Here is a 461,373-nt window from a genome sequence, read left to right on the forward strand (position 1 = left end):
GCAGGAGGCCAAGCTCAGGATGCCGGCGGCTAAGGCCAGGCTCAGAATGTTGCGATGCAAATGCATGAAGCGGGAAAGGGGGTGAAAAGAAATTTCAGGCAAGTTACGCCGTAGGCGGCGCAACTGCCAGAGGGGCCGTCACCAGTTGGCTCTGGTACTGAGGCAATAAATCAAGGAAACGTTGCACGGTATTGTCGAGCGAGTCGTAACTAATACCGCCCGCCGCGTTGTGGTGGCCGCCACCCTGGAAATGGTCACGAGAGAAACCACTTACCGAGAAGTCGCCCACCGAGCGGAAAGAAATCTTAATGGCTTGACCCCGGTCGATGAGTACGGCCGCGAAAACAATGCCTTCGATGCTGAGTGCGAAATTTACGAGCCCTTCGGTGTCACCGGTTTTCGACTCGTACTGCTTTAGCTCTTCCTGCGTGATGGCAATGTAGGCCGTGTTGTACTCGCGCAGCACGCGCAGCTTGTCTTTAAGCACAAAGCCCAGAAAACGCAGCCGCATTTCGGAGTGCGAGTCGTAGATGCGGCGGTGCACATCGGAGAGGTTGATGTTGGCGTTGAGGAGCTCGGCAATAATCAGGTGGACATTGCGGGAGGTACTCGGGTGCCGGAACGAGCCCGTATCGGTCATAATACCGGCGTACAGGCACTCGCCAATACCGGCATCAATCAGGTCCTGGTCGCCTAGGTCGCGGATCACTTCAAACACCAACTCGGCCGTGGCAGCCGCTTTCGAATTCGAAAAGTCGAGGTCAGCAAACTGCTCGGGCTCCTGATGATGGTCGATGAGGACCTTGGTACCCGGGGCCTGCCGAATGTACTCGCCCATCTCGTTGATGCGGCCCAAACACGAGAAATCTAGGCAGAACAGCACCTCGGCCGTTCCAATGATTTCGCGTACCTGTGCGTCGTTGCGGCGCGGCTCATACACCACTACCTCGTCGTTGCCAGGCATCCAAGCCAAGAAATTTGGGTAGTCGGAAGGGGTAACGACGGTTACGGTGTGGCCCTTCTTGCGAAGGTAGCCCGCCAGGCCCAACGACGAGCCTAGGGCATCGGCGTCGGGCTTGTGGTGGGTGGTGATAAATATCTGCCGGGGTTGCGAGAGCAGCTCCTGCAGCTCAGAGATTGTGGACATTGCCTACTGATAGGTGGCTGAAATTCGGGGATTTATGCCGGGAGCAAGGCGGCAAAAGTCGGAAATATTCCGGGTTCCAACAAAACAGCTTTGGGTTTGGTGCGATAGCAGAGCTAATTGCCTGAAAAGGACGATCATACTTCCGCCGTCGTTTTAAGAAAGTACTTTCCTGGGATTTTGTTTGATCCAGGTTCGGCCAGCAAATAAAGGCAGATTTGGTGGGGAAAGTGCCCGCCTGCCTTGAAGCCCCTGTGGTGAATCGGGAAGTGGTTCAAGGCAGGCGGCCGTTCAGGGGAAGGCAGCCCAAACAAGTGCGCCTACATAAAGACAGCGTAAAGCCGCCAAAATTTTATGGTGGCGTTGGAGGCATGTTTTGCTGGCAACTTCTGGCGGAGCTACCAACTTCCCACGCAAACCGTCTACTTTTGCGCCCGCAAACTCCTTGCACTTCCTCACCGGAATTCTTTACACCCAACCCATAGATACAATGGCCACGAACCGCACGTTCACCATGATTAAGCCCGACGCCACGCAGGAAAACCACATCGGTGGAATTCTGAGCATGATCGAAGCGGGTGGTTTCCGTATTGTTGCCTTGAAAAAAGTGCTGCTGACTGCTGAGCGCGCTGGCCAGTTCTACGAAGTGCACAAAGAGCGGCCCTTCTACGGCGACCTGGTGAAATACATGTCGTCGGGCCCTATCGTAGCAGCTATCCTGGAAAAGGACAACGCCGTTGCTGATTTCCGCACGCTCATTGGGGCTACCAACCCTGAGCAGGCCGCTGAAGGCACCATCCGGAAGAAATACGCCAAGAGCATCGAAGCCAACGCTGTACACGGCTCCGACTCCGACGAAAACGCTCAAATCGAAGGCAGCTTCTTCTTTGGCCCCGACGAGCAATTCTAAGTGTAAAAACGCAGTTGAGCTTTTGGGCTTACTGAAAATATAGGCTATGTTGCGAAGGCTAGCGTGCTATATGTGCGCTAGCCTTTTTTCTGCTGAAATAACAAAAACCCCGCTTTGCAACGTGCAAGCGGGGTTTTGCATGTACTGGAAACGGACTTTTTATAGACTATTTATATACTGAGGAGCTTGAGGAAACTCAGCGGGGCTGCCCAAACCCAATGCGCCCAGTTCCTTTGGGTTCGCTGCTAAAGGTTGGTTCTTCGCGGTTGTAAATATCAGCTAGGCTGGTTGGCTCATTCACCGGAGCTGCCTGGCCCAGCGCGGTGGCCAAGGCTTGCGCCTTAGGCTGCGCTAACGGCTCGAAGTTATAGGATGCAATCAGGCGGCCTTTCCGCAGCAGCGCCTTATCGATGCGGGCCAAATCGGCGTTGAAGGTGCAGATAATCTGGATGTGGAACCCATCCGAGAGCAAGCCGTCGGAGAGGTTAAGCAGGTTGCTGACAGCATTGCCGCCGTGTCCATCACGCTTGGAAAGCAACTCTTCCGCATCCTCGATGATGAGAATGGAATTGGTGTTGTCGTGGAGCAGATTGATGAACTCCGGGTCGGCGATACGAACGGCCAGGTTGGGCGGAATGAACAGTTTGGGCTTGTCGGTGAGGCCGCACAGGTGGCGGATATAGCTGGTTTTGCCGGTGCCAGGCGGGCCGTGCAGAATAACCAGGCCCTTGTCGTCGGGCTTTTGCAGGCGGCTTACAATAGCCTCGTGCACGGGCAGTAAGTCGTCGTTATAGTGCGTGGCCAGGTCAAGCGCCGGAATCTTGAGCGGCAGCGGCGAAAACTCTAAATCGTTGTTAACCAGCCGCAGCACCTGAATGCGCTGGCGCTCTAATTGGCCGGTATCAAGTTGGGCGGTAAGAGCGGCCCGGACCTGCGTTAATAAGGCTGCATCGGTGTGAGGCGAGTAGAATAGCTGTGCGCCTTGGTCGCCGTATACACCCCGGTCGTAGAACCAGAGCAGTAGGTGCGGCCCTGGTGACAAGGCATGATAGTGCCATTCAGGCGCTTTTCCTGCTTGCTCCAAGTACACAGAATGAACGACAGTAGCCGCCTCTACGTCGTGGCTTGCGGCTAGTGTATCTACCACCGTTTGGCGCGCTTCAGCAGAAGCTAGCTGATAGATTTCGCGGCGGGGTAATTCTCCAAACGACGCGTAAAACCAATTCACTGGCTGAAATCCGTGCTGGGTGAAAGCAGTGGAAAGGTTGAGAGTGCCTACTGGGGGCGGAGTTGGTTCCATATGGCCGTAATTTCCATTAAAACCTGGAACCATCCCAACCCTCCTACACGAATACTGCGAATTGTAAGCAGCATCAGAGATGCTCCTTACAATTCGCAGTATCATGCAGTCGGCTGCACCAAGGCGGTGTTTAGAGGCTATTCGGCCGCTAGTTGGGGGTGCTGCTCCGCATGGGCGCTGGTTACTTCCTGCGGATTGTGTTCGTGTTTGAAGAGGATAATAAACAGAACCGCAATTACCAGCGCATACAAGGCAAAGGTTATCCAGATGCTGTGCCAGTCCTTGGTGTTGTCGGCGTTGGTAAAATACTCCTGAATGATGATGCCGCTCAACGAACTGCCGAGCACGGCCCCAAAGCCATTGGTCATCATCATAAACAAGCCTTGGGCACTGGCCCGGATGGAAGGGGCCGTCTGGCTTTCGACGAACAACGAGCCGGAGATGTTAAAGAAATCGAAGGCCATGCCGTACACGATGCAGGAGAGGATAATCATCCACAGGCCGTCGCCGGGGTTACCGTAGGCGAACAACCCGAAGCGCAGCACCCAGGCAATCATGCTGAAGAACATCACCTGCTTGATACCGAAGCGGCGCAGAAAGAACGGAATGGCCAGGATAAAGAGCGTCTCGGAAATCTGCGAGATGGACATAATGATGGCAGGGTACTTCACGGCCACAGTATCCTGGTAGGCGGGTATCTTGTCGAAGTCGTGCAGGAAGGTGTCGCCGTAGGCGTTGGTGAGCTGTAAGGCCGCGCCCAGCAGCATGGCAAACAGAAAGAAGGTAAGCATCTTGGTGTCGCGCAGCAATGCAAATGACTTCAGCCCCAGCACATCAATAAGCGAGCGGCTTGGCGTGTCTTTGGCAGTGGGTGGGCACTTGGGCAGCGTGAACGAGTAGAAGCCCAGCAGGATAGCCGCCGCGGAAGCTACGTAGAACTGATTGGCTGATTTCTCGAAGCCCAGCAAACTAACCGTCCACATAGCCACAATGAAGCCCACTGTGCCCCACACCCGAATGGGCGGATAGTCCCGCACGACGTCGCCGCCACGGCTTTTGAGCACATAGTAGGATACGGCAATGGAAAGGGCCAGCGTGGGCATGTAGAAAATCATGTTTAGCAGCATCACCCAGAACATGGTGCCCGGATCCGTAACCAGCGGTACGGTGAACAGCACGATGCCTCCCAGAATGTGGAGGATGCCGTACAGCTTCTCGGCGTTCATGTACTTGTCGGCTACAATGCCCATCAGGGAAGGCATAAAGATGGAGGCAATGCCCATGGTCGAGAAAATGGCCCCGAACTGGGCCCCCGACCATTCTTTGGTTTGAAACCAATACGCCCCGATGGTTATCAGCCACGAGCCCCAGATAAAGAACTGTAAAAAGCTCAAGACAATAAGTCGCAGCTTGATATTCATGCAGGTGAGGTTTTGGAAGTAAAAAATGCTTGCCGCGAGGGCAGGGGTGGGAATGGGTGAAGGGCAATCAGTACGGCGAGCAATTGCTTGCTAGGTGGGCTGTTCTGCTTCCTGTTTATCTCCGGTTGGCAGCGCATCATACTGCTACGTGGTGGGGCGTAGCGCGAAACGCAAGTCACGAGAAGCCATCAGACTTTGCGCTGTAGTAGGCACCTAGTAGGAAGTAAGCAGGCTTGCTAGAGAAGGCCAAAACGGGGGAAAAAGAACAACCCGGCCACTTGCGCAGACCGGGCATTCAAAGATAGGCAAAATCGGAAAGGAGAAAGAGCCGAAAACCACACCGTATCACTTGCAAACTAGTTTGATAAATGATTTGGTTTATAATGTAAACTAGTTTATGTTTGTATCATCCTAACGATTCTAACCCCTACCGCCATGAAAAGCTTCGCCCTCAACTCTGCTGCCGCTCCCCTCCACACTGCCAGCCAGCTGGTGAGTGCCGTTAGCCTGCGGGCTTACGCTTTCACGTACTCGCTCCGCGGTGCCGCCGTACTAACGGCTGCTACCAGCGACTATGTGTTGCAGCAAATGGGGTTTGCTGCTCCTTGGGTGCTATGGATGGTGATTATGCCGGTAGTGGCTATCGTGCAGAATGTTCGGGCCCGGCGGCAGCGCAAACAAGGCACCATGGGAACAACGGCCACCGACAAAGCCATGCGCCTGCTGCAAAAGGCCTTCGTTTTTGTGTTGATGGCCATGTTGATTGGTGGAGGCTTTATCAACTGGGAGGTAGCACACCCGCTGATTTTGGGCCTCTACGGCGCAGGTACCATCCTCGCAGGACGCCTATTGAACTTCCGGCCGCTGGTGCTCGGTGGGGTGGCCTGCGCGGTGCTGGGTGCAGTAGCCTTGGCGTTGCCCGCCGATACTCAATTGCTGGTTATTGCGGTGGCCATGTTGGTGAGCCATGTTATTCCCGGCTACTTATTGAACCGTCAGAGCCGCATTGCCGCTTAATTTCTCTCTTGTCCTGCTTCCTCCTCACGTTTACCATCCATACTCATGGAAACCCCCGAAAAGCCGTTTTCAGCCCCTGATAGCCTGCGCCTGATTCAGGATATGATTCAGGCTGCCAAGCAAGACCTGAGCGACCATTCGTTTGACTTGTTGTTGTGGGGCTGGCTGGTGCTGGTTGCTGCGGTAGGGCATTATGTGCTGCTGCAAACCAGCTATTCCAAGCCCTGGCTGGTGTGGCCGGTGCTCATGACGGTGGGCTCGGTGGCCGCCTTCGTGAACGGGATCCGGCGGGGCCGCCGCGAACGGACGCGCACCGTGCAGACCGATTTTATGAAGTATCTGTGGTCTGGCTTTGGAGTGATGCTGCTGATGCTGATTGGCTTGGGCACCGTAGCTGGGTTTCGCAGTACGTATCCGTTGATTATTGCTCTCTACGGTCTCGGAACGTTTGCTACGGGTGGTACGCTGCGGTTTCGGCCGCTGGTATGGGGCGGGGCTACCTGCTGGCTACTGGCTACCGTGGCCTTCCGGGTGGATTTCGATACGCAGTTGTTGCTGGTAGCTGCGGCCGTGCTGGTCGCGTATGTAATACCAGGACATATGCTCAAAAATCAATACCGCCGTGGCCGTACCCTTTGAAGACCTCGATCCGCTGCTGCATTCACAGCTACGATTGGCGGTAATGTCACTCTTGCTGAGCGTGCGGGAAGCTGAATTCAACTTCCTGAAAGAGAAAACCGGAGCCACCGCCGGCAACCTCAGCACCCAAATCAGCAAGTTGAAAGACGCTGGCTACCTCACCATGACCAAGGAGTTCAGTGGCTCGTACCCGCTCACGCGCTGCGCCATTACGCCAGAAGGCGTCAAGGCTTTCGAGAACTACGTGAGTAGCCTGCAACGCTACCTCAAGCCAGAGTAGCGGCTCGCCTCTTCTTTCGCATTCTGCATTTCAGTGCCGCTGAACCACTTTTCTGGAGTCGGCTGGGCCACGCCTTGCCCTTTTGTTTTCCCATCTCTTACAGCCTTTGTCATGAAAAAGTACTTGCTTCTGCTTGCTTTACCTGTGGTGTTGATGCCGAGCCGAGGAATGGCGCAAGCCCGGGGCCAGAATGTGCTAACTGGCATTCAACGCCAAATCACGTGGCAAACGCCCGCCGACTCGTTGCAGCTTCTTGCCAAAAACTTAAACCAGCTGCGCAGTGAAAAGCCGAATGCCTTCCTCAACTATTGGGAGGCTTTTACGCAATACCACCTGTATTTCCGGGCGGGTAAAGACGAAGCGCAGGCCCAAGAAGCCCTGAATAAGGGTATCGAGCTGTTGGAGGCTATTCCCAGCAAAACCACCGAGCACTACGCACTACTCTCGTTGCTACAGGGCCTGAACCTGAAATTCGCCAGCTTCCTGACAGTTGCCTTCAAAGCCGGGACCGTAAAGGAAAACGCTGAAAAGGCCGTGGCCATGGCGCCCGACAACCTGCGCGCCCACTACGCCAGCGGCATCAACGACTTCTACACGCCCAAGCAGTACGGCGGGGGCAAAATGGCGGCTACGCACTTCCTGAAGGCCATCAGCTTGCCCGACAAGCTTGACCCCAACCCTTATGCTCCCAATTGGGGCAAAGCCGATGCCTACTGCTACTTGGTGCAAGCGTACCAAGCTGCTGGAAAAACAGACTTGGCCCGCAAATACGCCGCCGAAGGCCTAAGCAAATACCCTGACCATGCGCGGCTCCAGGGATTAGTGGCTAAGTTATAGCACAGGCTACGCCGTGCGGCCGCCCAAAAAATGGCACGGCCACTTGAGGTTGGCAGACCCCATGTAGCAAGCGGTTGCCTGCAACGTTACAGTTGATGAAGGTGCCGCAACGCCGGCATGGCTACCCGCGTCTGCCTGACGCCCCCTCGATTCTCTAGCTTTTCAAGCTACACCAACCCATGGCCTTACATACTTCGTTGCGCGTGCGGCTTTTGCTACATAGCCTAGCCGTGCTGTGCCTGACGACCACCGCCGCTCTGGCCCAAATGCCAGCTACTATTCGTGGCACAGTAGCTGACCAAACGACCGGCGACCTGCTGCTAGGCGCCACGGTGCGCGTGGCCGGCCAACCTGCTAGTGCCACCGCCACCGACTTGGACGGAGCTTTTGCGGTGCCCTACACGCCGACCGCCCAGCCCGACACGCTGGTGGTAAGCTACGTCGGCTACCGGCCCTTTCGGGTGGTGTTGCGTGGGGTGCCGGCGGCGCCCATAGCGGTGCGGCTGGTACCAGCCAGTGGCCTTACGCTGGCGCAAGTAGAAGTTACGGCCAAGCGACCCATAGCCGAAGACTTCATCGTGCGGGAGCTGGACTACCTAACTATCGTGACCAATCCGGCTGCCGCGGCCGATCCGCTGCTGGCGGTGCGGACGCTGCCCGCCGCTACCACCCTCGACGAGTCGGCGAGTATCAGCCTGCGCGGCTCCGACCCGACCCAGACTGGCATCTACCTCAACAACGTGCCCGTGTATGATGCCGTGAAGTTTGCGCAACTAACAGGCATCGGGACGTTTGGCATTTTTAGCGTCGATTTGGTGAAATCGGTGCTGGTGTTTCCAAGCAATCCGCCGCTGGAGTTTGGCAACGCCGGAGCGGGGCTCATTAGCTTAACTACCGATGAGCAGCGGCGCGACAAATTCGTGCAGGCCTCGCTAGGCTTGGCTAACTCCGGGGTGTTGGTAGGGCGGCCAGTAGGGGAGCGGGGCATGTTCAAGGCCTACGTGAATGCGCAAAACGGCCAACTGCTGCGAGCCGTAAATCCCGCTTCGTTCCGCCAGCTAACCCGGTTCGGGCTAGTAGATGGTGGTGCTCACTTTGCCACCAAAATAGGGGAGTACGGCACGTTCAAAGCGTTTGGCTATGGCTTGAGCGAACGGTATGCCTACCGGCCGTCCGCTGGCAGCCCCGAGGCGTACCGCTACCGCAACTTGCGCGGATTCTATACCCTCAGCTACGAGCAGGCCTGGCCCCACGCCGACCTTGCCCTAAGCCACGGCCTCGGCAACCGCCGTGCGGAAGATGCCCTCGGCAACTACCGCACCACCCGCCGCTTCGCCGACTACTACGCCGCTGCCCATTACCGCCGCTATTGGTTTGATGCCCTGAGTACCCGCGTCGGTGTGAGCTACGATGAGCGCCGCCTGCATCTGGCCGGTCAGTTTCCGGTGCGCCGCGACGACATGAGCGCCACTGCGCCCACGTATGCTGCCGCTTTCGGACAGGGCCGTACGCTGTGGGAGGCGTATCAGTACACTAAATTCACCCGAGGGCCTTGGGTGGTAGGGGCCGGGTTGCGCCTGAATGCGTTGCCACGCCCGGCACAACCGGGTTATGGCAGTGCCCAACTCAATATGCGCCGCAACCTGAACATTCGTAGTTTTCTGAACCTATCGGGTGGTCAGTACACGTCGTTCACTTCCCCTGACCCAGTATACTACGGCTTCCTGCGGACGCGCATCCGCCAAGTGGCTCTCGACTATTCCGCTGGTAGTGCCAGTCCTGATGGTGCCATCCTCACGGCGGCCATCTACGCCAAACAGGAACGCTCCGTGCTACGCACCAACTTGCTAGGGGCAGAGGTATTTGGGCAACGCACATTTTTCAAGCGCCTGCGCGCCGACTTGGCTGCTGCTACGATGCATGCCGCACCCACGCATTATGATGCCGCCGACCCCGATGCGCGTGTCTTGGCGCTAGCGCAACGCCGCTACGACGTGCGCTTTCAACTGAAAAGCACACTCAAGCTGGTAGGTAAGTGGGGCGAACTAGGCGCTTTTGCCCAGTACCGTGCGGGCGCGCCCTTTACGCCGGTGCTCGGCACAACGCCTGACCCTGCTACCGGGAGTCTGCTGCCGCAATATGCGGGGGAAGTCAACGCCGACTACCTACCTAACTATTTCCGGGCCGACCTAACGGCCAGCAAGTTCATTCGGCGCCAAACCAACGGCAACACCTTGGTACTCTATGCCGTGTGCAGCAATATTCTCAACATCCGCAACGTAAGCGGCTATTCTTACACCCCAGACTATACGCAGGCTCTGCCCAATTATTTTCAACGCCGCTTGCTGTACTTCGGGGTTGTGAAAACCTGGCAATAGCGTACTGAATTGTACTTCTGCGTCTAGCGCAGACCGTCTAGAAAAGTAGCCAACTCTCCCACGGCGGCCCGGTTCAAAGTAACGCTCACGCACCGACCACATTTATGGGTTTGTACCAGTCCGCAATCGGCCAGTATTTTCAAGTGATGCGAAACGCAAGGCTGCGAAAGGCCCGTCAGCTGCTGCACGTCCGCAAACGGCATAGACTCCTGCCGGCTCAACGCCAGCACGATGCTCAGCCGATATTTATCGGACAAGGCTCCAGCAGATTTGGCGACGAGTAGCGTATTCATGGCTCTGAATATAAAAGTAAGATACCAAAATCGGTCGGCTCAATGCCTGTAAGGCATCAAACCGACCGATAGAAAAGTACCGTCCGCCGCAGGGCAGAAGGGCTAGGAAACTAGGCTGCCGCAGCGAAACGCTTGTTTACTTCATCCCAGTTAATAGCGTTGTAGAAAGCCGCAATGTAATCGGGACGACGGTTCTGGTACTTCAGGTAGTAGGCGTGCTCCCACACGTCGAGGCCCAATACGGGCGTACCCTGGCAGCCGGAGTCAGGCATCAGCGGGTTGTCTTGGTTGGGAGTCGAGCAGATTTTCACGGAGCCGTCGTTCTGCTTGCACAGCCACGCCCAGCCCGAGCCGAAACGCGTAGTAGCGGCTTTGGTGAATTCTTCCTTGAACTTCTCGTAGCTACCAAAAGCCGCTGTGATGGCCTCACCGACAGCACCGGTTGGCTCACCGCCACCGTTTGGGCCCAGAATGGTCCAGAACAGCGAGTGGTTCCAGTGGCCACCACCGTTGTTGCGCACCGCCGCCGGGGCCGATGCAATATTCTGCATCAAGTCTTCGAGGCTCTTGCCTTCCAGCTCCGTGCCTGCAATGGCATTGTTCAGGTTCGTTACGTAGGCCTGATGGTGCTTGGTGTGGTGGATTTCCATGGTTTGCGCATCAATGTGCGGCTCCAGGGCATCGTAAGCGTAAGGCAGTTGGGGCAGTTCGAAAGCCATGATCTTTTGGGTTTAATTGATGATGGAAAGTTGCCTCCTCTTACGGTCTTCCCGCAGGAGAAGGTGTCCGGGAGTGAGACCTTTATAACCGCCGCACCCCGGCTAGGGTTACGGACGCGGCCAAAAGTAGCTTATTTCCGTTTGCGCGCGAAAAACTCCTGCATCAGCGCGCCGCACTCCTCGGCTAGCACACCTCGTAGCAATTTTGCCTTGGGGTGCAGCAAGTTGCCATACCGCCGAAACCCCACTTTTAGCTCGTCGGCCCCGTACACTACGTGGCGCAGTTGGGCCCAGGCGGCGGCCCCGGCGCACATCACGCAAGGCTCCACGGTTACGTAGAGCGTGCAGTCGGCCAGGTACTTGTTGCCGACGTGGTTGGCCGCGGCCGTTATAGCTAGCATTTCGGCGTGCGCTGTTACGTCGTGCAGGCGCTCGGTTTGGTTGTACGCCCGTGCAATAATCTGTTTGTCGAGTACCACCACTGCCCCAATTGGTATTTCGTCTTCTTGCAAGGCATACCGCGCCTGCTTGAGGGCTTCGCGCATGTAGTGCTCATGAGAATGTACCGTGAGGGCCATGTGGTAGTGGAAGAAAGGCAAACACAAAACTACGGCCCTCTATGCAAAGCAAGGACCTTCTTGTTCCAGCACGGAGAGTTGGTGCACCCATCGCGCTAGCCTAAGAAGGTCCTTGCTTTATTGGAATGGCAGACAATGCCCTCAGCCGCCGGCCTGTTATTTCATGGATATACTTTGCATGACGGCCTGCGCGGTAGGTTGCCATTGCGCCCGCTCGTCGGCGGGGGCCACGAAGGTGAAGACCGTCAGCTGGTCGCCGGTGATGGTGTACTGTACCATCTGATAGCGACGGATAGGTGCTAGGTTGCTGCCTCGGCGCGTATCGGCCACCGTTGATACAAACTCCAGCACCACAAAGTCGCGCTTGTTGATGGTGCGAATGTCCTCGGCCAGGAATTCCACTTTCGAGTACATGTTCTGGATGCTGGCCTTGTAAATCTTGAGCAGCAAGCCGTAGTCCCGGTCGCTGAAGGTGCTGGGCTTTTGCGCCACGCTGAAATCAACGCGGCCGTTGGGGTTGCTGAACACGGCCAGCGGCTTGCGCGGCGCCGGGTATTTCACCGCAATGCCATCGTCGGGGAGGGCCGCAAAGCCTTTCGGCACGCCCACCGTGATGTTCTTGCTGACCGTTGTCTTTTTAAGCTTGGGTGCGGCAAATGCGGCCAGTAGCAACACTGCCAGCAGTAAAGGAGCAAGTAGGAGGAAACGAGAAGTGGTTTTCATAGAGAGCGGAAAGATACTAGTGAACATCAAGCTCCTGCTTGGCGCGACGTGTCAATACAGTGCGCTTGATGGGACTCTTACCAAACGCAAAGCTCCGAAGTGGAGTGCTTCGGAGCTGCAAAAACAAGTTTTAAGAGCGGTTAGCGGCGCTTTTTCTTGGCTACTGCGGGGGCCGGATACGTCACCTTCACTTTCTTCCAGTACACGTAGTTGCCGGTTTTAGCCTCGATGAGGTAGTTGCCGGCCGGAATACGACCCAGATCTACGGGGGCACCCGTGTTGTTGGTGGGGTCGAGTTCGGTGGTGTACACCGGTTGGTTTTTGTAGTTGGTCATCACCAGCGTGCCGGGCTTGGTGAACTGCTGCGTGAAGCTGAGCATGATGCTCTGCCCGCCCGAAGCCGGAAATATATCAATGCCCGACAGCGTTTCCACGCGCTTGATAGGGCCGTTCAGCGTTACGGGCTCCGCCTCTGACTTGGTTTTCACGGAAGTACCGTCGGCCGCCTTGGCTTTGGTTTTGATTTTGGTTTGGGCCTGCGTGGAGAAAGAGAACAGGGTGGCAGCCAGGAAAAGAAGAGCGGAGCGTTTCATGTGAAGAGCAGTGAGAAGAAGTCGAGTAGGTTGAGGACGTGGTTGGATGCGTGGTTTGCATACTCCGTGCCGAACTTACTACATGACCAGGAAAAAGGCCTCATTCCTTTCTAAAACAAACATTTATCACAAACCATTGTGGTTTTCTTCACAACAAACGAGTTGATTTTTAGCTACCCTACTAATTTTTCCTGTCTACCTTTGGCGGGTTTCAGTTGCGCGTTGTAGCTCCGCCGGCTTCAGCACCCAAAAACTAGAAACCAGTAACCAGAAAACAGAAACCAGAATGCTCCGGACTCACACCTGCGGCGAATTGCGCCCCGAACACGTTGGTTTAACCGTAACGCTCTGCGGATGGGTGCAGCGCACCCGCGACAAAGGCGGCATTAGCTGGATAGACCTCCGCGACCGGTACGGTCTCACTCAGCTCACCTTGGAAGAAGGCGTTGAATCCGAGGAAATGCGCACGCTAGCTCGCCAGCTCGGTCGCGAGTTTGTGCTGACCGTAACTGGCAAAGTAGCCGAGCGCTATTCCAAAAACGACAAAATACCCACGGGTAGCATCGAAATTCGGGTCGAGAAGCTGGAAGTACTCAACCCCGCCAAGTTGCCGCCGTTCCTCATCGAAGACGAAACCGACGGTGGCGACGACCTGCGCCTGAAGTACCGCTACCTGGATTTGCGCCGCAACACGGTGCGTCAGAACCTGATGCTGCGCCACCGCGTGGCCCAGGCCACCCGTCGCTACCTCGACGGCCAGGAGTTTATTGAAGTGGAAACGCCCGTGCTCATCAAAAGCACGCCCGAAGGCGCCCGCGACTTTGTGGTGCCTTCCCGCATGAACCCCGGCGAGTTCTACGCGCTGCCCCAGAGCCCCCAGACCTTCAAGCAGCTGCTCATGGTCTCGGGCTTCGACCGATATTTCCAGATTGTAAAGTGCTTCCGCGACGAAGACCTGCGCGCCGACCGTCAGCCCGAATTCACCCAAATCGACTGCGAAATGTCGTTTGTGGAGCAGGAAGACATCCTGAACACGTTCGAGGGCTTGGTGCAGTACCTGTTCCGCGAGGTGAAAGGCGTAGAAATAGGTACGCTGTCCCGCATGACCTATGCCGACGCCATGCGCCTGTACGGCAACGACAAGCCGGACACGCGCTTTGCTATGCAGTTTGTGGAGCTGAACGACGTAGTGAAGGGCCACAACTTCCCGGTGTTCGAGGCGGCGGGCCTCGTAGTTGGTATTTGCGCTACGGGTGCGGCCAGCTACACCCGCAAGCAGCTCGATGAACTGACCGAGTATGTGAAGCGTCCGCAGATTGGTGCTACTGGCCTCGTGTATGCTCGCGTAGAAGCCGATGGCAGCGTGAAATCGTCGGTAGATAAGTTCTACGGCCAGGAGCAGCTCCAGCAGTGGAAAGCCGCTTTCAACGCCCAGCCCGGCGACTTGCTGCTGGTGATGGCCGGCGACCCGAACAAAACCCGCAAAGCGCTGTCGGAGCTGCGCCTGGAGATGGGCCAACGTCTCGGCCTGCGCGACAAGGATACCTTTTCGGCCCTGTGGGTGGTGGATTTCCCGCTGCTCGAGTTCATCGAGGAGGAAGGTCGCTACTTCGCTATGCACCACCCTTTCACTTCGCCCAAGCCCGAAGACATAGCCCTGCTCGACAACCCCGATACCATCGGCGAAGTACGCGCCAATGCCTACGACATGGTAATTAACGGCGTAGAAGTGGGCGGCGGCTCCATCCGTATCCACGACCGAACCGTGCAAGCCCGCATGTTCAGTTTGTTGGGGTTCTCTGATGAAGAAGCCAAAGCGCAGTTCGGCTTCCTACTCGACGCCTTCGAGTACGGCGCGCCACCGCACGGCGGCATCGCCTTCGGCTTCGACCGTCTGTGCAGCCTCTTCGGCGGCGCCGATTCTATCCGCGACTTCATTGCTTTCCCGAAGAACAACTCTGGCCGCGACGTCATGATTGATTCGCCTTCTCAGATTTCGGAAGCGCAGCTCAAAGAACTCAGCATCAAAACGGCGGTAGTAAGGAAGTAGAACCTCATTGCTAACATTGAAAAAAGCGGTGTCTGCTATAGCAGACACCGCTTTTTTAGTTTTAGAGTGTCAATTCGCTACATCATTATTCAGTGCTTAAAGCCCGCCAGTAGCCATCATCTTTATCGTTGGAAGAGCAACCGCATACCACCTATTCAGAAAATCAGATACTAAGAGCCCACGAATAAGTGCTTGATAGCCGCCGGCTATCTGAACTTCAGTAAATTAGAGGGGTCGAATATTATCTGGATGAAGGTGGCTGTTGCTAGATATTCCGCCTATACCCCCGAAGCGGCCATGTGCAGATGCTGCGCCGCTTTGTGTGTTCTGTTGCTCTTGCTGCGGTTGCAGGACAGCTATGCCCAAGCGCCAGCGTACTTCGCGAGTCCAACGCCTGCCCTGGCTTTCCGGACGCTTACCACCACCAACGGCCTGGCCGAAAACAGCGTGTACGCCATCGTGCAAGACCGCCGAGGCTTTCTGTGGGTAGGCACTCAGGATGGGTTGAGCCGCTACGACGGGGTAGGCTTCCGAACTTTCCGCAACGATGCCCGCCGTCCCTCCAGCCTGGGCAGCAACTATGTGCTGGCACTCTGCCAAGACAGCGCCGGCAACTTATGGGCTGGCACGGGTGGCGGCCTTTCCTGCTATAATCCTCGCACCAACCGCTTCTATACGTACCGCGGAGGCTCCACCGACTCCAGCGGCCTCACCGACAACTACGTGCGCACCCTGCTATGCGACCGGCAAGGACAAGTGTGGGCGGGCACCGAAACTGCTTTGCACCGGTTCAACCCAACTACCAAGCGTTTCACTGCATTCCGGCATCCAGCGTCCCAAGCCAGCAGCATCCGCTACAATGCGGTGCGCGCCCTCGCTCAAGACCAGGCTGGCACCGTGTGGGTGGGTACCGGCGAAGGCCGAGTCAGCCGCCTCGATCTTGTCCGTGGCCAACTAGTAGTGGACCCTCGGCTGCAACCCGCCGGCGACATCACTACCCTGTACGCTGACCGGCTTGGCGGCTTGTGGGTAGGGAGCAGCAAAGGGGAGCTTCGCTATTTGCCTGCCGCCAACGGCCCCATTCGAAGTTTTAAACCTAACCGCAAGCAGTTGGGTAGCCTGCCAGGGGGCAGCATCAAGACGCTTTTCGCAGATCATAACGGCACCCTGTGGGTGGGCACCACCGAGGGCCTGTGCCGCTACCAACCCGCTACCGGCACCTTCAGCTGTGTGCAACACCAGCCTCGTAATCCGAATAGCCTACCCGAGAACACCGTGCAGGCGCTTGGCCAGGACCGCTCCGGCTTGCTGTGGGTGGGCACCGAAGCGGGGCTGAGCTGTGCCAATCTGCTCCCCAGTGCTTTCGGTACCCTTGATATGGGAGCTGCTGGGGCAGTATGGGCTGTGACTTCAGACAAGAGGGGCATGGTGTGGGTCGGTACGGAGGAGAACGGACTGCTTTGCTACGACCCCGCTACCGGCCAGCGTCGGCAGTTCCGCCACGACCCCGCCGACCCCGGCAGTGTGGCGCAGAATCACATCCGAGCCCTCCGCTTCGACTCACGTGGCCGCTTGTGGGTGGGCACCCAGGAGCAAGGCCTCGACTGTCTGGAGCCCGGTAGCTCCCGCTTTGTGCATTACCGGCACAATCCCGCCGACCCAAGCACCATTGCCGACGACATGATTCTGTCGGTGTACGAAGATCCGCAGGGCAAGCTGTGGGTAGGAACCAACGGTGGCGGCCTGAGCCTACTCAACCCTACCACCAAGCGCTTTACCACGTTTCGGCACGACCCTAAAGACCCCAACAGCCTGCCCAACAACTACGTGCGCACCACCTTTCAAGACCGCCAGGGCCGCATCTGGATGGCCAGCGGGGGCGGACTTGCCCGTTTTGAGGCTCGTTCCGGTCGTTTCACTACATTTCGAGCCGATGGGCGCGACCCGCGCAGCTTGAATAGCAATTCTGTGCGCTGCATACTGCAAGACAAGCAAGGTACCTTATGGGTAGGAACCGAAGGGGGCGGGTTTTCCCGAGTGGATGACCCCGAGGCTGGCCGCTTTACGACATTTCGAGAGGCGCAAGGATTACCCAACGACGTGGTGTATGGCATTCAGGAAGATGTGCAAGGTCACTTATGGTTGGCTACCAACAAAGGACTAGCCCGGTTTGCACCCGCTACCCAGCAGTTCCTTACGTTCGATGAGCGCGACGGCCTGCTGCAAAACGAGTTCAACGCGGCAGCCTGCCACCGCACGGCGGCTGGGCGTTTCTATTTCGGGGGGATAAACGGGGTGGTGACTTTTCAGCCCGGAGCCATACGCACCAATCCCACACCGCCTCCCGTCGTCCTGACTGGGTTTCGCAAGTTCAACCGGTTAGTAGAGCTGCCTGATACCGTCATTACCGAGCGGCGGGTGTTGCGTCTTTCGCCACAAGACAATGTGTTCTCGCTGGAATTTGCGGCGCTCAATTTTCAACTCCCTGAAAAAAACCGCTATGCCTACCAACTGCAGAACTTCGATGCGCAATGGGTGCCCGCTGGTAGTCGGCGCGAAGCCACGTATACCAACCTCGACCCCGGCACCTACACGTTCCGGGTAATAGCCACCAACAACGACGGTATCTGGAACCCGCGTGGGGTCGCGCTCAACATTGTGGTGGACCCGCCCTGGCACCGCACGTGGTGGTTTCAGGTGGGAATCAGCTGGCTTATATTCGGGCTGCTGTTCCTAGCGTACCGCGTTCGGGTGGGGCAGTTGCTAGCACTGGAACGAGTCCGCCACGGCATTGCCCGCGACCTGCACGACGACATGGGTTCCACGCTCAGCAGTATTTCCATTCTGAGCCAGATTGCCCGCAACCACCAGCGCCAGCAGCGCCCTGAACTGGCAGCTGCCGTGCTAGAGCAAATCGGGGATTCTTCGCGCCGCATGCTCGATGCCATGGACGATATCGTGTGGGCCATCAATCCCGCTCATGATTCCTTGGACGACGTAACCGCCCGCATGCGCCGGTTTGCCTCGGAGGTGCTGGAAGCGCGGGGTATCGAATTCACATTCCGCGCCGACCCCTCGGTGCAAGGGCTTCGGCTGGGCATGCACGCCCGCCGTGAGTTTTTTCTGCTCTTCAAAGAAGCCGTAAACAACTTGGCTAAGTATGCCGAGTGCCAGCACGCCGATATTTTGCTCGTTTACCAGCATGGGCAGCTGCAACTCACCGTGCAGGACGACGGGGTAGGCTTCGACCCGCATAGGCCTGCCCAAGGTGGTGGCAACGGCTTAACCAACATGTACACCCGTGCAGCGGCTCTCTCCGGAAAGCTCACCATCGACACGGCTCCTGGCCAGGGCACCATTCTGCACCTTACCATGCCGTTGGAAGCCTAAGAAGCACGGACTGCTTGGCGAGAGGGGAGGGTAGAGGTAAGCGTTTAACTGACTACACTTCGTGCGGGCCGTGTAGCTGCTCTCACATGATTGTGTGGTCACCTTAGGTGAAGGTAGGTTGTATATTAGAGGTGTCATATACCCCATTCCTGCATCCCATGGAACCTGCAACTCGCGTGCTGATTTACGAGGACAACGTTGATTTACGAACCAGTCTGAGTCAATTGCTGTCGGGGTCGGTGGGGATGGAACTAGCGGGTGCGCTCGGCAACTGCACCCAAGCCGAAGCCGACATGGCCCGCCTCCGGCCCGATGTCGTGCTCATGGATATCGATATGCCGGGCTGCACTGGCATCGAAGGGCTGCGCCGCATCAAGGCCATAGCGCCAGACATAAATGTGGTAATGCTGACGGTGTTTGAAGAGAATGATCGGGTGTTCGATGCTATTTGTGCGGGCGCTGATGGGTATCTGCTGAAAAAAACCTCACCGGCCCGGCTCCTTGATGCCATTGGGGAAGTGCGAGCCGGCGGTGCCCCAATGACGCCCGCCATCGCGCGGCAGGTGCTCCGCCTGTTTCCGAAAGCGCCACCTCGTCGCCCCTCCGAAGAATCGCACGCCAACCTGAGCGCCCGGGAACAAGAAATTCTCGGACTGCTGGTGGAAGGCTACAGCTACAAGATGATAGCCGCCGACCGTGGTATCAGCATTGATACCGTCCGCTCGCACATCAAGAAAATCTACGAGAAGCTGCACGTCCGCTCGATGACGGAGGCCGTGAGCAAAGCCTTGCGGGAGGGCTTAACCAAGGGGTAACCGAAACGAAAAAGGACCGCTGCTAGGCGGTCCTTTTTCGTTTGTTGCAAGCAGCAAGTGCTTCTACAAGATACCACTCAGAATACCTGGCAGCACACCAAGCACCACCGTCAGTAGAGCTAGCAGCAGCAGTGCCCCTGACTGGAAGGTGCTTACGGCTATCGGCTCGGCAGTTTCGGCGTCAACGTCGCGCATGTACATGGCTATGATGGGGCGCAGGTAATAGTAGATGCTGATCATCGACATCACTACCGCGAATACCACGAGGCCGATGTGGCCGTTTTCTACGGCGGCCGAGAAGATAAAGAACTTGCCAAAGAAACCACCCGTGAGCGGGATGCCTGCCAAGGAAAGCATGGCCACCGTTAGCACGAAGGCCAAAAGTGGATTGGTTTTCGCTAGGCCATTGAAGCCGTTATAGTCTTCGCGCCCGCGCTGGTCGGCTACTAGTTTCACCACCCCAAAAGCAGCCACGGTAGCCACTGAGTAGGCCAGTGAGTAGAAGAAAATACCATTGGCAGAAGCGCCTTCCAACTGCCCATTGAACGCCACCAAACCAATAAGCAAGTAGCCTGCGTGCGACACGCTGGAATACGCCAGCATCCGCTTCACGCTAGTTTGTGCTACGGCGCCTACGTTGCCAATGGCAAGAGTAAGCACACACATAGCAGTAAGCGTAGGCAGCCACAAGCCTTGCGCCGAAGCAGCTGGGAAAGCCTGCACCAACAGTTTCAGGAAGGCGGCAAAACCGGCCGTCTTCACCACCGTGCTCATAAAGGCGGCGAAGAAAGTAGGCGTACCCTCATACACGTCGGGAGTCCAGAAGTGGAATGGCGCTGCCGAAACCTTGAAACCAATACCAATCAGCATTAGCAGCATGCCGATGTATAGCATTGGCGTGAGCGACGCATTAACGGGATTCTGTACGGCGAAGCTGATATTCTTTAATTCAAACGTGCCGGTAGCACCGTACACCAGTGCCATGCCAAAGAGCAGAATGCCAGTGGCAAATGCGCCCATCAGGAAATACTTCAGGGCTGCCTCGTTGGAACGCAGGTTGCTCTTTTCGGCTCCTGCTACCACGTACATGGCCACACTCAGAATCTCAATGCCCAAGAACAGCATCAGCAGGTGATTGTACGCCACCATCATGATGGCGCCTACCAACGAGAAGATCAGCAGCGAGTAGTATTCAGCCAAATTGGCTTGGCCGTCGCGCACGTACTTCTCGGAGAAAGGGATGAGCAGCAACGCCGTCAACACCACGATGCCCGTGAAGGCCACCGAGAAGTTGTCGATGACGAGCATGTCGTGGAAAAATGACTGCGGACCGCCGTTCCAATCGATAAAGTTCACGGTCAGTACTGTGCCCAACATGAGCATGGCGGCCGGTAACAAAATCCGGTTGGAGCGCAGAAACCCTAGGAAGAGGTTGCCGAGGCCAAAAACAGAGAGAAGAACAATTGAAATCATGTGTCTTAGATGTAGCGCGAAGCGGGGCTTCAAGTATCGTTGAACGATGTCGTTGAAACGGCGCAAAGCCAGTCGTTCAACGAGGCGCGAAGCTTCCGCTTCGCGCTACGGCGCGGTGCTTACCGCTTCACCACCTCACTTAGAATATTCATCACGCTGCCTTCCGACAGGTGCAGGAACGTGTTCGGGAACAAGCCAATCCAGAAGACCAGCACGATGAGCGGAACTAGCACGACTAGTTCGGCGCCGGTTAGGTCGGTGATAGTATCAGAAAACGACGAGTCAGGTCCGAGCATCACGCGCTGGAACATGCGCAGCAAGTACACAGCCGCCAGGATGATGGTGATACCGGCTACGGCGCCCATCCAAGCATTGTACTGGTACACGCCACCGAGCAGCAGGAATTCTCCCACGAACCCATTGGTGAGTGGCAATGCTACCGTGCCGAGTAATAGCACCAGGAAGCACACCGTCAGCACGGGCGTTTGGCGAGTGAGGCCGCCAAGGTCCGGAATCAAGCGGGTATTAGTGCGGCGCTCAATGCAGTCAGCAATGAAGAACATGCCTACCACGTTCACGCCGTGCGCCAGCATTTGGATGCTAGCTCCTTGCAACCCAATCTGAGTGAGCGAGAACACACCGGCAATCATCAACCCTACGTGGGAAAGAGAAGAATAAGCAATAAGCCGCTTCACATCCTGCTGGCGAATGGCAATGATAGCTCCGTAGATGATGCCGATAATCGACAGGATCAGTACTAAGTCTTGCCACTGGCTTACGCCAAGCGGCACTACGGGCAACAGCCACCGCATGCAGCCATAAATACCCATTTTCAGCATGATGCCCGAGAGCAACATCGTAGCCGGCGCCGGCGACTCAGTATAGGTATCTGGCTGCCAGGTGTGGAAGGGGAAGATAGGCATCTTCACGGCGAAGGCCGCAAAAATCAGCCAGAACAACCACGACTGCTCCTGCGCGCTTAAGCTTAGGTTGTAGAACGAAGTAAGTTCAGCGTTGTGCGCCGCAAGCCCGTTGGCCGCTGGGCCCGTCTGGAAGTAGAGGTACACAAAGCCAGCCAGCATAAACAACGAGCCGACAATAGTGTAGAGGAAGAACTTGAACGTAACCTTAGCTCGGTTTACGCCGCCCCACACACCAGCCAAGAAGTAGATCGGAATGAGGGCCACTTCCCAGAAGAAGTAGAACAGAAACGCATCCTGCGCCGTGAACACGCCCACCAAGCCCGTTTCCATAAACAACACCAGCGCGTAGAACGCTGAGGCATTATCGAAGGTGCGACGGTACGAGGCCAGCAGAATTAAAGGCACCAAGAACGTGGTGAGCAATACGAGCAGCAAGCTGAGCCCATCCATCCCCACATGGAAGTTGATGCCAGCCGAGGCTATCCACGGCAGGTTCAACGAGAATTGTCCGGAGTTACCACCGTTGAAAGTAACGGCTGCGAAAACCGCCAGTACGAATTCAATCAGCGCCGCGCCAAACGCTGCCACCCGGGCAGCACTGCCTTTGAAGAAGTGCAGTAGCAGGGCGGCCGCCACGGGCCAGAGTAGGAGGAGAACTGTGAGCATTAGGTAAGCAGGTTGTTCTTAGATGGCTCAAAAAGATGAGCTACAGAAGCAGAAATAACAGAGGACTTTCTCAAGGATAAATACAGTGCATAAAGCCACCCAATAATTGTCCAGGTAAACAATAGATTTAAGATAAAAATGACAAAGACATCATTCTTCTTTCTTCCAAGGATGGTAGGCAGAAAGTTTAGAAGAGTCATAATGGAATAGAGTGTAATGATGAGTATCGTTTCTCCGGCGGTAGCTTTTTCTACCCCGGCATAAGGAGCTGTGAATAGAAGAATCGCCTGACTCATACTATTATATTCTATTCAAGTCTTCAGATTTAAAACTTCACGAAGTTCAGCGCCAGCACTACCACAATTCCAATGACCATCAGAATAAGGTAGGTTTCTACTGAGCCGGTTTGCACGAAGCGCAGCAATTGTCCGCCGCCCATCGTGATGCGGCCAAAACCATTCACTACCGGGTCGATGATGCCTTGCTCCACGTAGCGGTAAAAGGCTTTTGAGAGCCACATGGTCGGACGCACGAACAGCGCGTTGTACAGTTCGTCGATGTAGTACTTGTGGTAAACCACGTTTTCCGGTGCCGAACGCTGCGCATCGTCCTCGGCCGGCCGGACGCCGCGGCTCACGTACTGCACGTAGGCTAGGATAATGCCCAGCACGCCAGCGCCTACCGAGAGGCCAATCAGCATATACTCGGTAGCGTGATCAACTTCGGCATTGAAAGCGGCCGGGTTGAGGCGCTGCGAGTACGTGAAGAGTGGTGCGAGATAGTCGGCGAGGTAACCGCGGCCCAGTACCAGTGGCGCATTCATAAAACCACCTACTGCCGCCAGAATAGCGAGGATGATAAGTGGCAACGTCATAGACGCTGGCGACTCGTGTAGGTGATGCTTCTGCTCCTCGGTTCCGCGGAACTCACCGAAGAACGTAAGGAACAGCAAACGGAACATGTAGAACGCCGTCAAGAAGGCCGTAAACAAACCCACGGCGTACAGCACCTTGCTGTGCTCGTAAGCGTGCAGCAGAATTTCATCTTTCGAGAAGAAGCCCGAGAAGGGGGGGATGCCGGCAATGGCGAGGCAACCAACCAGGAATGTAATGAACGTGATGGGCAGCGCTTTGCGCAGGCCACCCATGCGGCGCATGTCCTGCTCGTTGCTCATGGCGTGAATCACAGAGCCCGCACCTAAGAACATTAGAGCCTTGAAGAAGGCGTGCGTCAGGACGTGGAACAGGCTGGTGCTATAGCCCATCACGCCCAAGGCCAAGAACATGTAGCCCAGCTGCGAAACGGTGGAATAGGCCAGTACCTTTTTGATATCGTTTTGTGCCAAGCCGATTGTAGCTGCAAACAGCGCCGTAGCGGCTCCAATGATGGCAATAACTTCCAGCGTTTGAGGAGCCAGTGTGAACAGGACGTTGGCGCGCAGAATCATGTAGATACCTGCCGTTACCATGGTCGCCGCGTGAATTAGGGCCGATACTGGAGTAGGGCCGGCCATGGCGTCAGGAAGCCAAGTGTAAAGCGGCAGCTGCGCCGACTTACCCATTGCACCCACGAAAAGCAACAACGTAATAGCCGTCACTACACCCGCCCCAATCTGCATGGTGCTGGCTTTCTGGAACACTTCGGCGTACTGTACCGAATCGAACGTCAGGTAAATCAGGAAGATGCCGAGCAGGAAGCCTAGGTCACCGACACGGTTGATGATAAAGGCTTTCTTGGCGGCGTTGTTGTAGCTGGTGTTCTTATTCCAGAAACCGATGAGCAAGTAGGAGCAGAGCCCCACGCCTTCCCAGCCAATGAACAGGATTACGAAGTTGGCACCGAGTACCAATACCAACATGCTGAATACGAACAGATTCAGGAAGCTGAAAAACTTGCCCACGTTCTCGTCGTGGTGCATATAGCCAATACTGTACACGTGAATCAGGAACCCAACGCCCGTCACGAGCAGCAACATGATGAGGCTAAGCTGGTCGATCTGGTAGGAGAAGGGAATCTGCATCGAGCCGACCGAAATCCAGTCGAACAGCGTGACGGTGTACTGATACTGAAAATTCAGAAACAGAAACACCGAAATCAGGAACGAGCCGAGCACTGTGGCGCTGCCAAGTACGCCGGCTACCGTGCCCGAGAGGCGCTTGTTCAGCAGCCCATTGATGAGAAAGCCCAAGAAAGGCAGCAGCGGAATCAGCACGTACAGAAAAGTGGAGTACGGGGCGCTTGCGGCAGGTAGAACGGTTTCTTGCATCTATAGTAATGGCTAAATGGCTGCCTAGCTGTCCTGTTAAAGGCTTGGCCACGAATGACCTGCCACTTAACAAAAAAGCTATTCAGCCATCAACTTAGAACTTCAGTCGATTTAACAGATTGACGTCGGTGTTTTGCAGGTTTCGGTAAATCATGACGATAATGGCCAAGCCCACAGCTACTTCGGCGGCGGCTACTGCCATAATGAAAAACACGAACACCTGCCCGTTCGCATCGGAGCGGTAGGCTGCAAAGGCGGTAAGCAGCACGTTTACGGCGTTGAGCATCAGCTCTACACACATAAAGATGATGATGGCATTACGCCGGGTGAGCACCCCAAGCACGCCGATGGCAAAAAGCGCCGTAGCGAAGAAGACGTAGTATTGAAGAGGAACCGTTTGAATAACCTGCGGTATGTTCTGATCCATGCGGGGCAGTTGACGGCGAAATGAAGCGGCAGGCAGAAGCGCAGCCGTAGTGAATTGGCTGGCAAAGGTATCCTGAAAATTGGAAAACGCCACCCTTAAATCGGGACCTCGGCTCAGACAGTTGTGGGATTAGTACGCTTTTAATCTGTATTTAAAGGGTAGAGCAGTCGGATTGTTGAGGTGAGAGCCGACGGAGCCACTCAGTACGGAAGCGAGGGCAGCGCAAGGCACCGACTGCTTATTTCAAAAAGTGCAGGGATAATGAAGTATTTTCCAGCCTCGTTCGTCTGTGTTAGCAGAATGGAAACGCTACCCCTCACCATGACGCTACCGATGACGGCCGGCCACCAGGACCAGCAGATACAGGAGGCTGTGCGCGCGCAGCGCGGCCGGCTGCTGCAGTTCATCCGTCGCCGCATCCCCGATCCCGCCGAGGCGGAAGACGTATTGCAAGACGTCTTTGCCGAACTCGTAGAAAGCTACCGCGTGCTCAAGCCGGTAGAGCAGGCTGCGGCCTGGTTGTTCCGCGTGGCCCGCAACAAAATCACGGACCTCTACCGCCGCAAAAAAACCACTTCTCTCGAAGACGAGTTGACCCGCAACTTCTCTGCCGACGAAGAAAACTCTCTGCTGCTCGCCGATATTCTGCCCGCTCCCGACGATGCCCCGGAAAACCGGCTGCTTCGCGAGACGTTGATGGAAGCGCTTTCGGACGCACTGGCCGAACTACCCGCCGCTCAACGAGAGGTCTTTATTTGGCACGAGCTGGAAGAAAAAACTTTCCGCGAGATGGAAGAGGAAACGGGGGTGCCGCTTAAAACCTTAATTTCCCGCAAGCACTACGCCGTGCAACACCTGCGCAAGCGCCTGCAAAAGCTTTACACCGAACTGTTCACTGACTAAAGCCTTCTTTGAAACACGTCCCGCAGCGCTTGTAGAAGCCTCTCGCATGCGGACGCCTAGAACGGTTCACAATTTGCACACCTGCGAGAAGCTTCCTTCGTCAGTACGACGTTTTTAGAAACCCCACATTATGAATCGCTCCTTCTGGCTGCTTCGCGGCCTTAAATTCGCTCTCTTAGGAATCTTGTTTGTGGCCGTTATTGGCTTCATTACAATGAGTCTCTGGAACTGGCTCGTTCCCGACCTCTTCAATGGTCCCTTTATTACATTTCCTCAAACTCTAGGCTTGCTATTGCTGTCCCGCATTCTGTTCGGTGGCTTCAACAAAAGCGGGCGCGCCGGGGCTTGGAGCCGCCGCCGCAGAATGATGCGTGAGAAGATGGAGTCCCGCATGGCTAGTCTGTCTCCTGAAGAACAAGAGAAGTTCCGCCAGAAAATGCACGCCACTTGCAGCGCCCCCGCTTGGATGCGCCGCTCGGCACCTGAGGAACCACATAAGGTCTCTGTATAACACAAAACGAAAGCGGCCCCTAGTTCACTAGGGGCCGCTTTCGTTTACAGTAAGCTCCTTCTAACGGGGTTTAGATAATCAAGGGCTTTATCCTCGAATAGTTGCTCTAGCGCTTCACCGCCGTGACTGATTTTGTATTCTCTTTCGGCCTTAGTTATAGGTATAAGCCAGTAGCAATGCGTAGTATGTCCTGAAAAATTTAACAGTTCCAGATTTTCTCCGTGCAGGTATGGAAGTGATATAAATGCATGATCACAAATGGAGCCTGGTAACCATGGCTGTCCAATATTAACAGTATGGTCCAGATCCAGGGTGGCTGAGTTTCGGTGGAAAGACGCACATAGTATTAGCAACTCAGCTACCGAGTTCGTCTGATAAGGAGATAATAGAAAGAGTTCAATTGCAGATTCCTCGGGGTTATCAAGCGACATACCTACTGTGCAATAGGTCCAGCAGTTTTGTCTAGCTGAAGGACCAAACTCCAGTACATAGAAATATGGATGAAGTTTTTCTATAGGTCCTTCCCTCCAAACAATCTTTCTACCGTAGGCAGCAAAATACCTTTCGTAATGTGCTTGGCAAGCAGATGTATAATTTTTTAAGGTAGAAAACTTCATAGAGGTAACAAAAAAGCGGCAACTGATTAATCAGTTGCCGCTTTTCGTTTATCGAATTCAATGTCTCTAAAAATTCCGCTCTCCAGTTTCGCGCTTGCCTAGCATTACCGCTCCTACCATAGCTACTAAGAGCAGAATAGAAGCCAACTCGAACGGTAGTTTGTAGGTGGTGAACAACACCATGCCTAGCTTGTCCACCATTCCAATCTGCGAGTCGAACGTAGTGCCGTTTACGGCGGGTAGTTGGATGTCTCGCAGCGCCACAATCATAATGACGAACAACGAGCCACCGGCAATGGCCGCCGCAATTTTAGCTAATGCTGGCTTGTGGGGCTCAGTGTCCACGTTCAGATTCAGGAACATAATCACGAACAGGAATAGCACCATAATGGCGCCGGCGTACACGATAATGTTAACGGCCGCCAAGAACTGCGCGTTCAGCAACAAGTAATGTCCTGAGAGCGAGAAGAACGTCAGAATCAGAAACAGCACGCTGTGTATCGGATTCTTGGCAAACACCACGCCTAGCGCGCTCAACAGTGCTACGAAGGACAGAAAGAGGAAGAGTGGAGACATTTCAGATGTTTTTTGTTGTCTTAAGCCCGCAAAGTCTTTCGCGCTGCTTAAGACAACAAATGTAGTAGTTACGCCGGTTGCTGAACCATCTTGTTGCGGAGAGCTTCGGCTTGCTCTGGCGTGAGCTGAATGCCGCGCTCTGAACGTTTCGACGGATCAACTGGCTCTACGAGACGGTCTTTGCCGTAGATGAACTCGTCACGCTCGAAGCGTGGCGGGGCCATTTTATCGGCTTGGAGATACACGGCAGCTTTCGGGCAGGCTTCTTCGCAGAGGCCGCAGAAAATGCAACGTAGCATGTTCACTTCGTAGCTAATGGCATACTTTTCTTCGCGGTAAAGGCCTTCCTCGCCTTTTTTCCGCTCGCCAGCTACCATCGTAATGGCTTCGGCGGGGCAGGCTACGGCACAAAGGCCACAGGCCGTGCACCGCTCCCGGCCCTGCTCATCGCGCTTAAGCACGTGCAAGCCACGGAAGATAGGGGAGAAAGGACGCACCTCTTCGGGGTAGCGCACAGTGGCCTTCTTCATGAAGAAGTGGCGCATCGTGATGCTCAGACCTTGGAAGATAGCTGGCAAATACGCCCGCTCAGCCAAGGTCATCGGCTTCTTTTCTAATTTCTTGCTTCTATTGGTGAGAGGCTGCATGAGTCAGTTCAGTTACTTAATCACGCCGAACGTGATGAGTCCGCCGGTGATAAGGATGTTGATAACGGCCAGCGGAATCAAGATGGTCCAGCCGAGGCGCATCAGTTGGTCGTAGCGGAAGCGCGGGAGAGTCCAGCGAATCCACATGAAGAAGAAGATGAAGGCGAAGATTTTGCCGAACAGCAGCAAGGTGCCAAGCGCCGTAATTAGGTTTTGCGCCGAAGCCAATTCCCAACCTTGGCTGCTCGCCAACCAGTCACGCAGTTCATATTGAAAGGGGAAGTTGAAGCCACCGAAGTAGAGTACGCTCATCACGGCCGAAACCACGAAGATGTTCACATACTCCGAAAACAAGTACAAGCCCAATTTCATCGACGAGTACTCGGTGTGGTAGCCACCTACTAGTTCAGTTTCGCACTCGGGCAAGTCAAACGGTGTCCGGTTGGTTTCAGCAAAGGCACAAACCAAGAATATAATGAAGCCCAAAGGCTGCTTCATTATATTCCAGTTGAAGATGTCCTGCCATACGAAAGCGCCCTCCGAAGACTGTTGCAGCGTGATTTCGCGCAACGAAAGCGTACCCGAAATCATCAGCACCGCAATCAGCGACAAGCCCATGGCGAGTTCGTAGCTAATGTTTTGCGAAGCGGCTCGAATAGCGCCGAGCAGTGAGAATTTGTTGTTGGAAGCCCAACCACCAATCATCACGCCATACACGCCCAACGATACAACCCCGAACACCCACAGCATTCCGATATTCACCTCGATTCCTTGCAGGAAGAAGGCGTTGTTGCCGAAGCTAAGGTTGTTACCGAACGGAATTACCGCCGACGACATCAGGGCCGTAATCATGGCTAGGCAAGGGCCGAACACGAACAGTGCCTTGTTGGCACCGCCGGGGAAGAACTCTTCTTTTGTGAACATCTTCACGGCGTCGGCCAGGGGTTGCGCCAAGCCGTAAGGGCCCGCACGGTCCGGACCAACCCGGTCTTGCAAAAAGGCGGCAATAACACGCTCCGCGTATGTGCAGTACGTTGCAATTAGCAGCGAAACCGCAAATACAACGAAGATGACAATGGATTGCCAACCAAGGGTGGGTAGTTCAATCATAGAGTTGCTTGTTGAATTGGTGCTTGCTGAATGGTTGGCCGTTCAATGAATACTAAAAAACGCCAATCAGTCAGCAAGCAGCAATTCAATCAGTTAGCCTAGTTTCAGTGGAGGATTCTTTTCCAAATCGCGCTGCGTACTTTCAGGCAAGTCGGCTATTACCGACTGATTGAGCACGGGCAGTTCGTAGTGATTGGCCGAAATTACCGAAGAACGTTCGATATGTGCCGGTCCTTCGATGGTCCAGTCAGCCGTTTCTTTTTTGTCGAAGCGGCATTCGTTGCAAATCCACTCTTTCACCTCGCCGTACTGGTCTTTACGAGCCGTTACGCGGAGCACATCTTTGCCTTTGTACCAAAGTGTCACATTACCGGCGCACTTCGGGCAGTCGCGGTGCGCATTCACGGGTTTCGTGAACCATACGCGCTGCTTGAAGCGGAACGTTTTGTCGGTGAGAGCACCTACCGGACACACGTCGATGACGTTGCCAGAGAAGTCGTTATCAATGATGTTCTCGATGTAAGTACCAATCTCAGCAGCGTCGCCACGGCCTAGCACACCGTGTACACGGCCACCTTCCGAAATCTGGTCGGCGGTGTATACGCACCGGTAGCACAGGATGCAACGCGTCATGTGCAGTTGAATGAGCGGACCGATGTCGATTTTCTCGAACGTACGGCGCTCTTCGCGGTAGCGGGTCGTAGACACGCCGTGCTCAAAAGCAAAATCTTGCAGGCTGCATTCCCCGGCTTGGTCGCACACGGGGCAGTCCAGCGGGTGGTTGATGAGCAGCATTTCCACAATGCCTTTGCGCACATCAAGTACCTGTTCGGATTTGGTGTTTTCGACCACCATACCGTCTTGTACAGGCGTTACGCACGAAGCCACCAACTTGGGCATCGGACGTGGGTCTTTGGTGGAGCCAGCAGCTACACGCACCAAGCAAGCGCGGCATTTGCCACCCGAGCCCTTCAGCGGCGTGTAGTAGCACATAGCCGGAGGCACAATGCTACCACCGATTTGGCGGGCTGCGTTGAGGATGGTTGTTCCGTCTGGAACTTCCACCTCGATGCCGTCGAAAGTTATTTTAGCCATTTAAGTTAAAGACGTTAAGATTTCGTCGGTCATGCAGCAAGCAAAACAAGCAGCGCATGACGGTCTGATTTAGGCCAGTACCGCTTTGCCTTGGTACACTGCGCCAGGTTGGGCAGCTTCCTTGGCGTGCGTTACGTGCCACTCGAATTCGTCGCGGAAGTGACGAACGGCAGCGGCCACCGGCCAAGCAGCGGCTTCGCCAAGTGGGCAAATGGTGTTGCCCTCGATTTGCTTGGCTACACTCACCAGCAAGTCGATGTCTTCCATGTGGCCGTGGCCGTGCTCCAAGCGGTGCAACACCTTTTCCAACCAGCCCGTACCCTCACGGCAAGGCGAGCATTGCCCGCACGACTCGTGGTGATAGAAACGGGAGAAGCTCCAGGTGTTGCGCACGATGCAGGTCGTCTCGTCCATGGCAATGAAACCACCCGAACCGAGCATAGTACCCGTCACGAAGCCACCATCCGAAAGCGACTCGTAACTCATGAGGCGAGGCTCACCAGCAGCCGTTTTCAGGATCAGCTCTTTGGGTAGAATTGGAACAGACGAACCACCGGCTACTACAGCCTTCAACTCGCGACCTTTCCAAATGCCGCCGCAGTACTCATCGGAGTAAATGAACTCCTCAACTGGCAAGCCCAACTCGATTTCGTAAATGCCAGGCTTGTTGAGGTGGCCGCAAGCTGAGAACAGCTTGGTGCCGGTGCTCCGGCCAACGCCAATCTTGGCGTATTCCTCGCCGCCATCGTTCACGATAACCGGCACGGCCGCAATAGATTCCACGTTGTTTACCACCGTCGGGCGGGCATAGAGGCCCTGCACAGCCGGGAATGGCGGCTTATTGCGTGGGTTGCCTCGCTTGCCTTCCAACGATTCCAACAAAGCAGTTTCTTCACCGCAGATATACGCGCCACCACCGGGGTGCACGTGCAAATCCAGGTCGTAACCCGAGCCCAAGATGTTCTTTCCAAGGAAACCAGCGGCGTATGCTTCTGCAATGGCTTTTTCCAGAATGCGCAGCACGTACAACAACTCGCCGCGGATGTAGATATACGAGGTGTTCGCGCCAAGTGCATACGAACTCGTAATCATGCCTTCCACCAGCAAGTGCGGCAGTTTCGACATCAGCTGACGGTCCTTGAAAGTGCCCGGCTCCGATTCATCGGCGTTGCAGACGAGGTAGCGTGGCACGCCTTCTGGCTTGGCCAGGAAGCTCCACTTCATACCGGTAGGGAAGCCAGCGCCGCCGCGCCCACGTAGGCCCGACTTCTTCACTTCTTCCACCACCTCATCGGGGGTCATCGTCTTCAGCGCCTTCTCCACCGAGCGGTACCCGCCGTGTTTGCGGTACACCTCCAAGGTGTCGATGCCTTCAACGTTAATATGTTCGGTCAGCAGTTTGCGTCCCATAGGTTGTAGCGGTTGGCTGAAAGACGTTAATTGTTAGCCAGGACGTTCGGCAAGCCGGTTTCTTCCCACGGCAAAGCCGGACGGTGCACTTGGTTGCGCAGTTCGGTGAGCATGGCATCTACCGCAGCCGGAGTATCCAACTGCTCGTAGTATTTCTCCCGAACCTGCACGATGGGGGCGAAGCCACAAGCCGCCAAGCACTCCACTTCCTTCAGCGTGAAGAGGCCGTCGGGAGAGGTAGCGCCGTTCACTTTGGCGCCAGTGATGCGCTCTAAGTGAGCCGTTAGCTCGTCGGAGCCGCGCAGCATGCAAGGGCCTGTACGGCAGATTTCCAGCACATGCTTGCCTACTGGCTTGAGGTTGAACATGGTGTAGAAAGACGACACCTCGTATACCTCGATGGGTCTGATGCCAATAACCTCGGCTACCAAATCTTGCACCTCCGGGCTCACCCACCCGCCAAATTCGGCCTGCGCAATGTGCAGCACTGGCAACAAGGCCGACTTGCGGCGCTCTGGTGGGTACTGCTTGCAAATGCGCTCAATTTCCGCTTTAGCGGCTTCGGAAAATTGCGGCTTAACGCTCGTCGTCTCCATGTACTTACTTGAAATCAACAAAAACTATGCGTCCAGCTCGCCAGCAATTACGTTCATCGACGACAGCGTCACGATGGCGTCGGAGAGGGTCTGGCCCACTACCATTTCCGTGTAGGCTTGGTAGTAGATAAAGCACGGACGGCGGAAGTGCAGGCGGTACGGCGTGCGGCCTCCATCAGAAACCAAGTAGAAACCTAACTCACCGTTGCCACCTTCCACGCTGTGGTACACTTCACCAACCGGAGCGTCAATTTCGCCCATGATGATTTTGAAGTGGTAGATGAGCGCCTCCATGTTTTGGTACACGGCCTGCTTGGGAGGCAGGTAGAAGTGCGGCGCATCGGCGTGGTAAGGGCCTTCAGGTAGGTTCTCTAGGGCTTGCTCGATAATGCGTAAGCTCTGCCAGATTTCCTCGTTGCGCACCATAAACCGGTCGTAGGTGTCGCCCTTGGTGCCCACCGGAATTTCGAAGTCGAAGTCCTGGTAGCTGGAGTAAGGGTTCATCACCCGCACGTCGTAATCGACACCGGCAGCGCGTAGGTTAGGGCCCGTAAAACCGTAGTTGAGGGCGCGCTCGGCAGAAATACCGCCTACGTCCACCACCCGATCCATGAAGATGCGGTTGCGGTTAAACATTTTCTCGAACTCGCGCATTACGGCCGGAAAAGACTTCAACCAAGCCCGTAGCTTTTGAATAGCTACTGGCGTGAAGTCGCGCTCCATACCGCCTACCCGGCCCATGTTGGTGGTCAGGCGGGCACCGCTTACTTCCTCGTAAATCTCGTACACTTTCTCCCGCTCGTCCATCAGGTAGAGGAAGCCAGTGAAAGCACCCGTGTCCACGCCCAAAATGCCATTGCAAATGAGGTGATCAGTGATGCGGGCCAGTTCCATCAGAATCACGCGCATGTATTGCGCGCGCTTCGGAACGGTCACGCCGAGCAGTTTCTCTACCGTCATGTGCCAGCCCATGTTGTTGATGGGCGACGAACAGTAGTTCATCCGGTCGGTGAGGGGCGTAATCTGGTAGAACGGCCGGCGCTCCGCAATTTTCTCGAAAGCGCGGTGGATATAGCCAATAGTAGGCACCCCCGACACAATCCGCTCCCCGTCCATCTGCAGAATGTTCTGGAAGATGCCGTGAGTAGCAGGGTGGGTAGGCCCTAAATTGAGCGTGGTTAGCTCCTGGTTGAAGTCGTTGACGGTTGGGGCCAGCGGATGAAGATTGGGCCGTTGCTCTTCGGCCTCTTCAACAATCTTGCGGGTGCCTTCCAGCGTGTCGTTTACTGCCATGATATAGGTATCAGGGGCCTAACGGCCGAAGAATAAGTCGGTTTTGTCTTCACGGGTACCATCCTCCAGCGCGTATTGCTTGCGCATGGGGTGGTAGTCCATGTCTTCCACATTGAGGATGCGGATAAGATTGGGGTGCCCAACGAAAATGATACCGTAGTAGTCGAACGATTCGCGCTCCATCCAATTGGCGGCGGAGTAGAGGTCGGTCAACGTTGATACATGCGGGTCGCCAATCGGAAAGAAAATTTTCAGCCGCAGGCGGACATTATGCACCAAGCTATGCAGCATGTATACCATGCCCAGCTCCTGGTCTTTGCGCTCCGGCCAATGCATGCCGCACATAGTAGTCAGGAAGTTGAGTTGCAACTCCTGATCTTGCTGAAGGCCGGCAATGATATCGTGGATTCGCTCCCGTGTGGTCGTGACGGTCAGGAAGCCGTAAGGCTCTTCCACATCGGTGAAAGCGTCTTGTCCAAACAAACGATACAGAAGGTCGAGCAACTGCTTGTTCTTCTGCGCGGCCGGATCAAGTTCGGCAGCGGTTTCCTGAGCGTCAGGTGATTCTACGGTTTGGTCAGCCATTTAGCGGTAGAAGTGAGCACGGAGAGGGTAAGCAAAGGATTGCAGGCGCCTCGCCCCTCCGTGCGCAATGTCTGTGGTCTATTTGATGTTGTAAGAAGCCAACAGGGCTTGGTATTCAGGCGAGTTGCGGCGGCGGATAGACTCGTTTTTGGCGAGGTCCTGTACCCGCATCAGGCCGTCGAGCACTTGCTCAGGACGGGGTGGGCAGCCCGGCACGTACACATCAACCGGAATAATCCGGTCGATGCCTTGCAGCACCGAGTAGGTATCAAAGATGCCGCCCGAAGAAGCGCAAGCACCCATAGCCAATACCCACCGAGGCTCCGCCATCTGCTCGTACACTTGCTTCACGATAGGGGCCATTTTCTTGGCAATGGTACCCATCACCATCAGCAAGTCAGCCTGCCGGGGCGAGAAGCTAGGGCGTTCGGAACCGAAGCGCGAGATGTCGTAGCGGGCACCCATGGTAGCCATGAACTCGATGCCGCAGCACGAAGTGGCGAAAGGCAGGGGCCAGAGCGAATTGGCGCGGGCAATACCTACTACTTTCTCGAGCGACGTAGCGAAGAAGCCGGCTCCTTCGAGGCCGTCCGGCGCCTCCGTCATTTTGATTTCGGGAACTCTATTATCCATGAGTGAAAGTCAGATTAAAGGAGCATAAACCTCTCTTTGCCAACACCAGCCAGCCAATAAAGGTTTGCTTGTTTACGCCTCGTTCCAGCGTAAAATGCCTTTTTTGATGACGTAGCCGAAGCCAGCCAATAGCAGTGCCAAGAACACCACCATTTCAATGAAGCCGTCGGTACCTAAGGCCCGGAAGTTCACCGCCCAAGGGTACATAAAGATGACCTCCACGTCGAAAAGTACGAATAGGATGGCCGTAAGAAAGTACTTCACCGAAATCGGGGTGCGGGCATTGCCCACCGACTCGATACCGCACTCAAATGCTTCATCCTTCACCACGCTCTTGCGGCGCGGACCTAGTAGGTGAGAGGTTATCATGGCAAAGGCCACGAAAGCAACCGCTAGCCCAAACTGCACGATGATGGGCAGAAAGTCCTGCGGCTGATAATTGGTAGTTACAGCGAGAAGCATAGACATCAACGGGAAAAGGCCGTTCGAGAACGGCGTTGAAGGGCAAAGGTAGGGCCTAGGTAGTTGGGAACAAAGGTCGGGGTATGATGGCAGTGGAATGATCGATATTCCACTGTTTGGTCTTCCTTGCTATTAGCAAAATGGACCTACACGCTGGTACTGCCATCAAGGCAAAATAGCTAGCACTGCCTACCTTGTGCAACCCAATTCCTTCATCCTTATCACTTACTTACAATGAAATTACCTCTGTTAAGTATTGCCCTAGGCACCGTATTCCTTTCCTCAACTGCTCAAGCGCAATCAACAGATTGCGATTTTCTTAAGTCAGAAGTAGCTCGATTGAAGGCGGAAAATACTTACCTGCGCAACAATGCTGGTAAGAAACTCACGGCTTCTACCTCGGCTCAACCTGTAGCCACCACAGCTACATCTACAGCCACAGCCAACGTTCAGAAAGAAATAGTAGAGAAAGTGGAGGTTACTATCGCTCGATGCATAGGCAACCGCAAGACGCAAACTGTAAGTGTGGAGCTGCTACTAAAAAATACAGGACCTACTCGCGACTTACAATTCCAGCAAATAACTGGAGTTGATGCAGCAGGTGAAGAGTACCGCACTTTCGATATTCAAATTGGTTCGGGCGGTATTCGCAACAAGGTGCCTACGGACGTAGCCATTAAAACCAGAGCGGTTATTCCTAAGATATTGCCTGCAACCAAAAGCTTTCAAGTGTTGACCTGCATGGTGTTTTCTGATGTCAATATAGGGCGTACCATAAACCTTGAATTCCGCAATGTCCCCATTGTGTGGCAATAGTGGTACTCACGGATTTAAGCACCAAAAGGCCGCTTCAGAGCTACTGAAGCGGCCTTTTGGTGCTTGCTAACTTCTGATTTAGAAACCGCCCTGGCCGGTAACGTTCAGGTTTTCGCCGGTTTCTACGCCCATGAAGGGGTAGCGGTAATCAACTGGCGGCACGAAGGTTTCCTTGATGGCACGCGGCGACACCCAGCGGAGCAGGTTGAGGATGGAGCCGGCTTTGTCGTTGGTACCGGAGGCACGGGCGCCGCCGAATGGTTGCTGGCCCACTACTGCGCCGGTTGGCTTGTCGTTGATGTAGAAGTTGCCAGCCGCATGCACTAGGCGCTTCGACGCTAAGTCGATGGCATAACGGTCTTGCGAGAAGATAGCGCCAGTAAGAGCATACGGCGAAGTGCCGTCTACGAGGTCCAGCGTCTTCTCGAATTCCTGCGAATCGTAGACGTAGAGCGTGATGACGGGGCCGAACAGCTCGTCGCACATCGTGACATACTGCGGGTTCTTGGTAACGATAATCGTGGGCTCAATGAAGTAGCCTTTTGACTTGTCGTAGTTGCCGCCGGCAATGATGTCAACCGTTTCGTCCTGCTTGGCTGCATCAATGTAACGGGCCAGCTTGTCGAAGGAAGTTTCACTGATAACGGCGTTGATGAAGTTCGAGAAATCTTCTACGTCGCCCATTTTGAACGACTTCAAGTCTTCTTGCAAGTAGCCTTTCACCTCGTCCCAGATGTTGCTGGGGATGTAAGCACGGCTTGCGGCCGAGCACTTCTGACCTTGGTATTCAAACGCCCCACGGGTGATGGCCGTGGCTACCTGGCGTGGGTGGGCTGAGTGGTGAGCCAGAATAAAGTCCTTGCCACCAGTTTCGCCTACAATGCGCGGGTAGCTCTTGTAGGTGGTGATGTTCTGGCCGATAGTCTTCCAGATTTGCTGGAAGACGCCCGTAGAACCGGTGAAGTGAATGCCGGCGAAGTCGGGGTGCGAGAAAATAACGTCGCCAGCTACGGGGCCGTCCACATAAATTAGGTTGATAACACCATCCGGCACGCCTGCTTCCTTGAACAGTTCCATCAGCACCTGAGCTGAATAAATCTGGGTATAAGCTGGTTTCCACACCACCACGTTACCCATCATGGCTACTGAAGCAGGTAGGTTGGCGGCAATAGAGGTGAAGTTGAAGGGCGTGAGGGCAAACACGAAGCCTTCCAGCGGGCGGTGCTCCAAGCGGTTCCACATGCCCGGCGACGATACCGGCTGCTGCGTGTAGATTTCCTGCATGAAGTGCACGTTGAAACGGAAAAAATCGATCAGCTCACAGGCTGCATCAATTTCCGCTTGGTAGGCATTTTTGCTTTGGCCCAGCATGGTGGCCGCGTTGATGCGGGCACGGTAAGGGCCTGCCAGCAGTTCGGCCGCCTTCAAGAAGATAGAGGCGCGGTGCTCCCACGGCATGTCGGCCCAGTTAGCGCGGGCCGCGAGAGCAGCATCAATGGCTTGCGTTACGTGCGAGGCGTCGCCTTCATGAAACTGACCGAGCAGGTGCTGGTGGTCGTGAGGCGGGGTGATGTTCTGGGTGTTGCCGGTGCGGACTTCTTTGCCCCCAATGTACATGGGGATGTCACGCTGCATCTGCTTGAGCTCCTTGATGGCTTTAAGCAGCTCTAGGCGCTCCGGGGAGTTGGGGGCGTATGCCTTGACGGGTTCGTTGACAGGAGCGGGAACATTGAAAAAGCCGTTGGCCATAATGAGGGGTAGTTACTGATGTAGGTAATGGGGAAGGGTGGAGCAAAGGTAGCCACCTGGTAGAAATGATACGAGCAGTAAGGCACGATGTGTATTTCGACCCGTACATAGTATGTACTTCAACCCTGAACAAGGAACTATCCGTACCCTCCATTATACTTGATACTATACCTGCCAGTATGCCTACCTCCTTTTATACGAATCCCATTTGGGACGACGACTTTCCCGACCCCACGATCATTCGTGCCTCCGATGGCTGGTACTACGCCTACGGCACCCAAACCAAGCGCCACGGTGCCATTCTCAATATACAAGTAGCCCGCTCCTCAGACCTGGTGCAGTGGGACTATCTGGGGGAAGCGCTTCCAATGAAACCTGTGTGGGCTAGCAACACCCAAAAGCTATGGGCGCCGCATGTGAGTGAGCACGAAGGCCGTTACTACCTATACTACTCCGCCTTGCCTGATGACGATGAAGGACTGTGCCTAGCGGTGGCTATTGCCAACACGCCAGCTGGCCCCTTTACCGATATAGGAACGCCACTGTTGTGCGGCACCGGCTTCCTCAACATCGACCCTATGACCTTCGACGACCCAGCCACTGGGAAGCGGCTCCTGTACTGGGGCTCTGGCTTCGGCCCCCTAATGGTGCGTGAGCTAGCGGAAGATCGGGTTTCCTTCGTGCCCGGCAGTGAAACCACAGTGCTAGTGCAGCCAGCTGGTGCGGGTGACCCAAAGCGCTACGACCAACTGATAGAGGGCAGCTGGGTGGTACTACGCGACGGATGGTATTACCTGTTCTATTCCGGCAACAACTGCTGTGGTGATGAGGCGCACTACGGTGTGCTGGTAGCCCGCTCCCGTACCGCTACCGGCCCTTTCGAAACCCTGGCCGAAGCCACCAACGACCCCTACGCCATGTTGCTTGAAGGCAACAAGCAGTGGCTCGCGCCGGGCCACAACTGCGTAGTAACCGATGCGGCCGACCAAGATTGGCTGGCCTATCATGCCATCGACCCACGCCAACCGAAGTTCGATGCCATCGACGCCGACCAAGGCTACTCCCGCCGCGTCATGCTTCTCGACCGGCTGGAATACGTGGATGGTTGGCCACGGCTGGTAACGGGTGGTACTCCTTCGTATGACGCCCAACCTGCACCAGTTACTGATGCTGGTACACGAAATCCAGGCAGAAACTAAGTAAACACTACGCCGACGTATAATGCCCACCCTCTGCGCGCAAAAGCACTTAGCACAACAAGCACCACTTACACGCTCAACGCAAATGCAAGCTATAGCTCAACGCAACAGGGGCGCTATACGGGTGCCTATTAGGTCGGTGGCTTGCAGAATTTTATCGTGGGGCAGTACGGCTACGTCCATCTGAAACGTTACGCGGGAAATGCCACCCAGCGCTTCGCTGTGCCGCAGTATTTTCTCTGCCACTTCTTCAGGGTTGCCCACCAGCAAGGCTCCCTGGGGCCCTACTTGCGCATCAAACTGGGCCCTGGTAACGGGTCTGCCACCCCGCTCCAAGGCGCGTTTGCTGAAGGTACTGGCGTAACCCGGATAAAACCCTTCTAGCGCCTCATGCGTGGTGGGTGCAACATATCCGAGCGAGTGTAAGCCCACTTTAAGTTGTTCTGGTGCATGTCCGGCCCGTCGGCCCGCTTCGCGGTAGAGGTCTATGAGTGGGCGGAACTGGTGCGTGTTGCCACCAATAACGGCCACCATAAGGGGCAGACCCAACACCCCAGCCCGCACGAACGACTCGGGAGTGCCGCCTACGCCCAGCCAAATGGGTAGCGGAGCTTGCACTGGCCGCGGATAAATGCCCTGGCCCGTAAGCGCGGGCCGAAACTTGCCTGTCCAGCGGACGTGCTCTTGGTCACGGATGGTGAGGAGCAGGCCGAGCTTTTCAGTGAATAACTGGTCGTAGTCGTTCAGGCTAAACCCGAAGAGGGGAAAGGCTTCGGTGGAAGAGCCGCGGCCCACTACCATCTCGGCCCGGCCCTGTGAAATAAGGTCGAGCGTGGCAAATTCCTGAAACACGCGCACTGGATCGGCAGCGCTAAGCACCGTCACGGCGCTAGTTAAGCGAATGCGCTTGGTGCGGGCCGCTGCCGCCGCCAGAATGACGGCGGTGGCTGAATCGAGGTATTCGGCGCGGTGGTGCTCCCCGATACCAAACACATCCAAGCCAACTTGGTCTGCTTGCTCGATACGCTCGAGTAGTAGGCGCATGGCCTCCGCACCACTAAGAGATTCGCCACCATTTTGCAGCAGGTGGGAAGCAAAACTATCAATGCCAACTTCCATAGTCTTTGTTAAGCAAGTTTAGAGGGGAGTACTACGTGGCGCAATGCGCAAAATCTTGACGGTTGGTTTAGAGTTGTAGCGCACAACGCCAGCAAGTAGCAAAGGAAAACGATGCCCTCGATAAAGAGCTGGCATCACTGTTTAGTTGCGCTACTACGGATAGCCTAGCTCAATCAGGACGCTACGCGTCCTATAACACGCCAAGCAGATTTCGGACTTGCTGCTCTAAATCGGTGTAAGAGCCTGTGTTGTAGATAGTAGCGGCAAAGTGTGGATAGTCATCCAAGGCAGTTTCACTCGGGTGATTATCATCACGAGTGCCGTCGCCTCGCTGGTGGAGCGGGTCGCCTTCTACACGGAGCATAAGGCCGCCGCGGCTCCGAATAAGGTTAGCTTCGTTGGGAAAGCGGACGTCGGGAATCAGTGTGAACTGGTTGGGCGGCAGTTGAGAGAAGAAAGCCTGCACCCAGATATCGGGTTCCCATTGGCGGAGCGCCAACCCTACTTGCTGTAGCATCTCGCCGCGGGTGCGGCCAAAAGGCGGCAATAGTTCAGTTTTGCCTTCCTGAGAGTAGTATGGCAGCGTGTCTTCGCCAGCCAAGGCGGCGCACACCGCCTTGATAGGTTCACCGACTGACCGAATCTGCCACTGCCGCTCGGGTTGCAGCTCTTGTATGAGGCGGGCTACGGTATCCTTGCCGCTGCCGCGGCGCCCCGAAAAACCAAGAAGATGCATTGTTTCAACAGCCAAGGAGTTGCAAAAAGATGTGTGTTTGTAGGGGCGTTACCAGTTGTTGGAATTTCGCACGTACTTCTCCAGATTGATACCAACCACCAAAGCTCCTAAGGTACACAGCACAATTCCTACTGTGTTGTAGGGCGACGAGGTAGGTCTTTCCTGGTCCGCCAGCGTAGCCTCTTCAGGCGCCGCAGTAGGATACGCTACCAGTACTTCAAGTGGCTGGGTTTGGGGGCGTGACAGTTTTGCTCGTAGGAGTGCATGCTGCTCAGCGGTAAGCGGCACGCGCACCTGCACGGTACTAGAGTCAAAGTCAACCAAGGGAAAGCGCACCAATGCCGTACACAAGCTGGTAGCAGGAAGGTATTGCACGCGGAGCACGGTGGCGTGAGCATACTCACGGGGTGTAGCCGCATCCGATAATTCGTTTGAGGCACGGCGGCAGCTGACAATGCCCGAACCAAACGCTACAACCCCGGCCGCAGTCCATGCCAACGTTCTAACGGCGGAGTACGCAGGAGCGGGCGGCTGCCTCTGCCCCCGTGCTTTAGCGTTTCTACGCTTGTATTTCCGACGTAGGGAAATACCACTGCTGACGAGAATAAGCACCAGGAGCCCGTAGCCTCCCACAGCCAGCGCATTGAAAAAGGGCTCGCCAAGGAAAGCAAATTCCTCGGGGGCTTCTCGGGCATACTTAACCGGGAGCTTATCGTTTACCTGGAAGGCAGGGTAGTTGTGCTTATCAACCTGCAACTCACCGCTGATGGATTGGTTGTCGAGGGTGATGAAGCGCAAGTCGAGGTAGTGGTGGTAGGTGTTCTTGTGGTATTGGGTGTGCTTATCAACCACGGTAGCCAGCACAGTTGGCCCACGCAGGGTTTGATAATGCCACCAAACCCCCCAGTTCAGTATAAAAAAGATAATCAGATAAAGCGGGAACAGAGCGGAAATGTCTTGGTTGTTTCTACCGCTCATAAGGTGTGGGCATGCAAAGTGCTTGCAATATGGCCGGAAACTACAAAAACGTCTTCAGCTCGCTCAAACAGCTTATTTCGTACGTGGTTTCAGCGAAGTGCCGCCGCTTTTCAGGGTTGAAGTACACTTGGTCGATGCCGGCGTTGTGGGCGCCGAGCACGTCGCACTCCAAGTTGTCGCCGACCATCAGGCTTTCACTGGCTTTCGCTCCGGTTCGTTCCAAGGCATGCTCGAAAATCCGGCAGTCGGGCTTGAGGTGGCCGCAACATTCAGACGTAACAATTTCCTGGAAGTAGTGGGTGAGGCCCGCCGAGTTCAGCTTGGTGTACTGCATGTCGCGGAAGCCGTTGGTAATCAGATGCAGCTCGTACTTAGGCTTCAGATAATCCAGCACTTCAAATGTGAAGGGAAATACGGCTGATTTCTGCGGCAAGATATCCGTGAATTCCTCGGACATGCCCGCTGGGGCATCGGCTTCCTGTAAACCTAGTTTCACGAACGTGCGCGGGAAACGGGTGGCGCGAAGTTGCTGCTGCGTGATTTTGTTGCCTTGGTAAAGCCGCCACAACCCGTGGTTGATGTCGCTGTACACCCGGATGAAATCTTCTACCGAGAAGGCACCGAAGCGGTCCAGCTTGTGGTGCGCATATAGTTGCCGCAGCGTTTCGTTGGCGTTGGTCTCGAAATCATACAGCGTATGATCTAGGTCGAAGAAGAGGTGGCGGTACGTTTTCAAGTAGGGTAGGTAGCAGCTAGGGAAGCAAATAATTCGATGGGGCAGCAGGCGGTTTGCTACTCTTCCAGCAACAAGCGTTTGACGGGGTGGTTTTCGCCGAAGTGTTCCCGTACAATGTCGGCGGCATCTTTGGGCTTCACGTCGCCGTACCACACACCCTCCGGATACACAATTAGGGCCGCGCCAGCACCTTTCTTGCAGTGCTTGCATTGGTCGAGGCAGTTGCTGAGCTGAACGCGGGTTTTGTGTTTCTCTCCTTTGCGCACCACCGACTTCAGGTCCTGCTTTTTCAACTCTATTTTCAGGGCCCGGGCAACGTCTTTGCCGACTTCGGTTTTCTGAGCAGTACAAACAAACAGGTGAATCACTGATTTCGAGGATTAAGCGACAGGTAACGGAACGGAATACTCTACAAAGTAGTAGAGGACATACTACGACAAGCGCAGCCCACTTTGCCGCTTACTGTTCTGGTGCTACACCAGTCCAGCGGCGGTTTTGCAGCTTATACGCGGCGAGTTCTCGGTTCGACCAGAGTGTTTGGTAAATCTGCTGGTCGCGCACAAGCTGCGGGTCACGCTCCATGTAGCTTAACAGCTGTTGCACCAGTTCAGTGCCTTCGCCCTGAATCGAGTAAAATATCCAATTGTCGAGGCGCCGGAAATTCACTAATCCTGCATTTTTCAGATATAATAATTGGCGCGACGTTTTGGTTTGCGTGAAGTCGAGGACCTGTTCCAGGTCGGAGATGCACATTTCCTGATTGCGCCACAGCAGGTGCAGAATGCGCACCCGGCTCTCGTCGCCGAAAGCTTTAAATAGTTGCTGGCCAAATGCAACGCTGAAGTGTTTGAGGCGCATCTTTAAACGAATGGCAGGGGAAGCAGCCCGGCGTGGGCCGCAGCAAATTTACGCTAAACCCGGCAGCGACCCCCGAAGAAGCCGTATACTTGTACTCTGTAATTCCCCCTATGTCTGTGATAGTTCGATCTTGTTTTTCGCTGGCACTTTGCGTGTTGCTGCTGATAGGGCTAGCGCCTACGGCGGCACGAGCACAAGGACAAGCGCGCGTGGTGCAGTTCACGGGTATCGTGGCCACCGGCGACTCCCTGATTGGGGTGCCCGGCGCTACGGTGTTTATCCCACAGGCGGGCCGCGGTACTGCCACCAACGCCTACGGCTACTTCTCGCTGCCCGTACTCACCGGCGATAGTATTGTAATTCGCAGCTTAGGCTACCGCAATCAATACGTGGTTATTCCGCCCGACTACCAGCGCCAGAGCTATTCGGTGCTGTTGAATCTGCGCGAAGATGCTACCGTTCTGCCCGAAGTGCGCGTTTTCCCTTATGCCACCGAAAAAGCGTTCAAAGAAGCTTTCTTGGCCTTGCGCCTGCCTAAAGAGCGGGGTTCCAGCGCCGCCGAGAACCTCAACCAAGACATTTTGCGGCGCATTTTCAACAATGCGCCTGTGACTAGCATGGGCAACTACCGCCAGACCATGCAGATGCAGCAGCTCGACCAACAGCGCCGCATGGGCATGGGCCCTTCGCTCCAAAGCAACAACCCGCTTCTGAACCCATTCAGCTGGTTGCAGCTCATCAAGCAAGTGAAAGACGGAGAATTCAAGAAGAAAGAAGGCGAGGACTATTAAGCAAGGGCATGGCCAAGAAGTAGCTATTGGCGCGCACCTGTGTGCGCTTTGTGCTAGATACACAGGCCTTTCACGCGGCGGCCGTACGGCTCAGCTAGTGGTTTTTAGGCAACCCCAGCCCCCATTTTGTAGTTAAGGAACTGTTTGACCTTGCCTACTCGAAATGGATACCAATATACCTGTTACCTCGCAGCCGCGCATCGTTATTGTGGGTTGCGGCTTTGCCGGGCTGCGGCTCGCCAAAGACTTGGCCGGTGCCCCCGTGCAAGTAGTGGTCATTGACCGCAACAACTATCACAACTTCCAGCCCCTGCTCTACCAGGTAGCTACCGGTGCGCTAGAGGCCGATAGCATTGCCTACCCCATCCGGAAAATATTTGCGGGCCAGAAGAATTTCTTTTTCCGCATGACATCCGTGCAAAACGTGGACACGGCTCGCAATGTGGTGTCCACTAGCATCGGGGAAATTCGCTACGACCACCTTGTGCTGGCCACCGGCTCTCTAACCAATTTTTTTGGCATTGAGAGCATCGAGCGGAATGCCATGCAAATCAAAAGCATTCCGAATGCGTTGAATTTGCGCAGCTATCTGTTTCAGAACTTCGAGAAAGCGCTGCTGAAAGAAAACCCTGAGGAGCGGCAAGCCCTCCTCAACGTGGTGATTGTAGGCGGCGGCCCTACTGGCGTCGAAATTGCGGGTTCGCTAGCGGAAATGCGCAAAGACGTATTGCCGAAAGACTATCCAGAACTGGACCTACGCCAGATGGAAATCTACCTGATGGAAGCGGGTCCGTCGGTGCTCGGCCCGATGTCGAAATTCGCGCAAGACAAAGCCAAACGTTACCTCGACGACATGAACATTCATGTGCGCTTGAACACGCCCGTCAAACGGTTCGAGGATTGTAAGGCGTACATCTCCGACACCGAATTTATTCGGACTGAAAACCTGATTTGGGCTGCTGGTGTAAACGGCAACGAAGTAGCTGGTTTGCCCGCCGACGCCATTGCGCGCAACAAGTGCATTAAGGTGAACCGCTGGAACCGGGTGGAAGGCCAAACCAACGTCTACGCCATCGGCGACGTGGCAAGCATGGTTACCGACGAAATGCCCCGGGGCTTCCCGATGCTGGCGCCTGTAGCTATTCAGCAGGCCGAGCAACTAGCTGACAACTTCAAGCGGCTGCTGCGCGGCGAAGCCCCAGTGGAGTTCAAGTACTTCAACAAGGGCAGTATGGCCATTGTGGGCCGCAACCAAGCCGTGGTGGATTTGCCTGGCAATAAGCATTTCAGCGGCTTCCTGGGTTGGCTGACGTGGTTGTTCGTCCACTTGATGACATTGGTTGGCTTCCGCAACAAGGTGGTAACGTTCATCGACTGGGCCTTCAGCTATGCCAGTTCCGACCGAGCCTTGCGCCTTATCATCCGGCCCTACAAACGCTCCGATTTCAAGGACGACAAAGGCAAAGCCACTGCCGAGCAGAACGCGCAAACTCCGCAATACAACCCCTCCGTACCCGCCCCTGACGCGCAGGTAGTAGGATGATCATATCAAAATACTGAGAAACAGAAAGCCCCTTAGTTGATGTAACTAAGGGGCTTTCTGTTGCTTAGCAAGTATTACTTGGTAGTGCAGGCAGTGTCGCTGACGTTTTCGAGATAAGCAAACGGGCCAGTTTGCGAGCAGATAGCGGTTTTAGGTCCTATAGCCGTTAATTCTGCCTCCGTAGCCTGCCGCACCGTGCAGAAGAAGGTTGCCCCTGTTTGCTGATAGGTAGCAGGCACGTTAATAGCCTTGACTACGTACTCGGTGGCGCCGGTGACAGGATTGACTTGCGTTGTCGATTCCGCCACAGGGTGCTCCAAACGCAAATAGTAGCCTATGCGGCCGTTGGCGGCATGGCAGTCGGGCCCGATTACGTTGGCCTGTATGCAGTCGGGAGCGGGTTGCAACTCAGGGTCTTCGCACTGCCAGGCGCTTAAAAGCAGGGTGCAAACTAGGAAGCTACTGATGCGGCGAAACATCTTCTTGAACTTGAAAAGGTGGAGCAATCAAAAAGAAGATGCCGCCTAGCCCCGAGAAGTTGCAAGCTGCTGTTCGTGCTTCGCTATAGCGCGTACTCGGCCAGGGCCCGGTTCACGTCGCGGATGCTTTTATCGTCGCGAAAGGTTTTGCTGATAGGGTCAGTTTGGCCACGCACCCAAATCTTTAGCTCCGATTCCAAATCAAAGTGGCCGGTGGTTTCCATCGAGAACCGCTCCACACTGCGGTAAGGAATACTTAGGTATTCCACCTTTTTGCCCGTCACGCCCTGCTTGTCTACCAATACCAGGCGCTTGTTGGTGAACACTAGCAGGTCGCGCAGAACTGCGTAGGCCTTCTCCACTCGCTCGCCTGTGGCAAGTAGATGCGTTAGCTCTTGTTGAATTTCTTGGGCGTCGCTTTCAGAAGCATTGCCAAGGAGGCCGTCGAGAAGTCCCATGAGTGTTGCGTTTTTTTTGTAATGAGAGAAGCACAATAGGTTTTACTGTGCCAGTAAATATGCAAAAAGCCCGCTATAAGCGGGCTTTTTATAAGTGGGCCTAGACATTGTGTATGCGAGAGTCTGTTGTTATCAACTAGGCTTTAGGCTTGCGGCTAAGTAATGCCAGTTGGCTGTCGCGCAACTGATACGTCAAAGTTGAATCAACACACGCAACACTGTTTAAATCGTCTCCGCTGGTAGGAGCGCAATTCTGCTGGTTTATAGCAATGAGTAGGTCTTTGTTTGCGTCCCACTTTATATCTGAAGTCCGCACATAAGAATCTCCGGCGTCACCAAACGTCTCGGCAACCTCACACTTACCGGTAATTTCGCCTGACTTCGGATCGAGTACAAACAGCATGAGCTTGCTAGAAGTGTACATACCCGGTACCCGAGTAATCAAGCCAATTTTCTGGTCGGGTAAAGGCACTTTGGTTACTGCAAATACATCATTGCCTTCGCTTTGAATCACCTTCCCGAACACCGACAGAAGCTGCTCAGGAATCAGCTTGCCCTCCACAAAACTACTTTTACTCTTGGAACTGACATTCAATTCTTTAGTGGAAAGGTGAAGAGGTAAATTCTGCTGTGGGTACAAGGAGAGTAGTTCTTGTATAGTGTTCTGGGTGGAAGTAGATGGCATTCCCGCTTCCGAAACCAGCTCGTTGCTTGTTTCCTTTACTGAATCTTTGGCTTGGCAGCTCGCCAGTAAACAGGTAGTCGCACAAACAAGCGAAAGAAATATAGTTCTCATATTATGTAAGAAAAAGATGGTGATTATGGACGTAATCTAGAGCAGGTAAATGTATATATAAAAAGAAAGCCCAATGCATTGCATTGAGCTTTTTAGTATAACGGTAAACCTAGTTGGTTCCGCCACCGCCACCACTGGTACTGCTGCCAGGCTTCTGCTCTTTCTGCTGCATGGAAGTCTGTTGTTGCATGGGGTTGGGTTGGCTGCGCTGTTGCTGCTCGAACAGCTCGAAGCGCGACGGCGCGGCTTTTTGGGGCCAAGCGTTGTTGCTCAAGTCGGTGTCGGCGGTTTCCAGGTAGGGGTCCAGCACGAAGCTTACCACCGGCTTTTCGGTGATGAAGACCTTGGTTACCTCGGCGTTGTTCTTGCGCCAGATTTCGGCCGGAATGTTTACCACTTCCTGCTTGCCATCCTCGTAGGTCATCTGCACGACAACCGGCATGGTAAGGCCGCCTACGTTTTTCAAACTCAACTCATAGAAGTTCAAGCCAGCGCTGAGACGCTTTTGCTGCTCGGGCGAGAGGGCTTTCACAACCTGCTGGTACCGCTGCTTGTCGGCATCGGTGGTGGCCAGGGGGTCGTAGTTGTTGTAGAAGTCTTTTAGCTCGGGCTTATCATCTACCAAGGTCTTTTTGATGTCTTGGAGGTTGCGCTGCTGCGAGAGTGTCTGCGGGGCGCTGTTGAGCTGCTGGCGCTTGACGGTGTTTTCTAGCTCGGGGTTCTTGGAGTCTATCTTGTACCACTTCACGGCTTCCAGTGCCAGATCGGAGTGGTCGGTGGTGTAGAACCAGCCGCGCCAGAACCAGTCGAGGTCGGTGCCGGAGGCGTCTTCCATGGTGCGGAAGAAGTCGGCGGGCTCGGGGTGCTTGTAGGCCCAGCGGCGGGCATACTCTTTGAACGCGTAGTCGAAGAGCTGCCGACCCATGATAGTTTCGCGCAGGATGTTGAGGCCAGTAGCAGGCTTGGCGTAGGCGTTCGGCCCAAACTGCAGCACCGACTCCGAGTTGGTCATAATCGGGGTTTGCAGGTTCTTGCCAGTGCGCATGTAGTCCACAATATTCTTGGGCTCACCGCGGCGCGACGGGTAGTTCCGCTCCCATTCTTGCTCGGTAAGGAACTGCACAAAGGTGTTGAGGCCCTCGTCCATCCAAGTCCACTGCCGCTCGTCGGAGTTCACAATCATCGGGAAGAAGTTGTGCCCTACTTCGTGAATAATCACCGAAATCATCCCGTATTTCCGGTCGGCGGTGTAAGTGCCGTCCTTCTCGGGGCGGCCACCGTTGAAGCAGATCATCGGGTACTCCATGCCACCTACGGGGCCGTGCACCGAAATAGCCACGGGGTAGGCGTACGGAATCGTGAATTTCGAGTAGGTCTTGATGGTATGTGCTACCACTTCGGTTGAGTACTTGCCCCACAGTGGGTTGCCCTCCTTGGGGTAATAGCTCATGCACATCACCGGCACGCCATCCTGCTTGATGCCCATGGCATCCCAGATGAACTTCCGGGACGAAGCCCAGGCAAAGTCGCGTACGTTTTTGGCGCTGTAGGTCCAGGTCTTGGTGCCGCCAGCGCGCTTCTGCTCAGCTTGCTCGGCCTCCATAGGCGTTACAATCAGCACTGGCTTTTTGGCATTTACAGCCTCCGCCAGCCGCTGCCGCTGCCGCGACGACAATACCTCCGAGGCGTTTTGGAGCGTACCCGTAGCACCCACCACGTGGTCGGCTGGGGCTGTGATGCTCACCTTGTAGTCGCCGAAAGGCAGCGCGAATTCGCCGTTGCCGAGGAACTGCTTGTGCTGCCAGCCTTGGTTGTCGGAGTAGACGGCCATGCGCGGGTAGAACTGCGCTATTTCGTAGAGGTAGTTTTTGTCCTCGGGAAAATACTCGTAGCCGCTGCGCTGGGTGATTTTGGTTTGGTCGTTGATGTTGTAGCTCCACGCTAGGCTGAACGTAACAGCTTGCCGCGGCCGGAGCGGCGTGGGCAGGTCCACGCGCATCATGGTGTGGTTGATGACGTAGGGCAAGGCTTTGCCACCTTTCATCTTCACTTCCGAAATCTTGAAGCCACCATCAAACTCACTGCGCTGCAAGTAGTCCAGAGCCTGGAACGACATGCGGTCCTGAATCTGACCAACCTGGGTGGAGGTGGTGATGGACGTTTTGTCCATGATGTTCTGATCGAGTTGCACCCACAGGTAAGTCAGCACATCAGGAGACAAGTTGGTGTAGGTGATATCCTCGGAGCCCGTGATAGACTGGGTGTTGTCGTCGAGCTTAACGCGGATGTTGTAGTCGGCGCGCTGCTGCCAGTAGTCGACGCCAGGCGCGCCAGAAGCCGTGCGGTACGCGTTGGGCGTCGGCAGATCCGTGCCGAGCTGGGCAAACTTATCGGTGCCGGAATTAGTGGTTTGAGCCAGTGCCGGCCCAGCCAGCAGCAACGCCAGACTGGCAACTGGCAGTAATAGTTTAGTCATGTTTCAAGGAAAAGCAGGAAGGCCGAAGAGGTAAAATTACGAGAAATCTGCCGCCGGATTTGCAAGGACTCAACGGAATGGCCGGCGTTGCATACGTAGCAGCGAAACACATCAGCCACTGGAAATAAATTCCAAGCGCCACTGCGAAATAGTTGATTATCATGTCAAAAGCTGTCTGATGCTATGTGACCCTACTGGCACAGCACGTTGTCTGCCGCTCGTGTCAAGACATCAACTGCTCTAGCAGCAGTACCGTGGCAATGCCAGCAGCGGCGCCAGTTACGAACAGCAGCCAGTCGCGGCGGGCCGCGCCGAAAATGCGCAGCAGAACAAAGCCGACCAGTAGAATGACGCCCACAATAAGCAATTGCCCTAGTTCAACCCCCACATTAAACGCCAAAAGTTCTAGCACTGGCCGACTCTGCCGGCCCAGCAACTCACGTAGATAGCTGGAAAAACCTAACCCATGGATCAGCCCAAACACGGCTGCTACTAAGTTGGGCCAAGCGAGGACTATAGGATCTGGCCGTCGGCGGGTAGGCAGCCTTTCGCCCGTACGGCCCATTTCTGTGGTGTTGAGCAAACAAGTCAGCAGAATGGTTACCGGAATCAATAGCTCAATCAGTTTGGGGCTGTACTGCACAACGCCCATAGTGGCCAGCGCCAGCGTGAGCGAGTGGCCAATGGTAAAACTCGTTACTAGGGCCACCACCCGCCGCCAGTCGCGCAGTACATAGGGTGCGCACAGCGCCAGCAGGAACACGATATGGTCGTGGGCCCGCAGGTTGAAGATGTGGTAGAAGCCGAGTTGGAGGTAGGTTTGAAATACCGACATAGCGCAAATCTACACAAGCCAGGTAAGGTTAACTTGTGTTGAGCTTTCGTGGAGGCCAGAGCCAAACATAGCAAATGGCTTACGATAGTGGGAGCAAGGCCTTTGTGTAACGGAGTGGTAAACAGCTGCTGCCTTATGGAGTAACGCACAGAAAAAGCCCCGTTGGTATCAACCAACGGGGCTTTTTCTGTGCAGTGTGGCTTCCATCGTCAGAGGCGTAGACAAAGCCACTTCAGAGCTTAAAAGCGCGCCTTTACAATCTCGAAGAACGAGGAAGTAGCCTGATAAGGATACAATACGTAGGCATCGGTTAGGCCGCGGCGCGTGATGGTAGTGGGGCTAACAGGGCCGGTGGCAAACGTGCCGGTGGTACTGGAAGTGGCCCAGTTGTCGGTGCTAGACAAGCGGAAGACGGTGGTTTGGCTGCCCGATACAATCAGCAAGGTTTGCGGGGTGGACAACAACAGCCCGTCGGCTCCTACCAAGTTCTGGTTGGTAGTCACGCGGGAGAAGCCACCCGGATTGTTGATAGGGACTTTAAACAAGGTGCCGTCGTTGGATTTCGCTACTAGCAGGTAGCCGCTTGGGTGAAAAACGATGCCGTTCAGTCCGAAGCCTGTACCTCCGCTTAACTGTGGGTCTTCCAAGAAAACCGACGCATTGCCCTGCAAATCCACTTTGTAGATGATGGGCGAAGAGCTGTCAGTTACGTAGGCATTGCCTTGCAAATCAACGGTTATGTCGTTGGCGAAGTGGTTTTGGCCAGGCCGTAGGGCGCCCAGATCCACGTACCGGGTGAGGCTGCCGTTGCGAGCATTGAAAATAGCCAGTGCGGCCAACCGGCGCAACGTAGCGGGCGTGGAGCGGGTGGTGTTGGCCCCGTTGTCTGACACGGCTGCTAACAACCGGTTGCGGCTGATGTCGAGGTTCAACCCGATGGTGGAAATTAGGCGCGCATCATCGGCAAACTGGGTGTACGTGCTGTCGTCCTTCACGGCGCCAATACGGCCACGGGTGCGGGAGCTTACCAGAAAGCGCCGGTTCAGCTCATCGTACTGTATGCCCTCAGGCGACACGCCCGCCTGTGCTACTCTGATGCGGGAAGGAGCAACTGGAAAGGAAATATTGCCATCATCGTCGACGCAGCCAGGCAGCAATCCTGCTATACCCAACGCTAGAGCTGCTAAACGAACGAAACGAGGCAAGGCAAACCGCTTGGTTTGGTTGAACGAGGAAGAGTGGGACATAGAAGCGAGAGTTAAAGAACGAGAATTCAGACGGCTACACTATACGTACAGCAACAGGAAGTAAGCACCCAAAATGGCACTATCTGCTGACGTAATAGTACTCCTAAACTCGTAATCAACCGGCAGGTTTACACTGCTGTTCAGGTCTCCACTACACTCATCTTACGGTAGTTAGCCCTTGTTAATGCGTTTAACAGCTGCTGAGCGCAACCTACGTGATTTTGCTTACGTGTTGTTCAGCTCGATTTTGACAAGATCTTGCACAGGACAAGTGCTATACTTAAATAAATAGGACAATTAAATCATAATAGTATAAACTCAACAGTATATAGTAGATTTGATCTGAATTCTGTCCTCTTTCTACTTATTCAATACACCGCGTAGTAGCCATCTTTGCTATGCGCTATCGTTATGAGAAAACAAGTACTCATCACCTGCCTCGCTTTGAGCATAGGCACTAGCACTTTTGCGCAACAACCTGTTGCTCCAACTTCTCCCGCCTCGGCAGCTGTTCCCGTTCCAACTGCACTCTCTCCTTTAACCCGAGCAGACACTGCCCGGGCTGTGCATGAGCTATTTCGGAGCCGCCGCGGAGGCGGCATTGGGTGGTTTGCGTTGGGTACAGCAGGCATGTTAGCCGCTATCTTGCCAGCTCAGCAGTCTACTAGTGCCGGAGTATGGACGCCCGGTGTAGTTGCTGGCTCCGCATTGGTAGGCGTTGGGCTAAACAAGGGCATTCAGTTCCGGCGAAGCCGTGAGCGGCGCGTACTGCGGGAGTTAGCTGCTACTGGCCACTTGCCAGTTAGTGTCAGCCGGCGTTTGAAGGGAAACTTCTTGCCTCTGCATGGTACCGCTTCAGAAGACAATCCATTACTGGCTAAAGGGGTTGCGCCGCGCAGTTCTACGCCCAGCATCATGGCTGCCACTCCAGCGCAGGTGCTAGCCGATGCCCAGCAAGATACCCTCGATGCCGTGCAAGGATTTTTCAATGCCAAGCGCCTTGGTGGGCAGTTGCCCATTCTGCTAGCGTTGCCAGCATTGCGCATCATGACTGGTTCCACTGCCACCAGCAACTCTGGTCCGTCTTACGTGCAATCCCAAAACGACGAGCCATCCGGAGGGCAAGTAGCCGCGGGCTTGCTATTGGCGGCGGGCGGGGTTACGTACATGTTCGTGCATAATGCTCCCTATTCAGACGCTAAGTTTGCTGAGCTGCGTGCCAGCTACCTGGCCGGTACTCCATTGCCCCCAGCTATCCGGACCCGACTAAAGGAAAAGCACATTGCAGCAGGGCGTACGTACCGCGCAAGAATGGAACGCAAAGCTGCCCGCCGCCGCAGGTAGGTCTGCGTTTGGCCCTGCTCAAGCAACAGATTGGGTGCAGTGCCACAAAAAAACAGCCCCGCTGGCACTATGCCGGCGGGGCTGTTTTGTGTGAGGGCAGTTGTTAGCGCAACCGCCTTCTACTCTTGCCCAAGTTGTTTGTCTTCCTGAGTGCTCTTCTTGTCTACCTGCTCGGTCTTGGGTTCGGTGTCAATGAACCGCTCGCGCTTCTGATGAATAGGAGCAGCTCCGGTGAGTCCAACTCCCGCCGCCGCCAGCAACAGCATAGCTACCAAGCCAACCATCCGAAGGAACTGTTTAACGTCTTTCATAAGCAGTTGTATGGGGTAGAAAAGAAAAACGCCCTGCTAGCGCAATACTAACAGGGCGTTTCAGGTATCAGAATTTCAGAACGGTTGAATTACACGCCTGGAATTTCCACGTCCACGTTCAGGAAGCGAATCTGCCCGTCTTCGAGCACGGCTTCCACCACGGCGTCCTTGCTCACGCGGCCCGACAAGATGTCCTTCGACAACTCATTCAGTACCAGGCGTTGCAATACACGCTTCAAGGGGCGAGCACCGAACTGCGGGTCGAAGCCTTGCTCGCCGAGGAAGTCGAGTACCTCATCGGTGGCTTCCAGACGGATTCCGGCTTCTTCCAGGCGCTGCTGAATCTGCCGGAACTGGATGTCCACAATCTTGCGAATCTCGCGACGCTTGAGCGGCTGGAACATCACGATTTCATCGATGCGGTTCAGGAACTCGGGGCGCATGTGGCCTTTCAGGCGCTCTATTACTTCCTCGCGGGTGCGGTCCACCACTTCGTCGTGGTTGTACTCGTTCAGCTCTTTGAAATTGCGCTGAATAATGTCGGCACCCGTGTTGGAGGTCATGATGATGATGGTGTTCTTGAAGTTCGCCACCCGGCCTTTGTTGTCGGTGAGGCGGCCATCATCTAGCACTTGCAGCAAGATGTTGAACACATCGGGGTGGGCCTTCTCGATTTCGTCGAGCAGAATCACCGAGTACGGCTTGCGGCGCACGGCTTCCGTCAGCTGACCACCTTCGTCGTAACCCACGTAGCCCGGAGGCGCTCCAATCAGGCGCGACACGGCGTGGCGCTCCTGGTACTCACTCATGTCGATGCGCACCATGCTGTTCTCATCGTTGAACAAGTACTCGGCCAAGGCCTTGGCCAGCTCGGTTTTACCTACACCAGTTGTACCTAGGAAGATAAATGAGCCAATCGGGCGCTTTGGGTCTTGCAAACCAGCCCGCGAACGGCGCACGGCATCGGAAATAGCGCCAATGGCTTCCGTCTGGCCGGCTACGCGCTTGCCTAACTCTTGCTCCAGATTCAGCAGCTTCTCGCGGTCCGACTGCAGCATCTTGCTTACCGGAATGCCGGTCCACTTGGCTACTACCTCGGCAATGTCCTCGTGGGTTACTACCTCTTGCAGCATGTGGCCTCCGTCTTTGTTGGCGTTAGCTTCGTCCTGCAAGGTTTTCAGCTTGGCTTCGGCTTCCTGGATTTTGCCGTAGCGCAGCTCCGCCACGCGGCCGTAGTCGCCTTGGCGTTCGGCTTGTTCGGCTTCCACCTTGAAGCGCTCAATGGCTTCCTTCTGCTCTTGGATGTTGGTCAGCACTGACTTCTCGTTTTCCCACTGCGCCTTTAAGGCGTCGCGCTGGCTGGAGAGGTCGGCAATGTCCTTGTTGAGCACGTTCTCCCGGTCCACGTTCTCCTCGCGGCGGATGGCTTCGCGCTCGATTTCCAGCTGCATGATGCGGCGCTGCACTTCGTCGAGCTCCACGGGCATGGAGTTCAACTCGATGCGCAGCTTGGCGGCGGCTTCGTCCATCAAGTCAATGGCCTTATCGGGCAGGAACCGGTCGGTGATGTAACGCGAACTAAGCTCTACGGCCGCAATTACAGCGTCATCAGTAATGCGCACGCCGTGGTGCAGCTCGTATTTCTCCTTGATGCCGCGCATGATGCTGATGGCGTCCTCTATGGTCGGCTCATCTACCATCACCGCCTGGAAACGACGCTCCAACGCCTTGTCCTTCTCGATGTACTTCTGATACTCCTTGAGGGTGGTAGCGCCGATGGAGTGCAACTCACCGCGAGCCAGAGCCGGCTTGAGCAGGTTGGCGGCGTCCATAGCGCCCTCGCCGCCCGCCCCAGCGCCGATCAGCGTGTGCATCTCGTCGATGAACAAAATGATCTGGCCTTCCGAATCGGTTACTTCTTTGATGACGGACTTGAGGCGCTCCTCGAATTCGCCCTTGTACTTGGCGCCGGCAATGAGCAAGCCCATGTCCAGCGACATAATGACTTTGTCCTTGAGGTTTTCGGGCACGTCGCCGGCCACAATGCGTTGGGCCAGACCCTCGACAATGGCGGTTTTACCAACGCCCGGCTCACCGAGCAGGACCGGGTTGTTCTTGGTACGGCGGCTCAGAATCTGGAGTACGCGGCGGATTTCTTCGTCGCGGCCGATTACCGGGTCCATCTTGCCGGTGCGCACTTGCTCGTTGAGGTTGCGGGCGTAGCGGTTGAGGCTCTGGTATTGGTCTTCGGCAGTCTGGCTGGTCACCTTGCGGCCCCCGCGCAGCTCCTTAATAGCCGCTTTTAAGTCTTTCTCGTTGAAGCCGGCATCCTTCATCAGGGTAGCTACGGCATCTTTGCCGCCCAGCAATCCCAGTAGCAGGTGTTCCACCGACACATACTCATCGTCAAACTCTTTCAGGAAGCCGGTAGCGCGCTGCAGAGCGGCGGCCGCTTCGTTGGAGAGGTACGGCGAACCGCCACTTACTTTGGGGTAGCCCGTTACGATGGCATCGAGGCGGGGCGTGAGAATGTTCAGGTTCACACCCAGCTTCTTAGCCAGAAACGACAGCACATTTTCGTCGCTCTGGAAGAGGCCCTTCAGCAGGTGGCCCGTTTCGATGGCCTGCTGCTGGTTGCCCCCGGCAATTTCAGTGGCCTTCTGCACGGCCTCCTGTGCCTTGATGGTATAGTTATTAAAGTTCATGGCTGCTAAGATCTAGGTAGGTCCTCCGGGTTAGGAAGTTCTACGAGTGCCTAGCAAATGGGGTGCAGAAGAGTTTTTACTGACTTTTTGGCGGAAATAGATTAAGCGTTATTGGATAATCAAGCCAAAATTTCAGTTTATAGCAATCTGCCGAATCTTGTCTGATAAGAAACTATCGATAAAATTGTCATTCCAATTATCATAATTGTTAAGCATAGTAATTATATCAGAATCTACCAAAGGCACGATAAGTCCTCTATTGTCTCTGTACGTGTCCCTTGCTCTATCAATAAATACTTCACTATTGGATACTGTCCTGCATATTAAGAAGCCAACTCTACCTCTTCCTGGAGAAAATCGTCCTGAAAGTTGGTCAAATTCAGGATTACTTAGGTCAGCAGTATAATTCTTGCACTCTATCATAATATATGGACAATGCAAGTGCATATTTTCACCTAATCGAAAAAATATTCCGCTTTCAGCAGCATTATCAAACGTTAAATCAATGCGTTTTCTTCCATCGTGTATTTCCCTTTCTAATGTTGGATACAACAATTTTGGATAAAAAAGAAACTCAAGCACAGCAGTAATTAGCCTGTGAAATTTCGTGGCACCATTATTTCCAGATTCAATGGAATTTAATTCATTTATAAGACGATTTTTAATTTCATTTACATCAGTTCCTATCGAGCTGGGTAATTCCTGATTTGTAAGAGACTCATCCTTTGTGCTAAGTTTAAAATTCCCTAAAACGGTACCGTGTCTTCGTGTAAAGTCCGCTAAGAAGTCTTTTGAAAAGGGATTTTGCTCTTTGATTGACTTCTTAGTGACGAATCTTACCCCATTCTTTCGCTCTTGTACCAGAGCTGAATTCATTGTTAAATGCTCATTCTGCATGAACTCGAGAATAAACTTATTGTAATACTGCTCAGCGGTGTATTTTTTACTGAAAGATACTATTCCCTTAGGCACCAGTAAAATAACCCTGCCCCTAACCACTAGCATTTCATCTAATTCTTGTTCCCACCTCATGTTTTGTCTACTCCAATAGAATCCAGTGGGTACATCTTGACGCATTATGATGCCATGCAAGCGGCATTGGGTTTGTGTATAAATTATAAGTTGTTTCTTAATAATGTTAGTTGTCATATCAGACAGCTTATCCTTGCCAAAATTCCGAACGAATAACACAGTGTCTTCTAAGTCTTGTAGAAGCCCAGTCTGAATAGCTTGGCTACCTATAATATTGTCAAAAACATCATCAGCGTTTGAAGGGCCTACTCCTCTGCCCTTTGGTTGTCCTTGTGACATACCAAGGCATGTAGTGTTAGGTTCTTCGAGGTGCTCAAAGAGTAATTTTGCCTCATCTATTTGATTGTCACGAATTCTATTAATTACCTCTTGAAAAAAGCTTCTTAAAATTAGTGTAGACTCAATAGACCATTTGTCTTTTCTTAAACCTAAAAAGAAAGGATCGAGAAATAATGGTAAGTCACCGGAAATATCTATGTCAACAAAATCTAATTCTGATTGTGTCCTATTTAAGTTGAATGCTTCGCTAATTTTCACTTTTTAGGTCTGTTTATATGAAAAAATAAAACTTCTATTCTAATGTGAGTATGTATCTAGTGTCCATCCATACGATATAAGTGTTTCCATAGCTGTGAAGCAACAAGCTATGCAAGAGCAAGCTCGGCAGCAACCAGAACGGCAAAGGAAAAACTAGTTAGAGTATGATACTCCAGGTTGCTGTTAGCTGCAGCGTTTTTTGGAAGCTACTGTAGCGGGTGGGAAGGTTTTCTTGTTAACTAGAAAAGTCAAGAATATCCCCCATACCAATGATGTTACATTGTAGCCGCGGTTTCGCTCACGCAACGCTTAAAACAGTCCGGGCACTTGGTAATGCTCTTCTATTGAATAGGCCTAAATGAAAGAGCCCTGGCAATTGCCAGGGCTCTTTCATTTAGGCGTAAAGCAACCGGTTAATGGTTGGACGGTTGTCCTTACAGCTTGACGCCTTGCGCCTGCAATTGTTTTTCTGACGCGGCTTGGTTGGCTGCGAATTGAACGTGCTGCGCGGGCGTGTACTCAGTACCAAGGCTAGCTAAATGCTGCTGTACTTCGGCAGCCGGTAAATCGGTGCAGTACAGCGGCGAGCCTGGTTGCTGGCGCCATGACTCGTGCAGGCTACCGCCGTCCAAGGCGTCAAAGCCTAGTTCCTCGACGAGGGCCATTGCTTGCTGCTTGGCAGCGGCATCGTCGCCAGCCACCAATAGTGCAATGCGGTCGGGCGTGCCGGCGGGTTGGCCGTTGTTTTCAAGGTTGGCGGCGAAGATGTTGTTGAACACTTTCAGCACCGGGCGGCCCAGGTGCTGCTGCACCCATTCGCTTTCGGTTAACTCGCCGCTTTCCAGCTCCGGAATTTGGCCGTCGCGCAACAGGGGGTAGTAGTTGCTCGTGTCAATGACTGGTACGCTGGCGGGCACGCCTTCGAACAAGTCTTTGGGCAGGTCAGGGATTTTATTCAGTGGAATGGTTACCACAATGATTTCGCCGTGGCGGGCCGCTTCCTTGGCCGTGACGGGGGTAGCGCCGGTTTTTTCGGCTAGGTCCGTTAGGGTTTCGGGGCCGCGGGAGTTGGCAATGTAAACCGAGTGGCCGAGGCTGGTGAGCCGGACGGCCAGGGCGCTGCCGATATGGCCGGCCCCAATGATTCCAATGTTCATAAGCAAATAAGATGGGCGAGTGGTAGGCGAGGCGCTTTTTGCAAAGAGCTTCATTCGTGCTAAGACCACTTGCTGGTGAGGATTGTTTCGTGGGTGAATCTTATCTACAGCAAGTAAACTACTTACGTTGCAGCCACCGGCAAAATATGGAAAGCCTCCGTTTCTTCAACAGCTTCGGCGCAGGCCGGTGCCCTAGTGAAGCGGGTAGTGGGTAAAGCACCAAGAGCTACAGTTCAGCGCCCGAAAGCACGTAATGCTGTTGGGCACCGAGCCGTAGCTCTTAGAATGATAGTTGATATAGGGCTAAGGAACTGACTGTCTCGAAACTTATGCCAGTTGCTGGTTCTGGCTGGAACCGGTAAGGCTGGCACGGCGGAACAACAGCGCCGATGCCACCCACAGCCCGGCGAAGATGGTGTTCAGCACAAGTACCAACACTACGCCTTTATTAAGCTCCGGTCGCCAAATGGCCATCGCCACGAAAGGAACTGCAAACTGGGTAAGAGCTGCCGCCGACATGGCGCGCGCCATTCCTAGCGGCCGGAGTTGCGCCACAATGGCCCCAATGAACCCGACAGCCAGCACCCCACCATATAGCAGGTTGGCCGGATTTTCCTCGTTGCCAATAAACCCCACGGCCAAGTTGCCCCATACGAGCATCAGGGACGCTGCCACCGCTACGCCGGCAGCCAATTTGTACGCGCCATTACGGGCCTTACTCGCTACCAGCAGATACGCTAACCCCGTGCCAAGCAGCAGGATACCAGCAATTACAAAATCCGATACGCTCCAGTTAACTCCGGTGTTGAACTGCATGGCTGCTAGAGGAATAAGGAGGAGAAGGGCTATGGCAAGTAGTAGACGAAGAATGCTTTTGTTGAGGGCCATGACGGTAAAGGTTTGAGGTCGAGAGTGAAGAAAAACGTATCAGAATCGATGGTGACAGAAGGCACGGGCCTAGTGGTAGCCATATACTAGTCTACTGTGAACAGGTAAGCTTCGGAACGGCTTTCTCCAGTGGTGGCCGCTTGGTTGGGAGAGCGAACGATACAAAGTATGTGAAAGAACTTTGTATTTCAAAGTTAATGTGTACTGTTTATTTTAGTGTCATTAACTTTCTTACAGATAGTTGTTTAGTGAGTAGAGTATTGGGGCTACGCCTGCCAGCTGATTTGCTTCTTGTGCAGTTGCTTGGGCAATTCACGCTAGTATTTTGCCCCACCTAGCCGTTAGGGCTGGCCGTGGAATACTGAGTCAGTATTGTCAGCAGTGCTGACTTCAAGACTACTGCTGTATTTCCAATAGTGCAGCTAGCGGACTTACCGGTTCCAAGCTCTTTGTAAGGCCGTTTCTCTTTTTGTATTACTAGTTCTATTTAATACCACTAATAAAGGATGCAGCCAAGTCTTCAAGTAAATACGTTGCTAGAACGTATTGCCGAGGTCTTATTATTTGAAACTAAAGAGCAAGGGAAAAATAAATATTACCAAGGTTGTCCATGAAGCGTAAATAGGCAAGAAGGAAACTATACTAATTTCAACGTTTTCAATTTCGTTTCTATTTCTTACCGTTTTATATAATTTGTAAGTTACAAGTAAGAGGTTTGTTAAAATAAGGATGTTACCGCCTAGAACTGCAAGCCTATTTGGTGTGATTCCCCATTCTGAAATCCTGAATAGAATAGCTGAAAGTGCAATACTGTTTATAACTATCGTAACGGTTGAAAGGCCAAGGAGCATCAGCACTTCAATCTTGTTACTAGAGTTTTTTGATGTTTCAACAATCGAGAATAATACGATGGCCATTACGCCAATTAGGAGTACATTAAAAATTAAGAGAAATTCTCTGTCGTTATAGGGGTCTTTGCCTGTGTAGACTACCGCCGCCAGATAAATCACCAGCATCGTCAATACCAAGGGGGTAAATACCTTGGCAATTACCGGCGAGACTTTGCTTACTAGCTGAGGGTTCGTCTGCACCAGATACGTGCCTACAATAGGGGCGGCTGCAAGGCCCCATACCACAATGTATTCGAAATAAAATTTTCCTATATTAAGACCAATAAGCTCAAATAAGCCCATTGTAATGGCGCTCATTAACCCACCAGCAATTAGTATGATGGTAGTCATTACTACCAAGTCGCCGTTGTACCTGAGGAAATCTAGGCGTTTTTGGGGGCTGGTTAGGTTGCCGCCTACGTAGGAGAAACCTAAAATAGCCCATAGCAATAAGGGTAGGTGAATACAAGCTAGGGTCAGGGTGTCACTTTTGTGGTTGTTTGGTAATAGATTGATGTAGATGATAGAAGCTAAAATGGCTAGTGCAGTAACTATAATTTTATTCGTTTGAATATTGCGCTTCCAATTGAAGTAGACTACGAGTAAAGGAAAAAATATAAATGCAATATTTCTTGGGTAGAAATATTCTTCATTGATATTCAAGAATTGTGGGAACTTCGCAACAAGCCCGGCAATACAGGACGCTATTACGACAAATAACAACTCGTTTTTACTGCCCCAGGAGATTCCTTCGTTTTCGAAATTTAGTCTTTCGTTCCAAAATTTAGCAACTGTGTTTTCCTTGATTTCAGGATAAACCAAGTTGAACTCTCTTTTGAAACCGACCTTGTTTTCCCGGTATAGCTTTTCGAGCTGACGGGGATTATCTAAGTTGTTTAAGACTTCGGCTTTCATTTTATATAGCTATTAATTGGTGCGTTATAGTCAGGGGAGTTGTTGCGTTCAGGTGGCTTCGCTACCAGCAGGCGGCTAGCGGGTTCACTGCTGTTCCTCGAGTGTTTTGCGATACTGCGCTTCCGCTTTCCTTATGTCCTCCAGATACCCTTTCCGATCAATAAATGGGGTTACCGGGTCCTGTGCCGTAGTGCGTTCCTCGAACTTGCGCTTCAAACTGAACGGGCGCGCATGGGAGGAAAGGTAGATGTCGGTCGGAAGACTCCGGAGCGTTGCAAAGCTTCGCTCTAGCTCGCGCCGCAGCGTTGCGTCGTATTTCCAATTGAATAGGGAAGTGGGCATGGGCAACGACAAACTTCCAACGCTAACCGCCAGCAACTTCCGGTTGCCATCCCGGACCGGAAATGCCCAGGTGGTGCAACCTGGTGTGTGGCCTGCCGTTACGTGCGCTGTGAGGCGGATAGGCCCTAGGCTAATTTGCGCACCGTCCTTGAACTGGTGGTCGATGCGGGGCGCAGGGTAGCGCAAAAGGCCGCTGTAGATCAGCCAGTTCACTGGGCCCATGTTCCGGTAGCTAACCCCTCCCGACGAAAGCAAGTCGGCATCTTCTTTACTCACCCACAACTGCGCCCCGGATGCTTGCTGCAATACTGCCAGGCCCCCAGCATGGTCGAAGTGCGCATGCGAGTTAAGGAGGATTTTCACGTCGGTGATGCGAAATCCGAGGGTCGCAATGTTCTTTAGGATCATTGGGGCGGTTCCGGGGTAGCCGCCATCCAGGAGCACGTGGCCTTCGGGGCCGGTGAGCAGAAAGGACGTGACGTCGCGGGAGCCCACGTAGTAAAGGTTGCCCGCAATGCGGAACGGTTGCCGAGGCAGCTGCCCACCGTTGTTGATGGCCGACTTCCACTTTGGAAAAACCAGCAGAGCCACCACCGCCAGAATAAGCACAATACCAGCTATAACCTGCCGCTTGCGAGTCTGGCTGTTACTTGCTTTTTCCGTGCTATTCATGGTAATAGCCTGCTGCTTCTTGAGTGGAGTTCAGTCTGCTTGTTTACGTACTCAAAAGTACTTTGTTTCTCAAAGTAAACAAGTAGTTTTCAATGAATTTTATTTCTCCTATCTATCAGCCTTACAGAAAGCTACCCCCGCCGCATGGTTTGTCTCTCGCCTGGCTGCTTCAGGAAAGGCACGTCGTTCGATACCGCAAGCAGCGTACTGTGGTGGTGGTTGGGGGCGACTGTAATACCCAGGACCCAGAGCACAAGGTTGCCGGCGGGCAACGGAACCGCTCCGCCGGCCTACGTGCTACCTTAAGGTGCGCAGCAGGAAGGCCCGCCTAAACAGGAGAACTGGCGGCGGTGCATTGCTGTGCTTGATAAGATCCGTGGGAGAGTGTTCTACGGATTGTCTATATTCAGCCAGATGCTTATCCGGTCACTCTCAACCCAGCCCAACTTATGGACACCGCTACCCTTTTAGGCCCTTTGAAAGATGCCACCCGCCGCGAAGTAGGTGGCGTGCAGGTTGACGTAGTACGCACCGGTAATTCGCGGGTGAAGCGGGTGGTATACCCAGTGGGCTTCCGGTGGTCGAAAGACTTGAAGCCGGTGATTGGAACGGAGCTATGCCAACATGCCCACGTTGGGTTTCTGGCCGCCGGCAAGCTAGGTATTCAGTATGCCGATGGTACGCAAGAAGAGTACGTAGCCCCGCAGGTGGTAGCCATTGCGCCCGGCCACGACGGCTGGGTGATAGGAGAGGAGCCGGCGATACTTATCGAGTTCGACTTCGAGGGCGAAACCGTAGAGCGCCTGGGGTTGAAACGGGCATAATCAAGGCCTTCGCACGCCGAAGCGTGTTAGCTTACCACCGTACCGCACAATGCCTCCCAGCTTTCAGTTGCTGGGAGGCGTTGGCCGCTGTAGCGAGGCTGCTTATTTGCCAACCGGATGCAGTTGGGTGTTCATGAGCGTGGCCAGCACTGAATCGGGGAGGAGCAGGCTGGAGAAGAAGTTGACTTTCGCGCCGAGGGTGGGTAGGGAACGAGCCGCACCGTCCATCAGGGCATCGTAGCCTTCTTCGGCTACGTCGCGGGCCGAAACGGTGTGACTGGCAGCCCGGGTGTTTTCGGCGTGGGCCACATGGAAGAAGTTGGTAGCAGTAGGCGGCGGGCAGAGGATGGTCATGGTGACGGCCGATTTTTGCTGCTTTAACTCGTGCTGCACGGCCTCGGCAAAACTGAGTACGAAGGCCTTGGTAGCGGCGTACACTGCCTGGCAGGGGCTAGGTGAGAAGGAAGCAATGGAACCGACTTGCAGAATACGGCCTGAGTTGCGCTCCACCATGTCGCGCAAATACAGCTTGGTTAGGTGCACGAGAGAAGTGGCATTGACTTGAATCATGTCGAGCTCGGTCTGCATTGCGGTGTCAGTGAAATAACCAGTTTCGCCGAAGCCCGCATCATTAACCAGCGCGTCAATGGTCAGGCCGCGCTGCGTGGTGGCAGCGTACAGTCGCTCGGCCGTATCGGGGCGGCTAAGGTCGAAGGGCAGCAATACCACGTCGACGCCTTGGAACTCCTGGTGAATCAGGCGGGCTGCCTCCTGCAATTCGTCGTGGTGGCGGGCTACCAGCACCACGCGGTAATCGTCGCGCGCAAAACAGCGGGCCAACTCGAAGCCGATGCCACTGGATGCGCCAGTAATCAGGGCGGTTTGGTCGTTCATAGCTAAAAAGGATTAGAGTGGATGGGATAAGAGTAATATACTGATAAACAGATGATTTATCGAGAAATAGCCAAGGAATAATGGCGGGTAGAAGCCTTGATGCTACGGTTGCTAGGTGGCATTTACTGAGTGTCTGATGTGTCTGCTATTTTGCCGCCGATGAGGCGTACAAGTGGCTGCTAGCACGCAAGCCTAAACCAAGTGCTAGAATAGATGAACAGTTGCCGAAAAAGAGTGCGCCTTAGATAAAAACCCAGCATAACGAGCTTTCTACACACAGTCTCCATGCTCTAGCAGGCTACTAGTAGCCCTATCATTCATTCCGACGCAGGAGGAATTCGAATCAAGCCATTCAACGAATGCACTCAAATTCCTCCTGTGTCGGAATGACAGCATTCTATTGGGTGGCTTCTTGGGCCCCGAGAAACCCAGTAGCTACTCTGAAAACGAGGCCTTATCGTCGGTTGACTGACGCTATAGCGGAATTTTCGTAAGAAGCAGCGAAACCAATCGGCTTCTTATGCCTACGTATTACATCGGCTGCTCTGGCTTTTCCTACCGCGACTGGAAGGGCATCTTGTACCCCGACGGCTTGCCACCGCGCAAGTGGTTTGCCTACTACTGCACCCAGTTCAACACGCTGGAAGTGAACGTGACCTTCTACCGCATGCCAGAGCTGAAGGTGTTTGAAACGTGGTACACGCAAAGTCCCGCCGACTTCCGGTTTGCGGTGAAAGCGCCGCGCATCGTGACGCACTACAAGAAGTTCAACGCCGAAGCAGGCCCCGTACTGGCCGATTTCTACGGCGTAGTGCAAGAGGGCTTGCGCGAGAAACTCGGGCCCATTTTGTTTCAGCTGCCACCCAAAGCGGCGTACACCAAAGAACTGCTCGGCCGCATTCTGGAGCACCTCGACCCGAGCTTCCACAACGTGCTGGAGTTTCGGCACCCTAGCTGGTGGGAAGGCGAGATTATGCGGGAACTAGGACAGCACGGCATCAGCTTCGTGGGGCAGAGCTACCCCGCGGCCCTGCCCGACGAGGTAGTTGTCAACACGCCCCAGGTGTACTACCGCTTTCACGGCGTGCCCGAACTCTACACCTCCCTGTACAGCGAAGACTTCCTGAAGCGCGTGGCCCACGACCTAGAGGTGGAGCCCCGCGTGCAGGAAGCCTTCGTGTATTTCAACAACGGTATTGGCGGGGCTGGGGTAGTGAATGCCCGGCAGCTACAGCAATTGCTAGGGGCGCAGCCACCCCTGGAGTAGTGCGAGGTGAGCGTCGCCAAGGCGTTACTCCCCGCCGTATTTGCTTTTGCCTCCGCCCCCGGCATCCATGCGCACTATGCGCGGTGTAAACGAACCTAGCACATCCACCAAGTCGCGCTGATGGGCCATTACCTGATGAATGTCCTTGTAGGCCATCGGCGCTTCATCGAGGCCACCCCCAATCAGCTCGATGCCTTTGTCGCGCAGGTGGCGGCGAAGGTCGCCCTCCGAAATGTTCTTCTTGGCCTCCGTTCGGGACATGCGGCGCCCAGCACCGTGCGACGCCGACTGAATGGAATCCTGCTCACCTCGGCCGCGCACAATGAAACCCGGTGCCGTCATGGAGCCTGGAATAACGCCGAGCACGCCTTTTCCGGCTGGGGTGGCGCCTTTGCGATGCACAACGGCTTCGCGGCCATCAGGCAAGGTTTCTTTCCAGGCGAAATTGTGGTGATTTTCCACCTTAGCCACCGGTTTCTCACCTAGCGCTAAGCTCAGGCGGCGATGAATGTCGTGGTGGCAGGCTGAGGCGTAGTCGCCGGCCAGGTTCATGGCCCGCCAGTACTCCTGGCCTTCTTGGGAGTCGAGGTCCAGCCAGGCCAGGTAGCGTGCTTCGGGGGGGAGGGGGCACTTGCTCATGGCTATTTTGGTGTAGTGCTGCGCAATGGCCGCCCCCAGTCCCCGCGACCCGCTGTGCGAAAGCAAGCCCAAGTACTTGCCAACCGGTACATTCAAGTCGTTTTCCTCGGTGGTGATGTCCACGATGCCCCACTCCACAAAGTGGTTGCCGGAACCCGACGAGCCCAGCTGGTTGATGGCCGCTTCGCGTTTGCCCCGCACCACGGCAATTTCTTTGAACTCGGGCCGGTCTAGTATAGGGTCCTGGGCAGGGTTCTTGAACACTTCCTTGGCTCCGAAGCGGGTGTGGTTGTGCAGCAGCTTTTTCAACTCCTGCGTACGTTGCTCTAGATAGTGCGCCGGCAAGTCGAACACCGACAAGGCCATGCGGCACCCGATATCCATGCCCACGCCGTAGGGAATTACGGCATTGTCAACGGCCAGTACGCCCCCAATGGGCAGGCCGTAGCCTTGGTGGGCATCGGGCATAAGGGCGCCATCCAGCGTGACGGGCAGCTTCATGGCCGTATCCATCTGCTTGCGGGCACCGTCTTCAATGTAGGCTTCGCCGTAGCGGCGGTAGTCTTTTATTTCCGGGTTAAGCTCGGTGCTGCGGCTGGGGTCGGGCACAAACTCTTTGGCCAGTTCCCGCCACAGTGAGTCGCGCAGGTAGGCGTAGGGGTCTTCCTTGATTTTTTGCAGGGTAGCAAGGGCACTGCCTTTGTCCAGCTTTTTGAGTTGCCGGTCTTCCAGAATGTCCAATGCCAGGTTGATGGCGCGGCCTTCGGGGTAGCCGATCTTGCGCAGGTCGTTGCCGCGCAGCTTGGTGGTTGCCATAAAGAGAGGAATAGGTGGGCTAGAGTGTAGCGCTACTTCTCGGCCTTAGGTTATGGTGGAGCTACCACAACTGGTTGCCTTTTTCCCAAGCAGTAAGTGCCGGGAGGGGCAAGACCACTGCCAGTTTAAGTACCAACGAGCCGCCAGATAAACGTTTCTACATCCCTTGCTACCCACTAGGCGGGCTGCATCAGGTGCACTTCACGGCAAGCCAGGCGGCTGCCGCCACCAAGGCCACCGACGCCAAGCGTAGTAGCAGGAAGACCCAAGCAGGCAGTTCTGGTTTTCTGGGGGCCTCAGACATAATGCAGCGCAGTTGGTTGGCTGGGTTGTACGCAGTTGCGTAGAAACCAGGCAGGAAATAGCCTCCAACAAACCGACCTAAGGCTAATGCGGATAGAACCCTCATTCCGCTGCCAGCGTTAGGAGTAAGCACCTTTCCAGTGCTCTGTTCCACCTTTCCTTACCTTGTAGTATGTGCGGCCGCTATACCACCCTTGCTCCCAAACCAGTACTTGAAAAGCGCTTTGACGCTTCGTTTAAGGCAGATGCCGACCCCAACTACAACGCGGCACCGTCGCAGCGCCTGCCCGTCATTCTCAACACCGAGCCCGGCCAGATTCAGCTACTGCAATGGGGCCTGATTCCAGGCTGGGTGAAGGACCTGAAAGCGGCGCCCAAACCTATCAACGCCCGCGCCGAAACCCTGCCCGAAAAGCCGTCGTTTCGGCAGCTGCTCCAGCGCCGCCGTTGCCTCGTGCCCGCCGACAGTTTTTATGAGTGGCAGGTGACGGCTCAAGGCAAAGTGCCGCACCGCATTCTGCTGCGCAACGAGGAGCCGTTTGCCTTTGCGGGCCTGTGGGACGAATGGCTGGACAAAGCTACCGGCGAGGTACGCCCCACGTTCACCATCATCACCACCGACCCCAACGAGCTGATGGCGCCCATTCATAACCGCATGCCCGTGATGCTGCAAGGCCGGGAAGCCGAGTTGGCTTGGCTGGACGACACCGTGAGCTTAGCGGACCATCAGGCGCTGCTACACCCGTACCCCGCCGACCTAATGCGGGCCTACGCCGTCACGACGCGCGTCAACTCGCCGGCGCACAACGACGCCAGCGTGTTGGAAGCCGCCTAGGCGTTCTGCGCGAAGGCAGGGTGCCGCAATTACTAGCTTCACTTCGCGGCACTCGTTGAACCGATTCTGCTCGTAAATGAGAAGCCCCGACTGGAAATATTTCCGGCCGGGGCTTCTCATTTATGAACACGTATGCTTTATTCCACTTTGCTCAGCTTTGGCTTCGGAGCCGCTGCGTTGGCATCGGGCGTCGATACGTCGGAGGCTTCGCCTTCGCTTTCGTTGTTGTCGTCGTCTTGGCTTTGGATGCGGGCAATAGCTACTACGGCTACGGCTGCAATACCAGCAATGCCTAGGATAAGCTGCGTGGAAGTGAAACGCTGAGCAGCTTTGCGTAGCAGGGTGCCGCCATGTTTCAAGAGGTCGTCGATGCGCTCATGGTCGCCTTGGAAAATAACGTGATACGCGCTTTCCAGGGTCCGAGAAATATCTTCGGGTGCAATTGGGTCGATCTTTTTTTGTAGCTGTTCCATTTGGGGCGTTGTGGTAGCGGTTGTACGAGTGTGCACTGCAAGTGGCTAGGCCACTGGAGGGCGTTTACGCAAAAACTTCGCTCCGGGCTGCCTTGGTATCGGGTTTTTTGAGATATAACGGAAAGAAAACCTCCAGTCAAGGGCGTTGGCCAAGAGCAAGTTCAACAGTACTGTACCCTCTGAAACCTCACGCAAAAGCGCGTAGTCGCCGTTCGTGCTGGGCCTCAAGCTCGGCCCTAACAGTTGGCTATTCTACTACCACCAGCCGCGAGCTAACGCGCTGTCCTTCCTGCACGTGGCAATGATAAGAACCTGGGGCCAAGCGGGCGGCATCGAGCGGTACCTGGCGTAGGCCGCGGGGCAGAGGCCGGTCTAGGAGGCGGGCCACTTCTCGGCCTAGCGCATCGTAGAGCAAGATCTGCACGTGCCCGCCCTCGCAGGCAAACTCCACTGTGGCCCGGTCCCGGACAGGGTTGGGGTACACACTGAAACTGGTTACGTTGGTTTCGGGGGCAGAGGCTGTGCCATTCACCACCGAAGGCCGAATGATGGGTACGTGCGGAAACGGGCTGTTGGTGGAAGGAAGCAGCTGGTTCAGGGTGGCTTGCGGCACCATAAACCAGTCTTTTAGAATGTTGGCATAGATGGCTCGGAAGTCGAACTGCATGGGAACCTGGTCGTTGATGCCCGCTGTAGCGGGTAGCACCGGATTTGTGCCGTGCAGAACCGGGTTGACGCTCGTGCCAAACACAATAAGGGGGGCTGCCGCACCATGGTCGGTGCCCTTAGAGGAGTTGGCTTTGATGCGGCGTCCAAACTCCGAGAACGTCATGCCTACCACCCGATCCTGCACGTTCAGGCGACGCAAATCATCCTGGAATGCCTCCAAGGCCTGCGAGATTCTGCCGAGCAGGGTGGCGTGCGTGCCCGTAGTGGTGCTACCAGTAGTAGGTACTTGGTTGGAGTGCGTATCGAAGCCGCCCAAGTTGCAGACGTAGATGCGGGTTTGTAGGCCACCTGCCACCAGCTGCGCCACAATCTTGAGCTGATCGGACAAAGAGTTTTGACCGGCCGCCGGATAGAGGGGCGAGAGGTTGGTGGCGCGCCGAGCCGCCGCCTGAATAGCGGTGGTATAAACCTGCGTCTGGGCAATAACTTGCCGGATAAAGGTTAGCTCGTGGCCGGCGGGCGTGTTGGGTGCGGCATCTACGCCCCCCGAAAGCAGCTGGTAGAACGAGGTGGTGCTGGCAATGGCCATGCCCATGTTCACGCTGGGTCCCTGCACACAATTGCTTACCACCGACCCAATGCTGATAGCCAGCGGGTCAGGAGTGGCAGAGCTGGGGTAGCCGGTAGGATAATTGGTGTACTCGGTGTTGAGGTAGCGCCCGGCCCAGCCCGAAGTGATGGTCACGTTGGAATCCGAAGCCGAAGTCCAGATGTCGGTGGCCCGGAAGTGCGAGTAGTTGGCATTCGGATACCCCACACTTTGCACTACCCCAATCTTGCCATCATCAAACAGGTTCTTAACGCCTGCCATAGCCGGATGAATGCCGGTGGTGGCGCTTAAGGGCAACACCTGGTTTTGTGGAATAGCAATGTCGGCCCGGGCGTTCATCAGGGCCGAATATTGATCGGTGGGAATAATCATGTTCAGCCCGTCGTTGCCGCCGTTCAGCTGAATCAGCACCAACACCCGGTCGGTTTGCGTGGCCCCACCCGTTATGTCAAAGAGCTCGGGCGAAAACCCATAGGCTCCGATGGGCAAACCGCCGAGCAGCGTCGGCAACACGGTAGCAGCGGCCGTCGTCTGGAGGAAATGTCTGCGTTTCATACTGCGTCTGGTAACTGGGTGAGGGAAAAACTGAGCGAAGAATTTGACCAAGAAGCTGGATCGGGGTTCAGCCGCTTGGTTGCTCTTCAGCTAAGATGATATTCAGCCAGCCCCATCATGGTGCGTAGCAACGAACGAAGCTTGCTTTCAACGGCCGCTCGGCGGGTGGCATTGGTGGGCGCCGCTAGGTATTGCTGCCACTCTATGGTCCACTCGAAATCGGGCAGGCCAGGCAGCAGGGTGTCATTGAGGTACGTGAGCTGGTTGGTGGTGAGGGTGATGGGCAGTAGCAGGTTGGCCAGCTCAGCAATCAGCAGGTTGGGGTCGGCGGCCGTAGCAGGCGGCAGCGTCAGTACCAAGTCAATCGGATTGATCTTGATGTTAGCGCCGTTGCGGGTGTAGCCGTTGGTGCTGATAAAGAGGTCGGTGAGCTGGTTGCGGCGGGGCAGCGTCACGGCGTTGATCCACATTTCATAGTACTGCGGCGTTTGCCAGTAGGCGGGCCATCCGGCCACATTCGGTGGGTCGCCGAGCAACTGCTGCTGCACGTTGGTAATAGTGTTGAGGTAGTCCCACATGCCGTACTGGGCAACAAGGTTGCTGGCTGGCGGAAACGTCATTTGGAGCTGGCGGCAGGTGCCCACCGTGAAATCAAGCGGACTTTTTATCACGCAGCCCATGTTCACGGCATCATAAAAATGCTCGCTGGAAAGCAAGGCCCGCAGCACTGGCTCCACGTTGTAGTTGCTGGCAATCAGCAGTTGCGCAAGCGGCTGAATCACCTCCGTTTCGGTGGTGGCGTCAATCACATAGTACACAAACCACCGGTAGAGCTTGCGACACAGAAACTCAGCCGTTTCCTGCTGCGCAAAAATCAGGTTGAGCAGAGCTTTGTATTCTTGGTCGCCAAGGTTGGCAATGGTGGCGTTCTGGAAAGCGGCGCTGAACTGCTTGGTGGTGGTATTGTGGCGCGAAGCCGTGTAGTAGCCCGCTATGGTCGTGGTATTGTCGCGCCAGCCGGTGAGCACCTTGGCCGCGGCTTGCACATCGGCCTCGGTGTAGGTGGTGTAGTTGCCAGGCCCAATGAGCGGGCCTTTCCCTACCGTAAACAGCTCTAACAGCTCGCGGCCGTAGTTTTCATTGGGGGCGTTGGCGGTGCTTTGGTTGCCGTTGAGGTAGCGTAGCATGGCCGGGGCCACTGTCACGTTTTCAGTGAGTTGCTTGATGTTGCCGAGCGCATGCTGCCGCAGCAGCGTACAGTAGTGGTAGCCGTAGCGGGCATCGTTGATGTCGCCAAGCTCTATCACAAAATGGTTGTGCCAGAAAAGCGTCATCTTCTCTACCAGTGAGGTGCTTTGCCCCAGCAGCAGCCCCATCCACCACGCCCGCAACGACGAGCGTCGGGCTCCTTCAAAGGCTTGTTCGAAAGCCTGCGTCACCCACGTCTGGCCCTGTGGTACGCTGGTATCCGTCGCCGACACATTGACTGGTGGTGCGGGGGCGACGGGGGCCGTAAGCAACCCGTTGATTACTTGTGCCAGGGTCTGGCTGGCCGCCGTGTTGATTTCCGCTCGCGTGGGGCCAAATAGGCAGCGTCGAAGCAAATGTGCCGCCTGCGTTTGCCCCCAAGGACCCGTGTAGGGCCCGATACCCGCGGTGGAGCGAGGCTCGGTGGGCAAGCGGGTGTTGGCGTAGCGGCTGATTGTTTCGCCATCGGTGGGTTCATTGCCGGAAGCAGGGGGCGCCATCACTGCTGTTGCTGGGGCTGCTATGGTGGCGGCAGGTTTGCGGAGGAAAGCTCTGCGGTTCATAGGCAGCAAGGTAAAAGAGGTGGCAAAGGCAATAAGTGACTATCAAGTAAAGTATTGCAACAGCTATTAGCAAACTGTCTACCAAGGACTTATTTGAATAGTGAAATTTTACTGCATGAATCTTTTTAAGATGCTACCACTTTCTTACGAATGTGCTCGGTGCACTCCAAGCAGTGGCAACAGGGCAGATAGAGCGCAACAAAAAAGCCCCACCGAAAACGGTGGGGCTTCTAGGTATAGAGGTATTCTATGGGTTACGGATGTGGGTGAAGTGCGGCACTTATGGCCTTACCGCTTCACTCATACACCTTCACCACAAACACGTAATCTTGCAGCTTGCGAATTTGGTTGGGGCGCGAATTACCGGCCAGTTGGTTGCCACGCGGCAGGGCGTACGGATGCCCAGTCCCCGCCGCCGACAACGAATCGACGAGCTTCATCAGGTACGACGATTTGGTAGCAAAGGCCGCGCTTTGCACGTCCATCTGCCGGCCGCTGATAACCCCAATCAAGTTGCCTCGCTCATCGAGAAGCGGACCGCCTGAGTTGCCGGGGTTCACGGGAATGCTGATCTGATAGAAGGCAGAGTCACCCTCGAAGCCCGAGCGGGCACTTAGCGAGCCATCATTGAAAACAAGGTCTTCGCGGGGATAGCCTATCGTGTATACTTTCTCGCCCAAGTCGGCGGTGCCACGCTTAAACGAGTACGGCAAGCGGCCAAAACCCTGGAAGTCGGTGTCCTTGATGCGCAGAATGGCAAGGTCGTGGGCTACGTCGGTGAATACGGGTTCGGCGCGGAAGCGCTGCCGGTCGCGGCCTTCGATTAGCAGAGAATCAGCCCCCTGAATCACATGGTAGCTGGTGACGAGGTAACCATCGGCCGTGAGAGCAAACCCGGTGCCGCTGAACTTGCCATCTTTGGCCGTTTCAGGCGCATCGCCCTGGCCTTGGATGGCCCGGTTCATGGCTCGTTGCGTGCGCTTGATGCGCTCCACTTCCCGGCGCAGCACAGTGTAGCCGTATAAGGACGGCTTCTGCGAAGCGCGCCACCACTCGATACCAAGCAGCGTGGTGAAGACGGCCATAACGGCTACCGAAGCGGCTACCATCATGGTAGCACGGTGGCTCTGCCAGAATTCCCGCAGCTTCAGTTCGGTGCGCGAAATGTGCAGCGTTGGCATGGTTGGGTGGCCGGTAGCCAGCACTTCCTCTTCGGTATGCAGCTGCACGGCCTGTTCGGCATCAATCTCGGCCTGAATGGCCCGCAGCTTGCGGCGCGTGCTCAGGCGCTGGCTGTAGCTGTGCAGCGTAGAGGTTACGTCCTCAAATTCAGAAAAACGCTGCGCCAGTGCCGGATCGGCAGCTAAGCGGCGCTCCAGATTCAGACGGGCTGGCGTTTCCAGCTCCCCCTGTCGGTAGGCATCAAATAAAGCGTAATAGTCTGCTTCAGTCATCATGGCATTTGTGTGGAACTAATAAGCAGGAGCGCGACACCAGAATGCGCTAGGCACCACTGTTTTGTGTGTTCTACTCTCGCTTCTAAGCCCTCAACTATAAGTTCCCCCTTCTAAGTTTCCGACTCTTGGTGATGGGTGAAAAATAGCTTTTTCAACCGCACCAAGCACTTGTACTTCTGGTTCTTGGCGTTGTCGGCGTTGGTGTAGCCGAACTCCGTCGTGAGCTGCTGCATCGACTTGTCGAGCAGGTAGAAGCCTTCCAAAAGAGAACGGCACGGCTCGCCAATCAGGTTTAAGGCTTCGCTCATAGTGGCAAAACGCCGGTCCCGCTCTTCAGCCTCCACCAAGTCCGCTTCAGCACCGGTTTCGAGGTAAGGTTCGTGGTCATCGAGGTGGCCGCCAAAGCGGGTTTTCTCGGTGAGCCGTTTCAGCCACAGCCGACGGCACACGGCGTAGAGGTAGGTCTTGATTTGGCAGCTAAGCTCTAGGGAGCCGTCGCGTACTTTTTCGTAGAACACCATTATCCCTTCCTGATACACATCCTTGGCTTCGTCTTCGGTGCCGCTATTTTGCAGCACGTAGTGCGAAATCATGGGGAGGTGCAGCCGGTAGAGTTGCGCCAGGGCCCGGTCGTCGCCGCAGCGGATAGCCGCCACAAACTCGTCATCGGTGTAAGAATAAGAAGCAGTGGCCTTCGCCATTCACTTTAGAGGTTAATACAATGAAAGAAGCGCGGTAACCCGCTCTGCAAAATAATTTTTACTGTCGGGTTACCTTTCCTATTGCCGAGTATAAAGGGCGCTTTTTTTAGACAAAATCTTTTCAAACCTACAACCAAATGAACAACCTGCTGAAAGTATCCGCTCTGTTTTTCGCCGTATCCTTGGCCTCGTGCGAATCAAAGCCTGCTACCGAAGCTGGTGCTGAAGCTACTAGCACCGAATCTACGACTACTACCGAGACTACGGCTCCTGCCATGGACTCGACTGCTATGTCGGCTGATACGTCTGCAACCGCTGCTCCAGCTACCACTGAGTCGACTACGACCACCACAACCACGACTGCCCCAGCTACTGAAGAGCAGAAGTAAGGAGCTGCCAAGCAATTGGCACCCCTACGTAGTGTTGAGCCCGGATTCCTTGGAGTCCGGGCTTTTTACTTTCCAACGGGTGTTTGTTCTAACGTCTTGGGTGTGGTAATACGTACAGAAATCCCGGTTATTGAAAAATAAATCATGTTATATTATAATATATAGAAACTTATATCTAACATTGGTATACGTTTCTGTCGGCTACTCCTAGCTGGTTGTTGTTTTATTCACCTACCAAAAGTGTCCATTCATCTCATTGCTAGCTTTCTAGAACTGGAAAGCCATTCTGAAGAGGCCAAGCCTACCCAAGTAAATTTACTGGCTGAAACAGCAGCTCACCCCCTACAGCTCGGCGGTGCACTGCCAGCCAGCGCCCTCATCATTGGGGATACCGTGTACGACCTGCTAGGCGGGCACCCCGATATTCGGTACTAGCACAGCACCTCGGGGCAGACCGTAGTTGGAGCGCCTACAGCTTTTCTTCGAGCCATAGAAAACCGGCAGCCAACAAGAATAGCGCAAAAAACCATTCGAGGGGCCAAGGCTCTGAACGTTGAAGGGCTGGTAGGGGAGTTGCGGCTGACGTAAGCCACGGAAAGGCGCTTTGTGCCCGGCGCTGCACCTCGGGGCCCTGCCAATCAGCAGGCGCAAACACATAAAACCACTGGGTTGGCTGGCCACTCAGTTGAATTTGTTGCCAACCCACGGTGCTAGGCCAGTACGTAGCGGTGCTCCATTCCGGCAATTCAGGATCTTGGCGCAAGGGCAGGCGGGCCAGCGGCGTGCTAGTACTACCAAGCACCACCGGTTGCTGGGTGGGAAAGGCTGCCGCCAGCCGAAGCGCAAGCGGCAACTGCGGGCGCGGCCACGGATCAACGAGCGTCCAGCGGGTAGCAGGGGAGACAGGACGGGCAGCGGCGCTTAGCAAGCGGCTCCAATAGCTTTCGTAGATGGTGGATGCGTTTTGCAGCAACCAGGGATATGTCTCGGGGAGGGTGGAAATGACCACGCTGCCCAAACCCATCCGTTGACTGGCCGCTACCACTGCTCCTGAACCTGCCAGCGTCACCAAAGAGCGGGCCGCGCCAGACAGCCGGAGCGTGCTCGGGACCAGAGCGGTGGCCAACGGCGCATCCGGCCACTCCACACGCTGGGGCCGACTGGGGTTGCCGTTTTGCACCACCAATTGTACTGCGGCGCGGCCGGGCACGGCGGCCGGCAGCGAGGTAGCTTCGGCTAGCACCACCACCCCTAGGCCGGCGCCACGCTGGGCGGCGCGGAGGGCCTGGGCTTCGGCAGCTGGTAGTGCTGCCAGCACGCTGGCTTCGGTTACCACTACATCGTAGCGGGCTAGCAGGGCGGGCGTCAGACGGCTTAGGTCAGCGGTAGGCTGGTTGCTGAAATCGGTTTGGGTGAGGCCCCGGCTGATACCGGCCCGCCACGCCACCATGTGCTGACGAGCTGCCAGATGATTTTTCAGAAATTTCAATTCGAACGAAGGCGTGACGGCCAGCAGCAACACCCGTAGCGGGCGAGGTGCTACCACCTCTAGCGGCACCGGCTCCTTGGCCAATAGCTTGCGGCCTGGTCCGGCCGAAAGCGTAGCTACCAGCCGCCCGGCCGTTTTGGGTACGTAACGCAGCCGGAACGCGCCGTTGCCCGCTGGTAGCCGCACCGAGTCGCGGGTAGTACCCGCCACCTGTAAGCGCACCCACACCGAGTTCGACGTGCGTGCTGCCGCAAAATAGCCTTCCAGTAGCAGCGGCTGTCCTAATTCCAGTGTGCGGTTCCAGTGAGCGGAGCGGAAGCCCGTAAGCGGAGCAGGCATGTGCTGCACCAAGCGCACAGAACCAAGCGCGGGCAGGGCCGCCGCTGGTAACCCACGGCCTACCAGGTGCAGGCGCTGCAACGCGGGCATGTGCTCACGTAAGGTTGTGAGGCTGTGTACGGCGGGGGTGTCACTCGGGGCCGGGGCACTGCCGACGCTGTAGCGCCACACGCGGGTACGCGCCCCAAAACGACCAAGCAACGCCCGCAAGGTGTCGGGTTGGTAGCCTTCCGTTAGCAAAATGGCTTCGGCCTGAGGCACTGCTATGGTGCGTTGGGGAGGGTAAGCCGTCAGCCACAATCCGGCTACTGCCAGCAGGCCCGCCAGCAGCCGGACGCCGCGCCGCCGAGTATCGGGCCGGCGCCACGCGGCCACCGACAGCGCCGCGGCCAGTAGCAGACACCCCACAAGCAGGACGTAATACATAAGCTGATCAGGCATACAGGTTGATTGACATCAGGAACACAGCCAAAACACCAGTGGTGAATGCTAGTGAATAAATGGAGTGAAAATTCGAAAAATGGGCTGCTAACGGGAAGTCAGATTTTGAAAGTAGCGCTGGCTAAGTTGGCTGCCGCTGCTGGTGCGGACCGGAGCAGCTGGCGGTGCGGGAAGCAACGCCGTAAGGGCCATTTCGGCCGGTGCGAAACAGGAAGTGCATGCCGTGTGGCCCGTGCGTGCATCGGTAGCCAACTGGCGCAAGGCCCGCACAGCCGCTAGATAGGCGCCGGGCTTTTGAAGTGCCGCTTGCGCTACAGCTTGGCCAGCCCGCTCCAAGGCCACCGCATCGGCGGGGCGCGCTGGTTGGCCCGCTCGCAGGGCGGCAAGCAGCCGCAGCGCTTCCCGGATTTCGGGTTGGGTGGCAGGCTTGGTGGTTTGCTGCTGCAAGCGCGGTGTGGCAGCACCAGCTAGGTCGCCGGAAAGGCGGGCCGTGGCTTCGGGCAATACGGGCGGCTCAAATCCCGATTTGCGGACATACGCCCGGGTCTGTTGCTGCACTTGCTTGAGCAGGCGTAGGGCGCGGTACTCGTAGGGGCGGGCTTCGGCGGGCTTTGCCAAGCGCAGGCGTAGTTCGGCTTCCCACATTTGGTTGAGGACTCCTCGAAGCTTGGCTTTCACGGCAGGTTCCAGAAAGTCGGCAGTTTCTTCGTCGTCGTGGCGGTGCATGTAGGGCTCCATCAGCTCGGCGTTGTTGCTGGCAGCTTCGCCGCCGGGTGGGGTTGCCGCCGCCGAATGGTCGTGGCCGTCGTCAGCGGAGTGCGCGGCTTCCCCGGCGTGTTCCTGGTGGCTTGAGTCGGCATCGGCCGGCGGGCGCGGGGCTGCGGCCCCGGATCCGCTTTCCGATTCTTCGCCCAAAAACTTGCCGTAGCGCAGCCGCAGCATCTTTTGGTCGAAGCCTAAGTTGTTGGCTCGCTCCGCGAAGGTGGCGGCCGGCAAGCTGGCGCGTTCGGCCATTAGCTTCTCGGTGTCGATAATAATCTGGCGTTGGCTGCGGAAATAAGCCGGCACCACGTTTACGCTCATCGACATATCCGTGAGGCCGTCTTGCACCGTGGTGTCTTCCCATTGCACCAGATACGTGTCGGACCGGGTGAGGTGGCGGGCGTTGTCGCGGGCCCGCACGTAGAAGTACACTTCGTCGCCGTAGGTGAGGCCCAGGGCTGGCAAGCGAAGGGTGGTGCTTAACGTGGCTTGGCGGGGCTGGCCGCGGAGCTGGCTGGTTAGGGTGGTAATTACTTCCTTGAACTTCACTGCCTCGCCCTGGCCTTGAGCTACCGTGGCAACCAATTGGGCTTCGCTGAGGCCGTAATCATCGCGCAAGGCTACCCGCACCGGCACCGATGACGACTGCCCGAACTCGATAAGGGTGTACGGCTTGGGCGTTTCGATTTTCAGGGTGGGAGCCTGGTCGGGCACCACATCCAGGGCATAGTCATCCGAGGTTTGCCCCGCGAAGCGCAGGCGGTAAAGCGTTGAAACGGTTACGGGTAGCTCCACCACAAATTCCGTAGGCTGCCCCGCCACTGCCCGAAAAGAGTAGCGCTTCGACCCCAATTCCAACATGGGCGCGGCACCCGCGGGCCGGTTGACGCGCGCCGTCCAGCGCACCCGCGACCCAGCCGGACAGCTAAAAGAAAGGCTACCCGGGGTGAAAGCCAGTCGGCGGGTGTAGGCAGGCGGTAAAACCCGCAAGCGGGTATCCAGCAACTTCGGGGCCACCGGCTGGCCGGGCCTAGTAGGGGCATCAGCAGCGGGAAAATGCACGGGTAAGGCCGCCGCTGCTACGGGTGCAGTGGGCCGATATAGCAAGGATGCCGCTGCCAGCAACAGCAAAGCGCCCGTTCCAAACAGCGCGGGCCGCCACGAAAAATGCAGCAATTGTGGGGTGTCGGCTTGTAAGGTTTCAAGACGAGTTTGAATGCGTTGCTGCTGCAACTGTTCCAGCAAATTCAGCGGCGCCTGGCTGCCTTCGTCCCGCAACAACAGGCCGGTGCTGTCTTCTAGCGCAGGATACAGTCGGTCGAGGCGCTGTGCTAGGGCCACTAGCCGGAGTTGGCGCAGCCGGTACACCCCGTAGACTCCACCCAGTAGTAGGGCGGCCAGCAGCCCTCCAAACAGAAGCGAGGCTGCGGGCCAATGCCGAGCCCAGGCTGCAATAGCCACGGCCGCAGCCACCAGAGGCAGCAGTAAGGCCAGCGTACGGCGGTTGGCATCGCGCTGGCCTAGGTTGTGTAGTAGCTGGCGGCCCGGAGCAGAAGATGTAGCAACAACACTCATAAAGACGAAGTAGAGGTAACCGAAGTACGCCGGCTGGCCAGCCACCGCTCCACCCCAAACAGGAGCAGCGCCGCTAGTACCGCCCAGGGCCGCAAATCGGTGGTTGAAGTCGCCTGACGAATGGCGCTGGACGGAGAAACAAGTGGTTTCGAGGCCTGAGCAGTAGAGGCAACAGGCAGGTCAACCGAAGTGGCAAGCTGACGAGCGTCTAGCTGGCGGAGGTCGTCGGTAGGGGCGGAAGCATCGGGCTGCGCTGAGGCCGGCCGCAGCAGCTGCAAGAACAGCTCCGGTAAGGCAGGGCTGTCGGGGAGGCCGCTCCAGGTGGGTTGTAGGCGGGTTGCGAGGTGGTAGAAGCTGCCGGTGCCGCTAGGCTGGCGCGTGAGTAGTGCGCGGCCGGTGCCATCTTGCCATACCACCAGCTTGGGGCCCTTGGTTGCTGTGGTGGCGGTGGTATCCATGCGGCTGATGGCGATGGGTGGAGCAGTAGCTAGGCCGGTAAGGTTCAGCTCGGTTTCCACTTTGCTGCCGGCGCCGGCGGCTTCCTGCCAAAGCTTGGCGCCCTGCTGCACCTGTGCTTGCCAGCCGGCCGGGGCAGGTGAGCTGCTGAGCCAGAAAAGCCAGTCGGGCGTGGTACCGGCAGCGGTGGCATTGGGTGAGCCAGCCGTTATTTCCAGGCGTTGCGCCAAGCCAATAGCTGCTGCTTGCAATGCCGCCCGCACATAACGCGCCGACTCGGTGTGTGACGCATCCGCATACAGCACCACACGCAACGGGTTGGCTAGCACCGGCACGCCCGTGCGCCCGGGCTGCTGAACAGTAGCGGGTTGGTTGGCTTGGGCGGGCTGGTAATGAAGTTCCGGTAAGCCGGCTACGTTCAGGGGTGCCGTGCTGCTGGGTAGTGCCTGCTGCACCGTCCGGAACGTGGTGGCGTCTTCTCCACTGCGCCCCACCAGCAAGCGTAGCGTACCGGGTTTGGATACTGCCGCAGCGGCCAGCCACACCACCGAATCGGGGAGGGGCACGGTTTGCCAGGTTAGTTGCGTTGGCAGAGTTGGGCGAGGGCCTGTGAAGTGTCGACGCGCTGCGCCGGAAACAACGCGGATTGGTTGGTCTGGGAAAGAGTCGGTAGCTTGTTGGGCCCGTGCCCAATAATCGTCGGGCAGCGGGGAGACTGGCGTTTGAGCAGCCTTGCCCGTTTGCGCTGGTTGGCTGGGCGCAATGGCTAATCTGGCCAACGAATCGGGGCTGGCCCAGGCTTGGGAAGACACCACTCGGAAGCCCGGCGCGAACAGGCGCAGCGCATACCCCCTACGGCGCAACGAGTCCAGGCTGGGGCGCAGGGCGGATAGTACATCGGGGCGTAGCACCTCCGGCGCCAGCAGCACCTGACCACGCACCGGCTCTTGCAACAGCGACTGTCGGCGGAGGGGTTGGGCTACGGCCAGCGCCAGCAGTGCCAGTACCGCGGCACGCAACAGCAGCAGCCATACTTGCTCGAGGCGCAGGTTGCGGAGCCGCCGATTGGCCGCGGCCGCCAGCCAGCGTACACTACCTACCTGCACAGTCCGTCCTGGCCGACGGTTCCATAAGTGAATGGCCAGCGGCACCAGTAGTCCCAACAAGGCCAGCAGTCCGGCCGCAACATCTTGGAGGCTATAGGAGATGAACGAAGACAAAGCAGGTAATGGATTAGGTGAGTTTGGGCACGCCCACGGATGTACTGTTGCTTGGGGCCGGTGCGAAGCTGACGGCTGTGCTGCATCCACGGCGTATGGCTCCAGGCCCGACGACGCAACGCTTGCCATGGAGACAGAACTCGGTAGTCCTGTTCATGACAGCAGGGCTCTTCTCCGCAAGAACTCGCGCATGGCGCGGTCCAGCGGGTCGGCAGAGCTAAGTTGGTGGTAGTCGAAGCCGTGGCGGCGGGCTTGCTGCGCCGTGGTTTCCAACCACGCCTGTAGCTGCTGCTGCCACGTTTTGCGCTGCTGGTCGGCATCGAGCTGAAGGCGTTGCCCGGTTTCAAGGTCCTCGAACGTAACGGCGCCCCGGAACGTGAATTCCAACTCATTGCGGGCCAGCAGGTGCAACAGCAGTACTTCGCCGGAAGTGGCCCGCAGGCGTGTCAGTAGCGCTTCAATTTCCGATTCTTGCTCATACAAATCACTAACGCACACGGTAAGGGCACGCTGACGACGGGCGGTGAGCGGAGCCAGCACACCAGTATCGGGGAAGGTGCCGGCCGCCTCGGTGCTTTCCAGGGCGTGGTAGAGGCGGGCCAGCTGGCGGGCATCGGCGCGCGGTGGCAGGTGCTGTAAGCCGGCCGGGTGCAGAATAGTAAGCCCCACGGCGTCGCCTTGCGCGGTGGCCAGATAAGCCAGCGCCGCCAGCAGCAGGCGAGCATAATCAAGCTTGCGCAGGCCGTTGTCGTCGCGGTGGTTCATGCTGGCTGTAGCATCCAGTAGCAAGTGGATGGTTAGGCTGGTGTCTACTTCCGACTCGCGCAGATAATACCGGTCGGAACGGGCGGCCAGGCGCCAGTCGAGGCGGCGCAGGTCGTCGCCAGGCTGGTAGGGGCGGTATTGGCTGAACTCCATGCCCACGCCGTGGCGGCGGCTTTGGTGCTGCCCATGCAGGAAGCCTTCTGCCGCTTGTTTGGCGGCTAGCGGCAAGTTGCGCAAGGCGTAGAGAAGTTCAGGAGAAAGCATTCTGTAAAAACTGAGAAATGAGAGCTTAGAACCTAGAAGGACGTGCAAATCACGCAGTACGCTTGCGTGTAAGTAGGATAGAATAGCTCGTAAACTCCTCGGTGCAGTGAGCTTGCCGGTGGTCCAGTACCCCGAAAATCCGCTCTGAACTCTTGCCCCTTGGTTCTATACGGACACAGCTTTCAGCAACTCCCGCACTGCGTCGTCGGCAGTCAGGTTTTCAGCTTCGGCGTTGAAGTTGAGCAGTACCCGATGGCGCAGCACGGCCGGTGCCAAGGCGCGGATGTCTTCCAAGGTGGCAGCAAACCGGCCTTGCAGCAAGGCCCGGGCTTTGGCGCACAAAATCAGGGCTTGGCCGGCGCGCGGGCCCGCTCCCCAGCGGCCATAGTCTCGAATGAATTTCACCTCAGACGTAGCGGGGCGTGTGGCGCGCACCAGGCGGTTGACAAAGCCCAACAGCTCGGCACTCAAGCTCACCTGCCGCACCAACAGTTGCAATTCGCGCACGTCGGCGCCGCTAAGCACGGAGCGCACCTGGGGGCGGGCCGTGCCGGTGGTGCCGCTCAATACGGCCAGCTCTTCTTGCTCGGTAGGGTAGCCGATGCGGATATACAGCAAAAACCGGTCGAGCTGTGCTTCCGGCAGCGGATACGTTCCCGACTGTTCAATGGGGTTTTGGGTAGCTAGCAAGAAGAAGGGCTTGGGCAACGCGTGCTCCTGGCCGGCGTACGTGACATGGCCTTCCTGCATGGCCTCCAGCAATGCTGCCTGGGTTTTGGGAGGAGTCCGGTTGATTTCGTCGGCTAGCACGAGGCTGGCGAAGATGGGCCCTTCGTTGAACTTAAACGAGCGGTGGCCGGTGCCGTGGTCTTCTTCCAGAATCTCGGTGCCGAGAATATCAGTCGGCATCAGGTCTGGGGTGAACTGAATGCGGCGGAAAGGCAGGTCGGTGGCGGAAGCCAGGGTGCGCACGAGCAGGGTTTTGGCCAGGCCCGGCACGCCTTCGAGCAGCGCGTGGCCCCCGGCCAGCAGCGCCACGAGCACCTCATCTAGCACCTCGTGCTGCCCCACAATTACTTTGGCAATTTCTTCGCGTAGCGGTGGCAGCTTGGCCAGGAGGCGGGTTACGTCTTGTTCGGTCACGCAGTGGAGTTGGAAAGCGAATACAGTACACTAAAGTCTGATTCGTGGGGACAAGGCTGCTTCTGGTTGGTGCTTTTAACAACAGAGGCCCTGAAAAATACCCCGAATAAGCGTTCCAAATAGCTGAAAAAGCTGTTTCCCCCTCGAATCGGAGGCCATGATACGCAACAACATTGGTATAACCTGCGCGGAAGTTTGCACTTGCCAGTGCCATCATAGCAACCAATTTCGTAATGTAGCCTTAATCAAGGAGTGACGTTGGAGTTCAATTTTTGTGTTGAACTATCCTACTGATCGAGCCATGAGAAAAACTCTTCTACTTCTTACTGCCGCGTGTATGCTCGGAACCAGTGCTTGCCAAGACGACGACGACAGCACCATGCACTACAACACGCTCGACGGCCGGCCGCCCCTGGTGGTGGCGCACCGCGGCGCCTCGGGCTTTTTGCCAGAACACACGCTGGAAGCCTACCAGCTAGCCATCGACCAAGGTGCCGATTTCATCGAGCAGGACTTGGTGCTAACCAAGGATTCGGTCCTGATCTGCCGGCATGAGCCTTTCCTATCTGGCACCACCAATGTGGCCGAGCTACCTCAGTTTGCGAGCCGCAAAACCACCAAGGTGCTGGATGGCGTGCCGGTGAATGATTGGTTTGCCAGCGACTTTACTTTAGCTGAAATCAAGACCATCAAAGCCAAGCAGCCCATGGCCGACCGGCCGCAGCAGTACAACGGCCTGTACAACATTCCTACCTTCCAGGAGGTAATCAACTTGGCGAAGGCACAGACGCTAGCCAAGCGCCGCATCATCGGTATCTACCCGGAAACCAAGCATCCTACTTTCCACGAAAACTTGCAGTTGCCCCTGACCGCCAAACTCATGGAGGCACTCACAGCGGCTGGCTGGAACAGCCGCGTTGCGCCAGTGTTTGTGCAGTCGTTTGAAGTCAGCAACCTCCGCGCCATCCGCAGCCAATACCATTCAACCGTACGCCTCGTGCAACTCTTGGACGCTGACGATGTAGATGCCAACGGTAACTTGGTTATGCGGGCACCCTACGCGCAGCCATATGATTTCGTAGTGGCCGGCGACCCTCGAACCTTCCTCGACTTGTCGACGAACGTGGGGTTGGATTTCATCAAGACCTACGCCGATGCCATTGGCCCCTGGAAGCCGTACATCCAGCCTTACCGGTCGGGGGCTATGACCTTGTTGCCCGCCACCAATCTGATTGCGCGGGCTCACTCACGAGGGTTGCTTGTGCACTCCTTCACGTTCCGCAACGAACCCCGCAACTTGCTGCCCGCTTACAACAACGACCCCCTCAACGAGTACAAGAACTTCTACAATCTGGGCATCGATGGTGTGTTCACCGACTTCACGCCCACTGCAAGAGATGCTAAAAACCTGATTTTAGCCAAGCCATCTGACCTTTCGTCTACGAGACAGGGCGACAAAAAATAACTGTTGTGAGTTACACTGCATACGCCCCGGCGCAATAGGTTATATCCTGTTGTGCCGGGGCGTATGCGTACGCAACGTCCTGCTGTTCGGTAGTCATGTTTCCTGCCGCAAGGGAGTAGGCTCCACGGCTAACTTAGGGCTTTCACTTCCGGCATCACTTCCAGCAGCCAATTGTAGAGCCGCTCGGCGTCCTCTTTCTTAAACAGCTCGGTACCTGGGTTCATGGTAGCGGCGGTGCCGCAAGCCACGCCCAGGCGCACGGCTTCCCGCACCGATTTGCCATTGGCCAGCGCATAAATAACACCCGCCACCATGCTGTCGCCAGCACCTACCGTGCTCCGTTTCTTCACGGTAGGCGCCGGAATGTGGTCCACGAGCTCATCGGTGACAAGGCAGGCACCCTGCGGCCCCAACGACACGACAATCAGTTGACTTTTACCTTCTCTGATCAGGGCTTTGGCGGCGGCGGCCACGGCGCGGCTGTCCACCTCGTCAACTCCAGCCATGCGGCTCAGCTCGCCCACGTTGGGCTTGATCATAAATACGCCCTCTTCCAGCACGCGTTCCAAGGCCGGCCCCGACGTATCGACGACGACTTTGGTGCCCACTTCGTGCGCTTGGCGTACGATAGTCGCCAGGAAATCGGGTTCGATGCCGGGCGGCAGGCTGCCGCTAACCACCAGGAAATCGGGCGCGGGCGTAAGGGCGCGCAGCGTTTCCAGAATTAGGTTTTGCTCGTCCGAGGAAACCTCGCGGCCCGGCATCCCGAACCGGTATTGCTGGTTGGTGGAAGAATCGACAACAATGAAGTTTTCGCGGGTCCAGTTGATGGTGGTAATGGGGTGTTGGTCGATGCCTTCCTGCGTAAGCAAATGCTGCAACAAGGTGCCGGCCGGTCCGCTAGCCGGAAATATGGCCAGCGAGTCTGCGCCGAGCCGCTTCAGGGCCCTCGACACGTTGATGCCACCTCCGCCTGGCTCGAACTTGGGGGGCGCACACCGCAACTTATGCTCGGCGACGATTTTTCCTACCGAAGTGCTTTTGTCTACCGTTGGGTTCAGGGTGAGCGTGACGATATGAGCCATAGAGAAGAGGAAGAAGCTGGAGTAAAGCGGCAACGGGCCAGGTGCTTTCTCTGTGTACTTGCCGTTCCGAGCTAAGTTGCAAAATCAGTTCATTTCACCTTAAAAGAGCCTCCGTTGCCCTGGCGCGCCCTTTTCAACAACCTCGACTATAACCTCGCTCCCCCGCCACTGCGTAGGGAACTAGCATATGGCAAGTGAAAAAACAAAGCTGCACTACCTCCGGATGGCTCTTCTCGGCTGGCTGTTGTGCTGGGTGGCCGCCCCTGCGTGGGCGTGCCGGGTGTGCCGCCCTCGGGTGCAAGCCACCATTCACGCTCCCGACTACAGTCAGAACGTGGTGCTGATTCTGCTGCCCGTGGCCGTGCTGATACTGCTGGGGGTAGGACTATTTTTTGCCGATTCACTGACTCGCCGTTTCACCTCCGCTCTGCATGAGTAACCGACCCCACCGCTCCCCGTTGATTTCTGCTGGTATCCTGATGGGCGCTGGCCTGGGAGGCTTCGTTGATGGCATTGTCTTGCACCAGATACTGCAATGGCACAATATGCTGTCCAACCGGCTGCCTCCCAATACGCTGGTAGCAGCCAAGGTGAATATGTACTGGGACGGCGTGTTTCATGCGGCCGTATGGGTCATGACCGCCATTGGATTGCGCATGCTGTGGTCGGTGGGCAAGCGGCACGATGTACCGTGGTCGGGGCGCACGTTTGGGGGGGCTTTGCTGTTTGGCTGGGGCCTATTCAACGTGGTAGAAGGCGTTATCGACCACCAAGTATTGGGGCTGCATCATGTGCAGGAGTACGCCACCAACAAGCTGCCCTGGGACTTAGCTTTCCTTGGGTTCGGGGTGCTGCTGCTGTTGCTGGGGTGGTCGTTGATGCGAGCCGGCCGCTACGATAGCGCCAGCCGCGGGAGTTACTAGCGGCGCTTTCTTACCGAGCCGTGCGTCGTTCTTGTCTCTAGGATTGAAGCTTGGCAGCCGACCACCGTTGGCTAGCCCGCACTGCTACTTCACTCTTTTTCCGTTGCGCTATGCCTGTCTGGCACATTGGCTGCTCTGGCTACCATTACCGTCATTGGAAGGGTGCTTTCTACCCAGAAAAGCTGCCGCAGCGCTTGTGGTTCGAATACTACAGTCAGCACTTCCAAACGCTAGAGCTGAACGTGACTTTCTACCGCTTTCCGCAACTTTCCTTTCTGCAGAACTGGCATCACATCAGTCCGGCTGCGTTCCGCTTTTCCGTGAAAGCGCCGCGCCTGATTACTCACTACAAGCAGTTCAACGACGTAGCTCAGCTACTGGCCGATTTCTATGGTACGGTGCAGGAAGGACTAGCCGAAAAGCTCGGTCCGGTGCTGTTTCAGCTCCCGCCCCGCATGGCGTATTCCGAAGATCGGCTGCAGCGTATTCTGGATAGCCTAGACCCCACCTTTACCAATGTGTTGGAGTTTCGACACCCCAGCTGGTGGGAAGGGCACGTGTACCAGCAGTTAACTCGGCGCAACGTAGCTTTCTGCGGCCAAAGCCACCCCCAATTGCCCGACGAGGTAGTGGCCAACACCGACGTGCTGTATTACCGCTTCCACGGCATTCCGGAGCTCTACAAGTCTCCTTACAGCGAAGAGTACCTGCGGCAAGTGGCAGACCAGATAGAAGCAACCAGTCAGCTCCGGGAAGTGTATCTCTACTTCAACAACGACATTGATGCCTCTGCCATCGGCAATGCCCGCCACATGCAGGCGCTAGCAAGCAGCAGCAAGTAGCCGCCCTGCTTACCAAGCCGCAGTGTGCAAGCCGGGCCTACAACCTACCGGAGTAGGCTGCGTTATCAGGTACATGAGCCGGGCATTTACCAAAGAAGACGATTCGCTAGAAGCACCTATTATTCCGCCCCGGCCGGCATTGCCGCCGGGCACGCCCAACTACGTGACGCCGCAGGGGTTAGAGCAGTTGCGCGCAGAATTGGCTGGCCTGGAAGCAGAGCGCACCCAAGCCAGCCACCGCGAAAACGAAGCCGACAGAACCCGGCAGCTCACCGTTCTTAATGCCCGCATCACGGCCCTGAACCACCGCATTGCCACCGCGAAAGTGGTGAACCCCGCCAACCAATCCCCCGACGAAATTCGGTTTGGAGCCACCGTGGTGTTGCGGACCCGTAGTGGCGGCACGCCGGGGTTCGAGCGGCGCTTCAGTGTGGTTGGCGTCGATGAGGCGTCAGTAATGGAGGGCAAAGTGGCCTTTGTAGCGCCTATGGCACGGGCTATAGCGGGGGCCCGCCTAGGCGAAACCGTCACGTTGCGCCTCGGTCCGAAAGAAGAAACGGTGGAGGTGGTTGCCATAGCGTACGAGGAGTAGCTACAGGTGCTGCGCTCACTTTCAACTTCGCTTGGGCACGCTTGCGTTCCTAGAACAGGCGTGGTGTTAGTAGCCCCGGCTTAGCTCCACTTCATTTTCCAACGGTTCGCCTTGGGCCAGATGCCTCAGGTTGCGCAGCAGGATATCCACTTTGCCTTCGTCTTCGCCGGGTTGGCCGCCGCCGCTGTGCTGCGTGAGTACCACGTTGGGTAGTTGCCAGAGCGGATTGTCGAGCGGCAGGGGTTCTTGGGCAGTTACGTCGAGGATGGCACCTGCTAGGCGCCCGGCCTGCAACGCGGCTATCAGGGCTGGCTCGTCGGTGGTGTTGCCGCGCCCTACGCTGGCGTACAGGCTACCAGATGACATGGCCTGCACCAACTCCGCCGAAAAAAAGTTTTCGGCGCTGCCTGGTAGGCAGTTCACTACAATGTCGGTTTCGGGCAAGACAGCCAGTAATTCCTCTTTGGTATGCAACTGTGCTTTCGGGTCGGTGCGGGCCAGAAACTGCACCGCACACGCGAAGCCGGTGAGCTGTTGCGCCACCGCTTGCCCAATAGCCCCACTGCCCAGAATAACCACGCGCTTCCCACGCAACAGGCCCAGTTGTTCGCGGATAGGAGCACCCACCCATTTCTTTTGCTCTTGCAACACCGCCAGTTCCGGAATATGCCGGTACCAACCCAAGATGCCAGCTACCATCGTCTCGGCGCAGGGCCAGGCAAAAAAGTCGCCTATGTTGGCCACCTGGGCTTGCGTACGCACCTGCTGGTACCGCTCGATGCCGGCTGAATCTATTTGCCAGAACTGAAGCGCCTGAGCCGGGGTGTCCGTGAACCACTGTACGGGTGGGTTGCCCAGCAGTACATCTGCCGCCTGGAAAGCAGCGGCTTGTTCGGCTTCGGGCAGGTCTTGGCGGAAGGTGGTGGTAGTGCCAGCAGGAAGCTCCCGGAGGAGGTAGTGGCGCGCGTTGTCGTTGAGCGAAGGGTAAACGAATAGGTGCATAGTGCACATACTACCCAAAGTAGCTGCAAGGTTGCGCGGCCGCGTGCAACAAGTGCCACGCCAGCAACCAACAAAAAGCCCCGCGCCAAGCGACACGGGGTTTTCAACAAACCAATACTATTGGTCTTTAGTCTTTTCTAGAGTACTGCTGATAGCGGACGGGGTCCTTTTTCTTGTCTTTCTTGCGGCCGATAAGGGCGCCACCTACTGCTCCGGCAGCCCCACCAACTACGGCCCCGGTTCCCCGGTCGCCTTTACCGGCAATAACGGCGCCAGCTACGGCACCAGTGCCACCGCCAATAGCGGCTCCTTTGGCTTTCTTGCTCCAGCCCTTTCTGGTAGCGGTTTGAGCTGCTGCCTCAGGAGCAGCTAAAGTGCCACCCAACATCAGTGCGGCGGACAACATAGTTACATATATCTTGAACGTTTTCATGGTGTGTAATTTTAGTGTGAGCGAGGTAAGCTGAACTGTATCCTGAAACGCAAGGTGCTGAAATGAGGTTGTACTCAAGTCATAATATTGTACAGAAAATAACTGGAATAGTGTTACAAGCAAGCTGGACGGGGTATGTGTCTCGTGGCGGGCAACCTGCCGTGCAGTACCGGCAAAAAAATACCCCCAAGCATTTTGCCCGGGGGTAGGTAAGAACAAGTGGCTACCAGCTACTTGGCCACTGACTGGTCAGTAGTAGACGACGAGGAGGCTTGCGAGGTAGTGGGCGTGCTGGTCAGGTGAGTTTCCAGCCAGGTGTTCATCTCCCGCAGTGCCTGCATGGTAGCTTCCCGGGTGGCATAGCCATTCGAGCCAGCTAGTGGCGCTACGTATTGCACCACGCTGCCTTGGCCTTTCAGCACGTTGTAGAACCGTTCGACTTCAGCGGTACCGGTCCCGGCTTGGCTGTCTACCTCACCGTTGACGAACAATAGCGGCGTTTTGATTTCGGCGGCGCTAGTGAAAGGCAGCAAGGCTTTGTAGGTGTCGGGTGCTGGCTGGCTGCTGATTTCTTCGCCTTGCGAATCGAACGGCGCTAGAGCCTGGTCGTAGCGGTCGGTGCGCATGATGCCTGCCCGGAACAGGTTGGAGTGCGCGAGTACGTTGGCCGCGATGCCTGCTCCGTAAGAATGACCCACAATAGCTACACGGGCAGTGTCCACGGCCCCGAGGCGCTGACCTTCCTTGATGGCTGCTTTGGCAGAGGCAACCAGTTGAGCGGTATACGCTTCGGTCGGCTCCTGCACGCCATCCGCCAACATGGGCATGCTAGCTCCCTGCAGGACGGCATAGCCCTGCGTCGTCCAGAACACAGGCGAGCCCCAACCCATCCGAACAAACTTATAAGGCGAGTTCTTCACTGGGCCAGCCTCTTTCTTGGCTTTGGCAACAACGGGGTTAACGTCTAGTAAGGTGGGGAGCGGGCCGTCTTCTTTCTTGTACGTGGCAGGCAAATACAACGTAGCCGTTAGCTCCACGCTGTCGGTGCGCTTGTAGGTAAGTACCTGCTTCTTGAGGTTGCTCAGGCTAGCGTAGGGGTTGGTGAAAGTGGTAAGCGGCGTAAGCCGGCCGGAGCGTGCTTCGCGCAAGAAATAGTTAGGAACTTCCGTCACCGATTCCCGACGCGTAATCAACTGGCGTCGGCTGGGGTCGAAGATGGCCACGGGCACCTCGTAGAACGGCGCCTCGGAGCGCCACCAGCGCACACTCTTTTTGGTCCGCACGTTGAGCTCGTCCACAAAAGGACGGTCGCCGTGTGGCGAAGCTCCTTTGCCAAACATATACACAATGTCGCCCTTGGCATCCGTTACCAGGACTGGGCGGCCTTGCTCGTTGTGCTTAACATAAGGCGTACCGGGGTCAGCGTACGTGTCCTCGGTTAGGCGGTCGAACAGCACGGCCAGGGAAGTCTTGGTGGCCAAATCCAGCGTCCACATCGTCTGCCGACGGTCAGACGAGCGGTGCCCCTGCACAATAGCCAGGTTGTCGGTGCCCCAGTAGATGTTGGCAAAGCGTAGCGGCAGGGAAGCCAATTCCAGGGGTTTGCCGTCGAAAGGAGACGCCAAGCCAAATATTTTGTCTCGGATGGGAGAGGCAGTTTTGGGGTTACCGCCATCCTGCGCCTCCACCCAGTACACGGTAGCGGGGGCATCTTCGCGCCAATTGTGGCTGCGCTGACCACTGGTCACCACATCAGGGGTGGCTGGCAGGCTCGTGATAAGCGGAATTTCCGCCAGCTCTTTCACCACCAAGCCTTCCATGTTCAGAATTTCCACCCGCACCGGAAAGCTGCTAACGGGCAGCGTAGTGGAGAAGGGGCGGTGCCGCGTCTTGATCAGGGCAAACTGCCCGTTTGGTGAAGGCGACGCCTGCTGGATAATACCAGGTGAACCCATCGGCTGCATGCGGCCGTCGATGCTTAGCTTCACCACCTGCGCCAAGGCGTAGTAGTTGAAAAGAAGCTCATCAGCGGGCGTTTTGAGCAGGCCTTGCGGCGTGCTAGCAGCTGGCGCGGCGCTGCCAGCTGGCGGGACAGGCGGTTCGCCCCGGCCCCCCACAATAGCGCGTACCAGTAGCGTTTTGCTGTCCGAAACCCACTCGTAGGAAGAGCCGAATATGCCGTTCAAAAACAAGTTGGGCGCTAGTCTGGCAGAAGCCGATTCCACATCGACAATCCACAACTCGATGTGGTTGTTTTTGGTGTGGGTGAAAGCAATTTTGGTGTTGTCTGGCGACCAGGTGACTTCGCTGATGCGCGGCTTAGCAGGCAAGCCTTGCACCAGCAATTCTTTGCCGTTGGGCAGGTGCTTCAGACGAAGAGCAGTGGCGTAGCTTACCCGGCTCGGGCCGTTGGTGCGCGGGTTGATGCGCAAGCCCGCCAAGCGTAATTCTGGCTGCTGCATATCGGCAGCGGTGGGCAATTCTTGCACATCCATCACCAGCCGCCAAGCCCCATCATGCGAAATGCTGACCTGTGGCACTGGCGAAATTTCGGCCAGCGTGGCAATGGCTTTGGGGAGGCTCTGGGTTGGCAAGTCCTGCGCCTGACTCGCAACACTTAACAAACTCAGCGCAAGCAAGAGAAAACGTTGGTTCATAAAAACAAGTAAGTCGGATAATTCCGTGGCAAAAGTCGGAATAAAATTCCGTGATTTCACTTTTTGCACTTTATTACTTGCTGGTTTATAGTGTGATACACTAGGTATCTGTACTATTCAACGATTAAATTGTTGTTGCCTCAGGTTGAACTTTTCTATCTTTTCATTGTGCGGCACGGGCAATGTTTTGGCAGATAGTTGTTTACCTGCCTGATAGCTACCGCAGTGGCCACCCAACTCCCTCTTTCAGCACAAGAAACACGCTGTCGGGAAGCTGCTTTTCGCGCAGCGCCTGCCGCAAATCTGCTACCGGTTCTGTCAAACCATCATCAGCCAACTGAAACGTGCCGAAGTGAGTGGCAATGCTACGCGGGGTACCTAGGTCGAGGTGGGCTTGCACTGCCTCGGCGGGCGCCGTATGGATAGGTTGCATAAACCAAACGGGCTGATACGCCCCAATTGGCAGAATAGCCAACCGGATGGGACCTTCACGGCGCCCGATTTCACTGAAATGCGGCCCGTAGCCGGTGTCGCCGGCGTAGTAAAGCGGGCCGGCGGTGGTGCGGAGCACAAAGCCGGTCCAGAGGGTTGCGTCCCGGTCGCGGAGGCCGCGGCCCGAGAAGTGCTGCGCTGGTACGCTTACTAGCTGCACCTTCGCGCTGAGCGGTTGCCGCTGCCACCAATCTAGGTCAGTGGCATTGGCAACGTGTTCTTCTTCCAAAAAGGCACGCACGCCTAAGCCAGCGAAGATGCGCGGCTGGTCGCGGGCAGCTAGGCGGCGCAACGTATTCAGGTCGAGGTGGTCGTAGTGATTGTGGCTGATGAGAATGGCGTCGATTTTAGGCAAGTCCTCGAACCGTATGCCCGGTGGCCGCAGCCGTTTCGGCCCAATCCACTGGAACGGGCTGGTCCGCTCGCTCCAAATCGGGTCGGTCAGCACATTCAGGCTATCGAACTGAAGCAAAAACGTGCCGTGATTGATAAACGTAACGCGTAACTCGCCTAGTCCCACCCGAGCTGGCGGTTTTGGGCCGTACGGCAAATTGGGTTGCTCGGGAAAGTCGCCTTTGTTGCGGTGCAGCTGCCACCTGAGCATGGGGCCGAGGCCTTCCTGGGCATGCACGCCACCGGCATTCTTGAACTGCTTGCCATCGAAATGCGCACTGACCGGGCCTTGGTAGCGCGGCGCCGAAATAGAACAGCCAATCAGGAAGGCCCCACCGGCCAGCAGCACCAGCAGCGCCAAAATTCCTAGTAACACGCGGCGCTTGGTCATGCTGGGGGCGAAAAGCAGAAGTGAGGATATAGCACAAAGCTCCGGCTTCGCGCATCGTCGGACGACAGCCGTGATACGGCGTGGCAGTCAGCAACGATGCGCGAAGCCGGAGCTTCGTGCCATCAGTAGGTATCGGGCTAGTGGTTTATGGGCGCTTCAATTACAATAAACTTGCTTTCGGCGGTGCATTCTATGCTTACCTCGGCGGTTTCCCACAGCCCAATACTTTCGCGGTAAACAAGAGGCTGCCCGTTCACGGTCAGCTCACCTTCCATCAGGAAGATGAACACGCCTTTGTTGAGCGGATTCAGGCTGTACGATACCGTTTGGCCGGCATCGAAGTAGCCAAGCGAGAGTTTGGCGTTCTGGTTGATCCAGCAATGGGCGGTGCCTTCCTCGTTGCTGACCACGGTGGTGAGTTGGTTGCGGCGCTTTTCGGCGGGGAAGTGGCGGCGCTGGTAGCGGGGCGTCACGTTTTGCAGCTTGGGCTCAATCCAGATTTGCAGGAAGTTCACCTCGTCGTCGCCGATGTTGTGTTCCTCGTGGCGCAGGCCGGTGCCGGCGCTCATAATCTGCACCCAGTCGGTGGATACTTCCTCTTTGAAACCCAACGAATCGATGTGGTTCATGCGACCTGCCAGCATCACCGAAATGATTTCCATGTTGGCGTGCGCATGCAGACCGAAGCCGTTGCCAGGCTGCACAAAGTCGTCGTTGAAAACGCGCAGCAGCCCAAATCCGCTTCGTGCCGGATTGGCATAGGGGCCGAAGCTGAGCGAGAAATTGCTTTGCAGCCAGCCAATGTCTTTCAGGCCCCGCTCGGCGGGACGAATAATGGTGTGTGGCATATAGGTGTGCGAGTGAAATGGAAAGGAAGACAGCAGGTGTAGTCGCGAAGCCAAGACTTCGCGCTACTGGCTACTTAAGTTCGCCGTGAAAGGCAATGGCATCAACGGATTTGCGCTGGCGCGGCGCTTTTTCGCGGCTCAGAAACGGCTCTTCTAACTGCTCGGCTTCGCCGAGGTAGCCCAGCGCAATGAAGGCAACCGGCTGAAGCGTATCGGGCAGTTGAAACAGTTCTTTGGTCCGAGCCTGATCAAAGCCGCCCATAAAGTGAGTGTATAGGCCCAGGGCAGTGGCTTCCAACGACAGGTTGCCATTAGCCATGCCCAAGTCGTGGAGGGCAGCGCCGTTGGGGTTGCCATTATCGTAATGGGTTTTGGCCAGCGCCAGAATCAGGACGGGGGCATTTTTGGCCCAGGGTTGGTTGCCGGGCATCAGGCAATCCACCATTTTCTGAAACGCTTCCTGGTCGGCGTGGTGGGCGTAGATATAGCGCCACGGCTGCTCGTTCATGGCACTGGCAGCCCAGGAGGCTGCTTCAAATACTTGGTTTAGTGTGTCGGGCCCAACGGCGTAGCTGGCAAAAGAACGGGGGCTCCACCGCTTGCGGATGGTTTCGAGAACAGGATAGGTTGTGGTGGCGAGTTTCATAAAGTAGGTAGCTGAGTGATGCTCGAATGAAAGAAGAATCTCCTGGATATTGTTGAGGCGCAATCCTGATTGTTGTTTCAGGAGCACCGTAGTCTGGCTATAAGCTTACTAGTACGAGGTGGTTATACACTCATGGGTACGTCCATCAGCAACAAGCGCGTGTTGCTGTCGGCTTTGATGGTGAACGAGTCGGTGGCCCATACGCCGAAACCGTCGCGGCGGTGCAGCGCCTGGCCTGCCACCGTAGCGTCGCCTTCCAGCACGAATACGTACACGCCGTTGCCGGGGCGCTTCACCTGATAGTCGGCCGAAAAATCAGCATCGAAATCGGCCAGGTGAAACCACGCATCCTGATGAATCCAAACGCCGGCATCGTCGGGGTTCGGCGACAGTACTTGCTGAAACTGGTTGTGGCGGTCTTCAGCCCGGAACGTTTGCTGATCGTAGCGCGAAGGCACGTTGCGCTTGTTGGGGAACAGCCAGATCTGCAAGAACTGCACTTCATCGGTTTTGCTATGGTTTTTCTCGCTGTGCGCGATGCCCGTTCCGGCGCTCATCACCTGCACGTCGCCGCTCTGGATGATGCCGTGGTTGCCGGCACTATCCTTGTGTTCTAAGGTGCCGGAAAGCGGAATACTGATGATTTCCATGTTGTCGTGCGGGTGGGTCCCGAAACCCATGCCCCCGGCCACGGTATCGTCGTTGAGGACGCGCAAAGCGCCGAAGTGTACCCGCTGCGCGTTGTTGTACCCGGCAAAGCTGAATGTATGATACGAGTTAAGCCACCCGTGGCTGGCATGGCCGCGTGAGTCGGCGGTGTGGAGGAGCGTTTGCATGAGCTGGAAGTGAAAGTCTAAATGATTTCCCGTCAAAGATACGGAATATATGTACATACATCAATTGCTAGAGAAAGTTCATTTCACTTCTATATATCGTCTTGCAAATTGTATGGCTGGTAGCGCTGCTGTGCAACGTATGGGCGGGAGAGGGGTCTTAGGGGGCAGAAAAGCACCAGGGAAGCGACAACTGCTTCTTGGGTGGTTGCTCTGCACCGTGCCGATCCGGCGAGACGAGTCCGCATTGTGTAATTTCACCCATTCACTTCTCAACAGCTTAACGATTCCTACATGCTTAGAATGTGCACGCGGCAACTGGCCGCAGTGATAATGCTTTTCCAAGTGTTGCTGGTGGCGCAAGCACATGCGCAGTTCGGCCCCGGCACCCAATGGACTAAAGACGGGTACAGCTACATGAATGCCGACGGAGGCGAGATTGTGCAGCTTGATGCCCGCGACAACAGCAAGCGTACCGTGCTCGTGAGCAAGGCCCTGCTCACCCCCCAAGGCCAGTCGGCGCCGATTGAGGTGCGCCGGTTCGCGTTTTCCGAGGACGGCAGCAAAGTGCTCATCCACACCAACACCCAAAAAGTATGGCGCTACGATACCCGCGGCGACTATTGGGTGGCCGACTTGAAAGCCAACACGATGGAGCAACTCGGCAAAGGCCGGCTCGCGTCGTCGTTGATGTTTGCTAAGTTCTCGCCCGATGGCACGCGCGTGGCGTACGTAAGCGAGCATAATATCTACGTGGAGGACCTGGCTTCATCCACCATCAAGCCCCTAACCACCGATGGTACGGTGTCGATGATCAACGGCACATTCGATTGGGTGTACGAAGAGGAACTGGACTGCCGCGACGGTTTCCGCTGGTCGCCGAACGGGCAAAGCATTGCCTATTGGCAGCTGGATGCGGGTAAGACCAAAAACTACCTGATGCTCAACACCACGGATCAGCTCTACCCCTTCACGGTTCCGGTGGAGTACCCGGTGGTGGGCGAAGACCCAAGCCGCTGCCGGGTGGGCGTGGTGCCTGCGCAGGGTGGCGCTACCACCTGGATGAAGGTGCCCGGTGATGCCGTGCAGCACTACATCCCCCGCATGGAGTGGGCCGCTAATTCCACTGAGCTTATCATTCAGCAGCTTAACCGCCGCCAAAACGAAAGCAAGCTGATGCTCTGCACTGCCAGCTCTGGTGATGTAAAACCCATCTACTCGGAAACCGATAAGGCCTGGATTGATGCCAAAGCCGAGGCCGTAGGCTGGGACTGGATTGATGGCGGCAAGAGCTTTATCTGGGTAAGCGAGAAAGACGGTTGGCGCCACATCTACTCGATGAACCGCAACGGCCAGCCGAAGCTGCTCACCAAAGGCAACTACGACGTCATCAGCATGCAGCTGGTGGACGAAAAGAACGGCGTTATCTACTTCACCGCCTCGCCCGACAATGCCACCCAAACCTACCTCTACAAAGTGGCCCTGAAAGGCGGCAAGGCTGAGCGCGTAACCGCCAAAGAGCTGGCGGGTAGCCACAGCTATGATATTTCGCCAAACGGCAAGCTGGCGCTGCACAACTTCTCTAGCAGCTCCACGTTCCCGGTCGCCGATGTCGTGTCGTTGCCGGACCACAAACGCCTGAGCGGCGGCGAAATTCCGGAGCGGGCCAAGTCGATTAAACTGCCTAAGGTCGAATTCTTCCAGGTGAAAACCGTGGACGGTGTGACCCTGGACGGCTGGATGGTGAAGCCTTCTAACTTCGACCCCGCCAAGAAATACCCCATCGTGTTCTACGTGTACGGCGAGCCTGCCAGCCAGACCGTAACAGACCGTTTCGGAACGGGCCTGAACCGCCTCTACGCCGGCAGCATGGCCGACGACGGCTACATTTACGCTTCCCTGGAAAACCGCGGTGCGCCGGCCCCACGCGGCCGGGAGTTCCGCAAGGCCATCTACCACAACATTGGGTTGCTCAACATCCGCGACCAGGCCATGGGCGCCAAAGAGGTATTGAAAAACGCCTTCGTGGATACGAGCCGCGTAGCGGTGTGGGGCTGGAGTGGCGGCGGTTCGTCGACCCTCAACCTGATGTTCCAGTACCCGCAGATTTACAAAACTGGTATTTCCATTGCCGCCGTTGATAATCAGCTCAACTACGACAACATCTACCAGGAGCGGTACATGGGTTTGCTTCCTGAAGACAGAAAGTACTTCGTGGAAGGCTCGCCGCTGAGCCACGCCCAAAACCTGCGCGGCAACCTGCTGCTCGTGCACGGCACCGGCGACGACAACGTGCACTACAACAACGCCGAGCAGATGATCAACGAATTGGTGAAGCACAACAAAACCTTCCAGCTGATGGCTTACCCCAACCGGAGCCACAGCATCTCGGAGGGCGAAGGCACCAGCCGACACCTAGCCAGCACCTACACCAAGTTCCTGAAAGAGCACTGCCCACCCGGCGCCCGCTAACTCAAGTTTAAAAAAGGCCTCCAGATGAATTCTGGAGGCCTTTTTTTGTTGATGCCAACTCATGGCAAGCGTTGTGGTGGGACTCGCTGTGGCTGGGTGCCGATGGTTGAAACGGCTACTCTTTGACTAAGCGGCGCGCACCCAACACATGGCCTTCCGGCGCTAGCCATTGCAGCAGATAAAGGCCCTGAGGAAGCCCCGCTAGAGAAATAGTGGTTTCACTAGAGGCTGCGAGCTGCTTCAAAACCACACGGCCGGTCGCATCGAGCAGATGCAGGCGAAGGGTGCCGGGCACAAAGGAAGCCGTGACGGTAGCAGTGGCCGGGTTGGGATACAGCTGTGCGGCAGGCTTGGAAATAGCGGCAGAAGCGGCCAGTGGCCGGCACTGCACAGCCGCCATCAGGTAGCGCCACAGCTCGGCGTCAAAGCTTGATAGCGCTAGGCGGCTGTCGCCGGCTTCTTTCCCCTGGCGGACCACTACCAGCCCCAAGCTAGAAACCACGTAGATTTTTTGGTCGTTTTTGCCGAGTGCGCCAATAAGGTCGGCGGGGGCAGTAGGGATGAGCGGGCCCGTGAAGGTGGTTTGCTGCGGGCCCGGCAACCGGTAGGTGCTTTGCCCGTTCAGCCACCACAAGTAGCCGTAGCTGCGGTTGAGCGGTTGGGAAGGTGTGGTCATGTGGCGGAAATAGGAAGTGTCGCGCAGAATGGCCGTGCCGTTCCAGGTGCCGCGGGCCAGCGTCAGCAACCCAAAGCGAGCCATGTCGCGCGCCCGGCTGTAGTAGGTGCCCTGCACCCACAACCCGTTCATGCCAATGCGGGAAGCCAGCCGCTGGTTGGTGTAGTGGTTGAAGGTCAGGCCGCTGGCAGCAGCCACTACATTCTGCAACAGCAAATAAGGGGCATTGTGGTATGCCCAGCGTGTGCCCGCATCGGCGCGGTAAAGCAGGCAGCCCGGTGTTTGACTGTCGGCGGTGCAGGGCACGGGCGGGGTATCGTCGAGGCCGGTGGTCATGGTGAGCTGGTGGCGCACCGTAATGAGTCGTTCCTTGAGTGGTGGCGCCGAGGTCCAGCTCTGCCCCAGGGTGCGCGAGGTGCTGTCGGAGAGCCGCAACAGGCCGTCTTGCTGCGCAATACCTATCAAAATAGCCGTGAGCGACTTGCCGGCCGACGCCCAGTACCACACCGAATCCTGAGTGTAAGTGCCGTAGTAGCGCTCCACCACCATGCGGCCATCCTTGAGCACCAAAAACGACTTAGTTTGCTTGCGGCCTAAGAAGATAAGCAGCGAATCGAGTTGTGGCTGACACCACCCTAGGCTTTGCGGCGACGTAGTAGCCCAGGCGCCTGCCGCCGGCGGAAAATACAAAGCGGATTGCTGGGCATGGGCAGGCAACGCTCCCAACGAGAGCAACCAGATCAGCAGGAGCAGAGTGTATTTCATGTGGCAGCAAGGTAAAGAAGGTGCCACTTGGATGATGCACGGCTTTCAAAGTTTAAATGCCGCCGCTTCAGCAACTTACCGCCGCAGCACCGCCCCTCCCGAAGCAGGTGGCGTCACTTCCACCGGAACGTTGTTGAGGTGAAAGCGGGAGCGAATAAGTTGGTCGCAAGCGCAGCAGCCCGTGCCTTCCTTGTACGACAACGCAATGTTGGTCACGTCGTACTGCCGCTGAGCAGCCGGTATCACAATGCGGTAGCTATGGGTTTCGACGGGCAAATACTCGCCAGCGCGGGGTGGAAACAAGCCGTTGAAGGACAAGACAAAAGTTGCCCGAATGTCTCGATACCCATAGCCAGACCGTAACTGCGCCGTATCAAGGGGCTGTTGGTAGTTGTTTAGGGCGTAGCGCACCACGTAGGTTGAACGCAGGTCAGCCCACCGGAACCCATTGTTTAAGCTATCCGCATCAAACCGAAGCGCGAATCCTTCGGGAATGCACGCGTCGCAATCAACAGTACCGCATCCGCAGCCAGCCAGTAGGGCCAGCATAGGTAGTGGCAAACCCCACTTGATAAACACTGAAGTACCGAGTTGCATACCGTCTATCATCATAAATGAGCACAGAAAAGATGCCTCCGCAATCAGAAAGGTTGGCAGGTTGGTAGTACATTTTCAGGCCCTATGCTGCAGTTTCCTTCTCTTCCCGTCGTTTCGCGCTTGGCGCCCACCCCGAGCGGGTTTTTGCACCTCGGCAATGCCGTGAACTTCACGCTAACCTGGCTGCTCACGCGCCGCGCCGGTGGCACCTTGCACCTGCGCATCGACGACCTTGACCGCGCACGGTTTCGGCCCGTGTACCTCGCCAACGTCTTTGAAACCCTTGACTGGCTTGAACTCGACTACGACCACGGCCCCAGTGGCCCCGACGATTTCGAGCGCCACTATTCCCAGCGCTATTTCCTGGCGGAGTATGAAGCCAGTTTACAGGCTGCTCGCGCCGCTCAACCCACCCTGTTTTACGCCTGCCGCTGCTCCCGCACCGACCTGGCCCGTGCCACGCCGCCCGGCAGCACCACGTACCCCGGCACCTGCCGCCCTCAGCTGCTCCCCCTCGATGCGCCCGAAACTGCCTGGCGGGTCCACGTCCCTGGCACCCTCACGGTGGCAGTGCCCGACCTTCTGCAAGGCCCGTTGATAGTTCCGCTAACCGCTGAAGTAGGTGACGTTGTGGTGCGCAAAAAAGACGGTACCGCTGCTTATCAGCTGGCCTCAGTGGTAGATGATGTGCGGCTGGGCGTCACGCTGATTGTGCGTGGGCTGGACTTGTTGCCTAGCACCGCCGCTCAACTCTGGCTGGCTACGCACATACCCGGCATGGCGGCCTTCCAACACACGCAGTTTGCGCACCATGGCCTACTGCTGGACGAAGATGGGCACAAACTGTCTAAATCAACCCAGGCTGGTGCCCGGCGCGGGATTCTTGCGGAGGCCAGCCACCCGCGGGTGGTATATGCCGCGGTGGCTAGGCTGCTTGGCTTGCCACAACCTGCCGGGGAGTCGCTGGGAGCCTTACGCGCGGCTCTCAACGACTCCCTGGCAGAGTAGCTACAGTTTCTGAGCAAGCCTTACTTCAGTTCTTTCTTGAACTCCTCAGCCCAGTAATCGGCGAGGCGAGTGGGTTCGGGGAGCTTGTAGCCGCGCAGGCACGCCAGCGTGAGGCGGGTAGCCGTGGCTTGGTCGCAGCGGTGGCCGGGGCTCACGAACAGCGGCTGCACCTTGTCCTTGGAGCGAATCACTTCACCCAGCAACTCGCCGTTTCGGTCGTTGAGCGGCGAGATGCTGCCTTTGGTGAGGGCGGGCTCCTGAAACGTGCCGGTAAGTTTCTGTTTGGCTACCCCGAAGGTGGGCATATCAAGCAGCACGCCCAAGTGGGCTGCAATACCCATGCGGCGTGGGTGCGCAATGCCGTGGCCGTCTACCATGATAATATCTGGCTTCTGCTGGAGCTTCTTGTAGGCTTCCAGCACGTTGGGCGCCTCACGGAAAGACAGCAGGCCCGGGATGTAAGGCACTTCCACGGTGCCCACGTTCCACACTTTTTCTACGAGTTCCAACGAAGGAAAGCGCAGCAGCACAAACACCGACAGTATGGTTTCGGGTGTGGGAAACGAGGAGTCGCAGCCGGCAATGAATTGGGGCTCCCGCGCCAGCGGCTCCTGCCGGACGCGGGTGCGCATTTCATCTTGTAGGCGCGTTAAGTCACGTACAACAACAGGGTCGGCGGGGGGACCGGGTGGGCGGTAATAGGCCATAGGGTTGCGGATGAGGAGGTGGCAGGGTGTGAGGTATGTACTCGTAGGCTGGGGTCGAGGTTGGGCGCACGCCAATTCGGGCAGTATTGCATGGCTTGCGTATTGAAAACCGCCTGCTCCACTTGAGGCCCACCCCAGAGCATGGTACTCTATTCTTGGGGCAGGCACGTATACAAAACGCCAACCTGCAAACGCCTTATCTGCCATGCCTAAATCCGAACAACCTGCTCATACTGGGAGCGGCGCTTTTTTCGAGCGTCGCTATTGGGTTGATGTCCAGCACCCGCGCCAGACGGCCACTGAACTTATGCACTACATTCAGTGCCACGTGCCCGATTTCTCGCCCGATCTGCTGGCTGAGTTCGAGAAATCGAAAGGAGATTCTCCGTGCTTGCGCGTCGAAGATGAGTTTCGTATCAAAATTCTAGGGCCTTGGAACGGGGATGTGCGCGTAACTGAAGTGGGGGCCAACCATTTCGAGCTCGTAACCCTGGAAAACCACCCGGAAGCGGGCCATATCCAGTTTTCCTTGCATCCGCACCCTTCGCTGCCCGACACGGTGCACTTCGAGATTCACTCGTGGGCTCGCTCGCGCGACGGATTAGTTGCTTTCACCTACGACACCCTTGGGATGGGCAAAAAGGTGCAGCAGCAAACCTGGGAAACCTTCTGCCAGCGCGTGGCCTCCTACGCTGGTGGCCTACAGCTCGGCCCGGTGCACGTCGAGACGGTGAAGCAGGACGATTCCGAAACGAAAGTCACGCACGATGCCTAAGCCGCCGCCCTTGGATGAGCGGCAAAAAGCCCGTCTCGCCGCCTACGAAAAGGCCACCTACAACTTCGACCCAGACCGCACCCACGAGTACACCCGCTCAACCGGCTGGAACGTGGACGACTACGAAACCGAGCTACCCGCCGAAACCCCCGGCCCACCGGCAGCCCACGGGGCGTGGGCTTCCGCCTGCGAAGTGCTGCGCAACTACACGTTTCCCCCACCCAACCTCATCACCGGCATCTTCGTGCCCGACCAACCGCTGGAACAGCGCGTCATGGTGTTGCGCGGGCAGTTTTTGGGGTTTTCGTTCTGGTTTGGCGTGCGCATTGGCGGCGTTACCGATGAGCGGCGGTCACTACCCGAGGGCGGGGAAGAGCAAGTGTGGGGTTACAACTACCGCACCCTAGAAGGCCATTTCGAGCGTGGCGAAATCACCTTCACCGTGCACAAAAACCTTACGACGGGCCGCGTCGTGTTTCGTATTCATGCCTTTTCCCAAACCGGCCGCATCCGCAACCCCTTCTATTGGCTGGGTTTCAAGCTCTTCGGTCGGATGCTGCAAAAGCGTTTCTCGCGCCACTCCATGCAGCGGCTAAAGGCCCAGGTCGAGGACATGCTCCGGGAAGGGTGGCAGGCTCCGGTGGCAGGCGGTGCAACTCCCGTGCAATCCACTGCTGCGCATGCACAAGCCAAGGAGCAACTAAACAAAGCCACATAGAACGCAGAGCCCGTAGGTGGTGGTGAGTGCGGCAACACGAGTTTGCAACACTGGCAGAGCACTGATGGGCAGCGGATTGCTGCAGGAAACAGGCAAAGCCGACTGCCATTGACCTTGCCTGTAACTAGCCTTCCGCACCATTTGGTTGTATCGCCCTGAAACTTTCCTTCCTGGAAACGGTTAAACGCATTCGTTCTGCCTGTTTTTCCAAAACCAACTTTTCTAATGATAGAAGCAAAAGGGTACGCCGCTTCGGCTGTCCACGAACCTCTCACGCCTTTCCAATTCGAGCGCCGCGACGTAGGGCCGCACGATGTACGCATCGAAATCCTGTTCTGCGGCGTCTGCCACTCTGATGTGCACCAAGTGCGCGACGAGTGGGGCGGCTCGATTTTCCCGATGGTGCCCGGCCACGAAATTGTGGGCCGCATAACCGAGGTAGGCGCACACGTGAAGAACTTTAAAGCCGGTGACTTGGCTGGTGTAGGCTGCATGGTAGACTCCTGCCAGCACTGCCCCGAGTGCAACGACGGCCTAGAGCAGTACTGCGACAATGGCTTCGTAGGAACCTACAACGCCCGCGAGAAAGACGGCACGCCCACCTACGGCGGCTATTCCAACAACATCGTTGTGACCGAGAAATTCGTGTTGCGCGTGTCCGAGAAACTAGACCTAGCTCGGGTTGCCCCGCTGTTGTGCGCTGGCATCACCACTTGGTCGCCGCTGCGTGAGTGGAACGCCAAAGAAGGCGACCGGGTAGCCGTAATGGGCTTGGGTGGTCTGGGCCACATGGCCGTGAAATTTGCCGCCGCTATGGGCTGCGAAGTGACCGTACTTAGCACCTCGGCCAACAAAGAAGCAGATGCCAAAGCCTTGGGCGCCCACAAATTCGTGGTAACCAAAGACGAGGAAGCCATGAAGTCGGTAGCCAACTACTTCGACCTCATCATCAACACGGTGTCGGCTCCTATGGACCTGACGCCCTACGTAGGCAGCCTCCGCCGCGATGGAACCATGGTGCTGCTTGGCGTACCGCCCGAAGCACCTCAGTTGCACGCCTTCAACCTGATTGCCAAGCGCCGCCGCATTGCTGGCTCGCTCATCGGAGGCATCAAGGAAACCCAGGAAATGCTGGATTTCTGCGCCGAACACAACGTTGTGTCTGACGTAGAGGTTATCCGCATGGATTACATCAACGAAGCCTACGAGCGGATGATAAAGTCCGACGTGAAGTACCGCTTCGTGATTGACTTGGCCACGCTCTAACTTGTAGCCCGAGCATTACGTAGCTTGAACAGAAAGCCCTTGGCAAACCGGTACCGGTGCCAAGGGCTTTCTTGTTTTATTGGGTGCTGCAAGGCTGGCCCGTACGTGTTTGGAATGCTGTACTACAGCTTCCCGAACACGTACGGGTCGTATTCCACATAGTCGTTCACGCGCAGCTCCACGGTCTTCACTTTGTTGCCTTCCACCTCGAACTTGGCGGGCATCACACCAAATACCAAGTCGGAGTACGTGGTGCGGAACTCCTGGCCGTCCATGTAGTCGAGGGTGGCGGTGAGGCCGGGGTGAGTGGGAAATTCGATGAGCAGCTGCTTGCCTTTCTGGCTGATGCTGATGGGCCCGAACAGCCTGTTTTCGAATTTGCCGGTGTAAGCACTCAGCGGTAGTGCCGGCTTGTTCTTTTTGCTGACCCGTTCGGCCAGCGCTTTTGTGGGGTCAACTTGGGTGGCTTCAGCCTGTTGCTTGCGTTTCAAGGCTTGGGCGCTACGGTCCACGTACGGCACGCCGAGGTAGCTGTCGAGCAGTTGGTAGCGCAGCATCTCGAAGAAGCTCTGGTTGTCGTTGTTGGTGAGGATGGCAATGCCCAACCCGGCCTCTGGCACGAAGCACACATTGCTGACTTCCCCGGAGGCGCCGCCCGTGTGCCAGAACAACTGCTTGCCATTGTAGTCCGCCGCCAGCACCCCAAGGCCGTACGTAGTGAAGTGCATCGGGAGCACCGAGGACTTGCGGCTGTTGAGTATGGTGTTGGCGTCGCGGGTTTTGCGCAGTGCCGCCCATGGTACTAGTTGCTTGCCCTCGTAGCGGCCACTATCCAGCTGGAAGCGCAGCCATTTGGCCAGGTCCGTTACATTGGACACCATGTTGGCAGCGGGGCCCATGTTATCCCAGTTGTCGAACGGTACCTTGGCCAGCGGCCCGAAGGTGTTGGAGTAGGCGTGCGCAATGTTAGGCCGTTGGGCAAAGCCAGCCGAAGTGGTGTAGGTGGAGGTCATGCCCAGCGGCTGCAACAGGTTTTGCTGCACGTAGTTTTCCCAGGAAGTGCCACCCGTAGCGGCGGGCACCACTTCCCCGGCTGCCACAAAGCCGGAGTTGCTGTAGCCATAGTCGCGCCGGAACTGCCCACCGGGCTTCATCAGCCGCATGCGCCGCACAATCTCGGCCCGTTGAATATTGGACTTAAAGAACGAGAAGTCGCCTTGAAAGGTCTTGAAGCCGAAGTGGTGACTCATCAGGTCGCGTACGGTCACCATGTGGGAAGCCAGCGAATCATATAGCCGGAATTCGGGCAGGTACTTCGTGACTTTCTCGTCGAGGTTGATTTTCTTTTCCCCGTCCAGCTTGGCCAGCGACGTGCCCGTGAACAGCTTGGTGTTGGAGGCAATCATGAACAGGGTATTGGCATCCACTAGCTCAGGCTTGCCCACTTCGCGCACACCATAGCCTTTCTGCACCACCACTTTCCCGTCCTTCACCACCACTAGCGCCAACCCCGGAATTTGCCACTGCCGCATGCCGCGCCGGATGTAGCTGTCGAGGCTATCGGTTACGAAGCGGTTAGGGGTTGCGGCCGTGTTCTGAGCCAGTGCGGCGGAAGTACCGCTCAGCAGCAAAGCAGCCGCTACAGTCAGGCGACGAAGGGAGTAGGAAAGGGGCATGCAGCAGGACTGGAATGAAAAGCTACTCAAGAAAGGTAAAAGTAGGTCGGGAAAACAAGCGTTGCTTAATTGCTTTCCACTGGGTATCGGAACGTGCCTTCTATAGTCAGGCGCTTGCCACCGCGGCCCGATTCGCAGACCGTGCACCGGAAGCTGCCCGCCAACCAGTGCCGTTCCCCGTTAATGGCCGTGACGGTGACCGAGCCCGGATTATCAGCACACGATTTAGAGTACGCCGCTGTAGTGCCAAAGCGGTAAGAAGCATCCCGGTTGCGGCCGCTCAGAATCTCCTGGAAACTGTAGGTGCCGGTCTTCAGCGGAAAACGGTCGATGAGAATGGTGAGGCCTTCGCCGTCGGGGTCATCGGCCCGCACCACGTTGAGGGTGAGCGTACGGTCGGGGCTGAGAAAGAACCGTGAGCTACTGGTGTCCGCTTTCACCGGTTGCCCGTTGATGCGCAACGTAAGAGCCCGCACCAACGGCTGGGGCGGCGCAAGCTGAGCAGGGGTGGAAGTAGCAGCCAGCAAACAAAGCCCGGCAAGCCAAAGAAGTGCAGCGTGTTTCATCGGGGCCAATTCAGACAAGAATCAGCCCAAAAGATAACGCAACGCCCTCAAACAGTTCGCCGCCCCTGGGCAAAGCGTAAGGGGCAGCGAACTGTTTGAGGGCGTTGTGGCGAGCGTTAGGCGTGAGCCTGCGCCTTCTGAACGTCCTGCGCCTGTGCTTGGGGCTCTATCCGACCAGGATATTGTTGCAATGCCAACGCCAGGCAGTCCATGGCTCTGTTGATAGAGGTTTGGTTTACCACGTATGCCAAGCGAATCTGCTGCTGGCCGAGGCCCGGCGTGGCGTAGAAACCAGCGGCCGGCGACACCATGAGCGTCTCGCCGTTGTGCTCGAACTTCTCTAGAAGCCACTGCGCAAACCGGTCGGTATCATCGACGGGGAGGTGGCAGAGCACGTAGAAAGCACCGCCGGGCGTAGGGCAGAACACGCCCGGCATTTGGCGTAGGCGCGCCACCAATAAGTCGCGGCGGGCTTGGTACTCGGCTTTCGTGAGGTCGAAGTAAGAATCAGGAAGGTCGGTGGCGGCTTCTCCCAAGAGCTGCGCCAAGCCGGGCGGACTCACGCGCATCTGTGCAAACCGCAAAGCCGCTTCTTGCAAGTCCTTGTTCTTGGTAACGAAGGCGCCAATACGGGCTCCGCAGGCACTATAGCGCTTGGATATGGTATCAAGCAACACCACGTGCTGGTCGGCGTCGGGGAGGTGCAGCGCGCTGATGTAGGGCGCATCGTAGCAGAACTCGCGGTAGGCCTCGTCGGAAAGCAAAAACAGGTCGTGCTTGCGGCACAGCTCCAATACCCCCGTCAGCTCCGCGCGGCTATACACGTAGCCGGTAGGATTGTTGGGGTTGCAAATCATGATGGCGCGCGTCCGGGGCGTAATCACCTGCTCGAAATCGGTGAGTGGCGGCAATGCAAACCCGTCTTCGATGTACGACGTGACGGGCACCAGCGTGATGCCGGCCGCCACGGCAAACGCCGTATAGTTGCCGTAAAACGGCTCTGGTACAATCAGTTCGTCGCCGGGGTTGAGGCAGCACATCAAGGCAAACAGAATAGCCTCACTGCCCCCCGTGGTAATCAGCAGGTCGTTGGCCGTCACGTTGATGCCGGCGCGCTGATAGTAGTCGGCTAGCTTGAGGCGGTAGCTTAAGTGGCCCGCACTTGGGGAGTACTCCAGCACCCGAATATCTACCTGCTGCACCGCCGCCATCACCGCCGGAGGCGTTTCAATATCGGGTTGCCCGATGTTGAGGTGGTGCACCGTCAGGCCACGCCGCTTTGCAGCGTCGGCGAAGGGTGTCATTTTACGAAACGGAGAAGCCGGAATATCCTGACCGCGCTGTGATACTTGCAACATAGGCCCAAAGATAAGGGCTACCCCGTTAGCCCTCTGTCTTTTATGCCGGGAAAGTGCTACGAATCGTTTAATTGTAATGCAACCTATACGCAATTGCACCACGTGCTGCAGCTACGCAGGACGCTGGCTGGGTGGCCTAGTACCGAATAGTTGCCGCACGTGGTGCAACCCCAACTGTGGTGTCGTATAGCAAATGGCTTACGTTAGTGGCTCGCGTGCAGGGTCGCGGACGATTAGCGTGAGGGTGGTTTGCACGTAGTCGTTCATCTTCACAACCGGCGTTTTGCCGAGGCTGTCGAAGTCGCCGTTGATGTCGGTGAAGCTGATGACCTGCGTGAATAAGGGCTTGTCTTCCACATCTTTCAGCAAGCCGCCTACCACGCCTCCTAGTTGCAGCAGCAGCTCGGCCGCCCGCACCGGAGCATTCGCAATAACCCGTACTACTTCAGTCACCAAGTTGCGGTAATCGTCGGAGTTGCGGGCCTGTTCCATCACGGCGGCGGTATCACGGAGGCCTTGCTTGCTTTTCAGCACCGATAGCAGCACGTGCACTTGCGAAGGCACTGGCCCTTCGGGCTCGCTCTGCTTCCAGTAATACGCCGTTTTATCAACGGGTAGGTCTTCGTCGTCGTCAATGCGGGCGAAACCGGAGAGGGTCAGCGTTTGGGGCTCTGGGTTTAGGTTGTCGAAGACGACGAGCAGCAAGTATACATCGGCAAAGCCTGGAAAAGGCCACACCTTGGCTGTCCGGTTGTTCTTAACCAGCACCCGCGACAGGCGCACTTCCAAACCCGTCACGGTCTGCGAATCCGGAATGCCAGGGTCTTGGGTGCGGGTGGCCAGCGGTGACGCCGGCAACGATACAGTGGAAATAACAGCGTTGGTTAGTAAGTCGAGAGCCATAAGAAAACAGAATGGAAAAAGAAGGGTAAAACCAAACTCACTACATTTCAAAAGCAAGGTGCTGGGGTGCTTCCCTAGCCCGTACCAGCCAACAAGCCCACCCAGATTCGGTTACGCATCCATGACATCTTCTCCTACACCTCAACCCGAATTCTGGTTGCGCGGCCCGCTACCCAACGTGCCGCCCTTGTTGCAACCCATAGCGCACGCGCTGCTGCAAGCCCGCCAAGAAGTGGAAACCGCCCTAGCTGATTTTCCCGATGCACACCTAACAGCCCGGCCCGCCGGCGTGGCGTCGGTAGGCTTCCATCTGCGGCACCTAGCTGGCGTGCTCGACCGAATGCAAACCTACGCCCGTCATCAGCCCCTCTCCGAAACCCAGTTAGCCTATTTAGCGGCCGAAAATAACGTGCCGACTGCCCCTGGTAGTACTACCGCTCTGGTGCAGCATTTCCGAGAAACCGTAGACCAACTGCTTGCCTACCTGCCTACCGTGCCAGAAAGTAGTTTGCCAGAGTTCCGGCCAGTGGGCCGTAAGCAGCTACCAAGCACTGTTATAGGTTTGCTGATACATGCCGCCGAGCATACCACTCGCCACGTCGGCCAACTGCTCGTGACGGCCCGGGTGGTGCAAGCCGGCTTGGGGTAGTCCTGTGGCCATATTCCAGCAATTGCTTTCGTATTTCATGTCGGCAAAAAACCAGCGTCTTCCGCTGCCTCCAAAACCATTAACCTCCATTGCGGAGTGTCAGCAGCAGCTTCTTGAGCAGTTGAAAAGCGGGGAGTACGCCTTTTCCTCCGCTGATAAGGAAGGCTACAGAACACTTTGCTACTATCGCCAGGCTTTCCTGTTTGTGTCGGTGGGGGATGAGGGAACCAGCGTGCTGCGGCTACCCAATGAGGAAGGGCTGCTTGCTTACCTGTGGCGCCAGAGTGGTAGCAAACTGGTGTTGGTGGACGGAAAATACCAATGGAGCTACGACTTGACGGAGGCTGAAAAGCTAGAAAAATGGCAAGAAATTCAAGTTGGGTTGTCGCCCTTTACCGAGTCGAGCCAGCAGTTTGTGAGCCGCGTACTAGCGGAATTTGCGGGGTTGGTGCCGCCTCCATAAGTTGGTTTCCGGCTTCCCAAGTGGCATATAGTAGCACAACAGGCGGGGTGTGGGAGCCAGGCTCCACAATAACCAGAAGTGCGAATCATCGTTGGTAAAAGCCAATCTTCTACTAACGCTATGGAAACGAAACCAACATCCCTACCGCCCCAGGCCCAAGACCAGCAGCCCGGCATCGAACAGGGAATGACACCCCGGCCGGAGTATATCCGCCCCGGTTATAAAGGCAGCGACAAGCTACAAGGCAAAATAGCCCTCATCACCGGCGGCGACTCTGGCATTGGCCGCTCTGTTGCCGTGCACTTCGCTCGGGAGGGGGCCGATGTCGCCTTCACTTACCTGCCTAGCGAAGAGCAGGACGCCTACGAAACTCGGCAACTAGTGGAGCAGGAAGGCCGCCGGTGCCTGTCGTTGCCTGGCGACCTCCGCGACCCGCAGTTCTGCCAGTCCATCGTCGACCAAGTTGTACAAGAGCTAGGCGGCTTGAACATCCTGGTTAACAATGCCGCCGAGCAGTTCGTGAGCACCGACCTGACGGAAGTGTCCGACCAGCAGTTTGAAGATACGTTCCAGGTGAACTTCTTCTCGTTTGTGCGGGTAACCCGCGCCGCATTGGCTCACCTCAAGGAAGGCGACTGTATCATCAACACGTCGTCTATCAACGCCTACCGTGGCAACCAGCAACTAGTGGACTATACGTCCACCAAAGGCGCCATTACGGCCTTCACCCGCTCCATGGCGCAGCAACTTGCTGAAAAGAAAATCCGCGTCAACAGCGTAGCACCAGGCCCCATCTGGACGCCCTTAATTCCGGCCAGCTTCCCACCAGAGAAAGTAGCTTCCTTCGGCAAGGACACCACAATGAAGCGCCCCGGTCAACCGTCCGAGGTTGGTACGTGCTACGTGTTCCTGGCCTCCGACGACTCCACGTACATCACCGGGCAGGCGCTGCACCCCAACGGCGGCGAAATCCTGAATACGTAGAACTCCAAGCCTATTTGCATCAGGCTGTGTGCTTCACGCTCGAAAACACAAGCAGCCGCTCGGTTTCGAGCGGCTGCTTGTGTTTTCAACCAAATAGTGGTTTCTACTGGCCAGTGGTAGCGCCTGGGGCGGCGCCAGCCGTGGTAGTGCCTTCCGAGGTAGTAGGAGCCGTGGTAGCACCTGCGCTTTCCGGATTGGTATTGGCATCGGGCACCGGAACGGCGTTGGGGTCTTGCTGTACCGTAACTGTATCGGAACTGGCAGCTTCAGTGTTGGTAGTACCGGCTTCGGTGCTAGCCGCGCCTTCTTGGTTGCCGCCACACGATGCGAAAGTAAACGAGGCCGCAGCCAGTAAAAGGAACAATGCTTTTTTCATAGGGAAGCAGTATAGTAGGCAAGAAGTGTAAATCCGTGGTTGGTTGCCGAGTGTGGCAACCTCCGGTTAATACGAGCTACTAGTGCAGGTAACCCAATTTTCTAGCAAAGACCGTCTGTCTGCTTGGTGAAAGTGCTCAGCAAATGGAACTGCTGGCAGCTGTTAATGAAAACAGTGAGTCTCAGAGTGTATGAAGCACAAAAAAACCGACCCAGTTGCTTGGATCGGTTTTTTGAGCTGTAGAAGAAGGATTCGAACCTCCACGGTGTAGTTAGCCGGCCGCCGGACCAGTTTTTCCCGAATCACCACCCCCGAGAGAGGAGGGTATGTCTGCCAGTTTCATCATTCTACAAGATAATCCCGCGCCGTTTGCGTTGGAGAATATCAAAGGTAGGGCTCAAAATTTAATAGGCAAGCATATGGAACTAAAAAAGTAGAAATGCTTCGTGCTGTCCGTTGCAGCTCAGGACCCCAGCAGTTACATCAAACCACAGCTTAACAATCCTATTGATATACACTGCTAGTGCGTGTTTGATAACGTGTGACTTGTTGTGCAACAACTACAAAAGCAACACCGGATAGGCGGCGCGGAACTGAATTGCGGCAGTGGTGAAGTGCAAAAGTATAGTCCAGTAGTAAGGACTGTTCTCGCGGAAATTATCCTTATCACTGGCCTAGTAGTGCAAAGTGCCCAATTAGTTATTCTTCATGTACTGATAAGCACCTTGTAGAAACTGAAAGCCCCCGAAGATAATGGCGCCCCAGGTCATAAAGTAGCTGCCCCCTTGCTCGGAGGCCAAGTAATAGGTGCCACCCGTAACAAGCGAACCACCTAAAAACCAGAGTCCACCAGTGCGCATATTACTGATTGCCTGTTCTTTGTAAGCTTCTTGAAATTGATTTCGCATATTCTGCGTGACAACTGCTGCATCTTCTACAGCAAGTCCTTTCTCAACAAGCTCCCTCTCTATCTCTGCATCCGATTTACCCGCAACAACCAGCCTAGCTGTGTAATCATACACTTCTTGTACACTTAGTTCTTCAACAATTTCCATAAATAAAGGTGTATAGTTTGCTCGCAATATACTAATAAAGTGCAATTATAATGTAAATGTTAAATTGTGGTTTAATTTTCTGCCAAGATTAAAGCTTTGCTCACTACGCATCTAAACAGATGATTATCAAGGGAAATTGCCTTTCCACTGCTCTCAGTATGTGGTATTACATCTACGATTAGCCAAAACTATCTAGGCACACAAGATAGAATGCTATAAGGACTAGGAATCAAACCCGCATCAAACAAAACCCCGCGCCAGCCTTACAGCCAACGCGGGGTTTCTTTTAAACTACTTGTTTACTACCGAGCCACTACATCCGGTTGATAATCTCGTCGCCGAACTCGCTGCATTTCAGCAGGGTAGCCCCTTCCATTAGGCGCTCGAAGTCGTAGGTGACGCGCTTGGAGGCAATGGCGGCTTCTAGGCCTTTGTAGATGAGGTCGGCGGCTTCCTGCCAGCCCATGTGTTCGAACATCATGGCACCGGAGAGGATAACCGAACCGGGGTTCACTTTGTCGAGGCCGGCGTACTTGGGTGCGGTGCCATGCGTAGCTTCGAAGATGGAGTGCCCAGTCACGTAGTTGATGTTGGCGCCGGGCGCAATACCAATACCACCTACAATGGCGGCCAGGGCGTCGGAGATATAGTCGCCGTTCAGGTTCAGGGTAGCTACCACCGAGTACTCGGCGGGGCGGAGCAGGATCTGCTGCAGGAAGGCATCGGCAATGCTATCCTTGATCAGGATCTTGCCGCCGTCAAGAGCTGCTTTCTGCTGCGCGTCGGCTACTTCCTGGCCCTGCTTGGCTAGCACCCGGTCGTACTGGCTCCAGGTGTACACTTTGTCGCCGAATTCCTTTTCAGCCAACTCGTAGCCCCAGGTTTTGAAGGCGCCTTCCGTGAACTTCATGATGTTGCCTTTGTGCACAATCGTTACCGAAGGTTTCTTGTGCTCAATAGCGTATAGAATAGCGGCCCGTACCAACCGCTCGGTGCCTTCCTTGGAAACCGGCTTGATACCAAACGACGACGTTTCGGGGAAGCGAATTTTTTTCACGCCCATCTCGTCTTGCAGAAATTCCAGCATTTTCTGCGCCTGCGGAGTGCCGTTCATGTACTCAATGCCCGCGTAAATGTCTTCGGTGTTCTCCCGGAAGATCACCATATCGGTCAGCTCGGGCTGCTTAACGGGCGAAGGAACGCCATCGAACCAGCGCACGGGGCGCACACACGAGTACAGGTCTAGCTCCTGGCGCAGGGCCACATTCAGGGAACGGATGCCGCCGCCAACGGGCGTGGTTAGGGGGCCTTTGATTCCCACGAGGTATTCGCGGAAAGCATCGAGGGTTTCGTTAGGGAGCCAATTACCCGTTTGCTTGAAAGACTTTTCACCAGCTAACACTTCTTTCCACGCCAGCTTACGCGAACCACCGTAGGCTTTTTCTACAGCCGCGTCAAATACTCGCACAGAGGCCGCCCAGATGTCCGGACCGGTACCATCGCCTTCAATGAAGGGAATGATGGGCTGGTCGGGTACATTCAGCTTGCCGTTTTTGATGGTGATTTTTTCTGCCATTGGGAAATTGTCAGTTGTTAATTGACGGTTATTGGTGTTTTGGGTAGTTGAGGTTTAGCAAGGGCCTTGGTAGACCCTCATGCAGGAAACGAGCACTCTGGTATCGTCATGCGAACAGCTTCATTCATTGCGCACGACGGTCTGACGAGCAAACGAGGTCAGTAGCCAAAAATCTCTTTCAGCGTGAGTTGTTGGAGTTGGCCGTATTTGGCTAGCTCCTTGAAATTGAGGCGGTCTTTCGAGCCAATAACCAGAATGGTTTGGTTCTGGCCTTTCACGCGGGCCTGCTGGAATTTCTGCAAATCAGTGAAGCTCATGTTGGGCGTTTGCTCATACACGTCGCGGCGCAGGTCGTAGTCGAGGCCCAGGCGCTTGGCCCGCTCGTAGCTGAACAAGATATCGGCCTTGGTGATGCGCTCCGTGGCAATACTGTTGCGGATGGCGTTCTTGGCAATTTGCAGGTTGGCTTCGGCCACCGGCATATCGTTGAGTAGGGAGTTCATCCCTGCCATAGCCTCCGGCAACTTGTCGGATTGGGTGCCGATGTAGCTGAGGTTGTAGCTGCTACGGCCCGCCTTATCGGCATTGGCAAAACGCGAGGAAGCCGAGTAGGCCAGCGCCTTCGACTCGCGCAACTCCTGAAACACAATGCTGCCCATGCTACCCCCGAAGTACTCGTTGTAAAGGCTAGTGGTCGGTACAATGGATTTGTCGTAAACCGGACCCTTCGAGAGGAATAGGATTTCCGCCTGCACCATGTTGTAGTCCACCCAATAGACCTTACGTGAGTTCATGGGTTGCTCCGCAAAGTCCTTGTTAGCCGGTACCGGCGTGAGTTTGACAGGTACGCGGTGGTTGATGTTGAGGACTTCTGTCAACCCCAACCCATACGAAATTTCCCCTGCGGTGCCGTCATATCGCTTGCTTGATACAGTCTCAGGTTGCCCGGTTGCTCTGCGCGGCCCATAGTACAGCACACGATGCTGATAGGTCGGAATGCTCTTGATGAGAGCCGTTAGCTGCTCGGGTTTCAGGGCCTTTAGTTCTTTCTCGCTGAGTTGGCTGGTGAAGGGATTCTTAGAACCGTACTTGGCATAGTTCACCATGGCCTGGCTCAGAATCACTTGCTTGTTGAGCTTGGCATCCTGACGCGACTTCAGCACGCCAGCCACCATGTTCCGGAGAGCGGCAGCATCGGGCTTAGGCGCGTCCAGCAAACTTTCGAACAACTGCAACGCTGGTTCCATGTTGCTATCGAGGCCGCTGAGGCTCACGAAAATGCGGTCCTGGCCGCTGCTTACCGCAAACGAGCAACCGAGCTTGTAGAACTCCTGCTGCAGCTGCTCGGCCGTGTACTTATCAGTGCCGAGGTATTGCAGGTAATCGGCGGCGAGGCCTAGCTTAGGATCGTTGTTGGTGCCCAAGTCGAGCACGTAGTACAGGTTGAAGAGGTTGTTTTCGGTGTTGTGGGTGTAGAACACCGGAATACCCGAAGCTAACTTGGTTTCCTGAATGTCCTTCTTGTAATCAAGGAACACCGGCTGCAATTCTGGGGAGCTGAGGCCGGTAACTTGCTTGTAGAAGTCGGAAGCTACTTCACGGTTCACGGGCACGGGCGTAATGGCAGGCTTCACCACTTTCACCGCGTTGGGGTCCTTGCCAGTGCGCTTGTAAATCACGGCGTAGCCGGGGCCATAGTACTTGTTGGCCACGCGCATTACCTCTTCCTTGGTGATGCTGGCAAAGTCATCGATTTGCTTGAGGTACTCTTTCCAGTCTTGGCGCGCTACAAATGCATCTACGAAGGCGCCCGCGCGCGACTCGTTGCTTTCGTAGCTCTTGGTGCGCTGCAGTTTCTCGTTGTTGATGATGGCCGGAACCAGCCAGTCGGGGAAATCACCCTTCTTCACTTTGGCGAGCTGCGCGAGTAATAGGCCGCGCACCTCTTCCAGCTTCTGACCCTGGCGCGGCGTGGCGTACAGCACGTGGGCGCTGTAGTCGTTGTTGAGCATCGTGAACGAGGCTGCCTGCAACACCTTTTGCTGCTGGTTGAGGTTGAGGTCAATCAGCCCGGCCTGCCCATTGGTTAAAATCTTGTCCATCATGCGCAACACCAGCGCCTCGCGGGAGGTAGAGCCAGGGAAGCGGAAGCCGAGCATCACGTTTTCGGCGTCGGGGCCCACTATTTCCTTGGTGATGGGCGCCGTGATGGGTGCTTCCTGGGGTACCTCGAAGGCCGGTACTGGCTTGTTGGCCAGCTTGCCAAAGTACTGGTCGATGATGCGGATGGTCTGGTCGTAGTCCAAGTCGCCGCTCAAGCACAGTGCCACGTTGTTGGGCACGTAGTACTTGTCGAAATACCGCTTAATCTCCGTGATAGACGGGTTTTGCAGGTGCTCGATGGTGCCAATCGTGGTTTGGGTGCCGTACGGGTGCTTCTGGAAGAGAGTAGCCGACAAGGCCTCAAACTCCTTGCTGAAGTCGTTGTCGAGCCCGCGGTTCTTTTCTTCATACACCGCTTCCAGCTCGGTATGGAAAAGGCGAGGTACCATTTCGCCGAGCCGTTCGCTCTGGATGGCGGCCCACTTCTCTAGCTGGTTGCTCGGAATGTCTTCCTGATACACCGTCTGCTCAACGGAAGTATAGGCATTAGAGCCTTTGGCTCCGATGGCGCCCATCACCTTGTCGTACTCATTGGCTACGGCGTACTTGGCCGCGACGCTGGAAATCGAGTCGATTTGGTGGTAGGTGCGCTTGCGGGCGGCGGGGTCGTTGCGCTGGCTGCGGTACTGCTCGTACAGGGCCTCGATCTTGGCTAGCTCGGTCTTCTCAGCGGTCCAGTTTTGGGTTCCGAGCTTGGAAGTACCCTTGAACACCATGTGCTCTAGATAGTGCGCAAGGCCGGTGGCCGTGGCGGGGTCGTTTTTGGAGCCCGCCCGCACCGCCAGATACGTTTGGATCCGAGGCGCGTCGTCGTAATCAGAGAGGTAAACGGTGAGGCCGTTGTCGAGGGTGTAGATGCGAGCCTTGAGCGGGTCGCCCTCTACGGTCTGGTACTTATATTCCTTTTCTTTCTGGGCGGGAGCTGCACTGCTGGCCGGCGCCGTGGTAGCGGCAGTAGCAGCGGGTTTGCTTGTTTGGCATTGAGTGAGGCCGAGGGTCGCCAGCGCTGGAACAAGAAGCAGAAAGGATTTTTTCACAGGTCGACTGGCGCAGGCAGTAAGCAGGACGGAGAAATAAAGGGAATCAAAGATAGGCGGCCTATCCTGGAATAAAAAGCGCCAGCCAGCCCGAAACCACCCGCCGCGGCCTCGAAGTCCGAAAAATTATGTATGAGAAGTTTGGGTGGTGCCGACTAAAAATCAGCGTCCAGCCCTAGCCGTTGCTGCATCTCTACGAGCATAGGAAACTTCTCTTTTAAGTACTCCAGCTTGTCGGAAGAGGTGTAGAGCTTACGGCCGGAGCTTTGCTGCTCCACCACTTCCACCTGCACGTTGAGGCGTGAGTAACCCGTGCGGCGGCGCAGTTCGCCCAGGAAAGCGGCCCGGAACTCGTTGAACTGGTCTTCCTGCACCGGGTTGTCGACGCGCAGGCGAACCACGTGCTGCGCGTCGGCCGAAATTGACCGATTCAGCACGCTGAACTCGCTCATGCTGGTTGCTTTCCGCTCTTCGGTCAGCTCACTCCACACGCGTTGGAGCAGGGCGTCGTCGATGGTTGGCAAGCCGGTAACGGGGCCGGTGGGCTCGGTGTCGACGGGTGCTTTACCGGCCGCCGCTTGCTCGGCGAGCTGCGCCTTCATGGCACTGAGGCTGCCGAGGCCGGGAAGCTTGCTGGTGAGGCCCAGCGGTTTGCCCATCGGAGGCATACCGGGGCGGGGCGGTAGTGGCGCCGCCGTTACGGGCATCTGGCCCGGCTCGTGGCCCGCTATGCTGGGCTTGCCGATTTCGACGTGCGGCACGGTGTCGCGCAACTTGGACGTGGTAGGTACTTCCGTGGCGGCCTCGTCTTCGATGCTGGGCGTATCGTGCAGTTCTTCCACTCCGCTTTCGATCGGCACAATCGGCTCCGGGTCGGCGGGCGCATGGGCCAGTTGGCTGTCAACGACAACCGGCTGCTTAGGAGCCGCTGGAACCGGGGCGGGCCGAGCCGAGACGGCAGAGCTGCCGTATGCTGCCGGCGCTTCAGCGGTGCCGTTGGCGGCGGGTTGGCCGTTGGATGGGGCAGGAGCAGTAGGGGCGGGCGGGGTTACGCTACTTTTTTTTTTCGCCTCGCCGTTGGCGGCAGAGGCGGCGGGGCCGGCGCTTAAGTCGCGCGCAAACTGCACTGCGCCGTTGAGGTAAGCCAGCTTCATCAAGGTCAGCTCCACGTGGAGGCGCTGGTTTTTGGCTTGCTTGAACTCCCGGTCGCAGAGGCTGACTAGGTTCAGTGCTGACAGCAAAAACGACAGCGACGCCGCCTGCGCCTGCTGCACGTAGCGGTTGCGGATGTTGTCGGACACTTCCAGCAGCTGTACCGTCACGGGGTCTTTGCACACCAGCAAACCGCGCAAATGCTCGGCCGCGCCCACCACAAAGTTGTGCAGGTCGAAGCCGTTCTGCATGATTTCATCGAGCAGCAACAGCGTGGCCGACAGGTTCTCGCTTAGCAACGCATCTACCAGCCGGAAATAGTACTCGTAGTCCAGGATGTGCAGGTTCTGCACCACGTCCTTGTACGTCAGGTCGTGGCCCGAGAAGGTCACCATCTGGTCGAACATACTCAGGGCGTCGCGCAGACCACCGTCCGCTTTCTGGGCCAGCAAGTGCAGCGCATCGTCTTCGGCCTTGATGTGCTCTTGCGTGGCTACGTGGCGCAGGTGCCCCCGAATATCGTCCACCCGAATACGATTGAAGTCGAAGATCTGGCAGCGAGAGAGAATGGTGGGGATAATCTTATGCCGCTCGGTGGTAGCCAGAATGAAAATGGCGTAGCTCGGCGGCTCTTCCAGCGTTTTAAGGAAGGCGTTGAAAGCCGCATTCGAGAGCATGTGCACCTCGTCGATGATGTACACCTTGAAGCGGCCCTGCTGCGGCGCATAGCGCACCTGCTCCACCAAGCTGCGGATGTCCTCCACCGAGTTGTTGGAAGCGGCATCCAGCTCGTGCACGTTGAAGGAGGCGTTTTCCTGAAAGGCGCGGCACGACGAGCATTTGCCGCAGGCTTCCAGCTCGAACGGCGCAGCATCGGGGTTCGGGGCTGCCAGCAGCGCGTCGGGCACGATGTCGGGCTGGGCGGCAATCAGCTCGGAAACCGTGCGGCCTTTGCGCACGTGCTCTTCTACAAACTCGCAGTTGATAGTTTTGGCCAGAATCCGGGCGCAGGTGGTTTTACCTACTCCCCGTGGGCCGCAAAACAGAAACGCCTGGGCCAGATGCTGGCTGGAAATGGCGTTTTGCAGCGTGGTGGTGACGTGCTGTTGTCCAACCACACTGCGAAACGTGGCGGGACGGTATTTACGGGCCGAAACAACGAAATTTTCCATACGACTAGCCACAAAGATACCTTGAAAAGCCGGGGTTTGGAAGGCCAACGGCAGCAGTTTCCAGTCTTCGAAACCGAGCTAGCCGGTGCCATACAGCGCCAGTTATGCCGAGAAGCGCCTGCGGCTATGGGGCCTGCGTTGGTGGCAGTAGTAACGGTTTATTTTTCAATGTCCCGTGCTTTTGGTTGCCTGAAAGGAACGTAATACAACGGTTTGTCTATATCTTGGTAATACTGACCTTGCTGATAATCAGTGGCAAGGATGGCGCAGCAGGATGTAGCCTGTTCGCCTTGGGTTCTGTGCTATGTTCCACCGTTGTGCTCTTTTGTTGTGCTGTCTGCTGGTCAGGCTTCTGCTAAACGTGCGGCCAGCTGACGCCCAAACCCTGGCCTCGCGCGACTATACCATCACCGACGGCCTGCCCCAAACGGTGGTGTATGCCATCTGCCAGGATCAGCAGGGGCGGTTGTGGGCAGGTACGCAGGGCGGGGTGTGCTCGTTTGATGGCCAGCAGTTCCGGACCATTGATGTGCGCCAAGGCCTGTCCGACAACCACGTAACGGCCGTAGCCGCCGCTCCCGATGGCACGCTCTGGCTCGGCCACGAATACGGCGGCATATCCAGTTTGCGGGATGGGCAACTGCGGCGGTGCCGGCCACGGGGACTCGGAGCGTTAGGGTACGTACAGCAGGTGTATCCGGCGGGCGGGAGCACCGTGTGGGTAGCCACGGCCGGCCAAGGGCTACTGCGCCTCGACTGCCGAACCACCGATACTCTCGTAACGCGCTTCACTAAGGCCACTGGGTTGCCTTCCGACTCGGTAAGTTACGTGGGTGCGGGGCCGGCGGGGTACGTGTGGGTGGGTACTACCAAAGGGCTGGTGGTCCTCCAGCCGCAAGGCCAAAATCACGTAGTGGAAGCTGCTACCATGAAGCTGCCACTTGAGCTACGGCAAGCAAGTATCAACAGCCTGTTTCGGGTGAGCGACACATTGTTGTGGTGTGCCACCCGCACCGGCTTGCTGCGAGTAAGTGGCCGCGCGGGCCAGCCCTGGCGCATACAACGCTTCGGCACAGACGAGGGGCTGTGCGCCAACCAGGTGCTACGGGTGGTGCAGGATCGGCGGGGCCGGGTGTGGGTAGCCACGGCCGGGGGGCTGAGCCGCGCCGTACCCGGTGGCCGGTTTACGTGTTTCGGGGGGCGCAACAGCCTCATCAGCGACCAAGCCCACGACCTCCTGGAAGACCAGGAAGGAAACATGTGGATCGTGCACGACAACGGCCTGACCCAACATCTGGCCGATGAGCGGTTCACGCAATACACCCCGCAAGATGGCCTGCCCGACAACCAAGTGCTGGCTATCGAGGCAGTAAGTCCCACGGAGTATTGGGTGGGTACCCGCTTGGGAATTGTGCGGTTTCGGCCGGGCGCTACGGCGGGGCCCTTGTTTGAGCGGGTACCGTTGCGCCCGGGCGCACTGGGGCAATACGTGCGATGCTTGTTCCGGGACCGAACTGGTGCGGTGTGGCTTGGTACGCGTGGGGGAGGTGCTGCCCGCTACAACCCAGTTGCCAAGCAGTGGACGTATTTCGACCACGTGCTCGGCCTGGCGGGACAGCTCGTGGTAAGTATTGCCGAGGACGCCCGCGGCCGGGTGTGGCTGGCCACCCGCGAAGCCGGCGTCACCGTGTTCGACCCGGCAACCAACCAGTTCCGCACGTTTGATGCCCAGCACGGCGGACTAGGCACCTCTAGCTTGTGGAAGGTGTTTCGGGATAGGCGCGGCACGCTCTGGCTCGGTACCGACGATATTGGGCTAGTACGGGTGGACACTCGCCAGGATGTATTTCAGCGCGTGGCGGGGCAGCCCAAGCAGCTCAGTATTGGCTCGATTTGCGAAGACCTACGCGGTAATCTGTGGCTAGGCAGCATTGGGAGTGGGCTCTTGCGGTACGATGGGCGCACCATGCACGGGTACGGTTTGGAAGCGGGGTTGCAATCCAACAACCCGTATTTCGTGCAGTGCGACAGCACCGGCCAGGTGTGGCTTGGTACCAACCTCGGGCTCGACTGTTTCAATCCGCGGACGGGGCGGGCGGTGAGCTACGGCTTGCTTGAAGGCTTCTCGGGTCAGGAAACCAACCAGAATGCCGTAGTGCTGGCCCGCGGCAATCAGCTATGGGTAGGCACCATCAACGGGCTGATGCACTACGACCCGGCTGGTATCCAACTCAACCGTCGTGCTCCGGGCATTAGCTTGACCGAGCTGCGCATTTTCCTGAAGGATACCCCTGCCCGCTCGGGTCTTGTGCTGCCGCACCACCTCAACCACCTCACCTTCGACTATGTGGGCGTGAGCCTCACCAACCCGGCCAAGGTGCGCTACCGCTACCGGCTGGTTGGCTCCGACACCGACTGGACTGATCCGCTAACCGCTACATCCGTTACGTACTCCAACCTGCCGCCCGGCCCTTACACGTTCGAGGTGAAAGCCGCCAACAACGACGGCGTATGGAACACCCGGCCCGCCCGGTTTCACTTCACCATCAAGCCGCCGTGGTGGGGCACGTGGTGGGCGTATCTGCTGTACGCGGGCTTATTTGGAACAGTGATTTTCGGTGTGCGGCGCGCCACCCAAGAACGGGAGCGGGAGCGGGCCAACCGGCGGCTGGAACGGCAGGCCCTAGAACATTTGCAGGCCCTGGATCGGGTGAAATCCGACTTTTTTGCCAACATTAGCCATGAGTTTCGTACGCCGCTTACGCTCATCCTCGGCCCGGCCGAACTGCTCGCCGACAATCCGCCGACCGATCCGGCGCTGGTGCGCAAGCACAGCAGCTTAGTAGTGCGGCACGCCCGCAAGCTGCTGCGCCTCATCAACCAGCTGCTGGATTTGAGTAAGCTGGAAGCTGGTGCTTTGCAGCTCAACCTCGTTCCCGGCGACGCGGCCACGTTTGGGGCGCGCTTGCTGGCTTCGTTCACTTCCATGGCAGCTACGCAGGGCGTGGCCTTGCACCTGCGTACGCCCAACGTGCCGGTGCCGCTTGTCTTCGACCCCGAAAAGCTGGAAGACATCCTAACCAATTTGCTGGCCAACGCTCTTCGTTTCACGCCCGCGGGTGGAGAGGTTACGTTGGAGGTCCGGGACGAGGCTGCCAGCCCTGCCGCGGCCTTGGGCGCCGTCAGCTTTGTGGTGCGCGACACGGGTTCCGGTATTTCATTGGCGCATCAGGCCCACCTTTTTGACCGATTTTATCAGGCCGCTACCCCTGATGCCACCGGGCGCCACACAGGTACTGGCTTAGGGCTGGCGCTGGTGAAGGAACTAACCGAGCTGCACGGCGGTACCGTGGCGGTGGCCAGCCAGCCGGAGCAAGGGGCCGTATTTACGGTGACGCTGCCCCGCAGACAGCTGTTGGCAGTGGCGGAAGCTACGCCAGTTACCGGCAATGCCACGGACGGCTTGCCTGAGGTGGAAGCTCTTGCCACTGACACACTAGCCGGTGCGCCAACGGCTGCTTCAGCTAGCAACGAAAAGGAGGTGCTGCACTTTGAAAACGAAGCAGTAGCTGCTGCTCCAATGCCTCCACCGAGCGAGAAGGAAATGGATGCGGAAATGGAGGTGGTGCTTGTTATAGAAGATCATCCTGATGTGCAGCAGTTCATCTGCGAGTCGTTGGCGCCGGCTGGGTACCGGGTGCTGGTGGCCTCGAACGGAACCGCCGGTGTGGCGCTGGCCCGCGAAACGGTGCCCGATTTAGTGCTTTCGGATGTGATGATGCCGCCTGGTCCTGATGGATACCAAGTGTGCGAGCAGCTTAAAACCGACCCTGCCACCTCGCACATTCCGGTGGTGCTGCTCACAGCCCGCGCCGACGCGCGCGACAAGCTCCAAGGCCTCGAAACCGGCGCCGATGCGTACTTGGCTAAGCCGTTTAACCCACGCGAGCTACGGGCGCAGGTGCGCAATCTGCTGACGTTGCGCCGCCGTCTGCAAAGCCATTTTACCTTAGCCCCCACTTCGCTGCCCGCGTCAGAGCCCTCCGCTGTGCCAACTGCTACTTCGGTTACCCCCGGTTCCTACAACGTTGCCGTGCCTTCGGCCCTTGTCTCGCCGCTAGAACAGCACGCGGCGGCTGTGGCCGCCCTGCCCTCCCTCGACCAAGCCTTTCTGCGCCGGGTGGAGCAGGCCGTGGAAAGCCACCTCGACGACGGCGAATTCAGCGTGGAAGCCCTGAGTCAGGAAGTGGCTCTAAGCCGGGCGCAGCTGCACCGCAAGCTGAAGGCCCTCACCGGCCAAGCGCCCAGCGACTTTATTCGGACCACCCGGCTGCTGCGGGCCCACGCCCTGCTGCAAGGCCAAGTGGGCAACGTGGCGGAAGTGGCCTATCAAGTCGGTTTCAACAGCCCCGCGCACTTCAGCACCAGCTTCAGCAAGCAGTTCGGCTACGCGCCCAGCGAAGTGAATAAGTAGTGGCGAGACATACCAAGGAGTAGTAAGAAAACTAGCACTTGGTGGCACCTTCCTTCTTATACCAGAGCCCACCGGACGGCGGCGGTGCGGCTATCAACGCCGAGCTTGGAGTAGATGTTTTGCAGGTGGTTTTGGGTGGTGCGCAAGCTGATGCCGCAGGCCTGGCTGATGGCTTTGTCGGCGAGGCCTTGGCTGAGATGAAAGAGAACCTCGGACTCGCGGGGGGTGAGGCCCAACCGCTGCAATGCCGCCGCCGACGACACTGCCCGTTCCTCTACTAGCAGCAGTAGCTCATTGGCACTCATGGATACGAGGCGTACCGTTAGTTCGGCGTGGGCGGTACGGTGCACGAAGTCGGTGGGGGCGGTCAGCAGGGGGGTGTTGCGCCACTGGTGCAGCCACCACAGCAGCGGGCCAGGCAGGAAGGTGCTGGCAAAGGCGTCGAAGTGGGTGCGGAGTAGCTGCTCGGCCGCCGCATCGCAGGAAAAGATGTTGCCGCTGGGGCTAATGCGCGCAAACCCAATGGTGGTGGGCGTGGGCGTTTGACCGGTGGCGGGGCGCTGAAGCTCGGCTACCGTGTGAGCATTGCGGATGGCGGCTACGAAGTGCGTTTTCAGCAAGGACATCACCAGCCGGTCGTCTTCACTGAAGTCGCGGCGGTGACGATTGAGGGCACAGGTTACCAGGCCATTGGTTGGTACATCGAGGCCCATGATGAGCTGGTGAGTGAGCGCCACCGGTCGGTAGAACTCATTGAACAGCGCAGTGCGAAAATAATGCGGCATATGGCAGTAGTCGCTGGTCCGCAAAGGCTCGGTGCGGCGCTCCTCTACCAAGGCCGTGAACAGCGGATGCTCGTGCATTCTGGCCGCCAGAATAGGAAAAGTAACGGGCGAAAACGTGTCTTCGGGAAACGACCCTAGGTGCCCGATGCCGCCTATGGGGCTGAAGCCATCGAAGCAGGCCGTTTCGGCGCTGACCGCCAGCATGGCCGCGTGCGACATGCGGACAAACAACGAATCCAACGATAAGTCGGCGTGCAGCACTTCCACGGCTGCCAGTAGGCGAGTTGTAGCCTGATATTCTAAGCGGGGCATAAAACAGTGCGCTGAACAAGACCGGAGATACCTATATAGCGAATAGGTAATAATACTCATTTCCGCCGGCTTGTGCCCAGATAGTTTTGAAGCAGATTCAGAAATCAGCGCGGCGGGAGGCGCTGACTACGGAAGCAACTTGTCTTCTTTTCAGAGAAAAAAATACTGGATTCCGACAAGATGCGACCTGCGCGCAAGCCTTTGCAACCTGCACGAACGTCGCACGCTGGGCCTCGGCTTTCCTTTGCAGAGTAGCCAGGTGACAGATTTTCAATGCGTTGTTGAGTGAAGCTGCTCAGCGTGTAGTGCCCCTCCTTATACGTTCTTAGTGACCTTATCTTTCTATGAAACACCTTGTACTCGTTGGCGGGCTGTTAGCCTTACTTGTAGGTTTCATCCCGCCCGTTCAGGCCCAAGTGGGCGTCGGGACTACCACCCCCGATGCCTCGGCGGCCTTGCATATCAGCGCTACCAACAAGGGGGTGCTGTTCCCACAAGTCAGCTTGGCTTCGCTCACCGATGCGGCGGCCGTGCCGAGCCCGGCCCCGAGCTTGCTGGTGTACAATACCAACGCGGCGCTGAGTGGGGGCGTGGGGTTCTACTACAACGCTGGCACCACCGCCGCGCCCGCCTGGACTAAGCTCACTACCGGTGCCACGCCAACCGGAGCCGGCTGGAACCTAACCGGCAACCCCGCTACCGACCCCGCCCGCAATTTCCTTGGCACCACCGATTCGCAGCCGCTGGTGCTGCGCACTCAAGGCATCGAGCAGGCGCGGCTGGGAGTGAACGGGGCGTGGTGGCTGGGGTACCCGGTCGGTACATTCCCTTTTGTGGTGTCTGGCAACGTGCTGGTGGGCTACCAAGCGGGCGGCGCTCTTACGCCTACCGCCGGCACCATTAATACCGCAGCGCGCGGCGTGGCGAACATTTTTCTGGGAGTGCGGGCAGGAGCGACCACAACGATTGGCAGCGGCAACACCTTCATTGGCAATAGCGCGGGCGAGGACAACGTATCCGGCACCGATAATATATTTATAGGCGGGGGAGCCGGCGGCAACAATACCAGCGGGGGAACCAACATTATGATAGGCTCCTCGGCGGGGCGCGACAACCAAACCGGCAGCAACAACTATTTCGTTGGCTTCTTTGCGGGCCTCAAGAACACTGCTTCCAACAACTTCTTTGTTGGTTTTCGGACGGGCTTAAACAACTACACCGGCACCAACAACCATTTCGAAGGGTACGAGGCGGGCACCGACAATACGGCTAGCAACAATCAGTTTGTGGGCTACCAGGCCGGCACGGTGAACACCACCGGCACGGCCAACACCTTCGAGGGCAACCAGACTGGCTTCTTCAATACCACTGGGTCGCGCAACGCCTACCTGGGCTTTAAGGCCGGCTACCGGTTGGCTGGCTCCGACAATACTGCGCTCGGCAATGCTGCCGGCTCGGGCGCTACCAGTCCCGGGGGAACGGAGCTGGCCATTGATCAAGTGACGCTGATTGGTAGCCAAGCCGGGCAAAACAACACCGCCGACCGTCTATTGGCTATCGGCTACCAAGCCGGGCAGTCTAATACCGGCGACACCAACCAGTTCATGGGGTACCAGGCGGGCCGGTCCAACACCAGCGGCACCAACAACTACGCCAGCGGCTACGGGGCTGGCGTGAACCTAACCACCGGCGACAACAACGCGCTGGTTGGCATTCGGGCCGCCACCAACGTCAGCAACGGCTCCAACAACACCACTTTGGGCTATAACGCTGGCCAAACGGTAGCGAATGGCTCCAACAACACCCTGCTGGGCTACCAAACTGATGTGAGCAGCAGTACGCTAAGCTACGCCACGGCCCTTGGCTCGGGAGCCGAGGCCAGCACCAGCAACACAATGGCGTTGGGGGGCAACACGACCACCAACCGGGTGCGGGTGGGTATCGGGACGGGGGCGCCCAACACCCGCCTGAGCATCACGCCCGGCTTGACCGAAGCTAAAATCACGCTCTACGACGCGAATCCTACCAACCACTACGGCTTCGGCGTGAGTGCCTTCCAACTCAACTACCACGTGGGAGCCACCACCGACCACCACGTGTTTTACGCGGGCGGCAAAAACGGCGACGGTGCCGAGCTGCTGCGCATCACGGGCACAGGCGAGGTGAACCGGCCGTCTACGGCCGCCGCCAACCTGCTGCCCGTAGCTTATGGCCGAGTGGTGAACACCACTGTCAACACCTTTCCCGCGGTCTTGGCGGGTATCAACACCATCAATGGCGAGGTGGATATGCAATTCATTGGAGCGCCACTAGCCAACGCTGATTTATCGAATGCGACCATCATCGTCACGTGCATCACCGCGGGCCGGGTAGCGGTGGCCCGTGGCACCAGCAGTGGCCACATTATCGTCAACGTCACCAATCCTAGCTCCAATGCCGGAGCACCCGGCGACTTTCAATTTGTAGTGTACCGGCCTTAGGTGTCAACTGGGCGCAGAGCAGATTGCTTGCGACTGGTTTTCAGCGGCCTTCCTCAACTCCCACAACCTTCCATTCCACAAGTCTTCCTTCCCTATTTTCTATGAAATCTTTACCAATTCTCCGCTTGCTACTGCTGCCTGGCTTGCTCTTGTTCGCGGCCGGCTGCGACAAAGACGACGATAACGACAATGCCCCCTCTAAAGCGGCGCAGCTCACGGCCGTTACGTGGAAAGAAAGCGGTTCTTCGCTGGTCGTGAATGGCGTGGAAGGCAAGCAAACCACCCCGCCTGCCACCGCCGACAGCTACAAATTCAACCCCGATGGCAAAGTGGTGCTCACGGAGGCCAACGGCACCGTCACGAACGGTACGTGGGCGTTGGCCAGCAACGACAGCCAGCTTACGGTAACGCTCAGCGGCCAAACCCAAACGCAGCAAATCTTCGCGCTGACGGCTACCAGCTTCTCGGCGGGATTCAGCTTCACGGGCGCGCAGGTGCAGACTGCGCTGGCTGGCCAACCGGTGGCCGGCGTGCCCAACGGTCTGATTGCGCTGATTTTATTGTCGGCAAGTGGCTTTACTTTTCCGCCCAACACGCCCACCCTCAACGCCAACCAGATTACGAGCCTGGAGCTGCGCACCAACCTGGTGCCGAAGTAGGAGCGGGGGCGGCCGGTGGTCGTTTGGGTTCCACAGCCTGCTTGCTATTGAGTATTTCTTCTGCCTTTCAACATCCATCCGCTAGTTATTATGAGTGCCTTCCACTATTTCTTGCGTTCTATTGTACCGCTACTTGGCTCTGGCCTTTTGCTGTTAAGCGCCTGCGGCGACGATAAGGACGATAACGATGCCCCCGCTACCGGCGACGGCACCGTGACCTGGACCCACAACGGGACCACCTATACCAGCACTGTCTATTCAGTTGCTGTTGTCGATGGCGCCGATAAAATCATCGTCTCGGGTAGTTCTGCTGACATGAAAAATACTGTGTCGCTGGGCTTGCAGGGAATAGGGACCAAGGGCGCGGCCACCTACGACTTGCGCAAAGGCTCGGTGCTCGACAACTTGCCCGTGGGCGCTCTTACGCTGACCGCCGGCACAACGGGCGTCACCTATAACTCGCTTTACGGCCCGGCCGTCAGCAACGGCACCATCACGGTAACGCAGTACGACAAAGCCGGGCAGAAAATCAGTGGCACGTTCAGCTTCACGGCCGGCGCTATGCCCAATACCAGTGCCACCGGCTCGCAGAGCGTAACCAGCGGCAGCTTCAGCTTCACCAAGTTCCGGTAAGGTCATGCGTTCCTTCCACACCATGAAGTTGGCACTCCAAAGCTGCTTGCTGCTTTTGCTGCTGGCCTCTACCTCGCTCCGGGCCCAAGTGGGCGTGGGCACCACCACTCCCGACGCCAAAGCGGCGCTGGATATTCAGGCTGCCGACAAAGGCCTGCTGATTCCGCGCCTGACGGCCGCGCAACGCCTAGCTATTGCCAGTCCCCCGCAGGGCCTGATGGTATACCAAACCGATGGTACTACGTCGGGCGGAGCGCAAACCGGCTTTTGGTACTATGCCGGTGCGCCGGCGCAATGGGTGTTTCTGAACCCTACGTCCGGTAATAGTGGCCTTGTTTTACCCTACACGGGCACGGTGGCCGTGGAGGCATCCGCGTTCAGTATTACCAATACCGCCTTCGACAGTGAAGCCCTGAGTGGTACTACAACAAACGACGATGCCGCGGGCGTGGTGGGGCGCAACACCAATACCACGAGCACCCAGGGAATTGGGGTGAAGGGTACCTCGCGGGGTGGCACGGGCGTAAGCGGTACGGCTTTTACCAGCGGGGTAGGGGTAGCCGGTGAGTCGGTGGGTGGCACAGGTCTATGGGGCACCAGTACCACGGGCGTGGCCGTGAAAGGCGCCAAGCCGAACGGCTCCACCGTGCGGGGCCGCGTAGCCGAATTCACCAACGCCAGCGCCGCCAACGACTCCACAGCCGCCTACATCAGCACCAACGGCGACCGGCCCGCTCTACGTGCCGTGAATACGGCGGCTTCCGGCCAAGCCGCCATCCGGGGCGTGAAGCAGGCCGCTGCGGTAGATGGCATTGGGGTAGAGGGGGTGATTACCAGCGGGGCCAGCGGCAACGCAGCCGGTGTGCTCGGCCACGACAAAAGCGGCAGCGGCACAGGCAGCGGCGTAGTGGGCCTCACAGCTGGGGGCTACGGCGTACGGGGTATTGCCTCGGGCAACGGAGGCTTCGGCGTCAGCGGCTCGTCCACTGACAGCTACGGCGTGATTGGGGGCAGCCAAACGGGTTCAGGCGTGTATGGCACCACAACAGCCGGAGCCGCGGCCATTGCCGGCGTAAAGGGCAACAGTTCCCATCCTTCGGGCATAGGCGTATTGGGCACGACCACCAACGGCTACGCTGTGCGCGGCGAGGCCACCGGCAACGACGGCTACGGGGTAACGGGCACCGCCATCCGCGGCTACGGCGTTATCGGCACCAGCAACCTAGGCTCTGGAGTGTACGGCGTTACCAGCGGAGCCATTGCTGGCACGGCCGGCGTGCAGGGCGCAGGCCTCAATAGTGGCGGCATCGGGGTGTTGGGCACCACCACCAGCGGAGCCGGGGTACGCGGCGAAGCAACGGGCAGCGGTGGCTACGGGATAGTCGGCACGGCATCGAGCACCAATGGCATTGCGGTGGTAGGCCAATCGGGCGGTTCAGCTACAGCCCTATACGGCCTGGCCACCGGTACGGGCCGGGCGGGCTATTTCGGCCAAAACAACGCCAGCAGCTCGGCCGCGGCTGTGGAAATAGGGCAGAGCGGCACCGGACCGGCGCTGCTTTTCAGCACTGGCACCCGGCCCGCCGAAATCAATAGCTCGGCTACGGGTACGGCCAACCTCGTGCCCATTGCCTACGGCCGGGTGGCGCCCAACGGTGCCGTGCTCAGCGGCACCGGCAATTTTACGGTGGTGCAGAACGTGACGGGGCTAGGGTCTTACACCATCACCCTTACCAACGTTGGCGGAGCTGACCTAACCAACGCCATCTGCCAGGTAACGCCCCGCTTCGGCACGTCGGCCAAGCCCAATCAGACCTTTGCTGCCTCTGCCAATGGCCGTGCTAGCGGACGGATAGATGTGCACATCAGTGACTTAACGGGGGCCAACAACCTGGAGGAGCAAGGCTTTTCCTTTATCGTGTACCGGCCCTGATGAGTTGCTCTGCTTCTTTCTCGCCTATCCTGTTTCGCGTTATGGATACCTTCTTCTATTCAGTAAGCCTGCTGGCGGTTCTGCTGCTGCCCTTGGCGGCGCGGGCGCAACTTACTGTGCCGGCCGGTAGCACGCTCAGCGTGGGCAGCGGCAGCACACTCAGCGTGGTGGGGGCGGTGCAAAACGCCGGTACCATCACCAACCAAGGCACGCTACAGCTCACGGGCCACCTCACCAGCACCGGCACGCTCAGCGGCACCACGGGCCAACTGAAACTGGCCGGCACGGGCGCAGCCCAAAGCCTGAACGTATCCGGCGTATTGTCTTCCTTGGAAATTCTGAACCCGCAGGGGGCCACGCTGGCGGCGCCGCTCCGGGTGCGGCAACTGCAACTTACGGGCGGGGCAGTGCGGCTTGGTGCGCATACGCTTACGTCCACCGTCGGCGGCACTATTGCGGGCGTTGACGGGGCAGCGGGCCGTTTTATTATTACCGATGGCACCGGCATGCTGCAACAGATTGTGGGAACCACGGCCCAGCTGTTTCCAACCGGGCCCAGTGCCACCAGCTACGCTCCGGCCACTCTCACCCGCTCCGTCGGCTCTGAGCTGTACGAGCTGCGCACGGCCAGCGGCTTCCTTAGCGGCGGCAGCACCGGCGCCCCGCTTACGTCCGATGCGGTAGGCCTCCATTGGGAGTTGACTGCCCCCGATGTGAGGCCCTTCACCTTAACGGTACAGTGGCAGGCCGACAACGAGCTGAGTGGCTTCGACCGAACGCAATCGGCGCTAGGGCGCTGGACCGGCACGGCTTACGGCGTAACCGAGGACTTCGGGCCAGCCGCTGGTAGTGGGCCTTACACGCGCACCGTGAGCGGCCTGACCAGCACTGGCCCCTACGTGGTGCTCGACCGTCAGGCCCCGCTGCCCGTGGAGCTGACGCGGTTCGAGGCCCACCGACCCGCCGGCCAGCCGCGGGTGCAACTACACTGGAACACTGCCTCGGAAAAAAACAACGCCGGCTTCGAGGTGCAGCGCCAGGACGAAGGCCAGACCAGCTTCCGGCGGGTGGGCTTCGTGGCCGGGCGTGGCACCAGCAGCAGCCCCACCGACTACGCCTTCCAAGACCCCAACGACTTCCGGGGCCTGAGCTACTACCGCCTCCGCCAGCTCGACCAGGACGGTACCGAAAGCTTCTCGCCGGTGCGCGTGGTGTCGGGCCTTGCTGGCGGAGCGGCGTTCAGTTTGAGTGCTTATCCGAATCCGGTGGCCACACAAAGCACTCTCACGCTGGAAGCCACTGGCTTGCTGCCCACCGGCCTCCAGCTAACCCTCTACGCCGCCGATGGCCGGCAGGTGCGTCACCTTTCTTGGCCCGCCGGCCAGGCGCAGCAAACACTGTCGGCCGACTTGCCGGCGGGGGCTTACTGGCTGCGCTACCACGCTCCTGACGGTACCACGGGCACGCTGCCGCTGCTAGTAGCAGAATAGCCCGTCCAACATCTTCGGTACTAGGCTACCTCCGTGGTCTGTTTCGTGCGCTGCTCTAGCGCCTTGCTGTTTCGCTCTTTTTAGGGTGCTTACGTGCCCTATCATGCCTGATTTTATCCCCGTTCAAGCCATGAAAACTGCTGCCTTTCTGCTCAAACTTCTATTCAGTGTATTGATGCTTACCACCGTGGCGCTACTGGTATCCGAAATAGCGCAGGCCCGCCACTCGGTTGCTCGTCCAGACTTTGCGCACCCCAACACCACCGCGCCTTCCGTGTACAGCTACGTGCGGCATACCCGTGAATAACTTGCTGGCAATCAGGTGTATGTTCGCTTGTATAGCAGAAGTTAAGTGCCCGTGTTTGCGGCGTACGGCAGTGGTGTTTGTCTGCCTTCGGCTTCTCTCTGCGGTGAGAATACAGCGCCTTCTGTACCTATAAGCTGCTAACCGCGGCCGCCCATACTGCCGCCAACAGGCTACCCCACGCCTTCCTTCCATTCGCTCTTTTACTTCTCTGCTTGTATGATACTCACTCCGTTTTGGCGAGCTGCCGCTTTGGGTATGTTGCTCGTCGCCGCCGCTTGTTCAACTGATAAAAAGCCAGAAGCCGCCACTGCCACCGTGCCCTTGCCCATAGCGGCTACCGCGGCCGTAGCCGTCCCGGCCGAAAAGCCAGCGGCAGTTGCGCCCGAAACCGCACCGTCCGTCCCGGCCGGCTTCGACCCCGGCGCTGTGCCCGTCTCGACGGCTACAGTAGGTGCTTTCCCGTTCGTGAGTCTGCTTGATGGCTACAAGGCAATGACCCGCGAAAACTCGTCCGGTAATTCAACTAAAGACTACCTCAAAGACGTGGCCTTCGACCAGTACGAGTTCTTCGACGGCACAAAGCTAATTCCAGTGGAAGGGCGCCTCTACACGGTGCGAGCCATGGGCAAAGAAGCTTCCTTTTTCCAGGTGCAGAAAACCTACGAGACCTTGCTGAAAGGCTTGGGCGGCGTAACGGTGTTTGAGGGCCCCACCAAGAAAATGAAGGAGCTTAAACTCGCCTACGGAGACCCTCGCCACCGGTCGCGCTACATGCCCGAAAACGAAAAGATGGGGGTGTACATGGCGCGCCTCCCCGACCGTGAAATATGGGTGGAAACTTACTCGGTGTGGGACGATGCCAACAACTACTGGCTGACGGTGGTGGAGAAAAAGGGGCTGCCCATGCAGGCTACCGTGCTGCCCGCCGCCGAAATGAAAAAAGCCCTTGATGCTACCGGCCACGTAGCCCTCTACCTCAATTTCGATACCGACCAGGCCACGCTCAAGCCTGATGCCCAAGCTACTATAGCTCAAATCATCAGCCTGCTGGCCCAAAGCCCCGACCTTAAGCTGGCCGTGCAGGGCCACACCGATAATCTTGGCACGCCTCAGCACAACCAGGAGTTGTCGGAGGCCCGGGCCCGCACGGTGGTGGCCACCCTTGCGGCCCAAGGCATTGCCGCCGACCGCCTGCAAGCCGCTGGCTTCGGCCAAACCAAGCCCCTGGCCGACAACGCCACCGAAGAAGGCAAAGCCAAAAACCGCCGCGTCGAGCTGGTAAAACTGTAGCTGCGCCTTGCTTCTGCGGGGCTTGTCTGGGTGCAAGCCATATACTACAACTACAACTCCCTGGCTCGGGCAGCCCTGACACCATAGGACGTGCACGCCGCTGGCACGACCGAGGAGGGAGTAGAAGCCCACCGGACGTGGAAATAGACCAGGTGCGACCTGCGCGCAAGCCTTTGCAACCTGTATGAATGCTTAACCACGCTTCCTTAGCTTCCTTTGGTAGCTACTCAAGTAAGTCGATAAGTAAGAAGATGTGCTCCAACGAAATGATAGCCTAACACCCATGAAACCAATTCAGTACTTCACTTTCTTCGGCAGCCTGCTGGCCAGTGCCTCGGCCGTTGCTCAACTCACGCCCGCCCCCTCGGTGCCGGCTTCCGACACGTACTTCGGGGTGAAGGTAGACGACCCCTACCGCAACCTGGAAAACCTGACGGACCCTGCCGTAGCTGCCTGGATGAAAGCGCAGAGTGAGTACGCGCGCAAAACCCTGGATGGCATTCCGGGCCGGCAAAAGCTCATCGACCAGATGGTGGATTTCGACAAGCGCAAAGCCAGCCGCGTGAACGACCTGCGCGTAGCCGACAACGACCGGTATTTCTATTTCAAGTCACGGCCACAAGACCAGCAGCCCAAGCTCTACTGCCGCGACGGCTATGCGGGCGCCGAAGTGCTGCTCTTCGACCCCGAAACCTTCGAGCCGGGTAAAGTATACACCATCAGCTCTTTCACGCCTTCCTTCGACGGTTCTAAGGTGGCCTTCGCGCTCAGTCAAAAAGGCGAGGAAGTAGGAGAGGGGTACATCATGGATGTGAAGACCCGTAAACTGTACCCCGAGCGGATTCGTCCGATGTCGTTGGGCGGAGCTGGTGATTGGCTGCCCGATAACAACAGTTTCACGTACACGCCCCTCAACAGCGCCGACGTGAAAGACGCTGCCGCTCGCCTGAACACCCAATCGTTCGTGCACCGCGTGGGCACGCCGCAAAGCCAAGACAAGCCGGTGTTTTCAGCTAAAGTAGCCCCTGCGCTGGCCATCAAGCCCGAAGAGTATTCTTATGCCTTCTACGAAAAAGAAAGCAAGTTGCTTATCGGGGTGCTGTACACCGTGGACCGGTATCTGAAAGCGTACTACGCGCCAGTTACGGAGTTGAAGCAGCCCCAAATAGCGTGGAAACCCTTGTTCAAGTCCGAGCAGGAAGTAACCAACGTGGTGGCCGACGAGCAGTACCTCTACTTCACGACGTCGAAAAACACGCCGCGTCAGAAAATCATGCGTACGCCCGTTGCACGCCCTAACGTAGCCACGGCCGAGCTGCTGGTTCCTGAATCCACTGGCGAAGCCATCAACGACGAGCAACTCAAAGCCACGAAGGATGGGCTGTATTTTGTGCGGACTAAAAACGGGGTGGAAGCCAAGCTGTACTTCGTGGCGAAGAACTCGAAAACGGTGCGTGAACTGAAGCTGCCGCAAGCGGCGGGCCGGCTGGAACTGGTAACCAAAAACACGAAGTCGTCGGATTTGTGGGTGACGATGGGTGGCTGGACCACCGACCGCAAGCGCTACCGCTACGACGTGGCAGGCAGCAAGTTTGTGGCCGAGCCGCTGTCGTCGGAAGCGCAGTACCCTGAATTTGCCGACGTAGTAGTGGATGAAGTAATGGTGCCCTCGCACGACGGTACGCTGGTACCACTTTCCATCATGTACAAGAAAGGCACGCCCCGCAACGGCAGCGCGCCCACCCTTATGGTCGGGTACGGTGCCTATTCCCGGGCGATGGAACCCACGTTCATGCCGACTTTCTTGCTCTGGACGCAGCAAGGCGGTATTCTGGCCTGTCCGCACGTGCGCGGAGGTGGGGAGCTAGGCGAGGCCTGGCACAAAGCCGGCCAAAAAACAACCAAGCCCAACACCTGGAAAGACCTTATTGCCTGCGCCGACTACCTAGTGAAAAACCAGTATACCAGCCCCGGCAAAGTGGCCATCAACGGCGGCAGCGCAGGCGGCATCCTAATTGGCCGGGCCATGACCGAGCGGCCAGACTTGTTTGCGGTAGCCATTCCGGAAGTCGGGATTCTGAACGCCACGCGCATGGAGAATTCGCCTAATGGCCCCGCGAACGTACCGGAGTTTGGCACCATGCAAAAGGAAGACGAGGCCAAAGCCCTGCTGGAAATGGATGCCTACCAACACCTCAAGCCCGGCACCAAATACCCCGCCACGCTCGTCACGGCCGGTTTCAACGACCCACGCGTCATTGCTTGGCAGCCCGCTAAGTTTGCTGCCCGCCTGCAAGCCAGCAATACTTCTGGTAAGCCCATCCTCTTCTTCACCGACTACGACGCGGGCCACGGCATAGGCGACTCCAGGCAGAAGCAGTTTGAAAGCATTGCCGATTTGCTGGCCTTTGGGCTGTGGCAGACTGGTGCACCGGCATTTCAACTGAAAAGCACAGCAGTGAAATAGGCACACACGATAGAGGGCGGTATGGCAAGCGGTTGTTAGTTAGTTAGTTAGTTAGTTAGTTAGTCCATAACAGCTTGTAGTACGGAAGGAATCTAGGTGCAATCGTTGAGAAACTGAACGCAGATTCCGTGCTCCTCTTGGAGCAACAAGCGGGAACAATTTTGCCTGTTCGCAACGTTTTCTCCCCGACGTGCGTACATTCGCACCCCGCTATTCGTGGCGGGTCTCGTTCTTTCTAATTTGGGGCTGACCGGAATTGACAGCTTGTGCAAGTCGCGAGTAAGCGTGTCGGGAGTTGGATGAATCTCCCGTTAAAAAGTCGTCCAAACAACAACCGGCGAGTATAGCTACGCCATGGCTGCTTAGTCTAGGTACTAAGTAATGTCATCGTCCCGCATCCGTCTTCCTTTTCACGGGTGAGTTCGGGGCGTCGTAAGTATTAGGATAGTCTTGGTGGCGCTGCGACGCCAAGGCGAAACTCAAGCAGATAAGGACAAACCAAGGGCCTGATGTGCGCCTGGGATGTCTCGAAAATTCAAGCATAGATACACACGTAGAAAGCTCGACGCCTTCCTTGTCTGGACCAGGGTTCGAATCCCTGCAGCTCCACAGAAAACGCCGCTTCCGGTTTGGGAGCGGCGTTTTTGTTTTATGGGGATACAGATAGGAGTACTGTCTGCTGAGTGTGAAATAATTATGCCTCCCATCTTGAGAAACAACATGACAAAAAAACAACTTTGACCTACAATATTCCTTTTATAAAGAATTGGTCAAACAAACTCATTTAATAGGCGATATCATTCAAGAATTGATGCTCCGTAAGGTCAAGGCTGATGGGACTATGCACGCATTGATGTCTGCTACTAATAAGTTGAGGCCTGCAATTAGTGTAAACGGGAAGCTGAAGCACATGAGTACTACAAAAAAAGCCCCGATCTAAAGAGGCCGGGGCTTGTGGTTTAGAAGTAAATGAGTACACTTTACAGTGGAGGAAGACCTGTTTGGTCTACTACCCCGTTCCAATGCAAGCTGCTAGACGCTTTACCCGTCTGGTCGATATCAAAGTTGACCCTCCATACATAGCCGTAGGCTCGTGGGTCACGATCAATGAATTGTCCTCTCCAGTGGTAAGGAAAGACGACACCTGGATAGTCGGCTGTATTGATTTGCCCTTCAAATACATTGATAATCTTGTTGGCCTTTACTTCCGTGTAGTTTTTACGATACATCATAACACAGGGAAGCCCCGCAGGAAGCCCAGTTAAATTAATGGCTGCCTCGCTGGTAAAGCAATAGGAATCTGCCCGATAAGTCCACTGTTGGACAGCTGAGTTCGAAGAAACCTGACTGTTAAGCGAGGCATTCTTTGGCGCGGCTTCTTCTCTGCTGCAATTCGTAGTCATTACCCCAATCAAGGAGATACTCGCAAGTAGGATGTGTACATTCTTTCTCATGGTAGTAGAGGGTTGAAGATGAGTGAGAACATGAATATATATATAATAAACATAAAATTTCAAGCTTATATTACTGTTTCTTTATAATAACTTAACTCATATTTTTTTGACCTTTTTCGTTTTTAGATAAATTAAATTTGTTGGTGAATATGCTGCTAGCGTAAAGCGCTCTTTACTCTAGGTACGCCACTAAAAAGCCTCCCGGAGTAGGAAGGGCTTTAGTTAAGCTTGATTCTCTACCTTATGGCCTTAGTATTTTATTTCAACTTCCTATGAGCCTTAAGCAGACTATTAAAAACACACTCAATAAGCTGCCCTATGTACGGGGCTTACACGAAGCCAACGCCAACTTCACCAGAACGCGCTGTATCCAGCTGGGCATTTTTACTCTCCAATTATTTCAGTTGATGCGGTCAAGCAACAGACCGACACCATCTGGGCCAGCCGCGAACAAGACGGCATTGCTGGCATTAACTTGCGCACCATGGAGCAACTGGCCTTGCTGCAAGAGTTAAGCGTCTACTATCCCGAGATACCCTGGACAGTGCATAAGAAAGAAGGACTGCGCTACCAGTTCGAGAATGACTTCTATTTGTACACGGATGGCATCATTCTCTACTCCTTGCTACGGCACCTAAAGCCCAAGCGTGTGATTGAAATCGGATCCGGCTTTTCGTCGGCCGTGATGCTCGACACCAATGAGTTATTTTTGCAGCACAGACTGGAGCTAACGTTTATCGAGCCGTACGCTGGCCGGCTGCTCTCGCTCTTGTCTGAAGCTGATAAGTGACAGACGACCATTATTGAATCCTTTGTGCAGACGATTCCGCTGGCCACATATGACCAGTTGGAGGCCGGTGATATCTTATTCGTGGACAGTACGCGCGTAGTGAAAACTGGCAACGACGTAAATCACATCTTATTTGAGATTCTGCCACGTCTCAAGCCCGGCGTGTACATTCACTTCTATGATGTTTTTATCCTTTCGAATACCCGAAAGACTGGGTGTTTGGCGGCTACAATTGGAATGAGGACTACTTTCTGAAGTCATATCCTCATGTACAATACCACCTTCGAAATCCGGTTCTTTTCTGAATATTTGCACAAACACCACGCATCTGCCTTCCGAGATATGCCACTGGCCTACCAAAACCACGGGGGCAATTTATGGCTTCAAAAGAAATAGAAGCGTGTAAGTCCCCATAAGCCCTGACCTGTGGAGAGCGGGGCTTGTCTTTTAGGGAGCGTATTAGACTACCAGCCGAATTGAGATACGCCGTACCACATACACACTAGCAGTGCTAGCAAGAGCACCCAGCCTACTTTATCAAGTATAGACATTTGCTCATGTGCCCGGTTCAGACGGTGGGCAATACTTCTGCGACGCTTCTTAGTTTTTAGCATGATAGTTTGCATAGATTGGATAAGAAGATGTGCAAATTTATCACACTTCAGTGTAAAGTCTTAAGCTAGACCCAACATACCTTTTCGCGTCTTCGCTATATCTTCCACTCGTATCACGCCAGCACATTAGGTGCTCGCGTCTATCTTTACCTGCCTATCGTCTTTCTTCTACCGCGTGAAAAAGTCTTTATTTCCTAGCATTGCCGTTACACCTCCGCTTCCCTTGAATTATGCTGAGGCACCCGAATTTTTCAATAATAGCTATGAGTTGCCACAGGCTGCCCACTCCGACGCTGACGTAGCGCATAGTGCACGACAAGAGTCCGGGCGCAATGACACACGACCATACCATACACAAGAAATAGGGCAATGGGACGTGCGAGGAGCCTTCCTATTCTCCAATGGGCTGCTGTACACCCCGGTAAACTTATTGAAAGAAAGCTGTGTCGATGCAGTATTCTTACATCAGTATGCCCCTACCTATCCCCTGGTGCGCATTGCCAAAGATTTCTTGAAGCGGCGTATTGAGGTACTGCCTACAGCGGAAAAGTACGTCACCATATTCGACGCTTGGAGCAGCAATCATTACCACTTACTAATCGACGCACTACCCCGTTTGTTGTTATTGGAAGAGCACGAAGCCTATATTCTCTTGGCTCCCGACACGAGCTATATGCGCAAGTGTTTGGAACCACTGCTTTCTTTATACGGATTTCGCTTCAAGGCCGTACGCTATATAAATCGCGCCGTTTGGGTTAGTCAATGTCGGTTTATTTCTAAACTCACTACCTCCGGCTACACACACCCTGTGCTAGCCAAGCAATTAAAGGAGCGGCTAGCGTTGCCTTACAGCCACACTCGCAAGCTTTATGTAAAGCGCAGTAACGCCGCCTACCGGCGCGTACTGAATGAGGTGGCAGTAGAGGCGCTACTTGTAGCCCACGGCTTTGAAGTGATTGACTTTGATGAGTATTCTATTCCAGAGCAGGCCCGCTTAGCTGCCAGCGCGGCTATTATGGTCGGTATGCACGGAGCTGGTTTAACTAATGCCGTGTTTATGCCTATTGGTGCGCGCTTAGTGGAATTTCGGCGGACGGGTGTGCATCATAATCACTGTTACTGGTTTCTTGCTGCCGGCGTAGGGCTGGAGTATGCCACCATTTTTGGTAAGCCCGACCAAAGTGACTTGGTGTTAGAAGGCAACGGCTGCAATCTTACAATTCCGCTAGACGCCTTAGAACTTGCCATAAGGTGATTGTATGTACGGTTGCCTAGCTTTGCATTCCACCTATTGTATAGAGTAATGATAGCTGCCTTTCGTGCGCTATATCGCACTTGCCGTGAGGCACACACTGCTACTATCCCAGCCTTGCTCTTGTTTTACTGGCGCAAGCAATATGGTGTGAACCTGTTAGCTCAGCCTAACACGCAGATTGTTGGCATTCGAAACCTGCGCACGGGTACTGGTATTCTCAATGTTGGTGTCAGCTATGTCGGCTTTGCGGTGGCGCAAGATGTCGCTCGACTCAATATTAGTGGCAAGCTCCACACGGAAGGAGATGTGCGCATTGGCAAAGGATGCCGCCTCGATATAGGACCACAAGCTACAGTGCACATCGGGGAAGGCACTTACTTGAATCCGTACACGCGCATCGTTTCTTTGCACGGGCTGCGGATTGGTAAGTACTGTGCTATCAGTTGGGAATGTCAGTTTCTCGACGAAGATTTTCACGCCATTACGTATGAGACGCCTCGTCCGGCAAAAGACCCCCGCATTACAGTGGGCGACCATGTGTGGATTGGGAGCCGAGTTTCGGTTTTCAAGGGGGCCACAATTCCCACCGGATGCGTCGTTGCCTCTGGCGCTGTGGTAACTAAGGCATTCACCGAAGAGAACTGTTTGCTGGCTGGCAATCCAGCTGAGGTCGTGCGTCGTAATATTACCTGGGAATAATACCAGGTTTTACACGACTATCATGGATACACTACCTATTACCCCGATTTATGGCGCCAATACAGAGCGTCGGCATCAAGCTTTTCTTGTTTGCGTCGCTGGCCTAGCAGAGCGCCACAAGTGCTATTTGCAGGACGAAGGCAGAAGAATTACCGACTGCTATTCGCTGGAACTAGGTAATCTGAGCAGCCGAATTGAAATCCAGCAGGATGTGCCATCTACTTTATACGAAGAGCTACTTACCTGCTGGAAGCATTGCTTCTCTTAACTTCCACCTCACACACTATTGCTCCCACCAGAACTGCCAACAGTAGTGAGTGAGGCCAAAAGTTGGATTGTGTAATAAATCCGAAGTTGAAAACCGTTGCGGAGGTAAGTTTGTCGCTTTCAAGTAGTCTGCTTTTCTACTGCATCTGGACGCTCGGTTTGTAGTTCGTCGTGGTAGGCGCGGGCCCGGTAGGCCATGGGGGAGAGGCCAGTGTGCTTGCGGAAAAAGCGGGTGAAATATCCGGAATCCGCAAATTGCAGGGTGTAGGCAATTTCGGAAATCGAGGAGGACGTGTACACTAGGTGGTTGTGCGCCCTACGGATGGTGTTGGCATTCACGATTTCCAGTGCCGACTTGCCTTTCACGGCCTGGCAAATACGGTTGAGGTGTACGGGCGTAATGTTCAACTCCCGCGCGTACTGCGAAATCTTTTTCTCGAAGGGGGCGGCACGGGCTACGCTTTTTTGAAACTCGTGGAAGTAGTGCAGGTTGCGGTTGGAACTGGCCTTGGCTTTGTTTTCTTGGTGTTTCAGCAAGCGGAAGAGCTTCACGAACAGCAGCTTGAAGTAGCCATTCAAGGCCAGTTGCTTCTCCGGCAAGTTGGAATGCATTTCGGCGTGGATGTGCCGCTCCAAGCTTAAGAGCTCGGCGAAGCTTTCTTCCTCAGTGAAGTCGGTGAGCACGTACAGGCTGTTGAGTTCGATAAGAATAGCCGGGCTGACTTGCAGAATGGTGTCGAGGAGGGCGTCGGCGACGGTGAGGGAGCGGCCTTTCACCTGCGGGCTGAACGTGAAGGCGTGCACTGTATTGGATGGGATAAGCACCACGCAAGGCGTTTGCAGGGGCAAGGGTTCGGCGCCGGTATCGAGGGTGGCCTGCCCGGCTTCCAAAAAAAACAGCTGGTACAGATTGCCGTGTAGGTGGGGTTTCAGCCCCCAATTGGTAGTTCGGTTGCGTTGGGCAATAAGCTGGCTATAAATATAGGTGTGCGAAACCTGGGCCTTATCGTCTCCATAGAGGCCGTTGTAGCGGGCAATTTCCTTAGTCATTGGAGGTACAGAACAGAAACAGTGAAACGACTACCGCTACGCCTAGAACGGCTAAGTGCCACGGGTGACGGATGGGTGCGATGAAATACCTGAAAAGTGAAATGTTCTATTTGTCCTAGTAATATAGAAAAACATCTCATTCAAGTGACTGGCTGCTAGAGTAGCTTTGTTTCAAGATTATTGCGGCTGCAGGACGTCCCTGCTTCAGAGGTGTTTATTGCCACTTCTGCCCTCCCTGTTTCTGATGTTCTAATTGTCCGGCTGCTTGCGCAGGTGGCAGACAGGAGAGGTATGCCTGTTCCGTTGCAGTGCCCGTCGGTGCTTTCGTTCGTTCACCCAGTTTCCATTCCCATCCCCACTTTTTCTTCTTGTTCTATGGACGCCACACTTCACGCTCGTCTCGCACCGCTTGGCTTTGCTACGCCCCCGGCCCAAGTGCACCTGAACCTATCGGCTCCCGACCTGGTGGCGGCTGCTCTGCGCCGTGCTGAAGGCGTGCTCACCGACACTGGGGCCCTGATGTGCGACACCGGCCAGTTCACGGGCCGCTCGCCCAAAGACCGGTTTCTTGTGCAAGACGCTCTTACCACGGATGCGGTGTGGTGGGGCGACATCAACATTCCCTTCGCTCCCGAGAAGTTCGACCGCCTACACCAGAAGATGGTAGCCTACCTCGACGACAAAGAAGTGTATGTGCGGGAGGCCTACGCGGGCGCCCATCCGGCCTCGCAACTCAAGCTGCGCGTAGTGAATGAGCTAGCCTGGCACAACTTGTTCTGCCATCACCTGTTTCTGCGCCCGGAGGCCACCGCCGATACCACCTGGACGCCTGATTTCAGCATTATCTGTGCCCCTGGCTTCCACGCCGACCCCGCCACCGATGGTACACGCCAAGCCAACTTTGCAGTCATCAACTTCAGCAAGAAGCTGATTCTGATTGGGGGCACGGGCTATGCCGGCGAGATGAAGAAAGGCATTTTCGGGGTGCTTAACTTCCTACTGCCTCATCAGCGCCACACTCTGCCCATGCACTGCTCGGCCAACGTGGGCCCCGACGGCGATACCGCCATATTCTTTGGCCTCTCAGGCACCGGCAAAACCACCCTCTCCGCCGACCCAAACCGCGGGCTGATCGGCGACGATGAGCACGGCTGGCTGCCCAACGAGGAAGGTATCTTCAACTTCGAGGGCGGCTGCTACGCCAAAGTCATTGACCTGTCGGCGGAGAAGGAGCCCGATATCTGGCAGGCTATCCGTACGGGGGCCATTGTCGAGAACACGCGCTTCGTGCCCGGCACCACCACCGTGGATTATGCCAACACCAGCGTTACCGAAAACACCCGCACGGCCTACCCGTTGTCGTTTATTGCCAACGCGGTGGAGCCGTCGGTGGGCAGCGTGCTCAAGAACATTTTCTTCCTGACCGCCGACGCCTTCGGGGTACTGCCGCCCATCAGCCGCTTAGACAAAAGCCACGCCATGTACCACTTTCTCTCGGGCTACACGGCCAAGGTAGCGGGCACCGAAATGGGTATCACTGAGCCGCAAACCACGTTTTCGGCCTGCTTCGGGGCGGTGTTTCTGCCCTTGCACCCCACCCGCTACGCCGAATTGCTGGGCCAGAAGCTCGACGAGCACCCCGATACGGCGGTATGGCTCATCAATACGGGCTGGAGCGGTGGCAGTTACGGAGTGGGCCAACGCATGAAGCTGAGCTACACCCGGGCTATGATTACGGCGGCCCTCACTGGGGCTCTGAACGAGGTGTCGTTTCAGCCGCATCCGGTGTTTGGAGTGGATATGCCCACAGCCGTGCCTGGCGTACCAACCCACCTGCTCGACCCGCGCCACACCTGGACCGACCCAGAGGCGTACGACCGGACGGCGGCCGAGCTGGCAACCAAGTTCGTGGTCAACTTCCAGAAGTACGCCGCTTTTGCAAACGACGAGATTCTAGCAGGTGCCCCGAAAGCTGAATTGGTACAGGCCTAAGCTATAGTACCCAACCACTTTTCCAGCGCTGCTCGGGTAGTCCCGGTTCTCCTTGGTGAGGGCCGGGACTATTGTTTGGCGGTTTGCTGCTTCACCCAGGAGGCAAACAGTGGCACTGCGAATATGGCTACGGTAAGTACCGTCAGGCCCGCATCGGCGGCCTCGCTGCCCAGCAAACGGCTGATAGGGTGGGAGGGATAGTAGTGCTCGAACAACGACAGCAGCAGCTTCAAACTCAGAATCCCGATAACCACAAAGGCCGCTGTTTCCAGGAACGGGTACTTGCCCATCAGCAGCACAAAGGCCTGGGCCACCAGCCGCATGGCCATAATACCAATGAACACGCCCAAGCAAATCAGAATCAGGTTGTCGGTGAAAGCCACCACGGCAAACACGTTGTCGATGGAAAAAGCCAAATCCATCAGTTCGATGAGGGCGACGGTGGCCCAAAACTTTCCGAACAAGCCCAGCGTGCGCCGATAAATCCAGCTTTGTTGCTTGTCTACCTGCTCCCCGTCGGAATCACCGCTGTGGTCTTTCGACCGAAAGTGGCTGTAAACCAGGAACAGCAGGTACAGGCCCCCCAGAGGTTTGAGAAACCAGAACTCGATCAGAAAGGAAGCAAACAGAATACACAGGCCCCGAAATACATAGGCCCCAATGATGCCGTAGCGCAAGGCTTTGCTGCGCTGCTCTTTGGGCAAGTCGCCGACCATAGTAGCCAACACCGCCGCGTTATCAACGGAGAGGAGACTTTCGATAACAACCAGGTTGCCCACGATGGCGAGGGCGCCCAGCGGATTCTCCAGGATTTCTTGTAGGTGGATGTTCATGCGGAAAAGGAAAAACTTACTGCGGCAGGAAGCGCGGACGCCGCGCCGGCTTATCGGCCGACCATCCGAAGTCGTGGCGCAGAATAAAGGCTACGTAATTGGCACGGTCGGCGCCACCGTTGAATTGGGTCATCCACAATAGCTCGCCGCCTAGGTGCTTGTTGAGGATATAACCCGCCCCGACCCATACTCGGTTGCTATCAAAGGGATTTTCTTGGTCGCTGATGCGAATTTCGTCTTTGATGGTAGCATACCACTTCGGGTTGTCTAGGGTTTTCGGGCCTAAGGGCAGGCGCAGCGACGCCAGGTACCGAAACCGGAGCCGAAAGCCGGCGCTAGTCCAGCGCTCCTCGATGCGGTAGCGGTGCAGCAGCCGGGCGCGGCCCAGCTTGTTGTTGACAATCACTTGCTGATAGAGGCGGTTTTCGCGGTTGTCGAATTTTTCGGTTTCCTCGGGGTTGGAATACGGCTGGAGCTGCAAGTACATGTAGCCCGCCGCCACCGACATGGGCAGGCTCTTGAGGTTGTATTGCAGGTTCGCTAGGCCTAACAGCAGCCGCTTATCGGCGAGGCCGCTATAGGCGCGGTATTGCGCCCCCAGGTTCACGTCGAAGCGCTGGTTGAGCGAGTAGGTGCCCGTGTATTGCAGCCAGCCGTTGTATTTGCCGCGGTTCTGGGCCTGGAGGGTGCTGCTGGCTACCAGCAGGAAAAGCACGAAGAACACTAAAGCTTTTTTCATGGGAAAGAAGGAGCGGTGCCAGCCTGGGCAGGGCAGCGGATGGGGGTTTCAGCAGGTAGACAGAAAAGGGGGAGTCTTAGAAGGGCACCACGCCCAGCACCAAGCAGGTAATCAGCATCACGACCACCGTGCCGCAAGCCCACTTCAGGGTGAAGCGCTGATGGTCACCGAAATCCACTTCCGCCAAGCCGGCCAACAGGTAGGTGGAGGGCACCAACGGGCTCAGCAAATGCACCGACTGCCCCAGCAACGACGCCCGGCCCATGTCCACTACCGTTACCCCGAACTGCGTGGCCGCCTTCGTGACCAGGGGCAAAATGCCGAAGTAGTAGGCATCGTTGCTCATGAAGAAGGTGAAGGGCGCACTGGTAATACCCGTCAGGATGGGCAGGTGCGGGCCCAATGAGTTGGGAATCATCGTCACGATGGTTTGCGACATGGCATCCACCATCTTGGTGCCCGCCAGAATACCGGTGAAGATGCCGGCGGCAAACACCATTCCGGCCACAATGACGGCGTTGCCGGCGTGAGCATTCAGGCGGCCGCGCTGTTCGCCCAGGCGGGGGTAGTTGATGAGCATGCCCAACGCAAAGGCCGTCATGAACAGCACGGGCAGCGGCACTACATCCATGAACAAGCCGGTGAGCAGGGCCAGCGTAAGCAGCGCGTTCAACCACAGCAACTTAGGCCGGCGCAAGCTCAGTTCTTCGTGGTTGGCTTCCGCTACTAAAGCGCCGGCATCTTCGGTGATGATGGTGATACCTAGGCGCTTCCGCTCCCGTTTGCCAAACACGTACGCCACGAACAGCACCCAGCCGGCGGCTACCACCATGGCCGGAATCAGGGGCGTGAACACCTGCGAGCTATCCAGGTGCAGCGCCGATAGTACGCGGGCGGTAGGGCCGCCCCAGGGCAGAATGTTCATGACCGCGCTCGACAGAAACGCCGTAGCCGTCAGCACCAGCGGGTTCATCTGGAGGCGTCGGTACAGGGGCAGCATGGCTGCTACTACTATGATGTAGGTGGTGGTGCCGTCGCCGTCGAGCGACACGGCTAGAGCCAGCACCGCAGTGCCCAGCACCACTTTGAGCGGGTCGCCACCCACTACCTTTAAAATCTTGGCCACGATGGGGTCGAAGAGGCCCGCGTCGGTCATGATGCCGAAGTACATGATGGCGAAAATCAGCATCACGCCAGTGGGCGCTATTTTCTTGACGCCGTCCAGCATCATCTCCCCGATTTCGGCCCGGAACCCTCCGATCAGCGCGAACACAATAGGAATCAGAATCAGCGCCGTCATGGCAAACATGCGCTTGGACATGATCAGATACATAAACGTACTGATCATTAAAAAGCCGAGTAGTGAAAGCATACGCTGGGGAATTGTGAGGGTGGAGCAGAACACCAGCCGGACCAGTACGCCGAAAGGATAGGCGATACTACTAGCCGATTTAGAATACATTTGGAAGATGATCTGCTGGTGCCGCACTAAAAGTGATACATCACTTACTGGTAGGTTGGGCCTGCTTTTTCTGCTCTATGAAACTATTGATTGTTGAAGATGAGCCTGAACTGGCAGCCGGCTTGCGCGCGTACTTGAGCGGGCAACACTACGTGTGTGAGCTAGCCGCCACGTTCGATGAGGCCCAGGAAAAAATGCTGCTCTACGACTACGACTGCATTCTGCTGGACCTCACCCTGCCTGGCGGCGACGGCCTGGCGCTGCTGCGGGAGCTAAAGCAGCAACGGCCTGAAGCAGGCGTGATTATCACTTCAGCCCGCAACGCCCTCGACGACCGGATTACGGGCCTGCACCTAGGCGCCGACGACTACTTGCCCAAGCCGTTTCACTTGCCTGAGCTAAGCGCCCGGGTGGCCGCTATTGTGCGCCGCCGCCGCTACAATGGCACCAACCTGGTGCGGGTGGGGGATTTGACCGTGGACGTAGCCGCGCGCGCAGCTACCCTGGCCGGGCAGCCCCTCAACCTTACCCGCACCGAGCTGGACTTGCTGCTGCTGCTACTGGCCAACCAGGGCCGCGTAATCAGCAAGGGCGCCATTGCCGAGCATTTGTCGGGGAATGATGCCGAGCAGTTCGATACCTACGAAACGGTGTACGCCCACGTGAAAAACCTGAAACGCAAGCTCACCGAAGGCGGCGCGCCCAACTACATCCGGATGGTGTACGGCCTGGGCTACCGGTTCTCCGCTGATTCGCAGTAGCCCGTCCGGCCATGAAGCTCCTTACCCGCACCACGCTGATTTTTCTGTTCTACGCCAGCGTGGTGGCCGGTGCTGGCACCTTCGTGTACTACTCCCTGATCAACAAGCTCTATTATGCCTACGTAGACCGCACCCTGAGCCGGCGTAAGCTGCGGGTGGAAAAAGCCATGCGCCTGTATCTGCATAGTCCCGCTGACTTAGCGTACTGGCACCAGCTCGACCACAACGTGGAGTTTGTGCCGCTACGCCATCTGCCGCCGCGCCGCGCTGACCGCCTTAGCGTGCGCCCCATGTACAACGAGCTGACCGGCAAAAGCCAGCCGTACCGCCAGCTGGCGTCCGCCGTTACGTTTCAGGGCCGTCCCTACGAGCTGCAAATCCGCCTGTCGTTGTTTGATACGCAGCAGCTGTTGCTGCGCATTGTGCTGGCGGGTGGGGTGTTGTTTGGGCTGCTGGTGCTGGGCTTGTTTGGCTTGCAATTCGCTCTCAACCGACGGCTGTGGCAGCCTTTCTACGCTCTCCTCGACCAATTGCACAAGTACAAGCTGAACCGCAGCCAACCTGTTACGTTACCTGAAACCCGCATCCGCGAGTTTCAGGAGCTACAGGATGCGGTGCAGTTGCTGCTGCGCCAAAACCAGCGGGTGTACCGGCGGCAAAAGGAGTTCACGGAAAACGCCGCCCACGAAATCCAGACGCCGCTGGCTATCCTGCACACCCAGCTCGATTTACTGGTGCAGGCACCCGGCCTTACCGAAGAGCAAGCAACCCACATTGAGGGCATTATGAGCGTGACGCACCGTCTCACGCATCTTACCAAAAGCTTGCTGCTGCTGGCGCAACTGGATAGCAAGTTGTTTTTCGCCACCGAAATCGTGGATGTGGCCGCTGTAGTACGCACGCAGGTAGCACACTTACGTGAGCAAATTGCCGTACGCAACCTGACAGTGGAAACCGATATTGCCGACAGCGTGCCGCTGTGCGTGCACCGGGGGCTGCTGGAAGTACTGGTCAGCAACCTGCTGGTAAACGCCATCCGGCACAACTTACCCGGCGGCCGACTGCGGATACTGGTTACCACTGAAGTGTTGGTGGTTGAAAACACGGGCCGCCCTGAATCTTTGCAGGAAGCGGGCCTGTTCAACCGGTTCCAGAAATCCACCGACAGTCCTGCGGAAAGCGTGGGGTTGGGGCTGGCACTAGTGCTGCAAATCTGCACTAATTGCGGCCTGCCGTTGCGCTACTCCTACCAGGAGCCCGGTATTCATCGGCAGCAAGTGTTGCTGCAATAACCGTAGCCAGCGCATACACCTAGAGGAACTGTATCGTGTGCTTGTTGGGCTGTGGTTTGTCTGGTGGTCTTGAGGGTCGACTACAGGCGCTGCCTGTGAGAAGCCGGCGCAAGGAAAGGTGTTGTAATAAGCACGCTGCAACGCTGTGAGGAACAGCTAAAGGCTGTATATAGGTTATTAACTATCAACGGATTAACGGCAACAAGATTGCGGCTTTTACGGCCCAGCTTTGTTGGACAACGTATACTTCCCAACAGCAGCACATTGTACTTACTGCGCCTGTTCCACCCACCTCGACTTGTTATGAAAACCAAGAGCCTATTTGTTGCCGCTACCCTGTTTTTTGGCACCGTTGCCACCACGCAAGCGCAAATTTCACCTACTGCCCCCCAACGCGGCGGCAGCATGAACCAAACTACCGTGCCGGCCGCGCCCCAAACCAACCCCGGTACAATCGACCAGCGGACTCCTACCACCACCAACCCCACCCAAATGGGCACGGGCACCATTGACCAGCGCACGTCGCCACCCATGACCGCGCCCGCCCAGATGGGAACCGGCACCGTTGCTCAGCCGCCTCTGCAACGCTCGACCACTATCGAGCAGCAAAGCGTAGAGCAGCGCACCGGCACTACCACCCAGCCAGCCAACAGCGGCACGATGCGGCGAGAAACCAGCACCAAAAAGCGCACCACCGAAACCACTACGCCACGTCCGTAGTCGCTAAAATGTAGAGCGTGGGTACCCGTCCTTCGTTGACGGCCTGCCCCGCCGCCCAGCCCCCGTTCGAGCTTCCGTAGCTTGGGCGGGGGCTGCGGCTTTGTAAATACTTCCGTCCACGCAACAGCCCCTGACGCAACTAAAGCGCCAGGGGCTTTTGTATGATCAACTGTTTATGGCTGGTACCTATGCTGCCTTGAGCTTGGTGCTAAGCTGCAACAGCAAGTCGCCGAGGGTACGGAGCTGCGCCTGAAAATCAGGGGAGGCATTCACGGCTGCTTGGTTGGTCTGCGAGCCCAGGATGCTCAGCGAACTGCTAATGGCTTCAGGGTCGAGGTTGCCACCACTTAGCAAGGATTGTAGGTTGCCGATTTCTCGGCCTACGTCTTGCAAGGCGGGCTCACCGCTTTGGAGCAAGTGCTGCTGCCAGGTTTCGGTGTTGTCGAGGGCACCGCTGATGGGAATACTGGTCAGGCCGTTTTGGAGCGCGTGAATGGTCGCGCCTAAGAGTTCTTTGTTCATGGGAAGAAGAGATAAGGAAAATGAGAGGGCATAACGCTTAGTTGTGCGCCTCGGGGTTCAACTGCTCGGCCTGGGCAGTGGCTGATTTGTCTTTTTTAGCGCGCGGTTTCCGGGTTTTTGGAGCGGTGTCGCCTTCCAAAATTTGCTTGGGGGTGAATACCGGAGGCTCATAGCCCGCCGGAGCAGGTGGCAAAAGCGTCAACTCGCGCATGATACCGCAGGCCTGGTGGGCGCTAGCCTCCTTGTCTTTGATTTCAAGCATGATGTCGACGTCCAAATCGCCAAGTTCTTTCAGGAAATCCCGGAACAGATCTTCCTCGATACTGGCCACGTGCTTGCCCCGCCGTTCCCCATGCGACTGAGAACTGTAGTCCATCATCATAATACCGTCGCGCTCGGGCTGCCAGGTGGCCGCGGCCAGGCGCAACGCTTCGGCCATAGGCTCCCCGTTGTTGAGGCACTCATGGTGGAAATTGTCGAATAGGATAGGAATGCCGGTGGCGGCGTTCAGCTCCAGGCAGTCGCGCAAGCTGAATAGCCGGTCGTCGTTTTCAACCACCACCCGTATCTGCACCTCCGGCGGGAGGGTGTGCCACGTGGCAATAAAGCGCGCAATAGCTGTGTCTCGGTCTCCGTAGAGACCACCCAAGTGAATTTGAAGCTTGGCCGTACTATCAAGCCCCATCAAATCCAGCATGGAACCCTGGTAGACCAGTTCTGCAACGCTGCGCTGCACAATATCGGGGTTCGGCGAGTTGAGCACCACGAACTGGTCGGGGTGCATCGAGACACGCATCTTATGTTCTTTGATATAGTCGCCGATGGCCTTAAACTCCGGGGCAAACCGGGTCTGCCACGGGAAGGTGTTAACGGCATGGGAGCCAAAGGGCACAATGTCGGAGCCGATTCGGAAGAACATCAGCCCGTGCTCTAGATTATATTCCAGAATGCGTTTCAGGCACGCCAGATTGGAAGCCACGGTTTGTTCCACCCGCTCGTCGGAGTAGGAAGCCAACCGGAACGTGGACGCCGAGGTGCAGTCCAACGAATTATTCATGCAGGGATACCCAATTTTCATGTTTGGGTTTACGGGCTGGCCGGGCGGTAGGTTGGTGAATTATCTGCCATCCTGCCAAGCTGCCTCTCTGCCCGGAGCCGCGCTAGTGCTACACCAGCAAGCCCTTGGTGTAAAGCACGCCAAGGGCTTGGTCAGTGGGGGAGGTTGAAATACGCTATTGTTAGCACAGTCTTGGCCTTGTGGCATGCGGCTATGGTTCGTATCCCCGGTTGTCTTTGAAGTTCTTGTTGTACTTCTGGCGGTTTTTGCGCGCGGCTTCCGCTGCTTCGGCGGCCCTGATTTCTTCCATTTTACGCCGTTCCTGGCCGGCTTTGGAAAACTGGTCGTAAATCAAGCTGATTGGGCTGGCCAGGGAAGGGGTGGGCGCGGCCGGCGCCGTAGAATCCACCTTGAACAGGGGCTTGGGAGCTGGTGGGCGCTTTACGGCGCTGGTGGGGGCCGTGCTAGGGCGCTTGATGTTGCGCAACGCCTTGTTGATGGCGGCCCGGTCCGGGCGACCTTCCGTCACGCGTACTTCGCCCAGCATTACACTGTCGCGCATCAACGACACCTGAATAACCAGCTGGGAGAGGCCAGTGCCGCCCATAGGATAGCGGCGGGTTTTGAAACCAATAGCCCGAAACACCAACGTATCAGTGTTTTGCACGTCAATCCGAAATTCGCCTTCGCTGTCGGCGGCTATGCCCCGGCCACTGCGCTGCACCAGCACCGCCGTTCCGGGTATTGCGCGCCCGGTGCCCGCCTCTAATACGGTGCCCGAAACCCGAACCTGAGCCGTGGCGCTTAGTGGCAGCAGTGAAAATAACAGCCACCCAAGCAGCCACCAGCCCCGCTGCTCTGGCCTGCCAGCAGGAAATACGCTTGAAATAGAGTTCAGTAAGTTCATTGGCCTATACAAACGCAAGCAGGGGGCAAGTTATCTCATAAGAGAGACAAAAAAAGCCCGCACCGTTGCAGGTGCAGGCTTTCGAGCACTTTACGCAAAGTGAAATTACTTGATCTTGGTTTTCTCGCCGTCTTCGGGCTTGAGTTTCACCGTGCCGTCGTCGCCGTCAATCTTGGCTTTGTTGCCTTGCGCATCTTTGATTTTTACGTCGCCATCGGCCTTCACTTTCAGCTTGCCTTCGCCGCTGGTTTCAGTGGAAGCAGTGGCCGAGTTGTCGGTGCTGGCGGGTGCGCTGGTCTCGTCCATGTAGGCCTCTTCGTAGTACGTGGGGCGGCTGGTTTCGTAGGCAGTGTACGTTTCGGCTGGCAAGTAGCCTTTCAACTCGCTGTCGGTTTGGGAGTAGGCACTACGCATGTCGGCGGCCATACCAGTAGTATCGGCCGTGTATTTGGTGCGCAATTCGCCTAGGCGCTGGGCACGGCTGTAGTAGCTGTCCTCGATGCGCGACACCATGGCCGTATCCGTGATTTTCATGTCGGCCGCCATCTTGTCGGCGATGCGCTGGGCACGGCTCCGGTACTGCGAATCCATGTCGCCGGTGGCAGCGGTGCTGGTGGTAGCGGTTTCGGTGGCTGTGGTGGTTTCAGTGGTAGCAGTGCTGTTGCTGTCGCCGCACGAAGTCAGGGCGCAAGCAGCGGCCAAAGGAAGAAACAAGAGGAGCTTTTTCATTGGTGTGGTCTTGTTGAGGAGAGAGTATGAATGGCGCGTATACGCCTTCCCCTCCGTGGCGGTTACCTTAGCGCTACGCTAGAGCTTGAAAAAAGAAAAACCACGGCTGATAATGGCCGTGGCTTTTGCTTGCTAGGTGGAGGCTGCTGGCAGCTGGTATGCGCTAGGCACGCCGTAACTCGAACACAGTTATTTCGGGTAGGAAGCCCACCCGACCGGGGTAGCCGAGGAAGCCTAGGCCGGTGTTTACGTACAAATACTGCTTGCCTTGCTGATACAGGCCAGCCCACTGCTTATACACGTACTGCACGGGGCTCCACTTCAGGAAGGGCAGATTGATGCCGAACTGCATGCCGTGGGTGTGGCCAGCCAGCATGAGGTCGATGTCCGGGAATTCGGGCCGTACCTGCGCATCCCAGTGCGAAGGATCATGAGAAAGCAAAATTTTGAACGGCGCATCGGCATCGGCAGCAGCGTGGGCTTTGGCCAAGTTGCCGTATTTGGGAAAACGCATAGCAGCTCCCCAGTTCTGAATGCCGAGGATGGCAATCTTCTCGCCATTGCGCTCCACGTGATGCGTTTCGTCGAGCAATAGCCGCCAACCGATTTGGGCGTGGTTGCGCTTGAGGCGTTCCAAGTTGGCCCGCTTGGCCTCTATGCCACCTTGCTCCGTCCAATCCACATAGTCGGCATAGTCGTGGTTGCCGAGGATGGAAAGCTTGGGCAGCTTGCTTTGGATTTGAGCCAAGGCTGGAATGTGGTCTTCCACTTCAGTGGCAATATTATTCACCAAGTCGCCGGTCATTACCACGAGGTCGGCGTTTTGCTGGTTGATAAGTGCTACGGCGCGCTGCAGAGGTTCCGTGGACGCAAAGCTGCCGGTATGCAGGTCGGAAATCTGTAGCAGCTTGAAGCCGTCGAACGAAGCGGGCAGGTTGGGGAAACGCAACGTCACGCGCTTCACCTGGTAGTCGGTCCCACCTTTCACCACGCCCCAAATCAGGGAGGCAAACGGTACGGCGGCTACCACCAGCGCCAGCTTGCTTAAGAACTCGCTACGTGGAATAGCAGGCCCCGTGTTGGTGGCCGTAGGCGTGCCGGAAACACGGCCCACCACCCAGCGCACGCCGCGCACCAGGTCTTCGGGGAAAAGAAACAGCACAATCACCAGCTTAAACAGCAGCAACGACAGCAGTATGCTGGTCATATACGCTTTGTAAGGGGCGTGGCCTTGTCCACGGGTGGCAATAGACCACATGCCCAAGCCCCACACCAGGGCAGTAATAAGCCAATACAGATAGCCAGCCGTTTTGCGGGCTACCGGCGCCGCGCCGTGGAGCGCCGTTCGAATGGCTTGGAAGCCATACCATTCGGCCATTAAAAACAAGAGCAAAAACAGAATGCCAGTGAAGGAGCGAAGCATAATAGGGGAAGAAGAACCGTAGCCGTTCGGCTGAAACAAGGAAGTTGGTGAATAGAAAGCAGGAACTGCTGTACGTTCCACCAGCTATAAAGCCATCGGGCGTAACAACGCAGACGGTGGAGTGAGGTTTTTACTTTATTTTCCGGGCCCTGCAATCCCAATGCCGCATGCAACCTCCTGACCATCTGTCCGAAAAGCAGCCTACCGAAGAAGGGGTGCCGCTCCCCTACGAGACACCCGCTTCGTTTGGCATCAAGAGCTGGGCCGAGGAAGACCGGCCCCGCGAAAAACTGATGCAGAAAGGCCGTGCTGCCCTCTCCGACGCCGAACTGATGGCTATCCTGCTCGGCTCCGGCACGGCCAAACTATCGGCCGTGGACGTCGCGAAGTTGATTCTGAAAGCCGTCAACAACGACCTGAACGCATTGGCTCGGCTATCCATCAAGGAACTGATGCGTCATAAGGGCATTGGGGAAGCCAAGGCTATTACCATTGTGGCAGCCTTAGAGCTCGGTCGGCGGCGCAAAGAAGCGGATGCCCCGGCCCGCACCACTATCACGAACTCGCGCGACATCTACCGGGTGGTGCAGCCCCACTTGCAGGATTTGCCGCACGAAGAGTTTTGGGTGGTGCTGCTCAACCGCGCCAACGTGGTCATGCGCACCGTCAGTGTCAGCCGCGGCGGCGTAGCTGGCACCGTTGCCGACCCGAAACTAATTTTCAAAGAGGCGCTGGAGCAGTTGGCTTCGTCGGTGATATTAGTGCACAACCACCCCAGCGGCAACCGCAACCCTAGCGCCGCCGACATTGCCCTTACCCGCAAGCTCAAGGAAGCCGGCCAGTTCCTCGACCTGCCCATCCTCGACCACCTCATCTACACCGATACTGGGTATTTCAGCTTTTCCGATGAAGGAATGCTGTGATTGGTAGGTGACAATTGCTGGTTGTTGCGTGTTTACATGGTTGCTTTGTGTGCTGATTGCAACGAAGCGGTGCAGGAAGTTGTCCAACTCAAGGACAACGTCTTGTCCACTTCCAAAAAGCTGCAACAGGCCACAATCAGCTTCTCAACAACCATCAACCAACAGATGCGCCTCAATCCTAAATTGCTTATTGGCTTCGGCTTACTGATCGTATTCGGGTATTTCCTGAGCGACCTAGTCTTAAACGACAATCAATACGCGGCTCGTTTGCGCAAAGCGCGGCAAGAAAAGTCCGACAGCTTCCGCCGCGTGCAAGGCTCACCGTTGAGCCAGGAGCAGCGCAACGTATTTGACAGCCTGCGCTACTACGCGCCCAACAAAGACTACCGGCTCGAGGCGCAGGTAGAGCACTTCAACCAGCGCGACACCGTAGAAATGCCGCTCACCGGCGGCAAGTCCGAGAAATACTTGCGCTGGGGCCGTGCCTCCTTTATTCTCGACAAGCAGGAACACAAGCTCACGCTCTTCCTGAAAGCGGATGGCAAGGATTCCACGCTCTTCATTCCCTTCACCGACAAAACCAACGGCTTTGCTACGTATGGCGGTGGTCGCTACCTGGATGCCGGCAAACCCAACGCCGCCGACACGGAAATCATGCTTGACTTCAATGAGGCCTACAACCCATTTTGTGCCTACAACGACGGTTTTGCGTGCCCCGTGCCTCCCCAAGACAACCGTTTGGCCGTGGAAATCAAGGCAGGCGAGCAAGCCTTCCACGACCACGCCGACCACGCAGAGGGTGAACACTAAGAGTCCCAAGACCGTGTCCTCCCGACGCAGGAAGAATCTGAGTTGCCTTTCAAATCTTCACCCGGATTCCTCTTGCGTTGGAAGGACACGGCCTTGGTGTAGCTATCGGGCTCTTACCATCAGGCTGTAGAGATGCTACACTTCGCGTCTTGGTGTCGAACGATGGTGAACACCAAGACGCAAAGCGTCAGGTCTCTACAACTCGATAGGTTAGGCGCAATTACGGGTGTTTGCTTTTGCCATAAGCGCCTGAAAGCAGTTACCTACAACGTCATTGAAGCCACCCGCTCGAATCCGTACCTTTGCCTCCTCTGTTGCCAGGGGGTAGTTGCCAGAAGTCAGGTTACCAGACTAGCTAGCCTCCAAGGCAACAATCAACAATCAGCCTTCAACAAGCAAATGAAAATATCCCTCGACTGGCTCCGCACGCTCATTCCTACCGATAAACCAGCCGTAGAAATCGGCAAGCTGCTGACGGGCTCCGGGCTGGAAGTGGAAGGCATCGAGGAGTTGGAAAGTGTACCGGGCGGGCTGCGCGGCGTGGTGCTCGGCACCGTCCTGACTTGCGAAAAGCACCCCGATGCCGACAAGCTGAGTTTAACCACCGTAGATGTAGGAGACGGTACGCCCCGCCAGATTGTGTGCGGTGCGCCCAACGTAGCGGCCGGGCAGCGCGTGGTCGTGGCCCTGGATGGTGCCGTGCTGTACCCCAGCCAAGGCGAGCCATTCAAAATCAAGAAGTCGAAAATCCGGGGTGCCGCTTCCGAAGGTATGATTTGTGCCGAAGATGAAATCGGGCTGGGTACTTCGCACGCTGGCATCATGGTGCTCGACACCGACCTGCCCAACGGTGCACCCGCCGCTGAATACTTCGGCTTGGGCTCTGACTCGGTGTTTGAAATTGGGTTGACGCCGAACCGTGCCGACGCGGCCTCGCACTACGGGGTGGCCCGCGAGCTGCGCGCCTTGCTGCGCCAACCGTGCCACCTGCCCGACGTCAGCCAGTTTCACGCCCCTACCGAGGCAGCACAGACCATTACGGTTGAAATAGAGGACGCCGAAGCCGGCCCGCGCTATGCGGGTTTGCTGCTGGAAAACGTCCAGATTGGACCGTCGCCGGAGTGGTTGCAGCGTCGTTTGCGTAGCATCGGCCTTTCGCCTATCAACAATGTAGTGGACGTCACCAATTTCGTGCTGCACGAGTTGGGGCAGCCCCTGCATGCCTTTGACGCCAGCCAGATTACTGGCAGCAAAATCCGCGTGAAGCGGGCCGCAGCAGGAGAGAAGTTTGTGACGCTTGATGGTACGGAGCGCACCCTTAAAGGAGAAGACTTGGTTATTGCCGATGCGCATGGCTCGCCCATGGCGCTGGCTGGCGTGTTCGGGGGCAAAACCTCGGGCGTGTCCCATGAAACCACCCGCGTGTTCCTGGAAAGTGCGTATTTCCAGCCAGCTGCGGTACGCAAAACCAGCCAGACGCACCAATTGAAAACGGATGCGTCGTTCCGCTTCGAGCGGGGCACCGACCCCAACATGGTACTGCCAGCGTTGAAACGCGCTGCCTTGCTGCTCCAAGAAGTGGCTGGAGCCACTGTGGCCGGGCCCATCGTGGATGTGTACCCAACGCACATCGGCCACACCACCGTGCGCCTGCGCTTAGCTCGCGTAGAGAAACTGGTGGGTCAGTTCATTGCCCCCGAACGAATCCGCCAGATCCTGACCGACTTGGATATTCTGATTGCCGAGGAAATCACCGATCAACCAGCCGCCACCGAATGGATTCTGTCGGTGCCGCCGCACAAGGTGGACGTGACCCGCGAAGCGGACATCATCGAGGAAATTCTGCGCATCTACGGCTACGACCACGTGGCGCTGCGGCCGCACAACTCGGCTTCGTTCCTGGCTAGCTTCGTGAAGCCTGATCCGGAAATCCTGCGCCAGAACATAGCGCGCCTTCTAAGCGGCATGGGCTTCTCGGAAATCATCACCAACTCCATCACCAACTCAACCTACTTCCAGAAGCCAGGCGAAAAGAACGAGGGGCTGGTGCCACTGCTCAACTTCAACAGTGCCGACCTCGACGTGATGCGCCCCACCATGCTGCACAGCGGCTTGGAAGTGGTGCGCTACAACGTGAACCGCCGCCAGCGCGATTTGAAGCTCTACGAGTTCGGCAAAACCTACCACCGCGAAGCCGATGGTCAGTATCAGGAGAAGAACAAGCTGGTTGTGTACCTGACCGGCAACACCGCTGCCGAAACGTGGCAGCAGAAGTCGGAGAAGGCGACGTACCACCAACTGGCCGGTGCGGTGCAGCAGGTGTTGTCCGCCTTGGGGTTTGCTTCCCCTACTTCGCAGCCGGTGCAACATCCATATTTGGCCGGTGGCCTGACACTGCTTGCCCAAAACCAACCGGTGGCGCAGCTTGGCGCTGTATCGGGAGTGGTGCTAAAGCAGGTGGATGTCACGCAGCCCGTATGGTACGCCGAGCTGGACTGGGACTGGCTGGTTAAGAAATACAAGAACAGCCTCGTAGCCCGTGAGCTGCCCAAATTCCCGGAGGTCCGCCGCGACCTGTCGCTGGTAGTCGACAAGACCATCACCTTCGACCAACTTCAGCAGATTGCGCGCCGTACCGAGAAGAAACTGCTACAGTCGGTGAATGTGTTCGACGTGTACGAAGGCGAGAACCTCGGAGCGGGCAAGAAGTCGTACTCGGTGAGCTTCCTGCTCCAAGACACCACCCAAACGCTCACCGACCAGGCCATCGACTCGGTGATGCAGCGCTTGATTCAGCAGTTTGAACAGCAAGCTGGCGCTGTTATCCGGCGTTAACATAGAAATCCGATCTGCAACCAGCGAAGCGAGCAACAGAACCAGGACACTACGAAATTCCTGCCGAAACTTGCTTTGTTGGTGGCAGAACGGTTTCTCAGTGTTTGCGTGTTACATCGTAGCTTCAAGCAAAATATATACACCCGAATGGCCTCCTCTCAGCAGCTTGCTCAACTCGACCGCCTAGAGCGGCAGGTGAACACCTTAGTGTCTGCCTATCAGCGGTTGCGTGAAGAATTGGCTGATGCGCAAACTACTGTTGAGCAGCTTCGGGCCGACGTGCGCGACCGGGAGCGGCAACTCAAGGATTTCCAGAATCAGGAGAATATAGTTAAACTTGTCAATACCATAGCCGGAGAACCGGCCAATGTCAACGAGCTAAAACTGCGCCTCAACGAATACATCCGTGAAATAGATAAGTGCCTTGCCTATTTGAGGGAGTAACCGCCACACCATCCACCCCACCACCCACGACTGCTCCTTATGAGCGAACTATCCATCAAAATCCGCATTGCCGAACGGGACTACCCGATGCGTGTCGAACCTCAGGACGAGGAACGGTTGCGTATGGCCGGCCGCCTGCTAGGCGAGCGGATCAAGGAGTTTCGCGAGCAATACGGCATTCAGGACAAGCAAGACCTGCTCGCCATGATTGCGCTGTCCACGATGGCTGACCGGTTGAAAGTCAGCAAGGAAAAAGATGGTACCGATACAGTACTGACCGAGCGCCTGGCGCGCTTGGACGAGTTGTTATCGGGAGTGGTGCTCGTCTGAAGAGAGAAACAGACGACGCACCTGCGTAATTTTTAGCTGGTAACCCCGACAGTGCAACAGGCGCAGCGGGGTTGTTTGGCATGTGGCCCTACATCTGGTTATGGTTTTTAATCACCCCTTCCAAAACCATAGCTCATGTCCACCACTATCTATATCGTCTTAGCTGCCGTGCTGGCCCTTGTGGTCGGCATCGTGGTGGGGCGCATGTTGGCCGGCAAGGCCAATAAAGACCACGAAGCCGAGGCCAAAGCCCGCGCTCAACAACTGCTGGCCGAAGCCGAGCAGCAAGCCACCCGCACCCGCGACGAACGCATTCAGCAGTCGAAAGACAAATTTCGCACCCTCAAGCAGGAATTCGAGCAGGAAAGCCGCCGTCAGAAGCAAGCCTTAGAACAGGAATTGACGGAGCGCCGCGCTGGCGTGGTAGAGCAAGAGCAGGCCATCAAGAAGCTCACGGAAACCACCCAGCGCCAACTAGAGCAGATTCAGCGCAAAGAAACCGAGTTGGATGCTACTCGAGAGCGAATAGAAACCCAGAGCCAAGCCCAGCGTGAGAAGCTGGAAGCCCAAGAGGAGAAGCGCCGGGCCACGCTGGAAAACCAACTCGCCAAGCTTCAGCAGCGCGAAGAGGAAGTGGAAACCGAGCTGGAACAGACCCGCCACCACCTCCACGAGCAATTACACCAAGTACAGAGCAAACTAGAAACCATTTCGGGCCTGACAGCTGCTGAGGCTCGCGAACAATTGGTGGAATCGTTGAAAAACGAGGCACAGATTCAGGCTTCGTCGTACATCAAAGACGTAGTGGCTCAAGCCAAGCTCTCGGCCACTAAAGACGCCAAGAAAGTGGTGCTGGAAACCATTCAGCGCACGGCAGCGGAACATGCCATTGAAAACTGCGTGTCGGTGTTCAACATCGAATCCGATGACGTGAAGGGCAAGATTATCGGCCGGGAAGGCCGCAATATTCGGGCGCTGGAAGCCGCTACCGGCGTGGAAATCATTGTGGATGACACACCCGAAGCTATCATCATTTCCGGCTTCGACCCCGTACGCCGCGAGGTGGCTCGCTTGAGCTTACACTTGCTGGTGAAAGACGGTCGGATTCATCCGGCCCGCATCGAGGAAATTGTGGCCAAAACCCGCAAAAACATCGACGAGGAAATCGTGGAAATCGGGGAGAAAACCATCATCGACCTCGGCATTCACGGTCTGCACCCCGAGCTGATTAAGATGGTAGGCCGGATGCGTTTCCGCTCCAGCTACGGCCAAAACCTGCTCCAACACTCGCGCGAAGTAGCCAACCTCTGCGCTACCATGGCCGCCGAGCTCGGCCTTAACGTGAAGCACGCCAAGCGTGCCGGCCTCCTCCACGACATCGGCAAGGTGAGCACTGAAGAGCCTGAACTGCCCCACGCCATCTTGGGCATGGAGCTGGCCAAGAAGTACAAAGAGCACCCCGACGTGGTAAACGCCATCGGCGCCCACCACGACGAGATGGAAATGACGGCCATGATTTCGCCGCTCGTGCAAGCCTGCGACGCCATTTCCGGCTCGCGCCCCGGTGCCCGCCGCGAGATGATGGAGAGCTACATCAAGCGCCTCAAGCAGCTCGAAGAAACCGCCGTCAGCTTCGACGGTGTATTGCAGTGCTACGCCATCCAGGCCGGCCGCGAGCTGCGCGTAATGGTAAATGCCGACAACGTATCCGACGAGCGCGCGCAGGAGCTGAGCTACGAAATCTCGCAGAAAATCGAGAAGGAAATGCAGTATCCTGGTCAGATCAAAATCACGGTAATCCGCGAAATGCGCGCCGTTGCGTACGCCAAGTAAAGGCTGATTAACACTTAGTTAACTAGGAAAAAGGATAAACGCGGTTACAGTCTAGGCTGTAACCGCGTTTATCCTTTTTAGCTATGCAACCAAGCTGCAGCAGCCAGTATCTTAGTGATGCCTCTCCAAGGCTCGTGCGGTACCATTTGTGTGAATTAAAGCACAAGCAAAATTCTGTATGCGCAGGGGCACTGGATTAAAGACTGTAGGCTTGTAAAAGCTAATGCATATTCGTTCTAGTAATTGCTTGTTATGCCTCGAACTATACTCTGTGCTTATACTTGCTTGCTACTGACTTGGCTGTGTAGCAGCTGCTCGGTGTATGCTCCAATGTTGCCTTCCACGTCTCAAATCCGCGAAAAAGGCGAGGTGGAGGTGCAAGGCACTACGTTTTTAAATGGCCGCTGGGAAGCAGGAGCCACCTACTCGCCAGTAAAGCATCTGTTGGTGCGGGCGGCTGGAGGCATCAAAACGGATGACCGGGACACCACCTACTTTCGGGTTCGGCAGTACGAAATGGGTATCGGTGGATATTATCCGCTCGGCAAGCGGTGGTTGCTGAGTGGGCTGGGCGGCTACGGCCAAACGCGCAGCAGCCGAGGGTATTTCGATGTTGGGCCTTTCGTGTCAATAGGGGAAAACGTGGCTTTCAAGGCGCGCTACCACAAGCTGTATGGCGAAGCTTCTGCGTCTTATCGTGCCCCTTGGGTTACAATGGGCGTTGCCTACCGCTTGACACGCGTCACGTTCACTTCGCTCACCTACGACAGCCAACCGCTCGACCTGCGCCATATGACCCGCATGGAGCCGATGGTGTTCTGGCGTTTTGGCCGCGAAGATGGAGCACTGCCCTGGCTGCGGGTGCAAGCCTCAATAGGAGGTTCCAATGAAGGCCGCCGCAAATACGACCCCAACGAATCGTATGAACGCCGCCTTATCAAAGATGGGCGAGGATTTGCGGCATTGAGCGTGATTCTGCTGCCCCATTTATTTGCGCAGAAAACGGAGTAGGCTACTAACGCTGCCTGACTAGTTCCAGATACTTCGCGTCGCACTGCCCGAAACGGGTGTACTCGTTCATGGAGTTGCCGTAGTTCTGGAGCACTAGCATAGTGTCTTGCCACGCAACTTCTATATCAATTTGCGGCTCAGTTCCTTTCAGCCCCAGTAAAGTCAGGTAGGTTTCGGCACCTTGCTGCATTACTGCAACCTTGCCTTGCGTTCCGCCCGAGGTGAAGTGGTAGCCATCGGCCTGCTTGCTGATGGTGATAGACAAGGAGCACACCGCCGTATCCTGCATTGTATAAGTGCCTGCATAAGTGAGGCTAGCCGATGCCGGGGCAATTGGTGGGGGCGTGGTGCGGGTTGCTGGAGTAGGGGTGGGAGGTGCAGCAGAGGAAGCCGCTTTCTGCTCACACCCGACCAAGAATGCACCCAAGCAAAAGACAACGACGGCACATGCTATTCGACGCATACATGAGGGCGCTACGCTTACAAGTGGAAACAGAGAAATCTACTGCTGTTCTATGGCCGTAGTGCCGGCTGGGAAGCGCATCGAGTGCTGAATGCCGACCTTCCAGCTAAGCCGTAGTACATATTTGTAGTTGAAGATGCCAACGTGGTGCAATCCATCCTTAGGTTGGCACTGCCCGCGAGGCAAAGTGTTGCATACAGATCATAGCATGGATAGAGGAGCGGGGCTTGCAGGACAACCATAGATGCTCTGCTTCAGGGAATACCCTCTCATGAGCACCAAGAAAGCAAGAACTGTAGCCAGCTAAGCGCCCCCACCTACCCGCTTGTGCTACTTGGGTTTTGCCAATTTCGCAAATACATTGTTCAGGCCTTCTGCCCAGCTAGGATGCGCAATAACCATGTTCTGAAGCTGCTGATATTTCAGATTGCCCATCATAATGAGTTGGAACATGGTCATTAGTTCGCCGCCTTCCGCACACAGCACCGAAGCGCCCACAATGTGGTCCTTCTCATCAACCAGTACTTTCCAGAAACCGCCGGTGCGGCTAGTTTCGCGGGCGCGGCCAATCGTGAGTACGGGCATGGAAGCTACGCGGTACTCGATGCCTTGCTCTTGGGCCTGGCTTTCATTGAGGCCGATGCGGCCAAGTTGCGGCTCAGTATACACACAGTAGGGGAGGGGGCGCTGTTTGGCTGAGCGACGCTTGCTGCGCGCAAGTAAGTTGTCGCGAACAACGCGGAAGTCGTCGTAGCTGATGTGGGTGAACTGGGGGCCACCGTGGATGTCGCCGAGGGCGTAAACGCCGCGCACGTTGGTCTCCAGACGCTCATTCACCTCAATGAATTGCTTGTCATCTAGCTTGATGCCGGCTTTGTCGAGGCCTAGCGTATCGGTGTTGGGAGTGCGGCCGGTGGCTACTAGCAGATGCGTGCCGCGCAAGCGTCGTTCGCCTTGCTTGGTGCTGGCCGTGAGCGTAAACATGCCTTCTGCATTGCGCGAAACGAGCCGAACTTTAGCATCCAGCACAATTTCAACTCCCTCATCGGTTAAAATTTTGCTCAATGCCTCGCACACATCATCGTCTTCGCGTTCTAGCAACTGGGAGCCTGATTCGATGATAGTTACCTGGCTGCCAAAGCGCCTAAACATTTGGCTGAACTCCAAGCCAATGTAGCCGCCGCCTAGAATGATGAGGTGTTCGGGCAGTTCTTTAAGATCGAGCAGCTGCGTGGTGGTCAGGTATGGTAGCCCTTCCAGGCCTTCGACCTCCGGAATAGTAGCGCGGGTGCCCGTATTGATGAAAATGCGCTTGGCAGTAAGCTCTTGTAGAGGCCCAGTGGCAGGCGTAAAAAGAATGTTGCGCGGCCCCGTGAAGGCGGCATGGCCTTCAAGAACTGTAATGCCCTTGTGCTCTTCGGTGAGGTTGCTACGGACGCCTTCGCGCATCGTGCCAATTATTTCGTCTTTGCGAGATACCACGGCAGCCATATCGACGGCGGGTTCGGCGCCTTTAACGCCAAAATCAGTGGCAGTACGCAGTTGGTGGGCCCTTTCGGCTGAAGCCAACATGGCTTTCACGGGGGAGCAGCCGTAGTTGATGCAGGAACCACCGAGCAAGTTTTCCTCGATAAGAGCTACGCGTTGGCCGGCGTCGGCAAGGGCAGTGGCAAGTGGATTACCCGCTTGGCCGGAACCAATAATGAGGGCATCGTAAGAAGTATTGGGCATAAAACGCGAAGTTTGGACAATGAGAAGCTGCCTCGGTAGCAACTCCCATTTTAAACTGTACGCAACTGTGGAGCCTGCGGCCACACAACGAAGTGTAGTTTTGTGCGTTTGGCCTTCAATTTTCCTATTACCCGCCTGTCGGTTATGATTCGTTTGCTTCGTGCCATTTTGCTGTTGAGCTTGCCTGGCTTGGCTAGTTGTTCTTCTCTTTATTTCCCGCCCCCGCCCCAAGTGCCACTACTCACCCAGAAAGGGGAGTGGAGCGCCGGCGTCCACAGCAATTTCAGTGGCAATACGGCATTGCAAGGGGCCTACGCCGTGGGGGAGCATATCGGTGTCATGGGGTCGGCCTCGTTTCTGCACTCCAACAAAAAGGAGGACTTCTTTGGCAGCAAAACCAAGCGCGAATCCATCGACCACGACTTTGTGGAAGGCGGAGTGGGCTACTTCACCCGCCTGCGTAAGGACCGCCGCGTGCTGGAGGTGTATGGAGGCCTCGGTGTGGGCAATACCAAGCGCACCCGGTTCAACAACGAAACCAACATCACCACCGAAACGGCGGAAGGAAAGCTCAACAAGTATTTTGTGCAGGTGAACTACACGTCGAAAGACGAGAAAAGCTTCCACGCTCTCGGGCGCGACTGGGACTTCAACTACGGTACGGCGTTGCGAGCCAGCTATATGCAGCTCAATGACTTGCGTGTTGAAGGAGTGGCGCAAGCACCCGAAGACAATGTCTTCCTGGAGCCTATCACCTACACGCGCATTCAGGTATTGGGCCCTATTCAACTGCAACTTATTAGCGGCAGCAACTTCGGCTTGCGTAGCCGTAAGTTTTTGAAAGCCTCCAACTCGGTGTTTCAACTCGGGGTCATCGTGAACGTAGGCGGGCAGGAAGGACGGAAGTAGCTGGCTAGCCCCGGTTCCGTGTTCAAGAATACGAGCAATAAAAAAGCCCCGACTTGCGCCGGGGCTTTTTCAATGAGCTAACCCACGTACAACTTATTTACCGCCCAAAATGCGCAGCATCGTGTCGCCGATTTCGGCGGGCGAATCCACTACGTGGATGCCGCACTCACGCATGATGGCCATTTTGGCGGCAGCGGTGTCGTCGGCACCACCAACGATGGCACCAGCGTGGCCCATGCGGCGGCCGGGAGGAGCCGTCTGGCCTGCAATGAAGCCTACTACAGGCTTTTTATTGCCGGTTTCTTTGATCCAACGCGCAGCTTCGGCTTCCATACCTCCGCCGATTTCGCCAATCATCACGATGCCCTCCGTTTCGGGGTCGTTCATGAGCAGCTCTACCGCTTCCTTGGTGGTGGTGCCAATGATAGGGTCGCCGCCGATGCCGATGGCGGTTGTCTGGCCGAGGCCGGCTTTGGTGAGCTGGTCCACTGCTTCGTAGGTCAGTGTGCCCGACTTCGAAACGATACCGATTTTGCCTTTCGTGAAGATGAAGCCGGGCATGATGCCCACTTTGCACTCACCAGCCGTCATGACGCCGGGGCAGTTTGGCCCAATCATGCGCAGGCCTTCGCGGCCCTTCAGGTATTCCTTCACCGCAATCATGTCCTTGGTAGGGATGCCTTCGGTGATGGTGACGATGACCTTGATGCCTGCGTCGGCGGCTTCCATGATGGCGTCGGCGGCGAAAGCTGGGGGCACGAAGATGATGCTGGTGTCGGCGCCGGCTTGTTCCACGGCTTCGGCTACGGTGTTGAACACCGGGCGGTCGAGGTGCTGCGTGCCGCCTTTGCCGGGCGTAACGCCGCCCACCACATTGGTGCCGTACTCAATCATCTGCTGGGCATGGAACGAGCCTTCGGAGCCAGTAAAGCCCTGCACAATCACTTTAGAATCCTTGTTGACCAGAACACTCATGTAGAGAGGGGGTTAAAGATAAGTTGCGGTTGGGGGTGCAAAAAAGGTGCTGTGAAAGCAGCCGGTGCGCAAAAGTAGGCTTTTTTGGCCCGGTGACAAGCCGTTGGCGCATTCAAGGTAAGTACTTGCCTGCGAGAGCTACTAGGGGGCATCTGTGCGCAAAGCACACCGGCTACTAGTGGCCTGCCGCAGATTTATCTTGGCTCGACTAGAACTATTGCGGCGTCAATAGCTCTTCAAAGAGAAGTGAAACTGGAGCCATGCCACTCTCGGTGTCCTGTATGATTGAAACCGGGAAACCGGAAACCACACGCTCATCAACCTGCCGGACCGCTACGATGCCATTCTATATTTCGACGAAGCGCAGGCTTTGTATTCGCTTGATAACACAGAAAGCCGGCAAGCGGTTGTTGTACCAGAAGGGCTTACCAGGAACTAGCTGTTAGTGCCCAATTTCTAGGTTTGTGCTGGTGCAGCACAGGAAACTTGGTAGCAGCTTAAGGCTACCACAGCAATTCCGTACCTTTGCGGCCCCCTCTCTCATAAACAATTCCCCTCTCATGTACCTTAATAACATAGTCGAAGCCATCGGCAACACGCCGTTGGTACGGCTCAACAAGGTTACGGACGGTATCAAAGGTACCGTTCTGGCTAAAGTAGAATACTTCAACCCCGGCAACTCGGTGAAAGACCGTATGGCCGTGCGTATGATTGAAGATGCCGAAAAAGCGGGCATTCTGAAGCCTGGCGGCACTATTGTAGAAGGTACTTCCGGCAACACGGGCATGGGCTTGGCGTTGGCCGCTATTTCCAAAGGCTACAAGTGCATCTTTGTAATGAGCGACAAGCAAAGCAAAGAGAAGCAGGATATTCTGCGGGCTGTAGGAGCTGAGGTTGTGATTTGCCCCGTGGACGTAGAACCCGAAGATCCGCGCTCCTACTACTCGGTGGCTCGTCGCATCACAGCCGAAACGCCCAACTCGTTTTACCCCAACCAGTACGACAACCTGTCGAACACAGCTGCTCACTACGAGAACACGGGCCCTGAGCTTTGGAAAGGAACCGATGGCAAAATCACGCACCTAGCGTGCGGCGTAGGCACTGGCGGTACTATCTGCGGAACGTCGAAGTATCTGAAAGAGCAGAACGCCGACCTCGTGACGGTAGGCATTGACACCTACGGCTCGGTGTTCAAAAAATACAAGGAAACCGGGATTTTCGATAAAAACGAAATCTATCCTTACAAGACCGAAGGCATCGGCGAAGATATTTTGCCCAAGAATGTTAACTTCGACGTGATTGATCTGTTCATCAAAGTCACAGACCAAGACGGAGCCGTTATGACGCGCCGCTTAGCGAAGGAAGAGGGCTTGTTCGTTGGATGGTCCTGTGGCTCGGCAGTGTACGGGGCACTGGAATACGCCCGGGAGCACCTTCAGGAAGACGATACCATGGTTGTCATCCTACCTGACCACGGCACCCGCTACTTGGGTAAGATCTACAACGATGATTGGATGCGGGAGCAAGGGTGGCTGTAAACCTTTCCGCGAGTTCCAGCTTCTATTCGTGCTTTATTGAAAATAAACTGCCCTATGTCGAAGAAGTTGCGCAGCATTGTACTGGTTGACGATAACGAAACCACTAGTTTTCTGAACAACCGCTTGCTTAGTCGGCTCGACGTAGCTGACCAGGTACACACGTTCCGTAAAGCGGAGCAAGCATTCCAATTTCTGTGGGGCGAAGAAAACACGCCCGCTGATCCTGATGCCGTACCTGCGCTCGTGTTCGTTGATCTAAAAATGCCTGGTATGGACGGTTTCGAGTTTTTGAAGCTGTACGACGCGCTGCCCGACCAATCGAAAGCTAAAACGGTAATGGCTGTGCTAACCACTTCCATGCACGCCGCCGACACGGCCCGTGTAGCGCAATATCCGGACGTGGAGTACCTCGCCAAGCCGCTAACCGAAGAGAAGATGGAAAAGCTGCTGAAAAAGCGGTTCTAACAGCAACAGAGACGCAGTTTGCTCAGGCAAATGACAGAGATACAAAAGGCCGTTCCTATAGGTAGGAACGGCCTTTTGCATTACACCACATGGGCAAAGCGTGCTACACCACTGCTTCTACAAACCGAAAGGCCTCGCCATCAAACAGGCCTTTGTCGCTCAATTTCAAGCTCGGGATAACCAACAGAGCCATAAAAGAAAGCGTCATGAACGGCGCACCCAGTGGGGAGCCAAGCTGCCTGGATAGCGCATCAATAGCGGCATAGGAAGCAGCTACGCCGTATCCATCCTTTTCCGACATCAGGCCCGCTACCGGCAAAGGCAGCAACAGTTCCTCCCTGTGGCTGCCCACGGCTGCAAGGCCGCCCTGTGCTTCCATCACCAAGTTCACGGCCCGGGCTAGGCTTTCATCATCACAGCCTACCGCGGTAATATTGTGCGAGTCGTGCCCGACGCTGCTGGCCAAGGCGCCGCGCTTCAGGCCAAAGCCACGAATGAAGGCCACTGCTGGTGGCGCCGGCTGGTAACGGTTCACAACAACAAGCTTCAGGATATCCTGCGCGGCATCGGGCACTACCAGCCTATCTACGGTGCGAGCTGGTAGGTCGTGGCGGGCGGTAATAAGCTGCCCATCAAAGCACTCGATTACTCTGATTGTCGCTTGTCCAGCGGTTGGGGTAGGCAGCTGAAACTCTTGTGCACCAACAACGCGTGCATGGAAGTTATTGACAACCCGGCCGGGTACCGCCGGAATCAGCGTAGCCCCATTCTCGGCAACTAGCGCACCATCCAAATAGGTCTGGCGTACATTGAAATCCGTTAGGTTGTCTACTACAATGAAGTCGGCCGGGTCGCCGATTTGCAAGAGGCCAACCGGCAGACGGTAGTGTTCTACGGGGTTGCGGCAGGCTACGCGGAGAACTTGTAGCACGTCCTGGCCGCGGGCCACGGCGCGCTGCACCAGTTGGTTGATGTGGCCGAGCACCAGCGTATCGGGGTGCTTGTCGTCGGAGCAGAACATCATGTGCTCGTGGTGCTCGGGCAGCAAGTCAATCAGCGCATCAAAATTACGTGCTGCGGAACCTTCCCGAATCAGGATCTTCATGCCCACGGCCAGCTTGTCTAGGGCTTCTTCGGCTGTGAAACATTCGTGGTCGGTGCTGATGCCGGCTTCGGCATAGCGTTGTGCGTCGGCACCGCGTAGGCCGGGCGCGTGGCCGTCAACGGGGCGCCCGTACTGCTGCGCCAGTCGGATCTTCTCCATCACCCCCGCGTCGCGGTTTAGCACGCCAGGCCAATTCATCATCTCCGCCAGATACCCGATTTCCGGGTTCTGAAACAATTGCTCGATGTCTTGCGCCGTTATCTCGGCACCGGCCGTTTCGAAAGGAGTAGCCGGCACACACGACGGGGCCCCAAAACAAAACTTGAATGGCACCTGCCGCCCACTCTCCAGCATGAATTCGACACCCGCCACCCCGAGTACGTTTCCAATTTCGTGCGGGTCGGATACGGTAGCTACCGTACCGTGCACTACAGCCAACCGGGCAAACTCGGCGGGTATCAGCAAGGAGCTTTCAATGTGCACGTGGGCATCCACGAAACCGGGCAAGGCATACGGCAAACCAGGGTCGGGCTCGGCGGCACCAGTTGGTTCGATGGCCTGGATGCGGCCAGCGGCTACGTGCACAACAGCTGGGGCTATGGTATTGGCAAACAGGTCGATGACGTTCGCCTGTAAACTAAATTCAGCGGGCATAAGTTAGGGGAGAAGCTGTAGGATACTGGTCGCTAGCAAGCGGCAGACAGGTAAAGAACCGTATATTTGTAGAAATCTGCGTCAGTGAGAAAGATTGCCACTCTATTGATAACTGCCCTTTTCTTGGGTTCAGGCCTCGCTACTACGGGCTGCGCTAGCCGCACGCCGCAGCAAAAGAAAACCGCGTCCTATAAGCGCAAGGCCGCCATCGGCAAAATCCCCTGCCCCTGCGACAGCCACTAAGGCAATAGTTACCAGCTAGCGTATTCTCTGCAATAGTGTATTGCTAGTCGATGAACACGTTTTACCGCTTCAAGCCGGTCATAACTCTTCGTGCGCTATTCTTACTGGCTGTCAGGCTGCTGGCCGCAGATGAAACCCAGCGCGGGTCGGGCTTATTTCCGCAAGAGTGCGCTTGATAACTATGGGAGCCGATACCTTTCAGGTTGTACGCAATTTCGCCAACACCCGAAAAACCAACCAACGGGTAGGTCGTCAGCTTCATGAAAAGTCAGTAACTAAGGCAGCTAGCTGTTAGCTTCTTACAGGTGAAACAACATGAATGGAGCGGAAACGAATTGATGCTCAGGCACATAACCGAGGCAATGGCGGTGCCAGTCAAGCGTTAAGGGTTCGAGCGTATGATGTTAGCTCTTTTGGGAGACCATCTGGGCTTGGCGAAACATCCGTAGGCCGGTGACTTGCGCACTAAAGCCTACCAAGTAGAGGATAGGACGGTCCATAGACTGGAAGCGCCGGTATCCTAATACTGATTCAAGTTGCCGATCTTTCCCGCCATGAAAACCAGGCACATCCTGTTTAATCTAACAGTTACCGTCTCGGTTGCGCTTGCTGGTACCGGGCAGGCCCAACGCAAGCCTGCTGCTTTCCCGGCGCCTACGCCTGCTCCTACCGAAGATCCGACGCTCCGGCGGGGTGCTGGCCACGCCGGAATATATCAGGGCAATGATGGCGCCTGGCATACGGTGCAGATAGAAAATTGGGAAAATGACCGGGTGTACCTAAGCGACGCCGGCCGTATCTACAAAGCGTATCTCCCCACCGAGTTGAGGCGTTTCGCAACGATGGGCGATACTGTAGTAGCAGCGCGGGACTTGGTTGTCGTCAAGCGCCGCTTTCCATTTGTTCGGCGCCGTGTGCTGCTGCCTGCTGTCTTCGGACTGCAGTTGTACCGAGGCGGCGGCTTTCAGTTACTCAGCTACGACTCGCAACGGCCCGCTACATTGCTTTCGGCGCTTTCCAGCCAGCTACTGTTGCGGCATGGCCAGGACGAGTGGCAAATATTGCCCACGAATACAGCAAAGTTCAACCAGCTTATGCTGAAGCTGCTCGGCGATAATCCGGACCTAGTCGCTGGGTTGCGAGCCAAGCAGTACCACCCTCGCCGCGACGCTGCCCAACTACTTGAGCGCTACTCCAACTGGCGGATAAATCAGTACTTACAGTTCACCTCCCAGCCAGCTCGTTAGTTTTTTCCTTATGTCTGTTCCTGAATCTCCGGTGGCCGCCCTGCGGGCTGCTGCCGAGGCCGTGCGCCAGCAACTTCACGTCACTGCCTTCGATACGGCGGCGGTGGAAAGGCTGGCTGAATTTGTGGAAGCGCAACGCACCACTGTATCTGCCGCCGACCGCCAAGGTGTGGTTACGGCTCTTGGCTGCTTTCTGGGGCAGTGCTTGGTTGATGTGTATGGAGGCACTTGGGCACAGGGCCCAGATGGTACGACCGGGGTAGGCATCAAGGAGAGGCATTTTTTCAATCCTTTCTTCCGAGTAGCACAGCAACTCGACAAAGGAGCAGCCGAATCCGTAGCTACGTTTTTTGCATCGGTACCCATTCACCTGGCAAATCCGGGGCGTCGACAGTGGATTTCGTAAAATTCGTCCAAAAAAATAGGGGGTAACCCGTGCAGGTAGTAGATTAGAATAGTCTGGGGGTCTGTAAGCAAGGGGTTTACAGTCATTTCAGATGAACTATTAACTCCTGTACCCATGCGCCATTTGCAAGAAGCGGCCGAAGCCGTACGAAAAAATCTTAACCTAGCTCAGTTCGATGAAAAGGCTGTGCAAGCACTAGCCGATTTTATTGAGAATGAGCGCGCTACTGTGCCAGCTGAAAGCCGCGAAGCAGTAGTAAATGCGTTGGGGTGTTTTTTAGGCGAGTGTATCATCCGTAGCTTTGGGGGCTGGTGGCGCACTGATCCGCGCGGCACAGCAGGTGTGCAGATCGGCCAAAACTTCTTTTTGCATCCTCATTTCTTTATCGAACAACAGTTTAAGCGGGGAATAGCGGAGTCGGTAGCGGAGTTTTTCACTTCCTTGCCAACCAAGCTTCTGAACTCGCCACCACCCCGCAGAACCTGGATTCCGGTACCCGTACCGGTTTTCCGCCGACCGATGTAACTATGAGAAAAATCGTCATTGCCATCGACGGCTACTCCTCGTGCGGCAAGAGTACAACGGCGAAAGCCGTGGCCGCTGAGTTGGGCTACGCCTACATCGACACCGGCGCTATGTATCGCGCCGTGACCCTGTATCTGCTCGAGAACAATATCAGCTTTGACGATTTGCCCCGCATAGAGCAGGCCTTGCAAGAAATGCACATTTCCTTCAAGCGCAACCGTAAAACAGGGCGCAATGAATTATGCTTGGACGGACACATCAGGGAGGATGAAATCCGGCAAATGCGTATTTCCAATCTGGTGAGCGAGGTGTCTAGTGTGCCGGCAGTGCGCCACGCCATGGTAGCGCAGCAGCAACGGATGGGGCGCAAGCGTGGGGTGGTAATGGATGGCCGTGACATAGGCACCACTGTTTTCCCGGATGCCGAGGTGAAAATATTCATGACCGCTGACGTGCAAACCCGCGCCGAACGCCGCCAAGACGAGTTGGCGGCCAAGGGCGAGCAGGTGCCGGTAGAGGAAATTGTGGAGAACCTACGCAAGCGCGACCACCTAGATTCCACCCGCACCGAAAGCCCGCTGCGCCGGGCCGCCGATGCGGTGATGCTAGATACCACGCACATGATGATTGATGAGCAAGTGGATTTTGTATTGGAAAGAGTGTCGGCCATGCTATTTGCGCTGGCTTCTGAGGCTGGCAATGAACGGAACGGCAACGAAGTGGTTGTATAAGATTAGTGCTTGATGCTTAACGCGTAGTGCTTAGGCACTAGAATTGCGAGGGCAATACCCTAGCGCACCGCACCGAGTCCCACGCACCTACACACCTAGAATCCATGAACGTTACCATCGATAAAAATTCCGGATACTGTTTTGGGGTAGAATTCGCCATTCAGATGGCGGAAGACGAGTTGGCGCACGATGAAACTCTGTATTGCCTGGGCGATATTGTGCACAACCGTATGGAGGTGGAGCGCCTGCACGAACAAGGCTTGCGCATCATCGACCGGGCTCAGCTCGAGCAACTACACGACTGCAAAGTGCTGATCAGGGCTCATGGTGAGCCACCTGAAACCTACCAGCTAGCGTTGCGCAACAACATCGAGTTGATTGACGCCTCGTGCCCGGTGGTACTCAAGCTGCAGAACCGTGTGAAGCATGCCTTTGATGCCAGCCGGCGGCAGGATGGCCAGATTGTAATTTATGGTCAGCCTGGCCACGCCGAAGTAGCAGGCCTCACCGGCCAGACCGGTAACCGTGCCCTTATCGTCATGACGGAAGCCGACCTCGACCAGGTGGATTTTGCGCGGCCGGTTACGCTCTTCAGCCAGACCACCAAAAGTACCGCTGGTTTCTACCATATGAAGGCCGTTATCGAAGAGCGGATAAAGGCAGCAGGCGGCTCCCTGGAAGCCTTCGACGCCAACGATAGTATCTGCCGGCAGGTAAGTAACCGGGAGCCGGCCCTTGCTAGGTTTGCCGCTGAGCACGATGTAGTGGTATTTGTAAGTGGCCGTAAAAGCTCGAACGGCAAGGCGCTGTTCTCAGTGGTCAACAAAACCAATGCGCGTAGCTACTTCGTGGAAAACGAGCAGGAAATCGACGAAGAATGGTTTCACGAGGCAGAGTCGGTGGGCATCTGCGGCGCTACTAGCACCCCTATGTGGCTGATGCAACGCGTAAAAGAGCGCATTGAACAAGTGCCCGAGGCAGTAGCGTAGCTACTTGCCGCTTGAATAGGTAAAGGCGAAGGGGTGGGTTGTTCGGATAAGGTTCCAACAACTCACCCCTTCGCCTTTCAACAGACAACCCCCTTGCTACCTTCGCGCCATGCGCAGATATTTCAACTACTTCCTCAACGGCTTCCTTATTGTAGCGCCCATTGCGCTTACGGGGTACATTCTGTACGCTGTTTTTCACTGGCTCGACGAACTGTTCAACATCTACGACATTCCGGGGCTGGGCATACTAGTGGCCATGTTGGTGGTGACGGTAATTGGCTTTGTGGCGAAGTCGTTTATGGTGCGTCCCTTCCTGGTTATTGCCGAGCGGTTGCTGCACCGCACACCGCTGGTTAGCATCATTTACTCCAGCCTCAAAGACCTTTTCGACGCCTTTGTCGGCGACAACCAAAAGTTTAACTGTCCGGTGCTGGCCCGCCTTAATGCTCAGGACGAAGTGTACAAGATGGGGTTCGTCACCCAAGAGGCCATGACGGCTATCAACCGTCAGGAACTGCTGGCCGTGTACTTTCCGCATTCCTACAATTTCTCGGGCGAGCTAGTGCTGATGCCTGCCGCCAACGTGACGTACCTAGACCTGCCCAGCAGTGAAGTCATGAAGTTCATCGTGTCGGGTGGTGTCTCGCGGTTGATGTAAGATAAAACAGTGAAGCGGCTTTCCGTTTGGGCGGTTTGAACGTAAAACCCACTGTTTACACGTTTCATTCGCGTTGCTCATGCCCACCAAGCTGCACTACCGGGCCTACGGCTCTGGTCCCCGGGTCATTCTTGCTTTTCATGGTTACGGGCAAGGAGAAGGGCATTGGCGCACGCTCATTGGCGAGTTGGGAACCGAGGTAACGGTGTATGCTTTCGACCTGTTCTACCACGGCCGCAGCAAGCTAGCCAAAGCCGATACGCCACTCACCAAAAAGTGCTTGGGTGAGCTGCTACACAGCTTTTTACACGAAAACAGTATTGGTGACTTCAGCTTACTCGCGTTTAGTATGGGTGCCAAATTTGCCCTGACTGCCGTCGAGCACTTCCCTAAACGGGTGCAGAACCTATGGCTGATTGCGCCCGACGGGTTGCAGCGGCAGTTCTGGTATTCGCTGGCCACCTATCCGCCGTGGATGCGCGGGGTACTCGGCCGGGCCGTGCTACGGCCGCAGCGGCTGTTGCAGTTTTTGGGCACGCTGGAACAGAAGCGACTAGTGCCTTCCAGCCTTGTGCGGTTCGCTGAGTGGCAGCTAGAGAGCCGAGAGAAACGCCTTCGGGTGTACCGGAGCTGGGTTGGTTTCCGCCTCTTGACGTTCAGCTTGCAGGCCTTGGCAGGGCTCTTGAACCGTCGGCCTACGCCGGTCACGTTCTTTCTGGGCCGCCACGATCAGGTCATCCCGCACGCTGGGCTACAACGCTTCATTGCTTTACTGCAAGGTGCCCACACCGTGCTGTTGGATGCAGGCCATGCGGGACTTATCTACAACGTAGCCGCCTATCTGCGACGACACCAAGAGGTTAAGTTGTAGGGCTATGTGCCCTACATACTCTCAGGCTGGCGCCGGAAAATTTTGTGATCAACAGAGTACCGGCCCGGCCCTTTGATCATAAAGAACAGCAGCAAACTCAGGACCAGCATAGACACCCAAAGTTCTCGGTTTTGCATGCCCACTCCTTGTTGCGGATTGACTACTAATGCCGCACCCAACAGAATAGGAATCTGGCAAAGAAGAGCCAGCCGGGTGAGTGCCCCAACCGCAATCATCAAGCCGCCCACAATGTGAAAGATGCTGAAGAGGAGTGGAGCCTTTCTGAGTGCGCCCAAGCTGTGCTGTTCGCTGAGCAGGTTGAAAACGTCGCTGGTATTGCTCAGAAACGAAAATCCTTTTACAAAAAGAAACAGACCTAGCACAATGCGCAAAGCATCCATCCAAACAGGATTGCTGGCACTGTTGCGGTGTTTGACGAGGGGGTGGTGGTTTGAGAGTTCCATAGCGCTTTTCCTTTGGTAGTAAGGTAAGCGAAATCGATTGCATAGGCAACACGAGCTGATGTTCATGCTGGATTCTATGCAAAGTAGGACCTCGTGTAGTGCTACTGTAGGGCCTTTTCGTACAGGTGAAAGCTCTCTTCATTGGAAGCTACGAACACCACTTCCTGTGGTAGCTCGTGCTCTTGCAAAAATGCCCGCGTCTCGCGCACCGCAATGGCAGCTGCCTCCGATTTGGGATAGCCGTACACCCCTGTACTGATACCGGGGAAAGCAATACTACGCAGCGTATGCTCAACTGCTACACGTAGGCTGTTGCGGTAGCTGTTGGCTAGTAGCTCAGGCTCCTGTTTGTGGCCGCCGTTCCAAACGGGCCCCACTGTATGAATAACGTGCTGGGAGGGCAAGTGGCCCGCAGTGGTGATAACTGCTTCGCCGGTTCGCAGCCCTTTACCGTAATGGCCAGCCCGCAACCAGCGGCACGCTTCTAGAATCTCGGGTCCGCCAGCACGATGAATGGCTCCGTCGACTCCACCACCACCGAGCAGGCTGGAATTGGCCGCATTCACAATGGCATCAGTGTCCACACGTGTGATGTCGCCGCGGTAGAGTAGGATGCGGCCGAACGTTTTTGCTTCGGAGCGCCAATTGCTGGCAGTAAGGGTGGTAGACATGGGCAGATGAAAGGAAACAGTACCGTACGCAGGTGCCAGGATGTGGGCTGCGGTTGAGGTGGCATTTTCCAGGCTTCAGTCATTCAATCTGTTGCTTGAGTAACTTGTTTTGGCTTGGGAGTAGGGGAAGCCATAGGTTTGATCATCATTCAACCAAAGCTCTTTACCATGGAAACCCCTCCCCGTGACCCACAACTCTGGCGTATGGCATTGGACCGCGCCGAATTCAAGTCAAGCCTTGTGACGTACGCGCTGGTAAATGCTTTGCTGTGGTCTATCTGGGCCCTGACGGGGCAGGAAGCGCGGCCGATTCCATGGCCGATGTGGGTTGCTGTGTTCTGGGGAATTGGATTGGTACTGAAGGGCATAAAAATGTACGCCGGCTTTGGACCAGAACAGCAGTCGGAAAGGGAGTACGAGAAACTGATACGTCGGCGCGAGAGCCGGCTCTAACGCAACACATAGCTGTTTGTGGAGGTAGTTCTTGTGGGCAGAAGCTTCTCTTTCACTATGGTTGGGCTTGGTGGTTGTTCCCCCAACGGCCGAGCAACTTTCCATCCTGCTCGGTAGTTAGTGGCTGTATGACAACAACCCGACTGCTCCCGATTTTGCTGCTGGCGCCGCTGGCGTTGGTTTCCTCGGCCCCCGACCGCCCCACGGCGGCCCCGGATGCAAACCTGAGTAAGATCAAACTACCCGCTGGTTTCACAATTACGTATTTCGCACAAGGGGTGAAAAGCGCCCGCGAATTGGCCGTAGGACCCGACGGCACCGTGTACGTAGGTAGCCGCGACGCCGGCAAGGTGTATGCCTTGCCGGACCGCAACAAAGATAGCCGCGCCGACGAGGTGGTGACTGTTGCAAATGGGCTGAACGGCCCCAACGGAGTGGCGGTGCGCAACGGCTCTTTGTACGTGGGCGAAATCCACCGCATTATTCGGTACGACAACATCGCCCAAAAGCTTAAGCAGCCGCCCAAGCCGGTGGTGGTGTACGACCAGCTGCTCAACAACGAGTGGCATGGCTACCGCTACATTTCTTTCGGGCCCGACGGTAAGCTCTACGTACCCGTAGGAGCGCCGTGCAACACCTGCATTCCGGCGGAGCCCGTGATTGGCACCATCACCCGGATGAACCCGGACGGAACAGGAATGGAAATCTATGCGCAGGGCGTCCGCAACACAGTAGGCTTCGACTGGAGCCCGGTAGACAAAGCGCTGTGGTTCACAGACAATGGCCGCGACCAGCTAGGCGACAACCTGCCTTCCGACGAGCTGAACCGGGCTCCTAGTGCGGGGTTGCATTTCGGCTTTCCTTACTTTTTTGCCGGTGACGTGCCTGATCCTGAGTTCGGCAAAGGCCGCTCCGCTTCCACGTACACCAAACCCGCCCGTAAGCTAGGGCCGCATGTAGCGGCGCTAGGAATGAAGTTCTACACTGGCAAGAAATTCCCGGCTGCATACCGCAACCAGATTTTCATTCCGGAACATGGTTCCTGGAACCGGACCAGCAAGCTCGGCTACCGCATTTCGTTGGTGCGCCTAGATGCTACGGGCAAGCAAGCCAAGAGCTATGAAACTTTTGCCGAAGGTTGGTTGCAGGGGCAGAAGTCGTGGGGGCGGCCCGTGTGCTTGCTCGTGCTACCCGATGGCTCCATGCTCGTTTCTGACGATCAGAACGACGCTGTGTACCGCATCAGCTACAAAGGATAAGTGACTTAGATAAGAGTAGGAAGGTCCACTTCGTGGCCCGTCTACCTACATAGTGCTTGTACTGCAAGCAGTTTTGTGAGGGCCAGACGTCTGCGAAGTGGAACTTCCCGTTACCTTACAGTCATGAAAAAGCAGCGTATTCCGAAGCGTATCGTGGGGCGGCTGGAGCTGGTGGATTTTCCCGAGTTGCAACTTTGGGGTGTAGAAGCCAAAGTTGATACCGGCGCCTATACAAGTGCTATCCATTGTTCTGACATTCACGTAGTAACGGATTCCAATCAGCAGCCGTTACTGCGGGTGTTGCTCCTGGATCCGTCGCATCCTCACTTCGATGGCACCCCCATGGAATTTTCGGAATTTTCGCTGCGTGATATCAAGAGTTCCAATGGGGAAGTGCAGCAGCGCTACGTCATTCAGGCGGTGCTACGCATTTTTGAACAAGATTTGTACACTGAATTCTCCTTATCCGACCGATCCGATATGAAGTATCCTGTGCTGTTAGGCCGGCGCCTTATGCGGCAGGGAAACTTCGTGGTTGATGTGGCCCGGCGTAATCTATCTCATAAAGCTCAAGTGGCGGCCAAAGCTTCGCGCGCCTAAACGGCCGTGCTTATTTTGTTACTTGCGGCCTCTTGCGGCTCGCTCTGGCTTTTGCCCCAATCCACCCTCTCTCTCTTTTCCGATGAAACTGGCGATTCTGTCGCGTGAGCCTAAGCTGTACTCCACCACCCGCCTTGTGGAAGCCGCCGAACAGCGGGGCTACGAGGCCGTGGTAGTGGACCATTTGCATTGTAACCTAGTGCTAGAAAAAGGCAAACCCGACATCATTTATCAAAAGCAACGGCTTCAGGATATTGATGCTATTATTCCTCGCATTGGGGCGTCCGTCACCTTCTATGGCTGCGCCGTTGTGCGGCAGTTCGAGATGATGAAGGTGCGCACTGCTGTGGATAGCCAAGCTATTGTCCGTAGCCGCGACAAACTGCGCTCCATGCAGATTCTGGCCCGGGCCGGCGTCGGGATGCCCAAAACGGCCTTCACCAATTACTCCGATGAGGTGGCTGAGATGATAGAGCAGGTAGGCGGCGCCCCTGTCATCATCAAGCTGCTCGAAGGCACCCAGGGGTTAGGCGTGGTACTGGCCGAAAGTGCCAAAGCCGCGCAGTCCGTTATCGAAGCATTTCACAACCTGAAGGCCCGCATCATCGTGCAGGAATTTATTGCCGAAAGCAAAGGAGCCGACTTGCGCGCCTTTGTAGTGAATGGCGAGGTGGTGGGGGCTATGAAGCGGCAAGGCAAGGAAGGCGAGTTTCGCTCGAACCTGCACCGGGGTGGAACGGGCGTGCTCGTGAAGCTGACCCGCGCCGAAAAAGCCGCGGCGCTACTCGCTGCCAAGTCGTTGGGCCTGGGTATTGCGGGCGTGGATATGCTGCAAAGCAAGCGTGGCCCCCTGGTGCTGGAAGTGAATTCCTCGCCCGGCCTGGAAGGCATTGAAAAGGCCACGGGGCTAGACATTGCCGGTAAGATAATCGAGTACACCGCCGAAATAGCCCTGAAAAAGAAAACCAAAGCCAAGCCCAAAGCCATGGCTGCCCTCCCCGACAACCAGCCCGATCTTCCTCGGTAACCTGCCAACCCCTTGCGCCAGTACCCTCCGGGCACTGGTTTAGATCCTCGTTTCTTGACTCTATTCCCTGGTCCCGACGACATGTTGCTGAATGGCTTGGTTATCAGGCCGGGCGACGAGGTGCAGACGCGGCTGGTGATTTCGCGGCTGCCATCAGGTACCGTTATTGATATTCCAGTGCACGTGTATCGGTCGCGCAACCCCGGCCCGACTGTGCTGCTGCTGGCCGGCATGCACGGCGACGAAGTGAACGGGATAGAAACTATCCGGCGCTTGATTCGGCGGGAGCAGTTGCGGCCGTTGCGCGGAAGTATCATTGCCATTCCTATTCTCAACATCTACGGCTTTCTGAATTTCAGCCGCGAGGTGCCGGACGGCAAAGATGTGAACCGCAGCTTTCCTGGCAACCCGCGCGGCTCGTTGGCCAGCCGGGTGGCGCACCGCTTCATGCGCGAAATCATGCCCCTGATCGACTACGGCATTGACTTTCATACCGGGGGTGCGGCGCGGTCCAACACGCCCCAAATTCGGTGCCTGCTGCACGAAGACCCGGAAATAGATGCCTTGGCCGCTGCTTTTGCGGCTCCATTTACCTTGAACGCCGGGTTGCGGCCGGGGTCGTTGCGTGAAGCTGCTATGCAGCAGGGCCGGCGCATTATCGTGTACGAAACCGGAGAGTCGTTGCGGCTTGATGAAATTGGTATTGAGTTAGCTACTGCGGGTACGTTCCGGGTGCTGCAATACTTGGGAATGGCCGCGGCTGCCACTCCGCCCGAGCACCCAGGGGTAGTGTGCGTCCGCTCCACGTGGTTGCGGGCCCGGTACGCAGGGCTGTTTCGCAGCTTTGTGCGCAACGGCGACTATGTGGAGAAGGGGCATGTGTACGGCTCGGTGGCCGACCCCTACGGCGAAACGGCGGTGCGGCTGGAGTCGCCGGTGGCAGGCTATATCATCGGCCTCAACCATATGCCCGTCGTCAACCAGGGTGATGCGCTGGTGCATGTGGGGCGCGTAGATGCCGCTCCTAGCCGCTCTGATCTGGCTCCGCCTTTCGATGAAAAGCCCCACAAAGAGCCGGAGCCCGACGCCGATGATCCGGAATTAGACGAAGACGAGGCGCATTAGCTGAAGTCTGGATTGGCTACCGAGGTGAGGTACAGCCGGGCGTTTTTGCTTTTCTTTGAGGCATCGTTAGCTGGTTTTGCGTGTAGAAGCCAGCTGTTTTCGTTTTTTCTCTTGATTCTCGCATGAAAAATTCTGTGCAACTAGTTCTGAATGTAGTACTGGTTATTGCCGTGGCGGTGCTGTTTTACTTGCATTTCGCCAACAAGCCTGCCGCCGCTCCAACTCGCAAAGCACCTACCGTAGCCGCCATTTCCTCTGACTCGGCGGGCACTGTGGCTACCACTTCTCCCGACGACCTAGCGGCTGTAGCCGATACCGATAAAGTGGCGTACGTGGAATCCAGCAAGCTGCTCGAAGACTACAAAGGCATGCAGGACGCCCGCAAGGCGTTCGAGGCGAAAGCCAAGCGTTGGGAGGCCCAAAACCAGACCTTGGTGCGCGGCTTCCAGACGGCCGTGCAGCAGTACCAGAAGCAAGCGGAAAGCCTAACTGCTGAACAGCGTGCTGCCACCGAGCAGAAGCTGCAGGCTCAGCAACAGCAAGTAGGGCAGGGGCAGCAAAAGCTACAGCAGCAAGCCCAGGAGGAAGAAGCCAAAATGACCCAAACCGTATTGGAGCGCCTCAACAAGCAAATTGAAAAATACGGCAAAGCCAATGGGTACCGCCTGATTCTGATTGCGGCCCCGAGCGGCACCATTGCCTACGGCCGCAAGGACCTCGACATCACTCCGCAGGTACTTAAATACTTGAACACCGAGTATTCCGCTAAAAAATAACGGCATTTGTCTTTAGATGGTCGCCTGCCTTCCCACTTTGGGAAAGGCAGGCGATTTGCTTTACAGCAAACAAGGGTCAATAGCGGGTGTTTAAAACACTAGCTACAGTAGGTATATAACGAAAAAGTTATATTTATCGTCGTTGCGCCTGCACTTATCAATTATGCCTTCCCATTTAGGTAAACAGACCCTAGGTAAAACCTTGACAAGAGCAAGCAGTCAATGAATCCGGTACCTTTGTTGCTGCGTTTTCATGGTAGAGTACCTTGTTATAAACGAGAGCATGACGGATCAAGAACAGCGAATTCACGAACTAGAGCAGCAACTGCAAGCTGCAAAAGCTGCTGTCGCAACGGCCGAGCAGCACCTAGCCACGCTTGCTGATTCTTTGCCGGAAGGGGTGCTGCTATACAACGATGAGGGCACCATTGGCTTCGTCAACCAACAGACCTGTGCGTTGTTTGACATGGCAGGTCCGGCCTACCAGTGGATCGGCAAAACCTTTACAGCTATACTATCCGCTATGCAAGCGCAAGTACTTGCGCCTGCCGCTTTCAGTAATTGGGCTCAAGAAGGTTGGGCCTTCAGGGACTTGCCTGTGTGCACTGAAATGCCGCTCCGTAGCGGCCGCACCGTTCAGATCGACTATATTCCGGTGTGTGATGGCCAGTCCTTGCCAAACAGCCGCCTGATTTGCTTCCGCGACGTGACGGAGCGCAAGGAAAACGCTCGGCGCCTAAACGAGCAGCGGAATTTCTACGAAACCATTCTGGACTTCTTGCCCGGCGAAGCCGCCGTGTATGACGTCGACCACAGGTACCGCTACGTGAATGCCAAAGCCGTAGCCAACCCCGCGGTACGCTCCTGGCTGATCGGCAAGACCGATACGGAATACGTGGCGTACCGCCAGCGAGACCCCGAAATAGCGAATCGGCGGCAGCAGTTGCTTGATCAGGCGCTGGCAGAAGGACAAGTGGTGTGGGAAGAATCGTTTCGGGAGCCCAACGGAGCCATGCGCTACACGCTGCGCCACCTGCACGCCATCCGGGGCGGCGACGGGCAGGCCCGGATGCTCATTGGCTATGGCACCGACATTACACAGCGCTATAAAGCGGAAAAACACATCCGGGCGTTGTTTGCGGCTTTGCCGGATACTATTCTGGTGGTGGGGCCTGAGGGGCAGGTGCGGGATGCCAAGCTTGGCGACACACCTCTGCTTCTGCCGGAAGCCGCCCTGGCGGGGGCTAACTTGCAACAAGTGCTACCCGGTTCGGCGCGCGGACCGCTGTTGCCTTGTTTAGAGCAAGTGCAGGCCACTGGCCAGCCGGGAGCCTGCACGTTTGAGATGCGCGCCGACGACAACTCGGTTTCCTATCACGCGGCTCGACTAGTATCTTTGCCCGACGACCAAGCCGTACTCATTATTCTGCAGAACGTAACCACCCAGGAGCGTACCCGGCGTGAGTTGGCGGAAAATCAAGAGTTTATTCGGCAGGTGGTAGAAGTGAGCCCCACGTTGGTTCACGTTCGAAACGAGGCCAACCAGATCATCCTGAGCAATAAGGCCTTCGATGACTTCATGCAGAACATGCAGCACTTGGCCGTAATCAAAGGCCAGGCGCAGACCGAAGACCAAAGCGAGGCCGTGCAGGTAGAACTAGCCCGCATTCATCATGTGTTCAAGCACGTGATGACCACACGCGAGGAGCTCAACTACGAATCCTCGTTTACGCTTCCGAACGGGCAAGTGAAGTGGCTACAATCCACGAAACGGCCTTTGGTTCGTAGCGACGGCTCACTCAACGTGCTAACGGTGGGCAATGAGATTACCGAAATCAAGCAAGCGCGCCAAGGGCTGGAAAGCAGTGAGAAAAAGTACCGCGACCTGGTGTACTACTCGCAAGGCCTGATCTGCACGCATGATCTGGAAGGGAATATGCTGTCCGTTAACCCGGCTATTGAGAGGCTGATGGGTTTGCCCGCTCACGAGCTGGTAGGCCGGAACCTGCGGGAAGTGGTGCCTTCTAATTATTTGCCGCAGCTGCAGGAATATCTGGCTGGTTTCGCGCAGCAACCGGGGCAGCGTAGCATCATGGCCTTGATTACGCGTCGGGGAGAACGGCGCTATTTGCAATACAACAACTACCAGGTAAAAGAAACAGACCAGGTATCGTACGTGGTGGCCTCGGCCTACGACATCACGGAAAGCGTGCTGACGGAACGAGAGCTGCGCCAGGCCAAGCGGGAAGTAGAGGAAAGCGCCCGCGCCAAAGACAACTTTCTGGCCAGCATGAGCCACGAAATTCGGACGCCGCTCAACGGGGTGCTCGGAATGGCTGCGCTGCTTACCAAAACAAATCTTGACGCGCAGCAGCGAGAATTGCTTGATACCATCAATCACTCGGGGCAGCACTTGCTGGCCGTGGTGAACGATGTGCTGGATATGGCCAAGATTACGGCAGGGCAGCTAGAGCTGGAGCACACCGCCTTCGACCTGTGGGCTTCCGTGCAGAATGCCGTGCAAACCATGATGTACGTGGCCGAAGCAAAAGGTCTGTACTTGTCGGTTGTCCCGCTCTCGATTCAGCCGCCTTTCGTCCTCGGCGACTCGCACCGCCTCACCCAAGTGCTGCTCAACTTGCTTTCCAACGCCATCAAGTTCACAGAGTACGGCAGCGTCACGCTCGGCGGCGACGTGCTCCACGACACCCCCGAACAGGTAACGATTCGGTTTTGGGTGCGCGACACGGGCATTGGCATACCGCTGGATATGCAGCAGCACATCTTTGGGGCATTTACCCAGGCCAGCACCGATACCACTCGGCGGTTCGGTGGCTCGGGGCTGGGCTTGGCCATCAGCCAGCACTTGGTGCAGCTCATGGGGGGCACTATTCTCGTGGATAGCCTGCCCAACCGAGGGAGCACCTTCTCGTTTGCTGTTACGTTGGCTCGTACTTCCGAAGTGCCATTGCGCGGCCTCAAAGCAATAGAACAGCCAGGGCTAGCCCAATTGCGCGTGCTGCTGGCCGAAGACAACCGCATCAATCAGCGCATTTCCACCCTGATGCTACAACCCCGGGGCGTGATAGTGGACTGTGCCAGCAACGGACCGGAAGCTCTAACGCTGTTCAACGAGCAGCTCTACGATGTGGTGCTGATGGATATTCAGATGCCCGGCATGAGCGGCGTGGAAGTAACCACTGCCATTCGCCGGCACCCAGACCCGCGCCGCGCCAATGTGCCCATTATTGCGCTAACGGCCAACGCCCTCCGCCGCGACCAAGAACGGTACTTGGCGGCGGGTATGAATGCCTGCCTGATCAAGCCCTTTGAAGAGCAGCAGCTGCACCAAACCATAGTCAGCGTACTGAATGGTACGCCGCTGCCCATACTACCAGCCGCCGCTTTGCCAGTTGCGGAAGCTACTTCCGAGGAACTCTACGATCTGGCTTTTCTGGAGGCTTCAGCCAACGGCAATGTGCATTTTGTGGAACGCATGCTGGATGTGTTTCTGCAGGAAATGCCGGCTTCCATGGAGGCGTTGCACCAGGCGGTAGCCGCCAATAATTGGCCGGCTGTTGGACGAGTGGCGCACAGCATAAAGCCAACTGTGTTGCTGCTGCGCATAGCAGGTGGCGCAGCAGCCATTCAAACCTTGGAAAACGTTGCTACCAAGTCAAGCGTAGCCAAGGAGACGGCCGTGTTTCTCTGCAAGCAATTGCAGCTAACGTGTGAGAGTATCGGCGCGCTACGTCACAAGTAGAGCCGGCAGTGCTCCAGACTGCTTTTGAAGTGTACCAAGCTTGTCTGGCCCTTTCCCTCTAAAGACCCTGTGAAGGGTGAGCAGCTCCTGTTGGTACGGGCAGAGTGTAACTACTTAAGAACAAGCTGCACTGCGGCACTGCCGGCCGCATACATGCATCCCTATGCACACGCTGGGACTAGGCTTGGCGTGTTCAGCAAAAGGCGGCGCCACTGGAAGGATGACTGCAAGGCGCGGCTACTTCTTGGTGCTATCCAGCCAACCTTTGCTGCACTACTGGCCTCTACTATATACGTGAAAAGGTATTTTAAGCGTTCGGCTTTCAACTACTCGACGATTACAAGTGCCACTATTCTCTACTACTATCTATGAAACCAGCTTTCCGCGCTGTAGTACTACCCTTGTTTCTGGGGGGGCCGCTTGCTGCACGTGCGCAGCAACCTGTTGCTCCCTCCAAAATCACCATCAGTGGCTATGTCCGCGATGCGGCGACCGGTGAAAACCTGATTGGGGTAGCGGTAGTGAATCCTGGCACGGGGCAGGGCACTGCCACCAATACCTACGGCTTCTACTCGCTTACCCTGCCCGCAACCGATTCCGTGCGGCTGGTAGCCAGCTACCTCGGCTACGAGCGGCTTCGGTGGGCCGCCGCTACCACCCGCAACGTCGCGCACGATTTCCGGCTGCGGGCCGCCAGCAGTGAGCTAGCCGGAGTGGAGGTAGTCGGCAACCGGCAGGAGCGCATAGAGCAGAGCACCCGCATGGGCACCATCAATGTACCGATAGCGCAAATCAAGAACCTGCCCAAACTATTCGGCGAAACCGACGTGCTGAAGGTGCTGCAACTACTGCCAGGGGTACAAAGCGGCGGCGAAGGGCAGAGCGGCCTTTACGTGCGCGGTGGCTCCCCCGACCAGAACCTGATTCTGCTCGACGGTACGCCCGTGTACAATGCAGCCCACTTGTTCGGTTTCTTCTCAGTGTTCAATGCCGATGCCCTCAACAACGTGGAGTTGATTAAAGGCGGCTTTCCGGCGCGGTACGGCGGGCGCCTGTCGTCGGTGCTAGATATTTCGATGAAGGAAGGCAATATGCAGGAGTTCCACGGCGAAGGCGCTATTGGAATTGTGGCCTCCAAAATCACTTTGGAAGGCCCCATCAAGAAGGACACCGCCTCGTTCATTATCTCGGCCCGCCGGACCTACCTTGATGTGCTGGCACAGCCGTTCATCAAGTCTCAACTCTCGGCGGAAGGCACTAGAGGGTCGGTCGGCTATTTCTTCCACGACCTCAATGCCAAGCTGAACTGGAAGGTGAGTAGCCGCGACCGGCTGTACTTAAGCGCCTATACTGGCTACGACAAGTTTTACGCCCGCATCCGCGACAAAGACGAAGGTGCCGAAAACTACAGCCGCACTGATGGCAACCTAGGGTGGGGCAACCTTACGTCGGGCCTGCGCTGGAACCACATCGTGAACGACCAACTGTTCATGAACACCCATCTCACCTACAGCAAATACCAGTTCAACGTGGGAGCGGGGGAGGAGCGGCGCTACAATAACCAAGGCGACGTGCGCACCGACAAGTTTTCGTTGCGCTACTTTTCCAACATCCGCGACTTCAGCCTGAAAACGGATTTCGACTATACGCCCACGCCCGACCACTACATCCGGTTTGGTGGGCAATATATTCTGCATTCATTCCGGCCCGGTGCCCTCACCGCCAAAGACAACGCCAGCGACCTGGAAAGCCAGTTGAACTCAGGCAACCGCACCATGGCCAGCGAGGTGGGGCTTTACGCCGAAGACGACTACCGCCTCACCGACCGCCTGAAAGTGAACGGTGGCCTGCGCCTAAACGGGTTTCTGGTGGAAGGCAAGTTCTACCCGAGCGTGGAACCGCGCCTAGCAGCTCGTTTTCTGCTCACCGAGGAATGGGCGTTGAAAGCTTCCTATGCCCGTACCACGCAGTTTATCCACCTGCTCACCAACAGCGGAATAGGCCTGCCTACCGACCTGTGGGTGCCCGCCACCAAACAAATCAAGCCCCAACGGGCGCAGCAGGTTAGCGTGGGCGCCGCTCGCACCTTGCGTTTCAAGGACGAGGATTACGAAGTCAGCTTCGAGAGCTACTACAAGCCCATGCGCAACTTGGTGGAGTACCGGGAGGGCGCTAGCTTCCTGGGCACCGTGGACAGCGACTGGGAAAGCAAAGTGACCAGCGGCAACGGCTGGGCCTACGGCGGCGAGTTCTTCGTGCAAAAGAAGTCGGGCCGCACCACCGGCTGGATTGGCTACACGCTGGCCTGGAGCAACCGCCGCTTCCCCGACCTCAACCAGGGCCGCATCTTCCCTTATAAGTACGACCGGCGCCACGACGTTTCAGTGGTGGCCATCCATCGGTTTAGTCCCACCTTCACGCTGTCGGGTACGTGGGTCTACGGCACCGGCAACGCCACCACGTTGTCGCAGGGACGGTTTACGCTGGGTGGCTACGACCAGTTCGACGACTACGGGGAGCGGAACTCGTACCGCATGGCGGCTTACCACCGCTTCGACCTCGACCTAAGCAAAACCAAGAAAAAGAAGTGGGGCGAGGTGGTGAACAGCTTCTCGATTTACAACGTGTACAGCCGTCGCAACCCCTATTATCTCTATTTCGACCCAGGGTATACCGATTATCAGGGCAACGAGGTGAAGCCAGTGTATCGCCAGATTTCGCTGTTCCCCATCATTCCTTCTTTCAGCAAAGCCTTCAAATTCTAAACACCGATTTGCAGTGCATATAACCGGCTATTTCCTGCTTGATATGAAACAAGTGCCTATCCTCTGCTTACTAGGGGCATTGGTTTTCAGCAGCTGCGAAACCATTGTGGAAGTGGATACCCCGCCGCACACGCCTCGGCTGGCCCTTACCTACACCCTCAGCAACCAGGCTCCGACAGCCGAGTACCAAAAGTTCTTCACTGGACGCGAACTGTTTGTGAGCGTAAGCCAAGGCGTGTTGGAAGTGAAACAACCCGCTGGCCGCGGCGACGCTAGTGTGGAACTGATAAACGAAGCCGGGCAGACGGTGGAGCAGTTCCGGTCCAAGGCCCGGCAAGGCCATAACTACACCACTGGCCGGCCCGATAGTGTGTATGGCTATTATGTGCCGGTGCGCGGGTTTGTGGGGGAACCGGGCCGCACGTACACCCTGCGCGCCGCAGTACCAGGTATCGAGGCAGTGGAAGCAACGCTGACAATGCCAACACGCGCCACTATTGAAACGGGTAGCTACGTCTCATCTACCCCGCCAAGTCCATTCATTAGGGGTACTGCCGGCCGCCTCACGTGTAGCATCCTCGACAACGTCGCTACCACTGATTACTATATAGCTCACGCCCGTGTGCTGGACCGTAACGGAACGTATTGGGGCTATATACGGTTGGACTACAACAGCAACAACGGCAACAATTCCGAGATAAATCTAAACCGATTCCAGCTCTCTGAAGGCAGCAACCTCTACAGCCAGTCGCCCTTCAGCGACGCTGGTGGTAACGGGCAGCGCCTCAACCTCAGCAACGATATCTTGATGCAGTACGACGGCAGCTACGGCCCCGGCGGCACCTACCCGGAGCCGGGTTTCATTGAAGTCATCGTGGGCACCATTACACCCGACACGTATCGTTTCTACCAGTCGCTAAACCGCTACTACGACACCGACGGTAATCCTTTTGCCGAGCCAGCACCGCTGTTTTCCAACATGCGTCCCGGATACGGCCTGTTCGGCGGGGCCACCGATGCCACCTACCGGATTCCACTGTAAAAGAGCTCTGTTGTTTCCTGCTCCTTCGACGTTCCGCACAGCAAGTAGCTAGTAGGAATAACAGGTGACAAACACGGTGGGGCGGCACACCCTCAACAGAGAATTGCTCCCGCATTTCAGGTATGGTTCGCGCTGACCAACAAGCTGCTATATAGTTTTTTTGACTGAATGCGATTAAACTTTGGGATAATTTTTGCGTCTAACCAATAGTGCGGGTCCAGGTTGTGGCCCGCCGCTATTGACTATGAAAAAGCTCCTGAAAATTCCGTTTCTGCTCGCCCTCTTGGTGGCGGGTACGCTGCTGACTGGGTGTGCTGCTTCTACCCAAGCTGTTGTTTCCACTGGCCCTGTAGGCTACTACGGCGACTACTATGGCCCCCGCTACCGGCCCTATTACGGCCCGCGCTATTACCGGCCTTCCCGAGTGATTGTGCGTCCCGCGCCCGTCATTGTGCGGCCCCGGCCTGTCATTGTGCACCCAGGGCCCCGCTACTACCACCGCCCGTATGGTGGTTACCGGGGCGGCGGACGCCGTTAATATTTCCGCACTTGTTGCCGATAAGCAACGCATAAAAAAGGCCCAACCTGCTACTAGGTTGGGCCTTTTTTATGCGTTGTTATATGAGTTGCTAGTTAAATCAGCTTGTCCGGCGTAATGGGCAGTTCGCGAATACGTTTGCCAGTGGCGTTGAACACAGCATTGGCAATGGCGGGAGCCGCTCCAATAATGGCTATTTCACCGATGCCTTTTGTGCCCATAGAATCCACAATAAGGTCGGGCTTGTCCACAAAGGCTACTTCAATGTGCGGGGCGTCGGCATGGACGGGAACGTGGTAGTCGGCTAGGTCTTTGGTGATGTAGCGGCCAAACCGGTCGTCCATTGTGGCACCTTCGGTTAGGGCCATGCCAATACCGCCCACAGCGCCGCCTATCATTTGGTTGCCGGCCGTTTTGTGGTTGACGATGGTGCCCGCATCAGCGCAGGAAACCATCTTTTTCACCCGCACCTCACCTGTTAGCTGATGCACGTGTACTTCCGCAAAATGCACCGAAAACGAATACATAGAATACTTCTGCCGCTCGTCGCCCGGCTTGGACTCGATGAGTACTGCCACCTCCTGGCCGTTGTTCTGCTTGATGAGGTCGGCATATGCCACCTTGGTGGCAGCATTGTTGGCCAGCGAAAGTTGGTTGCCTTGAATAACGATGTCCGCTGGCTTGGCGGCGCTAAATGCTGGTCCGGCCAATTGATGCAGCTTTTCCTTGAGCGCAGCGCAGGCTTCCACCACGGCCGAACCCACGGTGTTCACGGTAGCCGAACCCCCTTGCGAGGGTGCGTCTGGGAAAAGAGAATTACCTAACTCGAAGCGCACTTTTTCTGGGGGCATCTTCAGGGCATCGGCGGCCAGCTGCACCATCACGGTGCCGGTGCCAGGGCCAATGTCGGTAGTGGCGCTTTGCAGCACCACGGTACCATCGGCAAGCAGCCGCGCACTAGCCTTCGACCGGCCTCGGTTGGCGCCAAATGTGCCTACACCCATGCCGTAGCCTACTAGCCAGTCGCCTTGCTTGAGCATACCCGGCTTGAGTTGGCGGTTTTTCCACCCAATTCGGTCGGCGCCCATCTGGTAGCATTCCTTCAGGTACTTAGTCGACCACGGCTTGCCGTTGTCGGGGTCAACGTCGGTGTAGTTGCGCAGGCGGAACTCCATGGGGTCTATGTTCAGAGCAAACGCCAGTTCATCCATAGCCGATTCCAACGCAAACGCCCCAGTAGCTTCCCCTGGCCCCCGCATCCAGATAGGCGTACTGATGTCGAGCGGTAGAATCCGGTAGCGCGTGCTCACATTGGGGCTCGTGTACATCATGCGCGTTTGCTGCACCGTTGACTCGGTGAAGTCCTCGTACGTGGAGGTTTGGCCGGTGGCTTCGTGCGTGATACCCACCAGCTTGCCGTCGGGGGTGGCCCCAATGCCAATGCGCTGCCAGGTGTAGGGGCGGTAGCCTACCATCGTGAACATTTGCTCGCGTGTGAGCACCAGCTTCACCGGCCGGTTCACTTGCTTGGCGGCAATGATGGCCGCCGTTTCGTGGGGCCAGTTGTGCAGACCATTCCCGAACGCCCCGCCCACAAACGTGGCAATTACTCTCACGTTTTCTTCCGGAATGCCCCAGTCTTTGGCGAAGGCGCGTTGGGTGCCCTTCACTGCCTGCACTTTGTCGTACACGGTCAGCTTGTCGGGAGCTTCCCAATGAGCAATGATGGACTGCAATTCCATGGGATTATGCATCTCCGAAGGAATTACATATTCCATTTCCAGCTTCACTGGAGCAGTTTTGTAGCCGTCCACCTGGCCTCGGTCGTGGTCAGCCTGCGGTGACTTGGGGTTCTTTTTCGCCTGGGCCGGCACCTTGGCTCGGTCGGTGTGCGCGTTGAAGTTGGTGGCGTGCTTGTCGGCTTCGTACTGGGTTTTCACCAAGCCCGCCGCGTAGCGTGCCCGCTCCAACGTGTCGGCCACCACAATAGCAATAGGCTGGTCGTTGAAAACGATTCTATCGTTGTTGAATACCCGGAGTGGCTGCCCAGTAGTGGCAGGCTCGTCGGGTTGGCTGCGGTTGGCGTGACCGGGTACCTTGATGGAGTTCAGGTGCGTAATAACGGCCAGCACCCCCGGAGCACGCTCGGCCGCTTTGGTATCGATGCTTTTGATGCGTCCTTTGGCAATGGTGCTGCCCACCAAAAAGCCGTGCACGAGGCCCGGTATCTGGTATTCGGCGGAGTATTGCGCGGCGCCGGTTACTTTCAGGCGGCCGTCTACACGGTTCATTCGGTCGCCCACCACGCCGTCTTTGAAGAGAGGTTGCTCGTTCATAGGATAAGGGGCTTTACGCCACGTTAGTAGCGTTTTTTAGGGCCTGCACAATGGCGTTGGGCCCTAGCTTCAATTTAAATGCGTTGTGCTTGAACGCCTTGGCGCCCCGCATAGCTATTTCGGCAGCAGCTTGAAAAGTAGCTTCGGTGGCTGGCTTTCCTACCAACGACTTTTCCGCTTCCGTCAGCCGCCAGGGCTTGTGCGCTACGCCACCCATCGCCAAGCGGGCATCCTTGATAACGTTGTTTTCCAGTTGCAGCGCCGCCGCTACCGATACCAGCGCAAACGCGTACGACGCCCGCTCGCGCACCTTCAGGTAATGCACGTTCTTGGTGAAAGGACCTTCGGGCACTTCCACCGCCGTTATCAGCTCCCCAGGTTCTAAGGTGGTATCCTTCTGCGGTATATCGCCGGGCAGGCGGTGCAGCTCCGCAAACGGAATGCGCCGGTCGCCTTTAGGCCCACTGACCAGCACGGTAGCATCCAGGGCAACTAGGGCCACACTCATGTCGGAGGGGTGCACGGCGATGCACTTGTCGGAGAAGCCGAAAATGGCGTGCATGCGGTTGTAGCCTTCCAGCGCGCCACAGCCGGAGCCAGGCTCCCGCTTGTTGCAAGGCAGCGCCGTGTCGTAGAAATAGGGGCAGCGGGTGCGCTGTAGCATGTTGCCCCCGATAGTGGCCATGTTGCGAAGCTGCGCCGAAGCCCCAGCGTTCAATGCCTGTGCCAGCAGTGGCAGCTTCTCCAGCACCTGCTTGTCGTCGGCCACGGTGGCGTTCAGTGCCATGGAGCCAATGCGAAACGTGTTGCCTTGGCGCTCTAGCTTGTCGAGGGGCAGGCGGCTGATGTCGATGAGGCGCTCTGGATTCATTACCCCGCGCTTCATAAGGTCGAGCAGGTTGGTGCCGCCCGCAATGAACTGGGAGTTCTGGTCTTTCACCCGCGCCTCAATGGCTGCTTTGGGCTTGGCGGGCCGTACGTATTGAAACTGGTTCATACTTTTTGCCCTCCGTTTTTAACTTCCTGAATAGCACTCACAATGTTGGGGTAAGCACCGCAGCGGCAGATGTTGCCGCTCATGAATTCTTTAATTTCGGTCTCAGAATTGGCCTTGCCTTCCCGAATGCAGGCCACCGCCGACATAATCTGGCCGGGCGTGCAGTAGCCACACTGAAAGCCGTCGTTCTTAATAAAGGCTTCCTGCATAGGGTGCAGGTCGTCGCCTTTGGCGAGGCCTTCGATGGTGGTAATTTCGCGCCCGTCCTGCATGACGGCTAGCACTAAGCAGGAATTAACCCGCTTGCCATCTATATGCACCGTGCAGGCCCCACACTGGCCGTAGTCGCAGCCTTTCTTGGTGCCGGTCAGGTGCATCTGCTCGCGAAGCAGATCCAGCAGCGTCACGCGCGGCTCCACCGACAGCTTATAGCTTTTGCCGTTCACGGCCAGCTTAAGCGGTACTTTTTCGAAAGGTGCTGCAATCTTCTCGTCCCACTCGGCGGCGGCGGCTTGCACTACCGGGCCCGGCGTAAGGGCCAGCGCCGTGAGCACCGAGGATTGCTTGAGGAAGTTCCGGCGCGCCGCATCGTGGCTGCGTTCTTCGTTTTCCGGCTTGGAATCAGATATTTCGTCGGCCATGAGGATGAATGATGAATGAGGCCGCGCTTGTTGCGCAAGCCAGTGATACAAACGAGATACTACAACCTGCCGCTTTCTAAGTTCGGCAAACACACAGACGCTTTCGGCAACAGATAGGCCGCTTCAGCAGCAAACAAAACGGGGTATTGCAGCCAATTTAATCTAGGAAAGGTGTTATCCTGCCCAACTAATCTAGCAACTTTCTACACGTTTTCGCTGCGTCAGACGCCGTATAGGTTTACGACAGAAGGAGGGGAGCGTTTAAACTTAAAACCTTGTTTTCATTACTTTCAAGGCTATTGATGAGGTACAAAGGGCTAGGTGCAGAGGGTAGGTGCAGGAGGAAATACCACTTATCCTTGAACGGCAGCGGTAAGCATACAAAAAAGCACCCTGCCGGAAAATTCGGTAGGGTGCTGAAAAAGTTAGCAAATGAAGCCGAGCGGCTACTCGTGTAGTAGTTTCTTGGTTACGATTCCTGTGGGTGTGTGTACGCTTACCGAGTACACGCCGGCCGGTAGTCCCGCCAGGTGCAGCGTCTGACGCAATATGCCGGCCTGTGGCCGCACAGTCACTTGCTGTACCGTCTGGCCCAATGTGTTCGAAACTACTACTTGCGCCTCGCCGCTGCCTTGAAAACCACTGAGCGCCAGCGTGACCTTACCGCTGGTAGGGTTGGGCGAGAGTTGCATCTCTGCTACCTGAGCTTTTGCCTTGTTGCCGAGCGTGATAGTTTGATAGTCGGAATAAAAGGATTTTTCATAATTCACTAGTGTGCTTGTAGTATAGTCTACGTTTTGCGTCAAGCGTCTAGCTAAGTCGTTGTTGGCATTGTAGCCGACAGTGTAACGGGTGCCGAAAACATAAACCCAAGTATTGTTCAGCCAGTCCTCGAAAATGACCCCGAGATATGTGCCTTGTAGGTCATAGGTGTTATTATAGCGCGTATAGTTCTGCCAAGTGCCATTCAAAAATTGCTCAGTTAAAGAGGTATAGTCCTGGCCGCTAGCCAGATAAGTGTACGTGGTGCGAAGGTTAGGCTGCCATGTAGTACCATTCCAGAGTTGAGCTTCATAGGAGCTAATACGGCCCTGCGTATTGTAAGCAAAAGTATAACGCGAGCTGCTGAGCCAGCTATTCGTGTTGGCGTTCCAGGTCTGGTAGTCGTAGCTACTGTAATTAGTACTGGTTCCTGTGTAGGTATAAAGGTAGCGGCCTTCGAGAACGAAGGTGCCTAGATTGGTATTCCAGGGGGTATACTGCTGTTCACTCATTCTACCTGCGGTATCAAATGTGTAGCTATACTGTTGCCCGCCAAAAGTACTCCAGGCATTATTAGCCCAGCGCTGATAAAGCACCTGCGTAAAATACCCTTGCGCATTGTAAGTGTATTGGTCGCGGTAAGAGTTTTGCCAGGCGCCATTGATCCAATTCTGGTTCAGATACTCGGTTCTTCTATTTTGCCCATCGTATGTAAATAGTTCCTGGTTAAAATTCTGCCATGCCGAGCCCTGCCATGTTTCATCAAGATAGCGGCTCAGTTGACCTGTGGCGTTGTACGTATACGTAGTGCGGGTGCTTGGCACCTGGGTTGCGGAATCTGTGCGGACAACGCCTATGGTGCGCCCTTGAGCATCATAGGTGTACGTGGCTATACTACCAGAGCCCCATTGCGAAGTAGTACGGTTCCAGAGGTAAGTTGAGATTCTGCTTGCTTGGCGCACAGTGGTTGTAGGCCGGGCTGCTTCGTTGCGCTTTAGTAAGGCTTCAATGGGAGCTAAAGCTGGATTGGTAGGCGTGTTTCGGAGCGTGCGCTCTGGCAGTGGTGCTTGCGCAAAAGTGGTCAGGGTGCTGCCGAGCAGCGAGGCAAACAGTAAAAAGTGCTTCATGTAGTTGTAGTGAAAAGGATATAGAGTGTAGGCAATGGTATCGGCCGGCATTTATGGTGCGGGAAGCTGTTTGTTATAGCAAAGGATGATACTACTTGAGACGCAGGAGCAGACAAAAACTGCACGACCATAAGGCCGTGCAGTTTTTGATTTAGAACGTGAACCGCAAGCTTATAGCAGCGTCGTTGTAGAAGCCGGTGTAGCCGTTGAAAACCTCGAAGAACGGCTTGTAGTCAACGCCGACCACAAACGGCAGATCCTCTAGCTTGTATTCCAGACCTAGAATGAGGTCGGCACCGAAGGCTACGTAGGTAGCATCATCGTACACGTAGTCGCGGTAGACGTACACGTTCTTTTTGTGGTATCGGTAGAAGCGCGCGTCAGTGAAATAATAGCGCCCCCGGTAAGCGCCGGCATGGAAACCAGCTCCGTAGTAGAACTGCAGGCCCTTCACATCAGAAATGCCTTTGTGCTTCTCGCCCAACAACGTAAGCCGGGCGCCACGCGCTTTGTACTCCGTGGTCAGAAGCCCTTCAATGGCCACGCCATTCTTGCCGCTGAGAAAGTGTTTAATCGTAAGTCCTGATGAATAGCCACCACCCCGCAGACCGATACCCGTGCTGTATCCGTTGCTGCTACCACCACCACTACTCTTTTTTTTGCTTTGAGCTGCTACTGGCTGCGTCCCGCACACTAGCGCAATACCTAACGCAACAAGAGTAAAATTCTTCATAGGAAAGTTATAAAAGTGAAATTATATTCACGTAAATATAACGCCTAACACGGATTAGCCGCGGAATTATTACAAAGATGATGTGCGCGCTATTTCATCGGAGAGGTGCACTTTGATACCGCCACCGTCATCTTCGGCCGCACGTAGCATGGCTTGCGCCACGGCAGCAGCGGGCACGGGCCGGTATTTCCGCAACGGGCCCAGCAACAGCGGATTCAGGGCGCGGAGCAGAATGGCGCCGATTCGTTCTGCGGGCCGTTTCTCGTTCCGCTCGCCCAGCAGCAAGGAAGGCCGGAAGAAATGGATAGCTCGGAAAGGCGTCTGCTGCACGGCCGCTTCCATCTCACCTTTCACACGGTTGTAGTAGATGCGCGAGCCGGCATCGGCGCCCATGGCCGATACCAGTAACAGCTGCGACGCAAAGTTGCGGGCCGTAAGCGCTGCCAGCGTTACCACGTACAAGTAATCGACGCGGTAAAACGCTTCTCTGGAGCCCGCCTGCCGCATGGTGGTACCTAGGCAACAATACACATCATCAGCAATTAAACTCATGCTGTGTTGCTCTAACTGGTCGAAATCCAGGACCCGCTGCTCTAATTTAGGATGAACCTGAGTCAACGGCTTACGTCCGACGGCAATAACTTTGGCGTAGCGGTTGGAGGCCAGCAGCAAGGGCAGCAACTGGGAACCAATCAGACCACTGGCCCCGGCGATGATAGCGGTTTTCTGCATGATAAAGAGGTAGCAACAAATGGCCGAGAGCCGGACGCCCGCACAGCAAACCAACAGAAACAGTCTTAAGGGCCTGCCGTGGTACGTAAACCCGGTGAGTAGGGTAGGCCAACAGCAGAAAGATGCTGTTATTACTTGTTGCGTTGCCTGCTTACAAAGAACCTGGCTGCAGGTTCCTTTCATCTACAGTCCGGCGCGTGTGCAGTACTGCTGAAGGTGCCATTATCCGCAAGGCGTCGCTGTGAACATGTATCTAGTGCTGTCATTCCAACGCAGGAGGAATCTGGGTTAATTTGTTCTAATAATTTCACTCAGATTCCTCCTGCGTTGGAATGACAGGGCTTGTGTAGATAGGCTTTAAGAACCAAGCGGGAGCTTGCTAATCAGGCAAGTAGTTTCTCTCGTACTTCCCTGAGCCGTTCCTGCTTGGCCGCCTCGCGCCACGCCACGGCGGTAGCAGTCCAGTAATGGTGCTGCGCTAGAAATTGCTCTTGCGAACGATTCCAGGCGTTTTCGTCGGCGGTTATAAGCTGGCGCGCCTGAAACTCCAGAAACAGCGTGTGGGCTATGGGCTCAAAGTCGGGGCGGCCCAGGTAGTCGAGGTCGGCGTCGCAGAGGATTTCGGCTAGGTGCGAATGCGGATCCTGGGGCAGGCGAGTCGCCATGATCATCTCGCAGATCGTGTCAATCTGGGTAGCAGTGTACTCGAAACGGGGCAACATTTCACGTACGAGGGTACAGCCCTCCACTTCATGCCCCGTGAACGTGCGCAGAAACCCAGTGTCGTGGTACAGAGCCGCTGTGCGCAGGAGTTGGCGGTCGGTTTCGGCAGTGATGCCTTCGGCCGTAGCTAGCTGCATCGCCGCCTGCGTCACATCCAAGGTGTGGTGCACACCATGGTAGTAGAGAATGGCCGGCAGGTGGGCACGCAACTCGTGCAAAATGTACTCTTCAGCAAGCTCAACATTCATGGGTTTCTGCTAACGGTCAGAAGGCACAGCAAGATATGCCTACCGGCAAATATGTGCTTTTGGCAATTGATATTTGTGCTCCGTGAAAGCACGTGCGCTCCGAAAGATGGTAGGCTGGATTTTTCAACCTTTCTTTACTTACAGCAGCCCGGCAGTACAGCGCAAAACACTGGTGTCTGGTGCGCAAACTATCCCTGTGCTCTCGTCTCGATAGGTCTTACCACGTCTCGTACCTTCCGAACAGTCTCCACTTGAACATGAACATCAACACCGAGATATTATTCTCCGCCATAGTTGCTACGGGCATTGCAGGAGCGTTAAGTAAGTTTTTCAGCTTACCCATCCGCTCAGCACGCTGGCACTTTCTGCTCACCCGGCTCTGGGTGCCAGGCGTGGCGCTGTTCCTACTGTCGGCCGTGTTTGGTGTGAAAAGTGAGCGGATCAACGATGTGTACTGGTTGCTGGTGTTTGCGGCAACGGCGGCCATGCTTGTTAGGCTGCGCAATTACCGGCCAGCCCGCACCGTCTTGTTGGCTATGGCGCCGTTTGTGCTGTGGTTTGGGTTGGAGTTTTTGGTGGCCCTATTCGGCAACAGACTCATAAGGGAATACGAAGATGTGTTCGAGACGGCACAAGGCTTTACCATTTTCTGGATGATAACCTTCGGGCTGATTGCTCGCAGCCAGAAAAAACAACTTGAAGCAGAGCGCTTAGTACGCGAAGAAGAAGAAAAGGCCAAGCAGCGCATTGAAGCCCAAAATTCCGAGCTAGAGCGAATGGTATCGGAGCGGACGGCGGCCCTCACGCAGCAAGCCGAGGAGCTGCGCTACACCCTTACTGAGCTCAAAACCACGCAGGCACAGCTTATTCAGGCCGAAAAAATGGCCAGCTTGGGCGAGCTAACCGCCGGTATTGCCCACGAAATTCAGAATCCACTCAACTTCGTCAACAATTTTTCGGAGGTATCGAGTGAGCTATTGCAAGAGTTGGAAGAAGAACAGCAAAAGCCCAACCGGGACACCGAGCTGGAAAGTGAACTGTTAGCCGACCTCAAGCAGAACTTGCAGAAAATCTCGCACCACGGGCACCGAGCCAGCAGTATTGTGCGGGGCATGCTAGAGCACAGCCGCGCCAGTACCGGCGAGCGGCAACTCACCGACCTCAATGCCCTCTGCGACGAGTATCTGCGCCTCGCCTACCACGGCCTGCGGGCCAAAGACAAAACCTTCAACGCCACCCTCGACACGCATTTCGATCCGACGCTGGGACCAGTCAACGTTATTTCGCAAGACGTGGGCCGCGTGCTGCTCAACTTGCTTACCAATGCTTTTTATGCGGTGCAGCAGCGCCAAAAGCGCCAGGAGCCCGGCTATAAGCCCACCGTCGTGGTGAGTACCAACAATAGAGCAGGCTGCACCGAAATCAGAGTGCGCGACAATGGTATGGGAATTCCAGAGAACGTGAAGCAGAAAATTTTTCAACCTTTCTTCACCACCAAGCCCACCGGCGAAGGCACTGGCCTGGGCCTCTCGTTGTCCTACGACATCATCACGAAAGGCCACGGCGGCAGCCTCAGTATGGAAAGTGAGGAAGGCAAGGGAACAGAGTTTATCATAACTCTGCCCATCTGAGCTAGTAAGGCTGCCTGTCCGAGCGCACCACTAGGTGAATAAGGCCGCGCTACAGCTCCCAGAAATCAGCAGCAGGCGCTACTTTTTCGCCCTAACTTTAGACACCATATCCGCCTGCACTTCGGGTCCACAACCGGGGTGGTAGGCCCCTAGCCACCTAGCACCAGAACACAATGAAAATATTGGTCGTCGACGACGAAGTGGACGTACGGACGTTGTTTGAGCAGCGCTTTCGGCGCGAAATTCGGAGCGGGGAGTTCACCTTTTCCTTTGCCTACTCGGGCGAAGAGGCGCTTAACTATCTGCACAGCCACGTGTCGGAAGTGGTGCTAATTCTGTCTGACATCAACATGCCGGGTATGAGCGGGCTGGAACTGCTGCGGCGTGTGAAGCAGGAGTACGCTGCCCCACCGCCCGCGCCACCCCTGGTCATGATGATAACTGCCTACGGCGACACGGAAAGCTACAACCAAGCTATGCAGCTCGGAGCCAATGATTTCCTAACCAAACCCGTAGATTTTGCCGCTCTCAAAGAAAAATTAGTCTCGCTGGAGAAGCTATGAAAACGAAAATTTTGGTGGTCGATGACGAAGCCGATTTGGAGTTGCTGATCAAGCAAAAGTTCCGGCGGCAGATTCGCGAAGGGGTGTACGAGTTCAAGTTTGCTGGCAACGGCCAGGAAGCACTCGACACCATTCGCGACACGCCGGACCTGGACATCATTCTCTCCGACATCAACATGCCCGTCATGGACGGGCTGACGCTGCTTACCAAGCTGCACGATCTGAATTCGGTGCTGAAAACCGTGATGGTGTCGGCCTACGGCGACATGGAAAACATTCGGACGGCCATGAACCGTGGGGCCTTCGACTTTGTGTGCAAGCCCGTGGACTTCGCCGACCTGGAAGTGACCATGCAGAAAACGGCCAGCCACGTGCAGCAGCTGCGCGAAACCTTGCGCGCTATTCAGGAAAACAACATCCTGAAGATGTACGTGGATGAAACGGTTATCAACTTCATGGCGCGCCCCGGCTTCGAGGATACCCTCATGGCCAGCGAAACAGTCGAAGCCACCGTGGCCTTTGTTGATATCTGTGGGTTCACCGCACTGTCGGAGGTGCTGCCGGCTCACACGGTGGTAACGCTGCTCAATACCTACTTCGACCAGATGGTGAAGGAGATAATTGCGCAGGGTGGCTACATTGATAAGTTCATGGGTGACGCCGTAATGGCCGTGTTCCGAGGCGAATATCACCTCGACCGAGCCATTGATGCCGCCTTGTCGGTGCGCACGCTCATCCAGAACCAGCAAAGCACCCTCCCCGACGGCACTAGCTACCAGCCGCAGGTGTCCATCGGCATCAACACTGGTGAAATGGTGAGCGGCAACATCGGTTCGGCCTCTCTCCGCCGCCTCGACTACACCGTCATCGGCGACACCGTGAATGTGAGCCAACGTCTGCAGGGAGCCGCGCAGCCTAACCAGATTATTATCACGGAAGCCATTTATCAGAAAGTAAAGGAATCGTTTCAATGCCAGCCCGTGGGGGAGCTGAAACTAAAGAATAAAGCCAACCCCGTGATGACGTATGAAGTAGTGGCGTAAGCTGCCACAACGGCTGAAGTATCGTGCATCTACAGCAGGCCAACTATAAAGACGAGCGCCCAGCCTTTTATTAGGGCTGGGCGCTCGTCTTTTGTAGGTAGACTGTTAGTGAAGTGCTGAGCTTCAACAGCTACTGGGGAAGTTGCATCTTCTCGTTTTGGCGGCGCAGGCGCTGGCAGAGCACCCGCAACACGTTGCGCAGTACTTCACCGCGTTCCTCCATCACGTCGTAGAAGTCTTCTTGGTCGAGGCGGAACGCCACTACGGGACCGTGCGCCACGGCCGTAGCAGAGCGGGGTTCGGCATCGAGGAGGGCCAGTTCGCCAAAAAAGTCGCCTTTCTTGAAGGTAGCTAGCTGCTGAGGGCCGTTGAATACGCCCACTTCGCCTTCATACACGATGAAGAGTGAGGTGCCCAGGTCGCCTTTGGCAAAGATTTCCTGTCCCTCATGGAAGGTTACTTCCTTCATAATGGGTACGATGCTGCTCAGCACGTTTTCGGGCGTTTCGGCAAACAAGGCCGTATGGTGCAGCACTTGTACCCGGTCGTGAGCGGAAATAGTTGCGGCGGCGGCATGATGGGCCATACGTTGGGAGGCTATAGTGGAATTTTCATTGCACAGCTGCTGATGCAACGCAGGTTGCCGGTGAGCTAGCTGTTCCAAGGTGGCAAAGGCACTTTCTCGCACCAGTAAGCTAGGGCTGCTCAAGTGGGGTAGTAGCTGCGGCATAGTACCGGCCGTGGGCTGCCAGTGCGGTAGGGCCACGCTTACCGTCCATTCCGAAAACGTGGTTTCGCCCAGCCGAACCACCAGCAGCACCACATCAACAGGCACAGCTGGAACACCCAGCAACCGGTCGAAGGTGCGGATTTTGTCGGGGTTGGGCAGCACGTCCAGCAAGGCTTGCAACCCCTGGTAGAGCGAGCGAGGAATGATGTTATCGAGGATTTCCAGGGCGTTGGCCTGCCGCTCACGGGCGGCGTGAGCCACGCCGCGTTGCGCGTCGGCAATGAATTGCGGGGGGTAGAGCTGGAGCAGGAGCCCAAAGATTCGTTGCTGCACTCGGGTTAGCTCATAGTCGAGGGCACGCCGTAGCTCAGTGGGAGCGGTGGCAAGGCCATGCAGAAGTTGTTGGGCGAGTTGTAGTTCTTCCCGCACCAACGCCTGGAACATGGGCCCATCGGCGGGGTCTTGGTCGAAGGTACGCAAGGCGCGTAACGCCACTTCGCGCCCAAACAAGCGGGGCTGTTTCAGCAAGGTCAGCAGAGCTTGCCGGCTGGCGGGAGTCTGGATGTGGCCGTACACGTGCGCCAACCGTTGCAGCTGTACTTCCTCGGTGGTGTTTTGAAGCGCTTCGGCCAACAACGGCACAGCCGTTTCGCCTAGCTGAACAAGGCGGGCAGTAGCCCGCCGTCGCTGCGTCCGGTCGGAGAGGCCCGCAATCAACTGGCGGATATGGTCGTCGTTGATAGCCTCGGAAGCCTGCTCGGCCTGGGTGGCGGTAGGTTGATGCCAGCCCGTACCAGACGACGCTGGCGCTTCGGCATCATCGGTGAAGCGGCGGCTAACGGCGTGGTGTAGCTCGGCTAGGTAGTGGCCATAGGTGCGGTGCAGAAACAGCAGGGCCCCCGCCGCAAATAAGCCCATCCATACGAACGGTAGCCACTCGTTTAGCTCCGGCAGGTAGTGTAACGCAAACAGCAGGAACCCAGCCAGCGCCATCCCCAACGGCTCGAAAAAGCCCTTGGCGGTGGTGTGAGCCTGCAACCGCTCGGTTGCCGAAAGCGCCTGAAACAGCACCAGAAATACCGGGTCGAACACCGCCCGCCGCAACACTTCCAACCCCAAAAACAACCCGCAGAAGTACAGCAACATCACCGAATCGGGAGCGGCTGCGAATTCCAAGCCGCCAAACACCAGCACTCCTAGCACTACGGCGGCCGGCAGCGCCAATAGCATCAGGCGAATACCTAGCCGCTCCAACGTAACCTGCGAGAGCAGCACCTTGAACACCATGGCCAGCAGGTAAGTCAGGGCCAGGACGGTACCCAAATACCGCATCAGCGTGGCTTGGTCGTGAAATTTGTGCTTGACGTTCACGAAGAAGGAGTACTCGACGCCCGTTGTGACGGCCGCCACGGCCATCAAGCTCAGGCACATAGACAACACCAACTGGCTGTTGCCGGACCAGCGCTGAAGCAGAGGGGCAGCGTCTTGCTGCCGGTGGCGCCGGGCTACCGATTTCACCTCTACCACGTGTGAGGCCAACGTGGTACGCAGCGTAAACAACGCGCCTACGTAGGCCCCGAATGCTAGTAGCAGCAGAAACAACAAATCGGTGTGGCCGTGCACCAGAATGGCAAGTACCGCACCCAGTGCCTTGGCGGGCATATCACCGGAACTGATGAGGCTAAAGAGGCGCTTGCTTTGCCGCACATCAAACACCACGGCCGATACGCCCCAGAATTCCAAGTTGGTGAGCAGATAGATGATGCGGTAGCCCGCCATAATGGCCACCGCTGCCGCCACCGAGTGCCCTACGGCGACTAACACGCCCAGCACACCCGTCAGCACCACTACCGCTAGCAGCACCCGCACCGCCAGGCGCTGTAGTTGCAGCTGGTGCTCGAAATGCGTGTACACTTTGCCGACGGCCATAAGCGCCAACGCGGCTACCCCGTAGGCCAGCGGCAGGTTGCGCTCGGGGTTGTTTTCGAGCAGAATAACGTTGGCCGCCACGTACACCAGAATGGTGCCGATGCCCAGTAGAAAGTTGTGCAGAAAGAACAGCCACACCGTCTTTCCCTCATCGGGGCGGATGCCAAGAAAGCGGTGCCAAGTGGTAGGGAGTATCAAGTAGCCTGCAAGTAGGTTCGTAGCGGCAAGGTACGGCAGATTCACCTACAAGGAAACGAGCTACAGGTTAACTTCTGCACACTGCGCTGGCCTGCCCTCTGGCTGTGCGCTACGGCGTAAAACGGGTGCCCCAAAGCGCCACAGGCGAGCACTGCAACTGTTGGTAGCGCTGCATGTGCCAACCTACGGACCCTACTTGGTTTTTGCTACCAGTTGCGTGTACTCCGGGAAAAGCTGCACTTCTCCGCGCTTATACAGCGTGCCCAGCGCCTTCTTGAACACCTTCTTGCTCATGCCTAGGCGGCGGTAGATGTCGTCGGGCTCACTCTTGTCGCCAACTTGGAGCCGGCCCTCGGGTGCTTGGCGCAAGGCTTCCAGCAAGGTGTCGGCAGCGGCCAGGGCTTCGTCGTACCCCACACGTTGCAGGCTGATATCCAGCTTGCCGTCCTCCCGAATCTGACGCACGTAGCCGGTGGGCATGTCGCCGAGGCGCAGGGGCTTAAACACTTCGTTGTGATACAGCAGCCCTTGGTGGGTGCCGTTCACGATGACTTTGTAGCCCATATCTGTTTCATCGGCCACAAACAGATGCACTTCGTCTCCGGCCTTGCCAGGGAAAGGCATATCGGTGGGAAGCTGCCGCTCCCATTTGGCGGTGGCTACAATGCGGTCCGAAGTGTCATCAAGGTACACGTACACGGTTTCGCGCTGGCCCACGCGCAAACTGCGGCGCTGGTTGCGGTAGGGGAGGAATAGGTCTTTCTCGAGGCCCCAGTCTAGGAAGGCTCCGAGTGGCGTTACGTCGCGTACGGTTAGGGCCGCAAATTCGCCAACCTTCACCAGGGGGTCGAGGGTGGTGGCAATGAGGCGGTCTTCGGAGTCGCGGTACACAAACACGCGCAGCACGTCGCCGATGCGGGTGCCCGTAGGAATGTATTTGCGCGGAATCAACATGTCGCCGTCGTCGGACCGCAGGTACATGCCAAAATCGACCTCGCGGTCCACTTCCAGTTCGTTGTAGTCGCCGAGTAGCATAGAGGGGTGTTGGGGTAAGGAGAGGAACAGCAAAGATACGTGTACGGCCGCCAGGCTGTCTTGCACGACCAGCGGAGCCAATATGTAGCGCGCTCTTTACTTTTTCTTGGTCAAATAATCGGCGGCTAGCGTAGCCAGCGTCGTAACGCCCAGCGTGAAGCCGCTCTCTTCGATGTGAAACCCAGGGGTGTGGTGCGGGGCGGCAGTGGCAGGATTGCCCCCAGCCGGCATGCCCCCGAGCCACACAAACAGGCCCGGCACCTTCTCTTGGTAGCAAGCAAAATCCTCGGCTATCATGGAGGCTTTGGTTTCGCGCACCTTGTCTTTGCCGGCTGCGGTGCGCAGGGAAGGCAGCATCTGTTCGGTCAGGCCGGGATGGTTGATGGTAACCGGGGCGTAGTTGACGATGTCCACTTCGGCGGTAGCACCGGCACTTTCGGCAATGTTGGTGGCCGTGCGCCGGATGGCTGCCCATACTTTTTGCTGCATTTCTGGGCTGAGCGTGCGAATGGTGCCGGCCATTTCGGCCTGCTCCGGAATGATGTTGTTGCGCACCCCGGCTTGCATGATGCCCACCGTCAGCACGGCCGCATCTTCGGTTAGCTCTGTCTGGCGGCTGATAATGCTTTGCAGCCCCAACACAATCTGCGCCGACACCACTACGGGGTCTACCCCGAGCCACGGCGTAGCACCATGCGCCGACTTGCCTTTCACTTTGATGGTAAACACGTCGGAACTGGCCATTTCCGGGCCCGAACGGTATTCCAGGGTGCCTACCTCCCGTTGCGCGCTGATGTGCAGGCCGAAGATGGCGTCCACTCTGGGGTTGTCGAGGACGCCTTCCTGCACCATGAGGCGGGCCCCGCCCACCATGCCGGGCAAGGAGCCTTCCTCGGCTGGCTGAAAGATGAACTTCACCGTGCCCGGCAAGTCCTTGCGGACTTCACTCAGCACCGTGGCGGCGCCCAGCAGCATGGCCGTGTGCGAGTCGTGGCCGCAAGCATGCATCACGCCCACTTGCTGGCCGTTGTACTGCGCTTTCACCGTGGATGCAAAGGCTAGGCCGACTGGCTCAGTTACGGGCAGCGCGTCCATATCGGCTCGTAAGGCTACTACCGGGCCCGGTTTGCCGCCTTTCAGGATGCCCACCACACCGGTGCGGGCCACGCCCGTTTGCACTTCCAGGCCCAGCTTGCGGAGGTGGTCGGCTACCAATGCCGAAGTGCGCTTTTCGTCGTTGCTGAGTTCGGGGTTCTGGTGAATGTCGCGCCGCCAAGCAACTACATTCTTTTCTTGCAGGCGAGCCAACTTGGCTATTCGGGCATCAAGCGCAGCATTCTGGGCCAGCACCGGCGTAGCAGCCAGTAGAGACAAAGCGAAAAGGAAACGAGGTATATACAACATCATAAAGCGAAAAGGGAACCACACTAAAAAAAGGCGTGCCTGGGGCGTACCAGAGAAGACAAGATAAGCCCGTACGTTTACCCTAGTCTTCGGGATAGATAGACCCAGCCAGTTCATCAAACATACATAGCAATGAACAGCTTCAAGCACCTCCAGAAACAACCCTCTTTCGTTTACGGGGACGCTGCCTATCTACTACAGTACCGTTTCACCGACGGCGAGGGCTTCCCGCCATCCTACCTCGACTTTGCCCTGCAAGTAGGCTGGGGGAGGCTCTGTAACCTGTTCTTGGTCTACATCCCGGCGCTGGAACACGCCGACTCGTGGCCGGTTCAGTCGGCACGCATCAAAGGCTTTATGGATATTTTCTACCAGGAAATGGAGTATGACCCTTTCCTATTGGAGCCCGATGGATACCCAGGCATCGAGTCTGCCTTGGTACCCTTCGGGATGAGCGAAAACGGAGAGTACCTGGCTTGGGATAGCAGCCAGCGGAACGCAGCCAACGAATTCCCCATTTATGTAGTAGCAGCACGCATGGGGGGTATCCGGTATGGCGCCAGCAACTTGTACGACTTCCTGGCGAAGTGCACAAACGACCAAGAAGTAAAATCGGTGCTGGGAGCCGGGTACAGCAAGTTAGAACCAGTTTTCGAGCCTCTTCGTCTGGCTTGAGCGGTTGGTTAGGCCTGCCAGGATAGGCTTATTAATTGGTAGAGTTGTGAACTTTTGTTCTTTTGTACCCTAGCAGATCCTAACTTGGTGCCGTAGCTGGAAAAGCAAATGGCAGCACCAGCTCCGGTCCGGCGAAGTCATCCACTGGCTTGAACTCCCCACGTCCTGTTTATACCCTTTTTTCAATTCAATGGCTGAACAAACTCTTACTGGCCTGCGGGCTGGCGTCCTGCACGGCGACGAAGTGCAAGCCCTCTTCCAAGTAGCTAAGGCCAATGCCTTCGCTCTGCCCGCCGTCAACGTGACGGGTAGCAACACGGTGAATGCGGTATTGGAAACGGCTGCGGCCGTCAACTCGCCGGTTATCATTCAGTTCTCCAATGGTGGCGCGCAGTTTTTTGCGGGTAAGTCTATCCCCAATGGCGACCAGCGAGCCAGCATTGCCGGTGCTATTTCCGGTGCGCAGCACGTGCACCTCATGGCCGAGCTCTACGATGTGCCCGTGATTCTGCACACCGACCACGCCGCCAAAAAGCTTCTACCCTGGATCGACGGCCTGCTCGCCGCCGGCGAAAAGCACTTCGCCCAGTACGGACAGCCGCTCTACAGCTCTCACATGCTGGATTTGTCGGAGGAGCCCATTGAAGAGAACATCGAAATCTGCAAGCGCTACCTAGAGCGCATGAGCAAGATTGGCATGACGCTGGAAATCGAACTGGGCGTAACCGGCGGCGAAGAAGACGGCGTTGATAACTCGGATGTGGATAGCTCCAAGCTCTACACCCAGCCTGAGGAAGTGGCCTACGCCTACGAGCAACTGAGCGAGGTTAGCCCACGCTTTACCATTGCGGCCGCTTTCGGTAACGTGCACGGCGTATACAAGCCTGGCAACGTGAAGTTGCAACCTGTAATCCTGCACAACTCGCAGGAGTTCCTGCGGGAGAAGCACAACATTGCCGAGGCCCTGCCTATCAACTTTGTGTTCCACGGCGGCTCCGGCTCCAGCCAAGCTGAAATCCGCGAGGCCATCAGCTACGGCGCCATCAAGATGAACCTAGACACCGACTTGCAGTGGGCGCTGTGGGAAGGCATCAAGGATTACTACGTGAAAAACGAAGGCTTCTTGCAAGGTCAGATCGGCAACCCAAGCGGCGCCGACTCGCCCAACAAGAAGTACTACGACCCCCGCGTGTGGCTGCGTAAAGGCGAAGAAACCTTCATTGCTCGTCTCAAGCAGGCTTTCGAAGATCTAAACGCCATCAACCGCCGCTAGAAATTCAGCTTCACTGCAAGCGCCTCAAAACAGAAAGAGCCCCGAAACCATGTGTTTCGGGGCTCTTTCTGTTTAACGCACCGTAAACTCCTAGTGCATGCGTAAGCTGATTCCGCACACCATAGTATGTTGAAAACTACTCGTAGCGTGCAATGCCTGGTTGGCCGAAGCTGAAGTCGCTGAAGTCGTAGTAAGGGCGGGAGCTTTCGTAGATGCGGTAGCCGCTCTCGCTGGTGAGGCCGCGGGGATAGTAGCCCAGCAGGATTTGGATGGTCCGGATGGGGGTGTATTCGTTGCGGAAACGCAGGCCCGCGCCGAAGCCGGTGTACGGCTTGTCGTAGATGGGCAGCACGCGGCCAGAGCGGTTGTTGAGCCACGCTATGTCGGCAAAGAGGACGCCCGCCAACCGGAAGCCAAAGAAGGATACCGGCGTATAGACGGTGGTTTCGTAGTTGAGTACTGCCCGGCTGGTGCCGCGCAGGTCGCTGGTCGAGCGGAAGCCCCGCAAGCCCCGTTCGCCTTCAATCGTAAGGGGCAGGTCGCTGGAAAGGCGGTTCAACCCGATAGCCGTCCGGTTCCAGAGGAAATGCCGCCACTGGTAGTTGCCGGTGTGATAGAGGCGAGTGAAATACAGGATTTCCGTGCTGATTAGCCCCTGTTGCCAGTCGTGGGTAGAGGGACGGACGTAGGAGCCAAACTCACCGCTCAGGTACAAGTAGCCGGCGCGCGGACTATAGTTGGCCGTCGAGATTCGGGCGCCGTAGTAGTGGCGCCGGTCCTGGTCGTTGAGCTCGTAGCCCAGCGTGGCGCTGAGCAGTGTGCCGGTTGGGATGTCTTCTGTGCGGCCGAAGCCAAACAGGTATTTGTCTTTGTAGTAGCGCCGCACGCTGTAGCCAATGGTGCCCAGCAAGGCATTGGCGTTCAGGAAGTCGGAGTTAGGGCGAATGGTATGGTGCGTGCGCAACAGCCGGGCCGACAAAATCATGCGGCCGGGGTTATCGTAGCCCAAATCATAGCTACGCAGCGGCAAGGAACGGCCCACCCACAAATCCTGGGTGGTGTAGCGAATAGGGGAGTAGTCGGGCTCCTGGCCGGGCGGGGGCTGCCTAAGCAGCAGCCGGTAGTTGTAGGAGTTCAACGACAACGCCCCGGCGTACTTGGTATTGATAGAGTAGAAGTCGCGGCTAAGCGTAACGCCCCCCTGCCGGTTCTGATACTCGTTTTGGTAGCGGGCTTCCCCGTAGATGAAGTTGCGGAACGGCACCCGGTAGCTGCCACGGTAACTCCACGATTGTGGCTGGCGGCGCCCGTACTCGTAGCGGTTGCGGAACTGGTGTCCCTGGCCCAGAAAATTCTGGTCGCGCAAGCCAATCACGGCCGCGCCCACGTCGCGCACCTCCACCGACCCGCTCAAGCTGAACACATCCTTGGTTACAATTTCCACGTCCACGCTGTCGGCTGAGCTGGTGCGCTCGTTCACAAACACCCGAGCGTCTAGCAACTCAGCAGTCTGGCGTAGCAAACGCTCTGATTCGGCCAGGGCTTGCGGCTCTAGCTCCGAGCCGGCCCGAAACAGCAACACCTGTCGGACCCGGGCCTTCGAGGTCTTCATGTGGAAGAAGTTGCCGGTTTTCTCTAGCACGTTGCGCGGAATGCGGGTGGTGTCGGAGATGCTGTAGCCGAAAGCCGTCAGCGTCCGGATGTTGATGTTGCGTACTATTTTATAGTTGTGGCGGTCGTATTGGCGGTCCAGCAAGGCCGCATCTAGGCCCGCTTGGTCTTCACGGCGCGGCGTGAAGTTGAAAAGAGCTGCCGCTGCTTTGCCGGCAATGGTTTTGCGCTTGGTGTACGCCTTGAGGCCGTTGAGTAGGCGTTCTTGGTCGAAGCGCCGCCGTAGGGAGTCGGTGCTGACGGCTGGGCGGCGGGTGGTATCGGTAGGCTCAATTACTCGGGAAGTATCAGCAGGCGTGGTCGTGGTGGTTTGGGCCAGCGTGGGGAAAGCCCCAAGCCACAAGAATGCCCACACATACACCACATACTTCATACGACAGAATTCAACCCTTGCAAGGTACAGCGTTCTTAAGAGGTTTGCCACACGCTGATCGTTGCAAAACGCCCCGAAAACAGGGATAAAAATAGCGCTATCGTTCCGACGCAGGAGGCAGCCGAGTTAGCTGGTTCAACGATTCAGACTCAGCTACCTCCCGCGTCGAAACGGCAACGTTGTTGTCTGACAATGCAGGAGAAATACTCGGCAGTTTCGGAACAATTCCAACGAAATTAGTCTTGATGTATAGTGCAACTATCAGCACAAGCCCCTATTTTTAAGCCCAGATACAGCCCGATGAACGACCAGCGCATTCAGGAAAAGCTAAGCATTTTGGCAGACGCCGCGAAGTACGACGTATCGTGCTCCAGCAGCGGTGGCAAGCGCAAAAACGAGTCCAAGGGCCTCGGCAATGCGGAAGGTATGGGCATCTGCCACAGCTACACTGAAGACGGCCGTTGCGTGAGTCTGCTCAAGATTTTGCTTACCAACCATTGCATCTTCGACTGCGCTTACTGCGTGTCGCGCAAGAGCAACGACGTGAAGCGGGCGGCTTTCACTGTTGACGAAGTAGTGGACCTGACCATGAACTTCTACCGTCGTAACTACATCGAGGGGTTGTTCTTAAGTTCCGGCATTTTTTCGTCGCCCGACTATACAATGGAGCGCCTCGTGCGCATCATCAAGAAGCTGCGCACTGAGCACAATTTCAACGGCTATATCCACGTGAAAGCCATTCCGGGCGCTTCGGAGGAGCTGATTCAGGAGGCGGGCCTGTACGCCGACCGTTTGAGCGTGAACATCGAGCTGCCCTCGGAAATGAGCTTGCAGAACCTGGCGCCGGAAAAGAATTACGAGGAGATTCTGACCCCGATGGCCCAGATTCGGGACGGTATCACCAAAAACAAAGAAGAGAAGGCGCTTTTCAAGAAGGTGCCGCAGTTCGCCACGGCCGGCCAGAGCACCCAGCTTATTGTAGGCGCTTCCGCTGAAAACGACCTCGAAATCATCAACCTGACCGACTCGCTCTACAAAGGCTACGGCCTGAAGCGGGTGTACTACTCGGGCTACATCCCCGTCACCGACGATGCGCGTTTGCCGCAAGTGACGCAGCCGCCCCTCATCCGGGAGCACCGCCTCTACCAGACCGACTGGCTGATGCGCTTCTACGGCTTCCAGGCCGACGAAATCCTGGACCCTGCGCACCCCTTCCTCGATCTGGAAGTGGACCCCAAGCTAGCATGGGCCTTGCGCAACCGCCACGTATTTCCGGTGGACGTGAATTCGGCAGACTACGAAATGATTTTGCGCATTCCAGGTGTTGGGGCGCGCTCAGCGAAGCGTATTGTGGCCGCTCGCCGGTTTGCGCCTATCACGCTCGACCATCTGCACAAGTTTGGAGTGGTGCTGAAGCGAGCCAAGTTTTTCCTGACTTGCCGCGGGCAGGCCTTAGAGAAGCGCGACTACGACGAGCAAACCATTCGCCGCCAAATTCTATTTGGCGCAGGCTCGGTGCGGTCAGCCCTCGTCACCCAGCAACTCGACCTTTTTGCCCAAGCCTCTTAGGGGCTTGGGACTAGAAGGTTGGTTGCGAAAAGGAGTGTCCGGGAATATAAAAACAGATTGTTCTTACATAACCACTTGAAAACAAACCACTATTAACCAACTTCTACCATGACCATCTCACATCGCGCCGCCGACGCGTCGGCTGCCTCTCTCGACGCTTCCACTCCCAAGAAAGTAGCCCGTATTGCCTGCTGCTGCAAGCTTTCCGACCTGTTGCCCATTGTGCAGCAACTCCACCGGGAGGCGGCCCACGCCAACGCCACGCGGGCTCGGCGGCAGTCGGAGGCGGCTTGAAGCTGATAGCTGGGCAGTAACCCTACGCCTGGTTGTGGGGTACGCGTAGCATGGCTTTCGAAATCGAGCATCACTACGTCCGTACCAACGGCATTACGCTGCACGTGGCACAGTGCGGCCCTCCTGCTGGGCCGCTAGTTGTCTTGTTGCATGGCTTTCCAGAATTCTGGTACAGTTGGCGCAAGCAAATTCCGGCGCTGGCCGAAGCTGGCTACCGCGTGTGGGTGCCCGACCAACGCGGCTACAACCTCAGCGACAAACCCAAGGGGGTAGCCAATTACCAGATAGACCGATTAGGCGCCGACATACTTGATTTGCTGGATGCGGCCGGCCAAGCCCAGGCGATGATCATCGGACACGACTCGGGTGCGGCGGTGGCTTGGTGGCTGGCTGCCCGGCACCCGGCGCGGGTGGCACGAGTAGGTATTTTGAACGTGCCGCATCCGGCGGTGCTGGGTCGGGCGCTGCGCAAAACCCCGCGCCAATTGCTGAAAAGCTGGTATATCTTCTTTTTCCAGTTGCCGGTGCTACCCGAGAAGATGTTCCGGCGGAAAGAATACAAGTTTGGGCGTGGGTCGTTGCGCGGTACCAGCCACCCCGATACTTTTTCCTCGTATGACCTGCAGCAATACGTGAGGGCCTGGGCCCAGCCGGGTGCCGTCACGGCCATGATCAACTGGTACCGAGCAGCATTTCGCAACTCGCAGCGCGTGGGCAAGGTGGGCCGCATCACCGTACCCGTGCGCATTCTGTGGGGGCAGCAGGATACCTTTCTGGAACCTGAACTAGGGCGCTTAAGCGTGGCTATGTGCGACCAAGGCGAGCTAACCTATTTCAAACAGGCCACGCACTGGCTGCATCAAGAAGAGCCGACCGCCGTAAACAAGTTGCTGCTGGAGTTCTTACAAGGACAGCCTCAGGTACAGAAAGTCATTGGCTAGCCTAGTTCCGAAGAATGTTGTGCGTGAACCGGGGGTGGGGCAATAACTGACTGTATGCGCATCAGTAACTTCGACCGTATTCCCTACTTATGAGCCGTTCGCTTACGCCGTATAATCGCCGGAAGGCAACTGTAGCTGCTGCCTCGGCTACGCCCCGCCCAACGGCGCCCGCCCTGACGAATGCGCCGTTGGATTACGCATACGACGGCTCGTTCGAGGGTTTGCTGACGGTGCTCTTTGCTGTGTACGACCGGAAGGCGGCGCCTAATAGCATTCAGCCCTTGGGGGAAGTGCAAGGTGGCCTGTTCGCGCAACCCGTCCAGATCGATACCAATGAGGCCACGGCTACCCGGGTATGGGATGGCCTGCTGCGCCACATGGACAAAGAAGCCCGCGCCCGGCTCTACCACGTGTTCCTGAGTGAGCAGCCAGACCGGGAGCTGCTGGTTTTTCGCTATGCTGATTTGGCGATGCGCTCAGCCCGCGACATTTCAGAAAACTACGCCGACGATAACGTGCGCCGGGTGGCGCATATCGCGCAGCAAATGTTCCGCGAAAAGCACCGAATGGAGGCGTTTGTGCGCTTCGAGAAAACCAGTGACAACCTCTTTCACGCCACCATCGACCCGGACTTTGACGTGTTGCCGCTCATTGCGCCTCACTTCACCAAACGGTACGCCGACCAACGCTGGCTGATATTCGATAAGCGACGCCGCTACGGCCTGTATTACGACCTGCAGCGCACCGACGTAGTGCAATTTGAAACCAGCACGCCGCAACGCAGCACCGATATTTCAGCTACGGTGCTTGATGAGCGGGAGCCGTTGTTCAAGCTGCTGTGGCAGTCGTATTTCGACCACGTCAACATCCCGGAGCGTAAGAACATGAAGCTGCACCGGCGCCACATTCCGCTACGGTACTGGCGCTACCTGAGCGAGAAGCAGCCCCGGGAGCAACGCTTTCAGCCCATCAACAACAAGCGGCCCGTGCAGCCCGGTGGCCCTGCTCTGCCGCCAGCTCCCTCAGACCCGAATGACTCAGAGCCTGGAAAAGCCTAATTTGCGGCCTACACGCACATAACAGGCTTTTTATTCCAGCAGTATTTCTATGAGTACAACCCTCGTTTTTGGTGGCACTGGCCAGCTCGGCCAATGCTTGCAGCACGTAGCACGCGAAAGAAATTTAACCGACATCGTTTTCCTGCCGGAAGAACAGGCGGATATTCTGGATGCCGGTAAGCTGCAGGCTGTATTTAGGCAGTATCAGCCCGCGTATTGTATCAACTGCGCTGCGTATACTGCCGTAGACAAAGCCGAAGACGAAGTGGACATTGCTCGCCGCGTCAACCGCGACGGAGCGGAAAACCTGGCCCGGTTGTGCAGTGAGTTCAATACCACGCTCATCCACATTTCCACCGACTTTGTGTTTGCTGGCACCGGCAACCAGCCCTTAGTGGAAACCGACGAAGCCGCGCCCATCAGCGTCTATGGCCTTACCAAGCTGGAAGGCGAGCAGGTAATACCAACGCACACCAGCCAGTACTTTGTGTTGCGCACCAGTTGGCTGTATTCCGAATACGCCAATAATTTCGTGAAAACCATGCTCCGGTTTGGTCGGGAGCGGGAGGAGATGCGCGTTATCTGGGACCAAGCTGGCACGCCCACCTACGCTATTGACCTGGCTGGTTGCATCCTAACCATTATCGAAAGCCAGAGCCAGGCCTACGGCATCTACCACTACAGCAACGAAGGCCTTACTTCCTGGTACGACTTCGCCCAAGCCATCTTCGAGCTAAGCAACACGCCGGTTCGTACTGTACCCATTCGTACCGCTGAGTACCCCACCAAGGCGACCCGCCCTGCCTACTCAGTGATGGACAAGACCAAGGTGAAAACCACATTCCAAGTCGCCATTCCGCACTGGCGCGACAGCCTGAAAGTGTGTTTGAGCCGGCTGTCATAGGATGTAGCGCGAAGCCTGCGCTTCGCTTACCGTTACTCGATAAGCCTTGCAACATCAGCAGTGCCAATCGTTCGACGAGGCGCGAAGCCCGCGCTTCGCGCTACAGCCTACGACAGCGAGGGTTAGATTTATAAGCCGCATCCTGCCTAGCAGAATGCGGCTTTTCTGTCTTGTGCCACTGAACATCATCTTGGCCTTGTTCAGCTATGCGCTTGAAAATTCCGTAAGGTTATTTCTGGTTGGAACGTGTCAATCAATAGCTTAAGGAATTGCCTGTATGTGGATAGTGCGGTTGGCGATAGCGCGGCCCTATACGTTTTTGGTCATGGCGCTGCTGATTATAGCCGGTGGTATCGTGACTATTCGCACCATGGCCGTGGATATCTTCCCGGAAGTGAACATTCCGGTGGTGGGCGTGGTGTGGTCGTACTCGGGCATGAGCGCCGAGGAGATGAACAAGCGGGTACTCACCGTCAACCAGCGGGTGTACACCACCACCGTCAACAATATCGAGCATCTGGAGTCCCAGTCGATAAAAGGGGTGGGGCTAATCAAGGTGTTTTTCCAGCCCGGCACCGATCCTGATGCGGGCGTGGCCCAGATTACCGCTATTACGGCTACCCTGCTGCGGGGGCTCCCCCAAGGCATTGGCGCACCACTGATTGTCCGTTACTCGGCTTCCAATGTGCCCATTGCCCAGGCTAGCCTATCGTCGGAAACCCTCGGAGAATCTGACCTGTACGACGCCAGCAGCGCCTTTATCCGGCCGGGACTGGCCGTTGTCAAAGGTGCTTCCTTGCTGGTGCCCATCGGAGGGCGGCCCAAGCAGATTATGGTGGACCTGGACCCAGAAGCACTAGCCGGTAAGGGCCTTTCTGGCAACGATGTGGTGCAAACGCTGGTCACGCAAAACGTGATTCTGCCTGCCGGTGTCGCCAAACTCGGCACCCGCGAATATGACGTGCGCCTTAACAGCAGCCCCGAGGTCATTGCCACCCTCAACGATTTGCCTATCAAAACGGTAGATGGAGTGCCGGTCTATGTTCGTGACGTGGCTTTCGTGCACGAGGGAGCGGCTGTGCAAACCAACATTGTGCGCCAGAACGGCCAGCGCACGGCTATTATCCCCATTCTTAAAAGTGGCTTAGCGAGCACGCTGGATGTTATTGAGGGTATCAAAAAGGAGTTGCCGCGGGTGAAAGCCACTGCGCCAGAAGGCCTGGATATCAAGCTGCTCTTCGACCAATCGTTTTTCGTGCGGGCCTCCATTCAAGGGGTGGTGCTGGAAGGCTGCGCCGCCGCCGCACTTACCGGCCTCATGATTCTGCTGTTTCTGGGTTCCTGGCGCTCCACGTTCATGATTACGCTGTCTATTCCGCTGTGCGTACTGGTGGCCATCATCGTGCTGAACGCGCTAGGGCAAACGCTCAATATCATGACCCTAAGCGGCTTGGCGCTGAGTATGGGCAACTTGGTGGATGACGCTACGGTGGAAATAGAGAACATCCACCGCAACATGGCCATGAAGAAAGGCGTGAAAAAAGCCATTCTGGATGGTGCCGGGCAAATTGCCTTGCCCGCGCTGGTATCCACGGTGGGCCTGGCCATTGTGTTCGTGCCGATTTTCTTTTTGACTGGTGTGGCCTCGTCCATTTTCACCCCACTGGCTCTGACGGTGATTATCGTGCTGTTCGTGTCCTACTTCCTGTCCCGGACCCTGTTGCCCACCATGGCCATGCGCCTGCTCCGCACCGAGCTGCCCATCTACCACCGCCAGGGCCCCGACGTTATGCCCAGCGACGAATACCGCGACGGCCGCAAAGTGAGCAAGCACGCCTTGGAGCTGGAGCGCCTGCGCCGGACCGAAATGGACAAGGAAATATCGGCCGACTTAGGGGAAGATGCGGCTGAGGAACCGCTGACTACCAAAGAAAAGAAAGCAGCCAAACAGCTGGAAAAAGGCTGGATCTGGCGCGTACACAAAAAGTTCGACAAAGGGTTTGACTGGGTGCGCGACCATTACCGCGACGCCCTGGATTGGTCGTTGGACCACCGGCCGCTGGTGGTGGGCTGCTTTGTGGTGCTGTTTGCCGGCTCTATGGCATTGTATCCGTTCATTGGGCAGGATTTCTTTCCGAAAGTGGATGCTGGCCAGTTGCGCATGCACGTGCGCACACCCACCGGCACTCGGGTAGAAGAAACCGAGCGGCGTTTCCGAGAAGTGGAGCAAGTGATTCGGCAGGTGATTCCGGCCGAAGAGCTGGAATTGGTGCTTTCCAACATTGGGTTGCCTTACGTGCCTATCAACCTTTTGCTCAGCGACAACCCCGTAATTGGCCCCGGCGACGGAGAAATCAGGGTGTCATTGAAGGAAAAGCACGGCCCGAGCGAGGAGTACGTAACCGAAATCCGGCGGCGCCTCAAAAAGCAATATCCAGACCTGACGGTGTTTTTCCAGCCTGCCGACATTGTTAACCAGACCTTGAATTTCGGCTTGCCTGCCCCCATTGATGTGCAGGTGACGGGCCGCAAGGTGGAGGAAAACCAAAAGATAACGCAGCGGCTTCAGAAGCAGATTGCGGCCATACCGGGGGTTGTCGATGCGTTTATTTTCCAAACTAAAACGCCTCAGATTCGGCTGGACGTGGACCGGGTGCGTGCGCAACAGGCTGGCCTAGCGCAGCAGGACGTCGCCGACAACGTGCTGGTCAACCTAAGTTCCAGCACCCAAACCAACCCCAACCAGTGGCTCAACCCCGAAAGCGGCGTTAACTACACCGTGGCCGTGCAGACGCCCCCGCGCGAGCTTACTACGCTCGATGATGTGCGCAACATCGGCGTCACGAGTGCCAACCAGCCTCAGGCGCAGTTGCTGAGCAGCTTTGCTGAAACCCGCCGCTCGGAAACCGTGGCCGTGGTCAGCGACTACGACATCCAACGTTCCCTCGACGTGTACGCCAGCGTGGAAGGCCGCGACTTGGGCGGGGTAGGCAAGGAAATCCGCGACATCATCAAAGAAGCCAAAAAGAAGCTGCCCGAAGGCACTGAAATCAAGCTGCGCGGCCAGTTAGAGTCCATGACCACTTCGTTTACTGGTTTGGCGCTCGGAGTACTGGCTGCTATTGTGTTGTTGTATCTGCTGATGGTGGTCAACTTTCAAAGCTGGCTCGACCCGTTTATTATCATCATGGCGTTGCCTGGGGCGCTTTCAGGGATGCTCTGGATGCTGTTCGTAACCCAGACTACGTTCTCGGTGCCTTCGTTGATGGGGGCCATCATGACCATTGGGGTGGCCACGGCGAACAGTATTCTAGTGGTGAGCTTTGCCAACGAGCGGCGCGAGGAACAGCCCGACCTCTCGCCCCGCGACGCCGCCATTGACTCCGGCGTAACTCGTCTGCGGCCGGTGCTGATGACGGCCCTAGCCACCATTATTGGCATTACGCCCATGGCGCTGGCGTTAGGCGAGGGTGGCGAGCAGAACGCCCCACTCGGGCGGGCCGTGATTGGGGGCTTGATTATGGCCACGTTCACCACGCTGTTTTTCGTGCCCATCATGTTCAGCTACCTCAAGAAAAAGCAGGTGGTGGTAGAAGCCGAAAAAACGCAAAAAGCCGCTGCCTAGCCCACCGTATCCTACTCTATTTCGCTTTCGCCGTCCGTTACCGCTCCTATGCCGTTCGATCCTCCAAAACGCCCTCATTCCGATGACCCTGAAGCCGAGCGCCCCACCAACCAGGACGACGAAGACCAGCCGGCAGCCGATGATGGCGTAAACCACAACAGCCCTGAGCAGGCCGTACGCGACCATATGCACTTCGGCGAAAGTGAGTCGAGGGAAGAGAAAAAGGAACGCGAAGCCGCAGAAGCGGAAGCCAAGGAGAAGGCCGACAAAGGCAAGAAAAACAAGAAACCAACCGACGCCGCAGACGAAGACACCGAGGAGGAAGACGAGGACGACACCGATGCCGAAAAGCCGAAGTCGCGCTCCAAACGCACGTTTTGGATAGTCATGCTACTTGTGGTCGCACTGTTTATCGGGTTACTGCTGGTTGGGCTGCTGCCGCGCCTCAAGAAAGACAAGGCGCGCAAAGAGGAAGCTCAGGCGGCCGCCAATGCCCTACCCATCGTGACGGTGGAGCCGGCTAAGAAAGCGCCTGACACCACGCGGGTGGAACTGCCTGCTAACACGCGCTCCAACCGCGAAACCTACGTTTTCGCCCGTACCAACGGCTTCGTGCAGTCCTGGTACGCCGACATTGGCGCGAAAGTGCGGCGCGGGCAGTTGTTGGCCGTAGTGGCTACGCCCGAGCTCGACCAGCAAGTGGTGCAGGCTCGCGCCAACCTCAATCTGGCCCGCACCACCTACGACCGGCTGCGTAACATCGAGCTGCCGGGTGCCATTTCGCGGCAGGAACTCGACCAGGGGCAGGCGCAGTATGAAGCCCAGCGTGCTATTGTCAATCAGTTGCTGGCCCAGCAGGCCTTCAAGCGCGTGACGGCCCCTTTCTCCGGCATCGTGACCCAGCGCAGCATCGAGGTGGGGTCGTTGGTTTCAACCAGTAATGCAGAAGGTACGCAACTGTTCAAGCTAGAGCAGACCGACACGATACGCGCCTTCGTGAACGTGCCGCAGAACTTTGTGCCCAGTATTCGCACAGGCTTACCGGCCGCCGTCATCGTGCCGGAGTTCCCAGACCGGACATTCACGGGTAGAGTATCGCGGGAAGCTGGCGCTTTGGTGCCGGAAACGCGCACCTTGCTCACGGAAGTGAAGGTGCCCAACAATGAGCAGTTGCTACGCCCCGGCATTTTTGCGCAGGTGCGCTTTCAAGTGCCGCGCACCGGGGCGAGTGTTGTTATTTCAGCCAATACTCTGGTGCCCGGTGGCTTGGAGCAGCGCGTGGTGATGGTACGTGACAAGAAGATTCATTACCAGGTAATCGAGCCTGGCCGCGACTTTGGCGACGAACTGGAGGTGGCCAAAGGGCTGAAAGGCGGGGAACTGCTGGTCGTCAACCCTACCGAAACCCTGCGCGAAGGCCAAGAAGTGGAAATGCGGAAGCCCAAGGAAGAAAAGAAGTCGGATGGCCCGACGGGTGCCAAGCCTAAATCCCCTGACCCGCTCTACAACCCCAACCGCCCGCGTGTTTCCACTCCCGGAGACGAGGACAAGAAAAAAGACAAGAAGAACTAACCGGTATGAAGTCATTCTCACCGACGCTTTGTGCCTATTACTTCTCCGCCGCCTTGTTGCTGGCCTTGGCTGGGTGTGCCCGCAGCCCTGGCTACAAAGCACCCAATGTGCCAACCCCGGCGGCTTGGAAAGCCGGCCAGGATTCGATGGTAGCAGGACTAGCACCAACTAGCCAGCCACCGGAAGCACCCGCCACACTACAGCAGGCGCCGGCCGCCCCGGCGTGGTGGGCTCTGTTCAACGACCCTGAACTTGCCGCTATTGAGCAGCAAGTAGTTGCTCAAAACTTCAGCTTGCAAGCTGCCGCCGCCCGGGTGCAGGAAGCCGGCGCCAACCTGCGCGTGGCAAATTCCTACCGAATGCCGCTGGTTTCGTTGGACCCACAAGCCTACCGGACTCGCCTTTCTGCGCTGCGCCCCCTGCCCGTTACCGTCGACAATGGCAACCGTAACCTCGGCGTCACGCAAACGCAGTACTACATTCCGCTGAATGTCAGCTATGAGTTGGATGTGTGGGGCCGCATCCGGAGCAGCGTGCGGGCTGCCTCCGCTGAGGCCGATGCCACCGAAGCTGCCCAGCGCGCTGCCCACTTGCTGCTCACCGCCGATGCGGCCGCCTATTACTTCGGGCTGCGGGGACTTGACACGGAATTGGCCGTGCTCGATAGTGCCCGCCAGGGCCGAGCGCAGAGCTTGCAGCTCACCCAAGCCCGCTTCAAAGCCGGCGTCGACAACGAAATATCAGTGCGGCGGGCTGAAACCGAGCTTGCCAGCGTGGAAGCCACCTTCATTGAAACGCGTCGGCAACGCCAGGGCTTCGAAGCGGCTTTGGCTACGCTAGCAGGGCAGCCTGCGAGTACCTTCCGTCTTGTGCCGCGCCCAACGCTGCTGCTAGCCCCGCCAGTACCCATTACGGTGCCCGCCAACCTACTAGCCCGCCGCCCCGATTTGCGCGAAGCCGAGCGCCAGCTAGCTGCCGCCAATGCTCGTATTGATGTGGCACGCCTCACCCGGCTGCCCACTGTCCGTCTGAACGGGTTTATTGGGTCGCAAAGCGCCGAGTTCAACGGCCTAACCAAAATCGACGACAGCTACACCTACTACGTAGCCGGAGTGGTAAGTATCCCCATCTTCAATGGCGGCCGCAACCGTGCCAACCAGCAAGTGGCCGAAGCCCAATATAACGGCCTGACTGCCGAATACAAACAGGCCGCGTTGGTAGCCTTTCAGGAAGTGGAAACCGCCCTTGCCAATGTGCAGCAAAGCCAGCAGCAAGTGGCCGCTCAGCAACGCGCCTTGCGTGCTGCCCGGCAGGCCGGCCAACTCACGGCCGAACGGTACCGCACGGGCCTCACCAACTACTTTGAAATTGTGGATGCCGACCGCCAAAGCCTGGAAGCGGCTCGCCTACTGGTGCAAGCGCAAGCCAACCAGCTAACGTACACTGTGCAGCTGGTACGGGCACTAGGCGGCACGTGGGAGTAATTTACACGCCCTAGTTGACGCCAAAACTAGGTAAGCTCCCCCTGAAACCGGTTTCCTGTTACGGAAGGGACGGAAGCTAACCTTTCGGCGCTACATGGCTCCTGCTGTGTGGGCTTACCGGGCGTAGAACCGATTGATCAGATACGCGGCCACTCCAAAAGCCACTCCTACGCTGCACACGCCGGGCCAGTGGAAATGCGTCCAGGCCCAAGCGCCGGTAAACGAGCCCACGGAGGCGCCCATGAAGGCGGTCGTCATGTACACAGTATTGAGGCGGCTGCGCGCTTCCGGAATCAGCGTGAAAATGCGAGCTTGGTTGGAAACGTGGGTCATCTGTTGGCCTACATCAAGTATGACCACTGCTATGACAAGCCCCACCAGGTAGTAGCCCCCAAAGGCCAGCAGCACATACGCTCCCAGAAACAGCAGAATCCCGAAGTTCAGGCCGTAGTCAGCGCCTTTGGTATCGGCTGATTTGCCGGCAGCAGAGGCAGCAAACGCCCCACTAGCCCCAATAAGGCCGAAAAGCCCGGCTATGTCGCTGCCATAGCCGTAGGCGTCGCTTTCCAAAAAGAAAACCAAGGTGGTCCAGAACACGCTGAACCCGCCGAACATGCAGGCACCCACCAACGCCGAGCGCCGCAGCACGGGCAGGTCGCGGGTGAGGGTGCCCAACGAGCGGAGCAGGCTACCGTAGCTGCCCGCAAATTGGGGTTGATTGCGCGGCAGCATCCGGGCCAGAATACCCGTAAGCACCACCATGATGGCAGCACCCACCCAAAACATGGTGCGCCACCCGAAATGCGCGCCCACGTAGCCACTTATCGTGCGCGAAACTAGAATACCAATCAGCAGCCCGCTCATCACTTTGCCTACCACCCGGCCTCGCTCTTCATTGGACGCCAAGGAAGCCGCCATGGGCACTAACAGTTGCGGAACCGCCGAGAAAATGCCAATGCAGAGGCTGGCAACGGCCAAAACGGCAAACGATGGAGCAAACGCCGCGGCGGCCAGACACACTGCGGCGGCCAGTAGCAGCACCAAAATCAAACTTTTCCGCTCCCGTTTGTCGCCAAGCGGCACCACGAATAGCAAGCCAATCGTGTAGCCGACTTGTGTGATGGTGGCTATCAAGCTCACCTTGCTTTCAGAGAGTTGAAACGTGCGGCCGATTTCGGCTAGCAAAGGCTGGTTGTAGTAGATATTGGCTACTACTAGCCCGCAGGTGGCGGCCATCAGCCACACCAGCGCCGGCGCAAGGGGAGGATGAGGAACCGGAAAATCAGGACGCGCGTCCTCGGGCGCGGCGGGTTGCGAGACAACCCTTGCTGCTTCTTTCATGTGATGCTATTGCCGCCGCTGCACTACGGCAGCAACGAGTACGGCCTCAGATACCACGAAAGAAGGCAGAAGGTTTTCAAGAACGGTCTACGGTGGCAGTGCTATGCTTAAAAGACTTGCCTCGCGTAACTACCCGCCGATATTCCGCTAGAGCCCGGCCAGGCGCTGTAGCGCCACCATCGGGTAAATGCCATTGAGCGCTTTTAGGGCCGCAACAGTAGCGGGCGTAACATCGGCAACCGGCTGCAAGGCCGCCAACAGCTTGTCGCGCCTTGCCTGTTCCTGCCGCATGTACGGGTCGGCTTGCAGTATCTCGTTGAAGTCTTCCTCGTCCGGGTCAAGCTCCTGATACATCTGCACAAACGTGTCGATGCATTCCGTTACGGCGGTCAGATGGTTGTGGAAGTGCGTTTCCTGCTGGGTGGAAACGAAGAGTAGCGCCTCGTACAGCACAACGCACGCATCGAAAGCATACGATACCAACAGGTTGTCGAACTCATCTAAATCCGGAAACAGATGGTGCGTTTCCGTCAGGACCTGGGTTGCTGCCGTGGTGGAGTTGCCGAGGCTGAAGCTGTATAAGGCATCGATGCCACGGGCGTATAAGGCTAGGTCGCCCCATTCCTCTGCTTCACAGAAATCGGCGTAGAGGGGCTGCATCTTCTCGCAGGTAAGTGCGGCCACTAGGGCCTTATGGCGAGCTGGTAGCTGAAAAATGGAGGTAATAGAATCTGCCACGAATGCAAGTAGGCTAATTACCGCCAAATAATTGCTTACACCGCGTGCTGCTTTTTGTAGAGGCCTGGCGTCATGCCTTCGTATTGCTTGAAGAGTTTCTGAAAATACGCCGTATTGTTAAAGCCCGCCCGGAAGCAGACATCCGCCACCGAAGTAAGCGGGTTGCGCAACAAACGCTTGGCCTCGGCCAGCCGCTCCTGTATGATATACTCGATAGGAGTGAGGCCCAGTTCCCGCTTGAAAACCCGGAAAAAAGTGGCTTTGCTCATGCAAGCTAAGGCGCTAAGCTTCTCCACCGTAATCTGTTCGGTAAGATGCTGCTTGATGTACTGCACCACCGCCGCGAAGCGGTGCGACGTTACGTGCTGCTTGTAGTTGTGGAAAATGAGCTGCCGCGCCTGGGTCTGCATCAGGCGCACCAGCATTTCCTGAATAGTGAACGTGGCTAGCACGTCCTTCACCCGGCCCGTGTCACGGGAAAGCTGCACGAGGCGCTCTAGGGTGCCGGTAAGCTCGGGGGTGTTCTGAAAGTGAGCGTGGTCGAGGGTGTCGAGCTGCCAGGGCAAGTGCTCCTCGGCGCGGGGCTGCTGCTCGTTCAGCAAATCCACCGTTTGGCGGATAGTGTCGTTGGGAATAGCCACGGCAAGGCACTGCGTGGGGTTATCTTCGTCGGCTTCGGGAAAGTCGATGAGCATGGTTTCCTCTTGGCCAACCACCACTGACTCGCCGGGTAAGTAGTTGAATGATGGCCGGCCAGCGAGGTGCATCACTTTCTTGCCACGCAACATGGTGGTTAAAACCAGGTTGCCCATGCTAAGCGGTACCTGGTGCGCGGTGCGGTGCGTTTCGAACACATTCAACTCAAAGGCCTCTAACGTATAGACCGTCCGGTTTTCAACCAATGAAGTGAGTTGGTCGGCTTGGCGTAGTGCAATGGGAGCGGGCAGGTGGGATGGGTGCATGAGTTCGGGGGAATATCATGGAGCAGAAAAGGAGCGCAGACACTAGGTCACCACTACAAGATAGTGAGTCATCACTTACGGGTAGCGGCTTCTGTATCTACAAAGGCAGGAAGGGGGGTATAAGTTGCGACAATAGGTGGCTTTTGTGAGAGAATACTACAGCTATTTGGGCAGGCAGACGGGTAGCTTGGGGTATCGAACTCCAACCTCACTTTAGCGCTGATGGAAACCCTAGAAAAACCCACCACTCTCGTTGCCCGGCCCCAATTTAAGTCACACTACGACAACTTCATTGGCGGTAAGTGGGTAGCTCCCGTCAAAGGTCAGTACTTCGAGAACCCATCTCCTATCGATGGGAAAGCATTTTGTAAGGTCGCGCGCAGCACCAAAGAAGACATCGAACTAGCGCTTGATGCGGCGCATGAGGCGTTTAAGAGCTGGAGCAAAACCTCGGTTACCGAGCGCAGCAACATCCTCAACAAAGTGGCTACCATCATCGAGGAGAACCTAGCGCACTTGGCGGCCGTGGAGTGCGTAGAAAACGGCAAGGCCATTCGGGAATGCATGGCCGCCGACCTGCCCCTGGTCGTCGACCACTTCCGCTACTTCGCTAGCGTTATTCGGGCCGAGGAAGGCAGTGCCACCGAATTGAACGCCACCACATTGTCGATGAACATTCAGGAGCCGCTGGGCGTGGTGGGCCAGATTATTCCCTGGAACTTCCCGCTGCTGATGGCTACCTGGAAGCTGGCGCCCGCGCTGGCGGCCGGCTGCTGCGTGGTAATGAAGCCAGCCGAGCAAACGCCGGCCTCCATCATGGTGCTCATGGAGTTGCTGCAAGACGTATTGCCGCCCGGCATCGTGAATGTAGTGAACGGCTTTGGGCTGGAAGCAGGCAAGCCGCTGGCTTCCTCGCCGCGCATCCAGAAAGTGTCGTTCACGGGCGAAACCACCACGGGCCGCCTCATCATGCAGTACGCCTCCGAAAACATCATCCCCGTGACGATGGAGCTAGGTGGCAAGTCGCCGAACGTGTTCTTCAAGAGCGTGATGGATGCCGACGATGATTTCCTCGATAAAGCCATTGAAGGCGCGGTGATGTTCGCCCTCAACCAAGGCGAAATCTGCACTTGCCCCTCGCGGATGCTGGTGCAGGAAGACATCTACGACGAGTTTATTGCCCGCGTGATTGAGCGGGTGAAAGCCATCAAGCTCGGCAACCCGCTCGACATGGACACTATGATGGGCGCCCAAGCCAGCAACGACCAGTTCGAGAAAATCTTGAGTTACCTAGAGATTGGGAAGGCGGAAGGGGCCGAAGTGCTGATCGGCGGTGAGGCCTACCACCAGGAAGACGGTGCCCTGGCCGAGGGCTACTACATCCAGCCCACCATGTTCCGCGGCCATAACAAGATGCGCATCTTCCAGGAGGAAATCTTTGGCCCTGTGGTATCGGTGACTACCTTCAAAACGGTAGAGGAAGCCATTGAAATAGCCAATGACACGCTCTACGGCCTCGGTGCCGGCGTCTGGACCCGCGACGCGCACGAGCTGTACGAAGTGCCGCGCGCCATTCAGGCCGGTCGTGTGTGGGTGAACTGCTACCACGATTATCCGGCCGGTGCTCCGTTCGGTGGCTACAAATCGTCGGGTTTTGGGCGCGAGAACCACAAGATGATGCTTAGCCACTACCGCCAAAACAAGAACATGCTGATTTCCTATAGCCAGCAGAAGCTCGGGTTCTTCTAGGCTAGTACAAAAAAGAAAAGCTGTCGGTCTAAGCTTACCGAAGCATCTCACTAGGGTGGTTACTACTCCACCGAGATGGTTCGGTAAGCTCAGCCCGGCGGCTTTTTTCATTTCGCTACCAGTTATTTGTTCCCTTATCGAGACTGGCGCAACGCTTTAAGAGAAACATTCGTCATTATCAACGGATGTGCTTAATTAGCTGATGATTATGCCTGATTCGTGTAAGGTGATGCTTGTGGTTGGGGCAATGTTGTTTGTCGGTAGTTCAGCGCATGCCCAAAAGCTGCCCATCCCTGGCCAGAAGAACCCGGATTGGTCGTTGCAAAAAACAAGGGAGGTGCAGTCTGCGGTCCTATTGAATAAGCAGCCTGTTCCACCGCCCATGCCAAACGGAATGCAAGAAGGCTCCAACTACTATGAAGACGGGAAGTTGAAAATCATTTATGAGCCAAGCCTCGGAATTCGCTACAACATGTCAGCTATACAAAGAGGCGTTGTGCGCGTGCAGAATCTGAGGACCGGCACTGTGTACACCTACGTCCGCAAAGGAGTTGTTGCTCCTTACAATCAAAAGTAAACTCCTGTAGCCTCCTTGTCTGGCTGCGGGCTACCGCTCGTACTCCTGAACCAACAACCGCCTACATGCATACCGAACCAACTCCCCGCGTACTCGTAACCCCAGCCGCCGAGGCTACCATCGACCTGCTTCGCGACGAGCACGGCCCCCTTATGTTTCACCAAAGTGGTGGCTGCTGCGACGGGTCTTCGCCCATGTGCTTTGCCGCCGGCGAGTTTCGGGTGGGTACCAACGACGTCTGGCTTGGCCAGATTCACGACTGCAACTTCTTTATGAGCGCCAGCCAATTCGATTATTGGAGGCACACCCAACTGACGGTGGATGTTGTGAAAGGCCGGGGGGCTAGCTTCTCGCTGGAAATTCCCTTGGGTGTTCGGTTTCTGATTCGTTCCCGCCTGTTTACGCAAGAGGAAGAGCATAACATGGCGCCGGTGTATGATGGCGAAGAGTATCTGACACGGCCCACCGAGACGCAATAACACCCTGTTGTTAAGGTATAAGTAAAAGCAAAAGCCCCCGGCAACTAGTTGCCGGGGGCTTTTCAACGTACAGAGGGTATGGGGCAGGATTTGTTGATGCAAGTGGAAAAGAGCGTTAGCCTGACAGGCCTGGGCGTCTTGTTGCTGCCAGCGCAACTGCTACCCCTGTTGCAGACCTACGATTTACACTCGCAGTGGCTCATACACCTCGTGTTTCCAGACGGTACCGAAACAGAAGCCCACGCCAGCGTCGAAGAAATATCTCGCCCCGCTGATTCAGTAGGCGCAGTGGCCGTTGAAACTAGAGCTTTATTACTAACGGAAGAAGGAGCAGGACCCGTGCCAACTGGTACCCTGGTGTACTTGATGAAACAGCAGGACTGGTTTATTACTTAACTCGAACCGGCAAGCCTTCCAGCTGCACGTAGCTAAGTTTCCAGGCGTTTTTGGCGTTCTTCTTCCAGAGTAAAATGAAGTTGCCTTCGCCCTCGCCACGGGGCGAGTTAGGGCCTTCGGGTACTACTTCCGTGGAGAACGTGCCGGCCTCGTAGGCTATCTGGGTATCGGCCCCGGAGGTGGTAGCGTAGGTTTTCAGGTCAGTGATGGTGCCTAGCGTAGCGCGCACCCACTTGTCGGATACTTCCGACTTGCCTTTGTAGTGCGTTTCCCCTTGCGAATATTGAATATCGTCGGCCAGCAGGGTGTCGAGCTGCGCGGTATTTCTGCTGTTCCAGGCACCAATGAACTGCTGGTTGAGAGTCGAGACGTTCACGGCTTCTGCAGGCTTGTTTTCAGACGACGAGCAAGATGCCAGGGAAGCTGCCGCAAGCAGCCAGCCGAAATAGGTTTTCATGAGAATAAGGGTTTGGTAAGTTGGTTGATGGGGGAGGATGAAAAAACCCAGGCCAAGAGGCCCGGGTTTTCTGTTTCAGAACGCGAAAGAACTACCAGCTCTTTCTGCGAACTTCCGAGCTAGGATAGGCACTCGTACGGTCGCCGTATGCCGCGTTGGGTAAGTAAGACAGACCCGAAGCCGTAGGAGCGTAAGCAGCCTGGCTGGCGTTGGAGTTGAGCGTGTACATCACACCGGCACCGGTGCCAGCCGTGAGGGCAGCAGCGCCAGCAGGAGCAGCCGAGTTTCTGGCGGCCAAGGCACTGCCTTGTTCTAAACCAGATTTATAAGCGGCGGCGCGTTGGGCTTCGGCGCGACGAGCAGCGGCTACGCGGTTGGCTTCGGCGCGGTTGGCGGCAGCAACCCGGGCAGCTTCAGCTTTGCGCTTGTTGTCGGCGTTTTTACCAATTGCATAGCCCAGACCAGCACCAGCAACGCCACCTACTGCACCACCTACTACGCGGTTGCGCTTGTTGATAAGGGCACCAGCGGCGGCACCACCCAAGCCACCAATTACGGCTCCTTTAGCGTGCGAGCTTATGCGGTTTTGAGCCTGCGTAGAGTAACTGAAAACAGAAGCAAACATCAAAACCAGGGCGAGAATCAAACTGACCTTTTTCATGACAAATATTTTTTCAGGTTAAGAAACTTTCACTCACTTGAGAAGCAAGTTTGCAAGCACCGTGCCAGTACGATGGACGAGCTTGGATAGTTGAAATAAACTATACGATTTTGAGATATAATAACAATAGCAAGAACCAGCCAAAGGATCCATAAACGACAGAGCCCCTGAGAGTTTGTCTCAAGGGCTCTGTCTACAAGAAAAAATATTGCTTATCAGGCTACTTTGCCAGCCAACCGTTGGCGTCAAACCAATTTTGTAGGCGTTCCACCCACTTATCGTTGGTGGTTTTGTTGTTCATCCCGAAGCCGTGGCCGCCTTTGGGGTAGAGGTGCATCTCAACGGGTACGCCGTGGTGCAGGCACGCTTCGTAAAAGCGTAAGCTGTTCTGCACCTTAACTGTCTTATCATCCGCGGCGTGTACGAGGAAAGTGGGCGGCGTTTGGGCGGTTACCTGTTGGTCGTTGGAGTAGAGTTTAATTTGGTCGGGCGCCGGGGTCTTGCCGATTAAGTTGGTGCGGGAGCCACCGTGCATCAGACTATCAGCGAAACTGATAACGGGGTAGAGTAGCACCAGAAAATCGGGCCGGACGGAGGTGTTGGTGGGGTCTTGGCCGACGGGCTTGGCGAAGTGCGTACCCGCCGTAGAAGCCAGGTGCCCACCCGCCGAAAAGCCCATGATGCCAATGCGGCCCGGATTCACGCCGAACTCCGTAGCCCGCTGCCGCACCAACCGAATGGATTGCTGGGCATCGAGTAGCGGGGCAATGCTTTTGTCGGGCTGGCTTTGGTCGTTGGGCAGGCGGTACTTGAGCACAAAGGCTGTGATGCCCATTTCGTTGAGCCGCTTGGCCACATCCAGTCCTTCATGGTCGATGGCTAAGCGGGCGTAGCCACCACCTGGGCAAATGATAACGGCCGTGCCATTGGCTTTGTCCTTGGCTGGTTTGAATACGGTTAGCGTGGGCTGAATAACGTTGGAAACGCGAATACCACCGTTCGACTCGGTGATAGTGGTTTCCTTAACGTCGCTCGGCTTGGAATTAGGAATAGTGACCGAGTACACCGAAATAACCTGCTGCGCTAGCAGTAGGTGGGAGCAGGTGCCAAGGGCAAGGGTTAGCAGAAGCTTTTTCATAGAAAGTAGAATGCAGATTGGAGGCTTAAGGATACAAAAAAGCCCTGGAAGCTTATAGTCCAGGGCTTTTATGACCAGCAGCGGCGCTATGAGGTGGCTTGCTGCTGGGCGACAAACAATGCTGTTACGCCGTGCTCGGCGCCGGGTGTTGGCCTTCGCCGGCTGGCTTGTCGGGAGCGGGGCCACCGTGCTCTTCGTCGGGCTTATAGTTGGCTTCTAGTTCGGCCAGTTTCTCTTTGCCGTAAGCGAAGCGCGTGATGATGACATACAACACCGGCACAATGAAGATAGCCAGCAGCGTAGCCGAAAGCATACCGCCCAGCACCGTCCAGCCAATAGTCTGACGGCTTTGGGCACCGGCTCCGGATGCAAACACCAGCGGCAGTACCCCCAGAATGAAGGCCAGCGAGGTCATTACGATAGGGCGCAAGCGCAGCCGCACCGCTTCCAGCGTGGCATCCACCAGCGGCATGCCCTTGTCTACCCGTTCCTTGGCGAATTCGATAATCAGAATGGCGTTTTTAGCCGACAAACCAATCAGCGTAATCAAACCGATTTGGGCGTACACGTTGTTGGTGAGCTTGGGCAGGAACGTGAGGGCCAGAATAGCTCCGAAGGCTCCTACCGGCACCGCCAGCAGTACCGAAAACGGTACCGACCAGCTTTCGTACAGCGCAGCCAAGAACAGGAACACGAAGGCAATCGACAGGGCGAAGATGTACACCGTCTGGCCGCCCGCCAGCAATTCTTCGCGGCTCAAACCCGAAAACTCGAATCCGTAGCCCTGCGGTAACGCCTGCGCAGCAGTTTCCTGCAACGCCGTAATGGCGTCGCCGGAGCTGTAGCCGGGAGCGGGGTTACCGTTGATTTCGGCCGAGCGGAACAAGTTGTAGTGCGAAATCAGTGGCGCGCTTTCCGTACGGGCGTAGGAGGTAAGGGTACTCAGCGGCACCATACCGCCTGTGCTATTGCGCACATAATACTGCCCGAGGTTGCTGATGTCGCCGCGGAACATCGAGTCGGCTTGGGTCACAACGCGGAAGTTGCGGCCGTACACCGTGAAGTCGTTGACGTAGGCGCTACCTAGGTAGGTGCGCAGAGCGGTACCTACATCGGAAATTGAAACTCCAAGTTTCTTGGCCTTCTCCCGGTCAATGGTGAGTTGATAGCCGGGCGTGTTGGCAGTGAAGAACGAGAAAGAGCTGGCAATTTCAGGACGCTTGCGTAGGGCCCCCAGGAAGTTTTGCAACTGCGCGTCAAAGTTCTTGATGTCGCCTCCGGCTTCGCGCTCTTGCAGCACAAACGAGAAGCCACCGGTGTTGCCAAGGCCGGGAATAGCCGGCGGCGAAATCACGACGATGTTGGCTTCTTTCAGGCGGCTCAAACGCTGCTGCACGTTGGCAATCAGGCTTTGCAGTTGCAGCTCTTTGTCTTTGCGCTCTTCCCATGGGTCGAGCTGGCAAAACACCGTGCCGCTGTTTGATTTCGAGGAGAAGTTAACGGCGTTCAAGCCACCTAAGCCCGCGTAGTGCCGAATGCCTTTGATCTGACTCAGTTCCTTCATAATCTCGTTCAGCGTACTCACGGTGCGGGCCGTGGAGGATGCTTCCGGCAAGTTGAAGGTTACGATAATCCGGCCTTCATCTTCGGTCGGAATAAAGCCACCCGGCTTCTTGATAAACAGGAAGGCCGTGGCCGCCACAATGCACACCAGAATAACGACCACAAAGCGCGAGTTCTTGATGCCGCGGTGCACGCCGTTGCCGTACTTGTTGGTGACCTTATCAAACCAGGTGTTGAACTTGAAGAACAGCTTGTCGATACCACCGGAGTTGGCGTCGCGCTTGTGCGGCTTGAGCAGCAGCACGCACAATGCTGGCGTGAGTGACAAGGCCACGAAGGCCGAAATCAGCACCGAAATAGCAATGGTAATAGCAAATTGCTGATACAAGCGGCCCGTGATACCAGGAATGAAACCTACCGGCACAAACACCGCCGCCAGAATCAGGGCAATAGCAATAACCGGAGCCGATATTTCTCGCATGGCCGCCATGGTGGCATCCATCACGTTCATGCCTCGTTCGTTCATGTTGTGCTCCACGGCTTCCACCACCACAATGGCGTCATCGACCACAATACCAATGGCCAACACGAAGCCGAACATCGTCAGCGTGTTGATGGTAAAGCCCAGCGGGATAAAGAAGATGAACGTACCCACAATGGACACCGGAATAGCCAACACCGGAATAAGCGTGGAGCGCCAGCTTTGCAGAAACAAAAACACCACCACTACCACCAGCAACAGGGCTTCTACCAGCGTATGCAGCACCTCTTCAATAGACACCTTCACCACCGACGCTGCTTCGAACGGCACAACATAGGATAGATCGGCGGGAAACTGCTGCTTCAGGCTTTCCATGGTAGCATTTACGTTCTCGAACGTTTCCAACGCGTTGGCGCCGGGAGCCTGGTACACCAGCAGATACGCGGCCCGCTTGCCGTCCACAAACGAATTGTTGCCGTAGTTGAATTTGCCGAGTTCTAACCGGGCCACGTCTTTCAGGTATACCAGCGAACCATCTTCGGGCTGGGTTTTCACCACGATGTTGCCGAATTCCTCGGTGGTGGTTAGGCGGCCTTTCACGAACACAATGTATTCGAAGGTCTGGCCGGTTTGCTGCGGTGGCGCCCCAATGGAACCCGCCGCAATCTGGGCGTTCTGCTCCTGAATAGCGGCCGTTACTTCCTGCGCCGTAACGCCGAGCTGCGAAAGTTTGTCGGGTTGCAGCCACACGCGCATCGAGAAGTCGTCGGCGCGCGATACAATGTCACCTACCCCTTTGGTCCGCAACAGGGCGTCTTTGATAAATACGTTGGCGTAGTTGTCGAGGAAAGTGGTGCTGTGCGTGCCTTTAGGCGAATACATGGCTACCAGCATCAGAATACTCGGGTTCCGCTTCCGGACAATCATACCGAGGCGCTGCACTTCTTGGGGCAGCGTAGGCAAGGCTATGCCCACCCGGTTCTGCACATCGAGAGCGGCAATGTTGATGTCGGTGCCCACCTCGAAGTTCACGGTCATGCTCATCTGACCGTTGCTGGTGCTGTTGCTTTGCAGGTACGTCATGCCGGGCGTACCGTTCACTTGCACTTCCACGGGCGTAGCCACGGTTTGTTCCACCGTTTGGGCGTCAGCCCCGGTATAGGTGCCGCTTACCGATACGGTGGGCGGCGTAATTTCCGGATACTGCCCAACAGGCAAGTTCAGGATGGCCAGCACCCCCACCAGCACAATCACCAGCGAACTGACAATGGCCGTAACGGGGCGCCGAATAAAGGTTTCTGCAATCATGAGGTCGTTACTTTGGGCGGTGTAGAGGCGCTGATGGGCGCCTCGCGGTTGAACCCTGCCTGAAGGAGAAGCTCAACGTATGACGCGTCCGGTGGGAAGGCGCAAATCAGCGTCTCGGGGCCACAGGGCGCCTAATTATTTGGCCGTGGCCGGTGTAGGCTGGTTGCCTTGGGCCTGGACTGGCGTGCCCGCCTGGGCCTGCACGGGAGCTGGGGCGCCCACCTGAATGGGGGCACCTTCGCGCAAGCGCTGGATGCCTTCGGTTATCACTTTGTCGCCCTGCTTGAGGCCTTCCATTACCACAATCTGGTCGCGCAGGCGGGGGCCAAGCTGCACCTTGCGTTGGTGCGCTTTGCTGCTGTCGCCGGCTACGAACACGAAGTTTTCGCCCATCTGCTCGATAATGGCTTTGTAGGGTACCACAACGCGGCGGCCCGACTGGCGGTTGAGTACGCGTAGCACGGTGCTCATGCCATCTTTCAGCTCTCGCCCTGGGTTCGGAAACTGCACTCGAATCTGGACGGTACCCGTCTGCTGGTTTACCCCTCGATCAATGGCGAGCATCTTGCCCGGCTGTTTGTAAGCGGAGCCGTTGGGCAACACCAAGCGGAATGTGGAATCGTCGCGGGTGCTGGCCTGGCGCTCTAAATCAGCAAAGCGGCTGAGGTCGGAAGCTGGAATAACAAAGTCAACGGCCATCGGATTTTCTCCGCTGATGGTGTTAAGCAACGTGCTGCCGGGGCTAACCTGGGAGCCCAAGCGTACCTGCGAAATGCCGATGCGCCCCGCGAAAGGAGCTTTTACCAAGGAATAATCGAGGTCGGTACGGGCGAGGGCTACGCCGGCTTGGGCTTCTGCTACCTGGCTTTGGGCGGTAGCATAAGCTGTGGAGGCGTTGTCCACTACTTGCTTGGCAATAGCGTCTTGCTGTGCTAGCCGCTGATAGCGTTCCAGGTTCACTTGCGCGTTTTGCACGGTGGCCTGGGTGCTGCGCAAGCCGGCTAGCGCCTGCTGGTAGGCAGCCTGGTAGCGGCGGCGGTCGATTTCATAGAGCGTTTTGCCTTTAGGCACCATCTCACCTTCCTTGAAGTAGATGTTGGTGATGAAGCCTGCCACCTGGCTGCGCAACTCTACCGTGTTGATGGCCACCACGGTAGCCGGGTACTCGTCGTAATATATTGCATCGGTGACGCGGGCATCTACCAGCGTGACGGGAGTGGCGGGCGGTGGCCCAGCTGGTTTGTCGGCGTCTTTGTTGCCACAGCTCGTCCAGGCAAACAGGCCCACGGCATAAGACAGGGCAAGAAGGGTCTTCTTCATATAAAAAATAGAGCAGCAGGAGCTTAGTAAGAAACGGGCAACTCGCCGATGGCGCGCTGCAAATCCACTTTGCTGCTCAGTACCTGAAACAGCGCGGTGTAGTAGTTGAGCTGCGAAGTGCGCAGTGTCGTTTGGGCCACTATCAAATCAACGTAGGCCCGAATGCCTTCCCGGTATTGTAGGTTGATAACGTTGTACACCTCCTTGGAGGCTTCTAGGTTGCGCTTGCCGAGCAAGTACTCGGTGTAGTAGCCTTTGTACGTGGCTAGCGCCGTGGCGTACTCGGTGTTGATTTGGTTGCGCGTATTGGCAATGTCTTCGTCGAGGCGCGTGTTTTGCAGGCGCGCCCGCCGGATGTTCTGGGTGCGCCGGAAGCCCGTGAAGATGGGCAAACCCAACTGAACTCCCAGATAAGAGTTAGGGAAGCGGGTGCGGTACTGGTCGCTCACTTCATTGTTCTGGAACACCGAGTTGTAGTTGGCAAACGCCGACACTGACGGCAGGAAGCCCAGGCGGTAGTAATCTACGTTGAGATCCTGCAACGCTTTTTCGGTTTGCAGCTGCTGAATCTCGATGCGGTTGTTGATGTTGAGCGCCACGGTGGTATCCACAACGGCATCTATTTCCAGCTTGAGCGTATCGTACTGCAAAGCCAGCGCGCGCTCCGGTGGCAGGCCCATGAGCTGCTTGAGATAAGCCAAGCGGGCATTTACGGCTTCAAACGCCTGCTTACGCCCCGCCAACGAGTTGTTGAGCGACACTTCCGCCTGCAAATACTCAGTTTTGTCGGCTACTCCCGTCTCGTACCGGACGCGGGCGTCGCGGTAGTTGCGTTGCAAGCGGGCAATGTCCTGGGTGAATACGTCGAGCTGGCGTTGAGCCAGGAGCACGTCGTAGAAGGCTTTGCTGACATTGCTTACCGTGGCAATTTTCACGTTTACCGTGTTTTGCTCGGCGGCCCGTGAGTTGAAGCGCTTGCTCCGCGCGGCCAAATTCACGTCGTTGTTGTAGATAACCTGCGTGCCGCTCAACCCCAGCGTCGTGACGTTGCGCACGCCTAGCTGGCGTGGAAGTAGGGTTCCGGTAGCGGGGTCAGGGAAAATCGTGAAGGGCAGCTGCAAATAGTGCTGCGCCGTACCAGTAAAGCCCACCTGCGGTAGCCAGGCCGACAAGGCAATCTGATTGGAGGACCGGGTGATTTCCTGATCAATGTTTGCCTGTCGTACCAAGGGCTGATTGGTCAGCGCCTCGTTCAAACATTGTGTGAGGGTGTACTCGGTGCCATTTGCCTGTGGCAGAGTGGTAGACTGAGCTTGCAGCCAGAGGGGAGCAAGCAGGAGGAGACCAAGCAGAAGCCGGAGCGTCCGTGTCATTTGTTTCATATACTTGAAAAAGCAGCTACTTTCTTACGCAACTGATCGGTAAGCGGCCGGATGCGGCGCAAGTCAGATGAAAAGCCGTTGTGATGGACACCACCTAATTGGATAAGGCTGCATGGGTGAAGTGCTTCCAGACAGAGGGGGTAGTGAGTCAACGGTAAGTATTGCCTGAGGCAAAGAGTCCAAGGCGGGTAAACAGGTATTGTGGCAAAAGGTTGTGTGTCTCGCAAAATAAGGTGGGCAACTACTCTCGCTAGCGCTCGACAAAGCCTAGTCCAACCCGTGAGTTTCGGGCTACTAAAGAATGTACTAAAGCTGCCGGGTATGAAATGACCCCGCTGGGGCCGTAGTTCAGCGCTGTTAATGCCATAGGTAGGTACGCTGCACTGAGTAGAAGAGGCCGTCCTTCTAACTGGATTATCTAGGAATGAGCTGGAAAGCATCCGGTTTTATGAGCTGGAAGGCAGCTGGTGAAATACAACCACAGTACATACTTCGTATATAGTCGAGCTTTAGCTGTTCCTCCTTTGGCTGCAAAGGCTTGGCACCGCACACACTACTAGTTGAATTTCTTCACGTGAAAACGTCTGACTTTGAAGCTGATACCACACACTATATAGTCAGATATAAAGAAAGAATAGGATAACTATCTTATTGTACTATTTTAGTATTTATGTATATTTTATGCAGGGTAAGCGCTTTGTTGCTATATTTGTGAACGGAATTTTAAGTCATAGCATGGGTCTATTGGAAAGCTTGTTAAAATGAGAGCTGAGGATATAGTCCTAGGAAATGCTAGTATTATTCTAAACAGGAATTGGAATTCCACTTAAAATTTCCGTCGATGCTTGGCCGTCCCCTTGTTTCAATCATTGTTCCGACATACAACGCTGTAAAGTATGTCCAAGAAACACTGGAGAGTTGTTTGCAGCAGACGTATGATAATATAGAAATCGTCTTTCAGGACGATTGCTCCACGGATGGGACCTGGGAACTGGTTACGTCGTTGTACGCGCATGTTCCTAGGGTGAAAATGTTCAGGAATGCGCACAACCTAGGCATCGGCGACAACTGGAATGCTGCCTACAGAAATTCGGCAGGTACCTACGTAGTGGTGTTCAACGCCGATGATCTTATGCATCCTGCCATGATTGAAAGCTTTCTGGCTTTATTCAGTCAGGACAGCACCATTGATATTGTGACCGGTACGTTCGAAGTGCTTGTTACCAGTACAGGACACACCTTCACGTATCCAGATCATGTGAATCTGCCAGGTGGCCTGGTGAATAACATGTATTCGAAGTTGTTTTTTAAATCATCTTTTCACTGGAATTACAGCTTGGTGAAAAGAGGGTTTCTAAGAAAATTGGAAATACAGGAAGGAGAGTTATTTATGAACACGCAGGTGTGTGATTATGAACTGTGGTTCAGGTCATTTCTAGCTGATGCGAAAGTTTATTTCGACAACACTCGGATCTGGGGGTATTATAGGAGGCATGAAACAAATGCATCATCCAAGCCGAACGGAGAACTAAGAAGTTTCTTGAAGGACTTTTTGGAGCACCATCATGAAATAATAAAGAAAAGGAGCGGCTTTAGATACACCAGAAGATTGATGCGTAATTTTATTACGTTCTGTAATAACACAAAAAGCTTTGAGAAAGACGTATTCTATTTGTACGTAAAAAGAATAGCGCAAAGCGTGTTATAAATAATGACGTAGCGTATTGATTAGATACTGTTCACTGAATTCAGAGTAATGTAGAAACACTTACACGAGCCATAAAAATATATGCGTAGCGGCTGGGTACTTCCACTGAATTGCTAGCGTGCCAAGCATTACCGATAGAGTGCTGCCTACTGGCTGATAATAATTTGTTAATAGAGCCTTTGAGCTACTTGCAGCAAAGTAAATCATCCTAAATAGGGCTAAGGAACAGCCTGTATTCGGTTGTCAAATACTCGCCATGCAAGCTTTTGATGCTTATGTAACAGCAGACAGTAAGGGAAGCCCATTTTCGTGGCGTGCTTGTTGTGCTATCGGGTTGTTAGTCAAGGTTTTTTGCAATGTGTATCGTTTGGTTGTAGGTGCCGAGAATACAAGTGTTGTCCCTGAAACCCTCTCTGGTATTGCAACTGCAACTAGGCAGAACGAGGTGTCAAAAATCCGGTGCAGGCAGAAGCTAGCGTATCAGCTCACACAACTTTCACTGGCTATTCGTCAAGGCTCTAAAAACAGGATAAAGAATAATAGAGGATATTTGCACCCGGGATGGCAGCTACTACCGTGTAACTACCAGCACGCGTGCATTACCATTACGCCTTGAATACTTACGCTATTACATATTCACTGTGGATAAAATTATCGCACCGTATTAACCTTACAATTCAACCCATAAGTGATTAAGCTTCTAAGGCAAATACCACTTGCATAGAAGGTTTCTGGCAAATCAGATTTCGTATGAGAGCATCCGTTCAGCGCATATTACAGCATCCAACTTATGCGCGGGCATTAGAATGGGGAAGGCTGATTACTATTACAGGATCAGCGCAGATTGCAGTCCAAGCCATTAGCTTTCTTTGCGGAATCTTGGTAATTCGGCTTCTTCCCACCCAGGAATACGCGCTTTACACCCTGGCCAACACTATGTTGGGTACCATGGTCTTGTTGGCCGATGGTGGCATCTCAACGGGGGTAATGTCGCAAGGCAGCAAGGTGTGGCAAGACCGAGAGAAGCTCGGGACGGTTATGGCTACCGGCCTCGACTTACGCAATAAGTTTGCGATAGGAAGCCTAATAATTGCGGCTCCTATTCTGATAGGGCTCCTACGACATCACGGGGCCAGCTGGCTGATGGCGACCCTGCTCTTGCTAGCGACTATTCCGGCGTTTTATACCGGCCTCTCCAACACGCTGCTGGAAATTGGACCCAAGCTGCAGCAAGACATAACTCCACTTCAGAAAACCCAAGTGGGCGTCAACGTCGGGCGTCTGCTACTGCTGGTGCTCACCATTTTTATATTTCCGTGGGCCTTCGTGGCTGTATTGGCGGCAGGCTTGCCACAGATTTGGGGCAACCGGCGGCTGCACAAAATCTCCGATGGATACGTAGACCTCACCCAAAAGCCTGATCCTGAAATCAGAGCGGCTATTTTCAAGGTGATCAAGCGAGTGCTGCCGGGCACTATCTATTACTGCGCATCAGGACAGATAACCGTGTGGCTGATTTCGATATTTGGCTCCACTTCGTCTATTGCCCAAGTCGGCGCCTTGTCACGGCTAGGCATGGTGCTCAATCTGTTTACCGCCCTGCTCACCACCTTGGTTATACCTCGCTTCGCCCGCTTGGATGGGGGCAGGAAGATGATTATGGCGCGTTATCTACAGATTGAAGGTGGCCTGTTTGTCTTGTGTTTGTGCATTGTAGGCACCGTATGGCTTTTCCCAAACCAAGTGCTGTGGATACTAGGTAAAAACTATACGGGCCTTAATACGGAGTTGGTATTAAGTATTACGGGTAGCTGCTTTAATTTGATGGCAGGTATTTCCTTTTCTTTGGTTTTGAGCAGAGGATGGGCCACTAATCCTGCCATTACGATTGCTGTCGAAGTTCTAGCAGTAATTGTGGGCGTTCTAACGATAGATGTTTCCACTCTGCAAGGGATATTTAAGTTTAATATATTTCTTGCTTTCGTGCAGGCAGTTCTTTTTATAAGCTATGGCTCGCTGAAAATATTGAAGTCAGAATAATTCATCGGCTCTACTGATTGATAATAATTATGCATGTAAATAGCAAAACGACTTGTTGTTAAGCTTGATTACAGCGTAATGATAGTAACTAGTCTTAGCGAATTAAGATTTATATTCTGTAGTACATTGGTATAGTAGTAAAATACTTTGCTATTTATATAGGGTACTGCATAAGTGTGTATCTTTCAAAAGATTTGCGCATTACATGCATTCATAGCTTGCTCATGAAAATAGTTTTTGTTTGTGGTTCGCTGGAACCTGGCCGTGACGGCGTGGGAGATTACACCCGGCGATTAGCAGCCAAACTTATTTCTCAAGGTCATCAAGTAGCTGCCGTAGCACTGAACGATGGCTACAGCAAGGAAGAGTTTTTGGGCAGTCAAGATGCAGAAAGCCAGGAATTGCATGTCTTGCGCATTCCGGCTTCCTACAGCAGTGCCACCCGTTTTGCAAGAGCCCAGCAGTGGATTGATACGGTGAACCCGGAGTGGCTGAGTTTGCAATACGTTCCCTTTGCCTTTCACAAGAAAGGCTTGCCTTGGGGGCTCGATAGCAGCCTCGAGCGAATGGGCCGGGGGCGGCACTGGCACATCATGTTTCATGAGCTTTGGGTCGGGATGGACACGGAGGCGCCGTTGAAATACGTATTGATGGGGCGGGTGCAGAAGTATCTAATCAACGCCCTATTGAAGAAGTTGCGCCCCGCTGCAATTCATACCCAAACCAAGCTCTACCAAGCGCTTCTCGAAAAACTCGGCTACAAGACGCATTATTTGCCGCTGTTCGGCAACATACCCGTCGTCAGCAAGGCCAGCTCGCCTACCCAGGCGCTACATCATGCCCGTGAGCAGCGCGATGTGGCGCTACTGGTGTTCGGTACGCTTCATCCCAAATCGTACTTCGAAGAGTTTACTAAAGAGGCGTCTCAGTTGGCCAAGGCAAAGGGTATTCGCTTCTCCCTGACGGCCGTAGGGCGTTGTGGTAGCGGGCTTGATACCTTTTCCAAAGAGTGGAAAGGAGAGGGGCTACCGCTCAACATACTAGGCGAACAAGCAGAAGAAGAGATTTCGCAGGCGTTGAGCAGCGCGACCATCGGCTTGTCTACTACGGTGCTGCCACTGGCGGAAAAAAGCGGGACTGTAGCGGCGATGCGTGAACATGGCTTACCTGTATTGTGCATTGCAAAGCCCTGGGAGCCCTGCGGAATATCAAACCTAGCGTTGCCGCCCGGTATCGTGCAGTACCAGCAAGGCCAGTTGGAAGCGTACCTCTCAAACGCTCAGCCGCCTGTTGACGCAAGCAACGTGCTGGAAGTTTCTCAACTCATGGTAGCCGATCTTACGGCCTCCGTGCCTGCTAGCAGTGCTAGGGTATCCACACCATAAGCCCCGCGGTTGCTCGTTCTCGGGAGTGTTCGGGAAACGCACATACCGCTTCTCATACGCGTAACGGCTCAATCGGTGCCGTTCCACTGTTGCATCAGCTACCACGCGCTCAAGCTTAAGCAAGCCTGAAACTCAGTTCAGTTTGTAACAGATACTTCTTCTGTTGTTGGCTAGGCTTTGTTTTCCGGCTGACGCACTTCTGCCTTAGTGGGGCAAGAGGGTGCAAGCCGGGAGTTTGTCGCAACGAGGTAGTCGAAATGCCCATTTCTAGGTGCTATTTGCGTCCGCTTGCGTTGCTTGCTAGGGGTAACGCATGATGATGCTAGCTGGTAAATGGCCAGTCCAACTGTCGTCGTCAAGCTACTGCTTGATCGGTCGTGTTCAGCAAATACGCTCGGGCTTTGTCTGGCTTGTGTGCTGCCACCTCTTGCGAGGCCGGTAGATAACTTATTGTTGCTTTCAATGCTTTTCTCATGAAACTGATCTACTCTCACCCCACTGGTAATGCCAACGTCCGTGCTGCGGCTTGTGGACTAGCGAAGGCAGATCTGCTGGCGGAATTCCATACCACCATTGCTTCCTTTCCGGGCAGCATGCTGGATAGCTTAGGAGCCATTGGGCCGCTAGCTGAAATTCGGCGGCGGCGCTACGACCCTGTACTCGAACCGTTTACGCGCATGTGGCCCTGGCGCGAAGCCGGTCGGTTGTTTGCTTCCAAGGCCGGCTTCAAAAGCCTGCACGGCCACGAAACGGGTCCTTATAGCGTTGACGCCGTGTATCAAAGCCTCGACCAGCGGGTTGGGACCATGTTGCAGCCCGCTATAAAGCAGGGTGTACGGGGCGTATATGCCTACGAAGATGGAGCCGTGCAGTCGTTTCGTGTGGCAAAAAGGCTAGGCTTGCAGTGTCTGTACGATTTGCCTATTGGCTACTGGCGGGCGGCACGCCGGCTGTTGGAACCTGAGCTAGAGCGGTGGCCGGCCTGGGCACCCACCCTCACCGGCTTCGGGGATTCAGACGCCAAACTAGCCCGCAAAGACGAAGAGCTACAGCTAGCCGATCATATTTTTGTGGCCAGCCGGTTCACTGCCTATACCCTGCAAGATTTTCCGGGGCCGCTAGCGCCCATCGAAGTCATTCCCTACGGCTACCCCCCCGTGGGTTCCTCCCGCGACTATTCCAGCCTGAACAGTGGCCGCCCATTGAAGCTGCTCTTTGTGGGTAGCCTCTCACAACGCAAGGGCATTGCCGATCTTTTTGCCGCCGTCGACATCATTGGTAGCCGCGTGGAGCTTACCGTGGTAGGCCGCAAAGCCAACGATAATTGCCCGGCCCTGGACGTCGAACTGGCCAAGCACCGCTGGATTTCGAGCCTGCCCCACGACCAGGTGTTGGCCTTGATGCGGGAGCACGACGTATTTGTGTTCCCTTCGCTTTTCGAAGGGTTTGGCCTGGTGATTACCGAGGCTATGTCGCAGGGCGTGCCAGTTATTACCACTGACCGAACTGCTGGGCCCGACTTAATCGAGCATGGCCGCAACGGCTGGCTGGTGGATGCTGGGTCTACGGAAGCGTTGGTGGCTTCCATTGAAGAATTGCTACTGCGCCCAAGTGTGGTGGCGGAAGCCGGCCGCGCTGCGTTGGAGTCGGCCCGCGCCCGCCCTTGGGAAGTGTATGGGCGTGAGTTGGCGGCTGCCATTATGAAACGCCAGAACGGATAAGCGGAATAGAAAAAACGGGCGCCCCACTGACTTTCTGTTGGGGCGCCCGTGTGTTTAAGGGCCCTTTGCTTGTCAGCAGACAGAACGCTGAAGCACGTGGTAACGGGGGCCGAAGTAGGTTATAACTCGCTCACGGTCACAAGTACATCGGTATTGCGGCCGTGGTCATCGGCGCAGGAGATTTTTAGGGGGCCGGGTGGCGGCTTGAAAAACACCCGCTCGGTAGCTGCTGCTGCCCGCAGAAACTTGTCGTTGACGTACCAGTACACTTGGCGCACCTCGTTGTCGGTGGTGCAGCTTAGTAATAGCTGCTGCTGCTCGTGGCGGTTGAGGACGTATTCGGTGTTGGGAGCAGGCGAGGTGATGGTAGGCGCCAACTCAGTACCACCTCGTACCAACTGGCAAGCCGGATTGTGGGGCGGCAGCCGTTGGTACGGTATGCCTTGGTCTTCTTTGTAGGCCGCCACTTCCGGCAGCAAATTGGGGTACAAGGCCCGCTTAAACCCAGTTACTGGGGCACACGCCCGGCAATACACGAAGCTGCCATCAGCCGACAGCAGTACCTCCCGCTGGTGCTGGCAGCGGCGACCTTCCGAAACGTTGGGCAGAAAGTAGTCGATTATTTGGTTGGGGCAGGTTTCGCTTGGTACCAAGCCGGTTTCGGCGCACACCAGCCGGAAGTCCAGCGCGGCCGGCGGTACAAACCAGTCGTTGGGCGAGTTGTACGCCAGGTCGTTGAACACGTTGAACAGCAGCGGCGTGGCCACGTCGGCGCCAGTGAGGGCGGGGCTGCCGTGGCCGCTGAAGTTGCCGATCCACACGCCCACCGTGTACTGCTTGTTGTAGCCGATGCTCCACGCGTCGCGGCGGCCGTAGCTGGTGCCGGTTTTCCAGGCAATTTTAGGCAACCGCATGCTACTAGCTGCCCCTAATGGCAAATCAGGCCGGGTAAGCTGCGCCAGAATGTCGGTGGTAAGGAAGGCAGACGCCGGGGAGATGAGGGCAGTACCCTTGGGCTCCTTTTCTTCCGGGAGAGGGAGAGTTGTACGGTTGACACCAGAACGCACCCCCTCCCCCGCAGGGGAAGGAGCCAGGCGGTGGGGTGTTACCAGCCGCAACTTGGCATACTGGCCGCCATTGGCCAGCGTCACATACAGGTTGGTTAACTCTTCCAAACTAGCGCCGCAGCCGCCCAAGATGCTGCTCAAGCCTAGGCGGGCCCGGTTGCGGCCGACGCTCTGGAAGCCGGCTTGGCGGAGCTTGTCGGTGAAGCTGGCCACGCCTAGGTCGTTGAGCACGCGCACGGCCGGGATGTTGAGCGAATAAGCCAGGGCGCGTTCTAGGGTTACTTCGCCGTTGCAGTGCTTGTCGAAGTTTTCGGGACGGTAGCCCTGGAAGTTGGTGGGCACATCGGGCAGCACCAGCTTGGGCGTAACCAGTCCTCGGTCGATGGCCAGGGCGTACAGAAACGGCTTGAGCGTACTGCCCGGCGAGCGAACGGCCATGACGCCGTCGTTCTGGCCCTGGTTGCCGAAATCATGAAAATCAGCCGAGCCAACGTAGGCTTCCACCTGCCGGGTGTGGTTGTTGACGACCAGCACGGCAGCCTGCGTGATGCCTAGCTCGTACAGGCGGCGCACATAGTTGCGGGTGAGGTCTTCGGCCTTGCTTTGTTTGTTGCGCTGGAGGCTGCTCTGGATAATGGCCCACCCCGGAAACTGCTGCACCAGCCGCCGCGAGAGGTGCGGGGCCAGCGTGGGCGCGGCGTGGCGCTGCACGTCTAAGGGTTCCAGGAGGGCATCGGCTACATCCTGCTTGGTAAACAAGCCAGCAGCGCCAAACCGCCGGAGCCAACGGTTCCGCTCTTGCCGCACGGCCGCGTTGTTCTTGCCTAGTACCAGCCCGCGTGGCCGGTTCGGGATGATGGCCAGCGTCACGGTTTGGGCCAACGAGAGGTAGTCGGGAGGCTGCTGGAAGTAGAGCAGCGCTGCCGACTTCACGCCTTCTACGTTGCCGCCGTAAGGCACTAGGTTTAGGTAGAGCTGCAAGATTTCGGCCTTGCTATAATGTGCTTCCAGCTGGGTGGCGCGGGCCATTTCCAGGAGCTTGTTGCCGAACGTGCGCTCCTTGGGTTCCAGCAGCCGGGCCACCTGCATGGTAATGGTGCTGGCCCCGGTGGTACGGCCCTCCCCGAACAGATTGCGCCCGGCAGCTTGCACCAGGGCCAGTGGGTTCACCCCGAAGTGCCAGTAAAACCACCGGTCCTCCTTCTCGATAATGGCCTTGCGCAACACCGGCGTGATTTCGCGCAACTCGGTTTTCATCCGCCACTTCTGCGTAGGGTTGAGGTAAGCGTGCAGCACCGAGCCATCAGCGGCCAGCACCAGGGGAGAATACTGTGGCGCATGCGGCAGCGGAAACAACCAGTCAAGGCCCGCCAACAGCAGGATTCCCGCCAAAAGCGTCCCACCAAAAAGCCGTAAGCTCGTCCACCGATCCATGGTCAAAGATACTGGCTGGGGCTATTGCTGGTACTGGCCATTAGTAGCAAGTAATGCTTGCCTGTGGAGCTACCTGAAGGGGTGGGTTGCTCACTTTGTAGATGATGCCGCTAGCATCCCAGCTGGTTTGGCGGGCTACGTGAGCAGTGCCTTGGACCTCATCAATGCCTATTACACCCTTACGCAGGTCCCTTACGACTCGCAGCCTATCTTACATGCTGCCTTCAAGCCCGCGCAATACGTAACCCGCGCCGATTTCGTCGTCATTGTGAGCCGTACATTCCCGCAGTACAATGCCCTGACGCAACCTGCTGCCCGCTCCGCCGCTACCACTAGTACCACGCTGGCTCCGTCGGCGGCAGCCATACTCACCAAAGAAACGGTGGCCTACCCCAACCCTTTTACGGGTAGCACCACCATCAGCTACTACCTCACCCAAAACGGTCTCGTAACGGTGGAAATCTACAATGCCATAGGGCGCAAGGTGCAGACCCTGGTATCGGGTACCGAAACGGCAAGTTTCCACCAAGTACAGTTCAAGGCAGATAACCTGTCGAATGGTACCTATCTGTTCAAGGTAAAAACTGCTGAGTCAGTTGCTACCAAGCGCCTCGTGCTCCAGCAGTATTTACTTCCACTTGCTACCATAAAAAGAGCCTGCTCAGTTGAGCAGGCTCTTTTTATGGTAGGTGTTGTTGTCTTGCACGGTTCTTACAGTGGGGCCGTCGAATGCGAGGTTTCGGTTTCGCCGGTGGCGGCCCAATGCAGGGCTTGCTCTTTCTGTTCTAAGGGGAAATGATGCACTTCGGCGGGGCTTACCATGGTAGCCAGTGCGGTGGCGGCTTTGAGTAAGTTATCGTCGTCGCTGGTGATGGCCACGCGGTTGAAGTCGCGCCAGTGCTTGACATCCAGCTTGATGTCTTCCCAAAGAGCCGTGGCCGTGATGTAATTGAAGCTGCGCACATCCAGATATAAGTTGATGCGGCCCCAGCGCGCTATTTTCTCTTCTAGCAGCGGAATAATGGTGTCGTAGTGCTCTTTGGTGAGGGCACCCGATACGGTGAGGGACAACAGGTTTTGCTCAGGATAATCGACTGTATTGAACATGTCTGAGAGTCGGCAAAAGTGGAATAGAAACTCCTCCTTACGGGTGAAGGCAACTACCGGTTTATCTGTTCTAGTAGCAACACCTACTTGCGTGTGAGGGCGCGCTGGCGCTTCATTTCGGTGGTTGGGGTACTTCCACTTGTACCTCAAAGTCTCGTTTGGGAGGCGCTTGGTTGTCGGTGGCATTTCGATACAGAAACCGCAACGTTGTTTGACCGGGCTTGAGGGCCGTAAACTGAAATGCAACATCTTCGGGAGAGCCTACTTTGGCTTTCTTCGGTTTCTTGCGGGGCTGCTCAACGGGTGGCGCTACTGCTTGCACTACGCCGTCGGCTACAGGCATCAGCTCCCACTTGTACTGCGAGCCAACCGTGGTGTCGAGCTTGATTAAAAGCTGGTCGCCCTGGTTGACCTTGACATTGCTATGGTTGCCATACTCCGTGATGTTCACGTTTTTGGCCACACCGGGCTTATCAATGGTGACGTACGCATGGAAATAGCCGCCCAGCGGCGAATAGCCAGAACCGGGCACTGCCGAAACCAGTGCCAAATCAATGCCCCCCGTGCCAACAGCCTGAAAATGCACTTCAAACGTGGCGGGGGCGCCCGGAACGCCACTGCTCAACCCAGGCAAGCTGTGCGTCTGCGTTACGGCAAGCTGACCGGGGTAGGTCTGGGTCAAGCGCCAGCCAAAGCGCGGTGAAACCGTGGGCAACCGCACCACCAACTGGTCGCCTACATTGAGTTGAATCTGTTTGCCGTTATCGTTGGCGGTAAGCGTAACAACATCGGCATGTACGGGGGTAGCAAGCACAGAAGTAACGTACACCCACAGTAAAAGCCAGGGCCAAGTAAAGCGCTTGATGGAAAGCGCGTAAGGGATAGTGATTCGCAGTGAATTCAGCATTTCAACAAAGCGTAAGGTTCAGGTAGCAAACAAGACAGCCGGCGCTTACGAAGCCGCCGGCTGTATCAAGAGTGCGAGAAAGTGTACGATTAAACGTTGAAAAACGCTGTTGTTGAGCTTGTTATCGGTGGCGTCCGTAGAGAGCAAAGACTGAGTGACTACAGCAAAACGGTCCTGCGTTGGCTAAGGCAGCGCGCCCGTTCCGTAGGTATGCGTTGTTTGCTAGCGAGTAGTGCCTTACCGCACACGTACCGTGCCGGCGCCGTTGTAGCTATGGTACTCGGCGTTGTACATGGCGTCGGCGCTGACGGGGCCGAGCTTGAACGTGCCTTTGCTTACAGCGCGGGCCAGGTAGTAGAACGATTTGGGCGTGGGTTCTACGGTGGTGAAAAGGTTGATTCGGTCGTCGCGGACATCGAGATAGTCGGGTTGAGCGGCGTCGGTGGCCCAAGTCAGGTCCCGAACGGCGCCGATGCGCGGGTTCTCGATTTCCAGGCCAGCAGGCAGCAAGTCGGTGATGGCCACGTTCTTCACTTCCCCAGCACTTTGTGTCGACTGGATGGTGATTTTGACCACCACTAGGTCGTTCTGTTTGAACGACGTGGTGCCGACCGGCGCGCCGGTGCGGTCCAGGAACTGGCGGCGGACTTGCAGGTAGGCATCTTCCTCAATTACCTGGCCGGTGGGACTGATGCCTTCCATTTCCCAGAAATAGTAGAGGCTGCCTTTGCCGCTGGTACGCAACGCCAGCTTGTGGTTGGCTACGTTATTTACCGTGAGGTCTTTGCCCGTGAAGTTGCCCATGGCTTTGCTATCAGATAAAAGCGAGGCCGTGACGGTGCTAGCGGCATTCTTCTTGGCCAGCTTGCCAAGGGCCAGCAGCGAGAAGGCGCGTTCCTGCGTGTTCAGCCACCTAGCCGATTTCACTTGGCGGCTGAGCTGGCGAGCCAGCACGTTTATTTGCGGGTTGGCGGGGTCGGCGGCGAGCAGGGCGTTGAGCACCAGGGCTTCGTCGCGGATAGGGGAGGCGAACGAGCCGTCTAGCTCGCGGCCGGCCATGGTTTGGGTGCCGAAGCGGGTGGGTAAGGCTTCGCGGTAGCTGCGCTGGTTGCCGCCCACGGCAAAGGCGCAGGCCAGCACCCACCGCGAATCTTCGGCCAGTAGCTTACGGTTGGCTTTGTAGTAGTTGAGCGCCACCGGGTCGGGGCGGCCGGCGAGGGCCAGCACGTAGAGCGAGTACGGAATTTCCTTTTTCGCCAGGGTGAGCTGCTGAATCACGCCGCCGGTTTGGATGATGTTGTAGGTGTTGGTTTCGCGCTTTTTGGTGCGGGCTTGCAGGTAGCCAAGCACCCGATCGAGCACACTCTTATTCACGGTGAAGCCGGCCTGTTGGGCTTCGAGCAGGAAGTGCGCGGCGTAGGCAGTGGCCCACCAGTTGTCGTAGTCGCCGCCGGGCCAGTAGCTGAGGCTGCCGTTGTACATCTGCTGCGACTCCACCTTGCGGATGGCTTCCTGCACGTGGTAATTGGGGTTGAACAGGCCCGCCTTACCCGTTTTGCCGGTTTTCTGCCCCAAAGACGCCGCCAAATCCCCGTAGTACAGCTGCGGGAAAGCCGCTGATACGGTTTGCTCCAAACAGCCATAGGGGTATTGCAGCAGGTAGCGCAAATCCTTGGCAAACTCGGTCATCGGCGAGCGGCTCACCACCAGCTGGCTCCGCATCGACGACGGCAGGAAGTCACTCGTCAGGTTCAGCTGCTGCGTCGCGCCGCCCGCCACCATGCCCGCTCCCGTGCGCTTCTGGAGCGGCGAAGCAGGGCGGATGGGTAGTTCGATGGTTTCGCTTAATTCATAGGTTGGATTAGAAACGTCTTTGTCAGTTTGAAAACCAGGCACATTAGGTTTCTTCCGTTCGTATACATTAGCTCCAATTTTTATAAAGCCAGTTCCAATAGATGATGCAGTATATCGATAGGTTACCCTGGTTTCCGTATTTGGCTTCAACGTCACATCACGAACGTGATAAGACGGACCTAGTGGAGAAATAACATCAGGAACCTGTTTTACTAAGTTACTAGAAGGCCATAATCTAACATCTAATACTTTTTCCGTCGTGTTCGTCAGCGTGACAGGCACGTCAATCGTGTCGCCGGGGCTGAGGAAGCGGGGGAGGGCCGTTGAAATGACTACCGGGTCGGCGACGCGCATGGTTTGCTCGGCGGAACCGAAAGCATCGTTTTTGTAGGCCACGGCCATGATGCGGACGGCGCCGCTGAACTGTGGCACGCGCAGCTTGTAACGCACGAGGCCGCTGGCGTCGGCGGTAAGTACGCCGCTCCACTTGGCGAATAATTTCACCCGGCGCGAGGGAACGGGCGTGGTGCGGCGGGAGAGGTCGGAGGCGTCGCCGCCCGACGAGCTGGTACCAAGTTCGGGCAGCAGAAAGGGGTACACGTCGTAGGCACTTACTTCGAGGGCGCGCTTCTGGTAGAAGTAGCCGTAGGGGTCGGGCGTGCGGTAATCCTTTAGTTGCAGGATGCCTTCATCCACTATAGCCAGCGTCACGTTGGCGTTGGGCGCGGTGCGCACTTCCACCGTCTGCCACACTTGCGAGCGGCTCAGTTCGGGCGCTTTGATGGCCACGGCCAGCTTGGTTTCCGGCTTTTCCACCACCAGCGGCACGAAGCCGCGCGCCACCGTGAGCGGCAGCCGATTGTCGGTGATTTCGCGGATGGCGGTGGCCGTGACGTAGATGTTCGGGACGTGCCCGCCCTGAATCGGGATGCTGACTTGGGCTGATTTCTCGTCGGTATTTACGTAGAAATGGTTGAGCACCCGGTCCCGCTCCACGGTCACGAGGATGCGGCCGGGGAAAGGCGTTTTCAACAGCAGGTTGGCCGTTTCGCCGGGCTGGTATTTCTCTTTGTCGGCGGCAATGGTCACCTCGCCCTCGTTGTTCACTTCGAAGGCGTTGCTTTGGGTGTCGCCGTAGCCGTAGGCGTACACCTGCTGCGCCACGTAGGTGTCGGCGCCGGGCCGCGACACGCGCACTTCGTACTCGCCGGAATAGCTGGCCGGGAAGCCTAAGTTGCCGGCGTTGCCTTCCTTGCCCACCGATACGCGCTGGTCCATCACGGTTTCTTCGCGCCGCTGCGAGTTGTACACGTAGCGGCCGCCCTGGCGCTCAATCACCGTTTCCCACAACAGACGCACCACTTGCACGCGGGCTTCGGCGCTGGTGGGCTGTCCGGCCGGCGTGAGGGCCACCAACTTAATCGGGATGACCTCGCGGGTTTCAAACATTTCGGGCAGCGTTTTCAGCCCGAACATGACCGCCTGCGTCTGCACCTCGAAGGTGGCGAGGCGGTTGACGGGCCGGCCGGTTTCGTCGAACACCGTGGTGAAGGCCGAGCCTTGCAGCGTACCGAGGTCGGTGTAGTTGGGCACGTCGTAGATAGCCGTGCCGCGGCCAGCAGCATCGGTGTTGCCTTCGCGGGTGGTGTTCTCGAAGCGGCTCGCCAACGAAGACGTGCCCGACTGGTTGCCGTAGCGCGTGCGGCGCTGCTCGCCCGTGCTCAAACTGAAGGTGTAGTCCTCGAATTTCTTAGGAGCGAAAGCCTTTTCTTTCAGCGCAAACTCCACCTCGAACTTGCGGTCGGCGGCGGGCGGACCGAACAGGTTCAGGGCCGTAATCTGAGCGGAAACGGTCTGGCCGGGCTTCACCACGGCGGGTGTGGCTTTCACCGTCACCTTCATGCGGTCCGGAATAAACTCTTCCACGCTCACCTGCCGCGAGGTCAGCAGCACGTCGTTGCCGGTCAGCACTTCCATGGTGTAAGTGCCGGTCATGATGCTAGGCGGCAGAATAAAATCGGCCTCAAAGCTGCCGGCTGCCGTTAGCTCCTTGCGCAAGCTGGCGTACTCCTTGCCGGTGGGCAGCAGCAGCCGAATCTTGACGGGCAGCTTAGCCACCGGGTTTTTCCAATCCTCGGTCCGGATGATGGTGTTGCTGCGGATGGTGTCGCCGGGGCGGTACAGGTCCCGGTCGCCGTAGAGGAAGGCCTGGTAGCGGGCGGCGTTGGATTGCAGCCCACCCACCTCGAACCGCGACGTTTCCACGCCGCTCCGGGTCAAGTCCAGAAACGTGAAATCCGACTCGCGCTGGGCTACCAGCATACTCAGCTTAAAGCGCGAATTGGCGGTAGTGGTGTCGAATTTGGCCACACCTTCCCGGTTGGTGACGCTGGTGCTAATCACCTGGTTGTTGGAACTCACGAAGCGCACTTCCACCCCCGACAGCGGCTTGGCCGTGCGGATGGAGTTGGCGAATACCAGCGTGCTGCCGTTTTTGCCCTGCTTGACAATCATGCCGATATCCGACACCGATACCAGCTTGCTGACTTGCAGCCATTGCCGCTCGGTGTCCTGCACTTTCACCACGTACAGGCCCTTCAACCCGCCCGAAAACTCCAGGTCTTTCAAGTCCAGATTCAGCAGGCGCAGCCCCTGCGCCTTCGGCAGCCCGGCCACGGTGTAGCTCCGCTCAGTCAGCACGTTGCCAAGGTTCTCGATGTCGTAGTAGCGGTAAGAGCGGTCCACGTACTCGCCGTCTTCGCTTGCACTCTCTCCCTCACTGTCTTCGTCGTATTCGGGGTAGCCGTATTGCTGTTCGCCGCGCAACAGCTGCTGGATGTTGTTGGCGTAGACTTTGGCAATGGTTACCTGCACCTTCTCCACCTCGTTGATGCGAATGCCGAGGTTGCGCGTACCCAACGCATCGAGGTACATGGCCTTGTCCTGACTGGCGAAGCTGATGGTGGGCTGCTCGGTTGCGAAACTGACCGTTTCGGTGACGCTGCTGGCGAGTTGGCCGCCAAGCGCACCGGGTAACCCTTGCGCTAAACTTACCTGATACGTTTTGCCGGCTTCAAAACCGCCTTTCAGCACAAAGCCGCTTTCCAACTCTTCCACCGAAAACGCCACTGCCGGCGACACCGTGAGGCCGCTTTGCAGATTCACCTCACTCACGGGCTGGCTGGTCTGAACAGTGATGATGGGGTCGGCATTTTGCAGGCTACCCACAATAGAGCGCACTTCCAGTGCCTGCTGGTCGGGCACGGGTATGCTGGTGGAGTACTCACTCGTGGAAGCTCGGTCGCTGCCCACAGCACGCAGGCCCTGCGCCAGCGCCACGGTGAGCGGGCTACTGGTCCGAACTTCCTGCGTAAGACCTACGCTCACGCTCTGGCCCGGCTCGGCGCTGCGCACTTCGAAGGCCACCGGTTGCCCGTCCTGCGTCACGCGGAGCAGGGGTTTGACGTCGGAGGGGCGCACGCTGTAGTTGAAGGGCAACTCCAGACGCATTTCAGCCGTGCCCGCCGCCCGGGTCGAGCGGCCCCAAAAGGCCTGCGGCTCATTCAGCGCCAGAAACGGCGTGTGAAACTTGCGGCGGTTCTCGGGCAGCGCCAGTTTCTGCTTGCCGCTCGGCAGCGTGGCCGGCTGTAGCTCCGCCTGAAACGTGGTGCTTGGCCGAAACGGCGTAAGCGGCGAAAACACCAGTTCCCGATCAGAAGTCCACTTGAACTTGCCGCGCATGGCGGGCTGAAATTTTACATACTGCACCGTGTCCCACCGGTTCTGCTGCGCCTTGTTCATCACGGCTTCATCGAAGAGAAACACCAGGTTCTGCTGCGGGTCGATTTCCTCGCCGTCGGGGCTAGTAGCGGTATCGGTGCCAGGCTTCGAGCAAGCCCATAGCAATGCCAGCAGCACCAGCAGCGGCAGGCGAGAAAGGGTACGGAACAACATGATAGGGAGGAGCTTGAAAAGACGCCGGAAGGTATATAAAAACGACGATTCTGCTATGTTATGTATAGATTTGGAAGAGACAACTAATCTGTAACGCCTACCGCTCTATCATAAGGATGAACCGTTTGCTTGCCATTCAGAAGTTGGTCTATGATGTATGCTGCCAAATCAGGCTTAAGGTTTATAACGAAGACTATATAACTGACTGGAAAAGTGGATTTGGCTTGCCCGTAGAAGGCTATATTGAGGTTTCAGGGCCGGAAAGAATTAGTGATGTAGAGTGGATAGAACTCGACCCTGTTGTAGTAACTCGGATAGGAAGGCTAGTGCCGCCTAAAGTGAGTATTATTTTAGACGAAATTATACAAGTATTGCAACAAGAATCTATTGATTATCAGGTTGTAAAAGGAATGGTTAGGATAGATGGGCAACAGTTAAGCTAATACTCAAAATGCAGGGTTGAATAGCTTTTGGCCTTTCAATGGCTTTAATTCTAATAACGCAACAGGAGAGTTGTGCGCAAAGAAGACGACCACTTCGTCAAAGCTTCTGAAGGTGCTTACCTCATCAAAATCAAATTGTTCGGCCACCATGTTCGCTTCTGCAATTTCAGTTACAGATACTTTGTATAGGTCTTGCCATTTTTGGATAGCAACTGACGTGTGGTATAGCTGCTGATCTTTCAGTTCATAAATAGCTTTTCCTATCTGCTGCCCGTTTTCTAGCCAATTCTGTATTTTATCCAGCATAGTTTTACACTCCCTCAAACACTCGTTCCCACTGCAACTGCAAGCCTGGTAATGTGTGCACGAGCATATCGCCGGGAGCAAAGTAGGTGCCGCGTGCTTTGTAACGGCCATTTTCTAGCACGTAGGCCGCAATGCTTTTTTCGCCGGGAAACACTATCCAATACTCCGTCACGCCGCTTTCCTCGTAGAGGTCGAATTTCTCTTTTGTATCGTAGGCAGCGGTGCTGGGCGAAAGGATTTCGATAATCCAGTCAGGGGAGCCGAGGCAGCCTTTATCATCTAGTTTCGCGGGGTCGCAGACTACGCAGATGTCTGGCTGCACAACAGTGGTAATCTGTGCATCACCAGTAGGGCCAGCGGTGGTTAAGCGTACATCGAAGGGGGCGTGGTAAACCTCACAGCGCTGGTTGAGCAGGTGCGTATACGTAGTGGCAAAGAAGTAACCAGATATTCGTTGGTGGGCGCGGCGTGGCGCCGGGCTCATACGACGAACCTTGCCTTTTACCAACTCCACGAGTTCATCAAATTGCCACGTCAGATAATCAGCGTAGGAATACGTTTTGCTGACATCGAGTTGGGAAAAACTGGTGATAGGGGGCATGGCACAAACGACATTCGGTGGTTAGTAAAGATACGAGAGCAGCCTACATTTGTCGAAAATCAACTTGTTCATGCCTTCAACCATCCTCATCGTGACCGGCTTGGGCAACTCTGGCCCCGAACACTGGCAAACCCACTGGGAACAGCACTACGGCTACCGGCGCGTGGAACAGCACAACTGGGACGAGCCCGTCCGTGCCGATTGGGTGCAGACGCTTGATGCGGCGGTAGCAACTGCCGACCCCCATGTGGTGCTGGTGGCGCACAGTCTGGCTTGTGCTACCATTGCTCACTGGGCGGCTACCACGCAACACCGCATAGCCGGTGCCCTGCTGGTAGCTCCCGCCGATGTAGACCGGCCCGACTTTCCGCTAGAAGTCACGGGGTTTCGGCCCATGCCCCTGGCGCCGCTGCCGTTTCCGAGTATTGTGGTAGCCAGCACCAGCGACGAGTATGTGACGTTGGCACGGGCGCAGCAATTTGCGGAGGCGTGGGGCAGCCGGCTGGTGAACGTCGGGGCGCTAGGCCACATCAATTCTGAAACCAACCTAGGTCTATGGCCGGAAGGGCACGCATTGCTGATGGAGTTGATGGCACGTTGATCTTCGCACAGGTAAGAGCATTTTTGCCGCTGTACCTTTTGCGCCTTTGACGATAGTACTGTCCTGCTGAGCTTGTCGAAGCATCTCGCGTGCTGACGTTGTGATAGTAAATGATTTTACCACACTAGCGAGATGCTTCGACAAGCTCAGCATGAGGGTCTTGGGTTTAGAGTAACTAGGGGTAACTTTTAGCTAGTACGCACCTGCCCATTGCCGCGGACAAGCCACTTGTAGCTGGTGAGTTCCTCGAGGCCCATGGGGCCGCGGGCGTGGAGCTTTTGGGTGCTGATACCGATTTCGGCGCCGAGGCCGAATTGGCCGCCGTCGGTGAAGGCGGTGGAGGCGTTGGCGTACACGGCAGCGGCATCGACGCTGTTGAGGAACTGCTCGATGTGCGCCGCATCCTCGGAAACTATGGCCTCGCTGTGCTTGGAGCTGTGGGCAGCAATATGAGTGAGGGCTTCGTCGAGGCTGGCTACGGTTTTGATGGCCATTCGCAACGACAGAAACTCGGTGCCGAAGTGCTCGGGCGCGGCCGGCTGCAAAAGCTGGCTGGGGTACAGGCCGCGCAGGACCGCGTAAGCAGGCTCGTCGGCGTAGAGAGTCACGTTGGCTTGGGCCAGGGGAGCAGCCAGCGCGGGCAAGTCAATCAGGCGGGCTTCGTGCAGCAGCAGGCAATCCAGAGAGTTGCAGACGCTTACGCGGCGGGTTTTGGCGTTGGCGACGATGGCGCGGCCTTTGGCGAGGTCGGCAGTTTCGTCGAAGTAAGTGTGCACGATGCCCGCGCCGGTTTCGATGACGGGGACTTTGGCGTTTTGGCGCACGTACTCAATCAGGCCTTGGCTGCCGCGCGGAATCAGCACGTCCACGTAGCCGACGGCCTTAAGCAGAGCTTCCGTGGCCTGGCGGTCGGGGGGGAGCAGGGTGGCGCAGTTGGGGAGTAGGTCGTGCCGGCGCAGCACCTCGTGCACAACGGAAATAATGGCCTCGTTGGAGAAGCTGGCGTCGCTGCCGCCTTTCAGCAAGCACGCATTGCCAGTCTTCAAACACAGCGCTGCCACGTCGAAGGTTACGTTGGGGCGAGCTTCGTAAATGACGCCGACCACGCCGAGCGGCACCCGAACTTTGGAAATGTGCAGGCCGTTGGGCAGCTCCTGTTCCAGCAGCACCTTGCCTAGCGGGGAAGGCAGGGTGGCCACACTTTCTATATCCTGCGCAATGCTTTCGAGGCGCGCGGCGGTGAGTTGCAGCCGGTCGTAGTTAGGATTTTCGGGGGCCATACGGGCCAAGTCTTTCTCGTTTTCACTGAGCAAAAACGGCGTCTGTGCCACGGCGGTGGCCGCTAGGTCGAGCAGGAGCGCGTTTACCTTTTCAGGGGCCAACAGGGCGAGGCTCCGGCTGGCGGTTTGCGTGGCTTGAAAACTGACTTGTAAATCCATAGCGGAAAGGTCGGGAGAAGATACGGCTGCGTGGTTGATAGCCTACAGGATAGATAGTGTTTTGCGGTCTACTAAGAGGGCCATGCTTCGGCAAGCTCAGCACGACGGGTGTAGCCATACACTCTAGCTGATTTCAGCGCTTAAAAACAGATAATCGTAGTGTACCAGCGGCTTCTGGTTTTGCAAGCCAAGGCGTTCTAAAGCCTTATCGGAACCGTATTCAGCTATGCCAATGCCGATGGGTCTGCCGCCTTCGTCGAGCAGCCGAATAATGTCGCCTTTGGTAAACGTGCCGACGATGCCGAGCACGCCCACCGGCAGGAGGCTGGTGGCCTTGCCGGGGGTGGTGAGGGCCGCTTTCGCGCCGGCGTTTATTTGCACGGCCCCTTTGGCAGCGGTTTCGGCGTGGGCCAGCCACTTCTTCTTGCGCGATGCCGTTTTGTTGGGGATGAATTTGGTGTTTACCACTTCCTCGCTCAGGATGCGGGGCAGGACGTTGATGGTTTTGCCGTTGGCAATGTGCACCGCAATGCCCAACTGCGCCACTTTGTGGGCCATATGGCACTTGGTAATCATGCCGCCGCGCCCAAACTGGGAGCGTTGGGTGGTCACGAAACCGGAAAAGCTGGTGGTAGTGGGCTCGATAGCCGGAATCAGTTGGGCACCGGGGGCTTTCGGGTCGCCGTCGAAGATGCCGTCTACGTTGCTCAGGATTAGCAACGCGTCGGCGTCCAGCATCGACGCCACGAGGCCGGCCAGCTCGTCGTTGTCGGTGAACATCAGTTCCGTGACGGAAATAACATCGTTCTCGTTGACGACCGGGATAATGTTGTTTTGCAGCAGCGCCCGAAAGCAGTTTTGCATGTGCAAGTAGTGCTGCCGGTCGCGGAAGTCCTCTTTGGTTACCAGCACTTGCGCGCACACCAACTCGTGGGCCCGAAACAACTCGGCGTACGTGGCCAGCAGCTTCACCTGGCCCACGGCGGCCAGCAGCTGGCGGCTGCTCACGGCATCGGCCTTCTCGGAAACGGAAACCAAGCTACGCCCCGCCGCCACCGCTCCCGACGACACCACAATCACTTCTTTGCCAACTCTTTTCAGGTCGGCAATCTGGTCAACTAAGTGCTGAATGCGGCTGCTGTCGGGCAGGCCGTCTTCGCGCGTGAGGACGTTGGAGCCAATTTTAACGACAATTCTTTGGTACGAAAGTGCCATGCTGCATAAGGTTTCTGCGCTGTTAAGGTAGGCAGAGATTTGCATGGCCACGTTGGTCTTTTCCTCGTTTACGGCTTATGCTCCATCTCCAAAGCGCTGTGTGCGGACTGCTCCTGACCTTATTGGGTGCGGCGGCCTGTGAGCAACGCGGTTCGCAGCGGAGCGCCTCCTCCTCCCGTCCTACCTCTCTCCAACCCGACCAACCCATGGGTGCCGATCAAACCCGACTGTATGCCGATGTTAAGTTCCTGACGTCGCTGCAACCTGCCCGCCACTACCGCAACCTTCGGTCCTTGAATGCGGCTGCTGACCATATCAAAGCCGCTTTTGTGAGTTTGGAAAACGGCCACGTCGAGGAGCAAACCTTCAAGGCCGATGGTCGGCAGTACCGCAACATTATCTTGTGGTTTGGGCAGCCCGACGCGCCGCGCTTGGTAGTTGGTGCGCACTACGACGTGTGCGGCGACCAACCCGGCGCCGACGATAATGCCAGTGCCGTGGCTGGCCTGCTGGAAACGGCCCGGCTGCTACAAAACCTTGGTTCTAACTCGAAATACCGCGTGGAACTAGTAGCCTACCCCAACGAGGAGCCGCCTTACTTCGCCACTGAGTACATGGGCAGCGCCGTGCACGCTAAATCCTTGCACGATGCGAACGTGCCCGTGCGGGCCATGCTTTGCTACGAGATGATCGGCTACTTCCGCGACGAGCCCGGCTCGCAGCGTTTCCCCAACGAGCAAATAGCCGCGCTGTATCCAAACACCGGCAACTTCATCACGGTAGTGGGGCGCATGGGCCAGGAGAGCTTCACCAAGCAGGTGCAGGACCTTATGAAAACCAAGGCCGACATCGACGTGCAGCGCATCAACCTGCCCGCCGAAATGGGCCTGGCCGGTCTTTCCGATCATCGGAACTACTGGAAGTACGGCTACGAGGCCCTCATGATCAACGACACCTCCTTCCTGCGCAACCCCAATTATCACCTCCCCTCCGACACCATCGACACGCTGGATTTCAGGCGGATGGCAGAAGTGGTAAACGGCGTATACGCGGCCATTATGGGGCTGTGATGCGTGAAGAAAACCAACGGCTATAAAGTAAAAAACTAGGTCCCCGCCTCATCTGAGGTGGGGACCTAGTTTTTTACTTACCTATTTATCTGAGCTACCTACTCTAGCTCTTCTTCTGCATCGGCGGCTGGCGCAAACCGGCCTTTGAAGCGGGCGTACAGGGCATTCATAGCGAGCAGCAACAAACCCATCAAGATGAAGACGATGGCGCGGGTGATGGTGTTGCTCTGGCTTAAATCGTAGGATATGAGCCGAATAAAGCAAACAACCATGCCAACCAGCGAGGCATAGCGCAGGTCTTGCCGGCGCAACAGCAGGCTACTGATGAATGCGCCCATAACTTCTACCATCAGCAGAACCGTCAGCACAGACCGGTCGAAGGACTGAACCAACAGCAGCATAAGCGCCAGGAACGCTGGATACAGCAGCAGGGGGACCTTGACCGGCAGTGGTAGTTGCCCAAGCTTGGCCAAAGGCGCCAACCACGGCGGCCAATACGCGTCTTCGGTGGCAAGAACTGGCTGATTGAAGACCACAGCGGCATACGTGAACAGCAAAACGACGGTGCTAGCCGCGGCCAGCCAGGGAGCTGTCAAGAGCTGGCCAGGCGCAATGGCAGTAAGGGCTACGTAGCTACTCCAGAGCACGGAAGCTGCGAAGAAGAACACCCCGTACACCTGCACTCGGCGCAGGCGGTGGGGTAGGTAATGGGCACCCAATGTCAGCGCAAAGGCCAGCAGTATCCACAGCAAAGCTTCCCATTCCAGTTGCACTTCGCGCCACAGCGTAAACGTGAAAAAGAGCAGCGTCAATTCAGGAAGCAAGGGCTGCACGTATTGAGTGGAACGATATACCGGACCGGTAGTTGATGGACGCTGCCACGCAAGACCCGCTAGCACCAGTAGCAGCGCGGCGGCCGTAAAGCGACGAGCCGGAAAGCCTAGCAGCAGGTCGGTAGAAGAAGCCGCCAGCAAGTTGAGGTGGCTAACCAGTGCCAGTGTGAGCAACCCATAGGTAAGGTGCAGCAGGAATCGGTCGGGGTGGCCGTGCCGCGTTAGGGTTTCAGTTGTGGTCAGTTGTTGGCGTAGTAGGTGCGCGGCCATTGCTGCTACAGCGGCCAGCACCACCCACAGAAGTACGGGCACGGCTTCGGTACGCGGCGCGAAGGCCACCCAAACGGCCAGCGTGGCGTGCAACCCGAGCAGGTACAGCCACGGCCAGCGTACGTGCTGCTGCCTGCCTTCCCACCACGAGCAGAACAAGCCCACCCCTGACAAAGCCAGTAGTGGCAGCAGATACCCTAGCACCGATAGAGGTTCGTAAGCTTGCTGAACCGGGAGCACCTGGCTCCATTGCAAGCCCTGATAGCCGACGGCCAGTAACAATAAACCTAACCATAGGCCCGGTATGGTGATATAGTGCCGGAGTACAAGCAGTATCCCACCCAAGCCAACTACAACCCAACCCGCCCAAGTGTGCTCGTACACCAAGCCGCCCGCTGCCAGCAGCAGCCAACCCGCCAACGTGCCGAGTAGGCGCAGCCTGTACAGCGAGTTATAAGAAAGCGGTACGGCATCGAATACGAGCGCGCCGCGGCGGTGCAACAGCGCCTGCGTAGCAACGGTAGTCAGTGCCGCAGCTGCCAGTAGCAAGGCGCGTAGTGTATCGGGGAGCAGGCCGGAACTGGTGCGGTACACGAGCGGGGCCAGCGCCACGGCCAGCACCAACGAAGCGTAAACCAAAACGCGGTACAACGGCCACTCCTGATACCAGGCCAGCAGCAACGCCAGCACTAGGGTTTCAACGTAAAGCAGCGTGAGCGTAGTAGGCCACGAAAGACCGGCTTCGTGCAAACCCAACACAGCTAATGCTAGCAGCAACTGACCTAGCAGCAAGTGCAGCGGCCGGAACCAGCCCGGATTACCCCGCATCCACCAGGCCAGCCCAAATAGCCCGCCCGCGGTAGCGGCCAAGCCGCCAATTAGGGCGGCCACAGGGGCGTTGCTGATGCCAAACAACGCCTGCGTGAGCAGCAGGCCGCCTCCTAAGTACAACAAGCCAGTTAGTACCCGTAGTCCGGTGTGCAGGCTTCGGTCGTTGGGTTCAAACAGCAGTGCGGCAAGCTGCGATAAACGCCCCGTCAGGTGCAAAGCCACGGAACTGCTGAAAGCGGCCAGCAGCAGGAGCAGCGCGTTGCGGTGCAGCTCGGGGCCCGACAACTGTAGGACCAGCGTAGTAGACGCCAGCAACAGCCAGCCGCCACTCAGCACCGTGGCAACCAGCAGCACACGGTAAGCCGGTGGTTCGTTGGCTTTGCCCAATACGCCCGCCAACAGCAAGCTTTCCAAGTACAGCACCACTGCCACTGCCGGCCACACCAGTCCGGCCTTGTGTAGCCCTAAAATAGCTACCACCAACAGCACCTGACCGCATAGCAAGTGCATGGTGCGGAACCAGCCTTTAATTGAGCGTAGCCACCACGCCACCCCGAAAAGCGCGCCCGCGGCCGCAACAGCGCCACTCAACAGCCCCGTTTCCGGCGGATTCGGGACGCCGAAAAGAGCTTGTACCAGCAAAGCCGCACCACCCAGATACAACGCGCCCACCATCGCGCCGAAGCCACGGTACAGCTCTTGTCCGCTTGGCTCTTCTGCGTCGTTGAGCAGGGTTTGGCGCTGCACAAGTTGGAAATAGCCGGCGCCTAGCAAACCAGCCAGTACTAGCAGGCCGGCGTTGCGGTGCAATTCTGCGGAGGTGTAAGAAGTGATTTGCGCGATATTGAGCACCAACAGCCCCAAACTCGCCAACAAAGCACCTGCCGCGGCTACCTGAAACACCACTACTTCCCGCTCTCGGGCCATGATGAAGGCAACCAGCAACGTTTCGAGCAGCATAAAGAGCAGCACGAGCGTGCCCGTAGCGTGCCAGCCTTGCAACGAGAAGGCCGTAAACAAAGCTAGAACCAGCGAGATAATGCTGTCGGTGCGGAACAGCCACTGAATACCGAGTTGCCGGGCCTGCCGGGCTACCCAGAATGTGAGCAGCGCGCCCAGCCCTAAGGGCACTGTTTTCCAGGGCGAGCCGGTGCTGTACTGATAGAGGTTGATGCCCAGGCAAGTCCAGTTCAGTAGGTGGGCCGCAAACAGCAAAGCATCGAAACGCACGCTGGCGTACACCTTCCGGTATTGCACCACGGCCGCGGCTACTCCTACCAGCAATACCAAGCCCATGGCGCCTAAGCGTACAGAATTAGAGGGTGGCGCATCTGCAACCAGCAAGTAGTGCCAGTATTGATGAAACACGAAAAAGCTGAGAATGCTAAGCAGCAGCTGGTACCGCCAGCGCTGGCGGTACGTAATGACGATGCTAAATGCCGTGACGCCCGCCGCGGCAGCCAGCGTGAGTAGCGTGTGCGGCAGCACCGCCAACGCCACCAAACTCAGCACCCCGTGCAGCGTGGCCACCGATTCGCGGCTAGCGTCCCAGGCCAACCACAGATTGGCGGCCACGCCCACTAGTAGCAAGAGGTAGCTAAACGGCGGGTCAACCCATTGCAGCCCCGGTACACTCACGGCACCCACGCAAGCAAACAGAAACACCGCTGCCGCACTGCTTTGCAGCCACACGTGCAGCTGTGCCGCAAAGGGCTTTGCCCGCAGGTAATAATGCATGGCCAGCAGCGCCGCCGCAAAAGTGGTAATCATGCCGAAGCGCACTGGCGCACTAACGCGCAATGCCGTGTACACGCCCAGGAAGCCAATGCCTGTCACGAGGACCACGGCACCTAGTATGCCGGTCCAGTTGTCGAGAAGCAGTTGTTCGGCCCGGTTCCACCAGGTTGGGTTAGTTGGTACAACTGCCGCAGGAGCTGGAATGGACCGGGGAGCAGGACGCAGTGCGGGCGCGGGCAGTGGCCGCGGGGCGGGCGTTGGGGCTGGAGTAGCCGTCAGGGAAGCGGGAGTGGGAGGCGCCGGAACCGGCTTTTCAACCGGCTGAGGTTTGATAGGTGGAGAAGTTGTGGTAGCCGTATCAGCGGCGGCAGGTGCAACAGGTGGCGCTGGTACAGCGGGTGCTGCTTGTGGTGCCGCTGGAGCCATATCAGTAGGCTCTGCTTTGGCCGGTGCCTGAACAGGCGGTGCAGCCGTTGGTGGAGGCGGAGTGGTGGCCACGGCAGGAGCTGCCGACTTATACCACTCCAGTGTCGGTGGGGGTGGCGCCACGATTGGCGCCGGTGCCGGTGGTGCCGGGGCGGGCTCTTGTGGTGGTTGGGAGTGAAGCTTTTGCAGCTCTTGGCGCAAACGCTCAACGGTCACCGATAAAGCAAGGTGTTCGTCTTCGCGCTTTTGCAGGCGTTGGGTCAACTCCCGCACACGCTTTGATACATCCTGGTACAGCAGGACGCCCACAACGGCGACCAGCATCAGTAGGCCAGTTTCCATACAGGTAATGGTTAAGGATAAAACACGAACTGGCTGCCGTCAAGCAGCCGATAATAGCGCGGGCCCGGCGCGGCTGGTAACTTATAGAAGCCACCGCCAGTAGCCCGCAATAGCATAGGGACCGGAACATACAAAATAGTCTTTGTATAATGATCAAGTAAATGACAAAATTTTATACATATTTTTCTGATAAGCCCTTTCAACGGCTCTGAGGGCATAGTACATGAGTCGGGTTCGTACCTTGCTGCCCTCCCTGGCCTCTCGTTTTCTTTATGCTTTCCCACCCGCACGAAATCTTCCTGGAAGTAGCCCGACAACTCAGCTTCACCAAGGCCGGACAGACCTTGTTTCTGAGCCAATCGGCGGTGAGCAAGCAAGTGAAGGCGCTGGAAGAGTATTACAAGACTGGCCTGTTCGAGCGACTCGGCAACAGCGTGGTGCTCACGCCGGCCGGCGAATTGCTGTATAGCAAGCTACTGCTGGCCAAACAGCTGCAACACGAGCTGCACCAAGAGTTTACGGCTCTCAGCAACGACTTCTCGCCGCAGGTGCGCATGGTGATTGGGGCCAGCACCACCATTTCGCTGTACGTTATTCCGCCAGTGCTTTCCGCCTACCTAGGTAAGTACCCCAACACCCAACTCACCCTCAAAAACCGCAACAGCGAAAACATTCTTAAGGCGCTGCTCGAACACGAAATCGACCTTGGCATCATCGAGGGCATCCACAAAGTCAGCAACGTTACTTACACGCCCTTGCTCACCGACGAGGTAGTAGCAGTGTGCTCCACTCGCAACCCCATTTACAAGCAAGAACTCACGGCCCGCGAGCTACTAACCGTGCCCGTTGCGTTGCGTGAAACGGGTTCTGGTACGCTAGCGGTGCTGGAAGAGGCGTTGGCGGCGCACCACATCAAGCTCACCGACTTGCCAGTGAAAGTGCGGCTTGGCGGTACCGAAGCCCTGAAAAACTTCGTGCGGGTTGATACCTGTCTGGCATTTCTGCCACGGCAGGCAGTGCTGAAAGAGCTGGAGTCGGGGGAGTTGCAGGTGGTGCGCATCCGCGACCTGAACCTGGTGCGGCATTTCGACTTTGTACAGCGCAAGGGCACCGAAAACAATATGCCCTACAAAAGCTTCGTGCAGTTCACGCGGCGCTACTATTCCAAAAAGGAATAGCCTATTCCAAATAGCCGTTTGTAAATGGAATAGCAACAGAGGAGGTTTGCGTAGAAATCAGCGCTATGAAAACTCTCCTCGATACCCCCACGCGGCTGCACGAACTGCACTGCGCCGCCTGTCACACTGCCTACTCGGCTTTTACCATGCAGCGCGTTTCGGAATGCTGTGGGCAACCTCTGCTGGCTTCCTACCACTTAACTGAGCCCTTGCCGCGCACTGCGGGCATAAACACCGCCGAAAACTCGATGTGGCGTTACCGCTCCCTGCTGCCGCTTTTCGACGATGCGCACAAAGTAAGCCTCGGCGAAGGCTGGACCCCACTTCTGGAAATGCAACGCCTCGGTGCCCGCTATAGCCTGCACGATTTGCGCCTCAAAGACGAAGGACAAAACCCCACAGGTTCCTTCAAGGCCCGCGGCCTGAGCATGGCTGTTTCCAAAGCCAAGGAGCTAGGTGCCACTGGCTGCATCATCCCAACGGCCGGCAACGCCGGGGTAGCCATGGCAGCCTACTGCGCCCGCGCTGGCTTACGGGCCGTGGTGGTGATGCCCCGCCACACCCCCAAGGCCTTCAAAGAGGAATGCTACTGGTACGGTGCCGAAGTACACCTCGTCGATGGCCTCATCAACGACTGCGCCGCCCGCGTCCGGGAACTGAACGCCAACGGGGAATTGCTCGATGTATCGACGCTGAAAGAACCCTATCGGCTCGAAGGCAAGAAAACCATGGGCTACGAGCTAGCCGAACAACTCGACTGGCAACTGCCCGACGTACTGCTTTACCCCGCTGGCGGTGGCACCGGCCTCATCGGCATCTGGAAAGCCTTCCGCGAAATGCAAACCCTCGGTTGGCTCCCCGCCGATGCTAAACTACCGCGCATGGTAGCCGTGCAGGCCGCCAACTGCTGCCCCCTGGTGGAAACTCGCGCCGGTCATCAGCCCAACTGCCACGAGTATGTCGGCCAGCCCACCATTGCCAATGGCCTCGCCGTGCCCCGCCCCCTCGGTGAGCAACTGATGCTGCAAGTGCTAGACGAATCGAAAGGAACTGCCATCAGCATCACCGACGAGCAGATGCTGGAAGGCATGCGGGAACTAGCACAGCTAGAAGGCCTGTTTGTAGCTCCCGAGGGTGGAGCCGTTTGGATGGCAGCCCGCCAGTTGCTTGAAACCGGCTGGCTGAAACCCGAAGAGCAGATACTACTCTTGAACACCGGCTCCGGCCAGAAGTACATGGACAACGTGGAAGGCCGGTATAAAGAATAGCACGGAATAGCTTGGCTGGACAACTATCCAAGCAAGCACAGTAGTGCAGAAAGCCTTTGTTGAGTTGTGTCATCATTGAACTGATGGCATAATTCGGCAAAGGCTTTCTGCACTACTGTGCTTAACGAATACAGAACTCTCTAGTGGTTACACTTTATCGATATGGTATGCGTTTCGAGGGAGGTTGGACTGATAAGTAAGGTAAATTTCAGTTTAGGGGATAAAAATTAGGGGTGTATGCTAGTGATTAGATAGTGTTTGCCTATTTTGGCCATAGAAAATAAGGCGTACCTCAACTTTTGGCTATGAATTCTGTGTCCAAGCGAACAAACAACCTAAGTCTGTACTCCCTGATATTATTGGTTGTCCTAACCTTGGTTTCGGCTTTTGTCGACGTGGCACATCCTGCGGCAGCGCCGGGTTCCATCAATGCCGCCGACGTGGCTTGGATGCTTACGGCTACCGCCTTCGTTCTGATTATGACGCCCGGGTTGTCGTTTTTCTACGGCGGAATGGTTCGACCCAAAAACGTCATCAGCACCATGCTCCAAAGCTTCGTGGCTTTGGGCGTCATATCCATTGTCTTCTACTTCGTGGGTTTCTCGCTGTGCTACGGCGATTCTTGGCGCGGCATCATCGGCAACCCGTTCACCTTTGTTATGCTGCGCAACGTGGGCACCGCACCGCATCCGCTGTTGTCGCCTACCATTCCGTTCATCCTCTTCTTCGCATTTCAGCTGAAGTTTGCCATCATCACCCCGGCCCTGATTACGGGCTCGTTTGCCGAGCGGGTGCGCTTCAAAGGCTACTTGGTCTTTATGGTGTTGTTCTGCTTATTCATCTACTGCCCGCTGGCCCACTGGACCTGGCATCCGGAAGGTTTCCTGCGCAAGTGGGGCGTGCTTGATTTTGCGGGCGGTACAGTGGTGCATATTTCCGCGGGTATTGCCGCTTTGGCGGGCGCTACCGTGCTGGGCCGTCGGGCCACGCACCTCACCAACACGGTATTTTCAACCCCCAACGTGCCGTACGTACTCTTGGGCACGGGCTTGCTGTGGTTTGGTTGGTTTGGTTTCAACGCGGGTTCTGCCCTCGGAGCCAACGAGCTAGCGGTAACGGCTTTCGTAAATACGAACCTAGCTTCGGCGGCGGCTCTGGTAGCCTGGATGCTGGCCGATGTAGTGCGCGGCGGTAAGCCGAGCGCCATGGGCGCTTGCATCGGAGCGGTGGTTGGATTGGTGGCCATTACGCCCGCCGCTGGCTACGTAACCTACGGTCAGAGCTTACTGATTGGGGTGGTGGCTGCTCTAATCAGCAACGTAGCGGTGCACTGGCAGAACAGCCGCACCACTATCGACGATACGCTGGACGTGTTTCCGTGCCACGGGCTGGGCGGCATTGTGGGCATGCTCCTCACCGGAGTGTTTGCCGACAAAGTGGGTCTCATTCATGGCACCGCCACCGTGTTCGGCTACCACGTGCTGGGCCTTGTGATTGTCGTAGCGTACTCGTTTGTGGGCTCCTGGATCCTGCTTAAGCTAACCGACCGGTTCTTCGGCCTGCGAGTGAAGCTGCAGGAAGAAGCGTTGGGCCTCGACCTGAGCCAGCACGAGGAATCAACGTACCATGTAGATGAAGACTTTGAGCGCACCTACCGCAAAGAAGTTGCGAAGGAGAGCGTGTAGTACACTTGACTGGTGGCACCCTGTTGCAAACAGATGCCTAAAAGCAAGTGAGTAGGGGGGAGAGAAAAAGCCGTCGGAGGGGGGATCTGACGGCTTTTTCATGTCTAATTCAACAGGAATTTGTGAGAGCGAGCTGTCCTGCGCGCTACCGGCTGTCAGCTCAGCGCCGTGCCCCAAATAAAGACTAACCAGATAATAAACAGCAGACCCATAACGCCTTTGTATAGCTCCCCATCGGGCTGTGCTACGCTCAATACGGTTCCGGCTACTCCTAGCACCAGCAAGGCCACTGCGGCTGCTATCGCCCATTGCCGCTGCCGCCCAGCCACACCGGGCCGCAACGCTACCATGAGGGGAAACAGCGCGGCCAATAGCGCTCCGCCAAGCACAGCCGACCACGCAACGGGCACCAAGGCAGCCCCAACAAGCAGGATAATGGCCGTTGCCACAACGCCCATAAACACTAAGGCCTGTCGGCGCTGGGCTTCAGACAGGGCGTGGCGGCCGTAGGAGTTGAGTTGTAGCAAACCGTTGAAAATAGGATCGGCAAACCAACTCATGAATACCAATGGCAAGTAGAGGGGCAGCAACAACGGCACAAAACGCACCAACACGTAGATGCCAAAGAACATCAAGCGGCGCGTGCCGTCGCCCAGGCTTTGGGTCCAGACGCTGAAACGTAGGAAGGTGCGGTACACCCAATAACGAGCCTTCAACGCTTCTACCAGCCCCTCGCGGGCATATTCAGAAGTTGGCCGCAGGCGCAGGGCGTCGCGGAAGTGGCTGAGTGCCAGTTTGTGCTGGCCGGCCTCCAATGCTACCCAACCCGCGTCGGCGTGGGTGCCGGCATCGTCGGGGTCGTGGCGGAGGGCTTGTTGCAGGGAGTCGGCGGCATCGGTGGCGCGGCCAAGGCGAGCTAGGCAGCGCGCCCGCAAGCTCAGGCAGTCAACGTGTTCGGCATCGTAGTAAAGGCCCGCTTCGGCGGCCCGCAGCGCGCCTTCCCACTGGGCCCGCTGAAACCGAATCTGACCCAGCATATGGTGGTAGGTAGGATCGGTGGGGTCGAGGGCGAGGGCTTGCTCAATGGCTTTTTGCGCTTCCGGCAAGCGTTGCTGCCGCTGATGGGCTAGGCCAAGCAGGTAGTGCGCAAAGTCGTATTCCGGCGCTAGCCCGATGGCCGTTTCAATTTCCTGCTGCCCCTGCACGGGTTGGTTGAGGTCGAGGAGAGCCATACCTAGCCAGGCGTGTGCTAGCGGGTTGTCAGGGTCTTCCTGCAATGCGCGGCGCAATTCCTGCTCGGCTTGCGCGGCCCGCCCTTGGCGCAGCAGCAGCAAGATTCGGTCGGGCCAAGTAGGTTGTTCCATATAAAAACGACGTGTCAGGTAGAGATAGAAAGTGTTGACTTAGCAGCTGGAAAGGCCACAGGCATAAGGAGTGTGCTATGCAATGCGTAATGGCTTACAAGTAGAAGACCAGCCAAACACATAAAGACATTGCGCTAACTCCAGCCAGTACTGCTACCAATAATTTCCAGCCTGCTACAGCTGAGAAAGGGTAGCAGCGTATTAGTCGAACGTCAGGGTGGCGTCGCCACTGCACTGCTATATAGATGCGCAAAGCCAGGATCGGTAGGCACAGATAAGCAATCAGCACGGCCAATACCAAAAGCAGGGGCCACGCCCATACCTGATGCCAGCCGTTACGATATTTCAACCCATCCAGCCAAGCATCGCAGCGGCGCCATTGCCGATGCAGTTGTAAGCTAGCTTTAGTTGTTCGCTCAATGCCTTTGCGGGCTGTAACATTAGCTGGGTCCAGTTGCCAGGCTTCCAGAAAAAAGGTTCTGGCGGCAGCAATATCTGTTTGACTGATTGCTTTGTGCCCACGCTGAAGTAAAATCAGGAGGAGAAGTCTTTGGCAACGGGAATTTGTTGGTTCAAGGCGGATAGCCTCCCGAACATGCATTTCCCCTATCGGAAATTCATCTTGGTCGTATGCTTCTTCTGCTAACAGGCGATGCGTAACCGCTGCGTTAGGATGCCAGCGTGCCACTTCCTTGATGGTAGCAGCAGCAGCTGTTGATTTATTTAATTGCCTGAACGCCTGTACTCGCTGATACAGACATTCCAAATGGCCTGGGTTGATAAACAAGCCTGACTTAGCTGCCTGTAGCGCCTCTTCTGGTTGCTGCAGGCTATTCAAAATCACCGCCTTGTATCCAAAATACTGGGCGCTGTGGCTATGAAGGCGCAAAGCCTCATTTATAGCCTGCAAGGCTTCATGAGTCTGCGAATTACGTAGTCGAGCTATACTGTGAAAGTAATGAGCATCACTACTCTCAGGATTAAGCGCAATAGCTTGATGAACAACTTCTAAAGCTTCATGTAGGCGCCCTGGTTGATTCAGTAGCGTCAGTGCTAGCTGCTCATATACTTCAGCATCTTGCGGATGCGTTGCTAAGCGCCGACGTACCAATTGCTCTGCCTGCGCCGGACGACGTACAGCCAGCAATTGCCGCACCGCTTCCTGCCACCGGTTGGTGCGGATAGTCTCCATATTCATACAACGTGCTGGCTACGCCGACGGCTTCTTGATACCCAAGTACACCAAGATGCCGTCGTACACGCCGCCCTCGTTGGAGTATAGCGCGTAGTTCTTGGCCGTCGCAAACCACTCGCGGGTGCTGGCGCGCACTTTGCCGGCGGCATCGGTTAGGGTGGCGTGCTCCAGCGGCAGGGGCTTGCCAGCCTTCATTGATTCGCGCAGGCGGTTTTCTACGGCCACATCCACCACGGCTTGCAGGTCGGCGCCAGAGTAGCCGGCCGTTTGGGTTGCTAGCTTGCGCAGGTTCACGGAAGGCCCCACTGGTTTGCCGCGCAGCAGCACTTCCAACACCGCGGCGCGGGCGGCCTCGTCGGGCGGGGTGACCAGCAGAATCCGGTCGAAGCGGCCGGGGCGGCGGAAGGCGGAGTCGAGGTGCCAGGGGGCATTGGTGGCCGCCAAGACCAGTACGCCGTCGTTGGAGGAAGTGGCGCCGTCTAGCTCGGCCAGAAACTGGTTGATAACCGTGCGTCCGGCACTCTGGCGCAGGTCGTGGCGGTTGGCCGCTAGGGCGTCTACTTCATCGAAAAACAGGACGCAGGGCGCTTGCAAACGAGCTTGCTCGAACAGTTGGTGCAGGTTTCGCTCACTGCTGCCCAGCCACATATCCAAAATATCGTTGATGCCGACGTGGATAAACGAGGCTTGCACTTCGCCGGCCGTGGCCCGAGCCAAGTAGGTTTTGCCGCAGCCAGGCGGGCCATAGAGCAGCAACCCGCCCCCGGTGGATTTGCCGTAGGCTTTGTAGAGGTCGGGAAATTGCAGCGGATGAATGATCTTCAAACGAATTTCTTCTTTGAGGGCTTCCATACCGCCCACATCCGAGAAATTGATTTTCGGCTTTTCCAGGCCACCAAACAGGGCCTGCTCATCCGTGACGGGCGGGCCGGCAAATGGGGCGGCTATGGGTGGGCCACCCTGTGCGGGTTGAGCGGGTGCCCGTTCGCGCAGTTTGCTGTTTAGCTCGGTATCCTCTAGCGTAGGGTTGTGCTGCAGAGCGGTTTCGTAGGCTTCGCGGGCCGCTACCAGCTGGTTGGTGCTGGCTAGAAGGTGGGCATGCAGCAAATGCGCCCGGGCGTGGTCCGGATAGGAAGCCAGTAGTTCTTCCACCACCACAAACGCCGCCGACGTCTTGTTTAGGCCAGCGTAGGTTTTGGCTAAACCCAGCTGCAAGTCTGCATCGATAGGGGTGTGGCGCAACCCAGTGCGGTATAAGTCTTCTGCCTCAGCCAGCCGGCCGGCCTCGAAGAGCAAGGTGCCCACATGTTTGCGCAGAGGTAGATTATCGGGTGAAAAAGCCAATGCATCCAGCAAAGGTTGAATAGCAGACGGATCGGGTGGTATAGCCATTAAGTGCTTGCTGATGAGCAGATGTAACGTAATAAACAGTGAAAGCCGGGGCTTCGAACACAATGGTGTCAAAGTTGAGGATTTCAAGGATAACGAACGCCAGCCACCCCGTACTATTTTACGCCTTACGCTTGCGTGCGTGCCCGGTTGTATAGTACCACGCTTGCCGGGAGGCTAGGGCATTATTGCACACTATATCGGTTTGGTGAGCTACAGGCTGCTGTTGCAGAAGCCCTCAGCCCATCTTGCTAAGGAAGAAAGAAACCAGGAAGCCGAGCACCGTAATCAGGCCCGTGAAATTGTGTGCTTCCTCGAAGGCTTCCGGTATCATGGTGTCGGCTATCATGGCCAGCACCGCGCCGGCCGACACGGCCATGGTAGCTGCTATTACTTCGTTGGAGAAGCCGCTAAACAACGTGTAGCCTATCAAGGAGGCCACGCCCGATATCAGCGCAATACCGGCCCAGAGCAGCAGCACATAGCGCGCCGAGTGACCGGCCTTTTTCATGCCCGCTGCACTCGACAAGCCTTCAGGCAGGTTGGAAAGAAAGATAGCTACCACCGCTACCATGCTCACCTTGCCACCGGCTAGCATGCTTAAGCCAATGACAATACTTTCCGGAATGCCATCAAGCAGCGCGCCAATGGCCAGCGCCATGCCGTTGTCGGCCTCGGCACCGTCCTTGGCGTTGTTTTGCTGCACAGAAGACCGTTCCTGCGCTTGCTCTTGGCCGGAGCGTTTGCGGTGCTTGGCGCCAGAACGGGCCAGCAGCCAGTTGGCAAGCGTGTACACGGCCGCGCCTCCAACGAAGCCCGCCGCCGTGGAATTAAGCCCACCCTTCTCGTAGGCTTCTTCCATAAGCTCCAGTGAGAGGGTGGAAATCAAGACGCCGCTGCCAAACGCCATAATAGCGGCAATTAGCCGTTGGGGAACCTGCGCAAAATACCCAAGGGCCGCGCCCACCAACAGGGCCGACCCCGAAACGAGTCCCCAAAAACCAGCTAATACCCAAGTAGGAAATGTCATGTGCAAAATGGAAAGCTGCGCGCCACAGAGGAGCTGAACGCCGGCGAGTTATACGCAGCCCGGTGCGCAGGTTGTCGGTTCCTGCGGCATAGCGCTACAACGAACCAAAGTTTGTAGGTGGCACCGAGGAGCATACGGGATGATAGCTAGCCCGGCGGTTGGTAGTAAACTTCTTCAAGGCTCCACCTGGAATTGCGCCAATACGCGGTGCAGCGTGGCCTCATCCACCGCCTCGAGGGCTACCTTCTTGAACGGGGCCGTGTGGCCGGAAACCAACGTGACGTTGGATTTGCTGACGCCAAACACCTGCGCGAGGTATGCCAGCAAACAGGCATTGGCTTTGCCATCTTGAGCGGCGGCATGCAGGCGTACCGTCACGCTGCCATCAGGGCTTACCTGCAACTGGTTGGCGCGAGCGTTGGGCTTGGCTTTGAGGTGAAGAAAAACAGGCACAGGAACAATACAAACAGCCGACGCAGGGCATCTGGTGCGCTACATCGGCTGCTCGGGCTGGAGGTAAGGAGTTGTATACTAGAAAAGCCGGTTAGGCGGGGTCGTTGTAGGCATCGTACACGTTCCAGGCCCAGATCAGGAAGGGTACTATCAGCGTCCAGGCCAGTAGGAAACCTACCACGCCACCTAACGCCCAAATCAGGAAGGCTTTCAGAATCTGGCCTTTCACTAACTGCCCCAGACCAGGAATGAAGAAGGATATTAAAGCGGGTACGCCATAGGTCTGTTTCATAACGAGTAGGGCTTGCGGGTGAAAAAAGGAGAGGGTGGCAAATAACAAAAAGTCCAGCACCTACACTTGATACGGTGGCCTTTGTCTTATCGATACAAGCTGGTATCTGCTACGGCTCACCAGTGCGCCACGCGTAGCTGCGGCATCAGATCTGCTTTGCTGCTCACTTCACCCGTTCCTGGCCAAAGGGGCACTGGTCCAACACGACGCACCGGCCACAGGCGGGGGTGTGAAAGTAGCAGCACTTCTGGCCGTGGTACATAAAGGCCTCGTGGTGGTCATAAACCTGCTGCGCGTCCCAGCCAGGTGGCAGCAAGGCTTCCAGCAGCGCGTGAGCTGCCCCCTCACCCACCTTGGGCCCTATCAACCCAAGGCGTTGCGCCACGCGGTGGTGGTGGCTATCCACGGGCATGGCCGGAATGCGCAGCTTGCTGAAAAGCAGCACGGCCGCGCTGGTTTTAGGCCCCACCCCCGAAATAGATTCCAACCAGGCTCGCGCTTCCTTTACCGACTTATCGGCCAGAAACGCTAGGTCGCAGGGGCCACCGCACCGCTCGCTGATTTCACGCAGAACCGCCTGAATGCGCGGCGCTTTCTGCTCGGGCCAGGTACACGGGCTGATGGCTTCCTGCACTTCTTCGGTAGGAGCATCGCGCACCAATTCCCAAGTAGGAAAGCGGGCCACCAATTGCTGGTAGGCCCTATGTGAATCCTGGTTGCGGGTACGGTGCGAAAGCAACGCACTAACCAACTCGCTCAGCGGATCTTTGGTGCTGAAAAACGGGAATGGCGCCTGGTATTCCGCGCACAAACGAGCATGCACTAACAGCGCCTTTTCCTGGCGGCTGTCGAAGGTAGTATCGGGAGTTTTGGTAGATGGCACACCCGTAGCTACGGGATTGGTGGTGGCTGGTTGTTGCTGATTAGCCGAAGCATTATGGTTTTGACACTCAGCAAGCAACAGTCCGACCTCGATAATCAACAACAATCAACCAGCCACCACCCAACTACTCGTCGCGCCAGATGGCAACTACTGGTTCTTCTTCGCCTACCCGGTAAGCCCGGCGCATCACGTTGCAGTTGCATTCCAGCGCCACGTTGCCTTGCGGGTCGATGGCAATGATGCCTTTGTCGCCTTGCAGGTCTTCATCGCGCAGGCTGATGGCAGCGCGGCAAGCCTCGTCTATGGGTAGGCCTTTGTACTTCACTAGGGCGTATACCTCGTGCGCTAGTGCTCCGCGCAGTATCACTTCTCCGTCGCCGGTGCAGGAAGCGGCGCAGGCATCGTTGCTGGCATAGCTGCCGCCGCCTATAACCGGGCTGTCGCCAACGCGGCCCTTGAGTTGGCCTTCAATACCGCCCGTGCTGGTCGCTACGGCCAGGTTGCCGTGTTGGTCTAGGGCTACTGCGCCTACTGTGTCTTTTTGCTGGGGCTCGGCCTGCTCTTGCTGCACCAACTCCAGCCATTCTTTGCGCGTTTTTTCAACTTCGAAGTACTCGGGGGCAGCAAGGTCTAGGCCTTGCCGCAGCGCGAATTCCAGAGCGCCTTCGCCGGCCAGATACACATGCTGGCTGTTGTCGAGCACGGCACGCGCTAGTTGGATGGGGTTCTTGACATACTGAACACTGTTCACAGCGCCGGCTTTGAGGTTGCGGCCATCCATGATGCTGGCATCCATCTGCACCTCGCCTTGCAGGTTGAGGCTGCTGCCCCGGCCAGCGTTGAAGTGCTCGTTGTTTTCAAGGCTCATAACGGCTGCCTGTACGGCGTCGAGGGCGGTGCCGCCTTGGTGGAGCACTTCCCACCCAGTTTGTAGGGCGTGGCGTAGTCCTTCCCGCAGGTGTGCTTCCTCTTCCGGCCCTAGCTGGCCGGGCTTCATGGTCACGGCGCCGCCGTGTATCACAATGGCGTATGTAGGCATATATTCAGTGTTTGCTTTCGTCGAAATCAACCGCGCTCTACTATGCGTTTTCTAGCAGACTTGTCGAGGTTGCTGAGGTTATCAACCAGACAGCCTCAGTCCTCGCGCCACAATGGTGGGCAAGAACTGAGGCTGTGGAAAATTGGTAAGCGGTTCTGTGCGCAGAAACCCGCTAATCTATTGTTCTACTTACAAGAACAGAGCTGTAGAAGCCGCCACGAAATTACGGGCGATGCTTTTCACTGAAGCTGGATCCAATGGTTCGTCGAAGGCTTCGGAAGCCGACGCTGCTCCTATGCCCGCTGTGTTGGCGGTTATGTCCACACCTGCCTGCGTAGTATTGCTTTCAGCAGGATAGAAAATAGCTGTAGCAGCACCAGTTGCTGGATTGCCGGCCGCATATACCGGTGCCGTTGATGGATTGGTAGTAGGGGAGGGACCTCCGCCATCGTTGCCAGAAATCCAGCTCTTAGGCCGTCCGGTTTTGCCGCTCAGGTTGTTCAAGTCGGCGGCTACGGTGGTGGCTGCTTGGCCGCTCTGGCCAGCCGACAGGCCGCGGCGCACAGTGCGCACGTGCGACGAGTGACGAGCTTCTACAGAGTGAATGTTAAGAGCCGCTTCCAATAGGTCTTTATTCTGCTTCAAAACAGGAGCACCCCCTTTGTAAGCACGAACCCCTGTATCTACGAACGCCTGCGACGAGCCTAAGAATAGTGCGTAGTCGTTGACCAACGCTGGGGCAAACGGCCCGAGGCCAGTACCACGGCCACCGCTGTAGTCAAAGGCAGCGCGGGTGGGGTCTGGAATGATGTTGGTGAATCCTGGAACTCCACGCAGCACCTTGATGTGGCCGGATTCATCGTTGCGGATGGTTACGAAAGCCGGGCGGTCGGCGTCTGGAATCAGACCCGCGGCCTTCAAGCCACTGTCATAGAAGTAATATTCCAGGTACTCGAGGCTCAAAGCCAGATTCAAGACATCCTGAACAGGCGTAGGAAGCGCGGTAGCGGTGCCTTGACCATAAGCCCGCTGAAAAATACCGCTAACTAAGCCAGGCAGAACCGCCGCTGTAACGGCTTTACCAGCTAAGCCAAAGTGTTTGAACACGCGACGACGCGTGTCGATACGACCGTATATCTCAGGGTCAACCTGCTCGATTTCGGAGATTAGTTTAAATAGATCCATGATAGGAAAGACGATTTAGCAATGAGGAATAGCCGCGGCCAGATTAGTTGAAGCTGTTGGCGCTGATCTTAGAGCCTTCTTTCAGGTAGACGTTAGCTTCTTCTACCACTTGATTAGGCCGCTTCGACCGCTCCTGGCCTGTACCTTCACCCACACCTGGGGCCGACGTAGCCGACGTAGGGGTGAATAGAACTACCACGTCGTTGTCTACGAACTTGTTATAAGAACGCAAGTCGCGAATGAGAGCCGCATGGCGGGCTTCCACCGACACAATTTTGCCGGCAAGCAATAGGTTCACATCAGATTCAATGTAGCGTCCAGCACCGTTATAAGCAGCTACTCCTAAGTCTTCAAACTTTTGAGCTGCTTCCAGTACGCTGTTCTTTTCATTGAAATTGATGGTGCTGAAGTCAGGCTCCAATGCTTTGATGGCGCTAGTACCAAGGGCCGCTTTGAGGAAGTTGGCGTGGGCCAACTCGTGCAATGCCAAGTCATCGAAAATCTGCTTTTCAGCAGCAGAGGCGTTGGCATAATACTGGCCAGCCTTCACCTGAACGTAGAAAGCAGCTTCCAGCTGCTCTAGAGCGTACGCGTAATTCAAAATGCCGGTGTCGCCGGTACCCACATCAATACGGTTGTTGCTGTCTTCGCTGTCATCGTCGCAGCCAGCTAGCAGGAGGCCGCCAACAGCCATGCTAGCGCCGGAGTAGCGCAGAAACGAGCGGCGGGAAGTTGGGGAAGTCAGCTTATCGGCTGGCTCAGGAGGAAGGAGAAGCTTGGTCATAGCGGGGTAGTACATCTAAGTTGTGTGAAACATGAGTTGATGTACGGTGAGTGCTTTGTTTGCCACCCCATGCAAGCATGTAATTACGTGTTTGTTGGTACGGATTTACGTGTTTGTTACGATGGTTTCGTGTGTAGATGACTACATAGAAAAAGCCAAATTATTGTTGTGTTTACATATAATTTTGGCTTCTTAAAGCAGAAGAGGCACCCAAACAGTCCAATTAAGCTGAACCGTTTGGATGCCTCTTTTCTCGACTAAAACCCCCTGCTAAGCCGGTACCGCCACCCGGTCCGGGGTGCTGATGCGGTTGCCGACGGGCGCCTCCACCGGAGCCACCGTTACAATCACAAATTTCGAGGTGGGCGTGTTGCTCTTGTAAGCCACGCTGCCGATGGGTACCAGCACGTTGCCCTCGGGGAAATACATGGCGCAGTTACCCTTCGGAATGTCGTAGGGAATGGCAATGAATTTCTCGGCGTGCCGCTGTTGGCCTTCGAAATGGCTGGTGATGTTCACCAGGCCTTTCCCCTTGATGCCCCGGTCGGCCATGTCTTCCGGGTTGAGGAGGATAATGCGCCGCTCGCCATAGATTCCCCGGTACCGGTCGTTGTAGTCGTACACGGTGGTGTTGAACTGGTCGTGGCTGCGGATGGTCATCATCACCAGTTGGTCGGATTCCAGCACGTGCTGTTCGAAAGGAGTAGCCGTGAAGTTAGCCTTGCCGTTCTCGGTGGTGAAGTTCCGTTCGCGCGGACCGTTGGGTAAGTAGAAGCCGCCTGGGTGCCGCACTTTCGTGTTAAATTCCTCGAAGCCAGGGATAGTACGCGCCACATACTCGCGGACCAAGTCGTAGTTCTCGGTGCAGCCCACCCAGTCCACGGTGCTTCGGTCGCCGAGGGTGGCAATGGCCATGCCGCACACAATGGCTACTTCGCTGAGCATCTGGTCGGATATGGGTTCCAGCACGCCCTTGCTCATACTCACTACGCCCATCGAGTTTTCACAGGTCATGAACTGTTGCCCCGATTTTTGCACGTCAATATCAACGCGGGACTTGCACGGCAGCAACAGCGCCATTTCCCCGTTGACGAGGTGGCTGCGGTTGAGCTTGGTTGTGATGTGCACCGAGAGGCGCAGCTTGCGCATGCCTTCGGCCACAAACTCGGTGTCGGAGCAAGCCGAAAGCATGTTGCCGCCCAGCGCTATAAATACCTTGACTTTGCTTTCATAGAGCGCCTTCACGGCCTCTACGGTATCCCAGCCAAACTCCCGGGGCGGCTCGAAGCTGAATTCCTTGGCCAGCGCATCCAAAAACTCGGTGCTCGGCCGCTCCCAGATGCCCATAGTTCGGTCGCCTTGCACGTTGGAGTGGCCGCGCACGGGGCACAGGCCAGCCCCCGCAATACCCACGGCGCCTTTCAGGAAGTGCATGTTTACCACTTCTTGAATGGTGTACACCCCGTTTTTCTGTTGCGTAAGGCCCATAGCCCAGCACGTGATAATCTTTTTATGACGGGCTATCAAATTAGCGGCCTCCTGAATCTGCACCTTCTTCAGGCCGCTGGCTTCCTCGATATCAGCCCACTCGGTGAGGTCTAGGTTGTGCACCAGCGCATCATAGCCGGTGGTGTACTCCTGAATAAACGAGTGGTCGAGCACCTGACCGGGGTTCAGGGCTTCCGCTTCGAGCAGACATTTCATGATGCCGCGCATCACTAGCTGGTCGCTGTTGATGCGCACTTGCAGGAAAATGTCGGTGATGGGGGTGCCGTCGCCGAGCAAAGTGCCCAACGCCTTCAGCGGGTTCATGAAATCCTGCGGGTTTTTGAAGTGGTTGAGGCCCGCTTCCAGCAAGGGGTTGATGCTGATGATTTTGGCGCCGTTGTGCTTGGCTTTCTGCAAGGCCGTGAGCATCCGCGGGTGGTTGGTGCCTGGGTTTTGCCCAATAATGAGGATGACTTCGGCCTCGTAGATGTCGTTGAGCGTTACGGTGCCTTTGCCTAGGCCAGTGGTGTTGCTTAGAGCCGCGCCGCTGCTTTCGTGGCACATATTAGAGCAGTCGGGCAGGTTGTTGGTGCCAAACTGCCGCACAAACAGCTGGTAGAGATAGGCCGGCTCATTGGGTACTTTGCCCGAAGTATAGAAAATGGCCTCGTGCGGCGACGGCAAGGCGTTCAGCTCTTGCCCTACCAGGTCGAACGCTTCGGGCCAGGAGATGGGCGTGTAGTGCGTGGCACCCGGCCGCAGCACCATCGGGTGAGTGATACGGCCGGCGTTGTTCAGGTCGCGGTCCGTCATGCGTGAAAGGTCCACGAGGCTGTGCTTGGCAAAGAACTCGGGGCCTACCGGGTCCGATTGCGCGTCGGAGGCCGTAGCTTTGGCGCCGTTTTCGCAAAACTCGGCTACGGAGCGGTGTTCATCAGGGTCGGGCCATGCGCAGCTCGAGCAGTCGAAGCCATCTTTCTGGTTGAGCTTCAGCAGCGCATGGGTGCCCCGTACCGGCCCGTCCTCGCTGAACGCAAACGCCCCCGACTTCAGCACGGCCGTCACGCCGGCCGCTACCTTGGCGGGCTTGCCAAGCTTGAGGCCCGTAAATTCTTCGGGTGGTTGCGCCAGAATTGGGTGCTTGTGCTTGGCGCCCAGCGTGTCCGGCGCTTCCATCGGGCGCTCATCCAACGACTTCCGGTCGGGCGACGTGCTCCAATGGTCGGCGGTAGGGGCGGTGCCTTGGTCGGGCCGCTCCCCGCTCTTCGGTACGTTGTTGGCGGTTTGCTGTTCTATTTTGCCTGCTTTGCTAGGGTCTTCAGCCGGAGATTTTTCCATGATAGGTAAGCTTCTAAGAATAGTGTGGTTGTGGTACAGTGATGCGTGCTGAAACAGAACGTCATGCTGCCTTTCCCAGAGCACTTCATCGGTGTCAGCAAACAGCGTTTACCACCCGAGTGAAAGGCGCCGGAGAAAGCAGCATGACGTGTATAGACCACCCCAAGGGCGGTTGCAGCCAAGTAATTACCGGGAGCTGCTACAGGCCTAAGGTGTCTTTGATGTTGCCCACCACACTATCGGTCAGGGTCATCTGCTCTTTCTGGGCGTGGCCTTCGGGCACGGGAGGCGCCAGCTTGGGCTCTCCGCCCAGCGGCTCGGCTTTCATGACGTGGAACTCGCCTTTGCCGTCAATAGAAGGGCCCTGGGTCCAGCGGCCGTTCGGCGTACCCAGGTCGTTGACGCTGGTGCTCACGAAAGCGTAGCTGAACTGCTGCACTTCCTGGCTTTGCGGAAACGAGTTTGGAATAGGATGCACGCCCTGCACGCCGCCCAACTCTTCGAGTACGGCCAGCCACTGGTTCTGGTGCATACTGTCGCGAGCAATCAGAAAGGAAAGCATGTCTTTCATGCCGGGGTCGTCGGTCATTTCCCACAAACGGGTAGCCAGTACGCGGCCAGTGCTTTCCGCCATTACGTTGGCATACATGTCGGCGGCGGTGTTGCCACTGCCCACCACCCACGAGCCGTTGAACGGTACGCCATTGGCATCAACAGCCATAGCCGCCAAGCCCGACGACAAAAAGTGACGCGGGTCCATGCCGCCCAGAATGGCACCTACCATTTTGTCTTTCGCCATTTCCTCTTTCAGACTGGTAGGAGCGCCTTCCAGGTTGAGGGCCACGGCCGTAGCGAGCATCTCGATGTGGGCCATTTCCTCGGTGCCGGTTTCGAGAAGCATGTCGCGGTACTTTGCGGGCCCGCGGTTGCCCCAGGCCTGAAACAGATACTGCAAACACACCCTGATTTCGCCTTCGATGCCGCCAATGGCTTGCTGCAACATGCGCGCGAAAACGGGGTTAGGGCGGTCGACCCGAACTTTGTATTGCAACTCCTTATCGTGATAGAACATGGGCTGAAAAAGTTAAATAGAAAGGCGGCCAGCACGTGCCAGCCCGCCATTCTATACGACCCATCTTCATGCCCTAGACGCTGGGAAAACACGTATTTTCAGCGTATAAACCCGCAAAACCTCGATAGTTGTACCCAGAATAAGCGGCTACTCCCCAGCAAGCGCCACTGTAGAAAGCCAGGGCTTACAACGTGCAGCTGGTGTTTTTGCCTCCTTCGCGCAGCACCCAGTTGCCGGGTTGGCCGAGCCAGTGCAAACGACCATCGGGGGCAACCTGATTGGCGAAATCGAGGGAACATACGTCCAGCGTTTCCGTCCCGACCTTGTTGACGCGTAGGTGCTCCACGTACTGCAGCTCCAGCTTGCCGGTGTCGAGGCAGCTGGGGTGCAGGGCCAGGTTGTGGTTCAAGGACGGCATGGCCGCCGACGGGTACAGCAGCCCGTCAAAGAAATCCCCCAACTTGCAGGCTTCGGCTATGGCAATGGAAAAGCGGTAGTGGTGGGCATTTTCCTCGGATACGGGCCGCGTGAAAATCCGCGTAAGAAAAGCGGAAACCACTCGCACCGACGACGGAAGCTGCTGCAACACTTGGCGCAGGGTATGGTCCCGGTCGGAGTGGGGGTCGTCGGGGCTTTGGTCGGCGGGGTGGAAGCTAACCAGGCGCAGCGGCTGCCGGCTGATCCAGCGGCTGATGATGATTTCATCCTGAGGCTGCACGCCCGCCTCAAAAAAGGGCGGGTGCCAGGTGGCGCTGGCGTAGAACATGGGCACACCCGCGCGGTTGGCCCGCTGGTCGTGGGCTATGCGCTCCGGCGGCGGATACGACACGTCCTGCACCCGTTGCGGCAGCTCCTGGCACGGAATGCCCCGGTATACCAGCGTGCCAGCCGGTAGCTCCAGGCAGCGGATGTTGGGCTCGGTGAGCAGCCAGCGTACTCGGGTGGATAAGGAACTGATAGAATGGCGTCGGCAGCTTAAATGGCGCAGCCTTCGAAGCTGCCGGCGTATGGTGGCTTCTGTGGCCTGGGGGGGCGGCACACTCATTTGGGCGTAGGGGGGTTCAGAGGAGAAATGGGTGGTATGGAGTCGTGGAGCAAGGATTGGGGGCCCTGGTAGTTGCCGGTGGTTTGCAAGTGCAGCAGTTGGCTTAGCCCGCTTTCCACCAGCTGGTCGAGCACGGTGGTTGGCATGCCGCACCAGTGCAACGACACCCCTATGAGGCGGGCCTGCCGGTCGGCGTTGAGAATGCCTCGCTGGCCCTGCCAGTTCAGGCGTTCCAGGTGCTGGCAGTCGATCCACACCACGGCCAGCCCGTTGGCTATGGCCTGGCTGATAGCAGACTCCAGTTGCCGGGCAGCTTCCTGGTCGGTGCAGCACCCACGCAGGCTTACGCCTATTGTACCTTGGCTTTGTTGGATATAGGTTGTGAAGGCGGTCATCGGCCCGGTGCCTTTGCAACGGCACATGCCGAAGACTCCAACAGCAAAGCTACTGGCTACCCAAGCGCGCGGACTAGGGGAAAATGCTGATTTACTTGTGCGTATTACGCTGATTTTACTGGTGCGTACTAGCACAGCAAGCGCCCACTAAAGACCCTACTACGCAGTAATATCTGCTGGTGTAAGCTATGGGTGTGTTGGTGAGCGAGAGCCCCAAACGCAAGCTGGTACCCTGGCCGGGCAAATAAAAGCCAATGAATACGCGTACTCTGGAGTGGGAAGTAGCAATAGTCGGGTTGTAGAGCGAACAAGCGCTACTTAGAAAACCACCTCTACATTGGAAATAGTGGGCCTATCCTGCGCAGTGCCACAAAAGCCGCCGCCCATACCTATGCCAGCAAAAAGGTCCAGGCTTCGTAAACCCGAAGCCTGGACCTTTCAAGAAATCTATGGAGAAGGCTATTCAGCCTTGGCGTTGAGGTAGTTTTTGGCTAGATCGTTCAATTTGGTGTCGGCCAGCTGCTCTTCTTCCAGGGTCTGGCGGAGCAAATCGGCGGCGTCGGTGTGGCCGAGGCGTTCCGCGAAGTGAGCGGCCGTGCCGTAGCCCGAAATTTCGTAGTGCTCGATGCGCTGGGAGGCGGCAATCAGGGCGGCGTCCATTACTTCTTCCGTCGCGTTTTCCGACATCGTTTCCTGGCCTTCGGCAATCAGGCCTTCCATGGCTTTGCAGGTGTGGCCGCTCAGGTCTAGCTGCAAGTTTTTGCCGATTTGTTCGAGCCGGGCCACTTGGTTTTCCGTCTCGCGGATATGGCGCTCAATGCCTCTACGCAAGCGGCCGTCTTTGGCGGCACTGGCCATCTGGGGCAGGGCCTTGGTCAATTGCTGTTCAGCACTGTACAGGTCCTTTAGCTGCATTTCGAACAGGTCGTCGAGCGTCTCTAGTTTGTCGAATAACATGGCAAAGAAGTTAGGTGAGTGGAACAAGTTGCCAAGGGTGTTTTGGCTGGTACTATGTACGCCGCTGTTTGGCCCTCGTTTCCAACCTACCGGTAGCCGCTTCCTGTTCAGGTGCCAAGCAGCAAAACCGTTGATATTTTATAAGCGCCTTTAAGTCAGTGAATTGTAAACGTTGCCTGCGCTCTGGCAGTCGGTAGCCTTCGGGAGGTGCTGGATGAAAACCCGTACTTTTTTCAAACGCTTTCAGTAGAAACCACAGGCTGGTGATAACCGCGTAAGCGCTGTCCTAGCCGCGGGCGCGTCACCACCATCAGACAACGCAACGGGGCCCACCATACCAGCATGGTGGGCCCCGTTGTGGAGCGCGAAAACCAACCGGCGGTTACAGCCCGCGGTTGTAGACGCTGATAGCTTGCCGGATATTATTCTGGCTTTTGCCGCCGAGCACCAGGGGCACAATCAGGAAAGGCAGGCTGCCGTAGAAAAACGGCGATATAGAAGCGCTGCTGTTGCCGCTGGGGTTGAGTGTTGAAACGAGGCCAGCGACCAACAAGCCTCCCGCCGCCACATAGCTCAGGGTGGTGAACGTCTGGTACTGCCGGGCCTGGAGGAGTAGGTTGGTGGAAGTCTGGTTGTCGGAAGTAGCCAGCAGCAGGTTGCGCAAACTCAGGTCTTCAATCGGGCCGTTGTCTTTGCTGAAATACTCGGTTTTGGTGGTGCGGTACATCGGGCCGCCGTAGCCGTAGGGGTTGCCGAACCCGCCGAAGCCCCCGTAGCGGCCATAGCCATAAGGGTTGCCAAAGCCATTGCCAGCGTATTGCGTGCTGGTGATGGAGTACAAGCTAAGCCGGCCCACCCGGTCCCGGCGCAGCGTGGTTTCGCGGCGGGAGCGGCCCGGCAGCGTGGTGCGCACGTAGAAACCGGTTTCGTCTTCGTAGTAGCGCACCTGGTCTAAGTCGAAGCGCTGCTGCCCATCAAGCAACAGAAACGAGCGGCCCAGAAGCGGCTGCTTGATGAGTACATCGTAGGCTTTGTACACTTGCCCGGTTTTCAACCCCACCGAGTAGCGGGTGGTATTGGCGGGCGGCAGTGCGGTTTGGCGCTGCTGTTGCTGGCGCACCGAATCGGGCACCACCGGCGGAGAAGCCAGCTGGCGGGGCGCAGTCTGCGGGGCAGCGCGGCGGGTGGTATCCGGGGCAGCAGGTGGTGGAGTAGGGAGCGTGTTCAGTTGGCGCGGACCGTCTTGCGCCCACGCGGCCGTGGGCAGCAGCACCGACGAACTCACCAACAACAGCAACACCGAACGGTACATCATGATAGGAAAAGCGAGTGAGGAGTTAGGCACTGAAAGTAACGTTTAGTTGGTAAAAACTGGTATCTCCAACACCTCCCACCTTCTGCCAGCCTATTTCAATAGCTTTTCCAGCAAGCTCATGCTGTCCACCATGTCGGCGGCCGTTTCAAAATCCAGGGGCTTCAAAATGTAGCCGCTCACCCCCAGATGCTGCACGTTCAGCCGGTCCACATCGAGCGCCGACGTGGTAGTGACGAACACCGGAATAGACGCCAGCTCCGGGTGCTTGCGCATTTCAGCCAAGAACTCGTGGCCGTTCATTTTGGGCATGTTCAGGTCCAGCAGAATAACCTCGGGCAGCGGCTGAATGGGTTCAACGCCGTTTTGTCCCAACAGCAAATCCAGCGCCTCCAGCCCGTTGAACGCCGTGTAGAGGTGGTGCTGCACGCTGAATTTCTCGAAAGACTTTTTGACCGTCATCGTATCAAAGAAGTCGTCTTCAACCAGTAATACCGAACGCATAAGTGAAATAGGGGAAAGAGAGTTGGGGAGTTGCTACTTCACCACATCATTTTGGCCAAGTAAAGACGAAGGTGGCACCCTGGCCAGGTGCTGACTCTACGTGAATACTGCCTTTTTGCTCGTCGATTATTTTTTTGACAATACTAAGCCCAATACCTGTGCTTTCGGCCGTGTGCCGGTCGCGCAGGGTCTGGAAAATGAGGAATATTTTCTCGTGGTACTCCGGCGCAATACCGGGGCCGTCGTCTTGCACTCGAAACTCGTAGTGGCGGCCCACGTCGCGGCAGCCGATGGTGATGGTGCCGGTGGGCTGGTGATGGTACTTAACGGCATTGCCCATGAGGTTGGTGAACACCTGCTGCAAGCCCAGGCGGTCGGTGAGGAAAGTGGGCAGCGGGTCGGGCTGCTCTACCTGAAAGCCGGCCGGCACCACCATGTCCGCTACCTCATGCACCAGTTGCTCCACGCTGACTTGTTCTTGGGCCTGGCTGTCTCGGCCGGCCCGCGCATATGCTAGTAGCCCGTTGATGAGGTCGTCCAGTCGATTGAGGCGGTCTTTCATCATGGCTAGGTACTGTCGCATTTGCTGCCCCAGTTCGCTGGCTAGTTCGTCTTCAATCCATTTCACCACGGTGGTTACCCCCCTCAGGGGAGCTTTCAAGTCGTGGGCGGCTACGTAGGCAAACTGGTCTAGCTCTTTGTTGCGGTTTTGCAAGGCCGTGAAGTTTTCTTCCAGCGTTTGCGTCATGCGGTTCAGTGACGTAGCCAGGTTGCCGAGACTATCTTTCTGGTCTTCGTTCTTGACTTTCACCGTGTAGTCGCCCTGCACCACCCGCTCGGCCAGTTCCTCGATTACATCGATGCGGCGGGCTGTTTCCTCGTTGATGCGGGTGAGTTCGGCTTGTAGCACTTGGTTGGCTTTCAGCTCTTTCAGAATCTTGACGAACAGCCACAGCACAATCACCACGGCCAGCACCGCCGCTGCAATAATGGCCGCTGGCGACGTAATGCGGTACAAGTCCTGGTTGCGCATCCGGTCCCGTAGCAAGGCCTCTTCGGAAGCGCGCAACCGAGCCAATAGCTCCTGGAGGTGATTGAGGTTGTTTCGGTCGGCCTCTACCAGGTTGCGGGCTGTGGAAGGGGAAGGCGGCAGCGAGGTCCACGGGTCTAGAAAGGCCCGCTCCCGGCTTATGGTGCGCCGTAGCGTGTCGAGCCGGCTCTGCTGCTCCGGATTGTCGCGGACGGCCTGCTGCAGCGAATCCAGGTCGATGGTTGCTCTCTGAAACCCGTCGCGGTACGCCAGCAGATAGGTTGGTTCGCCAAGCAGCAAGTAGCCCCGAACCGCTACCTGCGCGTCACGAATGCGCATGCGCAAGTCGGAGGTGTGCTGGAGTACCTGGTTGGTGTGCTGAACTTGCTGCGTGTAGAACGACAACTGCTGAATGCTTTTGTAGGCGCCCAGCGAGGTGAGCAGCAGCACAGACAGCGCCAGGCTAAAGCCCAGAATAATTTTGGTGTTGAGCTTCAGACGCATCGAATAAACAGCAGAAAAGCAAAAGTCAACGCTCTACGCATCTACAAGGATAACGGTTCAGCCTGGAATGTACCGTGTAATCTGGGTAAATGCCAGGTATCACTTGGCAAAGCACACGGTGTGGCCCGCCGCTGCTCTTGCAACCAAACCGGAGCGCCGTTTCTCTTCCCCACCAGCGGCCCCTGTATTTGCTGAAGGCCGTTGCGGTGCCTATCGTATATTCGCCGTTTTACGCGTCATCCGGTTTTGTTGCTTTTATGTCTGTGCCCGACTCTATTACCAGCCCCCAGAATCCACGCATCAAGAACCTGCTACGCTTGCAGCAGAAGTCGTCGGAGCGGCGCGAGCAGGGCCTGACCATCATTGAAGGCCACCGCGAGCTAACTATTGCGCACGGGGCCGGCGTGGCCGTTACGGCGCTGTTCGTGTGCCCCGAGTTGGCCGGCGGCGCCCAGTTGCAGGAGTTGCGCACCTTGCTGGGCAGCGGCCCCACAGAATGGTTCGAGGTATCGAGGGCGGTATTCGAGAAAGTAGCCTACCGCGAGGGGTCCGATGGGGTGCTGGCCTTGGTTCGGCCGCCCCGCCTCACGCTGCAAAGCTTGCCACTGCCCGCCGCGCCGCTGCTGCTGGTGCTGGAATCGGTAGAGAAACCCGGCAACCTGGGCGCCATCCTGCGGACTGCTGATGCGGCCCAGGCAACCGCCGTTGTGGTCTGCGACCCGCGCACCGACCTCTACAATCCCAACGCCATTCGGGCCAGTATCGGGTGCAGCTTCACGGTGCCTACAGTAGCCACCACGCGCGCTGAACTGCTGGACTGGTGCCGTCAGCACGGCATTCAAACCTATGCCGCTGCCCTCACGGAGCGGGCTGTGGCCTATACCACCTGCGACTTCCGGGGGCCTACTGCTCTGGTGATGGGTACCGAAGCCGATGGCCTCACCCCCGAACTACTAGCCGCCTGCGACCATACCATCATCATCCCCATGCGCGGTGCCATCGACTCGCTGAACGTGAGTACGGCCACAGCTATTCTCACGTTTGAAGCCGTGCGGCAACGTGGCGCCTGACCTCCGCCTGAAACGTTGTGTAAGGTGAACTCCGCACAAGAGCTTACTGAGTGCTGCTTGCAGCACCTACTACCATACAATCCAATATTCAGTTATACCTAGCCGCTAGTACATGACCCCAACCCTGCCTGAAACACGATTGCTGAGCCGCTGGGGCGGCCCATTGTTGGGGATAATGGCTACGTTAGGGTTGCTGGTCGATTTGGGGGGGCTTACGCTGCGGCACTGGGACGAGGCACGGTTGGGCGTCAATGCCATAGAAATGGCGCAAAGCAACAAGTGGCTGATTACCACTTTCGGCTTCAAGCCTGATTTGTGGAACACCAAGCCGCCTCTGATGATTTGGCTACAAGCCGGGCTTATCCAACTGCTTGGCCCTACCGAGTGGGCAGTGCGCTTGCCTGCCGCCTTGGCTGCTTTGGCTACCATTGGCCTGCTGTACTGGTTTATGGCCAAGTTCATGCGTCGCCCGCTGGGGGGCTTGTTGGCGGGTATTGTGCTGGTAAGTTCCCAGGGCTTCCTCGGCCAGCACCACGGCCACGCCGGCGACTACGATGCTCTGCTCACCTTGATGCAGCTGGTTGTTGGGCTGTCGGTGCTACTGCTGCTCGAAACCAAGCAGCGCCGCTGGTGGGTGGGGGTAGGGGTGGGGTTGATTATGGCCACGCTCACCAAAGGGGTAGCTGTGTTGCTGCCGTTGCCCGGTATGGCTCTGTATTGCCTGGCACAGCGCCGGGGTCGGGCGTTGCTGCGCACCACCGGCTTCTGGTTGGTGCTGCTGAGCTGGATGGCTGCGGCTGTGGGTTGGTATACGCTGCGGGAGCACGTGGGCCCAGGCTATTGGGCGGCCATCAACGAAAATGAGCTGAGCGGACGTTTTGCGGCCGTGGTTGAAAAGCATGAGGAGCCTTGGTATTACTATATTGCTCGGATGGCAGCAGCCCGGTTTCTGCCTTGGGTGTACGTGGTGCCAGTGGTTGTTTTCTTTGCCCTGCGCCACCCCGATGCCCGCGCCCGGCGAGTAGCAGCATTTGCAGCAAGCTGGGCAGTTGGCATGCTGGTAGTGTTGACAATAGCCAAAACCAAGATCGAGTGGTATTCTGTGCCCACTTATCCGTGGTTGGCATTGCTTATTGGCCTTGGTAGTCCGCGGCTGGCTACGTTGCTGTTGGGCCGGGTGCATAGCCGGCCTGTGCAATTAAGTTTGCGGGTATTGCTCACCGCCTTCTTGGTTGTCCCGCCCTTGGCTGCCATTGGGTTAGAGCAACGGCGCTACCGCCGAGACACCGCCGATGAGGCCCGGGTCGGCTACGGATTGCGGGCGTTGAGCGAAGAAGACCAGCCCCCGACACCCTTATTCGTGGTGGCGCCAGGGACTTTTTATACCGCCTTGTTGCCCCCTACTGTCTCGGGCGGTATATCTGGCTACAATGCGTCGTTGCGCTTCTACGTGCTAGGGTATCCGCGCGAATTGCGTGTGGTGCCGCCGGCAAGTGTAGCTTCTCTCCGCAGCCCCGGATACGTCCTGACCTCCACCGCCGCCGACTCGGCCCTTGTGCGCGCCACGTTTCCCCGCGCTTCCTGTCGAGCAGTAGGTCGCTTTCCGTGCTGGCTATGGCGCCTTCTGCCCGCCAATTAACCGCTGGGGAAGCGTGCTTGAAACGCAGAAAAACCAAAGAAGCCAGTTGTTGTGAGCCGCCGAGCCGTACAAAGCGCGTACTCCCTGACAAGCCTCCTCTCTCGACATACCCGATGCCCCACTATACGTTACAGATTCATGGCCGCGTGCAGGGCGTGTTCTACCGCCAAAGTGCCCGCACCGAAGCGCAGCGCCTAGGCCTCACCGGCTACGCCCGAAACAACCCCGACGGCACCGTAACAATTGAAGCAGAGGGCCCAGCTGAAAAGCTGGCTGCTTTGGAAGCGTGGTGCCACCAGGGGCCCGCGGCGGCCGAGGTAACCAAGGTGGAAGTGCAGCCAGGAGAGGTGCAGGGATACTCTTTGTTTGAAATAAGGCGCTAACGGGCCACTTGCATTGCGCTGGAAGCAGGGTTGATACCAGAGCCAGTATATTGGGTGAGCCTTACACTTTCGCTATGCCCTTGTTGTCTCGACTTGCAACTGGTTTCAGTCTTCCCTTACTGCTCTTGGCTTGTTCAACCAAACCAGGGCAGCCCACCCCAACGGCGCCGGTAGCCACACCAGTATCCGCGGAATTTTCGCGCTATTGGTATGCCGGCCAAGCCGAGCTAAGCCGCTACCAGCTTCAGCAAAACCGCTATGATGATGTGCATCCCGGAGAGGCCGTGCTGGTGTTCGTTACCGAAGATTTTCTGCCGGTGCAGCAAGTGAAAATGGAAGGTGGCCCTACCACCGAAACGCCAGTTTCTGTGTTGAAGATGAACCAGATGCGCCGCTTCACCACCGGCATCTACGACTATTCCATCAACACGTCGGTGTTTACGCCCGTGCCAGCCAGCCAATTTCCGCACACCCTGAAAGTGGCTACCTCGGTGCAGGATTGGTGCGGTCAGACCTACACGCAACTCAACTTGCGCCGGCAGAAGTACCACCTCGGAGCGCATTCCTACTTTCAGCAGGAGGCCGACCAGACGGATTCCCTGGACGCAGTGGTACTAGAAGACGAACTGTGGAACCGACTCCGCCTCGATCCGAGAGCGTTGCCAGTAGGAGAGCTGCGCATTATTCCGGGTACGGTCGTGTCGAGGCTGCGCCACCAGCCGCTCCGTGTGGAAACAGCTCGTGCCACGCTAACACCCTATCAGGGCTCTATCTTCAAGCCCGCCCAAGCCGGCGCCGCTCTGCAAGCCTACACGCTCAGCTACCCCACTACCAACCGTACGCTCACCATTGTATTTGAGTCAGCCTTTCCGTACCTGATTGCTGGTTGGGAAGACACCTACGACGGCCAGATGAAGCTCGGCAACCAGACATTTGGTAGTGCTAAGCCACTTACCACCCGCGCCATCCGTACGGCCACCCTCAAATCCGACTATTGGCAGCGCCATACCCGCCCCGACTCAGTGCTGCGCCGGCAGTTGGGGGCCACTGGTTTCGGTAAGTAAAACGTGCCAGTCCAACGATTGGGTAGTACCTTCGGTGTGTTGTAAGAGTAGGCCGATGCCTGGGGGCAGGCGCCGGCTGTTGCCACCGCCAACGAGGCGGCGGTTCACGCGCTAACCACTCGGTACGATGGACGATTTCCTTGCTGCCCGGTCACAAATGGCCCTCTCGTTGGGCTTCCACATCATCTTCTCGTGCATCGGCATGGTGATGCCGTTTTTTATGGCGGTTTCGCACTTCCAGTGGCTCCGTAGCGGCGATGTTGCCTATAAAAACCTAACCAAAGCCTGGAGCAAAGGCGTAGCTATCTTCTTTGCTACCGGGGCCGTTTCGGGTACGGTACTCTCGTTTGAGTTGGGGCTGCTGTGGCCGAAGTTTATGGAGCACGCAGGCCCCATCTTCGGCATGCCTTTCTCATTGGAAGGCACCGCCTTTTTCATTGAAGCCATTGCCTTAGGCTTTTTTCTGTACGGCTGGGGGCGGTTTCACCCGTGGTTTCACTGGTTTACGGGCGTAGTGGTGGGTATAAGCGGCTTGGCTTCCGGTATTTTGGTGGTAGCCGCCAACGCCTGGATGAACAGCCCGGCCGGCTTCGACTTCGTGAACGGGCAGTATCTGAACATCGACCCGATACGCGCCATGTTTAATGATGCGTGGCTCTCGCAGGCCATTCACATGTCGTTGGCGGCGTTTGCCGCCACTGGCTTTGCCGTGGCCGGCGTGCACGCCCTCATGATATTGAAGCGGCGCAACGTGCAATTTCACACCCGGGCATTTCAGATTGCGGCCCTGTTTGCTGCCGTAGCCGCTGTGCTTCAGCCATTAAGCGGCGACTTCTCGGCCAAGGACGTCGCGCGTCGGCAGCCTGCCAAGCTAGCGGCTATGGAGGCCCATTTCTACACCGAGAAACGCGCCTCGTTGGTATTAGGTGGCTTACCCGACGAGCAAGGCAAGAAAGTGGACTACGCCATCAAGATTCCGGGGATGCTGAGCTTCTTGGCGCACGGCAATTTCGAGCAGGAAGTCACCGGCCTCGACCAGATTCCGGTTGCCGACCAGCCGCCCGTGTTGGTGCCGCACGTGGCGTTTCAGCTGATGGTGGGGCTGGGCATGGCTATGGTCGCCCTATCCATCCTGTACTTCATAGCCATCTGGCGCAAAAAACGCTGGTTGCGCAGCGAGTGGCTATTGAAGCTATTTGTGGCCGCTACGCCCGCCGGCTTCCTTGCCGTGGAAGCTGGCTGGACGGTAACGGAAGTCGGCCGTCAGCCCTGGATTATCAACGGCGTCATGCGCACCGCCGATGCTGTCACGCCGATGCCAGGTATTGCTTATTCTTTTTACCTGTTTTCGGCGGTGTACGTGTCGTTGAGTGTGGTTGTGATTTTCCTGCTCTACCGCCAAATCAAAATGGTGCCGGAACTCTACGACCAACCCGCGCAGCTAGCCGCAGCGTAGCCTGGGGTGGCTTGGCCCCATCCGGTTACCAAACAACTGCGGGGTACTTAATAAGATGGTTTAACGCTTTTCTCGCCTGATGCAATACGTCGTCATCACTTACCTGTGCCTGGCTATCCTGCTGTATTTGCTGCTGGGTGGCGCCGACTTTGGGGCCGGTATTATGGAGCTATTTACGAGCAGCAAAAACCGTAGTGCCGCCCGCCAAACCATGTCGCATGCCATCGGACCCATCTGGGAAGCCAATCATATGTGGCTCATTATTGCTGTGGTGATTCTGTTCGTGGGGTTTCCGCGCATCTACAGCGTTATGTCGGTGTACCTACACATCCCACTGCTAATTATGCTCATGGGCATTATAGCCCGCGGCACGGCCTTCGTGTTTCGGCACTATGATGCCGTGAAGGACCGCATGCAGCAATTGTATAACCGCATCTTTGCGCTGTCGAGTGCCGTGACGCCGTTTTTTCTGGGGGTCATTGCTGCCAGCGTAGTGGCCGGAACCATCGACTTGCAAGCGTCGGATTTTCTGTCAGCTTACGTGTTTAGCTGGTTGCACTGGTTTTCGGTGGCCGTGGGCGTTTTCACGGTAGCGCTGTGCGGGTATTTAGCTAGTGTGTACAGCATCGGCGAAGCACACAACGAGGCCGACAAACGCTACTTCATCCGCAAAACCCGCACCATGACTGTCTTGGCCTTTGCCGCCGGTGGGCTGGTGTTTCTGGCCGCCGAAATGGAAGGTATTCCGCTCTGGCAGTGGATTTTCGGCAATGTGGTAGGTACGGCGGCTGTGGTATTGGCTACTATTTCGTTGGGGGCAATGGCGTACGCCGTTGGTCGGGGCTGGACAGTTCTGCCGCGCTTGTTAGCTGGGTTCCAGGTTACCATGATTTTGCTGGCCATCGGCTACCGTCACTTCCCCGATTTTATTGTGGTGCAAAACGGCGCTAACCTTTCGCTGCTGAAAGACCAGGCACCCGCGGCTACTATCGACGCTTTAGGCTGGGCGTTGCTACTGGGTAGCATCTTTATTCTGCCTGCCCTGTATTACCTCTACTACAGCTTCCAGCACCAAGCCGAGGAGGTAGCAGAAGCCGCGCACTAATAGTGGTTGCCTACACGCGCCGCAGTTCCCGGACCCACACGTCCAATGCATCGGCAGCATAGAGCAGGGGAGCACCTACTGGGGTTGGAAGACCGTGGCTTTCCACCAACGTCGAATCCCATTCGCTGAGCGTAGCCTCCCGTAACCTCCAAGGCTCGTGAAAGAGTTGGCCGCGCCATAGGTTGGGCCCCTGTATATCCCGCAGCAGGTTGGGTCCCGCGGTGTAGAGAAAGTACCGCTCGGTCAGAAAATGCGCTAATGTACCCGGCTGAGTTGGCGGGAGTGCTTGCCCTGGCGTCCAGGTAGCGGCAAAGGTGGCTGGTGCTACTCCTTTGTGCGTGCGTTTGGCTACGGCCCGCAGCGCACTGCCGGTTTGCGTCAAGCTAATCTCGGCGTGCAGGTAGGGGAGGTGGAAGAACGTTCGGGCGGCCCACACGCCGAATGGATTGGTGGCATCCAGGGAAAGAAACCAAACGCCCGGCACTCCATCCAAACGCGCATACGTGCGCACATTAAGCTCGTGCAAATGATGCAACCCTGGCACAGCAGGCAACCCCAGTGGCCGAATACCGCCCATGCTAAAGGGAACTACGCCCAGCCAAGCTTGTCCTTCAAACAAATCTAGTTCCAGCCGCGCCGGCAAATAGGGCCGCAACACTTCTGGCGCTACTGGCCAGTGCGCAAATAACAACTCACTCCAGCGTTGCCGCATCAGCGGGATACGGCGGCTAGGTAGCGTGAGCGAAGAGGTAGACATAAGGCTAGACAGAGAAACAAGAAAGCTGTTGAGGCATCCCTAGTGGCAAGGGCCGTAGCACTACAACACCTCAAGCCGTGAATCTTCCTTGGGCAGTAGAAAGCAAAAGGGGATGCGGCCGTTGGCTGCATCCCCCTTTTCTCTTAATCTAGTTGATACTAGTCTACTTTCTTGGCGTAACGCAGACGCTCGTTTTCGTCGAGCAGAATCTTGCGCATCCGCACCGATTTCGGCGTTACTTCCAGGTACTCATCCTTCTGGATGTATTCCATGGCTTCTTCCAGCGAGAACTGACGCTTCGGTACAATCTTAGCGTTTTCGTCGGAACCCGAAGCACGCATGTTCGTGAGCTTCTTGCCTTTCTGGATGTTAATGGTCAAGTCGTTCGGACGAGTGTGCTCACCGATAACCTGGCCAGCGTATACTTCCTCACCTGGATCCACGAAGAACTCACCACGGTCCTGCATCTTGTCGATGGTGTACGCCGTGCCGGCACCTGTGTCCATCGAAATCAGGGAGCCAGAGATACGGCCCGGAATTACACCCTTATACGGCTCGTAAGACGCGAAGCGGTGGTTCATGATAGCCTCACCAGCAGTAGCCGTCAGTACGTTGTTACGCAGACCGATCAAGCCACGAGCGGGAATGTTGAACTCCAGGTGCTGCAAGTCGCCTTTCGGCTCCATGATGGTCAGCTCGCCTTTGCGCATCGTCACCAATTCAATCACCTTGCCAGCAGTTTCCTCTGGTACGTCCACTACAAGGTGCTCCACTGGCTCCAAGCGGTTGCCGTTGTCGTCCTCTTTGAACAGAACCTGTGGCTGACCTACCTGCAATTCGAACCCTTCGCGACGCATGGTCTCGATGAGTACCGACAAGTGAAGAATACCGCGGCCGTACACCAAGAATGTATCTTCCTTATCCGTCTCCTTTACGCGCAGCGCCAGGTTTTTCTCGGTTTCCTTGAACAGACGGTCACGCAAGTGACGCGACGTTACAAACTTGCCTTCCTTACCGAAGAACGGCGAGTTGTTGATGGTGAACAGCATGTTCATCGTTGGCTCATCAATGCTGATGGTTGCCAAGCCTTCTGGGTTGTCGGCATCCGCCAGCGTATCCCCGATTTCGAAGCCTTCGATACCCGTTACAGCGCAGATTTCGCCGGAGCTAACCTCGGAAACCTTGGTGCGACCCAGGCCTTCGAATACTTGCAGCTCTTTGATTTTCACTTTCTTGACGGTGCCGTCACGCTTCACAAGGCTCATGTTGGCGCCTTCTTTCAGCGTACCGCGGTGTACCCGGCCAATGGCAATACGGCCCACGAACGACGAGTAGTCGAGCGAGGTAACCTGCATTTGCGGGGTGCCATCCAAGGTAGGAGCCGGCGGGATAGAAGCTACTACAGCATCCAAAAGCGGAATGATGTTGTCGGTCTTCACTTTCCAGTCGGTGCTCATCCAACCCTGCTTCGAGGAGCCGTACAGCGTCACGAAGTCCAGCTGGTCTTCGTTGGCACCGAGGTTGAACATGAGGTCGAATACCTGCTCGTGCACCTCGTCGGGGCGGCAGTTTTCCTTGTCCACCTTGTTTACTACCACAATGGGCTTCAAGCCCAAGTCAATGGCTTTGCCCAACACGAAACGCGTCTGGGGCATGGCGCCTTCGAAGGCATCGACGAGCAGCAATACGCCGTCGGCCATCTTCAGTACGCGCTCCACTTCACCACCAAAGTCGGCGTGACCAGGAGTGTCGATGATGTTGATTTTTACGTCCTTATAACGCACCGAAACGTTTTTCGAAACGATGGTGATGCCTCGCTCGCGCTCCAGGTCGTTGTTGTCGAGGATCAAGTCGTCGAAGTGCTGGTGGTCGTCGAATAACTTCGAGGCGTGGATGATCTTGTCCACGAGCGTGGTCTTGCCGTGGTCAACGTGCGCAATGATTGCGATATTCCGGATGTTCTGCATACAATGGGTTTTCCGGGTGCAAAGGTAAGTAATTTCAGTGGCAAAAGCCCGCCTGCACAAAAAGTTAACTTCCTGACACAGAAACCAAGCCGTTGCCAACGAACCGAACGTATAGCCGCCCCCGTATGTTCCTTCACAAGCCGAACACTACCGCTCGGCTCCATAAATTCTTATCTGCTTCACCACATGCGCTCTTCCCTGCTGATTCTGCTCTTGTCCACCGTGGCCTTGAACTCGGCTTGTTCTCAAAATAAAAGTGCCCGCGACGCCAAAATGGATGCCGCTGACTCCCGCCGCACTCCGGTGGTTCCTGTGAAGGCAGTGGCTGCCAAATACCCCAGCCCCAAAGTGGTAACGGGCAAGCCCAATGAGTTTCCGGTGCGGAAAACCGATGCTGAGTGGAAAAAGCAACTCACGCCGGCCCAATACTTCATTTTGCGCCAGCAAGGCACTGAGCGGCCGTTCGTGAACAAGTATGCCGACAACCACGAGAAAGGCAACTATTACTGCGCGGCCGACCACAACCTACTGTTCTCTTCGGAAACCAAGTTTGAGTCCGGTACGGGTTGGCCAAGCTTCTGGGCTCCGGCCACCGAGAATAGCTTGAAAGTAACGGCCGACAACAGCATGGGCATGAGCCGCGACGAGCTGGTATGCGCTAAGTGCGGCGGGCATCTCGGCCACGTATTCAACGACGGTCCCAAGCCCACTGGCCAGCGCTACTGCATGGACTCCGACGGTATGCTGTTCGAGAAAGCCAAGTAAGTTTCTGTCTTTAATCCAGCAAGGCCCATTGGCAATCTAAGCCAATGGGCCATGTTGTTTGTTGTGGAAGCAGAAGCGTACTCTGTACTTAGTTTTCCATTCACTTTACGTATGTCAACCCAAGTTCAAGACCCCATTCTTCACTTGCAGGAGCAACTTGCTCCGGCCCGCGCGCAACTGGTAGCCCATGAAGTGTACCATACGCTGCACACCCTGGAAGATTTGCAAGTGTTCATGCAGCACCACGTGTTTGCTGTGTGGGACTTTATGTCGTTGCTGAAGGCGCTACAGCGCGACCTAACGTGTACTACCGTGCCGTGGGTGCCCCAGGGTAATCCGGCCACCCGCCGTCTAATCAACGAAATTGTGCTCGAGGAAGAAACCGACGTCGACCAGCAAGGGCAGCCGGCTTCGCACTTCGAAATGTACTTGCGCTCCATGGAAGAGTGTGGCGCCGACACTGCGCCTATGCACCGCCTGCTAGGTGCGCTAGGAGTTGGCGAAACCATGGAGCGGGCCTTGGAAATAGCAGATGCGCCCGAATCGGTACGGCGCTTTGTGCTGGCTACTTTCGACATTATTAATTCCGGCGAAACGCACGCCATAGCTGCTGCTTTTACTTTCGGCCGCGAAGATGTGATTCCGGACATGTTCCGCCACTTGGTGCATGACTTACGGGAGCGTTTCCCGAGCCAGCTGGACACATTCACGTACTACCTCGACCGCCACATTCAGCTCGACGAGGAAGTGCACACGCCGCTGGCGCAGCAAATGGTGCGCGAGCTGTGCGGTACCGATGCCAAACGGTGGCAGGAATGCGAGGAAGTAGCAGCTAAGTGCATGAAAGCCAGGCTGGAACTCTGGGACGGTATTCGGTCTGCTTTGTCGCACCCAGTAAGCAAGTAAATACCTGCTGGCAAGCCAACCTCACCACTACTTACCGCGTTGTAAGAAAGCCACACCAAAGTCGGTGTGGCTTTTCTTTTGTCTCCATGAAAACGACTTTTACGCGCCTCATACAAACGGTTCTTCTGGTAGGTACTTGCAATCTTACGACGGCCTGTTTCACCTCGCAGGAAAGCACAGCTGAAATAGAGCGCCCCGCTCTGCCAAACAAAATCACGACGGATGCCGAACGGCAAGCAGCGTACAACAGCGGCGCCGGCTACGGCGGATCGGTGCCGGACGCCACACCGGGCCGGGTCCGGCTAGGCGAGCAAGCCAGCGGTATCAATTCGCGCAAACGCCCCGAAAGCCTCAACACCAACGAGTCCAACACCACCACCAACGAGACCCGCTTGCGCCGGCTCAACGGCGCCCCCGCCGACACTATTTTACGGCCGTAGCAGACAGTCGTCAACTGAAAAGTAGAACGGCCCGCTACTTCCTGATGCAGGAGTAGCGGGCCGTTTTACGTTGCTTTCGTAGCGCGCCGTGGGTAGAAGGCTAGTTGCCCGTGGTAGCCACGCCGTCCGATACTACTTCGCTAACTGGAACTGCCTTAGCAGCGGCTGGCTTGGGCGCTGCTGGGCGCACGCGGCGGGGAGCCGGAGTAGTTGCAGCGGGCTTTGCCGTAGTGGCGGCCGGGCGAGCTGGAGCAGCTTGAGGCGCTTTGGCCGCTGCTGGGGCTTTGCTGGTGGAACTGCCTTTTGTTGTACTACCACCTTTGCTCGGCACGGTGGCTGTTTGCTTGGCGCTAGGCGCAGCAGTTGCGCTGGCGGGCTCGGTTGAAATGCTGTCGGAAGCAGCGGGCGTGCCATTGTCGTAGTGCCGTACGATGGTGTGCAGCGCTTGCTCGAACAAGCGGGCCGTATCCACGTCGAGGCGGGTAGTGGCTTCTTTCACCACTTCTTTCAACTTGTCTTTCGTTTCTTTGCGAATGCGCTTCACCACTTCGCTCATGCGCAGATCCAACTCCTTTTGCAGTTGTTTGGCCGCGAGCTTCAACGTTTTCTTTTGATTCGCTTTTTTATCAGCACTTGAGTCTGAAATAGTTTCGGAAGCACGAGTAGCCGCTTTGGCTGCTTTGCGCTGCGCTTTTTCAGCTGAATTTTTCTTGCCGGATTCTTTTTTAACCTTTTTCTCGGGCTGTTCTTCTTCAGATTTTTTCATAGGTGGGCAAGGTTGAGAGGTTTCTTTTTTAAAGAACGCTCAAGAGCAAGTAATGGTCGAGCTGCCCAAATATATGAGAAAAAATGGGCGGCCTTTGTTATGCACGTATTACCTCTAATTCAATTCGCTATTCCATCAACTTTGCAGCCCCAGAAAGTATGCATGCTGCTTTTTTCAACGCCTTGGTTCTCCTTCTGTTTATTTCTCTTTTTCACTGATGCAACCTGATCCTCAACGCTATACCGTCACGGCGGCGCTGCCCTATGCCAATGGGCCAGTGCATATCGGCCATTTGGCGGGCGTGTACTTACCAGCCGATATCTATGTCCGCTATTTGCGGGCTGCCGGCCGCGACGTGAAATTTATTTGTGGCTCCGACGAACACGGTGTGCCCATCACCATTCGGGCCCAAAAAGAAGGCGTAACGCCACAGCAAGTGGTAGATAAGTATCACGCCATCATCCGCGACTCGTTCCAGGACTTCGGAGTTTCGTTTGATATTTATTCCCGTACTTCTTCGCAAACGCACAGCGAAGTAGCCAGTGGCTTTTTTAAAAAACTGTACGCAGAAAACAAATTCGTTGAGCAGGTTTCGCAACAGTACTACGACGAAAAAGCCGAGCAATTTCTGGCCGACCGTTACATCGTAGGTACGTGCCCCAATTGCGGCAACGAAAATGCATACGGCGACCAATGTGAGCGGTGCGGCTCCTCGCTCAGCCCCACGGAGTTAATCAATCCGCACTCTATGCTTTCCGGTAACCAGCCGGTGCTGCGCGACACCAAGCACTGGTATCTGCCGCTCGATCAGTATGAGCCCTGGCTGCGTGAGTGGATAGTAGAAGGCCACAAGCAAGATTGGAAAACCAACGTGTACGGCCAGTGCAAGTCCTGGATCGATCAGGGCCTGCACCCCCGTGCCGTAACCCGTGACCTGGATTGGGGCGTGCCCGTGCCTGTCCCTGGTGCGGAGGGTAAAGTGCTCTACGTGTGGTTTGATGCGCCCATTGGCTACATTTCGGCTACCAAAGACTTGTTGCCTGACACCTGGGAAACCTACTGGAAAGATCCCGGCACGAAGCTGGTGCACTTCATCGGCAAAGACAACATCGTGTTCCACTGCATCATTTTCCCGGCGATGCTCAAGGCCCACGGCGACTATATCCTGCCCGATAACGTGCCCGCCAACGAGTTCCTGAACCTAGAAGGCGACAAAATCAGCACGTCCCGCAACTGGGCAGTGTGGCTGCACGAGTACCTGCAAGACTTCCCCGGCAAGGCCGACGTGCTGCGCTACGTACTCTGCGCTAACGCCCCCGAGAACAAAGACAACGACTTCACCTGGAAAGACTTTCAAGCTCGCAACAACAACGAGCTGGTGGCTAACCTCGGCAACTTTGTAAACCGGGCTGTGGTACTCACGCACAAGTTCTTTGACGGTAAAGTGCCTACCCGTGGGCCTCTCACAGCGCAAGACGAAGAGGTGTTCACGCAGCTAGCGGAGTTCCCGCAGCGCATCGGAGAGCTAATCGACAACTACCGTTTCCGCGACGCGCTAAACGAGTTGATGAACCTAACCCGGCTCGGCAACAAATACCTGGCTGATACCGAGCCGTGGAAGCTCATCAAAACCGATGAAGCCCGCACCGCAACTGTATTGCACGTTGCGCTGCAGTTGGCCGCCAGCTTGGTTACGTTGCTCGAACCCTTCCTGCCTACCTCAGCTGACAAGCTAGGTACCATGCTGAACCTAGAGAAAGGCACTTGGCAGCAAGCTGGCCGCCCTGATGCCTTGCCTAACGGGCATCAAATCAACGAAGCCGCCCTGCTCTTCGACAAGATTGAGGATGCTACCGTGGATGCGCAGGTGCAGAAGCTGCTTGACACCAAGAAAGCCAATGAGCTAGCCAACGCCGTAGCCGCCCCCGCCAAAGAAGACATCAGCTTTGAAGAGTTTCAGCGCATGGATTTGCGTGTGGGCACCATTGTAACCGCTGAGAAAGTTGCCAAAACCAAGAAACTACTGAAGCTGACCGTTGATCTGGGCTTGGCCGAGCCTCGCACCATTGTGAGCGGTATTGCCGAGCACTTCATTCCCGAAGCCCTGGTCGGCCAGCAGGTGCAAGTACTGCTGAATTTGGCGCCCCGTGAAATCAAAGGCATTCAAAGCCAAGGCATGCTGCTAATGGCCGAAAATGCAGACGGGTCGTTGGCGTTGATGCAGCCAGGCCACGTTGTGGTGCCGGGTAGTGGCATAGCATAATCTCCAAATCTTACACAACGCAAAAGAGCCGTTCCACGCAGGAACGGCTCTTTTGCGTTGTGTAAGATTAGTTGGCCGCTAGTCGCTATTCTATATGCCTGTGCACTGCGCGCAGTCGTCGGATTTGGTGATGCGCTGCAAGCAGGTGCGGGCGTACTCTGCGGGTGCCAAGCCCATGTTGTAGCCCATGATATCGGTCTGGACAAAGTAGGTTTCGCCTGCTTTGGCTGCAAACCGCAGAATGGTATCTGTTTTTAGGGGCCATACAAAGAAACCACTGACGTGCGAACGGAGGGTAACCATGCCTGCTGGTACCGTGGTAATCATGTAACGTCCCTTCCCCAACCGACACAGCTCTCGTGTGTCGTTAAAGAAATCGTAGTTGACGTTCCAACTGAAAAGCTTGTTTGGCCGGTACACCACCACGGTGGCCGTAGCTGCCGACTGAGCTGTAGTGGAAGTCGCCGAAAGCAACACAATGCCCAACACGGCAACGAAGCAATGCAATAGCTTGGTTTTCATAGCTAAGGAACGAGTTAATTGCTCCTACTAATATACGCATTTACCTATTTCGTATTCACTAAGTTCATAGCGCGTTCCAATCCAAGCGTGCCAAAAGCCAACAGCGCGTCAGCTGCCTTCTCGATGTGCGTGGGTAAGTCAATTTGCTCGTCGGTGGTAAAGGGATTGAGGACGTAATCCACTTGGCGGCCTTTCGGGAAATTAGCATCCACGCCGAAGCGCAGGCGGGCGTATTCGTCGCTGCCAATGGTTTCCTGAATGCTTTTCAGCCCGTTGTGCCCGCCCGCCGAGCCCTTGCCTTTTAGCCGCAGCTTGCCGTAGGGTAAGGCCAAGTCATCCGTTACCACCACCATGTTCTCTTTTTCCAGTTTGAGGCTGGTGAGGTAATGCGCCGCCGCTTTACCGCTCAGGTTCATGAAGGTGGTTGGCTTCACCAACACAAACGTTTTGCCTTTGTGCTTGATTTCGGTGGTGAAGGCATGACGCCCCAACTCGAAACGCGCGTCGTGCTTGGCAGCTAAATAGTCAGCCACCATAAACCCAATGTTGTGGCGGGTGTTGGCGTATTCCGGCCCAATGTTGCCGAGGGCGAGAACCAGGTATTTCATAGAGTCACGGATTGAAGCGGATTTATCGGATTGTCGAGGTTGTGTGGTCGTCAGCCAATCCGTCGGGTGCAAAGATGTAGCATGAACCGCATTTCAAATATAGACCTCAAGGGAAAGAGGAAAGACAAAAAAAGCCGTCCTGCATGCAGGACGGCTTTTTGCGGTTAGGAACGAAACACGCAATGCGTGTGGTCCACTTGATCCGTGCTTTACTTTTCGCCTTGCATCTGGCCTTTCAGTGCACGTGGGATGGCCACGGTAGCAATAGGAGCCTGAGCGTTGGTAAGGATGGTGAAGCCTTTCTCCTCCACCTTGCTTACTTTGATCGACTTGCCGAGGCCGAGGTCAGAAATGTCCACTTCTACGAAGTCGGGCAGGTTCTCGGGAGTAGCTTTCACTTTCAGCTTACGCAGCTTGCTCACCAGTTTGCCACCGGCCAGTACGCCTGGCGAAACGCCGATGTACTTCACGGGAACATCCATTTTCACTTCTTTACCGTCAGCCAACTCCAGGAAGTCAACGTGCAGCAGCATTTCGTTTACGGGATGGAACTGCGCATCCTGCACAATAGCGCGGTAGTGCGTACCCTCCACGTTCAAGTCCACGATGTGAACTTCAGGAGTGTACAGCAATTCGCGGAAGAGGATAGCGGGGGCCGTGAAATGGACCTGCTCAGCGCCACCGTACAATACGCACGGCACGTACGACTCAAGGCGAACCGCCTTGGAATCCTTCTTACCGAGATTCGCTCTTTTAAACCCTACAATCTCGAGGCTTTTCATAAAAGATGTGTTTTGAGAAAAATAACCACCTGCCCAAGTGGCAAACGGGCCGCAAAGATAGGCAATCAATAATAGAGTTGCTATGGTCGCGAAATTATAAAGCCTCATAATTAGCCGGCTGAGTGCTTGAATTGCAACTTAAACAGCTTTATTTGACTGTTACCGCACTGTATACCCTCTTGCTTTGAAACATAAACCTGCTAACCACCACCGTATGAAAAGGATTGCTACCCTATTTTGGCTGCTCCTACTCTGTGGGCCTCTGGCCGCACAAACTCCTACGCCTAGCGCATCAACTTACGCGCAGCAACACTACACTAAAAAGGAGGTGTACATTCCTATGCGCGACGGGGTGAAGCTGTTCACGGCTATTTACACGCCCAAGGATGCTGCCGGCAAAAAGTACCCCATGATGATGCAGCGCACTTGCTATAGTGTGGCGCCTTATGGGCCCGGAAAATTCCCGGCTCGGCTCGGGCCTTCCGAAACCATGATGAAGCAGGGTTACATTTTTGTGTACCAGGACGTGCGCGGCCGCTGGAAAAGCGAGGGTACCTGGACGAACATGACCCCTGTAATCGACAAAAAGAAAAGCAAGAAGGATGTGGACGAAGGTTCCGACACGTTCGATACGATTGACTGGCTGGTCAAGCAGGTAGCCAGCAACAACGGCCGGGTAGGGCAGTGGGGCATTTCGTATCCGGGTTTCTATACGGCGGCGGGCATCCTCTCCAACCATCCGGCCCTCAAGGCTTCTTCCCCGCAGGCACCGGTATCCGACTTCTTCTTCGACGACTTCCACCACAATGGCGCCTTCCTGGAGTCGTACATCTTCACCTACCCTGTATTCGGGGTGCAAAAGCAAGATACCACCAGTAAAGCCTGGTACAGCGCGCAGAACATCAAAGCCAATACCAAGGACGGCTACCAGTTTCTTCTGGACTTAGGTCCGCTGAAAAACGCTGACAAGTACTACGCCAACAACTTCTTCTGGCAGGAAACTATCAACCACCCCAACTACGACGAATTCTGGCAGAAGCGCGGTTTGCCCGAGCACTACACGTCTAACGTGAAACCGGCCGTTATGACCGTGGGCGGCTGGTTTGATGCCGAAGACTTGCGTGGCCCGCTGACCATCTACAAAACCATCGAGAAGAAGAGCCCCAACGCGTATAATACCATTGTGATGGGTCCCTTCGGGCACGGGCGCTGGTCCAGAGAAACCGGGCACACTATGCACAGCAATGTGTACTTCGGCGACAGTATTGCTACGTTTTACCAGCGCAACATCGAAGCCAAGTTCTTCGAGCATTTTCTGAAAGGCTCCGGCGACAAGAATTCTGGGTTGCCTGAAGCCTATATGTTCGACACCGGCCGTAAGCAGTGGGAGATGTTCGCGAAGTGGCCGGTTAGTGCTGCCACGCACCTCAAGTTCTATCTGAGTGCCGACGGCAAATTGGAAAAGCAACCCAAGGCCACGCCCGGCACCATGAGCTTTGTCAGCGACCCGCTCAAGCCGGTACCGTACACCGAGGACCTAACAACCACCATGGGATTCACTCCCTTCAATTATATGAGCGAAGACCAGCGCTTTGCTGGCCGCCGCCCCGACGTGCTGGTGTACCAGACCGACGTGCTGACGGAGGACGTAACACTGGGCGGCGAAATCATGGCCAAGCTGAAAGTAGCCACCTCGGGCACCGACGCCGACTGGGTGGTAAAGCTCATCGACGTGTACCCGCCCGACGAGCCCAACCACGACTATATGCCCAACAAAAACATCACACTGAGCAATTACCAACAAATGGTACGCTCCGAGGTGATGCCGGCTCGGTTTCGCAACAGCTTCGAGAAGCCCGAGCCGATGGTTGCCAACCAAAAGACCGACGTGGACTTCCGCTTGCAAGATGTGCTGCACACGTTCAAGAAGGGCCACCGCATTATGGTGCAGGTGCAGAGCACGTGGTTTCCGTTTATTGCCCGCAACCCGCAGAAATTCGTTGAAAACCCCTACAAAGCCAACGAGAGCGACTACATCAAAGCCACCCACACCGTGCACGGCGACAGCTATATTGATGTAGAAGTGCTGCCAGCTGCCAGCCCCAACAAGCAGTTCTAGAAAGTACCACGTTGTTCTTAAGCAAAAGGGCCGCCCAACAGTAAGTTGGGCGGCTCTTTGTCGTTATTAAGCAACTCGTTTATTACACGAAAAGCGAGCTGATAGATTCGTGCGTAACCACGTTGCGGATGGCGCTAGCAAACAGGTTAGCCACGGAAATCACCCGGATTTTGTGGTTCTCTTCCTTCAGCGGAATCGTGTCGGTAATAACCAACTCCTCCAGCGCCGAATTACGGATTCGCTCGTGGGCGGGGCCACTAAGCAAGCCGTGCGTAATCACCGCCCGCACCGACTTGGCGCCACGCTCCATGAGAAGCTCCGCCGCTTTGCAGATGGTACCAGCCGTGTCCACGATGTCATCAACGAGCACCACGTTCATTCCGGCCACGTCGCCGATTACCTGCATGGAAGCAATTTCATTGGCCCGCAGGCGCATTTTGTCGCAGACCACTATTTCGGCGCCAAACTTCTTGGCGAAAGCCCGCGTCCGAACCACGCCGCCCACGTCAGGGGAAGCGAAGATCAAGTCATCGAGGTCCAAAGACTTGATGTAGGGAGCGGTTACGGTAGCACCGTCAAGGTGGTCGACGGGAATGTCGAAGAAGCCTTGAATCTGACCGGCGTGCAAGTCACAGGTCATTAGGCGGTCGGCGCCTACGCTTTGGATCATGTTAGCCACTACTTTGGCTCCGATGCTCACGCGCGGCTTGTCTTTGCGGTCTTGGCGAGCGTAGCCCATGTACGGCATTACAATATTCACCTTGTACGCCGAGGCACGCTTGGCCGCGTCTACCATCAGTGCCAGTTCCATCAGGTTTTCGGCTGGTGGAGTGGTGCTTTGGATGAGAAACACTGCGCAACCCCGTACACTCTCGTTGAAGCTCGGCCCTAGCTCGGTATCAGCAAAGCGCTGAATGCTAAGGTCGCCAAGCGGTAGCCCGTACGCTTCCGCTATTTTCTTGGCGAGGGTATGAGAAGCGTTGCCCGCAAAAATTTTCACCTGTTGTGCCATGAGACAATCAAAAAGGAAGTGTGAAATGCAAAGGTAGAATTGTACTTGAGCTGGCAGAACGGTACCAACAATTAAAAATCAGAGCAAAAACTAAAAAAGCGAAAGGCGCTAACTCTTCGGGGGAAGAATCAGCGCCTTTCGCTTCACTTTAGTCGGTTGTCCGACCAGGGCTCGAACCTGGACTTTCTTGAATCAAAATCAAGCGTGTTGCCAGTTACACCATCGGACAATTTCCCTTCGGTTACCGATACCGGTGTGCCGTTTGGGTGTGCAAATGTACTACGGCTTTTATTCAAGGCAAACTTTCGTTGAAAAATATTTTCACAAAGTTTCGCTTAGTAGGGTAATGAAAGGCCTTTTCTAGGGTCTGAGTGGCTGATTTTCAGGGCCGCAGAAACTCCGCTGGCTCTAGGGAAGTTTAGGCGCGTGTCTGCTTTGGTGAAGCGGGGATTAAGCCGTAGTTTTGCGGCCTGAAAACGTTGCCCCACTACCTATAAAGAACCGCAATGGCGAATACCGGCAAAATCACCCAGGTTATTGGTCCCGTCGTGGACGTGAGCTTCGCGGGTGAAAACGCAAAGCTTCCTAATATTCTCGACGCCCTCGAAGTTACAAAAGACAATGGCCAGGTGGTAATCCTGGAGTGTCAGCAACACCTGGGCGAAGACCGTGTGCGTACCATCGCCATGGATTCAACTGAAGGCCTGACCCGCGGCGCGCTCGTGCGTGACTTGGGCGCTCCTATGTCGATGCCAACGGGCGAAGGCGTAAAAGGCCGTCTGTTCAACGTAATCGGCCAAGCCATCGATGGCATTCCGCAGCCAGTAAGCAATGGCCCTATGGCTATTCACCGGCAGCCGCCACCCTTCGAGGATCTGGCTACGTCGTCGGAGGTACTGTTTACGGGTATCAAAGTAATTGACTTGCTTGCCCCGTATGTAAAAGGTGGTAAGATCGGTTTGTTCGGTGGTGCCGGTGTAGGCAAAACCGTACTGATCATGGAATTGGTAAACAACATCGCCAAGGCCTACGAAGGTCTGTCGGTGTTTGCTGGCGTAGGCGAGCGTACCCGTGAGGGCAATGACTTGCTGCGCGAATTCATTGAGTCCGACATCATCAAGTATGGTGAGGAATTCAAGCACTCGATGGAAGCTGGCGGCTGGGACCTGACCAAGGTTGACCAGAACGAATTGCTGAAGTCGCAGGCTACTCTGGTGTTCGGCCAGATGAACGAGCCTCCAGGAGCCCGCGCCCGCGTAGCTCTGTCGGGTCTGACGATTGCCGAGAACTTCCGTGACGGTGACGGTTCCGGTGCCGGTCGCGACATTCTGTTCTTCATCGACAACATCTTCCGCTTCACGCAAGCGGGTTCGGAAGTATCGGCTCTGTTGGGTCGGATGCCTTCGGCCGTAGGATATCAGCCCACGCTAGCCACCGAAATGGGTGCTATGCAGGAGCGTATTACCTCTACTAAGCGCGGTTCTATCACGTCAGTACAAGCAGTATATGTGCCTGCCGATGACTTGACTGACCCAGCTCCAGCTAACACCTTTGCTCACTTGGATGCCACTACGGTACTGAGCCGCAAAATCGCCGAGCTTGGCATCTACCCAGCCGTTGACCCACTAGACTCTACCTCGCGTATCCTGTCGGTTGATGTTCTCGGCGACGAGCACTACAACACCGCGCAGCGCGTGAAAGAGATTCTGCAGCGCTACAAAGAACTGCAAGACATCATTGCCATCTTGGGTATGGACGAATTGAGCGAGGAAGATAAGCTGACCGTAACGCGTGCCCGTCGGGTACAGCGCTTCCTGTCGCAGCCTTTCTTCGTAGCCGAGCAGTTCACGGGCCTCGCCGGTGTACTGGTTGACATCAAGGATACCATCAAAGGCTTCAACGCTATCATTGACGGTACTTACGACCACCTGCCCGAGGCAGCCTTCAACTTGGTAGGTACCATTGAAGATGCTATTGCGAAAGGTGAGAAGCTGATTGCCGAAGCGAAGTAATTTGGTTGTTGATTATGGGAAGCGGCCAGATCAACAGCCCGCTTCCCATAATCAGCTCTCAACAATCAACATTTAATCCATGCATTTAGAAATCATCACGCCAGACCGGAAAGTATTTGAGGGCGAGGTTGTGTCGGCACAGTTCCCGGGTTCTGATGGGTTGTTCGAGGTTCTCAACAATCACGCGCCGCTTATTTCGGCTCTGAAAGAAGGCGACGTTGTGCTGACTAGCGCAGCCGGTCGCACTGCCTTCCACATTGAAGGTGGCGTGGTAGAGGTTCTTCGCAACAACGTGATTGTGCTGGCTGAAGGCGCTTCGGCCTAGCGGAAGTATAAAGTCTGTAGGAAAGCCCTGCTGCCGTTCTGGCGGCAGGGCTTTTTTGCGTTAAATGCCCAAACAATGTGGCGTAAGTTTTAGCTTGCACCGTTTGCCGCTCTTTCAGGTGCTATCCGCAGAGCATATTCGGGATAGTAAAAGGAAGGATAGCGCAAACTCCCAAGCTTAATCTTGTTCACACTGCATGCATATTCACCCCAAAATCACCCCCATCTACCAGACCTCTGTTTTCAAGTTTGAAGATCTGAATGAGTTGGAGCTGTACTTTGGAGAGCCAGGAAGCCGCTACCTCTATTCCCGTAATGGTAATCCTAATTCCGATGAATTAGCTGATGCGGTGAACTTGCTGGAGGGCGGGGCCGGCGCTGTAGCAACCGGTTCAGGAATGGCGGCCATTTTTGCGGCCATCATGACCTACTGCGCTTCCGGCGACCATGTGCTGTGCGCTGCGGACATCTACGGTGGGTCTTCAGCGCTGCTGAACCAGGAATTAAGCCGATTGGGCGTTGGCGTAACCTACGTGCCTTTTGAGGTCTTAGCTGAGGACTTAACACCTTATCTGGAACCCCGCACCCGATTACTACTTTGCGAAACCATTAGCAACCCGCTTCTGCGGGTGGTAGACCTACGCGGCGCAGCCCAAGCATGTCATACGCACGGCCTGAAGCTGGTTGTTGACAATACCTTTGCAACTCCTGTGCTCACGCGCCCTTTCGACTACGAGGCCGATTTGGTGCTGCACAGCGTTACGAAATATATTTCCGGGCACTCTGATGTGACAGCCGGCGTGGTAGTAGCTCGGGCCGCAGAGGACGCAGCACGCCTCAAGCAGATTGGTGTATTGTTCGGCCTTACGCTGAGCCCTATGGAAAGCTGGCTGGCCGTACGCGGCCTGAAAACGTTACGCTTGCGTGTGGAAGCACATTGCCGCAACGCGGAGGCTATTGCCAAGTTCCTGAAGCAGCAGCCAACTGTGCAAGCCGTGCATTATCCTGGCTTGCCAGACCACCCGCAACACCTATTGGCTGCCAACCAAGGCCGGGCATTATTTGGCGGTATGCTTTCCTTCCAGTTGGAAGACGAGGCCGAAGTGGTGAATCAGTTTATGCGAGCTGTAAAGCGTTTTCCTTTCGCTCCTTCCCTCGCCGGAGTAGATTCCTCTTTGTCTTATCCATTGGGTACTTCGCACCGCTCCCTCACCCAGCAGCAACAGCTCGAATTAGGTATTAGAGTGGGGCTTGTACGGCTGTCTGTTGGCATCGAACCAATCAACGAGCTATTAGCTGACTTAGAACAAGCTTTTGCTAAATAATTATTAGCAGTTAAGTTAATGATTGCCACGCAATTAAAGGAGCGTTTAAGGAAATGTACTAGTAGGGTGTAATTTATACCACGTTCTGTCTGCTTTGTACTCTTAAAACTAGAGAATGAACTTTATGTGCTTTTGCTCGCCCTTTGTGCCTTTTGCCAGGAGCCTGGGTGAAAGCATTATTGGGCGCTACATTAGCCAGTAAGGCGCAAGGATAAGGTGGAGTAGGTGATGTGTGTGTTGATATAATCGCCAGTAATTTGGCGAGAGTAATATGAGTGACGGCATCCAGTATTTGCGCAATACGGGCATGGGCTTCGCATACCATACCCTTGAGGCTTGCTGCATATTTGCTTGATAGAAGCGTGAGTATATATAGTGGCACAGCCAGCACTGCAGCAGTTCGAACTTGTGCACAAACTAACACGTGCCTCACCATAGAACATATACGGTAAAGCGGTTCTGAACTCACTGTTTGTACGGCACTTGCACAACAGCTAGACCACGCACACTTGCTCGATGAGCGGGCAGCTTCACTCCGTCATCAGCGCCACTGCCTGGCTCACGTGCGAGTTTATTTCAGCTAGGTGGTAGTCTAGGACGCAGGCGCATTTGCGATACACGTGGCCGTGAATGGCTACCTGGACTTTACATGCCAGCACAGCAACTTGTGCACACAGCATTCTATTCGTAGGATGTGGGGCCTTTACAAGGTGTATATCCGTGTACACCGGGCCCCGACAGTTGGATTTCCTCAGGCTTTAGGCCACTCAGTTTTAGCTGACATCGCGCTACGCTGCCCGACCTCATCATGCTCATTAGGCCTGTGCTCTGAACCCGGCGCTACTTCAAGAAGTACGCTGGCTACACCTGATTATCCATCCTGCCAGCTATAGAATTTGTTGTGTGGAAATCAACTATAAATTAAAGGCAATAACCTCATCAGTAACTGGAATTAATATTAAATTAAAAAAAATAATTATATGTGTTACGGCATTTTGAATTACATTACTAACAAAATGCCGTGAAATTAAGATTAGATTAATGGTATTTTGTCTAGCTAATCAGAGAATTTCTTTTTGGTTGTGCGTAGGCTACCACGCTTAAGTTACATGCTCGTCAATGAGTCCAGTGGCCATAAGTTGAACATAATGTGAAAGGAATATTTAGTTATTCAACGGTCCAGTCATTGAAAATGCACTGTTGAATCACTCAGTACTCGCCGCCTGAAAGCAAGCTCTGAAAGACTAGTATTCGCTTGGTCTTCCTGATTGCAGTTGTCAACCAAACGAAAGTATATGCTGCGCACTTCAAAGCAAATGAATGTTGATTTTATCGAACGAGACATATTGCTCGCTTCTTTAAATAAGAATTATCAACGAATATTATTAACCGTAATTATAATAGGAGCATTTTTAAGGGTGTTTCATTTTTTTGATAACAGATCTTTATGGATTGATGAGCTCTATCTGAATGTAAATCTGATAAAAATGAATTTTATAGATTTGCTTACTAAGCCAATGGATTACCAGCAAAAAGCACCGCTTGGTTATCTGTGGATGACTAAGCTTTCTGTTCTGTTATTTGGTAAAGGGGAAAGGGCATTGCGCTTGTCTTCATTGGTAGGTGGAATAGCTTCAATTTTATTGTTCGTGCCTGTTGCACGTTTCTTTCTAAAGCCATGGTCTGTTATAATAGCAGTTGGCATCCTCGCTTTTGGTGAGCCTTTCGTTTACTACACCACAGAAGCTAAGCAGTATGGTATTGAGCTGCTAGCTTCAGTACTGGCTTTATATCTCTTTGTGAAGTTTCAACATCGTTTAGAAGTTAAGCACCTTTTATTGTGGGGTATTACCGGTGGAATATTAGTATGGTTTTCTAATAGCTCGATATTTGTCTTAGCAGGAATAGGGATTGTGGTAAGTTGTAATCTGCTACTCAAAGGCGAATGGAAGAGCCTGTTTTTTAAGCTCATTCCTTTTGGTATGTGGCTAGTAAGCTTCGCTCTTGTATACTTTTTGTTTTTGCGTAATTATGCTGATTCTGGTTGGCTCAAAGATTTCTTTGAAACGGGTTGTAATGCTTTTCTGCCACTATTTTCTCCTTTATCAGAAAACATAGAATGGTTTGCTTATACGCATTATATCCTATTAGAGCGGAATCTTGGCATGTTAGTTAAATTCGGGAAGAATATAGTTGGACCTGATATAAAAGACTATTCCACTGTACAGACTTTTTTTAGATTGCCCTTCTTGCCAATTCTACTGGAGTTGGTAGGTGTTGTTGCTTTGTTCAGGAGAAACAAGTATCGTCTGTTCATACTTGTTGTACCTATAGCGTTAACGCTGGTTGCATCTGCGTTTAAGGCGTATCCTTTTTTTGAACGCCTTATTATTTTTCTTGCTCCACTATTTATTCTTCTTATTTCTTATGGTGCGCAAGTTACCGCTGAGGCTTTTGGCAGGCGAAATCGAAATCTAGTAGCCTCGATTTTAGTTCTGCTTTTATTGTTCCCGCCCACGTGGAACGCAATACGGTTCACTGTAGCACCCGACCGTCTGCTGAAAAAGGAGTATAACAGAGAAGCTATGCTTTATGTTAATGATCGGTATAAGGAGGGAGACGCTGTATATGTTTATTGGAACGTGAACCATGCATACAAGTATTATAAAGAAGCGTATAATCTTAAATATGATGCGGTAGGGCGTGACGATTTAAGGCATGCAACTGCTACTAAGCAGGAATATTACGATAAAGTACGTCAGCAATTCGGTGATTTAAGTGATAAAAAGAGAATTTGGATTGTTCATTCTCCGGAGTTAAGAAATAATATTGGCGACTATGTAAGTCCACATCTTCGTACACCAAAGTGGTATTACAATGAAAACTTTTCTCCGGGGAAAGAATTAGAAAAAATAGCGCACGAATTCGGTGCAGCTCCCATAGATAGTTTCCATAGGCAGAATATTAGTGGCCATAATATTATGGTTAAATTGTATGTCCTAAACAAGTGAAATAGTGCTGCCACATCCTATGCTATAGTTCGATGGATGAGGATGCCGCTTAGGCAGAGTAGCACATCGTTGTACTGCATCGGGCGTGCCGTGCAGTGGTAGTTCCTATATTGGTGCTTCTATCATTTATGTCGTTCCCGTATGCGCTTAGTGCTGTGTTGCCTGCTTGTAGTTTCAGGGTTGTTCTTTGGAGGCTTCCAAAAAAAGGAGCCCTCGAAACCAGTTGCCAAGGCTAATACTGTGCTTGTCTTTTACAAGACGAGCGGTTTCTACCACACCTCCATTCCAGCTGGTATCAAGGCCATTCAGCAGCTTGGGCGCGACAACAACTTTCGCGTTGATACCACCAATGATGCGGGGCGCTTCCAGCTTGCTACTTTACGGAAGTACAAGGCCGTGGTGTTCCTGAGCACAACCCAGAATGTGCTGAATCCGGCTCAGCAAACTGCATTCGAGCAGTACATCCGTTTGGGGAGAGGCTTTGTGGGGGTGCATGCCGCCACGGATACTGAGTATGAGTGGGCCTGGTACAACAGCTTGGTAGGAGCGTATTTCAATGGCCATCCTGCTGTGCAGCAGGCTACGGTAAATGTGGTCGACAGCGGCCATCCTGCCACAAGTTTCCTTCCGGCTCGGTGGGTACGCACGGATGAGTGGTACAACTTCCGTAATCTAGCGCCGGATTTGCGGGTGCTAGCGACGTTGGATGAAACCAGTTACTCGGGCGGTACCAATGGCACCACTCACCCGATTGCTTGGTACCACTCCTACGATGGTGGTCGTGCGTTTTACACTGCCGGCGGCCATACCGATGAAAGCTACCAAGAGCCTTTATTTCTGCGGCATTTGCTGGGTGGCATCACTTACGCAATAGGCAAATAAGAACCCGTGGCGCAGTAGCTATCTGCTCTGCCTCGTTTTGCCGTCCACAATCTTGCTAGCTAGCATATCTCATGTACCGCGCTGGTTACCCGGCGTAGGTCCACTTCGGTCATGGCTGAGCCAGAGGGTAAGCAGAGGCCACGGGCGAACAAGTCGGCGCAGACGGTGCCACCGTACATAGGAGTAGCGGCAAAAAGCGGCTGCAAATGGAGGGGCTTCCACAGGGGCCGGCTTTCGATGTTGCGCGTTTCGAGGTGGAGCCGTAGTTGTTCGGGCGTGATACTGGTTTCAGTGGGGTCGAGGAGGAGTGTGGTAAGCCAGCGGTTGCTGCGGTTTCCGGCTAGCTCGACAGGTGCTACGCGCAGGCCACCCACATCGGCTAGCTGTTCCCGGTACCACGCATGAATTTCACGGCGCTTTTTCACCCGTTCTTCAATAAGCTCCATCTGGCCCCGACCTATACCCGCCAGCAGATTGCTGAGGCGGTAATTGTAGCCGGTTTCGGAATGCTGGTAGTGAGAAGCAACATCTCGGGCCTGGGTAGCTAGGTGCCGAGCTTTCCGCGCCCACTCGGCATTGTTGGTGACCAGCACACCGCCGCCGCTGGTAGTAAGAATTTTGTTGCCGTTGAAAGAGAAGACGCCAACTGCACCAAATGTGCCCAGGGGCACCCCTTCGTGGCGAGAGCCCAACGCCTCGGCTGCATCTTCGAGCACGGGTATGTTGTACTCCGCTGCCAGGGCCAGAATCTCACGCAGTTTTGCGGGCATGCCGTACAGGTGCACAACGAGCAACGCCTTTGGCCGGCGGCCTTGTTGAAGTTGGTCTTCTATGGCTTCGCGCAGCCGCTCCGGGCACAGATTCCAGGTGTCGGTTTCGCTGTCGACGAAGACTGGCGTGGCCCCGAGGTAAGTGATAGGGTTGGCGGTTGCAACGAAGGTAAACGAGGGGCAAAGCACCGTATCACCCGGCCCAACACCCAACAGAATCAAGCCTAAGTGAATAGCGGCAGTGCCTGAGCTAAGCGCTACGCAATGGTGGGCACCGGTGTACTCGCAGATGTCTCGTTCAAAACCATCGAGGTTGGGGCCAATAGGCGCCACCCAGTTGTCCTCAATGGCTTTATGGAGGTAATTCAGTTCGTGACGGCCGAGGTGGGGCGGAGACAAATAAAGACGATCGTAATCCTGGCTGCGCATCAGACAAATGTAGCACAAGCTGTATGGGCGCTTAGGCTTGTGCTGAGAAAGAATAAAGTGAATAGAGATAAGTTAGGTACTGGCCAATTGTGAGGTTCATTCAGATACATGCAAACGGCGGTTGGTTAAGCCATGCAAATGCTTGCAGCGAATACATTCAACAGAGCATTACAGTGCTTGTTGCTTGATGGCTTGAGCAGGTACTCCCACAGCAGTGCAGTTGGCGGGCAGGTTACGGACCGCAACGGCACCGGCGCCCACAATGGTGTGGGCTCCCACCTGCACCTGATTGATAACCGTGGCGTTGGTGCCTAGGTACACCCCCTGTGCCAGATGAGCGGCGCCACCTACGTTGGCGTGAGGCATCAGAGAGCAAAAGTCCTCCAGCACGGCGTCATGCCCAATCGTGCAGCCCAAATTGAGCAGCACGTGCTGACCCAGCACAATGTCGGTGGTAAGAATGCAGCCCTGGCTGATGATGCACCCTGCGCCAATCTGTACGTTTTGGTAAGGGGCACAAGGCACTCCTGGGTGGATGAGGGTAGCGAAGGATAGGAGCCGGGAGGTTAAGCGCTGTACTACCGCCGCCCGGCTTCGGCTGTTGCCCATGGCCACTACCACGTGCAGCGGTTCTGAAACGGCATTTAGGTCGGCGGCCGCGCCCAGATAAGGCAAGCCATGTAGCGTACCAGCTTCCGGTTGTGCATCATCATAGAAGCCCATCAACTGCCAGGTGGGCTGCTGCTCGTTTATCTGATGCACCAATACCAACACCTCCCGGCCTAGACCACCAGCGCCGAAAATAGCCAGCGGGCGCAGGGGCGAAGTATTGGCCATGTGCTTTTCAAGAGAAAGGGGGGAGGTCATGAGACGCTGATAAGTCGGTGGAGTGAGACGACGAGCCGCGGAAACGGTCGTTTGTGGCTTGGCCGGGGGCAGTGATGCCGTGCGCGCCCAACACGCGCACGGCCGTGCGAAGCAAGATGCGCAAGTCGAGCCCGAAGCTGGCGTGGTCTACATACCATACATCGTACAGAAACTTCTGCTCCCAGCTGATGGCATTGCGGCCATTTATCTGCGCCCATCCGGTAAGCCCCGGCAACACCAGGTGGCGACGCGCCTGCGCTTGAGAATACAACGGCAAGTACTCAGGCAACAGGGGGCGGGGCCCTACTAGACTCAATTCTCCCCGCAGGACATTCCACAGCTGGGGCAATTCATCGAGCGAGGTGGCACGTATCCAGCGCCCCAGGCGCGGTAGCCGCTGCGCATCAGGCAGCAGGTGGCCGTGGGCGTCCTGGGTGGTCATGGTTTGGAGTTTGTAGAGCGTAAACAACTGCCCATGCAGGCCGGGCCGCAACTGCCGAAATAGCCAAGGTCCTCTGTTCTGGATAGCTAGTAGCGCCGCCACCACCACCAGCACTGGAAACGCAAGCAGCAACAGCGGAAAAGCTAGCCCTACGTCCAGAACGCGCTTGCCCCAGCGGCGGTACCAATCGGCGGAGTGCGGCATCTGTGTGAATCTGGCGGTTTGGGGTGCAAGTTGTGTTATTCCGGGCACTTCACTTGTTTTCAGCTGGAAGAAACCGGGAATTTACAACGGTTCTGGCTGCTAGTGAAACAGCAATTTACTGGCAAGGGGCGTAAAAAGGCTAAGGCAATGAGGCGGCGGCTATAGGAGGGGAGTATCGATGCAGGCGCGGCTAGCAGGCACGGGAATAGGCTACTTAAGCAACAGTGGTAAGGGAACCCTTGAAAGCATGCGCTACATTTGCGGCATGCTCGTTTTTCCGAATGCCAAACTCAACCTCGGCCTCTACGTCACGGGCGTACGGCCCGATGGTTTTCGCAACCTTGAATCTGTGTTTGTGCCGCTTCCGTGGTGCGACGCGCTGGAGGTGTTGCCCGCCGCTGATCACGCAGAAAGCACCCTCACGCTTACCGGCATACCCATCCCCGGCGACCCAACAACCAACCTGTGTTATCGTGCTTACGAGCTACTACGCGCCGACTTCAACCTGCCGCCCGTACGGCAGCACTTACACAAAGTAGTGCCTATTGGGGCTGGCCTGGGCGGTGGTTCGGCCGATGCCGCGTTTGCCTTGCGAGCCTTGAGCGAGTTGTTTGAGTTGAAGCTGACCTCCGAAACCCTAATAGGCTACGCCCGCCGGCTCGGCTCCGACTGTGCCTTCTTCGTTGCCAACAAACCCGTCTTTGCTTACGAGAAAGGGGATGTATTCGAGGATATAAGCCTTGATCTGACGGGTACTGCCTGTAAAGTAGTGTATCCGGGCCTGCACATCAGCACGGCCGAAGCCTACGCCCGCGTACAACCCCAGCCACCCCGCCACGACTTGCGCTCAGCCTTAAGCCAGCCGCTGGAAACCTGGCGCGAAACCGTCAGCAACGACTTCGAAGATGCCCTAACGCCTACTTATCCTGTGCTCAGGGAAATTAAGCAGCAGCTGTATGCCGCTGGAGCCGCTTACGCTAGCCTGTCGGGCTCTGGTTCGGCAGTGTATGGGTTGTTTCCGGGCTTGGAGCTGCCGCCCAACTTGGCATTGCCAGCGGAATACTTGGTTTGGGATGGCCGACTGTAGTGTGGCTACACCAATACCTCAGCAGCCTCTTTCTGCCGGGTGCGGCGTTGGTTCCACTGGTCGATGACGGGGTGAATAAGCACGCTAAACAGAATCACGACCGTGCCTAGGTAAAACCCAACCGACATTTTTTCTTCGGTGCCGAAAATAAGAACCGCCAACAGGATGCCGTACACGGGCTCCAGGTTGATGGTCAGATTCACGACGAAAGCCGACAGCCGCTTCATCAGTTCCACCGACGACGAGAAGGCGTAAACCGTGCACACGCCCGCCAAAACGCCCAGCCACAGCCAATCGTAGCCGTAAAGGGCCAGCTGTAAGCCGTGGCCTTCGGTGAAGTACCGGCTGTAGATGGGGAAGAACAACACAATGCTAAGGCAGGCACCGCCCATCTCGTAGAAGGTGAGCCGGAGCGGGGTGTGTCGCTTCACCAATTGAGAATTCAGCACGCTAAACAGCGCCGATAGTCCCGCCGACAGAATAGCCACCAGCAACCCCGCCAGTTGGTCTAGTTCCGCCCTCGACACCAGGTACAGCCCCACCATCGTGAGCATACTGAGCCCCACCTCGTAGGCGCGTACCCGCCGCCACAGCAGGAGCGGCTCAAGCAACGAGGTCCAAAGGGCCAGCGTAGCCATACCAGCCAAACACACACTCACCGACGACAAGCGTGCGGCCAGGAAAAACGTAATCCAATGCACCGCAACCAGCGCGCCTACTCCCAACAAGCGCAATGCCTCGGCCGGCGGAATACGCCACGCCATCTTCCGTCCGGCCAGCAGTAGCCCCAAGCCAGTAGTGGCTAAGAGAGTCCGCCAGAACACCAGCTCCACCGGCGGCACCGAAATGAGCTTGCCCAGGATAGCCGTGAAGCCCCAGAGCAACACAATGAAATGCAGGCGGAGGTAGTCTTTTAGCATAGGTAAAATGGTGAGTTTGTGAAACAGTGAGTTTGTGAAATGAAGAGTCTGCACCGACTATGGTAGTCGAACATCAAACTCACTATTTCACAAACTCACCATTTCACTAGCTAGCGCGGTACCACCCGATACAACACCAGCCCAATGCAGGTGAAGACGATACTAGGTATCCAGGCGGCCAGCATTGGGTTCAGGTCGCCGACTTGCGCAAAGTTACGGCTCAGAATAACGAAGATGATGAACACGAAGGCCAGCACGAAGCCCAGCGCAATCTGCCCACCTACGCCAGCCCTCGACTTTCGGGCACTCATAATCACCCCGATAATGGTGAGGATGAACATGGCGTAGGGATAAGCGTACCGCTCGTACTTGTCGCTGAGGTAGATCTGCGTGTCGGAAGCGCCCCGGTCAATCTTTTGCTGAATGTAGCGGTTCAGTTCAGGCAGCGTCAGGGTTTCGCTTAGGCGGTAGGTGCTGGCAAAATCCTTGGGGTACAGGTTGAGCGTAGTGTCGCGCTGGGGTAGGGTAAGCAGGGTTTCTTTAGGCCCGTTGATGACGCGAACCAACTGCGGCGAAAGGCGCCAAGCACGTTTGGTGGAATCCCAGGTAATGGATTCGGCCGTAAGACGGCGTTTGAGCAGCGTACCATCCACCGTTTCCAGGGCAAACTTGTAGCCCACGTTGTTCACGTTGTTGTAGCTCTCCATGTAGGCGTAGCTCTTCGGCCCGATTTTGATGTGCACGTTGCGCCCCTTATACACATAGGGGTTCTTAACGTACTTGCGCTCGAAGTCCACCCGGGTCTTGTTGGCGTACGGAATGATCCAGCCGGTCAAACCCACCGTGATAACGGCCAGTATGGTGCTGCCCATAATGTAAGGCACCAGCAGCCGCTTAAAACTCACGCCGCTAGCCAGAATGGCCACAATTTCAGTGCGGGCGGCTAGCTGCGCCGTCACGAAAACCACCGCAATAAACACGGTAATAGGGGAGAGCAAGTTGGCGTAATACGGAAACAGGTTCACGTAGTACTCCAGCATAATCTGCTTCACCCCCAGGCTGTGCTTAAGAAAGTCGTCGTTCTTCTCGGTGAAGTCAATCACGCAAATCACCATCACCAACACCACCACGGTGAAGAAGAAGGCCGTGAGAAATTTCTTGAGAATGTATTTATCGAGAATGCGCATCGTGGAGTATCAGACTATCAGAACGTCATGCCGAGCAAGACAACGAAGCTCGAGCCTATAAGCGCGTCATCACTTGCACCACCATTTTCTCTTTCCACTCGCGGAAAGTGCCGGCCAGAATCTGTTGGCGCGCTTGCTTCACCAGCCACAAGTAGAAGGTGAGGTTGTGGATGGAGGCAATTTGCGGACCGAGCATTTCCTTGCTGTGAAACAGGTGGCGCACGTACGCTTTTGAATAGAACGTACTAACGTAGCCACCTAGTTCAGCGTCAATGGGTTCGAAGTCGTCGGCCCACTTCTTGTTGCTGATGTTGATGATGCCTTGCGTGGTGAAGAGCATGCCGTTGCGGGCATTGCGGGTGGGCATTACGCAGTCGAACATATCCACGCCCAACGCTATGTTCTCCAAAATATTGGCCGGCGTACCCACGCCCATTAGGTAGCGCGGTTTGTCTGTAGGCAGAATGTCGCACACCAGCTCGGTCATCTCGTACATCAGCTCGGCGGGCTCGCCCACGCTCAGGCCGCCAATGGCGTTGCCTTCGCGCTGTTGCTCGGCAATGAACTCGGCTGACTTGATGCGCAAGTCTTTGAACGTACTGCCCTGCACAATTGGGAACAGGGTTTGGGAGTAGCCGTAGTGGCCCTCGGTGCTATCGAAGCGCTGAATGCAGCGTTGTAGCCACCGGTGGGTCATGTCGAGGGAGCGGCGGGCGTAGTCGTACTCGCACGGCCAGGGTGTACACTCATCAAAGGCCATGATGATGTCGGCCCCAATGGTGCGCTGAATGTCCATCACGCCTTCCGGCGAAAACAAGTGCTGGCTACCATCAATGTGGGAGCGGAATTTCACGCCTTCCTCCTTGATTTTGCGCGTGCCGCTGAGCGAGTACACTTGGTAACCTCCCGAGTCGGTGAGGATGGGCCGGTCCCACCCGTTGAACTTGTGCAGGCCGCCAGCCTTGTGCAGTACATCGAGGCCGGGGCGCAGGTACAGATGATACGTGTTGCCCAGGATGATTTGGGCCTGCACGTCGTCTTTCAGGTCGCGCTGCTGCACAGCCTTCACGGTGCCAGCCGTCCCGACGGGCATGAAAATAGGCGTTTCTATGGCGCCGTGGTCGGTGTGTACTACGCCGGCGCGGGCTTTAGTATGAGGGTCGTTGGTTACGAGGTCGAAAGTCATGCGGCATTGAGTTGCCAGTTACCAGTTAGGGGTGTCAGTCAGCAAGCGTCCTGGAAAGAACAAACCGGCAACTAGCAACCCGCAACTAGCAACTGATAGGACTACAAAGGTACTTCGCCCACCTCGAATGCCTACTTTTGCGGCCTAATTAGAATCTCTGTTTTGCTGCCTCATTTTTCGCTGGCCGTTTGGCTGCTACTGGCTACTGTGCTGGTGCAGCTTTTCTACGTGGTCTATTACTTTCTGCCTTTCGCCAACCGCCCACCCGAACCGGCCCCCGATACCAGGCTAGCGCAGCCGGTGTCGGTGGTGGTATGTGCCCACAACGAGCTAGAGAACCTACGCCACCTGCTCCCGCTGCTGCTAAAGCAGGAATATCCCACTGACTTTGAAATCGTGGTGGTTGACGACCGTTCCACCGACGATACATTTCTGTACCTGCAGCAGCTGGCGCAGTATTACGCGCAGGTGCGGCTGGTCACGGTAAGCAACACCCCACCGGGGCTGGCCCCCAAGAAATACGCCCTTACCCTCGGCATCAAGGTGGCCCGCTACTCGCACATGGTCTTCACCGACGCCGACTGCATCCCGGCCACCAACCAGTGGCTGCTGTGTATGCAAGCCGGTTTTCAGCGTCCCACCGATTTAGTGTTGGGCTACTCGGCCTACACTGCCGAACCCGGATTTTTGAATAAGCTGATTCGGTTTGAAACCTTAGTTACCGGGGCACAGTATCTCTCGTTCGCGTGGCGTGGCAAACCGTACATGGGCGTAGGCCGAAATCTGGCTTATACCAAGGAAGTGTTCCGCGCCACTCGGGGGTTTGCTTCCCATATCCGCAGCCTCAGCGGCGACGACGACCTGTTCGTGCAGGACGCCGTAGCGCAGGGCAAGCGGGCGGCCGTAGTGGCCGATCCAATTGCGCATACACTCAGTGAACCAGCCCACAGTTGGTTTCAGTGGTGGCGACAGAAACGGCGGCATATGTCGGCGGGTCGGCGCTACCGGATAGCTGACCGCTTGCGCATTGGAACCTTTATAGGAAGTAATATGCTTTTTTATGGTATTAGTTTGACTTTGCTGTTTTCACGCCCCGATTGGGTACCTTTGGCCGGACTATGGATGCTGCGCATAATAACGGTTTCGACCACCTACCAGCGCCTCAGCCGACGCCTTGATGACCCGTTACCGGGCGCATTGCTGCCGGTACTAGACCTTGTCTACTTTTTTTATTATCTCGCTTTAGGAATCTCTCTGTTCCTCTACCGTACCCTCAGATGGAAGTAAACAATCCGGAAAAACAGTTCTCAGCTAAAGCCAAGCACGACTTCAAATTGATTCGGGCCGCCGTGGAAAACGCCGATGAAAAGGCGTATGCTGAGTTAATGCATATTTATAAGAAGCCGGTGTATCATGTGGTGCTGAAAATGGTGCGTAATCCCGACGATGCCGAAGACCTCACCATCGAAGCCTTCGCCAAGGCATTCCGCAACCTGCACAAGTTCAATCCGGAGTTTGCCTTCAGCACTTGGTTGTTCCGTATTGCCACCAACAACTGCATCGACTTTATTCGCAAGAATAAAATCAAGACGATGTCGATTGACTCGGCCATCAAGATTGACAACGGCGACGAAATCACCATCGATTTCCGCGACCAAAACCTGAATCCGCAGGAGTCGACCATCAAAAACCAAAAAATCGAAATCATGCAGCACGTAGTGTCGCGGCTGCCCGATAAGTACCAACGCCTCGTTACGCTCCGGTATTTCGATGAGCTGAGCTACGAGGAAATTGCGCAAGAGCTGAAAGCTCCCCTCGGTACCGTGAAAGCTCAACTGCACCGTGCCCGTGAGCTGCTCTATGACATGGTGAAAAACAAGAAAGAAATCATCTAGTGAAAAGCCCCGCCGCAAGTCGGGGTTTTTTTTATGCCGTACACACCCGGAACGTCATGCTTGATCTGGCGTCCGCTTATCGAAGCATTTTTACCGCTTCGTTGAATGAACCAGGTGAAGCAGTAGAGATGCTTCGACAAGCTCAGCATGACGTGCTAACAGCTGCTACCTTTGTCCGCACCATGGATATCATCAACCACTACTTCCCGCACCTCACCGACCACCAGCGCCAACTATTCCAGCAGCTCGATACCGAGTTCCGCAGTTGGAACGAGCGCCTCAACCTAGTGGCCCGCACCGACGTCGACAACTTGGCAGAGCGCCATTTTCTGCACTCTCTGGGCATAGCGAAAGTAGTGGAGTTTCCGGCCGGCGCGTCGGTGCTGGATGTGGGCACGGGTGGCGGCTTGCCGGGCTTGCCGCTGGCGATTCTGTTCCCAGAAGTGAAGTTTCACCTTGTAGACAGCATCGGCAAGAAAATCCACGCCGTGCAAGAAATGGCCCGCGACTTAGGCCTTGCCAACGTGACGGCCGAGCAAATCCGCGCCGAGCAGCTCCGCCCCAAGTACGACTACGTAGTAAGCCGCGCCGTAGCCCGCCTCGCCACTTTCCACACCTGGATTGCGCACCGCTACAAACCCCACGGCGATGCCACCAGCGGCCTCTATTACCTCAAAGGCGGCGACCTAACCGAAGAAATCGAAGAGTCAGGCCTCAAAGCCACCATCACCGACCTTAAGGACTTTTACGCGGAGGAGTTCTTTGAGACGAAGAAGGTGGTATTCGTGCCGACTAATTCGGGTGGGAGAGGGCAATAATGGGTTTTTATTGTTTCTCAAATGACCGTTTGGAAAACGATACGGGAGCCAAAAAGCTTTTCTAAAAGCTGGTTTAAGTAGTACTATGGACACTCGATCAAATACAGGCGCGCCACACGCATGAAACGCAAGCTATTTCTGCAAACCTTTCTTGGGGGATTAGGAGCCGCCAACATTGTATGGGGCAACGAGGAACCCACCAGCATACGGGGAACCGTACTCTATCAGGATACAGAGGTAGATGAGTCGCAAGACTTTGTGTGGTATATGACAGAAGACCGAGTGCCTGCCGAAGACGTACGAGACGCACTCAGCTACCTCTACACCCATGGGTACATTCAGGGAGATAAGGTGGATAGAAGCGCCTGGAGCCTTAAGCCGGTGTTTATAGCGCCAGCGAGGTGGGAGAGCGTACTAGATGAGCTATTTGAAATCGAAGTGCGAATGCTAGACAACGGGGTAGAAACAGATTGCTACTTTCTACACAATTAGAACTAGTTGACAAAGTGTCATCTTAGAAATACACTATAGTATTCTTAATAACGGCAACATCTGATCTGTAAGACTTTTTCATGACTTCGGTTATAACTGACATTACGTTAAGTTGATATTTTAAGAAATCAATAGCTGTTGCAACTACCCCGGCACCTCCGCCGTCAGGAACTCCACGGCGCGGCGTTCGGAATAATATGCACCATCGGGTGTGCCTTCCGCAAAACCGACGTGGCCGCCTCCCTGCGGGGTTTCCAGGAACACAAACTCGCTATGGGCTGCCACTTCCCGCGGGTAGCAGGTAGGAGCCAGAAACGGGTCGTTTTGGGCGTTGACGAGCAGCGTGGGGATGCGGATGGTGCTGAGGTAGCGGCCTGAAGCCGAGTGCTCGTAATACTCATCAGCCGACTTGAAACCGTGCATGGGCGCTGTGAACCGGTCGTCGAACTGCGGAAAGTCGCGCAGCAAATCCAGGCCTTCAAGGTCCACCTGGCCGGGCAAGAGGGCAGCCTTCTCGCGCATCTTGCGCCGCAACGACTTCATGAAGCGGCGCATGTAAACGCGGTTTTGGGGCTTAGCAATCTGATAAGAGCTGGCTTTGAGGTCGGTGGGTACTGAAAACACAGCGGCTCGCTGTACTTCCGCAGGCACCCGGTCAGGGTTTTCGCCAAGGTACTTCAGCGTGACGTTGCCCCCAGCCGAGAAGCCCGTGAGGTATACGCGCTGGTAGCGGGTTGAACCCAACGCATGACGCACTACAAAGTCCAGGTCGTCAGTGTCGCCGAGGTGGTAGGAGCGAAGTAGCCGGTTCATTTCGCCGCTACAACTCCGGTAGTTCCAAGCCAGCGCATCGAATCCGGCTTTGTTGAGGGCCCGTACCATACCGCGTACATAAGGCCGTTCTGCGTCGCCCTCCAAGCCGTGCGACACGATGCAGAGCGTATTAATATCCTTATTATGAAGCCGCGACCAATCTAGGTCTAGGAAGTCGCCATCTTCCGTTTCCACTCGCTCTCGCTCGTAGCGCACTTCCGGTACTGAGCGCAGCAAACTAGGGACAATGGTTTGTAAGTGCCCGTTAAATAAATAAAATGGCGGCCGATAAGGAGAGTGTGCAACAAGAGGCATGATAGAGATACAAGGGGAAATCAGCCATATAAAGCCAGGCCAATCAACATAAGTTTGTTTATGCGCTGCTATGTGTAGGCCTACACTAATACGCCTCAGAGCTTATAACAAGTCGCACTTACCCGCCAAGCAAACCGTTGTATTGGAAGCGAAGCCTGTAGGCTCTCAAAGGTATGCACTAAGAATACGGCGAAACCACTCTCCTTCGTTGACTAGTGCTTTGCTAGTTAACTTCGGGCGCAGCCTAGTAATACTGTCAACAAGCCCGCTGCAACTACTGCCACCAGCGCCATTTAGGAACCGGCTAGCAACATAAGCGTTCTAAGCTACCAGGTGAAGCGGGAAAAGGGAACTAGTAAGCAAGTATTTGTTATTTCCCACCAAAGCTTTACCTTTGCCAACCCAATTGAACTGAACTCGAGCAGAAGAACCTTTTTTCTACCCCATGGCAAATCATAAGTCGGCCCTCAAGCGCATCCGTTCCAACGAAGCTAAGCGCGTGCTGAACCGTTACCAGGCTAAATCTACCCGCACTGCCGTTAAGAAACTGCGTGCTACCACCGACGCTACAGCTGCTCAAGAGTTGCTGAAAAAGGTGTCGTCGATGCTAGATCGTTTGGCCAAAAAGAACATCATCCACAAGAACAAAGCCGCTAACAACAAGTCGAAGTTGGCTAAGTTCGTGAAGTCGCTGGCTGCCTAAGCGGCAAAAAGCTACTTTCTGCTCTTCCATACAGGAAAGGCCCCACGCTCGCGCGTGGGGCCTTTTCGCGTTCATGTAAAGTGGCTCTGCTACAGCACTATCCCAACGTTGGTGTACTGCTGCCTACTGCGCCCCACAGAGGGCTAAGACTGTCACACTTAATCTCAACCGGCCGCTGAAGTCGGTTATATCACGTTGCTTGCTATTGCGTTGGTGCGGCGGGTAAATGGGCTGTGAGCATAACCACGCAGCGGTAACTGGCCGCCGAAAAAGCAAGAAGTATTGGACTTGCTAAGTGGCTTCAGTAACGGCTTCAGCGTTAGTTCATACACATAAAAAAGCCCGTCTGACAATACAGACGGGCTTTTTCAATAGTAGAACTTTGCGTTTAAGCTACGCTTACTTTTACCATGTTGGCTTTGCCCTTCTCGTTGATTGGCATAGAAGCGGTGTTGATGAACACATCCCCTTTTTGCAGGTGGCCCATCGTAGTCAACACGTATTTGATGTCGAGGACCGTATTGTCAGTGCTCACCATGCGGTCATAATAGAAGCCACGTACACCCCACACCAAACTCAGCGTAGTTAGGAGCGGACGGTTATCAGTGAAGACGAAAATGTTGGCTTTGGGACGGTACTTGGCAATTTGGAAGGCCGTATAGCCGCGGTGCGTCATGGCCGTAATAGCCTTGGCTCCCGTGTTCTTGGCTAAGTGGCAAGCAGCTGACAATAAGCTGTCTACCATAAAGCTTGGGGCCGTTGGGTCGATGGGAAACCAGTGGTTGTAGAGGCTCTGCATGCGGCTTTCCACGCTGGCCACGGTGCCTACCATCGAACGAATCACCTCAGCGGGGTACTGACCCACAGCTGTTTCGGCAGACAGCATCAGCGCATCAGCACCGTCCATCACGGCGTTGGCTACGTCGGAGGTCTCGGCACGTGTTGGGCGTGGAGCCGAAATCATGCTTTCCATCATTTGAGTGGCGACAATAACTGGCTTACCAGCTTTGTTGCACTTCTCCACAATCATCTTTTGGGCCATGGGCACCTCTTCCATCTTCACCTCCACGCCAAGGTCGCCGCGGGCTACCATCACGGCATCGGTAATGGCAATGATTTCATCGAGGTTCTTAAGGCCTTCAGGAGTTTCAATCTTGGCAATTACGCGGGTGGATTTGCCGCCTTCCGCAATCAGGCTCTTAATAAAGCGGATGTCTTCGGCACGGCGGGCAAACGACAGCGCAATCCAGTCAACATCGTTTTCGAGCCCAAACTTGAGGTCCTCGATGTCTTTCTCCGTCATGGAAGGGGCTGACACCTCGGAGTCGGGAAGGTTGATGCCCTTGCGGGGCTTCACGAGGCCGCCGTATACTACTTCCACGTCCACTTCGGTTTCGCGGTCAGTGGCCAGCACTTTCAGCTCTATTTTACCGTCGTCGAGCAGAATCATGTCGCCCGGCTTTACGTCGCGTGCCAAACCCATATATATGGTGCTCAGGCGCGTAGCCGTGCTAATTTCCTTTTCGCCACATACCAGCTTGATTTTGTCGCCGCGCGTAATCTCAACGCCTCCACCTTCTACATCACCCAACCGAATCTTGGGGCCCTGCAAATCCTGGAGCAAGCCAACGTTGGTGCGCAGATCTTTGTTGAGCCGGCGTACGGTGTTAATTACGGAGAGGTGGTCTTCGTGGGAACCGTGCGAAAAGTTGAGCCGAAATACATCCACACCTTCGCGGATGAGCATGGCTAGCCGCTCGTAGGTGTTGGATGCTGGGCCGACAGTGGCCACAATTTTGGTTTTATTGAACTGAGCACGTGTTTCCATGGGCAAGTAGCGCCAAGCTCCAGCTTGGTGAGCGGTTGAACGGTGAGTGTAAAAAGAGAGTAGCCAGCACGCGGCGCTGACAAGTCGCCAAGCTGGAGCTTGGCGCTACAATCCTCAAAAGAGCAGATTTTCTTTAAACTTCAGGCTATTTGGGTCGAATTGACATACGTATTGCACGACGGGCAGGGCTGCAAGTTCCGTCACGAGCGTTTCGGGAGCTAGCGCGCCACTGCCGTTACTGACCTGAATCAGGTAGTCATATTCTTTGATATCGGGGGCCAGGAAGGGTTTTTTGAGTACTGAGGGGTCCAAAGAGCGGTTGCGCAGGAGGCGCAAGGTGAAGTGTTCGGTGGCGTGCAAGTAGTTGCTGATGACCAACCGGCCTTGGCTAAACAAATCGTAAATCAGGTCATGCTGTTTCACGAGGCGCAGGCGCAAAAGCTGGTTGAGCTGCCACGCCAACGTGTGCTCACGGCTCGACGAAACCACTCCGAATAAGTCGAAGTTGCACTCGTATTCTACGTCCAGGGTGAGAGTTTTCATAAGCGGGTACCGAAGCCAGAGCAAGCAAAATTACACACCTAGCCTTCGAAATGAACTGCTCAGGTCAGAATCTTGTACCTGGAAGATTAGGCAGTCGATGTTTGAAAATGTTAGGGAAGATGGTGTTATTTGTGGCGAGTTTTCTCTAAACCCCCACGGAAATGTCTGAAATTGCAGAAAAAGTAAAAGCCATCATCATCGACAAACTAGGCGTAGAAGCATCAGAGGTAACTCCAGAGGCAAGCTTCACCAACGACTTGGGTGCCGACTCGCTCGACACGGTTGAGCTGATTATGGAGTTTGAAAAAGAATTCAACGTGTCTATCCCCGATGATCAAGCCGAAAACATCGGTACCGTGGGTCAGGCTATCAGCTACCTCGAGGAGCACGCCAAATAAGTGAACAGTGAAGTAATTGGTGCAGAGCATTAGGATCTTCCAGCCTGTCAAGGCATCCTACAGTTCATTATTAGCTGCCAAATACTTGTTTTCTAGCGGTTTTCGCGCATTCGGTCGGCCTGCCGCCGGCCGTTTTGCTTTCCTACTTTTTTGTAATCTCTGTCCATTCCTATGGCTTCTCGGAGAGTTGTCGTTACAGGGCTGGGGGCCATCACGCCACTCGGTAGCACCGTCCCAACATATTGGGAGGGGTTGCGCCAGGGCCTGAGCGGCGCCGCACCCATCACCCGCTTCGACGCCAGCAAGTTCAAAACTCGCTTCGCCTGCGAAGTGAAGAATTACAATCCAGATGACTACTTCGACCGCAAAGAGGGTCGGAAAATGGATTTGTTCACGCAGTTTGCTGTCATTGCCAGCGACGAGGCCATCCTCGATGCCGGTTTGGCTGAAGGCGTAAACAAGGACCGGGTAGGCGTCATCTGGGGTTCGGGTATTGGCGGGTTGCAAACCTTTCAAAACGAGTCGTTCAACTTCGCCAAAGGCGACGGAACTCCCCGCTACAACCCTTTCTTCATTCCGAAGATGATTGCCGACAGCTCGTCGGGCAACATCTCCATCAAGAATGGTTTCCGCGGACCCAACTTCGTTACAACTTCGGCCTGTGCTTCTTCCTCGGACGCCATTGTAGCCGCTTACAACTACATCCGCCTGGGTATGGCCGATGTGGTAGTAACCGGTGGTTCGGAAGCAGCCATTACCGAAGCGGGCGTTGGGGGCTTCAATGCCCTCAAAGCCATGAGCGAACGGAACGATGATGCGCCTTCTGCTTCCCGGCCCTACGACAAAGACCGAGATGGTTTCGTACTAGGTGAAGGGGCCGGTGCGCTAGTAATCGAGGATTTCGAACATGCGCAAGCCCGCGGTGCGAAGATTTATGCCGAGATAATCGGTGGTGGTCTTTCTTCGGATGCCTACCATATCACGGCTCCTGACCCAACCGGGGAAGGCGTGGTATTGGTGATGCAGAACGCCTTGCGTGATGCGGGGATTCAACCGGAAGAAGTTGACTACATCAACACCCATGGCACCAGCACACCGCTGGGCGATGGCGCCGAGGTGAAAGCCATTCAGAAGGTGTTTGGGGAGCATGCCTATAACCTCAACATCAGCTCTACCAAGAGCATGACGGGGCACTTGCTGGGTGGGGCCGGTGGTATTGAGTCGGTGGCTAGCATTTTGGCCATTCAGTACGGCATCATTCCGCCTACCATCAACCACTTCACCGACGACCCTGAACTGGATGCCCGGCTGAACTTCACGTTCAACGAGGCCCAAACCCGTGAGGTGAATGTGGCCATCAGCAATACGTTTGGCTTCGGAGGGCACAACACGTCGGTGGTGTTCCGCAAGTTTAAGGCGTAATGGCAGGCTTGCCCTTGTTCGGGTTTTTTCGGCGGATGCTGGGCCAAGACCAGGCCTTTTTGCAAGCCATTGCGACGATAACGGGCCGCACGCCTTCCAACGTGCGGCTCTATCGTTTGGCGTTCACCCATTCGTCGGTGGTGCGGCAGCAAGGAGAGCAAGGAAGGCAGCAAAGCAATGAGCGACTGGAGTTTCTCGGCGATGCGGTGTTGGGTACGGTGGTAGCCGAGTACCTGTTTCGTAAGTTTCCCTACGAGCAAGAAGGGTTCCTGACGGAGATGCGCAGCCGCATTGTAAACCGGGAAAGTCTCAACTCGTTGGCCTTGAAGCTTGGCCTCGACAAGTTGGTGCAGCTTGATCCGGGACAGGGCCGAGCGGCTCGCTCGCGCTCCGTAAACGGCAATGCGCTGGAAGCATTGGTCGGTGCCGTGTACTTGGATCAGGGCTACAAATCGGCCCGCAAGTTTGTGCTGGGTCGTATTGTGAAGCCGTACGTGGACGTGAAGTCGATGACTCAAACCACGACCAACTTCAAGAGCAAGCTGATTGAATGGGCACAGCGCAACGGCAAAGTTCTTCGCTACGAGTTAAGCGGTGAATCGCGGCCTGGTGGCGTGATGGAGTTTTCGGCTACCGTATTGCTGGACGAAGAAGCTATAGCGACGGGCATGGGCCTAAGTAAGAAACAGGCCGAGCAACTAGCCGCGGAACGAGCTTTGGAGGCACTAGGAGTGTAAAAACCTATTTCGAGGAGTACAGTATTTGTTGGCGTGCCTCTGCGGAAAACCTGAAAATGGTGCTTTCGCAGAGGCACGCCAGCGTTTTGTAAGGAATGAGAGGCAACCTGATCTGCAGAAATGGAGTTGATTTGCAGAATCATCTTTCATCCTGACTTATGCGAATTGCTGGCGCCGCCCTCAACCAAATACCGTTTGACTGGACCCATAATCTGCGGGTTATCCGCGAGGCTATCGAGCAGGCTAAAGCTGCCGGGGTAGAACTGCTGTGTTTGCCGGAACTGTGTTTAACGGGCTACGGCTGCGAAGACCTGTTCTTGAGCGACTGGCTACCGGAGCAGGCACTAGCCCACTTGCAGCAAATCCGGCCCTGGACGGAAGGTATCTGCGTGGTAGTGGGGTTGCCAGTGCGCCTGCAGCACCGCACCTACAATACGGCTGCCGTTCTGCGCGACGGGCAGATCCTGGGCTTTGCGGCCAAGCAGTTTCTGGCCAATGATGGGGTACACTATGAGCCGCGCTTTTTCCACCCGTGGCCAGCTGGCGAAACTAGCACGGTGGCTTGGGAAGGAGAGGAGTGGACCTTAGGCGACATGATTTTCGAGCATCAGGGCGTAAAGTTTGGCTTTGAAATCTGCGAAGACGCGTGGCGACCCGACAACGTACGGCCCGCCTGTCGGCTGCAAGGCCGGGTGGATCTGATTGTGAATCCTTCAGCTTCGCACTTCGCCATGAGCAAAACCGACCTGCGTTACCAACTGGTGCTGCGGGCTTCGCGAAACTTTAACTGCACCTACCTCTACGCCAACCTGCTCGGCAACGAAGCCGGACGCATCACCTACGACGGCGAAATATTGGTTGCGCGCAACGGGCACCTGCTGCTGCGCAACCAGCTCATGAGCTTCAAGGAAGTGGATATGGAATGTGTGGATGTGGATTTCACGGTGCCACTCGAACCAGTTTCGCTTGACGCCATTGATCCGCTGCCCGCCCCCGATGAGTACCGGGAGCTGAACCAAGCCCTTAGTTTGGCGCTATTCGACTATATGCGCAAGGCCCGTAGCCGCGGCTTTGTGCTGAGTTTGAGCGGCGGGGCGGACTCCTGCTTGTGCGCAGTATCAGTGGCTGAAATGGTGCGACTGGGTACAACGGAGCTAGGCACTGCTGAATTTATGCGGCGTAGCGGGTGCTTCACCGCTGAGGAGATAGAAACCCTTGCCGGCCCTGTGGCGCCTACGCCCGACCAAAACACGCCCGGTCCGAAAGATGCGTCTTTGACCGACCCAGACGAGCAGCAAAAAGCTATTAACAAGCAGCTTACTCACCGTCTGTTGACCTGCGCCTACCAGGGCACCGTCAATTCTTCTGACGATACTTTCAACTCGGCCAAAGAACTGGCGGATTCGATAGGAGCGGTATTTTACAACTGGGAGATTGACCAAGAAGTAAGTGGCTACGTGGGCAAAATCCAGCATGCACTAAACCGGGAACTGAGCTGGAAAACCGACGACCTGGCGCTGCAAAACATTCAGGCGCGCGTACGGGCCCCCGCCATCTGGCTGCTGGCCAACGTGCAGAACTGTTTGCTTATTACCACTTCCAACCGTTCAGAAGCATCTGTAGGATACTGCACCATGGACGGCGACACGGCCGGTAGCATCTCGCCCATAGGCGGCGTCGACAAGGATTTTGTGAAGAAGTGGCTGCGGTGGGCGCAAACCGAGCTAGGCTACACAGCCCTGAGCCATGTAAATAACCTACAGCCTACCGCTGAGCTGCGGCCGCTCGAAGAAAAGCAGACTGATGAGCGGGACCTGATGCCTTATATCATTCTCAACCGCATCGAACGGCTGGCTTTCTATGATCGGTTGAGTCCGCAACAGGTGCTGGCCATTTTGGTGGAAGAGGAGTCTGCCATCGACCCTGAACTCCTGAAAACCTACGTGAAGCGTTTCTATAGCCTCTGGAGCCGCAACCAGTGGAAGCGCGAACGATACGCCCCCAGCTTCCACCTCGACGATTACAATGTGGACCCCCGCTCCTGGCTGCGTTTCCCCATCCTGAGTGGCGGTTACACCGAAGAATTAGCTAACCTATAATTGGTCTCCGGATTTCACCTTGAGCGTTAAGAGAATATCTTCACAAGATATTCTCTTAACGCTCAATACGTTGTATGAAAAGCAGGAGAGAGGGCGCAAGTTTTACGCGTTAAATTGGCCTAATCAGACAGAACCTCAATAGTCGCGGGAAAAGCCAGGCGCTGAGCAGGTGTCGTTTCTACTCTTTAGTTTTCGCTTCACTGGTGTATACACTCCCGCTGCCTACTGCTCATTGCATCGTGCCTGCAACGCAATACGGGGCTGCTTCCGCTGATGCCGAACTGGTAGCGCAGTTGCAACAGGGCAGTGAGGCTGCGTTTCGCACGTTGGTGGAGCGCTACCAGAACCGCATCTACCGCACAGTAGTGGCTCTCCTACGGTCGCCGGAAGAGGCCGAAGACGTAGCCCAGGAAGTGTTTGTGGAAGTGTATCAAACAATTGGCAGGTTTCGGGGCGAAGCAGCGCTAAGTACCTGGCTTTACCGGTTGGCCACCTCGCGGGCCCTGAAGCACCAGCAGCGGGCCCGGGCCCAAAAGCGCTTTGCATATTTTACCAGTTTGCTGGGCTTCGACAACAAAGTGCTACACGAGCCCACTGACCATGCGCACCCGCAGGCGCAACTAGAAGGGCAGCAGCAGTTGGCGCTTTTGCTCGCGCACATTGCCCGGCTGCCCAGCCAGCAGCAGGTGGCTTTTACGCTACGCCACGAGCAGGAACTGAGCTACGAGGAAATAGCTGCTGTGCTCGAAACCACTGTGCCGGCAGTGGAATCCTTATTATTTCGCGCCCGCAAAACCCTTCGTACCCATCTTACTATTCCTCTACGTCATGCCTGATTCCGACAATCGCCTCACTGCCGATGAAGAATGGGAAAACCTGCTGCACCACTGGCGTACCCGAGTTCCTGCCCAGCCTCAGCCGTTCTTTTACAATCGGGTGCGCGCCCGGCTCGTTGGTGAGGCATCCATGGAGCGCCAACCGCTGCCTACGTGGCTGCGCTGGCCGAGCTATGCCCTCATGCTGGGGTTATTGCTGATGCTCAGCGGCGACGGCGCCGAACTGCGCTCAGCTACACCGGCCAACCAACTCTATCCTAGCGAGCAGCAAGCACCGTTACCGGCCCGCTGATGGGTTTGCGGCAGTTAGGCGCTGCTTCTGCCTAACGCCTGAGCGGAAGAGCGGTTTGCAAAGTCGCAAACCGAATGTCTGATTACCTTTGAATCGTTTCCATTTTTTCGTGACCATGCTTTCCTTCCTCGCCTTTATCACCTGGAACACCGACCCTATCCTGGCCAAAATCGGGCCGCTGACGTTGCGTTGGTACGGGCTGCTGTTCATGTCGGGCTTCGTGTTCGGCACGTTCATTCTTTCGCACATCTATAAATCCGAACGGACGTCGCCGCGTTGGGTGGATGTAATTACCATCTACATGCTGGCCGGCACCATTCTGGGCGCACGATTGGGGCACGTGCTGTTCTACGATCCTGCGTATTATTTGACTTCCGAGCACTTCTGGGAGATATTCAAGATTTGGGAAGGCGGCCTGGCCAGCCATGGTGCCACGCTTGGTATCCTGCTGGCAACTTGGCTATTTGCCCGCAACAACAAGTTCGATTATCTCTGGGTACTCGACCGGATTGTGATTGTGGTGGCCTTGGGAGGCGCCATGATTCGGTTGGGCAACCTCATGAACTCGGAAATTGTAGGCGAGCCAACCGACAAACCCTGGGCGTTTGTATTTGTCCGCGACGCCGACCACTTGCAGCCTGCTGTGCAGCCCCTGCCTCCAGGTGCTGTGCAGGTAGCCGCACAACCCGCCATGCGCCCCGACGGTACCCAAACCTACCGCATGTTGCCTGAGGGAACGGCCGTTACGCCCGAGTCGCCGATAGCCGTGCCGCGCCACCCCACCCAGATCTACGAAGCTGCTTTCTGCATCTTCCTGTTGGTGCTGCTCTACAGCATGTGGAACCGCACCAAGGACCGCACGCCGCGCGGCTTACTGTTCGGCCTCTTTGTGGTATTGCTGTTCACCCAACGGTTCTTAGGCGAGTTCTTGAAAGAAAACCAAGAAGCCTTCGAAGACAAGCTGCCACTCAACATGGGACAGATTCTGAGTTTGCCGCTGATCTTGGTCGGTCTATGGGTACTGTTCCGCGCTGGCAAGAATCCGAACAATCCGTACGGCTACGCGCCGCGTGATTTAGACGAAGAAGAGGCCAATAACAAAAAAGCCATCAAGGTGTAGCCGGCGCTTCTGCGGGCATAACGCAACACGCCTCCTCTGCTTAGCAGGGGAGGCGTGTTGCGTTATAGAACTGTACCAACGCTTACAGTTTGTAGCGGTACAGCGCACCTTGTTCGGTGCTGATGAACAGAGTGCCGTTGTCGAGGAATAGAACGCCTTCTGTCTGGCCTGCTCCTTTCAGAGAAACGGTTTTTGGCGTAGCCTTGAGTGCGCTAGCCAAGTCAGTGCCTTCGAATAGGTAAAGCTTCTCCCGACCCAGCAAAGCCAAATGGCGTCCGTCAGGGCTTAGGTCGGCATCAGTTACTTCGCCATCAACGGCGAGTTTCGTTAGCAGCTGCGCAGTATGAGTGCCGGGCTGATCCGACAGGGTATACACTTTGCTGGTGGTCTGCTGCGCGCGGTCTTTGGTGAAAAGATAGAGTTTGCCGGCATTCCAGAGGGAGGCTTCGCAATCGAAATTCCGCTCTTCTTTAGGTGGCGGAAAAGCAGTTTGATCGGCGTAGCGGAAGTTGATTTTGCTAACCTTATCCGGCTGATCCGGCTTGACGCGGTACACCACCAGGTCTTTGCGGGAGTTGTTGTTGTTGCCGGCGTCCACCACGAAAATGGTGCCTTTGCCATCATCGGAGAGGCTTTCCCAGTCGACGTTGGTGACGGGTAGCTCACGCTGCCCTAGTAACTCGCCTTTTTCATTGATGAGATACAGAATTGGTTCTCTACCCGCATCGCCGTGGGTGAAGAACGTGCCCGGCCGACCGCCATGGGCCAACCCAGAGCTTTCCGGTACGCCACCCTGCAATTCGCCTACGGGCTCTAGTGCTGCTGCCACTTCCTTCTCCTTGCCGCCTTTCTTGTTCTTCTTACCCTTCTTTTCAGATTTAGGAGAGTCAGTAGACTCTTTGGCGTTATCACTCTGGGCTTGGGAACAACCCGAGCCCACTAAAGCAGTGAGGCCTAAAGCAAGCAGGAATATTCTGGACATCAAGAAATAAGAAAAGCGACAGAAAAACACGGTTGGCCTCAGTGACCAACAGCAACCATGCACCCTAGTACGTAAAACCGGAGCGCAACGGATAACGGCGCCGGATAATCGAGTTAGCCAAGCAGCAGTGGCCCTACGGAAAAGGTTGAGTGCATAGCGTGGTGTTAGCACGGGCAATATCTTGTTTGTCTTGCTGTTACGGAACTGGGTCGTAGCCGTGGCCGCCCCAGGGGTGGCAGCGGCTGAAACGGCGCAAGGCCAAGCGCCCGCCTCGCCACGGGCCGTATTTCTGAATGGCCTGCACGGCATAGGCCGAGCAAGTGGGCGTGTAGCGACAACTGGCCGGAGTGAGCGGCGAAATCAGGTGGCGGTACACCCACAGCAACCCTAGCATCAGCCAACGAACTAGATACGACATAGAAACAAAGAACTGGAAACAGCCGAGAAAAATTGCAGCCACAGCCTGCTACGCGTACGAATCTGCTATGTGGGTTCTATTGTGGCCGCTGCGTGAAATAGCATTCTTGCCTTCGCCCCCTGCCCGTAGGCCCCGACTCTTTTCGTAAATTCGCCAGCTGATCCAATCTCTTATCTATCCTTCTTTTTACTTTCCCACTCATGCGCAAAAACAATTGGGCAAAAGTTCTGCTCCTGACGCTGTTGCTGCCCCTTTCGGCCCGTGCCGATGAGGGGATGTGGCTGCCGCTCTTCGTGAAGCGGCTGAACCAGGCAGATATGCAGAAAAAAGGCCTCAAGCTCACGGCCGAAGAAATCTACGACGTCAACAATGCTAGCCTGAAAGATGCAGTAGTGCAGCTCGGAGGCTTCTGCACCGGCGAGTTTGTGAGCAGCCAAGGCTTGCTGCTAACCAACCACCACTGCGGTTACGACGCCATTCAAACCCACAGCACCCCCCAGAACAACATCCTGCAAAAAGGCTTTTTCGCGACTACTCGCGCCGACGAAAAAACCAATCCTGGCTTGTTCGTGGACATTCTGGTGCGCATGGAAGACGTAACCGGTAAGGTGTTGGAAGGCATTACGCCTGGTACGCCCGAGCAGGAACGCATAGCCATTGTGCAGAAGCGCCAGAAAGATATGGCTGACGCCGCCAAGGCAAACGGCCAGTACGTGGCGTATGTGCGCGACATGTTCGGCGGCAACGAATATTACCTGTTCGTGTACCAGCGCTTTGGCGATGTGCGCCTCGTAGGGGCGCCGCCAGAAGCAGTGGGTAAGTTTGGGGGCGACACCGATAACTGGATGTGGCCCCGCCATACCGGCGACTTCTCGATGTTCCGGGTGTACGCCAGCAAGAGCAACAAGCCCACGGCTGGTCCCGAGCCCGACAACGTGCCGTATGTACCCAAAAAGCACTTGCCGGTGAGCCTGCAAGGCGTGAGCGAAGGCGACTTTGCAATGGTATTTGGCTTTCCGGGCCGCACGCAGCGCTTCTTGCCCGCTGCTGGTTTGCAAATGACGCTCGACCAAAGCAATCCTGCCCGCATCAAGCTGCGCGACACACGCCTTAAGCTGTGGAAAGAAGACATGGACCAGGACCCTGCGTTGCGCTTGAAGTATGCTTCTAAGTACGCCAGCATTGCTAACTACTGGAAGTATTTCATTGGCCAGAACGAAGGTATGAAGCGCCTGAAAACGGTGGATACCAAGAAAGCCGAAGAGGCGGCCTTGGATCAGTGGATTCGGGCCGATCAGGCGCGGGTACAACAGTACGGCGAAGCACTAAGCTCTATCAACCAAGCCTACATGGGGCTGCGCGAGTACAACTTAAGTTCCAACTATGTGAATGAAGCCGCTTTCGGAACGGAAATCGTGACCTTGGCTTCGCGCATGATGCCGTTGTACATGACGCTCAAAACTACCCCCACCGATAAGGAAGCCATCCAGAAAGCGGTTGATGGCCTAAAGGAGCCAGTAGCTGAATATTTCAAAGACTACAGCGCCCCCACTGATAAGAAGGTATTTGTGGCGCTGATGAGTTTATATGGCAAAGACGTGCCGCAGGGGCAACTGCCCGACGTGTTTGAAACAGTACAGAAGCAGTACGGAAACTCGTGGTCGAAATACGCCGACTATGTCTACACTAATTCCTTCCTGACGTCAGAGGCTAAGGTGAATGCCTTCTTGGCGAACCCTACATTGGTTAAACTGGAGGCCGATCCTGGGTTCAAAACCTTCAACTCGGTGTACACCAACTACACGCAGAATATTCTGCCCAAAACGCAGGCGCTACAGGGGGGCCTCACCCGCGCCAACCGTCTCTACGTGGCCGCGCTACGCGAGAAGAACAATGAAAAAGTGTATTCACCTGATGCCAATTCCACTATCCGGCTGAGCTACGGTTCGGTGCGCCCCTACAAAGGCCGCGATGCTGTGCGCTACGACTACAAAACCACTGCTCAGGGCATTCTAGAGAAAGAAGACCCTACCAACGAGGAATTTGTAGTGCCCAAGAAAGAACTGGAATTGCTAAAGCAGAAAGACTATGGCCGCTTTGCCGACAAAGACGGTAACCTGCCCGTGGCCTTCATCACCGACAACGACATCACCGGCGGCAACTCTGGCTCACCGGTTATCAACGGCCGCGGCGAGCTAATCGGGTTGGCGTTTGATGGCAACTGGGAGGCCATGACCGGTGACTTGGCCTACGACCCCGAGCTGAAGCGCTGTATCAACGCCGATATCCGGTACGTGTTGTGGTGCATCGAGAAGCTGGGCGGCGCCCGGCATATCGTCGACGAAATGACGATAGTAAACAACGGGCCCAACCCAGGGGTAGGCCCTGGAGCAACGGCCTCTGCTGAGGGCCTCAGTGACGTGGAGAAGATGAAGGTGAAAACCGAAGACGGTCAGAAAACCAAAATCAAGAAAAAGAAAGGCAAGGAAAGCTCCGCGGCTGGTATGTAAGCCAAGCGCATCCAATTCAATACCTATACAAAAGCCTCGGTACTATGTTGGTGCCGGGGCTTTTCGGCTGTGGTGTCGTCCTGGCCTGCAACAGTTTGCCATAGATTAGCTGTTGGAAAAAGCTTATTTTACGGGCTATTATTCCTTTATGGGCATTATTTGAATGGGTTATGAAAAACGCTTGGGCTTTGGTTAACAAGCCGCGCAAAAAGCAGCAGGCAGGCTCGACCCGCAGTGTTCTGACGGTCTTGCTAACCAGTGCGACTTACTTTTCGGCATCGAGAAGAAAAACAACAAGTGGCAGCGCTGTGACAAGCCGTTGCAGTTCTATTTTCAGGTAATGGCTTCCAACTAAAAGCGCTTATCTCCTTCTATGCAAAACGCCTCTGTTGAAGCTTTTTTATACCTCGGGAACGTTACCATTCCGCTTGATGCAAGCCATTACGAATGGCGGCAGTACGTGGACCACCGGGGTCGTCCGCGCAGCAAGGTGCGGGCCGGCACCTGGTCGTTCGTCACCAGCCGGCTCGACCAAAGCACGTACCAGCACCTGCTCGAGCTGATGCTCTCGGCCACGGCCGTGGTAGAGGCCCGGGCCACGTACCTGCGCGCCGACGGGCAAGGCACGTTCGTGACGGTGTGGGGGCGGGGCTGCACGATGCACCATCTCTACGAGTACTTCGATGCGCGAGGAACCAACGGGCAGGAGCCGGGCTGGGTGCTGTACTTCTCACTGGCAGCCGAGCAAATGGGCCGGGAAACCGGCACGGCCGGCGAGTTTGTCATGCCTGCCGCTGGTGAGTATGCCTACAAAGCAATCAAAACAGCTTCCGCTAAAGTGACGCCAATTGCTAGCGGCTTAGTTACCGTATCGCGGCTTCCTTTGATCACAGGCGACCCACCGTTCAAGGTGACGTCGCGGAAGAAGAACAAGCCCGACATGGACCCGGTAGAGTTCATCCGCCAAGTGCGAGGTCAGCAAGATGGACTGAACCGGCTAACTGTGGCTGAGTTTATGGCCAACCGTGACCACTACATTGCCTTGAGCAAGATTAAAAAAAGTGGTCGGGACCCAACCGGAGACGCGGCCCAAAAAGTAGCGCGGGAAGAAGCGTTACGCGACAAAGAAATTGAGTTGCGCCGTCAAAATCGCAGTCTGACTAAAGCAGAAGCCACTGTACGGGCTGAGCAATGGTTGGCAACGCAAACGGCTCTGCATGATCCAGATCAAGTAGCAGGTGGCCCCCCGCATGTTATTACGGGCATGGGTGATGCTCGCGTCAATTTTTCCATTGGTGCTCAATGGCCGAAGCGCATCAAAATTATTGATAAGCAGATTCGCACCTACGCCACTAATATGAGCCGACAGCAACTCGAAAGTACTTACCTCAATATCGTGCTACCAATAGAATAGAAGCCACTAGCTTACCTTCCACTATTGTTCTTTGTACCTCTCATGCTCAACAAATTGTTCGCTCGTTTTCCTTCCTACACAATCATAGAGAGGCCCTCAGCTGAACTGATCAGCCGTTACCGCGACCTTGTGCCAAGTGAACTGGTAGAGGTATGGGAACAGTATGGGTTCGGTACCTTCTGCGATGGCTATCTAAAAATTGTCAATCCTGATGACTATGCCGGCTTGTTGGAAGATACCTACCAACTCACCAGCACACCCTCTCCGGCACCACCCGTCGTACTTTTCGCTACTTCTATGGGCGATTTACTTGTGTGGGAACGCGGCTATTTAGTACTCGTAGACTACCGGCACGGCCAAACAACAGCCATAAGCAAGGGACTAGAATTTTTCTTTGAAGACTTGGCTGATGGGGCAACTCTACGAGAAGAGTTGCTTTGGGAACCATACCCAGTCGCTCGTGAACAGTTAGGCGAACCCGCTTTTGACGAGTGCTTCGGCTATGTGCCGCTACTGGCATTAGGTGGCCCGGAAAAGGTGGAACACCTGCAAAAAGTGAAACTGCGGGAGCATATTGCCCTCATCGGGCAAATGACGGGCGTACTCGAGCGCTAAGCACTTGCGCTAGTAAGGCTAGAGGGAGGATGCGCCTATAATTTGCTGCGTCTTCGACTGGCGAGACAGGAGCCGGGCTGGGTGCTCTACTTCTCGCTAGCGGCCGAGCAGATGGGCCGGGAGGCGGGCACGGCGGGCGAGTTCGTCCCGCCTGCTGCCGGTAGCTATGCGTATCAAGCGGTGCAAGCAGCCTCCACCGCCGTGGCAGCGTCTGTCAGCTAGCTCTCGTCGACATTCGGTTGCTCCGTCACTCTCTGGTGTATGTTAAAGGGTGACGGAGCCTGGCACAGTCCATGTGCAAAAGATTGTTCAGGCAATAGTAAAAGAAGCAGAACTCATACGCTTGCTTGAACATAAAGCTATGGAGCAACAAGTTTGCTGTTATCTGTAATCCAACACAACGTCCCGGCCCTAATAAGGTCGGGACGTTGTGTGTTAAAGGGCTCCGTTGAGCCTTTACAGAGTAGGATATCATAGAGTAATTTAAATAGACTTAGCTATCTGATGGTATAAATATGCTATTATTGAAGATTGTATACACTTGCTTATGAGACAACTCTATCTTATTGCAGTTATTTTATTTCTATTATCAATTACCGCTTACGGGCAAGGTAACGGCCCCGGTACACGTGGTGCGCGAGCGGCGGGTATGGGCAATGCCTCGGTAACGCTTAGCGACGTGTGGGCCATCGGCAACAACGTGGCGGGGCTAGGGCAGCTTAGCCGCCCGATAGTGGGCGTGTATGCCGAAAACCGCTACTTGTTGAGTGCCCTGAACACAGTGGCCGCGGTGGCAGCCGTACCGTTGGGTGCTGTGGAAGACAACAAGGCCAAAAACGGGGTGGTAGGGGTGGAAGTGCAGCGTTTCGGCGGCAAGCTCTACAGTGAGCAACGAGTGGGAGCAGGGTATGGCTACCGAGGCGGGCTAGTCAGCGTGGGCGTCCGGGTGGATATGCTGCAGCTCAGTATTGAGGGGTTGGGCAGCAAACGGGCCATGGCGGTGTCGTTGGGAGGGCAGGCGGAATTGGTGCCCAAGCGGCTGGTGTTTGGCGCCTACCTCTATAATCTTAACCAAGCCAAACTAGCCGATTACCAGCAGGAGCGGGTACCCACTGTGCTGAAAGCGGGTATTTCGTATCGTGCGTCTGGTAAGGTGCAGCTCAGCATCGAAACCGAAAAGGACGTCGAGCAGGACGCCGATTTCAAAGCTGGTCTTGAGTACCTCGTGATTGAGAAGCTGGCACTGCGGGCGGGCTTCCGGACCCTTACCGAGGAAACTACGGCTGGCGTTGGCGTGAAGGCCGGGGCGCTTGCAATAGATTATGCGGCGGCTTGGCAAGGGGCGCTGGGGCTCAGCCAACACGTGGGCATCAGCTTCTTGGTGGGGCAGAAACCATGAGACGCATGCTGGTTGCCTTAGCGGGCCTACTGAAGTTGAAACGGATAAAATCCGGTTTCTGGCTGTTGGGAATAGTGCTAAACAGCTTTGGGGTTCAAGCGCAGGAATACGTGCGCCCAGCAGCAGACTTCGACCGCCTGACGCAGGAGCTATTTGCTGAGATTCAGAGTGACCAAGTGCCGTACGAAGATCTGTACGAGACGCTGCTACAGTACTACCAAACCCCACTCAACCTGAACACGGCCACCCGGGAAGAACTGCGCGGGCTGTTGCTGCTCTCCGAAAGTCAAATCACGAACTTGCTCGAGTATCGGCAGCAACGGGGGGCGTTACTCACGCTCTATGAACTGCAGGTGGTGCCTGGTTTCGACATGCGCAGTATCTACCGTGCGGCTCCGTTCGTGACGGCGCAGGTAGCGGGCGGCAGCAACGGCTTGCGGGGCCCGCTGTGGCAGCGCGTGCTGCAAGAAGACAACAATGCACTGTTTGTGCGTTACGAGCGGGTGCTGCAAGGCCGCAAAGGATATGCGGCGGTGTCGCTCGATAGCTCGGGTCAGGGACCAACACGCTACGTAGGGTCGCCGGATAAGCTGTTGGTGCGCTACCGCGTTAGCCATACCAAGGATTTCAGCTTGGGGTTCACTGCCGAGAAGGATGCCGGCGAGCAACTGGTTTGGAACCCTAAGTCCCGCCGTTACGGACCCGATTTCTTGTCGGGGCACTTGGTGGTGCAGGAGCGAGGACGGCTGAAAACGCTAGCTGTAGGCGACTATCAGCTGCAATTCGGGCAGGGGTTGTTGCTGTCGTCGGGGCTGCAAGTAGGGAAGGGGGCCGAAACAATTACCACCTTGCGGCGCAGCTCGGTGGGCGTTCGGCCCTATTCATCGGTGCTGGAGACTACGTTTTTTCGGGGCGCTGCGGCTACGGTCAGTGTGGCGCCCACGGTGCGGGCTACGGCTTTTGTTTCGCGCAAGCGGGTAGATGCCAGCGTGCAGTTTGCTGCCGATTCCTTGGCTGAGTTCAACGAGTTTTCATCGGGCTTTCAGCTTACTGGCTTCCACCGCACGCCCGCTGAATTAGCCAACCGGCAGGCCTTGCGCGAAACCGTAGCGGGTGGCAATCTGAGCTACACCAGCCGCAGCAGCAATTTCACGGCCGGCCTGACTGCTGTCGATACGTATTTCGACAAAGCCATTCAGCGGCGGCCGGAGCTGTACAATCGGTACGAGTTTCGGGGCCGGCACAACATGGCGGTCAGCACGCAGTATTCTTATGTGCATGGCAACATGCTGCTGTTCGGGGAAACAGCCCGCAGCAGTTCTGGCGGTATCGGCACTGTAAATGGCCTGTTGGCCAGTATAGCCCCCACCTTCGATGTATCGGTGTTGATGCGGCATTACGCCCGCAACTTTCATACGCTGTATGGCAACGCTCTGAGCGAAAATACTCGCAACATCAACGAGTCGGGCTTGTACCTGGGGGCGAAGCTGCGGCCGTTAGCTCGGTGGGAGATGTCAGCCTACTACGACCAGTTTTGGTTTCCCTGGCTGAAATACCAGGTTGGGGCTCCCTCGCGGGGCCACGATTGGCTGGTGCGGCTAGCCTATGCGCCCACCAAAACCAGCTTGCTGTATGCGCAACTCCGCACCCGAGAGAAAGAATACGATGCAGCCGGCGACCGGCCCGCACCGCTGCCCGTGCCCACTATACGCCGCAGTATACTGCTCTACTACGATGCCAACCCTACATCTACGCTTGGCTTGCGTACGCGTGTGCAAGGAACACGCTACCGCGAAAACAACGGCCCCTGGCGTACAGGCTATGTGCTGGCTCAGGATGCCACCGTTGGGGTGGGCCGCCGGCTGCGCCTAACAGCTCGCTACGCCCTGTTTGATACCGACGACTACGACACCCGACAATACGTTTTCGAGCAGGATGTATTGTATGCCTTCTCGGTGCCGGCCTTGTCGGGCCAGGGTACCCGGGTGTATGGGCTAGCGGAAATTACGTGCAGCCGCCACCTTACATTCTGGCTGCGTGTAGCCGAAACCCATTATCGGCACCAGCAAACGGTAGGTTCCGGCTTAGAGGAAATTGCAGGTCCACGCCGAACGGATGTCAAGGCGCAGGCTCGTTACCGATTCTAGTTGAAAATCAACAAAGCTGAACGGGTACTCGCAGTGGATAGTTTCTGGCTAGTAGGCTTGCCCTCTGAGGTTTAAACTGTAGAAAGTAGCAATAAAAGAGGGCTGAATCCCACTGGGGAAGTGGAGTTGGCTGTGTGTTCTGTTTTTAAGTAATATTTATAGATTATATTGGGCTATTGCAGGCAACAAGGGGCACTTGCCCTATACACGTTTGCTTTCTTGTCCACCATCTATTTTTTACTGAATGAAAACACGCATACAAGTATGGGCTACCGCCTTCCGCCGCCTGTCGGCAATGTTGACCGGAGCTGCTCTGACTATTGGCTCCGCGTCGGCTCAGGTAAACAATTACACCTTTACGGCTGCTTCTGGCACGTATACGCAGCTAACAGGTGGCACCGCTGTGCCGGCTCTACTCACGGATGACGCGCTATCACCTGCCATTCAAATAGGGTTTCCTTTCGCGTATGATGGGACCATTTACAGTCAGCTGCAAGCTTCCTCCAATGGCTTCCTGACTTTCAATACTGCCAACACTGAACTTGGCCAAGAAAACAACCTGGCAGGTGGTGCTCCGGCGCGCCCACTACTGGCCCCGCTCTGGGACGATTTGAGTGGTGTGCCAAGTGATAGGGGTGGGGCGGCTTCCTACTTGACTACCGGCACCGCTCCGAACCGTGTATTTACGTTCGAGTGGCGTAATTCTCTTTGGGATTACGATGCTCCTGCTCCAAGTGTATCATTTCAGGTAAAGCTGTATGAGGGCTCCAACAATATCGAATTTGTTTATCAGCCTGAGGGTGGGGCACTCAATAGCGCTTCTGCCTCTATTGGGTTGGGCGGATTAGGCTCCGGAACGGCGGCAGGTACTTTTGTGGCACTCAGCAATGCCTCTACTGCCCCAACTGCTAGCACAACTGTCGATCCGCGTAATATTGCTGCCGTACCAGCCGCCGGCCAGATTTACCGCTTTGCGCCGCCTGCTAACGTCTGCGGTCCGTTGCGCAATTTCACAGTGAGTGCCGTAACCACTACTACGGCTACCCTCACGTTTATGCCAGGCGCTGGCCATACCAGCTATACTGTAACCTACACGCCAACAGGAGGTACGCCTACCACCATTGCCCCCGCGCCCACCACTTCACCCATCGTGATTACGGGGCTTAGTGCTAGCACGACCTATGCGCTCAGAATCCAAGCTAATTGCGCTAGCGGTGTAACGGGTGAGACACTGGATAGAAGCTTCTCTACCACTCCCGAAAACGACAACCCATGTAATGCCATTGCACTCCCAGCGCCATCCAGCACTGCCGCGCCTTTGAGTGCTACCAATTTAGGCGCTACCACCACCACGAGCACAGTGGCTCCTGGCTATACCAATCCACCGCCTATGGGTTGTGGAGTGGCTGTTAACCCGAAAGATGTGTGGTTCCGCTTCACGACCAACGCTACTGGTGCAGGCAGCACCACGGTAGGTATTGCCACTACAGGCACTGCGGCTGGCTCCATCCGGGTATTCTCGGCTACTTCCTGTTCTTTAGGCTTCACGCCAGTGGCTTGCAAAGGCGGCGAGACCAACAACACAAATGCTGGCTCGTTGAACGTAACCGGCCTTACGCCTAATACCACCTATTACGTTGCTGTGGCGCCTTATGCTACGTCCGACGTACAGGGGCCTTTCACTATTGCTGTTGGCAGTACCGTACTAAGCACGCAACAGCAGTTGGCAAAGGGTGAAGTAAGCGTATTCCCGAACCCTACTACCACTGGTCAGCTAACCGTGCGTGTAAGCGGAATTAGCAGCTTAGCAACGGCGCAGGTGGCACTCCTGAACACGCTGGGCCAGGTTGTTGCAGAACGTACGCTGTCGGTGCGAGGTGGCTTGGCAGAGCAGTCGTTGTCTACGGCCGCGCTGACCAAAGGCATCTACATGCTGCGTGTGCAAGCTGGTCACGAAACTGTAGTCCGGAAAGTGGTGGTGGAATAGGTTCTCGACTTTGTTTTTAGCCAAACAGAAAAGGCAGCACTCAACCGGGTGCTGCCTTTTTTGCTCTTTAGCCAACACGTATAGAAGGTAGGTAACAAGCAGTGCTACTTGAATTAGAAGGCTGGGTTAAGCGAGTATTTTGGCGTCAGCTAAGAGCGAAGACGCCTTGAGGGAAACCCACTTGTGAGTTCTCCTCCATATTTCGGATTGCTAAGTAAGAGAGACTGTTTTCGCATCCGATATCGACACACTGTGTCTGTAGGTTGACCACTCGCAGTAGGCTGAAAATCCTGCTTACTAAAGCTTGCGGGATGATAGTAACCCAGCCAGATCCAGATAGTGTAGGTGAAAACGGCTAACCACAAATAGAAAAGGCGGCCCCCGTAATGGGAGCCGCCTTTTCTATTTATCAAACCGCTAAAGCGTTGACCTATGGCTTACTGCTTCATAATCTTCACTACGGCGGTGCCTTCTGGCATGTCGAGGTGGAGCTGATACAAGCCTGTGCTTAGCTTAGTTAGGTCGAGTGAGTGTTGTAGCGGCGCGCCCGATTTGTTGAGGGCAACTTGCTCTACCGTACGGCCTAAGGCATCCGTAACGCGAAGTGTAATCTTGCCGCGCTGTGCGTTGTCAACATTCACTTGGAATACGCCAGTGCTCGGGTTGGGGAATACTTGCACACCACGTAGCAACGCCTCGTTCTGCTTAGCCAACACAGTAACAGTCACGCAGCTTTCGTTGGAGTAAGCCGATGGCCCTACGGGGTTGATAGCCCGGATGCGGTAGCAATACGTACCGTTTGCCGCACTGATCTGGTCGGTAGCAAACGTGGCATTGGGGGCCGTGGTGGTGAGGAGCTGGAACGTGTTGTTGTTGGCACCGGTGCGCTCAATCTGGTAGCCAGTTTCGTTGTTAGCATTGTCGAGCCAGATCAGGTTTACACCAGCACTGTTGTTCACTACAGGGCCCAAAATAGCCGTGAGGGCTGCTGGGGCCGCTGGAGCTTCACCGAGGGTGCAAAGCTCTAGGCTCCAACCGGTAAGCTCGCCGCCGTTGCCGGGCGTATTGTCCGCAACAGTTAGGGTCCAGTTACCATTGGCTGGGTCGTTGAGCAGATCAGCCAGTGGGTTGGCGGGACGGTACGTGGCACCAACAGCCAGTGGGCAAGTTATAGCCGCCATGGCGTCGTCGCTGAGGCTCAAATTGAGGTTGGCAGTGCCAGGGCAGGCGTTAGCCAGCAGGACCACCGTCCGGCCAGCGGGGTTCGTGAGCGAAACCGTTAGTTCGCCAATGTTGGGGTGAGTAAGCGTGAGGTTACGGATTCGGATGTTACCGACCTGCTCGGTCGTTTGCACGTTCAGTACCGACGTAACCGAGCTAGCGGCACCGGCCTGAATAACAACCGGTACTTGCGTGGCCGCCAAGGTAGAGCAGGTGAGTGCGCCTACTTGGAACGCAACGCCAGGAGAATACGGAGCCGTGCTGCATACGCTGATGCCGCGCACACGCCAGTAGTACGTCGTACCCGCCGTCAGATTCAGCGAAGCAGGCGTGAAGTTGATGGCATTGATGCCGGCTTGGGTGAACAGGATGGTGCTGAAGCTGGCATCCGATGCTACTTGCAACTCATACGTAGTGGCATTCGGAACGGGAGTCCAGGTGAAGCGTGGGCGTGGGCCTACACGGGTGCCTGCTGCGGGCGCCACTGTAACGGCCGCCGCCGTAGCCGCTGGTAGTACCTGGAAGGAAAGTTGCTGGGTTTGGGTTTGCGTACCACTGGTGCCGCTGAGGGAAATAGTGTACAAGCCCGATGCTACTGCATTGGTAGTGGCGATGGTAGCCTGCACAACGTCGCCCACTACGGGGCTGTTGTTGCTGTAGCTCACCGTAACACCCGCTGGCAAGTTAGCCGCAGATAGTGCTACCGTGCCAGTGAAGCCCTGAATAGCGCCTACCGTAACGGGCACCGTGACGGAAGCTCCGGGGCAGATAGACGAAATCTGAGTGGCGGCCGTGCTCAAGAAGAAAGTAGGCGTGCCGCTGTTGCGAATGGTGAAATTCTGGTTGGAAAGGTCGAAGAAGATGTTGCCCGATGCCTGCACTTTGATGCGGGCCGTAGTGGTGGCCGCTACCGTAGTAGGAACTGTTACATTCTCGAAACCATCGTTCGGAGTGTTAGCCAGCAATACCGTTGGGAACGTCTGACCACCATCCGTAGAGAGCAGAATGTCTACGTTGGCGGCGCTGATCGGAGCCGCGGTGGTGTTGGCTACGTCCCAAGCTACTTGCTGCGGCGCACCTGCCTGCCACGAGGCCGAAGCCGTGTTAGGCAGCGTCACCAGGAAAGGACCAGCCGTTCCTGATACTACCACGTTCATCGAGTCATAGTCTACACCGCCGCCAGTGGCGCGGTTGTCGCGGGCTACAAGCCGGAAAACCAGCCGGCGCGAGTAGGTTGGCAGCACCTCGCCGATAGTAACCGTGTTGGCAAGCAAATCAGACTGGCGAGGGAACGTACGAACCGGTGTTGGCACCGGCGAGAAAACCCGGAAGATAGGCGCATCACCAACCGGAGCAGTAGGAGGACCCTGGGGACCTAAGTTGAACTGTTCCCACGAGTAAGTCAGTGGGTCGCTGTTGGCGTCGGTGGCCGAGCCGGTGAGCGTGAATGGCGTGCCAATTGGAATACGGTAGTTGTTGCCCGCATTTACCACGGGAGCCGTGTTGCCGGTAGCGGTATTCACGCTGCAGTTGCCCAACCCGTTCACATACGCAACAATTTGGTCGAAGCTCTGCGAGTGGAAGTACGGGTCACTGTTCGGCTGCAAGTTGTTGGCCGTGCCGCAGATGCCGGCGTATGCCATAATGGTAGTACCACTGCCGGGCTCGTAGGCTGAGTTAGCCGACCGGTTGCCGCCAGCGCAGCTGCCGGTGTTGCCATTGAACGTGTGGGCTCCGCCAAACTGGTGACCAATTTCGTGCGCCACGTAGTCGATATCGAAAGCGTCGCCCGTTGGGTTAGGCAAGCCTGTGGAACCTCTAGCTTTATTGCCAGCGCGGCATACCACGCCAAGGCCGGCAATGCCGCCATCAGCGGTATTGAAAATGTGGCCAATGTCGTAGTTGGCTGCGCCAATGCGCTGATCAACAACTGTTTGGTTGGTGTTCAGCGTTGCGCCGTTGCTGAGGTTGGTGTAGGGGTCAGTGGCAGCATCCAAGAAAATAAGGGTGTCCGTCTCTGGAATCAACACGAAACGGATAGCCAGTTCTTTCTCATACACACCACTCACACGGTTTATCGACGTTACGATGGCTGCCAGTGCTCCTGCTGTGGTACCGCCTTTGGTAGCAGCGTACTCGCCGGTGCACGCCATGGCCAAGCGGTAAGTACGCAACGTAGAACCGTTAGGAATCAGGGCTGCCGCCGAAGTAGGCAAGGTAGATACCGGCTCATTGGTGAAGCATGCGTAGCTCTGGCCGCTCATGTTCATGCTGCTCTTGTTGAACACAAGGTGCTGCGTTGCATTGCCATCAGCAGCGGGGTCAATATACACTGTGCGGCCAGCGCCCTGAATCATAGCGTGGAAACCAGCCGGCGACACATCCAGCCGGACGCTAGCTGTAGCGTCGTCTAGGCTCTGCCCAACATAGGTTTTAATCATCGGATAGCGGGCCGCCAGCCGCGGGTCCATCACCGGTACCTGTGCCATGCGGTAACGCTCCGATGTGCCGTTGGGTAGCGGTAAGGATATAACAGTGCCCGAAGTGCGCAGATTGGTCTCAGCCGGGGCGTTGGCCAAGGCACTCCGCAAGGCGGGTAGCTGCACACTTACAGCGCGGTATTGGCTTAGGGCTTGGGTGGTAGCGCGGGCAGCGGCGGGCATAGCCTCGGTGGCATCAGCCCATAACACCCGTTGCGCCGTGGCAGCAAGCGGGGCCCCGGCCGTCAGAAACAGCCCCCCTAACAGGGCTGTTTTGCAGGAGCGCCACGAGAAAGTAAAAGGTGATAACATAGAAAGAGGAAAAGGTGGAAGGGTATGGAAATACAGTCCTATTGAATGCGCCTAAGTTAATGTTTTTTAGGTGGCTTGCTATCTAACCTAGAGGCTGCCGAGAGGTACAGGCTAAGAGTTCAACTCTCTATGTTGAAAAGCTGGAGCAGCGTGCTGCAAAGCGCATAGTCAAGAAATGCAAACCCTGAAAATTGAAATTGGAAAGTCTCTCAGCAACAAGATCAACAGGAACCTCGCTACACGCTTTGCTGCCAGCTGACTTAGGCAGAATATTTCCGCCGTTGAGGCCCTTACAACCACGCGCCCAACTCACAGAGTAAGTTGGGCGCGTGGTTGTCAAGAGGTAGCTGCGGCTAGTGCACAGGCTTTACCGAGTCTGTTGGCAGTACGCCCCGGTACGTTTGCCCTGTTGCTTTTCCGCTGGCCGTTTTGCCTGATGACTTGCTACCCGACTTCCCGAGCCAGGCAGCCAGCACCACGCCCGCGCCCACCGCTACGGCAGCCGTTACGGCTGGATGCAAGGTGGCGGTTGTGTAGAAGCTGGTTTCGCGGGTGTGGCCGTCGTAGTTGCCACGGGCCTCTAGCTTGCCAGTAGGACGGTCGAGGCCGTTGTGCTCGAGCGGACCAGCGGGGTATTCAGCCTGTTCCTGCTTCACAAACACGTTTTCCATGAACTTGTCGAGTAGGCGAGGCGCCCAATGGTTCATCGAGGATATCATCTTGCCCCCGCCGCCTACTGTTACTTCGGGCGTTGGGTTTTCAGCGGCGTGCAAAATGGCGCGCGCTACGGTTTCGGGCGCGTAAGCGGGCGGCGCGTGTTTAGCTTCCCGCTCCATAAAGTTTTTGGCGTGCAACGGATACGGCGTATCAATTGCCGCTGGCTTGATCAACGTAACGGATATCGGCGCTTCATCGAGTTCCAATTCCATGCGCAGCCCGTCGGTAAAGCCCTTCACCGCGTGCTTGCTGGCGCTGTAGATGCTCTGCAGAATGGCCGTGGTTTCCGACAGAATGCTGCCGATATTGATGATGGCGCCTCCGCGCTGCTTGAGGTGTTTGGCGGCTTCCAACGACCCGTAGATCAGCCCCCAGACGTTGGTTTCAAACAGCTTGCGCATGTCCTCGATGGGCACTTCCTCGAGCTTGCCATAAATGGAAACCCCAGCGTTATTGATCCACGTGTCGAAGCCCCCAAACTGGTCTTGAGCTGCTTGCGCAATGCGTTGTACTTCTTCCTGGCTGCTAACATCAGCTACCACATAGGTGGCTTGGCCGCCATCTTCTTGTATCTCGCTGGTGAGCTGCTGAAGCGCGTCTTCGCTGCGGGCTGCTAGCACTAGCTTGGCGCCTTGCTTGGCCGCCATGCGGGCCGTAACCAAGCCAATACCCGACGAGGCGCCGGTAATCACAACAACTTGTTGGGAAAGCTTTTTTAAGTTGATTTTCATAGGTAGTTGGGTTGCGTAGTTCAGATGCAGAATACGAGTGCGCTTTTGCTTTGATACAAAATGCCGTGGTTATTCTGCTTGCACAGCCGCTCGCCGTCCTGCGCGCATCCAAGCCTGCACCCCGCCACTACGCATGAAAAAGCCCACCAGAATTGTTTCTGGTGGGCTTGCACTACCTGCGGTATCCAGCAGGCTACGCGTCGGTTTTCACAAGCACAATTTGAGCTTTGTCGGCGGAGCTGATGCGGCGCCGGAAATCTTGGTACGCCGGATACTCGGTGCGGGCAAACCGGGTGCGGGGAACCAGCAGCTGGCGCACGTAGAGCAGTGTGCCATCGGGCAGGGCTTGCACCTGGCTGGAATAGGTGCCGAAAGCGGTGCTGAGCTTGACGGGGGCTGGTAGGCTCTCGGGTTTGAAGCCAGCCGGCACATGAATACGCACTGTGTCGGCGTAGCTATAAGCCTTGTCTAGCCAGATAGGAGTGCGCCGCTCGCCCACGCTGGCGGGGAGTGCGCTCCAGCGGCTCAGTAAGTTTGGAGCCAGAAAAGCCCGCTTGCCTGATATATTGGCCCAGCCTGGTAGGGTTAAGCCCAGCGTCTCGGTGAGGGCCGGAACCGGACCCCGCTCGTCGGCGGTGTAAGCCAGCTTGCTGATGCTGAAGCTGGCTAGCGGCAAATGCTCGGCTAGCACTTTCTTTTGGTCTACTACATTCAGAGAACTGGCTAGTGAGGCGTAGCTATCCTGTTCCAGCCCAGTGCGGCGGGTCCGAATATTGGCCGTGGCACTGCCTTTTTCATCTAAATATACATCTGCTAGCCGCTCCAAGCGGTTGTCGGAAGCGCCGTAGCGAGGGGTGCGCACCAGCTTGCCGCCCTGGGGCGTGAGCAGGAGCGCATGCCGGTTGCCGGTGAAGCTGCTCATGTAACCGAAAGCGTTGGTCTGGCTGGTGCATTCCAGCCACACGGTGTCCCGCTTAGCAGCCTTTTGGAGCGGCACGCACAGCACCACGTGGTTGAACTGCTGGCTGGGGAATTCGGTGCGGATGTCTTCATCGTTGGCCCGCACGAGGGCGCAATGCGCCGTAATGCCGGCTGCTTTCAATAAGGCCTGGCAATAGTTGGTTAGGGCCTTGCAGTCGCCGTAGCCGTTGGCCGCCACGCTCGACGCCGGGAAGGTCTGCCAGCCACCAATGCCTAGCTGCACCGATACGTACCGGGTGTTGGCTTGCAGCCACTCGTACACTTTCTTGATGCGGGCCCGCTCATCGGATTCGCCTTGCACCAGTACGGCTACCTTGGCTTGCACGGCAGGCGGTAAGGCGTCGCGCCCGGCGTTGAGCTGGTAGGTCCACAGCCCTAGCGTTTGCCAGGAAGTGAGCATGCCCAAATGGCCCTGCACCTCGAACTGGCTCGGGGCCGTGAACACCACGGGTGTTGTTTCCGACACAGGCGGGCCATCAGGTTCTTCTTCCACGGCAGCCAGATTCTGCACCCGCCATTCGTATGCCTGTAGGCCCCCAGCCTGGGTGGTGCGCGCTACAGCGGTACCAGTGGGCAGGTCACGTTCCAGGTAGCGTAAGGGCAACTCAGTGGGGGTGAAGACGCGGAATACTGCTTGTTCTACTGCCACTTGCTCGGCGTACTGGGGCCGCCAGGTGGAGTAAAACAGGGTATTGGTGGAATTGACTTCGTGCTCGAACTCCACCGTGTAGGGGTACTGCGGTTGGCGTAGGTCCGCGGTGCGGCCCCTTCCGTCGGTAGCCAGGTTGGACCCATCGGACAAGGACACATCTTTGATATCCACGGATTTCAACGTGCGCAGCAGGCGGCCATCTGCATCATACACCGAGCCTCGCAGGTAGTTCACTGTATTCAGTTGATCATACTGCACCACCTTGGTAGCAAACCAGGAGCCTGCCTCGTCGAAAACGGTAACTACGCGCCGTTCGGTTGTGATGGTCCTTCCGGCCGATTTCACTAGCAATGTTTCTTCGGCCAAGCGAACCACCGCATGTGCATTCTCACGCAAGGAAGCTGGTATTTCCGTCACCGGAAATTTGGGTGCCGTGCCGGCCAGCGCCTCACTCACCAACATCGTAGCGCTCAGAAACAAGCTGGCGCAACGGCCCAACTTCAAGAAATAGCGGGGGCTGCTCATGACTTTTTCTTTAACACAAGTTGCTCGGTCTGCTTAGCCACCACCAACCGGTAGAATTCGCGCAGGCTAGCATACTCTTCGGCTGAGTACACGGGCCGGGCTAAGCTGAGCCGACTCGTAATCTGGATGGTAGAACCGAGCGGCTGCGCCTGGAACATAAACCGCCCCCCGTTGTCGGGCAGCGCAACGGAAGTGGGTTTGGGCAGTTCTTCCACTTCGTAGCCGGCTGGTAGCGTCAGGGTCATCACCAATGTCTCGTCCAGGGCGCAGCCGAAGTCCACCGGAAACTTGCGGTCCTCGTGTACAAACGGGTTGCGGGTGTTGCCGAAGTGCTGCAATGGTTTCAGGTAGAGCATGCTGGCCGCAGCGTCACCTCCTGCCGACGTCAGCTCATAGTCGAGGCCCAATGGCTTGTCAAGGACGTCGCGCTGGTTGAACTGGTATTTGCCAATGTTCCAGCCTTCCCGGCCTTTCAGCAGCTCTTCTACAAATTTCTTTTCGCCTTTCTCGCTTAGCTGGCCGCGTTGCCGCAAGCCCGCGTAGCCGCTGTGCTCGGAGTGCACCTTGCCGGTGTAACCACCCTTCTCATCCAATGTGAGCTGAACATTGTGGTATTCAGTGAGACGCTGCTGGGGCGTTAGGCTAATCCAGCGCGAGTCGGCGGCTTTGGGCATAATAAGGCGGCCCGTCGTGTTAAGACAGCGCGTCGGCAGCATGCCGCAAGGAACTAGTTCCTCGGTGGCGTCGGCCAGCATTTCCTTCCCTTCGGGCAGTGCTACGTGGGCCACCACGTAGTTGAAGCGCGAAAGCAGCGGCATAAACTCCTGGTTGACTATGCCGTGGTTGCGGGTGCTCAGCAGCACGGGGTTGGCTTGAAAACCAGCTTCGCGCAGAGCGGCAATCAGCAACAAATTCACGTCGGCGGCGGTGCCGCGGTGTTGGTCGTAGGCTTTGCGGATGCTGCTCGTGCTATAGAGTCGGTCGTAGCCGTCGTATTTCACGGCTTTGCGCACTAGGGCATGAATGGCTGCTACGCGGGCAGCAGGGTCTTTTTCCTTCGCCAACAGAGGCGTAAGCTGTTCCTTTAGGAAACTGCCCCGCTTGAGTTGCTGCCCGAAGTTCTCGTCGGCTAGCAGGTCGGTGTTGATCTTCTCCCAGCTGTCGGCGACGGCGCGGTACGGCTGGCCTTCCCAGCGTATGCCAGCCAGCTCGAAGTCGATGCGCGAAATGTAGTCCCGAGACGACGTCATGAACGGCTCGTCTCGAAATGCCGGCACATCTTTTATGGCCCAGCGGTGCGTTTTCAGTGGAACATTTACCGTGCTGCTACTTGCCGCCACGCGCTGGGTGTTGAAGCCGCCCCCTTCAAAACTGCCGCCTTCGCGTACCGTAACCTGCATGGCGCCTTCCGAATGCTCGGCTACAGTTGGGGCCTCGTAGCCCTGCATGAGAATCTTGTAATCGAAGTATGTTGGGATAGAGGCTCGGTACTCGCTCCACCGCACCGGAATGGTTTGCTGAAATTGCCAGTCCTGGAAGTTGAACGTGAAGTCGGATACCACTGTGTAGGCGTATTCGATGACCGAGCCTTCGCGCACCTTGGGCAGCGTAAACTTGCGCATCGTGACGTTGGAGCTGGCTTCCTCCCGGAAGATAGTGGCGTCGAACTTTTCCTTGGTCACCTCCTTGCCTACCAGGTTGTAGGTGAAGCCGCGCACGTTCGTGAGCTTTTCTTCTCGTGAATTCTGGTGGTAAAGTGGTACCTCTACCGTCGCCCAGTCGTAGCCTCCCTTGCTTAAAATCTTGATGCGGGTAACCCGGTCGAATATCACCCGGAAGTCGCCATCAATGTATTCGAAGCGGGAGCGGCCATAGTCGCATAGTACCACCGCCTCGGCAGCGCTGTCGGCTACAAAATTGCTGGCAAGGAAATCTTCGGGGTTGGGCTTGCCGAACTTGATGGGGTCAACTTGACCAAGGGCCGGCAATGTGGCCACTCCGCCTAACACAACCAGCAGGGCAAGCTGGCGCAGTACAGGTGTTAACATATAAAAGAGAAAAGTAAAGCGGCTTCAAGCAAGGCGTATAAGCGTGCCACTAGATGCATGGAAACCGGAGTGAATAGGTAGAAAACGCTGGATAAGATTGGGGTTGGGAGGGGCAAGTAGCAGCACGTGTTGTGTGCTGGTGCTATTTATAGCAAAGGCATTCTGATGCTGACGTAGGCCAGTATTGCGTTATAGATAGAATACTAGTTCCGGCGCACTACCAGCATTTCCGCACATTTGGCGGCGGCTCGTTGGTGTATTTCGCGCAGGGCGGCGTATTCCTCAGGTCCATAATCGGCCTTGAGAAGCTGAAGCCGGGTGGTAACCTGAATAGTGCCTGGGCTGACCTGGCTGGCTTGGTACATGAACCGTCCGCCGCCGTTGGGTAAGGAAAGGAGCACATTGGCCGGCAACTCCTGCACCACGAAGTTTGGAGGCAGGAGTAGCGTTACCATGCTCGTGTAGTCGTGCGGCATCCCCAGATTGACGGGGTACACGCGGCTCTCCGACTGGAAAGGATGGGGCATGACGTCCAGCGCTTTTAGCAGCGGCACATAGTACATAGCAGCATCCGGGTTGTCGGGTGCGAAGCGTAGGTTCAGCTCCACCGCCAGCGGCTTACGCACCGAGTCGAGCGCCAATAGCTTTAGCGCAGCCGGCTGCCAATCCGTCCAACGGCGGCTGATGCGGCCCAGGTAGTCCCCCGACGAACTTTCCCGGATTTGCCGGCGCGCTTCAAGGCCCGCGTACCCACCATACTCTAATTTGGCAGTGCCTTCCAGCAGTCCTTGCGGACTGAGGTGAAATTTGGCGCTCCGAAACTGGGTGTGGTTGGCCGCCGGTTTCAGCTGTAGCCAGCGGCCTTCGGCGTTTGCCAAACAGCCTTGGCCATTCAGGCAACGCTCAGGCAAAAACCCAAGCGGCAACTGTGGCTCGGTAGCATCCAGCAGCAGATCGGCGTTGTCGGGCAGCGTGAGGTGAGCGGCCACGTAGTTGAACTGCGTGATGACTGGCATAGTCGTTTGCACCTGCCCATGGTCGCGGGTGCTCAACAGCAGGGGAGTGGCCTGCAGACCCGCTTGGCGCAGGGTCTGTACAAGCAGCAGATTCACGTCGGCTGCGTTGCCTAAGTGCTGTTCGAACGCTCGGCGCAAGGGCTGCGACACAAACACCCGCGGCTGGCCGTTGTAGCGGATGCTACGTTGCACCAATGCCAGCACGGCCGCGGCCCGCGCTCTGGGTTCAGCATACTTCCCTTGCAGCGCTTTAGCTTCGGCTGCCAGGGGAGCAGCACCCGTTAGGGCTTTGCCAAACTCTTCGTCTTGCTGCAGCGTCTTCCAAAGCGTCTCCCATTTGCCCGTGAGGTCGTGGTAATCTTTGCCGGTGAAGTCACTGCCTGCCAACTCGAAATGCACACTGCGCATGTAGTCGTGGGGAGTGGTCATGAATGGTTCCGACCGAAAGGCCGGTACGTCTTTCATCACCCAGCGCAATTGCATGGCCTGTCCTGAAATGTGGGTGTCCTGGCTGGGCGCTAAGCCATTTTCCGCCGACATGTTGTAGGTGGTGCTATAAGGAACCGCCGTGGTTTCCTGTACCGCAAAAGGCAAATAGCCCCGCGTAATAGACTTGTAGTTGTAGAACTGCGGTATGGTAGCCCGGTACTCGCTCCAGCGAACCGGAATGCTGTGCTCGAACTGCCAGTCCTGAAGGTTGAAAATGAAGTCGGAGGTGATGGTGTAAGCGAATTCCACAATGGAGCCTTCCCGCACCTCTGGCATGGTGAAGGAAACCTGGACATGGTTTTTGTCAAGCTTCTCCCGGAATAGTGGGTCTGGGTTGAGCTTCACTTGCACAACCCGTCCATCTTGTAAATTGTAGGTGAAGCCCTTGAGGTTACTGAGCCGTTCGGCGCTACCGTCTTTGGTGTAGAGCGGTACTTGCACCGTGGCCCACTCGTAGCCCGCCTTGCGGTTGATGCGCAGCCGGGCAGTGCGCTCAAACACCACCTGAAAATGGTCGCGCGAGCCTACTATTTTGCTATTGCCGAAGTCGCATAGATACTCGGCTTCTGCTGCTGTGGTATCGGTGGCTGCAGGTAGCTTGGTGAAATCGGCAGGCACCACGCTGCCGAACCGGATAGGTACGTTTAGAATCTTTTGGGCACACGCTGGCCCCGCTAATAACAAGCAGACACACAACGTCTGTAACTGACGAATAAAAGGCGGGGGCATGGAAATAGTATAGATGATGATTCCATTCTCATCATCGTATAAAGAATACTGGAAGGATTTAGCAATCTAAAGGTGCAAGGAAACGTGCAATTCGACAAATATTATATATAGAATAGGAATTACTATTTTTCACTGCCCTAGCATTAGTCATTCAGGACAGGCGCAGAACTGAACAATAGCAGCAACAGTAAGGGCAAAACGACATTGGAAGAACGTACGCTGTACACCTTATATACACAGCGTGCCAATCCATTTGGTGAGGTGACGCTACTGCGCGACGGGCTGCTTTTTCACCCCAACTAGTAGGTACACCACAGCTACCAACGTGAAGAACAGGCTGAGGCCATGGACGTAGGGCAGATGCTCGATCTGGTTGGAAAATATCCAGCCAGCCAATAGTGCGCCCAACCCGATACCGGCTTCAAGCGCAATGTACATGGTGGCTACGCCCCGGCCGCGCCGCTCGGGGTGGCTTAGGTCGATGGTCCAAGCGTAGATGGTAGGGGAGTTGAGGCCAGTAGCCAATCCAAACAACACTGCGCCACCCAAGAACAACGGGATAGAATGGGTTGCCAGCGTGAGCACGCCGAGCGCCACGGCCAGCAGCATGGTGGAGATGCGCAGTATCGGCAGGCGGCCGTAGGTGTCGGAAGCCCGGCCAGCTAGCAGCCGCACTGCCAACGAGGCCAGCGTAAAGCAGGTGTAGAACATGCCTTTGTCGGCAGCTTTAAGGCCCAACGCCGTGCTTTGGTCGGGTACTACTGTCAGGATAGCGCCGTACGGAAACAAACACAACAGCGTAACGATGGCCGGCTGCAGTACGCGTGGTTCCAGTATCTCGTCCCATTTCAGTTGCAGCAGCTTCCAGCTAAACCGCTGACGTTGCGCTATGGGCAGCGTCTCGGTAAGAGTGCCCTGCACCAACAAGCTAAGCAGAGCCAGCGCCGACGAGCAGTAAAACAGCGTGTTGAGTGAGGTGGCTGCGGTAAGACGGCTGCCCAGCGCCGGACCAGCAGCCATACCGAGTGAGCCGGCCACCCCCAACAGGCCCATGGCCTCGCCGCGCTTAGCAAGCGGTATAATGTCGCTGATAAAGGCAGCCGTGGCGGTGGGCTTGAAGCCGGTGCTGAAGCCGTGCAGCAGGCGCAGAAACAGGAAGCTAGCCACTGTGGCCGTCCAGGGGTAAAAGAAACCGCAGACAAAGCACACTAACGACCCAAACACCATGACTGGAATGCGCCCTACCGTGTCGGCGAGCTTCCCGCTGAAAGGGCGTGATATGCAGGCTGTAAGCGTGAAAAGTGCAATAATGTAGCCCTTGTACTCGCCGCCGCCCAGCCCGGTGAGGTAGGCAGGCAACTCTGGCAAGAGCATGTTGAAGCTGGCAAAAAACAGAAACGACGACAAGCACATCAGCCAGAAGCCGGTGCTATACGTACTAGGGGCAGTGGCAGTAGCTGGCATGTAGTGCAAAGGTAGCAGGCAGCCACTGCGTTGCCTTTACGGTAGCTCCTCGCTAGAAGAAAAAACCGCTTTTTGCCCTTGAATACCCAAATTTTATAGCGAAAATCGCAAACTATAGACCAGCTGGAAGGTTTCTACCTGCTAGCAGGACTACAGTTCCTAAACTCTTTAAAACACTTATTCTAATGGATCAGGACCAGAATCAGAATGGTGCCGCTGATGCCCTGTCGGGTACGGGCACAGCTGTCACCGGCGCTGGCACTTCCCACGACCAGCGTACCGCCGATGGCGAAAACGCGCAAACCTTAACCACGCGCCAAGGTCACCCGCTGACCAACAACCAGAATCTGCGCACGGTAGGAAGCCGTGGCCCAGCTACCCTGGAGAACTATCAGTTTCTGGAGAAAATAAGCCATTTCGACCGGGAGCGGGTACCAGAGCGAGTTGTACACGCTCGGGGCGCCGGTGCACACGGCGTGTTTGAAGCGTACGGCAAAGTAGGCGACGAGCCAATTGAGAAGTACACGCGCGCCAAGCTGTTCAACACGGCTGGCAAGCAAACCCCCGTGTTTGTGCGTTTCTCAACGGTAGGCCACGGTGGCCACTCGCCCGAAACGCTGCGTGACCCCCGTGGTTTCGCCGTGAAGTTCTATACCGAAGACGGCAACTGGGACTTGGTAGGCAACAACCTGAAGGTGTTCTTTATCCGGGATGCCATGAAGTTCCCGGATCTGATTCACTCGCAGAAGCCTGACCCAGTACACAACCGTCAGACGGGTGAGCGGATTTTCGACTTCATTGCCAACACGCCGGAGGCCATGCACATGGTATCCTTCTTGTTCTCGCCATGGGGTATTCCGGCCAACTACCGCCAGATGCAAGGTTCCGGCGTGAACACCTACAAGTGGGTCAACCAAGCCGGTGAAGCCGTGCTGGTGAAGTACCACTGGGAGCCGCTGCAAGGCATCAAGAACCTAACTGCTTCGGAAGCAGAAGCTATTCAGGCCAAGAACTTCAACCACGCCACCCAGGACCTGTTCGAGCACATCGAAAAAGGTGAGTTCCCGCAGTGGGAGCTGTGCGTGCAGATTATGAGCGACGACGAGCACCCCGAACTAGACTTCGACCCGCTCGACGACACCAAGATCTGGCCCCAAGACCAGTTCCCCTTCTTGCCAGTAGGTAAGATGACGCTCAACCGCAACCCCGAAAATTACTTCGCTGAAGTAGAGCAATCGGCGTTCGGCACGGGTGTATTGGTTGATGGCTTGGACTTCTCCGACGACAAGATGCTGCAAGGCCGTACGTTCTCGTACTCGGACACGCAGCGCTACCGCGTAGGTACCAACTACCTGCAGTTGCCAATCAACGCGCCCAAGAAGCACGTTGCCACCAACCAGCGCGACGGTCAGATGGCGTACCACGTGGATTCGGCCCCTGGCCAGAACAACCACATCAACTACGAGCCTAGCAGCCTCAACGGCCTCAAGGAAGCTCCTCGTACGGCACCCGACCACACGCCGGAATACACCGGTCGCCTCGTACGTCAGACCCTCGACCGCACCAACAACTTCAAGCAAGCTGGTGAGCGTTACCGTTTGCACGAGGATTGGGAGCGTGACGACCTGATCAACAACATGGTAGGTGCCCTCGCCACCGCAAACCGCAAGGTGAGCGACAAAATGGTAGAGCTTTGCACCAACTGTGACGCAGATTGGGGCCGTCGTTTGGCTGAAGGCCTAGAGGCTGCTCGCAACGGTCAATCCACCGAGGGTGGCAACCAGTACAACGAGAGCAAAGGCAGCGAAGCCGTGGCGCAAGCCGAAGAAATGGCCCACGAAGCCAAGCCGTATTAAGAACAGGCTAGGCAAGCGGCCGAGTGTCCACATGCCTAATTGAAAACAGCCTTTTCCTGAACCTATAGTGGTTCGGGAGAAGGCTGTTTTTTTGTGTGTAGCACTATAGTTGGTGGCAATTCTGCTTATTGCGCCCGCATCCGGTGGGCTAGCGCAAAACCCAGAGTATTAGTGCAGCTTGCGCGGCGTTATGGCCGAGCTTTACTTGGCAACAAGCACAGTTTGGGCTCGAACGCGCAATTGGATATGGCTTTAATTTAGTTTTAATTGTGCAGGATTTACTTAAAACAGGCACAGTTTCATACGTTCAAGCAGCTAAAAATCATGCTCGAAGAAGCAGAAGAGAACACCGATCAGGTTTTCAGAGAGGAGATTAAGAAAGCGTCGGACTTCAAGTTCAGCGCGAAGGTGGCCAGTGTTTTCGATGACATGGTGAGCCGCTCGGTTCCGTACTACGGAGAGATTCAGCGGATGATTTCCGAACTGGCCGCCGATTATGCCCAAGAGGGCACTGCCATCTACGACCTGGGCTGCTCCACCGGCACGACTATGATTGGCATGGATACCTCGGTACCATCCGACATCAAGTTTGTGGGGGTGGACGATGCTGCCGAAATGCTGGAGAAGTGTGATGTCAAACTGAAAGAAGCCGGGTTGGTGCGGCCCTACGAGCTGCAGCTAGCCGACTTGCACCAAGGCGTGAAGATCCAGAATGCGTCGGTGGTGGTGATGTGCTTAACGTTGCAGTTCATCCGGCCTATCTACCGGGAAAAGCTCCTCAAAACTATTATCGAAGGAATGGTGCCCAATGGGGTATTAATTCTGGTGGAAAAAATTCTGACGGAAGACAGTGTTTTCAATCGTGATTTTATCAAACATTATTACAATTACAAGCGCCGAAATAGCTACAGCGAAATGGAAATTTCGCAAAAGCGCGAAGCGCTGGAAAATGTATTGATTCCCTATAAGCTCAGTGAAAATATTCATATGTTGCGAGAAGCTGGATTTTCTTCCTGCGAGGTATTTTTTAAATGGTATAATTTCTCAGGCCTCATCGCAATAAAAAAGTAAATGATTTCAATCGGCAATTTTTTCTTTAAATACAGAAACTTCCTATTCATTTTCCTGTACATCGCGCTGTTTATCCCTTCGCCACCTCTTTTCACTGAGGAAGCGTTTGGACCTAACTACTACGTCTGGCCCATTGTACTTGGACTGGTGGTTACCGTGACAGGGCAGCTTATCCGCGGGGCCTCCATTGGGCTGGTGTATATAGTGCGGGGAGGTAAAGACAAGAAGGTGTATGCCGAGGATTTGGTGACGGAAGGTATGTTCAATCATTGCCGCAATCCGCTCTACGTAGGCAATATTCTGATGCTGGTTGGCGTCGGTATTCTGTGCAACTCCCTGCTGTACATGGCAGTGTTTATTCCCTTGTTTCTCTTCATCTACCAAGCTATTGTATTGGCTGAAGAGAAGTTCCTGCGCAGCAAGTTCGGCGCACAGTTTGACGCGTATTGTGCCCGCGTAAACCGGTGGTTGATTAACCCGTCTGGTTTGGGCTCAACCTTTGCGGGGCATCATTTCAATGCCAAACGGTGGATATTAAAGGAGTACAACACGCAGTTTGTTTGGCTGGTTGGTATTACACTCATTTTGCTGTTGAAATACCCGCAACTCACTGACTCCAATACAGATTTGCGTAATACGTTGCTTGGAGTAGTGCTAGGTGTTTTAACAGTGGTCTATTTATTTGTTAAATACCTGAAGAAAACCAAAAGGTGGACTGCGGAATAAAGTGACAGACAACCAAGAAACACAAAAAAAGCGGCCCGGATGGTCGCTTTTTTTGTGTTTCATGAATACAAGAGGGATAACTGATTTACAATCTTATTCAAGCTGCTAACTCGTTGTGTCGGCATCAGGTGAGCTTATTGGCCCTAAGCGTATTGTGTCGTGGGTCGGCTCCTGAGTTTCTCGAATCAGCTCTTGCTCGTCAGTTGGAGCAGCCGGTTCAGGGCTTGGCTCCTCTGTGTTGCTTGTCGAGTCTGGTAGAGTTGCCGTTTCCTGGTTTGTGGAATCCATAGGCTCCTCGGTATCATCGCCAATAGTAGTTTCCTCTGTTTCTTGCTTCGCCTCTTTAACCGAAGAATAGCGGGCTGGTTCTTCCGACGTATCGTTGCCGCCCCACGGTACTTGCGTGAGGCCCCAGATACCGAACCCAAAGCCAACGGCTGCCGCCCCCACCAGCGCTACGCGGGATAGCCGCAGCCGCGAAGATGGCCGGTGGAAAAACTTGGTAGCAGCTCGGGGCGTTGGCCGCTGTGCGGAGGGTACTGCTATGGCTGGAGTAGCAGCCGGCTGGCCCTGAAACTGCTCGATGAGTTGGCCGAGCTGCTGAATACGAGCATCAAGTTCCTGGTTGCGAGCGGCTGCTTCGGCTCGGGAAGCACGGATAGCTTCTTCCAGCGCCAGTTTCTCGCGGGTTTCGGTGGCCAGCCGGGCTTCCAGAGCGGCAGCATCGGTGGTGGCGGCAGGGGCTTGCGCCAACTGGGCGCGTAGCAGCGTGATACTCGCTTCGCGCTCTGCTTCTCGGGCCTCCATTTCTTGGCGTTGTTGCCCAAGCTCTTGTCTAACTTGCTGCCGCAACTGTTCGAGGTGGTTTTTTTCCTGGTTGCCAGCAGCTACGGCTGCGGCTGCCGACCCGTACGGTGCATCATGCGGTACGTCTTCGGCTCCAAGCCACCTCCACAATTGCCGGGCTTTCTGCTCCCAATATCCTTCTTCTCCCGGCGCCGCTTGCTCCTCGTCGGACAGTTCCGCCACTTCCGTGGCTTCTGGGTGCTCGGCAGCCAGATCTTGCGCCCAGTTCGTTAACTCCGCGTTGCTTAACTGTATTTCGGGGTGAGCAAGCTGGCGTAGTCGGCGTGTGAGGTGCGCCAGGTTATGAAGCAACTGGAAGCTGTCGGCGCCGGGCTGCGTGCGCAGGTACTGCTCGACCCCTGGCCCATACGTGACGGGAGCTGCAAACAAGGCGAGACCTGTGATAAGCTCCGGTGCCACCTGCCCCGGACCTAGCTGCGAAACCAACCAATCGGCCAGCCCTTCTTTCAAGCGCCGAAACTGCCCGAATGGGTTGGTAGCCCCGCCTGTTACGGGCAAGGCTTGCCCATCAAGCTGCCAGGTGCTGGGGGCCGCTGGCAAGATATCCAACTGCCCCCCGCCGGCCACAAACAAAAGCACCGTTACGCTGTGCGGGCGTATCAACAGGGCATCAAACACTTCGCCGCCTTCTTCCACCGCAAAGTTTCCGAGCAGCAACGAAACGGGGGCAGCAGGCTCCGCTTCCAGCGCTGCTTGCACTGCCTCGAATTGGGCCTGGCGCGTAGCATCAGCAAAGGGTGGAGACAGAAACGTGTGCAGCATAGCAGGCGAGCAAAAGGGAGAGCGAGGTAGTAAGAGCACTTAAAGTACGCAAGGCAACGCAGGTCGGCAGAGAAGTAGCCTGTTTGGCTGGGAGCCAGTACGTGGTGCAACGGCTGTGTTTCTGAACGGTATGGCTTTGGTGCTTGGTTCCCGCGGCTTCCAACCCAGAAAACTCAGCGTAAAAGAATGCCTTTGCCGCAACAGCGCTTGGCAGCTGCCAGCGCAAATTCAATAACCAATCTAACAGCAACCACCCAGCATACTACCTAGCTGGCTAGCTAGCCGAGGCTGCGTGAAGCCTGCTCTACATAGGTGTCGACCGCAAAATAGGTACTAGCCGCACGCGCTATTACGTGTTTTTCCACCCGACGGGGGCTGTTTAGGACCGTAAGCGTAGAAACTGAATTGACTGATCTGCGCGTATGAGCTCACACTCCACGAAGGTAGGACGCCGCAAGCTTGTGCCTAGGTAGGCTCGTAGCTCACTCCAGCAATTGGGTTGGCTGCGCGTAGATCAGCATCTATCATCACACCTTCTAATACACCGAGTACCATGCCTCTTCATGAACAACTAGATAAAAAGCTCAGTAAAATTTATGAGCCTAAATCCCGCATCGATGATGTGTTCAAGGGCTACGACATCACCTTTCTCACCAACGAAAATGGCGAGCCAGTAACGCTGTTCTTTGGGAAGCGCCGGCCCGATGGTACCATTACGGGTGAGCGGTTTACGCGCACCATCAAACGGGTACCGGGCACAATGGAAGTGAAATCCAGCCATTGGGACAACCAAGGCAAGATTATGAATCGGTAGGTTTTAGCTGATACCCCACAAGGCGCTAGTTGCATAGCGGCTAGTGCCTTGTGGGAGTAAGTGGAGAAGTAAATCGTTGGTTGTCAAATGCTACTTACTCTTTCTGGGCGGCTTGGATGCTTGCCACTAGCTTGTTGGCCTCATCTGTCGGCTCCTGCTTGCTTTGTGCTAGGCTAATGGCCTCTCGAGCAACTGCCAGGGCATTTGCCTCTTGGTGTAGCTGATGTAGAATCTCGGCGTGAAGCAGCGTGTTATAATAGTCTTTCTTCTGTTTCAAAATAACGGGCATCAACTGCAAAGCGAGGCGTAAGGCTTCCTGCTGCCGTACGGGTCCAAGTTCGTTGCCCATGTATTTCACATACTTCACGGTCTTGGTTAGCGTGTATAGGTCAGGGTTAGGATACTGGCTGTAGCGCAGCGTGGCTTGCGTGTAAGGAATCCAGTCGTGGCCGCCTTCCATAAACTGAATGGTGGCTAGGCTGGTAGCGCGGGCTGTATCAGCGAAATTGCCGGCTATGAGCTGTTTGACTTGTTGAAACGCAACTGCATTTTTGGCAACACCAGCCTCGAAGGCGAGGCTACTAATGATGCCATCGGCCTTCTGGCGGATTTCGGTGGGCGTGTAGAAAGGACCGAATGCAGCTTGGTTTTGCAGAAAAAACAAATCAACCTGCGGACTACTATGCTTGTAAAGCAAGCGTAGGTTTTTCTCGGTGCGTAGTTGCCCAGTGCTTTGGGTTTTCATGTAGGCGGCTACCACTTCTTCGGCTGGGCTTGTCTTCATCGTAGCGCCTGCTGCCGCTGAAGCGGTGGCATACAGATATAAAAACGCCGCCGACCGTTCACCAGCTTGGTAGCGGCGTTGCAAGCCGTAGAAAGCAAGTGCGGGGTTAAACGCCGTTTCACCGTCAGTAACCAGAGCGGCCGCGGGCTTACCCGAACTGCTGCGGTGCAGCAACGTACCGTCGGCCGCGAAAAACAGGTAGGTTGGGAAGCCCACAATATCGTGTTGCTTGGCAAAGCCAATGCCTTCTCCCTTTTCCAGATCCAGCCGGTAGCTCACGAATTTATCGTTGAAGTAGGCACCAGCTGCCGCCTCGCGCAAGGTGGTTTTCTCCATTTCGTGGCAAGGGCTGCAATGCTCCGAGGTGCCAAATACAAAAATGGGCTTGCCCAACTTTTTGGCTTGTGTTTGTACTTCGTTCCAGGTGCCGGCTACAAACCGAATGCCTTCGTCTTGACCTTGAGCTGACCTTGTTGCCAAGCTTAACAATACCCAAATCAGTAGATTCTTCATGCGTGATAACGTAATGGATGAGCTAGGTAAATGGCTGCTTGCAGCGTAGCTATTGGCGCTGCTGGAATATAGCGTATTTCATCTAGAATAACTGCCAAAACGGCGGTTCGTGTACTCCGGTCCGAAGGTTGCCGTATGCTGGGCTTATGTCTTGGATATCATCTGTTTTAACCAAAGTCTCCGCTAAAGCGCCCCGTCCTGATGGCAAGCCGGCGCTATCGGTACGAGAGCGGTTTTCGGCGCTCAAAAACCTACCGGAATTTCTCCGCCTTATTTGGCAGACCAGTCCTGCCCTAACGCTCGGTAACGTAGGGTTGCGTCTGCTCCGGGCCGCTTTACCCGTGGCCATGCTGTATGTAGGCCAGCTCATTCTGGATGCCGTGGTGCAGCTTAGCCGCCAGCCTGCTCCCGAGCGGCTGCTCACCCCGGTGCTCACGCTCGTGGCTATGGAGTTCGGTCTGGCCATTCTCTCCGATGCCCTTGGGCGCGGTGTGGCCCTGCTCGACTCGTTGCTTGGCGACTTGTTTGCCAACCGCACTTCTGTGCGCCTCATGCAGCACGCCGCCGAGCTAGACCTCGACCAGTTCGAGGACAGCGCCTTCTACGACAAGTTGGAGCGCGCCCGCCGGCAGACCTTGTCGCGGACGGTGCTCATGGCGCAGGTGCTCAGCCAGGCACAGGATGCTATTACGATGGCCTTCCTGTCGGTCGGGCTGGTGGCTTTCAATCCGTGGTTGCTGCTACTGTTACTGATTGCCGTTATTCCGGCCTTCTTGGGCGAGTCGCACTTCAACGAGCGTAGCTACTCTCTGGTACACGGCTGGACCCCCGAGCGCCGTGAACTAGACTACCTGCGCCAAACCGGTGCCTCCGACGAAACGGCCAAGGAGGTGAAGATCTTTGGCCTATCCGAGTTCTTAATCGAGCGGTTCAAGATGCTCTCTGATGAGTTCTATCAGAAAAACAAGGACCTGGTAATTCGCCGGGCCGGTTGGGGTACATTTTTCGCAGGAGTGGGCGCGGCCGGCTACTACGCTGCCTACGTCTACATTATCAGCCAAGCCGTGCGTGGGCAGATTTCCATTGGGCAGCTCACATTTCTGGCGGGGTCCTTCGGCCGGATGCGGGGATTGCTGGAAGGCATCCTGAGCCGCTTCAGCAGCGTGGCCGATGGCGCACTGTACTTGCAAGACTTTTTCGACTTCTTTCACCTCAAGCCCCGCATTATTCGCCCTGATGCTACGCAGTTCGTGCGGCCGTTTCCGCAGCCGATCCGGCAGGGGTTTGTGTTCGAGAATGTGGGCTTCAAGTACCGCAACGCCGAAAAGTGGGCACTGCGCAACCTCAACTTCGAGCTTCAAGCGGGCGAAAAGCTGGCCTTAGTTGGTGAGAATGGAGCCGGCAAAACCACGCTTGTCAAATTGCTTTCCCGTCTCTACGACCCCACCGAAGGGCGTATTCTGCTCGACGGCCACGACCTGCGTGAGTACGACCCCGCCGAGTTGCGCCAGGAAATAGGCGTGATATTCCAGGACTTTGTGCGCTTCCAGCTTCCAGCCGGTCAAAACCTGGCTGTGGGCCGCATCGAAGAAAAGGAAAACCGCCCGCGCATCGAGCAAGCCGCCGCCCAGAGCCTCGCCGACTCCGTAATTGCCAAATTGCCCCAGGGCTACGACCAGATGATAGGCCGCCGGTTCAACGGCGGTGTGGACCTAAGCGGTGGCGAATGGCAGAAGATTGCGCTAGGCCGTGCCTACATGCGCGACGCCCAATTGCTCATCCTCGATGAGCCCACTGCCGCCCTCGATGCTCGCGCTGAATACGAGGTGTTTCAGCGCTTCAATGAACTCACGAAAGGCAAAACGGCCGTGCTCATCTCGCACCGCTTCAGCACCGTCCGGATGGCCGACCGGATTTTGGTGGTGGAGAATGGCAAGAGCGTTGAAATTGGTAGCCACGAAGAACTGCTGGCGCGTGGCGGGCGCTACGCGGAGTTGTTTCAGCTGCAAGCTGCTGGGTATCGGTAGGAGGGAAGGGCAGCGCGAGGCAACAATACTGTAAAGTTCGGACCCGCTATATTTCCCGCGCTGCCTGTAGCTTGCAGCGTTTATTCCCTTGGGTTTATATCGTGTTGGTTTGCGCTATGAAGAATACCGTGTGCCTGCTGCTAAGCGGGTTGATTCTGTGGGCATTCAGATTTGCTGCTGCAGCGCCGGTCGTTGCAACGAAAGTGTACGTCATTTCACTGACGGGAAGTGAGGTGCATGAGAAGCCGTCTTTTCAGGCGAGAGTAGTGCGCAAACTTCCGATTGGCACAGCCGTGGATGTGGTGCAAACTATAGCGTCGGATGATGTGAAACAGGTGGGCGCCGGTTTTGCCCTGCAGGGCGACTGGATGAAAGTGACGGCCCCCGGGTACACAGGCTATGTCTTCAGCTCCGACGTCACGAAGCGCAAGCCGGAAGTCAAGAAAAGCGCCGACGGGCTGCTGAGTGTCGATTTGCTTGGAGTTAAAAAGAGCAGCCGAGTGGAGAAAAAGAAACAACCCACCGGCAACAAGAACAGCCCCGCCGACTACGCAGTCCTTGAAACGACGGAGTATGCAAACTGCACTTACACCACCACTACGTATGATGGCTGTTTTGATCATAACTATACATTCCGGCATCTGACGCTGCCTGAGGTGTATCACCACATGATAAGCAGCTACGCCGAAAACGAATACGATCATAGCCTCAAGGCCACGAAGCTAGAGCAGCCCAAACTGCTATCCAGAAAAGGGAATGTGTATAGGTTTACATGCGGATTTGGGGGCAGCGCCACGCAGGACTTGAAGCTCACGGTTCAAGGAAACGGCGTCATCACTATTTCTTCCTACGACTGCACCTGATGGTACTCAACGGCGCGGCCACACTAGCATTCATAGCACATAGAACCATGCTTCAGTATACTTTCAAAGAGTTTCTGGCTTCCACTGACGAGGACATGGAACCTGTTGTGCACTTGCTGGCCGCGGCGCTGGAAAGCTCTGTTGCTGAACTACGCGCCGACCTACGCTACCAGCAGGCCCACCAGCCAGTACAGGCGTGGCTGACTTTTTCTGAGGGCCAACTAGTGGGCTGCAAGCTCGGTTATGAGCGGAAGCCCGGGCAATATTATAGCTGGTTGGGTGGCGTGCATCCTGACTTTCGCGGCCAAGGCATTGCCCGTGAGTTGATGCTTCGGCAGCACGGGTGGTGTCCGCAGCACGGCTACGGCCGCATCCGCACCCAGACCTACAACCACTGGCGTGCTATGCTGCTTCTGAACCTACGCGTAGGGTTCGATATTGTGGGCACGGTGCAAGGTCCGCGCGGGTTGGTTATCGTGCTAGAGAAGGAAGTAACGGCGTAAACGGGCTACCAGTAAGCGCTACATGGGCGGATATAGCCCTGTTTTTGTGCTTGTGCGCGGTGGAGAAAAGGCTGGGAACGGTAGTTGAGCTGCAGAGCGGGAACGGGTTAGGTAACAGAAAAAATTGCGGGTTTAGAGCTGAACATCAGCATCTAACCTTTAAATACTTTCGTAACTTGAAGCCTGTGATTCCCCTCATGTCTGCCACGTTATGAAATTCATTTCTACTCTTTTTGTGGGCTCCAGCTTAGCCCTGGCCTTGTCGGGGTGCTTTGCGGCCCGCGAAGCCCGTGTTGAATCCGACTACAGCTACGCTGGCGCTTTTCGTCGCTACCGCACCTACGAGTTTGTAACGGGCGAAGGGTTAGCCGCTGATACTAGCAAACTGGGTGAAGTGCTGCGCGACGCCATCCGAACGCGCATGAAGGTGCAGGGCTACAAACCCAGCAAGCGCCGCCCCGATCTGTTGGTGAACTTTCGGGTGTACGAAGGCGACATGCGCTTTCGCGGCTACGCCCAAGAAGATATTTCGCGCTGGGTGAATGAAGAGAAAATAGAAGACGACGAAACGCCCGCCGAACAGCGCACCGGCTACCAGCCCGTTCGGATGTTGCTCGCCGAAGGTACCCTCCTCATTACCTTAATTGACAACCGCACCAACCGCGCCGTTTGGAACGGTTACGCCTCAGGCGTAACGGTGCCTACCGGCGTGCAAGGCGAAGTAGTGCTACGCCGCTCAGTCCGCTCCATCTTCGACCAGTATCGGGTATTCACGGCTGGCTACCTGGATGGCAACAACCGAGAGACAGAAGAATAAACCAAGAGTAGAGCCCAACGAAAAGGCCTGCTTTGCGGCCCTACCCCTGACGAATAACCGGGGAAGGGCTGCAAAGCAGGCCTTGGTGCTGTAGGCAGACCACTTAGAAAGGCAAGAACCCTTGTTGTTCCGGCAGTTCGCGCATCAAGTGAAGAGAGTAGTCTAGATTGCTGCGTGGAAGCAGTACTTTACTTGAGGCGTGAAATGTTGGAGTGACAGGCGCTGTTTAGGATACCTCCTAGCAGGCTACCGCCGGTTCGATGGAATCCGGAACTGTAGCCCGATGCTCGGTACAACCGTTAGGCCGCTGAGGCTGGCTGTTTTGTTGTTAAGCAGCTGATACGTGCCGTAGTTTTGGTAGTAGATACCCACCGAAGGAATGATATAGACGTAGCGGTAGCCCAACTTGGCATTCACGAAGCCGCCAAAAGAAGGAAAATTGCTTTTTTGATCGAGTATGCTCGGCACTTTGACGTTGCCATTAACTATCCGATTAGGCTCAAATCCATAGCGCAGAAACGTGTGCGTGTATACCACCCCGTAGGATACAGCGCCAATTTCCTCTTCAGCCCCAAACGAATGGCTGAAAACCAGCGGCACGATGATGTCGCGACGGGTGGCCCGAAAGCCCAGGATGTTGTTGATGTTGTCGAGAAAGGGCAGGCTGGGCAGGCTGGCGCGCTGCGTAGCGAACTGCAACCCAATGCTGGCGTAGTTGGCACCGGCGGGCCCACCCGGGCGCTCTACGGTACCTGTAGGCCCCATAAACTGATAGGCCGCGTCGAAGACGTGCGAGCCAAATGCGTACTTGTAGCCCACGTCGAGCCGGTCGAGGGCGCCGTAGCGCACATATAGGTCCGAAGAGGGGCGCACTGGGTCGAGCACGTAGGCCAGAGCCGCTACCTGTAGGTTGTCGATGGTGCCGGAATACCCCACCGTATCCTTGCCAACCGTGGCGGCTGCCGCCGATTTCAGCGCCGCCCCTGTTTTGCTGATAGTTTCGGAGGCCACGTTGAATGCTAGGTTGCCGCCCACTCGAAACTCGCCTTTCGGCGTGACCTTACCGGTGCTTACAATGGTGCGCGGGGCAGTGCAGGAACCGAAAAGTAGGGTAGCGGCGGCCAGAACTGTAAGGGCCGGCCGGCTGAAGTGGAAAGACCAGGTCATAGAAAAGAAACGCAGAAAGCAAGGAGAGTCGGTACGGATAGCAGTTTTACCAAAACCGCGCCGAAAGTTAGTGAAGCTCCTGTTGCATCTGTGTGTTACCTGCTTTCCAGGGCCACGGGCTGCTGCCCTTCCGCGGAAACGGTGTGTGTATGTGGGGCCAGAATAGTTCGGTGGGGTGCGAACGGCTGAGTTTCCAAATGAAGTTGTTACTTCACCACTTCAACAAGTAACAAGGCTATACGTCATCTTTATAACCATGAACATTCTCTATGGAGTGCCAGGCGAAGGCATGGGGCACGCCACCCGAAGCAAAGTGGTGATCCAGCACTTGCTCGAAGCCGGGCATGAAGTACAAGTAGTGAGCAGTTCCCGGGCCTACCAACTGCTGGCCCGCACGTTTCCGGGGCGCGTACACGAAATCCGTGGGTTCCACCTGGCTTACAGAAGCCTAACCGTATCCAAGCTGCGCACGGCGGCCCTCACGCTGCGTACCGCCCCCGACAACCTGCTGATCAACTTCAATAAGTACCGGGAAGTTCTCCGCAACAGGCAGTTTGATGTGGTGATATCCGATTTCGAGTCGTTTAGCTACTTGTATGCCAAGCGGAAGCGGCTGCCCGTTATCAGCATCGACAACATGCAGATCATTAGCCGCGCGCGGCTGGATGTGGCTGTGCCCGCCACGGAGCGCGACAACCTGGAAATAGCGCGCCAGATCGTACGGGCCAAACTGCCGCGTAGTCAGCACTACTTCGTAAGTACGTTTTTCCCGCTGCCCGTCATCAAGCCTGATACCACGCTGGTGCCCCCCATCATTCGCCCCGAAATAGTGGCGGCCCAGCCTACCACGGGCACCCACGTGCTGGTGTACCAGTCGGCTACTACGCAAGGCAACCTAGTGCCGCTGCTGCAAGGGTTGCCGAGCCAGGAGTTTCGGGTGTACGGCTTCAACAAAGAGGAAAGCCATGGCAACGTGCATCTCAAAGCGTTCAGCGAGCAAGGCTTTATCGATGATTTGGCGGCGGCCCGCGCCATTATTACCAACGGTGGCTTTTCGCTGATCAGCGAAGCCGTGTATTTGCGCAAGCCCATTTGCGCCATTCCTATTCCGGCGCAGTTCGAGCAGTTTCTCAACGCTGCCGAAGTAGACAAACTTGGCTACGGGCGTCACTTCGAGCGCCTGACTGCCGACAACATCAAGGCGTTTCTCTACGACCTGAGCGGCTTTGAGGCGGCCTTAGCAAGCTACAGTCAGGACGGTAACAACGAGCTATTCCGTGAACTGGACAACGCCTTGGCAGGCTTACAGAACTAAGCTGCCACCATACAATAGCAAAGGCCCGATGAGCTATTCATCGGGCCTTTGTTGTTTTGTTGCTGCTGCATTTATTTGGTGCGCATCTGGTCTAGGAGCAGGTAGCGCGCTCGGTTTTGCTCGGGTTCGGCGCGGGTCGTGACATCGAGGCGCATCACTTGCACGCCGGTGCCGCCGTTGGCGGCGGGCCACTGGGGCAAACCGGAGCTGTTAGGGTTTCCGGTTTTTATGAAATTGGCAAAATAGGCCTGCATCGTTTCCGACACCTTGTAGTCGTCGGGAGTCCAGGCATATACCTTGTTAGTGGGCAAATTACCCAAGGCGTACTCAATTTCCGCCGAGTGTACCGCCCCGCGGGCCGGTGGCGCTTTCGGAGCGGCCGGATCAGTTGCTTTCACTACTCCACCAGCTAGGCCAGCCGTGGCGTTGCCCATTTCGGGGGTCATGGCGGGGCGAGGGCGAGCGTAGAGGTAGCGGTACACGGGTTTGCCGCCGGTTTGCCCGTGCAGGTCGGCCCATTTCCAAGTGCCGTAGGCAATGAACCGGTCACCGGCTAAGTCCGTGGCCGATTGTTCGGCTTCTGCTTCGGTAGTGGCCGGATACACCTTTAGTACTTCGCTGGCTCGCTCGCTGTACAGTTTCTGCACGGCTTGCGTGAAGGTTTCAGGAGTTGGTTTGTCTTTGCCTAGCAGTGCCCCGGCGTTCATTTCCTGCGAGTTCCAGCCTACCAGCAGCGGCACGTGTGCCTGCTGACCAGTAGCATAAATTTCGGCCGGGGCCTTCGGGAAGAAATATCCATCTGTAATTGCTGAAAAGCGGCCGGCCCCTGGTTGGTTGCTGGCTTCGAGCACCTGCGTAGCGGGAAGTGCCCGGAGTGCGGCCAGCGAATTCGCTCCCAAGAGAGTCGCAAACTTGACGCCGTTCTGCTCGGCCTCGCTGAGAGTAGGAGGTGCCTGGAACGACAGCAACGACCCACTTTCGCCGATTGCGCCGGCAATCAACTCTTTGGAAAGCGGGGAGGCCATTTGGGCGCTAACCGAAAAGGATCCCGCCGACTCCCCCGCAATAGTTACTTTCTTGGGGTCGCCGCCGAAGGCCGCAATGTTTTGCTGCACCCACCGCAGCGCCGCGCTCTGGTCTAGCAGACCGTAATTGCCGGAAGCGTGCTGCGGCGACTCTTTGGTGAGTTCGGGGTGGGCCATAAAGCCGAAAGCGCCGAGCCGATAGTTCACCGTTACGGCCACTATGCCACGGCGAGCCATGCTTTCCCCGTCGTAGCGGGGCTCTGAGCCGTCGCCGGCCACGAAGCCGCCCCCGTAAAAATACACCAGTACCGGTAGGCGCTCCTTGTTGGTTTTGGCGGGCGTCCACACGTTCAGGTACAAACAGTCTTCGCTCACACCGTTGGAGCGAAAGTTCATGTCGCCGAACAGCGGTAGCTGCATGGCCCGTGGTCCGAATTGCTTGGCCTGCCGCACGTCCGTCCAGTTCTTAACCGGCTGGGGGGCGCGCCACCGGAACTCGCCCACCGGCGGCGCGGCGTAGGGCACCCCTTTAAACATGCGGATACCGGTGGTTTCGCTGCCTTCAAGCAACCCATTAGCGGTTTGGACGCGGTTGGCGGCCGAGGCAGTGGCCGTTGGTTTTTTCGTTTGCGCCATGGCGAACGGCGTCAGCTGCAAAGCCAAGAACGAGACAATAAGCAGTGTTTTCATGAACAGTGAATTAACTGTGAGGCGGAAGCTAGCGCTGAGCTATGGGGCGGTGAGGGGCCGCCGGGCTTACTTCCGGGCGGCCTTCATTTCCACAAATTGCTCTTGCGGAGCCAGCAGCTTACGACTTTTTTCGGTTACCTGTTCTTTGGCTACCTTGAAAGAAGCGGTTTGTTTGATGTCCAAGCACGAGCGGCCCACTTTCACGTGGTACGTACCGGCATCGGTTACCCAAGCAGAGGTAGCGGTATTGAAAGAAGCCAGGTCGGCTGCGGTGAGCGTAAACGTGAGGGTTTGGGACTGGCCAGGTTTCAGCAGAGCGGTTTTCGCAAAGGCCTTCAACTCGCTTTCCGGCTTATCGAGCTTGCCTGCGGGGGCTCCTACGTAGAGCTGCACCACTTCTTTACCAGCCACCGGCCCGTTGTTGGTCACGCTCAATGTAGCCGTGAGTTTATCGGTGAGGGAAGTGGCGCTTAGCTTCAGTGGCCCAAAAGCAAACGTAGTGTACGACAACCCGTAGCCGAATTCATACGCGGGCTTCACTTGAAATGTGTTGTAATAGCGGTAACCCACATAAATGCCTTCCTCATAGGTGTTTTCGGAAGGCCGACCCATCATCGGATTGCCACCCGCGGCGGTAGTAACCAGTTCTTTACCCGGAAAACTGCTGGCGTAGGGCACATCCTGGTACGTCATGGGGAAGGTGGTTGCCAACTTGCCGGAGGGCGTCACGCTGCCGCGCAGAATATCGGCAATGGCGTGGCCGCCTTCCTGGCCGGGCTGCCAAGCCAGCAGAATGGCATCGGCCTGTTGGCGCCAACTCGCTACTTCCGTTACGCCCCCTACATTGAGCACGACCACCACCTTTTTCTTCTGGGCGTGAAAGGCAGTAGCCACTTGCTTGAGCAGTGCCTGCTCGGTGGCCGTGAGCGTGAAGTCGTCTTCCACTTTCCGGTCGCCGCCTTCGCCGGCACTGCGGCCGATGGTGAGCAACGCCACGTCGGCTTGCTGGGCCTGCTGTTGCAGTACGGTTGCCTCCAGAAGCATTTCCGCAATAATGGGGGCCGGGTCTAGGAGGCCCTTGGTTTTGGGGAGCTTGGCCTTTTCAGCTTTAAGGTACTGCGCATAGAGGTTACTCAGGGGCTCAGCCACTGTGAAGCCGGCACTGGTGAGGCCCTGCGCAATAGACACAACGTAGGCTTTGTTTACGTCGCCGCTGCCGGTACCGCCGGCAATCAGGTTGTAAGAGGTGTTGCCGAACGCAGCTACCTTTTGGCTTGTAGCGAGTGGCAGCGTTTTCGCTTTGTTTTCAAGCAGCACCATGCCGTCGGCGGCCGCAGCGCGGGCAACGGCGGCATGCTGTTTCAGGTTGGGCTGACTGGAATACTTCACGCCCTTGAACGTAGGTGAGAGCAACACCATGTTCAGTACCCGCGTGACATTAAGGTCAAGTTCCTGCGCGCTGAGGGTACCCTCTTTGAGGGCCGCCAGGATGGCTTGCGTTTGCGCGTAGGTGCCGGGCATGAGTAGGTCGTTGCCGGCTTTTAGCTGTGCTACAGGGTTTTTGCCTCCGTACCAGTCGGTCATCACGAGCCCTTTGAAACCCCATTCCTGTCGGAGCAACGTATTCAGCAGGTCTGGGCTCTGGGAGGTATAGGTGCCATTCACCAAGTTGTACGACGACATCACCGTCCAGGGCTGCGCCTGCTTAACGGCAATCTGGAAGCCCTTCAAGTATATTTCCCGCAGCGCTCGTTCACTGACCTTGGAGTTGAGTTGCATGCGGTTGAACTCCTGGTTGTTGACCGCAAAGTGCTTGATGGACGTACCCACGCCGTTGGATTCCACGCCGTTCACCAAGGCCGCTGCTATGGTGCCCGTCACGACGGGGTCTTCGGAATAGTACTCGAAGTTGCGGCCGCCCAACGGATTGCGGTGGATGTTCATGCCCGGCGCCAGCAGCACATCAATGCCAAAGTCGCGCACTTCTTCGCCAAACGCCACGCCGGTTTTCCGTACCAGCTCGGTGTCCCAGCTCGATGCCAGCAACGTAGCTACCGGGAAGGCCGTGGCATAATAGGTCTTAGTGCTGTCGCCGCCCCGGATGGGGTCAATTCGCACGCCCGCTGGTCCGTCAGAGAGAGTCAGGGAGGGAATGCCGAGGCGCGGAACAGCGTGCGTACGGCCCGCCGCGCCGGCTACTTTTTCGGGCACTTGCCGGTCGCCGGGGTTGCCGGGTGGCAGCAGGCCTTCGGGAAATCCGGAGGGGTAAAACCCCATGCCAATTACCAGTTGCACCTTTTCCTCTGGTGTCAGGGCCGCCACCACTTCTTTCACACTCGCCTTGCCTAGCTGTGGTAGTGCATTCACTTGGGCCATGGCGGGAAAACTGCCGCTTAGCAACAAGCCTAGTGCTGCCTGCCTGCGAAACCACGAGAGTCGCGCAGCTATGACTACTGAAGAAAGTGTTTGTGTTGTCATGAGTGGGGTATAGTGAAGCGTGGCGTGTAGTACCGGAGCAGATTCCGGTTCTCGGGTAGCAAGCAGCACCCAGCGGAAGCCGGAGAGAATAACAATGGTGCTGGGACCGGGAAAAGGCAAAGGGCAGTTGCTTTAGACGCCGGATGAACGGGCAGACCTCATCTGCTTGAGTAGATAAGGCTGTACTTGCAGCAGCATGGAGGCTTGCCAACAGCTTCTGTTGAGTGCAAGCGCAGAACATCTAGCGCAAACCGTTCTAGTATTTTTGTGCCGGTTCAGCACACAAACGAGAAATGAAAGTGAGAAGCAAGGAAGTTCGAGCCCAGGAATGGTTACCTACCAGCTCAATCCCCTGGCTCGGACGAACTGGATGTGTACTATCACTAGATTAAATGTAGCATATTTCCCTAATACGTACATTATACACAATAATAAAATTTCGCGCAATGGACTCCACTCAAGCTGTTCTGGATTTTGTCAATCATGGGCATGAGCGTTATCTGCCGCATCTGTCCATCGACTGCGTCATTTTCAGCTACCATGAGCAGCAACTCAAGATTCTGCTCATTCGCTACTACAACCAAAGTAAGTGGAGCTTACCAGGAGGATTTATTGCCAAAGATGAAACGCTGACGCAAGCGGCCAACCGCATCTTGGCCGAGAAAACGCAGATCAACAACCTGTTCCTGCGGCAGTTTCAGGTTTTCGGAGACAGCCCAGCTCGTCTCAATGAGCTAGGCGCGCGCGAGGTCCACAACGCCACGTATGCCAAAGTGAACGTCGCACTCGATGAAAACAGTTGGCTGGCCAAGCGCACCTTATCAATTGGCTACTACGCTCTCGTAGGCTATCTAGATGTGGTCGTGACGCCCGAGTATCTGGTAGACGAGTACTGCTGGCGAGAAGTGACGAATATTCCCCCGCTGCTGTTCGACCACCAGGAAATCATTGAAAGCGCCTTGCTGACGCTGCGGAGCCAGATCTACCAGCAACCTATCGGCTACAACCTGTTGCTGGAAAAATTCACGTTGCCGGAAATCCACGCCCTCTACGAAACCATCTTAGGCAAGCAGTTCGACCGCCGCAACTTCCGCAAGAAGTTGCTGGCACTTGGCCTAGTCCGGCAACTAGACGAGCGCCGCAATATCGGCCCCCACCGCTCCCCCTTCCTGTACGAGTTCGACACTGAAAATTACCGTCGCGCGCTGGAAGAGGGAGCCGTACTAGGGTTCTGAGTTGGGGCTGTGAACGTACCGCCGCTCAACCCCCTATAGTTACCGTTAGCTTCTACGCAGGGTTTGAATGACGCTACGTGTGAAATCAGATAATACCAGGGTTCCGCTGATACCAGCTCGTTCGGTGAGCAAGGTGTCCCAGTGCTCGGTGCCTTCCCAAAACACCTTCTTCATGGCCCGCAAGGCATCAGGGGCGTACGCGGCTAGCTTCTTTGCAAAAGCTTGCACAGCCGCATCCAATTCTTCCCGGCTTTCAAACAGCTCGGCATACAGCCCCTTGTCGTGGGCCCAAGCAGCCGACCTGAACTCTGTGGCATCCAGCGCCAGTTGCTGAAAGGCCGCCCGACCGATTTTGCGCTCCACCGCAGGACCTACTACAAAAGGGCCGATGCCCACTGCCAACTCACTGAGCTTGACGGCTGCGTGCGTGCTGGCAAAGCAATAGTCGGTGGCGGCGGCCACACCTACGCCGCCGCCTACGGCCTTGCCCTGCACCCGACCAACAATGATTTTTGGGGAAGTACGGCAGGCATTTATCACCTTGGCAAAGCCCGAGAAAAATTCCAGCCCCTGCTCTTTGGTTTCGATGATTTGCAGCTCATCGAAGCTGGCGCCTGCGCAAAACGTCTTTTCACCCTCGCTCTGAAGCACGATTACTTTGGTTTGCTCGTCCTGCCCGTATTGGCTGATCGTGGCAGCCAGATCAGTGAGCACGCGGCTTGGCAGCGAATTGTGGGAGGGGTGAAAGAACGTGATGGTGGTGATGCCGTGTGCATCGGTGGAGGCATCTACTTTGCCGGCCGTGAGGGTAGAGGAGGTCATGCGGGTATCTATAAAAAAAAGCCCGTCATGCCACAGAAAGGGCACAACGGGCTAAGGGGTTATTCCTGGTTCTTCTTTTTGACCATGGTCAGAATCGTGGCTATGGCTACGGTTTCGCCGGTTTCATCGGTTACATCCACCAGCCAGCGGACAATGCCTTTGGCCACGTCGGTTTCGTCGCGCTTTTCCTGATCCACTTTTTCTTTCACCGTGAGCTTCACGCCGATGGTGGTGCCAGGGTACACGGGCTTGGTGAAGCGGCACTCGTCGAGGCCGTAGTTGAGCAATACCGGGCCTTTGCGCGGGTCAACGAACATGCCGGCTGCCTTGGCCAAAATGTAGTACCCGTGGGCTACGCGGCCCGTGAACAGCGTGCCTTCCAGCGACGTAGCGTCCACGTGAGCGTAGAAATTGTCGCCGGATACGTTGGCGAAGTTGCTGATGTCGGCTTCCGTGACGGTGTGCTTGTGCGTGACGTAGGTCTGGCCGATTTCCAGCTCCTCGAAGTAGTGCTGGAACGGGTGCTTGTCGCGCTCCGTCTGCTTGGCGTTCTGTTGGTACACTTCCGTAATGGCAGTAATCATAGTCGGCGAACCTTGAATAGCTACCCGCTGCATGAAATGCTCTACACCGCGCATACCGCCCATTTCTTGGCCCCCGCCAGCTCGGCCTGGGCCACCATGGATGAGCAAGGGGAGGGGAGAACCATGGCCGGTGCTTTCCTTGGCTACTTCCTCGTTGAGAACCAAAATGCGGCCGTGGTGGGTGGCAGCTCCCAACACAAACTCCTGTGCAGTACGCGGGTCACCGGTGGCTACCGAACACACCAAGGAGCCCTTGCCCATATTAGCCAGCGTAATAGCCTCGTCTACATCGTGGTACGGCATCAGCGTGGCGACAGGCCCGAAGGCTTCCACCTCATGCGTGTCAGTGAAGCGAAATGGGTCGGAGTTCAGCAGCACTATCGGCGACATGAAGGCGCCTACTTTACAGTCGCCCCCGATAACCTGCACATTGTCTAGGTCGCCATACACAATGGGCGTGTTTTTCGCCAGCTGCTTCACTTGCTCGCGCACTTTCTGCACCTGCACCATGCTGGCCAGCGCGCCCATGCGCACGCCTTCGGCCTGCGGGTGACCAACGGTGGTTTGCGCCAACGCCTTGCCCAAGGCAATCTGCACGTCTTCCAACAGGCTCTCCGGTACGATAACGCGGCGAATGGCCGTACACTTCTGCCCAGCCTTGGCCGTCATTTCCTTGCGTACCTCTTTGATGAACAAGTCGAATTCCATGGTGCCCGGTACTGCATCAGGCCCCAGTACCGCCGAGTTCAGCGAGTCGGCTTCCATGTTGAACGGTACTGCTTCGGCCAAAATGCGTGGATGCGCCTTCAGCTTTCGGCCGGTTTCGGCAGAGCCAGTGAAGGTTACCACATCTTGGTAGGTGACGTGGTCCAGAATGCCCTGCCCTGATCCGCACACGAGCTGGAGCGCACCTTCCGGCAGAATTTTGGAAGCAATGATTTCGCGCACTACGGCCTCGGTGAGGTAGGCAGTTGGCACGGCCGGCTTCACAATAGCGGGCATGCCCGCCAGCAGGTTCACGGCAATCTTCTCCAACATACCCCAGATCGGGAAGTTGTAGGCATTGATGTGCACCGCTACCCCTTCCTTCGGTACCATGATGTGGTGCCCAATGAAGTTGCCGCCTTTCGAAAGCGCAATCGGGTCACCATCTACATAAAATGGTTTGTCTGGAAATTTGCGGCGCAACGAAGCATTAGCAAACAGGTTGCCAATACCTCCTTCAATATCAATCCAGGAGTCGGCACGCGTAGCGCCGCTCCGGTAGCTGAGCGTATAGAAATCTTCTTTCTTGCTATCCAGGTGCAGCGCCAGGGCCTTGATCATGCGGCCCCGCTCGTGGAAGGTCATTTTGCGCAGGGCCTTGTTGCCTTTGGTCCGAGCGTAGTGCATCATCTCGGCGTAGTCGAGTCCTTCGCTGCTGGCCGTTGCAATTACGTCGCCGGTACTGGCGTCATACAGTTCTTGTTGCTGGCCTGAACCGGCAATCCAGCGGCCCAGGGCGTAGTTTTCAAGCGTGGGAGTCATGTATGGGTGGGTGGGTTTTTACTTTCTGAAATCCGCCGTTAAGCGGAAAGACGGGTAGCGCTAAAACTAGTTCCCTACTCAGCTGAGGAGGGGAACTAGTTTTTTAGCTTTAGTACTAGCTATGGTCTATCTTTTTTAGAGAAATCTGTCCTAAGCTAAGTGGCTGTTGACGGAAAAAAATGCTGCCTATTGCGGACCATGCGGCGCAGTAAGGGGCTGGCGCGGTATCGGTCTTCGTGGTACTCGGCGTAGAGGTCATCGAGCGTGTCAAGGACGTGAGCAATGCCGAGTTCGTCGGCCCAGGCTAGCAGGCCCTTGGGGTAGTTGACGCCTTTGGTCATGGCCAGCTCCAGGTCGTCGCGGGAGGCTACATTGAGTGCTAGCGCATCAGCGGCTTCGTTGATGAGCATCACCAACACCCGCTCCAAGATGGTGTGGCCCAGCGCTTCGTCGCGGAGGGGTTCGGGTGGCAAGGCGTCGGGAGCGTAGCTGTAAAAGCCGCGGCCGGTTTTGCGGCCGTAGTAGCCCGCCTCAAACAACCGCTTTTGCGTGAAGGACGGCTTGAAGCGCGGGTCGTAGAAAAAGGCCGCAAACACCGACTCCGTCACCCGGTAGTTCACGTCGTGCCCGATGAAGTCCATGAGCGTGAATGGCCCCATCCGGAAGCCGCCCAACTCGGTCAGAGCCCAATCAATGGTGGCTACGTCCGCTATGCCTTCTTCCAGCATCCTGATGGCCTCGCCGTAGAATGGCCGGGCCACACGGTTCACGATGAAGCCGGGCGTGTCCTTGGCTAGCACGGGCACCTTGCCCCAGCTCTGTACCAGCTCCCGGATTTCTGCCTCCAAGCCAGGCCGCGTCTGGACAGCTGGAATCACCTCCACGAGCTGCATAACCGGCGCAGGGTTGAAGAAATGGATGCCAATGAAGCGCTCCGGTTGCTTGCACGCCGCTGCAATAGAAGCAATAGATAAAGACGACGTGTTGGTAGCCAGCACGCAGTCTGCGCCAACAACCGCCTCTAGCTGCTTGAAAAGCTGCTGTTTTACAGCCAGGTCTTCCACTATGGCCTCCACTACCAGCCCGCAATCTGCAAACTCCTGCATGTTCTGCGTCAGATGCACGCGTGCAACAGTGGCTTCAAGGGCAGTGGCGGTCAGCTTGCCTTTGTCTGCTAATTTCTGTAAGCTAGTTGCTATAGACTGGCCAGCGCGTTGCAATGCTTCCGCATTTTGGTCGAGCAAACGGACGGTATGGCCTGCCGTGGCTATTACCTGGGCAATACCCGCCCCCATAGCGCCGCTGCCAATAATGCCGATAATCATTCGCCGGTGAAGGTTGGTTTGCGTTTCTCGATGAAAGCGGCCACTCCTTCGCGGTAGTCGGATGTGTGGCCGGCGCGGTACTGGTAGTCGGCCTCGCAGCGCAGTTGCTGCTCTAGGTTGTTGTGAAACGAAGCATTAAGCAGCTGCTTGGTGTACGCGAGGCCCTTGGTAGGCATGGTTGCCAGCTTCACCACTAAGGCCACCACTTCATTATCAAACGTTTCGTCGGGGAAGGTCTTGTAAATCATGCCCATTTGCACGGCTTCTTGGGCACTTACTTTGTCGCCGGTCATCATCAGTGCCGCCGCCCGCTGCATGCCAATGAGCCGGGGCAAGAAATAGGTGCCGCCGCTATCCGGAATCAGCCCTATTTTGCTGAAGGCCTGTATAAAGGACGCCGATTCTTTGGCCACCACCACGTCGCAGGCCAAGGCCAGATTAGCACCGGCGCCAGCTGCTACCCCATTTACGGCCGCCACTACCGGCTTGTCCAGCTCCCGAATCAACTGCACGATGGGGTTGTAATGCTGCTCCACAATCTCCGATACGCCCGGGCTGTTCGGGTCCACAATTTCAGCTAGGTCCTGACCGGCGCAGAAGGCTTTGCCAGTGCCCGTTAATAGCACCGCCCGCACCGACGCGTCTTGCTGGCAAGCCCGCAGGTGCTGCTGCAAGGCCAGCGCCAACGGCTTGTTGATGCTATTAAATACGTCGGGCCGGTTGAGCCGGATAGTGGCTATACCGGCTTCTACTGAGAAAACAAGCTGATCGGAAGTGGGCATGGGGTGGAGTAAGTGGGAAAGAGGATTGGAGCTAGAAAACCACAAGAGCTAGCTGCCCAACTCAGGTGAGAAGGAGAACTAGCTCTTGTGGTGCAAGAGGGTGCTCAACTGTGGCATTTGAAGTAGTCAAACGGCTCATGGCAGTCGTTGCATTGGTAGAACGCCTTGCACGCCGTAGAGCCAAACTGGCTGACCAAGTGCGTATTGTCGGATTTGCAGAGCGGGCACCGAACAGCGGTATCCTGGCCGAAAAGGTTGAGTAAATGACCGGTAGCCGTACCGTCTACGGGTGGGGCAATGCCGTACGCTTCCAGTTTCTCACGGCCTGCTTGCGACATCCAATCGGTGGTCCAGGCTGGGCTGAGCTGGTTGTGAATGGTTACCTGGCTGATGCCTTCGGCCAATAGCCGGAGCCGGATATCCGTGGCAATGGTGTTCATGGCCGGGCACCCCGAATAGGTAGGCGTAATCGTCACGGTCACCGCCTGGTCGTGTACCTGTACGCTGCGCACGATGCCAAGATCCAAGATGCTGAGCACGGGTACTTCGGGGTCGGAAACCTCTTCCAGTAGTTGCCAAAGGCGCTCTTCGGTTGGAGCCTGCGTTGCTACCATGTCAGGCCAGGATAGGTGCGTTGCATGTACTGTAGCTCGGCCAGAATGTAGCCCAAGTGCTCGGAATGCCGGCCTTCCTTGCCACCGCGCTGCATGTAGGCTTGCTGCGGCATAGGTACAGTGGCTTCCGCAAACACCTTCTCCACGTGCGCCGCCATGCTGTCTTGCAGCCCAGCATAATCAGGAATAATGCCCAGCATTTGCAAGGCCTGCTCGGTGGTGGTAGGAGTGATTAGCTCGCCGGAGTAGCGCCATAAGTTGGCCACGGCCTTATCGAGGCGCTGGCGGCTTTCGTCGGTGCCATCACCCAGCCGAATGATCCATTCGGAACTCCATTTGAGGTGATACGCCGCTTCTTTCCACGATTTCTCGGCAATAGCCGCCAGCCGCTCATCCGAACTGGTTTGCAGCTGTTGCAGGAAATGAAAGTGAAAGTTGTCGAACAGAAACTGCCGCGTTACGGTGTCGGCAAAGTCGCCGTTGGGCTGCTCTACCAGCAAAGGGTTCTGGTATTCGGTGGCAACGCGCAGAAAAGCCAAGTCGTCCTCGGTGCGGCCTTGGCCTTCGAGTTCGGCGGCATATTGGTAGAGGCTGCGGGTTTCGCCCAGCAAGTCTAGGGCAATATTTGCCATGGCCAAGTCCTGCTCCAGAATGGGACCGTGGCCACACCACTCCGAAAGGCGGTGGCCCAGAATCAGGCTGGTATCCGCCAGTTGCAGTACAAAACGAAATAGCTGTTGCCGCACCTCGGGCGCGTAGCCGCTCAGGGCAGATGTGTCGGATGGGGCGACTTGCATGCAGATCAGGGTTACATGTGCTTGATGGAGTCCGGTACTTCGTAGAAAGTAGGATGCCGGTACACTTTGTCGTTGGCCGGGTCGAAGAAGGCCGCTGAGTCGTCGGGGTTGGAAGCGTGCACGTGCTTGGACTCTACCACCCAAATGCTAACCCCTTCTAGCCGGCGCGTGTACACGTCGCGGGCGTTTTGGATGGCCATAGTTGCATCGGCCGCGTGCAGGCTACCTACGTGTTTGTGGTCGAGGCCTTGCTTGCTGCGGATAAAAACCTCCCAAAGAGGCCATTCAGATTGTGTCATCTTACGGATGTACTATACAAAGTCAACTCACGGCTTGCAGCCGCCTGCACGCACCGAAACATTACTATATGCTTCAACAAGCGCAGGATGGCGCGTAGGTCCAATGCCGATTTTAAGCGGCAGTGGCCTTCTCGGTTTGCTGTTCCCGCTGCTTGCGCTTGGCGGCGTGGGCCAGGGCGGCTTCGCGCACCCAGGCACCTTCTTCGTGCGCTTTGATGCGGGCACCCAAACGGTCTTTGTTGCACATGCCGTTGCCCTTCACCACGTTCCAGAATTCCTCCCAATCCACGTCGCCGAAGTCGTAGCCATTCTTTGCTTCGTTCCACTTCAGGGCAGAGTCGGGCACCGTAAGCCCCAGGAATTCGGCTTGCGGCACCATCATGTCCACAAACTTCTGCCGCAGCTCGTCGTTGGTGAAGCGCTTAATACGCCAGTTCATCGACTGCGCCGTATTCGGAGAATCAGCGTCTTTCGGACCGAACATCATCAGCGTAGGCCACCACCACCGGTTGAGAGCTTCTTGAGCCAGTTCTTTCTGCACGGGCGCGCCTTCGCACAGGGTTTGCATGATTTCAAAGCCCTGGCGCTGGTGGAAGCTTTCCTCTTTGCACACGCGCACCATAGCCCGAGCGTACGGCCCGTACGACGTCCGGCACAGCGGCACTTGGTTGAGAATGGCAGCGCCATCTACCAGCCAGCCCACGCAGCCCATGTCGGCCCAGGAGAGGGTAGGGTAGTTGAAGATGCTGGAGTACTTGGCTTTGCCGGAGTGTAAGTCGGCGAGCATCTGGTCACGGGAAGCACCTAGCGTTTCGGCGGCGCTATAGAGGTAGAGGCCGTGCCCGGCTTCGTCCTGCACCTTGGCCAGCAAGATGGATTTCCGCTTCAGCGAAGGAGCGCGCGTAATCCAGTTGCCTTCGGGCAGCATGCCCACTAACTCGGAATGCGCGTGCTGCGAAATCTGCCGAATCAGCGTTTTGCGGTATGCATCGGGCATCCAGTCTTTGGGCTCAATGCGAATATCCGCGTCGATGCGGGCCTGAAATTGCTCTTCTAGATTGATTTCTACCGTTTCCATACGCTGTTAACAAAGTTTAACTAACAATCGTTAGTTAAAAGTAAGCAAATTTATTCTGTGGCCCCGAGGCGTGACAAGGGGTCCTATTGGTCGAAGTCCACGGTTACTTGCTCTGAAACCGGCCGAGCCTGACAGGTAAGCACGTAGCCCCTCGCTATTTCCGCTTCTGACAGCGAGTAGTTTACGTCCATTTCCGCTTTGCCGTCCACAATCCGGGCGCGGCAGGTACTGCACATGCCGTTTTTGCAGGAATACGGCGCGTCGGCCCCGGTTTCCAGCATAGCATCCAGAATGGTGTTGCCGTAGTACGACATTTCCAGTAGGTGCGTACTGCCATCGAGCTTCACCGCTACCCGGCTTTTCTTGTCGTCTTCGCCGGCAGTGTGTGCCGTCACTGGGCGGACTTGCTGCTTACCACTGCCTGCCGAGGTAAACATCTCGAAATGAATTTTCTCGGGTGCTACGCCAGCGCCGGTGAGGGCCGCTCGTACCCCATTGATCATTTCCTCCGGCCCGCAGATAAAGCATTCATCAATCTGGCTGGGTGGCAGAATCTTGTCGAGGAACTGTTGGGTTTTCGCCTCGTCGATGCGGCCGAACAGCAGGTCGGTGTCGCCTTGCTCGCGGCTCAGAATATGGTAGACACTCAGGCGGCGCAGAAACTTGTTTTTCAAGGCTTCAATGCCCTCCTTGAAAATAATGGAGTTGCGGCCGCGGTTGCCGTAAATCAGCGTAACTCGGCTGTTAGGCTCCGTAAGAAGCACCGTTTTGATGATGGAAAACACCGGAGTAATGCCGCTGCCCGCCGCAAACGCCACGTAGTGCTTGGCGTTGTCGGGGTGGAGTTCAGTGTAGAAACGGCCAGCCGGTGGCATTACGTCCAGTTCCTCGCCCACGCGCAGGTTCTCCACGGCCAGCGACGAAAAACGTCCTTCCGGCACTTTCTTGATGGCTACTTGCCATTCGCCATCCAAAGGGCTGCTGCAAATAGAGTACGAGCGGCGCAACTCTTCCCCGTTATGCTCCCGCCGAAACGTGAGGTACTGGCCCTGGGTGAATTTAAAGGTGTCGCGCAGTTCTGCTGGCACATCCAGCGCCAGCGTGACGCAGTCAGGTGTTTCCCTGTGAATACGCTTGATTTTGACTTTATGAAAACGACTCATGGAATATCAGTTGCCAGCGGGGCGTTGCCGGTTGCCGGTTTGTAGGATAACCCGCAACTGGCAAGCGGTAGCGCACGACTGCTCTATTTGGCTAGGCCATTCAACAGAATGGTTATAATATTTTGCTCGAGTTCTTCGGCCGAAATGCCCCGGCCGGGGTAGTACCACAACTCCACCCAGCGCACCGCCGACAGGATAGTGAACAAGGCAACCGACACGTTCACGGGGTGTAGCTCACCGGCTGCAATGCCTTGCTCAAGCAGCGTGGCGAAGCCTTGCTCGTAGCTTTTGCGTGCTTCCTTGAACGCCGTGAGTTTGTCGCCCGTGAGGTATTTCCAGTCGTTGTTGGCGACTGACACCGCCGCGCCGTCTTCGAGCATCAAGTGCACATGACGCCGGAGCAGGCTTTCTACTTTCTCGGTGTAAGAGGCTTCCGTTTGCTTTACTTCCGCTAGCTGCGCGATATACGTGTCCGATACATAGAAACAGATGCTCTCTAGTATCTCGTCCTTGGACTTGATGTGGTTATACATGCTAGCTGCTTCCATGCCTACCTCGCCGCCTAAGTCGCGCATAGAAGTGCCCGCAAAGCCTTTTTCCTTGAAGAGCTTGGCTGCTTCTTCCAGAATTCGCTGCCGCTGATTGACTTTGCCTCTTTTCGCCATAAGTGGAAATATGCTGTTGTCTACTCTTGTAGTACTGTTCTGCTACAACCATCGGGCGGCTAGCAAGCCTACTACTTTGGAAGCCAGCAAAACTAGCTTTAAAAAACTAATAGGTGTTAGTTTTCATGTTCAGCCGCCAAACGGCCTCTGCTAGTATCTCGCATGCAAAACCAATATGGCTGATATGTAGCTGTTTACAAAGCCTTGCAGGAAACACGGTGCCAGCACAGGCATCAAAATATGCATAGCCATGACGGTAGTATATAGAAACCAGATTCACTGAAAAGCTAATGTCCGCTGAGCAAGCCAGTGTTGGGTAGGGAAAGACGTTGTTGCCGCCGCAAAAAAAACACCCCACCAGAATCCGTTTCTGGTGGGGTATGAAGTAGAGGGCGTAGCGTGCCTGCTTAGAAGATCTTTCCTGGGTTAAGAATACCTGCCGGATCAAACACTCGCTTAATGCCGCGCATCAGTTCCAAATTTGCTTCTGGCAGCGCAATGCCGATGTAGCCTTTCTGCACCAAGCCAATGCCGTGCTCCCCCGAGATAGTGCCCCCGAGCTTTACGCACAGCTCGAAGATTTCCGAAATAGGCTGCCGCAAGCCCACGTTCCACTGTTCGTCGTTCAAGTCGCCGCGGATGATGTTGACGTGTAAGTTGCCGTCGCCGGCATGGCCGTAGCACACGCTTTTGAAGCCATACCGGGCCCCGATTTCCTTGACGCCTTTCAGCAACGTGGGCAGTTCAGCGCGCGGCACCACGGTGTCTTCCTCTTTATAGACCGAGTTGTAGCGCACTGAATTGCCAATGTTGCGACGAATCCGCCACAGGTCGTCTTTCTGCGCGGCCGTGTCAGCCAGCAGGATTTCGTCTACATCGTAGTGCTCCAGCACACCATATACCTGCTCGGCTTCTTTGTAGAGTTGGTCGAGGTCCTGGCCATCCAACTCAATCAGCAAGTGTGCATGAATATCTTCGGGCAGCGTAAGTGGGATTTTCAAATAGTCGGACGACCACGCAATGGCTTCGCGCTCCATGAACTCCATGCCTGAGGGGATGATGCCGGCCCGAAACACCGCGGACACTGCCTCGGCTGCTTGCGCCACTTGCCGGAAAGGCACCAGCATCAAGATATTCTGCTGGGGATAGGGCAGGAGCCGGAACACCACTTTGGTGATGATGCCCAGCGTGCCTTCCGAGCCCACCAGGAGCTGGGTAAGGTTGTAGCCGGTAGCGTTTTTGAGTGTATTCGCTGCCGTCCAAATCAGGTCGCCGGTGGGTAGTACCACTTGCAGGTTCAGCACATAGTCGCGGGTAGTGCCATATTTCACCGCTTTGGGGCCGCCGCTGCTGTGGGCCAGATTGCCCCCCAACGAGCAGCTGCCTTTGCTGGCTGGGTCAGGGGGGTAGAACAAACCCACTTCCTTCACCGCGTTTTGAAACACCTCGTTTATCACGCCCGGCTCCACGGTAGCTTGTAGGTTGCGCTCGTCTATTTCCAGGATGCGGTTCAGCCGTTCTGTACTCAACACGACGCCATGGTGAACCGGCAAAGCACCACCGCTCAAACCCGTACCGGCCCCGCGGGGCGTCACCGGAATTCGGTGCTGATAGCACAGGCGCATAATTTCGCTTATCTCCTCAGCGTTACCAGGGCGCAGCACCACATCTGGGGCGAAATGCAAGTCCTCGGTGTGGTCGCGGCCGTAGTCGGCGTATGCGTCGGCGGTGGCAGCAGCCTCAGCGCGTTGCGCGGTGAGAACATGAGTTGGCCCTACAATAGCTTCAAAGGCTACAACCAGCTCGGGAGTGAGGGATTGGAAATTCATGATTCAAAGGCTTTATGGCTGATTCACGTATCTTTGGCTCAATGCGAGAATACATGACGAAGGTACATCATTCGGCGCACAGACGTAATTGGTGGCCATTATTGATGCTGATTCTACTGAGTGGATTAGCAAGTTGCAGCGGCTCAAAGAAAGTCAACTACCGGAATGGCCGCTATTACTCGGCCCGCGACATGGCCCGGATAAAAGCCGCTGAACGTAACCGCCGGGGCCGGGCTCCGGTTTCCAGGTCGAAAACCAAAGCCACCACACCCTCTGGCACGGCCAAAATTGTAACCAAGCGCCGCAGCACGCCACTAAATGCCAGCCGCGAGATGGTAACGGTTATTGAGACGGCTCGTTCTTATCAGGGTACTCCTTATAAGTATGGTGGCACTACACGGCTTGGTATGGACTGCTCGGGACTTCTGTGCGCCTCGTTTGCGGCCATCGATGTGCCCATCCCTCGCTCCAGCAACGAGCAGGCGCTATGGGGCGACCCAGTGAGACCTCAGGATTTGAAGGTCGGAGACCTGTTATTTTTTGGAGCCTCTCCTGGCAGCAACTCCATTACCCATGTCGGTATGGTAACGGAAGCAACCCCCGAAGGCGTGCAGTTCATTCACTCCTCTAGTTCTTTGGGCGTTATCGAGAACAGCCTAGAGACAGATTATTATCTGAGCCGCTTTATCAAGGCAGTGCGGCCCCCCTTGTAGGGTTTCAGGGTTGTGCCCTGCTAGTGTATGCCGATCAAGCACCACCTCGTTTTTCAGGTTGGCATTACACTCAGCACGCAGTAGTCGGAGTTGAGGCATGGCCAGGCCAGCCACTAGCCGATGCTGGTGCTACCTAAAGAGGTGTTCGTCCATTACCTATTATATAGGTAACCAGTATTCAGCTGCCAGCCAAGGCACCAGAATACCCTGTCCGAACAACATCACTGACACTAACTTCTAGGCTTCTTGCTTCCAGCGGCGTTTGCAGTGAGCAGTAGCTGGAACTACGGGATAGTTCCTTTTTACTCGCATGCGGGTAAATCAGTGAGGTAGGCGGTGCGTTCAACTAGGTTTTTAGCTTGATAGGCTGTAGAGGCGAGCGGAGAGGTTCTTTGCTCGCTTTTTCTTTACACTCTTGCCTTTAAGGGACGAAAATTAAACTCCCATTTTTATTGCAGAATATAAATTTTCGCATAACAGATGTTGAAAAATAAAAATTAATAAGGGATTAGTACTGTGGTTTAAACTGGCAGGGTAGGTACTTTTGTACCCAGTTTTCATCAATCTTCTTTTTCATGAGAAACACCTATTATCGTCATCTTCTCTTCCTGCTTCTGGCAGTGTTTTCGATACAGCAAGGCTGGTCGCAAGGCACTACCACGTCGGCTATGAACGGCGTAATTACCGACAAGGATGGAGCTGGCTTGCCTGGCGCTACTGTCATTGCGGTACACACTCCTACCAACACGCAATATGTAGCACCTACCAACTCGGAGGGTCGCTTCAACATCCCAAACATGCGTGTAGGTGGCCCCTACACCGTACGAGTAACATTTGTCGGGTATCAGGACATCACTCGTGAAGGTATTTTCCTAAGTCTGGGTCAAAACCAGCGCTTGGATTTGAATTTGAGCGAAGCCACAACGCAGTTGTCTGGCGTGACGGTAACAGCCACTCAGGACCCAGTTATCAACGCGGGTCGTACGGGTGCAGCTACTACGGTGCGTCGGGAGCAGATCGAGCGTCTGCCTACTATCTCGCGTAGCTTCCAAGATTTCACCCGCCTCACCCCCCAAGCTAACGGCAATTCATTGGGTGGCCGTAACGGCCGTTTCAACAACGTGCAAATTGATGGTGCTTCCAATAACGACTTGTTCGGCTTGGGCAACTCTGGCACACCAGGCGGTCAGGCCGGTACCAACCCAATTTCGCTGGATGCTATCCAGGAATTCCAAGTGGTAATTGCGCCCTATGACGTACGCCAGGGTCGTTTTAGCGGAGGTGGTATTAACGCCGTAACGCGTTCCGGTACCAATGAATTCTCTGGTTCCGCTTTCGCTTTCGGCCGCAACCAAAGCACAGCCGGCAAAAGCCCAACTGCAAATGCCGAAGGAGTACGCACTAAACTGGACAAGTTCAACGACTACCAGGCGGGTTTCCGGCTGGGTGGCCCTATTGTTAAAGACAAGCTGTTTCTCTTCGTGAACGGCGAAATCACCCGTCGGACTGCGCCGCTATTGTTTCGTGCTGCTGGAGTAGATGCAAGTGGTGTTAACGAAACAGGTTCTGATGTATTGGGCTTCGTCAACACCACACAACTAAAGCAGATTTCCGACAAACTGCTGGAGTACGGTTATGATGCTGGCGAATATGGCGAGATCAACGCCGAAACTCGTTCTAACAAAGCTTTTGCTCGTTTAGACTGGAATATCAGCCAGGATCATCAACTTACCTTGCGTCACAATTTTGTTGATGCTACAGATGATAACATCACCCGCGGTCAAACCAGCTTCCGTTTCGGTAACAACGCGTACCAATTCTTGAGTAAGACCAACTCAACGGTATTGGAATTGAAAAGCCGTTTCGGCAACCGTTTCGCTAACAACTTGCTGGTAGGTTATTCTACTATCCGTGATAGCCGTTCTCTTGTTGGCGACTTATTCCCCTCAATTACTATCACATCTGGCAACGGCACGATTTCAGCCGGTTCGGAATTTAGCTCTGTAGCAAACCGCTTAGACCAGGACATTCTTGAAATCACCGACAACTTCAACGTATTCGCCGGTAAGCACGTCCTCACGTTTGGTACAAACAACGAGATTTTCCGTTTCGACAACCTGTTTGTGCAGAGCACAGAGGGCCGTTATGACTTCCCAAGCATTGCATCTTTCTTAGCGAATGACGTTAATATCAACAACTTTCGCTATCGTCAGAACTACGCACTGCCAGGCGGAAAACCCACCGCTAAATTCGGTGCTGCACAGTTTGGTGTATATGCTCAGGATGAGTACAACATAACTGACAATTTCCGCTTGACGACTGGCTTGCGTCTTGATTTGCCAGTGTACTTTGATAAGCCGTCTTACAACCCCCGCGTAGACTCGACATTTGCTGTAGGTAGCACTACGCTGGGTGAAGCCTACGATGTGAAAACTAACCGTACTCCTAAGGCTCGGATTCAGGTTTCGCCCCGTATCGGTTTCAACTGGGATGTACGGAAAGATCAGAGCTTCCAGGTGCGCGGTGGTATAGGTTTATTCACTGGCCGCCCAGCCTACGTGTGGATTTCCAACCAGTATGGCAACACGGGTGTTGACTTTGCCACCTACGACACAAACAATAGCACAAGCCGTCCAGAAGCTGGTCTTGGTTTGGGTTCAAACTACACGGTAGTCCGCGACCAAATCAGCAGGTCTTCCACTACAGCAGCTAAAGGCAGCATAGCTGTAACAGATAAAGATTTCCGCAACCCTCAACTCCTCCGTACAAACCTAGCCGTAGATTACCGTCTGCCGCTTGGTATTGTAGCAACGTTGGAAGGTATTTATTCCAAGACCTTAAATGATGTGCTACCTCAAGACATCAACTTGGTAAATCCTACGGGCGTGTTGCAAGGTGATGGTCGCCCGACTTATCCTACTGGCAGCACCAACAACAACTTCAACCGCTACCGCAATGGTCGTGATTTCAACAACGTGATTTTGCTGACTAATACCAGTAAAGGGTACCAGTACAGCATCACGGGCGAGTTGAAGAAGCAAGTAAGCAGCGACTTCTTTCTGTCGAGTGCATATACTTATGGTCAGTCACGTGACTTGTACTCGGGTTCTAGCTCAACGGCAGTTTCTATCTGGGAATTCAACCCGCATCCAGGTAACCCTAACAACCTGCCTCTTTCGTACTCCAACTTCGATTTACGCCACCGTGTAATCGGTTCGGTTTCTTATCGTAAAGAGTATGCTGATCATTTCGCAACTACGATTTCTGCCTTCTATAACGGCCAGTCTGGTGCTCCCTTCTCTTACACCTACTTTGGTGGCGACTTGAACGGTGACGGTGGTAGCTTCACTAGCAACTCAAACGACCTGATCTATATTCCTCGCAGCCAAAACGAAATCGTGTTGGTAACCGATGGTGTAAATGACCGCCGTACGCCAGACCAGATGTGGAATGAGCTGAATGCGTTTATTGAGAACGATGACTTCTTGAAAGAGCATCGGGGTGAATACGCAGCCAGAAATGGTGCCCGCACTCCTTGGCAGCACCGCATTGACGTGCGCCTGTTGCAGGACATTTATACGAAGATTGGCGACAAGGCTCATACCATTCAACTTTCAGTTGACGTCATCAATTTTGGCAACCTGCTCAGCAAAGATTGGGGCCGTGACTACTTCGTGGCAAACGGTAACTATGGGTTATTGCGCTATCAGGGTCTAGAAGGTGGATCGACTGGTCGTCCTACTTTCAGCTATGGCACTGGTACTTCGACACCTCCAGCAGCTGCGTACCAAATCAGTCAATTAGCTTCGCGCTGGCAAGCTCAATTTGGGGTTCGTTACTTGTTCTAACCTCTGCAGGCTTCGTTAATAACCCGACTCATGAAATACTCGTTTTTTTCTTTTTTCACCAAGCTGACGTTGGCTGCTTCAGCGGCTGTATCGTTGGCAGGTTGTGATGATCCTGAATTGCCAGAGGCAAAGCCAGACACAACTGCTTCAACTCTAACTGGACGTTATTCACTAGTTAATGTTTCTCCAGGATCTGGAGATGCGCAACTGCGTAGCATTGATAACGTGCCAGTCACTACTCCTCAGCCTGTAGTACCATACTTGGGTACTGGTGCCTATACTCCTGTCACTTCCGGACAACGGTTGTTACTTTTCTCTACCACTAACAATTTAAATAGCAGCCTCATTCCTGCCCGGAATGCATTCAACTCGAATGCTAGCTACACTGTGTTCCTGACTGACGCGGCCACTCGCGCTTCAAGTGCTACAGACCAAGGTGGTGCCCGCTCGGTGGTATTGACTGACAACTTAGCCGCTCCCTCCGCAAACCGTGCTCGAATTAGGTTTGTGAATTTGTCGCCTAGTTACAGTGCAGGTGCTGATAGCTTAGGGCTATATACTATTACTAGCCCTAGCACTACTGGCGCAACTGCACCCAACAGATACCTTTTTGCTCCTATTGGCCGTTCGTACCGCTCTACAACTTTCACAGTTCCAGCAGTAGCCGCTACGGCCACTACTCCAGGCCGCGCTTCTAGAAGCTTGAACTTTGCGAACTTCACAGATGTGCCTGCTGGAACTTATACTTTCCAGGTTCGTCGGTCAGCAACTGCTGCTAGTAACGCTTCACAGGTGATAATTCAAGCTACGCCTTTGACATTTGCGTCTGGCAAAATCTACACGATTTATAGCCGAGGCACCAATGCATCTATGTCCGCAACACCACTAGGAATTTCTGTTGTACAGCACAACTAGCAATTCCTAGTATAGGAATAGAGCAAGAAAAAGCGGCTGGAAAATTTCTCCAGCCGCTTTTTCTTGCTCTATTCCTTTTTGAGGCTAATCAATCAAATTAGCATACAGGCAGGTAATCAACAGTAGCAGCATCTAGTGCATTTCGTAGAGAAGGCGCTTTATGAAAATACCCATATCTTCTTTAATAACATTTTAATAACATGGGATAAGTGACACTGACTGGTACTTTTGCACCCAGTTTTCACAAATCCCATTTTTATGAGAAACACCTTTTACCGTCAAGTCTTTTACTTGTTCTTGGCGGTCCTGTCCATACAGCAGGGTTGGGCACAGGGAGCTACCACATCAGCCATGAACGGCGTTATTACTGATAAAGACGGAGCTGGCTTGCCAGGTGCTACCGTTATTGCAGTACATACGCCTACCAACACCCAGTACGTAGCACCTACCAACTCAGAAGGTCGCTTCAACATTCAGAACATGCGCGTAGGCGGACCTTATACGGTTCGTATCACTTTTGTAGGATACCAAGATGTAACGCGTGAAGGTATCTTCTTAACACTAGGTCAGAATCAGCGCTTAGACATCAACCTGAGCGAGTCGACGCAGCAGTTGAGTGAAGTAACTGTTTCTGGCCGCCGCGACCCGGTTATTAACTCCGGTCGGACGGGAGCAGCTACCAGCGTCCAGCGTGAGCAAATTGAGCGTTTGCCTTCTTTGAGCCGTTCGTTTCAGGACTTTACGCGCCTAACCCCACAAGCTTCGGGCAATGGCACGAGCTTCGGCGGGCGTAATGGTAACTTCAATAACGTTACCATTGATGGTGCCATCTTCAACAACTCTTTTGGCTTGAGTGGTACGGTAGGGGGCCAGGCCGGTGCTCAGCCTATTTCTTTGGATGCTATTCAAGAAATTCAAGTAAGCATAGCCCCCTTCGACGTTCGTCAAGGTTCGTTCACGGGTGCTGGCATCAACGCCATTACGCGTTCAGGTACCAACGAAGTATCTGCTTCGGTTTATGGCTTCCGCCGTTCCAACAGCTTAGTAGGTGACAAGGTACGGGACATCAATCAGCCGTTTCCTGAGTTTACACTCAACCAACTCGGAGCTCGGGTTGGCGGTCCTATCATCAAAGACAAGCTTTTCTATTTCGTAAGTGTGGAAGGTGAGCGCCGCGACGACCCGCCGGGTACGTTTGTAGCTAACCGCCAGGGGGTGCCTGCACCTGGTCCAGGCAGCAACACGTCAGCAGCTAACGCCTCTGAACTCGACGTGTTATCCAACTTCTTGCAAACAACTTATGGATACAATCCTGGCCCTTACGAGGGGTATCAGCTGAAGCAGAACTCCGATAAGATTACGGCTAAGATTGACTGGAATATCAACGCTACCAACACCTTCTCCATCAAGTATAACTACTTGAAGTCTTACCGCGATGCACCACCGTCTAACTCGGGAGCGCCAACGGTAACTGGTGGCCGCGGCTTATCCGCGAATACGTTGCCTTTCTTGGCATCATATTACCGCATCAACAACAACTTGAACTCGTTTATTGCCGAGTTGAACACTACCCTTGCGGGCGGTATTTCCAACCAGCTTCAAGCAGGCTTCACGGCCCAGCGTGACTTCCGCTCGTCATTGGGTGGGTCCCCGTTCCCGTTTGTTGATATTCTGTACAATGCCAACGGTCCTGGTGCCAACGGCAACGAGTTTACGTCATTCGGCTACGAGCTTTTCACGCCGATAAACGTGCTCAACTCGGATATCTATCAGCTGTCGGATAACATCAGCAAAACGGTAGGCAACCACACCTTCACGCTGGGTACGTACAACGAGTACTACAAATTCGCTAACGGCTTTGCTCCTGACCTGTATGGTCGTTACCGCTTCAACTCCCTGACGGATTTTTATAACTCAGCAGGCTATAGTTATAACACCACTACACTGGCCGTTACACCTCGCGATGGTGGTGCTCTGGCCTCGGCTACCAATAACTACACCGTACGCTATCCGCTGAACATCAATGATGGCAACCCAAGCTTGGGCTACCCACTAGCTGAAACCAAAGCTGCTCAGCTCGGATTCTATGCGCAGGACGAATGGAACGTGATGCCCAACCTGAAAGTGACCACTGGTTTACGGGTTGATATACCTATTATCCTCAGTGATTTGCAGCGCAACGAGGATGCCGCCAGCATTAGCTTCCGCAACAATTACCAGATTTTGACGGACCAGGTGCAGAAAACATCCGTGATGTTCTCGCCCCGTGTTGGCTTCAACTGGGATGTGAACAACGATGGCAAAACGCAGCTGCGTGGTGGTACGGGTATTTTCACTGGCCGTGTGCCATTCGTTTGGATTTCCAACCAAGCCAGCAACAACGGCCTGTTAGGTGGGGTGTATAGCGTGAACGGTACCACTACTACTAATGGAGTAACAGTTCCGGACCCCTTGGCTCAGCCGTTTAACGCCACTCCCGGTTACTTGAACCCTAATGCCGAAATCAATCAGACCAGGCTGCCTGCTACTTACAACTTGGCTGTAACTGAGCGTGGCTTCAAGTTCCCGCAAGTATGGCGTACCAATATTGGTATAGACCAGCGCCTACCTGGCGACGTGGTGTTCACCTTGGACGGTATCTTCACGAAGGATATCAACGCAGTATATTTCGACAACGTGAACCTGCCTAATCCGCAGGCCCGTGCCGCTGGCGCCGACAACCGTCCAATCTACCGCCTACCAGGTGCGCTGAACACTCGTTCATTCCAGGTGAGCCCGAAAATTGTGAGTTCGGATGGCGCTATTGTAATGCGCAATACCAGCAAAGGCTACTCATACAGTGCTACTGCGCAGTTGCAGAAAACGTTTAGCAACAGTGTTTCCGCTAGCTTGGCTTATACCTACACCAATTCGCAGGATGTAAGCATCGGAGGTTCAACTCCTTTCTCGCTGTGGTCTGCACGCCCTATCTCCGATGATCCTAACGCCAACAAGTTAGGCTACTCTGAATTCTTGCGTCAGCACCGCGTAATAGCGTCTCTGTCATACCGTAAGGAATACTTGGGTCACTTAGCTACTACCATCTCGGGCTTCCTTGACTTAGGTCCGAATGGCCGTTTCTCCTATGTGTACAATGGTGACATGAATGGTGACAACGTAGGTACCAACGACTTGATGTACATTCCGCGTACCCGCAGCGAAATTAATCTTACCAACCTAACGCTGTTTAGCGGTACACCTCAGCAGACTATCTACACGGCTGATCAGCAGTGGATAGACCTTGACAACTATATCAACCAAGACGATTATCTGAGCAAAAATCGTGGTGAAATTGCTGAGCGCAATGGGGCTGTGTTGCCGTGGGTTGCGTTCATTGACGCACGCATCTTGCAAGACGTATTCACGAACATTGGCAAAAACCGTAATTCGCTGCAGTTCAGCCTTGATGTGTTCAACATCGGTAACCTCATCAATTCTGATTGGGGTGTGGGACAGACGCAGCAGCGCAGCTCGCCTTTGTCGTTCGTGGATTACGACCAAGCTACTGGCCAGCCACGATTCAACTTCAACCCCATTGTGAACTCGCGGACGGTATTCCCCGACGGTACTACTACTACCAATGTGCAGACACTGAACGTGACGAACCGCTACTTGACAACGGAATCCTCGCGTTACCGCATCCAATTAGGCCTGCGCTATACCTTCAACTAAGGCTAGCCACTCCTGAATCTGTCATCATTCTCGTAGTATGAAAAATCTATTTTTTGCTCTTCTAGCAGGTGTTACCTTGGCTTCCTGCTCTGAAATTAGCACTGATCCAGCGCCTGCTCGTGCAACACGTACGGCTCAAACGGTAACGATAACTTACGCTCAGACGGCCAGCACAATTGCCAACGACACGACGCTGCAAAACCCCCGGCTGGACGTGTACGTGCTGACACCAACCGTCAATGCAGACGGTACGCTCAGTTATCCGGCTATTACGTCGACCACCACTCCGGCATTCACTACCACCAACTTCTCCGCTCCACAGCCCTTCAGCGTTGTTACCAACCTGACGGTAGCGGAGAATACGCCAAGCACTGGTATTCGGCTGGTGTTGAGAACCGCAAACCGCCCTGGTCGTCGTAGCAATGCTCAGCGTCTGACCGCTTCCATCGTAGTCAACGGAGCAAGCAAAGCAACGGCCACTCACCAGGGGACCAACTTCTCGCGCACGGCCTCAGCTGTTGGTGGTTTCTTCACCACTACGTTCGATAGCAATGTGGCTGCCTACACTTTCTAGCAAGTAGCTGAACCTAGAAATCTGAAGGTATAGTAAGCGCCCGTTGTCGAAAGACAACGGGCGTTTTTCGTTTATATCTGTTGAGTAGCGGGCTGCATTGCTTCTCTATGTACTATGTTACCGCTATCTTTTGTGACTGACTTCATGCACATTGCGCTATTTAGCAGGAAAAAAAACGTCGATAACCTTGCCAAATAGATATCTACCCGTACTTTTGTCCCACTCAAACGCAACTGGCGAGTGAGTAACTTAAAATGGGGGATTAGCTCAGCTGGCTAGAGCGCTTGCATGGCATGCAAGAGGTCATCGGTTCGACTCCGATATTCTCCACATTTTAAAGCCCAACCGAATAGGTTGGGCTTTTTTGTTGTCTGTTCTGTACCAGTGCAGGTAAGGTACCAACAGAAACGGCCGCTCATCATGAGCGGCCGTTTCTGTTGGTGGTCAAGCGAAGGTTATACAAATAGTCCTTCTACCGATAGGTACCGTTCGCCTGTGTCGTAGCAGAATGTGAGCACCCGGCCGCCTTGTGGCACTTCATCTAGCTTCTTGGCTACGGCGGCTAAAGAAGCGCCGGACGATACGCCCATAAAGATGCCTTCTTCACGAGCAGCACGCCGCGCCATATCAAAAGCCTCCTGCTGCGAAACCTGAATAGTGCCGTCGAGTACATCTTGGTGCAAGTTCGCTGGGATAAAACCGGCGCCGATACCCTGGATAGGGTGGGGGCCGGGAGCGCCGCCACTAATGACGGGCGAGAGTTCGGGCTCCACAGCAAACGTCTTCATGTTGGGGAAGAGTGGCTTGAGCACTTCCGTTACTGCCGTGATGTGGCCGCCCGTGCCAACCCCCGTAATGTGGTAGTCGAAGCCTTCAGGAGCATCACGCAGGATTTCCTGCGCAGTGGTTTCGGCGTGCACTTTGATGTTGGCTGGGTTTTCGAACTGCATCGGCATCCAGGCACCGGGCGTATCTCGCACAATTTCGTGGGCCTTCTCGATAGCGCCCTTCATACCCTTTTCGCGGGGCGTTAGCTCCAAATTTGCGCCATACGCTGCCATCAAGCGGCGCCGCTCAATCGACATGGACTCCGGCATCACTACGGTAAGTTTGTAGCCTTTCACTGCCGCTACCATGGCTAGGCCTACGCCGGTGTTGCCGGAAGTTGGCTCTACAATCAGGCTGTCGGGGGTGAGTATGCCGTCTTGCTCGGCTTGTTCTATCATACTCAACGCAATCCGGTCTTTGATGCTACCGCCTGGGTTAGCTCGTTCTAGCTTCACCCACACTTCTACGTCCGGACGTTGAGAAAATAGCTTATTAAGGCGCAAAAGTGGCGTGTTGCCGATGGTATCCAGAATGGAATTAGCTTTCATGGGGTGTGTAGGTACAAGTAAGAGTTGTGAGAGAGAATGGGAAGCAGTAGGAAACAAGATATCGAACGGAAAGATAGTTTTCGAGTGAAATCGTTGCGCTTTCTGCTCGAGTTTCTTTCCATTAAATAGAAAATGTTAGACCTGCCGTTGGGTCTTCGGTGCGCGTAACTTGTATCTGGGCACGGTGATACACCCGTGAATGAGAAGGCACACTTTCCGTAAGCCACACGTTGCCACCAATAATGCTATGGCTACCTACCACGGTGTTGCCCCCCAGGATAGTTGCTCCAGCATACAGTACTACGTGGTCTTCAATGGTAGGATGGCGCTTAATACCCTGCAATTCTTTGCTGACGCTGAGAGCACCCAGGGTCACTCCTTGAAACACCTTCACGTGCGCCCCGATAACGGTAGTTTCGCCGATGACAATGCCAGTGCCGTGGTCGATGCAGAAGGAAGGACCAATACGAGCCCCCGGATGAATGTCGATACCGGTGAGTTGATGTGCGTATTCGCTGATCAGACGCGGAACGCGCGGGACTTGTAACTCGTGCAGTGTATGGGCCAGGCGGTGCATGGCGGTGGCATAGAAGCCTGGGTACGTGGCAATAACCTCTTCGGTGCCCTGCGCTGCAGGGTCGGCGGCCAGAATAGCGGCGGCGTCGCGCAGGAGTTTGTCCCGCAAGGAAGGAAGGCGCGCCATAAAGCTAGCCGCTACTGCCGCCGCTGGCTCAGGCATGGATACATGCGTCAGGAGCGCGGCCCAGTCGGTTTGGAGTTGGCTTAACGTGGCTGCCACAGCATCAACGCGGAGCAGTGGGCGGCTGGCGCGCTCCGGGAAGAGCAATTCCAATAGTTGCTCGGCTAACTGGCAGAAAGCAGGCCCTGGCAGCGGTGTGGCGGCTTGCTGATGTGCCCGTGCAAGGGCTCGTACAAAAGGCGTATCAGAAGAAAAGGACATAAAAAACAGGCGAACCTACAAGTGCAAGTGGGTGTGTGGGCAGAACGGTAACCACGCCCGGCGGTAGCGGATGCGTTTGCAGTAGGTCTCAACTAGTCTTAGACCGGAAAGTTCAGACCATACAAGGCAGCAACCGCAACAAGGAAGTCTGCGTTAGGAAGGCAGGTCTTCACTCGAAGACATCGTAGTGCTTTCCTGTCACCCTCATACGCTATAGTCACATGGCCGATACCACCATCACGAAAATAGATTCCACGCATTCACCACGCGGCAAAGAAGGTGAGAAGTATTTAGCGTCTGGCATCCACGTAGCCATGCGCTTGTGGGAAAACGAAGAGCCCGGCGAACAGAAAGAACCGGTTAGCCGCGCCTACGAAACAGTTGGGTACGTGCTGCAAGGCCGCGCCGAGTTGCACTCAGAAGGCCAGATGGTGCTGCTGGAGCCAGGCAACTCGTGGGTAGTGCCAAAAGGCGCATCCCATGCCTATAAGATTTTGGAAACGTTCTCGGCCGTGGAAGCCACTACGCCCCCTGCGCAGGCCCACGGCCGCGACGAAGAATAGCCGCTACAACACCGCAAGAGCAAAAAACGCTCTGGTAGGTGCTCACCCAAACAGTGTAAAAACGTTATTTGGGTGAGCACCTACCAGAGCGTTTTATTTGACTAGCTCCAAGCGTACAATCTTGTCACTTATGTCGAGGCTGTGCACCACTTCCATGCCTTGTACAACCTGGGCAAAAATGGTGTAGCGGCCGTCCAGATGCGGCGTAGCGGTGTGCGTGATAAACCACTGGCAGCTTTCCGTATCCTTTCCGGCGGAAGCCAAGCCAACGGCCCCTTCAACGTAGCGTAAATCCGCAAGCTCAGAGCGTAGATTGTAGTCTGTGCTACCTGATCCATCCCCGCGGGGGCAGCCTCCTTGGGCCACAAAGTTCGGGACTACCCGGTGAAAGGTTTTGCCGTTGTAGAAACCCTGCCGCACCAACTCTACAAAGCTGGCTACCGAACCAGGCGCTTCATTCACGTATAGCTCCATGGTTACGTTTCCCTTATTGGTGGTAAGCAATACACGCTGTCCGACTGGAATAGTACGTACTGTGGCCCAATTGATGGGGTGGCTGGCGGCTTTTGCAACGGGGGTAGGGGTTGCTGGCTTGTTTTGTAAGTAGTCGAGAGTTTGTTGCAGCGCCTGCCACGCCTCTACATCGCGCGGCAAGGTTAGCTTGTTCTGGGCCTCGACAATGAAATCTGGATTCGGTAGGATGCGCCCTAACTGTAACTTAGGGTCGCGCAAGGCTTCAGCGGCGGTGCCCATAATGGTAACGTCTCCGTAGCCAATGGCACGGCGGATCGTAAGCGCAAAGGCTGCTTCCTGAGCTGTTGGAAAGTCGGGTAGACGGCGCATGGCTACCAAGGCTTCCATCCCGTAAGAACCCACTACCAGAGGCTGACCTTTGGTGAAGGTGGCTTGCTCTACAAACTCGTAGGCCGAAGGCGCTTCCCCCAACGCTTTCAACAAATATCCTTTTTCGTAGGGATTTGTGGCAGTAGCGTAGCGTTGTTGAATAGCTGTTTGGATAGCGCTACGCTCAGCGCCACCAAGCTTCAACGCCGCCGCCAGCAAGGTGGTGCGCACACGCCAAGCAGCAAGCTTATTGGCTTTTTCCAGAAAGAGCGTGCCTGCTTCCCCACTAGCATTGTTCAAAAAAAACTCGGCAGCTGTAAGGGCTACTTGGCTGCTTGGGTCTGTAATGGCTTCCCAAGCCGCTTCTTTTGCGGGAGCATACAAGGAAGCATTCAGGGCCCGCAACGCACTCACGCGCACCCGGTAGTCTGGGTCTCGGCGAATAAGACCTACAAGTACAGGGGCAATGGAAGGGCTTTTCACTTTCCCCAATGCCGTAGTGGCCGATGCTCGCACTACGGCGTTAGGGTCCGTGGTAGCAGTAGTCAGCGCATCTTGGTAGAGTGTCAGGTCGAGGCGAGGTGTGCGGGCCAGTGTGAAGGCAGCCCCTTGTCGTGCTCCCAGAGGCTGCTTCTGATCCAACAGGGCCACTGCTCGCGCAACAGCCGCTTCTGACGTTACGCCCCGGTTTCCGGCTCTAAGCAGCCCCCATGCTTGGCCAGCAGCTGCTGCAGTATCGGTGCTAGGAATACTGCGAAGAAGATGCCGTAGTGTAGCGCTTGTTGCGCAGCGGCCTAGGGCTTCATACAGATACCGTTGCTCAACCGGTACAGCTGTAGGCCCCATAATACGAGTTGAAAGGGGCAGTACTGCGGTACTATCACCGGTTTGTCCCAAGGCATAAGCAGCAGCCTGTCGAACGGCGGCTTCATTGTCTTGCAACAAAACTTGCAACCCCGCGGTAGCAGCTTTGTCTTGCACGGAAGCCAATGCCAATGCAGCGGCCTTCCGATAGCGAGCTTCTGGGTTTGTGAGGTACGGCAGCAACACAGCCGTATTACGCTCGTCTTGAGCTATGGCAATGGTGTGGAGCGTGGTGTCGTCAAACTGGTTGGATGTAGCAGGTGCCTGACTGATGGTTTTGGGTGCCGATGTCGAGCAGGCAGTCAGCAATGCGGCCAGTAAACCAGTACAACAAACTAGGCGCCTGGCGTTGATAGAAAGAGGTAATAAAGTCATGGCTCGCCCAAAATAGCCAAAATCCAGCAGTCCTTGTTGTTATGGTTGTTGACACTGTACTGTATGAAACAGCAACGGTCTGTCCCTTGCAGGAAACAGACCGTTGTCAATAACTCAATTGAGGGTACTCATTGGCTCATCCGCACAAGGTAGCATGCGAGCTGTCAGCGGCCGGGCCAAGCCATAAAGGATTGGTGGCCAAGTCCTAGTTTTGCTCGTCCTTCAAATGATCTTCGCCGCCGTAAGGAGCTCCTGCCGTAATATCACCGCGTAAGCCACCCTGAGATACTCCTGGTCCCGTGTTCGGCTGCTGGGCCAGCGTGCTATTTTCCTCCGTGGCAGCTACCTGCGAGCCCGTGGCAGGCTGGCCATTTCCAGTGATAATATTGGCCGCTTCACTCACAGGGCCTGCCAGTTCGTTTACTTTCTGCACATATTGCCGGCGCGCATCTTCCTCGCTTACCCCTTTGAACTGGCTCCAAGAGTCCCATTGAGCCTGCGACATACCACTCGGACCGCTTGGGTTGGAGGGAGTATCATCACCGACTACGTCTTTTTCGGTATCATGGTCGCCTTCGGTTGCCTGTTTGTACAAGCCATACAACTCGTTCATATGGGCAGCGGCCTGGTCACCAGGAAGATTATCCACGCGGGCCACAGCGGCTTCAAATTGTTGTTGCAGATCCAAATTATCTTGAAGGTTCATATGAAAAGTAACTGAAAGGTGAGAATGTAACTTGTGTACTAAGCTGGCTCCGCTTTGGTTGCGAGGTAGGCCTTTAGTACTTTTTTCACGTGATAAGTCTTCAGACTTCGTACTTTTACCCGCCGTATGTGTGGAATAACCGGACTTTTTGCTTTTACTGACGTAGGCCGCAACGTGCTGGCAGCGTTGCCAGCCTCTACCGATGCCATTGTTAGCCGGGGGCCCGATTCGCAGGGACACTTTGTGTACGACCGTTGCGGTCTGGGCTTTCGTCGACTAGCTATCCTCGACTTGTCAGCCGATGGTAACCAACCCATGACCGATGAGTCGGGACGGTATACCATTGTTTTTAATGGCGAGATTTTCAACTTTCGAGAGCTGCGACAGCGTCTGCTCAAGAAGGGGTATCACTTTCGCTCCCAAACTGATACTGAAGTTATTCTACGGCTGTACATCACCGAAGGCCGTGGTTTTCTCAAGAAGCTTAACGGCTTTTTCGGTTTGGCTATCTACGACAAAGAGGAAGACTCGCTCTTCATTGCTCGCGACCGGATGGGGGAGAAGCCCGTCCTCGTGTACCGCGACGAAGACAAATTTCTGTTTGCTTCCGAAATGAAGTCGCTGCTGGCGTTGGGCATCCCGCGTAAGCTCGACTACGTTGCATTAAGTCACTACTTGCAGCTCAATTACATTCCTGGGCCTGCTACGATATTTAAAGGCGTCAAGAAGCTGCTGCCCGGCCACTATCTCTACATTAAAGGGAAAAAGGTGGTGCGTAAGCGCTGGTACAAAATCCCGTACGACGCGAAGAAGGCCGAGAAAAACAAGCTCACCTACGAGCAGCAGCAAACGAAGCTCGTAAGCCTCCTCGATGATGCCACCGCCCGCCGTCTCGTAGCCGATGTGCCTGTAGGCGCATTCCTCAGCGGTGGTATTGATTCCAGCGTTATTGTGGCCTTGGCCTCGCGTCATACCGAGCATCTGAACACGTTCAGCATTGGTTACCGCGACGAGCCGTTCTTCGACGAAACCAAATATGCCAAGCTGGTTGCCGACAAATACAAGACCAACCACACGGTCTTTTCGCTCTCCAACCAAGACCTGTACGACCACATTTTCGATGTGCTTGATTACATCGACGAGCCGTTCGCCGATTCTTCGGCGCTAGCAGTGTACATACTGAGCAAGCGTACGCGCGAAAAAGCGACGGTTGCTCTATCCGGTGATGGCGCCGATGAAATGTTTGCTGGCTACAACAAGCACATGGGGGAGTTTCAGGTGCGGCAAGGCGGTTTCAAGGCCGAGGCGGTAACAGGCCTCAATTTGCTTTGGGATATCCTGCCAAAATCACGCAACTCGTTTTTCGGTAACCGGGTACGACAATTCCAGCGGTTTTCGCGCGGCATGCTCAGTGGCCCCAAAGACCGGTATTGGGATTGGGCTACATTTGCTTCTGCTGCCGATTCGCGCAATCTACTCAGCGCCGCTTCTCGCCGGAAAGTAGGCAAGAAGCTGGCTGAAAAGCGCCGTAAGGACATCCTAGAAAACCTGCACGCAGACGGCGACCTGAACGAAGTTCTGCTGACTGATATGCAGTTGGTATTGCCCTATGACATGCTCACGAAAGTGGACCTCATGAGTATGGCAAATTCGTTGGAGGTGCGCCCGCCTTTCCTTGACCCTAACGTGGTGCGCTTTGCTTTTTCATTACCTGTGTCAAGTAAGATCGACGCAAAGATGAAGAAGCGTATTGTACAGGATGCTTTTCGTCCTCTATTGCCCGAAGAGCTGTACAAGCGTCCCAAACACGGGTTCGAAGTACCCTTATTGAAATGGTTTAGGGGAGAGTTGCGGCCTATTATCGAGGACGATCTGCTATCTGATGCCTTTATTGAAGCACAAGGAGTATTCGATGTAGAAGCTACTCGAGCTTTAAAGACTCAGCTCTTTTCCCGCAGCCCTGGCGATGTACATGCCCGTATTTGGGCACTCATTGTATTCCAGCACTGGTGGAAGCGGTATATGACAACTGCTGCAACACAGCCAGGTAGTACTGTTTCTTGATCTTTTTTCTTGCTCATCTACACACCATATGAAAATAGCAGTAGTCGGCACCGGTTACGTAGGTTTGGTAACGGGCACTTGTTTTGCCGAGGTAGGCATGGAAGTTACCTGTATTGATATCGACCAGAAGAAGATTGATAACCTCAAGCAAGGCATCCTGCCAATATATGAGCCTGGTCTAGAAGAAATGGTGACTCGCAATGTAGCCGCTGGCCGCCTGCATTTCACCACTAGCCTAGCAGAAGGCATCAAGGATAGCGATGTTGCTTTTATTGCGGTAGGCACTCCTCCCGGTGAAGACGGCTCAGCCGATCTAAAATATGTGCTGGCAGTAGCACGTGGTATTGGTGAGTACATGAACAGCTACGGCGTTATCGTAACCAAAAGCACGGTCCCAGTAGGTACGGCCGCCAAGGTACATCACGAACTGACCCAGGCCTTAGAGAAACGCGGTGTTAACATCGAGTTTGACGTAGCATCCAACCCCGAGTTCCTGAAAGAAGGCGCGGCCATCGACGATTTCCTGAAGCCTGACCGTATCGTGGTTGGTGTTTCATCGGAGCGAGCAGAAGATGTGATGTCCAAACTCTACAAGCCCTTCTTGCTTAATGGTCACCCCATCATCTTCATGGATATACCGTCGGCTGAGATGACGAAATATGCGGCCAATTCCATGTTGGCTACCAAAATATCGTTCATGAACGATATTGCTAACCTGTGCGAAATCATGGGCGCCGATGTGAACATGGTACGCAAAGGCATAGGCTCTGATGCACGTATTGGCACCAAGTTCATCTATCCCGGTATTGGTTACGGCGGATCATGCTTCCCTAAGGACGTGAAAGCCCTGATTAAGACGGCTGCTGAAAATGGCTACCAGATGCAGGTGCTACAGGCCGTGGAAAGCGTAAACGAAGCACAGAAAGAAGTCTTGTTCGATAAAGTACACAAGCACTTTGGTGGTGACCTGCAAGGACGAAAGATTGCATTGTGGGGCTTGTCTTTTAAACCGAAAACCGACGACATGCGTGAAGCGCCATCGTTGGTTATTATCGAGAAACTGCTGGCGCACGGTTGCACTGTATCGGTATATGATCCTGTGGCCATCCCTGAAGCCAAGCACTCATTGGGCAACACTGTCACGTACGCAAAAGACCAGTTTGAAGCCTTGGTGGATGCGGATGCACTGTTGGTCGTGACAGAGTGGCCCGAGTTCCGCTCACCTAGCTTCGAGGTAGTTGGCAAACTGCTTAAGCAAAAGGTCATTTTCGATGGTCGGAATATCTACGATCCACAGGAGATGAAAGCAATTGGGTTTGCGTACCACTGCATCGGTATTCGCACCAACCACAAAGAACCCGTAACAGCTACAAGCGGGAAATAATAAGCTTTTTCTTTCACTATAAAGGCTTGCGGCTGTAGCCTGCTACTCCCAACTCCAACGAATATGTCTGACAAGAAACGTGTACTTATTACCGGTGGCGCTGGCTTCCTAGGCTCGCATTTATGCGACCGGTTTTTGGCAGAAGGTTATCATGTAATTGCCATGGATAACCTGATTACGGGTGACCTATCCAACATCGAGCACTTATTTGGCCGTGAGGACTTCGAGTTTCACCATGCTGATGTGTCTAAGTTTGTGTTTGTGCCAGGAAAACTGGACTACATCCTGCACTTCGCGTCGCCAGCTTCCCCCATAGACTACCTCAAGATTCCAATTCAAACATTGAAAGTTGGATCCTTAGGTACGCACAATCTACTGGGCTTAGCGCGCGTGAAAGGCGCTCGGGTATTGATTGCCAGTACTTCGGAAGTGTACGGCGACCCAGAGATTCACCCGCAGGTAGAGGAGTATTTTGGCAACGTAAATCCAGTAGGGCCACGCGGCTGCTACGATGAGGCCAAGCGCTTTCAAGAAGCTATTACAATGGCTTATCACAACCACCATGGGCTAGAGACGCGCATCATTCGCATCTTTAACACATACGGCCCCCGGATGCGTCTTAATGATGGCCGTGTGTTGCCTGCCTTCCTCTCACAAGCGCTACGTGGTGAACCCCTGACCGTATTCGGCGACGGCTCTCAGACTCGCTCATTCTGCTACGTTGATGATTTAGTAGAAGGTATCTACCGCTTGCTACTCAGCGACTACCATTTACCCGTAAACATCGGCAACCCAGCAGAGATTACCATCAAGGAGTTCGGCGAGGAAATAGCTCGCCTCACGGGTGTCGAGTTTAAACCCGACTACCGTCCCTTACCCGAAAATGACCCAATGAAGCGTAAGCCTGATATCACCAAGGCGAAAGAGATTCTTGGTTGGGAACCAAAGGTGGATCGTGCAGAAGGATTGCGACGCACATTAGAGTATTTTCAAGCACACGTAAAGTAGCTTGATAAATATAGTAGTGTTTGCTATATAAAAGACAAAACAGTGTTGTCGTATTTAATTAGTAAATAATACAAAAGGTATAGAGATGCATTCTATGTTTTTTGTATTATTTACTAATTAAATACGAAGTTGCGTTTCTCTTTATATACATTGAGAATTTATTCTGGGGTGTTAATACTGTATGTGTTTATTGCTTTCAGTAGATCAAACGATGTGGGTGATAAGTGGTCTTATAATTGTAATTATTGTATTAATTATGCAATATTTTTTTCAGATATCTATAGATTCAAAGTCGAAATGACTTTTTATATATGCTAATAGTATAGAATAAAATTATATTGAAAAGCCTTCTTAGTTAAGTAAAGATGATGCAATCTCCACACATAATTGAATTTGCGAAGCTAGGGGCTTCTGAAATTGGATTTATTTCTGTAATAGAACAATTTAAACATATTCCATTTGAAGTGCAGAGAGTATTTTGGACTTACTACACACCTGAAAGTATAGTTAGGGGCCGTCACGCACATCATAAAACAGAGCAGGTATTGATTGCGGTTTCTGGTCGCATTATAGTAAATGTAGAGATGCCTGATGGTCAAGTGGAGTTATATAGATTAGAGGACCCTCATGTTGGTTTATATGTGCCTCCCAATGCTTGGCATACTATGCAGTACTCACATTCTGCTGTGCAATTAGTCTTCGCATCTAACCCATACGATGAGAGTGATTACATCCGTGAGTATGATAAATTTCGCGAAATATGGAAAGCATAGACCCTCTGCTGATTGCGGAGAGGGCATCAGCATTGAAATTCTATTCACCATATAACTTCCTACGCACTGTAGCCGCAACTGAGGCTTACGAAAGCAGTTTTGGAATAGGAAAAATCAGCGACTTCGCAGCAGATTCTGTTCATAATGCAGTTTTCAATCACGAAGGAGGGACATTACTTTATACTGGACTCCCTTGGGATTCCAATTTTTTTGGTTGCCCTACTTATAAACTACTAACGGGCCTTTTTTCGCATACTTCTTCTCTGATAGAGCGAGTTAATAGCGTGCGTTCGTTTGAGAATAATTTAGCTTTGGAAGGAGATTATTATTGTTTCTCTGAAGTGCCGTGCGAAGATATAATGTTACTCCAGGCATTAAGTGCCAGCGGTTGGCAACTCATAGAAACTCGCCTATTGTACTATCGTGACAATTTGCAAAGCTTCAACGAAGAGCGTTATCCAGTACGCTTGGCTCAAATAAACGAGTCAGAACGAATTGCGGAAATATCCGCATCAGTTCGCAATCAATATGACCGATTTCATGCAGACCCTTGGTTTGGTCATGAGAAAGCAGATTCCTTTCTAGGGCGTTATGCGAGTGCTGCGGTAAAGGGGTATTGTGATGCTGTTCTAGTGCCTGATGAGCCTAACGTACCTGTAGATTCGTTTTTAGCAATTAGCGATTTAAGAAATGATTCTCTTGCATTAGGTGTGGGGCTATCAAGGGTAGTCCTTACTGCAGTAGGACCACTAAATCGCGGATGGCATTTGAAATTAGTTTCTGAAAGTGTGCATAGAGCACGTGAAAGAGGGGATGAGGCAATTCTTATGACTACTCAATCGACTAATCGCGCAGTATTTCGCACAAGCGAAAAATTAGGCTTCAAGTTAGGTGGAAGTAGCCATGTCTTGGCTTGCCATAGCAAACTGCCTGCTAGATAAAGTACAACGTTTCCGAATCATTCTGATGCCTAAGATTTCTGTTATAGTCCCCTGTTACTTCAACGAAGGCAATATTCCTGTTACTGTTCCAGGCCTAGTCGCTAATGAAGCAAATTTTCCAGCTGGAACTGAGTTTGAATATGTATTCGTGGATGATGGATCGCGCGATCTAACTCTGCAGGCACTTCTAGAAGCTCGTGCTCAATATCCTGATCGAATCAAGGTAATAGAACTTGTTGGTAACGTTGGTTCTTATAATGCTATCGTAGCGGGTATTGCCCATGCTACAGGAGACTGCATGTCAGTTATTACGGCTGATATGCAAGATCCCCCCGAGCTAATGGTTCAGATGTTTGATTACTGGCAGCAGGGGTTCAAGTTAGTAATAGGTAACCGGCAGGATAGAGAAGAAACAGGTCTTGCAAAGATATTTGCAGAAACATTCCACTGGTTGATGAAGCACTTGGCTTTGAATAATATTCCAGATGGAGGGTTTGATTTCGTGTTTTTTGATCGGCAAGTGGCAGATGAAGTCGTGAAAATGCACGAACGCAATAGCAACGTATTTTACCTTATGGTATGGCTTGGTTATACCTATATAAACATTCCATACGTGCGTCGTAAACGAGAAATAGGAAAATCTCGTTGGACACTTCAGAAAAAAATAAAATTATTTATTGATTCTCTGCTCTCATTTTCTTATTTCCCAATCAGAGCAATATCTGTGGTTGGGTTATTGCTTGGTGTAGTAGCACTTGTTTATGGCTTGTATATAATAGGGTTAAAGGTTTTTGACCCGCATGGCCCAGCTGGCTGGACAACTCTAATGGTTGTTGTGCTTTTTGTATCAGCTTTTCAAATGATTGCTCTAGGAGTTATTGGAGAATATGTCTGGAGGGGATTAGATGCCTCTCGTAGCCGGCCTTTATATGTGGTAAAAAATAAGTACGGTATTGGTTCAGAGAATAACAAGCTGTACTAACGCGAATTTTGATTTGATGAGTCTTTAATCAAAGCATTGATTTATATCTCAAAATGATAATTATTACGGCCCAGTTGTTTTCTTTGGCAATTATTTCAATTATAGTATGCTTTGTTGTAGGGTCTATTATTGTTAAATATTGCAATATACTATTTGATGAAATATTTTACTCCTTATTTTTTCCTTTAATTATAGGAGTTAGCGTGCTTATTGGTGTGTATGCTGTAATAACAGCCCGAGGTAGTACGATGCAACTTCCTGTGTTACTGCTGATAGGTCTGCTACTAAGGTCGTTACGTCGTAATGCATATACTATTTCCTCGGATAGAGCTAATACTATAGGCGTTTTTGAATCTGGGGCAACGAAGTTGCTTTTATTAGTGCTTATTACGTCTCTTGTCCTACTAGTACAGTATCTATTGTTGTATGATAGTGACTCTCAATATCTACAAACTCCTTTTCAGGATTATGTTTACTACAGTCGGTTGACTCTGCCACTCAATCATCGAGGCCTTGAAACCAATTCTCTTGAAGCATTATTTCCTCAATTTCTTACTGAGCAGCCCTACCACTATTCAGAAATATGGCTTAACGCTTTATTTGTAAAGAGTACAGACTTGCCATCAGTTTGGGTTTATTTTATTAGTGTGGCTTCGGTATTCATATCCATCATATGTGTTGGATTTATGGCCCTGATGGCTCACTTCAAGCTTAAAACTTTATGGGTGCCAGTTTTAGCTTTTTTATTCCTGTTTGTAACCGGGGTGCGATGGGGGTTTTTGCAACACAACCTTTTTGTGTACAATGGAGCTCTTTTGTCAAGCTCATTGCTTTGTCTTAATCCTAAATTTGTTCCTGCTTACGCCTATATCATTTTAGGCGCTTTGTTCTTACTTAAGAAACAATATATTGCGAGCGGAGCCGCTTTAGCTGTTTTACCACTTGTCTTTATTTCTACCACACCTGTTATTGGGGTGGGCATTGCTTTCTTGGCACTATATTTAGTGCTGGCTCAACATGCAAAGTGGGCACAAGCGTTACTTGTAGTGCTTCCTGTTGTAGGATCAATAATTTATATTGTTGTATTTTATTCGCTACAGCCGGAGCCTTATCAGTTTCCTAGCACAGGAAGAGTGTTTGCACTTCAATCTATTATTCCGAGTATAGGTGAAATAAAAACACTTTTCAATATTGCTGTAGGTGCTATTATAAATTATGTGATTTACTTTATTGTATATTTTTTGTTGATACTATTGATATTTCTATTGCGTCGTCAAAGTGAATTATTGTTCACTATTCCAAGAAAAATTATCTTATGGTTTGGAGTTAGCCTTTGTATGGCGGCGGCCATGCGAGCCTTTGGCACACATTTCCTTGATAGTTTTCAGTTCTTTTCAAATACTATGGTGCCATTGACCTCAGTAGTGTTAGCTATTGTATTGGCCGCCGTACTGCATGGTGCGAAAAATTGGGTGTATGGCGTGGCTGTGAGCTTGCTAGCTATTTTGGCAACTTTCAATTTTACAACTACAGGTACGGGTAACACTCGTTATTCACCAAACTTTTTGAAACAAGTTGCACAGGCTGCTCCTCAACTTGGGGCCCGTGGAGGCTACGTATTAGCAGATGAGGACTACGAAAACGCTTACATGCTGTCACCAGATTCGTATACTACAGGTAATTATATTTCCAATTTTAAGAACGATTACGCCTTCGTCTCTCTGTCTGAGCTTGATCCAGATAGCTTGACAACTGATCCACGGTTTAAGCGTGATTCAGCACAAGCCGAGCAAATTGTGAGGAAGTCCAGTCTTTATCGATTTGCTAAGTTTCAAGCACTAAAAAAGCGGAAACTGTCGCTTGATAGTATCAAATACGAATTTGTTACTCAGCATAATATAGGTTTCGTGTGCGTGTCTAAACGTGGTAAGCTACCAGAAATTCTTTCTCCTTTAGTAGCAATTTCCTATACCGATAGTTTATCGGGAGAGCGGCTGTATGTACTTCGTACACGCAAGACAAAGCAGGCTTCGACTGCCTACAAGGACTTAGAATAGTCGAGCCCACTAGACGCATTTCTATTTCAAGGTAGCTGACTGTGTTGCTTTGCTATAGCTACCTTTGGACTTGCCAAAGTTTAACTTATCAAAACGAATTCGTGTTGCATTGGACTGGTAGAAGCATAAGCAGCTTTTTATAGCAAAGCAATACGGCTTGTCAGTTCAGTTTTAATTCTCTTTTATGAACATTCCTTTTCTTTCTTTCACGCCACAGCACAGCCCTATACGAGAGGAAGTTCTAGCCGCAATTGCTGCAGTGTATGATAAACAGTGGTACGTGCTAGGTGACCAAGTAAAAGCTTTCGAGGCTTCCTATGCAGAATTCAATCAGGTTGAACACTGTATTGGAGTAGCAAATGGTCTTGATGCGTTGCATTTGGCCTTGGAAGCATTGGGTGTAGGGCCAGGTGACGAAGTGCTAGTTCCTAGCAACACGTACATTGCTACATGGCTAGCTATTTCGTTTGTTGGAGGTACCCCCATTCCAGTGGAACCAAATCCTGCAACTTACAATATTGACCCAGCTCGAATAGAAGCAGCCATTACGCCCCGTACAAAAGGGATAATGCCAGTTCACTTGTACGGCCAAGCGTGCGAAATGGGGCCTATCATGGATATAGCGCAACGCCATGGTTTGTGGGTGGTTGAAGACAACGCGCAAGCTCAGGGAGCCACGTGGCAGGGCGGAATTGCTGGTAGCTTTGGTAGCGTAAACGGTACTAGCTTTTACCCCGGCAAAAACCTTGGTGCTCTCGGAGATGCTGGGGCCGTTACCACTAACAGCAGTGAGCTAGCAGACAAGGTGCGTACTCTGCGCAATTATGGTTCTCAAAAGAAATACTACAACGAAGTTATTGGGCATAACTCTCGTCTTGATGAACTGCAAGCTGCAGTGTTGAGCGTGAAGCTGCCTTATTTGATGGAGTGGACGCAGCAGCGCCAGGCTGTTGCAGAACTGTACAACCAGCAACTTGCAGGCCTAGGTGACTTAATCCTTCCCGTTACAGCCGAAGGTGCGACGCATGTGTATCACTTATATGTAGTGCGTACTGCGCACCGCGACGCTCTACAACGTTACCTACAAGAACAACAAATAGGTACGCTGATTCATTATCCTATTCCTCCGCACCGCCAGCAAGCGTACAAGCATATGGGTATTCAAGAAGGAGCATATCCAATTGCGGAGGAGCTAGCCCTTACCTCACTAAGCTTGCCAATGTGGCCAGGCATGAGCGAAACGGAAGTAGCAGCAGTAGCTGCAGCAGTGCGCAGCTTTTTTGAAAGCATCTAAGCTACTTCGTAAAACTCAAGTAAGCATTGATCAATAAGGGCAGGATAAGCCTTATGGGTCAAGCAAGTATTGGAAGGTGTAATCGAGCTCGAGTTAGGGAAATGAATACGCCCCGTTACAATCGTAACGGGGCGTATTCATTTCCCTAACTCGAGCTCGATTGTAGTATTTCATTGCTACAACCGAGTAATAGCTCAAGCAGGTGTATTTCTGCTGATTTGCTTTCTGTGCTTGTTAGATGCTTCTAGGCCTTGAAATTGCAGTAGGCCTCTTATAGGTCAGCAAAAGCTCGTACCTTCGCGCCGCCAAATTAGCGTTGGGGCACTATCTGTGGCGACAGGCATATTGTACTGCTTGTAGCCACTAATAACTCCAGTATACTTCATTTTTGCATATGTCTTCTTCAAAGCCAACAATTGTCATTACCTCTATTTTTGCACCAACCAAGGCTGTAGAAAAGTTTGCCGCTCTCACAGATTATCAACTGGTAGTAGCAGGTGATAAGAAATCACCGGAGCAATGGGCTGCCGATAACGTGGTGTATCTCTCGGTACAGGGGCAGGAGGCAATGGGTATGAAGATGTCCGCTAAGTTGCCATATAATCATTATGGTCGTAAAATGATGGGCTACTTGCATGCCATGCAGCAAGGCGCTCAAATCATTATCGACACCGATGACGACAACATTCCTTATGATGGGTGGGAGTTTCCCGCTATGTCCGGAGCGTTTCTGACCTCAACTCCTGACAAAGGGTTTGTTAATATCTACAAGACCTTTACGGAGCAGCATATCTGGCCTCGTGGGTTGCCGCTTGACTTGATTACTTCCAAAGATCATGTTCTGCAAGAAGATCAGTTGGAGACTCAGCCAGTTGAAATTGGCGTGTGGCAAGGACTGGCCGATGGTGACCCAGATGTGGACGCCATTTACCGCCTAGTCGACAACACCGAATGCTTCTTCAATGACCATGCGCCGGTGGTGCTCGCAGAAGGTACGTTGTGCCCCTTCAACTCTCAGAACACAGCCTTCCGCAAGGAACTTTTCCCCTTGCTCTACTTACCGGCCTACGTTACTTTCCGCTTCACCGATATTCTGCGTGGCTTAGTAGCTCAGCCCATCATGTGGCTTTATGGGTACCGTTTGGGCTTTACTAAGGCAACAGTAATACAGGAGCGCAATCCTCATGACTACGTGAAGGATTTTGAGTCAGAGATTCCCTGCTATTTGCACCCAAACCGAGTTATTGCCGCTGTAAAAAGCAACCTTGATGCTTCCCTGAGCGTGAGCGAAAACTTGTTGCGGGCTTACCAGGCATTGGAACAAGAGCAGATTGTTACAAGCCAAGAAGTGGAGTTGTTACAATTGTGGCTCGCTGACGTAGCAGCCCTTACGGCATCTAAGTAATTTCTATTTCTGCCGGATGCAACAGTTTCCCTCTCTTTCTATCATTATTCCATCGTGGAATCAAGGCAGATTTATTGAGCGCACACTGCTCAGCATTCTGCGGCAAGACTACCCAAGCCCAGTACAAGTAATCGTATCAGATGGAGGATCTACTGATGAGACGGTAGATATTCTTAAAAAATACGAAGACAAGATTACGTGGTGGTCTGCTAGGGATAAAGGATTTGTTGATGCAGTAACGAAAGGGCTGGCACAGGTTACCAATGAAATCATTGCTATCCAAAGTAGTGATGACTTCTATTTGCCAGGAGCATTCCGCCGGATGGCTGAAGGATTTCAGAACCACCCAGAGGCGGGTTTTATCTCGGGTGGTGAATATGGCATCGACCTGCAAGACAAAATCGAATACGCCAATTCATTTACGGGGCCAATTACGCCACATTCCATCCTTTTTCAGTTCGTACCACCGCAGCACGCTACTTTCGTGCGCCGTACCGTGCTTGAAAGGACGGGTGGCATGCGCGTGGAGGTAGACATGTGCGCTGATATCGACTTGTGGTACCGGGTGGCTCATTTTGCTCCTGGGTATGCTATTCCAGATATGTTGGCTGCGTATCAACTGCATCCTGACCAACGTACGGCTACCTCTCCCAAGTGGTATCCCAACCTAGTGAAGATGGTTGAGAGCTGCGAGCAGGACCCCACGTATGGCCCGCTTTTTCAGCTCACCAATGACGAGCGGCGCAATTTGTACACGTATTGGGAAATCAACTGGACGGCTAAGCGTGATGCGGCTGCGGCACGACCTATCGCCTGGTCCAAGCTGCCAGGCTTGCTAAGTTACAGCTCACGCACTCGCCGTATGATTCTGGGTTCGACAGTAAACCCAATCGTGAAAGGACTATTGCCGGCAACTTTAGTGCAGAGCTTACGGCCTGCTTCTAAGGTCGAGACTCCTGCTAAGCCGGTAGCAGATCTTAATTGGTGGAAAATAAACTGAGAAGTATCTTGTCTGCTGCGCCTTTGTGCCCTAAGCGTAGCAGGCAAACAAGAAAAACAGGTAGCAACTCATGGAAAAGAACGCAAAAATATATGTAGCAGGCCACCGTGGAATGGTGGGCTCTGCCATTCTCCGCCGTCTGGAAAAAGAGGGCTACAATAACTTCGTGACTCGTGTTTCCTCGGAGTTAGATCTGCGCAACCAAGCTGCAGTAGCTGACTTCTTTGCAGCTGAGAAGCCAGATTATGTGGTGCTGGCTGCTGCCAAAGTGGGTGGAATCAACGCCAACAATATTTACCGGGCGGAATTTTTGTATGACAATCTGATGATTCAGAATAATGTCATTCATAATAGCTACCTCAATGGTGTAAAGAAGCTGTTATTCCTGGGCTCATCCTGCATCTACCCTAAGATGGCACCGCAGCCGCTACAGGAAAATGCTCTGCTGACTGGCGAACTGGAAAGCACCAATGAACCATACGCCATTGCCAAAATTGCTGGTATCAAAATGTGTGATGCCTATCGTAGCCAGTATGGCTGCAACTACATTTCGGCTATGCCCACCAATCTGTATGGGCCTCACGACAATTACGACCTCAAAAATTCACACGTTCTACCAGCTTTGATTCGCAAGTTCCATGAAGCGAAACTGCAGGGAGCTCCCGAAGTAGAAGTGTGGGGGACTGGTACACCACGGCGTGAATTCCTACATGTAGATGATCTGGCCGAAGCCTGCTATTGGCTGCTTGAGAACTACAACGAGCCAGGCCTGGTGAATGTAGGAACCGGCACTGATTTGAGTATTCGTGAACTGGCGGAACTGGTGCAGCGCACAGTAGGGTACGAGGGTACAATTCGGTTCAACACGGATTATCCTGATGGCACTCCGCGCAAGCTCATGGATGTGAGTAAGCTTGCTGAGAAAGGCTGGAAAGCAACCATCGGGCTGGAAGAGGGAGTAGCTGCCGTATACGCTGGGGCTTTCGAGGCGGTGCGCCCTGCGTAGTACTGCTAACTACTTGGTATTGGCTTGACTATCAGGCGATTAAACGTTCGTCCGATATGTTTGCGTCCTTACCACTACCTTTGCTCTTCATTTCCACACCAGCAGGGGTACGTCAACTAGTAGGGGGGTAAGCAATGGCAGGGAATCTTGCGGCTGTTGAGCTTTCAGTGTAAACCTTTGTTTTCCAGTTAATTGTGCATACTACGGAAGCGTTAAAGCAAACTGAAACATTGTCGGCCGTCCAACCCTCTGATGACAAGGAATGGACCGAAGTTATCGAACCACAGGATAGCTTATTGGCTTTGCGCCTCGGTGACGTATGGCGCTACCGCGACTTAGTAATGCTGTTTGTACGGCGCGACTTTGTATCAACATACAAGCAGACGGTACTGGGGCCTATCTGGTTTTTCATTCAGCCGCTGCTCACCACGCTTACGTATGTCATCATTTTCGGTAGCGTAGCCAAGTTGCCTACTGATGGTTTGCCTGCCTTGCTTTTCTACCTGTCGGGTGTTACGGTCTGGAATTACTTTGCCCAGACATTGACGGCTACCGCTACTGTTTTCCGTGATAATGCTAGCATGTTCGGTAAGGTGTATTTCCCGCGCCTTACAATGCCTTTGTCTATTGTAATTTCCAACCTAGTGCGCTTTGGCATTCAGTTGGGGCTTTTTTTGGCTGTGTGGGCGTACTATCTGTTCACCACCGATGCCGTCCACCCCAACGCTTACATCCTGCTCACGCCGGTGCTGGTATTATTGATGGGGCTGCTTTCTCTGGGATTAGGCATGGTGTTCAGCGCTCTTACTACAAAGTACCGCGACTTAGCTATCCTACTCACCTTTGGGGTGCAACTGGCTATGTACGCTACGCCCATTATATACCCAGCTTCTAGCCTACCCGAAAAGTATCGGTGGCTGCTGCAGGCCAACCCCATGACTCCCATTGTAGAGGCATTTCGTTATGGCTTCCTCGGCTCAGGCACAGTGACGTGGATCAGCCTCGGCTACAGCATCATCAGCACATTGGCAATCCTGCTGCTTGGCATCATCGTCTTCAATAGGGTGCAGAAAAGCTTCACGGATACTGTATAAGTACTGATTGGTTGGCTTGTAAGTGACCGGTAATACAAAGTCTGTTTTAAACCACATCTTGCAGCTTGCTCATGAGTGATATTGCCATTAAAGTCGAGAACATAGGCAAGCTCTACCGATTAGGGGAAATCGGAACGGGTACTCTAAGCCACGACCTTAACAGAGCTTGGGCGCGACTGCGTGGTAAGGAGGATCCGTTTGCCAAAATCGGCGAAACCAATGACCGGACCACCCGTGGCACCAGCGACTTCGTGTGGTCGCTCAAAGATGTGAACTTCGAAGTGAAGCAAGGTGAGGTATTGGGTATCATCGGCCGCAACGGTGCCGGTAAATCCACACTACTCAAAATTCTTTCGAAGGTTACAGCTCCGACTACTGGCCGTATCAAAGTAAAAGGGCGCATTGCTTCCTTGCTGGAAGTAGGTACTGGTTTTCACCCTGAGCTAACAGGGCGTGAAAACATCTACCTCAATGGAGCAATTCTCGGCATGACTAAAGCCGAAATCCGCAGCAAGTTCGACGAGATAGTAGACTTCTCGGGTGTCGAACGTTACATTGATACACCTGTGAAGCGTTACAGCAGTGGCATGTATGTGCGCTTAGCGTTTGCCGTTTCAGCTTTCTTGGAACCTGAAATTCTGATTGTGGACGAGGTTTTGGCCGTTGGCGATGCTGATTTTCAAAAGAAATGCCTCGGCCGCATGAAAGATGTGAGTGTCAATGATGGACGCACAGTTCTGTTCGTTAGCCACAATATGGGCGCTATTACCACCTTGTGTGATAGAGGTTTGGTGTTAAGTAACGGAGAGGTTGCGTTTGGAGGGGATATATATCAAAGTGTTGATTTATATCTTAAGAACGGCAGCACTATAGCTTCAAATAGCTATTATAATCCATCAGCAAAAGAAACAGATTTTGTTAGTGTTGTAATTTCAAAGAGTAATGGAGAGTCAGCAACTAATTTCCATTTCGCTGATGATATTGCTATCAAGTTTGAAATAAAAGTCTCTGAAAAATATAAGAATGCAGTTCTAGCTTTTCGAATCAAGGATCAAACAGAGCGAAACGTCTTTACATCACAAATACCGCTTAATACAATAGTCGATAAAGCGGGTGTGTATACTGTTCAAGCTATTATTCCAGGTAAGATACTAGTCCCTAATATCTACAAGCCTTTCGTAGCACTTCACGTTCCTAATGTGGAGGTTATATCCAAACTTGATGATAATTTAGCGTTTGAGATAGAGGAAACAGGAACAGATTTTTTTCAATATGCAGGCACTGACTATGGATGTGTAGTCGTTGAATGTGATTGGAAACTTTTAAATTAAACAATCATTGAGCTTGTTTTCCATGGATAATTGCAAAATTTGCGGTAGCAAAACGGATAAGATCTTTACTTGTAAAGTGCTGAATAAGCATGATGTTGATTATTTTAAGTGCAGTAATTGCGAATTTATCCAGACAGAAAATCCATATTGGTTGGAAGAAGCTTATTCCTCAGTGATAACTTCATTGGATATAGGTTTAATATCTAGGAATATCAACAACGTCCCGGTTGTTAGCACACTTATTAAAGTCCTCTATAAAAAAGATAAGGAATACCTGGACTATGGCGGTGGCTATGGAATGTTCGTGAGAATGATGAGAGATAATGGTTTCTCATATTATCGTCAGGACTTATATTGTGAAAATTTATTTGCTAAAAATTTTGATGTTGATGATATTATTTCTTCAATAGATAAATTCGAACTCCTAACTGCTTTTGAAGTTTTCGAACATCTTGTTGATCCTGTAAGTGAATTAAAGAAGATGCTTTCCTATAGCGACAATATCTTCTTCACTACCACAGTCTATCCTAAAAATACGGATTTAATCAGCTGGTGGTATCTTATCCCAGAAACAGGGCAGCACGTAGCTCTATACTCGCATAAATCATTAAAGCATTTGGCAAAAATAAATGATCTTCACTATTATAACTTTGGTGATACGTATCATTTATTCACTAAAAAGAGTTTTCCTAACAAGTTGTTTGAATCAATTTTTAGTGAAAGATTTCAAAAGTATTATAATAAAATATCATCAAACCCAGTTTCGTTATTGCAAAGTGATTTCAATATGATTTCATCCATCAAGATGTAATATTTTTTTGATGAAAAGAATATTGATAACTGGTTTTTCTGGGTTTGTTAGCGAGTACTTGCTGGATTTATTGAATGACATTGCAGACCAGTACGAGGTTATTGGTCTGTCCCGTTCTTATAACTTTGAGTCCAAAATACGTAAAAACTTACATGTCAAATTAGTTAAGTTAGATTTAAACGATAAAGAGCATTTACGGGAAGTCCTTTATCTTACTCGGCCAGATTACATTTTTCACTTGGCATCTGACAGCAGCGTTTCATACAGCTGGCAGAAGCCTATTGAGAGCTTTCAAAATAATACAAATATTTTTTTAAATCTTATTGAAAGCGTCAGAGCATTAAATACAGAATGTAAAATACTTTCTATAGGGTCATCAGAACAATATGGCATTGTTGATCCTGAGAGTATTCCGTTAACAGAAGAGGCTACACTAAATCCTATCAGCCCATACGCTGTAGCAAGAGTATCACAAGAATTACTAAGCAAAGTATATAATCGGGGGTATGGGTTGGATATCATCATGACAAGATCTTTCAATCACATTGGCCCTGGACAGAAAGAGAACTTCGTTGTTTCGTCTTTTGCCAAGCAGATTGTTGCTTACAAAGCCGGTCTTATACCTAATATCAAAGTTGGAAACTTAGATATAGTAAGGGATTTTCTTGATGTGAGAGATGTAGTAAAAGCATATATGCTTCTTATGCAGAATGGTATAGGGGGGCAGGTGTATAATATTTGCAGTGGCAACGGATATTCTCTGAAACAAATATTGCATATGATGATGTCGATTGCTGGCATTGAAGTAGAGTACAGTATTGATAAGGAACTTATAAGACCGTCAGATAATCCAATTATCATTGGAAGTAATAAAAAAATAAAGGATGAATTGGGTTGGTATCCCTCATATTCGATCGATGCAAGCTTGAGGGACATACTAACTTATTGGGAGCAGCGTTTAAAGTAAAGCCATGAAAGTACTGTTTGATCATCAGATATTTGTTTTACAGAAGTTCGGTGGTATTAGTCGTTATTTCAATGAGATAATGAAAATGCATTCTTCTGAAATAGATGTGATGCGTGTCGATCCTGCTCTTTTCATTGAAGATCAACCAGTACAGAAAAATAATCTATTAGCAAGAGGAACTAGATTCTTGAAAAGGAAGATAGGAGCATCTACTCAAGTACATAGCAGAGAGCTTCCAGTAAAAGCCGAAGAGCAAATCAGGGGTGATAATTTTGATTTGTTACACCCTACCTATTATGGAGATTATTTCGATAGATACACTGATAAACCATTTGTGTTGACTGTCTATGATATGATTCATGAGGTGTATAAAGAGAATTTTTCTCTAAACGATCCTATTTCTCACAATAAGTTAGTTCTGTGTAATAAAGCTAGTATGATAATAGCAATATCGCATAAAACTAAAGAAGACTTAGTGGATATATTTGGAATTAATGAAGACAAGGTGCATGTAACTCATCTGGCTTCTGATTTCAACAAAATTGTGGCGAAGCGTCCTAATATTCCTGAAGGCGTAAATAAGTATGTGCTTTTTGTAGGTAATAGGGGATTATATAAAAACTTTTACTTTATGGTAATGTCTTTGACATCTATTCTGAAAGATGATAAGTCATTACATATTCTTTGTACAGGGCATCCCTTTACCAAAGAAGAACAATCTTTTTTCAAAGATTTCAATATTGGCAGTCAAATTAAAAGCATCTATCTGGAGGATGATAGTGAGCTAGCTTGGGTATATCAGAATGCTGAATTATTTATATTTCCGTCTTTATATGAGGGATTTGGGCTTCCGCTTTTAGAAGCATTTGCCAGTGAGTGTCCGGTTGTTTCAAGCACTGGAGGGTCGTTGCCTGAAGTAGGAGGAGATGCTGCTTTGTATTTTGACCCAAAGAACTCACTAGCAATTCAAGACGCTGTCCGTTCGGTTTTGTATGATTCGAGCTTGAAAAGCGACTTGATAAACAAAGGCAAAAAACGCTTTGCGGAATTTAGTTGGGATAGATGTAGGGCTGAAACCTTGGCTGTGTACCAAGCAGCTATAGCTAATGCTTAGCTAGCTCTAAAAAAGTCAAGACTGAAATTAAACACATTGTGCATTCACCTTCGTAACAGCCGCTATCAACATCATGCATGAATGGTTGGCTATTGTTCCAAAAACAGAATCATATTGTGTTTAGTCGTAAACAGTTTCCGAAAATATCAATTATAACTCCAAGTTACAACCAAGGCCAATACCTTGAGGAAACTATCAAATCTATCATTGCGCAGGAGTATTCGAATTTCGAGCTTATTATAATTGATGCTGGTAGTTCTGACAATACTGTCGAAGTTATTCGAAAATACGAGTCTTGGATTACATATTGGGTAAGTGAAAAGGACCGTGGCCAAAGCCATGCTATTCAAAAAGGATTAGAGGTTGCTACTGGCGATATTATAAATTGGATCAACAGTGATGATATAGTTGCGCCGGGTACATTCCAGCGTATTGCTGCCGAGTTTGACTTGGAAAAGTACGACGCCATATGCGGCTACTGTGACTTCTTCCTGCATGATCTGGACCATTTAGACCTGCGCAATATGCGTATGGGAATAGGGGCTACAGTCGGTGACACAATTTCTCTGAACCAGATAAACCAGCCATCCACTTACTTCAAGGCATCTGTTATAAAGCAGCTAGGAATTGATGAGCAGTTCCGATATACAATGGATCTGGATTTATGGTATCGGTACTTGCTAGTAGCAGGCCAACGCAAAGTGCTGCTATCGGAAGGGCTCTTTTCTTACTTCCGTCTACACGATTCTTCGAAGTCAGTGGCAGAAGGGGAGAAGTTTCATGGCGACGTATGGAAGGTATATTACAATGTGTTGTACAGCATGCAGCAACATGAGGTGTTGCTGAAATTCGCCAGCCATTTTATCCCAACCTTCTCCAACTTCCGTCCTACGCGTTACGCAATTCAAGTTTCACCTGCTGAATTGCGGGCGTTTGTGCGCTACGTTGCTTGGGAGGGAGTTCATTACTACAACAGTCAATGGGACCAAGCCGCAGCGCGCAAATGCTTAGTATTAGCGTATCACAATGGTCAGAAGTTGAACAAGGATGTAGTGCGGCAAATGGTAAAGCACTACGTTTTACCAACTAGTATTGCCAAATGGTTTGCAGCCCGATCGGCCAAGTAATAAATCTGGATTAATGAAAATAGCATTCGTTTCGTTGATGCGCGGTGCCAATTGGGGCGGTAGTGAAGAGCTTTGGTCTAAGACGGCGTTACGAGCTTTAAGTGAAGGCCACAAGGTGGAAACCCTGACGTATGGGTGGGACCCCCTGTCGCCTCGGCTTTTGAAGCTGCGGGAGGCGGGAGTTAGCACCAAATTCTACTACGGTGAGAGTACTGCTCTCTTGGATAGAATAGCCGTTAAATTGCGTGTCAAGAAGCGAAAAATAGAGATGTTGCCGAGCGTAGAGGCAGACGTTTGCATTATCTCTAATGGTTCGATATGGGATTTCATTCGGCTACGCCCTGTGACAGACCATATCCTAGCTACTGGCCAGCCCTACATCATATTGGCGCACAACACGCTTGATTACGGCGACATTCTGGACGAACAGCAGCGGGAGTATGCTATCCGCGTACTTGAAAAAGCAGCCCGAGTGCTTTTTGTATCAGAACGCAACTGGAGAGGGGCCGAACGTCAGTTAGCCCACCCTATACGGGGCGCGCAAGTGGTAGCCAACCCAGTTAATATTCGCAAAGCCTTTATCAAGCCCTTTCCCACTTCCGAGAGGCTGTTGATGGCTTCTGTAGGATCCCTGGACTGTAGCTTCAAAGGCCAGGACCTGATGCTGGAGGCGTTGAATGGCGCAGCTTGGAAAGAGCGCGACTTTCTGCTTAGAATTTACGGTACTGGGCCTCATACGCAATACCTGCACCATCTTATTGCGTCATACGGCTTGCAAGGCAAGGTGACGTTGGAAGGCCACGTGAGTGATGTTGACGGAATCTGGGAAGCCAGTCAAGCGCTTGTTTTGTCTTCTGTAACGGAAGGCGTACCAATGGTAGTGGTGGAAGCCATGCTTTCGGGCCGGGCCGTTGTGGGCACCGACGTAGGTGCTGTGGACTTGTATGTAAAGGAAGGAGAGACGGGGTTTCTGGTACCAGTGGCGAAAGCAAAGTATCTGGCCGAGGGGTTGGAGAAACTGTGGAATAGCCGGGCTAGACTCAAGGAGATGGGCGAGCATGCGTTCAAGCACGCAATAGCCATTACAGATGCTACTCCCGAAGAGAACTTCCTGAACATCATTAAAGCTTCTCAGCAAGTCTAGCAAGGATATTCACTGACTTGCTGTTGGGTTGTGGGCACATCCTAGTTGAAAACCTGAAAGTATAGATAGCCTAACGTCCTGCCTGGAGTTAATAGGCACGAAGAAGGCTTATAAGACCAGCTTGAACAGAAATTGAAAGCTGCCTTACCTTTGTAAGCTGATAGCTCTGGTCAGTAACCTCCGATTTTGGGTTGGCTGATATACTATTAAGTAGTTGCCTTATTAAGTACTATAAGTATGATTGCTCAACCTGTTGGCGTTTCTTTCTTGGTGTGCACGTACAACGGAGCAGCCCGTATTGCTGAAACGTTGGCTTGTTTGGCTCATCAGGTAACCTCTACGCCCATTGCGTGGGAAGTTATAGTAGTGGACAATGCCAGCACTGATGGCACGAGTGAGGTAGCGAAACGCAGCTGGGAACAAGTGGGAGCACCCGCATCGTTGCGAGTTTTTTCGGAGCCTCGGCCCGGTAAGAATTTTGCCGTCGAGGTGGCCTTCAGCAAGGCGCAGTACTTGTATGCGTGCATCGTAGACGACGACAACCGTCTTAACCCCGATTATCTTCAGATAGGATTCGACCAGATGCAGGCAAACCCTGCCATTGGGATGCTAGGCGGGAGAAACAGTGCAACGTTTGAAGGTAATCCACCAAGCTGGTTCAACGCGTTCCAGCATTGCTATGCCGTAGGGGAGCAGATCGACTACGTGGGCGGGGCTTTTCAGCCACTTAGGGAAGGTAACGCAGGGCGCAATGTGCTTTGGGGTGCAGGTATGTTTGTAAGAACAGACCTATGGCATAAACTAGAAGAAGTTGGCTTTGCCAGCCTTTTCAGTGGCCGACAGGGTACCAAGAACTTAACAGCGGGTGAGGATGACGAGCTGTGCTACGTGGCGCAGCTGCTAGGCTATGAGGTTTGGTACTCCTCGCACCTGTATCTGCAACACCATATGACTGCTGGTCGATTGACACCCGCTTACCGGGACAAGCTGTTCTACGCTTCTGTTTGGTCGGCTGGGCGTTTGGGGGCATATCGAAACGCTTTGTGGGGACGAGTTAAATCCAAGGACACGCTGACAATAAATCTGATAAAGGATTTCATTTATATGAGCCTAGGGTTTTTAAAGCACGTACTATCAATAAAATATATAAAAGCGTTGTTCAACGGGGATAAACTGTATATAAAATACGGGTGGCACCAGTTGTTAACGCTCTATGATTTCGTTCGAAATTTCAGCCGCATTAAAGAGTATTACAAATCAGTGCTAGATTTAAAATACAAAATACAAGGAACAGCAGTAGTGCACTAAAAAGGCGCTGCGCATAGCCGTTTGTTGCACCAATTGAGTTTAAATGAAAAAGTATCCTGTCTATAGTCTGGTAAAAGGCTTTTTTGACTCTAGCACCAGAAAGGTTTCTATGTTGATGCCAGCATGGAAAAAATATCGGATAGTGGATATAGTTCCGCCTGCTCCAACGCACTTGCCCGCCTTGCCCGCTAACTATGACATGTTACCGTCGGCGTTTGCTACCGCCTTCAAGAAGGAAATCGAATTCGAGCATCACAAAATATATTCTGTTCAAAACGTATATGTGTCTTGGGATGGTGCAGTTTTCAAAGACTTGCAAATATTTGTTCCAAGCTTAGTTCGCCCTGAGTTTAAAAGTAGATTCCAAGATACTTTCTTGCTAAGGCAGTGGTTTGGTGAGCGAGTGGAATTGCCCGAATCGGAGCCTGGAATTGCAGTTGCGCATAATCAGTGGTCTGCAGAAAATTATTACCATTGGCTAGTAGATACGCTCCCTAGATTATTAATACTACGCAATCAATATCCTGGCTATTTGCTTCTGGTACCGCAGCCTCTTCCCCCTAAACAGCTGCCGGATTATATAAACAAGAGTACTTCTGTGTTCGGGTTTGATAAGCTATACCCGTTAACTACCAGACAAATTCTGAAGGCGAAGCAGGTGGTATTAGCAGAGCTTACTGCCGAATCACTTTTCCAGAAACCAGACTTGATAAGGCAAGTGCAAAGAGAGCTTATTGCCTCCCTTTGCGCGGAAGATGTTACCCCAACTAGAAGGATTTACGCTTCTCGGGCCACTCAATCGGTGAGGCGTTTGGCCAATGAAGACGAGCTAGAGCAGCTGTTGTCTATGCACGGGTTTGAGACTGTGTTCTTCGAGAAGCTGACTTTTCTGGAGCAGATACAGCTCATGCGTGAGACTACCATCTTCATGGGTACGCACGGAGCCAGCATGACCAATCTGATGTTCTTGCCTCCGGAAGCAAAGGTGATAGAGCTATTGAACCGTGACAACGGTGACCTGTGCTACTTCAGGTTGGCATCCTGTTTCTCACTGCCGTACTTCTGCGTGCCGTGTGAGAGTACGGATAGTAGCCTGCTTAACCAGTCTGACCTGTTAGTCGACATAGAGGAGCTCAAGAACATAATCTCGGTAAGTGTAGAGCAACCTATTTGAGTCTGCGGACTAGTACTGTGAGGCTACTAAACGGCTTCCATCCTGCTACAGAACATCAGGGCGGAAGCCGTTTAGTAGTTTCTAATGCTTTGGATTAACGAGAGCAGTTGCGCTACTGCATGCAGGAGTTGGAAAGGTCACGTAAACAGGTAGGCGGCTCACACAGCTGCTCATTTGGGTAAGCTGCGGCTTGGCAGCATGCTGTTGGCTGCAGCACCGGGTACGCCTTAAGATGGAGTGTGCGTGATTTCACTACTTTTAGTGCTCTTACGTGCGCATTGCTTCATGAAAATCCTGCTGGTCGAAGACCACGCCGAACTGGCTCAAAGCATCGTTACCTATCTTACCCAGGAGCACTACCTGTGTGAGGTAGCCACGACCTTTGATGAAGCTCGGGAAAAGCTGATTCTGTTCACCTACGACTGCGTGCTGCTCGACATCATGCTGCCCGATGGCAACGGCATCAACCTACTCAAGCTGTTGCGCAAGGATGGGGTAGAAAGCAGCGTCATCATTATTTCAGCGCAAAACGCGCTGGATTTCAAGCTGACGGGGTTGAGCGAAGGAGCCGACGACTACATCATCAAGCCTTTCCCGCTGCCTGAGTTGCACGCTCGTATCAAGGCCATCATGCGCCGCCGCAGCCCCCACAAAAACAACGTCCTGACTTTCGAGGACCTCACGGCCGATTTGGACTCGATGGAATGCCGCGTGAAAGGCAAGCTGCTCAACCTCACGCGCAAGGAAATTAATTTGCTGCTGTACTTCATCAACAACAAAGGCCGCATGCTCACCCGCCAGGCTATTGCTGCGCACCTCTGGGGCGACTACACCGACAACCTCGACAGCGTGGACTTTGTGTACCAGCACGTGAAAAACCTGCGCAAGAAAATCACCGATGCGGGCGGCAAAGACTACATCAGTACGGTGTATGGGCTGGGCTACAAGCTTAACGCGGCCACCTAGTGAAGCTCAACCACCGCTACACCCTGGCCTACGCGGTTATCAGCTTGTTTGTGCTGTCTATCGGCTTTGCTATTGTGTACGCGGCCTTGTCGCGCAGTGTCACGCAAACCACTATTGGCAAGCTGCGCCACCTCAATTCCGTAGTGACAGCCCAACTGCGTAGCGGCCGCGACTATTCTCGCCACCCGGCTCGCACGCATGTACGCATCCGGGTAGGTGCTCCCACCGACACGCTACGGCATCCGTCGCTGGTGGAAGTGCGCGACGAATGGGACGCTACGTTGCAGTCTATGGTGCGTACGGTGCGCCTGACCACCTACCCCGTGGTGGCCGGCAAGCACTACCACGTGACTAGCAAGGCCGTGGTGGTGGAACCCAGCGACGAGTACTTAACCGGTATTGTGCTGGTATTCGCCTGGACGTTCGTGTTTTTGTTGGCGTTGGTAGTGATTCTGAGCGAGGTGATTTCTTGGCGCATACTCAAGCCGTTTAATGCTATTCTGCAAGGAATCCAGCGTTTCCAACTCAACCAGAAAACCACGATGGCGCTGCAGCCCAGCCGTACCACCGAGTTCAATGCCCTCAACGAGTTTCTGCTGAAGATGACCAGCCGGGCCCAGAGCGACTACCAAGGCCTTAAGGAATTCTCGGAAAACGCCTCTCATGAGCTACAAACACCAATTGCCAGCATGAAGGCCAAAATCGAGCTGCTCATGGATTCCGACTTGACGGAAAAGCAGTTGCTGATGCTCACGGCCATGCACGACGAATTGGAGCGCTTAGCCAAAATCAACCATTCGCTCACCCTGCTGGCCAAGCTAGAGAATTTCGAGTCGCACCCGGCGGCCCGCACGGATCTGAGTTTGCTGGTACCTGCCACGGAAGCTGCTTTTGCCGACTTGGCTGAGATGAAAAACCTGCGCACCACATTGCATATCACGCCGGGTGTGGTGGTGGCGCTGGATGAGTCGCTGGCCCAATTGCTGCTCAACAATCTGTTCAGCAATGCCATTCGGCACAACCTACCCGGCGGTGAAATCCTGGTTGAGCTGACTGCTACCGAACTGCACCTGCAAAACACCGGCTACGCACCTACTGTGCCGGTGGAAGAGCTGTTCGGCCGTTTCAAAAAGGGCAATGCGGCCTTGGATTCCATTGGCATTGGCTTGGCCATCGTCAGGCGAATCAGTGAGCTGTACGGCCATCGTATCGACTACACTTATGCTGAGGGCTGGCACCGCATTCGGGTGGTATTTGCATAACTGTGGCAGTGAAACAAGCTGACTGAAAGAGGAAATTTGAAAGATGGAACAGTGAAATTTCATGGTGAACTTAACTTTTCTACCAAATTCCTTCAAAATCAAGTTGTTCATTTGCTAAGTATCGTCTAGTGAGTAAGCACTTACTTGATACTGCGGTTCCTGTTTTTCACTTGACTTGTCGGCTTCGTGACCTCACTTACTGCTCATCCGGCTTCTGCTCTGTCTCCGAACTTGGGGGCCGATGGCACAGTGGAGAAAGTTTCGCGCCGACGCCTTAAAGCCATATTTAGCGGCTCGGTAGGCAACCTGGTGGAGTGGTACGACTGGTACGTTTTCTCTTCGTTTTCCCTGTACTTCTCGGCTTCGTTTTTTCCCTCCGACGATACCACCGCGCAACTGCTCCAAACGGCGGGCATCTTCGCCCTCGGCTTTCTAATGCGGCCCATCGGCGGCTGGATGTTCGGGCGCATTGCCGACAAAGTGGGGCGCAAGCAGTCCATGACCTTGTCGGTGCTGCTGATGTCGTTGGGCTCCCTGCTGATTGCCCTCACGCCCACCTACCAGACCGTGGGCATCGTGGCCCCCGTGATGCTGCTTACGGCTCGGTTGCTTCAGGGCCTGAGCGTGGGAGGGGAGTACGGTGTGTCGGCCACGTACTTCAGCGAAATGGCGGCTCCGCACCGCCGGGGCTTCTATTCCAGCGCCCTGTACTTCACCCTGATTAGCGCCCAGCTATTAGCGTTGGGTATTCAGTTGGTGCTGCAGAATGTGCTCCTGACTGAGGCACAACTACTCAGCTGGGGCTGGCGCATTCCGTTTGTGCTGGGTGCTGTTTTCTCCCTAGTGGCCTTGTACCTGCGCCAGAACCTGACCGAAACCGAGGTATTTGTCACGCAGCAGCGTTTGCCCGAAGAGCAGCGGGGTAGTCTGCGGCAGCTACGCCGGCACCCGCGGGCCATCTTGCTGGTGGTAGGGCTGACGATGGGCGGCACGCTGGCTTTCTACACCTTCACTACATACATGCTGAAGTTCTTGGTGAACACGGCGCACATGCCGAAAGCGGCGGCCACCAACACCTGCTTTCTGTCCCTGATTTTCTTTGCTGCGTTACAACCCTTGTTCGGCAGTTTGTCGGACCGCATTGGCCGCCGGCCTTTATTGCTCGGGTTCGGCGTGCTGGGTGCGCTCGGTACCGTACCGCTCCTCACGGCCCTGAGTACTACCACCAACCCGTGGGTGGCGCTGGCCTTGCTGGCTGTGGCTCTCACCATTGTTAGTGGCTACAGTGCCATCAATGCCGTAGTGAAAGCGGAACTATTTCCGGTGGAAATTCGGGCGCTAGGCATTGGATTGCCCCACGCGCTGACGGTGGCGGTGTTCGGGGGCACGGCCGAATACATTGCCCTATGGTGTAAAGGCGCCGGACACGAATCGTACTTCTACTGGTATATCGCCGGCTGTATTGCTGTTTCCTTGCTGCTCTTTCTGGCCCTGCCCGAAACACGCACTGCTTCCTGCCTCGACGAAGAGCAAGCGGGCTAGCCATGCAATAGCGGGTAAGTTTTCTTCTCTTCTGCTGACGCGTTGCTCTACTTGGCAGCCGTGGCCGTCTAACCACCGTTTTTTCGTGCTTACGTAGCGTTTCCTTTTTTCTGCTTTGCCTCCTAGGCTACCCACTCCGCGTATAGGATCAGGCATTTTTCGCTTGATTTGAATGGTGTGGCTCGTCAATCCACCCACCGCTTTACCCCCTCCCGACCATGAAACGACTGTTTTCCAACCTCACTGTACAGGTTCTTACGGCCATTGCCCTAGGCGTTGCGGTGGGCGCTCTGTTCCCCGCGTTTGGTGCCGCCCTCAAGCCAGTGGCCGACACGTTTATCAGTCTGATCAAGATGCTGATTACGCCCATTATTTTCCTGACGGTGGTGCTCGGCATAGCGGGAATGGGCAGCATGAAAAAGGTGGGCCGCGTTGGGGGGAAGGCGTTGCTGTACTTTGAAATCGTAACTACGCTGGCCTTGGGCATCGGCATTGTGGTGGCCAACCTCACCCAGCCCGGTGCGGGAGTGCAGGAAACGGCGCAAGCGGTGATGCAAGACAGCAAAAAAGCCGAAGAGGCTGCTAAGTTCACCTCGCAGGCTGGCGAAATGAACTGGGTGGAATTCTTCACCCACATCGTGCCCGACAACGTGGTGGGCGCCTTTGCCAAGGGCGACATTCTGCAAGTGTTGCTATTCTCGGTGCTGTTTGGTCTGGCCCTCAACCGCATGGGCGAGTACGCGCAGCCGTTGGTTAAAACCTTCGACCGGTTGTCGCATGCCATGTTTGGGGTGCTGGCCATGGTGATGAAGCTGGCGCCTATCGGGGCGTTCGGAGGCATGGCCTTCACCATTGGCAAATACGGCATTGCCACGCTGCTGCCGCTGGGCAAGCTGATGCTGGTGGTGTACGCCACCATGTTCCTGTTCATTTTCGTGGTCCTCAACCTGATACTGCGCTATTACAAGCTGCGGTTGGGGCCGTACCTGCGCTTCATCAAAGAAGAGATTCTGCTCGTGCTTGGTACGTCGTCGTCGGAGTCGGCGCTGCCACGCATGATTGATAAGATGGAACGTTACGGCTGCTCGCGTTCCGTGGCCGGGCTGGTTATCCCAACCGGGTACTCGTTCAACTTGGATGGCACCTCCATCTACCTGTCGATTGCCGTGATATTCTTGGCGCAGGCCTTCAATATCCCGCTTTCACTCACCCAGCAGCTCACCCTCATTGCTATTCTGATAGTAACCAGCAAAGGAGCTGCCGGCGTGACGGGCTCAGGCTTCATCGTGCTGGCTTCCACGCTAGCAGCTACCAAGGTGATACCCGTCGAAAGCGTAGCGCTACTGCTCGGCGTAGACCGGTTTATGAGTGAGGCACGGGCTATTACCAACGTCATCGGCAACGGGGTTGCGACGCTGGTAGTGGCCAAGAGTGAAGGCGAATTCGACGAAGCTCGTCACCAGTTGGCCTTGCAGGGGCGCTCCGTGCCCGAGGAGCAAACGCCTGAGCCTGCTGCGCTGCTGCCGCGCGTAGAAGTGCCAGTGTAGTTGACAAGCTGACGGTAGCCAAGCCGCTGGCCGTCAGCAAACACAACCTACTTGTTTCGGGGGCCGCCTTGGCCGCACCACCTTCCGCTTGCCGGCACGCCTGGCTAGTTAGGCGGAGCCGTACCTTTTCTTTAACTCCCACTTTCCCGGTTTTATTCTGATGATCAAGTCATTACGCTTGCTACTCACCAGCGGGGCCCTGCTGGCAGTGGCCGGGGCACATGCGCAGGTAGTAGTGCCGCCCACCACGGGCAAAGCGCCCGACCCCGCCCCAACAAGCTTGCCGCAGACTACCCCCGCGCCCGCCAAATCGGCGCCGTATGCGGGCGGCATGAAAATCAACATCTCGCCCGATGGGTCGAAGTACGTGCGCATCATGACGGCTCACCAGCTGTGGGTGCGCTACAGTGAGAACAACACCGGTACTGTATCAGCCACCGAGGAAGCCACGCCCGACCAGGTGGACTTTGGCTTGCGCCGCTCCCGGGTGCTGCTGGTTTCGCAGCTTAATCCGCGCTTCTTGGTGATTACGCAGTTGGGCATCAACGGGCAAAGCACCATTTCGGGGGGCGCGCCCGGCGAACCAACCGGCCCCGGCAAGAAGCCCCAGTTTCACCTACATGATGCCTTGGTGGAATACAAGGTAAACAAGTACCTGAGTGCGGGCGGTGGCTTGCACTACTACAACGGCATCTCGCGCCAAACCAGCTTTGCGGCCTTCTCGCTGATAGCCTTGGATGTGCCTGGCACCCAGTCGCCGGTCATCGACGCCATCGACCAGACCGGCCGGGGCTTGGGCGTTTATGCCCGTGGGCGAGTGGGCAGCTTCGACTACCGGCTATCGGTGAACGACGCGTTTCGCAACAACGTGACCAGCTCACCGGCGACGTTGGCTACCGATGTGGCCCAATTCAACCCGCGCAGCCGGGGCAAGGTGCTACAAGGCTACTTCGACTGGGAATTTCTGGACAAAGAGCTGAACCTAGTGCCGTTTGCAGTGGGCAACTACCTCGGGGCCCGGCGAGTGTTCAACCTTGGCGCGGGATTCATGTACTACGCCGAAGGCATGTACTCTCGCGCCCAACAGGCACCTACGCCGCTGCCCACCACCACGGCCGACGCCTGGGCCATTCCGTACGCCAAGCACGACTTGAGCGTGTTGTCAGCAGACCTCTTTTTCGACACGCCCCTGGACACGGCCTCGCGCAACCAGACCGCTTTTTCGGTGTATGCTGCTGCCTATAAGTACAACATGGGACCCAATTACGTGCGCTACGGCGGTACCCTGAATCCTGGCGCTGGCTCGTCGGCGCTGCGTGGCAATGCGGTGCCCATAGTGGGCACCGGCACGGCCCAAACCATCCAGAGCGGGTTTCTGCTGCCTCGCCGGCTGCTGGGACCCAAGGTGCGCTTGCAACCCTACGTGTCGTATATCCACGGCCGCTACGAGGGACTACGCCGCGAGGCGGGAGGCATACAGGAAGTACACATTATGGACGGTGGGGTGAACGTGTTGCTCGACGGCCATCAAGCCAAAGTAACGCTCAACTACCGCGCCCGCCCCGATTTCAACGACGTCAACGATGTCAACTACCGGCCTGAAGTCACGATGCAGCTGCAGGTGATTCTGTAAGCCTGCTGGTGTGTTCGGATAGTATGGTGGACTACTTCTACCAAAAGACTGCCTCCCGTTTTCATCGCGCGCTGTTGCATGCAATGAAACGGGAGGCAGTTTCTGTTCGGGTGGTACTCTACTTACACTTACTGCAGCGGGTCGAAGGCCCCGCCCCAGGTATTGTTCTGGATCAATTGCGGGTTGTTGTCGATGGATTGCTGAGGCAGCGCGAAGAAGTAATATTTGGATTGCCAGTCGATACCCTTGGGGAAGCTCGCTGGCGAATCTAGTACTCTAACAGTAGGAGTGCCATTGGCAGTCGTTAAAGTGAAATAGTTGGTGTACACAAAGTCGAGGTCCAGATTGTCGCGGTTGGTGGCGAAATCAGCAGGTACACCGGTGGTCTTCAAGGTGATGATCAGGCCTTCGCGGCGCTTGCCGTTGAGAGTTTCCATCTTGAGCCAGCGCCGCAAATCCCAGAACCGCTTGCCTTCGAAGGCCAGTTCAATCTGCCGCTCGTATAGGATGGCATCAAACATTTGCGCCCGGCTCATGCCGGCTTGCAGGCCATAATTACCGTCGCTACCTGCTTCAATGCCTGCCCGTGCCCGAATGGCTTTGAGCTGCGTGTAGGCCTCGGCAATGTTGCCTACGCCACAGGCGCTTTCGGCCAAGTTCAGCAGTACTTCGGCATAGCGAATCTCGATCCAGTCGTTGCCGGAGTACCGCGCATCGTTGATGCCCAAGGCTGGATCAATGGCTTTGCGCAGGTAGAAACCGGTGTTGGTAGCGCCAGATGGCTCTACGCTGGTAGTGCCCCGGAGATAGGTCCAGATCTTGTAGTTGGCATTGCCATTCAGCGGCCAGTTTGCCCCGTTATAGGCAATGGTTCTACCGAACCGGGGGTCGCGGTTTTTATAAAACAACTGCAAGTTGTAGGGGTACTTGGTCGATTCGCCCGGCTTCTTGCCATCGAGCATGGGGAAGGCTTTCACAAGGTCCCAGGTGGGGCGGTTCGAGCCGCCGCCGGTGCCAGTGTAGGCTGGCCGGGTGCCGTTGTCATACGTGTTGTTCTTGCTAGTTCCCGTGCCCGGACCATTATTGTAACCCGTTACCAGTACTGCCTCTGGGTTGCCTACCTCGTCAAACCACAATCTTTCAAAGGACGCGTGGAGTCGGAAATTGTTGGCAGTTAGAATGGTGCGAGCTTGCTGGCTGGCCGCGAAGGCCCGCTGCCACTTGGTGGCATCATCGGAACGGTTGAACTGGGGGCTGGCAGCGTAGAGCAGTGCCCGCGCCTTGAAGGCGGCGGCGGCTCCGCTTGTGATGCGGCCCCAGTTGTTGTTGCCGCTCCACCGGCCGGGCAGGTACGCAATAGCCGAATCCAGGTCAGCAACAATTTGGTTGAAGCACTCGGTGGTGGAATTGCGCGGCACGTACGCCTCGTTGCGAGCCTCTTCACCCACGGCCTGTAGCGGCGTGAGCACCAGCGGCACCCCACCGTAGATCCGTACTAGGTCGAAGTAGCGGAACGCGCGGAAGAAAAGGGCTTCGCCTTTGAGCTGGTTACGTGGCTGGGTTGGAATCGGCGACCGTTCGAGGCCCCGAATGAACGTATTGATTGTGCGAATTCGGCCGTAGTTGTTGTCTTTGTTTATTGCGACACCAATATCCGTGACGTCGTTTTGCACAATCGTCCCCTGTAAGTACTTCAGATCTGCCTGTGCTTCTTCTGACAAGCGGCTGGAATTTTCATTGCCCAAACCAATGCCGGTCACACCAAACCAGCCGGGTAGGTTTTGGTCGTAGATGAAGCTAAGGTTGAGAAAGGCCAGCTCTGCGTTCTGGAAAACCAATTCCTCGTTGGCGGAAGCAAGGTCGATTTTGTCGAGGGTGTCTTTGCAGCCCGCCATGGTCAGCACGGAGGCCGAGAAAGCGAGTAGGGTGGCTATGCGGTTGATTTTCATGAGTGCAATAGAAATTAGAAGCCAACATTCAAACCCAGCGACAACGACCGTAGCGTAGGATACGCATCGTAGGCCCCCCCATAGACTTTGTAGTCGTAAGGGTTGTAGAAATTGATGGCGTTGACCGCTACAAAGAAAATTTTCACGCTGCTGATGTTGGCGCGGCTCACAAAGGCAGTAGGCAAATTGTACGAAACAGTGGCGTTGCGCATGTTTGCCGTAAACGAATTCCGGAACCAGAACTCCGAGGTGCGGTTGTAGCTATTGGCAGTTCCCGGCGACGGGTATTTAGCATTCGGATTCTCAGGGGTCCAGTGGTCGGCCCAGAACTCCGGCCGGTTGGCGGTAGTCGTTGCCACACTGCGGGCATTGCCTTCCACCACGTCTTGGCCCCCAAACGACATGCCCATCGTCAGTTGAACAGTCAGGCCTTTGTAGGTGATGCTGGGGTTAAGGCCGATACCGTAGAGGTTGTTGGCCTTTTTGGTGAGATAGGTTACGTCGTCTTCGGTGATTTTGCCATCACGTTCCGTGTAGTTGCCAGACGCGTCTTTGGGGCCGCGGATATCCTCGTAGTACAGCATCCCGGCTCTAGGTATGTCGCCAAACAAGGTGTAACCGGGGTTGGCAGTCACCCATTCCTTTACCTCTTCATCGCTGCGGAACATGCCCAAGTACTTGAAGCCTAAGACACCGGGGTCGCGCGATTGGCCGGTAGGGTCGTCGAACTGCCCGATTTTACCCCGCTCCACATCTACCCTGATGTTCTTGGAGTCGCTCCACGAGAAAAACGAATTCACCCGGAACGATAAATCTTCGTTGATTTTGTCACCGTAGCCTACCGATACCTCGGTGCCGAAGCCATCTATAATGGCGTAGTTCTCCGAAGGCAGCGCTGCCCCAATCACCAGCGGAGCCGAGGCCCTGATTTCGGTGAGCATGTTGTAGCGGTGGTCGTAGAAACCATCCACACTAAACGAAAGGCGGTTGTCTAAGAACCGAGCGTCGATACCCGCGTTATACTTTTCGTTGTTGTCCCAGCGGGCGCGGCGGTTAGCCAGGGCGTTATTGGGGGAGGCCGTAAGCGTCCGGTTGGCGTTGCCGCCAAATACCGCGCCTTTGTCGCTCAAGAACTGGTAGTTTTCCTGCCAGTTGTAGGCGCGGGTAGCATCACCTCCCAGCAAGCCCACCGAGCCGCGTATCTTCAGAAAGTTAACTGCGCCACTTTTCGGGAAGAATCCTTCTTCTGAAATCACCCAGCCCGCCGACAGCGACGGAAACAAGCCCCAGCGATACTCAGGAGCAAAGTTGGTGGAGCCGTCGTAGCGCAACGCCAACTCGGCGAAGTACTTGTTGGCGTAGTTGTAGTTGATGCGGCCAGCGTAGGAAAGAATGCCCGATTCCGTTGTGGTTTCCTCGGTGTACAGTTCACCCGTGGCGAAGCGCATGTTATCGAGCCCCCCCGGAATGACACCACTCCTGTAGCTTTTGGTTTGGTCGAAGAAGGTTTCGGATTGCTCGAAGAACGCCAGCGCCGAGACGTGATGTTGGCCAAACTGCTGATCGTATGTTAGGTACCCGTTGAACTGATACGAGTCAGTGAAGTTCGGCGTAATCATTACCATATCCCCGTTTCGGAGCGTACGCTGCTGCAGCACCTCGCCTCCCGGAATGTGGTTGTTCTGGCCTAGCCCTTTGTATTCGGTTACCACGTAGGTGGTGCCAAACTGCTTGCCAAAGGTGTTATCGAGCGTGCGACTATAAAGCACCCGAGCTTTCAAGCCCTTCAGAAACGGAATGTCGTAGTCGATATTGGCAGTCAGGTTCAGGCCGGTATTGCGCTGCGAAGTGTAGTTGTTCGACCTCTGTACCTCAAAGAAATGGGCGGCGTCCACGCTGTTCGTATTGACGGTAGAGCCCTGCGCCTGATAGGCTGGTTTGCCATCTATGTAGAACGCCGCGAACTTAGGTGTCCAGAGCAACGACTTCATGTCGTTGTCCACGCTTTCTTGGCCCTGCTTGAACCAGTAGGTTTGCCGCTTAAAAATGTCGCCGCTCAGTGAGAGGCCCGCTTTCAGGCCGGTGGCTACCGTCACGTCGGTGCTGGCCCGGAACGTCCACTTGTCGGAATTGATGTTGTCGAAGTTGCCGTTCTGACGGTTATACGACACGCTGGCGAAGTATGTGGCTCGGTCGCTGCCGCCGCTTACGTTCAGGGCATTGCGCGTGACAATGGCTGGTTTCCAGGCCTTCTCCAGCCAGTTGGTGCTGTTGCTGGCAAAATGCTCCAACTCATCGGGGGTGTAGTATATCTGCTCTGTGAGTGCGCGGCCCCGGTAGAGATTGAAGTCGTTGAGGTACGTAGCTTGCTCCAAGCCGCTCATCATGCTGGGCAGGCGCACGGCATCCGACATACCCACCGAGCCGCTATAGGAGAACTTGGCCGGCCCGGCTTTGCCCCGCTTGGTGGCCACCACTACCACGCCCTGGTTGGAGCGGGCTCCATAGATGGCGGCCGCGGCATCTTTCAGGATGGAAATGGCTTCCACCTCGGACTGGTCGAGGAGGTTGAAGTCTTCCTCGGTGCGCACCACGTTGTCAATCACGTAGAGCGGGCGAGTTGTGCCGCCGTCTTTAGAGACAATCACGGGGTTACGAACCGTAATCTGTCCTCTGTCGCCAGGACGGGCGGTGCCGCCGCTCACGCCAACGCCTGGCTGCTGCCCCGCAAGAGCCGTAGAAAGGTTGCCTACCGGCAATTCTTCGATGGCCTTCATGTCCACGGTAGCTACGGCGCCCGTCAGACTTGCTCGGGACTGCGTGCCATAGCCTACTACCACTACTTCGTCGAGGGCGGCTGCATCGTCCACCAGCACGACGTCAAGCGAGGAGCGGCCCGCTACTTGTATTTCCTGCTTTTTAAACCCAATAGAGCTGAGTACCAGCGTCTCGTTGCCGGTGGGTACGTTGAGGCGGAATACGCCTTTAGCATCGGTGGCGGTGCCGGTAGTGGTGCCTTTTATCACTACGCTCACTCCCGGAATTCCTTCGCCCTTGGCATCCCGCACCGTACCGGTCAGGTTCATAAAGAGTGAGGAAGCCGACCCGGAAGGGGCCGAGACGGGGCCGTGTACCCCAGCGGCGCTAGCTGCCCCTGTACTAAGCAAAAAACCAGTTAAGAGGGCATAGGCAGCCTGCTGACTAACGCTAAGCGGGCGGGTGGGAAGTTGGGGTACAAAACGGGTCATAGCAGTTGATTTGGGAGGAAACGCATGCTCTAAGTCGATTACTTGCCCGCTTCAGCGGCACGGCGGGCTTGCCAGTCTTTGCCCGCTTGGTTCATATCAATGCCAGCCGCCGAGAGGTAATTGTTAATTTTACCCTTGTATTTGCCGAACCACGCGTGTTTCTTCTCTGATGTGCTGGCATCCATAGCGTGCTCCCGGGCTTCCACCAACCACGCCAGCATCTGGGCTTTTTGGGCCTCAGTTAGGTTAGGCAGCATCTCGTTGTAAGCGCGCATGGTATTGGGGGCCACGCTATACGTCATGCCGTCTTTCACCTTTTCTATTTGGGTGGCGGTCAGGTGGCGGCCCAGCTTTTTCAGGTATTGCGCGTGCAGCTTATCTAGGGCGGCGGTAGTGGCGGCATCTACCTTGGCGGCCTCTGCTTTGGTGGCCTCGTCCTGGGGCTTGCTTTTCAGCGCGCTCAACTCCGTTTTTTGCTTCTCGTGAATGTCGTTGAGCTGCCGGTACTGGTTGGCAATAACGTCCCGCACTTGCACTGAAGTTTTGGCGTCCAGTTCCCCGAGCGTGGCCACAATCTTGGCAGCACGTTCGGTGATGGTGCGAGTGTAGGCCGCTTCTTTGGTTTCGGTTGGCTGGGTGGTTTGAGCGGAAACCAGCGTAAGCGAAGCGGCGGAGAGAAATCCGGCTAAGAACAGACTGCGTAATGGGTGGGTCATACGGAACGAGTTGCTTCAGTGCAGCAGCAAGTTATGTATCCATTAAAGCGAGCCTATACAGCTTTTAACCAACTTGTTGTACGATATTATCATATAAGCTGAAGGGCTGCCTGTCAGCTTGCTAACCCGTAGTAATAGTGCTGTTTTCGAGCTTTGGTAGTAGCCTCGGTAGAGAGTTCTAAGCCCGAGCGTAGGTTCTTTGCAGGTTGCTTTTGCACAAGCAGAAGTGCTTGAAAACGTCTATTCTATCTGTTGATAATCACAAGGCTAGAGTAAGGCGACTAGCTTATCCAGACTGGAAAATAGACTTCAGATAGATAGTATTGGCGCCAAAGTTCTTCTTGACGTTGCGGGCATCGTTGGCGTCGCGTGAGCGTTCAATCACCAGCCAACCGTCCCAGCCTATTTCGGACAAGGTTTGTTTCACGCGCTTCATGTCCAGGCGGGTGTTGTTTTCCAGCCATACCCCGTCTTCGTCGGTAGCGTGCATCTGGCAGATACGCTTGCGGCCCAGAATCTTCAATTCCTGGTGCAGGTCGCGGCCTTCTTTCAACGGGTTCGAGAAATTGAAGTAGATCTGAATGTGTTTGGAGCCGATTTCGCGCAGCAATTCCACTTCGCCTTTGGCATCCAGCGCCGTTTCAATGCCCACTACGACGCCCGCTTTCTGCGCCATGCGGCCCACTACTTTCAGCCGCTCGACAATGGCCGGGCGCAGTTCGGGGTTTTTCACCAAGTCGCCCTGCGTGCCAAGGGGCAGAAACGCCACCTTCACGTTCATGGCCTTCATCGTATCGATGCAGTCTTGCACCATGCGCTGATAAGTGGGGCGGGTGGCGAAGGATTGCGCATAAAAACCCGTCATGGCTAGAGAGCATATTTCCAGGTTCAGCTCTTTGGCTTTGTCAAGAAATTGCTGTCTGATTTCTGGCTTAGCTAACTGGCTGTCAAAGGTTTCGCGTTGGCCTAGGCCGCCCATGTCTATTTCTACACCATCAGCCCCAATGTCTTTGGTCAGCTGTAGGGCGCCCAGCTTCTGCCGCTTCAAGATCATCAAGTCCACCACAGCAATCTTGTAAGTAAGCTTTTTACTACGGGCCGAGTAAGTTGACCCAGGCAAGAGCAAACCAGCCGTAAGCAGAGAGCCAGCTTTTAAAAAGTCCCGACGATTAAGCGGATGCTGATGCATGTCCGATAAGGGTTAGTGAATACTTACTTATACTGTCTTGCCCTGTGCCAGAAGTGGTAAGGCATGAGGTCTGACACTTGGGCTGCCACAGCAAATTCACTCAGACTACTTGCTGACTTCTGTGGTAGCCGTAGTGGGGTTCGTGGCTGCGGCATCGGTGCGAAACGGGCGTACGGGGAGGCCGCTCTTGGAAAATAGGTTTGGCTTGGCTACCTCATCCCAGCCAAAGCGCACTGCCACTGGCTGCGCCACACCAGTGGCTGACACTAGTACCCGCTTGCCTTTGATGCGGGCTTGGCCTGGGTGAAACACGCCGTCGGGCCCCGCTAGTTGGAAATCCGTGAGTGGCTGCTTGTTTTCACTTACAAGGCTGCTGCGGAAGTTCTGAAACGAGAGAATAGCCTCGTTGCCCTTCACCGCCATGCTTTGGTACACGGGGCTAACAGGTACGTTGTGCTTTTTATAGGTGGCGGCCAACGCCAGCCACGCCAGCCGCCGCCCGATTTTCCACTTATAAGGTGGGTGTATATCGTCGAGTTTGGTCACGAGGTCGGTTGTGACAATCACACCGGTATAAGGAATTTGGAGGGCCGCTGTTTGCGCTTCGCGGAATCTGGGCAGCGTTTCGCGGTTGAGGGGCACCTTGGTGTCCTTGGACTCCGAGTACTTGAAGGGCGCCAGCTGCACGTAATAGAAGGGCAGGGCCGAATCTTGCCAGGCCGCACGCCAGCTTTCGATTAGCGTCTTCATTTTGTGGGTGTAGGTGCTAGTTTCGGCCAGAAAGCAGTTGCTTTCGCCCTGGTACCACAAAAAGCCGCGCACCGCAAACGGCACTAAGGGCCGTATCATGGGCTCGTAGAACTTGCCAGGGTCACCGTCCACCTTTTGGGTGGCGTAGTACGAATCCTGCTGGAAGGCCGCTTCCGCAATCCAGGGCTCGATGCGGCTGCCCGGTACGGCCGAGGAAATAACGCCAATTGGCACGTTCAAGCGCTGGTTCAGCTCCTTAGCGAAGAAATAAGCCGGCGCCGAAAACGACCGGAGCGCCGAATCTTGCGCGACACTCCAGCCGCGGTGCAACGAGTCGGGCTTCACTAGCTCCTTGCGGTTCACCAGAAAAATGCGAATCAGGGGGTTGTGAGCGCGCTCCAGCTCCGTCAGCGGACTAGCATCCTCGGTGGCCGGAATCGTCGCCTTGCTGTTCTTGCGCATGGTGTACTCCATGTTAGACTGTCCCGAAGCCAGCCATACCTCGCCCACCAGCACATTGCGCAGCCGAATAGTATTGCGGCCGGTAATTACCAGCTCCGCGGGGGTACTGGAAGTCGCCAGAGGTTGCAACAGCACCTGCCAACGTCCGGCTGCATCGGCCACGGTACTTACCTGTTGGCCGGCAAACTGCACCGCAACAGTTTCGCCGGGCGCGGCCTGGCCCCAAATCGGGAGGGGCTTGTTGCGTTGCAGTACCATATTGTGGGCCAGCACCCGCGGCAAGACCACGTTGGCCTGCGCTGGCGTAACCCAACTAAGCACCAACAGCAACACCCCAAGTACTTGGTTTTTCATAACTATTTCTTCTGGAGCCACACCACTTCGGCGCCGACGGGTTGCTTGGTTAGGGTAATGCGCTGACCGCCTTTCACGGTTTCAGAGGCACTAGAAAGCTTACCCGTTTTTGGGTCGATGTGTCGGACCACGAACGTGCCTTTCAAAGTGGACAAATCGAGCTCGACCGGCGCTGCACTTTCGCGGTACACCAAAAAGCCGGTTTTATTGTCGCTCATCAGCCACTGGCCGGTCGGCTGGCCGCTTAGCTCCACGGGTGCCATGCCGGCTACGGCCGCCGCAAAGCGCGCATTCGAAACTTGCGGCACCGAGGCCAACGACCCGCCCGCAAGCAGCACCGCCCACCCGAATGCATCATAGCTGTCGGCGGAGTAGAGCACGGCTTTGTCGGGGAATTGCTTGCGGTATTCGCGCACGGCCCGGTACACTTGCTCGAACGAGCTGCGCTTGGGCTTAAGCAACCGGGCGTGCTGACGCGGCGCCAAATTCTGCCCGCCTGCTGGCGCGTAAGGGGTGCCGTCGGCCTGGTAGTGCCAGTAGTTGATGTCGATGACGTCTACCACGGCGGCCCGGGCAGGGTCGGCTAGAATGGCGTCTTGCACGTCTTTGGTGGTACTCAGGGCAATAGTGGCCGCTTGGCCGGTTTCCGTTTCCCACTCTTTGATGGTATCCAGCCAGAACTGCACGAACGCCAGCGGCCCCGTAAACTCAGCCCCAATCAAGTGAATCACGCCGGACTTGCCCACGAAGTTGTTGAGGCACTGCCGAATGTAGGCCCGGTGCAAGGGTCGCCGCGTGGCATCCGTCACGTCGTAAAATTGCTCGGCCATGAAGATGCGCTTGTCGCCAGCGTAGGGCGCGGGTTCGGAGAAGCCGGTGTTGTTGATGTTGTTGACGGGCCGCCACGGAAAGTCGGCGTAGTGGGCACCGGCTTCGATGATGTTGTGCTGGAAATAGTGCTGATTGAGCAGTACGAGGCCTTTTTGGTCGGCTAGGTCGGCAAACTCGGCCAGGCGGCTCCAGTACCAGCGGTTGTACTTGGTAAGGTCGTAGCGGCTGAGGCCGTCCCAGGCGGTACCGGTGCCGCTACGGGCGAAAGGCAACTCGTAGAAGGGTGGCCATACCTCGCCGTCCATGCGCTTCACCCGTTCGTGGTCGTCGCGGCGGCGCTCGTACCACAGGCCATAGTTGTGCGCCAAAGCCACCACGTTGGCGGCCCGCATGGAATCCGTCAGTTCGGGTAGGTCGTCGGTGAGGCCGCGGCCCGTCATGCCCGGCACGAAGCGGGTGACGTGCGGTTTGGGGTTGCGCAGCCCGTAGGGCCGGGCGCTGCCGTTCCACCACGGCACTTCCTGCCGCCGACCCGTCAGGAGGGCGTTGCCGCGCACTAGCACCCCGCGCTCCACGTGCAGCGGCGCCGCATACGCAGGCTTGCCTACCGGCTTCACCTTCAGCTTGTCGATGGTAGGAGCCGTGGTTTGAGTGGGGATGGGCTGGCGGCTTGGGGCGGCCTGAATGAAGGCCAGCACGGTAGGGGCAGCCTCCGTCGATAGTTTGGTTAGCTCCTGCGCCACGGCCACGGGTGGGCTGCTGGAGGCTTCGGTGGATATTGGCAGCAGCATAGCACGGCTGGCTACGGTGACCCCGAGGCGGTCTTGCAGCTGCGCGTAGTACAGGCTGCGGGGTTTGATGTGCTCGTTTGATTGCTCCCAATGCCCGTTGCCGGCAAACTGCGCCCAGGTGCCAAAGGCCCAATTTTGCGCCGTGGGCGGCTGGTAGCAATCCACGCGGGCGGCGGTGCACTGCCAAAACACGCTGTTGGCGGCGGCCCAACCCGCTCCCTGTCCGTCTTGCTCCCGGTTGCCGAAGCGCAGCGCCTGGCCGTATTCCTTCACAATATCAAACAGAGTGCCCGCGGCCCAACTGTCGATGCTGCCACTGAAACTGTAGGCATCCTCGGCCTCGCACTGCACAAAGGCATTGGGGCCGGCCGCGCAGTAGCCCACCGCAAAATCGTGGTAGCCAGATTGGGCGTACAGCCGCTGAAACAGCGTTTGCTGGCCCTTGGTCATAAACGTATTGCGCCGCTCGCCCCCAATTTCCGACACGGGTTCGGTGGAAATGCAGTCTTCTACGGTAAGGCGGCGGACGGTTTCGTGGGCTAGCACCGCCGAGCCGGCAAAACGCCGAAATGCTACCTGCCGCACCCACGCATCCTGTACGTTGTCCAGCACCATGGCCATCCAGCGGTGGTCTTCGTCTTTCGGGTTGCTGGCATCCACCGCGGATTCCAAGCGTAAATTTTCGACGCCCACCTGCGTGAGTAGCCCCGGCCAGGTAGCCCGGGCCACCGTGCCACCGCCGTAGGTTTTGTCGAGGGCCGTGGTGATGGGCGCATCCAGCGTGAGGCTGGCGGCCTCAATGGCTACCACCTGCCGGTCCCAGAACAAGTCGCGCTGGCCGGGTTTCCAGCCCAGCGCCGACTCGCCGCCCCCGAAGGATTGGGTGCCGAGCTGCTCGATCCAGGCCGCCGTGGAAGGCCGCTGCACCCGCACCCGGTCGCCCACTTTGAAAGCGCCAGGAGTAACTACCCGCATCGTGCGAGCATTGACGGGCACGTACGCATCGGTAATGGCCTGAGCGGCTTCTAGCTTCCGGTCGTTGCGGCCAGCTATCGTTATCAGGTTGTCGCGCGAGTAGCCGGTGCCGACCACGGTGGTACCTTCTTCGCCTATGCCGCTGCCTCGCAACACCACGCCCGACGCCCGAATCAGCAACCGGCCTGCTACCTCGTGCTTGCCTTTACCCAGCAATACCGCCCCCCGAAAGCCGTCCTTGCCCAGCGGCAGCCCCGATACGTAGTCCAGCGCTGCTTGAATCCGGCCCGTGGCATCTCCCGCTTGCACCGGCACTACCACCCGGATAACCACCATCGGAATGCCTTGCTCGCCGGCTCGGTAACCACAGTAGGAAAAGTCGGGCACTCGGTTGCCCAAGGAGTCCGGCGCGTACGCTAGCTTGCCGTCTTTGTCGGTTGCAATAGGGGGTGGGGGCACCGGCTTTTTAGGCGGTTTGCCGCCTTGCGCCAATGCCGGAGCAGCGCTGGTAGCTAACAGAAAGAGTAGAGCAGAGAGGAAGCGTGGTAGGGGCACAGTGCGCAACGGGGTGGCGTTGGAAGAAATGCAAATGAATGGCAACGCTGAAACCAGAATTGTCAAAAGAAGCTAGAACGCTAGCTCCCTTCTCATCTGAGGGGAGCTGGTTCTTTGGCTTCTAAGCATAAAACTAGCTAATAGGCTGCGCTACGACGGTTTTACTTCTTTCACGGGCACCACGCTGTTCAGGTACACTTCGATGTTGGTGTAGCCGTCTTTGCCGCGCACCTGGCTGGCGTCGTTGGCGTCGTTGGGGTTCAGCTTGTTTTTCTTTTCGTACGCGTCGGGCATACCGTCCTTGTCGGTGTCTTGGTAGGGCTGGCCGGCGTAGGTGGGGTAGCCGCCCACTTGGTTGATGTCGGTGATGATGCCTTGCTTGTAGGAATCGATGGGGAGGCGGCGGTGCTTGAACTGCGTTTCGGGCAGTTGCACGCCTTCCTTGTACTCGATTTTGCCGGTGCGCACCTGTTTCACGATGCGCGTATCCACCGGGTCGCGCTTGGGTAGGGTGGCGCCGGCGTTTTCCAGCACATACTGGTAGGCCTTTTCGGTGGGCATGATGGTGATATCGGGCATGGGCAGGGGCGAGTTCACGCGCATGTCGGCGGTGTACTTGCCCGCGTCGGCCAGTTCCTCCACCTGCACGCCGCCATTCCAGTTGTCTTTGGTTACTTTCTCGTTGCCTTCCATGATGTTGCCGTTCACGTAGGCGCGGCCGTACACCTGGTACTTCAGCTTGCTGCGGCCCGATTCAGGCTTCAAAATCCGGTGGCCGACCGGCGAATCTTTCGGCGTGAGCGGACCGGGCTTGTAGTAGTTGTTGATGATGTTGTACATGGCCCGGTAGTCGCCGCCGTCGGTGGAGCGGTGCACCCAGTTGAACATCACGTTGTTGGCGAAGTTGAAAATGCCGTTCCAGCCAATAGACGGGTTACGGCCGGCGTTGTCGGCCCACAGGTTGCGCATGAACGTGCAGTTCTCGCCCCCGAGCGTGCTGCCAAACGCGTGGTTCCAAGTGTCCAGCGACTCCGAGAAGATAGAGTTCTGAATGGTGATGTTGACCGTGCCGAGCTTCTGCTCCGGGATGCCGGTGCTGTCGTTGTACATGTGCCGGTACATCGACATGTTCTCGTCCAAGCCCCAGCTGGCCGATACGTGGTCTATCATGATGTTGCCCACCGGGTTGCCCCCAATGGCATCGTCGCGGCGGCCCACGTTGGTTTCGCCGCGGCGGAAGCGCATGTACCGGATAATCACGTCGTGGGTGTTCAGCCACACCGATTCGCCGGCCACGCAGATACCGTCGCCGGGCGCAGTCTGGCCCGCAATGGTGATGTAAGGCGCGCGAATGATGAGCGGGCTTTTCAAACGAATAATGCCGGCCACGTTGAACACCACAATGCGCGCGCCGCCTTGCTCACAGGCTTCGCGCAGTGTACCAGGGCCGCTGTCGGCCAGGCTAGTCACCACGTACACCTTGCCGCCGCGCCCCCCGAAGGCGTGCGCCCCACCACCTTCCGCTCCCGGAAACGCCGGCAGCGGCGACTGGGGCAAATCAATTGGGCGGGCGGCCCAGGGAATGTAGGGCTTGCCGTTTTGGGCGTCGCGCTGGATGATGGGGTAGGCCTTGGCCCAGGCAAGGTCCGATTGCCGCTGGGCCTCTTTCATCATGTCGTTGGTAGCTTTCTGCACATCAGCCGGAATCTGCGGATACTGCGCCAGAGCGGCCTGTTGCGTGGCGAGGAAGACTGCCAAACCGAGAAGAGGACGAGCGAATTTTTTCATGAGCTGGGTAGGAGTTAAACCGCAGCTAAGTAACAAGACAAAAAGAGCCGCTACCTATACCATTTTTTCGACCCTGTGTAGGATGTTATCATTCGCTACGGGTGCGCCCGGTTCGAGTGGACTTCCAGCCGAAATACCCTAATTGTGCGCGTTAGTTGCCGCTAGCAAGTGACGCCGCGCGTCGAGCAAGTTCCATAGTTTCAATCCTATAAGCGGCATTAGGCCACGTTTTAGCGCTCGACTACACTCCTTATGTAAGGAGAGCTTTTTGCTAGGGGTTCGGCGCTCAGTTGGTGCAATTGTAGCGGGTGTGCCCATACAAACCAGGCCTGGTGGGGGCGTTGGTGTTGCTGAGGCGCCGTGGCAATATGCTATAAGAGGCGGAGAAGATGGTATAAAGCAAGCGGGGGTAGCCACTATAACTTTGATGAGGTAGAATATTGTCTTCACCCAAAAAAACCGCCGATGCGTTGGAGTTTGTGGAAGTGCCTTGCATCTAGTTGGTTCCTGATTGGCTGCCTGCTGCTTTCCGCCCCCGGCGCGTCGGCCGCCCCCCCGAAGCCCACTGAAACGCGCCTTATCGTGCTGCCCAAAAAAGCCCACCCGCGTCTGCGCTACGGTGCCGAGCGGCTACTAGCAGCCCTGCAAGCGGCCGGCTATAAGGCCAGTATCACCGAGCAAGACAAAGTTAGTGGCAAGAGCAACCAGATTGTAGTAGGCCGCGCCACCGATGCGCTGCTGACGCAGGCCGCTACCACCTACCACGCCACGCCCGGCGCGGCGTCCGGCAGAGAGGGCTTCACCATCACCTCAGCTGATAAAAACACCGTTCTGGTCAGCGGCACCGACAATTCCGGGGTGCTCTACGGCTGCCTGGAACTGGCCGAGCAGGTGAAAGCACAGGGCAAAATAGAAGAGAAGCTCAGCGTGAAAGAGCAACCCGAAATGGTGATGCGCGGCGCCTGCATCGGCATTCAAAAGCCGTATTACTTGCCCGGCCGTACCGTGTACGAGTACCCCTACACGCCCGAAGTGTTTCCGTGGCTCTACGATAAAGCGTTGTGGGTGAAGTACCTCGACATGCTGGCCGACAACCGCATGAACTCGCTCTACCTCTGGAACGGCCACCCGTTTGCCTCCCTGGTGCGCCTCAAAGACTATCCCTACGCGGTGGAAGTGGACGATGCCACCTTCAAGAAGAACGAGGAAATGTACCGTTTCCTGACCGAGGAAGCCGATAAGCGCGGTATTTGGGTGATTCAGATGTTCTACAACATCATTGTGTCCAAGCCCTTTGCCGAGCACCACAACATCAAAACCCAGGACCGCGCCCGGCCCATCGTGCCGCTCATTGCCGACTACACCCGCAAATCCATTGCCGCCTTCGTCGAGAAATACCCCAACGTGGGCCTGATGGTGGCGCTTGGCGAAGCCATGGAAGGCGTCGGGCAGGATGATGTGGACTGGTTCAACAAAACCATCATTCCGGGCGTGCTCGACGGCCTCAAAGCCTCCGGCCAAACCGAACTGCCGCCCATCGTGCTGCGCGCCCACGACACCGACGCGCCCCGCGTGATCAACGCCGCGCTGCCGCTCTACAAGAACCTTTATACCGAAGCGAAATTCAACGGCGAGGCCCTCACCACCTACACCCCCCGCGGCTCCTGGGCCGAGTTGCACCGCACCCTGAGCGGCATGAATTCGGTGCACATCGAGAACGTGCACATCCTGGCCAACCTGGAGCCGTTTCGCTACGGCTCCGCCGATTTCATCCAGAAATCGGTGCAGGCCATGCACAGCATCTACGGTGCCAACGGTTTGCACCTCTACCCGCAGGCTTCGTATTGGGACTGGCCCTATACGGCCGACAAAGCCCCGGAGCGTCTGCTGCAAATCGACCGGGACTGGATGTGGTACAAGGCTTGGTCGCGCTACGCCTGGAAAGCCAACCGCCCCCGGCCGGCCGAGGTGAATTATTGGGGCCAGCAGCTAGGCGAGCAGTTCGGCACCACCGTTGAAGCCGGCAAGCAAGTGCTGGAAGCCTACGAGCAAGCCGGTGAAATCGAGCCGAAACTGCTGCGCCGCTACGGTATCACCGACGGCAACCGCCAGACCCTGACGCTAGGCATGCTCATGGGCCAGCTCATCAACCCCAAGCGCTACGGCCTGTTTACGCTGCTCTACGAGTCGGAAGCGCCGGAGGGCGAGATGATTATCGAGTACGCTGAGAAAGAAGCCAAAGGACAGAAGCACATCGGTGAAACCCCGCCCCAAGTGGCCGACGAAGTGCAGGCGCACGGCAAAGCCGCCGTGGCCGCCATTGAGCGCGCCGCCCCGTCCGTTACCAAAAACCAGGCGGAGTTTGCGCGCATCAAAAACGACATGTACTGCCAGGCCGTACTGGCTGATTTCTACGCCGAAAAAGTGCGCGCCGCCTTGCAAGTGCTGCGCTACAAGTACAGCAAGAATGTAACCGACCTGGAAGCTGCCGTGCCCGCGCTGGAAGGCAGCGTGCAGCACTGGCAGAAAATGGTAGACCTCACCAAGAATACCTACCTCTACGCCAACAGCATGCAAACTGCGCAGCGCAAAATTCCGATGCGCGGCGTGGATGCCACCTACATCACGTGGGCGGAGATGCTGCCCGTGTATCAGCGGGAGCTAACTAACCTGCGCCACAGCATCGACTCGCTGAAAGCCGTGAAGGCGCTGCCCGCCTCGCAGAAGTTGGTGGTGCTGCGCAACGCCCCCGTCACGCTGCTTACCAAAGCCGGTACCTATTCCGTAGCGGCGGGGCAGCCGGTTTTCGCGGACACTACAACTCAGATTACGGCCCTCGCACCGGAGTTAGCCGGCTTAAAAGGCGTGCGCCTGAATGCCGCTCAGCAGCGCAAAAACGGCACGGAACTGCGCTTCACGACCACCAAGCCGGTGCAAGTGCTGGTAGGCTATTTCAATAAGAAAAGTTCGCGCTACCTGCCCGCGCCGCAGCTTGAAATTGACGCCAGCGCCAACGACTACGGCCAAGCCGACGTCAAGATTGCCAACGGGCTGGTAGTAGCGGGTCAGCCGGCCGTGAATGTGCATGCTTATACGTTCAAAGCCGGTACGCACACCCTCAACCTGAGCCGCGGCGCCTGCCTGATTCTCGGCTTTGCGGATGCCAGCCAGCCGCTGCGTACCTACAACGCCGGCCTTGGCGGCGGGGGCGAGCAGGCCAAGGAAATAGACTGGTTATTTGAATAAGAGACGCCGAAAAGCCCTAACTCCCACCATGCGGTTGCAAACGAAAGCACTTCTCTTCTTCCTCGGATTTCTCAACTGGCAAGCTCCCAACGCGGCCGTAGCGCAGCAGCGCCCGCCGTTCGTGCTAACCACCGATAAGCTGCGCTCCAGCGTGGCCTGGTTCAACAGCATGGACCAAGAGACGGTTGTCAACCACGTGCCCAATGCCCAAGCCGCCGATTGGCTGGCCGAGCAAGTGCCGCTGTTCGAGTGCCCCGATTCGTTGTTGCAGCAAACCTACTACTACCGCTGGTGGACTTACCGCAAGCACCTCAAGCAAACGCCCGACGGCTATGTGTTCACGGAGTTTATCACCCCGATGAACCACGCCGGCAAGCACAACACCATTAGCAGCGCCTTGGGGCATCACCTCAACGAAGGCCGTTGGCTGCACGACCCGCAGTACATCGACCAGTACCTGCGGTTCTGGCTGTTCGCCGACCCCAAGCAGCCCAAGCCCAAGCTGCGCGCCTTTAGCAGTTGGTTGCAGGATGCGGTGTACAGCATGTATCTGGTCAACCCCAACAAAGCCCTGGTGCAAGAGCTGCTGCCCGTGCTCAACACCGATTACCGGCAGTGGGAAAAGGAAAAAATGCTGCCCAACGGCATGTTCTGGCAGTTTGATGTGCGCGACGCCATGGAAGAATCCATCAGCGGCAGCCGCAAGGAAAAGAACGTGCGCCCCACCATCAACAGCTACATGTACGGCAACGCCAAGGCCATGAGCGCCATGGCCAAACTAGTAAAAAACGATACGCTGCAAACCAGGTACGCGCAGAAAGCCAAGCAACTCCGCGCCGACGTGCAGCGCACCTTGTGGGACGAGAAAGGCACCTTCTTTAAAGTGCAATACGAAAAAGGGGGCCTCTGCGAAGCCCGCGAGGAACTCGGCTACATTCCGTGGTACTTCTCGTTGCCCGCCGACAAACCCACCTACGCCAAGCAGTGGACCCACCTCACCGACACGGCCGGCTTCCGGGCGCCGTGGGGCATCACCACCGCCGAGCGGCGCGCCCCCGGCTTCCGCACCCACGGCTCGGGCCACGGCTGCGAATGGGACGGCGCGGTGTGGCCTTACGCCACCACCCAAACCCTAAAGGGCCTCGCCAACCTGCTGACCGAGTACAAAAACCAGGACGGCATGAGCGCGCAGGTGTACTTTGATGAGCTGCGCAAATACGCGCAGTCGCACCAGAAAAACGGCGTGCCCTACATCGGCGAGTATCAGGACGAGAAAAATGGCGAGTGGCTAAAGGGCGACAACCCGCGCAGCAGCTACTACAACCACTCCGGTTTCGCCGACCTCATCATCACCGGCCTAGTCGGCCTCAAACCCCGCCCCGACAACGTAGTGGAGCTTTTTCCGCTGGTGCCACAAGGCAAATGGGACTACTTCTGCCTCGACCAAGTACGCTACCACGGCCGCCTGCTCACGGTGCTCTGGGACAAAACCGGCGCCAAATACAACAAAGGCCAGGGCCTGCGCATCTTCGCCGACGGCAAGGAAATTTACCACGGCAAGGAGCTGAAAAAAGTTACCGCCAAGCTTCCAAGCTGATAGTTGAGTTCTCACACGTGCCCAAGCTGCAACGCCAAAGGCCACAAGTTAAGCGAGATGCTTCGGCAAGTTAGCCCAACCGTTCAGGACTTCTGCCCCCTAGTAAAGATTCGATATGCAATACAACTTCCTTCGTCTCAGTGGTTTTTGCTTGCTGCTTTTGCTTTGCGCTACGGCCGCACAGGCGCAACAGTACTACAATGTGCTGAAATACGGCGCCCGCAACGACAGCACCAAGCTGGCCACGGCGGCCATCAAGAAAGCCATTGAGGCGGCCGCCAAAGCGGGCGGCGGCACGGTGTACTTCCCGGCGGGCAAGTACCGAACCGGCCCGATTCATCTTAAAAGCAACATCACCATTGACATAGGAGCCGGCGCCGTGCTTTACTTCAGCGACAATTTCGACGACTACCTGCCCATGGTAGAGTCGCGCTACGAGGGCATTGATGTGAAGACGTTTTCGCCGTTTTTCTATGCCTACAAGGCCGAGAATATCACCATCAAAGGACGCGGCACCATTGATGGGCAAGGCAAAAAGTGGTGGGATTTTGCGGAGGGTGCCTCGCGCAAAAGTCAGGATTCGAAATGGCAGCAGGAATTCTTCCGCCTCAACGCCAACATCCTGAAGCCCGACCTGCCCGGCGTAATCGAGCGCGGCTTTATCCGGCCGCCGTTCATCCAGCCGATGTACTGCAAAAACGTGCAGATCGAAGGCATCACCATCCGCAACTCGCCGTTCTGGACCGTAAACCCCGAGTTCTGCGAAAACGTGACCATCACCGGCGTCACCATCAACAACCCGCCTTCGCCCAACACCGACGGCATCAACCCCGAGTCGTGCCGCAACGTGCACATCGCCAACTGCCACATCAGCGTCGGCGACGACTGCATCACCATCAAGTCGGGCAAGGACCGGGCGGGGCGCAAGATGAACGTGCCGGCCGAGAACTACACCATCACCAACTGCACCATGCTCTCGGGACACGGCGGCGTAGTGATTGGCAGCGAGATGTCGGGGGGCGTAAAGAAAATCACTATTTCCAACTGCATCTTCGACGGTACCGATCGGGGCATCCGCATCAAAACCGCCCGCGGTAGGGGTGGGGTAGTCGAGGACATTCGGGTGGATAACGTGGTGATGAAGAACATCCGCGAGCAAATCATCGTGCTGGACATGCAGTACGCCAACTCCCCGGCCGAGCCCGTCACGGAGCGTACGCCGCGGTTTCGTAACATTCATTTCAGCAACATCACCGCCGAGGGCAACCAAGCGGGCCTACTCAACGGCCTAACCGAAATGCCCATCGAAAACGTCACGTTCAGCAACATGAACATCGACGCCAAGCAGGGCTTCACGGTGAAGGAGGCGCGCAACATCGCCTTCCACAACGTGCAAGTAAACCCCGCCGCCGGCCCCGCCGTGCGCGCTGAAAACGTGCAGCAACTCTGGCTCGACGGCATCCGCAGCGCCATGCCCTCCGTCGCCACCCCGCTTCTCGAGCTAACCAACACCGAAGACGCCTTCGTCTACAACGCCTTCCCGGCCGCCGGCACCGAAACCTTCCTGAAGCTGAAAGGCGCCAAAACCCGCAACATCGTGCTGCAAAACAACAACTTCAAGTACGTGAAAGCCCCGGTAAGCCAAGACGAATCGGTGAAGGAAAAAGTAGCGGTGAACTAGGTATCTAGTTTCCAGAGCACAATTGAATTGAAGCCACCCATGCCCCACCCACGCCTTACTGTTCTTCTTGCATTCTTGTGCTGGCTAACGGCTAACATCTGTGCGGGGCAGCAACCGTTGAGGCTCTGGTACGCGCAGCCGGCCGCAAAATGGACCGATGCCCTGCCGATTGGCAATGGCAGGCTAGGCGGGATGGTGTTCGGCGGAGTAGAGCAGGAGCGGATTCAGTTCAACGAAACCACGCTCTGGACCGGGCGGCCGCGCAACTACAATCGCCCCGGTGCGGCGCAGTACTTGCAGCCTATCCGGCAGTTGCTGGCCGAGGGCAAGCAGGCCGAGGCAGAAGCCTTGGCCGCCGAGCATTTTATGGGCGTGCGGGACCATGAAAAAGAATACGACGCTCAAAAAACCGCGTGGCTCAAGCAGGTGCAAGCCACCACCGTAGCGGAAGCCGCGGCGTCCACTCACCCGTGGAAACCGTTGAAGCTGCCCACGCCCAACGGGTGGGAAAGTGCCGGCCTTGAAGGATTAGACGGGGCCGTGTGGTTTAAAACCACCTTCGAACTGCCCGCAGCGTGGGCAGGCAAAAACCTCACGCTCAGCCTAGGCCGCATCCGCGACGTGGACATAACCTACGTGAACGGCACGCAAGTTGGCACCGACGAGGGTATCAGCAAGAAGCGGCGCTACCAAGTGCCCGCCGCCGTGTTGCGCCCCGGCGTGAATCAGTTGCTGGTGCAGGTGCTCAACTTCTATGACAAGGGCGGCCTGATTGGCGTGAAGGAGCAGCAACCGGTACTGGTGGTGTACCCCGAGGGCGCCGACCCGGCCACCGGCGTGCCCTTGAATCCGGCCTGGCAGTACTGGATCCAAGACGACAAGCCCCCGTTGTTTCCGAGCTACCAAGCCTCGTATCAGCCCTTCGGCGACGTGCTGCTGGATTTCACGCAGAAGGGTGCCGCCACGGAGTACTACCGGGAGTTAGACATCAGCCAAGCCGTGGCCCGGACGCACTACAAGCAGGCCGGAGTGACGTTCACCCGGGAGTACTTCGCTAGTGC

Annotated in this window: 378 protein-coding genes, 2 tRNA genes, 1 other RNA gene and 1 pseudogene (2 of these 382 only partly in view); 189 read left to right on the forward strand and 193 right to left on the reverse strand. The window is 55.6% G+C overall.

What is annotated here, in order from left to right; genetic code table 11:
• Both MTX78_RS03120 and MTX78_RS03125 read right to left on the reverse strand, forming a co-directional pair.
• Window positions 1-66 carry the start of an FKBP-type peptidyl-prolyl cis-trans isomerase gene (locus tag MTX78_RS03120; protein ID WP_243799822.1) on the reverse strand. The gene continues 894 nt to the left of window position 1, outside the view, so only the first 66 of its 960 coding nucleotides appear in the window; it begins with the start codon at window positions 64-66; the stop codon falls past the left edge of the window.
• Between the two features lie 37 nt (window positions 67-103).
• Window positions 104-1,147: a DHH family phosphoesterase gene (locus tag MTX78_RS03125; RefSeq protein ID WP_243799823.1), complete on the reverse strand. Its 1,044-nt coding sequence runs from the start codon at window positions 1,145-1,147 to the stop codon at window positions 104-106.
• Between the two features lie 487 nt (window positions 1,148-1,634).
• On the opposite strand from MTX78_RS03125, the gene MTX78_RS03130 reads away from it, so the two are divergent.
• Window positions 1,635-2,054, forward strand: coding sequence for a nucleoside-diphosphate kinase (locus MTX78_RS03130; protein ID WP_243799825.1), 420 nt, complete (start codon window positions 1,635-1,637; stop codon window positions 2,052-2,054).
• 196 nt (window positions 2,055-2,250) lie between these two features.
• Here MTX78_RS03130 and MTX78_RS03135 read toward each other — a convergent pair whose 3' ends face one another.
• Together MTX78_RS03135 and MTX78_RS03140 are read right to left on the reverse strand one after the other, a co-directional pair.
• Window positions 2,251-3,354, reverse strand: a complete 1,104-nt coding sequence (locus MTX78_RS03135) for an AAA family ATPase (protein ID WP_243799827.1) — start codon at window positions 3,352-3,354, stop codon at window positions 2,251-2,253.
• A 137-nt stretch (window positions 3,355-3,491) separates the two neighbouring features.
• Window positions 3,492-4,775, reverse strand: coding sequence for a nucleoside permease (locus tag MTX78_RS03140; protein ID WP_243799829.1), 1,284 nt, complete (start codon window positions 4,773-4,775; stop codon window positions 3,492-3,494).
• Between the two features lie 435 nt (window positions 4,776-5,210).
• Here MTX78_RS03140 and MTX78_RS03145 point away from each other — a divergent pair, with 435 nt between their 5' ends.
• The 5 genes from MTX78_RS03145 (at window position 5,211) to MTX78_RS03165 (ending at window position 9,926) form a co-directional block, all read left to right on the forward strand.
• Window positions 5,211-5,792 (forward strand): hypothetical protein, encoded by a 582-nt coding sequence (locus tag MTX78_RS03145; RefSeq protein WP_243799831.1) that lies wholly within the window; start codon window positions 5,211-5,213, stop codon window positions 5,790-5,792.
• A 45-nt stretch (window positions 5,793-5,837) separates the two neighbouring features.
• Window positions 5,838-6,431, forward strand: coding sequence for a hypothetical protein (locus MTX78_RS03150; RefSeq protein ID WP_243799832.1), 594 nt, complete (start codon window positions 5,838-5,840; stop codon window positions 6,429-6,431).
• Entirely contained in the window at window positions 6,415-6,711 is a 297-nt protein-coding gene (locus MTX78_RS03155) for a winged helix-turn-helix domain-containing protein (protein ID WP_243799834.1), read from the forward strand. The genes MTX78_RS03150 and MTX78_RS03155 overlap by 17 nt, the downstream gene beginning before the upstream one ends.
• Before the next feature lie 111 nt (window positions 6,712-6,822).
• The gene (locus MTX78_RS03160) at window positions 6,823-7,548 is read left to right on the forward strand and encodes a tetratricopeptide repeat protein (protein WP_243799836.1); all 726 of its coding nucleotides are present in this window, start codon (window positions 6,823-6,825) and stop codon (window positions 7,546-7,548) included.
• A gap of 179 nt (window positions 7,549-7,727) precedes the next feature.
• On the forward strand, window positions 7,728-9,926 hold the full coding sequence (locus tag MTX78_RS03165; protein WP_243799838.1) for a carboxypeptidase-like regulatory domain-containing protein: 2,199 nt from the start codon (window positions 7,728-7,730) through the stop codon (window positions 9,924-9,926).
• 23 nt (window positions 9,927-9,949) lie between these two features.
• On the opposite strand, the gene MTX78_RS03170 is transcribed toward MTX78_RS03165, so the two are convergent.
• The 5 genes from MTX78_RS03170 to MTX78_RS03190 all read right to left on the reverse strand — a co-directional run bounded on the left by MTX78_RS03170 (window position 9,950) and on the right by MTX78_RS03190 (window position 12,832).
• Window positions 9,950-10,219, reverse strand: coding sequence for an ArsR/SmtB family transcription factor (locus MTX78_RS03170; RefSeq protein WP_243799840.1), 270 nt, complete (start codon window positions 10,217-10,219; stop codon window positions 9,950-9,952).
• Window positions 10,220-10,329: 110 nt separating this feature from the next.
• On the reverse strand, window positions 10,330-10,938 hold the full coding sequence (locus tag MTX78_RS03175; protein ID WP_243799842.1) for a superoxide dismutase: 609 nt from the start codon (window positions 10,936-10,938) through the stop codon (window positions 10,330-10,332).
• Between the two features lie 131 nt (window positions 10,939-11,069).
• A complete protein-coding gene (locus MTX78_RS03180; protein ID WP_243802802.1) occupies window positions 11,070-11,516 on the reverse strand; it encodes a nucleoside deaminase in 447 nt (148 codons plus the stop codon).
• Between the two features lie 156 nt (window positions 11,517-11,672).
• Window positions 11,673-12,239 carry a hypothetical protein gene (locus MTX78_RS03185; RefSeq protein ID WP_243799844.1) on the reverse strand — a complete coding sequence of 189 codons (567 nt, stop codon included), beginning with the start codon at window positions 12,237-12,239 and terminating at the stop codon, window positions 11,673-11,675.
• 140 nt (window positions 12,240-12,379) lie between these two features.
• A complete protein-coding gene (locus tag MTX78_RS03190) occupies window positions 12,380-12,832 on the reverse strand; it encodes a hypothetical protein (RefSeq protein ID WP_243799846.1) in 453 nt (150 codons plus the stop codon).
• Between the two features lie 286 nt (window positions 12,833-13,118).
• On the opposite strand from MTX78_RS03190, the gene aspS reads away from it, so the two are divergent.
• The 3 genes from aspS (at window position 13,119) to MTX78_RS03205 (ending at window position 19,087) form a co-directional block, all read left to right on the forward strand.
• Window positions 13,119-14,882 (forward strand): aspartate--tRNA ligase, encoded by a 1,764-nt coding sequence (gene aspS, locus MTX78_RS03195; protein WP_243799848.1) that lies wholly within the window; start codon window positions 13,119-13,121, stop codon window positions 14,880-14,882.
• 318 nt (window positions 14,883-15,200) lie between these two features.
• On the forward strand, window positions 15,201-18,272 hold the full coding sequence (locus tag MTX78_RS03200) for a sensor histidine kinase (RefSeq protein ID WP_243799849.1): 3,072 nt from the start codon (window positions 15,201-15,203) through the stop codon (window positions 18,270-18,272).
• 158 nt (window positions 18,273-18,430) lie between these two features.
• Complete coding sequence (locus MTX78_RS03205; RefSeq protein WP_243799851.1) at window positions 18,431-19,087, forward strand: response regulator; 657 nt, start codon at window positions 18,431-18,433, stop codon at window positions 19,085-19,087.
• Window positions 19,088-19,150: 63 nt separating this feature from the next.
• Here MTX78_RS03205 and MTX78_RS03210 read toward each other — a convergent pair whose 3' ends face one another.
• From MTX78_RS03210 to nuoK, 5 genes are all read right to left on the reverse strand, one after another.
• On the reverse strand, window positions 19,151-20,560 hold the full coding sequence (locus tag MTX78_RS03210) for an NADH-quinone oxidoreductase subunit N (RefSeq protein WP_243799853.1): 1,410 nt from the start codon (window positions 20,558-20,560) through the stop codon (window positions 19,151-19,153).
• A gap of 119 nt (window positions 20,561-20,679) precedes the next feature.
• Entirely contained in the window at window positions 20,680-22,149 is a 1,470-nt protein-coding gene (locus MTX78_RS03215) for a complex I subunit 4 family protein (protein WP_243799854.1), read from the reverse strand.
• Window positions 22,149-22,445 (reverse strand): superinfection immunity protein, encoded by a 297-nt coding sequence (locus tag MTX78_RS03220; protein ID WP_243799856.1) that lies wholly within the window; start codon window positions 22,443-22,445, stop codon window positions 22,149-22,151. Before MTX78_RS03220 ends, MTX78_RS03215 begins: the two co-directional genes overlap by 1 nt.
• A gap of 29 nt (window positions 22,446-22,474) precedes the next feature.
• On the reverse strand, window positions 22,475-24,415 hold the full coding sequence (gene nuoL / locus MTX78_RS03225) for an NADH-quinone oxidoreductase subunit L (RefSeq protein WP_243799858.1): 1,941 nt from the start codon (window positions 24,413-24,415) through the stop codon (window positions 22,475-22,477).
• 94 nt (window positions 24,416-24,509) lie between these two features.
• A complete protein-coding gene (gene nuoK, locus MTX78_RS03230) occupies window positions 24,510-24,842 on the reverse strand; it encodes an NADH-quinone oxidoreductase subunit NuoK (RefSeq protein WP_243799860.1) in 333 nt (110 codons plus the stop codon).
• Window positions 24,843-25,142: 300 nt separating this feature from the next.
• On the opposite strand from nuoK, the gene MTX78_RS03235 reads away from it, so the two are divergent.
• Together MTX78_RS03235 and MTX78_RS03240 are read left to right on the forward strand one after the other, a co-directional pair.
• A complete protein-coding gene (locus tag MTX78_RS03235; RefSeq protein WP_243799862.1) occupies window positions 25,143-25,745 on the forward strand; it encodes an RNA polymerase sigma factor in 603 nt (200 codons plus the stop codon).
• Between the two features lie 130 nt (window positions 25,746-25,875).
• Complete coding sequence (locus MTX78_RS03240) at window positions 25,876-26,256, forward strand: hypothetical protein (RefSeq protein WP_243799864.1); 381 nt, start codon at window positions 25,876-25,878, stop codon at window positions 26,254-26,256.
• A 44-nt stretch (window positions 26,257-26,300) separates the two neighbouring features.
• Here MTX78_RS03240 and MTX78_RS03245 read toward each other — a convergent pair whose 3' ends face one another.
• From MTX78_RS03245 to MTX78_RS03295, 11 genes are all read right to left on the reverse strand, one after another.
• Entirely contained in the window at window positions 26,301-26,873 is a 573-nt protein-coding gene (locus MTX78_RS03245) for a suppressor of fused domain protein (protein ID WP_243799865.1), read from the reverse strand.
• Window positions 26,874-26,939: 66 nt separating this feature from the next.
• Complete coding sequence (locus MTX78_RS03250) at window positions 26,940-27,449, reverse strand: NADH-quinone oxidoreductase subunit J family protein (protein WP_243799867.1); 510 nt, start codon at window positions 27,447-27,449, stop codon at window positions 26,940-26,942.
• 68 nt (window positions 27,450-27,517) lie between these two features.
• On the reverse strand, window positions 27,518-28,096 hold the full coding sequence (locus MTX78_RS03255) for a NuoI/complex I 23 kDa subunit family protein (RefSeq protein WP_243799869.1): 579 nt from the start codon (window positions 28,094-28,096) through the stop codon (window positions 27,518-27,520).
• A 12-nt stretch (window positions 28,097-28,108) separates the two neighbouring features.
• Window positions 28,109-29,203: an NADH-quinone oxidoreductase subunit NuoH gene (nuoH, locus tag MTX78_RS03260; RefSeq protein ID WP_243802804.1), complete on the reverse strand. Its 1,095-nt coding sequence runs from the start codon at window positions 29,201-29,203 to the stop codon at window positions 28,109-28,111.
• 96 nt (window positions 29,204-29,299) lie between these two features.
• Complete coding sequence (locus MTX78_RS03265) at window positions 29,300-30,301, reverse strand: 2Fe-2S iron-sulfur cluster-binding protein (protein ID WP_243799870.1); 1,002 nt, start codon at window positions 30,299-30,301, stop codon at window positions 29,300-29,302.
• A gap of 69 nt (window positions 30,302-30,370) precedes the next feature.
• Window positions 30,371-31,711, reverse strand: coding sequence for an NADH-quinone oxidoreductase subunit NuoF (nuoF, locus tag MTX78_RS03270; RefSeq protein WP_243799872.1), 1,341 nt, complete (start codon window positions 31,709-31,711; stop codon window positions 30,371-30,373).
• Window positions 31,712-31,737: 26 nt separating this feature from the next.
• Window positions 31,738-32,307 (reverse strand): NADH-quinone oxidoreductase subunit NuoE family protein, encoded by a 570-nt coding sequence (locus MTX78_RS03275; RefSeq protein WP_243799874.1) that lies wholly within the window; start codon window positions 32,305-32,307, stop codon window positions 31,738-31,740.
• Between the two features lie 24 nt (window positions 32,308-32,331).
• Complete coding sequence (locus MTX78_RS03280; protein ID WP_022824373.1) at window positions 32,332-33,600, reverse strand: NADH-quinone oxidoreductase subunit D; 1,269 nt, start codon at window positions 33,598-33,600, stop codon at window positions 32,332-32,334.
• Between the two features lie 18 nt (window positions 33,601-33,618).
• Window positions 33,619-34,185: an NADH-quinone oxidoreductase subunit C gene (locus MTX78_RS03285; protein ID WP_243799875.1), complete on the reverse strand. Its 567-nt coding sequence runs from the start codon at window positions 34,183-34,185 to the stop codon at window positions 33,619-33,621.
• Window positions 34,186-34,263: 78 nt separating this feature from the next.
• Window positions 34,264-34,818: an NADH-quinone oxidoreductase subunit B gene (locus MTX78_RS03290; RefSeq protein ID WP_022824371.1), complete on the reverse strand. Its 555-nt coding sequence runs from the start codon at window positions 34,816-34,818 to the stop codon at window positions 34,264-34,266.
• 72 nt (window positions 34,819-34,890) lie between these two features.
• Window positions 34,891-35,280, reverse strand: coding sequence for an NADH-quinone oxidoreductase subunit A (locus tag MTX78_RS03295; protein WP_243799877.1), 390 nt, complete (start codon window positions 35,278-35,280; stop codon window positions 34,891-34,893).
• A gap of 234 nt (window positions 35,281-35,514) precedes the next feature.
• On the opposite strand from MTX78_RS03295, the gene MTX78_RS03300 reads away from it, so the two are divergent.
• Complete coding sequence (locus tag MTX78_RS03300; protein ID WP_243799879.1) at window positions 35,515-36,096, forward strand: hypothetical protein; 582 nt, start codon at window positions 35,515-35,517, stop codon at window positions 36,094-36,096.
• Between the two features lie 78 nt (window positions 36,097-36,174).
• Here MTX78_RS03300 and pruA read toward each other — a convergent pair whose 3' ends face one another.
• Window positions 36,175-37,845, reverse strand: coding sequence for an L-glutamate gamma-semialdehyde dehydrogenase (gene pruA, locus MTX78_RS03305; RefSeq protein ID WP_243799881.1), 1,671 nt, complete (start codon window positions 37,843-37,845; stop codon window positions 36,175-36,177).
• Between the two features lie 179 nt (window positions 37,846-38,024).
• Between pruA and MTX78_RS03310 the strand changes: the two genes are divergently transcribed.
• The gene (locus MTX78_RS03310; RefSeq protein WP_243799883.1) at window positions 38,025-39,044 is read left to right on the forward strand and encodes a glycoside hydrolase family 43 protein; all 1,020 of its coding nucleotides are present in this window, start codon (window positions 38,025-38,027) and stop codon (window positions 39,042-39,044) included.
• Window positions 39,045-39,143: 99 nt separating this feature from the next.
• On the opposite strand, the gene MTX78_RS03315 is transcribed toward MTX78_RS03310, so the two are convergent.
• The 6 genes from MTX78_RS03315 to MTX78_RS03340 all read right to left on the reverse strand — a co-directional run bounded on the left by MTX78_RS03315 (window position 39,144) and on the right by MTX78_RS03340 (window position 43,471).
• Entirely contained in the window at window positions 39,144-40,163 is a 1,020-nt protein-coding gene (locus MTX78_RS03315) for an LLM class flavin-dependent oxidoreductase (RefSeq protein WP_243799884.1), read from the reverse strand.
• Window positions 40,164-40,353: 190 nt separating this feature from the next.
• Window positions 40,354-40,899, reverse strand: coding sequence for a hypothetical protein (locus tag MTX78_RS03320; RefSeq protein ID WP_243799886.1), 546 nt, complete (start codon window positions 40,897-40,899; stop codon window positions 40,354-40,356).
• A 48-nt stretch (window positions 40,900-40,947) separates the two neighbouring features.
• Window positions 40,948-41,877, reverse strand: coding sequence for a hypothetical protein (locus MTX78_RS03325; RefSeq protein WP_243799888.1), 930 nt, complete (start codon window positions 41,875-41,877; stop codon window positions 40,948-40,950).
• Between the two features lie 40 nt (window positions 41,878-41,917).
• Window positions 41,918-42,613, reverse strand: coding sequence for a YjjG family noncanonical pyrimidine nucleotidase (locus MTX78_RS03330; protein WP_243799890.1), 696 nt, complete (start codon window positions 42,611-42,613; stop codon window positions 41,918-41,920).
• Between the two features lie 56 nt (window positions 42,614-42,669).
• Complete coding sequence (locus MTX78_RS03335; protein WP_243799892.1) at window positions 42,670-42,981, reverse strand: (2Fe-2S) ferredoxin domain-containing protein; 312 nt, start codon at window positions 42,979-42,981, stop codon at window positions 42,670-42,672.
• 91 nt (window positions 42,982-43,072) lie between these two features.
• On the reverse strand, window positions 43,073-43,471 hold the full coding sequence (locus tag MTX78_RS03340) for an ArsR/SmtB family transcription factor (protein ID WP_243799894.1): 399 nt from the start codon (window positions 43,469-43,471) through the stop codon (window positions 43,073-43,075).
• A gap of 116 nt (window positions 43,472-43,587) precedes the next feature.
• Here MTX78_RS03340 and MTX78_RS03345 point away from each other — a divergent pair, with 116 nt between their 5' ends.
• Entirely contained in the window at window positions 43,588-44,262 is a 675-nt protein-coding gene (locus MTX78_RS03345; protein ID WP_243799895.1) for a carboxypeptidase-like regulatory domain-containing protein, read from the forward strand.
• Window positions 44,263-44,425: 163 nt separating this feature from the next.
• The gene (locus MTX78_RS03350; RefSeq protein WP_243799897.1) at window positions 44,426-45,805 is read left to right on the forward strand and encodes an NAD(P)/FAD-dependent oxidoreductase; all 1,380 of its coding nucleotides are present in this window, start codon (window positions 44,426-44,428) and stop codon (window positions 45,803-45,805) included.
• Window positions 45,806-45,879: 74 nt separating this feature from the next.
• Here MTX78_RS03350 and MTX78_RS03355 read toward each other — a convergent pair whose 3' ends face one another.
• The 6 genes from MTX78_RS03355 to MTX78_RS03380 form a co-directional block, all read right to left on the reverse strand.
• Window positions 45,880-46,311: a hypothetical protein gene (locus MTX78_RS03355; RefSeq protein WP_243799899.1), complete on the reverse strand. Its 432-nt coding sequence runs from the start codon at window positions 46,309-46,311 to the stop codon at window positions 45,880-45,882.
• A gap of 56 nt (window positions 46,312-46,367) precedes the next feature.
• Window positions 46,368-46,742 carry a PH domain-containing protein gene (locus MTX78_RS03360; RefSeq protein WP_243799900.1) on the reverse strand — a complete coding sequence of 125 codons (375 nt, stop codon included), beginning with the start codon at window positions 46,740-46,742 and terminating at the stop codon, window positions 46,368-46,370.
• A gap of 136 nt (window positions 46,743-46,878) precedes the next feature.
• The gene (locus tag MTX78_RS03365; protein WP_243799902.1) at window positions 46,879-47,538 is read right to left on the reverse strand and encodes a hypothetical protein; all 660 of its coding nucleotides are present in this window, start codon (window positions 47,536-47,538) and stop codon (window positions 46,879-46,881) included.
• Between the two features lie 109 nt (window positions 47,539-47,647).
• Entirely contained in the window at window positions 47,648-50,014 is a 2,367-nt protein-coding gene (locus MTX78_RS03370; protein ID WP_243799904.1) for a M1 family metallopeptidase, read from the reverse strand.
• 223 nt (window positions 50,015-50,237) lie between these two features.
• On the reverse strand, window positions 50,238-50,849 hold the full coding sequence (locus MTX78_RS03375) for a HupE/UreJ family protein (RefSeq protein ID WP_243799905.1): 612 nt from the start codon (window positions 50,847-50,849) through the stop codon (window positions 50,238-50,240).
• A 239-nt stretch (window positions 50,850-51,088) separates the two neighbouring features.
• Entirely contained in the window at window positions 51,089-52,096 is a 1,008-nt protein-coding gene (locus MTX78_RS03380; RefSeq protein WP_243799907.1) for a gluconolaconase, read from the reverse strand.
• A gap of 564 nt (window positions 52,097-52,660) precedes the next feature.
• On the opposite strand from MTX78_RS03380, the gene MTX78_RS03385 reads away from it, so the two are divergent.
• Window positions 52,661-53,440, forward strand: a complete 780-nt coding sequence (locus MTX78_RS03385; RefSeq protein ID WP_243799909.1) for a hypothetical protein — start codon at window positions 52,661-52,663, stop codon at window positions 53,438-53,440.
• Window positions 53,441-53,559: 119 nt separating this feature from the next.
• Here the strand turns inward: MTX78_RS03385 and MTX78_RS03390 are convergent, their stop codons facing one another.
• The 7 genes from MTX78_RS03390 to bla form a co-directional block, all read right to left on the reverse strand.
• Window positions 53,560-53,751 carry a hypothetical protein gene (locus MTX78_RS03390; RefSeq protein ID WP_243799911.1) on the reverse strand — a complete coding sequence of 64 codons (192 nt, stop codon included), beginning with the start codon at window positions 53,749-53,751 and terminating at the stop codon, window positions 53,560-53,562.
• Between the two features lie 89 nt (window positions 53,752-53,840).
• The gene (clpB, locus tag MTX78_RS03395) at window positions 53,841-56,456 is read right to left on the reverse strand and encodes an ATP-dependent chaperone ClpB (protein ID WP_243799912.1); all 2,616 of its coding nucleotides are present in this window, start codon (window positions 56,454-56,456) and stop codon (window positions 53,841-53,843) included.
• Window positions 56,457-56,588: 132 nt separating this feature from the next.
• Window positions 56,589-58,025, reverse strand: coding sequence for a hypothetical protein (locus tag MTX78_RS03400; protein WP_243799914.1), 1,437 nt, complete (start codon window positions 58,023-58,025; stop codon window positions 56,589-56,591).
• 434 nt (window positions 58,026-58,459) lie between these two features.
• Complete coding sequence (locus tag MTX78_RS03405; protein WP_243799916.1) at window positions 58,460-59,182, reverse strand: NADPH-dependent F420 reductase; 723 nt, start codon at window positions 59,180-59,182, stop codon at window positions 58,460-58,462.
• 327 nt (window positions 59,183-59,509) lie between these two features.
• Window positions 59,510-59,998, reverse strand: coding sequence for a hypothetical protein (locus tag MTX78_RS03410; protein ID WP_243799918.1), 489 nt, complete (start codon window positions 59,996-59,998; stop codon window positions 59,510-59,512).
• A gap of 632 nt (window positions 59,999-60,630) precedes the next feature.
• Complete coding sequence (locus MTX78_RS03415) at window positions 60,631-61,875, reverse strand: hypothetical protein (protein ID WP_243799920.1); 1,245 nt, start codon at window positions 61,873-61,875, stop codon at window positions 60,631-60,633.
• Between the two features lie 84 nt (window positions 61,876-61,959).
• A complete protein-coding gene (bla, locus tag MTX78_RS03420; RefSeq protein ID WP_243799921.1) occupies window positions 61,960-62,889 on the reverse strand; it encodes a subclass B3 metallo-beta-lactamase in 930 nt (309 codons plus the stop codon).
• Window positions 62,890-63,338: 449 nt separating this feature from the next.
• On the opposite strand from bla, the gene MTX78_RS03425 reads away from it, so the two are divergent.
• Window positions 63,339-63,713, forward strand: coding sequence for a cupin domain-containing protein (locus MTX78_RS03425; RefSeq protein ID WP_243799923.1), 375 nt, complete (start codon window positions 63,339-63,341; stop codon window positions 63,711-63,713).
• Between the two features lie 102 nt (window positions 63,714-63,815).
• Here the strand turns inward: MTX78_RS03425 and MTX78_RS03430 are convergent, their stop codons facing one another.
• Window positions 63,816-64,607: an SDR family NAD(P)-dependent oxidoreductase gene (locus MTX78_RS03430; protein ID WP_243799925.1), complete on the reverse strand. Its 792-nt coding sequence runs from the start codon at window positions 64,605-64,607 to the stop codon at window positions 63,816-63,818.
• 520 nt (window positions 64,608-65,127) lie between these two features.
• On the opposite strand from MTX78_RS03430, the gene MTX78_RS03435 reads away from it, so the two are divergent.
• Window positions 65,128-65,874, forward strand: a complete 747-nt coding sequence (locus MTX78_RS03435; RefSeq protein WP_243799927.1) for a DUF72 domain-containing protein — start codon at window positions 65,128-65,130, stop codon at window positions 65,872-65,874.
• Window positions 65,875-65,898: 24 nt separating this feature from the next.
• Here MTX78_RS03435 and MTX78_RS03440 read toward each other — a convergent pair whose 3' ends face one another.
• A complete protein-coding gene (locus tag MTX78_RS03440; RefSeq protein ID WP_243799929.1) occupies window positions 65,899-67,329 on the reverse strand; it encodes an RtcB family protein in 1,431 nt (476 codons plus the stop codon).
• A gap of 475 nt (window positions 67,330-67,804) precedes the next feature.
• Between MTX78_RS03440 and MTX78_RS03445 the strand changes: the two genes are divergently transcribed.
• Window positions 67,805-68,467: an SOS response-associated peptidase gene (locus MTX78_RS03445; RefSeq protein WP_243799930.1), complete on the forward strand. Its 663-nt coding sequence runs from the start codon at window positions 67,805-67,807 to the stop codon at window positions 68,465-68,467.
• A 137-nt stretch (window positions 68,468-68,604) separates the two neighbouring features.
• On the opposite strand, the gene MTX78_RS03450 is transcribed toward MTX78_RS03445, so the two are convergent.
• The 5 genes from MTX78_RS03450 to MTX78_RS03470 form a co-directional block, all read right to left on the reverse strand.
• Complete coding sequence (locus MTX78_RS03450) at window positions 68,605-68,940, reverse strand: hypothetical protein (RefSeq protein ID WP_243799932.1); 336 nt, start codon at window positions 68,938-68,940, stop codon at window positions 68,605-68,607.
• A 247-nt stretch (window positions 68,941-69,187) separates the two neighbouring features.
• Window positions 69,188-70,774 carry a DUF1501 domain-containing protein gene (locus tag MTX78_RS03455; protein ID WP_243799934.1) on the reverse strand — a complete coding sequence of 529 codons (1,587 nt, stop codon included), beginning with the start codon at window positions 70,772-70,774 and terminating at the stop codon, window positions 69,188-69,190.
• An 86-nt stretch (window positions 70,775-70,860) separates the two neighbouring features.
• Window positions 70,861-72,585 carry a DUF1800 domain-containing protein gene (locus MTX78_RS03460; protein WP_243799935.1) on the reverse strand — a complete coding sequence of 575 codons (1,725 nt, stop codon included), beginning with the start codon at window positions 72,583-72,585 and terminating at the stop codon, window positions 70,861-70,863.
• Window positions 72,586-72,881: 296 nt separating this feature from the next.
• Entirely contained in the window at window positions 72,882-74,042 is a 1,161-nt protein-coding gene (locus tag MTX78_RS03465; protein ID WP_243799937.1) for a trypsin-like peptidase domain-containing protein, read from the reverse strand.
• Window positions 74,043-74,152: 110 nt separating this feature from the next.
• Entirely contained in the window at window positions 74,153-74,743 is a 591-nt protein-coding gene (locus MTX78_RS03470) for an RNA polymerase sigma factor (protein WP_243799939.1), read from the reverse strand.
• 137 nt (window positions 74,744-74,880) lie between these two features.
• Between MTX78_RS03470 and MTX78_RS03475 the strand changes: the two genes are divergently transcribed.
• Together MTX78_RS03475 and MTX78_RS03480 are read left to right on the forward strand one after the other, a co-directional pair.
• Window positions 74,881-75,132: a hypothetical protein gene (locus MTX78_RS03475; protein ID WP_243799941.1), complete on the forward strand. Its 252-nt coding sequence runs from the start codon at window positions 74,881-74,883 to the stop codon at window positions 75,130-75,132.
• Window positions 75,133-75,372: 240 nt separating this feature from the next.
• Window positions 75,373-75,567: a hypothetical protein gene (locus MTX78_RS03480; protein ID WP_243799943.1), complete on the forward strand. Its 195-nt coding sequence runs from the start codon at window positions 75,373-75,375 to the stop codon at window positions 75,565-75,567.
• A gap of 34 nt (window positions 75,568-75,601) precedes the next feature.
• Here the strand turns inward: MTX78_RS03480 and MTX78_RS03485 are convergent, their stop codons facing one another.
• The 5 genes from MTX78_RS03485 to MTX78_RS03505 all read right to left on the reverse strand — a co-directional run bounded on the left by MTX78_RS03485 (window position 75,602) and on the right by MTX78_RS03505 (window position 83,586).
• Complete coding sequence (locus MTX78_RS03485; RefSeq protein ID WP_243799944.1) at window positions 75,602-77,401, reverse strand: hypothetical protein; 1,800 nt, start codon at window positions 77,399-77,401, stop codon at window positions 75,602-75,604.
• A gap of 87 nt (window positions 77,402-77,488) precedes the next feature.
• Entirely contained in the window at window positions 77,489-79,738 is a 2,250-nt protein-coding gene (locus MTX78_RS03490) for a DUF4175 domain-containing protein (protein ID WP_243799946.1), read from the reverse strand.
• Window positions 79,735-81,543 carry a BatA domain-containing protein gene (locus tag MTX78_RS03495; RefSeq protein WP_243799948.1) on the reverse strand — a complete coding sequence of 603 codons (1,809 nt, stop codon included), beginning with the start codon at window positions 81,541-81,543 and terminating at the stop codon, window positions 79,735-79,737. Before MTX78_RS03495 ends, MTX78_RS03490 begins: the two co-directional genes overlap by 4 nt.
• Window positions 81,544-81,567: 24 nt before the next feature.
• Window positions 81,568-82,443, reverse strand: coding sequence for a DUF58 domain-containing protein (locus MTX78_RS03500; protein WP_243799950.1), 876 nt, complete (start codon window positions 82,441-82,443; stop codon window positions 81,568-81,570).
• 165 nt (window positions 82,444-82,608) lie between these two features.
• Window positions 82,609-83,586 (reverse strand): AAA family ATPase, encoded by a 978-nt coding sequence (locus tag MTX78_RS03505; protein WP_243799951.1) that lies wholly within the window; start codon window positions 83,584-83,586, stop codon window positions 82,609-82,611.
• A 337-nt stretch (window positions 83,587-83,923) separates the two neighbouring features.
• On the opposite strand from MTX78_RS03505, the gene MTX78_RS03510 reads away from it, so the two are divergent.
• Complete coding sequence (locus tag MTX78_RS03510) at window positions 83,924-85,051, forward strand: glycerophosphodiester phosphodiesterase (protein WP_243799953.1); 1,128 nt, start codon at window positions 83,924-83,926, stop codon at window positions 85,049-85,051.
• Window positions 85,052-85,179: 128 nt separating this feature from the next.
• Here the strand turns inward: MTX78_RS03510 and MTX78_RS03515 are convergent, their stop codons facing one another.
• Window positions 85,180-86,136: a 1-phosphofructokinase family hexose kinase gene (locus MTX78_RS03515; protein WP_243799955.1), complete on the reverse strand. Its 957-nt coding sequence runs from the start codon at window positions 86,134-86,136 to the stop codon at window positions 85,180-85,182.
• A gap of 187 nt (window positions 86,137-86,323) precedes the next feature.
• On the opposite strand from MTX78_RS03515, the gene MTX78_RS03520 reads away from it, so the two are divergent.
• The 4 genes from MTX78_RS03520 to MTX78_RS03535 all read left to right on the forward strand — a co-directional run bounded on the left by MTX78_RS03520 (window position 86,324) and on the right by MTX78_RS03535 (window position 88,493).
• Window positions 86,324-86,575: a hypothetical protein gene (locus MTX78_RS03520; protein ID WP_243799956.1), complete on the forward strand. Its 252-nt coding sequence runs from the start codon at window positions 86,324-86,326 to the stop codon at window positions 86,573-86,575.
• Window positions 86,568-87,059: a DUF2243 domain-containing protein gene (locus MTX78_RS03525; protein ID WP_243799958.1), complete on the forward strand. Its 492-nt coding sequence runs from the start codon at window positions 86,568-86,570 to the stop codon at window positions 87,057-87,059. The genes MTX78_RS03520 and MTX78_RS03525 overlap by 8 nt, the downstream gene beginning before the upstream one ends.
• Before the next feature lie 110 nt (window positions 87,060-87,169).
• Window positions 87,170-87,901 (forward strand): DUF72 domain-containing protein, encoded by a 732-nt coding sequence (locus MTX78_RS03530; protein WP_243799959.1) that lies wholly within the window; start codon window positions 87,170-87,172, stop codon window positions 87,899-87,901.
• Window positions 87,902-87,974: 73 nt separating this feature from the next.
• Window positions 87,975-88,493 (forward strand): GreA/GreB family elongation factor, encoded by a 519-nt coding sequence (locus MTX78_RS03535; RefSeq protein WP_243799961.1) that lies wholly within the window; start codon window positions 87,975-87,977, stop codon window positions 88,491-88,493.
• Between the two features lie 66 nt (window positions 88,494-88,559).
• Here MTX78_RS03535 and MTX78_RS03540 read toward each other — a convergent pair whose 3' ends face one another.
• The 7 genes from MTX78_RS03540 to MTX78_RS03570 all read right to left on the reverse strand — a co-directional run bounded on the left by MTX78_RS03540 (window position 88,560) and on the right by MTX78_RS03570 (window position 96,191).
• Window positions 88,560-89,495, reverse strand: a complete 936-nt coding sequence (locus MTX78_RS03540) for a D-2-hydroxyacid dehydrogenase (protein ID WP_243799962.1) — start codon at window positions 89,493-89,495, stop codon at window positions 88,560-88,562.
• Between the two features lie 127 nt (window positions 89,496-89,622).
• Window positions 89,623-89,928 carry a YMGG-like glycine zipper-containing protein gene (locus MTX78_RS03545; RefSeq protein WP_243799964.1) on the reverse strand — a complete coding sequence of 102 codons (306 nt, stop codon included), beginning with the start codon at window positions 89,926-89,928 and terminating at the stop codon, window positions 89,623-89,625.
• A 230-nt stretch (window positions 89,929-90,158) separates the two neighbouring features.
• Window positions 90,159-92,585 (reverse strand): alpha/beta hydrolase family protein, encoded by a 2,427-nt coding sequence (locus tag MTX78_RS03550; protein ID WP_243799966.1) that lies wholly within the window; start codon window positions 92,583-92,585, stop codon window positions 90,159-90,161.
• A 217-nt stretch (window positions 92,586-92,802) separates the two neighbouring features.
• Window positions 92,803-93,861 carry an MBL fold metallo-hydrolase gene (locus MTX78_RS03555; protein ID WP_243799968.1) on the reverse strand — a complete coding sequence of 353 codons (1,059 nt, stop codon included), beginning with the start codon at window positions 93,859-93,861 and terminating at the stop codon, window positions 92,803-92,805.
• A 137-nt stretch (window positions 93,862-93,998) separates the two neighbouring features.
• Window positions 93,999-94,709: a pirin family protein gene (locus tag MTX78_RS03560; protein WP_243799970.1), complete on the reverse strand. Its 711-nt coding sequence runs from the start codon at window positions 94,707-94,709 to the stop codon at window positions 93,999-94,001.
• 70 nt (window positions 94,710-94,779) lie between these two features.
• Complete coding sequence (locus MTX78_RS03565; protein ID WP_243799971.1) at window positions 94,780-95,355, reverse strand: nitroreductase family protein; 576 nt, start codon at window positions 95,353-95,355, stop codon at window positions 94,780-94,782.
• 122 nt (window positions 95,356-95,477) lie between these two features.
• A complete protein-coding gene (locus MTX78_RS03570) occupies window positions 95,478-96,191 on the reverse strand; it encodes a pirin family protein (RefSeq protein WP_243799973.1) in 714 nt (237 codons plus the stop codon).
• A gap of 330 nt (window positions 96,192-96,521) precedes the next feature.
• Between MTX78_RS03570 and MTX78_RS03575 the strand changes: the two genes are divergently transcribed.
• The gene (locus tag MTX78_RS03575) at window positions 96,522-98,660 is read left to right on the forward strand and encodes a S9 family peptidase (RefSeq protein ID WP_243799974.1); all 2,139 of its coding nucleotides are present in this window, start codon (window positions 96,522-96,524) and stop codon (window positions 98,658-98,660) included.
• A gap of 115 nt (window positions 98,661-98,775) precedes the next feature.
• Here the strand turns inward: MTX78_RS03575 and MTX78_RS03580 are convergent, their stop codons facing one another.
• Both MTX78_RS03580 and MTX78_RS03585 read right to left on the reverse strand, forming a co-directional pair.
• Window positions 98,776-100,101 carry a serine hydrolase gene (locus tag MTX78_RS03580; RefSeq protein WP_243799976.1) on the reverse strand — a complete coding sequence of 442 codons (1,326 nt, stop codon included), beginning with the start codon at window positions 100,099-100,101 and terminating at the stop codon, window positions 98,776-98,778.
• Window positions 100,102-100,176: 75 nt separating this feature from the next.
• Window positions 100,177-100,713, reverse strand: coding sequence for a hypothetical protein (locus tag MTX78_RS03585; RefSeq protein WP_243799978.1), 537 nt, complete (start codon window positions 100,711-100,713; stop codon window positions 100,177-100,179).
• Window positions 100,714-100,782: 69 nt separating this feature from the next.
• Between MTX78_RS03585 and MTX78_RS03590 the strand changes: the two genes are divergently transcribed.
• Entirely contained in the window at window positions 100,783-101,706 is a 924-nt protein-coding gene (locus MTX78_RS03590; protein WP_243799979.1) for a glutamate--tRNA ligase family protein, read from the forward strand.
• Between the two features lie 20 nt (window positions 101,707-101,726).
• Here MTX78_RS03590 and nfi read toward each other — a convergent pair whose 3' ends face one another.
• On the reverse strand, window positions 101,727-102,413 hold the full coding sequence (nfi, locus tag MTX78_RS03595; RefSeq protein WP_243799981.1) for a deoxyribonuclease V: 687 nt from the start codon (window positions 102,411-102,413) through the stop codon (window positions 101,727-101,729).
• Between the two features lie 205 nt (window positions 102,414-102,618).
• On the opposite strand from nfi, the gene MTX78_RS03600 reads away from it, so the two are divergent.
• From MTX78_RS03600 to MTX78_RS03610, 3 genes are all read left to right on the forward strand, one after another.
• On the forward strand, window positions 102,619-103,188 hold the full coding sequence (locus tag MTX78_RS03600) for a DUF1990 family protein (protein ID WP_243799983.1): 570 nt from the start codon (window positions 102,619-102,621) through the stop codon (window positions 103,186-103,188).
• The gene (locus MTX78_RS03605) at window positions 103,181-103,906 is read left to right on the forward strand and encodes a DUF1990 domain-containing protein (protein ID WP_243799985.1); all 726 of its coding nucleotides are present in this window, start codon (window positions 103,181-103,183) and stop codon (window positions 103,904-103,906) included. Before MTX78_RS03600 ends, MTX78_RS03605 begins: the two co-directional genes overlap by 8 nt.
• Window positions 103,907-104,131: 225 nt before the next feature.
• Complete coding sequence (locus MTX78_RS03610) at window positions 104,132-105,172, forward strand: NAD(P)-dependent alcohol dehydrogenase (protein ID WP_243799987.1); 1,041 nt, start codon at window positions 104,132-104,134, stop codon at window positions 105,170-105,172.
• 122 nt (window positions 105,173-105,294) lie between these two features.
• Here MTX78_RS03610 and MTX78_RS03615 read toward each other — a convergent pair whose 3' ends face one another.
• From MTX78_RS03615 to MTX78_RS03630, 4 genes are all read right to left on the reverse strand, one after another.
• Window positions 105,295-106,848, reverse strand: a complete 1,554-nt coding sequence (locus MTX78_RS03615) for a serine hydrolase (protein ID WP_243799989.1) — start codon at window positions 106,846-106,848, stop codon at window positions 105,295-105,297.
• Window positions 106,849-106,913: 65 nt separating this feature from the next.
• Window positions 106,914-107,414 carry a hypothetical protein gene (locus tag MTX78_RS03620; protein WP_243799990.1) on the reverse strand — a complete coding sequence of 167 codons (501 nt, stop codon included), beginning with the start codon at window positions 107,412-107,414 and terminating at the stop codon, window positions 106,914-106,916.
• 116 nt (window positions 107,415-107,530) lie between these two features.
• Entirely contained in the window at window positions 107,531-108,772 is a 1,242-nt protein-coding gene (locus MTX78_RS03625) for a pyridoxal phosphate-dependent aminotransferase (protein WP_243799992.1), read from the reverse strand.
• 198 nt (window positions 108,773-108,970) lie between these two features.
• Entirely contained in the window at window positions 108,971-109,675 is a 705-nt protein-coding gene (locus MTX78_RS03630) for a hypothetical protein (protein ID WP_243799994.1), read from the reverse strand.
• Window positions 109,676-109,796: 121 nt separating this feature from the next.
• On the opposite strand from MTX78_RS03630, the gene MTX78_RS03635 reads away from it, so the two are divergent.
• The 3 genes from MTX78_RS03635 (at window position 109,797) to MTX78_RS03645 (ending at window position 111,771) form a co-directional block, all read left to right on the forward strand.
• A complete protein-coding gene (locus MTX78_RS03635; RefSeq protein ID WP_243799996.1) occupies window positions 109,797-110,324 on the forward strand; it encodes a DinB family protein in 528 nt (175 codons plus the stop codon).
• A 37-nt stretch (window positions 110,325-110,361) separates the two neighbouring features.
• Complete coding sequence (locus MTX78_RS03640) at window positions 110,362-110,787, forward strand: hypothetical protein (protein WP_243799998.1); 426 nt, start codon at window positions 110,362-110,364, stop codon at window positions 110,785-110,787.
• 120 nt (window positions 110,788-110,907) lie between these two features.
• Window positions 110,908-111,771, forward strand: a complete 864-nt coding sequence (locus MTX78_RS03645; RefSeq protein WP_243800000.1) for an SDR family oxidoreductase — start codon at window positions 110,908-110,910, stop codon at window positions 111,769-111,771.
• A 103-nt stretch (window positions 111,772-111,874) separates the two neighbouring features.
• Here the strand turns inward: MTX78_RS03645 and MTX78_RS03650 are convergent, their stop codons facing one another.
• From MTX78_RS03650 to dnaX, 5 genes are all read right to left on the reverse strand, one after another.
• A complete protein-coding gene (locus MTX78_RS03650; protein WP_243800002.1) occupies window positions 111,875-112,147 on the reverse strand; it encodes a hypothetical protein in 273 nt (90 codons plus the stop codon).
• Window positions 112,148-112,842: 695 nt separating this feature from the next.
• On the reverse strand, window positions 112,843-113,202 hold the full coding sequence (locus MTX78_RS03655) for a hypothetical protein (protein WP_243800004.1): 360 nt from the start codon (window positions 113,200-113,202) through the stop codon (window positions 112,843-112,845).
• A gap of 313 nt (window positions 113,203-113,515) precedes the next feature.
• On the reverse strand, window positions 113,516-114,778 hold the full coding sequence (icd, locus tag MTX78_RS03660) for an NADP-dependent isocitrate dehydrogenase (RefSeq protein WP_243800006.1): 1,263 nt from the start codon (window positions 114,776-114,778) through the stop codon (window positions 113,516-113,518).
• Window positions 114,779-114,936: 158 nt separating this feature from the next.
• Window positions 114,937-117,978, reverse strand: coding sequence for a M16 family metallopeptidase (locus tag MTX78_RS03665; protein ID WP_243800008.1), 3,042 nt, complete (start codon window positions 117,976-117,978; stop codon window positions 114,937-114,939).
• 155 nt (window positions 117,979-118,133) lie between these two features.
• Window positions 118,134-120,302, reverse strand: a complete 2,169-nt coding sequence (gene dnaX, locus MTX78_RS03670) for a DNA polymerase III subunit gamma/tau (protein ID WP_243800010.1) — start codon at window positions 120,300-120,302, stop codon at window positions 118,134-118,136.
• A 361-nt stretch (window positions 120,303-120,663) separates the two neighbouring features.
• Between dnaX and MTX78_RS03675 the strand changes: the two genes are divergently transcribed.
• Complete coding sequence (locus tag MTX78_RS03675; protein ID WP_243800011.1) at window positions 120,664-124,776, forward strand: hybrid sensor histidine kinase/response regulator transcription factor; 4,113 nt, start codon at window positions 120,664-120,666, stop codon at window positions 124,774-124,776.
• Between the two features lie 56 nt (window positions 124,777-124,832).
• Here the strand turns inward: MTX78_RS03675 and MTX78_RS03680 are convergent, their stop codons facing one another.
• Window positions 124,833-125,873 carry a response regulator transcription factor gene (locus tag MTX78_RS03680; protein WP_243800013.1) on the reverse strand — a complete coding sequence of 347 codons (1,041 nt, stop codon included), beginning with the start codon at window positions 125,871-125,873 and terminating at the stop codon, window positions 124,833-124,835.
• Window positions 125,874-126,217: 344 nt separating this feature from the next.
• Between MTX78_RS03680 and MTX78_RS03685 the strand changes: the two genes are divergently transcribed.
• The 9 genes from MTX78_RS03685 to ssrA all read left to right on the forward strand — a co-directional run bounded on the left by MTX78_RS03685 (window position 126,218) and on the right by ssrA (window position 137,744).
• Window positions 126,218-128,353 (forward strand): beta strand repeat-containing protein, encoded by a 2,136-nt coding sequence (locus MTX78_RS03685; RefSeq protein WP_243800015.1) that lies wholly within the window; start codon window positions 126,218-126,220, stop codon window positions 128,351-128,353.
• 101 nt (window positions 128,354-128,454) lie between these two features.
• Complete coding sequence (locus tag MTX78_RS03690; protein ID WP_243800016.1) at window positions 128,455-129,012, forward strand: hypothetical protein; 558 nt, start codon at window positions 128,455-128,457, stop codon at window positions 129,010-129,012.
• A 90-nt stretch (window positions 129,013-129,102) separates the two neighbouring features.
• Window positions 129,103-129,645: a DUF6252 family protein gene (locus MTX78_RS03695; RefSeq protein WP_243800018.1), complete on the forward strand. Its 543-nt coding sequence runs from the start codon at window positions 129,103-129,105 to the stop codon at window positions 129,643-129,645.
• Window positions 129,646-129,649: 4 nt separating this feature from the next.
• A complete protein-coding gene (locus MTX78_RS03700) occupies window positions 129,650-131,578 on the forward strand; it encodes an autotransporter outer membrane beta-barrel domain-containing protein (protein WP_243800019.1) in 1,929 nt (642 codons plus the stop codon).
• Between the two features lie 41 nt (window positions 131,579-131,619).
• Entirely contained in the window at window positions 131,620-133,068 is a 1,449-nt protein-coding gene (locus MTX78_RS03705; RefSeq protein WP_243800021.1) for a T9SS type A sorting domain-containing protein, read from the forward strand.
• 103 nt (window positions 133,069-133,171) lie between these two features.
• Complete coding sequence (locus tag MTX78_RS03710) at window positions 133,172-133,375, forward strand: hypothetical protein (protein ID WP_243800023.1); 204 nt, start codon at window positions 133,172-133,174, stop codon at window positions 133,373-133,375.
• A 216-nt stretch (window positions 133,376-133,591) separates the two neighbouring features.
• Window positions 133,592-134,665 carry an OmpA family protein gene (locus MTX78_RS03715; RefSeq protein ID WP_243800025.1) on the forward strand — a complete coding sequence of 358 codons (1,074 nt, stop codon included), beginning with the start codon at window positions 133,592-133,594 and terminating at the stop codon, window positions 134,663-134,665.
• A 283-nt stretch (window positions 134,666-134,948) separates the two neighbouring features.
• Window positions 134,949-137,132: a prolyl oligopeptidase family serine peptidase gene (locus tag MTX78_RS03720; RefSeq protein WP_243800026.1), complete on the forward strand. Its 2,184-nt coding sequence runs from the start codon at window positions 134,949-134,951 to the stop codon at window positions 137,130-137,132.
• A 242-nt stretch (window positions 137,133-137,374) separates the two neighbouring features.
• Window positions 137,375-137,744, forward strand: a transfer-messenger RNA (tmRNA) gene (gene ssrA / locus MTX78_RS03725).
• Between the two features lie 368 nt (window positions 137,745-138,112).
• On the opposite strand, the gene MTX78_RS03730 is transcribed toward ssrA, so the two are convergent.
• Complete coding sequence (locus MTX78_RS03730) at window positions 138,113-138,586, reverse strand: hypothetical protein (protein WP_243800028.1); 474 nt, start codon at window positions 138,584-138,586, stop codon at window positions 138,113-138,115.
• 484 nt (window positions 138,587-139,070) lie between these two features.
• On the opposite strand from MTX78_RS03730, the gene MTX78_RS03735 reads away from it, so the two are divergent.
• From MTX78_RS03735 to MTX78_RS03750, 4 genes are all read left to right on the forward strand, one after another.
• Window positions 139,071-139,376: a hypothetical protein gene (locus MTX78_RS03735; RefSeq protein ID WP_243800030.1), complete on the forward strand. Its 306-nt coding sequence runs from the start codon at window positions 139,071-139,073 to the stop codon at window positions 139,374-139,376.
• Window positions 139,377-140,165: 789 nt separating this feature from the next.
• Complete coding sequence (locus MTX78_RS03740; RefSeq protein ID WP_243800032.1) at window positions 140,166-141,245, forward strand: glycosyltransferase family 61 protein; 1,080 nt, start codon at window positions 140,166-140,168, stop codon at window positions 141,243-141,245.
• Between the two features lie 114 nt (window positions 141,246-141,359).
• Window positions 141,360-141,944, forward strand: coding sequence for an acyltransferase (locus MTX78_RS03745; RefSeq protein ID WP_243800034.1), 585 nt, complete (start codon window positions 141,360-141,362; stop codon window positions 141,942-141,944).
• Window positions 141,945-141,966: 22 nt separating this feature from the next.
• Window positions 141,967-142,212, forward strand: coding sequence for a hypothetical protein (locus MTX78_RS03750; RefSeq protein WP_243800035.1), 246 nt, complete (start codon window positions 141,967-141,969; stop codon window positions 142,210-142,212).
• Window positions 142,213-142,331: 119 nt separating this feature from the next.
• On the opposite strand, the gene MTX78_RS03755 is transcribed toward MTX78_RS03750, so the two are convergent.
• Complete coding sequence (locus MTX78_RS03755) at window positions 142,332-143,261, reverse strand: AraC family transcriptional regulator (protein WP_243800037.1); 930 nt, start codon at window positions 143,259-143,261, stop codon at window positions 142,332-142,334.
• 375 nt (window positions 143,262-143,636) lie between these two features.
• Between MTX78_RS03755 and pckA the strand changes: the two genes are divergently transcribed.
• The gene (pckA, locus tag MTX78_RS03760) at window positions 143,637-145,253 is read left to right on the forward strand and encodes a phosphoenolpyruvate carboxykinase (ATP) (protein ID WP_243800039.1); all 1,617 of its coding nucleotides are present in this window, start codon (window positions 143,637-143,639) and stop codon (window positions 145,251-145,253) included.
• 68 nt (window positions 145,254-145,321) lie between these two features.
• On the opposite strand, the gene MTX78_RS03765 is transcribed toward pckA, so the two are convergent.
• The 3 genes from MTX78_RS03765 to MTX78_RS03775 form a co-directional block, all read right to left on the reverse strand.
• A complete protein-coding gene (locus MTX78_RS03765; protein WP_243800041.1) occupies window positions 145,322-146,086 on the reverse strand; it encodes a DUF475 domain-containing protein in 765 nt (254 codons plus the stop codon).
• Window positions 146,087-146,102: 16 nt separating this feature from the next.
• The gene (locus MTX78_RS03770) at window positions 146,103-146,825 is read right to left on the reverse strand and encodes a DUF2490 domain-containing protein (protein WP_243800043.1); all 723 of its coding nucleotides are present in this window, start codon (window positions 146,823-146,825) and stop codon (window positions 146,103-146,105) included.
• Between the two features lie 76 nt (window positions 146,826-146,901).
• Window positions 146,902-148,287, reverse strand: coding sequence for a CitMHS family transporter (locus tag MTX78_RS03775; protein ID WP_243800045.1), 1,386 nt, complete (start codon window positions 148,285-148,287; stop codon window positions 146,902-146,904).
• A gap of 77 nt (window positions 148,288-148,364) precedes the next feature.
• On the opposite strand from MTX78_RS03775, the gene MTX78_RS03780 reads away from it, so the two are divergent.
• From MTX78_RS03780 to MTX78_RS03790, 3 genes are all read left to right on the forward strand, one after another.
• Window positions 148,365-149,048 carry a response regulator transcription factor gene (locus MTX78_RS03780; RefSeq protein WP_243800047.1) on the forward strand — a complete coding sequence of 228 codons (684 nt, stop codon included), beginning with the start codon at window positions 148,365-148,367 and terminating at the stop codon, window positions 149,046-149,048.
• An 11-nt stretch (window positions 149,049-149,059) separates the two neighbouring features.
• Entirely contained in the window at window positions 149,060-150,340 is a 1,281-nt protein-coding gene (locus tag MTX78_RS03785) for a sensor histidine kinase (protein WP_243800048.1), read from the forward strand.
• Window positions 150,341-150,643: 303 nt separating this feature from the next.
• The gene (locus MTX78_RS03790) at window positions 150,644-151,060 is read left to right on the forward strand and encodes a hypothetical protein (RefSeq protein WP_243800050.1); all 417 of its coding nucleotides are present in this window, start codon (window positions 150,644-150,646) and stop codon (window positions 151,058-151,060) included.
• 186 nt (window positions 151,061-151,246) lie between these two features.
• On the opposite strand, the gene MTX78_RS03795 is transcribed toward MTX78_RS03790, so the two are convergent.
• From MTX78_RS03795 to MTX78_RS03815, 5 genes are all read right to left on the reverse strand, one after another.
• The gene (locus MTX78_RS03795; RefSeq protein ID WP_243800052.1) at window positions 151,247-151,582 is read right to left on the reverse strand and encodes a hypothetical protein; all 336 of its coding nucleotides are present in this window, start codon (window positions 151,580-151,582) and stop codon (window positions 151,247-151,249) included.
• Between the two features lie 37 nt (window positions 151,583-151,619).
• Window positions 151,620-152,639: a UV DNA damage repair endonuclease UvsE gene (gene uvsE / locus MTX78_RS03800; RefSeq protein WP_243800053.1), complete on the reverse strand. Its 1,020-nt coding sequence runs from the start codon at window positions 152,637-152,639 to the stop codon at window positions 151,620-151,622.
• Window positions 152,640-152,850: 211 nt separating this feature from the next.
• Entirely contained in the window at window positions 152,851-153,546 is a 696-nt protein-coding gene (locus MTX78_RS03805) for a carboxypeptidase-like regulatory domain-containing protein (protein WP_243800055.1), read from the reverse strand.
• Window positions 153,547-153,651: 105 nt separating this feature from the next.
• Window positions 153,652-154,275, reverse strand: a complete 624-nt coding sequence (locus MTX78_RS03810) for a hypothetical protein (RefSeq protein WP_243800057.1) — start codon at window positions 154,273-154,275, stop codon at window positions 153,652-153,654.
• 163 nt (window positions 154,276-154,438) lie between these two features.
• Window positions 154,439-155,698 (reverse strand): metallophosphoesterase, encoded by a 1,260-nt coding sequence (locus MTX78_RS03815; RefSeq protein WP_243800059.1) that lies wholly within the window; start codon window positions 155,696-155,698, stop codon window positions 154,439-154,441.
• Window positions 155,699-155,865: 167 nt separating this feature from the next.
• Between MTX78_RS03815 and radC the strand changes: the two genes are divergently transcribed.
• The 7 genes from radC (at window position 155,866) to MTX78_RS03850 (ending at window position 163,884) form a co-directional block, all read left to right on the forward strand.
• Window positions 155,866-156,621 carry a RadC family protein gene (gene radC / locus MTX78_RS03820; RefSeq protein ID WP_243800061.1) on the forward strand — a complete coding sequence of 252 codons (756 nt, stop codon included), beginning with the start codon at window positions 155,866-155,868 and terminating at the stop codon, window positions 156,619-156,621.
• 102 nt (window positions 156,622-156,723) lie between these two features.
• Window positions 156,724-157,431, forward strand: a complete 708-nt coding sequence (locus MTX78_RS03825) for a DUF1684 domain-containing protein (protein WP_243800063.1) — start codon at window positions 156,724-156,726, stop codon at window positions 157,429-157,431.
• A gap of 399 nt (window positions 157,432-157,830) precedes the next feature.
• Window positions 157,831-160,266 carry a phenylalanine--tRNA ligase subunit beta gene (gene pheT / locus MTX78_RS03830; RefSeq protein WP_243800064.1) on the forward strand — a complete coding sequence of 812 codons (2,436 nt, stop codon included), beginning with the start codon at window positions 157,831-157,833 and terminating at the stop codon, window positions 160,264-160,266.
• A gap of 147 nt (window positions 160,267-160,413) precedes the next feature.
• Entirely contained in the window at window positions 160,414-160,710 is a 297-nt protein-coding gene (locus MTX78_RS03835) for a hypothetical protein (protein WP_243800066.1), read from the forward strand.
• Between the two features lie 39 nt (window positions 160,711-160,749).
• On the forward strand, window positions 160,750-161,040 hold the full coding sequence (locus MTX78_RS03840) for a cell division protein ZapA (protein ID WP_044014150.1): 291 nt from the start codon (window positions 160,750-160,752) through the stop codon (window positions 161,038-161,040).
• A 135-nt stretch (window positions 161,041-161,175) separates the two neighbouring features.
• Window positions 161,176-162,873, forward strand: a complete 1,698-nt coding sequence (gene rny / locus MTX78_RS03845) for a ribonuclease Y (protein WP_243800067.1) — start codon at window positions 161,176-161,178, stop codon at window positions 162,871-162,873.
• 330 nt (window positions 162,874-163,203) lie between these two features.
• Window positions 163,204-163,884: a hypothetical protein gene (locus tag MTX78_RS03850; RefSeq protein ID WP_243800069.1), complete on the forward strand. Its 681-nt coding sequence runs from the start codon at window positions 163,204-163,206 to the stop codon at window positions 163,882-163,884.
• A gap of 4 nt (window positions 163,885-163,888) precedes the next feature.
• On the opposite strand, the gene MTX78_RS03855 is transcribed toward MTX78_RS03850, so the two are convergent.
• Together MTX78_RS03855 and MTX78_RS03860 are read right to left on the reverse strand one after the other, a co-directional pair.
• On the reverse strand, window positions 163,889-164,347 hold the full coding sequence (locus tag MTX78_RS03855) for a hypothetical protein (protein ID WP_243800071.1): 459 nt from the start codon (window positions 164,345-164,347) through the stop codon (window positions 163,889-163,891).
• A 330-nt stretch (window positions 164,348-164,677) separates the two neighbouring features.
• Window positions 164,678-166,078, reverse strand: a complete 1,401-nt coding sequence (locus MTX78_RS03860; RefSeq protein WP_243800072.1) for a mercuric reductase — start codon at window positions 166,076-166,078, stop codon at window positions 164,678-164,680.
• Window positions 166,079-166,186: 108 nt separating this feature from the next.
• On the opposite strand from MTX78_RS03860, the gene MTX78_RS03865 reads away from it, so the two are divergent.
• Entirely contained in the window at window positions 166,187-166,987 is an 801-nt protein-coding gene (locus tag MTX78_RS03865) for an outer membrane beta-barrel protein (protein ID WP_243800074.1), read from the forward strand.
• A 93-nt stretch (window positions 166,988-167,080) separates the two neighbouring features.
• Here MTX78_RS03865 and sucD read toward each other — a convergent pair whose 3' ends face one another.
• Window positions 167,081-167,962, reverse strand: a complete 882-nt coding sequence (gene sucD, locus MTX78_RS03870; RefSeq protein WP_243800076.1) for a succinate--CoA ligase subunit alpha — start codon at window positions 167,960-167,962, stop codon at window positions 167,081-167,083.
• A 560-nt stretch (window positions 167,963-168,522) separates the two neighbouring features.
• Between sucD and MTX78_RS03875 the strand changes: the two are divergent.
• Together MTX78_RS03875 and MTX78_RS03880 are read left to right on the forward strand one after the other, a co-directional pair.
• Window positions 168,523-169,497, forward strand: a pseudogene (locus MTX78_RS03875) (PLP-dependent cysteine synthase family protein); the annotation flags it as partial.
• Window positions 169,498-169,554: 57 nt separating this feature from the next.
• Complete coding sequence (locus MTX78_RS03880; protein WP_243800078.1) at window positions 169,555-169,965, forward strand: response regulator; 411 nt, start codon at window positions 169,555-169,557, stop codon at window positions 169,963-169,965.
• Window positions 169,966-170,068: 103 nt separating this feature from the next.
• Here MTX78_RS03880 and ade read toward each other — a convergent pair whose 3' ends face one another.
• Window positions 170,069-171,724, reverse strand: coding sequence for an adenine deaminase (ade, locus tag MTX78_RS03885; protein ID WP_243800080.1), 1,656 nt, complete (start codon window positions 171,722-171,724; stop codon window positions 170,069-170,071).
• Between the two features lie 797 nt (window positions 171,725-172,521).
• Between ade and MTX78_RS03890 the strand changes: the two genes are divergently transcribed.
• The 7 genes from MTX78_RS03890 to MTX78_RS03920 all read left to right on the forward strand — a co-directional run bounded on the left by MTX78_RS03890 (window position 172,522) and on the right by MTX78_RS03920 (window position 177,394).
• Window positions 172,522-173,214, forward strand: coding sequence for a hypothetical protein (locus tag MTX78_RS03890; protein WP_243800082.1), 693 nt, complete (start codon window positions 172,522-172,524; stop codon window positions 173,212-173,214).
• A gap of 10 nt (window positions 173,215-173,224) precedes the next feature.
• The gene (locus MTX78_RS03895) at window positions 173,225-173,620 is read left to right on the forward strand and encodes a hypothetical protein (protein WP_243800083.1); all 396 of its coding nucleotides are present in this window, start codon (window positions 173,225-173,227) and stop codon (window positions 173,618-173,620) included.
• A gap of 114 nt (window positions 173,621-173,734) precedes the next feature.
• On the forward strand, window positions 173,735-174,145 hold the full coding sequence (locus tag MTX78_RS03900; protein ID WP_243800085.1) for a hypothetical protein: 411 nt from the start codon (window positions 173,735-173,737) through the stop codon (window positions 174,143-174,145).
• Window positions 174,146-174,147: 2 nt separating this feature from the next.
• Window positions 174,148-174,876 carry a (d)CMP kinase gene (cmk, locus tag MTX78_RS03905; protein WP_243800087.1) on the forward strand — a complete coding sequence of 243 codons (729 nt, stop codon included), beginning with the start codon at window positions 174,148-174,150 and terminating at the stop codon, window positions 174,874-174,876.
• Window positions 174,877-174,980: 104 nt separating this feature from the next.
• Window positions 174,981-175,865, forward strand: a complete 885-nt coding sequence (locus tag MTX78_RS03910) for a 4-hydroxy-3-methylbut-2-enyl diphosphate reductase (RefSeq protein WP_243800088.1) — start codon at window positions 174,981-174,983, stop codon at window positions 175,863-175,865.
• A gap of 109 nt (window positions 175,866-175,974) precedes the next feature.
• Window positions 175,975-176,523 (forward strand): DUF502 domain-containing protein, encoded by a 549-nt coding sequence (locus tag MTX78_RS03915; protein WP_243800090.1) that lies wholly within the window; start codon window positions 175,975-175,977, stop codon window positions 176,521-176,523.
• Window positions 176,524-176,602: 79 nt separating this feature from the next.
• Window positions 176,603-177,394 (forward strand): alpha/beta fold hydrolase, encoded by a 792-nt coding sequence (locus MTX78_RS03920; protein WP_243800092.1) that lies wholly within the window; start codon window positions 176,603-176,605, stop codon window positions 177,392-177,394.
• Window positions 177,395-177,405: 11 nt separating this feature from the next.
• Here the strand turns inward: MTX78_RS03920 and MTX78_RS03925 are convergent, their stop codons facing one another.
• Window positions 177,406-177,858 carry a DoxX family protein gene (locus MTX78_RS03925; protein ID WP_243800094.1) on the reverse strand — a complete coding sequence of 151 codons (453 nt, stop codon included), beginning with the start codon at window positions 177,856-177,858 and terminating at the stop codon, window positions 177,406-177,408.
• A gap of 101 nt (window positions 177,859-177,959) precedes the next feature.
• Window positions 177,960-178,529, reverse strand: coding sequence for an O-acetyl-ADP-ribose deacetylase (locus MTX78_RS03930; RefSeq protein WP_243800096.1), 570 nt, complete (start codon window positions 178,527-178,529; stop codon window positions 177,960-177,962).
• Window positions 178,530-178,697: 168 nt separating this feature from the next.
• On the opposite strand from MTX78_RS03930, the gene MTX78_RS03935 reads away from it, so the two are divergent.
• The 10 genes from MTX78_RS03935 (at window position 178,698) to MTX78_RS03980 (ending at window position 191,877) form a co-directional block, all read left to right on the forward strand.
• Window positions 178,698-178,982, forward strand: coding sequence for a 2TM domain-containing protein (locus tag MTX78_RS03935; RefSeq protein WP_243800098.1), 285 nt, complete (start codon window positions 178,698-178,700; stop codon window positions 178,980-178,982).
• Window positions 178,983-179,110: 128 nt separating this feature from the next.
• Window positions 179,111-180,241, forward strand: a complete 1,131-nt coding sequence (locus MTX78_RS03940; RefSeq protein ID WP_243800100.1) for a PQQ-dependent sugar dehydrogenase — start codon at window positions 179,111-179,113, stop codon at window positions 180,239-180,241.
• Between the two features lie 123 nt (window positions 180,242-180,364).
• Window positions 180,365-180,841: an ATP-dependent zinc protease family protein gene (locus MTX78_RS03945; protein ID WP_243800102.1), complete on the forward strand. Its 477-nt coding sequence runs from the start codon at window positions 180,365-180,367 to the stop codon at window positions 180,839-180,841.
• A gap of 82 nt (window positions 180,842-180,923) precedes the next feature.
• Entirely contained in the window at window positions 180,924-181,868 is a 945-nt protein-coding gene (gene rimK / locus MTX78_RS03950) for a 30S ribosomal protein S6--L-glutamate ligase (protein WP_243800103.1), read from the forward strand.
• Window positions 181,869-181,922: 54 nt separating this feature from the next.
• Window positions 181,923-182,993 (forward strand): succinylglutamate desuccinylase/aspartoacylase family protein, encoded by a 1,071-nt coding sequence (locus MTX78_RS03955; protein WP_243800105.1) that lies wholly within the window; start codon window positions 181,923-181,925, stop codon window positions 182,991-182,993.
• Between the two features lie 122 nt (window positions 182,994-183,115).
• Complete coding sequence (locus tag MTX78_RS03960) at window positions 183,116-183,769, forward strand: OmpH family outer membrane protein (protein WP_243800107.1); 654 nt, start codon at window positions 183,116-183,118, stop codon at window positions 183,767-183,769.
• 283 nt (window positions 183,770-184,052) lie between these two features.
• Window positions 184,053-187,532, forward strand: a complete 3,480-nt coding sequence (locus MTX78_RS03965; protein ID WP_243800109.1) for a PAS domain-containing protein — start codon at window positions 184,053-184,055, stop codon at window positions 187,530-187,532.
• Window positions 187,533-187,900: 368 nt separating this feature from the next.
• A complete protein-coding gene (locus MTX78_RS03970; protein ID WP_243800111.1) occupies window positions 187,901-190,297 on the forward strand; it encodes a TonB-dependent receptor in 2,397 nt (798 codons plus the stop codon).
• 43 nt (window positions 190,298-190,340) lie between these two features.
• Window positions 190,341-191,339 (forward strand): DUF4249 domain-containing protein, encoded by a 999-nt coding sequence (locus MTX78_RS03975; protein WP_243800112.1) that lies wholly within the window; start codon window positions 190,341-190,343, stop codon window positions 191,337-191,339.
• A 244-nt stretch (window positions 191,340-191,583) separates the two neighbouring features.
• On the forward strand, window positions 191,584-191,877 hold the full coding sequence (locus MTX78_RS03980) for a hypothetical protein (protein ID WP_243800114.1): 294 nt from the start codon (window positions 191,584-191,586) through the stop codon (window positions 191,875-191,877).
• A gap of 95 nt (window positions 191,878-191,972) precedes the next feature.
• Here the strand turns inward: MTX78_RS03980 and MTX78_RS03985 are convergent, their stop codons facing one another.
• From MTX78_RS03985 to MTX78_RS04015, 7 genes are all read right to left on the reverse strand, one after another.
• Window positions 191,973-194,213: a xanthine dehydrogenase family protein molybdopterin-binding subunit gene (locus MTX78_RS03985; RefSeq protein ID WP_243800116.1), complete on the reverse strand. Its 2,241-nt coding sequence runs from the start codon at window positions 194,211-194,213 to the stop codon at window positions 191,973-191,975.
• A gap of 13 nt (window positions 194,214-194,226) precedes the next feature.
• Window positions 194,227-195,210, reverse strand: a complete 984-nt coding sequence (locus MTX78_RS03990; protein ID WP_243800117.1) for an FAD binding domain-containing protein — start codon at window positions 195,208-195,210, stop codon at window positions 194,227-194,229.
• A complete protein-coding gene (locus MTX78_RS03995; RefSeq protein ID WP_243800118.1) occupies window positions 195,207-195,851 on the reverse strand; it encodes a (2Fe-2S)-binding protein in 645 nt (214 codons plus the stop codon). The genes MTX78_RS03990 and MTX78_RS03995 overlap by 4 nt, the downstream gene beginning before the upstream one ends.
• Window positions 195,852-196,297: 446 nt before the next feature.
• Window positions 196,298-197,740 (reverse strand): T9SS type A sorting domain-containing protein, encoded by a 1,443-nt coding sequence (locus MTX78_RS04000; RefSeq protein ID WP_243800120.1) that lies wholly within the window; start codon window positions 197,738-197,740, stop codon window positions 196,298-196,300.
• 151 nt (window positions 197,741-197,891) lie between these two features.
• A complete protein-coding gene (locus tag MTX78_RS04005) occupies window positions 197,892-198,473 on the reverse strand; it encodes a hypothetical protein (RefSeq protein WP_243800121.1) in 582 nt (193 codons plus the stop codon).
• A 69-nt stretch (window positions 198,474-198,542) separates the two neighbouring features.
• A complete protein-coding gene (locus MTX78_RS04010) occupies window positions 198,543-199,205 on the reverse strand; it encodes an NAD-dependent epimerase/dehydratase family protein (RefSeq protein ID WP_243800122.1) in 663 nt (220 codons plus the stop codon).
• 383 nt (window positions 199,206-199,588) lie between these two features.
• Complete coding sequence (locus MTX78_RS04015) at window positions 199,589-200,176, reverse strand: HD domain-containing protein (RefSeq protein WP_243800123.1); 588 nt, start codon at window positions 200,174-200,176, stop codon at window positions 199,589-199,591.
• Window positions 200,177-200,433: 257 nt separating this feature from the next.
• Here MTX78_RS04015 and MTX78_RS04020 point away from each other — a divergent pair, with 257 nt between their 5' ends.
• The 3 genes from MTX78_RS04020 to MTX78_RS04030 all read left to right on the forward strand — a co-directional run bounded on the left by MTX78_RS04020 (window position 200,434) and on the right by MTX78_RS04030 (window position 203,413).
• The gene (locus MTX78_RS04020) at window positions 200,434-201,807 is read left to right on the forward strand and encodes a sensor histidine kinase (protein ID WP_243800125.1); all 1,374 of its coding nucleotides are present in this window, start codon (window positions 200,434-200,436) and stop codon (window positions 201,805-201,807) included.
• A gap of 173 nt (window positions 201,808-201,980) precedes the next feature.
• A complete protein-coding gene (locus tag MTX78_RS04025) occupies window positions 201,981-202,370 on the forward strand; it encodes a response regulator (RefSeq protein WP_243800127.1) in 390 nt (129 codons plus the stop codon).
• Entirely contained in the window at window positions 202,367-203,413 is a 1,047-nt protein-coding gene (locus tag MTX78_RS04030) for an adenylate/guanylate cyclase domain-containing protein (RefSeq protein ID WP_243800129.1), read from the forward strand. The genes MTX78_RS04025 and MTX78_RS04030 overlap by 4 nt, the downstream gene beginning before the upstream one ends.
• Before the next feature lie 130 nt (window positions 203,414-203,543).
• Here MTX78_RS04030 and MTX78_RS04035 read toward each other — a convergent pair whose 3' ends face one another.
• The 3 genes from MTX78_RS04035 to MTX78_RS04045 all read right to left on the reverse strand — a co-directional run bounded on the left by MTX78_RS04035 (window position 203,544) and on the right by MTX78_RS04045 (window position 208,712).
• The gene (locus MTX78_RS04035; protein WP_243800130.1) at window positions 203,544-206,270 is read right to left on the reverse strand and encodes a cyclic nucleotide-binding domain-containing protein; all 2,727 of its coding nucleotides are present in this window, start codon (window positions 206,268-206,270) and stop codon (window positions 203,544-203,546) included.
• Window positions 206,271-206,462: 192 nt separating this feature from the next.
• Window positions 206,463-207,371, reverse strand: a complete 909-nt coding sequence (locus MTX78_RS04040; protein ID WP_243800132.1) for a CvfB family protein — start codon at window positions 207,369-207,371, stop codon at window positions 206,463-206,465.
• Window positions 207,372-207,401: 30 nt separating this feature from the next.
• Window positions 207,402-208,712 carry an amidohydrolase gene (locus tag MTX78_RS04045; RefSeq protein WP_243800134.1) on the reverse strand — a complete coding sequence of 437 codons (1,311 nt, stop codon included), beginning with the start codon at window positions 208,710-208,712 and terminating at the stop codon, window positions 207,402-207,404.
• Window positions 208,713-208,841: 129 nt separating this feature from the next.
• Between MTX78_RS04045 and MTX78_RS04050 the strand changes: the two genes are divergently transcribed.
• Both MTX78_RS04050 and fbaA read left to right on the forward strand, forming a co-directional pair.
• On the forward strand, window positions 208,842-209,384 hold the full coding sequence (locus MTX78_RS04050) for an SMI1/KNR4 family protein (protein ID WP_243800136.1): 543 nt from the start codon (window positions 208,842-208,844) through the stop codon (window positions 209,382-209,384).
• Between the two features lie 190 nt (window positions 209,385-209,574).
• Entirely contained in the window at window positions 209,575-210,657 is a 1,083-nt protein-coding gene (fbaA, locus tag MTX78_RS04055; RefSeq protein WP_243800138.1) for a class II fructose-bisphosphate aldolase, read from the forward strand.
• Between the two features lie 136 nt (window positions 210,658-210,793).
• On the opposite strand, the gene MTX78_RS04060 is transcribed toward fbaA, so the two are convergent.
• Window positions 210,794-212,701 (reverse strand): BamA/TamA family outer membrane protein, encoded by a 1,908-nt coding sequence (locus MTX78_RS04060; protein WP_243800140.1) that lies wholly within the window; start codon window positions 212,699-212,701, stop codon window positions 210,794-210,796.
• Window positions 212,702-213,001: 300 nt separating this feature from the next.
• Between MTX78_RS04060 and MTX78_RS04065 the strand changes: the two genes are divergently transcribed.
• The 8 genes from MTX78_RS04065 (at window position 213,002) to MTX78_RS04100 (ending at window position 224,148) form a co-directional block, all read left to right on the forward strand.
• Window positions 213,002-214,270 (forward strand): putative DNA modification/repair radical SAM protein, encoded by a 1,269-nt coding sequence (locus tag MTX78_RS04065; RefSeq protein WP_243800142.1) that lies wholly within the window; start codon window positions 213,002-213,004, stop codon window positions 214,268-214,270.
• A gap of 108 nt (window positions 214,271-214,378) precedes the next feature.
• A complete protein-coding gene (locus MTX78_RS04070) occupies window positions 214,379-214,564 on the forward strand; it encodes a hypothetical protein (protein ID WP_243800144.1) in 186 nt (61 codons plus the stop codon).
• Window positions 214,565-214,614: 50 nt separating this feature from the next.
• Window positions 214,615-215,505 (forward strand): alpha/beta fold hydrolase, encoded by an 891-nt coding sequence (locus tag MTX78_RS04075; protein WP_243800145.1) that lies wholly within the window; start codon window positions 214,615-214,617, stop codon window positions 215,503-215,505.
• A gap of 89 nt (window positions 215,506-215,594) precedes the next feature.
• Entirely contained in the window at window positions 215,595-216,563 is a 969-nt protein-coding gene (locus MTX78_RS04080; RefSeq protein WP_243800147.1) for a TIGR03915 family putative DNA repair protein, read from the forward strand.
• A gap of 49 nt (window positions 216,564-216,612) precedes the next feature.
• The gene (gene rfbD, locus MTX78_RS04085; RefSeq protein WP_243800149.1) at window positions 216,613-217,467 is read left to right on the forward strand and encodes a dTDP-4-dehydrorhamnose reductase; all 855 of its coding nucleotides are present in this window, start codon (window positions 216,613-216,615) and stop codon (window positions 217,465-217,467) included.
• A 325-nt stretch (window positions 217,468-217,792) separates the two neighbouring features.
• Window positions 217,793-221,092: an efflux RND transporter permease subunit gene (locus tag MTX78_RS04090; protein ID WP_243800151.1), complete on the forward strand. Its 3,300-nt coding sequence runs from the start codon at window positions 217,793-217,795 to the stop codon at window positions 221,090-221,092.
• Between the two features lie 48 nt (window positions 221,093-221,140).
• Window positions 221,141-222,664 carry an efflux RND transporter periplasmic adaptor subunit gene (locus MTX78_RS04095; protein ID WP_243800153.1) on the forward strand — a complete coding sequence of 508 codons (1,524 nt, stop codon included), beginning with the start codon at window positions 221,141-221,143 and terminating at the stop codon, window positions 222,662-222,664.
• A 5-nt stretch (window positions 222,665-222,669) separates the two neighbouring features.
• Complete coding sequence (locus MTX78_RS04100) at window positions 222,670-224,148, forward strand: efflux transporter outer membrane subunit (RefSeq protein WP_243800155.1); 1,479 nt, start codon at window positions 222,670-222,672, stop codon at window positions 224,146-224,148.
• Window positions 224,149-224,262: 114 nt separating this feature from the next.
• Here the strand turns inward: MTX78_RS04100 and MTX78_RS04105 are convergent, their stop codons facing one another.
• The 3 genes from MTX78_RS04105 to MTX78_RS04115 form a co-directional block, all read right to left on the reverse strand.
• Window positions 224,263-225,489: an MFS transporter gene (locus MTX78_RS04105; RefSeq protein ID WP_243800156.1), complete on the reverse strand. Its 1,227-nt coding sequence runs from the start codon at window positions 225,487-225,489 to the stop codon at window positions 224,263-224,265.
• Window positions 225,490-225,636: 147 nt separating this feature from the next.
• Window positions 225,637-226,227, reverse strand: coding sequence for a DUF416 family protein (locus tag MTX78_RS04110; protein WP_243800158.1), 591 nt, complete (start codon window positions 226,225-226,227; stop codon window positions 225,637-225,639).
• 35 nt (window positions 226,228-226,262) lie between these two features.
• On the reverse strand, window positions 226,263-227,189 hold the full coding sequence (locus tag MTX78_RS04115) for an AraC family transcriptional regulator (protein ID WP_243800159.1): 927 nt from the start codon (window positions 227,187-227,189) through the stop codon (window positions 226,263-226,265).
• A 222-nt stretch (window positions 227,190-227,411) separates the two neighbouring features.
• Between MTX78_RS04115 and MTX78_RS04120 the strand changes: the two genes are divergently transcribed.
• The 4 genes from MTX78_RS04120 (at window position 227,412) to MTX78_RS04135 (ending at window position 230,390) form a co-directional block, all read left to right on the forward strand.
• Window positions 227,412-228,938, forward strand: coding sequence for an aldehyde dehydrogenase family protein (locus MTX78_RS04120; protein WP_243800161.1), 1,527 nt, complete (start codon window positions 227,412-227,414; stop codon window positions 228,936-228,938).
• Between the two features lie 208 nt (window positions 228,939-229,146).
• A complete protein-coding gene (locus MTX78_RS04125) occupies window positions 229,147-229,515 on the forward strand; it encodes a hypothetical protein (protein ID WP_243800163.1) in 369 nt (122 codons plus the stop codon).
• A 65-nt stretch (window positions 229,516-229,580) separates the two neighbouring features.
• The gene (locus tag MTX78_RS04130; RefSeq protein WP_243800164.1) at window positions 229,581-229,994 is read left to right on the forward strand and encodes a DUF779 domain-containing protein; all 414 of its coding nucleotides are present in this window, start codon (window positions 229,581-229,583) and stop codon (window positions 229,992-229,994) included.
• Between the two features lie 78 nt (window positions 229,995-230,072).
• Window positions 230,073-230,390 carry a hypothetical protein gene (locus MTX78_RS04135; RefSeq protein ID WP_243800166.1) on the forward strand — a complete coding sequence of 106 codons (318 nt, stop codon included), beginning with the start codon at window positions 230,073-230,075 and terminating at the stop codon, window positions 230,388-230,390.
• Here the strand turns inward: MTX78_RS04135 and MTX78_RS04140 are convergent.
• The 6 genes from MTX78_RS04140 to MTX78_RS04165 all read right to left on the reverse strand — a co-directional run bounded on the left by MTX78_RS04140 (window position 230,383) and on the right by MTX78_RS04165 (window position 238,700).
• The gene (locus MTX78_RS04140; protein WP_243800168.1) at window positions 230,383-230,847 is read right to left on the reverse strand and encodes a nuclear transport factor 2 family protein; all 465 of its coding nucleotides are present in this window, start codon (window positions 230,845-230,847) and stop codon (window positions 230,383-230,385) included. The genes MTX78_RS04135 and MTX78_RS04140 overlap by 8 nt on opposite strands.
• 91 nt (window positions 230,848-230,938) lie before the next feature.
• The gene (locus tag MTX78_RS04145; RefSeq protein ID WP_243800170.1) at window positions 230,939-231,508 is read right to left on the reverse strand and encodes a YMGG-like glycine zipper-containing protein; all 570 of its coding nucleotides are present in this window, start codon (window positions 231,506-231,508) and stop codon (window positions 230,939-230,941) included.
• Window positions 231,509-231,728: 220 nt separating this feature from the next.
• Window positions 231,729-232,646 (reverse strand): alpha/beta hydrolase, encoded by a 918-nt coding sequence (locus MTX78_RS04150; RefSeq protein ID WP_243800172.1) that lies wholly within the window; start codon window positions 232,644-232,646, stop codon window positions 231,729-231,731.
• Between the two features lie 124 nt (window positions 232,647-232,770).
• Window positions 232,771-235,998 carry an efflux RND transporter permease subunit gene (locus MTX78_RS04155; RefSeq protein ID WP_243800173.1) on the reverse strand — a complete coding sequence of 1,076 codons (3,228 nt, stop codon included), beginning with the start codon at window positions 235,996-235,998 and terminating at the stop codon, window positions 232,771-232,773.
• Window positions 235,999-236,133: 135 nt separating this feature from the next.
• On the reverse strand, window positions 236,134-237,318 hold the full coding sequence (locus tag MTX78_RS04160; RefSeq protein WP_243800175.1) for an efflux RND transporter periplasmic adaptor subunit: 1,185 nt from the start codon (window positions 237,316-237,318) through the stop codon (window positions 236,134-236,136).
• 23 nt (window positions 237,319-237,341) lie between these two features.
• A complete protein-coding gene (locus MTX78_RS04165; protein WP_243800176.1) occupies window positions 237,342-238,700 on the reverse strand; it encodes a TolC family protein in 1,359 nt (452 codons plus the stop codon).
• A gap of 841 nt (window positions 238,701-239,541) precedes the next feature.
• Here MTX78_RS04165 and MTX78_RS04170 point away from each other — a divergent pair.
• From MTX78_RS04170 to MTX78_RS04185, 4 genes are all read left to right on the forward strand, one after another.
• Window positions 239,542-240,408 (forward strand): glycosyltransferase family 2 protein, encoded by an 867-nt coding sequence (locus tag MTX78_RS04170; RefSeq protein ID WP_243800178.1) that lies wholly within the window; start codon window positions 239,542-239,544, stop codon window positions 240,406-240,408.
• A gap of 879 nt (window positions 240,409-241,287) precedes the next feature.
• Window positions 241,288-242,448, forward strand: coding sequence for an MATE family efflux transporter (locus MTX78_RS04175; protein ID WP_243800180.1), 1,161 nt, complete (start codon window positions 241,288-241,290; stop codon window positions 242,446-242,448).
• Window positions 242,449-242,672: 224 nt separating this feature from the next.
• On the forward strand, window positions 242,673-243,833 hold the full coding sequence (locus MTX78_RS04180; protein ID WP_243800181.1) for a glycosyltransferase family protein: 1,161 nt from the start codon (window positions 242,673-242,675) through the stop codon (window positions 243,831-243,833).
• 473 nt (window positions 243,834-244,306) lie between these two features.
• Window positions 244,307-245,554 (forward strand): glycosyltransferase family 4 protein, encoded by a 1,248-nt coding sequence (locus tag MTX78_RS04185; protein WP_243800183.1) that lies wholly within the window; start codon window positions 244,307-244,309, stop codon window positions 245,552-245,554.
• 119 nt (window positions 245,555-245,673) lie between these two features.
• On the opposite strand, the gene pbpC is transcribed toward MTX78_RS04185, so the two are convergent.
• On the reverse strand, window positions 245,674-248,055 hold the full coding sequence (pbpC, locus tag MTX78_RS04190) for a penicillin-binding protein 1C (protein ID WP_243800185.1): 2,382 nt from the start codon (window positions 248,053-248,055) through the stop codon (window positions 245,674-245,676).
• Here pbpC and MTX78_RS04195 point away from each other — a divergent pair.
• Window positions 248,054-248,854: a T9SS type A sorting domain-containing protein gene (locus MTX78_RS04195; protein ID WP_243800187.1), complete on the forward strand. Its 801-nt coding sequence runs from the start codon at window positions 248,054-248,056 to the stop codon at window positions 248,852-248,854. The genes pbpC and MTX78_RS04195 overlap by 2 nt on opposite strands.
• Here MTX78_RS04195 and MTX78_RS04200 read toward each other — a convergent pair.
• The 3 genes from MTX78_RS04200 to MTX78_RS04210 form a co-directional block, all read right to left on the reverse strand.
• Window positions 248,767-249,162: a SpoIIAA family protein gene (locus MTX78_RS04200; protein ID WP_243800189.1), complete on the reverse strand. Its 396-nt coding sequence runs from the start codon at window positions 249,160-249,162 to the stop codon at window positions 248,767-248,769. The two genes, MTX78_RS04195 and MTX78_RS04200, sit on opposite strands and share 88 nt — an antisense overlap.
• A gap of 112 nt (window positions 249,163-249,274) precedes the next feature.
• The gene (locus MTX78_RS04205) at window positions 249,275-250,069 is read right to left on the reverse strand and encodes a protease inhibitor I42 family protein (protein ID WP_243800190.1); all 795 of its coding nucleotides are present in this window, start codon (window positions 250,067-250,069) and stop codon (window positions 249,275-249,277) included.
• A gap of 237 nt (window positions 250,070-250,306) precedes the next feature.
• Window positions 250,307-255,877 (reverse strand): alpha-2-macroglobulin family protein, encoded by a 5,571-nt coding sequence (locus MTX78_RS04210; protein ID WP_243800192.1) that lies wholly within the window; start codon window positions 255,875-255,877, stop codon window positions 250,307-250,309.
• A 116-nt stretch (window positions 255,878-255,993) separates the two neighbouring features.
• Here MTX78_RS04210 and MTX78_RS04215 point away from each other — a divergent pair, with 116 nt between their 5' ends.
• Entirely contained in the window at window positions 255,994-256,320 is a 327-nt protein-coding gene (locus MTX78_RS04215) for a DUF6678 family protein (protein ID WP_243800193.1), read from the forward strand.
• 3 nt (window positions 256,321-256,323) lie between these two features.
• Here MTX78_RS04215 and MTX78_RS04220 read toward each other — a convergent pair whose 3' ends face one another.
• Together MTX78_RS04220 and MTX78_RS04225 are read right to left on the reverse strand one after the other, a co-directional pair.
• On the reverse strand, window positions 256,324-256,626 hold the full coding sequence (locus MTX78_RS04220) for a hypothetical protein (protein WP_243800195.1): 303 nt from the start codon (window positions 256,624-256,626) through the stop codon (window positions 256,324-256,326).
• 4 nt (window positions 256,627-256,630) lie between these two features.
• The gene (locus tag MTX78_RS04225; protein WP_243800197.1) at window positions 256,631-257,227 is read right to left on the reverse strand and encodes a Uma2 family endonuclease; all 597 of its coding nucleotides are present in this window, start codon (window positions 257,225-257,227) and stop codon (window positions 256,631-256,633) included.
• A gap of 70 nt (window positions 257,228-257,297) precedes the next feature.
• Between MTX78_RS04225 and MTX78_RS04230 the strand changes: the two genes are divergently transcribed.
• On the forward strand, window positions 257,298-257,828 hold the full coding sequence (locus MTX78_RS04230; protein ID WP_243800198.1) for an RBBP9/YdeN family alpha/beta hydrolase: 531 nt from the start codon (window positions 257,298-257,300) through the stop codon (window positions 257,826-257,828).
• A 188-nt stretch (window positions 257,829-258,016) separates the two neighbouring features.
• Here the strand turns inward: MTX78_RS04230 and MTX78_RS04235 are convergent, their stop codons facing one another.
• Together MTX78_RS04235 and proB are read right to left on the reverse strand one after the other, a co-directional pair.
• Window positions 258,017-259,267 (reverse strand): glutamate-5-semialdehyde dehydrogenase, encoded by a 1,251-nt coding sequence (locus MTX78_RS04235; RefSeq protein WP_243800200.1) that lies wholly within the window; start codon window positions 259,265-259,267, stop codon window positions 258,017-258,019.
• 123 nt (window positions 259,268-259,390) lie between these two features.
• Window positions 259,391-260,482: a glutamate 5-kinase gene (gene proB, locus MTX78_RS04240; RefSeq protein ID WP_243800202.1), complete on the reverse strand. Its 1,092-nt coding sequence runs from the start codon at window positions 260,480-260,482 to the stop codon at window positions 259,391-259,393.
• 77 nt (window positions 260,483-260,559) lie between these two features.
• Between proB and MTX78_RS04245 the strand changes: the two genes are divergently transcribed.
• Window positions 260,560-261,552 carry a M28 family peptidase gene (locus tag MTX78_RS04245; RefSeq protein WP_243800203.1) on the forward strand — a complete coding sequence of 331 codons (993 nt, stop codon included), beginning with the start codon at window positions 260,560-260,562 and terminating at the stop codon, window positions 261,550-261,552.
• Window positions 261,553-261,650: 98 nt separating this feature from the next.
• Here the strand turns inward: MTX78_RS04245 and MTX78_RS04250 are convergent, their stop codons facing one another.
• The gene (locus MTX78_RS04250) at window positions 261,651-265,991 is read right to left on the reverse strand and encodes a DUF2339 domain-containing protein (protein ID WP_243800205.1); all 4,341 of its coding nucleotides are present in this window, start codon (window positions 265,989-265,991) and stop codon (window positions 261,651-261,653) included.
• A 272-nt stretch (window positions 265,992-266,263) separates the two neighbouring features.
• Here MTX78_RS04250 and MTX78_RS04255 point away from each other — a divergent pair, with 272 nt between their 5' ends.
• The 3 genes from MTX78_RS04255 (at window position 266,264) to MTX78_RS04265 (ending at window position 270,122) form a co-directional block, all read left to right on the forward strand.
• Window positions 266,264-267,169 (forward strand): LysR family transcriptional regulator, encoded by a 906-nt coding sequence (locus tag MTX78_RS04255; protein ID WP_243800207.1) that lies wholly within the window; start codon window positions 266,264-266,266, stop codon window positions 267,167-267,169.
• Between the two features lie 65 nt (window positions 267,170-267,234).
• Window positions 267,235-268,437, forward strand: coding sequence for a threonine synthase (locus MTX78_RS04260; RefSeq protein ID WP_243800209.1), 1,203 nt, complete (start codon window positions 267,235-267,237; stop codon window positions 268,435-268,437).
• Between the two features lie 314 nt (window positions 268,438-268,751).
• A complete protein-coding gene (locus tag MTX78_RS04265; protein WP_243800210.1) occupies window positions 268,752-270,122 on the forward strand; it encodes an ammonium transporter in 1,371 nt (456 codons plus the stop codon).
• Between the two features lie 155 nt (window positions 270,123-270,277).
• Here MTX78_RS04265 and MTX78_RS04270 read toward each other — a convergent pair whose 3' ends face one another.
• The 18 genes from MTX78_RS04270 to MTX78_RS04355 form a co-directional block, all read right to left on the reverse strand.
• Window positions 270,278-271,486 carry a tetratricopeptide repeat protein gene (locus MTX78_RS04270; protein WP_243800212.1) on the reverse strand — a complete coding sequence of 403 codons (1,209 nt, stop codon included), beginning with the start codon at window positions 271,484-271,486 and terminating at the stop codon, window positions 270,278-270,280.
• Between the two features lie 94 nt (window positions 271,487-271,580).
• Entirely contained in the window at window positions 271,581-272,678 is a 1,098-nt protein-coding gene (locus MTX78_RS04275; RefSeq protein WP_243800214.1) for a tetratricopeptide repeat protein, read from the reverse strand.
• 18 nt (window positions 272,679-272,696) lie between these two features.
• Window positions 272,697-274,073, reverse strand: coding sequence for an ATP-binding protein (locus MTX78_RS04280; protein ID WP_243800215.1), 1,377 nt, complete (start codon window positions 274,071-274,073; stop codon window positions 272,697-272,699).
• Between the two features lie 235 nt (window positions 274,074-274,308).
• Complete coding sequence (locus MTX78_RS04285) at window positions 274,309-275,100, reverse strand: ZIP family metal transporter (protein WP_243800217.1); 792 nt, start codon at window positions 275,098-275,100, stop codon at window positions 274,309-274,311.
• A 174-nt stretch (window positions 275,101-275,274) separates the two neighbouring features.
• Complete coding sequence (locus MTX78_RS04290) at window positions 275,275-275,553, reverse strand: DUF167 domain-containing protein (RefSeq protein WP_243800219.1); 279 nt, start codon at window positions 275,551-275,553, stop codon at window positions 275,275-275,277.
• A gap of 91 nt (window positions 275,554-275,644) precedes the next feature.
• Window positions 275,645-275,845 carry a hypothetical protein gene (locus tag MTX78_RS04295; RefSeq protein ID WP_243800221.1) on the reverse strand — a complete coding sequence of 67 codons (201 nt, stop codon included), beginning with the start codon at window positions 275,843-275,845 and terminating at the stop codon, window positions 275,645-275,647.
• A 163-nt stretch (window positions 275,846-276,008) separates the two neighbouring features.
• Window positions 276,009-276,728, reverse strand: a complete 720-nt coding sequence (locus tag MTX78_RS04300; protein ID WP_243800222.1) for an endonuclease III domain-containing protein — start codon at window positions 276,726-276,728, stop codon at window positions 276,009-276,011.
• A gap of 124 nt (window positions 276,729-276,852) precedes the next feature.
• Window positions 276,853-277,767 carry an isoaspartyl peptidase/L-asparaginase family protein gene (locus MTX78_RS04305; RefSeq protein ID WP_243800224.1) on the reverse strand — a complete coding sequence of 305 codons (915 nt, stop codon included), beginning with the start codon at window positions 277,765-277,767 and terminating at the stop codon, window positions 276,853-276,855.
• A 189-nt stretch (window positions 277,768-277,956) separates the two neighbouring features.
• Window positions 277,957-278,952 (reverse strand): ferritin-like domain-containing protein, encoded by a 996-nt coding sequence (locus MTX78_RS04310; RefSeq protein ID WP_243800226.1) that lies wholly within the window; start codon window positions 278,950-278,952, stop codon window positions 277,957-277,959.
• A gap of 43 nt (window positions 278,953-278,995) precedes the next feature.
• Window positions 278,996-279,736: a ferritin-like domain-containing protein gene (locus MTX78_RS04315; protein WP_243800228.1), complete on the reverse strand. Its 741-nt coding sequence runs from the start codon at window positions 279,734-279,736 to the stop codon at window positions 278,996-278,998.
• Window positions 279,737-280,006: 270 nt separating this feature from the next.
• Entirely contained in the window at window positions 280,007-282,562 is a 2,556-nt protein-coding gene (locus MTX78_RS04320) for an FdhF/YdeP family oxidoreductase (protein WP_243800230.1), read from the reverse strand.
• A 199-nt stretch (window positions 282,563-282,761) separates the two neighbouring features.
• Window positions 282,762-283,634: a manganese catalase family protein gene (locus tag MTX78_RS04325; RefSeq protein WP_243800231.1), complete on the reverse strand. Its 873-nt coding sequence runs from the start codon at window positions 283,632-283,634 to the stop codon at window positions 282,762-282,764.
• 184 nt (window positions 283,635-283,818) lie between these two features.
• On the reverse strand, window positions 283,819-284,679 hold the full coding sequence (locus MTX78_RS04330) for an RES domain-containing protein (RefSeq protein ID WP_243800233.1): 861 nt from the start codon (window positions 284,677-284,679) through the stop codon (window positions 283,819-283,821).
• Entirely contained in the window at window positions 284,676-285,074 is a 399-nt protein-coding gene (locus MTX78_RS04335) for an STAS domain-containing protein (RefSeq protein ID WP_243800235.1), read from the reverse strand. The genes MTX78_RS04330 and MTX78_RS04335 overlap by 4 nt, the downstream gene beginning before the upstream one ends.
• Window positions 285,075-285,533: 459 nt before the next feature.
• A complete protein-coding gene (locus MTX78_RS04340) occupies window positions 285,534-286,031 on the reverse strand; it encodes a YciE/YciF ferroxidase family protein (protein WP_243800237.1) in 498 nt (165 codons plus the stop codon).
• Window positions 286,032-286,413: 382 nt separating this feature from the next.
• Window positions 286,414-287,346 carry a hypothetical protein gene (locus tag MTX78_RS04345; RefSeq protein ID WP_243800239.1) on the reverse strand — a complete coding sequence of 311 codons (933 nt, stop codon included), beginning with the start codon at window positions 287,344-287,346 and terminating at the stop codon, window positions 286,414-286,416.
• A gap of 90 nt (window positions 287,347-287,436) precedes the next feature.
• Window positions 287,437-287,847 (reverse strand): response regulator, encoded by a 411-nt coding sequence (locus MTX78_RS04350; RefSeq protein ID WP_243800240.1) that lies wholly within the window; start codon window positions 287,845-287,847, stop codon window positions 287,437-287,439.
• Between the two features lie 46 nt (window positions 287,848-287,893).
• Window positions 287,894-289,381 carry a sensor histidine kinase gene (locus MTX78_RS04355; protein ID WP_243800242.1) on the reverse strand — a complete coding sequence of 496 codons (1,488 nt, stop codon included), beginning with the start codon at window positions 289,379-289,381 and terminating at the stop codon, window positions 287,894-287,896.
• A 257-nt stretch (window positions 289,382-289,638) separates the two neighbouring features.
• Here MTX78_RS04355 and MTX78_RS04360 point away from each other — a divergent pair, with 257 nt between their 5' ends.
• The 6 genes from MTX78_RS04360 (at window position 289,639) to MTX78_RS04385 (ending at window position 296,098) form a co-directional block, all read left to right on the forward strand.
• Window positions 289,639-290,451 carry a TrmH family RNA methyltransferase gene (locus MTX78_RS04360; protein ID WP_243800244.1) on the forward strand — a complete coding sequence of 271 codons (813 nt, stop codon included), beginning with the start codon at window positions 289,639-289,641 and terminating at the stop codon, window positions 290,449-290,451.
• A 112-nt stretch (window positions 290,452-290,563) separates the two neighbouring features.
• A complete protein-coding gene (locus tag MTX78_RS04365; RefSeq protein WP_243800246.1) occupies window positions 290,564-292,090 on the forward strand; it encodes an ArnT family glycosyltransferase in 1,527 nt (508 codons plus the stop codon).
• 113 nt (window positions 292,091-292,203) lie between these two features.
• A complete protein-coding gene (locus tag MTX78_RS04370) occupies window positions 292,204-292,473 on the forward strand; it encodes an acylphosphatase (protein ID WP_243800247.1) in 270 nt (89 codons plus the stop codon).
• 74 nt (window positions 292,474-292,547) lie between these two features.
• Window positions 292,548-293,537, forward strand: a complete 990-nt coding sequence (locus tag MTX78_RS04375; protein WP_243800249.1) for a hypothetical protein — start codon at window positions 292,548-292,550, stop codon at window positions 293,535-293,537.
• A gap of 127 nt (window positions 293,538-293,664) precedes the next feature.
• On the forward strand, window positions 293,665-294,993 hold the full coding sequence (locus MTX78_RS04380) for a cytochrome ubiquinol oxidase subunit I (RefSeq protein ID WP_243800251.1): 1,329 nt from the start codon (window positions 293,665-293,667) through the stop codon (window positions 294,991-294,993).
• 79 nt (window positions 294,994-295,072) lie between these two features.
• A complete protein-coding gene (locus tag MTX78_RS04385) occupies window positions 295,073-296,098 on the forward strand; it encodes a cytochrome d ubiquinol oxidase subunit II (RefSeq protein WP_243800253.1) in 1,026 nt (341 codons plus the stop codon).
• Window positions 296,099-296,108: 10 nt separating this feature from the next.
• On the opposite strand, the gene MTX78_RS04390 is transcribed toward MTX78_RS04385, so the two are convergent.
• Complete coding sequence (locus MTX78_RS04390; RefSeq protein ID WP_243800255.1) at window positions 296,109-296,855, reverse strand: YqjF family protein; 747 nt, start codon at window positions 296,853-296,855, stop codon at window positions 296,109-296,111.
• Between the two features lie 158 nt (window positions 296,856-297,013).
• Window positions 297,014-298,822 carry a translational GTPase TypA gene (typA, locus tag MTX78_RS04395; RefSeq protein ID WP_243800257.1) on the reverse strand — a complete coding sequence of 603 codons (1,809 nt, stop codon included), beginning with the start codon at window positions 298,820-298,822 and terminating at the stop codon, window positions 297,014-297,016.
• A gap of 186 nt (window positions 298,823-299,008) precedes the next feature.
• Here typA and msrB point away from each other — a divergent pair, with 186 nt between their 5' ends.
• From msrB to MTX78_RS04410, 3 genes are all read left to right on the forward strand, one after another.
• The gene (gene msrB, locus MTX78_RS04400) at window positions 299,009-299,587 is read left to right on the forward strand and encodes a peptide-methionine (R)-S-oxide reductase MsrB (RefSeq protein WP_243800259.1); all 579 of its coding nucleotides are present in this window, start codon (window positions 299,009-299,011) and stop codon (window positions 299,585-299,587) included.
• 111 nt (window positions 299,588-299,698) lie between these two features.
• Window positions 299,699-300,493: a DUF3050 domain-containing protein gene (locus MTX78_RS04405; RefSeq protein WP_243800260.1), complete on the forward strand. Its 795-nt coding sequence runs from the start codon at window positions 299,699-299,701 to the stop codon at window positions 300,491-300,493.
• Window positions 300,494-300,579: 86 nt separating this feature from the next.
• The gene (locus tag MTX78_RS04410; RefSeq protein WP_243800262.1) at window positions 300,580-300,933 is read left to right on the forward strand and encodes a hypothetical protein; all 354 of its coding nucleotides are present in this window, start codon (window positions 300,580-300,582) and stop codon (window positions 300,931-300,933) included.
• A gap of 100 nt (window positions 300,934-301,033) precedes the next feature.
• On the opposite strand, the gene MTX78_RS04415 is transcribed toward MTX78_RS04410, so the two are convergent.
• Window positions 301,034-301,699: a hypothetical protein gene (locus MTX78_RS04415; protein WP_243800263.1), complete on the reverse strand. Its 666-nt coding sequence runs from the start codon at window positions 301,697-301,699 to the stop codon at window positions 301,034-301,036.
• A gap of 217 nt (window positions 301,700-301,916) precedes the next feature.
• Here MTX78_RS04415 and metG point away from each other — a divergent pair, with 217 nt between their 5' ends.
• Window positions 301,917-303,962, forward strand: coding sequence for a methionine--tRNA ligase (gene metG / locus MTX78_RS04420; RefSeq protein ID WP_243800265.1), 2,046 nt, complete (start codon window positions 301,917-301,919; stop codon window positions 303,960-303,962).
• Between the two features lie 90 nt (window positions 303,963-304,052).
• Here the strand turns inward: metG and MTX78_RS04425 are convergent, their stop codons facing one another.
• From MTX78_RS04425 to MTX78_RS04435, 3 genes are all read right to left on the reverse strand, one after another.
• Window positions 304,053-304,484, reverse strand: a complete 432-nt coding sequence (locus MTX78_RS04425; protein ID WP_243800267.1) for a hypothetical protein — start codon at window positions 304,482-304,484, stop codon at window positions 304,053-304,055.
• Between the two features lie 44 nt (window positions 304,485-304,528).
• On the reverse strand, window positions 304,529-305,092 hold the full coding sequence (pth, locus tag MTX78_RS04430; RefSeq protein WP_243800268.1) for an aminoacyl-tRNA hydrolase: 564 nt from the start codon (window positions 305,090-305,092) through the stop codon (window positions 304,529-304,531).
• 209 nt (window positions 305,093-305,301) lie between these two features.
• A complete protein-coding gene (locus tag MTX78_RS04435) occupies window positions 305,302-305,874 on the reverse strand; it encodes a 50S ribosomal protein L25/general stress protein Ctc (protein WP_243800270.1) in 573 nt (190 codons plus the stop codon).
• Window positions 305,875-306,088: 214 nt separating this feature from the next.
• Between MTX78_RS04435 and MTX78_RS04440 the strand changes: the two genes are divergently transcribed.
• Window positions 306,089-307,993, forward strand: a complete 1,905-nt coding sequence (locus MTX78_RS04440; RefSeq protein ID WP_243800272.1) for a CocE/NonD family hydrolase — start codon at window positions 306,089-306,091, stop codon at window positions 307,991-307,993.
• A gap of 82 nt (window positions 307,994-308,075) precedes the next feature.
• On the opposite strand, the gene MTX78_RS04445 is transcribed toward MTX78_RS04440, so the two are convergent.
• The gene (locus MTX78_RS04445; protein ID WP_243800274.1) at window positions 308,076-309,005 is read right to left on the reverse strand and encodes a ribose-phosphate pyrophosphokinase; all 930 of its coding nucleotides are present in this window, start codon (window positions 309,003-309,005) and stop codon (window positions 308,076-308,078) included.
• A 156-nt stretch (window positions 309,006-309,161) separates the two neighbouring features.
• Window positions 309,162-309,234, reverse strand: a tRNA-Gln gene (locus MTX78_RS04450).
• 277 nt (window positions 309,235-309,511) lie between these two features.
• On the opposite strand from MTX78_RS04450, the gene atpD reads away from it, so the two are divergent.
• The 5 genes from atpD (at window position 309,512) to MTX78_RS04475 (ending at window position 316,559) form a co-directional block, all read left to right on the forward strand.
• Window positions 309,512-311,017, forward strand: coding sequence for a F0F1 ATP synthase subunit beta (atpD, locus tag MTX78_RS04455; protein ID WP_243800276.1), 1,506 nt, complete (start codon window positions 309,512-309,514; stop codon window positions 311,015-311,017).
• 79 nt (window positions 311,018-311,096) lie between these two features.
• Window positions 311,097-311,342 (forward strand): ATP synthase F1 subunit epsilon, encoded by a 246-nt coding sequence (gene atpC, locus MTX78_RS04460; RefSeq protein ID WP_243800278.1) that lies wholly within the window; start codon window positions 311,097-311,099, stop codon window positions 311,340-311,342.
• A gap of 196 nt (window positions 311,343-311,538) precedes the next feature.
• The gene (locus MTX78_RS04465) at window positions 311,539-312,666 is read left to right on the forward strand and encodes a trans-sulfuration enzyme family protein (protein ID WP_243800279.1); all 1,128 of its coding nucleotides are present in this window, start codon (window positions 311,539-311,541) and stop codon (window positions 312,664-312,666) included.
• Between the two features lie 1,295 nt (window positions 312,667-313,961).
• Complete coding sequence (locus tag MTX78_RS04470) at window positions 313,962-315,677, forward strand: glycosyltransferase family 39 protein (protein ID WP_243800281.1); 1,716 nt, start codon at window positions 313,962-313,964, stop codon at window positions 315,675-315,677.
• 240 nt (window positions 315,678-315,917) lie between these two features.
• Window positions 315,918-316,559: a ThuA domain-containing protein gene (locus MTX78_RS04475; RefSeq protein ID WP_243800282.1), complete on the forward strand. Its 642-nt coding sequence runs from the start codon at window positions 315,918-315,920 to the stop codon at window positions 316,557-316,559.
• A gap of 59 nt (window positions 316,560-316,618) precedes the next feature.
• Here MTX78_RS04475 and MTX78_RS04480 read toward each other — a convergent pair whose 3' ends face one another.
• The 3 genes from MTX78_RS04480 to MTX78_RS04490 form a co-directional block, all read right to left on the reverse strand.
• Window positions 316,619-317,758, reverse strand: a complete 1,140-nt coding sequence (locus MTX78_RS04480) for a DegT/DnrJ/EryC1/StrS family aminotransferase (RefSeq protein ID WP_243800284.1) — start codon at window positions 317,756-317,758, stop codon at window positions 316,619-316,621.
• 168 nt (window positions 317,759-317,926) lie between these two features.
• On the reverse strand, window positions 317,927-318,625 hold the full coding sequence (locus MTX78_RS04485; protein ID WP_243800286.1) for an acetyltransferase: 699 nt from the start codon (window positions 318,623-318,625) through the stop codon (window positions 317,927-317,929).
• Window positions 318,603-319,271: a sugar transferase gene (locus MTX78_RS04490; protein ID WP_243800288.1), complete on the reverse strand. Its 669-nt coding sequence runs from the start codon at window positions 319,269-319,271 to the stop codon at window positions 318,603-318,605. Before MTX78_RS04490 ends, MTX78_RS04485 begins: the two co-directional genes overlap by 23 nt.
• A gap of 247 nt (window positions 319,272-319,518) precedes the next feature.
• Here MTX78_RS04490 and ispE point away from each other — a divergent pair, with 247 nt between their 5' ends.
• The gene (gene ispE / locus MTX78_RS04495) at window positions 319,519-320,358 is read left to right on the forward strand and encodes a 4-(cytidine 5'-diphospho)-2-C-methyl-D-erythritol kinase (RefSeq protein ID WP_317258926.1); all 840 of its coding nucleotides are present in this window, start codon (window positions 319,519-319,521) and stop codon (window positions 320,356-320,358) included.
• Between the two features lie 5 nt (window positions 320,359-320,363).
• On the opposite strand, the gene MTX78_RS04500 is transcribed toward ispE, so the two are convergent.
• From MTX78_RS04500 to tgt, 3 genes are all read right to left on the reverse strand, one after another.
• Window positions 320,364-321,278, reverse strand: a complete 915-nt coding sequence (locus MTX78_RS04500) for a DMT family transporter (protein ID WP_243800290.1) — start codon at window positions 321,276-321,278, stop codon at window positions 320,364-320,366.
• 110 nt (window positions 321,279-321,388) lie between these two features.
• Entirely contained in the window at window positions 321,389-322,465 is a 1,077-nt protein-coding gene (locus MTX78_RS04505; protein WP_243800292.1) for an LptF/LptG family permease, read from the reverse strand.
• Between the two features lie 55 nt (window positions 322,466-322,520).
• Window positions 322,521-323,651 carry a tRNA guanosine(34) transglycosylase Tgt gene (tgt, locus tag MTX78_RS04510; protein WP_243800294.1) on the reverse strand — a complete coding sequence of 377 codons (1,131 nt, stop codon included), beginning with the start codon at window positions 323,649-323,651 and terminating at the stop codon, window positions 322,521-322,523.
• Between the two features lie 162 nt (window positions 323,652-323,813).
• Between tgt and MTX78_RS04515 the strand changes: the two genes are divergently transcribed.
• The 4 genes from MTX78_RS04515 to MTX78_RS04530 all read left to right on the forward strand — a co-directional run bounded on the left by MTX78_RS04515 (window position 323,814) and on the right by MTX78_RS04530 (window position 326,856).
• Window positions 323,814-324,938: a glycosyltransferase gene (locus MTX78_RS04515; RefSeq protein ID WP_243800296.1), complete on the forward strand. Its 1,125-nt coding sequence runs from the start codon at window positions 323,814-323,816 to the stop codon at window positions 324,936-324,938.
• On the forward strand, window positions 324,929-325,546 hold the full coding sequence (locus tag MTX78_RS04520) for an RNA polymerase sigma factor (RefSeq protein ID WP_206982444.1): 618 nt from the start codon (window positions 324,929-324,931) through the stop codon (window positions 325,544-325,546). The genes MTX78_RS04515 and MTX78_RS04520 overlap by 10 nt, the downstream gene beginning before the upstream one ends.
• Before the next feature lie 182 nt (window positions 325,547-325,728).
• Window positions 325,729-326,364 carry a 16S rRNA (guanine(527)-N(7))-methyltransferase RsmG gene (gene rsmG / locus MTX78_RS04525; RefSeq protein WP_243802808.1) on the forward strand — a complete coding sequence of 212 codons (636 nt, stop codon included), beginning with the start codon at window positions 325,729-325,731 and terminating at the stop codon, window positions 326,362-326,364.
• Window positions 326,365-326,484: 120 nt separating this feature from the next.
• The gene (locus MTX78_RS04530) at window positions 326,485-326,856 is read left to right on the forward strand and encodes a hypothetical protein (RefSeq protein WP_243800298.1); all 372 of its coding nucleotides are present in this window, start codon (window positions 326,485-326,487) and stop codon (window positions 326,854-326,856) included.
• A 144-nt stretch (window positions 326,857-327,000) separates the two neighbouring features.
• Here MTX78_RS04530 and MTX78_RS04535 read toward each other — a convergent pair whose 3' ends face one another.
• On the reverse strand, window positions 327,001-327,906 hold the full coding sequence (locus tag MTX78_RS04535; RefSeq protein ID WP_317258927.1) for a YheT family hydrolase: 906 nt from the start codon (window positions 327,904-327,906) through the stop codon (window positions 327,001-327,003).
• 523 nt (window positions 327,907-328,429) lie between these two features.
• Here MTX78_RS04535 and rpsT point away from each other — a divergent pair.
• Window positions 328,430-328,687 carry a 30S ribosomal protein S20 gene (rpsT, locus tag MTX78_RS04540; protein WP_045687367.1) on the forward strand — a complete coding sequence of 86 codons (258 nt, stop codon included), beginning with the start codon at window positions 328,430-328,432 and terminating at the stop codon, window positions 328,685-328,687.
• Window positions 328,688-329,075: 388 nt separating this feature from the next.
• On the opposite strand, the gene pyk is transcribed toward rpsT, so the two are convergent.
• On the reverse strand, window positions 329,076-330,515 hold the full coding sequence (gene pyk / locus MTX78_RS04545; protein ID WP_243800302.1) for a pyruvate kinase: 1,440 nt from the start codon (window positions 330,513-330,515) through the stop codon (window positions 329,076-329,078).
• Window positions 330,516-330,629: 114 nt separating this feature from the next.
• Window positions 330,630-331,058, reverse strand: coding sequence for an IPExxxVDY family protein (locus MTX78_RS04550; RefSeq protein WP_243800304.1), 429 nt, complete (start codon window positions 331,056-331,058; stop codon window positions 330,630-330,632).
• 161 nt (window positions 331,059-331,219) lie between these two features.
• Here MTX78_RS04550 and MTX78_RS04555 point away from each other — a divergent pair, with 161 nt between their 5' ends.
• From MTX78_RS04555 to lgt, 7 genes are all read left to right on the forward strand, one after another.
• Window positions 331,220-331,456: an acyl carrier protein gene (locus tag MTX78_RS04555; protein ID WP_019948606.1), complete on the forward strand. Its 237-nt coding sequence runs from the start codon at window positions 331,220-331,222 to the stop codon at window positions 331,454-331,456.
• A 171-nt stretch (window positions 331,457-331,627) separates the two neighbouring features.
• The gene (fabF, locus tag MTX78_RS04560) at window positions 331,628-332,878 is read left to right on the forward strand and encodes a beta-ketoacyl-ACP synthase II (protein WP_243800306.1); all 1,251 of its coding nucleotides are present in this window, start codon (window positions 331,628-331,630) and stop codon (window positions 332,876-332,878) included.
• The gene (rnc, locus tag MTX78_RS04565; RefSeq protein WP_243800308.1) at window positions 332,878-333,615 is read left to right on the forward strand and encodes a ribonuclease III; all 738 of its coding nucleotides are present in this window, start codon (window positions 332,878-332,880) and stop codon (window positions 333,613-333,615) included. Before fabF ends, rnc begins: the two co-directional genes overlap by 1 nt.
• Before the next feature lie 158 nt (window positions 333,616-333,773).
• The gene (nadE, locus tag MTX78_RS04570; protein WP_243800309.1) at window positions 333,774-335,714 is read left to right on the forward strand and encodes an NAD(+) synthase; all 1,941 of its coding nucleotides are present in this window, start codon (window positions 333,774-333,776) and stop codon (window positions 335,712-335,714) included.
• A gap of 239 nt (window positions 335,715-335,953) precedes the next feature.
• Complete coding sequence (locus MTX78_RS04575) at window positions 335,954-336,550, forward strand: RNA polymerase sigma factor (RefSeq protein WP_243800311.1); 597 nt, start codon at window positions 335,954-335,956, stop codon at window positions 336,548-336,550.
• Window positions 336,543-336,842, forward strand: coding sequence for a hypothetical protein (locus MTX78_RS04580; protein ID WP_243800313.1), 300 nt, complete (start codon window positions 336,543-336,545; stop codon window positions 336,840-336,842). Before MTX78_RS04575 ends, MTX78_RS04580 begins: the two co-directional genes overlap by 8 nt.
• A 115-nt stretch (window positions 336,843-336,957) precedes the next feature.
• Window positions 336,958-337,962, forward strand: a complete 1,005-nt coding sequence (lgt, locus tag MTX78_RS04585; RefSeq protein WP_243800314.1) for a prolipoprotein diacylglyceryl transferase — start codon at window positions 336,958-336,960, stop codon at window positions 337,960-337,962.
• A gap of 82 nt (window positions 337,963-338,044) precedes the next feature.
• Here the strand turns inward: lgt and MTX78_RS04590 are convergent, their stop codons facing one another.
• Both MTX78_RS04590 and yidD read right to left on the reverse strand, forming a co-directional pair.
• Complete coding sequence (locus tag MTX78_RS04590) at window positions 338,045-338,944, reverse strand: SdiA-regulated/phytase-like domain-containing protein (RefSeq protein ID WP_243800316.1); 900 nt, start codon at window positions 338,942-338,944, stop codon at window positions 338,045-338,047.
• Between the two features lie 196 nt (window positions 338,945-339,140).
• Window positions 339,141-339,362: a membrane protein insertion efficiency factor YidD gene (gene yidD, locus MTX78_RS04595; protein WP_243800318.1), complete on the reverse strand. Its 222-nt coding sequence runs from the start codon at window positions 339,360-339,362 to the stop codon at window positions 339,141-339,143.
• Between the two features lie 200 nt (window positions 339,363-339,562).
• Here yidD and MTX78_RS04600 point away from each other — a divergent pair, with 200 nt between their 5' ends.
• The 7 genes from MTX78_RS04600 to MTX78_RS04630 all read left to right on the forward strand — a co-directional run bounded on the left by MTX78_RS04600 (window position 339,563) and on the right by MTX78_RS04630 (window position 349,434).
• Complete coding sequence (locus tag MTX78_RS04600) at window positions 339,563-341,872, forward strand: S46 family peptidase (protein WP_243800320.1); 2,310 nt, start codon at window positions 339,563-339,565, stop codon at window positions 341,870-341,872.
• A gap of 373 nt (window positions 341,873-342,245) precedes the next feature.
• Window positions 342,246-343,286 carry a type VI secretion system tube protein TssD gene (gene tssD, locus MTX78_RS04605; RefSeq protein WP_243800322.1) on the forward strand — a complete coding sequence of 347 codons (1,041 nt, stop codon included), beginning with the start codon at window positions 342,246-342,248 and terminating at the stop codon, window positions 343,284-343,286.
• Window positions 343,287-343,328: 42 nt separating this feature from the next.
• A complete protein-coding gene (locus MTX78_RS04610; RefSeq protein ID WP_243800324.1) occupies window positions 343,329-343,901 on the forward strand; it encodes a T6SS immunity protein Tdi1 domain-containing protein in 573 nt (190 codons plus the stop codon).
• Window positions 343,902-343,943: 42 nt separating this feature from the next.
• Window positions 343,944-344,123: a hypothetical protein gene (locus tag MTX78_RS04615; RefSeq protein ID WP_243800326.1), complete on the forward strand. Its 180-nt coding sequence runs from the start codon at window positions 343,944-343,946 to the stop codon at window positions 344,121-344,123.
• Window positions 344,124-344,448: 325 nt separating this feature from the next.
• Window positions 344,449-345,300, forward strand: a complete 852-nt coding sequence (locus MTX78_RS04620; RefSeq protein ID WP_243800328.1) for a PorV/PorQ family protein — start codon at window positions 344,449-344,451, stop codon at window positions 345,298-345,300.
• A gap of 5 nt (window positions 345,301-345,305) precedes the next feature.
• Window positions 345,306-347,447 (forward strand): helix-hairpin-helix domain-containing protein, encoded by a 2,142-nt coding sequence (locus MTX78_RS04625; protein WP_243800330.1) that lies wholly within the window; start codon window positions 345,306-345,308, stop codon window positions 347,445-347,447.
• Between the two features lie 244 nt (window positions 347,448-347,691).
• Window positions 347,692-349,434, forward strand: coding sequence for a T9SS type A sorting domain-containing protein (locus tag MTX78_RS04630; RefSeq protein ID WP_243800332.1), 1,743 nt, complete (start codon window positions 347,692-347,694; stop codon window positions 349,432-349,434).
• A 437-nt stretch (window positions 349,435-349,871) separates the two neighbouring features.
• Here the strand turns inward: MTX78_RS04630 and MTX78_RS04635 are convergent, their stop codons facing one another.
• From MTX78_RS04635 to MTX78_RS04660, 6 genes are all read right to left on the reverse strand, one after another.
• Window positions 349,872-353,447, reverse strand: a complete 3,576-nt coding sequence (locus MTX78_RS04635; protein WP_243800334.1) for a reprolysin-like metallopeptidase — start codon at window positions 353,445-353,447, stop codon at window positions 349,872-349,874.
• Window positions 353,448-353,800: 353 nt separating this feature from the next.
• Entirely contained in the window at window positions 353,801-354,895 is a 1,095-nt protein-coding gene (locus MTX78_RS04640) for an SDR family oxidoreductase (protein ID WP_243800336.1), read from the reverse strand.
• Window positions 354,896-355,088: 193 nt separating this feature from the next.
• A complete protein-coding gene (locus tag MTX78_RS04645) occupies window positions 355,089-357,053 on the reverse strand; it encodes a DUF3857 domain-containing protein (protein ID WP_243800338.1) in 1,965 nt (654 codons plus the stop codon).
• A complete protein-coding gene (locus MTX78_RS04650) occupies window positions 357,050-359,101 on the reverse strand; it encodes a DUF3857 and transglutaminase domain-containing protein (protein WP_243800340.1) in 2,052 nt (683 codons plus the stop codon). The genes MTX78_RS04645 and MTX78_RS04650 overlap by 4 nt, the downstream gene beginning before the upstream one ends.
• A gap of 203 nt (window positions 359,102-359,304) precedes the next feature.
• A complete protein-coding gene (locus MTX78_RS04655) occupies window positions 359,305-361,335 on the reverse strand; it encodes a DUF3857 domain-containing protein (protein WP_243800342.1) in 2,031 nt (676 codons plus the stop codon).
• 267 nt (window positions 361,336-361,602) lie between these two features.
• Window positions 361,603-362,799 carry an MFS transporter gene (locus MTX78_RS04660; protein ID WP_243800344.1) on the reverse strand — a complete coding sequence of 399 codons (1,197 nt, stop codon included), beginning with the start codon at window positions 362,797-362,799 and terminating at the stop codon, window positions 361,603-361,605.
• 185 nt (window positions 362,800-362,984) lie between these two features.
• Between MTX78_RS04660 and MTX78_RS04665 the strand changes: the two genes are divergently transcribed.
• The 3 genes from MTX78_RS04665 (at window position 362,985) to MTX78_RS04675 (ending at window position 366,452) form a co-directional block, all read left to right on the forward strand.
• Window positions 362,985-364,655, forward strand: a complete 1,671-nt coding sequence (locus MTX78_RS04665) for a catalase (RefSeq protein WP_243800346.1) — start codon at window positions 362,985-362,987, stop codon at window positions 364,653-364,655.
• Window positions 364,656-364,979: 324 nt separating this feature from the next.
• A complete protein-coding gene (cmoA, locus tag MTX78_RS04670; protein WP_243800347.1) occupies window positions 364,980-365,726 on the forward strand; it encodes a carboxy-S-adenosyl-L-methionine synthase CmoA in 747 nt (248 codons plus the stop codon).
• Window positions 365,727-366,452 (forward strand): methyltransferase family protein, encoded by a 726-nt coding sequence (locus MTX78_RS04675; RefSeq protein ID WP_243800349.1) that lies wholly within the window; start codon window positions 365,727-365,729, stop codon window positions 366,450-366,452.
• Between the two features lie 105 nt (window positions 366,453-366,557).
• Here the strand turns inward: MTX78_RS04675 and MTX78_RS04680 are convergent, their stop codons facing one another.
• The gene (locus tag MTX78_RS04680; RefSeq protein ID WP_243800351.1) at window positions 366,558-368,081 is read right to left on the reverse strand and encodes a hypothetical protein; all 1,524 of its coding nucleotides are present in this window, start codon (window positions 368,079-368,081) and stop codon (window positions 366,558-366,560) included.
• Window positions 368,082-368,634: 553 nt separating this feature from the next.
• Between MTX78_RS04680 and MTX78_RS04685 the strand changes: the two genes are divergently transcribed.
• The gene (locus MTX78_RS04685; protein WP_243800353.1) at window positions 368,635-368,895 is read left to right on the forward strand and encodes a hypothetical protein; all 261 of its coding nucleotides are present in this window, start codon (window positions 368,635-368,637) and stop codon (window positions 368,893-368,895) included.
• 94 nt (window positions 368,896-368,989) lie between these two features.
• On the opposite strand, the gene MTX78_RS04690 is transcribed toward MTX78_RS04685, so the two are convergent.
• Complete coding sequence (locus MTX78_RS04690; RefSeq protein ID WP_243800354.1) at window positions 368,990-370,192, reverse strand: thioredoxin family protein; 1,203 nt, start codon at window positions 370,190-370,192, stop codon at window positions 368,990-368,992.
• 146 nt (window positions 370,193-370,338) lie between these two features.
• On the opposite strand from MTX78_RS04690, the gene MTX78_RS04695 reads away from it, so the two are divergent.
• From MTX78_RS04695 to MTX78_RS04710, 4 genes are all read left to right on the forward strand, one after another.
• Window positions 370,339-372,219 (forward strand): ABC transporter ATP-binding protein, encoded by a 1,881-nt coding sequence (locus MTX78_RS04695; RefSeq protein ID WP_243800356.1) that lies wholly within the window; start codon window positions 370,339-370,341, stop codon window positions 372,217-372,219.
• A 116-nt stretch (window positions 372,220-372,335) separates the two neighbouring features.
• Window positions 372,336-373,082, forward strand: a complete 747-nt coding sequence (locus MTX78_RS04700) for an SH3 domain-containing protein (RefSeq protein ID WP_243800358.1) — start codon at window positions 372,336-372,338, stop codon at window positions 373,080-373,082.
• A 47-nt stretch (window positions 373,083-373,129) separates the two neighbouring features.
• Window positions 373,130-373,585 (forward strand): GNAT family N-acetyltransferase, encoded by a 456-nt coding sequence (locus tag MTX78_RS04705; protein ID WP_243800359.1) that lies wholly within the window; start codon window positions 373,130-373,132, stop codon window positions 373,583-373,585.
• 211 nt (window positions 373,586-373,796) lie between these two features.
• Window positions 373,797-374,402 (forward strand): DUF4136 domain-containing protein, encoded by a 606-nt coding sequence (locus tag MTX78_RS04710; RefSeq protein WP_243800361.1) that lies wholly within the window; start codon window positions 373,797-373,799, stop codon window positions 374,400-374,402.
• 246 nt (window positions 374,403-374,648) lie between these two features.
• On the opposite strand, the gene MTX78_RS04715 is transcribed toward MTX78_RS04710, so the two are convergent.
• On the reverse strand, window positions 374,649-375,569 hold the full coding sequence (locus MTX78_RS04715) for a hypothetical protein (RefSeq protein ID WP_243800363.1): 921 nt from the start codon (window positions 375,567-375,569) through the stop codon (window positions 374,649-374,651).
• 256 nt (window positions 375,570-375,825) lie between these two features.
• On the opposite strand from MTX78_RS04715, the gene MTX78_RS04720 reads away from it, so the two are divergent.
• A complete protein-coding gene (locus MTX78_RS04720; RefSeq protein ID WP_243800365.1) occupies window positions 375,826-376,884 on the forward strand; it encodes an MJ1255/VC2487 family glycosyltransferase in 1,059 nt (352 codons plus the stop codon).
• Between the two features lie 71 nt (window positions 376,885-376,955).
• Here the strand turns inward: MTX78_RS04720 and MTX78_RS04725 are convergent, their stop codons facing one another.
• Both MTX78_RS04725 and MTX78_RS04730 read right to left on the reverse strand, forming a co-directional pair.
• Window positions 376,956-378,599: a carboxylesterase/lipase family protein gene (locus MTX78_RS04725; protein WP_243800367.1), complete on the reverse strand. Its 1,644-nt coding sequence runs from the start codon at window positions 378,597-378,599 to the stop codon at window positions 376,956-376,958.
• Between the two features lie 66 nt (window positions 378,600-378,665).
• On the reverse strand, window positions 378,666-380,975 hold the full coding sequence (locus MTX78_RS04730) for a glycoside hydrolase family 3 C-terminal domain-containing protein (protein ID WP_243800369.1): 2,310 nt from the start codon (window positions 380,973-380,975) through the stop codon (window positions 378,666-378,668).
• Window positions 380,976-381,523: 548 nt separating this feature from the next.
• Here MTX78_RS04730 and MTX78_RS04735 point away from each other — a divergent pair.
• Window positions 381,524-382,312: an NrtR DNA-binding winged helix domain-containing protein gene (locus tag MTX78_RS04735; RefSeq protein WP_243800371.1), complete on the forward strand. Its 789-nt coding sequence runs from the start codon at window positions 381,524-381,526 to the stop codon at window positions 382,310-382,312.
• Between the two features lie 45 nt (window positions 382,313-382,357).
• Here MTX78_RS04735 and MTX78_RS04740 read toward each other — a convergent pair whose 3' ends face one another.
• From MTX78_RS04740 to MTX78_RS04790, 11 genes are all read right to left on the reverse strand, one after another.
• Entirely contained in the window at window positions 382,358-383,134 is a 777-nt protein-coding gene (locus tag MTX78_RS04740; RefSeq protein WP_243800372.1) for an enoyl-CoA hydratase/isomerase family protein, read from the reverse strand.
• Window positions 383,135-383,193: 59 nt separating this feature from the next.
• On the reverse strand, window positions 383,194-385,245 hold the full coding sequence (gene paaZ / locus MTX78_RS04745) for a phenylacetic acid degradation bifunctional protein PaaZ (RefSeq protein ID WP_243800374.1): 2,052 nt from the start codon (window positions 385,243-385,245) through the stop codon (window positions 383,194-383,196).
• A 155-nt stretch (window positions 385,246-385,400) separates the two neighbouring features.
• Window positions 385,401-386,570: a 3-hydroxyacyl-CoA dehydrogenase NAD-binding domain-containing protein gene (locus tag MTX78_RS04750; RefSeq protein WP_243800376.1), complete on the reverse strand. Its 1,170-nt coding sequence runs from the start codon at window positions 386,568-386,570 to the stop codon at window positions 385,401-385,403.
• Window positions 386,567-387,352, reverse strand: a complete 786-nt coding sequence (locus MTX78_RS04755) for an enoyl-CoA hydratase-related protein (RefSeq protein ID WP_243800377.1) — start codon at window positions 387,350-387,352, stop codon at window positions 386,567-386,569. The genes MTX78_RS04750 and MTX78_RS04755 overlap by 4 nt, the downstream gene beginning before the upstream one ends.
• 104 nt (window positions 387,353-387,456) lie before the next feature.
• Entirely contained in the window at window positions 387,457-387,966 is a 510-nt protein-coding gene (paaD, locus tag MTX78_RS04760; protein ID WP_243800379.1) for a 1,2-phenylacetyl-CoA epoxidase subunit PaaD, read from the reverse strand.
• Window positions 387,960-388,763: a 1,2-phenylacetyl-CoA epoxidase subunit PaaC gene (paaC, locus tag MTX78_RS04765; protein WP_243800380.1), complete on the reverse strand. Its 804-nt coding sequence runs from the start codon at window positions 388,761-388,763 to the stop codon at window positions 387,960-387,962. The genes paaD and paaC overlap by 7 nt, the downstream gene beginning before the upstream one ends.
• An 11-nt stretch (window positions 388,764-388,774) precedes the next feature.
• Entirely contained in the window at window positions 388,775-389,062 is a 288-nt protein-coding gene (paaB, locus tag MTX78_RS04770) for a 1,2-phenylacetyl-CoA epoxidase subunit PaaB (protein ID WP_243800382.1), read from the reverse strand.
• A gap of 112 nt (window positions 389,063-389,174) precedes the next feature.
• Window positions 389,175-390,140 (reverse strand): 1,2-phenylacetyl-CoA epoxidase subunit PaaA, encoded by a 966-nt coding sequence (gene paaA, locus MTX78_RS04775; protein ID WP_243800384.1) that lies wholly within the window; start codon window positions 390,138-390,140, stop codon window positions 389,175-389,177.
• A gap of 83 nt (window positions 390,141-390,223) precedes the next feature.
• Complete coding sequence (gene paaE, locus MTX78_RS04780) at window positions 390,224-391,303, reverse strand: 1,2-phenylacetyl-CoA epoxidase subunit PaaE (RefSeq protein ID WP_243800386.1); 1,080 nt, start codon at window positions 391,301-391,303, stop codon at window positions 390,224-390,226.
• Between the two features lie 83 nt (window positions 391,304-391,386).
• Window positions 391,387-391,968: a TetR/AcrR family transcriptional regulator gene (locus MTX78_RS04785; protein WP_243800388.1), complete on the reverse strand. Its 582-nt coding sequence runs from the start codon at window positions 391,966-391,968 to the stop codon at window positions 391,387-391,389.
• 407 nt (window positions 391,969-392,375) lie between these two features.
• Complete coding sequence (locus MTX78_RS04790; RefSeq protein ID WP_243800390.1) at window positions 392,376-393,797, reverse strand: FAD-binding oxidoreductase; 1,422 nt, start codon at window positions 393,795-393,797, stop codon at window positions 392,376-392,378.
• Between the two features lie 104 nt (window positions 393,798-393,901).
• Here MTX78_RS04790 and MTX78_RS04795 point away from each other — a divergent pair, with 104 nt between their 5' ends.
• The 6 genes from MTX78_RS04795 (at window position 393,902) to MTX78_RS04820 (ending at window position 403,888) form a co-directional block, all read left to right on the forward strand.
• The gene (locus tag MTX78_RS04795; protein ID WP_243800392.1) at window positions 393,902-394,510 is read left to right on the forward strand and encodes a C40 family peptidase; all 609 of its coding nucleotides are present in this window, start codon (window positions 393,902-393,904) and stop codon (window positions 394,508-394,510) included.
• Window positions 394,511-395,085: 575 nt separating this feature from the next.
• Window positions 395,086-398,358, forward strand: a complete 3,273-nt coding sequence (locus MTX78_RS04800; RefSeq protein WP_243800393.1) for a TonB-dependent receptor — start codon at window positions 395,086-395,088, stop codon at window positions 398,356-398,358.
• Window positions 398,359-398,388: 30 nt separating this feature from the next.
• Window positions 398,389-399,273, forward strand: coding sequence for a DUF4397 domain-containing protein (locus tag MTX78_RS04805; RefSeq protein ID WP_243800395.1), 885 nt, complete (start codon window positions 398,389-398,391; stop codon window positions 399,271-399,273).
• 258 nt (window positions 399,274-399,531) lie between these two features.
• Complete coding sequence (locus MTX78_RS04810) at window positions 399,532-402,984, forward strand: TonB-dependent receptor (RefSeq protein WP_243800397.1); 3,453 nt, start codon at window positions 399,532-399,534, stop codon at window positions 402,982-402,984.
• 37 nt (window positions 402,985-403,021) lie between these two features.
• A complete protein-coding gene (locus MTX78_RS04815; protein ID WP_243800398.1) occupies window positions 403,022-403,558 on the forward strand; it encodes a hypothetical protein in 537 nt (178 codons plus the stop codon).
• 256 nt (window positions 403,559-403,814) lie between these two features.
• Window positions 403,815-403,888, forward strand: a tRNA-Ala gene (locus tag MTX78_RS04820).
• A 125-nt stretch (window positions 403,889-404,013) separates the two neighbouring features.
• Here the strand turns inward: MTX78_RS04820 and cysK are convergent.
• Window positions 404,014-404,934: a cysteine synthase A gene (cysK, locus tag MTX78_RS04825; RefSeq protein WP_243800399.1), complete on the reverse strand. Its 921-nt coding sequence runs from the start codon at window positions 404,932-404,934 to the stop codon at window positions 404,014-404,016.
• A 121-nt stretch (window positions 404,935-405,055) separates the two neighbouring features.
• Window positions 405,056-405,895, reverse strand: coding sequence for a serine O-acetyltransferase (locus MTX78_RS04830; RefSeq protein ID WP_243800401.1), 840 nt, complete (start codon window positions 405,893-405,895; stop codon window positions 405,056-405,058).
• Window positions 405,896-406,116: 221 nt separating this feature from the next.
• Here MTX78_RS04830 and MTX78_RS04835 point away from each other — a divergent pair, with 221 nt between their 5' ends.
• Window positions 406,117-406,458 (forward strand): cupin domain-containing protein, encoded by a 342-nt coding sequence (locus MTX78_RS04835; RefSeq protein WP_243800403.1) that lies wholly within the window; start codon window positions 406,117-406,119, stop codon window positions 406,456-406,458.
• 93 nt (window positions 406,459-406,551) lie between these two features.
• On the opposite strand, the gene MTX78_RS04840 is transcribed toward MTX78_RS04835, so the two are convergent.
• Both MTX78_RS04840 and MTX78_RS04845 read right to left on the reverse strand, forming a co-directional pair.
• Complete coding sequence (locus MTX78_RS04840) at window positions 406,552-408,540, reverse strand: peptidylprolyl isomerase (RefSeq protein WP_243800405.1); 1,989 nt, start codon at window positions 408,538-408,540, stop codon at window positions 406,552-406,554.
• 205 nt (window positions 408,541-408,745) lie between these two features.
• Window positions 408,746-409,246, reverse strand: coding sequence for an acyl-CoA-binding protein (locus tag MTX78_RS04845; RefSeq protein ID WP_243800408.1), 501 nt, complete (start codon window positions 409,244-409,246; stop codon window positions 408,746-408,748).
• Window positions 409,247-409,372: 126 nt separating this feature from the next.
• On the opposite strand from MTX78_RS04845, the gene asnB reads away from it, so the two are divergent.
• The 25 genes from asnB (at window position 409,373) to MTX78_RS04970 (ending at window position 440,180) form a co-directional block, all read left to right on the forward strand.
• Window positions 409,373-411,310: an asparagine synthase (glutamine-hydrolyzing) gene (gene asnB / locus MTX78_RS04850; RefSeq protein ID WP_243800409.1), complete on the forward strand. Its 1,938-nt coding sequence runs from the start codon at window positions 409,373-409,375 to the stop codon at window positions 411,308-411,310.
• 28 nt (window positions 411,311-411,338) lie between these two features.
• Window positions 411,339-412,694, forward strand: coding sequence for a UDP-glucose dehydrogenase family protein (locus MTX78_RS04855; protein ID WP_243800411.1), 1,356 nt, complete (start codon window positions 411,339-411,341; stop codon window positions 412,692-412,694).
• Window positions 412,695-412,757: 63 nt separating this feature from the next.
• On the forward strand, window positions 412,758-413,702 hold the full coding sequence (locus MTX78_RS04860) for a UDP-glucuronic acid decarboxylase family protein (protein ID WP_243800413.1): 945 nt from the start codon (window positions 412,758-412,760) through the stop codon (window positions 413,700-413,702).
• 365 nt (window positions 413,703-414,067) lie between these two features.
• Window positions 414,068-414,475: a sugar 3,4-ketoisomerase gene (locus MTX78_RS04865; protein ID WP_243800415.1), complete on the forward strand. Its 408-nt coding sequence runs from the start codon at window positions 414,068-414,070 to the stop codon at window positions 414,473-414,475.
• Window positions 414,463-415,416: a hypothetical protein gene (locus MTX78_RS04870; protein ID WP_243800416.1), complete on the forward strand. Its 954-nt coding sequence runs from the start codon at window positions 414,463-414,465 to the stop codon at window positions 415,414-415,416. The genes MTX78_RS04865 and MTX78_RS04870 overlap by 13 nt, the downstream gene beginning before the upstream one ends.
• Window positions 415,379-416,398, forward strand: a complete 1,020-nt coding sequence (locus MTX78_RS04875; RefSeq protein ID WP_243800418.1) for a glycosyltransferase family 2 protein — start codon at window positions 415,379-415,381, stop codon at window positions 416,396-416,398. Before MTX78_RS04870 ends, MTX78_RS04875 begins: the two co-directional genes overlap by 38 nt.
• 53 nt (window positions 416,399-416,451) lie before the next feature.
• Window positions 416,452-418,455, forward strand: coding sequence for a hypothetical protein (locus MTX78_RS04880; RefSeq protein ID WP_243800420.1), 2,004 nt, complete (start codon window positions 416,452-416,454; stop codon window positions 418,453-418,455).
• 184 nt (window positions 418,456-418,639) lie between these two features.
• The gene (locus MTX78_RS04885; RefSeq protein WP_243800421.1) at window positions 418,640-419,749 is read left to right on the forward strand and encodes a DegT/DnrJ/EryC1/StrS family aminotransferase; all 1,110 of its coding nucleotides are present in this window, start codon (window positions 418,640-418,642) and stop codon (window positions 419,747-419,749) included.
• A 394-nt stretch (window positions 419,750-420,143) separates the two neighbouring features.
• Entirely contained in the window at window positions 420,144-421,154 is a 1,011-nt protein-coding gene (locus MTX78_RS04890) for an STELLO glycosyltransferase family protein (RefSeq protein ID WP_243800423.1), read from the forward strand.
• A gap of 16 nt (window positions 421,155-421,170) precedes the next feature.
• Window positions 421,171-422,154: a glycosyltransferase family 2 protein gene (locus tag MTX78_RS04895; RefSeq protein WP_243800425.1), complete on the forward strand. Its 984-nt coding sequence runs from the start codon at window positions 421,171-421,173 to the stop codon at window positions 422,152-422,154.
• 70 nt (window positions 422,155-422,224) lie between these two features.
• Window positions 422,225-423,160: a GDP-L-fucose synthase family protein gene (locus MTX78_RS04900; RefSeq protein ID WP_243800427.1), complete on the forward strand. Its 936-nt coding sequence runs from the start codon at window positions 422,225-422,227 to the stop codon at window positions 423,158-423,160.
• A gap of 194 nt (window positions 423,161-423,354) precedes the next feature.
• Window positions 423,355-424,254, forward strand: a complete 900-nt coding sequence (locus tag MTX78_RS04905; protein ID WP_243800429.1) for an ABC transporter permease — start codon at window positions 423,355-423,357, stop codon at window positions 424,252-424,254.
• A 71-nt stretch (window positions 424,255-424,325) separates the two neighbouring features.
• Window positions 424,326-425,585 (forward strand): ABC transporter ATP-binding protein, encoded by a 1,260-nt coding sequence (locus MTX78_RS04910; RefSeq protein ID WP_243800431.1) that lies wholly within the window; start codon window positions 424,326-424,328, stop codon window positions 425,583-425,585.
• Window positions 425,586-425,607: 22 nt separating this feature from the next.
• Window positions 425,608-426,396 carry a class I SAM-dependent methyltransferase gene (locus tag MTX78_RS04915; RefSeq protein WP_243800433.1) on the forward strand — a complete coding sequence of 263 codons (789 nt, stop codon included), beginning with the start codon at window positions 425,608-425,610 and terminating at the stop codon, window positions 426,394-426,396.
• A gap of 10 nt (window positions 426,397-426,406) precedes the next feature.
• A complete protein-coding gene (locus MTX78_RS04920; RefSeq protein WP_243800435.1) occupies window positions 426,407-427,363 on the forward strand; it encodes a GDP-mannose 4,6-dehydratase in 957 nt (318 codons plus the stop codon).
• A gap of 4 nt (window positions 427,364-427,367) precedes the next feature.
• Window positions 427,368-428,477 carry a glycosyltransferase family 4 protein gene (locus MTX78_RS04925; RefSeq protein ID WP_243800436.1) on the forward strand — a complete coding sequence of 370 codons (1,110 nt, stop codon included), beginning with the start codon at window positions 427,368-427,370 and terminating at the stop codon, window positions 428,475-428,477.
• Between the two features lie 77 nt (window positions 428,478-428,554).
• Window positions 428,555-429,604, forward strand: coding sequence for a glycosyltransferase family 2 protein (locus MTX78_RS04930; RefSeq protein WP_243800438.1), 1,050 nt, complete (start codon window positions 428,555-428,557; stop codon window positions 429,602-429,604).
• Window positions 429,605-429,617: 13 nt separating this feature from the next.
• Window positions 429,618-430,748 carry a glycosyltransferase family 4 protein gene (locus tag MTX78_RS04935; protein ID WP_243800440.1) on the forward strand — a complete coding sequence of 377 codons (1,131 nt, stop codon included), beginning with the start codon at window positions 429,618-429,620 and terminating at the stop codon, window positions 430,746-430,748.
• Between the two features lie 237 nt (window positions 430,749-430,985).
• Window positions 430,986-432,056, forward strand: a complete 1,071-nt coding sequence (locus MTX78_RS04940; protein WP_243800441.1) for a glycosyltransferase — start codon at window positions 430,986-430,988, stop codon at window positions 432,054-432,056.
• 43 nt (window positions 432,057-432,099) lie between these two features.
• A complete protein-coding gene (locus MTX78_RS04945; RefSeq protein WP_243800443.1) occupies window positions 432,100-433,230 on the forward strand; it encodes a glycosyltransferase family 61 protein in 1,131 nt (376 codons plus the stop codon).
• Between the two features lie 285 nt (window positions 433,231-433,515).
• Window positions 433,516-434,196: a response regulator transcription factor gene (locus MTX78_RS04950; protein WP_243800444.1), complete on the forward strand. Its 681-nt coding sequence runs from the start codon at window positions 433,516-433,518 to the stop codon at window positions 434,194-434,196.
• The gene (locus MTX78_RS04955; RefSeq protein ID WP_243800446.1) at window positions 434,196-435,458 is read left to right on the forward strand and encodes a sensor histidine kinase; all 1,263 of its coding nucleotides are present in this window, start codon (window positions 434,196-434,198) and stop codon (window positions 435,456-435,458) included. Before MTX78_RS04950 ends, MTX78_RS04955 begins: the two co-directional genes overlap by 1 nt.
• Before the next feature lie 186 nt (window positions 435,459-435,644).
• Window positions 435,645-437,000 (forward strand): MFS transporter, encoded by a 1,356-nt coding sequence (locus MTX78_RS04960; protein ID WP_243800448.1) that lies wholly within the window; start codon window positions 435,645-435,647, stop codon window positions 436,998-437,000.
• Window positions 437,001-437,218: 218 nt separating this feature from the next.
• Complete coding sequence (locus tag MTX78_RS04965; protein WP_243800449.1) at window positions 437,219-438,547, forward strand: dicarboxylate/amino acid:cation symporter; 1,329 nt, start codon at window positions 437,219-437,221, stop codon at window positions 438,545-438,547.
• A 160-nt stretch (window positions 438,548-438,707) separates the two neighbouring features.
• Entirely contained in the window at window positions 438,708-440,180 is a 1,473-nt protein-coding gene (locus tag MTX78_RS04970; RefSeq protein ID WP_243800451.1) for a hypothetical protein, read from the forward strand.
• A 128-nt stretch (window positions 440,181-440,308) separates the two neighbouring features.
• Here the strand turns inward: MTX78_RS04970 and MTX78_RS04975 are convergent, their stop codons facing one another.
• The 7 genes from MTX78_RS04975 to MTX78_RS05005 all read right to left on the reverse strand — a co-directional run bounded on the left by MTX78_RS04975 (window position 440,309) and on the right by MTX78_RS05005 (window position 453,788).
• Window positions 440,309-442,129, reverse strand: coding sequence for a RagB/SusD family nutrient uptake outer membrane protein (locus tag MTX78_RS04975; protein ID WP_243800453.1), 1,821 nt, complete (start codon window positions 442,127-442,129; stop codon window positions 440,309-440,311).
• Between the two features lie 14 nt (window positions 442,130-442,143).
• On the reverse strand, window positions 442,144-445,377 hold the full coding sequence (locus tag MTX78_RS04980) for a SusC/RagA family TonB-linked outer membrane protein (protein ID WP_243800455.1): 3,234 nt from the start codon (window positions 445,375-445,377) through the stop codon (window positions 442,144-442,146).
• 38 nt (window positions 445,378-445,415) lie between these two features.
• Window positions 445,416-446,093 carry a DUF3826 domain-containing protein gene (locus MTX78_RS04985; RefSeq protein WP_243800457.1) on the reverse strand — a complete coding sequence of 226 codons (678 nt, stop codon included), beginning with the start codon at window positions 446,091-446,093 and terminating at the stop codon, window positions 445,416-445,418.
• A gap of 286 nt (window positions 446,094-446,379) precedes the next feature.
• Window positions 446,380-447,282 (reverse strand): TIM barrel protein, encoded by a 903-nt coding sequence (locus MTX78_RS04990; RefSeq protein WP_243800458.1) that lies wholly within the window; start codon window positions 447,280-447,282, stop codon window positions 446,380-446,382.
• Between the two features lie 105 nt (window positions 447,283-447,387).
• Window positions 447,388-448,848 carry a sialate O-acetylesterase gene (locus MTX78_RS04995; RefSeq protein ID WP_243800459.1) on the reverse strand — a complete coding sequence of 487 codons (1,461 nt, stop codon included), beginning with the start codon at window positions 448,846-448,848 and terminating at the stop codon, window positions 447,388-447,390.
• 2 nt (window positions 448,849-448,850) lie between these two features.
• Window positions 448,851-452,066, reverse strand: coding sequence for a DUF6298 domain-containing protein (locus MTX78_RS05000; protein ID WP_243800461.1), 3,216 nt, complete (start codon window positions 452,064-452,066; stop codon window positions 448,851-448,853).
• An 84-nt stretch (window positions 452,067-452,150) separates the two neighbouring features.
• Window positions 452,151-453,788, reverse strand: a complete 1,638-nt coding sequence (locus MTX78_RS05005) for a pectate lyase family protein (protein WP_243800463.1) — start codon at window positions 453,786-453,788, stop codon at window positions 452,151-452,153.
• Between the two features lie 477 nt (window positions 453,789-454,265).
• On the opposite strand from MTX78_RS05005, the gene MTX78_RS05010 reads away from it, so the two are divergent.
• The 4 genes from MTX78_RS05010 to MTX78_RS05025 form a co-directional block, all read left to right on the forward strand.
• The gene (locus tag MTX78_RS05010) at window positions 454,266-457,034 is read left to right on the forward strand and encodes an alpha-d-galacturonidase (protein ID WP_243800465.1); all 2,769 of its coding nucleotides are present in this window, start codon (window positions 454,266-454,268) and stop codon (window positions 457,032-457,034) included.
• A gap of 28 nt (window positions 457,035-457,062) precedes the next feature.
• Window positions 457,063-458,631, forward strand: coding sequence for an alpha,alpha-trehalase (locus MTX78_RS05015; RefSeq protein WP_243800466.1), 1,569 nt, complete (start codon window positions 457,063-457,065; stop codon window positions 458,629-458,631).
• Between the two features lie 115 nt (window positions 458,632-458,746).
• Window positions 458,747-460,312, forward strand: coding sequence for a glycoside hydrolase family 28 protein (locus MTX78_RS05020; RefSeq protein WP_243800468.1), 1,566 nt, complete (start codon window positions 458,747-458,749; stop codon window positions 460,310-460,312).
• A gap of 117 nt (window positions 460,313-460,429) precedes the next feature.
• A protein-coding gene (locus MTX78_RS05025; protein WP_243800469.1) for a glycoside hydrolase family 95 protein crosses the window boundary here: on the forward strand, window positions 460,430-461,373 show its 5' portion. 1,804 nt of this gene lie beyond the right edge of the window; 944 of the gene's 2,748 nt are visible here — the first part of the coding sequence; it begins with the start codon at window positions 460,430-460,432; the stop codon falls past the right edge of the window.

It is taken from the genome of Hymenobacter tibetensis, assembly GCF_022827545.1.
Lineage (GTDB): Bacteria > Bacteroidota > Bacteroidia > Cytophagales > Hymenobacteraceae > Hymenobacter > Hymenobacter tibetensis.

Coding starts and splice junctions, on each gene's coding strand:
- MTX78_RS03750 (WP_243800035.1), top strand. CDS start 141,967: ATGGATACACTACCTATTACCCCGATTTATGGCGCCAATACAGAGCGT.
- MTX78_RS03435 (WP_243799927.1), top strand. CDS start 65,128: ATGCCTACGTATTACATCGGCTGCTCTGGCTTTTCCTACCGCGACTGG.
- MTX78_RS04280 (WP_243800215.1), bottom strand. CDS start 274,073: ATGGCTATACCACCCGATCCGTCTGCTATTCAACCTTTGCTGGATGCA.
- MTX78_RS03315 (WP_243799884.1), bottom strand. CDS start 40,163: ATGGAAGTTGGCATTGATAGTTTTGCTTCCCACCTGCTGCAAAATGGT.
- MTX78_RS03320 (WP_243799886.1), bottom strand. CDS start 40,899: ATGCATCTTCTTGGTTTTTCGGGGCGCCGCGGCAGCGGCAAGGATACC.
- MTX78_RS03935 (WP_243800098.1), top strand. CDS start 178,698: ATGGAAACCCCTCCCCGTGACCCACAACTCTGGCGTATGGCATTGGAC.
- MTX78_RS04165 (WP_243800176.1), bottom strand. CDS start 238,700: ATGAAACAAATGACACGGACGCTCCGGCTTCTGCTTGGTCTCCTCCTG.
- MTX78_RS03390 (WP_243799911.1), bottom strand. CDS start 53,751: ATGAAAGACGTTAAACAGTTCCTTCGGATGGTTGGCTTGGTAGCTATG.
- MTX78_RS03565 (WP_243799971.1), bottom strand. CDS start 95,355: ATGAAACTCGCCACCACAACCTATCCTGTTCTCGAAACCATCCGCAAG.
- MTX78_RS03275 (WP_243799874.1), bottom strand. CDS start 32,307: ATGGAGACGACGAGCGTTAAGCCGCAATTTTCCGAAGCCGCTAAAGCG.
- MTX78_RS04075 (WP_243800145.1), top strand. CDS start 214,615: ATGGCTTTCGAAATCGAGCATCACTACGTCCGTACCAACGGCATTACG.
- MTX78_RS04625 (WP_243800330.1), top strand. CDS start 345,306: ATGCTGGTTGCCTTAGCGGGCCTACTGAAGTTGAAACGGATAAAATCC.
- MTX78_RS04205 (WP_243800190.1), bottom strand. CDS start 250,069: ATGCTGAATTCACTGCGAATCACTATCCCTTACGCGCTTTCCATCAAG.
- MTX78_RS03450 (WP_243799932.1), bottom strand. CDS start 68,940: ATGGAACAGCTACAAAAAAAGATCGACCCAATTGCACCCGAAGATATT.
- MTX78_RS03495 (WP_243799948.1), bottom strand. CDS start 81,543: ATGGCAAGCGTTGCGTCGTCGGGCCTGGAGCCATACGCCGTGGATGCA.
- MTX78_RS03785 (WP_243800048.1), top strand. CDS start 149,060: ATGAAGCTCCTTACCCGCACCACGCTGATTTTTCTGTTCTACGCCAGC.
- MTX78_RS03410 (WP_243799918.1), bottom strand. CDS start 59,998: ATGCAGTTCAACACCGGAGTTAACTGGAGCGTATCGGATTTTGTAATT.
- MTX78_RS03815 (WP_243800059.1), bottom strand. CDS start 155,698: ATGCTTCGCTCCTTCACTGGCATTCTGTTTTTGCTCTTGTTTTTAATG.
- MTX78_RS04330 (WP_243800233.1), bottom strand. CDS start 284,679: ATGAGTGTGCCGCCCCCCCAGGCCACAGAAGCCACCATACGCCGGCAG.
- MTX78_RS04800 (WP_243800393.1), top strand. CDS start 395,086: ATGAGAAACACCTATTATCGTCATCTTCTCTTCCTGCTTCTGGCAGTG.
- msrB (WP_243800259.1), top strand. CDS start 299,009: ATGCGCTCTTCCCTGCTGATTCTGCTCTTGTCCACCGTGGCCTTGAAC.
- MTX78_RS04910 (WP_243800431.1), top strand. CDS start 424,326: ATGAGTGATATTGCCATTAAAGTCGAGAACATAGGCAAGCTCTACCGA.
- MTX78_RS04080 (WP_243800147.1), top strand. CDS start 215,595: ATGAGCCGTTCGCTTACGCCGTATAATCGCCGGAAGGCAACTGTAGCT.
- MTX78_RS04855 (WP_243800411.1), top strand. CDS start 411,339: ATGAAAATAGCAGTAGTCGGCACCGGTTACGTAGGTTTGGTAACGGGC.
- paaB (WP_243800382.1), bottom strand. CDS start 389,062: ATGACACAATCTGAATGGCCTCTTTGGGAGGTTTTTATCCGCAGCAAG.
- MTX78_RS04155 (WP_243800173.1), bottom strand. CDS start 235,998: ATGATTGCAGAAACCTTTATTCGGCGCCCCGTTACGGCCATTGTCAGT.
- MTX78_RS03710 (WP_243800023.1), top strand. CDS start 133,172: ATGCCTGATTTTATCCCCGTTCAAGCCATGAAAACTGCTGCCTTTCTG.
- MTX78_RS03765 (WP_243800041.1), bottom strand. CDS start 146,086: ATGAACATCCACCTACAAGAAATCCTGGAGAATCCGCTGGGCGCCCTC.
- dnaX (WP_243800010.1), bottom strand. CDS start 120,302: ATGGAAAATTTCGTTGTTTCGGCCCGTAAATACCGTCCCGCCACGTTT.
- MTX78_RS03160 (WP_243799836.1), top strand. CDS start 6,823: ATGAAAAAGTACTTGCTTCTGCTTGCTTTACCTGTGGTGTTGATGCCG.
- MTX78_RS04755 (WP_243800377.1), bottom strand. CDS start 387,352: ATGCCCACTTCCGATCAGCTTGTTTTCTCAGTAGAAGCCGGTATAGCC.
- MTX78_RS04465 (WP_243800279.1), top strand. CDS start 311,539: ATGCATATTCACCCCAAAATCACCCCCATCTACCAGACCTCTGTTTTC.
- MTX78_RS03555 (WP_243799968.1), bottom strand. CDS start 93,861: ATGACCAAGCGCCGCGTGTTACTAGGAATTTTGGCGCTGCTGGTGCTG.
- MTX78_RS03130 (WP_243799825.1), top strand. CDS start 1,635: ATGGCCACGAACCGCACGTTCACCATGATTAAGCCCGACGCCACGCAG.
- MTX78_RS03265 (WP_243799870.1), bottom strand. CDS start 30,301: ATGGCTAAAATAACTTTCGACGGCATCGAGGTGGAAGTTCCAGACGGA.
- MTX78_RS04550 (WP_243800304.1), bottom strand. CDS start 331,058: ATGAAAACTCTCACCCTGGACGTAGAATACGAGTGCAACTTCGACTTA.
- paaA (WP_243800384.1), bottom strand. CDS start 390,140: ATGGAAACGGTAGAAATCAATCTAGAAGAGCAATTTCAGGCCCGCATC.
- MTX78_RS03455 (WP_243799934.1), bottom strand. CDS start 70,774: ATGAAACGCAGACATTTCCTCCAGACGACGGCCGCTGCTACCGTGTTG.
- MTX78_RS04610 (WP_243800324.1), top strand. CDS start 343,329: ATGCTCAACAAATTGTTCGCTCGTTTTCCTTCCTACACAATCATAGAG.
- MTX78_RS04005 (WP_243800121.1), bottom strand. CDS start 198,473: ATGAAGAATTTTACTCTTGTTGCGTTAGGTATTGCGCTAGTGTGCGGG.
- MTX78_RS03985 (WP_243800116.1), bottom strand. CDS start 194,213: ATGAACGAGCAACCTCTCTTCAAAGACGGCGTGGTGGGCGACCGAATG.
- MTX78_RS04370 (WP_243800247.1), top strand. CDS start 292,204: ATGCCCCACTATACGTTACAGATTCATGGCCGCGTGCAGGGCGTGTTC.
- cmoA (WP_243800347.1), top strand. CDS start 364,980: ATGCTCGAAGAAGCAGAAGAGAACACCGATCAGGTTTTCAGAGAGGAG.
- MTX78_RS04935 (WP_243800440.1), top strand. CDS start 429,618: ATGAAAATAGCATTCGTTTCGTTGATGCGCGGTGCCAATTGGGGCGGT.
- MTX78_RS03840 (WP_044014150.1), top strand. CDS start 160,750: ATGAGCGAACTATCCATCAAAATCCGCATTGCCGAACGGGACTACCCG.
- MTX78_RS04970 (WP_243800451.1), top strand. CDS start 438,708: ATGATCAAGTCATTACGCTTGCTACTCACCAGCGGGGCCCTGCTGGCA.
- MTX78_RS03560 (WP_243799970.1), bottom strand. CDS start 94,709: ATGCCACACACCATTATTCGTCCCGCCGAGCGGGGCCTGAAAGACATT.
- MTX78_RS04580 (WP_243800313.1), top strand. CDS start 336,543: ATGCCTGATTCCGACAATCGCCTCACTGCCGATGAAGAATGGGAAAAC.
- MTX78_RS04145 (WP_243800170.1), bottom strand. CDS start 231,508: ATGAAAAAGGTCAGTTTGATTCTCGCCCTGGTTTTGATGTTTGCTTCT.
- MTX78_RS03755 (WP_243800037.1), bottom strand. CDS start 143,261: ATGACTAAGGAAATTGCCCGCTACAACGGCCTCTATGGAGACGATAAG.
- MTX78_RS03520 (WP_243799956.1), top strand. CDS start 86,324: ATGGCAAGTGAAAAAACAAAGCTGCACTACCTCCGGATGGCTCTTCTC.
- MTX78_RS04285 (WP_243800217.1), bottom strand. CDS start 275,100: ATGACATTTCCTACTTGGGTATTAGCTGGTTTTTGGGGACTCGTTTCG.
- MTX78_RS04445 (WP_243800274.1), bottom strand. CDS start 309,005: ATGGCACAACAGGTGAAAATTTTTGCGGGCAACGCTTCTCATACCCTC.
- MTX78_RS03720 (WP_243800026.1), top strand. CDS start 134,949: ATGAAACCAATTCAGTACTTCACTTTCTTCGGCAGCCTGCTGGCCAGT.
- MTX78_RS03530 (WP_243799959.1), top strand. CDS start 87,170: ATGCCTGTCTGGCACATTGGCTGCTCTGGCTACCATTACCGTCATTGG.
- typA (WP_243800257.1), bottom strand. CDS start 298,822: ATGCAGAACATCCGGAATATCGCAATCATTGCGCACGTTGACCACGGC.
- MTX78_RS03295 (WP_243799877.1), bottom strand. CDS start 35,280: ATGCTTCTCGCTGTAACTACCAATTATCAGCCGCAGGACTTTCTGCCC.
- MTX78_RS04630 (WP_243800332.1), top strand. CDS start 347,692: ATGAAAACACGCATACAAGTATGGGCTACCGCCTTCCGCCGCCTGTCG.
- MTX78_RS04685 (WP_243800353.1), top strand. CDS start 368,635: ATGCCTCTTCATGAACAACTAGATAAAAAGCTCAGTAAAATTTATGAG.
- MTX78_RS04895 (WP_243800425.1), top strand. CDS start 421,171: ATGCAACAGTTTCCCTCTCTTTCTATCATTATTCCATCGTGGAATCAA.
- pbpC (WP_243800185.1), bottom strand. CDS start 248,055: ATGGATCGGTGGACGAGCTTACGGCTTTTTGGTGGGACGCTTTTGGCG.
- MTX78_RS04045 (WP_243800134.1), bottom strand. CDS start 208,712: ATGATGTTGTATATACCTCGTTTCCTTTTCGCTTTGTCTCTACTGGCT.
- bla (WP_243799921.1), bottom strand. CDS start 62,889: ATGAATAGCACGGAAAAAGCAAGTAACAGCCAGACTCGCAAGCGGCAG.
- MTX78_RS04405 (WP_243800260.1), top strand. CDS start 299,699: ATGTCAACCCAAGTTCAAGACCCCATTCTTCACTTGCAGGAGCAACTT.
- rsmG (WP_243802808.1), top strand. CDS start 325,729: ATGGATATCATCAACCACTACTTCCCGCACCTCACCGACCACCAGCGC.
- MTX78_RS04725 (WP_243800367.1), bottom strand. CDS start 378,599: ATGAAAACACTGCTTATTGTCTCGTTCTTGGCTTTGCAGCTGACGCCG.
- MTX78_RS04750 (WP_243800376.1), bottom strand. CDS start 386,570: ATGATTATCGGCATTATTGGCAGCGGCGCTATGGGGGCGGGTATTGCC.
- MTX78_RS04730 (WP_243800369.1), bottom strand. CDS start 380,975: ATGGCCCAAGTGAATGCACTACCACAGCTAGGCAAGGCGAGTGTGAAA.
- MTX78_RS04920 (WP_243800435.1), top strand. CDS start 426,407: ATGAAAAGAATATTGATAACTGGTTTTTCTGGGTTTGTTAGCGAGTAC.
- rfbD (WP_243800149.1), top strand. CDS start 216,613: ATGAGTACAACCCTCGTTTTTGGTGGCACTGGCCAGCTCGGCCAATGC.
- MTX78_RS04795 (WP_243800392.1), top strand. CDS start 393,902: ATGCTGATTCTACTGAGTGGATTAGCAAGTTGCAGCGGCTCAAAGAAA.
- MTX78_RS04295 (WP_243800221.1), bottom strand. CDS start 275,845: ATGAAACAGACCTATGGCGTACCCGCTTTAATATCCTTCTTCATTCCT.
- MTX78_RS03620 (WP_243799990.1), bottom strand. CDS start 107,414: ATGAAACACGCTGCACTTCTTTGGCTTGCCGGGCTTTGTTTGCTGGCT.
- MTX78_RS03370 (WP_243799904.1), bottom strand. CDS start 50,014: ATGACTAAACTATTACTGCCAGTTGCCAGTCTGGCGTTGCTGCTGGCT.
- MTX78_RS04830 (WP_243800401.1), bottom strand. CDS start 405,895: ATGTCCTTTTCTTCTGATACGCCTTTTGTACGAGCCCTTGCACGGGCA.
- MTX78_RS04785 (WP_243800388.1), bottom strand. CDS start 391,968: ATGGCGAAAAGAGGCAAAGTCAATCAGCGGCAGCGAATTCTGGAAGAA.
- MTX78_RS04350 (WP_243800240.1), bottom strand. CDS start 287,847: ATGCGTTCGGTATTACTGGTTGAAGACGACTTCTTTGATACGATGACG.
- MTX78_RS04930 (WP_243800438.1), top strand. CDS start 428,555: ATGAATGGTTGGCTATTGTTCCAAAAACAGAATCATATTGTGTTTAGT.
- rny (WP_243800067.1), top strand. CDS start 161,176: ATGTCCACCACTATCTATATCGTCTTAGCTGCCGTGCTGGCCCTTGTG.
- MTX78_RS03250 (WP_243799867.1), bottom strand. CDS start 27,449: ATGTCTCCACTCTTCCTCTTTCTGTCCTTCGTAGCACTGTTGAGCGCG.
- MTX78_RS04135 (WP_243800166.1), top strand. CDS start 230,073: ATGGGGCAGGATTTGTTGATGCAAGTGGAAAAGAGCGTTAGCCTGACA.
- MTX78_RS03960 (WP_243800107.1), top strand. CDS start 183,116: ATGAAAAATTCTGTGCAACTAGTTCTGAATGTAGTACTGGTTATTGCC.
- MTX78_RS04480 (WP_243800284.1), bottom strand. CDS start 317,758: ATGCGCAGCCAGGATTACGATCGTCTTTATTTGTCTCCGCCCCACCTC.
- MTX78_RS04255 (WP_243800207.1), top strand. CDS start 266,264: ATGCTTTCCCACCCGCACGAAATCTTCCTGGAAGTAGCCCGACAACTC.
- MTX78_RS03475 (WP_243799941.1), top strand. CDS start 74,881: ATGAACAACCTGCTGAAAGTATCCGCTCTGTTTTTCGCCGTATCCTTG.
- MTX78_RS03490 (WP_243799946.1), bottom strand. CDS start 79,738: ATGAGTGTTGTTGCTACATCTTCTGCTCCGGGCCGCCAGCTACTACAC.
- MTX78_RS04470 (WP_243800281.1), top strand. CDS start 313,962: ATGCTGCGCACTTCAAAGCAAATGAATGTTGATTTTATCGAACGAGAC.
- MTX78_RS04050 (WP_243800136.1), top strand. CDS start 208,842: ATGAACAGCTTCAAGCACCTCCAGAAACAACCCTCTTTCGTTTACGGG.
- MTX78_RS04260 (WP_243800209.1), top strand. CDS start 267,235: ATGAAAACTCTCCTCGATACCCCCACGCGGCTGCACGAACTGCACTGC.
- MTX78_RS03715 (WP_243800025.1), top strand. CDS start 133,592: ATGATACTCACTCCGTTTTGGCGAGCTGCCGCTTTGGGTATGTTGCTC.
- MTX78_RS04130 (WP_243800164.1), top strand. CDS start 229,581: ATGCATACCGAACCAACTCCCCGCGTACTCGTAACCCCAGCCGCCGAG.
- MTX78_RS03570 (WP_243799973.1), bottom strand. CDS start 96,191: ATGCAAACGCTCCTCCACACCGCCGACTCACGCGGCCATGCCAGCCAC.
- MTX78_RS04720 (WP_243800365.1), top strand. CDS start 375,826: ATGAACATTCTCTATGGAGTGCCAGGCGAAGGCATGGGGCACGCCACC.
- MTX78_RS04000 (WP_243800120.1), bottom strand. CDS start 197,740: ATGAAGCACTTTTTACTGTTTGCCTCGCTGCTCGGCAGCACCCTGACC.
- MTX78_RS04945 (WP_243800443.1), top strand. CDS start 432,100: ATGAAAAAGTATCCTGTCTATAGTCTGGTAAAAGGCTTTTTTGACTCT.
- MTX78_RS04345 (WP_243800239.1), bottom strand. CDS start 287,346: ATGATGTACCGTTCGGTGTTGCTGTTGTTGGTGAGTTCGTCGGTGCTG.
- MTX78_RS04200 (WP_243800189.1), bottom strand. CDS start 249,162: ATGTTCAATACAGTCGATTATCCTGAGCAAAACCTGTTGTCCCTCACC.
- MTX78_RS03640 (WP_243799998.1), top strand. CDS start 110,362: ATGTCGGCAAAAAACCAGCGTCTTCCGCTGCCTCCAAAACCATTAACC.
- MTX78_RS03880 (WP_243800078.1), top strand. CDS start 169,555: ATGTCGAAGAAGTTGCGCAGCATTGTACTGGTTGACGATAACGAAACC.
- MTX78_RS03655 (WP_243800004.1), bottom strand. CDS start 113,202: ATGGAAATTGTTGAAGAACTAAGTGTACAAGAAGTGTATGATTACACA.
- MTX78_RS03485 (WP_243799944.1), bottom strand. CDS start 77,401: ATGCCTGATCAGCTTATGTATTACGTCCTGCTTGTGGGGTGTCTGCTA.
- MTX78_RS03235 (WP_243799862.1), top strand. CDS start 25,143: ATGGAAACGCTACCCCTCACCATGACGCTACCGATGACGGCCGGCCAC.
- MTX78_RS03900 (WP_243800085.1), top strand. CDS start 173,735: ATGCGCCATTTGCAAGAAGCGGCCGAAGCCGTACGAAAAAATCTTAAC.
- MTX78_RS03600 (WP_243799983.1), top strand. CDS start 102,619: ATGCCTAAATCCGAACAACCTGCTCATACTGGGAGCGGCGCTTTTTTC.
- MTX78_RS04440 (WP_243800272.1), top strand. CDS start 306,089: ATGAAAAGGATTGCTACCCTATTTTGGCTGCTCCTACTCTGTGGGCCT.
- MTX78_RS04665 (WP_243800346.1), top strand. CDS start 362,985: ATGGATCAGGACCAGAATCAGAATGGTGCCGCTGATGCCCTGTCGGGT.
- MTX78_RS04125 (WP_243800163.1), top strand. CDS start 229,147: ATGCCTGATTCGTGTAAGGTGATGCTTGTGGTTGGGGCAATGTTGTTT.
- MTX78_RS03365 (WP_243799902.1), bottom strand. CDS start 47,538: ATGAGAACTATATTTCTTTCGCTTGTTTGTGCGACTACCTGTTTACTG.
- MTX78_RS04065 (WP_243800142.1), top strand. CDS start 213,002: ATGAACGACCAGCGCATTCAGGAAAAGCTAAGCATTTTGGCAGACGCC.
- MTX78_RS04115 (WP_243800159.1), bottom strand. CDS start 227,189: ATGCACCCATCCCACCTGCCCGCTCCCATTGCACTACGCCAAGCCGAC.
- MTX78_RS03415 (WP_243799920.1), bottom strand. CDS start 61,875: ATGAAAGCCGAAGTCTTAAACAACTTAGATAATCCCCGTCAGCTCGAA.
- MTX78_RS04690 (WP_243800354.1), bottom strand. CDS start 370,192: ATGAAGAATCTACTGATTTGGGTATTGTTAAGCTTGGCAACAAGGTCA.
- sucD (WP_243800076.1), bottom strand. CDS start 167,962: ATGAGTGTTCTGGTCAACAAGGATTCTAAAGTGATTGTGCAGGGCTTT.
- MTX78_RS04790 (WP_243800390.1), bottom strand. CDS start 393,797: ATGAATTTCCAATCCCTCACTCCCGAGCTGGTTGTAGCCTTTGAAGCT.
- MTX78_RS03770 (WP_243800043.1), bottom strand. CDS start 146,825: ATGAAAAAAGCTTTAGTGTTCTTCGTGCTTTTCCTGCTGGTAGCCAGC.
- MTX78_RS03795 (WP_243800052.1), bottom strand. CDS start 151,582: ATGAACAAAGAACTCTTAGGCGCGACCATTCACGCGCTCCAAAACGGC.
- rimK (WP_243800103.1), top strand. CDS start 180,924: ATGAAACTGGCGATTCTGTCGCGTGAGCCTAAGCTGTACTCCACCACC.
- MTX78_RS03585 (WP_243799978.1), bottom strand. CDS start 100,713: ATGATGATAGACGGTATGCAACTCGGTACTTCAGTGTTTATCAAGTGG.
- MTX78_RS03895 (WP_243800083.1), top strand. CDS start 173,225: ATGTCTGTTCCTGAATCTCCGGTGGCCGCCCTGCGGGCTGCTGCCGAG.
- MTX78_RS04220 (WP_243800195.1), bottom strand. CDS start 256,626: ATGCTGGATAAAATACAGAATTGGCTAGAAAACGGGCAGCAGATAGGA.
- MTX78_RS04890 (WP_243800423.1), top strand. CDS start 420,144: ATGTCTTCTTCAAAGCCAACAATTGTCATTACCTCTATTTTTGCACCA.
- tgt (WP_243800294.1), bottom strand. CDS start 323,651: ATGACTTTCGACCTCGTAACCAACGACCCTCATACTAAAGCCCGCGCC.
- fbaA (WP_243800138.1), top strand. CDS start 209,575: ATGGCTGAACAAACTCTTACTGGCCTGCGGGCTGGCGTCCTGCACGGC.
- MTX78_RS04870 (WP_243800416.1), top strand. CDS start 414,463: ATGGAAAGCATAGACCCTCTGCTGATTGCGGAGAGGGCATCAGCATTG.
- MTX78_RS04965 (WP_243800449.1), top strand. CDS start 437,219: ATGAAACGACTGTTTTCCAACCTCACTGTACAGGTTCTTACGGCCATT.
- MTX78_RS04980 (WP_243800455.1), bottom strand. CDS start 445,377: ATGACCCGTTTTGTACCCCAACTTCCCACCCGCCCGCTTAGCGTTAGT.
- MTX78_RS03300 (WP_243799879.1), top strand. CDS start 35,515: ATGAAATTACCTCTGTTAAGTATTGCCCTAGGCACCGTATTCCTTTCC.
- metG (WP_243800265.1), top strand. CDS start 301,917: ATGCAACCTGATCCTCAACGCTATACCGTCACGGCGGCGCTGCCCTAT.
- MTX78_RS03445 (WP_243799930.1), top strand. CDS start 67,805: ATGTGCGGCCGCTATACCACCCTTGCTCCCAAACCAGTACTTGAAAAG.
- MTX78_RS04150 (WP_243800172.1), bottom strand. CDS start 232,646: ATGAAAAAGCTTCTGCTAACCCTTGCCCTTGGCACCTGCTCCCACCTA.
- MTX78_RS03535 (WP_243799961.1), top strand. CDS start 87,975: ATGAGCCGGGCATTTACCAAAGAAGACGATTCGCTAGAAGCACCTATT.
- MTX78_RS04275 (WP_243800214.1), bottom strand. CDS start 272,678: ATGGAGACTATCCGCACCAACCGGTGGCAGGAAGCGGTGCGGCAATTG.
- MTX78_RS03525 (WP_243799958.1), top strand. CDS start 86,568: ATGAGTAACCGACCCCACCGCTCCCCGTTGATTTCTGCTGGTATCCTG.
- MTX78_RS05020 (WP_243800468.1), top strand. CDS start 458,747: ATGCAATACAACTTCCTTCGTCTCAGTGGTTTTTGCTTGCTGCTTTTG.
- MTX78_RS03705 (WP_243800021.1), top strand. CDS start 131,620: ATGGATACCTTCTTCTATTCAGTAAGCCTGCTGGCGGTTCTGCTGCTG.
- radC (WP_243800061.1), top strand. CDS start 155,866: ATGCAACCTCCTGACCATCTGTCCGAAAAGCAGCCTACCGAAGAAGGG.
- MTX78_RS04635 (WP_243800334.1), bottom strand. CDS start 353,447: ATGTTATCACCTTTTACTTTCTCGTGGCGCTCCTGCAAAACAGCCCTG.
- MTX78_RS04950 (WP_243800444.1), top strand. CDS start 433,516: ATGAAAATCCTGCTGGTCGAAGACCACGCCGAACTGGCTCAAAGCATC.
- MTX78_RS04360 (WP_243800244.1), top strand. CDS start 289,639: ATGTCTGTGCCCGACTCTATTACCAGCCCCCAGAATCCACGCATCAAG.
- MTX78_RS04070 (WP_243800144.1), top strand. CDS start 214,379: ATGACCATCTCACATCGCGCCGCCGACGCGTCGGCTGCCTCTCTCGAC.
- MTX78_RS04100 (WP_243800155.1), top strand. CDS start 222,670: ATGAAGTCATTCTCACCGACGCTTTGTGCCTATTACTTCTCCGCCGCC.
- MTX78_RS04105 (WP_243800156.1), bottom strand. CDS start 225,489: ATGAAAGAAGCAGCAAGGGTTGTCTCGCAACCCGCCGCGCCCGAGGAC.
- pheT (WP_243800064.1), top strand. CDS start 157,831: ATGAAAATATCCCTCGACTGGCTCCGCACGCTCATTCCTACCGATAAA.
- MTX78_RS04185 (WP_243800183.1), top strand. CDS start 244,307: ATGAAACTGATCTACTCTCACCCCACTGGTAATGCCAACGTCCGTGCT.
- MTX78_RS03325 (WP_243799888.1), bottom strand. CDS start 41,877: ATGAGCGGTAGAAACAACCAAGACATTTCCGCTCTGTTCCCGCTTTAT.
- MTX78_RS03440 (WP_243799929.1), bottom strand. CDS start 67,329: ATGGCAACCACCAAGCTGCGCGGCAACGACCTGCGCAAGATCGGCTAC.
- MTX78_RS04940 (WP_243800441.1), top strand. CDS start 430,986: ATGATTGCTCAACCTGTTGGCGTTTCTTTCTTGGTGTGCACGTACAAC.
- MTX78_RS03855 (WP_243800071.1), bottom strand. CDS start 164,347: ATGCGTCGAATAGCATGTGCCGTCGTTGTCTTTTGCTTGGGTGCATTC.
- icd (WP_243800006.1), bottom strand. CDS start 114,778: ATGGCAGAAAAAATCACCATCAAAAACGGCAAGCTGAATGTACCCGAC.
- MTX78_RS05015 (WP_243800466.1), top strand. CDS start 457,063: ATGCGGTTGCAAACGAAAGCACTTCTCTTCTTCCTCGGATTTCTCAAC.
- rnc (WP_243800308.1), top strand. CDS start 332,878: ATGGCAGGCTTGCCCTTGTTCGGGTTTTTTCGGCGGATGCTGGGCCAA.
- MTX78_RS04310 (WP_243800226.1), bottom strand. CDS start 278,952: ATGGATCTATTTAAACTAATCTCCGAAATCGAGCAGGTTGACCCTGAG.
- MTX78_RS03965 (WP_243800109.1), top strand. CDS start 184,053: ATGACGGATCAAGAACAGCGAATTCACGAACTAGAGCAGCAACTGCAA.
- MTX78_RS03980 (WP_243800114.1), top strand. CDS start 191,584: ATGAAAAAGCTCCTGAAAATTCCGTTTCTGCTCGCCCTCTTGGTGGCG.
- MTX78_RS04410 (WP_243800262.1), top strand. CDS start 300,580: ATGAAAACGACTTTTACGCGCCTCATACAAACGGTTCTTCTGGTAGGT.
- MTX78_RS03575 (WP_243799974.1), top strand. CDS start 96,522: ATGCTTTTCCAAGTGTTGCTGGTGGCGCAAGCACATGCGCAGTTCGGC.
- MTX78_RS04620 (WP_243800328.1), top strand. CDS start 344,449: ATGAGACAACTCTATCTTATTGCAGTTATTTTATTTCTATTATCAATT.
- MTX78_RS04640 (WP_243800336.1), bottom strand. CDS start 354,895: ATGAAAATCAACTTAAAAAAGCTTTCCCAACAAGTTGTTGTGATTACC.
- MTX78_RS03170 (WP_243799840.1), bottom strand. CDS start 10,219: ATGAATACGCTACTCGTCGCCAAATCTGCTGGAGCCTTGTCCGATAAA.
- MTX78_RS04060 (WP_243800140.1), bottom strand. CDS start 212,701: ATGAAGTATGTGGTGTATGTGTGGGCATTCTTGTGGCTTGGGGCTTTC.
- atpC (WP_243800278.1), top strand. CDS start 311,097: ATGCATTTAGAAATCATCACGCCAGACCGGAAAGTATTTGAGGGCGAG.
- pruA (WP_243799881.1), bottom strand. CDS start 37,845: ATGGCCAACGGCTTTTTCAATGTTCCCGCTCCTGTCAACGAACCCGTC.
- MTX78_RS04230 (WP_243800198.1), top strand. CDS start 257,298: ATGCCTTCAACCATCCTCATCGTGACCGGCTTGGGCAACTCTGGCCCC.
- MTX78_RS04985 (WP_243800457.1), bottom strand. CDS start 446,093: ATGACCCACCCATTACGCAGTCTGTTCTTAGCCGGATTTCTCTCCGCC.
- pth (WP_243800268.1), bottom strand. CDS start 305,092: ATGAAATACCTGGTTCTCGCCCTCGGCAACATTGGGCCGGAATACGCC.
- MTX78_RS04355 (WP_243800242.1), bottom strand. CDS start 289,381: ATGCGTCTGAAGCTCAACACCAAAATTATTCTGGGCTTTAGCCTGGCG.
- MTX78_RS03605 (WP_243799985.1), top strand. CDS start 103,181: ATGCCTAAGCCGCCGCCCTTGGATGAGCGGCAAAAAGCCCGTCTCGCC.
- MTX78_RS03245 (WP_243799865.1), bottom strand. CDS start 26,873: ATGAAGTTTTCTACCTTAAAAAATTATACATCTGCTTGCCAAGCACAT.
- MTX78_RS04170 (WP_243800178.1), top strand. CDS start 239,542: ATGCTTGGCCGTCCCCTTGTTTCAATCATTGTTCCGACATACAACGCT.
- MTX78_RS04805 (WP_243800395.1), top strand. CDS start 398,389: ATGAAATACTCGTTTTTTTCTTTTTTCACCAAGCTGACGTTGGCTGCT.
- MTX78_RS03920 (WP_243800092.1), top strand. CDS start 176,603: ATGCCCACCAAGCTGCACTACCGGGCCTACGGCTCTGGTCCCCGGGTC.
- asnB (WP_243800409.1), top strand. CDS start 409,373: ATGTGTGGAATAACCGGACTTTTTGCTTTTACTGACGTAGGCCGCAAC.
- MTX78_RS04660 (WP_243800344.1), bottom strand. CDS start 362,799: ATGCCAGCTACTGCCACTGCCCCTAGTACGTATAGCACCGGCTTCTGG.
- MTX78_RS03310 (WP_243799883.1), top strand. CDS start 38,025: ATGCCTACCTCCTTTTATACGAATCCCATTTGGGACGACGACTTTCCC.
- paaD (WP_243800379.1), bottom strand. CDS start 387,966: ATGGTAGCAACGCAGGCTCCAACCGAAGAGCGCCTTTGGCAACTACTG.
- MTX78_RS03255 (WP_243799869.1), bottom strand. CDS start 28,096: ATGCAGCCTCTCACCAATAGAAGCAAGAAATTAGAAAAGAAGCCGATG.
- MTX78_RS03515 (WP_243799955.1), bottom strand. CDS start 86,136: ATGGCTCATATCGTCACGCTCACCCTGAACCCAACGGTAGACAAAAGC.
- paaZ (WP_243800374.1), bottom strand. CDS start 385,245: ATGACTCCCACGCTTGAAAACTACGCCCTGGGCCGCTGGATTGCCGGT.
- nuoF (WP_243799872.1), bottom strand. CDS start 31,711: ATGGGACGCAAACTGCTGACCGAACATATTAACGTTGAAGGCATCGAC.
- nfi (WP_243799981.1), bottom strand. CDS start 102,413: ATGGCCTATTACCGCCCACCCGGTCCCCCCGCCGACCCTGTTGTTGTA.
- MTX78_RS03940 (WP_243800100.1), top strand. CDS start 179,111: ATGACAACAACCCGACTGCTCCCGATTTTGCTGCTGGCGCCGCTGGCG.
- MTX78_RS04715 (WP_243800363.1), bottom strand. CDS start 375,569: ATGACCTGGTCTTTCCACTTCAGCCGGCCGGCCCTTACAGTTCTGGCC.
- MTX78_RS03610 (WP_243799987.1), top strand. CDS start 104,132: ATGATAGAAGCAAAAGGGTACGCCGCTTCGGCTGTCCACGAACCTCTC.
- MTX78_RS03775 (WP_243800045.1), bottom strand. CDS start 148,287: ATGTATTCTAAATCGGCTAGTAGTATCGCCTATCCTTTCGGCGTACTG.
- MTX78_RS04815 (WP_243800398.1), top strand. CDS start 403,022: ATGAAAAATCTATTTTTTGCTCTTCTAGCAGGTGTTACCTTGGCTTCC.
- MTX78_RS03180 (WP_243802802.1), bottom strand. CDS start 11,516: ATGGCCCTCACGGTACATTCTCATGAGCACTACATGCGCGAAGCCCTC.
- MTX78_RS03590 (WP_243799979.1), top strand. CDS start 100,783: ATGCTGCAGTTTCCTTCTCTTCCCGTCGTTTCGCGCTTGGCGCCCACC.
- MTX78_RS04505 (WP_243800292.1), bottom strand. CDS start 322,465: ATGCGCATTCTCGATAAATACATTCTCAAGAAATTTCTCACGGCCTTC.
- MTX78_RS03290 (WP_022824371.1), bottom strand. CDS start 34,818: ATGGATAATAGAGTTCCCGAAATCAAAATGACGGAGGCGCCGGACGGC.
- MTX78_RS04590 (WP_243800316.1), bottom strand. CDS start 338,944: ATGTCCAGAATATTCCTGCTTGCTTTAGGCCTCACTGCTTTAGTGGGC.
- MTX78_RS03945 (WP_243800102.1), top strand. CDS start 180,365: ATGAAAAAGCAGCGTATTCCGAAGCGTATCGTGGGGCGGCTGGAGCTG.
- fabF (WP_243800306.1), top strand. CDS start 331,628: ATGGCTTCTCGGAGAGTTGTCGTTACAGGGCTGGGGGCCATCACGCCA.
- MTX78_RS03910 (WP_243800088.1), top strand. CDS start 174,981: ATGAACGTTACCATCGATAAAAATTCCGGATACTGTTTTGGGGTAGAA.
- MTX78_RS03375 (WP_243799905.1), bottom strand. CDS start 50,849: ATGTCGGTATTTCAAACCTACCTCCAACTCGGCTTCTACCACATCTTC.
- MTX78_RS03995 (WP_243800118.1), bottom strand. CDS start 195,851: ATGGCCGACGAAATATCTGATTCCAAGCCGGAAAACGAAGAACGCAGC.
- MTX78_RS04810 (WP_243800397.1), top strand. CDS start 399,532: ATGAGAAACACCTTTTACCGTCAAGTCTTTTACTTGTTCTTGGCGGTC.
- MTX78_RS04435 (WP_243800270.1), bottom strand. CDS start 305,874: ATGAAAAGCCTCGAGATTGTAGGGTTTAAAAGAGCGAATCTCGGTAAG.
- MTX78_RS03500 (WP_243799950.1), bottom strand. CDS start 82,443: ATGCTTTCTCCTGAACTTCTCTACGCCTTGCGCAACTTGCCGCTAGCC.
- MTX78_RS03205 (WP_243799851.1), top strand. CDS start 18,431: ATGGAACCTGCAACTCGCGTGCTGATTTACGAGGACAACGTTGATTTA.
- MTX78_RS03340 (WP_243799894.1), bottom strand. CDS start 43,471: ATGCGCCTCAAACACTTCAGCGTTGCATTTGGCCAGCAACTATTTAAA.
- MTX78_RS04095 (WP_243800153.1), top strand. CDS start 221,141: ATGCCGTTCGATCCTCCAAAACGCCCTCATTCCGATGACCCTGAAGCC.
- MTX78_RS03730 (WP_243800028.1), bottom strand. CDS start 138,586: ATGAGAAAGAATGTACACATCCTACTTGCGAGTATCTCCTTGATTGGG.
- MTX78_RS03650 (WP_243800002.1), bottom strand. CDS start 112,147: ATGAAAAAAGCATTGTTCCTTTTACTGGCTGCGGCCTCGTTTACTTTC.
- MTX78_RS03175 (WP_243799842.1), bottom strand. CDS start 10,938: ATGGCTTTCGAACTGCCCCAACTGCCTTACGCTTACGATGCCCTGGAG.
- MTX78_RS03540 (WP_243799962.1), bottom strand. CDS start 89,495: ATGCACCTATTCGTTTACCCTTCGCTCAACGACAACGCGCGCCACTAC.
- proB (WP_243800202.1), bottom strand. CDS start 260,482: ATGGCACTTTCGTACCAAAGAATTGTCGTTAAAATTGGCTCCAACGTC.
- nuoK (WP_243799860.1), bottom strand. CDS start 24,842: ATGGATCAGAACATACCGCAGGTTATTCAAACGGTTCCTCTTCAATAC.
- MTX78_RS04020 (WP_243800125.1), top strand. CDS start 200,434: ATGAACATCAACACCGAGATATTATTCTCCGCCATAGTTGCTACGGGC.
- MTX78_RS03975 (WP_243800112.1), top strand. CDS start 190,341: ATGAAACAAGTGCCTATCCTCTGCTTACTAGGGGCATTGGTTTTCAGC.
- cysK (WP_243800399.1), bottom strand. CDS start 404,934: ATGAAAGCTAATTCCATTCTGGATACCATCGGCAACACGCCACTTTTG.
- MTX78_RS03430 (WP_243799925.1), bottom strand. CDS start 64,607: ATGAACGACCAAACCGCCCTGATTACTGGCGCATCCAGTGGCATCGGC.
- MTX78_RS03635 (WP_243799996.1), top strand. CDS start 109,797: ATGACATCTTCTCCTACACCTCAACCCGAATTCTGGTTGCGCGGCCCG.
- MTX78_RS04700 (WP_243800358.1), top strand. CDS start 372,336: ATGAAGAATACCGTGTGCCTGCTGCTAAGCGGGTTGATTCTGTGGGCA.
- MTX78_RS04875 (WP_243800418.1), top strand. CDS start 415,379: ATGTCTTGGCTTGCCATAGCAAACTGCCTGCTAGATAAAGTACAACGT.
- MTX78_RS04425 (WP_243800267.1), bottom strand. CDS start 304,484: ATGAAAACCAAGCTATTGCATTGCTTCGTTGCCGTGTTGGGCATTGTG.
- MTX78_RS03215 (WP_243799854.1), bottom strand. CDS start 22,149: ATGCTCACAGTTCTCCTCCTACTCTGGCCCGTGGCGGCCGCCCTGCTA.
- MTX78_RS03680 (WP_243800013.1), bottom strand. CDS start 125,873: ATGCCCCGCTTAGAATATCAGGCTACAACTCGCCTACTGGCAGCCGTG.
- MTX78_RS04340 (WP_243800237.1), bottom strand. CDS start 286,031: ATGTTATTCGACAAACTAGAGACGCTCGACGACCTGTTCGAAATGCAG.
- nadE (WP_243800309.1), top strand. CDS start 333,774: ATGCGAATTGCTGGCGCCGCCCTCAACCAAATACCGTTTGACTGGACC.
- paaE (WP_243800386.1), bottom strand. CDS start 391,303: ATGAGTCGTTTTCATAAAGTCAAAATCAAGCGTATTCACAGGGAAACA.
- MTX78_RS04925 (WP_243800436.1), top strand. CDS start 427,368: ATGAAAGTACTGTTTGATCATCAGATATTTGTTTTACAGAAGTTCGGT.
- atpD (WP_243800276.1), top strand. CDS start 309,512: ATGGCGAATACCGGCAAAATCACCCAGGTTATTGGTCCCGTCGTGGAC.
- MTX78_RS03125 (WP_243799823.1), bottom strand. CDS start 1,147: ATGTCCACAATCTCTGAGCTGCAGGAGCTGCTCTCGCAACCCCGGCAG.
- MTX78_RS04485 (WP_243800286.1), bottom strand. CDS start 318,625: ATGACCTCCCCCCTTTCTCTTGAAAAGCACATGGCCAATACTTCGCCC.
- MTX78_RS04315 (WP_243800228.1), bottom strand. CDS start 279,736: ATGACCAAGCTTCTCCTTCCTCCTGAGCCAGCCGATAAGCTGACTTCC.
- MTX78_RS04250 (WP_243800205.1), bottom strand. CDS start 265,991: ATGGAAACTGGCCTACTGATGCTGGTCGCCGTTGTGGGCGTCCTGCTG.
- MTX78_RS03545 (WP_243799964.1), bottom strand. CDS start 89,928: ATGAAAACGTTCAAGATATATGTAACTATGTTGTCCGCCGCACTGATG.
- MTX78_RS04335 (WP_243800235.1), bottom strand. CDS start 285,074: ATGACCGCCTTCACAACCTATATCCAACAAAGCCAAGGTACAATAGGC.
- MTX78_RS03805 (WP_243800055.1), bottom strand. CDS start 153,546: ATGAACTTACTGAACTCTATTTCAAGCGTATTTCCTGCTGGCAGGCCA.
- MTX78_RS03165 (WP_243799838.1), top strand. CDS start 7,728: ATGGCCTTACATACTTCGTTGCGCGTGCGGCTTTTGCTACATAGCCTA.
- MTX78_RS03360 (WP_243799900.1), bottom strand. CDS start 46,742: ATGGGACTTCTCGACGGCCTCCTTGGCAATGCTTCTGAAAGCGACGCC.
- MTX78_RS04680 (WP_243800351.1), bottom strand. CDS start 368,081: ATGCTGCACACGTTTCTGTCTCCACCCTTTGCTGATGCTACGCGCCAG.
- MTX78_RS04030 (WP_243800129.1), top strand. CDS start 202,367: ATGAAAACGAAAATTTTGGTGGTCGATGACGAAGCCGATTTGGAGTTG.
- MTX78_RS04650 (WP_243800340.1), bottom strand. CDS start 359,101: ATGTTAACACCTGTACTGCGCCAGCTTGCCCTGCTGGTTGTGTTAGGC.
- MTX78_RS03790 (WP_243800050.1), top strand. CDS start 150,644: ATGAAAACCAAGAGCCTATTTGTTGCCGCTACCCTGTTTTTTGGCACC.
- MTX78_RS03135 (WP_243799827.1), bottom strand. CDS start 3,354: ATGGAACCAACTCCGCCCCCAGTAGGCACTCTCAACCTTTCCACTGCT.
- MTX78_RS04600 (WP_243800320.1), top strand. CDS start 339,563: ATGCGCAAAAACAATTGGGCAAAAGTTCTGCTCCTGACGCTGTTGCTG.
- MTX78_RS04225 (WP_243800197.1), bottom strand. CDS start 257,227: ATGCCCCCTATCACCAGTTTTTCCCAACTCGATGTCAGCAAAACGTAT.
- MTX78_RS04530 (WP_243800298.1), top strand. CDS start 326,485: ATGAAACGCAAGCTATTTCTGCAAACCTTTCTTGGGGGATTAGGAGCC.
- paaC (WP_243800380.1), bottom strand. CDS start 388,763: ATGCAAGTCGCCCCATCCGACACATCTGCCCTGAGCGGCTACGCGCCC.
- MTX78_RS04500 (WP_243800290.1), bottom strand. CDS start 321,278: ATGCTAAAAGACTACCTCCGCCTGCATTTCATTGTGTTGCTCTGGGGC.
- MTX78_RS03140 (WP_243799829.1), bottom strand. CDS start 4,775: ATGAATATCAAGCTGCGACTTATTGTCTTGAGCTTTTTACAGTTCTTT.
- MTX78_RS03280 (WP_022824373.1), bottom strand. CDS start 33,600: ATGGCAGTAAACGACACGCTGGAAGGCACCCGCAAGATTGTTGAAGAG.
- MTX78_RS04975 (WP_243800453.1), bottom strand. CDS start 442,129: ATGAAAATCAACCGCATAGCCACCCTACTCGCTTTCTCGGCCTCCGTG.
- MTX78_RS03470 (WP_243799939.1), bottom strand. CDS start 74,743: ATGGCGAAGGCCACTGCTTCTTATTCTTACACCGATGACGAGTTTGTG.
- MTX78_RS04140 (WP_243800168.1), bottom strand. CDS start 230,847: ATGAAAACCTATTTCGGCTGGCTGCTTGCGGCAGCTTCCCTGGCATCT.
- MTX78_RS03580 (WP_243799976.1), bottom strand. CDS start 100,101: ATGAAATACACTCTGCTCCTGCTGATCTGGTTGCTCTCGTTGGGAGCG.
- MTX78_RS04325 (WP_243800231.1), bottom strand. CDS start 283,634: ATGTTCTATCACGATAAGGAGTTGCAATACAAAGTTCGGGTCGACCGC.
- MTX78_RS03810 (WP_243800057.1), bottom strand. CDS start 154,275: ATGAAAAAGCTCCTCTTGTTTCTTCCTTTGGCCGCTGCTTGCGCCCTG.
- yidD (WP_243800318.1), bottom strand. CDS start 339,362: ATGTCGTATCTAGTTCGTTGGCTGATGCTAGGGTTGCTGTGGGTGTAC.
- MTX78_RS04195 (WP_243800187.1), top strand. CDS start 248,054: ATGGTCAAAGATACTGGCTGGGGCTATTGCTGGTACTGGCCATTAGTA.
- MTX78_RS03350 (WP_243799897.1), top strand. CDS start 44,426: ATGGATACCAATATACCTGTTACCTCGCAGCCGCGCATCGTTATTGTG.
- MTX78_RS04555 (WP_019948606.1), top strand. CDS start 331,220: ATGTCTGAAATTGCAGAAAAAGTAAAAGCCATCATCATCGACAAACTA.
- lgt (WP_243800314.1), top strand. CDS start 336,958: ATGCTTTCCTTCCTCGCCTTTATCACCTGGAACACCGACCCTATCCTG.
- MTX78_RS04215 (WP_243800193.1), top strand. CDS start 255,994: ATGAACCGTTTGCTTGCCATTCAGAAGTTGGTCTATGATGTATGCTGC.
- MTX78_RS04380 (WP_243800251.1), top strand. CDS start 293,665: ATGGACGATTTCCTTGCTGCCCGGTCACAAATGGCCCTCTCGTTGGGC.
- MTX78_RS03285 (WP_243799875.1), bottom strand. CDS start 34,185: ATGGCTGACCAAACCGTAGAATCACCTGACGCTCAGGAAACCGCTGCC.
- MTX78_RS03190 (WP_243799846.1), bottom strand. CDS start 12,832: ATGAAACGCTCCGCTCTTCTTTTCCTGGCTGCCACCCTGTTCTCTTTC.
- MTX78_RS03460 (WP_243799935.1), bottom strand. CDS start 72,585: ATGAACCGCAGAGCTTTCCTCCGCAAACCTGCCGCCACCATAGCAGCC.
- MTX78_RS04705 (WP_243800359.1), top strand. CDS start 373,130: ATGCTTCAGTATACTTTCAAAGAGTTTCTGGCTTCCACTGACGAGGAC.
- MTX78_RS03510 (WP_243799953.1), top strand. CDS start 83,924: ATGCTCGGAACCAGTGCTTGCCAAGACGACGACGACAGCACCATGCAC.
- MTX78_RS03930 (WP_243800096.1), bottom strand. CDS start 178,529: ATGTCTACCACCCTTACTGCCAGCAATTGGCGCTCCGAAGCAAAAACG.
- MTX78_RS04210 (WP_243800192.1), bottom strand. CDS start 255,877: ATGTTGTTCCGTACCCTTTCTCGCCTGCCGCTGCTGGTGCTGCTGGCA.
- MTX78_RS03425 (WP_243799923.1), top strand. CDS start 63,339: ATGGACACCGCTACCCTTTTAGGCCCTTTGAAAGATGCCACCCGCCGC.
- MTX78_RS04010 (WP_243800122.1), bottom strand. CDS start 199,205: ATGCAGAAAACCGCTATCATCGCCGGGGCCAGTGGTCTGATTGGTTCC.
- MTX78_RS03695 (WP_243800018.1), top strand. CDS start 129,103: ATGAGTGCCTTCCACTATTTCTTGCGTTCTATTGTACCGCTACTTGGC.
- MTX78_RS03550 (WP_243799966.1), bottom strand. CDS start 92,585: ATGAACCAACGTTTTCTCTTGCTTGCGCTGAGTTTGTTAAGTGTTGCG.
- MTX78_RS03240 (WP_243799864.1), top strand. CDS start 25,876: ATGAATCGCTCCTTCTGGCTGCTTCGCGGCCTTAAATTCGCTCTCTTA.
- MTX78_RS04015 (WP_243800123.1), bottom strand. CDS start 200,176: ATGAATGTTGAGCTTGCTGAAGAGTACATTTTGCACGAGTTGCGTGCC.
- MTX78_RS03150 (WP_243799832.1), top strand. CDS start 5,838: ATGGAAACCCCCGAAAAGCCGTTTTCAGCCCCTGATAGCCTGCGCCTG.
- MTX78_RS03685 (WP_243800015.1), top strand. CDS start 126,218: ATGAAACACCTTGTACTCGTTGGCGGGCTGTTAGCCTTACTTGTAGGT.
- MTX78_RS04520 (WP_206982444.1), top strand. CDS start 324,929: ATGGAAGTAAACAATCCGGAAAAACAGTTCTCAGCTAAAGCCAAGCAC.
- MTX78_RS04915 (WP_243800433.1), top strand. CDS start 425,608: ATGGATAATTGCAAAATTTGCGGTAGCAAAACGGATAAGATCTTTACT.
- MTX78_RS04645 (WP_243800338.1), bottom strand. CDS start 357,053: ATGAGCAGCCCCCGCTATTTCTTGAAGTTGGGCCGTTGCGCCAGCTTG.
- MTX78_RS03625 (WP_243799992.1), bottom strand. CDS start 108,772: ATGTTGCAAGTATCACAGCGCGGTCAGGATATTCCGGCTTCTCCGTTT.
- MTX78_RS03210 (WP_243799853.1), bottom strand. CDS start 20,560: ATGATTTCAATTGTTCTTCTCTCTGTTTTTGGCCTCGGCAACCTCTTC.
- MTX78_RS03145 (WP_243799831.1), top strand. CDS start 5,211: ATGAAAAGCTTCGCCCTCAACTCTGCTGCCGCTCCCCTCCACACTGCC.
- MTX78_RS04900 (WP_243800427.1), top strand. CDS start 422,225: ATGGAAAAGAACGCAAAAATATATGTAGCAGGCCACCGTGGAATGGTG.
- pckA (WP_243800039.1), top strand. CDS start 143,637: ATGGACGCCACACTTCACGCTCGTCTCGCACCGCTTGGCTTTGCTACG.
- MTX78_RS03380 (WP_243799907.1), bottom strand. CDS start 52,096: ATGTCCCACTCTTCCTCGTTCAACCAAACCAAGCGGTTTGCCTTGCCT.
- ade (WP_243800080.1), bottom strand. CDS start 171,724: ATGCCCGCTGAATTTAGTTTACAGGCGAACGTCATCGACCTGTTTGCC.
- MTX78_RS04865 (WP_243800415.1), top strand. CDS start 414,068: ATGATGCAATCTCCACACATAATTGAATTTGCGAAGCTAGGGGCTTCT.
- MTX78_RS03700 (WP_243800019.1), top strand. CDS start 129,650: ATGCGTTCCTTCCACACCATGAAGTTGGCACTCCAAAGCTGCTTGCTG.
- MTX78_RS04490 (WP_243800288.1), bottom strand. CDS start 319,271: ATGCCGCACTCCGCCGATTGGTACCGCCGCTGGGGCAAGCGCGTTCTG.
- MTX78_RS04835 (WP_243800403.1), top strand. CDS start 406,117: ATGGCCGATACCACCATCACGAAAATAGATTCCACGCATTCACCACGC.
- MTX78_RS04385 (WP_243800253.1), top strand. CDS start 295,073: ATGCAATACGTCGTCATCACTTACCTGTGCCTGGCTATCCTGCTGTAT.
- MTX78_RS04160 (WP_243800175.1), bottom strand. CDS start 237,318: ATGAAGAAGACCCTTCTTGCCCTGTCTTATGCCGTGGGCCTGTTTGCC.
- MTX78_RS04740 (WP_243800372.1), bottom strand. CDS start 383,134: ATGACCTCCTCTACCCTCACGGCCGGCAAAGTAGATGCCTCCACCGAT.
- MTX78_RS04415 (WP_243800263.1), bottom strand. CDS start 301,699: ATGAAAAAATCTGAAGAAGAACAGCCCGAGAAAAAGGTTAAAAAAGAA.
- MTX78_RS03690 (WP_243800016.1), top strand. CDS start 128,455: ATGAAATCTTTACCAATTCTCCGCTTGCTACTGCTGCCTGGCTTGCTC.
- MTX78_RS04655 (WP_243800342.1), bottom strand. CDS start 361,335: ATGCCCCCGCCTTTTATTCGTCAGTTACAGACGTTGTGTGTCTGCTTG.
- cmk (WP_243800087.1), top strand. CDS start 174,148: ATGAGAAAAATCGTCATTGCCATCGACGGCTACTCCTCGTGCGGCAAG.
- MTX78_RS04365 (WP_243800246.1), top strand. CDS start 290,564: ATGACCCCAACCCTGCCTGAAACACGATTGCTGAGCCGCTGGGGCGGC.
- MTX78_RS04885 (WP_243800421.1), top strand. CDS start 418,640: ATGAACATTCCTTTTCTTTCTTTCACGCCACAGCACAGCCCTATACGA.
- MTX78_RS03615 (WP_243799989.1), bottom strand. CDS start 106,848: ATGCCCCTTTCCTACTCCCTTCGTCGCCTGACTGTAGCGGCTGCTTTG.
- MTX78_RS03925 (WP_243800094.1), bottom strand. CDS start 177,858: ATGGAACTCTCAAACCACCACCCCCTCGTCAAACACCGCAACAGTGCC.
- MTX78_RS04305 (WP_243800224.1), bottom strand. CDS start 277,767: ATGCCTACATACGCCATTGTGATACACGGCGGCGCCGTGACCATGAAG.
- MTX78_RS04840 (WP_243800405.1), bottom strand. CDS start 408,540: ATGACTTTATTACCTCTTTCTATCAACGCCAGGCGCCTAGTTTGTTGT.
- MTX78_RS03890 (WP_243800082.1), top strand. CDS start 172,522: ATGAAAACCAGGCACATCCTGTTTAATCTAACAGTTACCGTCTCGGTT.
- clpB (WP_243799912.1), bottom strand. CDS start 56,456: ATGAACTTTAATAACTATACCATCAAGGCACAGGAGGCCGTGCAGAAG.
- MTX78_RS04235 (WP_243800200.1), bottom strand. CDS start 259,267: ATGGATTTACAAGTCAGTTTTCAAGCCACGCAAACCGCCAGCCGGAGC.
- MTX78_RS03835 (WP_243800066.1), top strand. CDS start 160,414: ATGGCCTCCTCTCAGCAGCTTGCTCAACTCGACCGCCTAGAGCGGCAG.
- MTX78_RS04995 (WP_243800459.1), bottom strand. CDS start 448,848: ATGAAAAACCAAGTACTTGGGGTGTTGCTGTTGGTGCTTAGTTGGGTT.
- MTX78_RS03465 (WP_243799937.1), bottom strand. CDS start 74,042: ATGATGACTGAAGCAGACTATTACGCTTTATTTGATGCCTACCGACAG.
- MTX78_RS05005 (WP_243800463.1), bottom strand. CDS start 453,788: ATGAAAAAATTCGCTCGTCCTCTTCTCGGTTTGGCAGTCTTCCTCGCC.
- pyk (WP_243800302.1), bottom strand. CDS start 330,515: ATGGAAACACGTGCTCAGTTCAATAAAACCAAAATTGTGGCCACTGTC.
- MTX78_RS03990 (WP_243800117.1), bottom strand. CDS start 195,210: ATGAACCAGTTTCAATACGTACGGCCCGCCAAGCCCAAAGCAGCCATT.
- MTX78_RS04245 (WP_243800203.1), top strand. CDS start 260,560: ATGCTCCATCTCCAAAGCGCTGTGTGCGGACTGCTCCTGACCTTATTG.
- MTX78_RS04860 (WP_243800413.1), top strand. CDS start 412,758: ATGTCTGACAAGAAACGTGTACTTATTACCGGTGGCGCTGGCTTCCTA.
- rpsT (WP_045687367.1), top strand. CDS start 328,430: ATGGCAAATCATAAGTCGGCCCTCAAGCGCATCCGTTCCAACGAAGCT.
- MTX78_RS04695 (WP_243800356.1), top strand. CDS start 370,339: ATGTCTTGGATATCATCTGTTTTAACCAAAGTCTCCGCTAAAGCGCCC.
- MTX78_RS03850 (WP_243800069.1), top strand. CDS start 163,204: ATGTTGCCTTCCACGTCTCAAATCCGCGAAAAAGGCGAGGTGGAGGTG.
- MTX78_RS03915 (WP_243800090.1), top strand. CDS start 175,975: ATGCGCAGATATTTCAACTACTTCCTCAACGGCTTCCTTATTGTAGCG.
- MTX78_RS03970 (WP_243800111.1), top strand. CDS start 187,901: ATGAAACCAGCTTTCCGCGCTGTAGTACTACCCTTGTTTCTGGGGGGG.
- nuoL (WP_243799858.1), bottom strand. CDS start 24,415: ATGCAAGAAACCGTTCTACCTGCCGCAAGCGCCCCGTACTCCACTTTT.
- MTX78_RS03860 (WP_243800072.1), bottom strand. CDS start 166,078: ATGCCCAATACTTCTTACGATGCCCTCATTATTGGTTCCGGCCAAGCG.
- tssD (WP_243800322.1), top strand. CDS start 342,246: ATGCAAAACGCCTCTGTTGAAGCTTTTTTATACCTCGGGAACGTTACC.
- MTX78_RS03405 (WP_243799916.1), bottom strand. CDS start 59,182: ATGAACATTGGAATCATTGGGGCCGGCCATATCGGCAGCGCCCTGGCC.
- MTX78_RS03220 (WP_243799856.1), bottom strand. CDS start 22,445: ATGAGTCAGGCGATTCTTCTATTCACAGCTCCTTATGCCGGGGTAGAA.
- MTX78_RS04180 (WP_243800181.1), top strand. CDS start 242,673: ATGAAAATAGTTTTTGTTTGTGGTTCGCTGGAACCTGGCCGTGACGGC.
- MTX78_RS04270 (WP_243800212.1), bottom strand. CDS start 271,486: ATGGAACAACCTACTTGGCCCGACCGAATCTTGCTGCTGCTGCGCCAA.
- MTX78_RS04090 (WP_243800151.1), top strand. CDS start 217,793: ATGGCGCTGCTGATTATAGCCGGTGGTATCGTGACTATTCGCACCATG.
- MTX78_RS04845 (WP_243800408.1), bottom strand. CDS start 409,246: ATGAACCTTCAAGATAATTTGGATCTGCAACAACAATTTGAAGCCGCT.
- MTX78_RS03630 (WP_243799994.1), bottom strand. CDS start 109,675: ATGGCTCTCGACTTACTAACCAACGCTGTTATTTCCACTGTATCGTTG.
- aspS (WP_243799848.1), top strand. CDS start 13,119: ATGCTCCGGACTCACACCTGCGGCGAATTGCGCCCCGAACACGTTGGT.
- MTX78_RS04375 (WP_243800249.1), top strand. CDS start 292,548: ATGCCCTTGTTGTCTCGACTTGCAACTGGTTTCAGTCTTCCCTTACTG.
- MTX78_RS03185 (WP_243799844.1), bottom strand. CDS start 12,239: ATGAAAACCACTTCTCGTTTCCTCCTACTTGCTCCTTTACTGCTGGCA.
- MTX78_RS04025 (WP_243800127.1), top strand. CDS start 201,981: ATGAAAATATTGGTCGTCGACGACGAAGTGGACGTACGGACGTTGTTT.
- MTX78_RS03780 (WP_243800047.1), top strand. CDS start 148,365: ATGAAACTATTGATTGTTGAAGATGAGCCTGAACTGGCAGCCGGCTTG.
- MTX78_RS04390 (WP_243800255.1), bottom strand. CDS start 296,855: ATGTCTACCTCTTCGCTCACGCTACCTAGCCGCCGTATCCCGCTGATG.
- uvsE (WP_243800053.1), bottom strand. CDS start 152,639: ATGAATAATTCGTTGGACTGCACCTCGGCGTCCACGTTCCGGTTGGCT.
- MTX78_RS03645 (WP_243800000.1), top strand. CDS start 110,908: ATGGAAACGAAACCAACATCCCTACCGCCCCAGGCCCAAGACCAGCAG.
- ispE (WP_317258926.1), top strand. CDS start 319,519: ATGCGCTACATTTGCGGCATGCTCGTTTTTCCGAATGCCAAACTCAAC.
- MTX78_RS04710 (WP_243800361.1), top strand. CDS start 373,797: ATGAAATTCATTTCTACTCTTTTTGTGGGCTCCAGCTTAGCCCTGGCC.
- MTX78_RS03735 (WP_243800030.1), top strand. CDS start 139,071: ATGGAGCAACTGGCCTTGCTGCAAGAGTTAAGCGTCTACTATCCCGAG.
- MTX78_RS04990 (WP_243800458.1), bottom strand. CDS start 447,282: ATGCATCAGCATCCGCTTAATCGTCGGGACTTTTTAAAAGCTGGCTCT.
- MTX78_RS04120 (WP_243800161.1), top strand. CDS start 227,412: ATGGAAACCCTAGAAAAACCCACCACTCTCGTTGCCCGGCCCCAATTT.
- MTX78_RS04320 (WP_243800230.1), bottom strand. CDS start 282,562: ATGGAAAAATCTCCGGCTGAAGACCCTAGCAAAGCAGGCAAAATAGAA.
- MTX78_RS04880 (WP_243800420.1), top strand. CDS start 416,452: ATGATAATTATTACGGCCCAGTTGTTTTCTTTGGCAATTATTTCAATT.
- MTX78_RS04735 (WP_243800371.1), top strand. CDS start 381,524: ATGGACTCCACTCAAGCTGTTCTGGATTTTGTCAATCATGGGCATGAG.
- MTX78_RS04675 (WP_243800349.1), top strand. CDS start 365,727: ATGATTTCAATCGGCAATTTTTTCTTTAAATACAGAAACTTCCTATTC.